The sequence below is a fragment of the Knoellia sp. AC549 genome (assembly GCF_979258975.1).
In genome coordinates this window covers 1253049-1709297 of the sequence record NZ_OZ409890.1, presented here as the reverse complement: position 1 = coordinate 1709297, position 456249 = coordinate 1253049, and the positions used below count along the sequence as shown (strand labels likewise).

Annotated in this window: 404 protein-coding genes, 6 tRNA genes, 24 pseudogenes and 1 riboswitch (2 of these 435 running past the window's edge); of the genes and pseudogenes, 239 read left to right on the top strand and 195 right to left on the bottom strand. The window is 70.2% G+C overall.

Features of this window, described 5'->3' with window-relative positions; genetic code table 11:
- Positions 1-1010 carry the 3' portion of an NYN domain-containing protein gene (locus ACZZ98_RS08235; RefSeq protein WP_463515784.1) on the top strand. Its footprint begins 226 nt before the window's first position, so the window shows 1010 of its 1236 coding nt (coding positions 227-1236); its start codon lies beyond the left edge, outside the window; it ends in the stop codon at positions 1008-1010.
- Positions 1011-1024: 14 nt separating this feature from the next.
- On the opposite strand, the gene ACZZ98_RS08230 is transcribed toward ACZZ98_RS08235, so the two are convergent.
- Positions 1025-1534 (bottom strand): DUF4188 domain-containing protein, encoded by a 510-nt coding sequence (locus ACZZ98_RS08230; protein ID WP_463515783.1) that lies wholly within the window; start codon positions 1532-1534, stop codon positions 1025-1027.
- 108 nt (positions 1535-1642) lie between these two features.
- Between ACZZ98_RS08230 and ACZZ98_RS08225 the strand changes: the two genes are divergently transcribed.
- From ACZZ98_RS08225 to ACZZ98_RS08215, 3 genes are all read left to right on the top strand, one after another.
- Complete coding sequence (locus ACZZ98_RS08225; protein ID WP_463515782.1) at positions 1643-2296, top strand: MerR family transcriptional regulator; 654 nt, start codon at positions 1643-1645, stop codon at positions 2294-2296.
- Entirely contained in the window at positions 2293-3531 is a 1239-nt protein-coding gene (locus tag ACZZ98_RS08220) for a glycosyltransferase (protein ID WP_463515781.1), read from the top strand. Before ACZZ98_RS08225 ends, ACZZ98_RS08220 begins: the two co-directional genes overlap by 4 nt.
- Before the next feature lie 51 nt (positions 3532-3582).
- Positions 3583-3665 (top strand) — tRNA-Leu (locus ACZZ98_RS08215).
- A gap of 92 nt (positions 3666-3757) precedes the next feature.
- Here the strand turns inward: ACZZ98_RS08215 and ACZZ98_RS08210 are convergent.
- Complete coding sequence (locus ACZZ98_RS08210) at positions 3758-4390, bottom strand: response regulator (RefSeq protein WP_463515780.1); 633 nt, start codon at positions 4388-4390, stop codon at positions 3758-3760.
- On the bottom strand, positions 4387-5595 hold the full coding sequence (locus ACZZ98_RS08205) for a sensor histidine kinase (RefSeq protein ID WP_463515779.1): 1209 nt from the start codon (positions 5593-5595) through the stop codon (positions 4387-4389). Before ACZZ98_RS08205 ends, ACZZ98_RS08210 begins: the two co-directional genes overlap by 4 nt.
- 145 nt (positions 5596-5740) lie before the next feature.
- Between ACZZ98_RS08205 and ACZZ98_RS08200 the strand changes: the two genes are divergently transcribed.
- The 5 genes from ACZZ98_RS08200 (at position 5741) to ACZZ98_RS08180 (ending at position 9836) form a co-directional block, all read left to right on the top strand.
- Positions 5741-7990, top strand: coding sequence for an ankyrin repeat domain-containing protein (locus ACZZ98_RS08200; RefSeq protein ID WP_463515778.1), 2250 nt, complete (start codon positions 5741-5743; stop codon positions 7988-7990).
- A gap of 163 nt (positions 7991-8153) precedes the next feature.
- Positions 8154-8654 carry a DUF4396 domain-containing protein gene (locus tag ACZZ98_RS08195; protein ID WP_463515777.1) on the top strand — a complete coding sequence of 167 codons (501 nt, stop codon included), beginning with the start codon at positions 8154-8156 and terminating at the stop codon, positions 8652-8654.
- A 46-nt stretch (positions 8655-8700) separates the two neighbouring features.
- Complete coding sequence (locus ACZZ98_RS08190; protein WP_463515776.1) at positions 8701-8844, top strand: hypothetical protein; 144 nt, start codon at positions 8701-8703, stop codon at positions 8842-8844.
- Between the two features lie 34 nt (positions 8845-8878).
- A complete protein-coding gene (locus tag ACZZ98_RS08185) occupies positions 8879-9466 on the top strand; it encodes an SDR family NAD(P)-dependent oxidoreductase (protein WP_463515775.1) in 588 nt (195 codons plus the stop codon).
- Positions 9420-9836: a hypothetical protein gene (locus tag ACZZ98_RS08180; RefSeq protein ID WP_463515774.1), complete on the top strand. Its 417-nt coding sequence runs from the start codon at positions 9420-9422 to the stop codon at positions 9834-9836. Before ACZZ98_RS08185 ends, ACZZ98_RS08180 begins: the two co-directional genes overlap by 47 nt.
- Positions 9837-9864: 28 nt before the next feature.
- On the opposite strand, the gene ACZZ98_RS08175 is transcribed toward ACZZ98_RS08180, so the two are convergent.
- The gene (locus ACZZ98_RS08175; RefSeq protein WP_463515773.1) at positions 9865-10446 is read right to left on the bottom strand and encodes a dihydrofolate reductase family protein; all 582 of its coding nucleotides are present in this window, start codon (positions 10444-10446) and stop codon (positions 9865-9867) included.
- A 320-nt stretch (positions 10447-10766) separates the two neighbouring features.
- Between ACZZ98_RS08175 and ACZZ98_RS08170 the strand changes: the two genes are divergently transcribed.
- Positions 10767-12464 carry a ribonuclease J gene (locus ACZZ98_RS08170; RefSeq protein WP_463515772.1) on the top strand — a complete coding sequence of 566 codons (1698 nt, stop codon included), beginning with the start codon at positions 10767-10769 and terminating at the stop codon, positions 12462-12464.
- Positions 12465-12506: 42 nt separating this feature from the next.
- Here the strand turns inward: ACZZ98_RS08170 and ACZZ98_RS08165 are convergent, their stop codons facing one another.
- From ACZZ98_RS08165 to ACZZ98_RS08150, 4 genes are read right to left on the bottom strand one after another with little or no spacing between them, the layout of a single operon-like run.
- On the bottom strand, positions 12507-12848 hold the full coding sequence (locus ACZZ98_RS08165) for an MmcQ/YjbR family DNA-binding protein (protein WP_463515771.1): 342 nt from the start codon (positions 12846-12848) through the stop codon (positions 12507-12509).
- Between the two features lie 40 nt (positions 12849-12888).
- Positions 12889-13191, bottom strand: coding sequence for a DUF3253 domain-containing protein (locus ACZZ98_RS08160; protein ID WP_463515770.1), 303 nt, complete (start codon positions 13189-13191; stop codon positions 12889-12891).
- Complete coding sequence (locus ACZZ98_RS08155) at positions 13188-13976, bottom strand: aminoglycoside phosphotransferase (RefSeq protein WP_463515769.1); 789 nt, start codon at positions 13974-13976, stop codon at positions 13188-13190. Before ACZZ98_RS08155 ends, ACZZ98_RS08160 begins: the two co-directional genes overlap by 4 nt.
- Positions 13977-14021: 45 nt before the next feature.
- Positions 14022-14492 (bottom strand): SRPBCC family protein, encoded by a 471-nt coding sequence (locus ACZZ98_RS08150; protein ID WP_463515768.1) that lies wholly within the window; start codon positions 14490-14492, stop codon positions 14022-14024.
- Positions 14493-14617: 125 nt separating this feature from the next.
- On the opposite strand from ACZZ98_RS08150, the gene ACZZ98_RS08145 reads away from it, so the two are divergent.
- Together ACZZ98_RS08145 and ACZZ98_RS08140 are read left to right on the top strand one after the other, a co-directional pair.
- On the top strand, positions 14618-14968 hold the full coding sequence (locus ACZZ98_RS08145; protein ID WP_463515767.1) for a YciI family protein: 351 nt from the start codon (positions 14618-14620) through the stop codon (positions 14966-14968).
- 110 nt (positions 14969-15078) lie between these two features.
- Positions 15079-15573, top strand: a complete 495-nt coding sequence (locus tag ACZZ98_RS08140; protein WP_463515766.1) for a nucleoside deaminase — start codon at positions 15079-15081, stop codon at positions 15571-15573.
- A gap of 16 nt (positions 15574-15589) precedes the next feature.
- On the opposite strand, the gene ACZZ98_RS08135 is transcribed toward ACZZ98_RS08140, so the two are convergent.
- The 10 genes from ACZZ98_RS08135 to ACZZ98_RS08090 all read right to left on the bottom strand — a co-directional run bounded on the left by ACZZ98_RS08135 (position 15590) and on the right by ACZZ98_RS08090 (position 27210).
- Positions 15590-16777 (bottom strand): aminotransferase-like domain-containing protein, encoded by a 1188-nt coding sequence (locus ACZZ98_RS08135; RefSeq protein ID WP_463515765.1) that lies wholly within the window; start codon positions 16775-16777, stop codon positions 15590-15592.
- A gap of 109 nt (positions 16778-16886) precedes the next feature.
- Entirely contained in the window at positions 16887-17543 is a 657-nt protein-coding gene (locus ACZZ98_RS08130) for an RraA family protein (protein WP_463515764.1), read from the bottom strand.
- A 170-nt stretch (positions 17544-17713) separates the two neighbouring features.
- Complete coding sequence (locus tag ACZZ98_RS08125; protein ID WP_463515763.1) at positions 17714-18502, bottom strand: pentapeptide repeat-containing protein; 789 nt, start codon at positions 18500-18502, stop codon at positions 17714-17716.
- Between the two features lie 389 nt (positions 18503-18891).
- The gene (locus ACZZ98_RS08120) at positions 18892-19821 is read right to left on the bottom strand and encodes a PD-(D/E)XK motif protein (RefSeq protein WP_463515762.1); all 930 of its coding nucleotides are present in this window, start codon (positions 19819-19821) and stop codon (positions 18892-18894) included.
- A gap of 161 nt (positions 19822-19982) precedes the next feature.
- Positions 19983-21719 carry a Z1 domain-containing protein gene (locus tag ACZZ98_RS08115; protein WP_463515761.1) on the bottom strand — a complete coding sequence of 579 codons (1737 nt, stop codon included), beginning with the start codon at positions 21717-21719 and terminating at the stop codon, positions 19983-19985.
- Positions 21658-22671 carry a hypothetical protein gene (locus ACZZ98_RS08110; RefSeq protein ID WP_463515760.1) on the bottom strand — a complete coding sequence of 338 codons (1014 nt, stop codon included), beginning with the start codon at positions 22669-22671 and terminating at the stop codon, positions 21658-21660. Before ACZZ98_RS08110 ends, ACZZ98_RS08115 begins: the two co-directional genes overlap by 62 nt.
- Before the next feature lie 115 nt (positions 22672-22786).
- Positions 22787-24022: a GmrSD restriction endonuclease domain-containing protein gene (locus ACZZ98_RS08105; protein WP_463515759.1), complete on the bottom strand. Its 1236-nt coding sequence runs from the start codon at positions 24020-24022 to the stop codon at positions 22787-22789.
- Positions 23970-24971 carry a hypothetical protein gene (locus tag ACZZ98_RS08100; protein ID WP_463515758.1) on the bottom strand — a complete coding sequence of 334 codons (1002 nt, stop codon included), beginning with the start codon at positions 24969-24971 and terminating at the stop codon, positions 23970-23972. Before ACZZ98_RS08100 ends, ACZZ98_RS08105 begins: the two co-directional genes overlap by 53 nt.
- A gap of 207 nt (positions 24972-25178) precedes the next feature.
- Positions 25179-26597 (bottom strand): DNA cytosine methyltransferase, encoded by a 1419-nt coding sequence (locus tag ACZZ98_RS08095; protein WP_463515757.1) that lies wholly within the window; start codon positions 26595-26597, stop codon positions 25179-25181.
- A gap of 202 nt (positions 26598-26799) precedes the next feature.
- Positions 26800-27210: a very short patch repair endonuclease gene (locus ACZZ98_RS08090; RefSeq protein ID WP_463515756.1), complete on the bottom strand. Its 411-nt coding sequence runs from the start codon at positions 27208-27210 to the stop codon at positions 26800-26802.
- A 975-nt stretch (positions 27211-28185) separates the two neighbouring features.
- Between ACZZ98_RS08090 and ACZZ98_RS08085 the strand changes: the two genes are divergently transcribed.
- The 3 genes from ACZZ98_RS08085 to ACZZ98_RS08075 all read left to right on the top strand — a co-directional run bounded on the left by ACZZ98_RS08085 (position 28186) and on the right by ACZZ98_RS08075 (position 30269).
- A complete protein-coding gene (locus tag ACZZ98_RS08085; protein ID WP_463515755.1) occupies positions 28186-28422 on the top strand; it encodes a WhiB family transcriptional regulator in 237 nt (78 codons plus the stop codon).
- 131 nt (positions 28423-28553) lie between these two features.
- A complete protein-coding gene (locus tag ACZZ98_RS08080; protein WP_463515754.1) occupies positions 28554-29261 on the top strand; it encodes an alpha/beta fold hydrolase in 708 nt (235 codons plus the stop codon).
- Positions 29262-29486: 225 nt separating this feature from the next.
- Positions 29487-30269 carry an alpha/beta fold hydrolase gene (locus tag ACZZ98_RS08075; RefSeq protein ID WP_463515753.1) on the top strand — a complete coding sequence of 261 codons (783 nt, stop codon included), beginning with the start codon at positions 29487-29489 and terminating at the stop codon, positions 30267-30269.
- 25 nt (positions 30270-30294) lie between these two features.
- On the opposite strand, the gene ACZZ98_RS08070 is transcribed toward ACZZ98_RS08075, so the two are convergent.
- The 3 genes from ACZZ98_RS08070 to ACZZ98_RS08060 all read right to left on the bottom strand — a co-directional run bounded on the left by ACZZ98_RS08070 (position 30295) and on the right by ACZZ98_RS08060 (position 32759).
- Entirely contained in the window at positions 30295-30744 is a 450-nt protein-coding gene (locus ACZZ98_RS08070) for a cupin domain-containing protein (RefSeq protein WP_463515752.1), read from the bottom strand.
- 100 nt (positions 30745-30844) lie between these two features.
- Positions 30845-31588, bottom strand: a complete 744-nt coding sequence (locus tag ACZZ98_RS08065) for an SDR family NAD(P)-dependent oxidoreductase (protein ID WP_463515751.1) — start codon at positions 31586-31588, stop codon at positions 30845-30847.
- Positions 31589-31697: 109 nt separating this feature from the next.
- Positions 31698-32759 (bottom strand): DUF2332 domain-containing protein, encoded by a 1062-nt coding sequence (locus tag ACZZ98_RS08060; RefSeq protein WP_463515750.1) that lies wholly within the window; start codon positions 32757-32759, stop codon positions 31698-31700.
- A gap of 185 nt (positions 32760-32944) precedes the next feature.
- On the opposite strand from ACZZ98_RS08060, the gene ACZZ98_RS08055 reads away from it, so the two are divergent.
- The 4 genes from ACZZ98_RS08055 (at position 32945) to ACZZ98_RS08040 (ending at position 36897) form a co-directional block, all read left to right on the top strand.
- Complete coding sequence (locus tag ACZZ98_RS08055; protein WP_463515749.1) at positions 32945-34204, top strand: serine hydrolase; 1260 nt, start codon at positions 32945-32947, stop codon at positions 34202-34204.
- Positions 34201-35124, top strand: a complete 924-nt coding sequence (locus tag ACZZ98_RS08050; protein WP_463515748.1) for an EamA family transporter — start codon at positions 34201-34203, stop codon at positions 35122-35124. Before ACZZ98_RS08055 ends, ACZZ98_RS08050 begins: the two co-directional genes overlap by 4 nt.
- Positions 35125-35197: 73 nt before the next feature.
- On the top strand, positions 35198-36049 hold the full coding sequence (locus ACZZ98_RS08045) for a ScbA/BarX family gamma-butyrolactone biosynthesis protein (RefSeq protein WP_463515747.1): 852 nt from the start codon (positions 35198-35200) through the stop codon (positions 36047-36049).
- On the top strand, positions 36046-36897 hold the full coding sequence (locus ACZZ98_RS08040; RefSeq protein ID WP_463515746.1) for an NAD-dependent epimerase/dehydratase family protein: 852 nt from the start codon (positions 36046-36048) through the stop codon (positions 36895-36897). Before ACZZ98_RS08045 ends, ACZZ98_RS08040 begins: the two co-directional genes overlap by 4 nt.
- A 99-nt stretch (positions 36898-36996) precedes the next feature.
- Here the strand turns inward: ACZZ98_RS08040 and ACZZ98_RS08035 are convergent, their stop codons facing one another.
- Entirely contained in the window at positions 36997-37647 is a 651-nt protein-coding gene (locus ACZZ98_RS08035) for a ScbR family autoregulator-binding transcription factor (RefSeq protein WP_463515745.1), read from the bottom strand.
- Between the two features lie 172 nt (positions 37648-37819).
- On the opposite strand from ACZZ98_RS08035, the gene ACZZ98_RS08030 reads away from it, so the two are divergent.
- The 10 genes from ACZZ98_RS08030 (at position 37820) to argJ (ending at position 52112) form a co-directional block, all read left to right on the top strand.
- The gene (locus tag ACZZ98_RS08030) at positions 37820-39034 is read left to right on the top strand and encodes a cytochrome P450 (RefSeq protein ID WP_463515744.1); all 1215 of its coding nucleotides are present in this window, start codon (positions 37820-37822) and stop codon (positions 39032-39034) included.
- 81 nt (positions 39035-39115) lie between these two features.
- Positions 39116-40813: an ABC transporter substrate-binding protein gene (locus ACZZ98_RS08025; protein WP_463515743.1), complete on the top strand. Its 1698-nt coding sequence runs from the start codon at positions 39116-39118 to the stop codon at positions 40811-40813.
- A gap of 147 nt (positions 40814-40960) precedes the next feature.
- Positions 40961-42649: a thiamine pyrophosphate-binding protein gene (locus tag ACZZ98_RS08020; protein ID WP_463515742.1), complete on the top strand. Its 1689-nt coding sequence runs from the start codon at positions 40961-40963 to the stop codon at positions 42647-42649.
- A 5-nt stretch (positions 42650-42654) separates the two neighbouring features.
- Positions 42655-44121 carry an asparagine synthase-related protein gene (locus ACZZ98_RS08015; RefSeq protein ID WP_463515741.1) on the top strand — a complete coding sequence of 489 codons (1467 nt, stop codon included), beginning with the start codon at positions 42655-42657 and terminating at the stop codon, positions 44119-44121.
- Complete coding sequence (locus ACZZ98_RS08010; RefSeq protein ID WP_463515740.1) at positions 44118-45413, top strand: ATP-grasp domain-containing protein; 1296 nt, start codon at positions 44118-44120, stop codon at positions 45411-45413. Before ACZZ98_RS08015 ends, ACZZ98_RS08010 begins: the two co-directional genes overlap by 4 nt.
- Positions 45400-47355, top strand: coding sequence for a clavaminate synthase Cs1 (gene cs1, locus ACZZ98_RS08005; RefSeq protein ID WP_463515739.1), 1956 nt, complete (start codon positions 45400-45402; stop codon positions 47353-47355). The genes ACZZ98_RS08010 and cs1 overlap by 14 nt, the downstream gene beginning before the upstream one ends.
- Positions 47356-47357: 2 nt before the next feature.
- Complete coding sequence (locus ACZZ98_RS08000; protein ID WP_463515738.1) at positions 47358-48380, top strand: GNAT family N-acetyltransferase; 1023 nt, start codon at positions 47358-47360, stop codon at positions 48378-48380.
- 16 nt (positions 48381-48396) lie between these two features.
- Complete coding sequence (locus ACZZ98_RS07995; RefSeq protein ID WP_463515737.1) at positions 48397-50022, top strand: ABC transporter substrate-binding protein; 1626 nt, start codon at positions 48397-48399, stop codon at positions 50020-50022.
- An 8-nt stretch (positions 50023-50030) separates the two neighbouring features.
- A complete protein-coding gene (locus ACZZ98_RS07990) occupies positions 50031-50966 on the top strand; it encodes a GNAT family N-acetyltransferase (RefSeq protein WP_463515736.1) in 936 nt (311 codons plus the stop codon).
- The gene (argJ, locus tag ACZZ98_RS07985) at positions 50967-52112 is read left to right on the top strand and encodes a bifunctional glutamate N-acetyltransferase/amino-acid acetyltransferase ArgJ (protein WP_463515735.1); all 1146 of its coding nucleotides are present in this window, start codon (positions 50967-50969) and stop codon (positions 52110-52112) included. It abuts the gene before it with no gap.
- Here the strand turns inward: argJ and ACZZ98_RS07980 are convergent.
- The gene (locus ACZZ98_RS07980) at positions 52100-53320 is read right to left on the bottom strand and encodes a LysR family transcriptional regulator (protein WP_463515734.1); all 1221 of its coding nucleotides are present in this window, start codon (positions 53318-53320) and stop codon (positions 52100-52102) included. The two genes, argJ and ACZZ98_RS07980, sit on opposite strands and share 13 nt — an antisense overlap.
- Before the next feature lie 802 nt (positions 53321-54122).
- Here ACZZ98_RS07980 and ACZZ98_RS07975 point away from each other — a divergent pair.
- The 3 genes from ACZZ98_RS07975 to ACZZ98_RS07965 are packed head-to-tail and all read left to right on the top strand — an operon-like array spanning position 54123 to position 57044.
- Positions 54123-55925 carry a glycoside hydrolase domain-containing protein gene (locus ACZZ98_RS07975; protein WP_463515733.1) on the top strand — a complete coding sequence of 601 codons (1803 nt, stop codon included), beginning with the start codon at positions 54123-54125 and terminating at the stop codon, positions 55923-55925.
- A gap of 13 nt (positions 55926-55938) precedes the next feature.
- Positions 55939-56616, top strand: a complete 678-nt coding sequence (locus tag ACZZ98_RS07970; RefSeq protein ID WP_463515732.1) for a hypothetical protein — start codon at positions 55939-55941, stop codon at positions 56614-56616.
- Complete coding sequence (locus ACZZ98_RS07965; RefSeq protein ID WP_463515731.1) at positions 56613-57044, top strand: hypothetical protein; 432 nt, start codon at positions 56613-56615, stop codon at positions 57042-57044. The genes ACZZ98_RS07970 and ACZZ98_RS07965 overlap by 4 nt, the downstream gene beginning before the upstream one ends.
- Positions 57045-57087: 43 nt before the next feature.
- On the opposite strand, the gene ACZZ98_RS07960 is transcribed toward ACZZ98_RS07965, so the two are convergent.
- From ACZZ98_RS07960 to ACZZ98_RS07935, 6 genes are all read right to left on the bottom strand, one after another.
- Positions 57088-58182: a family 20 glycosylhydrolase gene (locus ACZZ98_RS07960; RefSeq protein ID WP_463515730.1), complete on the bottom strand. Its 1095-nt coding sequence runs from the start codon at positions 58180-58182 to the stop codon at positions 57088-57090.
- Positions 58183-58301: 119 nt separating this feature from the next.
- Complete coding sequence (locus ACZZ98_RS07955; protein WP_463515729.1) at positions 58302-58499, bottom strand: response regulator transcription factor; 198 nt, start codon at positions 58497-58499, stop codon at positions 58302-58304.
- A 31-nt stretch (positions 58500-58530) separates the two neighbouring features.
- On the bottom strand, positions 58531-59010 hold the full coding sequence (locus tag ACZZ98_RS07950) for a response regulator (RefSeq protein WP_463515728.1): 480 nt from the start codon (positions 59008-59010) through the stop codon (positions 58531-58533).
- A 47-nt stretch (positions 59011-59057) separates the two neighbouring features.
- A complete protein-coding gene (locus tag ACZZ98_RS07945) occupies positions 59058-59915 on the bottom strand; it encodes a polysaccharide deacetylase family protein (RefSeq protein ID WP_463515727.1) in 858 nt (285 codons plus the stop codon).
- Positions 59912-60136 carry a hypothetical protein gene (locus tag ACZZ98_RS07940; RefSeq protein ID WP_463515726.1) on the bottom strand — a complete coding sequence of 75 codons (225 nt, stop codon included), beginning with the start codon at positions 60134-60136 and terminating at the stop codon, positions 59912-59914. The genes ACZZ98_RS07945 and ACZZ98_RS07940 overlap by 4 nt, the downstream gene beginning before the upstream one ends.
- An 8-nt stretch (positions 60137-60144) precedes the next feature.
- Positions 60145-61221, bottom strand: a complete 1077-nt coding sequence (locus ACZZ98_RS07935) for a glycosyltransferase family 2 protein (protein ID WP_463515725.1) — start codon at positions 61219-61221, stop codon at positions 60145-60147.
- A gap of 502 nt (positions 61222-61723) precedes the next feature.
- Between ACZZ98_RS07935 and ACZZ98_RS07930 the strand changes: the two genes are divergently transcribed.
- Positions 61724-63307, top strand: coding sequence for an RNA polymerase sigma factor (locus ACZZ98_RS07930; protein ID WP_463515724.1), 1584 nt, complete (start codon positions 61724-61726; stop codon positions 63305-63307).
- Positions 63304-63603: a hypothetical protein gene (locus tag ACZZ98_RS07925; protein ID WP_463515723.1), complete on the top strand. Its 300-nt coding sequence runs from the start codon at positions 63304-63306 to the stop codon at positions 63601-63603. The genes ACZZ98_RS07930 and ACZZ98_RS07925 overlap by 4 nt, the downstream gene beginning before the upstream one ends.
- A gap of 40 nt (positions 63604-63643) precedes the next feature.
- Here the strand turns inward: ACZZ98_RS07925 and ACZZ98_RS07920 are convergent, their stop codons facing one another.
- Both ACZZ98_RS07920 and ACZZ98_RS07915 read right to left on the bottom strand, forming a co-directional pair.
- A complete protein-coding gene (locus ACZZ98_RS07920; RefSeq protein ID WP_463515722.1) occupies positions 63644-64399 on the bottom strand; it encodes a DUF7507 domain-containing protein in 756 nt (251 codons plus the stop codon).
- 20 nt (positions 64400-64419) lie between these two features.
- Entirely contained in the window at positions 64420-65982 is a 1563-nt protein-coding gene (locus ACZZ98_RS07915) for a DUF7933 domain-containing protein (RefSeq protein WP_463515721.1), read from the bottom strand.
- Positions 65983-66348: 366 nt separating this feature from the next.
- On the opposite strand from ACZZ98_RS07915, the gene ACZZ98_RS07910 reads away from it, so the two are divergent.
- Positions 66349-66861 carry a pyridoxamine 5'-phosphate oxidase family protein gene (locus ACZZ98_RS07910; protein WP_463515720.1) on the top strand — a complete coding sequence of 171 codons (513 nt, stop codon included), beginning with the start codon at positions 66349-66351 and terminating at the stop codon, positions 66859-66861.
- On the opposite strand, the gene ACZZ98_RS07905 is transcribed toward ACZZ98_RS07910, so the two are convergent.
- From ACZZ98_RS07905 to ACZZ98_RS07885, 5 genes are all read right to left on the bottom strand, one after another.
- A complete protein-coding gene (locus tag ACZZ98_RS07905) occupies positions 66858-67916 on the bottom strand; it encodes an LLM class flavin-dependent oxidoreductase (protein ID WP_463515719.1) in 1059 nt (352 codons plus the stop codon). The genes ACZZ98_RS07910 and ACZZ98_RS07905 overlap by 4 nt on opposite strands.
- 98 nt (positions 67917-68014) lie before the next feature.
- The gene (locus ACZZ98_RS07900; RefSeq protein ID WP_463515718.1) at positions 68015-68419 is read right to left on the bottom strand and encodes a hypothetical protein; all 405 of its coding nucleotides are present in this window, start codon (positions 68417-68419) and stop codon (positions 68015-68017) included.
- A 53-nt stretch (positions 68420-68472) separates the two neighbouring features.
- A complete protein-coding gene (locus tag ACZZ98_RS07895) occupies positions 68473-68865 on the bottom strand; it encodes a hypothetical protein (RefSeq protein WP_463515717.1) in 393 nt (130 codons plus the stop codon).
- Positions 68862-69254, bottom strand: coding sequence for a hypothetical protein (locus ACZZ98_RS07890; RefSeq protein ID WP_463515716.1), 393 nt, complete (start codon positions 69252-69254; stop codon positions 68862-68864). The genes ACZZ98_RS07895 and ACZZ98_RS07890 overlap by 4 nt, the downstream gene beginning before the upstream one ends.
- Positions 69251-69619 (bottom strand): hypothetical protein, encoded by a 369-nt coding sequence (locus ACZZ98_RS07885; RefSeq protein ID WP_463515715.1) that lies wholly within the window; start codon positions 69617-69619, stop codon positions 69251-69253. Before ACZZ98_RS07885 ends, ACZZ98_RS07890 begins: the two co-directional genes overlap by 4 nt.
- A 589-nt stretch (positions 69620-70208) precedes the next feature.
- Here ACZZ98_RS07885 and ACZZ98_RS07880 point away from each other — a divergent pair.
- The 5 genes and pseudogenes from ACZZ98_RS07880 to ACZZ98_RS07860 all read left to right on the top strand — a co-directional run bounded on the left by ACZZ98_RS07880 (position 70209) and on the right by ACZZ98_RS07860 (position 75204).
- Entirely contained in the window at positions 70209-70856 is a 648-nt protein-coding gene (locus ACZZ98_RS07880; RefSeq protein ID WP_463515714.1) for a DNA-3-methyladenine glycosylase family protein, read from the top strand.
- A gap of 52 nt (positions 70857-70908) precedes the next feature.
- Positions 70909-71433: a Fur family transcriptional regulator gene (locus ACZZ98_RS07875; RefSeq protein WP_463515713.1), complete on the top strand. Its 525-nt coding sequence runs from the start codon at positions 70909-70911 to the stop codon at positions 71431-71433.
- A gap of 41 nt (positions 71434-71474) precedes the next feature.
- Positions 71475-73669: pseudogene (katG, locus tag ACZZ98_RS07870) on the top strand (catalase/peroxidase HPI).
- Between the two features lie 121 nt (positions 73670-73790).
- Positions 73791-74126 (top strand): hypothetical protein, encoded by a 336-nt coding sequence (locus ACZZ98_RS07865; RefSeq protein ID WP_463515712.1) that lies wholly within the window; start codon positions 73791-73793, stop codon positions 74124-74126.
- Between the two features lie 82 nt (positions 74127-74208).
- The gene (locus ACZZ98_RS07860) at positions 74209-75204 is read left to right on the top strand and encodes a DNA topoisomerase IB (protein ID WP_463515711.1); all 996 of its coding nucleotides are present in this window, start codon (positions 74209-74211) and stop codon (positions 75202-75204) included.
- On the opposite strand, the gene ACZZ98_RS07855 is transcribed toward ACZZ98_RS07860, so the two are convergent.
- Complete coding sequence (locus ACZZ98_RS07855; protein ID WP_463515710.1) at positions 75197-75904, bottom strand: M50 family metallopeptidase; 708 nt, start codon at positions 75902-75904, stop codon at positions 75197-75199. The genes ACZZ98_RS07860 and ACZZ98_RS07855 overlap by 8 nt on opposite strands.
- 161 nt (positions 75905-76065) lie before the next feature.
- On the opposite strand from ACZZ98_RS07855, the gene ACZZ98_RS07850 reads away from it, so the two are divergent.
- The 5 genes and pseudogenes from ACZZ98_RS07850 to ACZZ98_RS07830 all read left to right on the top strand — a co-directional run bounded on the left by ACZZ98_RS07850 (position 76066) and on the right by ACZZ98_RS07830 (position 79098).
- Entirely contained in the window at positions 76066-77364 is a 1299-nt protein-coding gene (locus ACZZ98_RS07850) for an MFS transporter (protein ID WP_463515709.1), read from the top strand.
- Positions 77361-77849, top strand: a complete 489-nt coding sequence (locus ACZZ98_RS07845) for an SRPBCC domain-containing protein (protein ID WP_463515708.1) — start codon at positions 77361-77363, stop codon at positions 77847-77849. Before ACZZ98_RS07850 ends, ACZZ98_RS07845 begins: the two co-directional genes overlap by 4 nt.
- The gene (locus ACZZ98_RS07840; protein WP_463515707.1) at positions 77846-78193 is read left to right on the top strand and encodes an ArsR/SmtB family transcription factor; all 348 of its coding nucleotides are present in this window, start codon (positions 77846-77848) and stop codon (positions 78191-78193) included. Before ACZZ98_RS07845 ends, ACZZ98_RS07840 begins: the two co-directional genes overlap by 4 nt.
- Positions 78194-78215: 22 nt before the next feature.
- Positions 78216-78608: pseudogene (locus ACZZ98_RS07835) on the top strand (arylamine N-acetyltransferase family protein); the annotation flags it as partial.
- A gap of 160 nt (positions 78609-78768) precedes the next feature.
- Positions 78769-79098 (top strand): hypothetical protein, encoded by a 330-nt coding sequence (locus tag ACZZ98_RS07830; RefSeq protein ID WP_463517824.1) that lies wholly within the window; start codon positions 78769-78771, stop codon positions 79096-79098.
- Positions 79099-79102: 4 nt separating this feature from the next.
- Here ACZZ98_RS07830 and ACZZ98_RS07825 read toward each other — a convergent pair.
- Together ACZZ98_RS07825 and ACZZ98_RS07820 are read right to left on the bottom strand one after the other, a co-directional pair.
- Positions 79103-80258 (bottom strand): annotated as a pseudogene (locus ACZZ98_RS07825) (N(5)-(carboxyethyl)ornithine synthase).
- A gap of 34 nt (positions 80259-80292) precedes the next feature.
- A complete protein-coding gene (locus ACZZ98_RS07820) occupies positions 80293-80427 on the bottom strand; it encodes a hypothetical protein (protein WP_463515706.1) in 135 nt (44 codons plus the stop codon).
- A gap of 128 nt (positions 80428-80555) precedes the next feature.
- Between ACZZ98_RS07820 and ACZZ98_RS07815 the strand changes: the two genes are divergently transcribed.
- A complete protein-coding gene (locus ACZZ98_RS07815) occupies positions 80556-81560 on the top strand; it encodes a hypothetical protein (protein WP_463515705.1) in 1005 nt (334 codons plus the stop codon).
- Positions 81561-81567: 7 nt separating this feature from the next.
- On the top strand, positions 81568-82593 hold the full coding sequence (locus ACZZ98_RS07810) for a carbohydrate kinase family protein (RefSeq protein WP_463515704.1): 1026 nt from the start codon (positions 81568-81570) through the stop codon (positions 82591-82593).
- Positions 82594-82634: 41 nt separating this feature from the next.
- Here the strand turns inward: ACZZ98_RS07810 and ACZZ98_RS07805 are convergent, their stop codons facing one another.
- From ACZZ98_RS07805 to ACZZ98_RS07795, 3 genes are all read right to left on the bottom strand, one after another.
- On the bottom strand, positions 82635-83513 hold the full coding sequence (locus ACZZ98_RS07805) for a hypothetical protein (RefSeq protein ID WP_463515703.1): 879 nt from the start codon (positions 83511-83513) through the stop codon (positions 82635-82637).
- A 237-nt stretch (positions 83514-83750) separates the two neighbouring features.
- Positions 83751-84380 carry a GntR family transcriptional regulator gene (locus tag ACZZ98_RS07800; protein WP_463515702.1) on the bottom strand — a complete coding sequence of 210 codons (630 nt, stop codon included), beginning with the start codon at positions 84378-84380 and terminating at the stop codon, positions 83751-83753.
- Between the two features lie 11 nt (positions 84381-84391).
- Positions 84392-84814 (bottom strand): VOC family protein, encoded by a 423-nt coding sequence (locus ACZZ98_RS07795; RefSeq protein ID WP_463515701.1) that lies wholly within the window; start codon positions 84812-84814, stop codon positions 84392-84394.
- Positions 84815-85016: 202 nt separating this feature from the next.
- On the opposite strand from ACZZ98_RS07795, the gene ACZZ98_RS07790 reads away from it, so the two are divergent.
- Positions 85017-85448 (top strand): OsmC family protein, encoded by a 432-nt coding sequence (locus tag ACZZ98_RS07790; RefSeq protein ID WP_463515700.1) that lies wholly within the window; start codon positions 85017-85019, stop codon positions 85446-85448.
- Entirely contained in the window at positions 85445-86185 is a 741-nt protein-coding gene (locus tag ACZZ98_RS07785) for an MOSC domain-containing protein (RefSeq protein WP_463515699.1), read from the top strand. Before ACZZ98_RS07790 ends, ACZZ98_RS07785 begins: the two co-directional genes overlap by 4 nt.
- Before the next feature lie 7 nt (positions 86186-86192).
- Here ACZZ98_RS07785 and ACZZ98_RS07780 read toward each other — a convergent pair whose 3' ends face one another.
- A complete protein-coding gene (locus ACZZ98_RS07780) occupies positions 86193-87254 on the bottom strand; it encodes an NAD(P)-binding domain-containing protein (RefSeq protein ID WP_463515698.1) in 1062 nt (353 codons plus the stop codon).
- 318 nt (positions 87255-87572) lie between these two features.
- Here ACZZ98_RS07780 and ACZZ98_RS07775 point away from each other — a divergent pair, with 318 nt between their 5' ends.
- From ACZZ98_RS07775 to ACZZ98_RS07750, 6 genes are all read left to right on the top strand, one after another.
- Positions 87573-89300, top strand: coding sequence for an HNH endonuclease signature motif containing protein (locus ACZZ98_RS07775; RefSeq protein ID WP_463515697.1), 1728 nt, complete (start codon positions 87573-87575; stop codon positions 89298-89300).
- Between the two features lie 464 nt (positions 89301-89764).
- Complete coding sequence (locus tag ACZZ98_RS07770) at positions 89765-90736, top strand: BMP family ABC transporter substrate-binding protein (protein ID WP_463515696.1); 972 nt, start codon at positions 89765-89767, stop codon at positions 90734-90736.
- A 12-nt stretch (positions 90737-90748) separates the two neighbouring features.
- A complete protein-coding gene (locus ACZZ98_RS07765) occupies positions 90749-92326 on the top strand; it encodes an ABC transporter ATP-binding protein (protein WP_463515695.1) in 1578 nt (525 codons plus the stop codon).
- Positions 92323-93489: an ABC transporter permease gene (locus tag ACZZ98_RS07760; protein WP_463515694.1), complete on the top strand. Its 1167-nt coding sequence runs from the start codon at positions 92323-92325 to the stop codon at positions 93487-93489. Before ACZZ98_RS07765 ends, ACZZ98_RS07760 begins: the two co-directional genes overlap by 4 nt.
- A complete protein-coding gene (locus ACZZ98_RS07755; RefSeq protein WP_463515693.1) occupies positions 93486-94364 on the top strand; it encodes an ABC transporter permease in 879 nt (292 codons plus the stop codon). Before ACZZ98_RS07760 ends, ACZZ98_RS07755 begins: the two co-directional genes overlap by 4 nt.
- A 156-nt stretch (positions 94365-94520) precedes the next feature.
- The gene (locus ACZZ98_RS07750; RefSeq protein ID WP_463515692.1) at positions 94521-95852 is read left to right on the top strand and encodes a serine hydrolase domain-containing protein; all 1332 of its coding nucleotides are present in this window, start codon (positions 94521-94523) and stop codon (positions 95850-95852) included.
- Between the two features lie 13 nt (positions 95853-95865).
- Here ACZZ98_RS07750 and ACZZ98_RS07745 read toward each other — a convergent pair whose 3' ends face one another.
- The 3 genes from ACZZ98_RS07745 to ACZZ98_RS07735 all read right to left on the bottom strand — a co-directional run bounded on the left by ACZZ98_RS07745 (position 95866) and on the right by ACZZ98_RS07735 (position 100047).
- Complete coding sequence (locus ACZZ98_RS07745; RefSeq protein WP_463515691.1) at positions 95866-96798, bottom strand: lysophospholipase; 933 nt, start codon at positions 96796-96798, stop codon at positions 95866-95868.
- An 88-nt stretch (positions 96799-96886) separates the two neighbouring features.
- Positions 96887-98356 (bottom strand): glycosyltransferase family 39 protein, encoded by a 1470-nt coding sequence (locus ACZZ98_RS07740; RefSeq protein ID WP_463515690.1) that lies wholly within the window; start codon positions 98354-98356, stop codon positions 96887-96889.
- A gap of 143 nt (positions 98357-98499) precedes the next feature.
- Positions 98500-100047 (bottom strand): DEAD/DEAH box helicase, encoded by a 1548-nt coding sequence (locus ACZZ98_RS07735; protein ID WP_463515689.1) that lies wholly within the window; start codon positions 100045-100047, stop codon positions 98500-98502.
- A 280-nt stretch (positions 100048-100327) separates the two neighbouring features.
- Between ACZZ98_RS07735 and ACZZ98_RS07730 the strand changes: the two genes are divergently transcribed.
- Genes ACZZ98_RS07730 through ACZZ98_RS07720 form a run of 3 tightly spaced genes read left to right on the top strand, consistent with a single transcriptional unit; the run spans position 100328 to position 102154 of the window.
- Positions 100328-100936, top strand: coding sequence for an ROK family protein (locus ACZZ98_RS07730; protein WP_463517745.1), 609 nt, complete (start codon positions 100328-100330; stop codon positions 100934-100936).
- Positions 100863-101231 (top strand): ROK family protein, encoded by a 369-nt coding sequence (locus ACZZ98_RS07725; RefSeq protein ID WP_463515688.1) that lies wholly within the window; start codon positions 100863-100865, stop codon positions 101229-101231. Before ACZZ98_RS07730 ends, ACZZ98_RS07725 begins: the two co-directional genes overlap by 74 nt.
- Complete coding sequence (locus ACZZ98_RS07720; RefSeq protein ID WP_463515687.1) at positions 101228-102154, top strand: 1-phosphofructokinase family hexose kinase; 927 nt, start codon at positions 101228-101230, stop codon at positions 102152-102154. Before ACZZ98_RS07725 ends, ACZZ98_RS07720 begins: the two co-directional genes overlap by 4 nt.
- 119 nt (positions 102155-102273) lie before the next feature.
- Here ACZZ98_RS07720 and ACZZ98_RS07715 read toward each other — a convergent pair.
- Positions 102274-103114: pseudogene (locus tag ACZZ98_RS07715) on the bottom strand (class II fructose-bisphosphate aldolase).
- Positions 103114-104022, bottom strand: a complete 909-nt coding sequence (locus ACZZ98_RS07710; RefSeq protein ID WP_463515686.1) for an SIS domain-containing protein — start codon at positions 104020-104022, stop codon at positions 103114-103116. The pseudogene ACZZ98_RS07715 and the gene ACZZ98_RS07710 overlap by 1 nt, the downstream one beginning before the upstream one ends.
- Before the next feature lie 116 nt (positions 104023-104138).
- Between ACZZ98_RS07710 and ACZZ98_RS07705 the strand changes: the two genes are divergently transcribed.
- From ACZZ98_RS07705 to ACZZ98_RS07695, 3 genes are all read left to right on the top strand, one after another.
- Positions 104139-104948, top strand: coding sequence for a DeoR/GlpR family DNA-binding transcription regulator (locus ACZZ98_RS07705; RefSeq protein WP_463515685.1), 810 nt, complete (start codon positions 104139-104141; stop codon positions 104946-104948).
- Between the two features lie 113 nt (positions 104949-105061).
- On the top strand, positions 105062-105553 hold the full coding sequence (locus ACZZ98_RS07700; RefSeq protein ID WP_463515684.1) for a glutathione peroxidase: 492 nt from the start codon (positions 105062-105064) through the stop codon (positions 105551-105553).
- 38 nt (positions 105554-105591) lie between these two features.
- The gene (locus ACZZ98_RS07695; protein ID WP_463515683.1) at positions 105592-106527 is read left to right on the top strand and encodes an N-acetylglucosamine-6-phosphate deacetylase; all 936 of its coding nucleotides are present in this window, start codon (positions 105592-105594) and stop codon (positions 106525-106527) included.
- A 34-nt stretch (positions 106528-106561) separates the two neighbouring features.
- Here the strand turns inward: ACZZ98_RS07695 and ACZZ98_RS07690 are convergent, their stop codons facing one another.
- The gene (locus ACZZ98_RS07690; protein WP_463515682.1) at positions 106562-106987 is read right to left on the bottom strand and encodes an MmcQ/YjbR family DNA-binding protein; all 426 of its coding nucleotides are present in this window, start codon (positions 106985-106987) and stop codon (positions 106562-106564) included.
- 54 nt (positions 106988-107041) lie between these two features.
- Positions 107042-107668, bottom strand: coding sequence for an alpha/beta hydrolase (locus ACZZ98_RS07685; RefSeq protein WP_463515681.1), 627 nt, complete (start codon positions 107666-107668; stop codon positions 107042-107044).
- Between the two features lie 178 nt (positions 107669-107846).
- Here ACZZ98_RS07685 and ACZZ98_RS07680 point away from each other — a divergent pair, with 178 nt between their 5' ends.
- The 4 genes from ACZZ98_RS07680 to ACZZ98_RS07665 are packed head-to-tail and all read left to right on the top strand — an operon-like array spanning position 107847 to position 109617.
- On the top strand, positions 107847-108875 hold the full coding sequence (locus ACZZ98_RS07680; protein ID WP_463515680.1) for an enoyl-CoA hydratase-related protein: 1029 nt from the start codon (positions 107847-107849) through the stop codon (positions 108873-108875).
- Positions 108844-108975 carry a hypothetical protein gene (locus ACZZ98_RS07675; protein WP_463515679.1) on the top strand — a complete coding sequence of 44 codons (132 nt, stop codon included), beginning with the start codon at positions 108844-108846 and terminating at the stop codon, positions 108973-108975. The genes ACZZ98_RS07680 and ACZZ98_RS07675 overlap by 32 nt, the downstream gene beginning before the upstream one ends.
- Before the next feature lie 47 nt (positions 108976-109022).
- Positions 109023-109340 (top strand): hypothetical protein, encoded by a 318-nt coding sequence (locus ACZZ98_RS07670; protein WP_463515678.1) that lies wholly within the window; start codon positions 109023-109025, stop codon positions 109338-109340.
- A complete protein-coding gene (locus tag ACZZ98_RS07665) occupies positions 109318-109617 on the top strand; it encodes a hypothetical protein (RefSeq protein ID WP_463515677.1) in 300 nt (99 codons plus the stop codon). Before ACZZ98_RS07670 ends, ACZZ98_RS07665 begins: the two co-directional genes overlap by 23 nt.
- Before the next feature lie 61 nt (positions 109618-109678).
- Here the strand turns inward: ACZZ98_RS07665 and ACZZ98_RS07660 are convergent, their stop codons facing one another.
- From ACZZ98_RS07660 to ACZZ98_RS07645, 4 genes are all read right to left on the bottom strand, one after another.
- Entirely contained in the window at positions 109679-110116 is a 438-nt protein-coding gene (locus ACZZ98_RS07660) for a hypothetical protein (protein ID WP_463515676.1), read from the bottom strand.
- 94 nt (positions 110117-110210) lie between these two features.
- Complete coding sequence (locus tag ACZZ98_RS07655) at positions 110211-111809, bottom strand: ATP-dependent DNA ligase (RefSeq protein ID WP_463515675.1); 1599 nt, start codon at positions 111807-111809, stop codon at positions 110211-110213.
- Positions 111810-111832: 23 nt separating this feature from the next.
- Positions 111833-112252 carry a VOC family protein gene (locus tag ACZZ98_RS07650; RefSeq protein ID WP_463515674.1) on the bottom strand — a complete coding sequence of 140 codons (420 nt, stop codon included), beginning with the start codon at positions 112250-112252 and terminating at the stop codon, positions 111833-111835.
- A gap of 130 nt (positions 112253-112382) precedes the next feature.
- On the bottom strand, positions 112383-114413 hold the full coding sequence (locus ACZZ98_RS07645) for a PhoX family protein (protein WP_463515673.1): 2031 nt from the start codon (positions 114411-114413) through the stop codon (positions 112383-112385).
- 152 nt (positions 114414-114565) lie between these two features.
- On the opposite strand from ACZZ98_RS07645, the gene ACZZ98_RS07640 reads away from it, so the two are divergent.
- Entirely contained in the window at positions 114566-115318 is a 753-nt protein-coding gene (locus ACZZ98_RS07640; RefSeq protein WP_463515672.1) for a VOC family protein, read from the top strand.
- Between the two features lie 41 nt (positions 115319-115359).
- Here ACZZ98_RS07640 and ACZZ98_RS07635 read toward each other — a convergent pair whose 3' ends face one another.
- Positions 115360-116430: a hypothetical protein gene (locus tag ACZZ98_RS07635; RefSeq protein ID WP_463515671.1), complete on the bottom strand. Its 1071-nt coding sequence runs from the start codon at positions 116428-116430 to the stop codon at positions 115360-115362.
- Positions 116431-116498: 68 nt separating this feature from the next.
- On the opposite strand from ACZZ98_RS07635, the gene ACZZ98_RS07630 reads away from it, so the two are divergent.
- The 5 genes from ACZZ98_RS07630 (at position 116499) to ACZZ98_RS07610 (ending at position 121514) form a co-directional block, all read left to right on the top strand.
- Positions 116499-117257 (top strand): GAF and ANTAR domain-containing protein, encoded by a 759-nt coding sequence (locus ACZZ98_RS07630; RefSeq protein ID WP_463515670.1) that lies wholly within the window; start codon positions 116499-116501, stop codon positions 117255-117257.
- Between the two features lie 27 nt (positions 117258-117284).
- Complete coding sequence (locus ACZZ98_RS07625) at positions 117285-118403, top strand: App1 family protein (protein ID WP_463515669.1); 1119 nt, start codon at positions 117285-117287, stop codon at positions 118401-118403.
- A 4-nt stretch (positions 118404-118407) separates the two neighbouring features.
- Complete coding sequence (locus ACZZ98_RS07620) at positions 118408-119268, top strand: Fpg/Nei family DNA glycosylase (protein WP_463515668.1); 861 nt, start codon at positions 118408-118410, stop codon at positions 119266-119268.
- Between the two features lie 217 nt (positions 119269-119485).
- Entirely contained in the window at positions 119486-121141 is a 1656-nt protein-coding gene (locus tag ACZZ98_RS07615; protein ID WP_463515667.1) for an alkaline phosphatase D family protein, read from the top strand.
- A 34-nt stretch (positions 121142-121175) separates the two neighbouring features.
- Complete coding sequence (locus ACZZ98_RS07610; protein ID WP_463515666.1) at positions 121176-121514, top strand: rhodanese-like domain-containing protein; 339 nt, start codon at positions 121176-121178, stop codon at positions 121512-121514.
- Positions 121515-121600: 86 nt separating this feature from the next.
- On the opposite strand, the gene ACZZ98_RS07605 is transcribed toward ACZZ98_RS07610, so the two are convergent.
- On the bottom strand, positions 121601-123052 hold the full coding sequence (locus ACZZ98_RS07605) for a M20/M25/M40 family metallo-hydrolase (protein WP_463515665.1): 1452 nt from the start codon (positions 123050-123052) through the stop codon (positions 121601-121603).
- A 257-nt stretch (positions 123053-123309) separates the two neighbouring features.
- A complete protein-coding gene (locus ACZZ98_RS07600; protein WP_463515664.1) occupies positions 123310-124194 on the bottom strand; it encodes a hypothetical protein in 885 nt (294 codons plus the stop codon).
- Positions 124195-124670: 476 nt separating this feature from the next.
- Here ACZZ98_RS07600 and ACZZ98_RS07595 point away from each other — a divergent pair, with 476 nt between their 5' ends.
- Positions 124671-125522, top strand: a complete 852-nt coding sequence (locus tag ACZZ98_RS07595) for a peptidase inhibitor family I36 protein (RefSeq protein ID WP_463515663.1) — start codon at positions 124671-124673, stop codon at positions 125520-125522.
- A gap of 130 nt (positions 125523-125652) precedes the next feature.
- Positions 125653-126870, top strand: coding sequence for an ATP-binding protein (locus ACZZ98_RS07590; RefSeq protein ID WP_463515662.1), 1218 nt, complete (start codon positions 125653-125655; stop codon positions 126868-126870).
- Positions 126871-126943: 73 nt separating this feature from the next.
- Here ACZZ98_RS07590 and ACZZ98_RS07585 read toward each other — a convergent pair whose 3' ends face one another.
- Both ACZZ98_RS07585 and ACZZ98_RS07580 read right to left on the bottom strand, forming a co-directional pair.
- The gene (locus ACZZ98_RS07585) at positions 126944-131635 is read right to left on the bottom strand and encodes a GH92 family glycosyl hydrolase (RefSeq protein WP_463517744.1); all 4692 of its coding nucleotides are present in this window, start codon (positions 131633-131635) and stop codon (positions 126944-126946) included.
- Positions 131636-131780: 145 nt separating this feature from the next.
- Entirely contained in the window at positions 131781-132401 is a 621-nt protein-coding gene (locus ACZZ98_RS07580; RefSeq protein ID WP_463515661.1) for a hypothetical protein, read from the bottom strand.
- 29 nt (positions 132402-132430) lie between these two features.
- On the opposite strand from ACZZ98_RS07580, the gene ACZZ98_RS07575 reads away from it, so the two are divergent.
- The 3 genes from ACZZ98_RS07575 (at position 132431) to ACZZ98_RS07565 (ending at position 136905) form a co-directional block, all read left to right on the top strand.
- The gene (locus tag ACZZ98_RS07575; RefSeq protein ID WP_463515660.1) at positions 132431-132670 is read left to right on the top strand and encodes a hypothetical protein; all 240 of its coding nucleotides are present in this window, start codon (positions 132431-132433) and stop codon (positions 132668-132670) included.
- A gap of 417 nt (positions 132671-133087) precedes the next feature.
- The gene (locus tag ACZZ98_RS07570; RefSeq protein ID WP_463515659.1) at positions 133088-135562 is read left to right on the top strand and encodes a zinc dependent phospholipase C family protein; all 2475 of its coding nucleotides are present in this window, start codon (positions 133088-133090) and stop codon (positions 135560-135562) included.
- A gap of 2 nt (positions 135563-135564) precedes the next feature.
- Positions 135565-136905 (top strand): hypothetical protein, encoded by a 1341-nt coding sequence (locus ACZZ98_RS07565; protein ID WP_463515658.1) that lies wholly within the window; start codon positions 135565-135567, stop codon positions 136903-136905.
- Here ACZZ98_RS07565 and ACZZ98_RS07560 read toward each other — a convergent pair.
- A complete protein-coding gene (locus tag ACZZ98_RS07560; RefSeq protein WP_463515657.1) occupies positions 136881-137858 on the bottom strand; it encodes a DMT family transporter in 978 nt (325 codons plus the stop codon). The two genes, ACZZ98_RS07565 and ACZZ98_RS07560, sit on opposite strands and share 25 nt — an antisense overlap.
- A gap of 222 nt (positions 137859-138080) precedes the next feature.
- On the opposite strand from ACZZ98_RS07560, the gene ACZZ98_RS07555 reads away from it, so the two are divergent.
- On the top strand, positions 138081-139259 hold the full coding sequence (locus ACZZ98_RS07555) for a zinc-dependent alcohol dehydrogenase (protein ID WP_463515656.1): 1179 nt from the start codon (positions 138081-138083) through the stop codon (positions 139257-139259).
- Here ACZZ98_RS07555 and ACZZ98_RS07550 read toward each other — a convergent pair.
- From ACZZ98_RS07550 to ACZZ98_RS07535, 4 genes are all read right to left on the bottom strand, one after another.
- Positions 139249-140178 (bottom strand): PhzF family phenazine biosynthesis protein, encoded by a 930-nt coding sequence (locus ACZZ98_RS07550; protein ID WP_463515655.1) that lies wholly within the window; start codon positions 140176-140178, stop codon positions 139249-139251. The two genes, ACZZ98_RS07555 and ACZZ98_RS07550, sit on opposite strands and share 11 nt — an antisense overlap.
- A gap of 55 nt (positions 140179-140233) precedes the next feature.
- Positions 140234-141664, bottom strand: a complete 1431-nt coding sequence (locus ACZZ98_RS07545) for an FAD-dependent monooxygenase (protein WP_463515654.1) — start codon at positions 141662-141664, stop codon at positions 140234-140236.
- Between the two features lie 146 nt (positions 141665-141810).
- Positions 141811-142395 (bottom strand): mycothiol transferase, encoded by a 585-nt coding sequence (locus ACZZ98_RS07540; RefSeq protein ID WP_463515653.1) that lies wholly within the window; start codon positions 142393-142395, stop codon positions 141811-141813.
- Positions 142392-143282 (bottom strand): DinB family protein, encoded by an 891-nt coding sequence (locus ACZZ98_RS07535; protein ID WP_463515652.1) that lies wholly within the window; start codon positions 143280-143282, stop codon positions 142392-142394. Before ACZZ98_RS07535 ends, ACZZ98_RS07540 begins: the two co-directional genes overlap by 4 nt.
- Positions 143283-143427: 145 nt before the next feature.
- Between ACZZ98_RS07535 and ACZZ98_RS07530 the strand changes: the two genes are divergently transcribed.
- From ACZZ98_RS07530 to ACZZ98_RS07520, 3 genes are read left to right on the top strand one after another with little or no spacing between them, the layout of a single operon-like run.
- Entirely contained in the window at positions 143428-144507 is a 1080-nt protein-coding gene (locus tag ACZZ98_RS07530; RefSeq protein WP_463515651.1) for a tripartite tricarboxylate transporter substrate-binding protein, read from the top strand.
- On the top strand, positions 144500-145063 hold the full coding sequence (locus ACZZ98_RS07525; RefSeq protein WP_463515650.1) for a tripartite tricarboxylate transporter TctB family protein: 564 nt from the start codon (positions 144500-144502) through the stop codon (positions 145061-145063). The genes ACZZ98_RS07530 and ACZZ98_RS07525 overlap by 8 nt, the downstream gene beginning before the upstream one ends.
- Positions 145056-146567, top strand: a complete 1512-nt coding sequence (locus ACZZ98_RS07520; protein WP_463515649.1) for a tripartite tricarboxylate transporter permease — start codon at positions 145056-145058, stop codon at positions 146565-146567. The genes ACZZ98_RS07525 and ACZZ98_RS07520 overlap by 8 nt, the downstream gene beginning before the upstream one ends.
- Positions 146568-146624: 57 nt before the next feature.
- Here the strand turns inward: ACZZ98_RS07520 and ACZZ98_RS07515 are convergent, their stop codons facing one another.
- Genes ACZZ98_RS07515 through ACZZ98_RS07505 form a run of 3 tightly spaced genes read right to left on the bottom strand, consistent with a single transcriptional unit; the run spans position 146625 to position 150433 of the window.
- Positions 146625-147329, bottom strand: coding sequence for a response regulator (locus ACZZ98_RS07515; RefSeq protein ID WP_463515648.1), 705 nt, complete (start codon positions 147327-147329; stop codon positions 146625-146627).
- The gene (locus ACZZ98_RS07510; protein ID WP_463515647.1) at positions 147326-148939 is read right to left on the bottom strand and encodes a sensor histidine kinase; all 1614 of its coding nucleotides are present in this window, start codon (positions 148937-148939) and stop codon (positions 147326-147328) included. Before ACZZ98_RS07510 ends, ACZZ98_RS07515 begins: the two co-directional genes overlap by 4 nt.
- Before the next feature lie 45 nt (positions 148940-148984).
- A complete protein-coding gene (locus ACZZ98_RS07505) occupies positions 148985-150433 on the bottom strand; it encodes a hypothetical protein (protein WP_463515646.1) in 1449 nt (482 codons plus the stop codon).
- A 122-nt stretch (positions 150434-150555) separates the two neighbouring features.
- On the opposite strand from ACZZ98_RS07505, the gene ACZZ98_RS07500 reads away from it, so the two are divergent.
- The 4 genes from ACZZ98_RS07500 (at position 150556) to ACZZ98_RS07485 (ending at position 154321) form a co-directional block, all read left to right on the top strand.
- Positions 150556-150969 (top strand): VOC family protein, encoded by a 414-nt coding sequence (locus ACZZ98_RS07500; protein WP_463517743.1) that lies wholly within the window; start codon positions 150556-150558, stop codon positions 150967-150969.
- A gap of 14 nt (positions 150970-150983) precedes the next feature.
- On the top strand, positions 150984-151586 hold the full coding sequence (locus ACZZ98_RS07495) for a DedA family protein (protein ID WP_463515645.1): 603 nt from the start codon (positions 150984-150986) through the stop codon (positions 151584-151586).
- Between the two features lie 84 nt (positions 151587-151670).
- The gene (locus ACZZ98_RS07490) at positions 151671-152288 is read left to right on the top strand and encodes a DedA family protein (RefSeq protein ID WP_463515644.1); all 618 of its coding nucleotides are present in this window, start codon (positions 151671-151673) and stop codon (positions 152286-152288) included.
- A gap of 125 nt (positions 152289-152413) precedes the next feature.
- Positions 152414-154321 (top strand): penicillin-binding transpeptidase domain-containing protein, encoded by a 1908-nt coding sequence (locus ACZZ98_RS07485; protein WP_463515643.1) that lies wholly within the window; start codon positions 152414-152416, stop codon positions 154319-154321.
- Positions 154322-154377: 56 nt separating this feature from the next.
- On the opposite strand, the gene ACZZ98_RS07480 is transcribed toward ACZZ98_RS07485, so the two are convergent.
- The gene (locus ACZZ98_RS07480) at positions 154378-155745 is read right to left on the bottom strand and encodes a cryptochrome/photolyase family protein (RefSeq protein WP_463515642.1); all 1368 of its coding nucleotides are present in this window, start codon (positions 155743-155745) and stop codon (positions 154378-154380) included.
- Between the two features lie 17 nt (positions 155746-155762).
- Positions 155763-156158, bottom strand: coding sequence for a GatB/YqeY domain-containing protein (locus ACZZ98_RS07475; protein WP_463515641.1), 396 nt, complete (start codon positions 156156-156158; stop codon positions 155763-155765).
- A gap of 37 nt (positions 156159-156195) precedes the next feature.
- Between ACZZ98_RS07475 and ACZZ98_RS07470 the strand changes: the two genes are divergently transcribed.
- A complete protein-coding gene (locus tag ACZZ98_RS07470; RefSeq protein ID WP_463515640.1) occupies positions 156196-156651 on the top strand; it encodes an SRPBCC family protein in 456 nt (151 codons plus the stop codon).
- A 73-nt stretch (positions 156652-156724) separates the two neighbouring features.
- On the opposite strand, the gene ACZZ98_RS07465 is transcribed toward ACZZ98_RS07470, so the two are convergent.
- The 5 genes from ACZZ98_RS07465 to ACZZ98_RS07445 form a co-directional block, all read right to left on the bottom strand.
- Complete coding sequence (locus ACZZ98_RS07465; protein ID WP_463517742.1) at positions 156725-158947, bottom strand: heavy metal translocating P-type ATPase; 2223 nt, start codon at positions 158945-158947, stop codon at positions 156725-156727.
- Positions 158948-158972: 25 nt separating this feature from the next.
- Complete coding sequence (locus ACZZ98_RS07460) at positions 158973-159935, bottom strand: hypothetical protein (protein WP_463515639.1); 963 nt, start codon at positions 159933-159935, stop codon at positions 158973-158975.
- Positions 159932-160135, bottom strand: coding sequence for a heavy-metal-associated domain-containing protein (locus ACZZ98_RS07455; RefSeq protein WP_463515638.1), 204 nt, complete (start codon positions 160133-160135; stop codon positions 159932-159934). The genes ACZZ98_RS07460 and ACZZ98_RS07455 overlap by 4 nt, the downstream gene beginning before the upstream one ends.
- A gap of 91 nt (positions 160136-160226) precedes the next feature.
- Positions 160227-160535, bottom strand: a complete 309-nt coding sequence (locus ACZZ98_RS07450; RefSeq protein WP_380086261.1) for a metal-sensitive transcriptional regulator — start codon at positions 160533-160535, stop codon at positions 160227-160229.
- Positions 160536-160618: 83 nt separating this feature from the next.
- Entirely contained in the window at positions 160619-161539 is a 921-nt protein-coding gene (locus tag ACZZ98_RS07445) for a pirin family protein (protein ID WP_463515637.1), read from the bottom strand.
- A gap of 10 nt (positions 161540-161549) precedes the next feature.
- On the opposite strand from ACZZ98_RS07445, the gene ACZZ98_RS07440 reads away from it, so the two are divergent.
- Positions 161550-161864: a GNAT family N-acetyltransferase gene (locus tag ACZZ98_RS07440; protein ID WP_463515636.1), complete on the top strand. Its 315-nt coding sequence runs from the start codon at positions 161550-161552 to the stop codon at positions 161862-161864.
- Positions 161865-161870: 6 nt separating this feature from the next.
- Here ACZZ98_RS07440 and ACZZ98_RS07435 read toward each other — a convergent pair whose 3' ends face one another.
- On the bottom strand, positions 161871-162395 hold the full coding sequence (locus ACZZ98_RS07435) for a GNAT family N-acetyltransferase (protein WP_463515635.1): 525 nt from the start codon (positions 162393-162395) through the stop codon (positions 161871-161873).
- Positions 162396-162590: 195 nt separating this feature from the next.
- On the opposite strand from ACZZ98_RS07435, the gene ACZZ98_RS07430 reads away from it, so the two are divergent.
- Positions 162591-163793 (top strand): S1 family peptidase, encoded by a 1203-nt coding sequence (locus ACZZ98_RS07430; protein WP_463515634.1) that lies wholly within the window; start codon positions 162591-162593, stop codon positions 163791-163793.
- A gap of 121 nt (positions 163794-163914) precedes the next feature.
- Here the strand turns inward: ACZZ98_RS07430 and ACZZ98_RS07425 are convergent, their stop codons facing one another.
- Both ACZZ98_RS07425 and ACZZ98_RS07420 read right to left on the bottom strand, forming a co-directional pair.
- Positions 163915-165639 carry an ABC-F family ATP-binding cassette domain-containing protein gene (locus ACZZ98_RS07425; protein ID WP_463517741.1) on the bottom strand — a complete coding sequence of 575 codons (1725 nt, stop codon included), beginning with the start codon at positions 165637-165639 and terminating at the stop codon, positions 163915-163917.
- A gap of 90 nt (positions 165640-165729) precedes the next feature.
- Complete coding sequence (locus tag ACZZ98_RS07420; RefSeq protein ID WP_463515633.1) at positions 165730-166374, bottom strand: 2'-5' RNA ligase family protein; 645 nt, start codon at positions 166372-166374, stop codon at positions 165730-165732.
- 120 nt (positions 166375-166494) lie between these two features.
- Here ACZZ98_RS07420 and ACZZ98_RS07415 point away from each other — a divergent pair, with 120 nt between their 5' ends.
- The 4 genes from ACZZ98_RS07415 (at position 166495) to ACZZ98_RS07400 (ending at position 168889) form a co-directional block, all read left to right on the top strand.
- The gene (locus tag ACZZ98_RS07415) at positions 166495-166698 is read left to right on the top strand and encodes a hypothetical protein (RefSeq protein WP_463515632.1); all 204 of its coding nucleotides are present in this window, start codon (positions 166495-166497) and stop codon (positions 166696-166698) included.
- 65 nt (positions 166699-166763) lie between these two features.
- Positions 166764-167951 carry an acyl-CoA dehydrogenase family protein gene (locus ACZZ98_RS07410; protein ID WP_463515631.1) on the top strand — a complete coding sequence of 396 codons (1188 nt, stop codon included), beginning with the start codon at positions 166764-166766 and terminating at the stop codon, positions 167949-167951.
- Between the two features lie 70 nt (positions 167952-168021).
- A complete protein-coding gene (locus tag ACZZ98_RS07405; protein ID WP_463515630.1) occupies positions 168022-168390 on the top strand; it encodes a tetratricopeptide repeat protein in 369 nt (122 codons plus the stop codon).
- A gap of 196 nt (positions 168391-168586) precedes the next feature.
- Positions 168587-168889, top strand: coding sequence for a hypothetical protein (locus ACZZ98_RS07400; RefSeq protein ID WP_463515629.1), 303 nt, complete (start codon positions 168587-168589; stop codon positions 168887-168889).
- Here the strand turns inward: ACZZ98_RS07400 and ACZZ98_RS07395 are convergent.
- The 3 genes from ACZZ98_RS07395 to ACZZ98_RS07385 all read right to left on the bottom strand — a co-directional run bounded on the left by ACZZ98_RS07395 (position 168874) and on the right by ACZZ98_RS07385 (position 171089).
- Positions 168874-169908: a MerR family transcriptional regulator gene (locus tag ACZZ98_RS07395; RefSeq protein WP_463515628.1), complete on the bottom strand. Its 1035-nt coding sequence runs from the start codon at positions 169906-169908 to the stop codon at positions 168874-168876. The genes ACZZ98_RS07400 and ACZZ98_RS07395 overlap by 16 nt on opposite strands.
- A 102-nt stretch (positions 169909-170010) precedes the next feature.
- Complete coding sequence (locus tag ACZZ98_RS07390) at positions 170011-170613, bottom strand: methylated-DNA--[protein]-cysteine S-methyltransferase (protein WP_463515627.1); 603 nt, start codon at positions 170611-170613, stop codon at positions 170011-170013.
- Positions 170610-171089 carry an RNA polymerase sigma factor gene (locus ACZZ98_RS07385; protein ID WP_463515626.1) on the bottom strand — a complete coding sequence of 160 codons (480 nt, stop codon included), beginning with the start codon at positions 171087-171089 and terminating at the stop codon, positions 170610-170612. The genes ACZZ98_RS07390 and ACZZ98_RS07385 overlap by 4 nt, the downstream gene beginning before the upstream one ends.
- Before the next feature lie 76 nt (positions 171090-171165).
- On the opposite strand from ACZZ98_RS07385, the gene ACZZ98_RS07380 reads away from it, so the two are divergent.
- The 5 genes from ACZZ98_RS07380 to ACZZ98_RS07360 are packed head-to-tail and all read left to right on the top strand — an operon-like array spanning position 171166 to position 175737.
- Positions 171166-171996: a glycerophosphodiester phosphodiesterase family protein gene (locus ACZZ98_RS07380; RefSeq protein WP_463515625.1), complete on the top strand. Its 831-nt coding sequence runs from the start codon at positions 171166-171168 to the stop codon at positions 171994-171996.
- Positions 171997-172006: 10 nt separating this feature from the next.
- Positions 172007-172549: an ATP-binding protein gene (locus ACZZ98_RS07375; RefSeq protein WP_463515624.1), complete on the top strand. Its 543-nt coding sequence runs from the start codon at positions 172007-172009 to the stop codon at positions 172547-172549.
- Positions 172550-172572: 23 nt separating this feature from the next.
- Complete coding sequence (locus ACZZ98_RS07370) at positions 172573-173469, top strand: DUF5926 family protein (RefSeq protein WP_463515623.1); 897 nt, start codon at positions 172573-172575, stop codon at positions 173467-173469.
- Positions 173469-174281: a glycosyltransferase gene (locus ACZZ98_RS07365; RefSeq protein ID WP_463515622.1), complete on the top strand. Its 813-nt coding sequence runs from the start codon at positions 173469-173471 to the stop codon at positions 174279-174281. The genes ACZZ98_RS07370 and ACZZ98_RS07365 overlap by 1 nt, the downstream gene beginning before the upstream one ends.
- Positions 174282-174288: 7 nt before the next feature.
- Positions 174289-175737 (top strand): hypothetical protein, encoded by a 1449-nt coding sequence (locus ACZZ98_RS07360; protein WP_463515621.1) that lies wholly within the window; start codon positions 174289-174291, stop codon positions 175735-175737.
- Here ACZZ98_RS07360 and ACZZ98_RS07355 read toward each other — a convergent pair.
- Entirely contained in the window at positions 175676-177850 is a 2175-nt protein-coding gene (locus ACZZ98_RS07355; RefSeq protein ID WP_463515620.1) for a hypothetical protein, read from the bottom strand. The two genes, ACZZ98_RS07360 and ACZZ98_RS07355, sit on opposite strands and share 62 nt — an antisense overlap.
- A gap of 116 nt (positions 177851-177966) precedes the next feature.
- Between ACZZ98_RS07355 and ACZZ98_RS07350 the strand changes: the two are divergent.
- Positions 177967-178815: pseudogene (locus ACZZ98_RS07350) on the top strand (glycosyltransferase 87 family protein); the annotation flags it as partial.
- A 452-nt stretch (positions 178816-179267) separates the two neighbouring features.
- On the opposite strand, the gene ACZZ98_RS07345 reads toward ACZZ98_RS07350, so the two are convergent.
- On the bottom strand, positions 179268-179795 hold the full coding sequence (locus ACZZ98_RS07345; protein ID WP_463517740.1) for a TMEM165/GDT1 family protein: 528 nt from the start codon (positions 179793-179795) through the stop codon (positions 179268-179270).
- 190 nt (positions 179796-179985) lie between these two features.
- Here ACZZ98_RS07345 and ACZZ98_RS07340 point away from each other — a divergent pair, with 190 nt between their 5' ends.
- The 3 genes from ACZZ98_RS07340 to ACZZ98_RS07330 all read left to right on the top strand — a co-directional run bounded on the left by ACZZ98_RS07340 (position 179986) and on the right by ACZZ98_RS07330 (position 181802).
- Positions 179986-180399, top strand: a complete 414-nt coding sequence (locus ACZZ98_RS07340) for a DUF4446 family protein (RefSeq protein WP_463515619.1) — start codon at positions 179986-179988, stop codon at positions 180397-180399.
- Complete coding sequence (gene pheA, locus ACZZ98_RS07335; protein ID WP_463515618.1) at positions 180396-181325, top strand: prephenate dehydratase; 930 nt, start codon at positions 180396-180398, stop codon at positions 181323-181325. Before ACZZ98_RS07340 ends, pheA begins: the two co-directional genes overlap by 4 nt.
- Before the next feature lie 189 nt (positions 181326-181514).
- Positions 181515-181802: a hypothetical protein gene (locus tag ACZZ98_RS07330; protein WP_463515617.1), complete on the top strand. Its 288-nt coding sequence runs from the start codon at positions 181515-181517 to the stop codon at positions 181800-181802.
- 25 nt (positions 181803-181827) lie between these two features.
- Here the strand turns inward: ACZZ98_RS07330 and ACZZ98_RS07325 are convergent, their stop codons facing one another.
- Positions 181828-182841: a 1-acyl-sn-glycerol-3-phosphate acyltransferase gene (locus ACZZ98_RS07325; RefSeq protein WP_463515616.1), complete on the bottom strand. Its 1014-nt coding sequence runs from the start codon at positions 182839-182841 to the stop codon at positions 181828-181830.
- A 118-nt stretch (positions 182842-182959) separates the two neighbouring features.
- Positions 182960-183772: a patatin-like phospholipase family protein gene (locus tag ACZZ98_RS07320; RefSeq protein ID WP_463515615.1), complete on the bottom strand. Its 813-nt coding sequence runs from the start codon at positions 183770-183772 to the stop codon at positions 182960-182962.
- A gap of 54 nt (positions 183773-183826) precedes the next feature.
- Here ACZZ98_RS07320 and ACZZ98_RS07315 point away from each other — a divergent pair, with 54 nt between their 5' ends.
- Both ACZZ98_RS07315 and ACZZ98_RS07310 read left to right on the top strand, forming a co-directional pair.
- A complete protein-coding gene (locus ACZZ98_RS07315) occupies positions 183827-185431 on the top strand; it encodes an HAD-IB family hydrolase (protein ID WP_463515614.1) in 1605 nt (534 codons plus the stop codon).
- Positions 185374-188685, top strand: coding sequence for a DEAD/DEAH box helicase (locus ACZZ98_RS07310; protein ID WP_463515613.1), 3312 nt, complete (start codon positions 185374-185376; stop codon positions 188683-188685). Before ACZZ98_RS07315 ends, ACZZ98_RS07310 begins: the two co-directional genes overlap by 58 nt.
- A 28-nt stretch (positions 188686-188713) precedes the next feature.
- Here the strand turns inward: ACZZ98_RS07310 and ACZZ98_RS07305 are convergent, their stop codons facing one another.
- A complete protein-coding gene (locus ACZZ98_RS07305; protein WP_463515612.1) occupies positions 188714-189451 on the bottom strand; it encodes a TetR/AcrR family transcriptional regulator C-terminal domain-containing protein in 738 nt (245 codons plus the stop codon).
- Positions 189452-189618: 167 nt separating this feature from the next.
- On the opposite strand from ACZZ98_RS07305, the gene ACZZ98_RS07300 reads away from it, so the two are divergent.
- The 3 genes from ACZZ98_RS07300 to ACZZ98_RS07290 all read left to right on the top strand — a co-directional run bounded on the left by ACZZ98_RS07300 (position 189619) and on the right by ACZZ98_RS07290 (position 192138).
- Positions 189619-190590 carry a mechanosensitive ion channel family protein gene (locus ACZZ98_RS07300; protein ID WP_463515611.1) on the top strand — a complete coding sequence of 324 codons (972 nt, stop codon included), beginning with the start codon at positions 189619-189621 and terminating at the stop codon, positions 190588-190590.
- The gene (locus ACZZ98_RS07295) at positions 190490-191317 is read left to right on the top strand and encodes a DUF2382 domain-containing protein (protein WP_463515610.1); all 828 of its coding nucleotides are present in this window, start codon (positions 190490-190492) and stop codon (positions 191315-191317) included. The genes ACZZ98_RS07300 and ACZZ98_RS07295 overlap by 101 nt, the downstream gene beginning before the upstream one ends.
- A gap of 98 nt (positions 191318-191415) precedes the next feature.
- On the top strand, positions 191416-192138 hold the full coding sequence (locus tag ACZZ98_RS07290; RefSeq protein WP_463515609.1) for a hypothetical protein: 723 nt from the start codon (positions 191416-191418) through the stop codon (positions 192136-192138).
- A 172-nt stretch (positions 192139-192310) separates the two neighbouring features.
- Here the strand turns inward: ACZZ98_RS07290 and ACZZ98_RS07285 are convergent, their stop codons facing one another.
- Positions 192311-192568 carry a hypothetical protein gene (locus ACZZ98_RS07285; RefSeq protein WP_463515608.1) on the bottom strand — a complete coding sequence of 86 codons (258 nt, stop codon included), beginning with the start codon at positions 192566-192568 and terminating at the stop codon, positions 192311-192313.
- A 187-nt stretch (positions 192569-192755) separates the two neighbouring features.
- Between ACZZ98_RS07285 and efeU the strand changes: the two genes are divergently transcribed.
- The 7 genes from efeU to ACZZ98_RS07250 are packed head-to-tail and all read left to right on the top strand — an operon-like array spanning position 192756 to position 201060.
- Positions 192756-193622 (top strand): iron uptake transporter permease EfeU, encoded by an 867-nt coding sequence (efeU, locus tag ACZZ98_RS07280; RefSeq protein ID WP_463515607.1) that lies wholly within the window; start codon positions 192756-192758, stop codon positions 193620-193622.
- Positions 193619-194752: an iron uptake system protein EfeO gene (efeO, locus tag ACZZ98_RS07275; protein WP_463515606.1), complete on the top strand. Its 1134-nt coding sequence runs from the start codon at positions 193619-193621 to the stop codon at positions 194750-194752. Before efeU ends, efeO begins: the two co-directional genes overlap by 4 nt.
- Positions 194749-196035 (top strand): iron uptake transporter deferrochelatase/peroxidase subunit, encoded by a 1287-nt coding sequence (efeB, locus tag ACZZ98_RS07270; RefSeq protein ID WP_463515605.1) that lies wholly within the window; start codon positions 194749-194751, stop codon positions 196033-196035. The genes efeO and efeB overlap by 4 nt, the downstream gene beginning before the upstream one ends.
- Positions 196032-197078, top strand: coding sequence for an esterase/lipase family protein (locus tag ACZZ98_RS07265; RefSeq protein ID WP_463515604.1), 1047 nt, complete (start codon positions 196032-196034; stop codon positions 197076-197078). Before efeB ends, ACZZ98_RS07265 begins: the two co-directional genes overlap by 4 nt.
- Positions 197075-198559 carry a glucose-6-phosphate dehydrogenase gene (gene zwf, locus ACZZ98_RS07260; protein WP_463515603.1) on the top strand — a complete coding sequence of 495 codons (1485 nt, stop codon included), beginning with the start codon at positions 197075-197077 and terminating at the stop codon, positions 198557-198559. Before ACZZ98_RS07265 ends, zwf begins: the two co-directional genes overlap by 4 nt.
- A gap of 33 nt (positions 198560-198592) precedes the next feature.
- Positions 198593-200305 carry an MFS transporter gene (locus ACZZ98_RS07255; RefSeq protein WP_463515602.1) on the top strand — a complete coding sequence of 571 codons (1713 nt, stop codon included), beginning with the start codon at positions 198593-198595 and terminating at the stop codon, positions 200303-200305.
- 32 nt (positions 200306-200337) lie between these two features.
- Positions 200338-201060, top strand: coding sequence for a DUF2652 domain-containing protein (locus ACZZ98_RS07250; RefSeq protein ID WP_463515601.1), 723 nt, complete (start codon positions 200338-200340; stop codon positions 201058-201060).
- Here ACZZ98_RS07250 and ACZZ98_RS07245 read toward each other — a convergent pair.
- Complete coding sequence (locus ACZZ98_RS07245) at positions 201047-202054, bottom strand: diacylglycerol/lipid kinase family protein (RefSeq protein WP_463515600.1); 1008 nt, start codon at positions 202052-202054, stop codon at positions 201047-201049. The genes ACZZ98_RS07250 and ACZZ98_RS07245 overlap by 14 nt on opposite strands.
- 249 nt (positions 202055-202303) lie before the next feature.
- Here ACZZ98_RS07245 and ACZZ98_RS07240 point away from each other — a divergent pair, with 249 nt between their 5' ends.
- Together ACZZ98_RS07240 and ACZZ98_RS07235 are read left to right on the top strand one after the other, a co-directional pair.
- Positions 202304-202825, top strand: coding sequence for a DinB family protein (locus tag ACZZ98_RS07240; protein WP_463515599.1), 522 nt, complete (start codon positions 202304-202306; stop codon positions 202823-202825).
- A complete protein-coding gene (locus tag ACZZ98_RS07235) occupies positions 202822-204150 on the top strand; it encodes a cation:proton antiporter domain-containing protein (protein ID WP_463515598.1) in 1329 nt (442 codons plus the stop codon). The genes ACZZ98_RS07240 and ACZZ98_RS07235 overlap by 4 nt, the downstream gene beginning before the upstream one ends.
- Positions 204151-204162: 12 nt before the next feature.
- Here the strand turns inward: ACZZ98_RS07235 and ACZZ98_RS07230 are convergent, their stop codons facing one another.
- Positions 204163-204855, bottom strand: a complete 693-nt coding sequence (locus ACZZ98_RS07230) for a DUF4328 domain-containing protein (RefSeq protein WP_463515597.1) — start codon at positions 204853-204855, stop codon at positions 204163-204165.
- 74 nt (positions 204856-204929) lie between these two features.
- Between ACZZ98_RS07230 and serS the strand changes: the two genes are divergently transcribed.
- From serS to ACZZ98_RS07150, 16 genes and pseudogenes are all read left to right on the top strand, one after another.
- Positions 204930-206198 (top strand): serine--tRNA ligase, encoded by a 1269-nt coding sequence (gene serS / locus ACZZ98_RS07225; RefSeq protein ID WP_463515596.1) that lies wholly within the window; start codon positions 204930-204932, stop codon positions 206196-206198.
- Positions 206199-206200: 2 nt separating this feature from the next.
- Entirely contained in the window at positions 206201-206626 is a 426-nt protein-coding gene (locus ACZZ98_RS07220) for a GNAT family N-acetyltransferase (protein ID WP_463517739.1), read from the top strand.
- A gap of 85 nt (positions 206627-206711) precedes the next feature.
- Positions 206712-208130 (top strand): sensor histidine kinase, encoded by a 1419-nt coding sequence (locus ACZZ98_RS07215; protein ID WP_463515595.1) that lies wholly within the window; start codon positions 206712-206714, stop codon positions 208128-208130.
- Positions 208123-208846: pseudogene (locus ACZZ98_RS07210) on the top strand (response regulator). The gene ACZZ98_RS07215 and the pseudogene ACZZ98_RS07210 overlap by 8 nt, the downstream one beginning before the upstream one ends.
- Positions 208847-208880: 34 nt before the next feature.
- Positions 208881-209787, top strand: a pseudogene (locus ACZZ98_RS07205) (ABC transporter ATP-binding protein).
- Positions 209784-210956 (top strand): ABC transporter permease, encoded by a 1173-nt coding sequence (locus ACZZ98_RS07200; RefSeq protein ID WP_463515594.1) that lies wholly within the window; start codon positions 209784-209786, stop codon positions 210954-210956. The pseudogene ACZZ98_RS07205 and the gene ACZZ98_RS07200 overlap by 4 nt, the downstream one beginning before the upstream one ends.
- Before the next feature lie 636 nt (positions 210957-211592).
- Positions 211593-212165 carry an ABC transporter substrate-binding protein gene (locus ACZZ98_RS07195; RefSeq protein WP_463515593.1) on the top strand — a complete coding sequence of 191 codons (573 nt, stop codon included), beginning with the start codon at positions 211593-211595 and terminating at the stop codon, positions 212163-212165.
- An 89-nt stretch (positions 212166-212254) separates the two neighbouring features.
- The gene (locus ACZZ98_RS07190) at positions 212255-213238 is read left to right on the top strand and encodes a FecCD family ABC transporter permease (protein ID WP_463515592.1); all 984 of its coding nucleotides are present in this window, start codon (positions 212255-212257) and stop codon (positions 213236-213238) included.
- 7 nt (positions 213239-213245) lie between these two features.
- A complete protein-coding gene (locus tag ACZZ98_RS07185) occupies positions 213246-214304 on the top strand; it encodes a FecCD family ABC transporter permease (RefSeq protein WP_463515591.1) in 1059 nt (352 codons plus the stop codon).
- Between the two features lie 10 nt (positions 214305-214314).
- Positions 214315-215130, top strand: a complete 816-nt coding sequence (locus ACZZ98_RS07180; RefSeq protein ID WP_463515590.1) for an ABC transporter ATP-binding protein — start codon at positions 214315-214317, stop codon at positions 215128-215130.
- Positions 215127-215969 (top strand): siderophore-interacting protein, encoded by an 843-nt coding sequence (locus ACZZ98_RS07175; protein WP_463515589.1) that lies wholly within the window; start codon positions 215127-215129, stop codon positions 215967-215969. The genes ACZZ98_RS07180 and ACZZ98_RS07175 overlap by 4 nt, the downstream gene beginning before the upstream one ends.
- A gap of 25 nt (positions 215970-215994) precedes the next feature.
- Positions 215995-216792 (top strand): HAD family hydrolase, encoded by a 798-nt coding sequence (locus tag ACZZ98_RS07170; protein WP_463515588.1) that lies wholly within the window; start codon positions 215995-215997, stop codon positions 216790-216792.
- Positions 216789-217571 (top strand): DUF1206 domain-containing protein, encoded by a 783-nt coding sequence (locus ACZZ98_RS07165; protein ID WP_463515587.1) that lies wholly within the window; start codon positions 216789-216791, stop codon positions 217569-217571. Before ACZZ98_RS07170 ends, ACZZ98_RS07165 begins: the two co-directional genes overlap by 4 nt.
- Positions 217572-217596: 25 nt before the next feature.
- Positions 217597-218411, top strand: a pseudogene (locus ACZZ98_RS07160) (TrmH family RNA methyltransferase).
- Positions 218412-218495: 84 nt separating this feature from the next.
- Positions 218496-219131 (top strand): VOC family protein, encoded by a 636-nt coding sequence (locus ACZZ98_RS07155; RefSeq protein ID WP_463515586.1) that lies wholly within the window; start codon positions 218496-218498, stop codon positions 219129-219131.
- Positions 219132-219643: 512 nt separating this feature from the next.
- Positions 219644-220300 carry a hypothetical protein gene (locus ACZZ98_RS07150; protein ID WP_463515585.1) on the top strand — a complete coding sequence of 219 codons (657 nt, stop codon included), beginning with the start codon at positions 219644-219646 and terminating at the stop codon, positions 220298-220300.
- Between the two features lie 114 nt (positions 220301-220414).
- Here the strand turns inward: ACZZ98_RS07150 and purB are convergent, their stop codons facing one another.
- Positions 220415-221824: an adenylosuccinate lyase gene (gene purB, locus ACZZ98_RS07145; RefSeq protein WP_463515584.1), complete on the bottom strand. Its 1410-nt coding sequence runs from the start codon at positions 221822-221824 to the stop codon at positions 220415-220417.
- Between the two features lie 142 nt (positions 221825-221966).
- Here purB and ACZZ98_RS07140 point away from each other — a divergent pair, with 142 nt between their 5' ends.
- A complete protein-coding gene (locus ACZZ98_RS07140) occupies positions 221967-223376 on the top strand; it encodes a hypothetical protein (protein ID WP_463515583.1) in 1410 nt (469 codons plus the stop codon).
- 9 nt (positions 223377-223385) lie between these two features.
- Positions 223386-223805 (top strand): hypothetical protein, encoded by a 420-nt coding sequence (locus tag ACZZ98_RS07135; RefSeq protein WP_463515582.1) that lies wholly within the window; start codon positions 223386-223388, stop codon positions 223803-223805.
- Positions 223806-223817: 12 nt separating this feature from the next.
- Here the strand turns inward: ACZZ98_RS07135 and ACZZ98_RS07130 are convergent, their stop codons facing one another.
- The 8 genes from ACZZ98_RS07130 to ACZZ98_RS07095 form a co-directional block, all read right to left on the bottom strand.
- Positions 223818-224330, bottom strand: a complete 513-nt coding sequence (locus ACZZ98_RS07130) for a DUF6584 family protein (protein ID WP_463515581.1) — start codon at positions 224328-224330, stop codon at positions 223818-223820.
- A 295-nt stretch (positions 224331-224625) separates the two neighbouring features.
- A complete protein-coding gene (locus ACZZ98_RS07125) occupies positions 224626-225546 on the bottom strand; it encodes a M56 family metallopeptidase (RefSeq protein WP_463515580.1) in 921 nt (306 codons plus the stop codon).
- 13 nt (positions 225547-225559) lie between these two features.
- Entirely contained in the window at positions 225560-226000 is a 441-nt protein-coding gene (locus tag ACZZ98_RS07120; protein WP_463515579.1) for a BlaI/MecI/CopY family transcriptional regulator, read from the bottom strand.
- A 4-nt stretch (positions 226001-226004) separates the two neighbouring features.
- The gene (cydC, locus tag ACZZ98_RS07115; RefSeq protein ID WP_463515578.1) at positions 226005-227621 is read right to left on the bottom strand and encodes a thiol reductant ABC exporter subunit CydC; all 1617 of its coding nucleotides are present in this window, start codon (positions 227619-227621) and stop codon (positions 226005-226007) included.
- Positions 227618-229267 (bottom strand): thiol reductant ABC exporter subunit CydD, encoded by a 1650-nt coding sequence (gene cydD / locus ACZZ98_RS07110; RefSeq protein WP_463515577.1) that lies wholly within the window; start codon positions 229265-229267, stop codon positions 227618-227620. The genes cydC and cydD overlap by 4 nt, the downstream gene beginning before the upstream one ends.
- 17 nt (positions 229268-229284) lie before the next feature.
- Positions 229285-230325: a cytochrome d ubiquinol oxidase subunit II gene (cydB, locus tag ACZZ98_RS07105; protein ID WP_463515576.1), complete on the bottom strand. Its 1041-nt coding sequence runs from the start codon at positions 230323-230325 to the stop codon at positions 229285-229287.
- Between the two features lie 15 nt (positions 230326-230340).
- Positions 230341-231813, bottom strand: a complete 1473-nt coding sequence (locus ACZZ98_RS07100) for a cytochrome ubiquinol oxidase subunit I (RefSeq protein WP_463515575.1) — start codon at positions 231811-231813, stop codon at positions 230341-230343.
- A gap of 182 nt (positions 231814-231995) precedes the next feature.
- Positions 231996-232385: a phage holin family protein gene (locus ACZZ98_RS07095; protein ID WP_463515574.1), complete on the bottom strand. Its 390-nt coding sequence runs from the start codon at positions 232383-232385 to the stop codon at positions 231996-231998.
- Between the two features lie 94 nt (positions 232386-232479).
- Between ACZZ98_RS07095 and hisC the strand changes: the two genes are divergently transcribed.
- The gene (gene hisC / locus ACZZ98_RS07090) at positions 232480-233598 is read left to right on the top strand and encodes a histidinol-phosphate transaminase (RefSeq protein WP_463515573.1); all 1119 of its coding nucleotides are present in this window, start codon (positions 232480-232482) and stop codon (positions 233596-233598) included.
- On the opposite strand, the gene ACZZ98_RS07085 is transcribed toward hisC, so the two are convergent.
- On the bottom strand, positions 233508-234500 hold the full coding sequence (locus ACZZ98_RS07085) for an EamA family transporter (protein ID WP_463515572.1): 993 nt from the start codon (positions 234498-234500) through the stop codon (positions 233508-233510). The two genes, hisC and ACZZ98_RS07085, sit on opposite strands and share 91 nt — an antisense overlap.
- A gap of 72 nt (positions 234501-234572) precedes the next feature.
- Between ACZZ98_RS07085 and ACZZ98_RS07080 the strand changes: the two genes are divergently transcribed.
- Positions 234573-235469 (top strand): LysR family transcriptional regulator, encoded by an 897-nt coding sequence (locus ACZZ98_RS07080; protein WP_463515571.1) that lies wholly within the window; start codon positions 234573-234575, stop codon positions 235467-235469.
- A 135-nt stretch (positions 235470-235604) separates the two neighbouring features.
- Complete coding sequence (locus ACZZ98_RS07075) at positions 235605-238901, top strand: S8 family serine peptidase (RefSeq protein WP_463515570.1); 3297 nt, start codon at positions 235605-235607, stop codon at positions 238899-238901.
- A 106-nt stretch (positions 238902-239007) separates the two neighbouring features.
- Here ACZZ98_RS07075 and ACZZ98_RS07070 read toward each other — a convergent pair whose 3' ends face one another.
- Complete coding sequence (locus tag ACZZ98_RS07070) at positions 239008-239697, bottom strand: hypothetical protein (RefSeq protein ID WP_463515569.1); 690 nt, start codon at positions 239695-239697, stop codon at positions 239008-239010.
- Between the two features lie 272 nt (positions 239698-239969).
- Between ACZZ98_RS07070 and pdhA the strand changes: the two genes are divergently transcribed.
- From pdhA to ACZZ98_RS07050, 4 genes are all read left to right on the top strand, one after another.
- Positions 239970-241148, top strand: a complete 1179-nt coding sequence (pdhA, locus tag ACZZ98_RS07065; protein WP_463517738.1) for a pyruvate dehydrogenase (acetyl-transferring) E1 component subunit alpha — start codon at positions 239970-239972, stop codon at positions 241146-241148.
- Positions 241145-242146: an alpha-ketoacid dehydrogenase subunit beta gene (locus ACZZ98_RS07060; protein ID WP_463515568.1), complete on the top strand. Its 1002-nt coding sequence runs from the start codon at positions 241145-241147 to the stop codon at positions 242144-242146. The genes pdhA and ACZZ98_RS07060 overlap by 4 nt, the downstream gene beginning before the upstream one ends.
- Before the next feature lie 19 nt (positions 242147-242165).
- Positions 242166-243662 (top strand): dihydrolipoamide acetyltransferase family protein, encoded by a 1497-nt coding sequence (locus tag ACZZ98_RS07055; protein ID WP_463515567.1) that lies wholly within the window; start codon positions 242166-242168, stop codon positions 243660-243662.
- Between the two features lie 125 nt (positions 243663-243787).
- Complete coding sequence (locus tag ACZZ98_RS07050; protein ID WP_463515566.1) at positions 243788-244978, top strand: MFS transporter; 1191 nt, start codon at positions 243788-243790, stop codon at positions 244976-244978.
- A gap of 113 nt (positions 244979-245091) precedes the next feature.
- Here the strand turns inward: ACZZ98_RS07050 and ACZZ98_RS07045 are convergent, their stop codons facing one another.
- The 4 genes from ACZZ98_RS07045 to ACZZ98_RS07030 all read right to left on the bottom strand — a co-directional run bounded on the left by ACZZ98_RS07045 (position 245092) and on the right by ACZZ98_RS07030 (position 248163).
- Positions 245092-246495, bottom strand: a complete 1404-nt coding sequence (locus ACZZ98_RS07045; protein WP_463515565.1) for an MFS transporter — start codon at positions 246493-246495, stop codon at positions 245092-245094.
- A complete protein-coding gene (locus tag ACZZ98_RS07040; RefSeq protein WP_463515564.1) occupies positions 246380-246772 on the bottom strand; it encodes a hypothetical protein in 393 nt (130 codons plus the stop codon). The genes ACZZ98_RS07045 and ACZZ98_RS07040 overlap by 116 nt, the downstream gene beginning before the upstream one ends.
- The gene (locus tag ACZZ98_RS07035; protein WP_463515563.1) at positions 246769-247242 is read right to left on the bottom strand and encodes a MarR family winged helix-turn-helix transcriptional regulator; all 474 of its coding nucleotides are present in this window, start codon (positions 247240-247242) and stop codon (positions 246769-246771) included. Before ACZZ98_RS07035 ends, ACZZ98_RS07040 begins: the two co-directional genes overlap by 4 nt.
- Before the next feature lie 72 nt (positions 247243-247314).
- Positions 247315-248163 carry a maleylpyruvate isomerase family mycothiol-dependent enzyme gene (locus ACZZ98_RS07030; protein WP_463515562.1) on the bottom strand — a complete coding sequence of 283 codons (849 nt, stop codon included), beginning with the start codon at positions 248161-248163 and terminating at the stop codon, positions 247315-247317.
- Between the two features lie 39 nt (positions 248164-248202).
- Between ACZZ98_RS07030 and ACZZ98_RS07025 the strand changes: the two genes are divergently transcribed.
- Genes ACZZ98_RS07025 through idi form a run of 5 tightly spaced genes read left to right on the top strand, consistent with a single transcriptional unit; the run spans position 248203 to position 252238 of the window.
- Positions 248203-249006, top strand: coding sequence for a UbiA family prenyltransferase (locus tag ACZZ98_RS07025; RefSeq protein WP_463515561.1), 804 nt, complete (start codon positions 248203-248205; stop codon positions 249004-249006).
- On the top strand, positions 249003-250106 hold the full coding sequence (locus ACZZ98_RS07020) for a type III polyketide synthase (protein ID WP_463515560.1): 1104 nt from the start codon (positions 249003-249005) through the stop codon (positions 250104-250106). The genes ACZZ98_RS07025 and ACZZ98_RS07020 overlap by 4 nt, the downstream gene beginning before the upstream one ends.
- The gene (locus tag ACZZ98_RS07015) at positions 250103-250645 is read left to right on the top strand and encodes an isoprenylcysteine carboxyl methyltransferase family protein (protein WP_463515559.1); all 543 of its coding nucleotides are present in this window, start codon (positions 250103-250105) and stop codon (positions 250643-250645) included. Before ACZZ98_RS07020 ends, ACZZ98_RS07015 begins: the two co-directional genes overlap by 4 nt.
- A complete protein-coding gene (locus ACZZ98_RS07010) occupies positions 250638-251672 on the top strand; it encodes an NAD(P)/FAD-dependent oxidoreductase (RefSeq protein WP_463515558.1) in 1035 nt (344 codons plus the stop codon). The genes ACZZ98_RS07015 and ACZZ98_RS07010 overlap by 8 nt, the downstream gene beginning before the upstream one ends.
- Positions 251669-252238 carry an isopentenyl-diphosphate Delta-isomerase gene (gene idi, locus ACZZ98_RS07005; protein ID WP_463515557.1) on the top strand — a complete coding sequence of 190 codons (570 nt, stop codon included), beginning with the start codon at positions 251669-251671 and terminating at the stop codon, positions 252236-252238. The genes ACZZ98_RS07010 and idi overlap by 4 nt, the downstream gene beginning before the upstream one ends.
- On the opposite strand, the gene ACZZ98_RS07000 is transcribed toward idi, so the two are convergent.
- Positions 252189-252617, bottom strand: a complete 429-nt coding sequence (locus ACZZ98_RS07000) for an SRPBCC family protein (RefSeq protein ID WP_463515556.1) — start codon at positions 252615-252617, stop codon at positions 252189-252191. The genes idi and ACZZ98_RS07000 overlap by 50 nt on opposite strands.
- A 96-nt stretch (positions 252618-252713) precedes the next feature.
- On the opposite strand from ACZZ98_RS07000, the gene ACZZ98_RS06995 reads away from it, so the two are divergent.
- Entirely contained in the window at positions 252714-254762 is a 2049-nt protein-coding gene (locus ACZZ98_RS06995) for a cytochrome c oxidase assembly protein (RefSeq protein WP_463515555.1), read from the top strand.
- Positions 254762-255571 carry a carbon-nitrogen family hydrolase gene (locus tag ACZZ98_RS06990; RefSeq protein WP_463515554.1) on the top strand — a complete coding sequence of 270 codons (810 nt, stop codon included), beginning with the start codon at positions 254762-254764 and terminating at the stop codon, positions 255569-255571. The genes ACZZ98_RS06995 and ACZZ98_RS06990 overlap by 1 nt, the downstream gene beginning before the upstream one ends.
- 9 nt (positions 255572-255580) lie before the next feature.
- Here ACZZ98_RS06990 and ACZZ98_RS06985 read toward each other — a convergent pair whose 3' ends face one another.
- A complete protein-coding gene (locus ACZZ98_RS06985) occupies positions 255581-255988 on the bottom strand; it encodes an SAM-dependent methyltransferase (RefSeq protein WP_463515553.1) in 408 nt (135 codons plus the stop codon).
- Positions 255989-255991: 3 nt separating this feature from the next.
- A complete protein-coding gene (locus ACZZ98_RS06980) occupies positions 255992-256795 on the bottom strand; it encodes a PIG-L family deacetylase (protein ID WP_463515552.1) in 804 nt (267 codons plus the stop codon).
- 193 nt (positions 256796-256988) lie between these two features.
- Between ACZZ98_RS06980 and ACZZ98_RS06975 the strand changes: the two genes are divergently transcribed.
- The 4 genes and pseudogenes from ACZZ98_RS06975 to ACZZ98_RS06960 form a co-directional block, all read left to right on the top strand.
- Positions 256989-258437: a zinc-dependent metalloprotease family protein gene (locus ACZZ98_RS06975; RefSeq protein ID WP_463515551.1), complete on the top strand. Its 1449-nt coding sequence runs from the start codon at positions 256989-256991 to the stop codon at positions 258435-258437.
- 93 nt (positions 258438-258530) lie between these two features.
- Positions 258531-259913: an FAD-binding oxidoreductase gene (locus tag ACZZ98_RS06970; protein ID WP_463515550.1), complete on the top strand. Its 1383-nt coding sequence runs from the start codon at positions 258531-258533 to the stop codon at positions 259911-259913.
- Positions 259914-260016: 103 nt separating this feature from the next.
- The gene (locus ACZZ98_RS06965; RefSeq protein ID WP_380086165.1) at positions 260017-260280 is read left to right on the top strand and encodes a DUF6458 family protein; all 264 of its coding nucleotides are present in this window, start codon (positions 260017-260019) and stop codon (positions 260278-260280) included.
- A gap of 442 nt (positions 260281-260722) precedes the next feature.
- Positions 260723-261247: pseudogene (locus ACZZ98_RS06960) on the top strand (hemerythrin domain-containing protein); the annotation flags it as partial.
- A 224-nt stretch (positions 261248-261471) separates the two neighbouring features.
- On the opposite strand, the gene ACZZ98_RS06955 reads toward ACZZ98_RS06960, so the two are convergent.
- The gene (locus ACZZ98_RS06955; protein ID WP_463515549.1) at positions 261472-263343 is read right to left on the bottom strand and encodes an acyl-CoA dehydrogenase; all 1872 of its coding nucleotides are present in this window, start codon (positions 263341-263343) and stop codon (positions 261472-261474) included.
- 177 nt (positions 263344-263520) lie between these two features.
- Here ACZZ98_RS06955 and ACZZ98_RS06950 point away from each other — a divergent pair, with 177 nt between their 5' ends.
- The 3 genes from ACZZ98_RS06950 (at position 263521) to ACZZ98_RS06940 (ending at position 266531) form a co-directional block, all read left to right on the top strand.
- The gene (locus ACZZ98_RS06950; protein WP_463515548.1) at positions 263521-264081 is read left to right on the top strand and encodes a hypothetical protein; all 561 of its coding nucleotides are present in this window, start codon (positions 263521-263523) and stop codon (positions 264079-264081) included.
- A 194-nt stretch (positions 264082-264275) separates the two neighbouring features.
- A complete protein-coding gene (locus tag ACZZ98_RS06945; RefSeq protein ID WP_463515547.1) occupies positions 264276-265211 on the top strand; it encodes a serine/threonine-protein kinase in 936 nt (311 codons plus the stop codon).
- Positions 265212-265289: 78 nt separating this feature from the next.
- The gene (locus ACZZ98_RS06940; RefSeq protein ID WP_463515546.1) at positions 265290-266531 is read left to right on the top strand and encodes an NAD(P)/FAD-dependent oxidoreductase; all 1242 of its coding nucleotides are present in this window, start codon (positions 265290-265292) and stop codon (positions 266529-266531) included.
- A 24-nt stretch (positions 266532-266555) separates the two neighbouring features.
- On the opposite strand, the gene ACZZ98_RS06935 is transcribed toward ACZZ98_RS06940, so the two are convergent.
- The gene (locus ACZZ98_RS06935) at positions 266556-266966 is read right to left on the bottom strand and encodes a hypothetical protein (RefSeq protein WP_463515545.1); all 411 of its coding nucleotides are present in this window, start codon (positions 266964-266966) and stop codon (positions 266556-266558) included.
- A 313-nt stretch (positions 266967-267279) separates the two neighbouring features.
- Here ACZZ98_RS06935 and ACZZ98_RS06930 point away from each other — a divergent pair, with 313 nt between their 5' ends.
- The 3 genes from ACZZ98_RS06930 to ACZZ98_RS06920 all read left to right on the top strand — a co-directional run bounded on the left by ACZZ98_RS06930 (position 267280) and on the right by ACZZ98_RS06920 (position 269035).
- Positions 267280-268260, top strand: a complete 981-nt coding sequence (locus ACZZ98_RS06930) for a peptidoglycan-binding protein (RefSeq protein WP_463515544.1) — start codon at positions 267280-267282, stop codon at positions 268258-268260.
- 71 nt (positions 268261-268331) lie between these two features.
- Positions 268332-268667, top strand: a complete 336-nt coding sequence (locus ACZZ98_RS06925) for a TfoX/Sxy family protein (RefSeq protein WP_463515543.1) — start codon at positions 268332-268334, stop codon at positions 268665-268667.
- 116 nt (positions 268668-268783) lie between these two features.
- Positions 268784-269035 (top strand): GlsB/YeaQ/YmgE family stress response membrane protein, encoded by a 252-nt coding sequence (locus ACZZ98_RS06920; RefSeq protein ID WP_463515542.1) that lies wholly within the window; start codon positions 268784-268786, stop codon positions 269033-269035.
- 63 nt (positions 269036-269098) lie between these two features.
- Here ACZZ98_RS06920 and ACZZ98_RS06915 read toward each other — a convergent pair.
- Both ACZZ98_RS06915 and ACZZ98_RS06910 read right to left on the bottom strand, forming a co-directional pair.
- A tRNA-Gly gene (locus ACZZ98_RS06915) sits at positions 269099-269172 on the bottom strand.
- Between the two features lie 34 nt (positions 269173-269206).
- Positions 269207-270208, bottom strand: coding sequence for a helix-turn-helix transcriptional regulator (locus ACZZ98_RS06910; RefSeq protein ID WP_463515541.1), 1002 nt, complete (start codon positions 270206-270208; stop codon positions 269207-269209).
- 62 nt (positions 270209-270270) lie between these two features.
- On the opposite strand from ACZZ98_RS06910, the gene ACZZ98_RS06905 reads away from it, so the two are divergent.
- Genes ACZZ98_RS06905 through ACZZ98_RS06890 form a run of 4 tightly spaced genes read left to right on the top strand, consistent with a single transcriptional unit; the run spans position 270271 to position 273255 of the window.
- The gene (locus tag ACZZ98_RS06905; RefSeq protein WP_463515540.1) at positions 270271-271734 is read left to right on the top strand and encodes a DHA2 family efflux MFS transporter permease subunit; all 1464 of its coding nucleotides are present in this window, start codon (positions 270271-270273) and stop codon (positions 271732-271734) included.
- A 9-nt stretch (positions 271735-271743) separates the two neighbouring features.
- The gene (gene dcd, locus ACZZ98_RS06900) at positions 271744-272319 is read left to right on the top strand and encodes a dCTP deaminase (protein ID WP_463515539.1); all 576 of its coding nucleotides are present in this window, start codon (positions 271744-271746) and stop codon (positions 272317-272319) included.
- 13 nt (positions 272320-272332) lie between these two features.
- Positions 272333-272623 carry a divalent-cation tolerance protein CutA gene (gene cutA, locus ACZZ98_RS06895; RefSeq protein WP_463515538.1) on the top strand — a complete coding sequence of 97 codons (291 nt, stop codon included), beginning with the start codon at positions 272333-272335 and terminating at the stop codon, positions 272621-272623.
- Positions 272620-273255, top strand: coding sequence for an alpha/beta hydrolase (locus ACZZ98_RS06890; protein ID WP_463515537.1), 636 nt, complete (start codon positions 272620-272622; stop codon positions 273253-273255). Before cutA ends, ACZZ98_RS06890 begins: the two co-directional genes overlap by 4 nt.
- Positions 273256-273319: 64 nt before the next feature.
- On the opposite strand, the gene ACZZ98_RS06885 is transcribed toward ACZZ98_RS06890, so the two are convergent.
- The 10 genes and pseudogenes from ACZZ98_RS06885 to ACZZ98_RS06840 form a co-directional block, all read right to left on the bottom strand.
- Positions 273320-274924: a dipeptide ABC transporter ATP-binding protein gene (locus tag ACZZ98_RS06885; RefSeq protein ID WP_463515536.1), complete on the bottom strand. Its 1605-nt coding sequence runs from the start codon at positions 274922-274924 to the stop codon at positions 273320-273322.
- Positions 274921-276102, bottom strand: coding sequence for a serine hydrolase domain-containing protein (locus ACZZ98_RS06880; RefSeq protein WP_463515535.1), 1182 nt, complete (start codon positions 276100-276102; stop codon positions 274921-274923). The genes ACZZ98_RS06885 and ACZZ98_RS06880 overlap by 4 nt, the downstream gene beginning before the upstream one ends.
- Positions 276099-277370 carry an anhydro-N-acetylmuramic acid kinase gene (locus ACZZ98_RS06875; protein WP_463515534.1) on the bottom strand — a complete coding sequence of 424 codons (1272 nt, stop codon included), beginning with the start codon at positions 277368-277370 and terminating at the stop codon, positions 276099-276101. Before ACZZ98_RS06875 ends, ACZZ98_RS06880 begins: the two co-directional genes overlap by 4 nt.
- 46 nt (positions 277371-277416) lie before the next feature.
- Entirely contained in the window at positions 277417-278283 is an 867-nt protein-coding gene (locus tag ACZZ98_RS06870; protein WP_463515533.1) for an ABC transporter permease, read from the bottom strand.
- An 11-nt stretch (positions 278284-278294) separates the two neighbouring features.
- Positions 278295-279272 (bottom strand): ABC transporter permease, encoded by a 978-nt coding sequence (locus ACZZ98_RS06865; protein WP_463515532.1) that lies wholly within the window; start codon positions 279270-279272, stop codon positions 278295-278297.
- Positions 279269-280668 (bottom strand): annotated as a pseudogene (locus tag ACZZ98_RS06860) (ABC transporter substrate-binding protein). Before ACZZ98_RS06860 ends, ACZZ98_RS06865 begins: the two are co-directional and overlap by 4 nt.
- Positions 280669-280949: 281 nt before the next feature.
- Complete coding sequence (locus tag ACZZ98_RS06855; protein ID WP_463515531.1) at positions 280950-282416, bottom strand: MFS transporter; 1467 nt, start codon at positions 282414-282416, stop codon at positions 280950-280952.
- Between the two features lie 86 nt (positions 282417-282502).
- The gene (locus tag ACZZ98_RS06850; protein ID WP_463515530.1) at positions 282503-283930 is read right to left on the bottom strand and encodes an ABC transporter substrate-binding protein; all 1428 of its coding nucleotides are present in this window, start codon (positions 283928-283930) and stop codon (positions 282503-282505) included.
- 20 nt (positions 283931-283950) lie between these two features.
- Positions 283951-284829, bottom strand: coding sequence for a carbohydrate ABC transporter permease (locus tag ACZZ98_RS06845; RefSeq protein WP_463515529.1), 879 nt, complete (start codon positions 284827-284829; stop codon positions 283951-283953).
- Positions 284826-285737: a carbohydrate ABC transporter permease gene (locus ACZZ98_RS06840; protein WP_463515528.1), complete on the bottom strand. Its 912-nt coding sequence runs from the start codon at positions 285735-285737 to the stop codon at positions 284826-284828. Before ACZZ98_RS06840 ends, ACZZ98_RS06845 begins: the two co-directional genes overlap by 4 nt.
- A 221-nt stretch (positions 285738-285958) precedes the next feature.
- On the opposite strand from ACZZ98_RS06840, the gene ACZZ98_RS06835 reads away from it, so the two are divergent.
- The 4 genes and pseudogenes from ACZZ98_RS06835 (at position 285959) to ACZZ98_RS06820 (ending at position 289562) form a co-directional block, all read left to right on the top strand.
- Positions 285959-287089: an ABC transporter ATP-binding protein gene (locus tag ACZZ98_RS06835; RefSeq protein WP_463515527.1), complete on the top strand. Its 1131-nt coding sequence runs from the start codon at positions 285959-285961 to the stop codon at positions 287087-287089.
- A pseudogene (locus tag ACZZ98_RS06830) lies at positions 287086-287737 on the top strand (ABC transporter permease). Before ACZZ98_RS06835 ends, ACZZ98_RS06830 begins: the two are co-directional and overlap by 4 nt.
- On the top strand, positions 287707-288468 hold the full coding sequence (locus tag ACZZ98_RS06825; RefSeq protein WP_463515526.1) for an ABC transporter permease: 762 nt from the start codon (positions 287707-287709) through the stop codon (positions 288466-288468). Before ACZZ98_RS06830 ends, ACZZ98_RS06825 begins: the two are co-directional and overlap by 31 nt.
- Before the next feature lie 179 nt (positions 288469-288647).
- Positions 288648-289562 (top strand): ABC transporter substrate-binding protein, encoded by a 915-nt coding sequence (locus ACZZ98_RS06820; protein WP_463515525.1) that lies wholly within the window; start codon positions 288648-288650, stop codon positions 289560-289562.
- Between the two features lie 192 nt (positions 289563-289754).
- On the opposite strand, the gene thiD is transcribed toward ACZZ98_RS06820, so the two are convergent.
- Positions 289755-290555, bottom strand: coding sequence for a bifunctional hydroxymethylpyrimidine kinase/phosphomethylpyrimidine kinase (thiD, locus tag ACZZ98_RS06815; RefSeq protein ID WP_463515524.1), 801 nt, complete (start codon positions 290553-290555; stop codon positions 289755-289757).
- 113 nt (positions 290556-290668) lie between these two features.
- Positions 290669-290776: riboswitch (TPP riboswitch) on the top strand.
- 86 nt (positions 290777-290862) lie between these two features.
- On the opposite strand from thiD, the gene thiC reads away from it, so the two are divergent.
- From thiC to ACZZ98_RS06795, 4 genes are read left to right on the top strand one after another with little or no spacing between them, the layout of a single operon-like run.
- Positions 290863-292545, top strand: coding sequence for a phosphomethylpyrimidine synthase ThiC (gene thiC, locus ACZZ98_RS06810; protein ID WP_463517737.1), 1683 nt, complete (start codon positions 290863-290865; stop codon positions 292543-292545).
- On the top strand, positions 292542-293924 hold the full coding sequence (locus ACZZ98_RS06805; protein WP_463515523.1) for an MFS transporter: 1383 nt from the start codon (positions 292542-292544) through the stop codon (positions 293922-293924). Before thiC ends, ACZZ98_RS06805 begins: the two co-directional genes overlap by 4 nt.
- The gene (gene thiM, locus ACZZ98_RS06800) at positions 293911-294732 is read left to right on the top strand and encodes a hydroxyethylthiazole kinase (protein ID WP_463515522.1); all 822 of its coding nucleotides are present in this window, start codon (positions 293911-293913) and stop codon (positions 294730-294732) included. The genes ACZZ98_RS06805 and thiM overlap by 14 nt, the downstream gene beginning before the upstream one ends.
- Positions 294729-295472: a thiamine phosphate synthase gene (locus ACZZ98_RS06795; RefSeq protein ID WP_463515521.1), complete on the top strand. Its 744-nt coding sequence runs from the start codon at positions 294729-294731 to the stop codon at positions 295470-295472. Before thiM ends, ACZZ98_RS06795 begins: the two co-directional genes overlap by 4 nt.
- A gap of 126 nt (positions 295473-295598) precedes the next feature.
- Here the strand turns inward: ACZZ98_RS06795 and ACZZ98_RS06790 are convergent, their stop codons facing one another.
- From ACZZ98_RS06790 to ACZZ98_RS06770, 5 genes and pseudogenes are all read right to left on the bottom strand, one after another.
- The gene (locus ACZZ98_RS06790) at positions 295599-297056 is read right to left on the bottom strand and encodes an HNH endonuclease signature motif containing protein (protein ID WP_463515520.1); all 1458 of its coding nucleotides are present in this window, start codon (positions 297054-297056) and stop codon (positions 295599-295601) included.
- A 215-nt stretch (positions 297057-297271) separates the two neighbouring features.
- Positions 297272-300947 (bottom strand): annotated as a pseudogene (locus ACZZ98_RS06785) ((Fe-S)-binding protein).
- Positions 300948-301986: 1039 nt separating this feature from the next.
- Entirely contained in the window at positions 301987-302328 is a 342-nt protein-coding gene (locus ACZZ98_RS06780; protein WP_463515519.1) for a DUF7586 domain-containing protein, read from the bottom strand.
- A 73-nt stretch (positions 302329-302401) separates the two neighbouring features.
- Positions 302402-303295 (bottom strand): annotated as a pseudogene (locus tag ACZZ98_RS06775) (serine hydrolase domain-containing protein); the annotation flags it as partial.
- Between the two features lie 86 nt (positions 303296-303381).
- Positions 303382-304368 carry a TIGR03557 family F420-dependent LLM class oxidoreductase gene (locus ACZZ98_RS06770; protein WP_463515518.1) on the bottom strand — a complete coding sequence of 329 codons (987 nt, stop codon included), beginning with the start codon at positions 304366-304368 and terminating at the stop codon, positions 303382-303384.
- A 209-nt stretch (positions 304369-304577) separates the two neighbouring features.
- Between ACZZ98_RS06770 and cysK the strand changes: the two genes are divergently transcribed.
- Positions 304578-305651, top strand: coding sequence for a cysteine synthase A (cysK, locus tag ACZZ98_RS06765; protein ID WP_463515517.1), 1074 nt, complete (start codon positions 304578-304580; stop codon positions 305649-305651).
- Positions 305534-306142 (top strand): serine O-acetyltransferase, encoded by a 609-nt coding sequence (cysE, locus tag ACZZ98_RS06760; RefSeq protein ID WP_463515516.1) that lies wholly within the window; start codon positions 305534-305536, stop codon positions 306140-306142. Before cysK ends, cysE begins: the two co-directional genes overlap by 118 nt.
- Here the strand turns inward: cysE and ACZZ98_RS06755 are convergent.
- The 4 genes from ACZZ98_RS06755 to ACZZ98_RS06740 form a co-directional block, all read right to left on the bottom strand.
- The gene (locus tag ACZZ98_RS06755; RefSeq protein WP_463515515.1) at positions 306135-308543 is read right to left on the bottom strand and encodes a CHAT domain-containing protein; all 2409 of its coding nucleotides are present in this window, start codon (positions 308541-308543) and stop codon (positions 306135-306137) included. The genes cysE and ACZZ98_RS06755 overlap by 8 nt on opposite strands.
- Before the next feature lie 196 nt (positions 308544-308739).
- The gene (locus ACZZ98_RS06750) at positions 308740-309243 is read right to left on the bottom strand and encodes a hypothetical protein (protein ID WP_463515514.1); all 504 of its coding nucleotides are present in this window, start codon (positions 309241-309243) and stop codon (positions 308740-308742) included.
- Positions 309240-309872, bottom strand: a complete 633-nt coding sequence (locus ACZZ98_RS06745) for an RNA polymerase sigma factor (protein WP_463515513.1) — start codon at positions 309870-309872, stop codon at positions 309240-309242. Before ACZZ98_RS06745 ends, ACZZ98_RS06750 begins: the two co-directional genes overlap by 4 nt.
- Positions 309869-311449 (bottom strand): S8/S53 family peptidase, encoded by a 1581-nt coding sequence (locus ACZZ98_RS06740; protein ID WP_463515512.1) that lies wholly within the window; start codon positions 311447-311449, stop codon positions 309869-309871. Before ACZZ98_RS06740 ends, ACZZ98_RS06745 begins: the two co-directional genes overlap by 4 nt.
- A gap of 234 nt (positions 311450-311683) precedes the next feature.
- Here ACZZ98_RS06740 and ACZZ98_RS06735 point away from each other — a divergent pair, with 234 nt between their 5' ends.
- The 4 genes from ACZZ98_RS06735 to ACZZ98_RS06720 all read left to right on the top strand — a co-directional run bounded on the left by ACZZ98_RS06735 (position 311684) and on the right by ACZZ98_RS06720 (position 316379).
- A complete protein-coding gene (locus ACZZ98_RS06735; RefSeq protein ID WP_463515511.1) occupies positions 311684-313135 on the top strand; it encodes a chymotrypsin family serine protease in 1452 nt (483 codons plus the stop codon).
- 2 nt (positions 313136-313137) lie between these two features.
- On the top strand, positions 313138-314064 hold the full coding sequence (locus ACZZ98_RS06730) for a phosphotransferase family protein (RefSeq protein WP_463515510.1): 927 nt from the start codon (positions 313138-313140) through the stop codon (positions 314062-314064).
- Positions 314061-314975: a T3SS effector HopA1 family protein gene (locus ACZZ98_RS06725; protein WP_463515509.1), complete on the top strand. Its 915-nt coding sequence runs from the start codon at positions 314061-314063 to the stop codon at positions 314973-314975. Before ACZZ98_RS06730 ends, ACZZ98_RS06725 begins: the two co-directional genes overlap by 4 nt.
- Positions 314976-315119: 144 nt before the next feature.
- Entirely contained in the window at positions 315120-316379 is a 1260-nt protein-coding gene (locus ACZZ98_RS06720) for a lanthionine synthetase LanC family protein (RefSeq protein WP_463515508.1), read from the top strand.
- Here the strand turns inward: ACZZ98_RS06720 and ACZZ98_RS06715 are convergent.
- Complete coding sequence (locus ACZZ98_RS06715; protein ID WP_463515507.1) at positions 316329-316679, bottom strand: protoporphyrinogen oxidase; 351 nt, start codon at positions 316677-316679, stop codon at positions 316329-316331. The genes ACZZ98_RS06720 and ACZZ98_RS06715 overlap by 51 nt on opposite strands.
- Before the next feature lie 121 nt (positions 316680-316800).
- Between ACZZ98_RS06715 and ACZZ98_RS06710 the strand changes: the two genes are divergently transcribed.
- Positions 316801-316888, top strand: a tRNA-Ser gene (locus tag ACZZ98_RS06710).
- A 154-nt stretch (positions 316889-317042) separates the two neighbouring features.
- Positions 317043-319574, top strand: coding sequence for a glycoside hydrolase family 32 protein (locus tag ACZZ98_RS06705; RefSeq protein WP_463515506.1), 2532 nt, complete (start codon positions 317043-317045; stop codon positions 319572-319574).
- Positions 319575-319625: 51 nt separating this feature from the next.
- Here the strand turns inward: ACZZ98_RS06705 and ACZZ98_RS06700 are convergent, their stop codons facing one another.
- Positions 319626-320666, bottom strand: coding sequence for a LacI family DNA-binding transcriptional regulator (locus ACZZ98_RS06700; protein ID WP_463515505.1), 1041 nt, complete (start codon positions 320664-320666; stop codon positions 319626-319628).
- A gap of 145 nt (positions 320667-320811) precedes the next feature.
- Between ACZZ98_RS06700 and ACZZ98_RS06695 the strand changes: the two genes are divergently transcribed.
- The 7 genes from ACZZ98_RS06695 to ACZZ98_RS06665 all read left to right on the top strand — a co-directional run bounded on the left by ACZZ98_RS06695 (position 320812) and on the right by ACZZ98_RS06665 (position 329800).
- Positions 320812-321909, top strand: a complete 1098-nt coding sequence (locus ACZZ98_RS06695) for a substrate-binding domain-containing protein (protein ID WP_463515504.1) — start codon at positions 320812-320814, stop codon at positions 321907-321909.
- A gap of 2 nt (positions 321910-321911) precedes the next feature.
- Positions 321912-322934, top strand: coding sequence for an ABC transporter permease (locus ACZZ98_RS06690; protein WP_380086119.1), 1023 nt, complete (start codon positions 321912-321914; stop codon positions 322932-322934).
- A 55-nt stretch (positions 322935-322989) separates the two neighbouring features.
- Positions 322990-323832 (top strand): ATP-binding cassette domain-containing protein, encoded by an 843-nt coding sequence (locus tag ACZZ98_RS06685; RefSeq protein WP_463515503.1) that lies wholly within the window; start codon positions 322990-322992, stop codon positions 323830-323832.
- Positions 323829-324218 carry a universal stress protein gene (locus ACZZ98_RS06680; protein WP_463515502.1) on the top strand — a complete coding sequence of 130 codons (390 nt, stop codon included), beginning with the start codon at positions 323829-323831 and terminating at the stop codon, positions 324216-324218. The genes ACZZ98_RS06685 and ACZZ98_RS06680 overlap by 4 nt, the downstream gene beginning before the upstream one ends.
- A gap of 314 nt (positions 324219-324532) precedes the next feature.
- On the top strand, positions 324533-327490 hold the full coding sequence (locus ACZZ98_RS06675) for a M36 family metallopeptidase (RefSeq protein ID WP_463515501.1): 2958 nt from the start codon (positions 324533-324535) through the stop codon (positions 327488-327490).
- 366 nt (positions 327491-327856) lie between these two features.
- Positions 327857-328060 carry a cold-shock protein gene (locus ACZZ98_RS06670; protein WP_380086116.1) on the top strand — a complete coding sequence of 68 codons (204 nt, stop codon included), beginning with the start codon at positions 327857-327859 and terminating at the stop codon, positions 328058-328060.
- Positions 328061-328258: 198 nt separating this feature from the next.
- Positions 328259-329800 (top strand): LCP family protein, encoded by a 1542-nt coding sequence (locus ACZZ98_RS06665; protein WP_463515500.1) that lies wholly within the window; start codon positions 328259-328261, stop codon positions 329798-329800.
- A 109-nt stretch (positions 329801-329909) separates the two neighbouring features.
- Here ACZZ98_RS06665 and ACZZ98_RS06660 read toward each other — a convergent pair whose 3' ends face one another.
- Complete coding sequence (locus ACZZ98_RS06660; RefSeq protein WP_463515499.1) at positions 329910-330197, bottom strand: methylated-DNA--[protein]-cysteine S-methyltransferase; 288 nt, start codon at positions 330195-330197, stop codon at positions 329910-329912.
- A gap of 365 nt (positions 330198-330562) precedes the next feature.
- Positions 330563-330651: transfer RNA gene (locus tag ACZZ98_RS06655), tRNA-Ser, on the bottom strand.
- A gap of 109 nt (positions 330652-330760) precedes the next feature.
- Between ACZZ98_RS06655 and ACZZ98_RS06650 the strand changes: the two genes are divergently transcribed.
- Entirely contained in the window at positions 330761-331279 is a 519-nt protein-coding gene (locus tag ACZZ98_RS06650; RefSeq protein WP_463515498.1) for a hypothetical protein, read from the top strand.
- 83 nt (positions 331280-331362) lie between these two features.
- Here ACZZ98_RS06650 and ACZZ98_RS06645 read toward each other — a convergent pair whose 3' ends face one another.
- The 10 genes and pseudogenes from ACZZ98_RS06645 to ACZZ98_RS06600 all read right to left on the bottom strand — a co-directional run bounded on the left by ACZZ98_RS06645 (position 331363) and on the right by ACZZ98_RS06600 (position 339271).
- Positions 331363-331785: a sensor histidine kinase gene (locus ACZZ98_RS06645; protein ID WP_463515497.1), complete on the bottom strand. Its 423-nt coding sequence runs from the start codon at positions 331783-331785 to the stop codon at positions 331363-331365.
- Positions 331786-331891: 106 nt separating this feature from the next.
- Positions 331892-332086 (bottom strand): annotated as a pseudogene (locus tag ACZZ98_RS06640) (histidine kinase dimerization/phospho-acceptor domain-containing protein); the annotation flags it as partial.
- A 43-nt stretch (positions 332087-332129) separates the two neighbouring features.
- On the bottom strand, positions 332130-332804 hold the full coding sequence (locus ACZZ98_RS06635; protein WP_463515496.1) for a hypothetical protein: 675 nt from the start codon (positions 332802-332804) through the stop codon (positions 332130-332132).
- A complete protein-coding gene (locus ACZZ98_RS06630) occupies positions 332801-333535 on the bottom strand; it encodes a response regulator transcription factor (protein WP_463515495.1) in 735 nt (244 codons plus the stop codon). Before ACZZ98_RS06630 ends, ACZZ98_RS06635 begins: the two co-directional genes overlap by 4 nt.
- Before the next feature lie 191 nt (positions 333536-333726).
- Positions 333727-334908: an acyl-CoA dehydrogenase family protein gene (locus tag ACZZ98_RS06625; RefSeq protein ID WP_463515494.1), complete on the bottom strand. Its 1182-nt coding sequence runs from the start codon at positions 334906-334908 to the stop codon at positions 333727-333729.
- Between the two features lie 50 nt (positions 334909-334958).
- On the bottom strand, positions 334959-335807 hold the full coding sequence (locus ACZZ98_RS06620; protein ID WP_463515493.1) for a CoA transferase: 849 nt from the start codon (positions 335805-335807) through the stop codon (positions 334959-334961).
- On the bottom strand, positions 335807-336454 hold the full coding sequence (locus ACZZ98_RS06615; RefSeq protein WP_463517736.1) for a 3-hydroxyacyl-CoA dehydrogenase family protein: 648 nt from the start codon (positions 336452-336454) through the stop codon (positions 335807-335809). The genes ACZZ98_RS06620 and ACZZ98_RS06615 overlap by 1 nt, the downstream gene beginning before the upstream one ends.
- 99 nt (positions 336455-336553) lie before the next feature.
- A pseudogene (locus tag ACZZ98_RS06610) lies at positions 336554-336835 on the bottom strand (3-hydroxyacyl-CoA dehydrogenase family protein); the annotation flags it as partial.
- Between the two features lie 644 nt (positions 336836-337479).
- A pseudogene (locus ACZZ98_RS06605) lies at positions 337480-337914 on the bottom strand (enoyl-CoA hydratase-related protein); the annotation flags it as partial.
- Between the two features lie 136 nt (positions 337915-338050).
- Positions 338051-339271 carry an acetyl-CoA C-acetyltransferase gene (locus tag ACZZ98_RS06600; RefSeq protein WP_463515492.1) on the bottom strand — a complete coding sequence of 407 codons (1221 nt, stop codon included), beginning with the start codon at positions 339269-339271 and terminating at the stop codon, positions 338051-338053.
- A gap of 113 nt (positions 339272-339384) precedes the next feature.
- Here ACZZ98_RS06600 and ACZZ98_RS06595 point away from each other — a divergent pair, with 113 nt between their 5' ends.
- Both ACZZ98_RS06595 and ACZZ98_RS06590 read left to right on the top strand, forming a co-directional pair.
- The gene (locus ACZZ98_RS06595; protein ID WP_463515491.1) at positions 339385-339999 is read left to right on the top strand and encodes a TetR/AcrR family transcriptional regulator; all 615 of its coding nucleotides are present in this window, start codon (positions 339385-339387) and stop codon (positions 339997-339999) included.
- 263 nt (positions 340000-340262) lie between these two features.
- Positions 340263-340955 carry a response regulator gene (locus ACZZ98_RS06590; protein ID WP_463515490.1) on the top strand — a complete coding sequence of 231 codons (693 nt, stop codon included), beginning with the start codon at positions 340263-340265 and terminating at the stop codon, positions 340953-340955.
- 6 nt (positions 340956-340961) lie between these two features.
- Here ACZZ98_RS06590 and ACZZ98_RS06585 read toward each other — a convergent pair whose 3' ends face one another.
- The 6 genes from ACZZ98_RS06585 to ACZZ98_RS06560 all read right to left on the bottom strand — a co-directional run bounded on the left by ACZZ98_RS06585 (position 340962) and on the right by ACZZ98_RS06560 (position 349628).
- Positions 340962-342230: an SGNH/GDSL hydrolase family protein gene (locus tag ACZZ98_RS06585; RefSeq protein ID WP_463515489.1), complete on the bottom strand. Its 1269-nt coding sequence runs from the start codon at positions 342228-342230 to the stop codon at positions 340962-340964.
- Positions 342231-342363: 133 nt separating this feature from the next.
- Positions 342364-342699 carry a YnfA family protein gene (locus ACZZ98_RS06580; protein WP_463515488.1) on the bottom strand — a complete coding sequence of 112 codons (336 nt, stop codon included), beginning with the start codon at positions 342697-342699 and terminating at the stop codon, positions 342364-342366.
- Between the two features lie 63 nt (positions 342700-342762).
- Positions 342763-343572, bottom strand: a complete 810-nt coding sequence (locus ACZZ98_RS06575) for a hypothetical protein (protein WP_463515487.1) — start codon at positions 343570-343572, stop codon at positions 342763-342765.
- Positions 343573-343791: 219 nt separating this feature from the next.
- Positions 343792-346785, bottom strand: a complete 2994-nt coding sequence (locus ACZZ98_RS06570) for a M36 family metallopeptidase (RefSeq protein ID WP_463515486.1) — start codon at positions 346783-346785, stop codon at positions 343792-343794.
- Positions 346786-347109: 324 nt separating this feature from the next.
- Positions 347110-348939 (bottom strand): phosphoenolpyruvate carboxykinase (GTP), encoded by a 1830-nt coding sequence (locus tag ACZZ98_RS06565; RefSeq protein ID WP_463515485.1) that lies wholly within the window; start codon positions 348937-348939, stop codon positions 347110-347112.
- A 359-nt stretch (positions 348940-349298) separates the two neighbouring features.
- Entirely contained in the window at positions 349299-349628 is a 330-nt protein-coding gene (locus ACZZ98_RS06560) for a hypothetical protein (RefSeq protein WP_463515484.1), read from the bottom strand.
- A gap of 299 nt (positions 349629-349927) precedes the next feature.
- On the opposite strand from ACZZ98_RS06560, the gene ACZZ98_RS06555 reads away from it, so the two are divergent.
- The 3 genes from ACZZ98_RS06555 to ACZZ98_RS06545 all read left to right on the top strand — a co-directional run bounded on the left by ACZZ98_RS06555 (position 349928) and on the right by ACZZ98_RS06545 (position 351733).
- Positions 349928-350000 (top strand) — tRNA-Arg (locus ACZZ98_RS06555).
- 214 nt (positions 350001-350214) lie between these two features.
- Positions 350215-350661, top strand: coding sequence for an SRPBCC family protein (locus tag ACZZ98_RS06550; protein WP_463515483.1), 447 nt, complete (start codon positions 350215-350217; stop codon positions 350659-350661).
- A 91-nt stretch (positions 350662-350752) separates the two neighbouring features.
- Positions 350753-351733: a UDP-glucuronic acid decarboxylase family protein gene (locus ACZZ98_RS06545; protein WP_463515482.1), complete on the top strand. Its 981-nt coding sequence runs from the start codon at positions 350753-350755 to the stop codon at positions 351731-351733.
- On the opposite strand, the gene ACZZ98_RS06540 is transcribed toward ACZZ98_RS06545, so the two are convergent.
- Both ACZZ98_RS06540 and ACZZ98_RS06535 read right to left on the bottom strand, forming a co-directional pair.
- A complete protein-coding gene (locus tag ACZZ98_RS06540) occupies positions 351705-352796 on the bottom strand; it encodes a glycosyltransferase family 2 protein (protein WP_463515481.1) in 1092 nt (363 codons plus the stop codon). The two genes, ACZZ98_RS06545 and ACZZ98_RS06540, sit on opposite strands and share 29 nt — an antisense overlap.
- Positions 352793-354301, bottom strand: coding sequence for a carbamoyltransferase family protein (locus ACZZ98_RS06535; protein WP_463515480.1), 1509 nt, complete (start codon positions 354299-354301; stop codon positions 352793-352795). The genes ACZZ98_RS06540 and ACZZ98_RS06535 overlap by 4 nt, the downstream gene beginning before the upstream one ends.
- 284 nt (positions 354302-354585) lie before the next feature.
- Between ACZZ98_RS06535 and ACZZ98_RS06530 the strand changes: the two genes are divergently transcribed.
- From ACZZ98_RS06530 to ACZZ98_RS06515, 4 genes are all read left to right on the top strand, one after another.
- Entirely contained in the window at positions 354586-355491 is a 906-nt protein-coding gene (locus ACZZ98_RS06530) for a glycosyltransferase family 2 protein (protein WP_463515479.1), read from the top strand.
- Between the two features lie 118 nt (positions 355492-355609).
- Positions 355610-357907 (top strand): catalase, encoded by a 2298-nt coding sequence (locus ACZZ98_RS06525; RefSeq protein WP_463515478.1) that lies wholly within the window; start codon positions 355610-355612, stop codon positions 357905-357907.
- A 373-nt stretch (positions 357908-358280) separates the two neighbouring features.
- Complete coding sequence (locus ACZZ98_RS06520) at positions 358281-360245, top strand: NHL repeat-containing protein (protein WP_463515477.1); 1965 nt, start codon at positions 358281-358283, stop codon at positions 360243-360245.
- 137 nt (positions 360246-360382) lie between these two features.
- Complete coding sequence (locus ACZZ98_RS06515) at positions 360383-361318, top strand: NAD-dependent epimerase/dehydratase family protein (RefSeq protein WP_463515476.1); 936 nt, start codon at positions 360383-360385, stop codon at positions 361316-361318.
- 63 nt (positions 361319-361381) lie between these two features.
- On the opposite strand, the gene ACZZ98_RS06510 is transcribed toward ACZZ98_RS06515, so the two are convergent.
- On the bottom strand, positions 361382-361981 hold the full coding sequence (locus tag ACZZ98_RS06510; protein WP_463515475.1) for a GntR family transcriptional regulator: 600 nt from the start codon (positions 361979-361981) through the stop codon (positions 361382-361384).
- A gap of 21 nt (positions 361982-362002) precedes the next feature.
- Here ACZZ98_RS06510 and ACZZ98_RS06505 point away from each other — a divergent pair.
- A pseudogene (locus ACZZ98_RS06505) lies at positions 362003-363424 on the top strand (amidohydrolase family protein); the annotation flags it as partial.
- Between the two features lie 45 nt (positions 363425-363469).
- On the opposite strand, the gene ACZZ98_RS06500 reads toward ACZZ98_RS06505, so the two are convergent.
- Positions 363470-364258 carry a sugar phosphate isomerase/epimerase family protein gene (locus ACZZ98_RS06500; RefSeq protein ID WP_463517735.1) on the bottom strand — a complete coding sequence of 263 codons (789 nt, stop codon included), beginning with the start codon at positions 364256-364258 and terminating at the stop codon, positions 363470-363472.
- A gap of 8 nt (positions 364259-364266) precedes the next feature.
- Positions 364267-365454 carry a LacI family DNA-binding transcriptional regulator gene (locus ACZZ98_RS06495; protein ID WP_463515474.1) on the bottom strand — a complete coding sequence of 396 codons (1188 nt, stop codon included), beginning with the start codon at positions 365452-365454 and terminating at the stop codon, positions 364267-364269.
- Between the two features lie 131 nt (positions 365455-365585).
- On the opposite strand from ACZZ98_RS06495, the gene ACZZ98_RS06490 reads away from it, so the two are divergent.
- The 10 genes and pseudogenes from ACZZ98_RS06490 (at position 365586) to ACZZ98_RS06445 (ending at position 377277) form a co-directional block, all read left to right on the top strand.
- Positions 365586-366572: an ABC transporter substrate-binding protein gene (locus ACZZ98_RS06490; RefSeq protein ID WP_463515473.1), complete on the top strand. Its 987-nt coding sequence runs from the start codon at positions 365586-365588 to the stop codon at positions 366570-366572.
- Positions 366535-366918: a hypothetical protein gene (locus tag ACZZ98_RS06485; RefSeq protein WP_463515472.1), complete on the top strand. Its 384-nt coding sequence runs from the start codon at positions 366535-366537 to the stop codon at positions 366916-366918. The genes ACZZ98_RS06490 and ACZZ98_RS06485 overlap by 38 nt, the downstream gene beginning before the upstream one ends.
- 9 nt (positions 366919-366927) lie before the next feature.
- The gene (locus tag ACZZ98_RS06480) at positions 366928-367815 is read left to right on the top strand and encodes a carbohydrate ABC transporter permease (RefSeq protein ID WP_463515471.1); all 888 of its coding nucleotides are present in this window, start codon (positions 366928-366930) and stop codon (positions 367813-367815) included.
- Positions 367812-369797, top strand: coding sequence for an NAD(P)-dependent oxidoreductase (locus ACZZ98_RS06475; RefSeq protein ID WP_463515470.1), 1986 nt, complete (start codon positions 367812-367814; stop codon positions 369795-369797). Before ACZZ98_RS06480 ends, ACZZ98_RS06475 begins: the two co-directional genes overlap by 4 nt.
- A gap of 61 nt (positions 369798-369858) precedes the next feature.
- Entirely contained in the window at positions 369859-371883 is a 2025-nt protein-coding gene (locus tag ACZZ98_RS06470; RefSeq protein WP_463515469.1) for an outer membrane protein assembly factor BamB family protein, read from the top strand.
- A gap of 36 nt (positions 371884-371919) precedes the next feature.
- Positions 371920-373077, top strand: coding sequence for a Gfo/Idh/MocA family protein (locus tag ACZZ98_RS06465; RefSeq protein ID WP_463515468.1), 1158 nt, complete (start codon positions 371920-371922; stop codon positions 373075-373077).
- Positions 373074-374232, top strand: a pseudogene (locus tag ACZZ98_RS06460) (dihydrodipicolinate synthase family protein). Before ACZZ98_RS06465 ends, ACZZ98_RS06460 begins: the two are co-directional and overlap by 4 nt.
- Positions 374229-375059: a sugar phosphate isomerase/epimerase family protein gene (locus ACZZ98_RS06455; RefSeq protein WP_463515467.1), complete on the top strand. Its 831-nt coding sequence runs from the start codon at positions 374229-374231 to the stop codon at positions 375057-375059. The pseudogene ACZZ98_RS06460 and the gene ACZZ98_RS06455 overlap by 4 nt, the downstream one beginning before the upstream one ends.
- Positions 375060-375061: 2 nt before the next feature.
- Positions 375062-376213: a glycerate kinase gene (locus tag ACZZ98_RS06450; RefSeq protein WP_463515466.1), complete on the top strand. Its 1152-nt coding sequence runs from the start codon at positions 375062-375064 to the stop codon at positions 376211-376213.
- Entirely contained in the window at positions 376210-377277 is a 1068-nt protein-coding gene (locus tag ACZZ98_RS06445) for an SIS domain-containing protein (protein WP_463515465.1), read from the top strand. Before ACZZ98_RS06450 ends, ACZZ98_RS06445 begins: the two co-directional genes overlap by 4 nt.
- Positions 377278-377333: 56 nt before the next feature.
- On the opposite strand, the gene ACZZ98_RS06440 is transcribed toward ACZZ98_RS06445, so the two are convergent.
- From ACZZ98_RS06440 to ACZZ98_RS06425, 4 genes are all read right to left on the bottom strand, one after another.
- Positions 377334-377564, bottom strand: coding sequence for a hypothetical protein (locus ACZZ98_RS06440; RefSeq protein ID WP_463515464.1), 231 nt, complete (start codon positions 377562-377564; stop codon positions 377334-377336).
- A 10-nt stretch (positions 377565-377574) separates the two neighbouring features.
- Entirely contained in the window at positions 377575-378594 is a 1020-nt protein-coding gene (locus ACZZ98_RS06435) for a TolB family protein (protein WP_463515463.1), read from the bottom strand.
- 123 nt (positions 378595-378717) lie between these two features.
- On the bottom strand, positions 378718-379242 hold the full coding sequence (locus ACZZ98_RS06430; RefSeq protein WP_463515462.1) for a SigE family RNA polymerase sigma factor: 525 nt from the start codon (positions 379240-379242) through the stop codon (positions 378718-378720).
- Positions 379243-379476: 234 nt separating this feature from the next.
- On the bottom strand, positions 379477-379758 hold the full coding sequence (locus ACZZ98_RS06425; RefSeq protein ID WP_463517734.1) for a PA2169 family four-helix-bundle protein: 282 nt from the start codon (positions 379756-379758) through the stop codon (positions 379477-379479).
- Positions 379759-380070: 312 nt separating this feature from the next.
- On the opposite strand from ACZZ98_RS06425, the gene ACZZ98_RS06420 reads away from it, so the two are divergent.
- The 5 genes from ACZZ98_RS06420 to ACZZ98_RS06400 all read left to right on the top strand — a co-directional run bounded on the left by ACZZ98_RS06420 (position 380071) and on the right by ACZZ98_RS06400 (position 383870).
- Positions 380071-381081 carry an aldo/keto reductase family protein gene (locus ACZZ98_RS06420; RefSeq protein WP_463515461.1) on the top strand — a complete coding sequence of 337 codons (1011 nt, stop codon included), beginning with the start codon at positions 380071-380073 and terminating at the stop codon, positions 381079-381081.
- 117 nt (positions 381082-381198) lie between these two features.
- Positions 381199-382047: an SDR family NAD(P)-dependent oxidoreductase gene (locus tag ACZZ98_RS06415; protein ID WP_463515460.1), complete on the top strand. Its 849-nt coding sequence runs from the start codon at positions 381199-381201 to the stop codon at positions 382045-382047.
- Complete coding sequence (locus tag ACZZ98_RS06410) at positions 382044-382871, top strand: 2-oxo acid dehydrogenase subunit E2 (RefSeq protein WP_463515459.1); 828 nt, start codon at positions 382044-382046, stop codon at positions 382869-382871. Before ACZZ98_RS06415 ends, ACZZ98_RS06410 begins: the two co-directional genes overlap by 4 nt.
- A 128-nt stretch (positions 382872-382999) precedes the next feature.
- On the top strand, positions 383000-383752 hold the full coding sequence (locus ACZZ98_RS06405; protein WP_463515458.1) for a hypothetical protein: 753 nt from the start codon (positions 383000-383002) through the stop codon (positions 383750-383752).
- Positions 383745-383870: a hypothetical protein gene (locus ACZZ98_RS06400; protein WP_463515457.1), complete on the top strand. Its 126-nt coding sequence runs from the start codon at positions 383745-383747 to the stop codon at positions 383868-383870. The genes ACZZ98_RS06405 and ACZZ98_RS06400 overlap by 8 nt, the downstream gene beginning before the upstream one ends.
- Before the next feature lie 118 nt (positions 383871-383988).
- On the opposite strand, the gene ACZZ98_RS06395 is transcribed toward ACZZ98_RS06400, so the two are convergent.
- A complete protein-coding gene (locus tag ACZZ98_RS06395; protein ID WP_463515456.1) occupies positions 383989-384156 on the bottom strand; it encodes a hypothetical protein in 168 nt (55 codons plus the stop codon).
- Positions 384157-384214: 58 nt separating this feature from the next.
- Between ACZZ98_RS06395 and ACZZ98_RS06390 the strand changes: the two genes are divergently transcribed.
- The 3 genes from ACZZ98_RS06390 (at position 384215) to ACZZ98_RS06380 (ending at position 387706) form a co-directional block, all read left to right on the top strand.
- Entirely contained in the window at positions 384215-385000 is a 786-nt protein-coding gene (locus tag ACZZ98_RS06390; protein ID WP_463515455.1) for a hypothetical protein, read from the top strand.
- Positions 385001-385085: 85 nt separating this feature from the next.
- On the top strand, positions 385086-386411 hold the full coding sequence (locus ACZZ98_RS06385; protein WP_463515454.1) for an acyl-CoA dehydrogenase family protein: 1326 nt from the start codon (positions 385086-385088) through the stop codon (positions 386409-386411).
- A gap of 38 nt (positions 386412-386449) precedes the next feature.
- Positions 386450-387706, top strand: coding sequence for an acyl-CoA dehydrogenase family protein (locus tag ACZZ98_RS06380; protein WP_463515453.1), 1257 nt, complete (start codon positions 386450-386452; stop codon positions 387704-387706).
- Between the two features lie 6 nt (positions 387707-387712).
- Here ACZZ98_RS06380 and ACZZ98_RS06375 read toward each other — a convergent pair whose 3' ends face one another.
- Positions 387713-388066, bottom strand: a complete 354-nt coding sequence (locus tag ACZZ98_RS06375; RefSeq protein ID WP_463515452.1) for a hypothetical protein — start codon at positions 388064-388066, stop codon at positions 387713-387715.
- A 98-nt stretch (positions 388067-388164) separates the two neighbouring features.
- Between ACZZ98_RS06375 and ACZZ98_RS06370 the strand changes: the two genes are divergently transcribed.
- The 3 genes from ACZZ98_RS06370 to ACZZ98_RS06360 all read left to right on the top strand — a co-directional run bounded on the left by ACZZ98_RS06370 (position 388165) and on the right by ACZZ98_RS06360 (position 391023).
- Complete coding sequence (locus tag ACZZ98_RS06370) at positions 388165-388668, top strand: hypothetical protein (protein ID WP_463515451.1); 504 nt, start codon at positions 388165-388167, stop codon at positions 388666-388668.
- A 104-nt stretch (positions 388669-388772) separates the two neighbouring features.
- Positions 388773-390509, top strand: a complete 1737-nt coding sequence (locus ACZZ98_RS06365) for a S8 family serine peptidase (RefSeq protein WP_463515450.1) — start codon at positions 388773-388775, stop codon at positions 390507-390509.
- 139 nt (positions 390510-390648) lie between these two features.
- Complete coding sequence (locus tag ACZZ98_RS06360) at positions 390649-391023, top strand: MmcQ/YjbR family DNA-binding protein (protein WP_463515449.1); 375 nt, start codon at positions 390649-390651, stop codon at positions 391021-391023.
- A gap of 70 nt (positions 391024-391093) precedes the next feature.
- Here the strand turns inward: ACZZ98_RS06360 and ACZZ98_RS06355 are convergent, their stop codons facing one another.
- From ACZZ98_RS06355 to ACZZ98_RS06325, 7 genes are all read right to left on the bottom strand, one after another.
- Positions 391094-391444 (bottom strand): fluoride efflux transporter FluC, encoded by a 351-nt coding sequence (locus ACZZ98_RS06355; protein ID WP_463515448.1) that lies wholly within the window; start codon positions 391442-391444, stop codon positions 391094-391096.
- Entirely contained in the window at positions 391441-391836 is a 396-nt protein-coding gene (locus ACZZ98_RS06350) for a FluC/FEX family fluoride channel (RefSeq protein WP_463515447.1), read from the bottom strand. The genes ACZZ98_RS06355 and ACZZ98_RS06350 overlap by 4 nt, the downstream gene beginning before the upstream one ends.
- A gap of 3 nt (positions 391837-391839) precedes the next feature.
- Positions 391840-393078, bottom strand: coding sequence for a pyridoxal phosphate-dependent aminotransferase (locus tag ACZZ98_RS06345; protein ID WP_463515446.1), 1239 nt, complete (start codon positions 393076-393078; stop codon positions 391840-391842).
- Positions 393079-393378: 300 nt separating this feature from the next.
- Positions 393379-394887, bottom strand: a complete 1509-nt coding sequence (locus ACZZ98_RS06340; RefSeq protein WP_463515445.1) for a glycoside hydrolase family 3 protein — start codon at positions 394885-394887, stop codon at positions 393379-393381.
- Between the two features lie 13 nt (positions 394888-394900).
- Positions 394901-395356, bottom strand: a complete 456-nt coding sequence (locus tag ACZZ98_RS06335) for a hypothetical protein (protein ID WP_463515444.1) — start codon at positions 395354-395356, stop codon at positions 394901-394903.
- A 161-nt stretch (positions 395357-395517) separates the two neighbouring features.
- Entirely contained in the window at positions 395518-396129 is a 612-nt protein-coding gene (locus ACZZ98_RS06330) for a hypothetical protein (RefSeq protein ID WP_463515443.1), read from the bottom strand.
- 10 nt (positions 396130-396139) lie between these two features.
- A complete protein-coding gene (locus ACZZ98_RS06325) occupies positions 396140-397054 on the bottom strand; it encodes a universal stress protein (protein ID WP_463515442.1) in 915 nt (304 codons plus the stop codon).
- Positions 397055-397134: 80 nt separating this feature from the next.
- Here ACZZ98_RS06325 and ACZZ98_RS06320 point away from each other — a divergent pair.
- Positions 397135-398809: pseudogene (locus ACZZ98_RS06320) on the top strand (AMP-binding protein).
- A gap of 132 nt (positions 398810-398941) precedes the next feature.
- Positions 398942-400828, top strand: coding sequence for a sunset domain-containing protein (locus ACZZ98_RS06315; RefSeq protein ID WP_463515441.1), 1887 nt, complete (start codon positions 398942-398944; stop codon positions 400826-400828).
- A 95-nt stretch (positions 400829-400923) separates the two neighbouring features.
- Here ACZZ98_RS06315 and ACZZ98_RS06310 read toward each other — a convergent pair whose 3' ends face one another.
- A complete protein-coding gene (locus ACZZ98_RS06310) occupies positions 400924-401352 on the bottom strand; it encodes a hypothetical protein (RefSeq protein WP_463515440.1) in 429 nt (142 codons plus the stop codon).
- 152 nt (positions 401353-401504) lie between these two features.
- Here ACZZ98_RS06310 and ACZZ98_RS06305 point away from each other — a divergent pair, with 152 nt between their 5' ends.
- Entirely contained in the window at positions 401505-403061 is a 1557-nt protein-coding gene (locus ACZZ98_RS06305) for a Re/Si-specific NAD(P)(+) transhydrogenase subunit alpha (protein WP_463515439.1), read from the top strand.
- An 8-nt stretch (positions 403062-403069) separates the two neighbouring features.
- The gene (gene pntB / locus ACZZ98_RS06300; RefSeq protein ID WP_463515438.1) at positions 403070-404449 is read left to right on the top strand and encodes a Re/Si-specific NAD(P)(+) transhydrogenase subunit beta; all 1380 of its coding nucleotides are present in this window, start codon (positions 403070-403072) and stop codon (positions 404447-404449) included.
- Between the two features lie 183 nt (positions 404450-404632).
- Here pntB and ACZZ98_RS06295 read toward each other — a convergent pair whose 3' ends face one another.
- Together ACZZ98_RS06295 and ACZZ98_RS06290 are read right to left on the bottom strand one after the other, a co-directional pair.
- The gene (locus ACZZ98_RS06295; RefSeq protein ID WP_463515437.1) at positions 404633-406114 is read right to left on the bottom strand and encodes a dihydrolipoyl dehydrogenase family protein; all 1482 of its coding nucleotides are present in this window, start codon (positions 406112-406114) and stop codon (positions 404633-404635) included.
- Entirely contained in the window at positions 406111-406695 is a 585-nt protein-coding gene (locus tag ACZZ98_RS06290; RefSeq protein WP_463515436.1) for a hypothetical protein, read from the bottom strand. Before ACZZ98_RS06290 ends, ACZZ98_RS06295 begins: the two co-directional genes overlap by 4 nt.
- Positions 406696-406830: 135 nt before the next feature.
- Between ACZZ98_RS06290 and ACZZ98_RS06285 the strand changes: the two genes are divergently transcribed.
- Together ACZZ98_RS06285 and ACZZ98_RS06280 are read left to right on the top strand one after the other, a co-directional pair.
- Entirely contained in the window at positions 406831-407391 is a 561-nt protein-coding gene (locus ACZZ98_RS06285; RefSeq protein WP_463515435.1) for a TetR/AcrR family transcriptional regulator, read from the top strand.
- A gap of 62 nt (positions 407392-407453) precedes the next feature.
- Positions 407454-407876: an antitoxin gene (locus ACZZ98_RS06280; protein WP_463515434.1), complete on the top strand. Its 423-nt coding sequence runs from the start codon at positions 407454-407456 to the stop codon at positions 407874-407876.
- Positions 407877-407927: 51 nt separating this feature from the next.
- Here ACZZ98_RS06280 and ACZZ98_RS06275 read toward each other — a convergent pair whose 3' ends face one another.
- From ACZZ98_RS06275 to upp, 3 genes and pseudogenes are all read right to left on the bottom strand, one after another.
- A complete protein-coding gene (locus ACZZ98_RS06275; RefSeq protein WP_463515433.1) occupies positions 407928-408794 on the bottom strand; it encodes a PH domain-containing protein in 867 nt (288 codons plus the stop codon).
- Between the two features lie 2 nt (positions 408795-408796).
- Entirely contained in the window at positions 408797-408973 is a 177-nt protein-coding gene (locus ACZZ98_RS06270; RefSeq protein WP_463517823.1) for a hypothetical protein, read from the bottom strand.
- Positions 408974-409117: 144 nt separating this feature from the next.
- Positions 409118-409757: pseudogene (gene upp / locus ACZZ98_RS06265) on the bottom strand (uracil phosphoribosyltransferase).
- 109 nt (positions 409758-409866) lie between these two features.
- Here upp and tadA point away from each other — a divergent pair.
- Both tadA and ACZZ98_RS06255 read left to right on the top strand, forming a co-directional pair.
- On the top strand, positions 409867-410298 hold the full coding sequence (gene tadA, locus ACZZ98_RS06260; protein ID WP_463517733.1) for a tRNA adenosine(34) deaminase TadA: 432 nt from the start codon (positions 409867-409869) through the stop codon (positions 410296-410298).
- Positions 410299-410393: 95 nt separating this feature from the next.
- A pseudogene (locus ACZZ98_RS06255) lies at positions 410394-410759 on the top strand (DedA family protein); the annotation flags it as partial.
- A 43-nt stretch (positions 410760-410802) separates the two neighbouring features.
- Here ACZZ98_RS06255 and ACZZ98_RS06250 read toward each other — a convergent pair.
- Positions 410803-412629 carry an alpha-amylase family protein gene (locus ACZZ98_RS06250; protein WP_463515432.1) on the bottom strand — a complete coding sequence of 609 codons (1827 nt, stop codon included), beginning with the start codon at positions 412627-412629 and terminating at the stop codon, positions 410803-410805.
- Positions 412630-412639: 10 nt separating this feature from the next.
- On the bottom strand, positions 412640-413617 hold the full coding sequence (locus tag ACZZ98_RS06245) for a TIGR03885 family FMN-dependent LLM class oxidoreductase (RefSeq protein ID WP_463515431.1): 978 nt from the start codon (positions 413615-413617) through the stop codon (positions 412640-412642).
- 79 nt (positions 413618-413696) lie between these two features.
- Here ACZZ98_RS06245 and ACZZ98_RS06240 point away from each other — a divergent pair, with 79 nt between their 5' ends.
- Together ACZZ98_RS06240 and ACZZ98_RS06235 are read left to right on the top strand one after the other, a co-directional pair.
- A complete protein-coding gene (locus ACZZ98_RS06240) occupies positions 413697-414596 on the top strand; it encodes a cation diffusion facilitator family transporter (protein WP_463515430.1) in 900 nt (299 codons plus the stop codon).
- A 145-nt stretch (positions 414597-414741) separates the two neighbouring features.
- Complete coding sequence (locus ACZZ98_RS06235; RefSeq protein ID WP_463515429.1) at positions 414742-416982, top strand: family 20 glycosylhydrolase; 2241 nt, start codon at positions 414742-414744, stop codon at positions 416980-416982.
- 61 nt (positions 416983-417043) lie between these two features.
- On the opposite strand, the gene ACZZ98_RS06230 is transcribed toward ACZZ98_RS06235, so the two are convergent.
- The 5 genes and pseudogenes from ACZZ98_RS06230 to ACZZ98_RS06210 form a co-directional block, all read right to left on the bottom strand.
- The gene (locus ACZZ98_RS06230; RefSeq protein ID WP_463515428.1) at positions 417044-419395 is read right to left on the bottom strand and encodes a beta-galactosidase; all 2352 of its coding nucleotides are present in this window, start codon (positions 419393-419395) and stop codon (positions 417044-417046) included.
- A gap of 81 nt (positions 419396-419476) precedes the next feature.
- On the bottom strand, positions 419477-419722 hold the full coding sequence (locus ACZZ98_RS06225; protein ID WP_463517732.1) for a fibronectin type III-like domain-contianing protein: 246 nt from the start codon (positions 419720-419722) through the stop codon (positions 419477-419479).
- Positions 419723-419896: 174 nt separating this feature from the next.
- A pseudogene (locus tag ACZZ98_RS06220) lies at positions 419897-420139 on the bottom strand (glycoside hydrolase family 3 C-terminal domain-containing protein); the annotation flags it as partial.
- A 34-nt stretch (positions 420140-420173) separates the two neighbouring features.
- Positions 420174-421577, bottom strand: a pseudogene (locus ACZZ98_RS06215) (glycoside hydrolase family 3 N-terminal domain-containing protein); the annotation flags it as partial.
- An 82-nt stretch (positions 421578-421659) separates the two neighbouring features.
- Positions 421660-425049 carry a GH36-type glycosyl hydrolase domain-containing protein gene (locus tag ACZZ98_RS06210; protein WP_463515427.1) on the bottom strand — a complete coding sequence of 1130 codons (3390 nt, stop codon included), beginning with the start codon at positions 425047-425049 and terminating at the stop codon, positions 421660-421662.
- Positions 425050-425358: 309 nt separating this feature from the next.
- On the opposite strand from ACZZ98_RS06210, the gene ACZZ98_RS06205 reads away from it, so the two are divergent.
- The 5 genes from ACZZ98_RS06205 (at position 425359) to ACZZ98_RS06185 (ending at position 432024) form a co-directional block, all read left to right on the top strand.
- On the top strand, positions 425359-426930 hold the full coding sequence (locus tag ACZZ98_RS06205) for an ABC transporter substrate-binding protein (RefSeq protein ID WP_463515426.1): 1572 nt from the start codon (positions 425359-425361) through the stop codon (positions 426928-426930).
- A gap of 49 nt (positions 426931-426979) precedes the next feature.
- Complete coding sequence (locus tag ACZZ98_RS06200; protein WP_463515425.1) at positions 426980-427969, top strand: ABC transporter permease; 990 nt, start codon at positions 426980-426982, stop codon at positions 427967-427969.
- Positions 427966-428895 carry an ABC transporter permease gene (locus ACZZ98_RS06195; RefSeq protein ID WP_463515424.1) on the top strand — a complete coding sequence of 310 codons (930 nt, stop codon included), beginning with the start codon at positions 427966-427968 and terminating at the stop codon, positions 428893-428895. The genes ACZZ98_RS06200 and ACZZ98_RS06195 overlap by 4 nt, the downstream gene beginning before the upstream one ends.
- Positions 428896-428897: 2 nt before the next feature.
- Complete coding sequence (locus ACZZ98_RS06190; protein ID WP_463515423.1) at positions 428898-430844, top strand: ABC transporter ATP-binding protein; 1947 nt, start codon at positions 428898-428900, stop codon at positions 430842-430844.
- Between the two features lie 121 nt (positions 430845-430965).
- Complete coding sequence (locus tag ACZZ98_RS06185; RefSeq protein WP_463515422.1) at positions 430966-432024, top strand: LacI family DNA-binding transcriptional regulator; 1059 nt, start codon at positions 430966-430968, stop codon at positions 432022-432024.
- A 438-nt stretch (positions 432025-432462) separates the two neighbouring features.
- On the opposite strand, the gene ACZZ98_RS06180 is transcribed toward ACZZ98_RS06185, so the two are convergent.
- The 6 genes from ACZZ98_RS06180 to ACZZ98_RS06155 form a co-directional block, all read right to left on the bottom strand.
- Positions 432463-432552 (bottom strand) — tRNA-Ser (locus tag ACZZ98_RS06180).
- Between the two features lie 139 nt (positions 432553-432691).
- Complete coding sequence (locus ACZZ98_RS06175) at positions 432692-433345, bottom strand: DUF305 domain-containing protein (protein WP_463515421.1); 654 nt, start codon at positions 433343-433345, stop codon at positions 432692-432694.
- Positions 433342-434085 carry a DUF3105 domain-containing protein gene (locus tag ACZZ98_RS06170; RefSeq protein ID WP_463515420.1) on the bottom strand — a complete coding sequence of 248 codons (744 nt, stop codon included), beginning with the start codon at positions 434083-434085 and terminating at the stop codon, positions 433342-433344. The genes ACZZ98_RS06175 and ACZZ98_RS06170 overlap by 4 nt, the downstream gene beginning before the upstream one ends.
- 75 nt (positions 434086-434160) lie before the next feature.
- A complete protein-coding gene (locus tag ACZZ98_RS06165; protein ID WP_463515419.1) occupies positions 434161-436215 on the bottom strand; it encodes a CHAD domain-containing protein in 2055 nt (684 codons plus the stop codon).
- Positions 436167-436727 (bottom strand): LytR C-terminal domain-containing protein, encoded by a 561-nt coding sequence (locus tag ACZZ98_RS06160; RefSeq protein ID WP_463515418.1) that lies wholly within the window; start codon positions 436725-436727, stop codon positions 436167-436169. The genes ACZZ98_RS06165 and ACZZ98_RS06160 overlap by 49 nt, the downstream gene beginning before the upstream one ends.
- A gap of 6 nt (positions 436728-436733) precedes the next feature.
- Positions 436734-437087, bottom strand: a complete 354-nt coding sequence (locus ACZZ98_RS06155; protein ID WP_463517731.1) for a hypothetical protein — start codon at positions 437085-437087, stop codon at positions 436734-436736.
- 173 nt (positions 437088-437260) lie between these two features.
- Here ACZZ98_RS06155 and ACZZ98_RS06150 point away from each other — a divergent pair, with 173 nt between their 5' ends.
- The gene (locus ACZZ98_RS06150; protein ID WP_463515417.1) at positions 437261-438316 is read left to right on the top strand and encodes an SIS domain-containing protein; all 1056 of its coding nucleotides are present in this window, start codon (positions 437261-437263) and stop codon (positions 438314-438316) included.
- A gap of 216 nt (positions 438317-438532) precedes the next feature.
- Complete coding sequence (locus ACZZ98_RS06145; RefSeq protein WP_463515416.1) at positions 438533-440056, top strand: M20/M25/M40 family metallo-hydrolase; 1524 nt, start codon at positions 438533-438535, stop codon at positions 440054-440056.
- Between the two features lie 84 nt (positions 440057-440140).
- Here ACZZ98_RS06145 and ACZZ98_RS06140 read toward each other — a convergent pair whose 3' ends face one another.
- Positions 440141-441370 carry an ROK family transcriptional regulator gene (locus ACZZ98_RS06140; protein WP_463515415.1) on the bottom strand — a complete coding sequence of 410 codons (1230 nt, stop codon included), beginning with the start codon at positions 441368-441370 and terminating at the stop codon, positions 440141-440143.
- A 112-nt stretch (positions 441371-441482) separates the two neighbouring features.
- On the opposite strand from ACZZ98_RS06140, the gene ACZZ98_RS06135 reads away from it, so the two are divergent.
- The 7 genes and pseudogenes from ACZZ98_RS06135 to ACZZ98_RS06105 all read left to right on the top strand — a co-directional run bounded on the left by ACZZ98_RS06135 (position 441483) and on the right by ACZZ98_RS06105 (position 450528).
- Complete coding sequence (locus ACZZ98_RS06135) at positions 441483-443000, top strand: sugar ABC transporter ATP-binding protein (protein WP_463515414.1); 1518 nt, start codon at positions 441483-441485, stop codon at positions 442998-443000.
- On the top strand, positions 442997-444064 hold the full coding sequence (locus ACZZ98_RS06130) for an ABC transporter permease (protein WP_463515413.1): 1068 nt from the start codon (positions 442997-442999) through the stop codon (positions 444062-444064). The genes ACZZ98_RS06135 and ACZZ98_RS06130 overlap by 4 nt, the downstream gene beginning before the upstream one ends.
- A 116-nt stretch (positions 444065-444180) precedes the next feature.
- Complete coding sequence (locus ACZZ98_RS06125) at positions 444181-445233, top strand: substrate-binding domain-containing protein (protein WP_463515412.1); 1053 nt, start codon at positions 444181-444183, stop codon at positions 445231-445233.
- Positions 445234-445240: 7 nt separating this feature from the next.
- Positions 445241-446420 (top strand): annotated as a pseudogene (locus ACZZ98_RS06120) (Gfo/Idh/MocA family protein).
- A gap of 102 nt (positions 446421-446522) precedes the next feature.
- Positions 446523-447536 carry a sugar phosphate isomerase/epimerase family protein gene (locus ACZZ98_RS06115; protein ID WP_463515411.1) on the top strand — a complete coding sequence of 338 codons (1014 nt, stop codon included), beginning with the start codon at positions 446523-446525 and terminating at the stop codon, positions 447534-447536.
- Between the two features lie 153 nt (positions 447537-447689).
- Positions 447690-449333, top strand: coding sequence for a helicase HerA-like domain-containing protein (locus tag ACZZ98_RS06110; protein WP_463515410.1), 1644 nt, complete (start codon positions 447690-447692; stop codon positions 449331-449333).
- Positions 449334-449454: 121 nt separating this feature from the next.
- Positions 449455-450528, top strand: coding sequence for a hypothetical protein (locus ACZZ98_RS06105; RefSeq protein WP_463515409.1), 1074 nt, complete (start codon positions 449455-449457; stop codon positions 450526-450528).
- A 753-nt stretch (positions 450529-451281) separates the two neighbouring features.
- Here ACZZ98_RS06105 and ACZZ98_RS06100 read toward each other — a convergent pair.
- The 7 genes from ACZZ98_RS06100 to ACZZ98_RS06070 form a co-directional block, all read right to left on the bottom strand.
- Positions 451282-451677: a hypothetical protein gene (locus tag ACZZ98_RS06100; RefSeq protein ID WP_463515408.1), complete on the bottom strand. Its 396-nt coding sequence runs from the start codon at positions 451675-451677 to the stop codon at positions 451282-451284.
- Between the two features lie 30 nt (positions 451678-451707).
- Positions 451708-452520, bottom strand: a complete 813-nt coding sequence (locus ACZZ98_RS06095) for a M15 family metallopeptidase (RefSeq protein WP_463515407.1) — start codon at positions 452518-452520, stop codon at positions 451708-451710.
- Between the two features lie 60 nt (positions 452521-452580).
- Positions 452581-453045, bottom strand: coding sequence for a VTT domain-containing protein (locus tag ACZZ98_RS06090; RefSeq protein WP_463515406.1), 465 nt, complete (start codon positions 453043-453045; stop codon positions 452581-452583).
- Positions 453035-453691, bottom strand: coding sequence for a CDP-alcohol phosphatidyltransferase family protein (locus ACZZ98_RS06085; RefSeq protein ID WP_463515405.1), 657 nt, complete (start codon positions 453689-453691; stop codon positions 453035-453037). The genes ACZZ98_RS06090 and ACZZ98_RS06085 overlap by 11 nt, the downstream gene beginning before the upstream one ends.
- A 153-nt stretch (positions 453692-453844) precedes the next feature.
- Positions 453845-454681 (bottom strand): MBL fold metallo-hydrolase, encoded by an 837-nt coding sequence (locus ACZZ98_RS06080; RefSeq protein ID WP_463515404.1) that lies wholly within the window; start codon positions 454679-454681, stop codon positions 453845-453847.
- Positions 454682-454823: 142 nt separating this feature from the next.
- Positions 454824-455747, bottom strand: a complete 924-nt coding sequence (locus tag ACZZ98_RS06075; protein WP_463515403.1) for an AEC family transporter — start codon at positions 455745-455747, stop codon at positions 454824-454826.
- Positions 455748-455756: 9 nt separating this feature from the next.
- Positions 455757-456249, bottom strand: the 3' portion of a protein-coding gene (locus tag ACZZ98_RS06070) for a propionyl-CoA synthetase (RefSeq protein WP_463515402.1). It continues 1418 nt past the right edge of the window; only the last 493 of its 1911 coding nucleotides appear in the window; the start codon falls outside the window, past its right edge — the gene reads right to left on this strand; its stop codon occupies positions 455757-455759.

The window sequence follows — 456249 nt, the reverse complement described above, 5'->3', positions numbered from 1 at the left end:
AGATCGGTCTCCTCCCCCGGATCAAGCTCAGGCTCGGACGGTTGTCGTATGCCGGCGAGCAGAAGGGCGTGGACGTGCGCCTGGGTCTCGACCTGGCGTTGCAGGGGCGGGCCAGGGTGGCGGATGTCGTCTACCTCGTCTCGGGCGACGACGACCTCACCGAGGCCGTCGAGGAGGCCCAGAGTGCCGGGGTGCAGGTCGTCCTCCTGAGCGTGCCGGCTCAGAACGGGCACGGGCACGCGGTCTCGAAGCACCTGCGGCGGGCGGCCGACGGCGAGCAGCCGATCGACCCCACGATCATCGATCGATGCGTGCGCTCGCGGGCGCTCGCGGAGGGTCTGGCCCCCCACCCCGCCGATGAGACGTCGGACGGTGCGAGTGATGAGCAGCTGGATCGCGGGGCTGTGCCGCTCGAGGGTTCGTTCGACGGCGTGGGCGTGCCCGCCGATGACGGTGCCGACGCCGACCACGCTGAGGCGCCCGTCGATGCCGCCGCGTCGAGCTCCGAACCGGCACCGGCGAGCGAGCGACCCCCGGCCGACGAGGCCCTGAGGCCCGACGGCGGTTCAGCAGCCACCGAGCCGCCGGAACTCGCCTCCTCCGACACCCACCTCCCCCAGGGCCAGCCTCCAGCCGCTAGACCACCCAGCACGCCGACGCCGGCGATGTTCGGTCGCAGGCGCGCCACCGAAGTCGTGCTCCCCGCAGCCCAGCCGCCTCCCACCTGGTCGACGTCGACGGGTGACCGGCCGGTCGTCGAGCACGGTGTCATCAACCCCGAGATCGTCGACGTCGTCGCCAAGACGGTCCTCGACTCGTGGTGTCGGACAGCGACACCCGACGCCCTCGTGACGCTGCGAGCGTCGAAGCCGACGATCCCCGGGGACCTCGATCGCGCCCTGCTCCTCGACCTGTCGAGTCGCGCCGGGTTCTATGACATCGACGATGCCAGCCGTCACGAGGTCCGGGAGAGGTTCTGGTTCCACGTCGCCCGCGTCCGCCTGACTTGATCTGTCCTACCCCCTCAGGTGAGGCTGGCGCCGAGTCGCTCGCGGGCTCCCCGCCCGCGACGCGCCACGGGAACCGTCCCGGTGATGCGACCCAGTCCGACCTTCGCCCCGTTGCCGTAGAGCGTCTCGATGTGACCGGCGGGCACGGCATACGTCTCGTGCCAGATCCCCACGGCGCCGGGGTGTCGGCGCGCAGCAGCGTTGAAGGCCCGCCACGCGGGGAGGTGCGCGCTCTCGGCCCGGTGCGCGTAGGCATAGAGCAGCTCCGTGTTGCGCCACCACTGCACGACGAAGGGCCCCTGCCCACCGAGAAGCGTCGTGGCGCCGAGGAACCCGAGGTCATCGGCCTCTCCCCGCGCTGCCGCCTCCTTGTTGCGGGCGAGCTCGGCGAGCATCCGGGGCATCGCGGTGAAGACGGGCATCCACAGGTCCGGTCGGTGCCAGCTGCGGATCGTCATGCCGATGTGGAAGACGACGACCTCACCCTCGTGGGCGTGGGTCGTGGGGGCAGCGCGGTCGGTCATGGCGAACTCCAGGATGTGGGATAGCGAAACTATCTGAGCCTGCTCCCATTTTGGAGAGGTCTACTATCCAATGTCAAGGACTTTCCACTCTGGATCTGGAGGTGTGCCGTGCGGCTGGCCGAGCTGTCCGAGAGCAGTGGCGTCGCGGTCGCGACGCTGAAGTACTACCTGCGCGAGGGACTGCTTCATCCCGGCCGGGCGGTCTCGCGGACGCAGGCGGACTACGACGAGACCCACGTCGAGCGGGTGCGCCTCGTGCGGGCGCTCAGCGAGGTCGGCGGCCTCCCCCTCGCGACGATCGGGCGGGTCCTCGAGGTCATCACCACCCCGGGGCAGGACCGGATCACGGTGCTCGAGACGGCACAACGCGCCCTTGTCGGCGGCCGCGACGACGGTGCGGACCCGGCTGACATTGAGAGCCGCGGCCCGGATCGCGCTCCGCGGGCCTCGGCTTGGCTGGAGGCACGCGGCTGGCAGATCCACCCCAGTGACCCTTTGATCGACGAGCTCGAGCGGGCTTGGGCGGCATGCGACGACGTGGGGCTCGGGCTCGACGAGCAGCGGCTGAGCGAGTACGCCGACCACGTCGAGGCGATCGGCCAGATCGACGTCGACAGCGTCCCTGCCGACCCCGAGGGCGCGGTCCGGCAGGTCGTGCTCGGCACCGTGCTCGTGGACCCGGTGCTCTCGGCGCTACGCCGGTTGTCCCACCAGCACATCTCGGTCTCACGGGCCATGGGTCGCGAGCCGCGGACCCGATGAAGGTCAACATCCTCGCCGCGGGTTCGCGCGGTGACGTCCAGCCGATGGTGGCGCTCGGCGTCGGCCTGGTCCGGGCAGGGCACGAGGTCACGCTGTGTGCCGGCGACGACTTCAAGGACCTCGTCACCCGCCACGGCGTGGGCTTCGTCCCGGCCGGCGTGCACATCGGGGAGCTCATCGCCTCGCCGCTCGGCGTGGAATGGCTCGGTCACTCGAGCCGCAACCCGTTCCACGAGCTTGCTGCCCTGCGCCGCTTCGTGCGTGCTTCGACGCAGGGGTATGCCGGTGCGCTGGTCCCGCTCGTCGGTTCCGCCGACCTGTGGGTGAGCGGGCTGCTCACCGTGCACACCGTCGACGCGCTGGTGTCGGTCGGTGGTGGGCGGCACGTCGTGGCAGAGCTCGCGCCGATGCGCCCGACCCGGGCGGCGTCAGCCACCCTGGCACCGGCGCTGCCCACACGCTCCTCGATCGCGAATGTCGTTGCGGGACAGGCGACTCTGCAGGCGATCTCGTCGGTCTTCTCGCTCCCGGGTGACCGCGTGCGAGCCGAGCTGGGACTCCCGCAGACCGGTCGACGCGGCTTCCTCGGCGCCATCCGGCGGACGCCGGGCGTGCTCGCGGCCTCGCCCCTCGTCGTGCCACCACCGGCCGACTGGGGAGGCAACCCCAGACCGACGGGGTACTGGTTCCTCGACGAGGAGGTGACGTCGGCACCGGAACGGGAGCTGGCGGCATACCTCGCAGAAGGTCCGCGCCCGGCCTATGTCGGGTTCGGGTCGATGTCGACCCGCGAGGCTGTCGCCACGAGCGCCATGGTCGCGGAGGCCGCGAGCGCAGCGGGCGTGCGGGTCGTGCTGCACGAAGGGGCGGCGGGCCTCGGGTCGACGGACGACGAGTGGGTGCGCTGTGTCGGCGACGTGCCGCACGCCTGGCTCTTCGAGCGGGTGGCGGGTGTCGTGCACCACGGCGGGGCCGGCACGACGGCGGCGGCGCTGAGGGCCGGTGTGCCGCAGGCGGTGGTCTCGCACATCGGCGACCAGCCGTACTGGGGGCGGCGGGTGGGGGAGCTCGGTGTCGGGGCGCGACCGGTGCGGCGGCACGAGCTGTCGGTGCAGTGGTTGACCCAGGTCCTGAGGGGTTTCGCACGGGGCGAGTGCGCGGCGCGGGCAGCCGCCGTTGGCGACGAGATCCGTCGCGAGGACGGCGTCGGACGGGCTGTCGAGCTGCTGACCTGACCACCCATTTGGAGACAGGCGCGGGTCTACGGCACACTGGACCAGTTCCAAGCGCAAGTGGCGGAACGGCAGACGCGCTGCGTTCAGGTCGCAGTGTCCGAAAGGGCGTGGGGGTTCAAATCCCCCCTTGCGCACAATCTGATGTCTCAGGACATCGGCAGGACCCCGAACCCGCAAGGTTCGGGGTCTCCTGCGTTGGGGCTGGTCCCGGCCACCTGGGGCCCAGTCACGTGCGGATGATGCGCCGTTCGATGGCCGCTGCCACCGCGCCGGCGCGGGTGTCCACGCCGAGCTTGGTGTAGATGTGCGACAGGTGGCTCTTGACCGTCGCCTCCGAGACGAGCAACTCACGCGCCATCTCCTTGTTGCCCAGGCCCTGCGAGAGCAGCTCGAGCACCTCGACCTCGCGCTCGGTCACGGTGCGCCCACCGCCGGACGGGGACGCACGCCGCACCAGCGTCGCGGCGACCGACGGTGCGAGGACCGTCTCGCCGCGAGCGGTCGCACGGATCCCGGCGAACAGCTCATCCGGTGGCGCGTCCTTGAGCAGGTAGCCGCGCGCACCGGCGTCGAGCGCCCGCAGCACGTCGGCCTCGGTGTCATACGTCGTGAGCACGAGCACCTCCGGCGCGTGCTCACCCCGCCGGAGCCGCGCGGTGACCTCGGCGCCACCAGGGCCGGCGCCCAGGTTGAGGTCCATGAGCACGACGTCCGGCCGGTCGAGCGCGACGAGGCGCTCGGCGCTCGCGAGGTCGTGCGCCTCACCGACGACGTCGAGGTCGTCCTGCCCGTCGAGCAGCGCCCGCAGGCCCGCTCGCACGACCGGGTGGTCGTCGACGAGCACGATCCGGATCGTCATGCCTGGTCCTCTCCCGCCGCCAGGGGCAGGGCGACCGAGACGGTCGTCCCCTCGCCCGGTGCGCTCTCGACCGATGCGCCGCCTCCCAGCCCAGCAGCACGATCGCGTATGCCGGCCAGTCCCCTCCCGCGTTCCCCGTCCGTCCGCACGTGGTCGGGTTCGAAGCCGACGCCGTCGTCCCGGACGTCGAGCAGGACCTCGTCGGCGTTGTAGGTGAGCGACACGACGACCCTGGTGGCGGCGGAGTGCTCGACGACGTTGGCCAGGGCGCCGCGCACGCTTCGGACCACCGCGCTCGCCACGGCGGGCGGCACCGGGACTGGGTCCCCGTGGACGCGCACCTCACTCGTCACGTCGTGCGCGGCTTGGGCGACCGCCCGCCGCACGGCGACCGGGAGGGCCTGGGCCGACGACTCGTCCAGGCCGGCGGGGGCAAGGTCACGCACGACCCGCCTCACCTCGTCGAGCCCGTCGCGCGCCGTGACAGCCGCCGTGCGCACATGGGCCCGGGCTGAGTCCGGTCGCTGCGTCCAGTCCTGCTCCGCCGCGTTGAGGAGCAGGTTGATCGACGACAGGCCTTGCCCCACGGAGTCGTGGATCTCACGGGACAGGCGCGTCCGCTCGGCCAGGGCACCCGAATGGCGTTGTGCGACAGCCAGATCCGCTTGCGCGGCGGTCAGGTCGTCGAGCAGCTCCTGCCGTTGCGCGGCCTCCCGCTCGAGAGCCCGGAACGCGATGACGGTGGCGAGGGCGATGCCGGCCGGGCCGGCGACGAGGGTGGGATCGAGGCCGTCGGTGATCCGCAGCCAGGCCACGCTCACGACGAGAGTCATGACGACCACGAGCACCGCGGCATACGCGAAGGGGATGACGCGCAGGACCGCGAAGGCGACCGGCACGGCCGTCCAGGCGAAGGACGGTGCCACGAGGGTGAGGGCGGCCCAGAGGGTGACGACGACGACCACCCAGGGGGCGGCGGGCAGGCCAGGGCGGGCGGCATACACGGCAACGAAACCGACCGCGCCGACGAGGATGAAGAACCCGGTGGCGTCGAGCTCGTGACGCATCACGTAGCGGACCGCGCTCACCGCGACGAGAGCGACGAGCACGACATGGAGCCAGCGGTCCAGCTCGGCGACGGGAGCGAGGACCCCGCGCACCCCGCGGGCCGCCGGCGATGCCTCGCTCGATCCGTCGCTGTCCACGACGAGTCAGCCTAGTGATCGGGAGCGGAGCGGGGCATCATCCAACTGGCTATCCGAGTCCACCCGGTTGCCCGACGCGGGAAGCCGGATGGGGCGCCATCGTTGGTGGGGAAGGGAAGCACCCACCATCACCCCAGGAGTCCCCATGAAGCGCACTCTCGTCATCGCCCTGACCGCCGCCACCGTCCCGCTCGCCTCCACCATGCTCGCAACGGCCACCGCCGGGGCCGTGGAGAGTGGTCGTCCGGCGAGCTACTCCCTCACCGGTGACGAGGGAGGCTCGAAGTTCGAGGGCATCGGCGTCGACGCCCGTCGTGGCACCTTCTATGTCAGCGAGGTGACGGGCGGCGAGATCCACCGCGGTGCCGCCATGCAGACCGGGACCCAGGAGTGGCTCGGGGGTGCCGGCACGGACGGCCGGTTCACGGCTCGCGGGATCACCACCGACGACGCCGGCCGCGTCTATGTCGCCGGCGGCCCGAACGGCATCGACGCCGCGACCGGCACGGACAACGGCCGCCCCGACCTCTGGGTCTACTCGCCGAGCGGTGAGCTGCTCGCCGCGCTGCGCACCCCGGGCGACAACGTCTTCCTCAACGACGTGTGGGTCGGCCCGGACGGCGCGGCCTACTTCACGAACTCCAATGCGCCACAGGTCTTCCGGGTTGCCCTCGAGGACGGCGCCTGGGGCGTCGACCTGTGGGCCGACGCGACCGGAACGATCCCGCAGCTGCCCGGCTTCAACCTCGGCGGCATCGTCCTCAGCCCTGACCGCAGCGCCTTCGTCGTCGCGCAGGGGACGACGGGTCGGCTGTGGCGTTTCGCCGTGGCCGACGGCGCAGTGAGCGAGGTCGAGACCGGCGGTGCGAACCTCGTCAACGCCGACGGGCTCGTCCGCCAGGGGACGCGGCTCAGCGTCGTGCGCAACTTCTCGCGGATGCTCGCGACGCTCGAGCTTCTCCGACGACGGCTCCTCCGCCTCGCTGGTCTCGCAGGTGCCGACCGACCCGACGCGCGTGCTCACGACCGCCAAGACCTTGCGCGGCCGCACCCTCTTCGTCGACAGCAAGTTCGACGAGACGGTCGCGACGCCGCCCTACGAGGTCGTGACGAACCCGTTCGGCTCGTGACCCGCCTCCTCGCCCACGCCGCCGCCGTCATGCTCCTCCTGTGCCTGACGGCGGCGTGCTCGCCCGCGAACCAGCCGGCGGACCGGCCTGGGGACCGGCCCGGAGATCGTTCCATGGACCACACCGCCGGCCAGTCCGGCGATGCAGGGACGCAGGAGCGTCCGGACCGGGCCCGGCTCGACGAGGACCTGCGTGACGCAGCCTGGGCCAACGACGTGAGACGTGCGAAGTCGCTTGTCGCGCAGGGCGCCGACGTCAACGCCAAGGACGCCACGGTGCAGTCGGCCTACCTCATCGCCACGAGCGAGGGCCGCCTCGACCTCCTCCGGCTGACCCTGGAGAACGGCGCGTCCGTCAACGACAAGGACAGCTGGAACGGCACCGGGCTCATCCGTGCAGCCGAGCGCGGACACCACCTCGTCGTCGGCCGGCTGCTCCAGGCGGGCATCGACCGCAACCACGTCAATCGCATCGGCTACCAGGCGATCCACGAGGCGGTCTGGCTGGGACGGGACACACCGGCATACGCTCGAACGATCCGCGCTCTCGCGTCAGGTGGAGCGGAGCTGACCCGCCCGTCGGTGTCGGAGAACCTCACGCCCCTGCAGATGGCGAGCGAGCGTGGATACCCGAAGCTCGAGGGAGTGCTGACGAGGATGCTGGACACGACGCCGATCGCGGACCCCGACGCTGCGCTGCTGCGGGCGGCCGAGGTGGGCGACGCCGACACCGCCGCCCGCGCGCTCCGAGCGGGCGCGGACCTCGAGGCACGCGACGGCCAGCAGCGGACGCCGCTCCTGCTCGCCGCCACCTTCGACCGCGTCGAGGTGGCCCACCTGCTCGTCGCGATGGGCGCTTCTGCCGACGCGTTGGACGGCCGCCACGACACCCCGTGGCTCGTCACCGGCGTGACCGGGAGCGTTGAGATGCTCGAGGCGCTGCTGCCGGCCGGACCTGACCTCACTATCCGCAACCGCTACGGCGGGGTGTCGGTCATCCCGGCGAGCGAGCGCGGGCACGTGGACTACGTGCGGCGGGTGGTGCAGACCGGGATCAACGTCGACCACGTCAACGACCTCGGCTGGACGGCGCTCCTCGAGGCCGTGATCCTCGGCGATGGGGGGAAGCGACTCCAGGAGATCGTCGAGATCCTCCTCGCCGCGGGCGCCGATCCGTCCGTGGCCGACAAGGACAGCGTCACGCCGCTCGAGCACGCGCAGCGCAAGGGCCACACGGACATCGCCGCCCTGCTGGCCGGACGCTGACCGGGCGGTCAGTGGAGTCGGGGCATGAGTCGGCTCACGGATGCTGCGGTCGAGGTGGGGTTCTCGAGCAGCTCGGGATCGATGGCTGCGACCTCTTGGAATAGATACCCCCCTGGGGTATGTTGACCGGGTCAGCTCATCGAATCGCACGAGAGGACCCCTGATGAACGCCCGCAACAGCATGGCGGCCAACGCCACCCTGCACTGCCTCACCGGCTGTGCCATCGGCGAGATCGCCGGCCTCATGATCGGAACCGCCCTGGGCCTGTCGACCGGAGCCACGATCGCCCTGGCGATCAGCCTGGCGTTCCTCTTCGGCTACGCCCTGTCCACCTTGCCGCTCGTCAAGGCCGGCCTGGGCTTCTTCGCCGCCCTCAGCGTCGTCTTCGCCGCCGACACCCTGTCCATCGCCGTGATGGAGATCGTCGACAACGCCGTCATGGCCGCCATCCCGGGCGCGATGGACGCCGGCATCGTCAACCCGGTCTTCTGGCTCGGCATGATCATCGCTCTGTCCGTCGCCTTCGTGGCCGCGTTCCCGGTCAACCGCTACCTCATCGACAAGGGCAAGGGGCACGCCCTGACGCACCAGTTCATGCACGGCGACGAGCACGGCTCGGATGCCGGTTCCCACGGCTCCCACGAGTCCGGGCACCACCACTGACCCTCCCCGCCGGCCCCCGGCCGCCCTCTCCCACCAGGAGCACGACATGAACACCAACACCCTGGCCGCCGCCGTCATCGGCTTCCTCCTCGGCGGACTCCTCGTCTCGACGGCAGCAGCCCTCGAGGATGACAGCCCGGCTCCGACCGACCACGGCAGCAGCCAGCAGCTCTCGCGCCCAGCGTCCTGACGGGAGTCCCGCGTCGCGGACGTAGGGTCGTGAGATGACCCTTCGACCCGTGGCCCGTGCTCTCGACACCGCGCTCGACCGAGCCGTCGTGCCCGGCTTCTCACGCATCGGGTATGCCGTGCGCCGTCGCCTTCCGACGTGGCCGGCCGACCCGGCCGTCGGGTCCCTCGCAGGCCGCAACGTCGCCGTCACCGGTGCCACCTCGGGCCTCGGGGTCGCTACGGCCCGCCAGCTCAGCGAGCTCGGCGCCCACGTCCACCTCATCGTGCGCAACGCCGACAAGGCTGTCCAGGTCGCCGCCGACCTGCCCGGTCCGTCGACGACGTGGGTCTGCGACCTCGGCGACCTCGACAGCGTGCGCGACTGCGCGAGCCGCATCGTGGCCAACGGCCTCGAGCTCCACGCCCTCGTCCACAACGCGGGTGCGATGCCGCCCGAGCGCACCGAGTCGCCGCAGGGCCACGAGGTGTCCATGTCGCTGCACGTCCTCGGGCCGGTGCTGCTCACCGACCTGCTGCTGCCGGCCCTCACCGGTCACGAGGCGCGCGTCGTCCTTGTCACCTCCGGCGGGATGTATGCGCAGAAGCTTCCCGGTCGACGACCCCGAGTACGTGAGCGGTGAGTACTCCGGTGCCACGGCATACGCCAGGAGCAAGCGCGCCCAGGTCGAGCTGCTGCCGATCCTCACGACCCGGTGGGCAGCAGACGGCGTCGCCGTCTATGCGATGCACCCGGGCTGGGCCGCCACCCCCGGCGTGACCGAGTCGCTGCCGACGTTCGACAAGGTCCTCGGGCCGATCCTGCGGGACGCCGACGCCGGCGCGGACACGACGACCTGGCTCGTCGCGGCCACGCCACGACCGCGTGGTGGCGGCCTCTGGATGGACCGTCGCGAACGGCCCACGGCCTACCTCGGCCGCAACAGTCCCAGCTCGGACGAGCGCCGGCGCCTGTGGCAGTGGGTCGCCTCCGCCCTGGACGTCTCGCCCTGAGGCCGCCGAGGTGTGCCGGCGCTGCTGCTCAGTGGAGCGTGGGTCGGTAGGTCAGCTCCTGGGTGTGGCCGTCGAGGGTGCGGCTCTCGAGGAGCTCCAGGTCGAAGTCGGCCGCGCCGGCGAAGATCGGGGCGGTGCCGGTCCGGCCGGTGAGGACCGGGAAGAGCGTCACCTGCACGCGGTCGACCAGGCCCGCGGCCATGAGCGCCCGGTTCATCGACAGGCTCCCGTGCGAGCGCAGCGGCACCGATGACTCCTCCTTGAGGCGGGCCACGACCTCCACGGCGTCGCCGCCCACGACCGTCGCGTCCGGCCAGTCGAGCGGCGCCTCCAACGTGCTCGACACGATCGTGGTGGGCAGGTGGACCATCCGGGTCACCCACGGGTCACGCACGTCGGAGTCCTCGTCGGCGGAGCCGAGCATGGCAACGAACTCGCGATAGGTCTCGGCACCGAGGACCATCCGCTGCTCCACGGCATACAGGGCATCTCGGTGGGCGAGCAGCTCGGGACCCTGCTTGCCCCAGTAGCCGCCCCAGTCCCCGCCCGGGCCATAGGAGCCGAAGCCGTCGAGGCTGGAGAAGACGTCGAAGGTGTAGGTCGTGGTCATGGTGTCCCCCTCGGTGAGGCGCCCGGGTGGCTGCCTCTCACTTCCTCCACGAACGGGGAGCGGCGGATACGACAACCGTGAGGGACCATTCTTTCGCAGGTCTGGTTCGGGGGGGCCGGACCCGGATTGTCAGCCACCGCCCCACATCTGAGACGCTTCCACTGTCGCGAGGCCGCTGAACGGTGGCTCGGCACGGCTTGACCGGCCGCGCCGAACACCTGCTTTCCTCGCCCACCCACCTACGGAGCACACATGAACTTCCTGCCCGACCCCCGCACCGGGTCACTGCCCAGCCCTGCTCGCCCGACGGGTGTGCGGCGATGAGTCGGCGGTCGACGCGCACCAAGCGCACCGGCTCACTGCCGACCCTGCCGCCACACGGCCTGAGGGTGGTGCCGCTGGGCGGACTCGGCGAGATCGGTCGCAACATGACCGTCTTCGAGCATGCCGGGCGCCTGCTCATCGTCGACTGCGGAGTGCTCTTCCCCGACGAGCACCAGCCCGGGGTCGACGTCATCATCCCGGACTTCGGCTGGATCAGGGACCGCCTCGACAAGGTCGACGCGATCGTCCTCACCCACGGGCACGAGGACCACATCGGTGGGGTTCCCTACCTGCTGCGTGAGCGTCCCGACATCCCCGTGGTCGGCTCTCGCCTCACGCTGGCGCTGATCGAGGCCAAGCTGGTCGAGCACCGGATCAAGCCCCGGACCGTCGAGGTGGCCGAGGGCGACCGCCGCTCCTTCGGCCCCTTCGACTGCGAGTTCGTCGCCGTCAACCACTCCATCCCCGACGGGCTCGCCGTGGCGATCCGCACCAAGGCGGGGCTGGTGTTGCACACCGGCGACTTCAAGATGGACCAGTTCCCGCTCGACGGCCGCGTCACCGACCTGCGCGCCTTCGCCCGGCTGGGCGAGGAGGGCGTCGACCTCTTCCTCCCGGACTCCACCAACGCCGAGGTGCCCGGGTTCACGGTGTCCGAGGGCGAGCTCGCCCCCGCCATCGACAAGGTCTTCCGCGAGACCAAGGGCCGGGTCATCGTCTCCAGCTTCGCCAGTCACGTGCACCGCATCCAGCAGGTCCTCGACACCGCCCACCGCCACAACCGCAAGGTCGCCTTCGTCGGGCGGTCGATGGTGCGCAACATGGGCATCGCCCGCGAGCTGGGCTACCTCACCATCCCCGACGGCCTCGTCGTCAAGGACATGAAGGCGCTCGAGCGACTGCGACCGGACCAGCAGACGATCATCGCCACCGGGTCGCAGGGTGAGCCCATGGCAGCCCTGGCCCGCATGGCCAACCGCGACCACCCCGTGGAGATCACCCCCGGCGACACGGTTCTCATGGCCAGCTCCCTCATCCCCGGCAACGAGAACGCGATCTATCGGGTCATCAACGAGCTCACCCGCTGGGGCGCCAACGTGGTCCACAAGGGCAACGCCAAGGTGCACGTCTCCGGGCACGCCAGCGCCGGCGAGCTGGCCTACTGCTACAACATCATCGAGCCCACCAACGTGCTGCCCGTCCACGGTGAGTGGCGACACCTGCGTGCCAACGCCGACATCGCCATCCGCACGGGCGTGGACGCTGATCGGGTGCTCATCGCCCAGGACGGCAGTGTCATCGACCTCGTCGACGGGCGCGCCAGGATCACCGGCACCGTCCCCGCCGGGCTGGTCTATGTCGACGCGATGACCGTGGGCGGCGCCACCGAGGAGACGCTGCACGTGCGACGCACCCTCGCCGAGGAGGGCGTCGTCACCATCGTCTGCATCATCGACCCCGACACCGGCAAGCTGGCCGAGGAGCCCGACTACCTCGCCCACGGCTTCCCGCCCGACCTGTTGGACTTCTCGGGCGCCACGCCCCTCATCCAGAAGGCCCTCACCAAGGCGACGACGGACGGCATCGAGGACCTGGCGCAGATCGAGGACCTGGTCCGCCGTGCCGCGTCCACCTGGGCCCATCGGACGCACCGCCGCAGCCCGCTCATCATCCCGGTGGTCGTCGACGCCTGACTCGGCGTCGGCGGGCGCCGGCACCCCTGCCGTCGGACGAGGTCAGTCGCCGGCGAGGTGCCAGAGCCTGCGGGGCACGACCAGGCGCCAGGCGTCGAGGACGAGCTCACGCATCCGGTCCTCGTCGAGCTGGTCGAGGTGGCACTCGACCCAGTTGAACCGCATCTCGGACGGACGCGGCATGAAGAACACGTCGGGCTCGCTCGCGACCAGTGCCTCGCGCTCCTCCTTGGGGAACGCGAAGCCCATCTCGGTCTCCTCCTCGTTGAACGCCAGCCACACGATGCTCCCGACCCGGAACTTCACCCGGTCGCGCACGATCGCCTCGTAGCTGCGAGGCAACCCCGCCGCCACCGCACGAACGTCGGCGATCGTGACCGGCATACCTCCAGAGTGGCACCAGGCACCGACGGCGCCAATCCCCTCAGAGCGGTTCCGCGTCCCCGTCGCGGTGGCTCTCGAGGGCGGAGTGGGGCTGGCGGGCGGCCACCCGGATGGGGCCCTTGGCGGTGAGCGCGTCGACGGTGACGCCGGCCTGGGTGGCGGCGACGAGTCCGGCCTCGGCCAGTCGCGCGACCGCCTCACGCGCGGGCTGCATGAGGTCGCGCCAGTCGTCGTCGCCCACCCGCCGAGCCGCCTCGCTCGGGCAGATCGTCGCGTCCGCTGCGCGGTGGGCGAGCAGGTCGAGGATGGCGTGCTCGAGTCGTGCCGGCGTGGAGTCGCTCATGGCTCGTCCGCGACGGCGCGTTCGTAGCGCGACACGTCGGGGTCCACGTCGCTGAGCACCCGGAACATGGCCGCTCGCAGCATGGCCTGGCGCCTCGCTCCCCCGGACCAGTCGCGCATCACCGCGATGTCGGCGCCCATCCACATCACGGCGTCGAGGACGCACACGGCTTCGGCCCATAGCGCCGGCCGCCAGTAGGGCGAGACGTCGATGACGAACGGGATGCCGCTCGCGTCGAAGAGGACGTTGCCGGCGAGGTCGCCGTGGACGAGCTGCTCGGGGCCAAGGCTCGTCGTGTCGAGCTCGGCCATGAGCCGTGAGACGAGCGCTCCGACAGCAGTGGGTATGCCGGTCGGCTGGCTCTCGCCGAACGCGACCCGTTCCGCTGCGGCCCAGCGGTCGTCGCGATGGCGTATGCCATGCGGTGCGGTCGTGACCTTGGCGGCGAGGCGGGCGTGGAGCAGGCGGCCGGTGGCGAGGAGCACGTCGAGGTCGGTGCACGGGCGGGTGTCGGGCTCGAACCGCGTTGCGCCCCAACCGTCGGCGACCCACTGGAGGTCGCGCGTGGGGATCGGCATCGCGAGACGGATCGAACGGGGGCGTTCGTGGTCGAGCTCGACGGAGAGCGGCGCGATGATCGGGTTGAGCCAGTTGGCGATGTGCTGGCTGCGTCCTGGTGACAGCACGAGGTCGCCCGCGAGCACGCTCTGCCCCTGCCCGCCGGCAAGGGGCACGGAGTCCTCGGGCACGGCATACAGGTCAAGGACCCGAGCGGAAGGCTTCACCCAACGCACGCTAGACCTCCCCCTCCCGGGGTGGTGGCTCGCGCCTCAGTCGTCGTGGTGGTGGGTGAAGGATGCCTGGAGGGCCTCGATCGTGGCGGTGCGCTCGCGCACTGCCATCCATCGGAAGAGCGGGGTGGCCAGGCGGTAGGCGCCGTGCGTCTCCACCCTGGCGTGGTGGTGGACGAGCGTCGTGTGGTCGCCCTTGGCCTCGAGCCGCCATGCCGGCCAGCCCTCGGCCTTGAGTCTGCCGCCCTTGGTCTTGTCCCACCAGTGGTACACGAGGGTGGTCGGGCGGACGAGCTCGGCGATGTCGCCCGGTGTGGGGCCGACGGACGTCCTGTCGAGGTAGGTCGTGCCCTGAGCCGGCGGACCGGGCGAGGTCTGCTCGGTGTGCCGCAGGATGCTGCCCCGGCGTGGCATCCAGTCGTTGTAGCCGTTGATGTCGGCGAGGCGGGTGAAGACATCGTCGACCGCGGCGTGGACCACACGCGACAGCTCGAACTCAATGACACCCATATTCCAGCGTCCTCCCGTGCGTCGCCCACTTCAAGGGGATGCTGGTGTCGATTCCGGGTGCTCTCGTTCGTCATGGAGGTGACGCGGGCACCACGTCCGGCGCGACATCGCACAGAGGAGCACCCATGGCCGAGTACCTCATCTACTTCAATCAGCAGTGGGTCGGTGACCACACGCAGGAGTGGTTCCTCTCGCGGGTCGAACCGTCGATGGCCGTCATCCGCGAGATGCAGGAGGCGGGCGTCTACGTCTTCGCCGGAGGGCTCGAGGAGGGCGCCCCGGTCTACTCGGCCGACGCCACGAGTGGAGAGGTCGTCGTCACGGACGGCCCGTTCACGGAGACAACGGAGGTTCTCGGCGGGTTCACCGTCATCGAGGTGCCGGACGACGAGACCGCGAAGATGTGGGCCGGCAAGGTGGCGCAGGGGTGCGGCTGGCCGCAGGAGGTGCGCCGCATCGGCGCCAAACCGGAGTGACGACAACGGTGGGTATGCCGCCCGCTCGAGCGGGCGGCATACCTGACGTTGTGCTTGTGCCGAGTCACACGACCTCGGCGCCATGGGCCCCCAGGTCCTAGGGTCGAAGGATGGACGAGACGCCTGAGCTGACCGCGCACGACCTCGCTCACCTCCTTCGATGTGTCGAGCTCGCCCGCGAAGCGCTGGCCGAGGGTGACGACCCCTTCGGGTCGGTGCTGGTCGACCCTCAGGGCACGGTGCTGCACGAGGATCGCAACCGCACCGCTCGTGGCGATGAGACCCGGCACCCCGAGCTCGAACTGGCCCGGTGGGCGGCGGCGCATGTGGCGCCGGAGGTTCGGCCGGCGTGCACGGTGTACACGTCGGGAGAGCACTGCCCGATGTGCTCAGCCGGCCACGCCTGGGTGGGTCTGGGTCGGATCGTCTACGCGGCGTCCTCTGCCCAGCTCATGACGTGGCGGCGAGAGTGGGGTCTGATGGAAGGGCCAGTGGCACCTCTGCCGATCAATGCCGTGGCACCCGCCATCCCCGTCTCGGGGCCGGCCCATGAGCTCGCCGAAGAACTCCGCGAGCTGCACCGGCAGGCGGCTCTGCGGGAGTAGGTCCCGCTGCGCGCCCTCAGGCGAGCACCTCTCTGAGGAGGTCGCCCATGGCTGCGACACCGGCGACGAGTCGCTCGTCGGGAACCCCGGAGAAGCTCATCCGCGCGTGGTTGGCCTCGGGACGCTCGGAGAAGAAGGGCGTGCCCGGCACGACGATGACGCCTGACCGCGGAATGAGGACGTCGCGCTGGAACGCGGCGACGTCGAGGCGTTGCGGGAACGTCACCCACGTGAAGAGGCCGCCCTGCGCGCGGGTCCACGTGATCCCCGTGGGGAAGTGCTCCGCCATGGTGGCGAGCATGAGGTCGCGCTTGTGCCGATACGTCGGGAGCATGCCGACGATGTGCTGCTCGATGTCGAAGCCGCTGAGGTAGGCCGCGGCGGCGCGCATGTTGAGCGTGCCGTTCTGGGTGTCCGCGCCGAGCTTGAGGAGGGCGAGCTTCTCGCGGATCTCGGGAGTCGCCAGGGCCCACCCGAGCCGCAGTCCGGGCGCGAGGATCTTTGAGAAGCTGCCCAGGTGGATGACCCGTCCCGCGGTGTCGAGGCTCTTGATGGTCGGGAGCCGATCACCCTCGTAGCGCAGCTCGCGATAGGGAGTGTCCTCGATGATGACGACGTCGTACTCCTCGGCGAGCTCGACCAGCCGTCGGCGTCGCGGCAGGCTCATCGTGCGCCCGGTGGGGTTCTGGTAGTCGGGGACGACGTAGATGAGCTTGACCCGGTCGGTGGTGCGCAACACCTCCTCGAGGGCGTCGGTGTCCATGCCCTCCTCGTCCATGGGCACGGAGCGGTAGTCCGGCTCGCACGGGTTGAACGCGATCAGGGCACCGAGAAAGGTCGGCCGCTCGGTGATGATGACGTCTCCGGCGTCGATGAACAGCTTGGCGCTCAGGTCGAGACCCTGCTGCCCACCCTGGGTGATGAGGACATCGTCGGCGACACACGGCATACCGTCCGCTGTGAGTCGCGCAGCAACGAGCGCGCGCAGCTCGGGCAGTCCCTCGGACGCTGCGTACTGCAGTGCCGAGGCGTTGGCAGTCGAGAGCAGCTCGTCATAGATCTTGTGGAGCTCCTCGATCGGGAAGAGCGTCGGGTCCGGGTAGCCGCCGGCGAACGACGTGATCCGGGGATCGCCTGCGAGAGCGAGGAACTCACGAATGGCTGAGGGCTGCACCCGCTCGGCGCGGTGGGCGAACGCGGTCACGTCGAGTCTCCTGAGGTCAGCGGTGGATGCGTGCTTGCAGCGTCGCGCACGCAGACCGGACCTGCAAGATCCGTCCATCCCAGCGGTCGATGACCAGCCCCTGAGGGATTCAGCCGAAGGACAGACCGCCCGGCCGGCCCTCGCGCAGGGCCGCGAGGTGCTCGTCGTAGTTCATGACGTCGAAGAGTGAAGCGCCGTCGAGCATGCGGGCCTGGAGGCCCTTCTCCCTGGTCTCGATCGCCTCCGCAGCATCGACGGCAGCGCCGAACTCGTCGTCCGAGCCCACGATGACGCCGTCGTCGTCCCCGACGACGATCTCGCCCGGCACCACCTCGACACCATCTAGGGACAGGGCGACACCGGTCTCCGGGAGGGCCTTTGCCGGGTAGGCGTTCGGGGCGAACCCGGTCGACCAGATCGGCATCGACAGCTTGGCCAGAGTGGCGGTGTCCCGGGAGCGACCGAAGAGGACGAGTCCGCGCAGGCCCCGCCGTTGGGCCTCGGTGCCGAAGAGCTCACCCGCGACCGCCCGCTCGTCACCACCGACGTCCACCACGAGCACGTCCCCGGGCTCGGACACGCGGAGCGCATGGATGACGGACATGAGGTCCCGGTTGGCCCTGGCCGTGATGACCCGACCCACGAGGTGGTGACCAACGACGACGGGGCGCAGCGCGGGCGGCAGGATGCGCAGAGTGGGTGAGGCGTCGACAAGGCTCGTCGTCGAGAGGTGCTCCAGGCGGGCGAGCAGGTCGTCGGTCGGCATGGGTTGATCCTCACTTGCAGAGCGGGCGGCCGGATCGACCCAGGTCGTTCGTGGAAGTATGCCGCCCGCTTGATATCTGCCGCACGGCGGTAGGCCAGCACCGTCTGCGGCAGGAGGCGAGGCCCCGTCGTCGTAGTTGAAAGGGCAGAAGAGGCGTGTGCGTCAGCGGATCAGGGTCTTGGAAGCTCGGGGTCGATCGCCAACAATGGTTTCAGCACCGGCGAGTTCACGATGCTGGTCGGGAGTTCGACATTCTGGAGTGAGGAGGCGACCTTCAGTTGGTCAGCGGTGACCCCTTGCGAGTCCTGCATCCAGGAGAACCGCAAATTGGTGTCCCGGAAACTTGCACCCTCAAGTTGTGCCTTGACGAGAATGGCACGGCACAAGAGGGCACCGTCCAGCCGGACGTTACGCAAGTTCAAATTCGGCAGGCTGGCATACGCTGCGTTAATCCCCGTGAGATTAACTTCCAGGCCGTCATCGGCCGGCAACTTGCTGCCGATGGTCTGAATCGCCATTTCCACTTCGGGTGGCACGTACAGCGGCGGTGGCGCTTTGAGGCAGTAGTCATAACTCGGGCTTGGAGTCTTCGGTGAATGGGACCTGACGAAGGTGGCCAGGCTGCGCAGGACAATGTAGCGCTGTCTCTGAGGCTCCTTTTCGTCCGTTATGACGAAGGCAAGCCGGGTGATGGACTGGTTCCAGACTGCGGGGTCTTTGCTCGCAAGCCCGTCCAGTGCGTCCTGGTAGTCAGGTCGGCTGCTGGTGGTAGACGGTGCCGGGCTCGAAGCGGTCACCTGCGGTGTGGGCGGCGGGGTGGCGTCGCTTCCTTGAGTGACGAACCAGCCGTTGATGAGCGCAACAATCACAGCAGACGCCAGGGCGATCAGGGCCACTGTGATCGGCACCCATACGACGGGGCTGTGGCCCAGCAGGCGCCCGTCTTCGGAGGCAGCCACCGCCGCTGCCTTGACGGACGCCTGGTGGGTCCCTGATGTGGTCGTGGCTCTTGTACTGAGGGTGGCCCGGTCCTTGCCGTCGCCAAGGGTCTTGCCCGCTTTGCCGATAGCCTGCCCCCTTCGTCGCGGGCCCGCACCCGGCATCAACCTAGTCCACGCCCCTGCCATGGTGTTGCTCTTCGGCGACAATGGACGCTGGCAAAGCGCCCCAGTATGTACGGCGGCACCCGCTGCGCACCGGGCGGCGCGCCGGAGGAATGTGCCGGTCGAGGGCCTAAGAATACTCGAGGAGGCTCTGCCCACGCCGGCTGGGATGGTTGTGGAACCAGCCTTGAGACGGGTGCGTCAGAGGGCCCTTCACGTTGGTCGGGAGACCAACTCCCGCCTTGCTAGCCGGAGGCATGCGCCCCGCTCTTTTCCCCCCGGGCCAATACCTGGACGGCTGCTTCGGCGAGGCCTGTGGTGGGGTTCAGCGAGCCGTTCACCTGCAAAGGCAGTCGGATCTGGTAGTTAACGGACTCTGGGAGCAGATCCATGCCAGCCAGAACATCGCTGCGCGGGAGACGGATGCGGGAGTCGGTCATGTCGTATAGCCGCACGAACGAGGTCGTAAACGGCTTTCGGAACTCAGGCGCGACCTCCGGGGATTCATGCTCGTATCCGCGCTCGGCTGATCCCGCATACCCACTGATCCTGCCGAGGAACTCCGCGCGATCTCCGGCACTCAGAGTGCTGACCAGATTCGACACGATTTTGTGCAGGGTGAACCCCATCGGTTGGTCGATGGGTAGCCAGACCAACCCGACGCTGAGTAGGAAGAGACCCGTCTCCTGCACTTCCCCCACGGGGTTCCCGAGCTCGACCTGGTGAGGGCCTTGAATGTGATGTACGGACGCGGCCTTCGTGGTCGTCTTGACTTCCACACCGATCGAGCCCAGCTGAAGGTCCCTGCTCGACCGGCGGTGTCCCGCCCACGACTGCATCAGGATCCGCGGTGCGGCTTCAGGATCCGCGCGGATCAGGGCATCTAAGAAGAGCAGCTCACCGCAGAGACCTAGGAGCGCATCAGCGTCAACAGACGCACCGGTGAGTGCGAGGTCGATGATCTCCTCGCTCCGACTAAAGGCAACCGGCACGCTGTCATCAACGTTGTTCAGTTGAAGTTCCGCGCAGATGAACGCGGCCACGCGGTCAAAGTGTGGCTCGTTCGGCAGCAGCAGTCGATTGGCGCTGAGGCCCTCGCCGGCAACCGTGGCCCATTGGTGGTGCTCAAGGTGCTTCGCGACGCCAGGCCGTGAGGCTTGGAGGGGTTCACCCACCAGGAATACCTCTATGGCACCACTTGAGGACCGCGCGAACCCGAGAGCGCGGCTGGCGGAAGTCCACTCCACGTTCCTGGAATCCGCAGCTGACGCGGGAACGCTTGCAGCAACTCGCTCCCGAAGTTCCTCGTAGATCGCGTCTCTTGAGTGGCCTTTGGTCACCGCAGGTCCTCTGTGGGGACGGCGGAGACTTGGTCGGGCCCGCCGAGGGGTAAGGACAGTCCGACTGCCAACGAGAACGACTCATTCTCGTGAGCGATCGGATGGAAGAGCACGAGCCCAGGCTCGCCTGGGGGACGTGCCGAGCCCCAGGACCCCCGTATCGGCACGGGTTCGGCTCGGGCGAAGTAGTCGATGTATTCGTCGCCGGGGTAGCGCTGAGAGGCATCCGCTTCCGATACCCCCGTCCCTGCTGAGCCCCGAGAACCCCAAGAGTCACGCAGAGCACCGGTTTCGGTAATCGCCCGGTCCATGGTCCTGATTAGGTAGCCAAGATTCGCGAGGGGCCCGCTGGCGACGCGCGGGCCGCGCCCAAAGCGGAGAGCGACCCGGAAGGCGGGTCGAGCGGCCGCCCTCTGCTGGAGATCCACAAGGCTCCACGGACCGAATGGCGGGTCTGTTGTAACAAGACCTGGGGCGCGCCTGGAGAGTGCGGCCGACCAGCCGCGCAGGTAAGCGGCTATCGCGTATGGGGAGTTGCTGCCAAGGTCGATCCCATCGGGCACAAACGGGGCCCGGTAGAGCGGGTACTCGGAGTCTTGCGCGGTCAGACCAAGATGGTTGGCGAGCGACTGCCAGCGCTGTGAGTCACGTCCGGAGGTTCCGGGCCCGTGCTCTCGATAGGTAAGGCTGTCTAGGAGCTCCGCGGTCCCAAGGAGATTTAGGTCTTCGCGCAGGATGAGCCCGAGGTCGCGGCCATCCTTCGCCGACACCACGTCGTACCCCCGCCGTAGAAGGTCAGCGACGACCTCAGCGTTGTGGGAGTCGGACTCGGGACTGTTCATGTGCCGAATGAACGGGGTCGCCTCCGGCCAGATGGCCACAGGGGTGACGTTGGCGATCTTGCCGGTTGCAGCGAAGTTGTAGCCCTGCAGGACACTCACGGCGGTGGAAGGCCCACCTGGCTGGTTCATGGCGGCCATGATGTCTCTCCGCAATGCCTCGTCGGCCTCGTGGTAAGCATTGAACAGCGCTAGCTGCCCGGGCGTGAGGAAGACCCTGCAGAGCTCGATGAAGCTGCCTCGATAGCCGAACCAACGTTGCATCTGCATTTGGGTGTCCGCGAGCGGCGTATCGCTGTGTCGGGTGAACAGCGTGGTTGTAAGGCCTTCGAGCGTGAGCCCCCGGGCCATCACGTTTCCAGAGACGAAGATCGTCGAGTGGTTGGGGGGCGGTCCCCAGGTATCCCCGATCAGGCTCGGCTCGAAATCCGGTCTATCGTCCGCGGTCTCGTCGCTGTTGATGATCGCCAACTGGGTGCCGGGTACCACCTCTTCTAGAAGGAGCCGGCGGATCTCGTCCCAGTCGTCGATTCCTGGAACAAGGGCCTTCTCAGGGAGGGAGAGTGCTGTGTAGCAGCGGTGTGCAGCGTCTGCGAACTCCCGCATCCAGCTCTGCCACTTCTCAGGCGCATCGTCGATCTGAGCCTGAATGCCCTCCACTGACAGCCCGCGTTCTCCGAGGTCGATACGTGCGCGCGCTTCCCGGCGGTCCGATCCGTCCGACCACGCGAGAACCTGTGCGGCGACGTCGAAGTGGTCGTCCTTGGCCGAGGAAGGGTGGATCAGCATCGACCCCGGTGCCGCGAAGGAGGACAGTGCTTCAGCCTTGGTGTCAAATCGATCCCATCGTGCGGAGTGAGGACCGATTCGCGCAGGGGTGCGCCATAGGCGCACGGCGGAGCCGACGAGGAAGGCCCGTATGGCGTTGCCAAACACCTCCTCCGGCGGGTCCTCTGTGCGGCAAAGGGGCACCGAACTGAGGGACCTGTAAAACATGTCTCCCCCCGTGTACCAGGACTTGAGCCCGGCCGTGTCGGTGTACGACGGCGACCGCGGCTCTAGCTTCTCCGCGGGGCCCCGGGGTACGCAGGCTAATCGCGAAGTCACGTGGCGCAAGAGGGTTCGAGGCGTCTTGAAGGAAGTTGGCTTGAGGGGTGGCGGTATAGGCGATGTATGTGGCGTAAAGGTTCGCCTGGCTGGTTTCGCCGGGGGAAGTACGTGCCTCCCAAAGGTCTGCGATCCGTCGGGGAACTTGTTTGGTGTCTGCCAGGGACACGCCGGTTCGGGCCTCGGTCACGGCGTCCAGGATGGAGGAGTCGTCTGCCTCATCGTCGATCACGAGAATGTGGAAAGGGTCCCCCCGTTGTGAGGCTGCGGGAAAGACCGACTTGCGCAGGGTCGCCGCCACGCGCTCCAGGTGGAACACGTTCTTCATGACCACCGCGACGATAGGTACCCGTCCCGACACTGCCTTTCTGCCGAGCGGACCGGTCAGGGAATAGAGGGTGGCGAGGTCCGGAGCCTGCTGTCCATGGCTGAGGACGGCCCGGTTAGGCACGAACACCCGTCTTGACCACGGTTGATCGAACGTGTCGAGTTGAGATACCAAGCGCTCGAACGTTTGCTGCCAGAGGGTCGTTCGTGTTCCGGCAAGAACCACCACGGCGTCGACCTTCGCATCAAGAGCCTTGGCGATCACGGCAAGCATCGACGCGGTCTTGCCAGACTGAACCGCTCCCATAACCACACCGCTGCGCTCGCGCGAAGCGGGCCACGAGCCGCTGTTAGGCGGGCCCACTCCGAAAACGCCCTCATCGATGATGAACTGCGCATCGTCGTCGATCACCTTGAGGCTCGTGGATGAGATCCCGTGAGCCGTCAGTTGTTTGGAGTAGCTGGACCACCAGCCAACTGAGCTCTCACCGATCGGCGTAACTAGATGTGTGACGCCGAATGGTGAGCTACTGGAGCTCATCTGCCGTAGTTGCGAGGCCGATGAGCGCTTGGAGACCTGAAGACCCATAGCGACTGGCGATGCCGCGATCGGCCTCATCTGGGGCGACCCCGAGAATGTCGAGCAGCTCGGTCACCACCTCGGCGATGAACTTCCACTGCTCTCGTGTCTGTGTCTTGGCGGGGCGTCTCCAGTCCGCCGAGCGTTCGCTGATGGCTCCGAGAGACCCCTCAAGACGTTGTTCGAACTCCTCCTCCAGCACGACTGCGGCGCCGCTGAAGGCGATGAGCGTGGCCACCAGTTGCAACTCCTGCCACTTCGACTTGCTCTGGGCGTTCTTGAACGCTGGGGACCAGATGTCGTCGGGAATCACCGCATGGGCATCGAGCGCGCGGTCCAACAGGCACATCGCGTCTCGAACGCGGTCCGAGTTGCGTAGCGGATCCGACGCATCGTCGTCGATCCGCTTCAAGAGGGCGTTGACCTGGGCTGCAGTGGAACGGGTGGGTGCTTTGCCGTCGCTAAAGAGGAGGGCAGCCGCGACCCACGAGAGCAGCTTCGTGCGCTTGTAGCCCGCCTTGCCGAAGCCGTAGCTGTCCAGTACCTCGGGTGTTGAGGCGAGTTCATCCCAGATCTCGGAGAGGAAGGGAGCGACTGCATCAACTTCGTCGGAGTCTCCGGCAGTCACAAGGAGGGCTCGCATGAAATCGAGGTTGTGGTAGAGGGCGTTGCGGATCTCCTCCGCGTTTAGATGCTTGCCCTGTTTGTTGTAGAGGCTGAAGACCTCATGAATCTGGTCGCTTGTGACGGTCTCGTAGACGATCACAGGGACGCGGTACTTGGAGTTGGGCTTCTCGAAGAGTGAGCTCACGGGACGGGGCTCGCCGACGACGTCAATCGTTTCGTCGCGGATCTCGCAGAAGTAGCGACCCTTGAGGGGGTCAAGACCAGACAGCGGCTTGACGTCACCTGTTCGGAGCGGAAATGGGAAGTAGTACTCCCTTGCTACTCCTGCCGTGAGGGTCTGAGACTCATTTGCACGCCACAGCTTCTTGAACTGCGGGTAGTCAGTCTGAAAGACCCGGACCAGGCCGGCGTGGCCCCAGGCCTTCTCCTTCTCTTTTACGAGATCGAGGGCGCGAGGATGACGGCCGACGAAGCGAAGGATCGAGGTCAAGCGCTGCTTGCCGTCAACTGTCTCGTACATGACCCGCTGAGAAAGGGTGCGCTGTAGGAGGATCACTGAAGGTAGCGGGATGCCCCGGAGGATGGACTCGAATGAGCTGCTGGGCGGTCGTGGTGGGCCATACGTCCGCCCGCTGGTAGGACGGACTGAGGCTCAGCTCTCCGTCCTCCGCGTAGCCGACGAACTCCGAGACTGGCCAGGTGCTCGCCTCCGCCTTGATCGGGCCGCTGCTCTCGTTGTCCTGCTCCTCGTCGACCTCACCCCAAGCGGCGAGCCAAGCCTGCGTCGCGCTTGCCCTGGTGGCCCCACCTTCGGCCTCCGACTCGAGGATCTCCTCGAAGCTCTGCCGGAGCTCTAGGGCGCGCTCAACCCTTCCTGCCAGCCTCGGCAGAACGAGTGACTCGTCGGCGGTGGCGGGCTCTCCCAGCCCTGTCGCGAGGCTGGCCAGGAACGACTCGGGGTCGGTTTCGTCCAGATTGTTCTCGAGGTGAAGCCATCCTTGAACTTGAACAAGGCACGTTCGCCAGGCGCCGCTCGAGAAGGACACCGAGTCAGGCTTGAGCTCCGTCGTCGGCTCGAACTCGGTGGGCGTCGGGCCGGTTCGAGACAGACTCGCGATGCCCTCTGAAATGTTCTGCCTGATCTCCTTGAAGTCGTCCATGGCCAGTTCGTCTCCTGCACCTTCGCAATTGGTTTTCAAGACAGGGGGGTCGTTTGAATACACCGAAACTGCGGGGGCAACATCGTGCGGTACCTCGGCGAGAAGCCGCGCTGCGCCCTCCAGCAGCTTGTTGAGGCCGGTAAGGGTGATGGTGTCCCCTCGCGAGTAGCACTGTTCATCCCAATCCGTGCCAACCGCTGCAGCAATCCGCCGACCGCATTCCACCTTCCCCGAAGTAGCGGTGAGGTCCAGACCGATCGCCCCCCCAACCGCTTCGAGGGCAGACCGCTTCTCTTTGCTGCCAGGCCCCAGGGGTTCCGCGGGCTGTTGGCCGAGCGCGTACATACGCGCAACTGCATCCGCCTTAGAGGTAGCGCCTTTATAACCCACCTGCGCTGACACCCTTCGACGTCTCGTCCGCTTGCTACTGGTCGCGATGATCGCGACCAGGCCCTCCGGAACAGTAACAAGGTAAGTCCTCCAGGCCCGCGATTTCAGTAGACCCAGCCGAGGAGTCCTGGTAAGTCTGTCAATTCGCTCGCCGTTCAGTGCCTATGCCGTCAGCGGCGCGCTCCGCGCTTCTGGCGCGAGGGCTATTTCTGTTGCCAGCGCGTCAGGCGACAGTGAATCAGCCGACGGGCTGTCTGCGGCTCGGAGCACACTCCGGACCAACGATTCGGGAAGGTCCCTTCGGTTCTGCGCCACATGAGTTCGAAACACGTGCCAAGCGGCGCCGACAGCGACCCCGTTACCGACCTGCTTGTACGACGCCTGGTTGCGCTGCTCACCGAAGGTAAAGGACCTGGCGAAGCCTTGGAGTCGCGCGGCCTCGTGAGGCGTGAGGCGGCGACGTCGACTCCCGAGGATCGACGTCTGGGTGATTGCTACCAGAGCCGGCAGGTAGGTCGGCGCTTTTGCGCGGATCCCGGACGGACGGAAGTGCACGACCGTCTCCCACAGGGAGCCTGTGTCCTGCGCCTGCCACTCCAGCTTGCGGCGGGAGTCCGGGAACCGTGCAAATGACGGGTTCGCCTTTTTCCAAGCCTTGATGACGTCTCGATGGTCGTCAAAGAAGCGCGCGTTCTTGATGAGGATGTCTGACTTCCACCTGGGCAGGACATCCAGCTCGAGAGGATCGAGGCCTCGTTCAGGTATCCAGGCATCCGCCCACAGCGGGAAGCCCGGGAGACGCACCCCGCCGGCGGACCACTTGCGCTGGACAAGGTCGTCCCAGACGTTGATCCAATCTGTCTCGTCGGTAGTAAGGCGGTACGTCTCCACCTCCGGGATCGAAGAGTCGTCATCCAGGATCCACTCGACATCCCAATCCTGGACGTTCCACCCGTCGACGGGAGCGCGAACGACTGTCGGAGGAATGTCGACCTCCGTGAGTGCTCGCTCGGGACCTACATAGGTGCCGAGGATGAACACACGGTCGCGCACCTGAGGGGTTCCGCCCATCGAGGGCGGCAGGAAGTGTGGGGAGAAGACGGACGGCGTCGACGAGACGCGGTATCCGATCTCGCGCAGGGTCTGAATGATGACGTCCCACTCGTGGCGGTGACGGGGGCCGGCCAGGTTACGGACGTTTTCCAGCAACACAACGGCTGGGGTCCGCTCATTGAGGATGCGTGCGATGTTCCAGAAGAGCGTCCCTCGCGCCTCGTCCATCCCGTGCTGGTAACCGGACTTCGAGAAGGGCTGGCATGGGAAGCCAGCAGCCAGCACGTCGTGCTCTGGGACGTCGACCGGTCCGGCGTCAGGGGTCGCCAGGGTGATGTCGGTGTTGACGATGGGCTTCTCGAGCTCAGGAAGGGGGTCAACCCAGTTCCGGACGTACGTGGCGCGCGCCTCGCGGTCGATCTCTGAGACATAGACGCACCGACCACCCGCATGGTCGAGCATGGCGTGGAAGCCGCCGATTCCGGCGAAGAGATCCACATAGGTGAACGGCGCGAAGCCCTCTGGCATAGATGGAAGCTTAGCTGAGCATTCAGCTGAGTCAAGCTCCCGCGCGGCGCAAGCGAAGTTCAATGGCAAGGCGTCCGTCATGACGGGTCAAACCTCCGTTGGGGCACACCCCGGAGGCCGACCCGATGCGCTAGGAACTGGTTGATTGGTGCAGACCCAGCCCATCACGAGCCACCGACAGCGCCGGCTGCAACGGAATTTTTCAGTCTAAGAGCTGTTTCGCGACCGTGGGCGGGTCGTCCTTGACCTCGCACTCCCACACCCGAACGACGCGCCAGCCGGAGTGCTCGGCTAGTTCAGTTGACCGTCGGTCGCGCTCGACGTTGCGGCGCATCTTCTCTGCCCACAACACGGCGTTAGGCCCCGTCCATGCGGTCTTGCGTCCGTGCTCGGGGCAGCCGTGCCAGAAGCACCCGTCGACGAATACCGCGACGCGTCGACTCGGGAGCACGAAATCAGGGGTGCACCCCTTCGCGATCCGACGATGAAGGCGGAAGCGCCCCCCTGCTGCATGGACTGCCTTGCGCAGAAGCACCTCGGGCGCCGTGCTCTCCTTCCGTCGGCCGGCCAGATGGGCACCGGCAGGGGTGCTGACCCATCGCTCCGCCACCATGCCAACCTACGAGGACTCACGTGGCAGGGCAACAAGCGCAGTGAAGTACTGCAATGGCCCCTCGGGTGGTGCTGCACTAGCCCACGTGGCGAGTGCCAGGCGTAGACGGGGCGTACCGCCGACCTCGCTCAGAGTTTGCAAGCAGGGGTTAGGGGTTCGAGTCCCCTTGGCTCCACCAAGGTCAGAGGCCCTTTCTGCCCGTCGGGAGGGGCCACTGGCGCATCCGTACCCCAGAGAAGTACTGCACTAGGGCAAGCGCTCGTTGGGCGTCGGCCCTCGGGACCTGTCGAAGTGCACCTCACGGCAGGCGTGCCTGAACCCCGGTTCAACTATGGCCCGTTACGATTCCCACCCGCTCAGTTCGCCTCGAAGGCGCATTAGCGCATCGCGCGTGGCTTCGACGAGACCTGGGAGTAAAGCTCCATGGTGACCCCGATGCCGCGTGACGGAGGACAGCCATGGCGACCTACAGGTGCACGTTTAGAGCGACGAGCAGGCTGGCGCCACGTCCGCCGAGCCTCACGAGCGGGGATGACGGCCGCGTGGGCACAGGTGACGGGTTGGCTGCGAAGCTCGACGATGCGGCTGTGGCGCAGGACGGCCATCGCCACGCGCGAGTGAACGTCCACAGCAACGAGGAGGCTGGCGCAGGTCCGCCGCGTTGAGTGATGGGGACGACCGGCACTCCGGCCTTCTGGGGCCTTGAGGTAGCTGCCGACGCACGAAATAGGGCACCTGACCGATGTGGGCCGCTACCTCATGCGGCGACTGTTGACCTGTCAGCAGCCGCTGGCGCCGACGCAAGGTCAGGAAGGGCCCGCCATGAACACCGCGTTCCTCACCCCCGAAGCGGTACGAGCCGAGATGCACTCCCGATACGGCCTGTACCCCGAGACGCAGGAGCGTCCCGGATCCTCACTCCACGTGATCCGCCGGGTGCGCGCTCGGATCAAGGCCACGCAAAGGACCCGCTGAGTGCGCGCCCCGTGCCAGGTCCACGCCGACGACCTGTGGTTCGCCGACGCCCCCGACGACATCGCGCTCGCCCAAGCGCTGTGCCAGGGCTGTCCCTTGCGCGGCCCATGCCTGGACGGCGCCCTCGACCGCGCCGAGCGGTGGGGCGTCTGGGGTGGCGAGATCTTCCACGACGGCTCGATTGTCGGGCGCAAACCGCGCTCGGGCCGTCCGCGCAAACACGGAGCCGTCGCCTGAAGAACCCTCGCTTGGGGTGTGGCGGCGGCCGTCTCGAGCCGGGCATCGTCGTGCGAGGTCGCACCTAGCCTGTAGCCGCCGGCTCCCTCCACTGCGGAGGGGGGCAGGGCGCACCCGACTAGCGTGGGCGGATGCCTCAGCCCACAGCCCTGCTCGCCCTGCCCGGACTCGGGCTCGGCCCGGAGTCCTGGCGCCCCACGCTGAAGCACCTGCCGAGTGGTGCGGGGGCCCCGGTCCGTCTACTTCCCGGCTTCGGCGAACCGGCCCACCGTCGGCAGGACTTGGACCCGCGGGCGCTGGCCGAGAACGTGTTCGCCGTCCTGCCGGACGACGTCACCCGGGTGGTCCTACTCGCGCACTCCGCGAGCTGCCAGATCGCAGCCCACGTCGCGGTCCAGGAGCCCTCGCGGGTGGCCGCTCTCGTCCTCGTCGGTCCCACGACCGACCCCCGCGCGGGGACCTGGCCGTGGCTGATGTCCCGGTGGCTGGCGACGGCGGTGCGCGAGACGCCACTGCAAGTGCCGGCGTTGGTGCGCCAGTACGCGCGAACGACCATGCCCGTGATGGCGCGCGGGATGGAGGCCGCCCGGCGGGACTCGATCGAGAACACGTTGGCCCAGGTCGCGGTCCCCGTCCTCGTCGTCAGAGGACCGCACGACCGCATCTGCCCTGCCGACTGGGCCGCAACGGTCGGCGGCCTCGGGGGTGTGGGCAGCCGGTCCGTCACGCTCGCGGCCGGTGCCCACATGGTGCCGTTTACGCACGGGCGGCTCGTCGCGGACGTCGTGCGCGGGTTCCTCAGCGAGCTGGACGCCTCCACGTCGGCCGCGTCCGCCTGAGCCCAGGTCACGCGGTGCCGCCGTCATCCCGTGACAGCACGGTGACGCCCGCAATCACGAAGCCGAGGAACGCCCCGATGCCCGACAAGCCGACCGCTCCGAGGCTCGTCTGCCCCGTGGGGGCCATCTCCCTGATGCGGATGAGAACACGCTTAAGGCTTGCCCGAAGGGAAGTGGGCAACGATTTGCGGTGTGCCTGCCGACCGAACTCAATACATTGAACGAATGACGTTGCATCATGTGCGGTTCGGCAGCGGCAGCCCGCTGCTGCTCATCCATGGTCTAGGCGCGGGCTGGCGGTCCTGGACCCCGATCCTCGACGGGTTGGCCGCGCAGCGCGAGGTCATCGCCGTCGACCTGCCCGGCTTCGGCGAGACCCCACCGCTGACCGGCGAGGTCTCGATCGCAACGCTCACCGACTCGGTCGCGGAGTTCATCCACGAGCAGGGGCTCGGCAAGGTCTCCACTGTCGGCCAGTCCATGGGCGGACGAATGGTGCTCGAGCTCGCCCGCCGTGGGGTTGGCGGAGACACCGTCGCCCTGGATCCGGGGGGTTTCTGGACCGATCGTGAACTTGCCGTCTTCGGCGCCACCCTGCGGCCCTCCATCAAGCTGGTCGGCGCAATGCGCGCGGCCCTGCCCACGGCCCTTGGCAATCCCGTCACGCGAACAGCGCTCCTCGCCCAGTTCTCCGCCCGGCCGTGGGCGCTGTCACCCGAGACGGTGCTGCCGGACCTGGTCGGGCTGGCTGAGGCACCGGCCACCGGCCCCGCCATGGACGCGCTGACGAAAGGCCCCAAGCAGGCAGGCGCCCCAGCCGGCACCCTGCCCGGCCGTGCCACCATCGGCTGGGGCCGCCGCGACCTGGTGACCCTGCCCCGTCAGGCCACGCGTGCCGTTGCGGCCTTCCCGGACGCCCAGCTGCACTGGTTCGAGCGGTGCGGACACTTCCCCCAGTGGGACGCGCCGGAGGAGGCCGTCCGGCTCATCCTCGACAACACAGCCTGAGGCGGGCCCGACCCGGCTCCGCTGCTCAGCCCGGCTGGACGGTCCACTCGGGCGGCTCGTCGGCGCCGGCCTCTTCGTCCTTCTCCGAGTCCTCGGCCGTCTCGTGCACCGTGCCCTGGGCGTGGTGCGAGGGGGCATAGATCGCATAGAGCTGCAGCGGCTCGTCGCCGCTGTTGACGACGTCGTGCCAGGTGCCGGCGGGCACCTGGATGGACCAGCCGTCGCTGACCTCGGTGTCGGTGAGCTCGGTCTCGGACGGGCCCATGCGGCATACGCCCTTTCCTGCGTCGAGACGCAGGAACTGGTCGGTCTCAGGGTGAACCTCCAGCCCGATCGAGGAGCCGACGGGGATCGACATCAGCGTCACCTGAAGGTACTTGCCGGTCCACGCCACCGAGCGGTAGGTCGTGTTCTGCTTGGTCGCGCTCTCGATGTCGAAGGCGTTGGGCTTGGGTCCGTTGTCGGTGATGCTCATGACAGGAAGGTCCTCTCGGTCGGCTGCCCCGAGACTAGCGAGGGACGACCCAGCAGATGAAGAGGACCCCAGCCGAGCAGGCGGACGAGCCGACCGAAACCTAGGCCTGGTCCGTCGGACGCATCAGGATCTCGTTGATCGCGACGTGCGAGGGCGCGGTGACGGCATAGACGACGGCGTCGGCCACGTCCTGCGGCTGCAGCTGGCGATAGGTCAGGACGCGGGCGTCGATGGCCTTTTTGCTCTCCTCGTGCGTGATGTGAGTCCGCAGTGCGGTCTCCGTGGTGCCCGGCTCGATGACGATGACGCGGACTCCGAGCTCGGTGACCTCCTTGCGGATGCCCTCGCTGAAGCCGTTGACCGCGAACTTGCTCGCGTAGTACGCCGATGCCCCAGGACCCACGGCGCGCGCGGCCATCGACGACATCTGCACGACCGAGCCCTTGGACTCCACGAGGTGGGGGAGGGCGGCGTGGGTGAGATACATGAGCCCGAGGACGTTGATCTCGATCATCGCCGTCCACTCGGACGTGTCCGCCTCGAGCGCAGGTGCGAGCAGCATCATGCCGGCGCAGTTGAGCAGCAGGTCGAGGTGACCGTGCTGCTCGACCACCGACGCGACGGCCGAGCGGCAGGCCGCCTCGTCGCGGACGTCGAGCGGGTGGACGCTGACGGACGTGCCAGCCAGGTCGAGCGCGCTGCGCACGTCCTCGAGCCCAGCGGTGTCGATGTCGGCGAGCACGAGCGTCGCTCCGTGTGCCGCGAGCGCCTCGGCGCACGCCCGACCGATGCCGGAGGCGGCCCCGGTGACGAGTGCCACCTTGCCTTCGAGGTCCTGTGTCATGGGGATTTACCCTTCTCTGAGCTGGGGTCGCGTCGGAGCTGCCGACGCGGTGCGGAGTGTCCGCCGTTGCGGTGGAAGCGTTGTGGTGGAAGCGTTCTGGTCGACGTGGTCAGGCGTGCGCGGGGGTGAGGCTCGAGGCCCAACGGACCGGGAGCCCGTGACCACCGACGGTGCCCAGCAGCTCCTCCACCCCGCTCGGCCACGACCGCAGCCGGACCTCGAACTGCCCGGAGGAGTCGGCCTCGAGCGAGAGCCGGGCCAGCGGCGCGTCGGGCGTCGCCGCGCGACCGTGCCTGGTGAGGAGCTCGTCCAGGGCACGGCGCGACTCGTCGTCGAAGTAGGTCACGACCACCGAGTGCGTGACCACGGTCGCCACGCCGGGCAGGCGCTGCGCCAGTCGCTCGTCGAGCCAGGTCAGGGCGTCGGCCCGCTCGACGGCCGGCCGCGGGTTGGCATCACGGAACGCCTGGATGGCCGCTTCCAGACGTCCACGGCGGACGTGCTGGTCCGGCCAGATGAACGACAGCAGGGTCAGCCGTCCGGCGTCCTGGGTGACGTCGACTGGGTCGAGGTCGCACCCGGCGCGCTCGACCACGCGGGCAGGAGCGAGATCGGGCGCCGGCCCGTCGAACACGTCGTCGATGACCACCGGCGCCTCCGCGTCGCCCCACGACCACGAGTCCGACTCGTAGCGGTAGCGGTCCCACAGCAGGTTGAGTCCGGCACTCGTGCCGACCTCGAGCACCCTTAGCGGCAGACCAGTGCGTCCCGCGACCGTCGTGAACCCACCGAGCAGAGCAGCGGACCGGCCCACCTCGTTGGTCTGCGGCGGGTGCTCCACGAGGGCGCGGAGCTCGTCCGTGTGCTCGACGACGACGGCCCGGAACGCCTCCCACAGGCCCTCGCCGGGCGTCCCGCCCACCGACGGGTAGTGCGCCGCGAGCTCGGGCGCGCGACCCTCAAGGACGATCCGGTGCACGGAGCCGAGCAGCCGCAGCGCCGGATAGGCCCCCTCGGAGCACCCGGCCAGGTCGCGCAGGACCTCCCACGTCGGGCCACCGGAACGGACGTCCTCCGCGGCACTCTCGAGCAGGGCGGCATACATCGGGGAACCCAGACGGGAGCAGAGCTCTGCCTGGGCGAGGCACAGTCCGGCCATGTGGTCCTTCACGCGTGTCCTTCGGCTCGGGCACCCCTGCGGGGTGGTTCGTTTGTCACTCTAGGAAGCCCTGAGCGGACGAACCACGGCTCGCGTATGCCGGTCGCAACGGGGTTATGCGCGACGTCACCTTCGCGACTTCGCACCCTTGCGAGCGCACCTAGCCTGACGAGGTCCCGACCTCAGGAGAGTGCCCCTTGCCCGCCACCTATGACCCGGGCCGCGGCAGCTCGGCCCGCCACGCGGTCGAGAACGTCCGTTGGCTCGCCGACCTCCTGGCCGCCGACGCCGAGCCGTCCGCAGACGCCGCCGACCGGTTCGTCGACAGCCTGCTCGAGCGCCACGACCGTGACGTCACCGCGATGCTGCACGAGTGGCGCCGCGGCGGCCCCTGGTCGGTGGTGCAGGTCAAGGCCGCGCTGCACAAGGGGTGGGCCACCCTCGAGGACGCCACGGGCGCCCGGACCGTCCTCGCCCTCACGGTCGACACGGACGGCAAGATCCGCCGCGTCATCTTCGAGGACTTCACGAGCGAGGCCGGGCACCAGGGCTTCGCCGACGTCGACGAGGCGCTCGACGCCCTCGAAGGCGTGGAGAGCACCGCCTACGTCGCCCGTCGCGGCCCCGACGGCTGGACCCCGCTGCACACCCGGGAGTCCGAGCAGCCGATGCCCGGCGGCTCGGTGTTCAAGGTCTATGTCCTGCTGGCGCTCGTCTGGGCCGTGGAGGAGGGCCGGGCCCAGTGGACCGACGAGCTCACGACCGGCCCGCTGACCCGCAGCCTGCCCACCGGTGAGATGCAGGACCTCCCGCACGGCACCCGGGCCACCCTCGCCCAGGTCGCCTACAACATGTATGCGCGCAGCGACAACACCGCCTCCGACATGGTGCTGCAGCACCTCGGCCGGGAGGAGATCGAGCGAGCCGTGGCCCGGTCCGGGCACTCGCGGCCCGAGCTGCTCCGGCCCTTCCTCGCCACCCGCGAGCTCTTCGACATCGGGTGGGGGCACCCCGAGACCCTCGACGCGTGGGAGCAGTCGACCGAGAGCGAACGACGCGCCCTGCTCGACGCCCACCAGCACCCCGTCGAGGTCTCGATCGCGGACCTCGCCGCTCCCGCCCACCCGCGAGGGCTGGACTGGTGGATGTCGGCCGCAGACGTCGCCGCGGCGATGAGCGCCCTGTGGGACGCGGGCGCTCGGGCCACCGACGGCCCGCTGCCCGAGATCCTCGCGGCCAACCCCGGCCTCGACCTCGACCGGACGGCGTGGCCCCGCTCGACCTTCAAGGGCGGGTCCTCACCGGGCGCCGTGATGTTCACCTGGCTGCTCGAGGACGCCGAGGGAGTCCAGCACGTTGTCGTCCTCCAGCAGCGATGCCCCGTCGTCGGGGTGCTGCGCGACGGCCTCGCGCTGCGCCTCTTGGGTGACTCGATCATCCACGGGTTGCTCACGTGAGCAACCGCGACCGGCTGCTCGGGCTGCTCGTCGCGCTCATCTGGGGCCTGAACTTCCTCGCCGTCCGGCTCGCGCTCGACGCCTTCCCGCCGTTCTTCCTCGCGGCCCTGCGCTACCTCGTCGTCGCGATCCCCGTCATCCTCTTCGTCCCCCTGCCGAAGGCGCCCGTGCGGTGGTTGGTGGGCTACGGACTGGGCTTTGGCGTCCTGCAGTTCGGCATCCTCTTCCTTGCCATCGACCTGGGTATGCCGGCCGGGCTGTCCTCCGTCGTGCTCCAGATGGGTGCCCCGATGGCCATCGCCCTGGGCGCCCTCTTCCTGCACGAGCGACCTGCCCGGCTCGGGGTGGTCGGCGCGGTCGTGGCCACCCTCGGCCTGTGCCTCATCGGCTGGGACCGGGCCGACGGGGACCAGCCCTTCCTCCCCTTCGCGCTCACCCTCGTGGCGGCACTCGGCTGGGCCCTCGGCAGCCTGTCGAGCCGGCTGGCCCAGCCCGACAGCCCGCTGCGCTTCGCCCTGTGGATGAGCGTCGTCCCACCCCTGCCGCTGCTCGCGGTGTCAGCCGTGATGGAGGGTCCTCGGGCAGGCATCGACGCCACGGTCGCCGCGGTGCGCGACGGCGCGCTCTCACCGCTGCTCGCCCTGCTCTACATCGTCGTCCTCGGGACGGTCGTCAGCGCCGCCCTGTGGAGCCACCTGCTCAAGAAGCACTCGGCTGCGGTGGTCGCACCCTTCGCCATGCTCGTGCCGGTCGTCGGCATGGCCGCGGCCTGGATCGTGCTCGGCGAGCGGTCCAGCGCGCTGTCCGTCGTCGGTGCGCTCATCGTCCTCGCCGGCGTCGTGGTCGGCATGGTGCGGCGCACGCCACGGCCCGTGTCGCCCAGCCCTCGCGCGCCTGAACACCTCGGGTCCGTGCGGTGACGGCGCGGGGACGGTGATTTTCTTCCGCTAGTCAAAGGGTTTTCGAAACCGACGTCCGAGTATGGTTTTCCCCGTGCCCCCCCTGACGTACACGACCACGCTGGACCGCCAGCTCGTGCACCGATGGAGCGTCGCCGAGGTCTTCGTCACCGACCTGCAGCATGACGGTCCGGCTGCCGTGACGGCCGCTGCGCAGTGGCCCCGGCACCACCCCTACTTCGACGCCGGTGATGACAGGTACTGCCTGCTCGTCGCGGCCGAGACGTTCCGCCAGGTCGTGCTCGCCGCCCTCCACGCCACGGGGCTGGCGGAGAGCGCCGACCAGTTCGTCATGAAGCGGATGGGCTTCGAGTGGGCCGGCGAGGCGCCGGCCATCGGGGACCGTCCCCTCGACCTGCAGGTCTCGCTGTCCATGACACCGACGGGACGAGCGGGTCGCCACGACCTCGAGGTCACCATCGCCGACGCCGAGCGCGACCTCCTGCGCGGGACCGGCGTCGTCATAGTGCTCCCGCCCCCGGTCTATGCCCACCTGCGCCAGGGCCGCACCGAGCCCGGTGTCCGGGTCGACTCCCTGGCGAGCATCCCGTGCGAGGCCATCAGCAGGACCCGACCCCAGGACGTCGTGCTCGTCGGGCCTGCGAGCGGGCCGTGGGACCTGCGGATCGACACCACCCACCCCACCCTCTTCGACCACCCCTGCGACCACGTCCCCGGCATGCTGCTCTTCGAGGCAGCCCGGCAGGCAGCGATCCTCACGACCGGGGCCGGCGCGGTCGTCTCGATGGACGCCGACTTCGGTGCCTTCATGGAGGTGGACGCCCCGACCGTCGTCCGCGCCGAGACCGAGGAGGGGTCGCTCGTGGTCACGGTCAGCCAGGGAGGCACGGTGGGGGCACGCGTCGAGGTGACCGTCGCGCCATGAGCGGTCCCTGCGTGGCCGTGCTGGGTGCCCGCGGCTTCATCGGCTCCGCGTTGAGCGCGTTCGCCGCTGCCGACGACCGGATCGGACAGGTCCTCCCGGTGCACCGGCTCGGGTCCGCCACCTCCCCGTCGGCGACGGTGCCGGAGGTGGACGTCCGTGACGAGGACGCGCTCGCGGCCCTCCTCGCGGGCGTCGACGTCGTCGTCAACGCCGCGCACGTCATCGGCTCCGGGCCCGACCTCTCGGTCAACGAGACCGGACCGGGGGCGGCGGCGCGAGCGGCGGCGCGGGTCGGTGCCCGGTGCCTCGAGATCGGGACGGCCGCGGTCTATGGACGGGGACCACTGCGCGGCGGGGCCGAGGGTGAGGTCGTCCCGGCGCCGGACTCGGCGCTCAGTGCGAGCCGGGCAGTGGGCGAGGCCGCGGCGCTGGCCGCCGGCGCCACGGTCCTGCGGCCCATGATCGTCGTGGGTCGAGGCGACCGCTGGGCGGTCCCGGCCGCGGCGGCCGCCGCCGCTGCCGAGGATCGCGACCCCACGGCGCGGATCGGGGTCGTCGACGTCGACGACCTCGCCCGGCTCGTCGTCTCCCTGACCCTGCTCGCCGACATCCCTCCCGTCCTGCACGCCTCCCGGCGTCAGCCGGTCGAGCTGGCCGACCTCCTGGCCGACGCGGCATACGCCCTCCCGGCAGGGGGCACCCAGGTGCCGGAGCACGTGCGGTCGATGCTGCACACCGACCGCTGGGTGGACTCGGACCTGGCCTGGGACCTCGTGGGCTGGGAGCCCGAGGGCCCGCTCGTCAGCGCCGCCGGTCGTCGCTGGTACGCGGCCGCCCAAGGCGGCTAGACCTGTGAGCCCGCCCAACCGGCATACCTCGTCGTATGCCGTCCGCCCTCGTCCGTCCCCCACCGTCCAATGGGGTGACTTCGGGACGCGACACGCCGGCTAGACCTTGGCGGTCGCCTTGCGGGCGCGCCGGGTCCGACGGGCGGGGGGCCGGAGGTCGAGGTCGGCCACCAGCTCGGGGCGCACGATGGCCGGGATGACCAGGCGCCAGAACTGCTCCGCCCGGTCGGGTAGGTCCGAGCGTCCGGTGAGGGCGTCGCTCGTGAGCTGCAGCCCGGTCATCGCCGAGGTGAGGGAGTAGGCGCAGGCGGACGGGCGCACCGTGCTCTGGAGCGAACCCGCGCGACGCGCCTTGCGCAGCAGCGACTCGACCGTCGAGATCCACGCGCCGTAGCCGCGGGCGATGGCCTCGGGCTGAGCCGCCCGGTCGATCGTCATCCGGATGCTGGCACGCATGAGCGGGTCATTGCGGAGCGCGTCGACGAAGCTGTAGGAGAGGTCCACGATCGACTGGACGGGCGCGTCGCCGTCGACCAGGTGCTGGCTGAGCCACTCGCCCTGCTCGGCGACGATCGCCTCGGCGACCGCCTCCTTGGACGAGAAGTGGAAGTAGAGGGCGCCCTTGGTGATGTTGCTCTCCTGCACCATCTCGGCGATGGTGGCGGCCTCGTAGCCGCGGCGGTCTATGACTGCGGCAGCCCCATAGAGGGCATTGCGGCGAGTGTCGATCGCGCGCTGTTGCTGCGGCACGGTGCTCCTTTGGTCCTGGTCCGAATCGGCCGCGGCATCGTTTCCCCCCGCCCACAGCCTGCGCTCATCGTAGAGGTTATGCACCGACCGGATGGGTCATGCGCAGGGATGGCAGAGGTCGCCGTCGGGCGAGCAGGTCGTGGCAGGTTCGGCGCAGCGAAAGGAGTGTGCCGTGACGAGTTCGGCCACGTGCCCGCACATCCCCTACCCAGCCCCCCGCGACAACCCGCTCGATCCTCCCGGTGCCCTCTCAGGGCTCTCCGGCGAGCTGGCGAAGGCAGTCCTCTGGGACGGGTCGGAGGCGTGGATAATCACCTCCCACGCCCTGACCCGCACCCTGCTCAAGGACCGCCGGCTCTCGTCCAACCCGGCATCTCCGGGGTTCCCGATGATGACCGCCGCCTCCAAGGTCCTGCGCAACGAGCCCCGTTCGGCGTCCTTCATCCGCATGGACCAGCCCGAGCACGCCCACCTGCGCACGATGCTCAGCAACCGGTTCCGCCCGGTCGACGCCGAGGCCCTGCGGGGCGTCGTGGGCGACCTCGTCAACCAGCGCCTCGACGCCCTGGACGGTGCCACCGAGGCCGACCTCGTCCCAGCCGTCGCCTCTCCGCTGCCCGCCTCCGTGATCGCGAAGGTCCTGGGCATCGCCGAGGAGGACCAGGAGTTCTTCGAGGACCGCAGCGCCCGCCTCATCGACCGCAACCGGACGATGGACGAGGTCCGCGCCGCCCGTGAGGAGCTCGACGCCTTCCTCGACGGGGAGGTCGAGAAGCGGATCACCGAGCCCCGCGAGGACCTCATCTCCGCGATCGTCCACGAGCAGATGCTGCCGGGGCACATAGAACGCCAGGACGTCGTTCCCATGTGTCGGCTCGTCCTCGTCGCCGGCCACGGGACGACGGCCAGCCAGCTCGCCCTGAGTCTCATGTCCATGCTCGACGACGCCCCGACGCGTGCCGCCGTGCGCGCGGGCGGCCCCGGTCTCGTGGCCGTCGTCGACGAGCTGCTGCGCTTCCACACGATCGTCCAGTTCGGCCTCACCAGAGCGGCCCTCGAGGACATCGACGTCGACGGCACGACCATCCGAGCGGGCGAGGGCGTGGTCTTCGCCATCGGTGCCGGCAACCGCGACGAGGACGTCTTCGCCGGTCCGGACGCCCTCGACCCGGACCGCGACGCGCGGCGCCATCTCGCGTTCGGTCACGGTGCGCACCAGTGCCTCGGCCAGTGGCTGGCCAAGGTCGAGGTGGAGGAGTGCCTCCACCGCTTCGTGACGCGCTTCCCCGAGGCGACGCTCGCCACCCCGGCCTCCGAGCTGTCGTTCCGCCACACGGCCTCGAGCTATGGCCTCGACGCCCTGCCCGTGCGCCTCCAGCCCTCCTGACCCTGACCTCCACCCGCCCCGCCACCTCCCACCGGTCGCCGTCGACCTCGACGGTGCGACCGCCGAAAGCGAGCGCCATCGATGTCCCTCAACGCCGCATCCTCCAACGCTGCATCCTCCAACGCGGCGTCCCCCAACGCTGTGTGTTTCAACGCCGCCCTCACCGGGCCCGTCAACCCCACGACCGGGAGCCGGGGCACCCTGCGCTACGTGCGGACCGACGACTTCGACTCCCTCGACTTCGGCAACACGTACTACGGCTACTCCTGGAACTTCCTGCGACTCCTCGGTCGCACGATGACGACGTTCGCCGCAGCCTCCGGGGCGCCCGGGCGCGAGGTCGTCCCTGACCTCGCGGAGGGGTTGGGAGTCACTGAGGACGGCGGGCGCACCTGGACCTACCGCCTCCGAGAGGGCCTGCGCTTCGAGGACGGCAGCCCGGTGACCGCGCACGACGTCCGCTACGCCATCGAGCGGAGCAACTACGGACTCGACGTCCTCGGCGCCGGTCCGATGTACCTGCGCAACCTGCTCGAGGGGGACTGGGACGGACCGTATGCCGACCCCGACGGTCACGCACCCGGCATCGCCGTCCCTGACGACCGCACCATCGTCTTCACGCTCCGCCGGCCGTTCGCCGCCTTCGACAAGGTCATGACCCTGCCGAGCTGCACCCCGGTGCCGCGGTCGGCGGACACCGGATCGGCATACGGTCGCGCGCCGGTCGCGACCGGGCCCTACCGGATCGAGTCCTACGAGCCGGGCAGCCGGCTCGTCCTCGTCCCGAACCCGCACTGGGACGAGGCCACCGACTCGGTCCGGCGGCGGGCGGCCTCCAGCATCGAGGTGCTCCTCGGCCGCGAACCGCTCGAGGTCGACGAAATGCTCCTCGCCGGCGAGGCCGAGATCGACCTCGCGGGCTTCGGTCTCCAGCCCGAGTCCATGCCCCGCGTCCTCGACGACCCCGCGCTCAAGGACCTCCTCGACAACCCCCTCCAGGGGTTCACCTGGATCTACTGCCTCGCGAGCTCGGTGGCCCCGATGGACAACGTGCACGCCCGCCGGGCCGTCCACTACGCCACCGACAAGGCGGCGATGCAGGAGGCCTACGGCGGTCCGTTGTGCGGCGACATCGCCACCACGGTGCTCCCACCGACCATCGAGGGCTATGCCGACACCGACCGCTACCCCGTGGGTGAGGACGCGACCGGAGATCTCGAAGCCGCGCGCCGAGAACTGGCGCTGGCCGGCATACCCGACGGTTTTCGCACCAAGATCGCTGCGCGCACCGACCGACGCAAGGAATGGCTCGCCGCCCAGGCCCTCTCACGCGGTCTCGCCCGCGTCGGGATCGACGCGGAGGTCCAGGGCTTCACCTCAGGCGGCTACTTCGAGCACCAGGCGGGCAGCCCGCAGTTCCTGCGCGAACAGGGCATCGGGATCGTGATGTTCGGCTGGGGCGCGGACTTCCCCGATGGTTACGGGTTCTTCCAGCAGATCGTCGACGGGCGGGCGATCAAGAGCAAGGGCAACCAGAACATGGGCGAGCTCGACGACCCGGTCGTCAACGAGCTCCTCGACGCCGGCGCCGAGTCCCTCGACGCGGTCGAGCGCGAACGGGTCTGGCGGGACATCGACCGGCTCGTCATGGACCACGCCGTCATCGTCCCGTACCTCTACCCGCGCTCCCTGCTCTACCGCGGCCCCAGGGCCACCAACGTCTACGTCGCGGGCAGCTTCGGCATGTACGACTACGTCAGCTGCGGTGCCACCGACTGATCCCGCGTGCGGGCCTTATGCCCTCAGCGATCGCGGCTATGCCCACCGAGGGCCAGCCGTAGCGGCCCCGCCCTCACAGGGCGACGGTGGGACCAACACCTTTGCGAGCACGTCCGATCCAGCCCCTTTTCCCCAAGGAGACCCCTGATGCACAAGACCGTCGCCACGAAGGCCACCACCACCGTGGCCTCCGCCCTGCTCAAACGACTTCACGAGCACGGAGTGGAGCGCGTGTTCGGGATCGTCGGTCGTGAGGCCGCCGCGATCCTGTTCGACGAGACGCCCGGGCTGGAGTTCGTCCTCGTGCGCCACGAGTTCAGCGCCGGCGTCATGGCCGACGTCGTCGCCCGGATCACCAACCGGCCGCAGGCATGCTTCGCCACGCTCGGACCCGGGATGACGAACCTCTCCACCGGCGTCGCCACCTCCGCCCTCGACCGCAGCCCGGTCATCGCGATGGCGGCCCAGTCCGAGTCGCACGACCTCTTCCCCAACGTCACCCACCAGTGCCTCGACTCCGTCGGCATGATGGCTCCGCTCACCAAGTGGTGCGGCCAGCTCGAGCGCGGCGACGACATCACCGACCTCGTCGACAGCGCGGTCTCGGCATCGATGGTCGAGCCCGTGGGCCCGAGCTTCATCAGCCTGCCCGTCGACCTCCTCGCCTCCGGCGTGTCCGACAAGCCCACCGAGGCCCCCGTCATCGCCGGCGTCCGTGGCCTGCAGGACCCCGACTGGCGTGCGGAGGCGGACGCGGCCATCCAGCTCCTGCGCGAGGCCAAGCACCCGGTCCTCGTCGTCGGCACGGCCACCATCCGCGCCGAGGCCGTCGAGCTGCTCCGCGAGTTCGTCGAGCGCCACCAGATCCCCGTCATCACCACCTACGTCGCCAAGGGCGTCCTCCCGCAGGACCACCCGATGACCTACGGCGCCGTGAGCGGCTACATGGACGGGATCCTCGACTTCCCGGCCCTGGACACCCTCTTCGGCCCCGCCGACGTCATCGTGGCGCTGGGCTACGACTACGCCGAGGACCTGCGCCCCTCCATGTGGGACCACGGCCAGCCCAAGAAGGTCGTGCGCATCTCGCCGACCGTCAACCCGATCCCCCGGGTGCTCACCCCCGACGTCGACATCATCGTGGACCCCCGGTCCTTCCTGCAGTACGCCCTGGCCAACGCCGGTGAGCTGAACAACACCCCGCACGACATCGAGCCGCTGCGCGCTCGCGTCCGCGAGTTCCTCTCCGACCCCAAGGAGTACGAGGACGGGATGCGGGTCCACCAGGTGATGGACACGATCAACAGCGTCAGCCAGGGCGAGGGCACGATCGTCAGCGACATCGGCTACTTCCGCCACTTCGGCGTCCTGTTCGCCCGCGCCGACCAGCCCTACGGCTTCCTCACCAGCGCCGGGTGCTCGAGCTTCGGCTACGGCCTGCCCGCCGCGATGGGCGCCCAGATCGCCCGCCCCGAGGAGCCGGTCTTCCTCATCGCCGGTGACGGCGGGTTCCACTCCAACAGCGCCGACCTCGAGACGGTTGCGCGGCTCAACCTGCCGATCGTCATGGTCGTGGTCAACAACGACCGCAACGGCCTGATCGAGCTCTACCAGAACCTCGGTCACGGCAAGTCGCACGACCCGGCCGTCGGCTTCAGCACGGTCGACTTCGTCGCCCTGGCCCAGGCCAACGGCGTCGACGGCGAGCACGTGAGCAGCCGGGCGGATCTCGCGACCGCGCTGCGCAAGGCCAAGGAAGCCCGTCGTCCCTATCTCATCGAGGTCCCCATCGCCTATGACTTCTCCGGCGGGGACTTCGGCGCCCTGGACGTGTGAGCGCGATGACCCGATCCCCGATCCCGCCTGCCGTCTCGTGCCATCTCAGCACGGGCGGCGGCCACGGGACCTCCCGGCTCAGTGCCCGGGCCACCGAGGACTCGGTGTGTCTTGCCGACGCCCCCGGTTGGCGGGTCGAGGCGACGGTCATCGGCTCCTCTCCCCAGGCCGCGGTGGTGAGCTCCGGGGACCTCACGGTCCTGCTCGTCGGAGAGGTCAAGGACAGTGACGGCCCCGAGGCCGTCCTGCGCCTCTACCGCGACCTGGGGCCCTGGGCCTTCAGCCAGCTCTCCGGTCGGTTCGCCGCCGTCGTGGTCCACACCTCGCAGTCCCACATCACCGTGAGCGGTGACCACGCCGGCACCGTCCCGCTCTACATGGTGCACACGTGGGACGGCGTCATCGAGGTCGCGACCGAGGCCAAGGTCCTCGCGGGCCTGAGCGAGCGCGGACGCCCGATCCTCGGCACCGACGAGGTGCCGGGGCTCAGGGGCGTCCGCCGGCTGCGAGCCGGCACGTGCGTCACCCTCCAGGCGCGAGGGGTCGGGCGGTTCCAGGACACCTGGAACGTCCCGGCCCACCGCGAGACCGTCGACCCCGACGAGGCCGTGGCCCAGGTGCGCGCCGTCATCGAGGACGCGGTGCGCTGGCAGGCCCGCGACGAGATGACCACCGTGCTCTCGGGTGGCATCGACTCCAGCGCCGTGGCGGCCACGGTGAAGCAGCACCTCGGTGGTGTGTCCACCGTGACGATGGGCACCGACCGGTCCGACGAGTTCGACTCGGCGGCCGTCGTCGCTACGCACCTCGGCTCATCGCACCGGGAGTTCTCGACGACCGTCGCGTCGGTCCTCGCCGAGCTCCCCTTCGTCATCGCCCTCACCGAGTGCTGCGACCCGTCGATCAACGAGTACATGCTGCCCCTGTCACGCCTCTACCGCGAGATCCCGGCGGGCTCGAGGGTGATGACCGGCTACGGCGCGGACATCCCGCTCGGCGGGATGCACCGCGGCCTGGCCGACATGGACCTGGAGGAGCTCATCGTCGACGACCTGTCAACCTTCGACGGGCTCGACGAGCTGTCCCCCAACCTCGGGACGCACCTCGGGCTGTGGACCTGCCACCCCTACTGGGACCGGGCCGTCCTCCAGCGTCTCGTGACCCTCGCCGCGGGACTCAAACGACGCGACGGCATCGACAAGTGGGTCCTGCGCCAGGCCTTCAGCGACCTCCTGCCGGCCGAGACCGTGCTGCGCCCCAAGCTGGGCATCCACGAGGGCTCCGGCACGACGAGCCACTGGTCCGAGGTGCTCCTCGACCAGGGAGTGCCCTCCGAGCGCATCCACGCAGCCAAGGCCCAGATCTCGCAGGACGTGTTCGACCTCGTCGTCGTCCAGGCGCAGGACCCAGCCGAGATCGACCTGGCCGCGGTCACCGCAGGCATCGTCGACCGCGAGCAGGTGAGCGCATGAGCCCGGCGCCCCTGGCCGACTACTCCGCCCTGGCGGGCAGGTCCATCGCCATCGTGGAGCACATGCTGCACCACCCCTACGTCCTCGGCGTGCGCCAGGCGCAGGAGGCCGGGGCCCGGATCACGCTCCTCGTCGCCGATGAGGACTGGTACTCGCACGGGCGACCGTGGTCGGAGGCCCCGCTCGCGCTCGTGGACGAGGTGGTTCGCGTCGACACCCGTGACGTCGACGCGGTGCGGGAAGCCGTGACGGACGCCGACGGTCGGCCGCTGCACGACGCGGTGACCACCTTCTCGGACTACCACACCGAGGTCGCGGCGACGGTGGCCCAGCAGCTGGGACTCCCCGGTCCGAACCCCGACGCGTTGCGGCGCGCCAACCACAAGCAGCTGTTGAGAGAGGCCTTCGGTGACGACGAGGGCAACCTGCGTTGGGCCCTCGTCGGCTCCCTCGAGACGGCCCTCGAGGCCGCGGCCGACCTGGGCTACCCGGTCATCGCCAAGCCGCCCGCCGAGGCCATCAGCTATGGCGTGCGGCGCTGCGACAACGACGCCGAGCTGACCGAGGCCATGGCCGAGCTGTCCGGCTTCACGAGCAGCCTGCGGGGACAGCCCCGCACCGGCGAGGTCCTCCTCGAGGAGTTCGTCGAGGGCGTCGAGGTGAGCGTGGAGACCATGTCCTTCGGCGGCACCACCCACGTCTACGGAGTGACGTCCAAGGACCTGTTCGGGGACCCCTACTACATCGAGTGCGGACACACCTTCCCCGTCGCGCTCTCCGACGAGTCGCGCGCCGAGCTCTACGGCGTGGTCCGCCGGGCGCTCGCGAGCATCGGCTACGACTACGGTCCCTGCCACACCGAGGCGCGACTCACCGACCGTGGGTGGCGGATCATCGAGGCCAACCCGCGCACGCCGTCGAGCTGCATGACCATGCTGGTCACGGACGTCACTGGCCGCAGCCCCATCCTCGACGCCTGGCTGCTCGCGATCGGTGAGCGGCCCGCCGTGGAGCCGGTCACGTGGACCGGCGCCGCCGCCGTCCGGATGCTCTACCCGGGTGCCACGGGTCCGCTGCGCCGGATCGAGGGAGTGGACGAGGCGGCCGCCGATCCGGCCGTCCAGGTGCTGCTGCACGTCCACGAGGGCGAGGAGCTCATGGCCCGGATGGACAACTCCTCCTGTGTCGGCTTCACGTATGCCACCGCCGACGACGTCGACTCCGCGCGGGACATCGCGGATGCGGCCGCCGCCAAGCTGAGCTTCGTGGGGAGTGAGCATGTACGCGCGTGAGCAGACCACGTCGTCACCGCGCTACGCGCAGGTCGCCACCTACATGCGGCTTCCGCTCGAGCTCGGTCCGGTGGGCCGGGACGCCGTGGTCGTGGGTGCGCCCTACGACGGTGGCACGAGCTATCGCCCGGGAGCCCGCCTCGCCCCGCGCGCGATCCGCCACGAGTCCTGCCTGCTCCACGGAGTCGGCATCGACCGGGGCCCGGGAGTGTTCGACCTCATCGACGTCGTCGACGGCGGCGACATCGACCTCAGCCCGTTCGACATGGGACTGGCCATCGACGAGGCCACCCGGAGCCTGACCCAGCTCGTTGCCGACAACGGGGTCGTCCTCATGCTCGGGGGCGACCACTCGCTCACCCTGCCGGCGATGCGTGCCGCAGCCGCCAAGCACGGCCCGCTCGCCGTGCTGCACCTCGACGCACACTCGGACACCAACGCCCCCGTCTACGGCGGGGAGCACCACCACGGCACGGCCTTCCGCCACGGCCTCGACGAGGGCATCATCGCCCCCGGCGCCCTGGTCCAGGTCGGGATCCGCGGACACAACCCCGCGGCCGACTCGCTCGACTGGGTCCGCGCCCGCGGCGGCCGCGTCGTGCGCGCCGACGAGGTCGAGGGCCGGGCCGAGGTCGACGCCCTGGCGGCCGAGATCGCCGAGCAGCTCGGTGGCCGCCCGCTCTATGTGTCGGTCGACATCGACGTCCTCGACCCCGCCTTCGCGCCCGGCACCGGCACCCCCGCACCGGGCGGCCTGACGAGCCGGGAGGTCCTCCGGCTCCTCCACGTCGTCGGCGAGCTGGAGCCCGTCGGCCTCGACGTGATGGAGGTCTGCCCGCCGTACGACGTGGGGGGCATCACCTCGCTCGCCGCAGCCGAGATCGGAGCCGAGCTCCTCTTCCAGTACGCCCGCTCCCGCACCACCTCACCACGCAGCACCCGACTCTCAGGAGGAACCCCCATGAGCACGTCCGTGACCCCCACTCCCGTGGTTGACCTCACCGCGGCGGAGGCGTCCCTCAGCGCCCTGCGCGAGGAGCTGCCCGGCGTCCCCCGCGCCGACCTCGACGGCTACCTCGCGACGGCCGTGGACCGCGCCGAGCAGCTGCCCGACGAGCTGGCCAGCGAGCTGGACGCCTTCCGCGACCACGGCAACCAGGAGGGCTACCTCCTGCTCACCGGGCTGCCGCAGGACGGTGGCCTGCCGCCCACCCCGACGTCCACCCCCGCTCCGCTCGACCGCCCGCTCATCGCCGGCGAGGCGTGGCTGGCGCTGGTCGGTGGACGACTCGGGCTCGCGACGGGCTACGAGGAGCTGCGGGCCGGGACCGTCTACCACGACGTCTACCCGTCCCCCAACGCCCACCACCTGTCGTCCGAGACCTCCGAGACGCTCCTCGAGTTCCACACCGAGATGGCCTACCACCGTCTCCAGCCACGCTTCGTCATGCTCGCCTGCTCGCGCGCCGACCACGAGGGCAAGGCCGCGACCCTCGTGGCCTCGATCCGCAACGCCCTGCCGCTCATGTCGCAGGAGGCCATCGACGTGCTCTTCGACAGCCCGATGCCGTGCAACCTCGACGTCGCCTTCCGCGGTGGCGAGGAGGAGCCCGGGCCGCAGGCCCAGGTCAAGGTGCTCTACGGCGACCGCGAGGACCCGCACCTCGGATACGACCGTGAGCTTCTCGCCCCGCAGGACGAGACGCACGCGAAGGCCCTGCAGGAGCTGTCCGACGCCCTCGACTCGGTGACCCGCAGCGTGCAGCTGAACCCAGGCCAGCTGCTCATCGTCGACAACTACCGCACGACCCACGCCCGCACGCCGTTCACCCCGCGCTGGGACGGCGAGGACCGCTGGCTCCACCGCATGTACATCCGGACCCGCGACCTCGTGCCCGCCGAGGCGCGCCCGGGCGACGTCGTCGCCTTCGTCCCGCGCTGACGGTGGCGCTGCGGGTCGAGGAGGTGTCGGTCGAGGACGCGGTCCGTGCCGGTTGGGACGCTCTGCTCACGACCGAGGACGGGTTCCAGCAGACAAGCTATCTGGGTATGCAGCACCGCCTGCTCGGTGACCGGCTGCACCTCACTTGTGCCTTCGACGGTCCGGACCTGGCCGCCGGTCTCGTGACCGTCGACACCGATGCCGACAGTCCCTGGACGATGGCGCGACCCGACCTCCTCCTCGACCTCGACGCCTCGGCGTCGCTCCCCGCACTCACCTGCGGGGGGCGACACCTCGGCAACACCCGGGCGCTCCTGCGCAGCCCCGACGACGCCACGGCCCTGCGTTCGCTCCTCGACGAGGCCTCGGCCCGGGCAGCGGGCGCCGACGACCGCTGCGTCTACTTCCCCCACGTCCGCGACGACGACCCGCTCGGCGCGCAGCTGGCCGCTGCCGGGTTCACCGGGACCAAGGTCGACCCCTACTGCATCCTCCCCGTCGAAGGAGGCTTCGACGACTACCTCTCCCGGCTCAGTCAGTCCCGGCGGAGAGGGATCCGGCGCGACCGCAAGGAGGTCCGCGAGGCCGGCTTCGTCCTGGACCTGGTGCCGCTGGACCAGTGCGACCTCGACCGGCTCGCCGAGCTCGATGTCGCCCTTCTGCGCAAGCACGGCAACGACGCGAAGACCGCCCAGAGCAGGTCGGTGCTGGAGGGCCTCCTCGAAGGGCCTCAGGTGGTGGTGACCACGGCTTCACGCGACGGTGTGGTCGCGGGCTTCGGGGTGATGGTCGAGCACACCCGTGAGGGGGCGACGCAGTGGTTCGGCAACCGGGCCGGCTTCGACTACGAGATGCAGGGCGACACCCCGCTGTACTTCGAGGTGCTCTTCTACTCACCCCTGGAGTGGGCGCACGAACGCGGTGTCGAGGCCATCCATGTCGGGATGGGCAGCACGGACGCCAAGGTGAGCCGCGGTGCGGTGGCGCATCCCCAGTCCTGCTGGACCCGCTGGGTCGCCGCATGAGCCGCGGGGTGGCGGCATGAGCCGCGACGCGGGGGTCGGCGGGGTGCACCGGCCGACGACCGCTCGCGGAGGCATCGCTCGGATGGGGTCGGCCGCAGGGGTCGACTCGCTCGACCCGGCGCGCACCTACTACATCTGGGTCGCCCTGCTGCAGCGCATGCTGAGCCGGACCCCGATGGCCTACCCGAGCGGTCCCGGGCCCACGGCGCGCGTCCCCGTGCCCGACCTGCTGTCCGCGGAGCCGGAGACCGAGGACCGCCTCACCTGGACGCTGCGCCTGCGCCGGGGAGTCACCTACGACGACGGCACCGCGGTGACGGCCGAGCACCTGCGGCATGCCATCGAGCGGACCTTCGACCCGGAGGTCACCGGAGGGCTGCGCACGATCCACGCACTGCTGCCGGACACCGCGGGCTACCGGGGGCCTGCCGACGGCGAGCACCTCGACTGCCTCCGGGTCGAGGACTCCCACACCCTCACCGTCACCCTGGCCGCGCCCTTCGCTGACTTCCCGCACGTCCTCGCCCAACCGGCCCTCGCGCCGGTCCCGCCGGAGCGCGACAGCGGTGGCGGCTACGAGGCCTCCCCGGCCTGGAGCGGGCCCTACCGGGTGACCGAGCACGTGCCCGGCAAGAGCCTGGCGCTCCGTCGCAACCCCGGCTGGGACGGCGACACCGACCCGATCCGGCCCGCCCTGCTCGACGGCGTCGACGTCACCATGGGTCTGGGCCACCACGAGGTCGACGAGGCGGTGCTGCGTGGCCACCTCGACCTCAGCGTCGAGGGGCGTGGCGTCCAGCTCGCAACGCAGGCCGACATCGAGGGCGACCAGTCCCTCATGGACCTCGTCGACAACCCCGCCACCGGCTTCCTGCAGTTCGTCTCGATCCATCCCTTCATCGAGCCCTTCGACTGCGTCCATGTCCGCCGGGCCGTGCACCACGCGGTCGACCGGGTCGACCTGCAGCGGGCCCGCGGCGGTCCTGACCTCGGCGGCGACATCGCCACCCAGCTCTTCCCTCCGACTCTTCCCGCGCACCGGTCCTGGGCGCGCTACGGCACAGGCCCGGACCTGCGCGGAGACCTCGAGGCAGCCCGCGCCGAGCTGGCCCGGTCGCGACACCGTGGCCCGCTGCGTGGTCGCATCGCCGCCCAGCAGGGGAAGTTCCACGAGGTCGCCGAGTCGCTGGCAGCCTCGGTGGCCCGGGTCGGCATCGAGCTGGAGGTCGTGGACCTCGACATCGCCACCTACTTCTCCCGGGGTGTGGGGAGTCCGGCGACGCTGCGAGAGGGCGGACTCGGCCTCGCCGTCACCGACTGGGGTGCGGACTACCCCACGGAGCACGGGTTCCTCACCCCCCTCGTCGACGGGCGGATGATCCGTCCCGACGCCGGCAACTGGAACCTCCCCGAGCTTGACGACCCCGAGATCCACACCCTGGTGGACCAGGCGGTGGCCGGGCAGGGAGAGGAGTCCCTCACCGCCTGGCGTCAGGTCGAGCAGCTGGTGATGGAGCAGGCCGTTCTCCTGCCCGTGGTCCACGACCGGACCGTCCACGTCCGCGGCCCACGGCTGCGCAACGTCTATGTCCACCCGGCGTTCGGTCTCTATGACGTGCACGCCCTGGCGATGGAGGAGTGAGGAAGTCGATGGAGAAGACACTGACCGACACAGAGGTCTCGGTGTTGGCGGAAGGGTCGGCGCACGTCGCCGACTGGGTGCGGATGCGGGCCCTGGCCTGGGCCGCGGAGGGGCGCGGCGGGCCGCCGGTGTGCGGAGTCGATGCCCTCGGCTCGCTCACCGTCGACCCTCCCGGTGCTCGGTGCACCGACCTGGTCGCGACGAGCGGGCAGGAGGTGACCGGCTGGGTGCGTGTCGTCCTCCCCGACGGGGCACAGGCTCCGGCCATCGTCGAGTCCCTCGTCGTGCATCCGCGGTGGCGCGGTGCGGGCGTGGGTCGCCGACTTGCCGAGGGAGCTCGTGACCTTGCGGCTGAGGCAGGGCGTCGGGACGTGCGGATCGCCGTCCCCGAACCCCTCCTGCCGGTGGCGAAGGCGTGGGGGGCGGAGGACCGCGAGGGCTCGAGGCAGGTGTTCCAGCGTCTCGACCTGGACGGTGCACCATCGCCTGAGCCCGTGGTGCCCCCGGACGTCGAGGTGCATCGGTGGAACGCCGTGGCACCGGACCATCTCGCGGCGGGGGTGGCACGGCTCGAGGGACACGGTGATCTCGACGTGCTGCGCGCCCTGGAGCGGATGCGTCGCATCCGCGGTCGCGTCGCGCTGCACACCGCCCTCGTCGAGCCGGGAGGAGGTGCCATGCTCGGTTACACCAGCATCTCGCTGCCGGCGTCCTCGCCGGGGGACCCGGAGCAGGGCATGACCGTCGTGGGTCCCGAGGCCCGCGGTCACGGCTACGGCGAGCTCCTCAAGCGGCTGAACCAGGCCGCGCTCGCTGCCGATCGCCCCTGGGCCCAGCGGATGTGGACAGCCAATGATGAGGAGAACTCCCCGATGGCAACATTGAACGCGCGCCTCGGTTTCCGGCCGTGGCAGCACCGTCGAGTTCTGGGTTGGAGCCTGTAGATGTCGCTCGAGCATGACTTCGTCGTCCACACCGGCGCTGCAGGTGTCGTCGCCGACGGCCGGCACGACCTCACCGTCGTCGTCGGTCCGGCCGGGACGACGAGTGCCCTCGTGATGACGCGCTCGCGCACCGCCGGTCCCTGCGTCGCCCTGAGCCGGGAGGCGAGGGTCGGAGCAGTCCGGGGTTTCGTGGTCCTCGCCCGCAATGCCAACGTCGCCACCGGCGCGCAGGGCTACCAGGACGCCGTCGAGATCCGCGACCGGGTGGCCGCCCTCGCAGGGTCCCGGGCCGACGAGCTCGTCGTCTGCTCGACCGGGGTCATCGGACGGCGCTACCCGATGGAGTCCATCAGGGCCCACCTCGACACGCTGACGTGGCCGGGCACCGCGACGGTCGACGCTGCCGCCACCGCCATCATGACGACCGACACCCGCCCCAAGGTCTGCCGGGTGGAGGGCGACGGGTTCGAGGTGGTCGGCATCGCCAAGGGAGTCGGCATGATCGAGCCCGACATGGCGACCATGCTCTCCTTCGTGCTCACCGACGCTGAGGTCGAGCCGGACGATCTCGACCGCGTCTTCCGTCGGGTGGTCGAGCGCACCTACAACTCCGTCTCCATCGACACCGACACGTCGACGAGCGACACCGCGTTGCTCCTGGCGAGTGGCTCGGCCGGGAGGGTGGACCTCGTCGCCTTCGAGCAAGCGCTTCTCGAGGTGTGCACCACCTTGGTCAAGGACATCGCCTCGGACGCTGAGGGGGCCAGCACGCTCATCACGTGCACCGTCACCGGGGCGGCGTCCACTCAGCAGGCCCGGACGGTGGGCAAGGCGGTGATCAACTCACCCCTGGTCAAGACGATGGTGCACGGGGCCGACCCCAACTGGGGTCGGGTCGTCATGGCGGTCGGCAAGTGCGTCGACGAGCCCGACATCACGACCGAGGCGCTCAAGGTGTCGTTCGGTGGGGTCGAGGTCTTTCCCCAGGACGTGGACGACAGCGTCCTCGCGGGCGTGCAGGAGCACCTGCGCGCGGACGAGGTCGAGATCGGTGTGGACCTCGGGTTGGGGCAGGAGTCCTGGACCGTCTACGGGTGCGACCTCACCGAGGGCTATGTGAGGACCAACGCCGACTACACCACCTGACAGAGCGCCTCACGTGGGGCGCGCATCGGGGTGAGGTGCACGCCTGGTCGGGCTGCGGCGACGCTGGTCTGGAACCGGGCGACGGCGCCGTCGACCCGCCGGACCAGGGCGGTGGCGCTGTCGGTGAGGCTGGAGCCGGTGGCGGTGCGCACGACCAGGTGGGTTCCCACCCGTTCTTCGAGTCGGCGCAGCCGTCGGGTCAGGGCCGGCTGGGTCAGGCACAGCTCGGTGGCGGCGCGGTTGAGGCTGCCGTGGCGTTCGATCGCTCTCAGGACGAACACGTCACCGAGCTCGAGGGAGTGGGGTGGGAGCGCCTCGAACGGCGCGGCGGCGGGCACGGCCACGGGTGGGCGCGCCATCCGGCGTGAGTGGTCCTGGAACATCGCCTGGATCTCACCGAGCCGGTGACGCACCTCGCACCGGTGGTCGGTGTGGAGCACGGCGGTGCGGGTCAGGCCCTCGGTGCGCACATGGGTCAGACCCAGACCTTCGTATGCCGCCCGGTGCGATGCGGGGATGAGTCCGGCGGCGCGACCCGAGAGGATGAGGATCCGGTGGGCGTGACGGCTCTCCACGACCTGCAGCTGGGGGGAGTCCGCCGGGATCTGCAGGAGTGCGGCCACCAGCGCCGCCTGGGACGCGGTCGCGACCCAGGTGAGGTCCTCGGGCAGGTCCTTGACGCTGCGCACTCCTGCCGGGACGTCGCGCCCGATGATCCAGACGTCCTCGTCGAAGAGGGGGATGGTGATGCTGTCCCGGGTGGGGCGTGGGGCACCGGGCACGTCCCAGGCCGCGAGGGCTTCGGTGGACCCACCGTCGAACAGCTCGATCGCGTGCGCGTTGTCGGTCTCGGTGACGTCGACGACCAGTGGTGGGTCGAGCCGGGCCAGGGGGTCGACGTCCATGTGGCTCTCGAGCGAGGACGCGATCCGGATCGCACGCCGATCCACCGGTGTGGCTGCAGCGAAGGTCCCCAGCGAACCGTGCAGGTCCATCGAGGCTCGCAGGAGAAGCTGCCCCTGGGCGGTGAGGGAGGGAGAGCCCGGTCCTGAGGAGACGAGCCGAGCACTGTTCTTGGACTCGAGCCGATGCACCAGGCGCACGGCTGAGGCACGGGTCAGGCCGACGGACTTCGCCGCTGAACGCATGCTCCTGCAGCGCAGGATCTCGGCGAGCAGGGAGCACTCCGTGGTGGTCAGGACATCCATGTTCACCCTTCCGGTCAAAGAAACCATACGGTTGGTCTTTTCCGAAGGTAGTGGAGGTTTTGTCCGGGGTACAACCAAGAGCACGTGTCTTTTTGGCATGCATACGGTCAACGACGCACGGCTATGCGTCTTCGGGCGGGGGTATGCGGAGGTGTCCAGCCGATTCGTGGCGCACGAAGGGGCTGGGTGACGGTTGGTGTGGACATTCGATGCCTGTGAGAGGAACCTTCCGTGGCCGACGACCGTGTACTTGAGGCTCAGAAGTGGGTCAACGCGACCTACGGAGGGGTGGCCGGCTACTCGCCGTGCCCCGAAACCGGGAACACCGGTTGGTCGACGATGTACGCCCTGACCAACGCCTTGCAGTACGAGCTCGGCATCTCACCGCTCTCGAACTCCTTCGGTCCGACGACGATGTCGAAGGTCGACGCGCGCGGCGGGGTGGGTCCGGGTGAGACCAACAAGAACCTCGTCAAGATCGTCCAGGCTGCCTGCTTCTGCAAGGGCTACAACCCCGGCGCCATCGACGGGAGCTGGTACCTGCCGGGCCCGGGCACCTACTACAGCGTGCACACGGCGATCCAGCAGATGACCTCCGACATGGGGATCGGGGCACAGGGCAGGCTCAACGCCAAGACGTTCAAGGCGCTGCTGACCATGGACGCCTATGTGATCGTCTCCGGAGGCAACACCGAGGTCCGCGACATCCAGCGATGGCTCAACGGTCGCTACTGGCAGCGGAAGCTTCGCGACGATCATCCCGACCGAGGGCCACTACTCGCGCGACGTCCAGACGATGCTGATGAAGGCGCTGCAGTCCGAGTTCGGCATCGCCGACAGCTCGGTCACCGGGAACTTCGGTCCGGCGACGCAGACGGGCCTGCGCAACAACCAGCTCGCAGAGGGCGCCACGGGGATCTTCGTGCAGCTGCTCTCGGCGGCGTGCGTCTTCAACGGCCCGGTCCCGAACTCCTCGGGGTCAACGACGTCGACGGTGTTCAAGTCCACCTTCGACAGCGCGCTGGGGACCTATCTCAAGGACTTCCAGTGGTTCAGCCTGCTGACCCAGAACCGGCGTGCGGACTACCCGACGTGGTGCCAGCTGCTCGTGTCGATGGGTGACCCGGACCGCCCCGCGGGCGCGTGCGACACCCGCTTCACGATCACCCAGGCCATGGCCGCGTCACTGTCCTCCAACGGCTACAAGGTCGTCGGACGCTATCTCGACGAGACCGCGAGCAGCACGCTCAACAAGGAGATCCAGCCCGGCGAGCTGAACGCGATCTTCGCCGGCGGGATGAAGGTCTTCCCGATCTGGCAGTACAACGCGCGCCTGCTGGGCGACTTCACCTGGAGCGAGGGCTACTCGCACGCCCAGAAGGCCCATGACCGCATGGTCCACTACGGCTTCAACCGCGGGGCGATCATCTACTTCGCCGTCGACTACGACGCGACCGACCCCGAGATCACCAGCAACATCGTCCCCTACTTCCGCGGCGTCCAGGCCGGCCTGGCCAACCGTGGACACCGCTACCGCGCCGGGGTCTATGGGTCCCGCAACGTCTGCACCCGGGTCTCCAACGAGACGCTCGTCGTGAGCTCGTTCGTCTCGGGCATGTCCTGGGGCTTCTCGGGCAACCTCGGATTCCCCCTGCCGTACAACTGGGCCTTCAACCAGATCAAGGAGTTCCGCTACACCGGTGGCGGGCAGACGATCGACCTCGACCGGGTCGTCCACCGCACCTCCGTGGACCCGGGCATCGGTGCCAGCGGTGTCGGTGGCGGGAACTCCTCGACCGCGGCAGCCATGCTGACCCACATCGACGAGGTCCACGAGCACGCCCGCCTCTATGACGGGACGACCAGCACCGCGACGATCAACATCCGGGTGCTCCAGTTCCTCAGGTCGCCGAAGTACACCAAGGACTACGGCGGGTGGGACATCCTCCTCGGTGCGTGGGACCAGGACTGGATCGACTCCGCCGCAGCGAGGTTCCCGAACCGGCCCTTCACCTTCGAGGACCCGGTCTACGGCGAGTCGATCTCGATCGACCACCTCGCCGCAACCGCCAACGCCGTGCTCCTCAAGGGTTGGGGCAGCGGGGCCACCGCGAACCGGGGCGACTTCGGCGGGTGGGGCGGTGACCTCGCGACCTTCTATGCCGACTGGATGAACAACGAGAGCAGCTACGCCTCCGGCTATGCCTTCTGCATGGACCGCATGGCCAAGCGCGGCGTCACCTCGTCCTTCGGCTTCTCCGACATGGTCGAGGACGCTGACGGCTTCCTCATGGGCCGCGCCTGCCGCAACGGCTCGGCGTTCAAGACGGCGTTCCGGTCCCACCTCACCGGCGCCGGCGCGAGCACCAGGTTCAAGGACCTCTACAGCCTGCGGTTCGGCTCGTCGGTCACCACGGCGGAAGGTGCGGCCAGGCACATGCTGCTCGACACCAGCGACGACGGTCTGAGCACTGTCCGGGCAGGGATCTACGCCGGGATCCTCAAGGATCTCAACGCCACGCCGCCGACACTGCCGGCATACAAGCTCGACCCCTTCCTGAAGGGCTTCGCAGACACCATCAAGAACCAAGCCGCGAACGGCTGAGAGGATGACCCCGATGACGCATGTCCACAGCTCCGTCTCCCGTCGCGTGATGCTGGGCGGGCTGGGTGCGGGTGCCATGGCTCTCGCCGCAGCCGAGAGCGCAACCGCCGCCCCCCTGGCCAGCGCCCCGTCCGGGCCGAAGCGCTGGACCGGCGGGCGCAGCGACAACGGTTGGGCGATCGGTGGCAAGACGCGCGAGTTCCCCATCGAGGGCACGCAGCTCAGCGTGACGCTGGCGGTCGGACCCACCGCCGCGCTCCTGCAGCACGCGGCGCGAAGGATCAACTACGAGCTCGACACCCTTCGCGCCGGTGACATCACCGGTGTGACGAGTGACCGAGTCGTGGCATCACCGCAACGGTCCAACCTGCTGTCCGGCACGGCGATTCACTTCCGCCCCGGCTTCTACCCGCACGGCGCCTCCGGGAACCTCTTCCCCGCAGAGGTCGTCGTCATCGAGGACATCGTGGCCGAGTCCGGTGGGGTCCTCGCCTGGGGCGGCCACCTCGAGGTCCCCGACCAGGGACTCATCTACGTCTCCGGCTCGGCTGGGACGCAGGCCGTCGACAGGCTCGCGGACGACTTCTCCGAGGCAGACCGGATGGACAGTGCCGGTGGCGCTGGCGCGATCGACGCGCATGACCCGTCGCGACGCAACGTCGCGAGGAGGCATCGCGAACGCGTGTCATGAGAGTGCTCCCCTGGGCGGTGGTCGGCGGCCTGACGGGCCTCCTCCTCGTGGGGTGCGGCCAGGTGCAGGCCGATGCCGACGAGGCTGCGGCGCGGGTCGCCGACCAGGTGCTTCCGGAGGCGGTCGGGGCGGCGATCACCGCCTCGGGCGCACGGACTCCCGAGCAGCGAGCGGTCGCGGGGGAGACGTGGCTGTCCGACCCCGACCCGACCGTGACCGAGAGTCAGGGCGGCACCACCTGGGTCGTTCGCGGACGAGAGGGCACGGCGATCCGACTCGACGTGTACGCGCGCGTCGAGTCCGGCTCCTTCTTCCCGCCCGACCAGGGAGAGGCAGCCTGGGGTGTGGCGTGCCGCAGCTTCGACGTCGGCGACAAGGTCACGGTGACCGAGGTGGAGTGCCCCGAGGGGACTCCGGAGAGACCCTGAGGCCAGTTCCCCATCTCGTCGTGAACCGCCGCGACTCCTCAGGTCAGGTCGCGCGCACCCGGGACGCGAACGCGGCGTAGATCGGGGAACCCTGGTTCATGATCGTCGACTCCGACATGGACGCGCTCTCCTCACCCCAGATCGAGAAGCAGGCACCGCGCAGCCGCCAATGGGTGGCACTCATGACACGGTCGTCGCCCCAGTAGCCGGGCGTCCACCGAGTGCGCAGGGCGTCGCACATCCACTGCCGGTCCCACGCCGTCTCGTGCGGGCGTGGGAGCCAGAAGCAGTAGTAGCCGTTGTAGTTGTGGATCGCGAAGCCCGCGTTGGCCATGGCAGGCATCGTCAGCCGGGTGCCCGGAGTGCCCCAGTCGTCGTAGTCCCAGTAGGCCACGGTGAGCGAGCGGCTGAGCAGAGCGACCGACTCGGAGATGATCGCGTCGTTCCACACGGTCGAGGACACCCTGTGCTTCGTCGCCAGGGTGGCGGCCAGGGCGCTCACGCCCTTGGCCCACGCCCGCTTCTCCACGACGGTTCCGGCGAACTCGTCCCCGCCGAGGTGGACGCGGGTGGCGGTGGGGTGCATGCTCAGCACCTCCGTCCAGAGCTCACGGACGAACGCCCATGCGGTCGGGCTGTGGACCTCGATCTCTCTCGTCGCGTAGTGGGAGAAGACCTCGGCGGTGGGGAACCGGGCGATCGGCGTGAGGTCCATCAGGGTCCGGATCCCGCCGGCGTGCCCGGGGGTGTCGATCTCCAGCATGAGGTCGACCCCCCGGCTGGCGGCATGGGCGACCAGCGACGTCAGCTGCGCTCGGGTGAGGAAGGCCCTCCCGGTGCGCGGGTTGACATACGTCGTCCCGACGCGCGTCGCGCTGGCCGCGGTCTGGCCCAGCAGGGTGGACTCGAGACCGTAGGCCTCGTCGTCGGACGCGTGCAGGTGCAGGGAGTTGCCCCCACGGTCGGCGACGAGGTTGATGAAGGCGACGATCGCGGCAGGCGACCAGTAGCGCCGGGCGATGTCGAGGTTGAGGCCCACGCGGTCCAGGCCGAGCACTGCGCCCTCCGCGCGTCCCGGGGAGGTCAGCAACGCGGACGCCCCAGCAGCCGTGGCCATGAGAACCGTGCGACGTCGCATCCGGAGGCTCTGTCTGCTCGAGGATCCTGCTTGCGCATGAGCCGCCCGGAGCCGGGCGGCGAGCCCAAAATTATCAGCGTGTCACCGATGGCGCGCGGCGACGATCCTGGCCCGGCAGCTCACCGGGTCCGCGACCCGCGCTTCGTCGCGGGGCGATGCGTCGGGGTGTCGACAGGTGGGATCAGGTTGCCACGCATCGCATACAACGCCGCCTCGACCCGCGAGTGGACCTGGAGCTCCTTGAGGATGTTGCGGACGTGGTTCTTCACCGTGTTCTCCCTGATGCGGAGCTGGGTCGCGATGCTCTTGTTCGTCATGCCTCGCGCCAGGAAGCCGAGGACCTCGATCTCACGGTCGGTGAGGCGCGGCCCGGGAGCCGCACCCTGGGCCGACTGGTCGCTCAGCCGCGAGAACTCTGCGAAGAGCCGGCCCGCCATGTGCGGCGGGATGATCGACTGCCCCCTGTGCGCCATGCGGACCGACTCGGCCACCTGCTCGGCCGGCAAGCTCCTTGAGGAGGTAGCCGCTCGCTCCGGCCTTGATGGCCGCGAAGAGGTCGGCCTCGTCGTCGGACGCCGTCAGGCACAGGATCCTGGTGCGCGGTGACCTCTCCCTGATCGCGGCGCAGGCCTCGATCCCGCTGTAGCCGGGCATGCGCACGTCGAGCAGGACGACGTCGGGTTTGAGGAGGACACACTTCTCCACCGCCTCGAGCCCCGACGACGCCTCGGCCACGACCTCGAGGTCGGGTTCGAGGCCGATGACGACCTGCATGCCCTTGCGGTACAGGTCGTGGTCGTCGGCGATGACGATGCGGATGCGGCGCATCCCGGAACGCCCCTCACCACCTGGTCCCCACGAGCTGGCCACCTGCCTCACCCAGCGACGGGATAGGGATCGGCGGGGATGACCTGGACCCAGGAGTACTGGTTGATCCAGCTCGGACCACCCGCGGTCGCGACGACACCGAACTCGAAGCCGCGTGCCCGCAGGGAGTCGATCGCCCGTGGGAGGTACTTCGGCTGGTTCGACGGGCAGTCGACGACCTCGTTGCCGTCGTGCAGGAGCAGCAGCGCCTGCGGGGCTGCGTTGTCGTTGAGGTAGCGGTGGACGCCCTGCGCTCCTGGGCAGGAGTAGTCCCCAGCGCCGGTGTCCCAGTGCCACAGGACCCCACCCCACATGCCGAGCGAGCGGATGGCCCGGTTGCCCGAGTCGCTCTCGACCCCCTTGGGGTAGCGGAACAGCACGGGGGTCACCCCGGTGATGCGGCGGATCGCCTCGTTGGTGCGCACGATCTCGCTGAGGGCCCCGGCGTCGTCGAGCGTGTCGAAGGTGGTGTGGGACCAGCCGTGGTTGCCGATGACATGCCCTTCGTCATGGATGCGGCGCACGATCTCGGGGTGCCGCACGACGTGCGTGCCCTGGAGGAAGAACGTCGCCTTGACCTTCTTCGCCCTGAGCACGTCCAGCAGCTGCGGCGTGATCTCGGACGGGCCGTCGTCGAAGGTCAGGGCCACCAGGCCCATGGATCCCGGTGGCACCGGAGCCCCAGCGCCGTGCTCGTGGTCCTGCAAGGACCTGCCGGCCTTGGCGTCCCCGGGCTCCGCCGTCCCTGTGCCCGCGCTCGACAGAGCCTTGGTGGAACCCATGCCGAACAGGCCGAACAGGCCGACCAAGAGGGTCAGGACGCCCACGACCACGATGACGTGGGGCAGCGCGCGACTGCGGGTCATCGCCTGCCCCCGATCGCCACGGCCGCCGTCCGGCGGTCGTCGAGCACGCGAAGGCTGACGACCTGGGTGCGGCGCACCAGTCGATGGACGACGAAGGCGGCGAAGGCCAGAGCGAAGACGAGCAGGGCCCAGTGCGCGAAGGCGAACGCGCTCATGGCGAGGGTCCCTGACGTCAGGGACGCCGCCTGGACGGCGTGCTGACCGGAGCTGTTGAAGTACATGCGATGACCTACCAGACCTGTGTCGTGCGTCGGAAGCTGTGGAACAGCGCTGTGGCCGTGCAGGCCTCGAGGAAGAGGCCGTAGGCGTCCTCCACGACCATCGCCGCGCTGAGGGCGATGTCCTTCCAGGTGCGATCGGGGACCCGCCAGGCCGAGGTGACCCGGTCGACCCACATGAGCAGGAGCGGCACCATCCCCAGGAGGGAGAAGGTCAGTCCCATGCCGAGCTGGAACAGGGCCACGACGTACGCGAGCCAGACCAGCCGCATGAAGGAGGAGAGACCAAAGAGTCCGTATGCCGCGATGTCCCGTCGCGTTGCCGGGATCCAGCCACGCTTGCGGCACTCGTCGACCCCACCCCGCCCCCAGCGCAGGCGCTGCCGCCAGAGCTCGCGGAAGGCGGCGGGGGTGTCGGTCAGGACGTGCGCACCGGAAGCTGCGCTGACGGCATACCCGATGGTCTTGAGGTCGAGCGTGAGCGCATAGTCCTCGATGAGGGACTCGCCGTCCCACGGCGCCTGGCGTCGGAAGGTCTTCGTGACCTCGGTCAGGGCATCGACCCGATAGAGGGTTGCGGCACCGGAGGCCACCTGGACGGTCCAGGCCCGCAGCTCTCGAGTGTCGTCGTAGCGGGCGTACTCGAGTCGCTGGAGACGCCAGGCCAGACCTGAGCCGTCCTTGGCCCAGTAGCGGGCGCACACCGCACCGAGGGGCCGGTGCTTCCGACGACCGCGGGGGCGGCGGTCGATGACGTCGAGCATGCCTTCGATGGCATCCGCCGTCAGCGAGGTGTCGGCGTCCATCGTGAGGACGTGGGTGGCTCCGCCGACGTAGCGCAGCCACGCCTGGTTCAGGGCCCCTGCCTTGCGCGCCCTGTTGCCGAGGGTCTCGAAGACGGCGACGCCCTCGACCGCGGCCAGTGCCACGGTGTCGTCGGTGCAGTTGTCCGCCGCGACGACGATGAGGTCGGGTGGTCTCGTCTGGGCCTTGAGAGAGGCGATCGTGCTGGTGATCTGAGCGGACTCGTTGTGCGCTGGGACGATGGCGACAACGTCACGACCATCGCTCGAGCGGGTGCTGTGCATGTGTGGATTTCCCTGCCAAACGTGTGTAGAGCGTCAAACGTGCGGACGGCGCAGAGCCGTGACGGACGACCTGCGGATGGTCGGCCCCCGAGTCCCCTGATCTGCGGGCTCCCCCATAGAGAGCAGCGACCCCCGCATCCGTGACGCGACCCTCTTGAACCTTTTTTGAACGTCCCTTGGACATCCCTTGACCCGCCCTTGACCCGGGCAGGATGTCGCTCGTGACCGGGGCAAGGAAGGTGCGCCCGCCGCGTCACGGATCGACGCTCGGACGCTCTCTTAGCATGTGACGGAACTGCCGTCAGAACTTTGACGACATCGGGTGGAGTGGGTTCAGCGGTGGGGAAGATGCGCGGAAGGGCTCGATGCTGCGCCGGACCACGCTCGGCGCACGGGTAGCTCGTGAGCCCCGCGTCACACAATCGCCGCGAGCGCGTCACTCTTCACGTGTGTAGCGTCAAAATTCGAGCGTGGAGCATGGTCAGGGTGGACGGGGCAGGACGTGGATGAGGTGGATGACCTGAGTGGTGTGCCGGAGCAGGTCTCCGACGCCGAGCTCGTCGAACGGCTCCGGCAGGGCGACCGCGAAGCCACGGTCGAGCTGTGGACCCGGCACTACCCCGCCGTGCTCGTCGCCGCGAAGAACGTCACCCGGCAGCAGCGCGATGCCGAGGAGATCGCTTCTGACGCCTTCTCCGGGATGTTGTCCGCGACGGCCTCGGGCACGGGCCCGACGACCTCGGTGCGGGCCTACCTCGTGACGTCGGTTCGCAACCTGGCCGCGAGCCGGGCACGCCGGTCCTCGGCCAGTGAGGTCATCACCGACGACGTCGCCGTCTTCGACCGGCCCACCCGTGACACCACTGCGCACATGTCCGAGCTCGAGCTGGTCCGAGTCGCCTTCGCCGCCCTCCCGCGGCGCTGGCAGATCGTGCTGTGGCGCACTGCCGTCGACCGGGACACCAACATCGACGTGGGCCGGGCCATGGACCTCTCACCCAACGCTGTGGCGGCCCTGGCCAAACGCGCCCGCCGAGGGTTCCGGCTGTCTTACCTGCGCGCGCACCTCTCCGACCGTGGTGTCTCCGCAGAGTGTGAGCCGTTCATCGACGGGTTGGCCGACCTCACGGTGTCGAAGACCGGCACCGCCCACGGTGTCGCGGAGCACGTCGCGGGGTGCAGCAAGTGCGAGGGGCGCCTCGCGGAGCTCAGGGCGGTGGACGCGAACTTCGCCGGGATGCTGGCTCCTGCCCTCTTTGCCCTCGTCCCTGCGCAGATGTTGACGGGGGTCGCGGGCGCGGGGGCGGGCGCGTCGACGGCGATCCTGGCCGGCGCCTCCTCTCCCGCCACCGGTCCTGCACACCTGCTGCCGCACCTGGGCAGCAAGTGGGTGCTGGGCTCCGTCGGTGCTCTTGCGGCCACCAGCATCGCGGTCGCGGTCGCGATGGGAACCGGGGGAGACGCCTCCCCCACGCCACCCGCTGCAGGCGTCGTCGCCGCCTCGCTCACGCCATCGGTGACGCCCACCATCGCCCTCAGCCCCAGCACGACCTCCCCGGCGCCCGAACCTTCGCGCACCCCGCAACCCGGTGCGCCGCGGCCGACACGCACGACGAGCGTGGCCCCGCCCCCCACTCCTTCGCCGCCCGTGACTCCTTCGGTCCCGACGCGCACCGTGCCGGCGGCGCCGAGCACGACCCCATCATCAGCACCGCCCACCCCGACGACCTCGCCCTCACTGACCGCCAGCCCCGTGACGGCGAGCCTGGCCATCCGGGCACCCCGGACCGACACCCTCGTCGATGTCACTGCATCCGTCGACGGCACGACCGGCCCCATGCGCCTCACCCTCGAGGTCCCCGACGGGGTGACCCTCACCGGCGTCAGCGGTCACTGGCGCTCCTGCTCCCAGGACGTGGGATCCATCACGTGCGTCGGCAACTCCCGGGCCCCGGGCACGTGGAAAGGCACCCTTCGCACGGTTTGGGCAGACGAGGCCCGGGGAACGGTACGTGCAACCATCCGCGGGACCTATGCCAACGGATCGCCGGCGGTCGGATCCGTCGAGGCGACCTGGCCCCCGTGACTGCCATGAGCCACCTCTCGCTCGTCGAGCGTGCACCAGAGATCCCCCACCCCGCCCAGGAGGTCGAGATGGACCCGTCCTACAAGACACTGGTCTCGTCCTCGGACCTTGAGGAGCTTGCCGAGGCGGTGGAGCGGGCCTCCTTCCTCAACCGGGAGGCCTCCGACTCGGCGTCCCAGCTCCTGGATCCCTCCTGCATGCTCGAAGCCCTGTCGGACGTCTACGCCGCGTCGCTGCGACTGGTGCGCGAGAACGACCGGTGCAGCCACGAACGGCCCTTCCGGCAAGGACACTGAGCAGGTCCGAGGACGGCACGCGAGGTGGTCCGTCAGGGCTTCATCGGTCTATGCGCCTGCGACGCCCGTGTCGTCCCATCGCGAGGATGGCTGCACCGGCCACGAGGAGCGCAGCCCCGAGGGTGACCGGGGTGGTGACGCTGGACCCGGTGTAGGCCAGGCCGGACGCGCGCGCCGGGTCCGAAGCGTGGGCCGGGCCGGAGGGGTGGCTCAGGCCTGGGGGCGGGAGCTCGAGGGTCACGGGCGGCGACGCGTCGAGGGCTGTGCCGGCGAACGTGGCCGCACTCTCCGGTCCATCTTCCTGAGCGACGGCTCCCGAGGAGGGTGCCGTTGCTCCACCCGCCCCGCCGGCCGGCACCGTGGTCGAGCCGGCCGCCGACGCCGATGTCGAGGCCGGTGTCGAGGCGACTCCGGCGACACGGCCGGCGTCGATGTCGGCCTGAGTGACGGCATACGCCTCCGAGATGCACACGGTCGACTGGCCCGGCGTCAGGGTCGACGGCGGGCACGTCAACGACAGACCCAGGTCCGCCAGCATCCGGTCGGCCACCACGATGTCGGGCAGGACGACAGCCCCGATGTTGGAGACGTGGAGGGTGTAGGTGACCTCGTCACCCACGCCGGCCAGACCATCGCCGTTGCGATCCAGGGTGAGCGCTGCCGACTTCGCCACCGAGACACCGGGTGTGCCGCTGATCGGGGCCACCACGGTGGTGACCGAGGCCGAGCAGCCCGTGCCCGGCGCCGGCGGGCAGCTGGCATCGAGGGTCGGGACGGTGACGGTCGCAGTCCGCATGCGGTCGCGGCCCGCGCCCGTCACGACGGGGACGGGGAGAGCTCCGCCGGCACGACGGTCGCCGTGCTCTCGATGCTCGAGGTCGACCCGGCTCCGACGACACCCGTCACCCGGTAGGTGAGGGTGCCACCGGCGTTGACGCGCACCGTGTCGGCGAGGTCACCCACGCCCGAAGGGGTGCAGGTGGTCGGCGCGGCCGGCGGCAGGGTGCTGTTCCCGGCTGCGGTCACCGAGCAGGCCCAGGTCGCACCGGTGACGGCAGCAGGCAGGTCATCGGTGACTGTCGCACCGACGGCGTCGCTGGGTCCGTCGTTGTGCACCGTCACGGTGTAGGTGATCGCCTCCCTGGGCACGTACGACGTGGCGTCGGTGGTATTGGTGATGGACAGGCCCACCTCAGGGAGCACCGTCAGGGGCGTCGAGGCCGGGAGGTGCACCCCAACGCTGGCCGCAAAGTTGCTGTCGCAGTCCGGGATCGGTTCACCGTCGAGGTCGGTGCAACCCGAGGTGGTGTAGGCACCGGGCGTGCTGCTGCTCACCTGCACCGTGATCGTGCAGGAGGCCTCCCCCCTGTCCAGGTTGCCCGTGGCGCTGACGCGTTCACCCGTCACGGCACTGTCCGTGAGCTCGCACGTGCCACCGGGTCGGCCCGACGCCACGAGTCCGCCAGGGAGGTCCTCGGTGAACGACCACCCGTTCTTGGCCAGGAGCTCGGCCGTGTTCGTCACGGTGAAGTTCAGGGTCGTGGACCCGCCCTGTGGGATCGACGACGGGGCGAACTCGTGCTGCAGCCGCGGGGTGACGTCCGTGATCTGCGGGAGGTCGAGCGCAACGTCGTTGCCGGTGCCCGTCGCCTGGAGGTTCCGCACCCGGATGCCCAGGGCAGGAGCCGTGACACCGGGAGGCACCTGCACCGCGTCGGACTGGAACTCCACCACGCTGACGGGGGCACCATCGATTTCGTAGTCCCTGGCACCCGGGTCGGTGCACGGGTCGAGCTCGCGACCGACGACCGACGGGGAACCGCCGACGAGCAGCGCGAGCTCCAGCCGCGCGTGAGGGGACGTGCAGTTGGTCTCGGCGAAGACGCCCGAGACGGCGTAGAAGTGACCGGAGACCGCCGGGACGGAGCCCTCTGCGGTCTGCAGCTGGACACCGGCGGCCTGCCGGCCGGAGGTGGTGTTCGTGTAGTCGCCGAGAACCTGGTTCTGTGCCGCCGCTGCTGGGGTCATGCCCTGGAAGAGGCCCATCGCGACCGCCATGTCGCCGAGGGTGTCGAAGGCCCCGTTGCGCTCGCACTCGTCGGTGTTCGTGACCATGGGACTGCCACCGTCGACGGGAAGCGGCGTGCCCTGGCGCATGACCCATCCGTTGCAGGCGCCGGCTCCCGGGCTCCAGGCAGCGTCGGCCGTGTAGGTCTCCCCAGCGGCCGCCGCGTCCCCCGTGTAGTCAGCAAGGCGAATCGGCGCTCGACCGGCGTCCGTTGCGGAGAAGTCCTCGCTGTAGACCACGGCCGCCTCCGATGCGCCCAGCGGCGTCAGCGAGGCGGCGGCTGCTGTGCTCCCCAGGATGGCTGCCCCCATGGCCGAGGCCGTGGCCAGAGCCAGGATCAGGACGGCAACGGTCCACTGGTGAGCGCGCGCACGGCATGGCTGAGCGCTTCTTCTGTATGGCAAATGGAGCACGTACCCCTCGACGAACCTGGACCTGGTCACTGGTAAGACTCGACTCCGGGCAGAAGGTGACGCGCCGACCCCGTCGAGCCTCCCTCGGCGGCCCGAGGTTTGACTCCCGGCGAGATTACCGGCCGTCGCGGACGCCCGAAGCAGGTTGGTGTGCGGGGACCTGTGAGACGCACCACTGAGCCGCCGTGTCCGTCGACCGCGAGCTCGCTCGTGCCGGTCCGGGACAGCCGTGGCGTGTCAGGGGCCGGGAGTAGCGTCGCCGGCATGGACACCACGGCAGCACAACCCACCGCCGACCGTCCCGTGTTCCCGGACGGCTACGGCATCCCGCACACCGCGCAGGGCCAGCTCGCCTGGGCCGACGTGGAGCCGCGGCTCGAGCGGTCGATGCACTACTGGCTCAGCAGCGTCAGGCCCGACGGCACACCGCACTCCGTGCCGCGCTGGGGCGTCTGGCTCGACGGACGGTTCTGGTACGACGGGGCGCCGACCACGCGGCATACCCGCAACGTCGAGCAGAACCCGGCCGTCACCCTGACGCTCGAGAGCGGCACGGAGGTGGTCATCGTCGAGGGCACCTCGGAGGCCACCCGGGCCGAGCCCGACGACCTGGGCGCGCGACTCTCCACGGCCTTCACGAAGTACGCCGACAGCGGCTACTCCCCCGGTCCGGACTCCTGGGCAGGCGAGGACGGCGGCGGCCTGCGCGTCATCACCCCGCGTCGCGCGATGGCCTGGTTCGCCTTCCCCAAGGACTGCACCCGCTTCACGTTCTAGTCCAGGGCGGCGAGCAGGTCGCGCACCCGTGGGGCGACCTCCTCGCCGAAGAGCCTGATCGACTCCATCCGCAGGTCATGGGGCAGGTGCCCGTTCGAGTACTTGAATTGGAACCGCGACGCGCCCAGCGCCCGGGTGGTGTCGACGATCTTGCGCGCGACCGTCTCGGGAGAACCGACGTATGCCGCCCCGCTGGGTGACATCTGCGCCCTCGCTGCCGCTTCGGTCATGGGGGCCCACCCGCGCTCGCGGCCGATCTTGCGCATCTGGTGGAGGAAGTGGGGCAGGTACTCCTCGACCGCCGCGTCGTCCGTGGCGGCAACGTGCCCGGGCGAATGCACCCCGATCGGCAGACCCGGGTGTCCGAGCTCGGTGCAGGCCCGGCGATAGAGGTCGGCGAGCGGGACGAACTGCGCGCTCGAACCGCCGATGATCGCGATGACGATGGGCATGCCGTACTGCGCGGCCCGCACCACCGATGCGGGGGTGCCGCCGACCCCGACCCAGGTCCGCAGGTGACCCGACTCGGTGGGCGGCATGACCGGCCCCGACTCCACGGGCGGCCGGACGGTGCCGGACCAGCGGACGTCCCTCTCCTGCAGCACCTTGGCGAGCAGGTCGAGCTTCTCGCTGAAGAGCACCTCGTAGTCGTCGAGCGACAACCCGAACAGGGGGAAGGACTCGATGAACGACCCGCGACCGACGGTGATCTCGGCCCGTCCGTGGGACAGGGCGTCGACCGTCGAGAAGCGTTGGAACACCCGGATCGGGTCGTCGGACGACAGCACCGTCACGGACGTGCCCAGCCGGATCTGCGAGGTCGTCGTCGCCAACCCCGCCAACACGGTGTCGGGCGCCGAGATCGCGTAGTCGGGACGGTGGTGCTCGCCGACCCCGAAGAAGTCGAGGCCGAGACGGTCGGCGAGCTGACCCTCGGCGAGGACCTCACGGATGACCGTCGCCGCAGGCAGCGGCGAACCGTCCGCCCCGAGGGCGATGTCGCCGAAGGTGTCGAGTCCGAGCTCGAGGGCGGGTGCGGGAGCGGTGTCGGCCATGACTCCAGCCTAGGAGTGCTGCCCGGCACGCCACGCTTCGTCCAGGTCCTCGCGATGGCGTGACGGGTCACGCCATCGCAAGGACCTGGACCGAGGAGTCAGCTGTAGAAGCCGATCCGCGTGGTCTCGTAGGTCGAGTTCCCGCCACGGTCGAAGTTGATCGTGCTCTTGACGATGGCCGTGTAGTGCGTGTCCTCGTAGGCCGTGGCCAGGCTTCGGCACTCGCCACCAGCGGTGTCGATGTCGCCGAACGAGATCGTCGGGCCACGAGAGGTGTTGTCCGGGCGCAGGGTGACCTGGATGACCGCCCGGTCACGGATGTTGACCTCGTCGGCCCGCACACAGAAGCGGTCCTCGCCGTCGTTGTACCAGACCTTGCCCTGGTAGACGCGTCGCTCGAACGAGTTGGCCGACGCTGCACCGGCGGTCGCGACGAGGGTGAGGGCTGCCATCGAGGCTGCGGCCGAGGCCCGGATCAGTCGCCTGCTGGGACGTGCTGGCATGGGGTTGTCCTTTCCCTGGGGTTGGGGATGCGGGTCGTGCGGGGGAGCCGGGCTCAGGTGTAGAACTGCACCCAGCCGGTGCTGTTCCACCAGGTGTTGGTGCCGCCGTAGTTGCGCATCTCGGCGAGCCGGTCCTCGGCGATCGAGAGATTGCCCGTGCAGTGCCTCGTGCGGCTCGCCGAGACGCTGAGGTACTGGGCGTTGCCACCACCCACGAGGCGCATGTCGGCATAGGCCACTGCCCCGGGCGCGCTCGAGCGGAGGGTCAGGCACAGCGTGTCGACGGAGTCGTCCCAGCTGAGGACGGAATGCACGGCGCCCGAGGGACTGGTGAGTGGGATGGAGCGGTCGGCGGCATGGGCGGGGGCTGCGACCGCCACGGTGGCGAGGGTGGCGGCGGCGACAGCCGTCATGGCAACGACCGTTCGCTTGACGATGGTGCTCATGTGTAGAAGTTCCCGTCCTTGGAGGCCTTGCCCGGGTAGCTGAGGTTCATCCAGTAGTAGCGGTCCTCGGCGATCGACATGTTGCCCGTGCAGCTCGCCGGCTTGCCGAACCCGGCGTGGTTGACGCCGACGACCGAGCCGCTGCCGCTGTGCGGGCCAATCCTCGCCGAGGCCATCTGGCCGTCGACGAAGCTCTTGACGCACAGGTTGTCGGTGAGGTCGTCGTACCAGGCCTTGGCGATGACGGTGCCGCTGGCGTTCTTGATCACCAGGGTGAGGTCGCTCGCGTGGGCCGGAGCCGCAGTGGCCATCCCCAGGCTCACGGCCGCGGCCGTCGTGGCGACGACGGCTGCGAGCGAACGCGTCGCCCGCTTCGTCAGGGCGCTCATGTGTAGAACAACCCGTCGGTGCTGCGGTTCTCGTCGCCGACGATGGCGAAGGCCCGCTTGTCCTCGGGGATCGAGAGGTTGCCCGTGCACGCCGGCGTCGACGAGTAGCCCGAGTGCGACTTCCGCACGATCGGGTAGCTCGGCACGTCGAGGAGCTCCATCGTCACGGTGATCGTGCGACCGGCCACGAAGCTGCGGACACAGAGGTTGTCGTGGCTGTCGTCCCACGTGGCCTGACCGATGAGCGTGCCCGAGGCGCTCCTCAGCGGGATCGTCTTGTCAGCCGCGTGGGCCGGGGCGGCGCTCGTGAGAGCGAGGGCAAGGCCGGCGCCGAGTGCGCCGACGGCAGAGAGTGTGCGTTTCATCCGTAGTCCCTTTCGATGCGTTTCCGTCAGTGCGCCGATGGTGGCGGGGACTGCTGCGGATGCGCTGCGATTCCACTGCGAAGGAGCGAGAGGTATGCCGGCCGCCCACGCGGGCGGACGGCATACCTCTCGGTTCCTTCAACGGCACCGGCCACCGTGGTGCCGAGGGCCGCGGCTCCGAGGCCGCTGTCCACAGCCCCTTGGGGACAAGCTGGGGACGCGTGCCCAAGACTTGTGGACAACCTGCCTCGTTCGGTGCACAACCCACCCCGGCCTGTGGAGGGCAGGAATAGTTGAGGAAGTTTGTCGAAAACGCTTGTGGCACAGGGCGATTGGGGAGTAGAAATGCCCTACGCACTCCCCCCGGGGAGAGCGGGACAGCTCGGAGACAAAGGTCCACACGGCGAGTTCGCTCGCTGCGGGAGCCAGGTGACGTGGCGCTCGGGACCGGAGTCGAAGGGACGTCGATCGGGAGCGTCACATCGACCGATCACTCAGAAGGGCCCTTGGAACTCATACTTCCGAGGGCCCTTCGCCTGTCCCCGGCTCTGCGTTGACAGGCCGGCGAGCAGGGGCGAGGGTGCACCGGGTGACGTCCCCCTCCGATGACTGGGCGCGGCACGTCCGCGAGGTGGCGGACGCCCACCCGGACCTCGCCGCCGAGCTCGCGGCCCACGGCCTGCCCGAGCGCTGGTCGCGACCGCCGGGGTTCCCCAGCCTCGTCCTGCTCATCCTCGAGCAGCAGGTGTCGCTGGCCTCGGCCGCGGCCTGCTTCGCGCGCGTCCGGGCACGCGCAGGAGCGATGACACCCGAAGCCCTGCTCGCGACGACCACGGAGGCGCTGCGTGAGGACGGCGTCTCCCGCCAGAAGGACCGCTACCTGCGTGCCCTCGCCACCGCGGTCGCCACCGGTGACCTCGACGTCGACGGGCTCGCGGCCCTCGCCGACGCCGACGTCGTCACCCGGCTGACCGCCCTCCCCGGGATCGGTCGCTGGACCTCGGAGGCCTACCTCCTCGCATGCCTCGACCGTCCGGACGTGTGGCCGGTCGGTGACCGCGCCCTCCAGGTCGCCGTGGCGGAGCGGCTGGGGCTCGCGGAAGTGCCCGACGGCCGCGAGCTCGAACGGCTGGGCGAGGTGTGGCGGCCGCACCGCTCGACCGCGGCCCGGCTGCTGTGGCACGGCTATCTCGCCAGGCGCGGACGCCGAGAGACGGTCGTCGATCTCACGCCCTGAGCCGCTGACCTGCGTTTCTTGACACGTTCAAGAAAACTGGCAGGCTGGTCCCGTGCCCGCCACCCCCACCGCCGACGTCGCGCACGTCGACTTCGAGCAGCTGCTCCGTGGGGTCGACCTGCGCGTGACGCGGCCGCGGCTGGCTGTCCTGCACGCCCTGCACGACACCCCGCACGCCGACACCGGAACGGTCATCGAGCAGGTGCGCACCCGGCATACCTCGGTCTCGCACCAGGCGGTCTATGACTGCCTCAACGCCCTGACCGAGGCCGGCCTCGTGCGCCGCCTGCAGCCCACCGGCTCCGTGGCGCGCTACGAGCTGCACGTGGGGGACAACCACCACCACGCCGTATGCCGGGTGTGCGGCTCGATCACCGATGTCGCCTGTGCGACCGGCCGGGCTCCCTGCCTGCATGCCGAGGACCCGAAGGGCTTCGCCGTCGACGAGGCCGAGGTCATCTACTGGGGACTCTGCCCGAGCTGCCAAGAAGCCTCTGCCGCAACCGGACTCACTGAAGCCACGCAGTCCAGCCAATCCACCAGCACCGCAACAGGAAATGAGAAGGGACGCCGATGACCGTCAACGACAACAGGACCGACGACGCCGAAGTCAGGGAGATGAACGACAGCCCCGCCGCGGAGAGCCGCATCTCCGAGGGGACAGGCGGCTGCCCCGTGGCCCACGGCGGCGTCGCTGCGCACCCGACGCAGGGTGACCCGAACCGTGGCTGGTGGCCGAACCGCCTCAACCTCAAGATCCTCGCTAAGAACCAGCCGGTGACCAACCCGCTGGGTGACGAGTTCGACTACGCGGCAGCGTTCCAGACGCTCGACCTCGCCGAGGTCAAGCGCGACATCGAGCAGGTCCTCACGAGCTCGCAGGACTGGTGGCCCGCCGACTTCGGTCACTACGGCCCGTTCATGATCCGCATGGCCTGGCACAGCGCCGGCACCTACCGCGTCGCGGACGGTCGTGGCGGCGGTGGCACCGGCCAGCAGCGCTTCGCCCCGCTCAGCTCCTGGCCCGACAACGGCAACCTCGACAAGGCCCGACGCCTGCTGTGGCCGGTCAAGAAGAAGTACGGCCAGAAGCTTCTCCTGGGCCGACCTCATCATCCTCACCGGCAACGTGGCCCTCGAGACCATGGGCCTCGAGACCTTCGGCTTCGCCGGCGGCCGAGTCGACGCGTGGGAGCCCGACGACGACGTCTACTGGGGTCCCGAGACCGAGTGGCTCGGCGACGAGCGCTACACCGGCGAGCGCGACCTCGAGAAGCCGCTCGCCGCGGTCCAGATGGGCCTCATCTACGTCAACCCCGAGGGCCCGAACGCCAACCCCGACCCGGCGCTGTCGGCCGTCGACATCCGCGAGACCTTCGGCCGGATGGCGATGAACGACGAGGAGACCGTGGCCCTCATCGCCGGCGGTCACACCTTCGGCAAGACGCACGGCGCCGCCGACCCCGGCGCCTACGTCGGACCCGAGCCCGAGGCCGCTGCGCTGCACGAGCAGGGCCTGGGCTGGAAGCAGACCTACGGGTCCGGCAAGCTTCCAGGACGCCATCACGAGCGGCCTCGAGGTCACCTGGACCACGACGCCGACCCAGTGGGGCAACGGCTTCTTCGACAACCTCTTCGGCTTCGAGTACGAGCTCACCCAGAGCCCGGCCGGCGCCTCGCAGTGGGTGGCCAAGGACGCCGACGCCATCATCCCGGCGCCCGACGAGGGCGGCGCCAAGCGTCTCCCGACGATGCTCACGACCGACCTCGCCCTGCGGGTCGACCCGGCATACGAGCAGATCTCGCGCCGCTTCCACGAGAACCCGGCCGAGTTCGCCGACGCGTTCGCGCGGGCCTGGTTCAAGCTGACCCACCGTGACATGGGTCCGGTCGACCGCTACCTCGGTCCGGAGGTCCCGTCCGAGGAGCTCCTCTGGCAGGACCCGATCCCCGCCAACGAGCACGGCACGTCCGCTGACGACATCGCCGCTGCCAAGGCAGCGATCGAGGCCTCTGGTCTCACCGCGACGCAGCTCGTCAAGGCCGCATGGGCCGCGGCCGGCAACTTCCGCAGCAGCGACAAGCGGGGTGGCGCCAACGGCGGTCGCATCCGCCTCGAGCCGCAGCGGAGCTGGACCGTCAACGACCCGCAGGAGCTGGCGACCGTCATCAGCACGCTCGAGGAGATCCAGGGCAGCACCAACGTGTCGTTCGCGGACCTCGTCGTCCTCGCCGGCAACGTCGGTGTCGAGCAGGCGGCTCGCGCCGCCGGTGTCGAGGTCGAGGTGCCGTTCACCCCGGGTCGCGGCGACGCGACCCAGGAGCAGACCGACGTCGAGTCCTTCGCCTGGCTCGAGCCGACCACGGACGGGTTCCGCAACTACGAGCTGCGCGACAGCCGGCTGCCGGCCGAGTACCTCCTCATCGACCGCGCCAACCTGCTCGGGGTCTCCGCTCCCGAGCTGACCGTGCTCGTCGGTGGCCTGCGCGTCCTCGGCGCCAACGCCGCGGGCTCGACGGCCGGGGTCCTCACCGACCGCGTGGGCACCCTGACCAACGACTTCTTCGTCAACCTGCTCGACCTGGGGACGACGTGGACGCCGGTCGAGGGCACCGACGCCTATGTGGGTCGCGGTGCGGCCGGCCAGGAGTGGACCGGCACGCGCGCCGACCTCGTCTTCGGCTCGAACTCCGAGCTGCGTGCCGTCGCCGAGGTCTATGCCTCCGACGACGCCGGTGAGAAGTTCGTCCACGACTTCGTCGCCGCCTGGGCCAAGGTCATGGACGCCGACCGCTTCGACGTCAGGAAGTAGCAGGCGCCTCAGCACCCACCGCACCACCTCGATGTCCTGCCAGGCGCGCGCCCCAGGCCGCGTCTGGTAGGACATTGCCGTTGGCGGCTCCTCGGGGGAAAATGGCACCGAGGAGAACCCCATGGTCAGCAGCCTCGGCATGGTCGCGTTGGCGCTGCTCGCTGCGCTGTTGGCGGGAGTGGTGGCCCAGCGGGCGCGGCGGCCCGTGGAGCCGCTCCCGCCCGTCCTGCTCGGTCTCGAGCTGGCCCGGATGGCCGAGCACGTCCGACGGGTCGAGGAGAGCGACCAGCCGTGGAAGGCCGAGCGGCTGGCCGCCACCACCTTGGCCTACGACCTGGTGCTGCGGGACTACTGCCGCAGCGTCGACCTCCCGGTGCCCGAGGGGCGCGGGTCCCTGTCGCGCAGCCAGCGGTTCGAGATGGAGTCTGCGCTCATCACCCACGGCCACGACTGGTGAGCCCGTCGTCGCGGGTTGGTTCGGAGTGGTTCGGGGTTGGTTCGCGGCCCTTTCGGCCCGCTGACCTGCCACGATGGCGCACATGACCCGACTGCGCACCGTCTCACCGCAGGCTCGTGGCTGGACGCGTCGTCGCGCCGGCAAGGGCTTCACTTATGTCGACGACAGCGGCAAGCGCCTGCCGGCCGAGGAGGTCGAGCGGATCCGGTCCCTGGCCATCCCGCCCGCGTGGAAGGACGTGTGGATCTGCTCGGTCCCCAACGGGCACCTCCAGGCGGTCGGCACCGATGACGCGGGACGACGGCAGTACCTCTACCACCCCGACTGGCGCGCCAAGCGGGACGCGATGAAGTTCGACCGCATCCTGGAGGCGGCCGCCCAGCTGCCCGCCGTCCGCCGTCGCGTCACCCGGGACCTGGGGCTTGACGGTATGCCGCTCGAACGGGCCGCCGCAGTCGCCGTGCGTCTGCTCGACCTCGGCTACTTCCGGATCGGCAACGACGTCTACACCGATGCCAACGGGTCCTTCGGCCTCACGACCCTGGAGCGCCAGCACGTCCGCAAGGTCGGCGAGGGGCTGCAGTTCTCGTTCGAGGGCAAGAGCGGCATCGACCAGCAGGTGACGATCCGTGACCCGGACGTCGCCGACGCCATCACCGAGATGCGCCGTCGTCGCAGCCAGTCCAAGCGCGTGCTCGCCTATCGCACAGCCTCGGGGTGGTCCGACCTGGCCTCCTCCGACGTGAACGCCTATCTCGCCGAGGTCTTCGACGCCGAGGTCACCGCCAAGGACTTCCGCACCTGGCACGCCACCGTCCACGCAGCCGCCGCGCTGGCGACCTCGCCGGAGCCGGGCGACACCAAGACCTCGAGGCGTCGCGCGGTCAAGGACGCGGTCCAGCAGGTCGCCGACTACCTCGGCAACACACCCACCATCGCCAAGAACTCCTACGTGGACCCACGCGTCCTCGACCGCTACGACAGGGGCGAGACGATCTCGATCCCCAAGGCCACGAGCCGCGACCCGATGAAGCGGCAGGAGAAGATCGAGAAGGCCGTCCGCACCCTCCTCAGCTGAGGTCGAGCAGGAGCCGGGCGGCTCCCCACGTGGCCGCCGCGAGGGCGGCGACGAACGTCGCGACCCAGACGAACGTGGGTATGCCGGTCAGCTGCCTGAGCACGGCCGCGTCACTTCCGCGGTCACGTCGGCCGTGGGCCGAGGTGAGGGCGCCGAGGTGACGCCAGGCGCCGACGAGCAGCACGAGGCCGGTCGTGACGACGGCCAGCACCTGGACCTCGTCGTTGCGCCACCACCAGAGGGCACCGATGCCGAGCCCGGCCGCCGTGACGGTGGCGAGTGTCCCGGCGGAGCGCACGAAGACCAGCACGACGACCAGGCTGAGCAGGCACGCGAAGAGGAGCGCGGCGGCATACCCCGTCGTCGCCGACCACACCATGAGCAGCCCGACGAGCGCCGGCATCGGGTAGCCCGCCCACGTGGTCGCGACCCGCCCGAGTCCCCGCGCCGGACCGACGGTGACGGCGTGGCCGGACATGTCGCCGCGCACGACGAAGCCGGTGAAACGGCGGCCGAAGGCGATCCCGACGAGGGCGTGACCGAGCTCGTGGACGAGGGTCACGGCGATCCGCAGTCGCAGCCAGATCGTCGGGACGAGCACGACGGCCAGCGCGGCGAGGAGGGCAGCGGCCAGGGCGCTGGGTTGCACACCGGGTGCGGCTGACCCCAGGCGCGAGGTGATCTCGGTGCCGATGTCCATGGGCGGTGAGCGTAGGCGGGTGGGCTGTGGGTGCTGACCGGGCGGGAGTCCGCGCAACAAAAGGTTGCGCCTCTCGCGGTGCGCAGCTATGTTGTGTGCAACCAAAGGTTGCGCATGCTGCAGCGCACCCCGTCCCGGCCGAAGTCGCAAGGAGAAGCGCCATGACCACGTCACCGAACGCCATCGGGAGCGGACGAGCCCGTCACGCCACCCTCATCCTCTTCGTCCTCTTCACCGGCGCCTTTGTCATGGGGTGTGCCGAGATGCTCGTGGTGGGGCTGATCGACCTCATCGCCACCGACCTCGACGTCTCGGTGCCGTCGGCAGGTGCCCTCGTCACGGCCAACGCAGTGGGTCTGGCGCTGGGCGGTCCGCTGCTGACCCTGTGCACCACCGCCCTCGACCGTCGACTCGTCGTCCTGGTGTCGACGGGCGTGTTCGTCGCCGCCAACCTCCTGCCTGCCCTGGGTGCCGACTACTCGACCTTCCTCGTGGCGCGGGTCGTGATCGGCGCTGTGCAGGGGCTCTACGTCGCGGCGGCCATCACGATGGCGACCTCGGTGGTGCCGCCGGAGCGAGCAGGCCGGGCCATGGCGGTCGTCATCTCCGGGTTCGCCAGCGCGAGTGCGCTGGGGCTGCCGCTCGGCACACTCCTGGGCCGGGCCATCGGCTGGCGAGGGTCGTTCGTCGCGGTCGTCGTCATCGCCGCTCTCGTGCTGGCGCTCGCGTCCGCCGTCCTGCCCTCCGTGCCTACGGCGAGTGACACCCACGCGCTCACCCAGGCCCGCCACGCCTTCGCGCCGCGGGTCCTCGCCCTCCTCGGTCTGTGTGCCGTCATCTTCGTCGCGATCCAGTCGGTCCTCACCTATGTCGTGCCGTTCCTCGCCCAGGTCAGTGGCGTCGAAGGATCCGTGGTGAGCCTCTTCCTCCTGGCCTACGGGGTGGCGACCGTGACGGGGTCCTCGCTCGGTGGGCGGTTCGCCGATGCCGACGCGGCGCGGGCCCTCGTCGTCGGGACCGTGGGGCTGCTCGCCGCCATCGCGCTCCTGGCCCCGTTCGGCGCGAGCCCGGTGTTCGTGGCCGTGGCGATCCTGGGCATGGGGCTGTTCGGGATGGGCATGGCGCCATCGCTCCAGCACCGCGTGGTCACGCTGGCCGGCCCAGGCGCTCCGCTGGCTGCGTCCCTCCCGGCGTCCGCGGTCAACGCCGGCATCGCGATCGGGTCGCTCGTGGGTGGGGCCGCCATCGCCCTCGACGGGGTGGGTGCGATCGTCACCGTGGGCGCTGCCTTCGCCGTCGTCGCGGTGGCCATCGCCGTGGCCACGCGCACCCTTCTCGTGGGCCACGCGGACGGCACGGAGGGTGCGGGCAGTGGGGACGGTCCGAGGCCGGCTGTGGAAGGGCCGGCGACGTCGGCAGCTCCGCTCATCACGTCCGGTAGCGTGGAGCGCAACCGATGATTGCGCGAACGGAGCAGGCGATGGAGCTCATCGAGTTCGGAACCCTCAGGCGCGAGATCCGCATCGACGCCTCGCCCGAGGTCGTCTTCGACGTCATCAGCCGGCCCGAGCACATCCGCGAGTGGTGGTCCGACGACGCAACCCTCGCGGCCGCCGCGCCGGGCACCGTCGGCGAGCTCGTGTGGGCCGACCAGGACGAACCCGTCCCCTTCGTCGTCGTCGACAGCGACCCGCCGCGGACGTTCTCGTTCCGTTGGACCTCGCCCGACGGGGAGATGCCGGTGGTCGGCAACTCCCTCCTCGTGACGATCGACCTGGAGGCGTCGCCTCCGGGCACCGTGCTGCGCCTGACGGAGACGGGGTTCCGCGAGAAGGGCTGGGAGGCGGCCGTGCTCGAGGAGGCGTTCCACGACCACGAGAGCGGCTGGGACCACTTCCTTCCGCGACTGCGCGCCCACGCGGTGAAGGTGGCGCAGGCGCGATGACGCCCGCGACGACGCCCGCGGTCGACGACCAGCTGTGGTCCGCGATGGGTGACCCGATCCGGCGCCAGGTGCTCGACATCCTCGTGGCCGACGGGTCCGCGACGTCGACGGGTCTGAGCGAGCGGCTCCCCGTGACGCGCCAGGCCGTGGCCAAGCACCTGGCCGTCCTAGACCGGGCCGGCCTCGTCCATGCCGAGGCGGCCGGTCGCGAGAAGCACTACCGGCTCGACGACGCCCAGTTCGCCCGGGCCGTGGCCCAGCTCAGCGCCGTCGGCAAGGCCTGGGACGCGCGCCTGCACCGCATCAAGAGGCTGGCGGAGTCCATCCAGTCCGAGACTCGCTAGTGCGCCGTGGTCGGATGGGCGGATGAGCGACCCACTGACCGCCGACCCGTGGCTCACCGACACGCTCGACCTCGACGCCTACCTCGCGCGCATCGGCGTCGGTGCCGCAGAGGTCGCGTCGCCGAGCCTCGACGCCCTCACGCGGCTCCAGACGGCGCACGTCCGCACGTTCACCTTCGACAACCTCGACGTCCTCCTCGGCGCCCATCCGGGCGTGGGCCTGCCGGCGATCCAGGCGAAGTTCGTCGGACGAGGCCGTGGCGGCTACTGCTTCGAGCACGCCTCCCTCTTCGCCGCCGTCCTGGACAGGCTCGGGTATGCCGTGACCCGTCACCTTGGCCGGGTCGGGGACCCACAGGTCGCGCCCCGCACCCACCTCGTCGTGATGGTCGACCTCGATGGGCAGCGGTTCGTCTGCGACCCGGGCTTCGGTCGGTCCTCGCTGGCCCCGCTCCCGCTCGTCGACGGCGCCGACCTGACAGCGGAAGGGTGGCGACACGGCATACGCAAGATCTCCGACGGAGAAGCTTCCGGCGTGGGAGGTGCTGCGGCACGACGGAGATGCGTGGGAGGTCATGCACACGGTCGACTCGCTGCCGGTGCGCCCGGTCGACGTCGCGATGGGCCACCACTGGACGAGCACTCAGCCGACGAGCCACTTCATGACCTCACTCATGTGTGTCGCGCACGGCGTCGACTCGGACGGCACCGCGCTCATCGCGGCCCTGACCGAGCACGCCGTCACCATCCGGCGTCCCGGACGGCCGACCGAGCACCGAGCCATCACCGCCGGGGACTTCGCGACCCTGCCCGAGCTCGTCGACAGCCTCGGGGCGAACCTCACCCCCGCGGAGGGAGCGGCGCTCGTCGACGTCGTCCGTCGGCTGCGCACGTCCGGGGGGTGAACCCCTAGCCGGCCTCGACTCCTGCGGTCTGCACCGCAGGTGTGCGGACGGCATACGGACGGGTTTCTTCGCGGTCCTGGAAGGCGAGGATCGCCTCGTTGCGGATCTCGCCGTCCTGGATCTCGATGGCCCGCTCGATCGTCGTCTCGCCGGCCCAGGCGTCCGGCCCGGACAGGACGGTGCGCAGGTGCGGCAGGAGCGCCTCGCTGTTGACCCAGGTCGCCGAGTTCCACAGGTAGGACGGGGTGTGGTCGACGGCGTAGTAGGTCATGTTGTCGCCGACGACGAAGGTCGGGTCCTCGAAGCTCGTCGGCCGAGCCCAGCTGAAGCCCATGCCCTCGTCACAGGACACGTCGACGATGAGGCTGCCCGGACGGAACTTGTCGAGGTCCTCCTCCTGGAGGAAGGTCCACGGGGAGGCCGTGTCCTGCAGGACGCAGTTGACGACGATGTCGTTGTCGGCGAGGTAGGACGCGAGGGGGATGCGCCCGTCGTTGGTGACGGCCACCGTCCTGGACGGGTCCTCGTCGTCGTGGTCGAGATGCACGATCTGCACCGAGTGGATCGGTGAGGCGACGGCGGCGACCTTGCGGCTCGTGAGGACTCGGACGTCGTCGATGCCCTGCGCGCTCAGGGCGGTCACCGCGCCACGGGCGGTCGCTCCGAAGCCGATGACGACCGCGCGGAGCCGGCGTCCATAGGTGCCGGTCGTGCCGGAGAGGGCGAGGGCGTGCAGCACCGAGCTGTAGCCCGCGAGCTCGTTGTTGAGGTGGAAGACGTGGAGCAGGAAGCTTGCCGTCACGCGCCCAGTGGTTCATGGCCTCGAAGGCGATGAGGGTGAGCCTCCTGTCGATGGCCTCCTGGGTGAGGTGCGTGTCCTGGACACAGTGCGGCCACCCCCAGACGACCTGCCCGTCGCGCAGCTCCGCGAGGTCCTCGGCCTGCACCTTGGGCTGGAGGATGATGTCGCACTCGGCAATGAGCTGCGAACGCGTGCGCACCCCACCGAGCTGGCTCGACAGCGTCTCGTCGGAGACGCCGAAGGGCAGCCCATAGCCCTCCTCGACGAAGATCTGGGCCCGCAGCTCGGGGTCGATCCGGTCGACGTGGGTCGGGTGGATCGGCAGCCGGCGCTCGTTCTCCTTGCGGGAGTGAGCCATGACGCCGAGCGTCAGCAGTGGGGTGGAGCTGGTCTCAGCGCTTCTTGCCATGCAGCGTCGTCTCGATCCCGGTTGACTCTTGGCCCTTGGCCCTCTTGTCGGCCCGCTTCTCCTTGATGGACTTGCCGGACTTCTTGGAGAGGGCGTGGCGCGGTGACTTGTCGGACATGATGAGTCCCTTGATGGGGAGACCCGAAGGGTCCCGCTGCTTCCGGAGCGTACGCTCTCTCCTTCGCTGGGGCGCGCGTGCGGGGCTCCGCGCCGCGCCCCAAGCCGTCGAGAGGGAAGAGGCAGGCCGTGACAGGTGAGACCGTGAGAGCCCTGGACCGCAAGCTGGCCACGATCGCGGCGGGTGGCTACACCCCCGACGACTTCATCATCGCCGATGCCAAGGATGCCGACATGGCGTTCGGGGCGGCCGCTGCGGGAGCAGCCGGAACGGCCGTGGGCCAGGGTCCACCACGGCTGCGCTCGCGCCAGGAGTACCTCGACGCGATGTCCGCCCTGGTGCGGGAGGAGCGGGTCGACATCATGCTGACCTCAGCCTCCAACGGCGAGCAGCTCGTGCAAGAGGGCGTGCTGGCAGGCTCACGGGTGACGCTGGCTGTGCGCGCCAACGACACCACCGACATCTGGAACCAGCGAGGCGGGGACTACCCCGAGCACCCCTCACGGCCGTTCCGCTCGGCCGACCTGCAGGCGGTCCGTGGCCTCTGTGACCTCGTCTTGTACTCGGTCACCTTCAACAACGACCGCGACCTCGACCTGGCGACCCTCGAGGCGTACGCCCGGTTCCGGGACGATGCCCGCACCGCTGGCCTGCGTCACTTCCTCGAGGTCTTCAACCCGAACGCCCCTATGGGCCTGTCCGCGCCCGACGTGGGGACCTTCGTCAACGACAGCATCGTGCGGACCCTGGCGGGCTTGACCAGCGCCGAGAGGCCGCTGTTCCTCAAGATGGCGTTCAACGGGCCGGCCGCCCTTGAGGAGCTCGTCAGCTGGGACCCCGCCCTCGTGGTGGGCGTCCTGGGTGGGTCCGCCGGCACGACGCGGGACACGTTCGAGCTGCTGCAGCAGGCGGAGCGCCATGGTGCACGAGTCTCGCTCTTCGGGCGCAAGATCCAGCAGGCCGAGTCGCAGGGCGACCTGGTGCGGCTGATGCGCTCGGTGCTGCGCGGAGACCTGAGCCCCGCGCAGGCAGTGCGCGAGTACCACGACGCGTTGCACACACTGGGTCTGCAGCCACGGCGCAGCCTGGACGAGGACCTCCTCGTCACCGAGCCCGTGCTCGAGCAGGGCTGAGGCGGCGGTGTCCAGGTCCGGGGTGCTGTGCGTCGGCTCCACCATCGTGGACGTGGCCAAGGTCATCGACCACTACCCCGAGCAGGAGCGACTGACGCTCATCCGGGACGTCTCGTTGAGCACTGGTGGGCCAGCGCTCAACCTGGCGGTGGATCTGCGTCGGCTCCACGCGCCGTTCCCGCTCGGGCTGGTGGGCGTGGTCGGCGACGACGAGCACGGTCGGCTGGTGCGCGAGGCCTGCGGGGAGCTCGACATCGACGCGAGCGCGCTGCGGACGGCACCGGGTGTGGCCACCTCGTTCACCGACGCGATGGTGGTCCGTGACGGCGGCAGTCGCACGTTCTTCCACCACCAGGGAGCCAACGCCCTGCTCGGGGTCGAGGACGTCGATATCGCCAGGTCCGGCGCCAAGATCCTGCACGTGGGCGCACCCGGGCTGCACCCGCGGTTGGACGCACCCGCCGACGACGGCGGCAACCACTGGGCCACCCTGCTGCGGGCGGCCCAGTCAGTGGGCCTGCTCACGACCATGGAGCTCGTCTCGCTGCCGGCCGAGCAGATACGTGAGGTGGCCCTGCCGTGCCTGCCTCACCTGGACTACCTGGTGATCAACGAGATCGAGGCCGCCGCCCTCACCGGGGTGTCGATCGAGCCCCTCGACGCGGACGGTCAGCTCGACTGGTCCACCTACGAGTCGATCGCGAGCCGACTCGTCGAGGTCGGCGTCTCGCGGCTGGCGGTCGTGCACTTCCCGGCCGGATGCGTGGGCGCCGCTCCCGGAGGACTCCTCTGGCGACGGGGATCGGTGCACCTGCCTCGCTCGTCGGTCCGCAACGCGACGGGAGCCGGTGATGCCTTCGCCGCGGGAGTGGTCTACGGGCTGCACGAGGAGCTGCCGGTGGACCAGTGTCTGCGGCTCGGCGTCTGCGCCGCCGCAGCGAGCCTGCAGGGCGCTGGGACGTCGGACGGCGTGCTGCCCGTGGCCGAGTGCCTCGCTCTGGGGGACAAGCACGGCTTCCGAGCCACCTCCTGACCCACCCCGCCCAGCCGGCCCGAGCGGGGTGGGCTCGGAGCTCAGTAGGCCTGCATCCCGGTCCCCTTGCGGGTCGTCGCGGTGAGGAACGCGTGCCAGTGCGACTGCGACGTCGTCAGCGTGCCGCCCTTGCCGATGCGAGCGAGCACCTCGTTGGAGTGCTGGGTCGTCTCCGCGCCGTAGACGCCGTCGATCCCGGTGCCCTTGGCCCACACGTAGTTGAGCATCGCCTGGATCGAGTAGGTCTGGGTGCCGCTCTTGGAGAGCACCGACAGGCCCGCCCCCGAGCGGGAGTTGTCGACGTGGAAGTGGTTGTGGTGGGCGGTGTTGTAGAGGTAGGTCAGCGTGTGCTCGAAGTGCAGGTGCAGGCTGGCCGCGGCCGCCCAGTACTGCACGCGCACGCCGGTGAGCTCGGTCCCGGTCCATGCCTTCCACGTGTCGTAGCGCGCCGAGAAGTGCCGGGTGCTGCCCGTCCAGGCGCTCGCGATGTCGAACGCGCGACCGTAGTTGTGCAGCGAGACGCACCCGTCGCCCCGGTCGACGTAGGCGCCGTAGGAGTCGATGCGATCCATCGCCGGGTAGGGCGTGTTCGCGTCCCAGAAGCTCTGCCACACCTTGAGCCGCGAGTGCATCGTCGTGTTGAACCGGAAGCTCGCCGCAGCGCTCGTGGGCTCGTAGGCGAGTGCTGCCGAGTTGATCGTGTTCTGGTAGGGCATCGTCGTCTCGGTGACGCACGCGGCCGCGAGCGACCCTGCGGCCGAACGCCTTTCGTCACCCACCGGCCCGGTCCCGCGTGGCGTGGCGTATGCCGGCGTGGCAGCGACCGCTGCGAAACCGGCGGCCGTAAGCCCACCGAGGTTGAGGACGGCGCGACGGTCGATGGGGCGTCGGGGCTGCTGGGGGATGGTCTGCTCGCTCACGTCTGGCTCCTGACAGGGGGTGCTGGGACGGACGCTTTCAGGCTAGGGCGGCGGTGGAGTTCCTGCCACATATGGGCGGCGATCAGCCGATCAGTGGGAGAAAGTCACGCGCAGGACCACGACAGGCCTCTGTCACCGTCCAGCCCGTGAGGTTCCCACCCAATTCCCCCGTTTCTCACGGGCGCGCGCAGCCGGGGCCCCGTGGGATTCGGGGGAATTGGGTGGCAAACCCGCGGGTCAGGTGCGGGGGGTGGTCTGGCTGATGTGAGTGGCCAGGGCGGTGCGGAGACGGGCGGCCTTGCGCGTGCGGAGCAGGCCGACGAGCTCCTCGTGCTCGCGGGCCAGGCCGAGCATGTGCTTGCGCGTCGTCGCCTCGCCCAGCCGGCCGAGCCGGACGAAGGCGCCCAGCTGACCGAGCATCCGCGACAGGGTCGGCATGCGGGCTACCCCGGCCAAGGCCAGGTGGAACTCCTCGTCGAGGCGCAGGAACGTCTCTGCCTCGCCGGCGTCGGCGGCGCGGCGCTGCTTGAGGAGCAGCAGCTCCAGCCGGTCGAGGTCGTCCTCGTCGCGCACCTCGCAGGCTGTCGCGGCAGCGGCCCCCTCGAGGGCGACGCGCAGGGTCGTGATCTCACGGCGGTGCTCCGGCGAGACGTCGACGACGAGCAGCTGTCGGCGTGGCCCGGTCCGGAGGAGTCCGTCGCTCTGGAGGCGGCGCAGCGCTTCGCGCACGGGAGTGCGTGACACCGAGTGCTGCGCAGCCAGGGCGACCTCGTCCAGCAATGCCCCCGGTGCCAGGGCGCCGGACATGATGTCGGCGAGGACCGCCCCATGCACGCGATCGGCCTTGGTCGAGGTTCCGGAGGGCACGGGCGCAGACCCTACTTCGCGAAGATCTGCGACTCGTCGGCGAACGCCTTGAACTCCATCGCGTTCCCGGAGGGGTCGTGGAAGAACATCGTCCACTGCTCGCCCGGCTGACCCTCGAACCGCAGGTAGGGCTCGATGACGAACGTCGCACCGGCTGCCTTCATCTTCTCGGAGAGGTCGTGGAAGTCCTCGACCGAGAGGACCGCGCCGAAGTGCGGCACGGGCACCTCGTGCGAGTCGACGTGGTTGTGCCCGGCCGGGCCGGGGTGGACGGCCACCTCGTGGGTCACGACCTGGTGGCCGTAGAAGTTCCAGTCGATCCACTGCTCCGCGGACCGACCCTCCGACAGGCCGAGGACCCCTCCATAGAACTTCCGCGCAGCGGCGACGTCGTCGACGGGGATGGCGAGGTGGAAACACGGGCGAGCAGTCACGGCATACTCCTGGGTTGATGTGTGCAAGTGAACCAAATGTATACATATGACGCGTTTGGCGCAAGAGCGGCGCGTCGGAGGGTGGCAGGACTGCGTCACCGGGTGATGAGCACGCGCAGGCCTTCCCGGACCCCGCCCTTGTGCGTGGAGAGGTCGCAGGCCAAGGTTGGTGCAAGCAGCCCACCCCGACCAAGGAGTCCTCATGGCAGGAACGACCCGCACCGCCTCGAACCACTGGGAGGGTGACCTCTTCAGCGGCAACGGCCAGGTCACGCTCGAGTCATCCGGCATCGGCACGTTCGACGTCAACTGGCCCTCGCGCGCCGAGGAGGCGAACGGGAAGACGAGTCCCGAGGAGCTCATCGCCGCCGCGCACTCGTCGTGCTTCAACATGGCCTTCTCCAACGGCCTCGCCCAGGCCGGCACCGCGCCGACCACGCTCGACACGACCGCGGCCGTGACCTTCGTGCCCGGGACCGGCATCACCGGCATCGCCCTCAAGGTCGTCGGCGCCGTGCCGGGGATGTCCGCCGAGGACTTCCAGGCCGCGGCCGAGGACGCCAAGGCCAACTGCCCGGTGAGCCAGGCCCTCAGCGCCGTCCCCATCACGCTCGAGGCCACGCTCTCCGAGTGACCCCACGCCCGCGCGTCGAACGGCTCGGACTCGCCCTCATCAAGGGCACCCGCCACATCGACCGCGACGAGATCGAGCTCGACGAGCATGGCCCCGTCGGCGACCGCACCTGGTGCCTCGTCGACGGGGCCACTCGACGTGTCGTGCGGACCGTTGAGAACCCGTCCCTCCTGCAGCTCGTCGCCCGAGACCTCGGCGACCGGTTGGCCCTTACGACGCCAGACGGGCGCACGACGGAAGCGACGGCGAAGGACGCCGCGGACGGCATACACGTCGCTGACTACTGGGGTCGCGGTGCGCGAATCCGGTTGCAGGACACCGCACTCAACGCTGTCTTCTCCACACACGTCGGGCGGGAGGTGGCCTTGGCGCGCGCCGAACGTGGCGACGTCGTCTATGCCGACCCGATCTCGATCGTCGCCACCGGCGCGCTGCGCCGCCTCTCAGAGGCGATGACAAGCAAGGGGTATGCCGTGCCGCCGGCTCTCGATGTCCGCTTCCGGGCGACGGTGACCATGGACGCAGACGAGGACCCGGCTCCCGGCGACCGGTTGCAGCTGGGCGAGGCGGTCATCGAGGTCGGCGAAGCGCTGGCGCGGTGTGCCGTCATCGATCTGGATCCCGTCACGGGAGAACGCAATGCACGCCTGCTGGAACAGGTCCGGAGTCCCGATGGGCGACTGCTCTTCGGGTGGGGCGCCCGCGTCGTCACGCCGGGAAAGGTCGTGCTGGCCTGAGCCTGCCCTAGGACGCTTGCTCAGCGACCTGCTGGGCGACTTCGAGGGCTGCCCGGCGAGCAGCCCGGCTGGCACCGATGGTGCTCGCCGACGGGCCGTAGCCGATGAGGTGGACCCGAGAGTCACGGACAGCGGTGGTGGCAGCCTGGACGTTGCCCGGCACGCGCTCCAGGGGAATCCCGCCACGGGGGCCTCGCAAGCTCAGTGGCTCCAGATGGTCCACGGCAGAACGGAATCCGGTCGCCCAGAGGATGACGTCCGCGCTCTCGACCGTTCCATCCGCCCACTGCGCGCCATGAGCGAGGAGGCGCTCGAACATCGGCCGCGGGTCGTCATAGGCGCCGAGCCGCAGCGCCTCCTGCTCCTGCTCGCGCAGCATGAGCCCGGTCGCACCAGCCACGCTCGTCGGTGGCAGCCCGGCCACGACGCGCTTCTCGACCTCGGTGACGATCTGCAGACCGGTCTGCGGCCCGAACTCCTCGGTGCGCCACCGGGGAGGGCGGCGGGTCACCCAGACGAGGTGGGCGACGGGGGCCAGCTCGCCGATGAACTGGACGGCTGAGGCACCCGCACCGACGACGAGGATGCGCCTGCCGCGCAGCTGGTCGAGGCCGGGGTAGGTCGCGGTGTGGAACTGCTCGCCCCGGAAGTCCTCGACCCCGGGGTAGCGCGGCCAGTTCGGCCGGCCCCACGTGCCCGTGGCGTTGACCAGCGTGCGGGTCCACCATTCGCGCTCTCCGGCGTGGACGACGAGCAGGTCGCCATCGCTCGTGACCTCAGTGACGTCGACCGGCCGGACGACGCGCAGTCCGTGCCGCTGCTCGTAGTCCGCGAAGTAGGTCGGGATGGCGACGTTCGCCCTCAGGCCGGAGCGGCCGGGTGCGGCTTCGCCGGGGAGGTCGGCGACGCCGTGGACGTCGTGCATCGAGAGCGAGTCCCAACGGTGCTGCCACGCCCCTCCGGCTCGCGGGTTGGAGTCCAGGACGAGGTGGTCGACGCCGCGCTGGGTCAGGAAGTAGGACGCGGCCAGTCCGCCCTGGCCAGCGCCGATCACGATCGAGTCCCACACCTCCACGTCGTGGTCAACGCGACTGCATGTCTTCGTATGCCGTCCGCTCACCTCCGTCACATATGAGGACGCGCGCTCAGTTGCTCCTTCGTCGCAAACGCCCGCATCCTCATATGTGACTCGGTCTGCCGCCCGGCTCACCTTGCCGCCCACCCAACTCTTGTCAGAGGCCGTGGGTAGCGTCGTGTCAGCGGGGTTGTGAGCCGCCCCGACGTCGGCCACGCCTTAGCGAATTCGACTGTGCCAGTGTGGAATTCACCTGAGGAGTCGGGCCAACCGGCTTGACAAACGAACACTTGTTCGAGGACAATGGTGGGTATGAACGAGGCCCACGTAACCGACATCGCGCGGCTGCGTGCGGTGTTGGAGGGTGCCCGGGAGGTGCTCGCGTCCGATGGCCCCGGGGCGGGCCCGTTGGGGGAGGTGCTGGCCCGGTTGAGTGGCCCGGAGCTGGCGGAGTTCATGGGGTTGTTGGATGACGTGAAGGCTCGGGCGGGGGCGGCGCAGGTGCGGGTGGTCGCGGAGGCGGCGCACCGGGGGGAGTTCACCTCGGCCCGGCGTGGGGTGGGGTCGGTGCACTCCTGGGTGCGCGAGCACGCGCCGTCGTTGTGCCAGGGGGGCGCGGGGCAGGTGGCGCAGCTCGCGCAGGAGGTGGCGTGCTCGGTCCGGGGCGGGCTCTGGTCCACGGCCGGTCCGGGGGCGGGGGCGTACGCGGACCCGGAGCGGGCCGAGGGCGTGGTGTGGGCGCGTGTGGTCACCGGGGAGGTGGGTGCGGGGTTGGCGTTGACGGCGTTGAAGGAGATGGCCAAGCTGTCCGACCACCTCCTCCCGGGCGCGGTGCCGACGGTGGCGGGCGCGGTCCTGGACCATGGTGTGCGGTGGGGGTGCGCGGAGGCGCGGCGGTTGCGGCCGCACCTGTTGGCGATGTTCGGGGTCGAGGGCGAGTTCGATGATGCGCAGGGCAGGTTGCGGAAGGCGGCGTACCTGACCTCACCACGGGTCAACGACGCCGACATCACCGAGTACCGGCTCGGGTTGACCCCGGCACAGGCGGCGACGTTGGAGGCGGTGGTCGGGCCGCTGTCGCAGCCGGCCCCGAACGACGTCACGGGGGAGCGGGACACCCGTCCGGCGGAGCAGCGTCGCGCGGAAGCGTTGGCTGCGGTCTGTGGCCGGGTCGCGGGCGAGGACGGCGCGAACACCACTCCTGGTGGGGCGTCGACGACGTTGCACGTGAGGATGACGTTGCAGGACCTGCTCAAGAAGCTCCGCTCCCAGAACGCAGACAGCGGCGACAACCCCGACACACACACCAACACGAACAGCAACACGAACGGCAACACCAACAGCAACACGAACAGCGACACCGACGCCGCCACTGGCACCGACTCTGCGGGCTCGATGACGGGTACGGGTGCTGGGTCTGGTGGCGGGTGTGGCCGGGTGATGGTGTCCAGGGCACAGGCCACGATGCTGTCCCCGGCGGTGGTGCGGCAGCTCGCGTGCGACGCCGATGTCATCCCGGTGGTGCTGGGTGCCGAGGGTGAGGTCCTTGACCTGGGCCGGGCGGTGCGGCTCTTCACCCGGGCTCAGCGTCGCGCGTTGTGGCACCGCGACGGTGGGTGCACCTACCCCGGCTGTGACGTCCCGGCCGGGTGGGCCAAGGCACACCACCTGATCCACTGGGTCGACGGCGGCCCCTCGGACCTGGCCAACGCGGCGCTGCTCTGTCAGCGGCACCACACCCAGGTCCACGACCAACGCCTCACCGCCACGGTGCACCCACCCGACGAATACGGGTTATCCGTGAGCTGGGACCTGACGCCCGGCTCCTACGACCGGGACCTGCCCGCGCGCCTGACCGCGATCCGGCGCGCCCGAGCGAAGAACCATCCCGCCGCGCACCCGGGCGCATTCGAACGGACCCGCCTCGACACCGGACCACCCGACCCCTGGACCCACGAACCACCCGCACACCTCATCGCCCACTGGGTCGACCAGTGGATGGCCGAGCACCAAGCAGACGGCTGGGACCTCACCGCCTGAGCTCGCTACCGACGGGCCCAGGCAGGTCGGTCATCTACTGGACCGCGCCGTGACCTGCGCGGTCTGACGGCACCAACGGGGAAGCCGCGGTGAGCTCGCGAAGGTGAGCGGACGGCATACCGGCGGGTGTGGTCACCTCGGCGGGATCGCCTGGTTCGACCGGGTGGGGCTGCGTCGGCCACGGATGGCAACGACGGCGACACGCGATCGCAACACTGCACGCTCCCTTCGGTCGAGACTGCCAACAGGGCTCGGACGCGTTGGGCAGGTGATGCCAATGAGGGGCACGCGGGCGACGCAACAGACTGCTCGGCACACCTGCGAGAGCCTCAGCCCCAGAGGCGCTCCGGCACCAGAGGACCTGCCATGACCCGATCGCGTTCCCCCTGACCACCCTGACCGCGCCGGGACGACTCAGTCGCCGCGCCGCCACCACCCTCGCCTTCGCCTCTGTCTCCGCCCTCGTGCTCGCCGGCTGTGGCGGCGGCGAGGAAGGGACCGACGGAGCCGATGGTGGTGACGGAGGCGATGGCAAGGCGGTCGTCGCCGCCATCTTCTCCGGGCCGACCAACGACGCCGACTACAACGCCGTGGGCCTGGCCGCCCTCAATGCCGCCAAGGCCGCCGGCGCCGAGGTCTCCTTCACCGAGAAGGTCGCCGTCCCCGACGTCGAGGCCCGCCTCACCGAGGCCGTCGGTGACGGCGCGACGGTGGTGTGGACCCACGGCTCCCAGTTCTACGACGCCACCGCCAAGGTCGCCAAGAACAACCCGGACGTCAACTTCATCGCGGAGTACGACGGCGTGCCCAAGGACCAGCCCGCCAACGTGTGGACCATCGACCGGCAGTTCCACCTCGGCTTCTACGGCATCGGCGTCCTCGCCTCCAAGCTCAGCAAGACCGGCACGGTCGGCTACGTCGGCGGCCTGTCGCTGCCCTTCTCGATGGCCGAGGTCCACGCCATGGAGCAGGCCGTCAAGGACTCGGGAGCATCGACCGCCATCAAGCCCGTGTGGACCGGTGACTTCAACGACGCGGCCAAGGCGCAGCAGTTCACCACCCAGCTCCTCGGGCAGGGCGCCGACGTCATCGTCGGGTCGCTCAACGTCGGCTCGACCGGCACCTTCCAGGCGTTCGAGGGCCGCGCGGCCGGCGATGGCTGGGTGACCGCGAAGTACACCGACAAGTCTGCAGCGGCTGGTGAGCACTACGCGGGCAGCGTCGTCTACGACTTCGAGAAGCCCCTCGCCGACGTGCTCGCCAAGATCAAGGCCGGTGAGGAGAAGGGCAACTACCCCCTCGGCTTCGACACCGGTGTGACGATCAAGCTCGCGGAGGGCGTCCCCGCCGATGCCAAGGCCGCGGTCGACAAGGCCATGGCGGACGTGAAGGCCGGGACGGTCAAGGTCGAGCTCAACACGGCGAAGATCGGCTGACCGTTGCTCCAGATGTCCGGCATTCGCAAGACCTTCGGGCCGGTCGTGGCTCTCGACGGGGTCGACTTCACCGTCGCCGACCGCGAGATCCACGGCCTGCTCGGCGGCAACGGCGCAGGCAAGACGACGCTCATGAACGTCCTCTACGGCCTCTATGCGCCCGACGCCGGGTCGATGGAGATCGACGGACGCCCCGTCACGATCGCCTCGCCCAAGGACGCGATCACGGCGGGCATCGGCATGGTCCACCAGAACTTCCTGCAGGTGGACGTCTTCACGGTGACCGAGAACATCGTCCTGGGCACGGACTCCGCCAACCTCAAGGCAGCCGACGGGTCCGCCCAGACCCCGGCCCAACGGATCGCCGAGCTGTCCGAGCGGTTCGGCCTCACCGTCGACCCGAGCGCCCGCGTCGCCGACCTGCCCGTCGGGGTGCGGCAGCGCGTCGAGATCCTCAAGGCGCTCTATCGCGGAGCCAAGATCCTCGTGCTCGACGAGCCGACGACCAACCTCACCCCGCAGGAGGTCGACGACCTGTTCTCGTCGATGCGGGCCATCGTCGACGACGGCATGTCGGTCGTCCTCATCACCCACAAGATCCGGGAGACGATGGAGGTCTGTGACCGGATGACGGTCATGCGCGACGGTCGGTGGATCGCGACCGTCGACAAGACCGAGACCAGCGCCGACGATCTCGCGGCCACGATGATCGGCGAGGTCGCGGGCAGTGACGCGGATGCAGCCGCCCTGGCCCGGGCCGCCCAGGTCGCTCTCGGCGAGGAAGAGCTTGGTGAGGCGTCCTTGGGGGTCTCGTCCGAGGGTGCTGCCGCGGACGCGGTGACCAGTTCCCCTGCCCGGGTCATCGTCCGCGGCCTCACCGTCGCCGGGAGCGGAGGGAAGCCCCTCGTCGACGACGTCTCGCTCTCGCTTCGCGCCGGTGAGATCCTCGGCATCGCCGGGGTCGCCGGCAACGGACAGGGTGAGCTCGCCGAGGCCCTGACCGGAATCCGTTCTGCCACAGGATCGCTCACCGTCGACGACGTCGAGCTCGTCGGCCGTCCCACCGCGACCTGGCTGCGCAGTGGCGTGGTCTACGTCCCCGAGGACCGGCAGCGCGACGGCATACTCCCCGGCGCCGGGATCACCGAGAATCTCGTCCTGGGCTCGCACCGCACCCGGTCGAAGGCCGGCCTCATCAACTGGCGCACCGCTCGCGCCGAGGCGGTCGCGGCGATCAAGGAGTTCAACGTCAAGACGCCCAGCGCGGCGACCGCGTGCGGACAGCTCTCGGGCGGCAACATCCAGCGCGTCATCCTCGCGCGAGCCTTTGCCCACGACCCCAAGCTCCTGCTGCTGCACAACCCCACTCGCGGTCTCGACATCCGCTCCACCCAGTTCGTCTATGACCGGGTGCGACGGGCAGCCGCGGGGGGATGCGTCGTCATCGTCATCTCCGAGGACCTCGACGAGGTCCTCGCGCTGTCCGACCGCGTGACCGTGGCCTACTCGGGCCAGCTCGTCGGCGAGTTCGCGCGCGGTGAGGCTAACCCCTACGACCTCGGCCGACTCATGACAGGGGTGGGCGCGTGAGCACCGACGTCACCGACCGCGACGACACCTCCGAGGTGACCGAGGTCGCTGTCGCTCCGCCGCTCGCCCAACGAGCCAGAACCATCGCGTATGCCGCCGTCCCCTACGTCATTGCCGTGCTCGCTGCGTTCGTGGTCGTGGGAGTGCTCATCGCGCTCCTGGGGCACGACCCGGCCAAGGCGTTCCGGGCGGTGCTCACCAACTCGTTCCGCAACGAGACCGGCATGGTCCAGACGCTGCACAAGTGGGCGCCCCTGACCCTGCTCTCGCTCGCGTTCGCCATCCCGCTCGGCGCCGGACGCTTCAACATCGGTGGCGAGGGACAGATGATCCTAGGCTCGGTGGGGGCGGCGGCTGTCGGCATCACGATGTCGGACCTGCCGCTCGTCGTCCTGCTCCCGCTCGTCATCGTGGCCGGGGTCCTCGCGGGAGCCGTGTGGGCGGCCATCTCGGCCTGGCTCATGGAGTCGTTCCACATCAACGAGATCCTCTCGACGGTGCTGCTCAACTTCGTGTCGTTCGAGGTGCTCGACTACATCGCGTCGGTCGTCTGGTCCGACCCGGGTGCCGGCGGCGCCGTGACCCTGCCCGTCGGCGAGGGGGCCGTGCTCCCCGGCATCGGGCGCCCGCCCATGCACACGGGCGTGCTCATCGTCGTGCTCGTCTCCGTCGTCGCGGCCGTCATGGCCAAGCGCAGCGTCGCGGGCTTCGAGCTGCGGGCGGTCGGTCTCAACGAGCGCGCGTCCAAGCTCCACGGCATCCGCACCGGCCGAGTCGCGGTGACGTCGATGGTCGTGGCCGGCGCCCTCGCCGGTCTCGCCGGCGCGATCGAGGTCGCCGGGGTCCATCAGCGCACCCTCGAGGGCATCCAGTCCAACTTCCTCCTGCTCGGCATCATCATCGGACTCATCGCGCGCGGCTCCCTCACGGCCGTCCCGTTCGTCGCGTTCGGCATCGCGGTTCTCGAGGTCGGTGCCGGGTCGATGCAGCGCGTCTCCGGTGCACCGGTCGAGATCGTCCTCATCCTCGAGGGGCTCATCCTGCTGTTCCTGCTCATGTCCGATGTCGCGACCGAACGCCTGCGCCGAGCCCGGGCCAGTCGCTCGGCCCGCCGGGCCATGGCTGACGCCGGTCCCACCGCGACGACTGGAGCGGCAGCATGACCGAGTTCCTCACCCTCACCATCACAGCGATGGTCCCCTTCCTCTTCGTCGCGCAGGGCACGATGCTCAGCGGACGGGCGGGCGTCTTCAACGTGGCCCAGGAGGGCCTCATGCTCCTCGGCGCGGCCGTGGGCTACGTCGTCTCGCTCAAGGCGGGCGGCAACCTCGTCGGCCTCGTGGTCGCTGCCCTCGCGGGAGCGGCCGTCGGGTTCGTCCTCTCGTGGGCCACAACCTCCCTGCGACTCGACCAGTTCGTCGTCGGGCTGGCGCTCTTCTTCCTCGCGGGCGGCGCCGCGTCCCTGCTCTACCGCGTCGTCATCGGCAACGACGAGCCGCCGCGGATCGCCCCGCTGCCGGACCTGGTCCTTGGTCAGGACGCCCTTGTCTTCGTGGCGATCGGGCTGTCGGTCTTCCTCTGGTGGTGGCTCTACAAGACCGACGCCGGTATGCGGCTTCGTTCCGTCGGTGAGAACCCCAAGGCTGCCGACTCGCTCGGCATCAACGTCAACCGCACTCGCATGTGGGCCGGCACGGTCGGTGCCGCCCTCATGGCCGTCGGCGGCGCCTACCTGCCGATGGTGTTCTCCGGGGTGTACGCCGACGGCATCGTCGCCGGTCGCGGCTGGCTCGCCATCGCCCTGGCCTTCTTCGGGGGCTGGCGACCACAGTTCATCCTCGCCGGGGCGGCCTTCTTCGCCGGCATGGAGGTGCTGGCCCAACGCGCCCAGGTCGGCGGCATCGGCATCCCGCACCAGTTCGTCGCGATGCTGCCCTACGTCGCCACCCTGCTCGTCATGGGCTTCGCCTTCCGCTGGGCCCTCGTGCCCCAGTTCCTGGGCAAGAACTACGACCGCGAGTCCCGGATCGTCGGCTGACCCGGCTGACCCCGGCCGGGCGGACTCCTCCTCAGGGTGGATGGCCTTCCGACCCGGGGTGGATCCCACTGCGGTGGCACCACGGCAACGTGGTCGGCGGGCACCAGCCCTCCTCGCACACCAGCGGGGTAGCAGCCGACACAGGGGAGCTCGATCATGCGCCGCACGGCCAGCCAGCGGACCAGCGTCCACCACCTCAGCGTCCACTGCACCACCCGAGCGACAGGTCTCGCCGTCGCCACGCTCACCACCGCTCTCGTCGCCACGACCGCTGCGACGGCGGAGGCCGCGCCGGGGTCTCCCGACGCGAAGGGTCAGTCGAACGCGAAGGTGAGCGGACGGCATACGGACACCCAGGACGCCCTCTCACTGCAACGCGCCCTCACGAAGGGGACCGAGAGCGCGGGCGCGCGCAAGAGGCCATCCGAGGCGGCTGGGCTGCAGGCCCAGCTCGACACCCTCGTCGCCGATGGTGCCGTCGCAGTCACTGCACGCGTGGACAGCCCGACGATCGACTGGGCCGGCGCCTCCGGGGTCCGCGACCACGGCACCCAGCGCAAGGCCAAGCCGCAGGACCGCTTCCGTGTTGCGAGCAACACCAAGATGATGATCGCGACGCTGGTGATGCAGGAGGTCGAGCGCGGCACGTGGACCCTGGACTCCCGCGCCAACGACATCGTCCCCGGCCTGTTCCCCGGCCACGACGTCACCATCGAGCAGCTCCTCAGCCACCTGTCCGGTGCACCCGATGCCCTCGGCAACCTCGTCGCGAGCCGGATGACCGACGTGACCTCCTGGCCGCAGTTCTTCCGCGCGATCGGGGCGGACTACACCGACGCCGAGTTCATCGCCATGGCCAACTTCCTCCCGTGGATCGAGCCGGGCACGCGCTGGAGCTACTCGAACGCGGGCTACGTCGCGTTGGGCGTCATGCTCCAGAGGGTGACCGGTTCCGACGTGGCGTCGCTGCTCGAGAAGCGGGTCTTCGCGCCGGCACGGATGCGACACACGACGTATGCCGTGAAGCCGGGGACGCCGGGTCCCTTCCTCGTGGGTTCCGGTTTCACCTCGGCGGGGACCTTCTCGACGGCCAACTTCAACCCGCGGCTCTTCTCGTCGGCCGGCGCGGTCGTGTCGACGACCGAGGACCTCAACCGGTTCACCGATGCCCTGCTGGACGGACGGCTCGTCAGCAAGGAGACGGTCAACGAGATGACGACGGCTCGGGCCACCAGCCCTCTCGGCTACGGACTCGGCCTCATGCGGCTGCAGGATCCGTGCACACCCTCGGGTGCGGCGCCGCGATACCTCTACGGTCACAACGGCGGCGCCTACGGGACGGTGTCGTGGGCGCTGACGAGCAGTGACGGGACCCGCCAGGTGAGTGTCGGGGTCACGGGCCGCTACTACAGCGACACCGACCCAACGCAGGCGCAGCCGTTCGACCTCGATGCGACGCTGGTGTCGTTGATCCGGGCTACCTGCTGACGCCTGGTCGCGATCAGTCGCGCGTGGGCAGGCGCTCGTCCAGCCACGCGAGCACGTCGGCGGTGACCTCGTCACGGTTGGTCTCGTTGAGCAGCTCGTGGCGAGCCTCGGGATAGATCGTCGTGGTGACGTCCGCGACGCCGGCCTGGCGGTACTTGTGGCCGACCTCGCGCGGACCCTTGCCGTCGTCGCCCACGGGGTCGAGCTCGCCCGACATCAGGAGGATGGGCAGGTCCCGGGGGACGGAGGCGAACGCACCTCTGCTGTTGACCTGCTGGACCCCACCGAGCAGGTCTGCATAGAAGGCGGCAGTGAACACGTTGCCGCACAGCGCGTCTGCGACGTACTTGTCGACCTCGGCCTCGTCCCGCGACAGCCAGTCGAAGTCGGTGCGGTTGGGCTTGAACCGCGTGTTGTACTGGCCGAAGGTCAACGTGTTCATGAGGCCCGACGGGTGGCGTCGCCCACGGAGCCGAGCCTGGACGGCAGCCAGCCGCTTGCCGACGGAGGCCAGGGGCCCGGGGTCGCCCGCGGTGCCGCTGAGGACGAGGGCCGCCAGTCGCGCGCCGTGCTGGCCGGCATACGCGCGGCTGAGGAAGGACCCCATGCTGTGCCCGAAGAGGACGAGCGGCACGCCGGGGTGCTCGGCCTGGGCGAACTCGCTCACCGAGCTCAGGTCGCTGACGGCCGTCATGAACCCGTCACGGTCGGCGAAGTAGCCGTGGTCGGCGGTCGATGCCGTCTGGCCGTGACCGCGGTGGTCGTTGGCGTAGACCGCGTAGCCGGCGCCCGTCAGTGCCACGGCGAAGCGCTCGTAGCGCGCCGCGTGCTCGGCCATCCCGTGCACGAGCTGCACGACGCCGCGTGGCGGCCCGTCCGGCAGCCACCGGTGGGCGTGCAGCGGGGTGCCGTCCTGGGCGCTGACGGCCAGGGTGCTCGACTCCATTGAAGGCTCCTGTGAGTGAGGCGGGTTCGCGGGGCCGACGCTACCCGTCGGTTCTGGTCGCAGGGCCGGGATGTGAGGAGTCCGGCCGTCAGGCGAGACGCGTGAGGTCGGGCCACGACTCGCTCCACGGGCGCAGGAGCCCGGTGCACACGGTGACCGGGGCGCCGTCCTCCTCGTTGTCGACGCCAAAGGGTGACTCGAGCCGGGCAGTGGGCGTGCACGTCTCGAAGGTCGCCGCCAGCTCGGCCCGGGGCCAGAACCCGATGACGATCGCCGTCGTCGCCACGGGGGAAGGTGGCCCCCACTCCGCGTAGCCGTTGTGCCCGGAGTAGGCCGGCGGCAGCACATCGCGATCCGCATCGCTCTGGCGTCGCGCCAGGCTGATCGCCCCTGCCTCGCCGTAGTTGCGGGCGAGGACGATGGCGTTGTCACGGTCCGGGAGCGCTCGGCTCACCTCGCGGATCGTGTCGACGTATGCCGGCCAGCCCACCGTCTCGGCCGTGTCCGGGTTGACCGCGGCCGCCACTTCGAAGACCGGCGAGCCCGGCGGAGCGAGAGGCAGCGAGAAGAACGCGGTCGGGACGGACATGACACCGAGGGCCACGGCGGCAAGGCGGGTGCGGTGGCGCGCGTCGAGCCAGTCGAGGGTGGGGATGACTCCGGCTGCCAGGACAGCGGGGAAGAGGCCGGCCGGGTAGTAGGCCTTGCCACCGGAGACGACGACGAAGGCGAGGAACACGGCATACGCGATCGTCAGCCACCGAAGGTCCGGCCGCCTCCAGAGGTGGACCAGTCCGACCACGAAGGGGATCGAGACGAACGGCCCCACCATGAGGAACGACAACGGGATGACGGTGGCGCGCTCGGCCGACGAGGTCGACCCGCCGGCAGCGACACTCGCCGCGACCTCTCGCATCGGCCAGCCGTGGGACGCCTGCCAGAGGAGGAACGGTGCTGCCAGGAGCACTGCGAGGGCGGCGGCCAACCACGGACCGGGTGCGAGTAGGGCCCGACGTTGCCCAGTGACCACGATGCCGACGGCGCAGGCCGCGAGCACCGTGAAGACGAGCATCTTGACCTCGGCCGTGATGCCCGCGGCGAGTCCGACGAGGAGCCAGGAGGAGAGTCGCGGGTTCTGGAGGGCGCGGAGGAGCAGCCAGATCGTGGTAGCCGTGCCGAGCAGGTCGAACGTCGTCGTCGAGAACAGGTGTCCGGTGCCGGGGACGATCGAGGTGACGGCCGTGACGACGGCGGCCGCGACCTGGTGACGGTTGCTGCCCCCGAGCTCGCGGCAGGTGAGTGACGCGATGACCGTCGTGAGCGCGGCGGCGACGGCCGGGAGGATGCGGAAGGCCCACAGGTGCCCGCCGACGACGGTGTGCCAGGCCGCGGCGAGGATCGGGACGAGGACCGGCTGGTCGGGTTGCCCGGGCGCGAGGTGATGCCCGGCCTCGATGAAGTAGAGCTCGTCGCGGTGGTAGCCGTAGCGGCCGCTCACGGCGACGAGGACCACGCCCAGCACCAGGGCCGTGACGCACGAACCTCGCGGGACTGTCACCAGCTCATGCTGGCAGGTCCCGTGGTCCCGTACTCACCCAATTGGACGGTTGGGGACGCGGAGATGCAGGTATGCCGTCCGCGCGAGGTCCCACGCTCTGCGTGGGCCTGCACGGACGGCATACCGAAGGGTTGTTGCTGGGGTCAGCCGCGGTAGCCGCGTGACTGCGACGAGAAGGTCGCCGCGCCGCCACCACTGCGACCACCGGACGAGCCGCCGGAGCGACGGGGCCCGCCGGACCGCTGACCGCCGCCTGCGCCCTGGCCGCCACCGGTGGACGAGCCGCCGCGTGCCGCGCCGGAGCGAGGGCCGCCGGAGCGAGGGGCGCCGGAGCGAGGGCCGCCGGTGCGAGGGGCGCCGGAGCGACCTCCGCCGCGAGGGCCGCCGGAGCGCTGACCGCCACCGCCGCCACTCCGCTGACCGCTGCCCTGGGTGGAGGCGCCGGGGACGATGAACGCGCCCGGGAAGGTGCGCTCGCCCGGAGCCAGCTCGGTGAGCAGCGGGTGCGTGGCGTTGACCTTGGTCGTGGTCGGCTTGATGCCGGCCTTGCGGGTGAGGTCGCGGACGTCGCGGATCTGGTCGTCCATCATCAGCGTGACCACGGTGCCCGAGTTGCCCGCGCGAGCGGTGCGACCGGAGCGGTGCAGGTAGGCCTTGTGCTCGACCGGCGGGTCGGCGTGGATGACGAGGCTGACGTCGTCGACGTGGATGCCACGGGCGGCGATGTCGGTCGCGACGAGCGTGTGCGCCGTGCCGGCGTGGAACGCGTCCATGGTGCGGGTGCGGGCGTTCTGGCTGAGGTTGCCGTGCAGCTCGACCGCGGGGATGCCCTCGGCGTTGAGCTGGCGGGCGATCTTCTTGGCGCGGTGCTTGGTGCGGGTGAAGACCACCTTGCGGCCGGGCGCGGCGACGAGGTCGACGAGCACCTGCAGGTGACCGTCGGACGTGACGTGGAGGACGTGGTGGCTCATCGTCGAGATGGGCGACTGGGCCGAGTCGGCCTCGTGCGTCACCGGCGAGGAGAGGTAGCGCTTGACGAGGGTGTTGACCCCCGCGTCGAGCGTGGCCGAGAAGAGCATGCGCTGGCCCTGGCTCGGGGTCCGGTCGAGGATGCGCTTGACGACCGGGAGGAAGCCGAGGTCGGCCATGTGGTCGGCCTCGTCGAGGATCGTGATCTCGACGGCGTCGAGGTTGACGTGACCCTGGTTCATGAGGTCCTCGAGGCGACCCGGGCAAGCGACGACGACGTCGACACCGCGGGAGATCGCGGAGACCTGCGGACCCTGGCCGACGCCACCGAAGACCGTCTTGGACGTGATGCCCAGCGGCTTGGCCAGCGGGGCGAGGGCCTCGTCGATCTGGGTGGCGAGCTCACGGGTCGGCGCGAGGATCAGCGCACGAGGGCGCTTCGGCTGGCGACGACGCCCGCCCTCGGCCGCGAGCCGCGCCAGCATCGGCAGGAGGAACGCATAGGTCTTGCCCGAGCCGGTGCGGCCACGTCCGAGGACGTCGCGCCCGGCGAGGCTGTCGGGGAGGGTTGCGGCCTGGATCGGCGTGGGCGACAGGATGTCGCGCTCGGCGAGGACGCGGACCAGGGCCTCGGGGACGCCGAGACGGCCGAATCCGGCGGTGTCGTCGGAAGCGTTCAGGCCCGAGTTCTGGGCAGGGGTGTTGCGGGTGTCAGTGGACACGAAGGAAGACTCCAGAGAGTTCTGATGCAGTCGGTTCTGCCCGGCGCGTTCCGAGTCACGACGAGGGGATCAACATCAGTGTTGTCATCGTCGATCTCTGACGTCGCGGCGCATCGGCATCGACAGTGAGAAAGGAGAAGCAGATCCGAGGCAGAACAGTGCGGACCGCTGAGACGACTCTAGTGCCTCGGCGCAGGATCTCTTGCATCGCCATGGCCGACCACGGTGCGGAACCCGGCGCGAGGCATGGTGACGTTGACCATAGGATTGCGCCGTGGCAATGAGGCTGGTGGCGGGTGTTGACGTCGGGGGGACGCGCGTCAAGTCGATGCTGTGCGACTTTGACGGCTCAGTTGTGTTGTCCCACACCGCTTCCACGCCCGAGCGTCCCGGCGACGGCATCGTCGACGTCATCACCGACACGGTGTCCACCCTCCTCGAGCTGGCGCGAGCCGACGGAGTGGACGGATCCCTCACCGCCATGGGCGCGGTCGTGCCGGGACTCGTCGACGAAGCCACAGGTTCGGCGACGTGGTCGGCCAACCTCGGGTGGCGTGACCTGCCGCTGCGACAACGACTCCAGGACCGCTTCGACGTTCCGGTGGCCATGGGGCACGACGTCAGGGCGGGTCTGCTCGCAGAGTTCCACCTCGGCGCCGCGATGGGGGCACCGGATGCCCTCTTCGTCCCGCTGGGCACCGGTATCGCGAGCGCCCTTCTCGCATCCGGCCGTGTCGTGGCCGGGTCGGAGTGGACCGGCGAGATCGGCCACGTCATCGTCGAGCCCGACGGGCCGCTGTGCGGCTGTGGCCGTCATGGCTGCCTCGAGGCCGTCGCCAGCGCCGCGGCCCTGGGGCGGGCCTGGCGCGAAGCTCGGGCGCGACGGTGACGCCGAGACCCTGAGCCGCGCCGTCAATGCCGGTGACCCCGAGGCCATCCGCATCTGGCAGGGCGCGATCGACGCCCTCGTCCGGGTCATCGGTCCGGTGTGTGCGGCAGCCGGAACTCGCCTCGTCCTCATCGGCGGCGGCCTTGCGCTGTCCGGTGCGACCTTGCTGGACCCGTTGCGCGACAGGCTGGTCCACGCCATCGGCCATGAACGTGTCACCGTCACCCAGGCCGCCCTCGGCGACCGGGCCGGTGCCCTCGGAGCAACCCTTCTCGCCATGGAGGCGGCCACGTGATCTTCACCCTGACCCCCAACCCGGCCATCGACATCACGTATGCCGTGCCGAGACTTCACGTCGGAGAGAGCCACCGCGTCTCGGTCACCGGCACCCATGCCGGGGGCAAGGGCCTCAACGTGGCCGGGGTGCTGGCCTGCATGAGTGTCGAGCACGTGGCCATCGCGCCCGTGGGCGAACGCCATCGCGAGTTCTTCGCCGAGGACGCCGCCCAGCGCGGTGTGCGCCTGCGGGTCGTCGACTCGCCGGTGACCACGCGGCGCTCGGTGGCCGTCTTCGGGGCCGACGGGCTCGCCACCGTCCTCAACGAGCAAGGGGCCTCCCAGCCCCAGCAGGTCTGGGACGAGCTGACTGCGACGGTGCGCAGCAGCTGCCGCCCGGGCGACGTCCTCACGATCTCGGGCAGCCTGCCGCCGTCCACTCCGGACGCCGCGATCGTGGCGCTGTGCACCGCAGCTGCCGGAGCCGGGGCCGAGCTCGTCGTCGACGGTCGGGGCCGTTGGGTGAGCGAGGTCCTGGCCGCGACACCGGCCTTCGTGAAGCCGAACGCCTCGGAGGCCGCGTCCATGACCGGCATCGACGACCCGACCGAGGCGGCGCACGCCCTGGTCGCCGAGGGAGCCTGGGCGGCACTGGTCTCACGCGGCGCCGACGGGCTCATCCTCGTGACGGCGACCGGGCGGGTCATCGAGGCCCGTCCCCGCACCCCCGAGGCGGGCAACGCGACGGGGGCCGGCGACGCCCTCACCGCCGCCATCTCGGCCGGGCTCGACGGCACGCCGCGCGACGAGGTCGACTGGCCCGAGGTGCTGCGCGTCGGCGTTGCGTGGTCGGCAGCAGCCGTGCGTCAGACCGTCGCGGGTGTCATCGACCGCGCCGACGTCGAGAGCCTGCTCGGGGACGTCGACATCACCGAACACTGACCCCCGGGGGGTTTGCCACCCAATTCCCCCGAATCTCACCGACATGCCGGTGACATTCGGGGGAATTGGGTGAGAAACGCACGGTGGGGCTTTGGGGCCGGCGCACCAGGGCTTGAGGCTCAGGGACGGGTGAGTGCCAGGAGGCGGAGGAGGCGCTCGGCCTCATCGGCGACGGCGTCGCGGGCCGCGCCGAGGTACTTGCGGGTGTCCACCGTCGCTGACTGCTCGAGCCGGGCCACCATCGCCTCGGTCCACACCTGGTTGAGGTGGGTCGCGATGTTGACCTTGGTCATGCCGGCAGCGACGGCCGACACGAGCCCGTCGTCGGGCACCCCGCTCGACCCGTGCAGCACGAGAGGGACCGGCACCTGCGCCGCGATGGCGGCGATGAGGTCGGTGTCGAGGACGGCGACACGCTCGGTCATCGCGTGCGAGGAGCCCACGGCGACAGCGAGTGCGTCCACGCCGGTGTCGGCCACGAACCTCGCGGCATCGCCCGGGTCGGTCCGCACTCCGGGGGCGTGAACCCCGTCCTTGCCGCCGACCTCCCCGAGCTCGGCCTCGACACTGATGCCGGCTGCGTGGCACTGCTGCACGATGCGACGCGTCGTCTCGCGGTTGGCGTCGTCCGAGAAGCTTGGACCCGTCGAACATCACCGACGTGAGCCCCAGCCGCACCGCCTCGTCGACGAGGGCGACGTCCTCGGCGTGGTCGAGGTGCACCACGACCGGCTGTGAGCAGGCCTGCGCGATCGCCAGGGTCGCGGCCGCGATGGGCGCCAGCGAACCGTGGTAGCGCACGCAGTTCTCACTGATCTGCATGACGACAGGCAGCGAGGAGCGTTCTGCCGCAACGGCATACGCCTCGGCATGTTCGATCTGGATGACGTTGAAGGCGGCGAGGGCCCGGCCGGCGACCCGCGCCTCCGCCAGGAGTGGAGTCAGTGGGGAGAGGGTCATCAGCCGACGGCGGCCGCGTCTTCGAGGATGATCGACCGGGTGAGGTTGCGCGGCTCGTCGGGGTTGATCCCGGCGGCGAGAGCACGCGTGAGGCAGAAGCGGTGGAGGCGCACGAGTTCGGCCATCGGGTCGATGTCACGGTGCTCGAAGTGCCCGCCGGTCGCGCGGACCTGCTCGGCGAGTCCCTCGGGCACGTCACCGATCGCCCAGGTCGCCCGCCCCGGTGCCGCGATGCTGATCGGGCCGTGACGGTACTCCATCGCCGGGTAGGCCTCGGCCCAGAACTGCACGGACTCGCGGAGCTTGAGGGCGGCCTCGTTGGCGAGCCCGTTGGTCCAGCCGCGCCCGAGGAAGCTCACCTGCTCGACGTCGAGAAGACCGGCGTATGCCGTGTCGTCCGGCTCGGCGAGCACGTCGCGTGCGTCGCTGATCGCCTGGTCGAGCGACTCGCCGAGAGAGGCGCGGAGCAGCGCGAGCACGGTCGTCGCGAAGCGGGTCTGCACGACCGACTGCTCGTCGACCTCGGGGAGGAGGATCGTCGACTCCGCAGCCTCGGCCACGGCGGTGCCTGCGGTGGCGACGAGGGCGACGTGCGGCGTGCCGGCCGCCTTGAGCTCCTCGACGACCTCGATGACCTCGGTGGTCGTGCCCGAGCGGGTGATGACGACGACCCGGTCGTAGCCGCGCGCCAGCTGGTGCTCGCTCGCCGCGAACGCGTCGGTGACGCCCTGTCCCAGGGACTCGCGCAGGCCGGCATACGCCTGACCCATGAACCACGACGTGCCGCACCCGATGGTCGCGACACGCTCACCCGCCCGGGGCAGCACACCGGCCACCTCGGGCAGTCGCGCGACCACCGCGGCCCAGTTGTCGGGTTGGGTGGCGATCTCCTGCTCGAGAAACGTCATGGAATGTCCTCACGTCAGATAGGGGTGCGCGAAACTGCTTGAGTCCTAGCCTAAGTGTGCAAAGTCATGCACCACAACCCCACGTGGATGCGTGAAGTGCGCGCTACAGTCCAGCCATGTCCTCGCGCACTACAGCGGTCAGCGATGCCCCCCGCCAACGAGCCTCTCGTCTCTCGGCCATTCTCGACCTGCTTGCCACGGAAGGGCGGCTGAGCGTCACCGACGCGGCCGACCAGCTCACGGTGTCCGAGGCCACGATCCGGCGCGACTTCGCCGAGCTCGCCCGCCGTCAGCTCGTCACCCGCAACCACGGTGGCGTGGTCGCGACGTCTGTCGCCTACGAGTTGCCCTTCCGCTATCGCACGAGCCAGAACGACTCCGACCTCGACCGGATCGCCGCCGCGGCGGTGGCGCTCGTCGAGCCGGGCGCCGTCGTCGCGATGAACGGCGGGACGACGACGACGACGGTCGCCCGCACCCTCACGGCGCGCGAGGACCTCAGCTCGCGCGGCCTCACGCTGGTCACGAGCGCCCTCAACATCGCAGTCGAGGCCGTCCTGCGCCCGCACGTCCGCTGTGTCTGCCTCGGCGGCATCCCCCGGCCCGAGTCCTACGAGGTCACCGGACCCCTGGCCACCGCCGGCCTGAGCCAGCTGTGGATCGACGTCGCCATCCTCGGCGTCAACGGCCTGTCCGCGCGAGAGGGCGCGACCTGCCACCACGAGGACGAGGCCGCCGTGTCCCGGCTCATGGTCGAGCGGGCACGCGACGTCATCGTCGTGGCCGCCGAGTCCAAGCTGGGCGAGCGCGCCTTCACCGAGATCTGCGACGCCGCGCAGATCACCCACATCGTCACCACCGCCGACGCCAAGGACCCTCGGGTGGGCGAGCTGCGTGAGCTCGGTGCCACCATCCACTGCGTCTGAGTCCGACTCCGACTTCGTGCCCCGGTGGGACACGAAGCGGAGGCCTTCCGCCGACGACCGTGTCCCACCGGGGCACGAAGTCGTACTGAGTGGGCTGGGGTTAGGGTCGGGGCATGACTGAGCAGACCTTGTCCGACTTCTCCGCGACCACCCTCGAAGGGCAGCCGCAGGACCTGAGCGACTACGCCGGCCAGGTCGTGCTCGTCGTCAACACCGCGTCGGAGTGTGGCTTCACCCCGCAGTTCGAGGGGCTCGAGCAGCTCTGGCAGTCGCACAAGGACCAGGGACTCGTCGTCCTCGGCTTCCCGTGCAACCAGTTCGGCGGCCAGGAGCCCGGTGAGGCGGCCGACATCGGCGCCTTCTGCCAGCGCAACTACGGCGTGAGCTTCCCGATGTTCGACAAGGTCGAGGTCAACGGCGACGACGCACACCCCCTCTTCAAGTGGCTGCGTCACGAGAAGGGCGGCCTGCTCGGCAGCAAGATCAAGTGGAACTTCACCAAGTTCCTCGTCGGTCGTGACGGCCAGGTCATCAAGCGCTACGGCTCCACCACCAAGCCGGAGTCCCTCACCGGCGACATCGAGAAGGCCCTCGCGGCGAGCTGATCCGCGGCACCTCGCGGCGGAGTCCTACGCTGAGGAGCATGGCCACTTCTCCTCTTGTCGACCTGCACTGCCATGGAGCCCTGGGGCACGAGTTCGGGCGCGACACGGACGGTTCGTCGAGGGCTGCCGCGCACCATCGGGCTGCCGGTGTCGGCACCCTCGTGGCCTCACTCGTGTCGGGCCGACCGGACACCCTCATCGGTCAGGTCGCGACCCTGGCGCCTCTCGTGGCCTCGGGTGAGCTGGCCGGCATCCACCTCGAAGGACCGTTCCTCTCCGAGGAGCGCCGGGGAGCGCACGACCCCTCGGTCCTCACCGACCCGGACCTCGCCCTGGTCGAGTCACTCGTGGCCACCTGCGCCGAAGCCGGTGCCCCGAACGCGTTGGTGCAGTGGACCTTTGCTCCGGAGCGGACCGGCTCTGGTGAGCTGGTCGCGGCACTCGCGCGACACGGCATACTCCCCGCTGTCGGCCACACTGACGCGTCCGCGGACGTCGTGACGTCGATGCTGGCGTCGATCGCGGACACGTGCGGTCGCCCGCCGCTCGTCACGCATCTTTTCAACGGTATGCCGGCCTTCCACCACCGTGCCGGTGGTCCCGTTGCCGCTGCCCTGGCCGCGGCAGGCCGGGGAGAGTGCGTCGTCGAGCTCATCGCCGATGGGGTGCATCTGTCGACCGACGTCGTGCGGATGGTCTTCGAAACCGTTGGGCCACAGCACATTGCACTTGTGTCCGACGCCATGGCGGCGACCGGTCTCGGCGACGGGGCCTACACGATCGGCACGCTCGAGGTCGAGGTGGCCGAGGGTGTCGCGCGGCTCGCTGACGGAGGTTCGGGGCGGGGGTCGATCGCCGGCTCGACGTCGACGCTGGCCGACTGTGTCCGCTGGGCCGTCGAGATCGCGGGACTGCCCGAGGCCGACGTCCTCACCGCCGCGACGACGACTCCGGCGTCGATCCTGGCCTCCTGAGTTCTGGCCCCGCTCGAGCGGGGCCCGCGCCGCCTCAGCCGGGACCGACGCCGTGCTCTGCGAGCCAGGTGTCGGCTCGCCCCCGCGAGGCCTGGGCGAGCCACGCCTCCTGGACGAGCTCGACGATCTCGTCGCGCGACACCTCCCCGAGCCGGCTTGCGCGCACGAGCACGGAGGGGTGTCCGTCGAAGTGCGGCGTCGTGAAGAACGGGCCGTCAGAGTCCTGGACGAGTGCCTGCTTCTCGCCCTCGCCGCCGACCCAGATGACGATGACGTCGTCGTACCGCTCACCCGTCACGGGGTCGAACGCGTCCTTGCGGGGGTTGCGGAAGAAGACGAACGACTTGCCGCCCACCTGGTAGACCGGGTTGTCCTTGGCCGACTCCACACTCACGTGCGGCATCGCCAGAGCGGCCTCGTGCACGTCATCCGCGGTGGCGCGGCGCGTCCTGCGGGTCATGGCTGAAGTCTGGCACTCAGGCAGGCTTGGGCGGGGTCAGGCGGGTCAGACGGGTCAGACGGGCGTGAGGATGCGCAACGAGGACTCGATCGCGACGTCGTTCCACGCGCTCGCACCGCTGATCATGTAGTGGCCGCGTGGGCCCATGTCCACGAGCTCGGCATGCTCGGCGACCGAGCGGGCCCGCTCGACGAACAGCTGTGTCTGGGCGAACGACGTGAGCCGGTCACGTCGGCCGTGGGCTGCGATGAGGGATCGGCCGGCGAGGGTCTTCACGGGTTCCGACCTCGACCACCACGGTGCCAGCCCGACGACCCCTACGACCGACGGGTCGTCGGCGACATGGACGGCGACCCGTGCACCCATCGAGTGCCCCAGCAGGATGACCGGCCGGTCGCCGTGGGAGGCGCGCACCTCGTCCAGCGCCCAGCGGGTGTCGGACAGTCGGTCGGCGCCGCCGTTCCATCCGCGCTGGCGGTAGCGCAGCAGCCACACGTCGGCGCCACTTGCATGGGCCCGGCCGGCGATAGCACGCGCCATCCACGCCGTGCGCTGCCACGACGCGCTGCGGTCGTCGACGAGCTCGCGAGAGTTCGGCTTGCCCCCATGGAGCATGAGGATGGTCGCGCTGGAGGCGTCGGGTGCGTCGAGGCGCGTCAATGAAGGTGCTTCGGTGGCCACGGGGTTCCTTCGGAGCCGGGTCGGGTGGTGGATGGGTTCACAAGGACTGAGCAGGTTCCTGGAGGTCAACGCACGAAGGTTCGCTTTGATTGCCCGAGACTTCTGGTCCACGCTGGGCGCTCGGGGTTCCTCGCTGTCCCTCGAAGGTGCGTACCCGACCCGCTGCAGAGGAAACACCATGACCGAGCTCGTCCACCTGTCCGTCGACGATGCCGTCGCGACGATCACCCTCGACAGTGCGCACAACCGCAACGCCCTCAGTCGACAGCTGGTCACGGAGCTCACGGCCCATCTCGAGACGGCCGACGTGGACCCTGCTGTTCGAGTCATCCGACTTCGCTCGGCGCATCGCGTCTTCTGCGCCGGCGCCGACCTGTCGGAGGCATCGCAGGGCCAGAGCGGTGCTACGGCTGCCCTCGTGGCCATGCTTCGGCGGATCGTGGCCGCTGACACCCCGGTCGTGGTCGAGCTCGCCGGTCCGGTCGTTGCCGGTGGTCTGGGCGTCGTGGGCGCGGCCGACGTCGTCGTCGCCGCGGACGACGTCACCCTGCAGCTGACGGAGGTGAGGTTGGGTCTGGCGCCGGCGGTCATCTCGCTCACCCTGCTGCCTCGCCTCACCTCTCGGGCTGCGTCCGAGCTCTTCCTGTCGGGGCGCCGCATCACCGCTGCCGAGGCGCTCGTGGCGGGCTTCATCTCCCGAGTTGTCGCGCCGGAGGACGTGTCCTCCGAGGTGGACGGCGTCGTCGCTGACCTCTCCCGCGGCACGGCTCAGGGACTGCGCGAGACCAAGCGGCTGCTCAACCGCGACCTGCTCGCCCACATCGATGCGCAGGGCGGCGAGATGGCCGAGCTTCTCGGAGCGCCTCTTCAACAGCGACGAGGCGAGGACCGCCATGAAGGACTTCCTCAAGCGCTGACGCACGCCCGGACAACCGGCCCGGCCCCCGGGCACGCGCGCCCTGCGTCCGTATTCTGCAATTGTGGAGACAGATCCGCCCAGACTCGTCGAGCGGTGGCCAGCACTCGCTGGTCAGGTCCGGGACGCACTTCTCCGCGACGGCGAGACCGGGCTCGCGAGCCAGGTGGACGGACTGCGGGTGCTGCAGATGTGCGGCTGCGACGAGGCCTTCTGCCAGAGCTTCTACACGGAGCCACGGCCAGACGGGGCATACCCGTTGGACCGGCTCCGCAGCTGGTACCCCGATGACGACGACGAGGAGCTGGGGTGGGAGGGCTACCTTGTCCTCGACGTCGTCAATGAACGCATCGCGCGGGTCGAGGTGCTCTACCGCCCGGCGCTCGACTGAAGCTCGAGTGCTGGGTGTGGATGGAGGCTGGCAACTAGGGTCGCCGCATGCCCGACTTCACGTGGCTCCCGGCCAACCAAGCAGCGACGGAGGACGTCGAGGCGGTCTTCGCCACGGGTGGTGCCCACAAGTGCCGGTGCCAGGCGTTCAAGGTGCCGGGCTGGATCTGGCGCGACACCACGCATGAGCAGAGGGACGTCGCGCTGCTGGAGCAGACCGCCTGTGGCACCGCGGGGCCCACCTCTGGACTGATCGGCTACGTCGACGGTGAGGCGGCCGGCTGGGTCGCGGTCGAGCCACGGGAGAAGCTACCCCAGGCTGTGGAGCCGGAAGCAGGCGTGGATGCGGATGGACCCCGAGCTTGAGGGCGTCTGGTCGGTCACGTGCTTCGTGGTGCGCAAGGGCTGGCGGAAGTCCGGGCTGACCTACGAGCTCGCTGCGGCCACCGTCGAGTACGGCCAGCAGGTCGGCGCCCGCGTCCTGGAGGGCTACCCGATCGAGCCGCCTCCGGGCAGGCCAGTGATCTGGGACGAGGCATCGGTCGGGCTGGTGCAGGTCTTCGTCGAGGCGGGCTACGAGGTCGTGGCCACGCCCACGCTGCGACGTCGCGTGGTGCGGCGACTCCTCACCGTCGACTCCTGAACCGGGCTGCTGAGCTCCGTCAGACATCGTCATCCGGCTGGTGCCCTCAGCGGTTTGAGAGTCAGCAGGGACGGAGACTCAGGATCTGCAGGGTGAACATCGATCCGGCAACTCCGCCGCAGGCCACGGTCAGGATGCCGGCCAGGACCTGCGCCCCCGTGCGTGCGCGGCGCCACCACCCCACCAGGTCGCGACCACGTCTGGCCTCGCGTCCTTCCTTCTCGATCAGCACGCCGAATGGCGCCAGGACCAAGAGCACCGCGACGGTGCAGGCAAGGGATCTGGTCAAGCCGGCCCAGCCATCGAGGTCGAACTGGGTCCACCAGGAGAACGCCATGGGAGCGGCAATCCAGAGCGCCAGGACAGGTACGTGTCGGCGTCCCACGGGTTCAAGGCGCGGCGCCGCCAACAAGAGCCACAGCAGACTGGCTGCCGCGAAGAGTCCCAGGCCCGAAAGGAACATGACACCGAACACCCACTCCGGCGTCATCGTCTGCACGCACCCCCCGTCGTTCACGCAGGAAGTGTCACACCTCGACGGTGTGCGAGTGGTGGGTTCGTGGAACCAGCTCCCGACAGGCTCGGCGTGCGTTCTAGGGGCGCAGGAGGGCGCGGAGGGACTGGATGGTGTCCGCCTCTGACGCGGGCTTCGGGTCTGGCGCGAGTGCTCCCGCCACCGGGCTCGACGCCGTCGCGGTGGGAGCACCCTCGACGCGGTAGCGCTTGACCCGGGCGAACCTTAATGCCACACCACCGGGGTAGCGCGAGGAACGCTGCACCCCGTCGATCGCGATCTCGACGACGACCTCGGGCCGCATCATGAGCGCCCACCCGTTGTCGTTCACGGCGTACTCCGGGAACGTCTTGGTCTGCCACCGCAGCAGCTCGTCGGTGAGCCCCTTGAACGTCTTGCCCACCATGACGAACCCACCCGTCGGCCCGAACTCGCCCTCGGGGTCGCGCGCGCCGAGGTGCAGGTTCGACAGCCAGTCCTTGCGGCGCCCGGACCCGCGCTCCACACCGAGCACGACGAGGTCGTAGGTGTGCACCGGCTTGACCTTGACCCAGTGCTTGCCGCGCCGCCCGGCCGCGTAGATCGTGTCGACGCCCTTGACCATGACACCTTCGTGCCCGGCGGCCAAGGCATCAGCCGCGATGCGCTCTGCGACAACGGGATCCGTGGTCACCTCACCAGCGATCCGGTATGCCGGCGCCACCCGTCCCAGCACCGCCAACCGCTCTGAGAGGGGCCGGTCGATGAGGTCCTCGCCGTCGACGTGCAGGACGTCGAAGAAGCGCGGGGCGAGCACCTGTTCGCGGATCACGTCGGCGCGCTTCTCGTCCGAGCCGAAGCGGCTCATCGTGTCCTGGAACGGCCGTGGCGACCCGTCGTCGTCGAGCATGAGCGTCTCGCCGTCGAGGATGATCGACTCGGCCGGCAGCCCACGAGCAACCTCGACGATCTCGGGCACTCGGGCGGTGATGTCGGCCAGGGACCGGGTGAACACCCGCACGTCCGAACCGCTGCGGTGCACCTGGATGCGCGCACCGTCGAGCTTGTGCTCCACCGAGGCCTCACCCGTCACCGCCAACGCTGCCGCGACATCCGCGGCCGTCGAGGCCAGCATCGGCTGGACCGGAGTGAGGACGGCCAGACCCACGTCAGCCAGGGCCTCGGGTGATGCCAGAGCCAGCTTGACCGTCCCGGACAACGAACCACTGAGCATCACCGCCCGTCGGACGTCGGCCAATGGCAGTCCCACCGCTCGGGCCAGCCCGTCGGTGAGCACGCCCTCGAGGGCGCCCGTGCGCATCTCACCGGTCAGGGCCCGGACGAGGTAGTCCTGCTCCACGACCGTTGCCCTCTCGAACAACGACGCCAGGGCTGCGTTGCGCGTCCCCACCGAGCCCGAACCACCGAGACCGGCGATCGTCTCGAGCACCGCGTCGACGTCCCCGATGCTCAGCTGGGCATGGGTCGCGGGAGTCGCCGCGTCACGCGCCGCGAGGACCGTCCGGTAACCGAGTCCGATGGATCCCTGACGGATCCTCCCCAGGAGCAGGCCGACCGCCGCCTCCGCCTCGTCGGGCCCGAGGTCGCGCAGCACCTCGGCCAGAAGCTCCGTCTTCGCCGTCCGTGAACGGGTGGCTACGAGAGCGTCGGTCGCGTCGACGAGGCGGGCAAGCGGCATACCCGCGCCTGGGAAGACGCCGCTCACTCGGAGGCGGCCTGCTCGCCGGCGATGTTGACCATCCACGAGATGCCGAACTTGTCGGTGAGGACGCCGAACTCGTCGCCCCACATCTGCTTCTCGAGCGGCATCATGACCTGGCCGCCGTCGGCCAGGCCGTCCCAGTAGCCCCTGAGCTCGGCCGCGTCGTCGCCGGAGAGGCTGATCGAGATCTGGGACCCCTCCGAACCGGGCATGCCGGGAGGGGTGTCGGACGCCATGAGGGTCATGCCGCCGGCCTCGAGCTGGCCGTGCATGATGCCGTCGGCGCTGGCCTCGCCCGAGTCACCGAAGTCACCGAACGTGCTGAGGGTGAGCTCGCCACCGAGGACGCCCTTGTAGAACTCCAGGGCCTCGCGCGCGTTGTCCTTGAACTGGATGTAGGGGTTCAGTGTGGTTGCCATGTCGCTGACGCTAGACCTGTGGACCGACAGCTCGCAGGCTCATGGGCCGGAAAACGCAGTGTTCCGCCCGGAACAGTTCCGGGCGGAACACTGCGTTCCCGTGATCAGGCGGGGAGGGTGAGGCGGAGGGCTACTTGCCGTGGCGGCGGTAGGCGTGGATGACGGACGGGCGGGGCTGGCCGTCGCCGCGGTAGGGGAAGTGCGAGACGACGTTCTCGGGGCTGGCGCCGGAGACCTCGCCCGGGTGCTGGACCGCCACGATGACCGAGTCCGGACCCAGGATCGTCGGGCCGCAGGTCTCCGCACCGACGGGCACCGAGAGGAACTGCTGCAGCTTGCCCTTGTCGGCGCCCTCGAGCGGCATGACGTAGAGCGCGTCGCAGTAGTTGAGCGTCCCCGGCATCCCGTCGGTCGAGATCCACAGGTTGCCGGCCTGGTCGAAAGCGACGTTGTCGGGGCAGCTGATCGGGCTGACCTCGGACTTGTCGTAGCCGTTGAAGTACGTCTGCGGGTCGCTCGGGTTCCCGGCGACGAGGACGATCTTCCAGGTGAAGGTCAGCGCCGCGTGGTCGCCACCGGCCTCGGTGAACTCCGTGACGTGGCCGTGCTTGTTGGCCGCACGCGGGTTGGCCTCGTCGATCTGGGCGGGGGTGCGGGCCGTGTTGTTCGTCATCGCGGCATAGATGCGGCCGTTGACCGGGTTGGGCTGCACGTCCTCGGGACGGTCCATCTTGGTCGGCCCGACCTTGTCGGCCGCGAGGCGCGTCCAGATCAGGACCTCCTCGACGGAGTAGCCGGGGACCTTGGAGACACCGCCGACGACGAGCGGCAGCCACTGGCCCGTGCCGTCGTACTCACCGTCAGCAGCGCCGTCGCCGTCGAGCTTGGCGACGTAGAGGTCACCCTCGGAGAGCAGCGTGAGGTTGTGCTTCTTGTCGCTCGCCTTGTACTTCCCCTTCGAGAGGAACTTGTAGATGTAGTCGAAGCGCTCGTCGTCACCCATGTATGCCGCGACGCGACCGTCCGCGGTGAGCGTCACCGTGGCGCCCTCGTGCTTGAACCGACCGAGCGCCGTGTGCTTGACCGGCGTGGACGTGGGGTCCTCGGGGTCGATCTCGACGATCCAGCCGAAGCGGTTGACCTCGTTGGGCTCCGTGATGACCTGGAAGCGGTCGCGGACGCGCTCCCAGCCACGGCCCGACGACGTGATGCCGTACCGCTTGAGCTTGCCCTCGGTGTCGGGGGCGCCGGTGGAGTTGAAGTACTGGTTGAAGTTCTCCTCGCCGGACAGGTAGGTGCCCCACGGGGTCTCACCGCCGGCGCAGTTGTTGAGGGTGCCGAGAACGAGCTCGCCGGTCGGGTCCTCGCTCGTCCGGAGGTGCACCGACCCGGCGGCCGGGCCGTCGACCGCGAACGGGGTGTCGGTGTGGAGGCGACGGTTGCGCCTGCCACCCTGCACCCAGCGCCACGGCGAGCTCGCGTTGCGGCGGGCGACCTCGGTGATCGTCACGCCGTGGGCGGCGAGGACGATCTCGAGCTGCTCGTCGGTGAGGTCGGCCGACGACTTCACGCCACGGAACATCAGCTCGTCGTTGGTGTACTCGTTGTTGAAGGCGAGCAGGCCCTTGTGGGCGCCCTTGTTGCCCGCGCCACCCTGCATGAACTGCGTGTAGTCCGCGTTGTAGCCGGCCTGCTCACGCTGGGCGGCCGCCGTCTGGTTGTCGAAGTCGAACGCCGGCGTGCCCGCGAACAGCGGGTCACCCCACGAGATGATCGGCGCCCAGTCGAAGCCCTCGGGGACCTTGACCGCGTCGACGGTCGAGGGAGTCGGCGCGATGCCGGTGAAGCCGAGAGCGCTGCCCTTGCCGGCCTTGCCGGCCTTGCCCGGCTTGCCCGAGGCGGCAGGCGCGGGAGCAGCGGCAGCGACGGACGGCATACCCCACGCCGTGAGCCCGACCACCGCGGCGCCGGCACCGCCGGCGCGCAGGGCGGCCCGGCGGGAGACGCCCGCGGCGACGATGTCGCCGAAGTACTCGTTGTCGGAGGTGTTGGGCACGGGCTGGTCGCAGGCGTCGCCGCAGCGGTACTTGCAGGTCATCGAGCTGCGTCCACCCTGATGGGAGCGGGTGAACAGGGGGAGCAGGCGGGCGGGAGTGGTCACGTTCAGATCCTTCGTCCAGGGAGCGGCACGGAAACCTTCAGCCGGTGTGCCGAGGGACGACGCTATGGAGCGCGCGGGCCCATCACCGGACGCTGCGGTGAACACGGGATGACGGCTTGTCGACCAGCCGACGGCGCGGTAGGCAAGGGGGCATGTATCTCGAGAACGTCGTCGTCGATGCGCAGGACCCACAACGGCTCGGCCGCTTCTGGGAGTCGCTGCTGGGCTGCACGACCCTCACCGACGACCCGGGTGGTCCTGGCGACACGGGCAACTTCGAGACGCGGCTGACCGTGCCGGACGGGCCCACGCTCGACCTGTGCTTCGAGCAGGTGCACGAGGCGCCGACGCCGGATCCGAGGCTCCACCTCGAGGTCTTCGGAGGAGCGCCGGCCGGGCAGGCTCGGGTTGTCGAGCGGGCGCTCGCCCTCGGCGCCCGCCACCTCGACCTCGGGCAGCGCGACGTGCCGTGGGTGGTGCTCGCGGACCCGGAGGGCAACCCGTTCTGCGTCATGGAGGACCGGGCGGAGTATGCCGTGTCGGGCCCGCTGTCGTCGTTGCCGCTCGAGAGCGCCGACGTCGAGCGCGACCTCCGCTTCTGGTCGGAGCTGTCCGGCTGGGTGCCGACGGACAGCGCGATGCCGGGAGCGCTGCGTCACCCCAGCGGGCGTGGGCCGCTGCTCGAGCTGTGCCCCCAGCGCCGGGCCAAGGTCGCCGGGGCCAAGAACCGCGTGCACCTCGACCTGCGGCTCGAGGCGGGCGAGGACCTCGACGACGCCTTCGGTCGGCTCGTCGAGCTCGGTGGGCGCGAGCGCGCGCACGACTGGGGGGAGCTGCCCTGGCGGGTCTGCCTGGACCCCTCCGGCAACGAGGTCTGCCTGCTGCCTGCTCGAACCTCCGGCTGACAGCGCCTCCTACTGCACCGTAGGTGGGGCGATCACCCCACCTACGGTGCAGTAGCTGGCTCGAGCAGGCCGAGCTCGAGGAGCAGCGCGACCCCGTCGTCGACGGCCCGGCCCGCATCCGGGTGCTCGCCCAGCTCGGTGACCACGGCGGCACACGCATCAGCTCGTGAGAGGGGAGCGGCAGCGGCTCGCCACAGGACCTCGCCGACGGGACCGAGCCGGACGGGAGTCTCGTCGACGAGCACGAGCGTCCCACCCTCCCCGGTGACCGCGTCGCGCCAAGGGGCTCGCACCACGGCGTGTTGGTGACTTTCGGGGGAATTGGGCGAGAAACCCACGGGGGAGGTGGAGGTCCACGGAGGTCGTTCGTTATCGAGGTCACCGTCGAGGAGCGCTCTCAGGAGGTCGACGCAGTCGCCGATCTCGCTGTAGCGCAACACATATGGGCCACCCGATCCGCTGGCGACCTCGGCCAACCGGTGCAGTGGCCGGTCCAGCGCGGGCAGCGACGAGGACTGTGCGATGACGGCCAGGAGCGCGTCGATTAGCGGCAGCGCAGCGAGCTCCGGCACCGTCCGCGTGGGGTCGCGCTCCAGGACGACGACAGCGGTGAGGTATGCCGGGTCGCTCGCCTTGCGCAGCCCCAGCTCGTCAGGACTCCACTCACTCTTGTCCCACGGCGCCTCCGGATCGGTGACGACCGAGACCGGCTTCGGGTAGGCCGCGACCCGACCGTCGGCCTCGACCGCCACGGTCTCGTCCGACAGGTAGCCGAAGTGAGCACCCAGCACCCGTGATGCCGTCGACTTGCCGGCTCCCGAGGGGCCCACGAGGGCGACGGCGCGCTCGCCCCGGCTCAGCCCGGCCGCGTGCAGCAGCACCGCCGACCCGCGACGACGCTTGAGCGAGGCCAGCGTGAGGGCGCGTGACACGGCATACGGGTTGCCGTCGGTCACCACGAAGGGCTCGACGCCCGCATCCTGCGCCCGCGCATCGAGGACGCAGCAGCGTGCCCAGAGGAGGTGGAGCCGCTCCCGCTCGTCGGCGCCGAGTGCGCCGGTGTCGAGGGACCACCGCGCGCCGAAGGCGTCCACGACATAGTCCTCGCTCACTGGCACATCCTCGCTGTGGGCGATCTGTTGGAGTCATACTGATGTCGGCCCTGTCAGAGGAGGATGCCTTGACCGACATCGACATGAGTACCCACCCCCACGAGGAGATGCTCCTCGAAGTCTCCGGGGTGCTGTCGTCCGTGGACGGGGTCCAGGACTACCTCGACCGGGTCGTGCACTCCGTGCGTCGGATCGTCACGGGCTGTGACGAGGTCGGCATCACGCTTCTAGTGGACGGACGCGCCAGCACGGCGGCCTACACGACGGTGACGACCCTCGAGATCGATGCGGTGCAGTACCAGCTGGACGAGGGTCCCTGCCTCGAGGCCGCCCGCACGAAGACCGAGGTCGTGGCGTCGCTGGGGGAGGCCGACGAGCGATGGCCCCGGTTCGCCGAAGCCGTCCGAGACGACGGGATGAGGTCGCTCATGGCCCTGCCGCTCGTGAGTGACGGGGAGTGCGTCGGAGCCCTCAACCTGTATGGCAGCGAGGTGCAGGCCTTCGACAGCTTCGAGGCGTCGGTGGCACGAGTCGCCGCGACCCGCGCCGCCGACGCGATCGTGGCAGTGGTCCGGCTCGACGGCGCGCAGCGCCTCGCCGGTCAGCTCGAGCAGGCCATGGCGAGCCGAGCGGTCATCGAGCAGGCCAAGGGCGCACTCATGGCGATGCGGGGGATCGACGAGCACACCGCCTTCGAGTGGCTGCGGGAGTCCTCGCAGAGCCGCAATGTCAAGGTCCGCGACCTGGCCGAGCAGGTCGTCGCCGGGGTGCGTGGGGCCAGTGGTGCCCGCAACGTCACGGGTGTCGCAGAAGGCTCGACCGGCTGAGAGGTTCGGTCGCACTAGAGTCGGCTCATGGCCCGCCCGCACCTCGCCGCTCTCCTGGAGGACGCGTGGAACCGTCGCAAGAGCGACACGCTGCGTGAGCGCGGTTGGGGCACGAAGATCGTCCCGCACACCGGCTACGGCAGCGTCGCGTTCGTCCGCGTCCTTGCCCGGGTGCTCATGTCGCGTGACCCGATGCGCGTCGCCTCGGGCGATGCCGCCGGCTCCGTCCAGTCGCTGAAGTCGGCCGAGGAGGAGACCCGTGGGTGGCGGGCGTTCGTCACGGCGCCGGCCATCGACGTGCCTGTGACGCTCCGTATCGGAGAGCGTGAGATCGACGGCCGCACCGACCGTTCGGGCCTCGTCGACCTCACCGTCCACGGCCACGGTCTGAGCCCGGGCTGGCACCAGGTCGAGATCTCCTCGCCACATGCCCGGACGCGCACGGCGTCGGTGCTCATCATCGGCACGCGCCAGACCTTCGGGCTCGTCAGCGACATCGACGACACGGTCCTCTCGACCTCACTGCCGCGCCCGGTCATCGCCGCCTGGAACACCTTCGTCAGGGCCGAGGGCACCCGCAGCCCGGTGCCCGGCATGGCGACGTTCTATCGCCAGCTCATCGACCTGCACCCGGGCATGCCCGTCATCTACCTCTCCACCGGCGCGTGGAACACGGCGCCGTCGCTCACCCGCTTCCTCCGGCGCAACGGCTACCCGGCGGGCCCGATGCTGCTCACCGACTGGGGGCCGACGCACTCCGGCTGGTTCCGCTCGGGGCAGGACCACAAGCGGTCGGCCCTCGCGCGCCTCGCCCGCGAGCTGCCGCACGTGCGGTGGCTGCTCGTCGGTGACGACGGGCAGAACGACCCCAAGCTCTACACCGAGTTCGCCGCCCGCCGCCCGGACTCGGTGCGGGCGATCGCGATCCGCCAGCTGAGCGTCGGCGAGCAGGTCCTCTCGCACGGCCTCCCCGTCGCCAACGACGACCTGGCCCCGGCGCACACCGAGGACATCGCCGCTCCCGTGGTGCGTGCCCACGACGGCTACGGCCTGTCCCGTCTCGTTGCCCCTATCGTCGAGGGTGACCCGATCGATCCCGAGGCCGGCGCCCGAGCGCTCGAGGCCTCCGACATGTGGGGAGTGTGAAGCGATGCCCGAGCTGCCCGAGGTCCAGGCACTGGTCGACTTCCTCGGGGCGCGCACGGCCGACCTGGCCGTGACGGGCGTCGAGCTCGGGTCGATCTCGGTGCTCAAGACGTTCAACCCCCCACCCGAGGCCCTCGTCGGCGCGCCCGTCGACGCGGTCTCGCGGCACGGCAAGTTCCTCGACCTCGACTGTGGCGGAACGCATCTCGTCTTCCACCTCGCCCGGGCCGGATGGCTGCGCTGGTCCGACGCCCTCTCGGCGACACGGCTGCGGCCGGGCAAGTCGCCGATCGCGCTGCGCGTGCGCCTCTCCGACGGATCCGGTTTCGACCTCACGGAAGCCGGGACGAAGAAGTCGCTCGCGGCATACATCGTCTCCTCGCCCTCGGACGTGCCGGGGATCGCGCGGCTGGGACCGGACCCGCTCGCAGAGGCGTTCTCGCTCGCCGCCCTTCGCGAGATCCTCGCGGGGCGCAACGCCCAGCTCAAGGGCGTGCTCCGGGACCAGTCGATCATCGCCGGAGTGGGCAACGCCTACTCGGACGAGATCCTGCACGTCGCCAAGCTGTCGCCCTTCGCGATGGCCGCGAAGCTCGACGACGAGCAGACCGAACGCCTGTATGCCGCGTTGCGCGACACGCTCTCCGCTGCGGTGGGTGCCGCCACGGGCAAGCCTGCGGCCGAGCTCAAGGACGCCAAGCGGCAGGGGATGCGGGTGCACGGACGCACCGGTGAGACCTGCCCCGAGTGTGGCGACGTCGTGCGCGAGGTGTCGTTCGCGGACTCGTCGCTGCAGTACTGCGCGACCTGCCAGACCGGCGGCAAGCCGCTCGCCGACCGGCGCACCAGCAAGTTCCTCAAGTAGCTTCCGCCGAGCGAGCCCCGGCCCCTGCCGCATTATCGGGTCACCCGATAAAGGGGCGCTCCACCCCGGTTGCCAACTCGGGTGGAGCGGCACAAAGTCGGGTCGAGCTGCGCTGGGCGCCCGGCCGGACGCCGAGGCCCGTGCCTTGCTGACACTTCACGTGATGTCTTTGTGGGATTCCCCCGCAGGTCGCTGACGGACCGGGAGGGTGGGCGGCATGGACACCACTCGTCGCACTGCCCTCCGCGCCGGCCTCGTCGTCGGCTCGACCGCCCTCGTCCCCGGCGCCATCCTGCTCGACCAGCGGCCGAGCGCCGCCGCCGTCATCCCGCGCTCGGACCCGTTCACGCTCGGCGTCGCGAGCGGCGACCCGGAGCCCGACGGCTTCGTCATCTGGACCCGCCTGGCCCTGGAGCCGCTTGCCGCGGACGGACTGGGAGGTATGCCGTCCTCGACCTACCGCCTGAACTGGCAGGTGGCGACGGACGAGGGTTTCACCGACGTCGTGCGAGCCGGGTCGACCACGGCCTCACCCGCCTGGGGGCACTCGGTCCATGTCGAGGTCGCCGGGCTGAGGCCGGGCCGGGAGTACTGGTACCGGTTCCGGCTCGGGCCCCACCTCTCCCGCTCGGGACGTGCCCTCACCACACCGGCGCTCGGGAGCTCGCCGTCCCCGCTCGAGATGGCGTTCGTCTCGTGCTCGAACCTGCCCGCCGGCCACTTCACGGCCTACCGGCGGATGGCGGAGGAGCGTCCAGACATCGTCCTGCACCTCGGCGACTACCAGTACGAGGGCGCGGGCACCGGCATCGGCCGCCAGCACGCCGGCCCGGAGACCAAGACCCTCGCCGGCTACCGGCAGCGGCACGCCCAGTACAAGACCGACCTCGACCTGCAGGAGGCGCACGCCGTCGCGCCGTGGCTCGTCGTGTGGGACGACCACGAGGTCGACAACAACTACGCCGACGACCTCGCGGACCGCCCCGTCGAGCAACCCGGCTTCCTCGACCGGCGCGCCGCGGCATACCGGGCGTACTACGAGAACATGCCGCTCCGCCGCCGGTCGGTGCCCGCAGGCCCGGACCTCGACCTCTACCGTCGCAGCGGCTGGGGTGACCTGGCGACGTTCCACATGCTCGACACCCGGCAGTACCGGTCCAACCAGGCGTGCGGCGACGGCTACAAGAACTGCCCCGAGGCTGATGACCCGACGCGCTCCCTGCCCGGGTTCGAGCAGGAGAAGTGGCTGCTCGACGGCTTCCGCGACTCCCGCGCCCGCTGGGACATCATGGGCCAGCAGGTGTTCTTCGGCCGCCGCGACAACAACCCGGACCCGGCGACCACCACCGTGGGGATGGACGCCTGGGACGGCTACCGCGCCTCGCGCCAGCGGATCACGCAGGGCTGGGTCGATGCCGAGGTCCGCAACCCGGTCGTCCTCACCGGCGACGTGCACGCGCACTGGGCCAGCGACCTCTACCTCGACTACGACGAGGCGGCGAGCACCGAACCGGTCGGCTCCGAGCTCATCACGTCGTCGATCACCTCGGGTGGCGACGGCTACGACGAACCCGACGGGACGCACCCCTGGGCCGAGTGGAACCCCAACCTGCGCTTCTGGACGAACCTGCGCGGCTACGTCTCGACGACGATCACCCCGACCGAGATGACGGCCCGCTTCCGCTGCGTGGACAGGGTCACGACCCCCGGCGCCGAGGCGTTCACCCGTGCCACGTTCGTCCTCGAGGACGGGGTGCGCGGACTCCAGGAGGTGCAGGCAGCCCCGGTGCCGCAGCTGCGCTCGAGCCGGACCGTCCGCACCGACGAGCAGAAGATCGCCGACACCATCGCCTCCGAGACCCACAGCGGCTGATGAGCGGCCCCTGGGTCTGGGTTAGCGTCATGGCATGAGCGACTTCTCCCAGATCCAGGTGGCCGACCTCGCTGACGACGCGGTGCTCCTCGACATCCGCGAGCAGGACGAGTGGGACCGCGGCCACGCGCCCGGTGCCCTGCACATCCCGATGAGCGAGCTGCCCGCCCGGGTCGACGAGCTCGCGCCGTTCCTCGAGCGCGAGGAGGCCGTCATCGTCACCTGCCGCAGCGGAGGCCGGGTCACCCGGGTCCTGCCGTGGCTGGAGCAGCAGGGCTACGACGTCGCGAACCTCGACGGTGGCATGCGGGCGTGGCACGCCGCGGGCAAACCCCTCGAGACCGCCGACGGCAGGGACCCGCAGGTGCCCTGACGCTGCCGGACCAACTTTGCGTATGCCGTGGGGCACCGTTCTCGTGAACGGTGCCCCACGGCATACCCAGGTGTTGAGGGCGTCGCTCAGGCGCGGAAGCGCGCGAACACCTCGTACATGAAGTCCGTCCCCGTGGCGAGGGCCTCGACGAAGATGCGCTCGTCGTTGCCGTGCATGCCGATGAGCTGGTCGTTGTCGATGACGTAGGGGTAGACGCCGTAGCCGGGGATGCCCTTCTCGCGCCACGGCCCCAGGCTCGTGCCCGCCTCGAAGAGTGCCGGAGTGAAGACGGCCCCGGGGTAGGTCTTGACGGAAGCCTGCGAGATCCCCTGGTACAAGGCCGTGTTCACGTCAGCTGGCGGAGTGGCCCACCGCTTGTCGAGGGCAGCGAGGGTCTGCTCCTCGGTCTCGCCGGCCGCTCCCGCAACCGTCACCTCGATGTCACGCTCGTCCATGAGCGAGCGGATGCTTGCGAGGAAGTCGCGCGGCTTCTGCCCGCCGGGGATCCCGCGGCAGTTGACCCGCACGTGCGCCTCGGACGGGATGACGTTCTCCTTGTAGCCAGCGTCCTCGATGACGAACGCCATCGTCGTCCGCAGCAGGGCGGCATGCAGGTAGGGGTAGTCGGAGAGCTTGACGACGAGGGCCGCCGCACGCTCGAGGGAGCGCTGGCTGCGTGCCTTGAGCATGAGACGTAGGGCGCTCGCGAGCTTGCGGTCGTCGGTGGCGCGGGCGAGGGCCTCGAAGTAGGCCCGGGTCACCGCGGTGAGGTGCACGGGCGCCTTGAAGTCGCCCAGGTCGGCGACGGCGCGCGACAGGCCGACGATCGCCGAGTCCGGCATCGGCTTGCTCGAGTGGGTCGCCGTGCCGCGGGCCCGCAGGTCGAGGTTGAAGTAGACCTTGTCCTGGCGGGTCACCGTGATGAGCATCGGCGTGGTCCTGTCGGACTGGGCGAGGAACCAGCCGCCCTCCGTGAGGACCATGCCGCAGTCGACCTTGTCCCAGTGGTTCTGGGTGAGCCAGCCAGAGCCGTAGCTGCCCGCCTCCTCGTCGCAGTCGGTGAGGACGATGATGTCGCGGTCGAACTCGGCTCCCTCCGAGAGGTGCCGCAGCAGGGCGGCGATGGAGGCGGCGTTCGCGCCCTTCATGTCGAGGGCTCCGCGGCCATAGACCTCACCGTCCTTGACGGTCCCGGCGAAGGGGTCGACGCTCCAGTTCTCGCGCTCGACCGGGACGACGTCGGAGTGGCCGAGCAGGAGCAGCGGCTTCTGCGTCGAGCCGGCCCTGGCGGGGATCCGGGCGATGAGGTGGACGTTGTCGGGCTGTGGCGTGGGGATGATCTCGGCCGGCACGCCGGCGTCCTCCCACACGGACTTGAGCCACTCGGAGTGGGGGCGGGTCTTGCCGCCCTCGCCGAAGTTCTGGGTGTCGAAGCTGATCATCTTCTTGAGCAGGCTCAGCGGGTCGACCGGGCCTGCGGCGCTCGCGGCTCGCGCGGCACCGGGCGTGGCTCCGGCTCGCAGCTTCGCCCCCCGCATGGGTGGCGAAGGCCGCGAGGCCGGCGGCCCCTCCGACACCGGCGACGAACGCTCGGCGGTTGAGCTGCGCTCCAGAGCGCTCCGGACGTTGCTGCTGGACCATGGAAATCTCTCCGATCAGACGGCGTTGTGCTGACCGGTTCGACGTTGCGCGGTTACGCCCAGGTAGTCACCCAAGGCAGGGTCAGCGTCGCCGAGCGGGCCGTCCCGGGAGCCTCACCGGTCGGTTCGCCGCGACGATCGGTCGGGTCCCGTGGTCACTGGGTCAGGGGCTGGATGGCGCTCGTGATGCGCACGTGCTCCGGAGAGAGCCAGGGGCGCACGATCTCGAGGATCTGTGTCCGTGTGGTCGCGTCGACGAAGGTGGCCTCGACGTCGAGCGTGCCGTCCGGGCCACCACCGATGGTGTGCAGGTCGAGGTCCTGGGACTTCTCGCTCAGAGCCTCCTGCGCTGCCCGGACGTCGGCCTGGATCGGCAGGTTGCGCTGCTCGACGCACAGCCCGCCCTTCCAGACCCTGCGGATCTCGCTGTGGGCGACGGCAGCATCTCCGGTCACGAGAACGTTGAAGAGGGACGACCCGTCCGACACCCACGAGCTGACATAGCCGTCGAGGGTGGGCAGAAGGGCGGTGAGCGCATTGGTGTCCGTTTGAGGGTCGCTCCTACTGCCACCACCGGCGAACGGGTCGTCACAGAGCTGCGGGAAGTCGACCGGAGCAGAGGGTTGACTCATCCCCGATGGTGGATCCTGCTGGAGCGGCCGGGTGAGGGTGAACGTGCCCAGTTTCCCGTCGCGGGGAGCGAAGCGTCCGATCGCCCACACCTCGCCGGAACTCCAGATGCGACCGTTGGCACGCTCGGCTCCCACGGCGTGCCAGTCGACCTCCCCGACGATCTCGGGTCCGCCGCATTGCGGGGGGTGTATGGCGAGCATCGGGCCGATGCAGAGCTGGACGGAACCCGCACTGCCTGCCTGCATAAGCATGCCGCGCGCGACGACCTCGCGGCTGAGGTCCACCACGGGGCTGCCCGACGCCGACCCCGTCGACGAGGAGCTCGGAGAGGACGTCGCGCCCGGAGGACTGCTCTGTGCCGTGCCGCACCCGGACAGTGTCGTCACGGCACCGACCATCAGAACCATCGTGACAAGTCCTCGTCGCATGTGCCTTGGACGCGGCACGGCGAGTGCCGGTTCCCAGCAGAACCACAGCAAAAATCGCAATCACTTCCGCAATCACATACCGCAGGGTATGTTTTGCGAGCACGCCAACGCGTGCATCGGATCGCCGATGGTCCCCAGTGGCCGTCGGCGCTCACATGACTTCTGGCGGGCCCACGGCGACGACGCGCCTGTGGGCCACGACTGGAGGGGCGGCCGGGACGGTGCGCCGAGTGCCTGCGGGCACCGGCGCACCACCTGGTTGCAACAACCAACGCTCGCTCAGCGGCGCGAGGCCGGAGCCTCAGCGCGCACCCCCTTGGTTCGGCAGCGAGCCCCCCGAGAAGGCGCAGCGCAACCGCAGCGGTTTCGCAGCGGCATACCGGACTCTCTGAACAGCGGGCAGACGCCCGGGACCGGCGAGCTCCCCTGTCTCGCCCTGATGAAGGAGAGCCTTGGTGAAAAGGATCGCGTATGCCGGTCTCGTCGGATCGCTGCTCAGCGCGGCCGTGCTGACCGCGACCGCAACCTCTGCGCAGGCCGCTGCGCGTGACGGTGTCTGTCAGGCGGGCGAGTTCTGCCTCTACTACAACAGCGGCCAGCTCGGGTCGGTCTCGGACTTCGCGGGGTCGATCGACGACTACGGCGCCTCTCAGCCGGAGTGCTACGACTTCAAGGGTGCCGGTGCCGGCCAGGGCCTGTGCGTCAAGAACGCGGCCGCCTCGGTGTGGAACCGTACGTCGGGCAACGTCACGGTCTTCTTCAACAGCGGCTACGGCGGGGCGAGCCAGAGCGTCGGCAGTGGCGTCAAGGCCAACCTCAACGCCACCCTGAAGAACCAGAACGCCTCGCACCGCTTCGGTGGGTCGGCCGGCAGCAGCTATGGCGCTCCGGGCACCAACCCCCACCCCGAGGCGATCACCCGGGCGCCCAGCGCGACCGCGCGCACACAGTTCGTCGACAACGAGATCGCCCGCCTCACGGGCGAGACCCAGTGCTTCGTCGGTGACTACCGCTCCTACCAGGACTCGACGTCGAACCACAACACCGGGAACGCGCTCGACTGCACGATCTCCAGCGCCATCGGCACCTACCCGAACGCCACCCAGAAGGCCCAGGGCTGGAAGCTCGCCGAGTGGGTCAAGCAGTACGCCGTCCGCCTCCAGGTCCGCTACGTCATCTGGGACGGGAAGATCTGGAGCGTCGGCCGGGCCTCCGAGGGCTGGCGAACCTACACCGGTGGCTCCGGCGTGACCGGTGGTCACTACGACCACGTGCACGTGTCGATCCAGAACCGCTACGGCGACTGACGGGTCGGTCACCACGCCGTGTGCCGTGCGCTCTCCCTGGGGTGCACGGCACACGGCGTTCGGGCGACACGGCATACCGGCTTATTCGGATGTATGCCGTCCGCCCTAGACATACGGATACGGTGCCATCGTGGACCCGATCAGGAACCCCTATGCCCCTGGCGCCGGCCAGCGCCCGCCCGAGCTCGCCGGCCGTGACGAGCAGCTCGACGCCTTCGAGGTCGTGCTCGAACGCATCTCGCGTGGCCGGCCGGAGCGCTCCATCGTCCTGACCGGGCTGCGAGGCGTCGGCAAGACCGTTTTGCTCAATGCGTTGCGGTCAGCCGCTGTTCGCGCGAAGTGGGGGACGGGCAAGCTCGAGGCGCGGCCGGACCAGTCGTTGCGGCGGCCGCTGTCCTCGGCGCTGCACCAGGCCGTCCGGGAGCTGGGTCACTCCAACGACGACGAGGTGCAGCACGTCCTCGGGGTGATCAAGGCGTTCGCGCAACGTGACGCACCGGCTGGCGCGAAGCTGCGTGAGCGGTGGAACCCGGGCATCGACGCCCCGGCCGCGTCAGGCCGGGCCGACTCGGGTGACATCGAGATCGACCTCGTCGAGCTGCTCACCGATGTGGGCGGGTTGGCGTCCGACACCGGTCGCGGCATCGCGGTCTTCATCGACGAGATGCAGGATCTCGGACCCGATGACGTGTCGGCGCTCTGCGCGGCCTGCCACGAGATCTCCCAGTCGGGGCTGCCGGTCATCGTCGTCGGGGCCGGGCTGCCGCACCTCCCAGCGGTGCTGTCGGCGTCGAAGTCCTACTCGGAGAGGCTGTTCCGCTACTCACGGATCGATCGGCTCCCGCGCGCGGCGGCCGATGCGGCGCTCGTCGTGCCCGCCGAGGAGGAGGGTGCGGCCTACGAGTCGGCGGCTCTCGATGCCATGTATGCCGCGACCGGCGGCTATCCCTACTTCATCCAGGCCTATGGCAAGGCGGCGTGGGACCGGGCGCCTCGCTCGCCCGTGACCGTCGACGACGTGCGGGTGGCTGCGCCGGAGGCGGAGTCGGAGCTGGCGGTGGGCTTCTTCGGGTCACGGTTCGAGCGGGCGACGCCGGGGGAGCGGGAGTACCTGCGCGCCATGGCCGACGTGGCGGTGGCGATCGCGGACGGCGGGGCCGAGGAGCTCGACGAGATCGAGTCCGTGCCGACCTCGGACGTGGCGACCCATCTGGGTCGCAAGCCCCAGTCCTTGTCGCCGGCGCGCGATGCCCTGCTCAAGAAGGGGCTCATCTACTCGGGGGAGCGGGGTCGCATCGCGTTCACCGTGCCGCACTTCGGCCGCTACCTGCGCGAGCAGACCGCCTGAGACAGGAGTCCGCGACCTCCCCACCCTTGATCGGAGGGTGGAGAGGCCGCGGTAGACCGTGCCAGGTGGCCGGTCAGTCCTTCGGCACCGCCGCGATCAGCGCACTCAGTGCGCTCGCCTGGGTCCGCCAGTCGAACACGTTCGGGTGCGCGACGCTGTCGGCACCCGCCCAGCGCTGCCCGAGACGACCCTCGCCGTCACGGTCCTTGGTCCACACGCTCGTCGCCTGGCGGTCGACGAACGCCTGGTAGCGAGGGTCCTTCACCGTGTCGTTGAGGTCCATGAAGTAGCGCATGAACACGCCCTTGAACTGCTTGGCGTTGTCGTCGCAGCTCGCGTCGACGGCGTCGCACTTCTCGGTCAGCACGCCGTCGGTGACCAGGGCCGGCGAGGTGATCGCCGCGTCGGCCAGCCGACGGGAGGTCGCGAGCACCTGGGCGTCGCCGGTCGCCCGCCAGAGCTCGAGTCCCGCACCGATGAAGAGACCCTGGTTGTAGCTCCACACGGTGCCGCCGTTGTTGGCGCAGGCCCCGGTGAGACCGTCGTTGACGAGGCCGTCCGCGTTGACCATCCCGCTTCCCATCAACCACTTCCAACCCGCCTGCGACCGTTCGAGCCACACGGTGTCACCCGCGATGCGGTTGTGCAGCTCGGCCGTGAGCCGCACGTACAGCCCTGTGGTGACCGCGTTCTTGTAGGTCTTCTCCGCGTCCCACCACACGCCACCGCCACACGTCGTGTCCCAGTAGCCCTGGACGAAGTCCCCGATGGTCACGGCCATGTCCAGGTACTTCTTGTCCTTCGTCAGGTCGTACGCCTCCAGCCAGGTCGACGCCCACCATTCCGAGTCGTCGATGGCCCGGGAGGTGAAGTTCCCCAGCAACGGGTCACCTGACAGCTCTCCCGCCGGGAACACGCCCTTGTTCCTCTCGAACGTCCTGTCCATCTCATCGAGGTACTGCCGGTCTCCGGTGCGCTTCATGTAGTCCCCGACGGTCTCCAGGGCGACCGCTGAGTTCCACCAGCTCGACGGGAACCACGCCTTCACCGGGTCGTAGGACTCCATCAGCACGCCCACGGCGTCCTTGGTGCGGGTGACCGACGCGGGGGTGACGAGCAGGGTGTCGATCAGCGGGAGCAGGATGCCCTTCGCCTTCTCACTCACCTTGTTGGCCCGTGCGCCGGCGACGGCCGATCGCAGCGCCGTGAGCTGCGTGCGCAGCTCGACCGCATGGCTTCCGGCCTCGGCCTGTTGGGCCTTGGTCACGATGGCGAGCAGCTCGGCCGCGGTCCCCTTCTGGATGTCACCGCTCCGCTGCAGCGCGGCCACCTGCTCGCGCAGCTGCGGGAGGCCCGTGGCCGGGCTCATCCACTGTGACAGCACCAGGAGGATCGCGTCACGCGCGGCGGGCTCGATCCGGTTGGAGGGGGACTCGACGAGGATCGCCCGGACCTTCTCCAGCGCGGCCATCACCGCAGCCGTGTCGTTCGCCGCCTCGGCCTGCGCGGCCTGGGTGAGCAGTGCGGTCAGGTCCTGAGCGGTGCTGGGGTTGAGCCCGCCACCCTTGCGTGCCCGGTCGACGGCCGACTGGAGCTCCGCGACCTGCGGTGCCCGCGCCAGCAGCTGCACCTCAGCAAGTGAGGTGGAGGCCGTGCCACGGCTCGCGGTGACCGACAGCCGGTAGTGGCGGTAGATCCCGGGGGTGGCAACCGCGAAGGGCTTGGTCTGCAGGCGCCACGAGAACTTCTCGTTCGTGCGCCTGTCCAGCGGGGTCCAGGTCGTGCCGTTCTGGGACCCCTCGAGGACCCAGCTGCTCGGCTCGTCCTCGGTGGCCGGGGAGGTGAGCGTGTAGCTCGTGACCCGTGCGGTCGTTCCGCCCAGCCCGAAGCTCACCTTCGGAGACGTGCCCGCGAACGTGACCCTCGTGCCGGAGGTGTCGTCGAACAGGGAGGCCCCGTCCTTGCCCGTCTCGCTGCTGCGGGACGTGCCCTTGCCCGGTCCGGTCACGTCCGTGAGCGGGGAGGGGACCCGGGTGCCCTCGGTGATGGAGGGCGGCGCGTCGTTCGGACCGGTGCCCCACGCCGACGGCGTCGCGCCCATGTCGAACTCGATGGTCCCGCCGGCGACGATCTGGTCGTGGGAGAACCAGGTCCGCGACTGCGCCACTCCGTTGACGCGCACGCCCTGGACGTAGACGTTGGAAGCGCTGTTCTTCGGCGCGCTGATCACGAGGGACTTGCCGCCCTCGAGGTGCACCGTCGCCTTCGTGAACTGTGGGGAGCCGATGGCGTAGGTCGGTGAGCCCATCTGCAGCGGATAGAAGCCGAGTGAGCTGAAGACCTGCCACGCCGAGAGCTCGCCGTTGTCCTCGTCGCCCGGGTAGCCCTGGCCGATCTCGCTCCCTGTGAAGCTGCGGGCGAGTGCCTCGCGGATGGCGGCCGCCCCCTTCGAGGGCTCACCGGCGTAGTTGTACATGTAGGGGATGTGGTGCGACAGCTGGTTGGACAGGCCCCACTGACCCTGGCGCACGTCCCGTGCCTCGAGCATCTCGTGGATGGGGCGGCCGTAGGAGCCGGGCAGCTCGGCGGTCTCCGGGGTGGCGAAGAACTCGTCGAGCTTGTCACCCAGGGCGGACCTCCCACCGAGCAGGTTGGCCAGACCCTTGCCGTCCTGCGGGGCGTGGAAGGCGAAGTTCCATCCGTTGGACTCGGTGAACTCATAGCCCCAGACCTTCGGGTCGAAGTCCGCGGAGGACTGGCGCCAGGCGCCGGTCTCGGTGCGGCCCTGGAAGAAGCCGACCTTGGGGTTGAAGAGCCTGACGTAGTCCTGGGCCCGGCTGAGGAAGTAGTCGTAGTTCTGCTTGTACTCCGCGTGACGCGGGTCGCTCGCATCGGTGCTGTCGTAGAGCTTCTTCGACAGGTTGGCGATCCCGTAGTCGTTGACGTAGCCCTCGAGCGACCAGGACGCGCTCTCGTGCACCGAGGTCGGTGTGTATCCGAGGAAGAGGCCCCGGTCCGCACCCTTGCGGCCGACGTTCTCGTTCGGCGGCGCCACCTCCGCATTCTTGAGCGCCGCGTCATACATCGTCTGCACGTCGATGCCCGGCACATCCTTGAGGTAGGCGTCGGCGAACGCCACGTCCGAGCTGGTGCCCGTCATGCTGTTCGCGTAGCCGGGAGCGGACCAGCGCGAGACCCACCCGGAGTCCTTGTACTGCTGGAGGAAGCCGTTGACCATCTCTCCGGCCTGGGTGGGATAGAGCATCGAGTAGGCAGGCCAGGTCGTGCGATAGGTGTCCCAGAAGCCGTTGTTGACGTAGACCTTGCCGTCGGTGACGCGGGCGCCCGTGGTGGTGGGGGTGGTCGCACCGGGTGACGGGTCGGTGGAGACAGAGGACTGCACCGCGTGCTTGAGGACAGGAGCGGCGGCGGTGCCGACGTTCTCGTGGCCGGAGTTCGGGTAGACGCTCAGCCGGTAGAGGTTCGAGTAGAGGGTGGTCCGCTGGTCAGGGGTGGCGCCCTCCACGTCGATGACGCCGAGCTTCTCGTCCCACATGGTCTGGGCCCGATCCCGCACGTCCTCGAAGCTGTCGGTCGGGGCGATCTCGAGCGCGAGGTTCTTCTTCGCCTGCTCGAGGCTGATCAGTGAGGTGGCGATCCGCATCGTCACGGTTCGGTCGGCTCCCGCGTCGAAGCGCAGGAAGCCGGTGACGTCGCCCCCGCCCCCTCCGTCGAGCTTGCCGCTGTCCGTGACCGCGGCGTCGAAGGTCGCGTGGACGAACATCCGCGTCATGCCCAGGGAGTTGTCGCCACTGCCGACATCGGTGTAGCCGGAGATCGACCGGTCGGCGGGGTTGAGGGTGAGTCCACCGGCGTCGTTGATGTTGTCCAGCACCAGGCTCGTCTGGTCACCGGGGTAGGTGAACCGCATCAACGCGGCGTGGTCGGTCGGCGTGATCTCCGCCTTCAGGCCGTTGTCGAAGGTGACGCCGTAGTAGTGCGGCTTGGCGACCTCGTTGTCGTGGCTGAAGGTCAGCGCGCGAGCAGCCCGTCCGGCTGCGGGGACGCCGGCCTTGGCGGACGGCATGACCTGGAAGGTCTGGCGGTCACCCATCCACGGACTGGGCTGGTGGCTCAGGGCGAGCGCCTGCAGCTGCGGGCGGTTCTGTGCGTTGTTGCCCTTGGCGTAGTCGTACAACCAGCGCGTGGTGCCGGCGTTCGTCACGGGAGTCCAGAAGTTGAACCCGTGCGGGACCGTGGTCGCGGGGATCGTGTTGCCCCGGGAGAAGCGGTCGCTCGAGTTGGTGCCACGGGTGGTGATGACGTGGTCCGAGGGTCGGGTCGACGTGGTGGCCGCCTTCTTCGCAGCGCCCACCGAGATGTCGTCGATCCAGCCGCCGAAGTCGGCGGGTCCCTCGGGCTTGTCGTAGGCCACCACGATGCGGTCGATCGTCTTGCCCTCGGCGACGGCGCCGATGGAGGAGACCACGGAGTTCCACTGGTTCGCGTAGAGGACCTTGGCGGCGCCCTGTCCCTGCGGGCTGAGCTCCCTGCCGTGCTGGTCACGCGCCTGCAGGTTGCTGAGGTGCGTCCCGTCGGTGAAGGCGAGGTCCACGGCCGCGTGCGTGCTCGGGTAGCTCAGGTCACCACCGGTGAGCTCGGGGAAGATCTTGTAGGCGAGCTCTGTCGTCGCGGTGACCGGGAGGTCGACGTCGAGCACCTTGTTGTAGGAGTATCCGCGTCCCTCAGCCGTGTGGGCGCCCATGTAGTGCAGGGCAGCCGTGCCGGTGAACCCGACGTTCGGCCGGGAGTTGTAGGCGTCGCCGGGGCCCGAACCCACGGTGGTCGTCATGTCCGTGGGCGGGATCGCCTTGGTCGACAGCAGCCACTCGGCGAGCTGCGTGCCGTCGTCACCGGCGTTCGCCGTGATGTTCAGGCGATAGAACCGGTATGCCGTGGTGTTGGTGAAGGAGTACTGCCGGGTCTGGAAGCGGTTGGGGAAGCCCTGGTTGGCCCGGGTGTCCAGAGGCGTCCAGCTGGTGCCGTTCGTGGAGCCCTGCAGCGCCCAGTCGCGCGGGTCGCGCCCGGGGGCGTCGTTGGCAGCTTCCCAGTGCATAGGCGACGACAGCCGCCGGTGCAGCGAGCTCGTAGGTCACCCAGTTGCTGCGACCTCCGGCGAGCCACTTGGTGCCGACGTCGCCGTCGGCCAGCTTGGCCGCGGTCTCGTTCGGCGCGTTCTCCCGGCTGGCCGTGACCTTCACGACCTGGTCGGTGACGTTGCCGGGGAAGTCGACGGCGCCGGGGACCAGCTTCTGCACCGACGGGGCGGAGACGACGGCGTTGATCGTGCCGCGGGTACGCGTGCGGATCTGGAACTGCGGTGTCCCGCCCCGGCTGCCGGGGGTCGTGAGGTCGACGGTCAGCGTCTGGGGCGTGTCGGTCAGCGTGACGGCCTCGCCGCCGACGTCGCTCGACCCGCTGTAGACGTTGAGGAAGAGCTTCTCCGGCGCCCTGCAGGGTGACCTGGGCACGATAGGTCGTCCCGAGCGCGAGCCCGGGCATGGGCACCTGGATCCAGGTCTCGCCCTGTGACTGCATCGACCACCGGACCGCTGGCTCTCCGGCGGTGGTGGTGGTCGAGGCGATCGTGCCCGGGACGGACCCGACGCCGTTCTGGAAGGGACCCTCCCAGCCGAGCTGGTCGGTGGGGGCCGCGAGCAGGTCGGGGCCGGTGACCGTGCTGGGGCCGCGACCCAGGATGGAGGCGCCGGTGACGCCGGCCGCTCGCGGTCTGCCCTGAGCGTCGAGGTCCGGGGTGTCGACCCAGCTCGCCTGCGGGTCCCCCTCCTCGAAGGAGGTCGCGAAGGCCGGAGCGGCGAAGCTGCCGACTGCGGCACGTGGCTCGGACGCGGCCGCGGCCGCTGGTGCGCCCGGTGCTGCCGGTGTCGCCGACGCTGCCGCGGAGGGCAGGACCGGGCCGAAGGCAGTGGCGGCAAGGACGATGATGCTGAGCGAGCGGGTCACGGTGCGCATCTGGCTGTTCCTTCATGGGGCGACGACGATGTCTCGCCCGAGAGTCGTGGCGCCAGCCGGACCGCGTCAACCGGAGACGCGGGTACTGTCCGATCCCCTCGCACCATCGGACAGTACGAAGGCACGGCACCGGCCGAGGACGCCTGCGGACATCTTCGGCGTCGACGTATCTGGCAGCCGTCCCATGACTCCTTCCTCACGAGAACCCGTCGGTTTCGTCGCACTGGAGGTCGTCATGCCCGGTTGGTACGTCCACTTGGAAGCTGCCCACGGCTCGGCGGACCGACTGCGGACGGGGGCGGTGCCCGCGGGCTTCCCCATCTCCGTCGGCGACGCCCAGGCGATCGGCGAGCACTGCCACACCTGGCGCAACTACCTCGAGCTCGGCGCGCTCGGACCCGACCTCTTCTACCTGCTGCCCGACTTCAAGAACACGACGGGCCAGGTCATCCGCCAGGTCGTCCAGTGGGCGCTCGACGTGTGGGAGGTCCTCGACGCCGAGTTCATCGCCAAGTGGGAGAAGTGGATCGACCCCATCTCGACGAACACCTCCCAGCTCGCCTCCCAGCTCACCGGTGGTCTCTCGAACCAGCTCGCCCAGGTCCTCGACGAGGTCATCTCGTCGATCCTGTCCGCGTTCAAGGGCCTGCTCGCCGAGATGGGCGACTGGTTCGGAGTGCTCACCTCCGGTGTGCCACAGGCGTTCGGGGACGACGCGTTCTACTGGTCAGACATGTTCCACTACCGGCGGACCTACCAGTTCCCGTTCGTCCTCTTCCAGCAGGCGCAGCAGGCACTGAACAACGCGGGCACCGATGCCGAGCGGCAGGACGCCGAGGCGAGGATCGCGTTCGCCGTCGGCTGGATGTCGCACTGCGCGACCGACGTCACCGGGCACGCCTTCACCAACGCCAAGTCCGGTGGCCCCTACCGCGACCACTGGCAGCGCCACCACCTCGTCGAGAACCACATGGACTCCGAGAACTACGGCGCGCGGAACCCGGGGCCGCTCTACGGGGAGTACGGCACCTCCGCGCTCCACTTCCGCCTCGCTTTTCGCCACCGTGACGACGCGCCCTACAACGGTCGTGACGACGCACCGGCATACGACTACTGGAGCGGTTTCCCGGCATACGACAACGACGACGGACCGACCGCGACGTCACACCGGCGCAGCTTCTTCGACCTCGAGACCGGGCCGTTGCCGAGCCATCTCGTCGGAGGCCTCCTCGACGCGATGTCGTCGGTCTACGGGTCCGAGGGGCCGCACATCCTGCTCCAGGACCCGCAGTTCTCGGAGACCGATCCGGCGACCGGCGACCCCGACGGCCGTCCGAACGAGGACGCGATGGCCCAGATGTGGGAGATCGTCTACCGCTACCTCAAGATGACGAGCTCGGACGCCATCAGCCTCCGGCTCCCGCCACCTCCGACCGTCTTCACCGACCACTCCTTCCCGACCCCGCCCGGCGGTGGGGGTTCCGGCATCGACGACGACCCGGGCCGCGGCGCCGACGTGGACGACGACGACTCGTTCACGCTGCTCGACCTGCTCCTGGCGTTCTTCGCGTGGATCGTCTACATCGCGCAGGTGGTGGTGTGGCTGGTCACGGTCCTGCCCGGGCTCATCGTCGACGTCACGACCTTCCCGGCTCGCGTCGTCATCTACTGGGCGGTCATCGTGCCGCTGTGGAACACCTACCTGCTGGCTCGCCGCGCACTCGTCATGTCCGGTTTTGCGATGCCGAAGCCGGCAGAGATCAACACGGGACTGACGACGCTCGGCAACGAGGGGACCTACGACATCGCTTCCGCTCTGGACAACCCGTTGGGTATGCCGTCCGCCCCCCGACCGGTCACCGAACCTTCCGGGCGACTCACCGCGGCGCACCCGCGCGGGCTGGACCGCGCCTACCCCCGCGGCATCGTCCGCGACCTGCCCAGCGCCATCAGCCGGCCGGACATCACCGGAGCCCTCGGGCTCACGAGTCCGCTGCGCTACCGCGCCGATGCCCCGGGCGACGAGTTCAAGGCGTCGGAGTGGATCGCCCCCTGGCGCTACCCGCTGACCAACCAGTCCGGTGACGGCGTCGCCCAGGAGGGCGCGGAGACCCACGTCGGCCCCTACGTCGTCGGCTCCGACTCGACCATCCTGCTGTCCGCCCTCCTCGGTGACGACGGCGCGCGCGCATCGTTGGAGAAGGCGGCGTCACCGGCCGAGACCCTGGCCGCCCTCGACACCCACCTGCCCTCGGACGAGCACCTCGGCGGGCCGGTCGACTACGGGCTCTACCTCGTCGGTCGGATGGTGGCCAAGTCCGGGCAGTCGCAGTTCGACGTCCCCGACTTCAACCTCGACGCCGACCGCGGCTACGCCTGGCACTGCTGGGACTGGGACCGGGGGAAGGAGACCTGCCGCCCCGACATCAACCAGGAGTTCGGCGAGGACTACTCCTACCCGCAGCCGTGCACCTCGCCGCAGGGCTTCCATGCGGACCACGACCTGCCCTCGCAGCCCGGCCTCTGGTACGTCGAGTCCCAGGACCTGGCGGTCCACTACCTGCCCGGTGACGGTCCCCCGACCTGCCTGGAGCAGCACGACCACGACCCCGTCACCGATCCACGGTGGCGAGACCAGCTCCGGGAAGGGAGGGGATGACCATGTCGCGCAGGACGACGCGAGACCACGACGACGAGCACCCGGTCCTCACGCCCAAGGAGGACGAGGCCCAGCGTGGCACCGACCCGCCCGGCTCGTTTGGGCACGTCGACGCTCCGGACGGTGAGCTCGACCCGGACTGGAAGCCGGGTCACGCGGGCGACGACGCCGAGTCCGTGATCAAGGAGATCGGCGGAGAGCACCGACCGCGCCGCGAGGACGTCTACCCCTACCTCCTCATCCGGGCCTTCAGCCCCGGTGACCGTGGCGCGAGGCCGACCTGGCCGCCACGACCGTGCTGGGAGTCACCGGACATCGCCCTCATCGACGCGAGCTGGACCGGCCCCTACGACCCCAGCCAGCTCGTCGCGAGCCCGACCTCCGGCAACAGCTACCGGGTCTTCGTCCGCATCTGGAACCTCGGCCTCCTCCCGGCGATGGGCGTCCACGTCCGCGCCTGGGCGGTCAACCCCGGCTTCTTCGGCGGGGACCCGAGCAACCCGGCATACCAGCCGGTGCTCATCGGCGGAGCCATGGTGCATCTCGAGGACCGCACGCGACCAGGAGCCGTGGCCGTCGTCGAGCTCGACCACACCTGGGACATCCCCTCCGACCTCACCGGTCACGAGTGCCTCATGGCGAGCGTGCGCTGCCCCCTCGACGAGTGGAACGGCGTCCTGGACGCCAACAACGACCGCCACGTCGGGCAGCGCAACCTCACGATCCTCGCCGGAGCGCAGAGCGCGAAGGAGATGCTCTTCACCCTCGGCGCGGCCGTGACCAGGTCCGGCACGTTGGAGCTCGTCCACGGTGGCGCTGCCGTCGTCCCGCTCCTGCGCGGCGTCCTCGGCACGACCAGGTCCGAGTTCGGGTCGGCAGCTCGCCTGCGCGCCCCGAACCCGAAGTCCCTCCGCCTGGGCGTGGACATCGGCACCGGCCGGCATCTGCTCACGATGTTCGCGGTTGAGGGCGGGTGGCTGGTCGCCGACAGTGCGCGGGTGTGGACGCTTGCCATCGAGCACGGCCTGGTCCGGGACCGTGGCCGCCACCGCGTCGGCGGCGACGGCGACGGACATCCTTTCGCCGAAGCGAACGGCAGTCGCCGACTCATCGAGGAGCTCGGGCCCGACTACTACGGCGAGATCGGCGTCGTCGTGGACGGTGACCCCGGCAGCGCCCTGCTCGAGGGCCTGCTCCACCTCTGGGACCTCCAGAGCCTCGATGCCGTCGACCTCGCCCGGGCCATCGCGGGCGACAAGCCGGGCGCCCACCTGCTCCGGTTCGCCCACACCGACACCGAGATCGAGGAGGTCGGTGGCTACTCGCTCACGGTCATCGGCTGAGCGCGGCGGCTGACGCGGGTGAGGAGGACCCCGACGATGGCGAGCCCACCGCCGACGAAGGTGAGCGCCGGCGGCACCTCTGCCAGGAGGGCCCACGCGATCAGGGTCGCGATGAACGGCACGAGGAAGGTCGTCAGGGTCACCTTGCCGGCGTCGCCTCGTGACAGCACGTAGGCCCAGGTCGTGAAGGCGATGGCGGTCGGGAAGATCCCGAGGTAGGCGATCCACCACAGCGTGCTGGCGTCGGCCACCGTGACCACGTCGACGAGATCGCCGGCCCACGGCAGGCAGACCACCGTCCCGATGACGCACGCGATCCACGTCACCTCGGGACCCGGCATACGGCCGAGCAGTGGTTTTTGCGCCAGCACACCGATCGCATAGGTGACGGCCGCCAGCACCGCCAACCACACGCCCACCGTGTCGCCCGAACCGTCGCCAGAGAATCCGCGGGCGATGATCGCCACCCCCAGGAAGCCGACGACCATGCCGGCGATCAGCCACCGGGTCAGGCGCTCGCCGAGGAAGACCGTCGCCAGCAACGCCACGATCAGCGGGCCGATCTGGACGATCAGGGCCGTGGTGCCCGCGTCGATCCGGCGCTCGGCCTCGTTGAGGGCGAGGTTGTAGATGCCGAACCAGCCGATCCCGCAGACCACGAGGAGCCACCAGTCGCGGCCCCTGGGCCAGGTCGGCCGACGTCGAAAGACCAGGAACGACAGGGCAGCTGAGGCCACGAGCAGGCGTCCGAGCGAGAGTGCACCGGCGGGCACGTCCCGGCCGAGGTGGCGGATGGCCACGAAGGCCGACGCCCAGAGGACGAGGGTGACGCTCATCGCGACCAGCACCCGCCAGTCCAGCCCTCCCGCACCGTGGCCCGGATGCGTGGTGTCGACGGTGCTCCCCGCCGACTCGTGAGGAGCGGATGCGGCGCCGTCGGAGAGGGTTGTCACTCGCTCAACGGTAGGCGGGTGGGGTGACACTCTTCGAGCGGATTCCGGCCAGATGGAGTCGAGTTGCCGCCAGGAGGAACGGCCTGCCGCCGCGAGATGGCAGCGGCACACCCCAAGGGGGGTGGTCGGCGCTCGTCGAGCGGCTTAGCGTGAAGGGGTTCCCCTGACGCAAGGGGTGGCAAGAACCATGAGCCCGCCTGACGACACGGAAGGACCATCGACATGAGAGCACTCACCTGGCACGGCCCGGAGGACGTCCGCGTCGAGGAGGTCCCCGACCCGCGCATCGAGCAGCCCAACGACGCCATCATCAAGGTGACCTCCACGGCCATCTGCGGTTCCGACCTCCACCTCTACGGACCGCTCGGCCCCTTCCTCTCGGTCGGCGACGTGCTCGGGCACGAGACGATGGGCGTCGTCGAGGAGGTCGGCCCCGACGTCACCCACATCCGCGCGGGCGACCGCGTGGTCATCCCCTTCAACATCTCCTGTGGTCACTGCTGGATGTGCACCCGTGGCTTCATGGCGCAGTGCGAGACGACCCAGGTCCGCTCGCAGGACAAGGGCGCCGCGCTCTTCGGCTACACCGAGCTCTACGGCTCGGTCCCCGGCGGCCAGGCGGAGTACCTTCGGGTGCCGCAGGCGCAGTTCGGGCCCATCCCGGTGCCGGAAGGCGTCAGCGACGAGCGCTTCCTCTATCTCTCGGACATCCTTCCGACGGCCTGGCAGGGCGTGGAGTTCGCCGCGGTGCCGGAGGGTGGCAGCCTCGCGGTCTTCGGGCTCGGTCCGGTGGGACTGCTCGCGGTCGCCATAGGAGCCCATCGTGGGCTGCAGGTCGTGGCCGTCGACAACGTGCCGGAGAGGATGGCCAAGGCTGAGCAGTACGGCGCGACCGTCATCAGCAGCTCCGAGGACGACGTGCCCGCCGCGATCCACGAGCTCACCGACGGCCGCGGTGTCGACGGTGCCCTCGACGCGGTCGGCATGGAGGCCCACGGGAGCCCGGCCGCCGCCGCCGCCATCAAGGCAGTGGGCCTCATCCCCGACAAGATGGCCAAGCCCCTGATGAAGAAGGCGGGCATCGACCGGCTGGCGGCCCTGCACAACGCCATCCGCGCGACCCGTCGCGGTGGCACCGTGTCGATCAGCGGTGTCTACGGCGGGATGGCCGACCCGATGCCGATGATGGAGCTCTTCGACAAGGGACTCACGCTCGCGATGGGTCAGTGCCACGTCAAGCGGTGGATCGACGACATCGTCCCCGTCGTCCTGGAGGACGGCGACCCACTCGGACTCGAGACGCTCGCAACGCACCGGCTGCCTCTCGACGATGCGCCGGCGGCATACGAGACCTTCCAGAAGAAGGAGGACGGCTGCATCAAGGTCGTGCTCAAGCCCTGACCGGCGTTGCGCTCGCGGAACGGCTCGGCGGCTGGACGACGACAGTGCCGTCGGCGACGATCAGGCCGGCCCCGCTGATGCGGACGTCCGCGCCGTCGACGGTGATGAGGATGCGACTGGGGCGGCCCAGCGCGTGTCCTTGTTCGATGACCGCCGGTGCACCCGATGCCACTCGCCCCTCGGCCACCAGCTTGGCGACGAGCGGGCCGGCGGCGGTGCCGGTCGCCGGGTCCTCCACGATGCCCATCGTGGGATTGAAGAAGCGGGCGTATGCCGCGGCGTCACCGTCGACCGTATCGAGGCTGTAGACGTAGCACCCCTCTCCTGCAACGGTTCTGAGCACTGACGCCAACCGGCGTGGGTCGGGTCGGGCACGATCCACCCTCTCGCGGTCGACGATCGGCACCATCAGGTGTCCCGCCCCGGTCGAGACCACCTGCGCGGGGTCGTCGGTCAGGTCGCCTGGCAGGAGTCCGAGGGCGTCGACGAGGGCGTCGCGGTCGCTCAGGACCGAGCCGAACTCCGGTGCCGACTGCCGGACCGTGACCGTGGCCGGGTCGGCTCCACCGCGGGAGACCTCGGTGCTGAAGAGGTCCGTTCCAACCTGCACGACGAACTCCGTGAGATCCGCGGCCAGGCGACGATCGACCAGCCACAGGCAGGCAGCGAGGACGTTGTGCCCGGCGCCACCCACCTCCGCGCCGACGGGGGTGAACGAGCGGAGCTGCCAGTGCGCGCGGTCGTCGTCGGCGGCCACCACGAACACCGTCTCGGACTGGTTGAACTCCCGTGCCAAGGACTGCATGTGCTCCAGGCTCAGTCCGTCGGCATCAGGGACGACCGCGGCCGGGTTGCCGGTCAGGGGTCGGGACGCAAAGACGTCGACCAGAGAGAACGCGACGGAGTGGACTGCGGGCATGCGGGTCTCCTGGAGGTTGCTCGGGTCGAGGCATGAAGAGCTGACCGTCCGAGGTTCAGCCTGCAGCGGCACCGAACCAACGCACAAGTGCCTCGCGGAGATCCTGCTGGCTGTCCCCCACCCAGACGACGTGCCCGTCGGGACGCAGCAGCAACGCCGAAGCCTCGAGCTCGTCGCTCAGCTCTGCCACGAGGTCGACCCGATCAGCCCAACCCTCGAGTGACAGCGTGCCCGTCTGGTCCACCAGCACGCCGCGGCCGCTGTGCAGCAACGGATACAATCTCCTGCCGCTGGCGAAGGTGACGTCGCGCTGCCGGCGACCGAGCAGGTCCGAGCCCTCACCCACGGCATACCGGACTCCCAGAGAGGTGACCTTCCCGAGGAGGTGGGCGTGCACGCCAGGGAGCTCCATCACGTCCGCGAGGAGCGTCCTGACGGCCCGCGGTCCGGGCTCGGGCGACTGCAGCTCGGCCTGCGCCCGGGTCACGGTGAGGACCTCCTGCCCCACCGGGTGCCGCTCGGACTCGTAGGTGTCGAGCAGACCCTCTGGCGCAGTGCCGCGGACCGTCGCCGCGAGCTTCCAGCCGAGGTTGAACGCGTCCTGCAGGCCGAGGTTCAGGCCCTGCCCGCCCTGTGGCGGATGCACGTGCGCGGCATCGCCGGCGAGGAGCACCCGCCCGACGCGGTAGTGCTCGGCGAGCCGCGTCGCGTCACCGAAGCGCGACAGCCACCTCGGCGAGTGGACACCGAAATCCGTTGCGGCGTATGCCGTGAGCTGCGTCCGCAGGTCCTCGAGCGTGGGCGGCGGGGCGCCCTCGTCCGCGACGTCCGCCGCGGGGACGACGATGCGATAGACGCCGTCCCCGACCGGCCCGGCTCCGAAACCGCGATGCGTCTGGTGGACCCGCTGGACAACGGCCATGACCTCGTCGAGCGGAGCTGTCAGCTCGGCCTCGCCAAGGATCCACTGGCGGCGCGCGGGCTCCCCGGGGAAGGGGATGTCGAGCAGTCGCCGCACTGCACTCCGGCCCCCGTCGCAGCCGACGACCCAGTGCGCGTGCAGGATCGTGCCGTCGGAGAGCCCGACGTCGGCGCCTGAGTCGTCCTGGCTCACGCCGGTGACCTCGACACCGCGGTGGATGGGGATGCCGAGCTCGGCGGCACGCGTGCGCAGGGCCTCCTCGACCAGCGGCTGCGGGATCGCCAGCGTGTAGGGGTGGGTGGTGTCCAGCTCGACCGGCTGGCTCGCCCGGATCCCGGCGAAGAAGCCGTCGGTCGGGTGGGTCGTCCCCAAGGGCAGCAGGCCCTCCGACAGGCCGCGCATCTCGAGGATCTCGATGCTGCGGGCATGCAGGCCCATGGAGCGGACCATCGGGTTGGGCTCGAGGTCCCTGTCGAGGACGACGACGTCCACCTCGTGCAGCCTGAGCTCGTTCGCCAGCATCACCCCGGTCGGCCCGGCCCCCACCACGATCACGTCATGCATGCGTCTCCCCGTCCCATGAAGTGGTTGCGTGCCAACGACTTTCGCGCAGCACGGGCTTCATGGTGGACCAGGGTGGGGGCCTTGCGGCAAGCCCCCTGGTGCGCTATATCTTGGTAGTGGCAGGGAGGTTCATCTCCCTGCCTTCGTCATGTCGCAGCGCCCGTCGGGCGCCATCCGGGTGGCGGGTCCTCGCCGACACGACCGTCGACGGCCTTGCGCAGCAGGTCGGCGTGGCCGGTGTGCCGGCCGTACTCCTCGATCGTGTCGAGCAGCAGGCGGCGCAGGTTGGCGTGCTGACCATGCGCACCCACGTGCACCTCCTGGTCGAGCCCGCCGGTCTCCAGCCGCTCGGCCACCCGCGCCCGTGACCGCTCAACAGCATTGTCCCAGAACGCATACAGCGTCGCTGGGTCGTCGCTGTCGGCCGAAGTGTGCTCCCAGTCGTCATCGTCGTCCCAGCCGTTGTCGTCCCACACCGCCGGCATCGGCTCACCCGCGAGCTTCTGGTGGAACGTGTCGTCCTCGACGACCGCCAGGTGCTTGAGCAGCCGCCCCAGAGTGAGCGGCGAGCCGCCGATCCGCTGGCCCAGCCCGGAGGCATCCAGTCCGTCCGCCTTCCACCGGAAGGTCCACCGCAGCCGGTCCAGCGCGCCGAGCACCTGCTCGGTCTCGGACCCCGCGAGAGGCGGCTCCCACGGCGTCTCCTGACTGCCCGCCACAGGATCGGTCATGAGTCCTCCTGCTCCTTCGAGATGCCGGTATGCCGGGTGGTCGCGTCCGTCGTGAGCCGCGCTTCCAGCGCGGCGAGGTCGCGCTCGGCGAACTGGCGGTGCCACCACTCCTCGTCGAGGAGGACGTCGAGACAGTGCTTGACCACGAACGCCTCGCCCTCTGGTGGCCAGCCGGCTCCCGCGATGGGTGAGGTCGTCCTCCCCAGCTGCTCGTCAGTGAGGGTGGCCAGCAACGTCCGCACCCTGTCGAAGCGGTCATCCCTGAGAGCGAGGGCCTCGTCGAGCGTCGGCCGGGCTTCGCGATCACGGGGGACGGCAGGAGTGTCGGGCATCTCGTCGAACGGGAGGTCCAGAGGATGCCACGGTGACGACTCGCCGAGGATCGCGCGGCCGAGCCAGGAGTCCGTGGCCATGGACAGGTGGCGCAGCGTCTCGATGAACGACCACTCCTCGGCGACGCTCTCGTGCAGCAGGTCCGGATCAACCGCCTCCAGCCCTCGAGCGCGCGCGACCGTGCCCGACCACAGCTCGTCGATGACCGACCACGCCTCCCGGAACCCGTCGGCGTCGCTGGGCCGCAGCTGTCGTCGCTCGGGGTGGAGCCGGTCGAGCTCGGCCTCGACGAGGGGCCCTATCTCGACTCCGTTGACCCGGACGTCGTCCATCGGGCCCCACATCTCCACCTTCTGGAGCTCCACGCCTCGCATGCGGACGTTGCGAAGTGACGCGTTGCGGATGTCGACGTCCGCGAGGTCGACCGAGCAGAAGGTCGATCGGCTGAGGTCGACCCGGTCGAACCGTGAACCCGAGAGGTCCACGTGCTCGAAGCGTGTCTCCAACAGCTGCTCGTCCCGGAAGGTGCGTCCCGTCGGCTCCGTCTGCGTCATGGAAGGAACCGTAGAACCCGATCCGGACGATCTGCGTCCTGAACGAGCCGGCCGTGAACTCAAGGTGCACAAGATCGACCCGCTCGCCGCGCCACTGGAGGGTGTGACCCGGATCTCACCACTCGGTCGTCAAAGGAGCCTCCCGATGGATTTCCCCACCCTGCACAGACTCAGCTCGTCCACTCCGACCCCGGAGCGAGGGGGCCGGTCGCGCCTCGCCGCCCGGACCACCGCGGCCTCGCTCGCCGCCCTCGCCCTGGCCGCCTGCGGCAGCAGCGGAGGTGATGGAGCCGGCGCCGGCGGCGGCGGGGACGACGCGAACTACCCCGACCAGGAGATCACCATGGTGGTGCCCTTCGCCGCCGGTGGTCCGACCGACACGGTCAGTCGCCTCATCGGTGAGCCGATGAGCAAGACGCTCGGCCAGCAGATCATCGTCAAGAACGTCGGTGGCGCCGGCGGGACCCTCGGTGCGAACCAGGTCGTGAAGGCCAAGGGCGACGGCTACACCGTCCTCATGCACCACATCGGCATGTCGACGGCTCCCGCGCTCTATCCGAAGCTGTCCTACGACCCCCAGAAGGACTTCAAGCCGATCGGCCTGGTCACCAACGTGCCGATGACGATCATCGCCAGGAAGGACTTCCCGGCGAAGACGCTCGAAGAGCTCACGGCATACGTCAAGGCCAACGCGGACAAGGTGACCCTCGCCAACGCCGGCACCGGAGCGGCGTCGCAGCTGTGCGGTCTGCTCATCGAGCAGGCGGTGGGCGTCGACCTCACCGAGGTGCCCTATGACGGAACCGGCCCTGCCCTCACCGACCTCGTCGGCGGCCAGGTCGACTTCATGTGCGACCAGACGACGAACACGGCCGGCCAGATCAAGGCCGGCAAGGTGCAGGCCTACGCGGTCACCACACCCGAGCGCGTCGAGGCCTTCAAGGACCTGCCGACGACGAAGGAGGCCGGGCTCGCCGACGTGGAGGTCGGTGTGTGGCACGGGCTGTATGTCCCCAAGGACACCCCGGACGCCGTCGTCAAGAAGCTCACCGACGCCCTGGCGTCCGCGCTCAAGGACCAGAACGTCGTGACGAAGATGGCCGACCTCGGCACAGCCCCCGTGACCGCCGAGGAGGTGACGCCGCAGGCCCACGCCGACAAGCTCCAGGAGCAGCTCGACCTGTGGGGTCCGATCATCAAGGACGCAGGCATCAAGAGTGAGTGACGAACTGCGACCGGCGTCGGTCCCCGCGAACGATGCGGGGGCCGACGGCCACGTGGAGGTCGACGAGCACCCGTGGCTCAAGGACCTCTTCTGCGGGGCCGTCTTCCTCGCCCTCGGGCTCGCCTTCTCGCTCGGTGGGTCGACGTACGAGATCGGCTCCGCCCTGCGGATGGGCCCCGGCTACCTGCCCGTCGTCCTCGGTGCGGCTCTCGCCGTCCTCGGCCTCATCACCATCGGGCAAGGGCTCCTCGCCCGGCGGCACCGGGTGGACGCCGCCCCCGCCGATGGTGCCGAGGTCGTGCCCTCCCGCCCCATCCCGTGGGGAAGCGGAGCGCTCGTGGTCGGCTCCATCCTCTTCTTCGGGCTCGCCATCGAGGGCCTCGGCGTCATCGCGACGGTCTTCGTCACGGCGCTGCTGGCTGCTCTGGCCGGTCAGCACACGAAGCCGGTCCGGGCGGTCGCGACGGCGGCCGGGATCACGGTCGTCACCTGGCTGATCTTCGTCGTCGCCCTGCAGCTGCGCCTGCCCCTCTTCGGCGACTGGATCGGTGGCTGAGGTGGACCTCTCCGGACTCCTGCTCGGCCTCGAGACCGCCCTGCAGCCGACGAACATCCTCGTCTGCCTCATCGGGGTCACGCTCGGCACCGCGGTCGGCGTGCTGCCGGGCATCGGCCCGACGGCGACGGTCGCCCTGCTCCTGCCGGTCACCTTCACCTTCGACCCGATCGCGGCGCTCATCATGCTGGCCGGGATCTACTACGGCGCCCAGTACGGCGGCTCGACGACGGCGATCCTGCTCAACCTGCCGGGCGAGACGTCATCGGCGGTGACCGCCATCGACGGCTATCAGATGGCGCGCAAGGGGCGGGCGGGTGCAGCCCTGGCGACGGCCGCCCTCGGCTCGTTCTTCGCCGGCACCGTGGCCACGATCTTCGTCGCGCTCTTTGCGCCACCGATGGCGACGGCGGCGCTGAAGTTCGGACCGGCCGAGTACTTCGCACTCGTCGTCCTCGGGCTCATCGCCTCGATCGCCCTCGCCAGCGGCTCGACCGTCAAGGCGCTCGCGATGATCGTCCTCGGGCTCCTGCTCGGCACCGTGGGGCAGGACCTCACGACCGGCGTCCCCCGGTTCACGTTCGGCATCCCCGAGCTCGACGGCGGCCTGAACTTCGTGTCCCTGGCCGTGGGTGTCTTCGGCATCGCCGAGATCCTGCGCAACCTCGAGAGCCGTGGGTCCGCGAGCGTGGTCACCCGCAAGGTCAAGGGGCTCTGGCTCAGCCGCAAGGAGTTCCGGCAGATCCGCAACCCGGTGCTGCGTGGCACGGCGATGGGTTCGATCCTCGGGGTGCTCCCCGGCGGCGGTCACATCCTCGCGAGCTTCACGGCATACAGCCTCGAGAAGCGGATCTCGAAGCGGCCGCAGGACTTCGGCAAGGGGGCCATCGAGGGCGTCGCGGCCCCGGAGTCGGCCAACAACGCGGCCGCGCAGACGTCGTTCATCCCGCTGCTGACGCTCGGGCTGCCCGCCCACCCCGTCATGGCGCTGCTCGTCGGGGCGTTCATCATGCAGGGCATCGTCCCCGGCCCGAACGTCATCGAGGACGAGCCGGCGCTCTTCTGGGGCCTCATCGCCTCGATGTGGGTCGGCAACCTGCTGCTCGTGATGCTCAACCTGCCGCTCATCGGGCTGTGGGTGCGGATGCTGTCCGTGCCCTACCAGGTGCTCTTCCCGGCGATCATCGCGTTCGCCACGCTCGGCTGCTACTCGCTCGAGCTCAACGCCTGGGACGTCTTCGTCATCGCCGCGGCGGGTGTCATCGGCTACACCCTGATCCGCTGGGGCTGTGAGCCCGCGCCGCTGCTGCTGGGGTTCGTGCTCGGGCCGCTGCTCGAGTCGTTCCTGCGGCGGGCACTGATCATCAGCCGCGGTGACGCCACGGTGTTCTTCACCCGCCCGATCTCGGCGGCGCTGCTCGCGCTGGCGGCCCTCGCCCTGCTGGTCGCGGTCGTGCCGATGGTGCGCAAGAAGCGTCAGGAGGTCTTCGCCGAGGAGGAGTGAGGAGCTCGACCCGGCCGAGGAACACTGACGGAGGGCTCGGGCCGGCGTCGTCACGGACTACGTGACGTCGCCGGTCCGGGTCCTCTTCCACGTGTACTGCACCTCGGGGCGCCCGCCACCGCCGTAGCGCAGCGACCGGATCGCGACCCCGACGTCCGCGAGGTACTCGAGGTAGCGGCGAGCCGTCACCCGGGAGCTCTCGAGCAGGTCGCCGAGCTCGCGCGCGGACAGCCCGTCGCTCGCTCCACGCAGGTGCTCGGCGACGACGTGGAGACGGTCCGGCGTCAGGCCCTTGGGGAGCGAGGGCGGCTCGACCGAGGACCGCAGTGAACCCAGGAGGCGGTCGACCTCGTCCTGGAGCACCTCGGCAGGCGCACGTCCGAGCTCCTGGCGATACGCGGCATACTGCGTCAGCTTGGCCCGGAACATGGGGAAGGTGAAGGGCTTGAGCAGGTAGAGGACGACACCATGGGCGACCGCGCGCCGCACCATGTCCACGTCGCGAGCCGAGGTCACGGCGATGACGTCGCAGAGGTTGCCGGCGGCCCGAAGGCGCTGCAGGAGAACGAGACCGTGGCCGTCGGGCAGGAACATGTCGAGCAGGATGAGGTCGACCGGGCCATCGTCGCGCAGCACACGCGCGGCCTCACCGGCGGTGTGGGCGACGCCGACGACCTCGAAGTCCGCGAGGCGCCGGACGTACTCCGCGTGGGCCTGCGCGGCGAGCGGCTCGTCCTCGACGACGAGCACGCGCACCGTCATCGGGGTGCGCCCACGGGACGTCGCAGGACGACCTCGAGCTGGGCGCCGCCCAGCGGTGAGCGCCCGATCGTCACCGAGCCGTCGAGGCGCCGCGCGATCTGGCTCACGAGCGCCAGCCCGACACCTCGGCCCGTGCCGGGGTCGGCCTTCGTCGTCCAGCCCCGCTCGACCACTCGGCGTCCCTCCTCGTCGCTCAGCCCGGGGCCGCTGTCCCCGACGGTGATCCGCAGGCAGTCCGGTGTCCCCTCGAGGTGGACCGTGACGTGCCGGTCGGCGTGCACGGCCACGGCGTCGAGGGCGTTGTCGACGAGGTTGCCGACCACCGTGACGAGCTCGCGCGAGGACACGAGGTCGTGCTCGGCCGGCAGCTCCCCCGTGACGACGAGGCTCGTGCCCCGTTCGGCCGCCTCCGCGGACTTGCCGAGGAGGAGGGCGGCCACGACCGGGTCGCCGGTGGCGCCCATGACGCGGTCGGTGAGCATCTGGGCCACCTGCAGCTCGCCGGTGACGAACTGGACCGCATCGTCCGGCCGGCCCATCTCGATGAGGGACACCACGGCGTGGAGCCGGTTGGCCGCCTCGTGGGTCTGGGCCCGCAGGGACTCGGTGAGCCCCCGGACGACGTCGAGCTCGCCGGTGAGGTGCTGGAGCTCGGTGTGGTCGCGCAGGGTCACGACGGCGCCCACCTCTCGACCCTCCCAGAGGGCCGGGGCCGAGCTCGCGACGAGGACGTGCGAGCCCGTGACATAGACCTCGTCCTGGCCCGCGACACCCTTGCCGGCAGCCTCGACGAGGGCCGGCGGCAGCCCGAGGTCCCCGAGGGAACGGCCGATGACGTCAGCCGGCAGGTTGAGCAGTCGCCGGGCCTCGTCGTTGACGAGCTGCACCCGGTCGTCGTGGTCGATGAGGAGCAGGCCCTCACGCACGGCATGAAGGACCGCCCGGTAGTACTCATACATCCGGGTGATCTCACGCTCGCCCATGCCGTGGGTCTGCCGGAGCAGCCGCCGGCTGATGAGCAGCGCGCCGGTGAGACCGACGAGCAGGACGGCGAGGGCTGCCAGCCCGATGTCGCCCACCTCGTCGAGGAGCAGGTCCTGGAGCTTGTCGAGCGTGATGCCGACCGAGACGAGGGCCACGACCTCGGTGCTCGCCGCCGAGGCGAACACGGGGACGATCGAGCGGACCGACGGCCCGAGCGTCCCGACGTACTCCTCGGTGAACGCGCGCCCCTGCGGCGCACCGCCGAGGTTGCCGATGAACGCCTTGCCGAGCTGGGTGGGGTTGGGGTGCGAGAACCGGGTCCGGTCGAGCGCCATGACCACGACGAAGTCGACGTCGGTGTCGACCCGCACGTCCTCGGCGAACGGCTGCAGCCGCCGAGACGGGTCCGCCGTGGTCACGGCTTCGGTGACGACGGGCGCGCGGGCGACCGCCGTGGCGACCGCGACGGCCTTGTCGCGGGCGCTGCGTCGGATGTCCTGCCTGGCGTCGAAGGTCGCGAGCGCGAGAGCGGTCACGACGAGGACGGCCACGACGATCACCTGGAGGACGAGGACCTGACGAGCCACGGACCGTTCGTGGCCCAGCCTCTTGAGCACAGTGGGCATCGTAGGCTCATCCGCCGGGGCGACCGCGCCGCAGCGCACCTCCGGTCACGGCGCGATCCCTATGCCACCCTTCCGCGCCCAGGCTGCATACTCACCTGCCGTGATGGCCGGCCACCGCTGGGCACCGGGGCGCACGTTGACCCGGGAGGCATAGCTGTCCGGCGTGAACGTCGGGTCGAAGAGGCAGCCGGTGCCGTAGCCGGCGTCCTGCGTGGGGCAGGCGCTCGCGATCGAGCCGGCGGTGGGCTTGCTGCCGGTGGCCACCCAGGCGTCGAGGGCATGGATCACCGTGGCGTACTCCGCGTCACTCAGGGCGCTGTGCTCGGCCTCGCGGGTGAACGCCTGGACGAGGTGCTCCTCGTTCCCGACGCCGGCGAGGCTGTCACGATAGGCCGACTCGTGCTCGACGAAGGCCGTCGGGTCGTCGATCGCGTGCATGGTGAGCACGGGCAGGTGGACGTCCCCGGTGAGGTCGCTGTCGAACGCGAGGTCGCGCTTCGCGGCCGGGTCTGCGGAGAAGCGCTCGACGCCCAGGTTGAGCGCCTTGTCGTCGTGCGACCCGGAGTAGCGGATCGTCTGGTTGCCGAACGGGTTGCGCCCGCCGAGGCGGGTGCTCACGATGTCGCGGAACGTGAACGTCGCGAACCTCAGGTGTGACTCGAGGGTGCGTTCCGGTATGCCGGTCACCGCGAGGATGTCGTCGAGGTTCCGCTGCTGAAGTGGCGTGCGGTCCTGCGGCGCCGACGCGTTGCCGGTGCACTCCTGCAGGCGCGATCGCAGGCCCCCGGACGTCATGGTCGAGCCGGGCCGCAGACCCATCCACAGGGGGTACTGCACCTCGCTCGGCCGGGGGTGGTTCTGGCAGTAGTACTGGTAGACCGCGCGCAGGTCGACGCGGTAGTCGTAGCCACGGGTCCCACCGGCCAGGACTCCGTTGGTGAGCAGCACGCCGTCGTAGGGCTTGGCCGCGCCGTTGCCGAACGTCTCGGCCACCTTGGCCGCGACGTTGCCTCCCCAGGACTGGCCGTGGAGCAGGGTATGCCGTGGCTTCCCGAACGCTTCGACGAAGACCTTGCGAGCGCTCTCGGTGTCGATCGCGGCCATCTGCGTGCCGTAGCCACCACGACGGTAGGACGAACCGACCCACGCATATCCCTCCTTGACCATGACCGACCAGCGGTCGAGGTCCTCGACGCTGCGTGCCGGGTCGGAGGCGTCACCGAGATCCGGCCCACCGTGTGCGTGCACGACCAGGGACCGGTTCCACTCGTTCGGGATCGCGACCGCGTAGAACGACCCGTTGCCGTCCTGGCCGGTGAAGCAGGTGGCGATGTCGGCGACGTTCGTCGGGCAGGCGGTCGGTGCCGGAGCGGCTGCCCCGTGGGTCTCAGCGGCCACGGCCGGCGCCGTGGTCACCAGGCCCGCGGTGGCCGAGACGGCCAGGGCAAGGGTGGCCAGCCGCCCTGCTCGTCGGTCGGATCGAGGGTGGGGCATGTCTACCTCCAGGTCGAGCGACTCGACGTTGAGCCGCTGCCCCGAGACTAGAAAGGCCGGTGCGACGCGCCTAGGTTGTGTTCGTAGTGGACATGGCGACCACGCAACGAGAGGGAGCGACGATGGGCGGGCACCCGGCATACCTGCACACGGTTCTGGACTGCGAGCGGCCCCGAGAGCTGGCCGAGTTCTATCGGCAGCTGCTCGGGCTCGTCTACCGAGCCGGCGACGAGCCGCCGACCGACGGCAGCGTGGACGATGCTGACTGGCTCGTCCTCACGCATCCCGACGGCACGCGCGCGCTGGCGTTCCAGCAGGTCGACCGGCTCGAGCGGACCACCTGGCCCGAGGACACGGTGCCGCAACAGCTGCACATCGACTACGTCGTCGACGACGTCGAGGAGCTGGAGCGGCACAAGGACGAGGCCGTCCGTCTCGGCGCCGAGCTCCGGCTCGACCGCACCGACGACGCCGAGGAGCCGCTCTACGTCCTCGCCGACCCGGCCGGGCACCCGTTCTGCATCTTCGTCGGGTAGGACAGACTTCGGGCATGGTCGAGGCGGTCAACGAGCTCCTGCTCCGGAACGCAGGAGCAGCGTGGGTCATCCCGGCGATGTTCCTCTTCGCCGCCTTCGACGGGATCCTCCCACCCATCCCCAGCGAGTCAGCCCTCATCGGTCTCGCGGCGGTGGCCGGTTCGACGGGGGAGCCGAACTGGCTGGCGCTCGGCCTGGCCGCCGCGGCCGGCGCCTGGATCGGGGACAACGGGGCCTACCTCCTCGGTCGACACGGCCATCTCGACCGCTTCATGGAACGCACGGGTCGGCGTCGACGGGCGATGGAGTGGGCGAGCACGCAGCTGGATCGCAAGGGCGCGGTGATCATCGTCGTGGGCCGCTACGTCCCGATCGGGCGGGTCGCCGTGAACCTGACCGCGGGTGCGTCGCACTACCCGCGCCGCCGCTTCTCGCTCCTCACCGCCTTCTCCGCAGTCATGTGGGCCTCCTGGTCGGTGGCCCTCGGGACCTTCGCCGGGAGCTGGGTGCAGGACAACCCGCTGCTGGCCGCGGCCCTCGGCATCGGGCTCGCCCTCGTCGTGGGGCTGGTCATCGAGAGGATCGTGTCCCGAGCCACGAGCACGGACACCGCGTAGCCAATGGGCGGCGATCGCACGAGCGTCGGGTGAACACGGCGCACACCACCGGGGCGGGGGGTCCGGATCGGTCAGACTGCTCCCATGGTCGAGGCGGTCAACGGCTTCATCGAGCTCCACTCGGGTTCGCCGTGGCTGGTCCCTGCCCTCTTCGTCTTCTTCGCCGTCGACGGGGTGCTGCCGCCGCTGCCCAGTGAGGGAGTCCTCATCGGGTTGGCCGCGATCGGCGCCTCGTCGGGCACACCGCACTGGCTCGCGTTGTTCGTCGCGGCCGCGGCGGGTGCATGGGTGGGCGACAACCTCGCCTACGTCCTGGGGCGGCGCGCCCGCCTCGATCGGTTGCTGGAGCGCACCGGACGCGGGCGGCGGGCCCTTGTCTGGGCGCGCGGCCACCTCGACCGGCGTGGGGCCGTCATCGTCGTCGTCGGGCGCTGGGTCCCGGTCGGTCGCGCTGCCGTCAACCTCACCGCCGGTGCGACGGGCTACTCGCAGCGCCGTTTTGCCGGGTACACCGTGCTCTCGGGTGTCACCTGGGCGGCGTGGTCGGTCGGGGTGGGGACCCTCGCGGGCCGCTGGGTGCGGGACAACCCACTGCTCGCAGCCCTCGTGGGCGTCGCCGCCGCCATGGTGGTGGCCGTCCTCATCGAGCGCGCCACCCGCCTGATTCCGGCGCCGACCCGGGTTGCTGCCGACCGCCTGTGAAGGTGGGGTGAGTATCGGCCGCACGGCGTTGCCGGGTGCGCATCGAGTGAAGAACGATGACAGAGTGACAGGGAGTCAGGCCGGGCAGTCCGCCCGGATCGTGGAGATGATGAGGGGTTGTGCAGGTGCGTTCGCGTGGGTGGGGATTCAAGCTGGGGATCACGGTGGTCGTGCTGGCGGTGCTCGTCGGGGGAGGCGTGTGGGGCGGAATGACCTGGCTGGCGCGGGACAAGGAGGCGGCTCGGGCGGCCGTCGACCGCATCGCGACAGGCCTGGCCGATGGCGAGGTGGCGTCCGGCAGCACTGTCCAGGGCGATGCCCAGCCGGCCGTCGCCGAGATCCTCAAGGGCATGGGCAAGGCCGAGCACGCCGTCACGGTCGCGTCGATCACCGAACCCGACGGCGGCACAGCGCGAGCCACGCTGAGTCATGCATGGACCCTGCCCGGGACGGACGAGCGATGGACCTACGAGACGCCACTGACCGTGCGCAAGGCCGACGGCACGTGGAAGGCGGAGTGGTCGCCCGCGATCGTTGCCCCAGACCTCGTCGAGGGTGAGACCCTGCGGATCCGGCGCAAGCAGCCGGCGCGGGCCGAGATCCTCGGCGCCGGGGGCCAGCGGATCGTCCAGCCGCGACCCGTGTCACGCATCGGCATCGACAAGACGAAGGTGAGCGCGCCCCAGGCGCTCGCGTCGGCACCGCTGCTCGCCGACGCGGTCGGGATCAACGTCGCGAACTACGTCACGGCCGTCCGGAACGCCGGACCCCAGGCGTTCGTCGAGGCGATCACGGTGCGAGAGGGCAGCCCGCAGGAGGCGTCGGCCCGAGCACTCGATGCGCCCGGCGTCTTCTTCGTCGCCGACACCATCCCGCTGGCTCCCACAGCCACGTTCGCCCGGCCCCTGCTCGGGGTGGTCGGTGACGCGACCGCTGAGATCGTCGAGAAGTCCGAGGGCCGCGTCGCCGCGGGTGACGAGGTCGGGATCGGCGGCGTGCAGGCGGCATACGACACGCAGCTGGCAGGCCAGCCGGGCCTGACCGTCGTCGCGACCGGTGGAGCAGAGGAACGCACCCTCTTCACCACCGAGGCCACGCCTGGCAAGCCGGTCACCCTCACCCTCGACCTTCTCCGTCAGCAGGCTGCCGAGGACGTCCTGGCGGAGGTCGAGTCAGCGTCGGCCATCGTCGCGGTGCAGCCGTCGACCGGCAACGTCCTCGCGGCTGCGAGTGGCCCGGGCGGCAAGGGTGTCTCGACCGCGACCCAGGGGCGCTACGCGCCGGGCTCGACGTTCAAGGCCGTGTCGACGTTGGCGCTGCTGCGCGCCGGCGTTACCCCGGCGAGCAGGGTCGAGTGCACGCCCACCATCACCGTCGACGGACGCTCCTTCAAGAACGTCGACACCTATCCGGCGTCCGCGCTGGGCTCGGTGCCCTTCAGCACGGCCTTCGCCAACTCCTGCAACACCGCCTTCATCCGCGCGGGCGAGGAGCTGCCCCCGGCCGGCCTGCCCACCGCCGCAGCCGCGCTGGGGCTCGCCGCCGAGCCCGCGCTCGGGGTGCCGGGCTTCCTCGGCTCTGTGCCACAACCGCAGCCGGGCACCGACCGGGCCGCGTCGATGATCGGCCAGTCCAAGGTGCAGGCGTCACCGCTCGGCATGGCGACCGTCGCGGCGTCGATCGCCGCCGGCAAGCCCGTGGCCCCTCGCCTCGTCGCCGGTGAGTCGGCCACGACCACCGCGCCCAAGGCACCCGCCAACCCGGTCACCGCCGCCGAGGGCGCCCAGCTCAAGGCCCTCATGCGCGGGGTCGTCGACCAGGGCAGCGCGGACTTCCTTGCCGACGTGCCGGGCGCCCCCGTCGTCGCCAAGACGGGCACGGCCGAGTTCGGTCCCGCGGACGCTCTGAAGGAGCACGCGTGGATGATCGCGATCCAGGGAGACCTGGCGGTGGCGGTGTTCGTCGAGGAGGGCGAGGGCGGCGCGAGCACTGCCGGCCCGCTGCTCGAGGAGTTCCTCCGCGCCGTCGCCTGACCTGTCGCACAGAAGGTGGGGCGATTGCCCCGCTTCCCGTGCAGTAGCCCGCGACGTCAGGAGCCGCTGACCTCGGCCAGCCGTCGCAGCGCCTCGCGCCGCTCCTCGGCGTGGTCGACGATCCGCTGCGGATAGCCGTGGGCGTATCCGTCCGGGTGCTCCCACGGCTGGTGCACCGCCTTGCCGGGCAGGTGCGCCAGCTCGGGCACCCATCGCCGCACGTAGGTGCCGTCGGGGTCGAACTTCTCGCCCTGGGTCACGGGGTTGAAGACACGGAAGTAGGGCGACGCGTCGGTGCCTGTCCCCGCGACCCACTGCCACCCGTGGTTGTTGGACGCGATGTCGCCGTCGATGAGGTGGTCGAGGAAGTGCTTGGCTCCGACCGGCCACCACACGTGCAGGTCCTTGGTGAGGAAGCTGCCGGTGACCATCCGGAGCCGGTTGTGCATCCAGCCCTCCGCCAGCAGCTGACGCATCCCGGCGTCGACGATCGGATAGCCGGTGGTGCCGTTGCGCCACGCCTCGATCGCATCGCCGGGCTCGTCGTAGGCCATGCCCTTGAGCGCATCGCGCAGGTCGTGCCAGGCGCTGGAAGGGTTGTGCCACAGCACGTCTGCATAGAACTCGCGCCACGCCAGCTCCGTGACGTAGGTCTGCGCGCCCTCGCCACGACGGCTCGACAGGTCAGCGAGCAGGGTGCGCGGGTGGAGGACGCCGAGCTTGAGATAGGGGGAGAGCCGTGACGTCCCGTCGGTGCCCGGCACGTTCCGATCGGTCGCGTATGCCGTCAGCCCGTTGTCGAGGAACTCTCGCCACCGGGCATGGGCGCCCTTCTCCCCGGCCGGCGGGAGGTCGGGCAGGTCCGGTGCGTCGAGGGCGTCGCGGATGGCCTGGGCCGCCTCGTCGTCGTCACCGACGTGCCGGAGCGGGAGCTCGCCCGGCCGGGGCGCCGGGGAGGGCCAGCCGTGCCCCCGCCACGCCTTCGCGAACGGTGTGAAGACCTTGTATGCCGTGCCGCTCCCGTTGCGCACGAGACCCGGCCCCACGGCATACGGCGTCCCTGTCTCGACCCACTCGACCCCGGCGGTCACAAGGCTCCGCGCCACGGCCGCATCCCGACGGCGGCCGAAGGGCGTCGTCTCACGGGTGACGTGGACCGAGGTCGCGCCGAGGCGCACGGCGAGTGCGCGAACGACCGTGCGAGGGTCTCCCCAGAGCAGCGTCAGGGCATCGTCGAACTCCTCGCGAGTGGCCTCGAGGGTCGCTGCGAGCCAGGCGCGACGCACCTGTCCGGCGCCGGCCCACAGTGCGGGGTCGATGACGTAGGCGACGACCAAGTCGTCGGCCGCCGCGTCACGAGCAGCGAGCAGGGCTGGGTGGTCGCTGCGGCGCAGGTCGCGGCGCAGCCACAGGATCGAGGTCATCTCCCGATCGTGTCACCTCAGCCTCCAAGGATGGCTGCGAGCACGTCGGCCTCGCGCCGAAGGTCCTCGGCCCGGTCGGGATGGCCAGCCCTCTCGATCTCGGTAGCGGCCTCACGGCGCTCCTCCACCTCGCCGCGCAGCAGAGCCTGCACGTCCTCGGGAGTGAGCTCGCGACGTGCCACCTCGGTCGCACCTGCCCCGATGGCGGCCCCTGCGATCGGCGAGTCGTCGCTGCCGGACGCCGCCGTCTCGGCGTGGCCGGTGGGGACGGCCTCGGCGTTGTCGAGGGCGCCGAGTGCCGATCGCAGGGCCGAGACGGCGACCCGGTCGCGACCCCGCATGGCGTCCTTGAGGGAGGCGCGCATCGACGCACGGACCTCGTCGACGCTGGGAAGAGCAGTGGAGTCAGGCACCTGGTCATTGTGGTCGAGCGCGTGCTTCGATGAGGGCATGGACAACGAGAAGCGTGTCGTCAGCGCCAGCCGGGACATCGCCGCACCGGCCGAGACCGTCTTCGAGCTGATCGCGGACCCGCGACGGCAGCCCGAGTGGGACGGCAACGACAACCTCGTCGAGATCATCAAGGGCGCCCGCATCCGCGGCGTCGGTGAGATCTTCGCGATGCGCACGACGAAGGGCAACCACCGCGACAACCTCGTCGTCGCCTTCGAGGAGGGGAGGCTCATCGCATGGCGTCCCGGCAGCGAGGGCAAGGCGCCGGCGGGTCATGAGTGGCGCTGGGAGGTCGAACCGCTCGAGGACGGCAGCTCACGGGTGACGCACACCTATGACTGGACCGAGCTCACCGACGAAGCACGTATGCCGCGTGCCCGGGCCACGAAGGAGCCGCAGCTGCGCGCGTCCCTCGATCGTCTGGCGACCCTCGCGGAGTCCCTCACCTCGTGACGCGGAAATCGTGGATCTTCCCTGTTGCAACCGGGACGATCCACGATTTCCACGTCATGCGTGGCGGGCCTGATCAGGCGTCGGCGCGAAAACCCCTGAGCCGCAGGCTGTTGGTCACGACGAACACCGACGAGAGGGCCATGGCCGCCCCGGCGAGCATCGGGTTGAGCAGTCCGGCGGCCGCGAGGGGGATGGCCGCGACGTTGTAGCCGAACGCCCAGAACAGGTTGCTCTTGATCGTCGACAGGGTGCGCCGCGCGAGCCGGATCGCGTCGGGCGCCACGCGCAGGTCGCCGCGCACGAGGGTGAGGTCACTGGCCTCGATGGCGACGTCGGTGCCGGTGCCCATGGCCATGCCCAGGTCGGCCGCGGCGAGGGCGGCGGCGTCGTTGACCCCGTCGCCGACCATGGCGACGACCTTGCCCTCGGCCTGGAGCCGCTGGACGACCACGACCTTGTCGGCCGGCATGACGTCGGCGATGACGTGCTCGGGTGCGATGCCGACCTCGGCGGCGACGGTGCGAGCGGCCTCGCCGTTGTCGCCGGTGAGGAGGTAGGGCGTGAGACCCAGGTCGCGCAGTCGCGAGATCGCCTGTGCCGATGTGGTCTTCACCGCATCAGAGACGATGAGTATGCCGCGTGCCTGCCCGTCCCAGCCGATCACCACGGGCGTCGTGCCGCTCTGGCGAGCCTCCGCGAGCGCGGCCTCGATCTCGGGCCCGACGACGATCGACCAGTCGGTCAGGAGCTGCGGTCGGCCGATGACAGCCGCGTGGCCGTCCACGACCCCCTGGACGCCGAGCCCGTCGATGCTGGTGAGCTTCCCGACGGCGACGCGGGCGATGCCACGGTCCTCACCGCCGGAGACGATGGCCCGGGCGATGGGGTGCTCGGAGCCGTGCTCGAGCGACGCGGCCAGGCGCAGGACCTCGTCGCGGTCCTCGCCGGGTGCGGCGACGACCTCGCGCAGAGTCATCTGCCCGGTCGTCACCGTGCCCGTCTTGTCGAGGACGACCGTGTCGACCTGACGGGTCGACTCCAGCACCTCCGGCCCCTTGATGAGGATGCCCAGCTGGGCGCCGCGACCGGTGCCGACCATGAGAGCGGTCGGTGTCGCGAGGCCGAGGGCGCACGGGCAGGCGATGATGAGCACGGAGATCGCCGCGGTGAAGGCAGCCGTCCAGCCCGACCCCGTGCCGAGCCAGAAGCCCATCGTGCCGATGGCGAGGGCGATGACGATCGGGACGAAGATCCCGGAGATGCGGTCGGCGAGCCGCTGCACCTGGGCCTTGCCGTTCTGGGCGTCCTCGACGAGCCGGGCCATCTGGGCGAGCTGGGTGTCGCCGCCGACGCGGGTGGCGCGGACGACGAGCCGCCCGCCGGAGTTCACGGTGGCGCCGACGACCGAGTCGCCGACCCCGACCTCGACCGGCACGGGCTCACCCGTGAGCATCGACGCGTCCACGGCCGACGAGCCCTGGACGACGATGCCGTCGGTCGCGAGCTTCTCACCGGGTCGCACGACGAACTCGTCACCCACCGCGAGGTCCCCCACTGGGATGCGAACCTCATTGCCGTCACGCACGACGGCGACGTCCTTGGCCCCCATCTCGAGGAGGGCGCGCAGTGCTGCTCCGGACTGGCGCTTGGCCCGCGCCTCGGCATAGCGACCCGCCAGCAGGAAGGTCGTCACGCCGGCCGCGGCCTCGAGATAGATGTTGCCGGCGCCGTCGGTCCGCTCGATGGTGAACCGGAAGGGGTGCGTCATGCCGGGGGTGCCCGCGGTCCCGAGGAAGAGCGCATAGAGCGACCACCCGAACGCGGCGAGGGTCCCGACCGAGATGAGGGTGTCCATCGTCGTCGCGCTGTGGCGCAGGTTGACCCAGGCGGCGCGGTGGAACGGCCAGGCCCCCCAGACGACGACCGGCGCCGCGAGGGCCAGGGAGGCCCACTGCCAGTAGGTGAACTGGAACGCCGGGACCATCGCCATGGCGATGACCGGCACGGTGAGCACCAGTGAGATGAGCAGCCGGTCGCGCAGGGCCCGCGTGGGATCGACGCGGGCGACGCCGGGCGCATCGCCCGAAGACTCGCCGGAGGCAGCAGGTGCGTCGGGCGCGGGAGGCAGGCTCGCGGCATACCCGGCCTGCCCGACGGTCTCGAGCAGCTGCTCGGGTGAGACGGTCTCGGGGAACTCGACCTTGGCCTTCTCGGTCGAGTAGTTGACGGTCGCGACCACGCCGTCGAGCTTGTTGAGCTTGCGCTCGATCCGGTTGGCGCACGAGGCGCAGGTCATGCCGGTGATGTCGAGCTCGATGCTCTCAGTGGGAGTGGTCACTCTGACCTCCTGCGCTGACGGTGAAAGCAGCGGTGCGGACGACGCCGCCGTGCTGGAAGTCGAGGAAGAGTCGATACGTCCCGGCGCTCGGGACGGCTGCGCCGAAGGTGATGTCGGGACCGGGCTTCGTCGTGCCGTCGCCGGGGTGTCCCTCCGGGTGGACGTGGAGGTAGGCGAGGTCGCCGGTGCGCAGCGCGACGAGATGGCCGTAGGCACCGAGATAGGGGTCGAGGTCGGTGACCGGCCGGCCGGCGCGGCTCACCGAGAGGGTGAGCTCGGAGTCGGCGCCCGGCGTGAGATCGCCTGCGAGACTGACCGTGTAGCCGTCGACGGTGGCGGTGCGGACGTCCTTGCTCGGCGTGGCCACAGGAGCGTAGGCACCGGCGACGGACAGGTCGGCGCCGAGCGTCATCGGCTCGCCGCCCCTGGGTGCGATGTCGGCGAAGACCCGCCACGTGCCCGGCGTCAGCGCGAGCGTCGTGCTCCAGGTGCCGTCGGCGGCGCGGGTCGGGTGGACGTGCTGGAAGCCGGAGAAGTCGCGGCGCACGGCGATGAGGTGCAGCTCCTTCTCGTGCTGCGGGGTGTATGCCGTGACCGGCTTGCCGTCCGGACCCTCCACGACGAAGTCGACGGGCGTTCTGGGTCCCGCGGCGAGGTCGGGGTGGTGCAGTCGCAGGGTGTAGCCGTCCTGCGAGACCTGCAGCCCACCGGGCAGGTGGGCGGCGTGCTCGCCCTCGGCCGCGCCCTCCTCCTCGGTCGAGCCTGAGGGCGAGGCCTCGGGGCTCGCGCCGTGGCCGTGGCCCGCGGTGGCTTCGGGCCCAGCACTCGCGGGGGTCGTGTCGACCGGACCGAAGAGGCGCCCGGCTCCGAGGGTGATCCCGAAGACCGCGACCAGCGCAGCGAGGAAGCCGATGACCCGCACCGGGGTGCTCAGGTCGCTGGTCATGCGAGCGAGTAGCCGGCTTCCTCGACGGCGACGCGCACGGCGTCGTCCTCGAGCGGCGTCCTGCTCGTGATGGTGACGGATCCGGTGGCGAGGTCGACGTCGACGTCCTCGACGCCGTCGAGCTCGCTGACCTCCTCGGTGACGGAGGCGACGCAGTGGCCGCAGGTCATGCCGGTGACGGTGAAGGTCTGGGTGCTCATGCTGGCTCTCCTTCGTTCGGCTCGCCTCGTGTGCCTGGTGCAGACACCTACGTCCGCGTGGGGCACACAAGGCCGGGGTTCAGGTGTGTGGTCAGGACTTGACGAGGCGGGCGATGGCCTCGCTGGCTTCCTTGAGCTTGGCGTCGGCCTCGGGCCCGCCCTTGCGGGCGGCATCGGCGACGCAGTGGCTCATGTGCTCGTCGAGGAGGCCGAGGGCGACGGACTGCAGCGCCTTCGTCATCGCGGAGACCTGCGTGAGGATGTCGATGCAGTACTTCTCCTCCTCGACCATCCGCTGCAGGCCGCGGGCCTGACCCTCGATGCGACGCAGCCGCTTGAGGTAGTCGTCCTTGTTGCCGCTCTCGATGTAGGCGTGCTGGTGGCTCTCGTGCTCCGTCATGCCTCGATACTATACCCCCCTTGGGTATCTGTCCAGGCACGCACGACAGGGTGCATGAAGCCGTCGCCAGCCGGCCCGACGCCTCAGTGGCGACCGACGCGGGTGCGACTGCGGAGGCGACCACCCGGCAGCTCGGGGGCGGGCAGCCAGCTGAGCCGGCCGGCATACCCGTCGACGTCGCCGAAGCGCTCCGAGCGTGACTGCCACTCGTCCCGGAAGGCGACGATCTCGTCGTGGTCGCGCCCGATGAAGTTCCACCACATGACGATCGCCTCGTCGTAGGGCGTCCCTCCGAGCAGCACCGCGCGAGTGGGCTCGTGCGCCACGACGGTCAGCTCGCTGCGCCCGGCGTCGACGACGCCGAGGTCACCCCGCTCCAGTGCGGTGCCGTCGAACGTCACCCTCCCGGTGTCGATGAGCAGACCGTGCTCGTATGCCGGGTCCGCACCGACCGTCCACGTCGCACCTTCGGCGAGCGTCACCTCGACCCCGAGGAGCGGGGTCCGGGTCGTGATCGGAGAGGTGTGGCCGGCGAGCGACCCGATGAAGGCCCGGCCCTGGACCCCCTCGCCCAGCGGGACGACCGGCGCCGCGTGGTGCTGGAACTCGCGCTGGAGGTCGCGGTCGGCCTCGGGCAGGACGACCCAGAGCTGGACGCCGTGCAGGGCCGTCGTCGAGGGCGTCGACACCTCGGAGTGCGCGATGCCGTGACCGCTCGTCATGAGGTTGACCTCCCCGGGGCGGACCATGGCGTGGACGCCGCCGGTGTCACGGTGCTCGACCTCACCCTCGAAGAGCCAGCTCACCGTCTGCAGCCCCGTGTGCGGATGTGGCGGGACGTCCATGCCGCCGGTCGCCGCCACGTCGTCGGGCCCGTAGTGGTCGACGAAGCACCACGCCCCGACGAACGAGCGCTCGCGGTGGGGGAGCGTGCGCCGCACGGTCATGGACCGAGGACCGCCCAGCGGCACCTCGCGCGGACTGAGGACCTGGACATGCGTCATGATGACAAGCATGGCTGATGACGTCGTCGTGACGAACAACCCGGATGCAAAGCGCTACGAAGCCCACCTCGACGGGACCCTCGCGGGCTTCGCCGAGTACCAGCTCACCGACGAGCTCATCGTCTTCACGCACACCGAGGTCGACCCGGCGTTCGAGGGCAAGGGTGTCGGGTCGGCGCTCGCCCGCTTCGCGCTCGACGACGTGCGTGATGCCGGGACCCGCAAGGTCCTGCCGCTCTGCCCCTTCATCAAGGGCTGGATCCAGCGCCACCGCGACTACGTGCCGATCGTCTACGGCACCCGCCCCAGCACCGCCACCGACTGACGCCTTTCAGCCGGAGGGCGGCGGACCCTCGCCCCCGAGGGGCTTCTGGAACCACGCCACGTCACGCCACTGCCCGTGCTTCCAGCCGATCCGCCGATAGGTGCCGACCGGCTCGAACCCCAGCGCAAGGTGCAGCGCCTCGCTCGCCTCGTTGGGCAGCGTCACGCCTCCGCACGCCATGCGCATCCCGAGCGACTCCATCCGGACCAGCAGGGCGGCATACAGGGTCCGGCCCAGTCCGCCACCACGCGCGGAGACGTCGAGATAGACGCTCACCTCGCACGAGAACCGGTATGCCGCACGAGCCTTGAACGGTCCGCCGTACGCGTATCCCACGAGGACGCCGTCCTGCTCGGCCACGAGCCAGGCGTGCCGATCCTGGGCTGCGGCGATGCGCGCGGCCATCTCCACCTCGTCCGGCGCGACCTCCTCGAACGTCGTCGTAGTGTGCTCGACGTAGTGCGCATAGATCGCCGCGCACGCCCCCGCGTCGAGGGCCGTCGCGTCCCGCAGGGTCAGCTCGGCTGTCATGGCCGACATCCTCGCCTGCCGTCGTTTCGGGCGCGTTGCCTGCGGTCACATCGGCGCTTGACGATGCATACCTGCCCTTGACCAAGCATTGGGCCAATGGGAACTGACCTCTGACCCCCCTCAGGGTAGGGGCTTCATAGCGTCGAGAGGGTCGGCGGAAACACCGCTCGGCGATCCACGACAGGAGATCCACGCATGTCTCGCAGACGTCTCACCGTCCTGGCCGGCACCCTCTCGGCCGCTGCTGCAGCAACCGCCCTCTGTGTCACCCCCGCCGCGACTGCCGCGAGCGCCGCGAGCCCGGGGCCGAGCACCGGTCCGCTCGCCGTCGACTCAGGCAGCTCCGTCGAGGAGATGTCGGCCCAGTGGCTCGCCGAGGAGAAGGGCCTGACCCTGGAGACGGCGCGGCAGCGCATCGCCGCCCAGGACAAGCAGAGCAGCAAGGCTGCCGCCCTCGAGAAGTCGCTCGGTGCCAAGGCTGTGGGCTCGTGGCTCGACCAGGTCACCGGAGTGCTCCACGTCAACGTCACCGACGCAGCAGCTGCGTCGAAGGTGCGAGCAGCCGGTGCCAGCGCCAAGGTCGTCGCCGCGGACAGGAGCGAGCTCGCCGCCTCCGAGAAGGCTGCGACGGCACGCGCCGGCAAGGACGTCATCTCGTCCCACGTCGACCCGGTGAGCAACAAGGTCGTCCTCACGGTGCCCGCGGAGCGCGTCGCCGCTACCCGCGCCAAGATCTCCGACCCGTCGGTGACCGTCGAGGGCACGCAGGCCAACGTCACGACGCAGGCCAACGTCTACGGCGGCCAGCAGATCGAGTTCAGCGGCTACGTCTGCTCGCTCGGCTTCAACGCCACCAAGTCCGGCGCGCCGGTCTTCATCACCGCCGGCCACTGCGCGGAGGGCAACCAGACCTTCACCCGCAACGGCACGACGCTCGGCACGACCCGTGGCTGGTCCTTCCCCGGCAACGACTACGCCTACTCCAGCCTCACGTCGAGCTGGACCGGCATCGGTGCGGTGGACATGTACAACGGCAGCGCCCGCGCCGTGACTGGGTCGAGCAGCGCCGCGGTCGGCGCCGCGGTCTGCAAGTCGGGCCGCACCACCGCCTGGACCTGTGGCTCGGTCCAGGCCAAGAACGTCACCGTCAACTACAACAACGGTGACGGCACCTACTCCACCGTCTCCGGCCTCACGAAGTCCAACACCTGCACCGAGGGTGGCGACTCCGGCGGCTCCTGGCTGGCCGGCAACCTCGCGCAGGGCGTGACGAGCGGCGGCGCCGGCTACGGCGTCAACGGGGTCTGCGGCCAGAAGGTCGGCCAGCCCAACGTGGCCTACTTCCAGCCGATCGGCGAGATCCTCTCGGTCTACGGTCTGGTCCTCAAGACGGCCTGACGCCCCACCCACCTCGACTTGCCCACGCAGAGCGTGGGACCCGCCGCCGGAAGTGGGTTCCTCTCACCTCGCCTGACCGCCGCTGTCAGGCGAGGTGAGAGCTTCCCAGGCGAAGTCGAGGTCAGCGGGCGCGACTGACCCGAGCCTCGTCCCACACCGGCTCCGGCGTCTCGAGCACCCGGCCGTCGCTGCCGAAGACGAGGAAGCGGTCGAAGCCGCGAGCGAACCAGCGGTCGTGGGTCACCGCGAGCACCGTGCCCTCGAAGGCCGTGAGCGCCTGCTCGAGCGCCTCGGCCGAGTGCAGGTCGAGGTTGTCGGTCGGCTCGTCGAGGAGCAGCAGGGTCGCCCCGCTCAGCTCGAGCAGCAGGATCTGGAAGCGCGCCTGCTGCCCGCCCGAGAGGGAGTCGAAGGTCTGCTCGCCCTGGTGTGCCAGCTCATAGCGGTCGAGGACTCGCGACGCCTCCTCGCGACCACGCCCGGTGCGGTGCTCGTCGCCCCGGTGCAGGATGTCGAGCAGGGTGCGTCCGCGCAGCTGGGGCGAGTCATGGGTCTGGGCGAACCAGCCGGGTCGGACCCGGGACCCGAGCCGAGCAGTTCCGTTGTGGCGCACCGTCTCCACGACGACGTCGCTGACCGGCCGGTGCTCGACGTCGGGGTCGCTCCCACCGGCGGCCAGCAGCCTGAGGAAGTGCGACTTGCCGGAGCCGTTGGAGCCGAGGACGGCGACCCGCTCGCCGAACCAGACCTCGAGGTCGAACGGCTGCATCAGGCTGTCGGCCGTGGGATCGACCTCCTGCGGGTTGCCCGGAGCGAGGAGCTCGACGCCGGTGCAGACGACGGCCCGCTTGGCCGTGCGCCCACCCCTGAGCCGCATCGTGACGTTCTGCGCGATGGCGACCTTCTCGGGTGGGCCGGCCTTGACGAACTTCGCGAGCCGGGTCTCGGCGGCGTGGAGCCGGGAAGCGAGGCCGTCGTTGAAGGCCGCCTTCGTGCGATACATGAGCACGAGCGCCTTGAGCTTGGCGTGCTCCTCGTCCCAGCGGCGGCGCATCTCGTCGAGGCGGTCGTTGCGGTCGATCCGGGCCTGCTGCCACGTCTCGAAGGACCCCGGGTGGGTCCATGAGGTGGCCCCGTTGGCGCCGGGCTCGAGGGTGACGACCGCCGTGGCCACGCGCGAGAGCAGCTCACGGTCGTGGCTGATGAAGAGCACCGTCTTGTCCGAGGCGATGAGCCGGTCCTCGAGCCAGCGCTTGGCCGGCACGTCGAGGTAGTTGTCCGGCTCGTCGAGGAGCAGGAGGTCGGCGGGACCACTCAGCAGGGCCTCGAGCACCACGCGCTTCTGTTCGCCCCCCGACAGGGAGGTGACGGCTCGCCACTGGGCCCGCTCGAACGGCATACCGAGGGCCTTGGTCGTCACCGTGTCCCAGACGGTCGTCTCGAAGTCGTAGCCACCCGCGTCGCCCCAGTCGGCCAGGGCCTGTGCGTAGGCCATCTGCGACGGCTCGTCGTCGACCTCCATGATCCGCAGCTCGGCCGCGTCCACGGCCACGGCGGTCTGGCGAATGCGTTCCGGCGCAACGGAGATGAGCAGGTCGCGCACGGTCGACTCGTCGCGGACCTTGCCGACGAACTGGTTCATCACGGCGAGCGTCCCGGACAGCGTGACGGCGCCCTCGTGGGCCGTGAGGTCGCCGGAGATGATCCGGGTCAGGGTCGTCTTGCCCGTGCCGTTGGGTCCGATGAGGGCGACGCGCTGCCCCTCGCCGACGCGGAACTGGACGCCGTCGAGGAGGGGGCGTCCGTCGGGGAGCGTGAAGCCGACCTGGTTGACCTCGAGATGTGCCACGAGAGTGAAGTCTCCCTGCCCGTATGCCGTCCCGTCACCTGAGTTCTCGCTCGACGCTCGCACGGCCCGCGCTCGGCGGGCCCGGGTTGGTCAGTGCACTGCGCTCCCGGCGAACGGGATCCGCTGCTCCCTGTCCCACGACCACCGAGTGGCCTCGCGCCGCAGTTGGAGGAGGGAGAGATGGCTCGCGCGGAAGGAGGCGGGCGGGAGGTCCACTGCGCTCAGGCGCTCATCCACCTCGTCGACGCGGGGGGCGCCGGCGTTGGAGTAGGCGATGGAGATGTGCGGTCGGAAACCCTCCGGCGGCAGGGGCAGCGCATGGGGCGGCCGGCCCAGGCAGCTCACCACGGCCTGCTCCAGGCTGTTGCGGAGCGGGACGATGGACGGGGTTGCGCTGACCGGCATCCACACCGCATCGGTTCTCGCCCGGGGCGCCGCGGCGGCCATCTCGATCGGTGACTGTGTGGCGGCGATGGTTGTCGCTCGGTCCAGGAGCCGAGCCATGCCAGCCGGGTCCACCTCCTCGACGAAGGCGACTCCGAGAACGGTCATGTGAAGCCAGGCCGGGTCCACGAGGTCCAGCCCCGGCATCCCGGACAGCTGCTCCTGGAAGGTCGTGGCGTGCGCCACGACCGGCGGGATGGAGCCGCAGGTGACGTACAGCGCCCACAGCCGCTGACCCGGCCGCCACGGTCGCTCCCGCGCCCAGTGGTCCCTCATCCGGGGCGCGTCCATGGGTCCACGCTACCGAGGTGGTCTCCAGCCTCTTGAACCCATCCGGACAAGCCGCACATCGGACAACACGGGCCGCAGCGCATTCGTGGACATGCCTTCCGCCCGGTGCCACCATGGGTCATGGACCAGACAAGGGGCATCGCGTGCGCGATCGGGTGGCACCGCTGGACGGTCGTCACCGGGGAGGACATGCAGGTGCGGAGCTGCACCCGTTGCGGCCGTCGTCGCTACCACTCGCCGTTGCGCGGCAAGGACCCGGCGAGAGCGGCCAACTCGGGGATGAGCTACACCGGCGGGGGTGGCCTGGGCGGTGACGGGGGCTGACCTTCGGCGGTGGCCCGACGCTTGGCCATCGAGCGCGCGGGCGCCGCGCGGGTAGGTTTAACGACATGGCCACGGACGCTCAGCACCCCCTCGACCTGTTCGGCATCGACGGGCTGATCGGCGCTGACGACCGAGACATGCGCGACACCGTGCGAACGTTCCTCGCCGCCGAGGTCCGCCCGCACGTGCCCGGTTGGTTCGAGGCCGCGTCGGTGCCGGTGCGTGAGCTGGCGCCCCGCTTGGGCGAGCTGGGTCTGCTCGGCATGCACCTCGAGGGCTACGGCTGCGCCGGGACGAGCGCCACGGCATACGGACTGGCCTGTGCCGAGCTCGAGGCGGTCGACTCGGGGGTGCGGTCGCTGGTCTCGGTCCAGGGGTCGCTCGCGATGTTTGCCATCTGGCGGTTCGGCAGCGAGGAGCAGAAGCAGGAGTGGCTGCCGCGGATGGCTGCGGGTGAGGCGATCGGGTGCTTCGGCCTGACCGAGCCCGACTTCGGCTCCAACCCGGCCGGTATGCGGACGCGGGCGCGGCGCGATGGCGAGGACTGGGTGCTCGACGGCTCGAAGATGTGGATCACCAACGGGTCCGTGGCCGACGTGGCGGTCGTGTGGGCGCGCACGGACTCGAATGACGGCGAGACGGTGCGTGGGTTCGTCGTGCCGACGTCGACCCCCGGCTTCTCCGCGCCCGAGATCACGGGCAAGCTCTCGCTGCGGGCCTCGGTGACCGCCGAGCTGGTGCTCGACGGTGTGCGGCTGCCGGCATCGGCGATGCTGCCGGAGGCCCGGGGGCTGTCCGGGCCGCTGTCCTGCCTGTCGGAGGCTCGCTTCGGCATCATCTTCGGTGCGCTCGGAGCGGCACGGGACTCGCTCGAGACCACGATCGCCTACACGATGGACCGCGACATGTTCGACAAGAAGCTCGCGGGCTACCAGATCACCCAGACCAAGCTGGCCGACATGACGTTGGAGCTGGGCAAGGGGATGTTGCTCGCCCTGCACCTCGGCGCGCTCAAGGATGCCGGGACGCTGCGGCCCGAGCAGGTGTCGCTGGGCAAGCTGAACTCGTGCCGTGAGGCGATCGCCATCGCACGCGAGTGCCGAACCCTGTTGGGGGCCAACGGGATCAGCGGTGAGTACTCACCCATGCGGCACGCCAACAACCTCGAGTCGGTCCTCACCTACGAGGGCACGTCCGAGGTCCACCAGCTCGTCATCGGTCAGGCCCTCACCGGGCTCCCGGCGTTTCGCTGATCGGTCTTGCTAGCGACGTCTAGGTTCAGACATAGATGGCGCTAGCCGCATACATCGAGGAGAAGAGAGCATGAGCGACGACTCGTTCGCGAAGGACTACGACACGGCGCGGGAGCGCTTCAGGGCGGGGGAGTACGCGGCTGCTGCGCCGCTCTTCGCCGACCTCGTGGACCGCAGTGTCCTGGAGCCGCCGCTGCACGGCACCACCGAGCTGCGGCTCTATCTGGCGCGCTCCTACTACCACTCGGCGCAGCTCGCCCGCGCCGAGGAGATCCTGCGCGCGATGCTCGTCGACAACCCGGACGACCACTACGCGCTGCTGGTGCTCGGGCGGACCCTGCAGCGGCAGAGCCGTCACGACGAGGCCAGGCCTCACCTCGCGATGGCCAAGCTGCTCGGCGGCTATGACATCGACGGTCCCGAGTTCCCCGAGTCCTGACGAGCGTTCGACACGACCAGCTTCGGGCGAGACCCCCAGGCAAACGTGGTCGCCCCGCCAAGAAGTGGTCGCCTCGAGGTCGACCTGTGGCGTCCCCAAGCAACCTTGTACAAACCCTTGACAAGCCGGAGATCACGGAGTGTTCTGACTGCACAAGCCTCCGACCCCCGGGGCCATGCAGATTCCAGGAGAACTCATGATCAAGGTCGTCACCGCCGCCGCCGCCCTGGCGCTCGCCGCCACCGTCGCGTCGGCTCCAGCAGCCAGCGCCAAGCCCGACACCGGCTGCCAGCGCGCGGGCCTGAACACCCTCAAGGAGCTGGGCCTGCTCTCCACCGTCGCCCGCGACGGTCTCCCGATCAGTCTGGCCGTCGGTGCCGGAGTGGTCCCCCGCGCGGGGACGGACGTCGCCTCCCTGCCCGACCCCCTGCCCCTGAGCGTCGTCCTGGCCGACCACCGGGCGGGCGACGACAGCCTGTTCATCTACCCCTGGTGCTGAAGCCGCGACACCCCTGAGACCTCCCTGAGAACCACCGCACCCGCACTCCTTCGCCCTCGGAGTGCGGGTGCGGTGTGTGGGAGCAGTGTGGCGGTGGGGCGACGCACCGACGCGGGCCAGCAGCTGGTCAGGCGTTGGCTGCGCGCGAGGCCGTCCCGCAGGAGAGCGACGCCGGTGGCCAGGTCGTGACCGAGGCGCAGCGCGCCGGTGACGGAGTCCTGGTGACGGCCGCCGACGGCCACGACGATGCCCGGGGCATTGCGGGTCAGGCGGTCGACGACGGCCTGGGCGGAGACGATGTCGGCCATCCGCGGCACCGACAGCACGGCACCACCAGCGTGGCGTCCGCTGACGGCGAGCTCCCAGTCCTCGGCGGGCAGGTCGGCCCCGACATAGGCCGTGGTGAGGCCGGCCTGGCGGGCCGCGACGCTGAACGCCAGCAGCCCGAGCTCGTGCCGGGCTCCCGAGGGCAGGCCCAGCACGACGACCGGGCCGGTGGTGGCTCGCGGAGCCGCTTCGTACAGGCCGGCCAGGCGTCGCTGGACGGCATGGCTCACGAGGTGCTCGCTCGCAGCACTGAGCCGCCCGTCCGCCCACGCGGAACCGATGCCGGCGAGGACCGGCATCAGCCAGCTGCCCGCGGCCTCGGTGAAGTCGGCCGACCCGAGCCGCTGGGCCAGGATGGCGCTCACGCGCGGAGTGTCGAGGTCCCGGGCAGCGTCGAGGAGCTCCTCGAGTCCCGGTGGGGACTCGAGCTCCTCGCCCTGCGGACCTCCCTCGGGCCCACTGCCGCCGCCCCCGGCCAGCCGGGACAGCGTCTCGGCCGCCGCCTCCTTGGCGGTCCAGCCGTCGTGGACGAGCGAGGCCATGATGGCCAGCGCCCTGACGTCGGCATCGGAGTAGAGGCGGTACTGGCCCTCCGAACGGGTCGGCGACACGACCCCGTAGCGGCGCTCCCAGGCCCGCAACGTCGACAGACCGATGCCCGTCAGCTCGGCGGCCCGCTTGATCGTGTACATGGTCTGTCCAGCCTAGGCCCGACACCGAGGTCCCGCTGGGCGGCTCCCCGCATCCGCCCTGTTCTCTGTGGGAGCCCGGGACGCAGACCCCCGGAGCACCGCTCAGCGCGCAGCGCGTCCGGACTCGAGCGTGAGGAGGAACTCCTTGGCAGCCGGCCCACCGGCATACCCACCGACGTTGCGGACGCCGCCCGCCACGGAACCGCTCGCCGGCAGCACTCGGTGGCACGGCAGGAAGACGCACAGCGGGTTCGCGCCCAATGCCGACCCCACCGCACGCGACGCACGAGGCCGGTCGATCGCTGCCGCCAGGGCGCCATAGGTCGTCGACGACCCGTAGCCCACCCGCGACGCCAGGCCCGCGAGCACGGCGCGCTGGAACCCGCTCGCCAGGGCGAGGTCCACCGGCACGGAGAAGGCAGTCGCCCGGCCCTCGAGGTATGCCGCAAGCTCGCGTCGCGCCGTGTCCAGCGGCTTCTCGTGGCGCAGGACGCGCGGAGACACGACGTCTGCCAGCCGCTGCAGCCACACCGACTCGTCGGCCTCGGACGCGACGTAGGCCGAGGTGACCAGTCGGCCGTCCGAGCGCACCGCGAGCAGCAGGCGACCCACGGGGGTGTCCTCCACGGCATACGACACGTCGGTCTCGGGGAGCACGGGCGGGCGCACGGTTGGCGCAAAGTCGTCAAAGAGAACGGAATTCATCGCAGATCCTCCAGATCCACTCGAAGCGAGGCGAGAGCGTCCGAGACCAGTCGGCGGCTCATCGCGGGGGTCGTGCCCAACGCGGCTGCTACGGCGCGGTGGTCGAGGTCGGCGACGTACTTCAGCACGACCGCCTCGCGCTGCCGGGTGGGCAACGCACCGACGCGCGCCCACAACCCGTCGTCCGGAGCGGATGGGCCGGCGACGACCGGCGCCCCGGCCAGCACCGCAGGGTCCTCGTGCGCCACCGTCCGCCGACCCGCCCGGTGCGCGTCCATGGCGCACCGGTGGGTGATCGTCAGCAGCCACCCGCGCAGGTTGCGCGCCGAGGTGACCCGCGGATAGGCCGCGAGCGCCTGGGTCCACGCCTGTTGCGCGACGTCGTCGCCGAGGTTGGGTCCGGCCAGGGCGTGCGCGAGTCGGCCTACGTCGCGCCAGTGCGCGTCGACGAGGCTTTGGAACGGTGGCAGGCTCACGATCCTTCAACGGTATGCCGTGCGGTTCTGTGAGTCGCTGACGTCACCGGTCGGGGTGCGCTGCCACGATGGACGCGTGGCAGTTCCGTACCCGGGGGAGAAGCGTGAGACCGGTGGACGACCCCGGGTGGTGGCGCACCGAGGGGCGAGCGCCCTGCAGCCGGAGCACACGCTGGCGGCCTACACGACGGCGTTCGACCTGGGCGCCGACGGCATCGAGTGCGACGTCCGGCTGACCGCCGACCACCACCTCGTGTGCGTCCACGACCGGCGCGCCGACCGGACGAGCAACGGCAGGGGCGTCATCTCCACCCTCGAGCTCGCCCGGCTCGAGGAGCTCGACTGGGCCAGCTGGAAGGCGCTCGACGACGGGACCGACCCCGAGGAGGCGGACAGCGACCCCGATCGTGGTCGGATCCTCACCCTCCGTCGGCTCCTCGACTCACTCACGAGCCAGCGCCAGGAGCTGCTCACGCTCATCGAGACCAAGCACCCCACCCGCTACGGCGGACTGGTGGAGCGCCAGCTCGTCACGGCGCTGCGTGACTTCGGGCTGACCAGCGGCGACCTGCCGCAGATGCCGCACGCTCGCGTCATGTCGTTCTCGCTGCTCGCCCTCATGCGGATGCGTGGTCTCGCACCGCGGGTCCCGCTCGTCTACCTCGTCGAGCAGTCGACGCCCCGGCTCTCGTGGGACGGGTCGCTGCCCACCGGCGTCGAGATCGTCGGCCTCGACATGCGCATCGTCCGGCGGACGCCTGCCCTCGTGCGCGCCCACCAGCGTCGGGGGCACGAGGTCTACGTCTGGACCGTCAACGACCGCGAGGATGTCGAGCGGTGCGCTGACCTGGGGGTCGACGTCATCATCAGCGATCGGCCTCGAGACGTGATGGCCCTGCTCGATTAGAGTGCCGAGCGTGACTTCACGGGACACCGACTCCGCCGAATCCGCCGACTCGACCGAATCCGCCGAGACCTCGACGAGTGGCGACGCGACGCAGGCGCCCGCCGACGGGGTCGCGCTCGACGAGTTCGGGGGCGCCATCGGTCAGGGCCAGGTCCGCACCATCCGCGCACCGTGGGGCCCGTCGACCGTCACCCGGGTCCGCAAGGCCGTCGTCGCCGACCTGCGCGCCCGCGACCTCGACGAGGACACCATCGACGAGTCCGAGATCGTCGTCTCCGAGCTCATGACCAACGCCATCCGACACGCCCGACCGCTCGCCGACGGATGCCTTCGCGTGCGCTGGAAGGTTCGCGGTGGGGTCGTCGAGGTCGAGGTCACCGACGGTGGCGGCGACACCGTCCCGGTCGCCGCACCCGCCGCGGTGTGGGTGTCGAGCGGGCGCGGTCTGCGCATCATCCGCTCACTCGCCCACGAATGGGGTGTCGGCGAGGACAAGGGTGGCCAGACGGTCTGGGCCGCCATGGGCGGGCCGAGCCGGCGCCGCGCCACCTGAGCGCCCGGCTACTCTTCACACCCATGGGCAAGGCTTCGCGACGACGCAGGACCACCGACGACTCGGGCGCACCCGCGAAGCGGCAACGCTCCGCGGCCGTCCCCTATGTGAACCGTCCCTTCGAGGGGCTCCCGCAGGAGACCGAGTGGGTGGCGATCCGAGAGATCCTCCCCGCCGCGACGGCGGCCGTGACCTTCGCCGACGGCAAGGCTCCCGAGGGCGCCGACCAGGCGACCATCGCGACCGTCCTGCCGATGGCGTGGCCGGCCCTGCACCGCGCCGACGGCACCGTCATGGTCGGCACCCAGGCCGGCTCCTCGACCGGTGACCCGAGCCGTGACCTCGCCGCACAGCTCATCGCCGGCGCCGCGGCCGAACCCGGCAGCGCCGTCCAGCACGTGCCTGCCGCGACCGCGGACACCCCGCGGCTCCAGGACGTCCTCGACCTCGACGCACCGTTCGAGGTCGTCGTCCACGACGGCTTCGACTTCTGGGTCGACGGCCAGGAGCTCGACGACGCAGGTCGTGCCTCGCTCGACAGCGCCAACGAGTCGGTCGTGCCGACCGTGCGCATGTCCGCGCTGACGTCGGCCTACTGGGTCCGCATCGGTGACCGCACCTACATCCGCCACGTGCTCGCCGACGACGAGGACGTCGCCACCGACGCGCTCTCGCGCCTCCACGCCGCAGGGGAGTCCGGCCTGGGTGACGACACCCGCCTGCTCGGTGCCTTCCGCGCCTGCGGCCTGCTCGTCCCCGTCTTCGAGGTGCCCGTCGACAGCGAACCCGCCGAGCACGAGGACGCCCTCAAGGCCTTCGGCGACCGGTATGCCGCTGCGTTGGCTTCCACGGAGCCCCTCACCGCCGAGGAGCGTCGCGCGCGCTCCGGTCTCCTCAGCCGCCAGGTCACCCTGCGCTGATGGGGGAGGGCCTGGGGGCGAGCGAGCAGACCGGGCAGACCGGGCAGCGGACGGTCGCGGCGATCATCCCGTGCAAGGACGAGGCCGACCGCATCTCCGCGACCGTCGAGGCCGTCCTGCGGCTCGACGGCGTGGACCGGGTCGTCGTCGTCGATGACGGCAGCAGCGACAGCACCGCCGCCGCTGCCCACGGCGCCGGTGCCGACGTCATCGTCCACGCCCGCAACGCCGGCAAGGCCGCGGCACTCGAGACGGGAGTGCGCCACCTGCGTCAGCTCGAGTCCCTCGGCGGCAGCGGAGCCCTGGTCGACGGCGACGCCCGCGCGCCGCGCCACCTGCTCTTCGTCGACGGCGACCTCGAGGGGTCGGCGGCCAACCTCCACGTCCTGCTCCCGCCGGTGCTGCAGGGCCGCGCCGACATGACCATCGCGACCCTGCCGCCCCAGTCGACCTCCGGTGGTGGTCGAGGCTTCGTCGTCCGCCTCGCCCGCGACGGCATCGAGCGCCTCACCGGCTGGACGGCCAGGCAGCCGCTCTCCGGCATGCGCTGCCTCACCGCCGAGGCCTTTGACGCCGCGAGCCCGCTCGCACCCGGGTGGGGGGTCGAGGTCGGCCTCACCGTCGACGTCCTCGGCGCCGGGCTGCGCATCGAGGAGGTCCCCTGCGAGCTGCAGCACCGCGTCTCGGGCAAGGACTGGCGCGGTCAGGTGCACCGGGCGAAGCAGTACCGCGACGTCTGGCGGGCTCTCACCCGGCGCCGGGTGCGCAGGGCCCTCACCGAGCGTGCTCCCGGTGTCGCACAACGTTTCTGACGCGGGCGTGCCCACCACCGAGCGGGTGCGGCGCGGCCTGCTCGTTGCCTCCTTCGCCCTGCTCCTCGTCGTCGGGCTCACCCTCCCGCACGCGGCCGCGCCCGACCTCGGCCCCCGAGGCTGGGCGCCGGGCACCCTGCTCCCGGTCACGCTGAGCCCGGCACTGGTCACGGCGGCCATGTGGACGGCATACACGCTCGGCGCAGCCGCGCTGGTGCTCGCCGTCACCGGTCACGGCCTCCGCGCGCGCGGCCTGCCCCGCCCCGTCGTGGCCGGCCTCGCCGTCGTCGCCGCCCTCACGACGCCGTTCGGCTCTGGTGACCACGTGAGCTATGCGGCATACGGTCGCATCCTCGCCCTCGGCGACAACCCCTGGCTGCGGTCCCCGACCACCTGGCGCGGTGGGAGCGACCCGGTCGTCAGCCGGGTCGAGGCGCCCTGGACCGAGGAACCGAGCGTCTACGGGCCGTTCGCGTCGATCGTCCACGCGCTCACCTCGCTCGGCGGCGGGGACAACCTGCGCCAGACCGTGTGGCTGTGGCAGCTCGTCGTCATCGCGGCGTGGCTGGCGGTGCGCTGGTGCCTGCGCCGGATGCTCCCGGGCCACGAAGGCCGGGTGGACGCCGTGTGGACGGCCAACCCGCTCGTCTTCTCCGTCGGGGTTCTCGGCGCGCACGTCGACCTGCTGGCCACGGCGCTCGTGGTGCTCGCGGTCTGGGCGGCACACCGGTGGGCCGGGCTCGGCGGCGCCGCCCTCGCCGGCAGCTTCGCGGCGCTCGCGCTGTCGTCGAAGTTCACGTATGCCGTGGTGCTGCTCGCGCTCCTCCTCGCCTTCCGGCAGCGCTGGTTCGCCCGCGCCGGCGCGCTGCTGGGGTCGGCCCTGGTCGTGGCGGGAGCCCTGCACGTCTGGGCCGGTCCCCACGTCTACGACCAGATCGGGCGGTCGTCGCGGGCGGTGGCGCTCGCGTCCCCGTGGCGCCTGCTCCTCGAGGCCACGGGTGGCGGCCCGACCGTGCGCTGGGTGATCTCGGTCCTTGCAGCCGTCGCGGCGATCGGGTTCGCCCTCTGCTTCGTCCGCCTGGTCCGGCCGCAGCGTGAGACCACCGTGGGAGGCCGGGCGCTCGCCTGGGTCGTCGTCCTGACGGGGGCCTATGCGCTGGCGGCGCCCTACTCGCTGCCCTGGTACGACGTCATCGTCTGGGCCGGGCTGCCCGCGGTGTCCATGGCGACGGCTGCCGTGGTCCACCTCGTCCTGCTCGCCCGGCTGTGGGTCATGACCATGGCCTACACGCCGGGGCGCGTCCTCGGCATGACGCCCGCGGTCGAGGACGTGACGATGACCGTGCGGACGCACGTGGCGCCGGTCCTCCTGCTCGCCGTGTGGGCGTGGGTGCTCAGGAGCGGCGTGCGCGCCGGGTCCCTGCCACGGCCCGCAGGTCGTCCGCGAGGCTCCTGACGACGACGCTGACGATGAGGGGCACGGCGACGGTGGCACCCACGGCCGGGATCGCGGTGCCGGAGTCGTTGATGAGGAAGCCGATCGTCAGGGTGATGACGAGGCCGATGAGCCCGGCGCGCAGGGTGGGCGCGGTCTCGGTCGACTTGCCGAGCCCGCGCGAACCCCAGGACGTGGGTCGGGCCAGCACATAGATCACGAAGAGGAGCGCGGCGGGGACGAGCAGGGTCAGGGGCGCGTTCCCGAGCAGGATGCTCCAGTTCTGCTCCGCCTTGCGGATGACGATGTCCTGGGCGTTGCCGTCGAGGATCGCCTGGATGAAGCGGCCGAGGTGGCTGCGGTCGTCGGGCGAGCGCAGCCAGTCGAGGAAGGCGATGCCGAAGAAGAGCGCGGCCGACCCGAGCCCGATGAGGATGACCCGCTGCCAGGTCATCCGGAGGCCGAGGATCGACAGGATGAGATAGGTGATGCCGGGGATGAAGGCCGGTGGCCCGCCTCCGTCGGCGCCCCAGAACGGCGCGCCGTCGATGATGACCACGCTGACGGCGATGATCAGGACGGCCAGGGCTGCCACCCGCGGCCGCCGGTGGCTCACGAGATAGCTCGACACCGCGGTGGCGAGCAGGATGGCGGACGTGGCGAAGAGTGCGAACGTCACGTTGCCCATGCCGTAGAAGCGACCGGCGACGACCGGCTGCAGACCCATGAGTGAGGACTGCTGGAGCCGCGACCCGGTGAGGATGTCGCCGGCGAGCACCGCCACCGTGACGGCCGAGACGAAGGCGAGCGGCCCGAGAGCCGAGCGTCCCCACGGACCGCGCAGTGCGGCATACGCGATGATCGCGACGAACAGTCCCACCGCCCCGACGATCGACACCATCGGGACGGGGAAGCGCCACCAGGGCAGCAGGTTGGCGAGGAAGGTCGAGGCCGGCACGGAGGCCGCGGCCACCGCGACCACGCGCACGATGCCGAGCACGCGGCGGCGCGTGTCCGGACCACCGATCTTGCCCTTCCACACGAGGAGGACGAGGAGGTAGATGACGAGCTGTCCGTAGGCGAAGGTGTTGAAGAACGGTGGGACGAGGCTGTGCACCTCGTGGCTCGCGAGGTCGTAGTCGACGAGCTTCTGGAGCCGGTCGCGGGCGCGCTGCTCGGAGTTGTCGGGGGCCGGGTCGCTCGTCATCGTCGTGCCGCCGAGGCCGACCGGGATGTCGACGTCGGTGATCGACATGAGGGTGACGGGCAGGTCCTGCGCCTGGACGAGGCCGGGCTGACGGGTCGACTGGGCGTTGAGCTGGCCCGGGCCGTAGTGCGGACCGCGGGCGACCGCCAGACGGAGGCGCTCGGTCGTGCCGGCGTCCGAGAGGCTGGCGACGATGAAGTCGGCGCCACCGGGGGCCGCCTCGATGACGGCGCCGATCCGCTTGTCGACCGCCGCGACCTGCTCGGCGCGCGTCCCGGACACGGGCTGCTCGCCGGCGGCGATGTCGTCCGGGTCTCGCACGCTGCCGACGTCGACGATCGTCAGCGGGCACGTGTTCATGTCGACGAGGAGGTTGTCCTCGTCATAGGGCGAGTAGCGGTCGGCCGTGCCCTCGGGCAGTGCGGCGGCGATGGCCGCGCCCGGACCGACCGGCTTGATGCAGCCTTCGGACTTCGCGGCGGCCTGGCCCAGCAGGCCCAGCTTGCTGTCGAACTTGCGGCTCGCGGCGGCGTCGGTGAAGGAGTCCCAGCCCGGGATGACCCCGCCGGTCGGCTCGCCGATGGGGGCGCACGGCAGCTGCTTCGCCGGGCCCTCGCCCGTTCGTGGCGCGGCGGCACGGTTGCCGGCCGACAGCCCGAGCCAGCCGTCGATCGGGCAGGTGTTGGTCTCGACCGAACGGATGGACATCGCCGCGCTGGAGCCGTCGCGCAGGAGCATCCACAGGTTGGGCGTGGCCCGCTCGGAGACGTCGGTCCAGGTGATGCCGCCCGTGCCGATGAGGACCGTTGCCCCGAAAGGGTCGTCACTCGCCGAGGTGGCCTTGGCCGAGGCGGGGGTGGCCAGAACGCTCAGGCCGAGCACTGTCGCGAGGACGGCGAGCAGGGCAGCGAGCGATCGGCGGGACACCTGAGGGATCCTACGGGGAGGGGTTTGGCGGTGATGTGAGCAGCAGGTGAGGGGCGGGTGGAGGTCGGGCGCACCCGGCATACGGTCACAATGGCGGGGTGAACCCGACGAGAGTGATGCGCTGGCAGTGGCCCCTCGCCGTCGGTCTCATCGCGCTCGCGGCCCTGCCGGTCGTGCTGCGCTTCCTCGTGTTCTGGCCGATGGACCAGTGGCAGGTCGACGTCGAGGTCTATCGCGACGCCGGTGTCTCGATCCTCACCGGTCGCCCGATCTATGCCGCGATGACGGAGCCGCCACAGCTGTTGCCGTTCACCTACCCACCGTTCGCGGCGATCCTCGCCATGCCGTTGGCGTGGGTGCCCTTCGGTGTGGCCGGCTGGCTCTGGACGGCCGCCCAGGTCGCGGCCACGACCGCCGTCGTCTGGTATGCCGGCTGGCGGCTCATCCATCGCGCCGGACCGTGGGTGCCCCTCGCGTTGGCGGCGCTGGTAGCGCCGATGCTGTGGCTGCACCCGGTCTCGGACGGCATCCGGTTCGGGCAGGTCAACGCGTTCATGGTGCTCGCCTGCCTCATGGACCTGCGGCGGCCACGACCCGGCCTGCTGCAGCGCGTGCCCCCGGGCGTGCTCGTCGGGCTGGCCATGTCGATCAAGCTGACGCCTGGCGTGTTCGTCATCCACTACCTCGTGAACCGACGGTGGCGTGAGGCGGCGACCGCCGTGGGCACTGCCGTCGGCGTGACGCTCGGGTCGTGGGTGCTGCTGCCGGAGGCGTCGTTCGCGTTCTGGGGTGGGGCGCTGCAGGACCCGGCCCGGCTCGGGCCGAACTTCGGGACCTCGAACCAGTCGATGCGTGGGTTCCTGCTGCGCGTCGGGCCCGAGGGTGGTGTGGGCACCGCGATCTGGTTGGTGCTCGTCGTCGTCGTGGGCATCTTCGGGTTCCGGCTGGCGCGGCAGATGTGGCTGCGCGGCGACTCGGTCGGTGAGGTCGCGGTCGTCGGGCTGCTCGCCTGCCTGTTGTCGCCGGTGGCGTGGATCCACCACTTCCACTGGGTCGTCGTCGTGATCTTCGCCCTGCTCGGGGCGCAGCCGTGGAAGCGGTCGCGGGCCGGGGCCTGGTGGCGTTCGCGTCGCCTCGTGGCCGGGCTCGTCGTGTGGGCCTGGTTCCTGCTGCGGATGCCGTGGTGGGGCATCACCTATCTGGACCACCCCGAGTGGCCCGAGCTTCCCGGGGCGGATCCTGCAGAACGCCGACGTCGTCGGAGGTCTCGTCGCGCTCGGGTTGCTGTGGTGGGTGAGCGGCAAGCCCGAGCGCGGGGCTCGCTCGGAGGTGCGTGCCGAGCCGACCACCTTTGCGCGAGCCGACCACCCATAGGTGGCTCCCTCACCAAGATGTGGTCGGCTCGCGCCGGGCAGGGTCAGAGGACGCCGGTGATCTGGAGGACGCTGACGGCCGCGAGGACGAGGCAGACGGTGCCGCCGATGCGACGGATCGTCGACAGCCTGATCCGCTGGAGCAGGGTCCGACCGAGCACCGCCGCCAGGCCCGAGACGGCTGCGAGAGCGAGGAACGCGCCGATGAAGACCGAGACCGGGTCGTCGAACTTGGTGACCAACGTCGCCGTGAGGATCTGGGACAGGTCACCCCACTCGGCGAGGAAGAGCACCGTGAAGCAGAAGGTCACGACCTTCCACCCGGCGAGCTGCTTGGCCGCGGACTTCGCGCCGAACTCCTCCTCGGCCTCGGCCTCCTCCTCGTCGGCCTTGCCGGCGCCGCGGAGCAGCAGCACCCCACCGACGAGGAACATCGCCGCGGCGAAGATCTCGATCGGGCGTTTCGGCAGCTGCGACAGCACGCCGCCGATGGCCACCGCGACGAAGGTCTGGACGAAGAACGCCGCGACGACACCGACCCACACGAGCAGCGGCCGGAACCGCGTCGACATCACCAGGGTGGCGATGAAGGTCTTGTCCGGCAGCTCGACGACGAAGATCGTCGCGAACACGATGGCGATGGTGGTGAAGTCGATACCCATGATGGCGACGAGACTACGAGGCTGACTCGGTCGGGCATCGGTCACCACCGCGGTGTGGACCGCCCCGCGGGTCGGGAGCACACGGCATACGCTGGCCGGCATGTTCGCGCCGACGGCCTTCGAGGTCCTGTTCCTCGTCGGCATGCCCCTGCTCGCCCTCGGGTTGGTCGCGGTCGTCGGTCGCCACGGTTCCCTGCGGCGCAGGGTCGAGGCGCTGGAGCGGGCGCGGCCCGTGGGCGCCGGCGACCTCGAGACGCTGCGCGCCGACATCGGTCAGGCGCTGCGACACGTCGCGGTGGTGCGCTATGACGCGTTCGGCGACATGGGTGGGCGGCTGAGCTTCAGCGCGGCCATCGTCGACGACCGCGGCGACGGCGTGGTGCTGTCCTCGATCCACGCGCGCGGCGAGTCCCGGACCTATGCCAAGGGCATCACCGGGGGCGGTTCCGACACGACCCTCACCCCCGAGGAGCAGCAGGCGCTCAGCGCGGCGCGGACAGGACGGCAACGATGAGCGCGACGCGCTACGGCTACCTCGGACCCGAGGGCACCTTCACCCAGATGGCGCTGCTCTCCTGGGCGGCCTCCCACGGGGGCGAGCAGGTGCCGTTCGGCTCGGTCGACTCGGCGCTGGACGCGTTGCGGCGCAGCGAGATCGACGCCGCGATGGTGCCGATCGAGAACTCCGTCGAGGGTGGGGTGTCGGCGACGCTGGACGCCCTTGCCAGTGGGGATCCGCTCGTCGTCATCGGTGAGGTCAACGTGCCGATCACCTTCGTGCTGGCCGCTCGTGCCGGTATGCCGCTCGAGGAGATCCGCGCTGTAGGCACCCACTCGCACGCCTGGGCCCAGGTCCGGGGCTGGATGGACGCCCGGCTCCCGGGGGCGGCCTATGTCCCGACCCTGTCGACCGCTGCTGCCGCGGCGGGGTTGGCGGGCGGCGTCGAGCAGGGCTATGACGCCGCCGTGTGCGCGCCCGTCGCCGCGGCGAACCACGGGCTGACCGTGCTGGCCGAGGACATCGGGGACCGTGCGGGTGCGGTGACCCGGTTCGTGCTCGTCGCTCGGCCGGGCGCACTGCCCGAGCGGACCGGCGCCGACAAGACGACGGTCATGCTCTTCCAGCGCGACGACCGGGCGGGCGGGTTGCTCGAGCTGCTCGAGCAGTTCGCCGTGCGTGGCATCAACATGACGCGCCTCGAGTCCCGCCCGACGAAGTCCACCCTCGGGTCCTACTGCTTCTCCATCGACTTCGAGGGCCACGTCCTCGACGAGCGCGTCGGCGAGGCGCTCATGGGCCTGAAGCGGGTGTGTGCGGAGGTGCGATTCCTCGGGTCCTACCCGCGCGAGGACGGCGCCCAGACCGAGGTCGCACCCCTCACGGGTGACGAGGACTTCAGCATCGCCCGCGAGTGGCTCCACTCCCTCCGCCGCCCCTGACTTTTCCCACCAGTTCGTTAGAAGCACCCGACATGCCCGTATGCCGCGTGCACCTCGTGCGGCAAACGCGCCCTTCTGGATCGGTGGCCGTGTTCAACCGGGCCGTTGCGATGCCCTCGACGTCCGCTTTGCCGCGCACGGTGCTCACCCTCGCCTGCGCCACAGCCGACTCGGCGCTAGCGTTCGGTCATGGAGCCGATGCCCCCGCTGAAGAACGCGGTGCATGACTATCCGCCGAGGGTCGAGCCACCGACGTGGATCGACAGGCACCCGCGCGTCAAGGCTCTTGGTCCCATGGTGATGATGGCATCGCTCCTCCTGTTCTCGATGAAGAGTCTGAGTCGCGACGGGTTCAGCTGGGTCTCCGCCATCACCGCCGGGCTGGCGGCCACCAGCCTCGTCTGGGAGTTGGCGACGTTTCCGTGGCGGGGTGGAACGGCCGAGGTGACACGTCGGACTGACGGGGTGGCCCCGTGAGCTGACGCGAGCCGCCGCGGCCGGCTCAGCTCTGCCCTTCGACGGTCGTCACCCATTCGTCGATGGCGGACCACTCGTCGTTGATCCACGCCTCGATGGCCGCAGGTTCGTCGGGAACGTCGGCGGCGGCATACGTGCGCGTCTGCACGAGGAAGGGCCGGTCCGTGAACGGGATCGCGGCCCAGATCTCACCCGGCGACGAGAGCCGACCGAACCCCGCATGCCCGACGATCATCACGTCCGCGTCGGGTCTGGTCTCCAACGACGCGACGACGCCACGGGTCTTGGGCGGGAGCGTGTTCCACAGCGAGACCGCGTGCCTGGCCCGCAGCTCCTGACCGGCCGCGCGCAGTCGTGAGATGAGGGCGCGTCGGCGGTCGGGAGAGAAGTTCTGGCCCTCGGGGAAGAGCAGCAGCACGTCGTCCGAGTCGAGGCCGGCGGCGAGCGCCCGCACCCCCTGCACGCGGTCGTCGCCGGCGCCGGTGCGGGACGGCACGAAGTAGGAGCGCATCCTCGTGAGCAACGTGTCGACGGTCGGGTCCCACCGAAGCGCTTCTGCGAGAACGATCTTGGGCATCCGTCCGGCGGTGTGACCGAGCAGCCAGGCCAGCGCCAACGAGTCGCCCGGCCCGGCATGCCGCGCGAACGCGATGAGCGGCGCCCCCTCGGTGCCGAAGTGCATGCGCCCGTCGAGCACGACCTCGAAGCCGGCCCACCGCTTCGCGAGGATCATCGCGCGGTTGAGACCACCGAGGAAGACGGCCTCGTGGTCCTGCTCCCAGGTGGGGCTGTCGCCGCGGGGATGCTTGAGCGAGAGCCGCCAGCACTCCAGGAGCACGCGCACGTCCACCCACACCAGCCCGACCCCGAGCATGCTGACCCGGAAGAGCCGCGCCCTCCTGTCGACGAACGAGTGGAACGCCCCGGCGACGATGACCGGCGTCGCCAGCCCGGTGAGCGCGGCGGCCCCGACCGGCCACGCGACGGCGAGGACCCGTCGGGCGAACAGCGGTGGTTTCGGGATTCCCGCGAGACCCATGACGTGAGCGTATGCCGTGCCCGCACCCACTCCGCCCCGGAACCTCTCGGTTCGCTTGACCGCGGCGGTGAGGCGATGTGAGAGGAACCCACTTCCGGCGGGGAAGGTGGGATGAACGTCAGGGAGGGGAGAGGTATGCCGTCGACGCGGCATACGCCTGCTCGGCTCGCTCCCGCAGGCGCGAGGTGCGCCCGTAGCGCAACGCGACCGACGGCGTCTCGGGTGCCCCGCTGGGCAGCACGTGGACCTCGACGTCGTCGGGGATGCTCGCCATCTCGTGGACGTAGCGGTGCCTGCGGGCGATCTCGAACGCGACGACGCCGACCTCCCACGGCCGGCGAGGTGGCGCCAACGGCTGCTCGACCCGACCGACCTGGAGGACGAAGACTCGCGTGGCTCCCAGGGCCAACGCCCGCCCGACGGGGATGGAGTGCACCAACCCGCCGTCGAGGTAGTGCCGCCCGTCGATCTGCACAGCCGGGAAGAGCCCTGGCACGGTGCACGACGCGACGACGGGGTCGACGAGCTCTCCCGACGAGAACCACTGCGCGTCAGCGGTCTCGATGCACGCGGCCACGCACTGGAAGTCGACCTCGAGCTCCTCGAAGGTGTCGACCGGCAGGTGCTCGTCGACGATGGCCCGCAAGGGGGCGCTCGACAGGACATGGGTCCGGAAGCGGGCGATGCGGGCCGCGGAACGCATGGGGTTGTCGAGGAAGATCCCGCTGGACCCGACCGCCTCCCACGCCTTGCCCAGGGCAACGACCCCCTCGACCGACGGGTCCGCGGCGATGAAGGCACCGTTGAGGGCGCCGATGCTCGTCCCCACGACGAGGTCGGGCTTGACTCCCTGCTCGACGAGGGCGCGCAGCATCCCGACCTGGGTCGTGCCGAGGACCCCGCCGCCGCCGAGCACGAATGCCGTCGTCATGTCGCCCACCCTAGGGTCGGCACCGGTGGGCGCGGGCCGCCCTAGGGTGGGTCCATGCCCGGCGCAGCGTTCTTCGACCTCGACCGCACGCTGCTGCAGGGCGGCACCGGCCCCCACCTGTCGCAGGCGATGGTCGAGCTGGGCCTCGTGCCACGGTCGCTTCCCGGCCAGGACCTGGTCTTCAAGGCGTTCGACCTCTTCGGAGAGACCCTGCCGTCCATCTTCCTCGCCCGGCAGGCCACCCTCGTCGCCCGCGGCAAGGGTTCGACGAGCTTCGACGAGGCCGCGGACCGGGCCGCTGAGGTCATCGCCGAGCACGTCCATCCCTTCGCGCTGGCCCTCATCGAGCAGCACAAGGCCGAGGGGCGCCTCGCCGTGATGGCGACGACGACGCCGACCCACCTCATCCAGCCGCTCGCCGACCGGCTCGGCTTCGACCACGTCATCGCCACCCGCTACAACACCCGGGACGACGGCACGTTCGACGGCTCGATCCGCGGTCCCTTCGTCTGGTCGACGGGCAAGCTGTCGGCGGTCCGGCACTTCGCGGCCAGGCACGACATCGACCTCACCGAGAGCTATGCCTACTCGGACTCGATCTTCGACGTGCCCCTCCTCGAGGCCGTCGGGCAGCCGGCCGCCGTCAACCCCGACCCCAGACTGAGTGTGTATGCCGTGGCTCGCCGTTGGCCGATCGTGCACTTCGACGTGTCGCCGGGCGTCTTCAAGGTGCCCGTCGTCGGGATCGAGCTGCAGAGGTTCGTGCTCGAGGGACTGCGCTCGACCTTCTTCCCGTGTGCACGCTTCGACCTGAGCGGCGTCGAGAACATCCCGCGCCACGGGCCGGTCATCCTCGTGGGCAACCACCGCAGCTACTTCGACGCGGTCGCCATGGCCAACGTCGTGCGGCGGTCCGGGCGGACGGCGCGCGTGCTCGGCAAGAAGGAGATGTTCGACGTCCCGGTGCTCGGGTCCTTCATCTCGGCCGCCGGGGGCATCCGGGTCGACCGCGGCGAGGGTGGGGCGGAGTCCTACGACATGGCGGCGCTCGCGCTCGAGGGCGGCGAGATGGTCGGGCTGCTGCCGCAGGGCACGATCCCGCGTGGCGCGGCCTTCTTCGACCCAGAGCTCAAGGGCCGGACCGGGGCCGCCCGCCTCGCCGCCGTGAGTCGGGCGCCGGTCATCCCCGTGGGGATGTGGGGCACCGAGAAGGTCTGGCCACGGTCGTCGTCGATGCCCAACCTGCTCAACCTCGCGAACCCACAGAGGGTCACGATTCGCGTGGGGCCTCCGGTCGGGCTCAAGTACCGCTCGCCCGCCGCCGACACCAGGCGCATCATGTCGGCGATCTCCGAGCTCGCTGCCGCCCGAGGCCCGCGAGCGCCGCGTCCCGACGGAGGACGAGCTGCGGGCCACGTATCCGAGCGGACGCCTCCCGGAAGAGTCCTGACCCGGCCCCACCGCCGTGGTTGGGTCCGCGGACGTAACGGCTGGAGCAACCACATCCGCACACGCAGGAGCGCTGTGGATGACCGGCAGGGAATGTCCGCGGGACGGCATACCGTTGTCGTCCTGCGCGGACGAAGGAGGTGGGCAGCTCGATGGCTGGCATGGAGCGGGAGGCGCACACCCTCGACGAGCTGTCCGACCGCGAGCTGAGCCGAGCCTTCGACCGGGCCACGCTCGGCCGCGCCGGCGACTACGCACGTGCCGGTCGGGTCACGAGCATCATCGTCGGTGACGAGGGCACGAGGGCGGCGGCCAGGGTCATCGGCAACGGGCCCGGCATCTATCGCACCGAGGTCTCCCTCGCCCCTGACCCCCACGGTGAGCCGCTGCTCGAGAGCGACTGCACCTGCCCCGTGGGGTTCGCCTGCAAGCACGCCGCCGCTCTCGTCATCGCCCTCCGCACCCAGCGTCCGTGGCGCACCGACACCCCCTCGGGTTCGCAGCGGTCCACCTCATGGCGCGATGCCCTGGGCGAGCTCCTCGACGTGCCCGAGCCCGAGCCGCAGACCGGCGTCGTCGGGCTGCTGCTCGACATGGAGACGCCACGCGGGCGGCCCTCTCCCTGGGAGGCGCGACCGCGCACCCCCGGCATCCAGCTGCGCCCGATGATTCCCGGAGCGTCCCCGGGACGGTGGATCAAGACCGGCATCTCGTGGGAGGCAGTGGCCGGCGGCTACTACTCGTCCTACACCTTCCGCCTCGACGGTCCGCCGCTCGACGCCCTCACGGCGATCGCCGACGCCCACCGCCGCGGCAGTCGCATGTCGGGCTACGGCCGGGTGCCCGCCTCGATCCCGTTGGATCTCATGGGTCGCGGGTGGATCGACCTGCTCGCCCGGGCGCGCGACGCCGGAGTCGTCCTCCTGACCCACGCCAACAACGGCGGCGAGGTCCACCTCGAGCCCGACCAGGGGCACTTCGTCCTCGACCTCTCACCCATCGGGGGTGGCGACGTGCGCGCCGTGCCGAGCCTCGACCTGCCCGAGGGGGCGGGTGAGGTCGCCATCGTCGGTGACCCGCCGACCGGGTGGTTCCGCCAGGAGGGTCGCGACCTGCGCCTCGGAGGTTTCGGCGCCGACGTCGACATGGCTGCGGCACGCGTCGTCGAGCGCGGGCCGTTCACCATCCCCCGCGACGACTGGTCGAGCTTCGCCCTCGACAAGCTTCCCGTCCTTCAGCGTCGTGCAACGGTCCGCACCCACGGCGGGCTCACCCTGCCCGAGGTGGTGCCCCCACGGCTGCACCTCCGCGTCCGGTTCGACGACGACCACACGGCTCACCTCGGCTGGTCGTTCCGCTACGGCCCGCTCGACGCCCCGGTGATCGTGCCTCTCCATCGTGAGCCGTCGATCCACCGCGATCCCAGCGCCTTCCGGGACGCAGCCCGCGAGAGCGAGCTGTTGGCCGCGGTGCCCGGTCGCGACCTCCTGCCGGCCCTCTGGGATCTCACCCGTCAGGGATGGGTGCCACGAGAAGCGCTGTCCCTCAGCGGTTTTGACACCGTGGCCTTCGTCGAGGTGCTGCCCGGGATCGAGGCGCACGAGCACGTCGAGGTCGAGGTCGTGGGGAAGCCGTCGACCTACGCCGAGGTCACCGAGGCCCCCCGCATCGCCGTCGGCACCAAGCAGTCCAGCGAGGGCAACGACTGGTTCGACCTGCAGATCGCCGTCACGGTCGGTGGCCACGAGGTGCCGCTGTCCGACCTCGTCACCGCGCTCGCCCGCGACGAGGAACGGATGCTCCTGCCCGACGGTGCCTGGTTCACGCTCGACCACCCCGAGCTGCACCGCCTGCGCTCACTCGTCGAGGAGGCCAGGGCGCTGCAGGACAAGCAGTCCGACCCGCTGCGGCTGTCGGTCCTGCACGCAGGGCTGTGGGACGACCTCGTCGAGATCGGTGTCGTCGATGAGCAGTCCGACCGGTGGCAGCGGTCCGTCGACGCGTTGCTCGGCGCCGACAGTGACCACACGCCCGAGCCCGCCGAGGTGCCGAGCTCGCTCAAGGCGACCCTGCGGCCCTACCAGGAGGAGGGCTTCCGCTGGCTCTCGCTGCTCTGGGACCTCGGGCTGGGCGGGGTGCTCGCCGACGACATGGGGCTCGGCAAGACGCTGCAGGTGGTCGCGATGGCCCTGCGCGCCAAGGAGCGTGGCGAGCTGACCGACCCGATGCTCATCGTCGCGCCCACGTCCGTCCTCGGCACGTGGGTCGACGAGGTGGCGAAGTTCGCGCCCGACCTCACCGTCGCCGTCCTGGACCGCACGCGCGGCAAGGCCCGGGTCCCGATGCTCGAGGCGATCGCCGGGGCCGACCTCGTGGTGACGACCTATGCGGTGGGCCGCATCGACGCCGAGGAGTTCCGGGCGATCCCGTGGTCGGCGGCGGTCCTCGACGAGGCCCAGTTCGTCAAGAACCACCAGGCGAAGACGTATGCCGCGATGCGCCGCCTCCCGGCGCGGGTCACCTTCGCGCTCACCGGCACTCCGCTCGAGAACTCGCTCATGGACCTCTGGTCGCTGCTGTCCATCGTCGCCCCCGGGCTGCACCCCCGGCCCGCGGTCTTCAAGGAGACGTGGGCCAAGCCGATCGAGAACGGCTCCTCGCCCGAGCTGCTCGCCACCCTGCGCCGACGCATCCGGCCGCTCATGCTCCGGCGCACCAAGGAGGCCGTCGCATCCGACCTCCCGCCCAAGCAGGAGCAGATCCTCCACGTCGCGCTCCACCCCAGGCACCGGGCGATCTATGACCGTCACCTCGCGCGCGAGCGACAACGCCTGCTCGGCCTCATCGACGACCTCGACGGCAACCGGATCGCGATCCTGCGGGCCCTCACCGTCCTGCGCCAGATGGCCCTCGACCCCGCGCTCGTCGACTCCGAAGCCTATGGAGGGGCCGCACCGAGCGCCAAGGTCGAAGCCCTCGTCGAGCAGGTCGCCGAGCTCGCAGCCGAGGGGCACCGCGCGCTCGTCTTCAGCCAGTTCACCGGGTTCCTGTCGGTCGTGCGGGCCAGGCTTGAGGAGGAGGGCATCGCCTACGCCTACCTCGACGGGTCGACGCGCAACCGTGCCGACGTGGTCAAGGAGTTCCGTGGGGGAGACGCCCCGGTGTTCCTCATCTCGCTCAAGGCCGGTGGCTTCGGCCTCACGCTCACCGAGGCCGACTACGTCTTCGTCCTCGACCCGTGGTGGAACCCGGCCGCCGAGAACCAGGCGATCGACCGTGCCCACCGCATCGGGCAGACCCGCTCGGTCAACGTCTACCGCCTCGTCTCGACCGACACGATCGAGGAGAAGGTCGTCGCCCTCCAGGACAGGAAGCGAGACCTCTTCGCCCGGGTCGTCGACGACGGCAACCTCTTGTCGAGCGCCCTCACCGCCGACGACCTCCGCGGCCTGCTCGACCGCTGACAGCACTGACTTCGGGACGGTGCTGATCTCACTGGCTGAGGGCGAGGTCCATCCGTTCGAGCAGGGCCTCCAGGGCCTCCTCGAACTCGTCGTCGGTGTGGTCCTCGGACAGCTGGTCCCTCAGCCTGGCCACCGCTGGGTACGTGTCCACGTCCAGCTCGGCGTCGGCGTTCGGCAGGTCGGCGTCGCCCTCGTCCAACGGTTCCTCGACGGGTGCGGTGCTCGCGCCCAGGGCGGCGGACTCGAGCAGGAGGTGGCCGAGCAGGAAGCTCGTGAAGGAGCGGTAGGCGCTCACGGCCTGGTCATCGGTGAAGCCACGTGACGTCAGACCGTCGAGGAAGTCCTCGACGACGTGAAGGCTGCGAAGAGGCGGTCGGAGCCATGGGGTGGCCGGGTGGCGGGTCGCGATCAGCGGGAAGGCGTTCGGGTGCTCGATCGCCAGACGACGCACCTCGTGGGCCATCCACTGCAGGAAGGCCTGCCACCCGTCAGCCGGGTCCATGCGCCCTTCCGGGGCGACTCTCACCTCACCGACGAGCCGGTCGACGACCGCCTCGAGCAGGTCCTCCCGACCGTTGACGTAGCGGTAGAGCGTCATCGCTTCGACTCCCAGGTCTCGCCCGAGGCGGCGCATCGTCAGCGACCCCGGGCCGGTGGCGTCGATGATGACGACGGCCTGCTCGACGATGCGCTCCCGGTTCAGGCGCAGACGGCGCCCCTGCGCTTCGTCCTCGTCCAGCGTTCCTACCGTGCCTGGTTCAGTCATAGCACCCCTCCGTACCCCGTGGACACGGTCAGCCTACGGGGCGCTACGCCGGCACGCACCAGCCTCGGGCGCGGAAACCTCCGTGAAGCCAATCGGTTTTGGCCCACGTCTGATGGGTACTGTTCCCCGAGTCCACCGAAATTTACGTTGTAAATTGGAGCTCCTGAATGACTGACTCACTGGAAGACGCAGGGACTGACGCACTGCGGACCATCGCCGTATTCCTCCCCAAGCTCGTCGTGTTCCTCCTCATCCTGATCATCGGCATCTTTGTCGCCAAGGCGATCGGCAAGGCCGTCGACAAGATCCTCGAGCGCGTCGGGTTCGACCGCGCCGTCGAGCGTGGTGGGGTCAAGAAGGCACTCGCACAGAGCAAGTACGACGCCTCCGACATCGTCGGCAAGCTGGTCTACTACACGCTGCTGCTGTTCGTCCTGCAGCTGGCCTTCGGCGTCTTCGGGCCCAACCCGATCAGCGACCTGCTCACCGGCGTCATCGCGTTCCTGCCGAAGGCGATCGTCGCCATCATCATCGTCGTCGTCGCGGCCGCCATCGCGACAGCCGTGCGTGAGCTGCTATCCAACACCCTGGGTGGGCTCTCCTACGGCAAGACCCTAGCGAACATCGTGGCCTTCTTCATCATCGGCCTGGGTGTCATCGCTGCCCTCAACCAGGTGGGCATCGCCACCACGGTCACGTTGCCTGTCCTCATCGCCGTGCTCGGGACCATCAGCGGAATCCTGATCGTCGGTGTGGGCGGTGGACTCATCAAGCCCATGCAGCACCGCTGGGAGTCCTACCTGGTCAAGGCCGAGGGAGAAGCTGCCCAAGGTCAAGGCCGAGGCAGCCAACACCCCCAGTGTCCGCGAACAGGCCGACCAGGCCACGCGCAAGTACGACGCCAGCTCATCCGGAAGCACCTCGTCCACGCCGACCCAGGTCTTCGACCAGGGAACCGGCGCGGGCGGAAGCACCACCCCCCGGCGCTGAGGTCTCAGGCGTCAACTCCCCCTGTTACACACCACGGAAGGAAGCATCATGAGCATCGACCAGAACAACCTCAACGACGTCATCGGTCGGGACGTGCATGGTTCGGACGGCGACAAGATCGGTCAGGTCGGCCAGGTCTACCTGGATGACGAGACCGGCAAGCCCGAGTGGGTGACCGTCATGACGGGCATGTTCGGCACCAAGGAGAGCTTCGTCCCGGTCGCGCAGGCGCAGTTCTCGGACGGCGGACTCCGTGTCCCCTACGACAAGGGCACCGTGAAGGACGCACCCCGCGTCGACGCTGACCAGGGTCACCTGTCCCAGGACGAGGAGGCCGAGCTCTACCGCCACTACGGCCTGGACTACTCCGGGGGCAGGTCGGACTCCGGACTTCCGGATCGCAACGACGGCGGCCGCGGCACCGACGTCGACGGGACCGTCGGCCACGACACGTCCGGCCCGACCACGGACGACGCGATGACCCGCTCGGAGGAGCAGCTCAAGGTGGGCACGGAGACGCGTGAGACCGGTCGAGCGAGGCTTCGCAAGCACGTGGTGACCGAGGAGCAGACCGTCCAGGTCCCGGTCACCCGTGAGGAGGTCACCATCGAGCGGGAGCCGATCACGGACGGCAACCGTGATGAGGCCATGAGCGGCCCGGACATCTCTGACGAGGAGCACGAGGTCGTCCTGACCGAAGAGCGTCCCGTCGTGGAGAAGGAGGCCGTCCCCGTCGAGCGAGTCAAGCTCGGCAAGCAGACGGTCACCGACCAGGAGCAGGTCAGCGAGTCCGTCCGCAAGGAGCAGATCGACACCGAGGGTGTCGAGGGCGACAGGCTTGCCCAGTCCGACCGGGGCGAGCAGGACCGTCGCTGAACCGGACCACCCGTCCTGCCCGCAGCCAAGGTTTCAGGGGACCTCACGGCTGCGGGCAGGACCCCCGAAGGCGCTCGAGCGACTGGAAAGGAAAGCCCATGAGCACCAGTGCAGATGCCGACGGCGGGCGTGACCCGCGCCGTTCGTCCGTGAGTGGGGACCATGACTCCCGCCAGCACACTGACCCGAGGGACAACGCCACAAGGCACCTCAGCGATCGTGACCGCGTACATGGGGCCAGCACGGCCGAGACAGTGAGCCGACACGACGTCGTGAATGCCGAGAAGGAACAGTTCGGTGGAATCAAGATCGGGTCCGCCTTCTTCGGCTGGCTCACCGCGACGGGAACAGCCGTCCTGCTGACCGCCTTGTTGGCGGCCGCCGGGGGCGCCGTCGGGGTGGCCACCGGCACCGACGTCGACGAAGCCACCGACCAGGCCGCGAGCGACCCCACGACGGTCGGGCTCGTCGGCGGCATCATCCTGCTCGTCGTGCTGTTCATCGCCTACTACTGCGGCGGATACGTCGCTGGGCGGATGGCCCGGTTCGACGGCGCCAAACAGGGCATCGCCGTGTGGCTCTGGGCGCTGCTCATCGCCGTCATCGTTGCCGTCGTGGGCGCGGTCGCCGGCAGCGAGTTCAACGTGCTCGCCAACCTGAACAGCTTCCCTCGCATCCCCGTCGGGGAGGGTGACCTGTCCACCGCCGGCATCATCGCCGCCGTCGGTGTCGCGGTCACCAGCCTGGCCGGCGCCATTCTCGGCGGCCTCGCAGGGATGCGTTTCCACCGGAAGGTCGACAGGGTCGGACTCGGCCGCTGACGACTCGTCCTCGACCGCTGGTGGAACCCGGCGGCCGAGAGCGACGGCGACCCGTGTCTGGCGCCCCCACTGTCGACGCCGTGCGCGGCCTGCTCGACCGCTGAAAGTACTTAGAGTCGGAGAGCAGGCCGCAAAGGGCGACCGGTGGCGGTCATCGTGATGTCGGGTTTCTTCACTCCTGCGAGAGGCGCTGCTGGAGCAGACGCTTGCCCTGTTCGGCTCCGTTGCGGCTGTCGGCCTGCGCCTTCTGGAAAAACTCCGCGAGCTCCTCGTCACCGGCCTCCTGTGCGTCGGAGACGTACTGCTCGAGGCGCAGAACGTTGCTGAGGCACGCCTCGGTGAACCAGAGAATGTTGTAGGCGGGTCGGGGGTTCCGGTGACCTGACCCGTGTCCGTTGTGCTGTCCATGACGATGTCCTCTCAAGGGCACCCCGGCTGGATGCCGATACCTGCCCCTACCCCACTTCGCCCGGCCCCAACCGAGGCGACGACTGCACCGACGGGGTCTGACGCAGGCGAAGGTGGGACCGGATTGACGGAGGCGGGGGAGAGGGGCGTACCTTCTCATAAGGTAACCCTCACCTAACTTCGTCGCTCATCCTCGAATCGCAGGTCCCATGCTCGTCAGCAACGCCCTCATCGGCCTCCGTGAAGGGCTCGAAGCCGCCCTCGTCGTCGTCATCCTCGTGGCGTTCCTCGTCAAGACCGACCGACGCTGGGCGCTGCGTCACGTCTGGCTGGGTGTCGCCACCGCAGTGGTCCTCAGCGCCGGACTGGCCGCCCTCCTCACCTTCGGCACCCGCCGGCTCTCGTTCGAGACCCAGGAGCTCATCGGCGGCAGCGCGAGCATCCTGGCGGTCGGCTTCGTCACGGCGATGGTGTTCTGGATGAAGTCGGCCGCCCGCACCATCTCGGGCGAGCTCAGGGGTCGTCTCGACAGGGCGGTCGACCTCGGCCCGCTCGCCGTCGCGCTGGTCGGCTTCCTTGGTGTCGGGCGCGAGGGTCTCGAGACGGCGATCTTCTTCTACGCCACGACCGAGGCGGCGGGAGCCGGCAACAACACCCCGCTGCTCGGCTGGCTCATCGGGCTCACCACGGCGATCGTCCTGGGCTTCCTCATCTATCGCGGCGCCGTCCGGATCAACCTCGGCTCGTTCTTCAGGTGGACCGGCATCGCGCTCATCCTCGTCGCGGCCGGCATCCTCGCCTACGGCATCCACGACCTGCAGGAGGCGGCCTTCCTCCCCGGGCTGCAGACCCTGGCCTTCGACGTCTCCGGCGTGGTTCGACCGGACAGCTGGTATGCCGCCCTGCTCAAGGGGATCTTCAACTTCACCCCCGCGACGACCGTGCTCCAGGCCGTCGCCTGGACGGCCTACGTCGTCGTCGTCCTCACGCTCTTCCTCCGTCCGGTCAAGGCGTCCACGCCCAGACCCGCATCGTCCAGCCCGCTCTCCGCATCCCCTTCAGGAGAACCCGCATGACCCGCCGCGTCCTCGCGCTTGCCCTCGTCCCCGCCTCCTTCGCCCTGGCCGCCTGCGGTGGTGGCGACGCCGCCGAACCCGCAGCCGACGGCCAGGGCCCGATCACGGTCACTGCGGGCGACAAGACCTGCGAGGTGGCCCGCACCGAGGCCCCCGCCGGCCAGATCGAGTTCACGGTGTCCAACAAGGGCACCAAGATCAACGAGTTCTACGTCTACGCCGAGGGCGACCGCATCATGGGAGAGGTCGAGAACATCGCGCCCGGCCTGACCCGCACGTTCCTCGTCGAGGTCGCCGAGCCCGGCAGGTACGAGACCGCCTGCAAGCCGGGCATGGTCGGCAAGGGCATCCGCAGCCCGTTCACTGTCACCGGTGCGAGCACCGCCCCGCAGACCGACGACGCCAAGATCACCGCGGCGACCGCGTCCTACGCCCGCTACGTCGCGAGCCAGTCCGACGCCCTGCTGACGCGCACGACCGAGTTCGTCGGGCTGGTCAAGGCCGGCAAGGTCGAGGAGGCCAAGGCGCTCTACCCCGTCGCCCGGTCCTACTGGGAGCGCATCGAGCCGGTCGCCGAGTCGTTCGGCGACCTCGACCCCAAGATCGACGGTCGCGAGGACGTCGTCGAGGAGGGCATGAAGTTCACCGGGTACCACCGCCTCGAGCAGGACCTCTGGGTCAAGGGGCTCCAGGCCGACAGCAACGCCATCGCCGACCAGCTCCTCGCCGACGTGACCACGATCGTCACGCAGGCCAAGAAGGTGAAGTTCAACGGGCTCCAGCTCGCGAACGGCTCCAAGGCCCTGCTCGACGAGATGGCCACCGGCAAGATCACGGGTGAGGAGGAGCGCTACAGCCACACCGACCTGTGGGACTTCGCCGCCAACTGGGAAGGCTCCAAGGGCGCCATCGCCGCGCTCCGCCCGGTGCTCGAGGAGCGCGACGCAGCACTCGTCGCGTCCTACGACAAGCGCGCCGCCGCGCTTGATGCCCTGGTCCAGAAGCACACCAGGGGCGACGGCTACCAGCTCTACACCGAGCTCACCCCCGTCGAGCTCCGCGCCCTGAGCGATGCTCTCGACGCCGTCGCCGAGGACGTCTCCAAGGTCGCCGGGGTCGTCGCGACGTGAGCGCCACCCGCCGGAACGTCCTGGCCACGGGTGCTGGCGTCGCCGTTGCCGGCGCTGCCGCGGGCCTGACGTATGCCGGCCGACCCAGTTCCGCTGCGGCACACCCGTCCTCGGACGCTGACGCCAACGCCAGCACCGACGCCCCCGTGCCCTTCCGGGGGAAGCACCAGGCCGGCATCGTCACTCCGGCCCAGGACCGGATGCACTTCGTCGCCCTCGACGTCGTCACCAAGGACCCTGCCGAGCTGGAGCTGCTCCTCAAGGAGTGGACGCGGGCCGCCGAGCGGATGACCTACGGCGCCGAGGCGTCACCCGGTGGGGTCGTCGGTGGCGGACCGCACCGACCACCGGCCGACACCGGCGAAGCGCTCGACCTCTCGTCGTCGAACCTCACCATCACCATCGGCTACGGCCCCTCGCTCTTCGACGCACGCTTCGGCCTCGCCGGCCGCAGGCCCGAGGCGCTGCGCGACCTGCCGGCCTTCGTGGGCGACGACCTCGACCCGGCACGCACGGGTGGCGACCTCTGCATCCAGGCCTGCGCGGACGACCCCCAGGTCGCCGTGCACGCCATCCGCAACCTCATCCGCATCGGCTTCGGCGTCATCTCGGTGCGCTGGAGCCAGCTCGGGTTCGGCCGCACCTCCTCGACGTCGACGAGCCAGACCACGGCCCGCAACCTCTTCGGCTTCAAGGACGGCACGGCCAACATCAAGGCCGAGGACGCCGACGCGCTGCGCGAGCACGTGTGGGTCGACCCCTCCGACGTCCCGGGCCCAGCAGCCTGGATGGCCGGCGGCTCCTACCTCGTGGCGCGTCGCATCCGGATGCACGTCGAGGTCTGGGACCGCACGCCCCTCCAGGAGCAGGAGGACATCTTCGGTCGCGACAAGGCCGTCGGCGCCTCGCTCCACCTGCCTGTCGACAAGCGCGACGAGTTCGCGCCGCTCGACTTCGACGCCCCGGGTGCCGACGGGAGCCCACGCATACCGGTCACGAGCCACGTCCGGCTCGCGCACGAGAGCCAGCTGGGCGGCATACGCATCCTGCGTCGTGGCTACAACTTCACCGACGGCAGCGACGGCAGCGGACACCTCGACGCCGGCCTGTTCTTCGTTGCCTTCGTCCGGGACGCGCACACCCACTTCGTCCCGATGCAGCAGGCTCTGGCCAGGTCCGACGTCCTCAACGAGTACATCGAGCACAACGGGTCCGGCCTCTTCGCGTGCCCGCCGGGACTGGGTGACGGCGACGACTGGGGTGTGCAACTGTTCGGTCCATGACCGAGGAGCCGGACGCGCCGACCGCCGTCGAGGAGACGCTGATGCGTGGCGTCCGCCGGGTGGCGGGAGCGGCCGACAGCCTCGTCCACCACCCGGTCCCCAACAGCGCTCGCGCGTTCGTCAACGCCTTCGTCGGCGACCGGCTGGACACGTCCGGCTCGGCCCTCTCGCACGGCATGGGCGTCCGGGTGCGGGGTCGGGTGGTCGAGCTCACCGATGACGGTCTCGCACAGGCCTATTCGGACGCGAGCAGCGAGGTGGTCGTCCTCGTCCACGGGCTGCTGCTCACCGAGACGGCTTGGGACGCCGGTCGCTTCGGCGAGCGACTGGGGGAGGAGCTCGGCTTCACGCCGGTCGCCGTCCGCTACAACACCGGGCTGCGGATCTCACGCAACGGGCGTGAGCTCGAGCGCATCCTCACCGCGCTCGTCGCCCACTGGCCGGTGCCGGTCACCCGACTCGTCCTGGTCGGGCACTCCATGGGCGGACTCGTCATCCACAGCGCCCTTGCCCAGGCCGAGGTCGAGGCGGCCGGTGGCAGCGCCTGGGTGAGCCGGGTGAGCGACACGGTGACGCTCGGGGCGCCACACCTCGGTGCATCGCTCGAGCGGGGCGTCAACCAGGCTGCCAGGGCGGCGGGCGCGCTCCGCCAGGTGCGCCCCCTCGCGCGGGCCCTGGGCATCCGCAGCGTCGGCATCCAGGACCTGCGGCACGGCAACATCCTCGAGCAGGAGTGGGACGGTCTGGACCCGACCGACCACCGAGGGCGACGGGCCGACGTCCCGCTGCACCCCGGCATACGCCATCTGGCCGTCGTCGGACTGCTCGGCAAGAAGATCGACGGCAGGGTCGCCAGGCTCTTCGGAGACGGCATGGTCACCGCCGCGAGTGCGCGCGGAGCGGGGCGCCGGGGACCTGAGGGCAGGCGGTTCGCGCGCGAGGACGTCGTCGTCCTCCCTGGCGTGAGCCACATCGCGCTCGTCCACCACGAGTCGGTCTATGCCGCCGTGAAGGATCGTCTGGATGCCAGAGTGGAGCCATGAGCGAGCAGACGACCGCCCCGACGACCGTCATCCTCTTCGGTGCGACGGGAGACCTGGCCAAACGCAAGCTGATCCCGGGGCTGCTGCACCTCTTCCAGTCGCGGCTGCTCGACGACCTGCGCATCGTGGGGACCTCCCTCGACGAGATGAGCGCGGACGACTTCCGGGAGCTCGCGCACGCGGCGATCAAGGAGTTCTCCACCCGCGTCCTCGACGAGGACGAGTGGAACGAGTTCGCCCAGCGCCTCGACTACGTCCCGCTGTCGGCCGGCCCGAAGGCCCTCGGTGACGCGGTGCGAGCCGCCGAGGAGCTGCTGCCGGGCGACTCCGAGCTGCGGCTGCACTACCTCTCGGTCCCCCCGAAGGCCGCACTCTCCGCCATCCAGACCATCGCCGAGGCCGACCTCGTCGACCACAGCCGCATCGTCATGGAGAAGCCGTTCGGGACCGACTACGCCTCGGCGGTCGAGCTCAACCGCCGGGTGCACGAGGTCTTCCGCGAGGAGCAGGTCTTCCGGATCGACCACTTCCTCGGCAAGGAGCCGGCCCAGAACATCCTCGCCTTCCGCTTCGCCAACGGGCTGTTCGAGCCGATCTGGCACCGCAACTCCATCGCCCACGTGCAGATCGACGTGCCCGAGACCCTGGGGCTGTCGACGCGCGGCGACTTCTACGAGAACACCGGCGCCTACCGCGACATGGTCGTGACCCACCTCTTCCAGATCCTCGCGTTCACTGCGATGGAGCCACCGACCTCGCTCGAGCCCGACGCCATCAGCCGCGAGAAGAACAAGGTCTTCGAGTCGATGCAGCCCATCCACCCGGGCGACGTCGTGCGGGGGCAGTACTCCGGCTACCTCGACGAGCCGGGGGTGGCGCCGGACTCCGACACCGAGACCTACATCGCGCTCAAGTGCTACATCGACAACTGGCGCTGGGCCGGGGTGCCGTTCTTCCTGCGCACCGGCAAGCGGATGGCCGAGGGCGCGCGCATCATCTCGATCGCCTTCAACGAGCCGCCGCAGTCGATGTTCCCGCCCGGCTCCGGCGTCGGCGACCACGGGCCCGACCACCTCACCTTCGACCTCGCCGACAGGGCGCGCATGTCGCTCTCGTTCTATGGCAAGCGACCCGGGCCGGGGATGAAGCTCGACAAGCTGTCGATGCAGTTCGCGATGCAGGAGACGACGTGGGCCGGCGCGGTGCTCGAGGCCTACGAGCGGCTCATCTATGACGCGGTCCGGGGCGACCACACGCTCTTCACGTCGGCCGAGGGCATCGAGCGGCTGTGGGAGGTCAGCCAGCCGCTGCTCGACAACCCGCCCGTCGTCCGGCCCTATGCGCCGGGCACCTATGGACCGAACCAGATCCACCAGCTCGTGTCACCGCACACCTGGCGCCTGCCCTTCGAGCGCAAGTGGCGGGAGAAGACGCCCGACCCTGGGCCGCGGTCGCCCGCCGAGGGTGGCGCGCGAGGCTAGTCACCACCCCACGCGGACCCCTAGAGTCCGCTCATGGGCGCCACGGTGACCCCGAACAGGCTCGGGATGGCCGCTGCTGCCTTCACGAGCAACGCCCGCAACCCCGATCTGCGCCGAGCCCAGCTGAGCTTCCTCGGGGCCTGGACCGCCGAGTGGGCGTTCACCGTGGCGCTCGGGATCGTGTCCTACCGCCATGGTGGTGCCGTCGCCGTCGGGTTGGTCGGCCTGCTGCGGATGGTGCCCGCCGCGATCGTCGCCCCCCTGCTGTCGCCCCTCGCCGACCGAGGCCGCCGAGAGCGCGTCCTCGTCGTCGTCTCAGTCATTCGTGGAGCTGCCACCGGTGGGGCCGCCGTGGTCGCCGCCCTCGACGGCTCGCCCCTGCTCATCTATGCGCTCGCCGTGCTGTCGACGATCGTCGCGACCCTCTATCGTCCCGCACACTCCGCCCTCCTGCCCTCGCTGTGCCACACGGGCCATGAGCTGGCCAGCGCCAACGTCGTGCGCGGGATGCTCGACTCCGCTGCCACCCTCACGGGTCCGCTTCTGGCGGCGGTGCTCCTCCGCTTCACAGGTGTCGACGTCGTGTTCGCCGTGGCTGCGGCTGCGTCCTTCGTGGCCGCTGCGCTGGTGCTGCGTCTCGACTACGAAGCCCCGCCGCGCCCGTCGGCGACCACGCGGCCCAACCTGGTCCGGGAGGGCGTCGATGGTCTGCGAGCGGTCCGGCAGAGCCGCGACCTGACCCTCATCCTGGGGCTCGCCGCGGCCCAGTCGTTCACCCGCGGCGCGCTCACCGTGCTCTCGGTCGTCGTCGCCATCGAGCTCCTGGGCACCGGCGAACCGGGCGTCGGTGCCCTCATGACCTCCGTCGGGGTGGGCGCGGTGCTCGGCTCGCTCGCGGCCTCGCTCCTCGTCGGGACCGGTCGCCTCGGTGGCTGGTTCGCCCTCGGTGTCGCCCTCTGGGGAGCGCCACTGGCCGTCGTCGGCGTCGTGCCCCTGGAGTCGGTGGCCCTCGTCCTGCTGGCCTTCGTCGGGGTCGGCAACGCGCTCATCGACGTCGCGGGATTCACGCTCATCGGCAGGCTCGCACCGGACGAGGTCCTGGCCCGCGTCTTCGGCGTGCTCGAGAGCATCGTCGCGGTCTCGATGGGTCTGGGCGCCCTCGCGGCCTCTCTCCTCGGCGAGGGCTTCGGCGTCCGGACGGCCCTTCTCACGGTCGGGTCGCTGTGCCCGCTCCTCGCCGCCTTGTCGTGGCGGCGGCTGCGACTGCTGGACCGGTCCGTGGGGCATCTCGACAGCGACGTGCAGCGGCTCCAGAACGTGCCGATGCTCCGGACCCTGCCCCTCCCGGCCGTCGAGCAGCTCGCCCGGGGGCTCGAGCCGGTCACGACGACTTCCGGGGACGTGGTCTTCCGACAGGGTGACGTGGGCGACCGCTACTTCCTCATCGCGTCGGGGGAGGTCGACGTCGTGGGCGACGGACAGGTCGTGGCCACGCTCGGGCCCGGTGAGGGGTTCGGCGAGATCGCCCTGCTGCGCAGCACCCGGCGCACGGCGACCGTCGTGGCCCGGAGCGAGGTCAACCTCCTGACACTGAGCTCGGAGCGGTTCATCGCCGTGGTCCTGGGGTATGCGCCGAGCGCCCAGGAGGCGACGGTGGCCGTGGACGGCCTGCTGGAGCGCTACACGCCCGGGGCCGCGGACGGCATACCGCACCCGAATCCGAACGAGGATCCGCCGAAACCGTGAGACGCCGCCACTGTTTGGTGGGACGGTGAGGCATGGAGCCCCAGCGAGCAGTGCTGCTGATCGCCGACATCAGCGGATACACCGAATACATGAGCACCCACCGGATGAGCCTCGCCCACGCCGAGGTCAACACCGCACGCATGCTCGACAGGATGATCGATGCCGCCCCCGGCTACGACCTCATCGAGATCGAGGGCGACGCCGCCTTCCTCTCCCGTCCGGCCGGCCCGGGCGGGACCACGAGCGCCGACGAGGCCACGGTCGCAGAGATCCTCGACGTCGCGGCGTGGATGCACAGTGCCTTCCACCGCGAGCGCGAGTACGTCGCGAAGAACCTCTGTCCGTGTTCCGGGTGCAAGGAGGCGACCAACCTCAAGCTCAAGTTCGTCGCACACGTCGGCGACGTCGCCACCCAGACGATCCGGCAGCGCCGCAAGCTCGTCGGGATCGACGTCATCCTTGTGCACCGCCTGCTCAAGAACCCGGTGGACATCCCCGAGTACGTCCTGATGTCCGAGGAGCTCTATCGACTGGCGGGCCCGGGGCTGGCCGACAGGGTGCACGAGATCTCCCCGGACCTCGAGGGTCTCGGCCAGGTCCGAGCGTTCTATCTCGACGTCCACACCCTGGAGGCCAGGCAGCCCGCACTGGCGGCGCCGTCGTGGCCGGGCCGGCTGGGGCGGACGTTCGCGGCGGCAGGCAAGGGTATGCCGTACATGCTCGGCCTGCGCACCCCCCGGCTCAGGACTCGATGAGGTCCGGTGCGCCCGTGCGGACGATGAGGGCCTTGGGGCGCACCTCGAAGCGGACCCGCTTGGCCCGGCCGATGACGTCGCCGTCGATCTCGACCATCTGCGGCTCGTCCAGCGAGACGAGGATCGACTGGCAGCGGTAGCGGTCGAGCTTGGGGTGGTTCTGCCCGCGCTTGGCGAGGACGTGCACGGCGACGCCGGCCCAGCCGACGATGCCCTTGGGCGTGATCGCGACGACGTCGAGGATGCCGTCGTCGATCTCGGCATCCGGCATGAGGGTGATGCCGCCGGTGAGCCGTCCACAGTTGCCGACGACGATCGTGCGCGCCGTGTGCGAGATCGGGTCGCCGCCGTCGATCCGCAGGCGGGTGGCGAACCGCGCGCCGAGCAGGTTCCTGGCGCCGGTGGCGACGTAGGCACCCCAGCCGATCCGGGCCTTGGCCTCCTCGGAGGTCGCGTGCATGATGCTCGCGTCGAGGCCCAAGCCGGCCATGACGAGGAAGGCGTGCTGGTTGGCCGCCGGGTCGGAGCCGTGGGTGTCGTCTGCGCCCACGTCGGGCTCGGTGGGTCCGTCGTGGTCCGGGTCGAGCTCGGTGCTCGAGCGCTGCTCGGGCGTCGGGTCAAGGGTGACCCAGCCGATGTCGATGTGCCGGTTGCGACCCGTGAGCGCGACGTGGAGGCCCTCGACCAGGTCGAGCGGCACGTCGAGGTTGCGGCTGAGGAGGTTGCCCGTGCCGGCGGGGATGAGCCCCATCGGGGTGGAGGTGCCGGTCAGCACGTGGGCGACCGATCGCACCGTGCCGTCGCCGCCGATGGCACAGACCAGGTCGACCCCGTCCGCCAGCGAGTCCCGCGCCTGGCCGAAGCCGGGATCCTCGAGGGTCGTCTCGCGGATGATCGGCTCATCCCAGTCGTCGTGCGCGAGGACGGTGCTGGTCACGAGGGCCCGGGTCGCTGCGACATCGACGAACTTCGTCGGGTTGAGGATGACGGCCACCCGCTTCTTGGGCGGGAGGGGGCGTCCTCGTGCTGCGCCGGGCGGAAGGACGAACGCGTCGGTCGTTTCGGTGAGGCATGCCGTCCGCTCGACCGACTCGCCCTCATCGCGAGGACCGCCCCGACCCCGATGAGCAGCAGGAGGGCGAGGATGGCGGCGATCGCCGGCCAGGAGTCGGTCACGTCAGGGACCGTACCCCAAGGTCACAGCGCTGTTGGCGCTGTCCCGCATCCGCCTAGTCTGTCGCACATGAGTGAGATCGTCCCGGACGAGAAGGACTGGACCTGGACCCTCGAGAGGGCGTGCCCTGACTGCGGGTTCGACGCTGCAGCGGTGGGTGCCGCCGACATCGCGGGTCTCGTCACGGCATACACGTCCCCCTGGGTCGAGATCCTCGCCCGACCGGACGCGGCGACGCGGCCGGGACCCACCACGTGGTCCCCGCTGGAGTACGCCTGCCACGTCCGTGACGTGTGCGACCTCTTCGCCGCGCGGGTGCAGATCATGCTCGACGAGGACGGTGCCCGGTTCGCGAACTGGGACCAGGACGTGACGGCAGTCGAGAGCCGGTATGCCGAGCAGCTGCCGAGCGTGGTCGCCGACGAGATCCCGGTCGCCGCGGCTCGTCTCAGTGACGCGTATGCCGGCCTCTCCGGTTCCGAGTGGGAGCGGCGGGGTCTGCGGTCCAACGGTTCAGAGTTCACCGTGCTCACCCTGGGACGCTACGGCCTGCACGACCTCGCTCATCACCTCTGGGACGTCCGGGCGTGAGCGCTGCCTGGATCTATGTCGCCCTCGGGTTCGCGCTGTTCCTGGCGGTGATCCTGCCGCCGGTGCTCGATCGTTGGAAGGTCAACGCACCGATCGTCCTCGTCACCCTCGGGCTCGTCGTGGGTCTGCTGCCCGGCTTCCGCGACCTCGACCTCGACCCCGTGACCCACGGGGAGGCCGTCACCCACATCACCGAGTTCACCGTGCTCGTCTCGCTCATGGGTGTCGGGCTCGCGCTCGACCGACCGCTGAGCTTCCGCGACCTCAACTCGTGGCGCACCTGGTCGCCGACGTGGCGGCTGCTCGGTGTGGCCATGCCGCTGACGATCGCGGGGGTGGCGCTCCTCGCGTGGGGGCCCTTCGGTGTGGCCGCGCCTGCTGCGCTCCTGCTCGGCGCGGCACTCGCGCCCACCGACCCGGTGCTCGCCTCCGACGTGCAGGTCGGCGGTCCCAACGCGGCGGGCAGCCCGGACGGCGAGGGCGACGAGGAGGTCGACGAGGAGGACGAGGTGCGGTTCGCGCTCACGAGCGAGGCCGGGCTCAACGACGGGCTGGCCTTCCCGTTCGTCCATGCCGCGATCCTCCTCGCCACCGTCGGTGCGTTCTCGGAGTGGGGCGCCGGCTGGGTGGCCTGGGAGGGGATCGGCAAGGTCGTCCTCGGCGTCGCGGTCGGGGTGGCCCTCGGCTGGGCCGTCACCCGGTTGGCGTTCACGGCCAAGTCCGAGGACGTGCGGTTCGCGGCCACCGGTGAGCCGCTCGTCGCGATCGCGGCGCTGCTCGCGGCCTATGGGGTGGCCGAGGTCGTCGGCGGCTACGGGTTCCTCGCGGTCTTCACCTGCGCCATGGCGATCCGCAGCTTCGAGCGCTCGCACTCCTACCACCACGACATGCACGAGGTCATCGAGCGGCTCGAGCGGCTCCTGACACTCATCGTGCTGCTGCTGCTCGGCATGGCCCTGACCAACGGCCTGCTCGCGAACCTCGACTGGCGTGGTGTGGTGCTGTCGCTCGCCCTGCTGCTCGTCATCCGACCGCTCGCCGGCCTGGCGTCCTTCCTGGGGCATCGCCGGTCGCGAGGCCTGCAGGGCTTCGACAAGCGCGAGCGGGCCGTGGCGGCGTTCTACGGAGTCCGCGGCATCGGCTCGCTCTTCTACCTGGCGTATGCCGCGACGCACGCCGAGTTCGAGGAGATCCGGTGGCTGTGGTCGGTCGTCGCGTTCACGGTGGTCGTCTCCGTGTATCTCCACGGGTTCACGGCACCGATGGCGATGGCCTGGCAGGAGCGAGGCGAGCAGGCCAGACGCCGCGCCGACGCCCGCAGCTGAGGGTCTGCGCGGTCAGGGTCTGCGCGGTTGGCGTCCCAAGCCGCTGCCGCCCGGAGCATCGACGTCGGAGGGGCCATGAAGTTCGCGGGCTATGACGCGAACGACCCCGCCGAGCAGCCCCATCGACGCCGCCGACAGCAGCAGGAAGACCGCGAAGAACGTCGTGCCGCCGTCACGGAAAAGGGTGAGGAAGGTCAACGCGAACAGCAGTCCCCAGGTGCAGGCCCACAGGGTGAAGATCCACGGGCGAGCAGCCAAGGGCGTATTGCTGCCTCGTCGGTCGGACTGCTGCCACCTGGCGCTGGCCCACAGGTCACCGAACATTCGGTGCGGGACGAAGATGTTGACGATCGGGATGAACCAGGCGACGAGGAACCACACCGGCTTGAGCGCAGGGGTGGTCGGGTCGATACGTCGTGAGTGGGCGATGGTGTGACACCACGCACCGACGGAGAGGACGGTCGCCAGCTCGAAGAGCGACAGGAGCTCGGCTCCGACGCTCAGGAGGGCAACCGGCACCGCCGTGCTCAGGGCAAGGAGTGCGAGCCCGGTGAGGACACATGCCAGGCCGCCGCACGCGGCATACAGGGAGGTCGTGGCGCCGCTGAACCACGACGGTAGGTCCGGTCGGGAGCGTGCAGGAGGGGCTGCGGTCGGCGCGGTCCGGGCAATCCCATGGGCTGAGCTCTGTGCTGATGTCGTCATGGACGCGAGTGTTGTCGGATCGTCGAGATCGGCCGCGGACTTTTCCACAGGGCGTCGTCGATAGGCTGACCCGCGTGATCGATCTGAAGCTGCTTCGCGAGAACCCCGACCGAGTGCGTGCCTCGCAGCGGGCGCGGGGTGAAGACGAGGGCGTCGTCGACGCCGTCCTGGCCGCGGAGGAGAGGCGCCGCTCGAGCCTCACCGCCTTCGAGCAGCTGCGCGCCGAGCAGAAGGCGATGGGCAAGCAGGTCGCCCAGGCCCAGGGCGACGAGAAGCAGGCGCTCCTCGCCCGCACCAAGGAGATCTCCACCCAGGTCAAGGAGAACCAGACCGCTGCCGACGAGGCCGCCGCAGAGCTCGCGACCCTCCAGCGCAGCATCGGCAACGTCATCGAGGACGGCGTCCCGGTCGGTGGCGAGGACGACTACGTCGTGCTCGAGGAGGTCGGCACCCCCAGGGACTTCGCGGTCGAGGGCTTCGAGCCCAAGGACCACCTCACCCTCGCCGAGGGCCTGGACGCGCTCGACATGGAGCGCGGCGCCAAGGTGTCCGGCTCCAGGTTCTACTTCCTCAAGGGTGTCGGGGCGCGGCTCGAGATGGCCATGCTCCAGCTGGCGATGCAGCGCGCCATCGAGGCCGGGTTCGTCCCGATGATCACGCCGACCCTCGTCAAGACCGAGGTCATGGCCGGCGCCGGCTTCATCGACCACCACGCCGACGAGGTCTATCGCCTCGAAGCCGACGACCTCTACCTCACCGGCACGAGCGAGGTCGCGCTCGCCGGCTACCACGCCGACGAGATCATCGACCTCGGCAAGGGCCCGATCCGGTTCGCCGGGCAGTCCACCTGCTACCGCCGCGAGGCCGGCAGCTATGGCAAGGACACCCGCGGCATCATCCGCGTCCACCAGTTCAACAAGATCGAGATGTTCGTCTACTGCCGTCCCGAGGACGCGAACGACGAGCACCAGCGCCTCCTGACCTTCGAGAAGGAGATGCTCGGCCTCATGGAGCTGCCCTACCGCGTCATCGACACCGCCGCGGGCGATCTCGGTGGCCCGGCTGCGCGCAAGTTCGACTGCGAGGCCTGGGTCCCGACCCAGGGCCGCCACCGTGAGCTGACGTCGACGTCGAACTGCACGACGTTCCAGGCCCGTCGCCTCAAGACGAGGTACCGCGTCGAGGGGGGCGGGACCAACGTGGCCGCGACGCTCAACGGCACCCTTGCCACGACCCGGTGGCTCGTCGCCATCCTCGAGAACCACCAGCAGTCCGACGGCTCCGTCACCGTGCCCGCTGCCCTGCGTCCCCTGATCGGTCTCGACGTCCTCATTCCTGCGTGACGATGGAGGATCGACCGGGCTATCGCCTGATTCCGACTGCACCCGCCCCTGAGGCGTACTGCGAGCTGCGTCGAGCGGCGGGACTCTCGCCCAAGACGTTGTCGCAGGCGACTGCAGCGATCACGGGCTCCTGGGTGGCCTGCCACATCGTGGAGGCGTCGACCGGTCAGGCGGTCGCCATGGGCCGAGTGATCGGTGATGGCGGCTGGTACTTCCACATCGCAGACATGGCCACCCACCCCGACCACCAGCGGCTCGGCCTCGGAGCGCGGGTGATGGAGTGGCTGCTGGACTCCATCAAGGCAGCGGCGGAGGACGAGCCGTACGTAACCCTCATGGCCGATGAGCCCGGTCGCCCGCTCTACCGACGCTTCGGGTTCCGGGAGACGGCGCCGACCTCTATCGGCATGAAGCTCACGACGCTCTGACGGTGTCCCACGGGCAAAGCGCAGGCGAACCCTTCCGTCTCGCGACGGATCCGCCCATTGCCCCTCCGTCCCTAGGCTGAGGGGTATGCCGTCCGCCCGCCGATCGCTGTCGACCACCGTCGGCGACTTCTTCGCGATCGACGACGACTGGGAGCGCCCGGCCACACCCATCGGGCGGCGCGACTGGGTCGTGGGGGTCGTGCTCTCGGTCGTCGGGATCCTCTTCCTGGAGCTGGGGCGCAGCGTCACCGAGATCCGGGCGGGTGGTCAGCCGCACTGGGTGCAGTGGTCCGCGATCGTCACCGGCGCCATGCTCATGGTCTGGCGCCGTCGGCACCCGATCCTCGTCGGCTTCCTCGCGGCCGCCCACATGTTCATCGTCGGCGTCACCATGCCGATGATCATGGGGCAGATCGCCCTCCAGATCGTCTACTTCGTCGCGATCTATGCCGCGGTCGCCTACGCCCGGCACCGTCGCTCGGCCCTCCTCGTCGTCGCCGGCATCACCGTCTTCATGCTGCTCTGGGTGGGCTGGCAGCTGGCCATCGGTGGAGGGGTCGCGGAGATCACCGAGGACGCACGGGCCGACGGCGCCGACGGGTGGTTCAGCCCCACCGTCGGAGCGGTGGTCACGACGCTGGCGGTCAACGTCCTCTACTTCGTCGGGGCGATCCTCGTCGGGCAGATCGCCTGGCGTGGGGCGCGTCAGCGGGCCCGCCTCGAGGAGCAGGCGACGACGATCGCTGCCCAGGCCGAGGCGCTCAAGCGACGCGCCGTCGTCGACGAGCGCCTGCGCATCGCCCGGGAGCTGCACGACGTCGTCGGACACCACGTCTCCGTCATCGGGATCCAGGCGGGCGCCGCACGGCGGGTCCTCGACAAGCACCCGGACGAGACGGCCAAAGCCCTGGGGCAGATCGAGGAGAGCTCGCGTGATGCCGTCTCGCAGATGCGCGGGTTGCTCGGGACGCTGCGCGACATCCAGGAGAGCGCGGAGCTCGACCGGGAACCGGCCGGTGCCCACGCCCCGACCGAGCGAGCCACGGACGACGGCGCGCCCTCGACCTCCCGCCGTCCCGAACCGACCCTCACGGACCTGCCCGCGCTGGTGGCCGAGCGCAACGCGCACGGCTTGCGGACGGCATACCGGCTCGTCGAGACACGCGAGGGTGCGCACGCGCGTGTCGCGCCGCCCATCGCCCTCACGCTGTACCGGATCACCCAGGAGGCGCTCGCCAACGTCACCCGGCACTCCACCGCGACGAGCGCGGACGTCGTCCTGCGCGTGGTGGAGGGCCCAGCCACCGGCGGCTACGCAGAGGTCGAGGTCCTCGACAACGGGCGCGCCCGGGTCGGGACCTCAGGCTCCGGACTCGGGCAGCTCGGCATGCGGGAGCGTGCCGCGTCCCACAAGGGCACGGTCGAGATCGGTGCCCGTCCCATGGGTGGCTACCGTGTGCGGGTGCGCATACCGCTGGGGGAGAGGGACGTCGCGGATGTCTGAGCCGGGAACCGGAGCGCCGATCCGCGTGCTCATCGTCGACGACCAGCACCTGGTGCGGTCCGGCTTCACGATGATGTTGTCCGTCGAAGACGACATCGAGGTGGTGGGCGACGTCCAGAACGGCGAGCTCGCCCTCGCCGCAGCCCGCGAGCACGCACCCGACGTCATCCTCATGGATGTGCAGATGCCGGTCATGGACGGCATCGAGGCGACCCGCGCGATCGTCGCCGCGGACCTCGGTCGCGTCGTCATCCTCACGACGTTCGACCGCGACGACTACCTCTTCGACGCCCTGCGCGCGGGCGCCAGCGGCTTCCTCCTCAAGAACTCCGACCCCGAGCAGCTTGTCGACGCCATCCGGTCCGTCGCGGGAGGGCACGCGCTCCTGGCCCCCGAGGTGACCACCCGGGTCATCGCCGCCATGGTGGGGACCGCAGGGGGAGCCGCTGCGGTCCCGGCGTCGACCTCGCTGGGCTCGGCCGACCAGCTCTCCCGGCTCACCGACCGGGAAGCTCGAGGTCCTCACGCTCATGGGCCGCGGACGGTCCAACGCCGAGATCGCGGCCGACCTCTTCCTCGGCGAGGCCACCGTCAAGACCCACGTCTCCAACTGCCTGGCCAAGCTGCACCTGCGGGACCGGGTCCAGGCCGTCGTCTTCGCCTACGAGGTGGGTCTCATCCGTCCGACGGAGAGTGGCAGTCACCCGCTCGGCTGATCCCCCACGGATCGCTCCGACCTAGCGTGGAGACATGACACAGAGACAACACGGAGCGGCCATCGAGGTCGACGGACTGTCGCGCTCGTTCGGGGACCTCAAGGCGGTCGACGACGTGAGCTTCACCGTGCCGGGCGGCCTCATGACCGGCTTCGTCGGGGGCAACGGTGCGGGCAAGACCACGACCATGCGGATGATCATGGGCCTGCTCGCCACCCACGCCGGGGAGGTCCGCTGGGACGGGCGGCCGATGACCGCCGCCGACCGTCGCAACGTCGGCTACATGCCCGAGGAGCGCGGCCTCTATCCCAAGCAGAAGGTCCTCGACCAGCTCGTCTACCTCGGTGAGCTCTCGGGCATGACGCCCGGCTCCGCGAAGGCCGCGGTCATGGACAACCTGGCGCGCTTCGGCCTCGAGGACCGCTCCGGCGAGAAGGTCGAGAAGCTTCTCGCTCGGCAACCAGCAGCGCGTGCAGATCATCGCCGCGCTCATGACCACCCCCGACGCGCTCATCCTCGACGAGCCGTTCTCGGGACTGGATCCCCAGGCCGTCGACTCGATGGTGGACCTGCTGCGCGAGCACACCGCCCGCGGCATCCCGGTCCTCTTCAGCTCCCACCAGCTCGACCTCGTCGAGCGCCTCTGCGACCGCCTCGTCGTCCTGGCCAAGGGGCGCGTCGTCGCAGCCGGGACGGTCTCCGAGCTGCGCAGCGGAGGACCCGAGCGCTACCGGCTCACGCTCGACGGCGACGCGGGATGGGTCCGCGACCACCGCGGCATACACGTCCATGACGTCGACGGGACCACGGCGCTCCTCGAGTTCGTCGACGCCGACGCCCGCACGTCCCTCCTGCGCGCCGCCGTCGACCGCGGTGACGTCGTCGACTTCGCCCGCCAGGTCCCTGCCCTGTCTGAGATCTACCGAGAGGTGACCGCATGAGGTCCAACGCCTGGATGATCGTGGCTCGCCGCGAGATCGTCAGCAAGCTCACCGACCGCACGTTCGTCGTCGGGACCCTCGGCCTCATCGCCATCCTGGCCGGCGTCCTCGGCGTGCAGGCCTTCATGGCCAACCGGGCGAGCGAGTATGCCGTCGTCACCAGCTCCAGTGCGGCGCAGGGGATGGCTGAGCGGGTCAAGACCGTCGCCGAGGCGGAGGACGACAAGGTGCGGATCACCCTCTCGCGAGCCCCCGATGACGCCGCCGCCACCCAGAAGGTGCGCAGCGGTGACGCGGACGTGTGGCTGCACGAGGACGGGGACGAGGGCTGGCAGCTCACCGGTCTCGACGAGGTCCCGGGCGACGTGACGGCGCCGGCGACCGACGCCATCCGCGACGCCACCCTCTCGGCCAACGCCGCCGGCGCCGGCACCACGGTCGATGACCTCACGCGTGGATCAGCCGTCACGACAGGCATTCTCGAGGGCGACGCCGACCGGGCGGGCGTGGCCAAGGTCGTCGGCTTCGCCCTGGCGATGATGTTCTACCTGGCCTCGTTCACCTTCGGGCTGGCCCTGGCCAACAGCGTCGTCGAGGAGAAGGCCAGCCGCATCGTCGAGATCATCACGACCAAGATCTCGGTGCGTGAGCTGCTCGCCGGCAAGGTCATGGGCAACCTCACCCTGGCGTTCGCCCAGATGGCGCTCTTCGTCGGGGTCGGCCTCGTCGGGCTGACCTTCACCGAGTACGACCGCTTCCTCCCGGCGATCTCCGGGGCGGTCGGCTGGTTCGTCGTGTTCTTCGTCATCGGGTTCGGCCTCCTCGCCTGCCTCTGGGCCGTCGCCGGAGCCCTGGCCAGTCGCACCGAGGACGTCCAGTCGACGTCAACGCCGCTGACGATGCTCACGATGGCGATGTTCTTTGCCGCCCTGCTCGTCGACGGGACGGCCAAGTCGGTGCTGTCGTTCGTGCCGCCCTTCTCGTCGATCATCATGCCGATGCGGGTGCTCGAGGGCAGCGCGCCGTGGTGGCAGGCACTGCTCGCCCTCGCCATCCTCGTGGTGACGGCGGGTCTGATCGTGCAGGTCGCGGCTCGTCTCTACCAGCGCTCGCTGCTGCAGACCCAGGGCCGCCTCAGCATCAAGCAGGCCTGGTCGACACCGACCTGAGCACCAGAACCGACGTCGTGCCCGTCCGGGACGGCGGGCACGACGTCGGGGGCCACGACCGGGATTTGACAAGGTGAGGTTGCCCTAAATTAGGGTGTCCTTACTTTGTTGCCGTGCTCCCCTGCGGAGCCCCGAGCCCACCAGAAGGCCTGATGTACACACGCCGATCCCTCGTCACCGCCTTCGCCACCGGCGCCGCGGCGCTCGCTCTCACCGCCTGCTCCACCGGTCCCACCTCCGTGGCCTCGGCCGACCCGGCGACCGCGAGCGCGAGCGCGGTCGACAAGGACGCGTTCCCCACGACGGTCAAGCATGCCTTCGGTGAGACCACGGTCTCGGCCGAGCCGAAGCGCGTCGCCACCGTCGGCTGGAACGACCAGGACATCGTGGTCTCGCTGGGTGTCCTGCCCGTCGGCGCCACCAAGATCACCTGGGGCGGCAACGCGGGCGGCTCGACCGACTGGTTCGACGCGGGTGTCGCCAAGCTCGACCCCACGGCCGAGATTCCCCGCTACGACGACACGGCCGGCGTCCCGTTCGACAAGATCGCGGCCACCAAGCCCGACCTCATCCTCGGCGTCAACTCGGGCATCACCCGGGAGGACTACGACAAGCTTCTCCAAGATCGCCCCGACGGTGGCCTTCCCCGGCGAGGCGTGGGGCACGTCCTGGGAGGACAGCGTCAAGCTCGTCGGCCAGGCCCTCGGACGCAGCGCGCGAGCGACCGAGGTGACTGCCGAGACCAACAAGCAGATCGACGACGCCGTCGCGAAGTACCCCCAGATCAAGGGCAAGTCCGCCGCGTGGGCTTGGTTCACCCCGACCGACCTCTCCGTCGTCAGCCTCTACACGAGCCACGACCTCCGCCCGCAGATCCTGCGTCGCTTCGGCATGACCGACGCGCCGACCGTCAGCGCGCTGAGCAAGGGCAACAAGCAGTTCAGTGCCAACCTCTCGGCCGAGAAGTCCTCGAGCCTCGCCGCCGACGCCCTCATCTTCTACGTCGAGAAGCCCGAAGAGGTCGACACCCTCAAGAAGCACCCCCTCCTCGGCCAGATCCCGGCGCTGAAGTCGAACCACTACGTCGCGTCCGCCGACAACGCCACCGCGCTGTCGATGTCCTCGCCGTCGCCGCTCTCAATGCCGGTCGCCCTCGAGAAGTTCCTGCCCAAGATCGCCTCCGCGGTGGACGGAACTCCGGCCCAGTGACGGTCCGGGCCATCGAAGCGCCCGGTATGCCGCACCTCAGGCCGGCTGCCCCGGCTCACCTTGCAGGGAGGGTGGGCCGGGGCGGTCGTGTGCCCGTCGCCGGGATCGTCGTCGGCGGGGCGCTCGCCGTGGCAGTCGCCACGACGCTCTCCCTGCTCGTCGGGACCCAGTCGGTCGCTCCGTCCGACATCGCAGCCGGGGTGCTGGGGAACCCGGTCACGGCGCAGGTCCGGGGCATCGTCGACTCCCGCATCGACCGCACGCTCATCGGACTCGTCGTCGGGGCCGCGGTCGCCCTCTGTGGAGTCGTCCTCCAGGGCCTGACCCGCAACCCGCTCGCCGAGCCGGGCATCCTCGGCATCAACTCCGGCGCCGCGCTCGCCGTCGTCATCGGCATCAAGGTCTTTGCGCTCTCGGGCGTCGGCGGCTACGTCTGGTTCGCCCTCGCCGGCGCCGTGGTCACCGCGGTCGTCGTCCAGCTGCTCGCGCTCCTCGCGCCGGTGCGGGCCCAGCCGGTGACGATGGCGCTGGCCGGGGCCGCGGTCATGGCCACCTCGACGAGCATCGTCGGCGCCATCCTCGTCTCGGACCAGGGCGCTCTCGACGTCTTCCGGTTCTGGCAGGTCGGGTCGGTCGCCGGCCGCGACGCCGGGATCGTCCTCGACGTCGCACCCTTCCTCGTCATCGGCTTCGTCCTCTCGCTGGCGTCGGGCTCCCTGCTCAACACCGTGGCCCTTGGCGACGACCTCGCCCGCGGCCTCGGCCAGCGGGTCCTGCTGCACCGGCTCCTCGCGGCCGCCGGCGCGATCCTGCTGGCTGCATCCGCCACGGCGCTCGCCGGGCCGATCGCCTTCGTCGGCCTCGTCGTCCCGCACGTCGTCCGGGCCCTCGTCGGACCCGACCACCGACGCATCCTCCTAGGAGCCCTCTTCGCAGGGCCGGTGCTCGTCGTCGTCGCCGACACCCTCGGCCGCGTCGTCGCAGCCCCCTCCGAGGTCCAGGCCGGCATCGTCTGCGCCGTCGTCGGCGCACCCTTCCTCGTCGCCCTCGTGCGCCGGATGAACGTGGCATGAGCACCGCATGAGCACCCTCTCGCTGACGGAGGCCCCGTCGACCGTCGCGACGTTGCGGGCGGTCCGTCGCAACGTTCGGCGCCGGCAGGTGCTGCTCCTCGTGGCGCTCGGCGCCCTCGTCGTCGCCCTCTTCCTGGCCCGAGCGCTCCTCGGCGACTACCGCGTGTCGTTCGTGGACGGCATACGGATGATCTCCGGGACCACCATCCCCGGTGCGTCGTTCATCTTCATGGAGTCGACGCTGCCCCGCGCCTGCATGTCGGTCCTCGCCGGCGCGGCCTTCGCCTCCGCGGGCGCGGCGTTCCAGTCGATGCTGCGCAACCCGCTGGCGAGCCCGGACGTCCTCGGCATCAACCTCGGTGCGAGCGCAGCAGCGGTCTTCGCGGTGGTCCTGCTCGGATGGACCGGTATGCCGGTCGCCCTCGTCGCGTTCGCCGGTGCGGTCGCCGTCGCGGTCACCATCCACGGCTTCGCCGGACGTGGTGGGGCGGCCACTGGCCGGATGATCCTCGTCGGGGTCGGCCTTGCCGCGGTGCTCAGCTCGGTCGTGCACTGGGTGCTGCTGCGCGCCGACATCTACCGCGCGCAGGACGCGCTCGTGTGGCTCACCGGCAGCCTGGGCTCGGTGTCGTGGAGCGAGATCGTGCGCCTGGGCGTGGTCGTGGCCATCGGCCTGCCGCTCCTCACCCTGGTCACGCGGCAGCTCGGCGTCCTCGGCCTCGGCGACGACCTCGCTGCCGGCCTCGGCGTCCGCGCCCACCGCCTCCGGATCCTCATCACCGCCCTCGTCGTCCTGCTCACGGCCTCGGCAACTGCGGTCTGCGGGCCGATCGCGTTCGTCGGGTTCCTCAGCGGACCGATCGCGCGGCGCCTCGCCAAGGGCCGGACCTCGGTGCCCGCCGCGGCCCTCGTCGGTGCGGCGATGGTGCTCGCCGCCGACTACGTCAGCGCCTACGCCGACCCCACCACGGCCTACCCCGTCGGTGTCGTCACCGGCCTCGCCGGCGCCCCCGTCCTCGTCTGGCTGCTCGTCGCCGGCCGCCGCACCATCCAGGAGAAACCATGAGCGAGACGCCGTGACCGACTCCCTCCCCGTGACCTCGACCCTGACCGCCGAGTCGCTCACCCTCGCCTATGACAAGCGGGTCGTCGTCGAGGGCCTCGACCTCGTCGTCCCCTCCGGCCGGCTGACGGCGATCGTCGGGCCCAACGGCTGCGGCAAGTCGACCCTGCTGCGCGGGCTCTCGCGCCTGCTGTCGCCAAGGGCTGGGCGCGTCCTCCTCGATGGCCACGTCATCGGCGAGCTCGGCACCAAGGAGGTCGCCAAGCGGCTCGGCCTCCTCCCGCAGCAGCCGATCGTCCCCGAGGGCATCACCGTCGCAGAGCTCGTCGAGCGTGGCCGCCACCCGCACCACGGGCTCTTCAAGCAGTGGTCGCGCGAGGACGAGTCGATCGTCGCGCGCGCCCTCGAGGTGACCGAGCTGGTCCACCTCGCCGGCATCCCTGTCGACAGCCTCTCCGGAGGTCAGCGGCAACGTGCCTGGATCGCCATGGCGCTGGCGCAGCGCACCCCCGTGCTCCTCCTCGACGAGCCGACCTCCTTCCTCGACATCGCCCACCAGATCGACGTCCTCGAGCTCGTCCGCGACCTCAACGCCACCGAGGGCACGACCGTCGTCATGGTCCTGCACGACCTCGCCATGGCGGCCCGCTACGCCGACCACCTCGTCGCCATGTGTGACGGCGCGATCGTCGCCGAGGGCCCACCGACCCAGATCGTCACCCCAGAGGTCATCGAGTCGGTCTTCGGCATCGCGGCATCCGTCGTCGCCGACCCGACCACCGGTGACCCCGTCGTCATCCCCCACCGCAGGAAGCGAGAGAAGTCATGACCGTTCTCGACCGGGTCGCCATGAAGGCCGCCACCGCCTACGCCCGCCTCACGATGGCGTCCCCGATCTATCGTGAGGGCGACGCCCAGTTCGAGATGACCGTCGCGGCGGTCAGCGACCTCGGCGGCGGCATGCGGCGAATCACGTTCTCCGCAGAGGAGTTCGCGAACTTCCGGCTCGTCGGCTGCGATGAGTACTTCGGGCTCCTCATGCCCCGCCCCGGCGCCGCCCTCACCCTCCCCGACGCCTCGCGCGAGAACGTCCGCGCCGCCATCGCCGACATGCCCGAGGCGCAGCGGCCCGACCTGCGCTGGTACACCATCCGCGCGCACCACGCCGTCAACAGGACCATCGACGTCGACATCGTCACCCATGGCGACTCCGGACCCGGGTCCGCTTGGGCCTGTGCTGCCCAGGTCGGCGACCGGGTGGGCTTCCGCTCCGGCGGCGCCCTCTTCCGTGGCCACGAGTGCGACGGCCCGGTGCTGTTCGTCGCCGACGAGACCGCCCTCCCCGCGTTGGCCGCCATCGTCGACGCCCACCCGAGCGTCCTGGACCGGGCCACCTTCCACGTGGAGGTGGCCGACGAAGCCGTCCTCGCGGCATACCCCCTCGGCGGAGCCGAGGTCACGGTGCACGTGCGCACCGACGGCATCCCCGGCTCGGTCGTCCTCCCGGCGCTGCGCGAAGCCCAGCTCGGCAAGCTCGACTACGCCTGGCTGTGCGGTGAGTCCGGCATGGTCACCGAGGGCCGTCGTCACCTCGTCAAGAGTGTCGGCGTCGACCGGCGGCAGGTGCTCTTCTCGGGCTACTGGAAGCTGGGGCAGGAGCGCGGCTGACGGTCGCGGTGGATAGGTTGGCGCCATGACGGCCACCCCCCACCTCGTCGCGCTCGACGTCGACGGCACGACGATCAACCACGCCGGCGAGATGTCCCCGGTGGTCCATGCCGCCGTGCGTGCCGTCGTCGACGCCGGGCACCACGTGACCATCGCGACCGGCCGCTCCATCGTCGCGACGATGCCGATCCTGGCCGAGCTGGGGATCGAGACCGGGTATGCCGTGTGCTCCAACGGCGCGGTGACCCTGCGTCTCGATCCTGCTCTGGAGCGCGGCTACGAGGTGACCGAGGCCGTCACCTTCGACCCGGCGCCCGCCCTCAACCTGTTGCGTGAGGCGTGGCCCGACTCCGTCGTCGCCGTCGAGGACCTCGGCGTCGGCTTCAAGGTCAGCGCGCCGTTCCCCGAGGGCGAGCTCGGCGGGGACCAGGTCGTCGTGCCCTGGGCAGAGCTCGTGGCCGAGCCCGTCACCCGCGTCACCTTCCGCGACCCCGCCGGGACGGCCCAGGACTTCATGGACCTCGCCGAGCGGATCGGCCTGCACGGCGTCAACTACGCGGTCGGGTTCACCGCCTGGCTCGACATCAACCCCGAGGGCGTGAGCAAGGGTTCCGCACTCGAACTCGTGCGGCGTCAGCTCGGTGTCGAGCCGGCATACACGGTCGCGGTGGGGGACCAGCGCAACGATCTCGAGATGCTCCACTGGGCCGCCCGGGGAGTGGCGATGGGCAACGCTCCCGACGAGGTCAAGGCGGCCGCGGACGAGACAACCCTCGATGTCGACGACGACGGGCTCGTTCCTGTGCTCCAATCACTCCTGTGAGTGACACTGCGCGCAAGGTCGGCGACCACGACATCATCGAGAAGGGCGCACGACTGGGATTCGTGATGAGCGGGGTCATCCACCTCGTCATCGCGTGGATCGCCCTCAAGGTCGCGTGGAACTTCGGTGGCGGCTCCGGCAGCGCTGACAAGTCCGGTGCCCTCGCGACGTTCGCAGGCGGATCCACCGGCCCGCTGCTCCTCTGGCTGACCGTGGCCGGCTTCGTCCTTCTGGCGATCTGGCAGGCGAGCGAGGCGGTCGTCGGCCGACACGGGAGCGAGGCGAGCGACCGCGCCAAGGCAGCGGGCAAGGCCGCGATGTACCTCTTCTTCGCCTACTCCGCCTACGCCCTCACCAAGGGCGCCACCTCCTCGGACGAGCAGAAGACCGATGAGGCGACGGCCGGTCTGATGTCGAGCCCGGGAGGACGGGTCCTGGTGGGGCTCGTCGCTCTGGCCATCCTCGCGGCGGCGGGCTACCACGCGTGGAAGGGCTGGACCAAGGGCTTCCTCGAGGAGCTGCGGACCCACCCGGCGCCGTGGGCCGTGAACGCCGGCCGAGCCGGCTACCTCGCCAAGAGCCTCGCCCTCGCCGTGGTCGGCATCCTCTTCGGGTCGGCGGCGCTGTCGTCGAGGGCGGCGGACGCGGGTGGGCTGGACGCCGCACTCAAGGAGCTGCGTGACCAGCCGTTCGGCCCCTACCTCCTCACCGTGGTCGCCCTGGGCATCGCCGCCTACGGCGTCTACTCCTGCGTCAAGGCGCGGTTCGCCAAGCTCTGACCCGCTGTCGCCCACAATGGCTCGTATGCCGTCCCGTCCCGATCTCGAGATCACCTCGCCTGCCAACCCGCGCCTCAAGCAGCTCGTGGCGCTGCGTCGCCGTCGGGCTCGCGACGAGGCTGCGGTGACGGTCGTCGAGGGGTTCGAGGAGCTCGGGCTGGCGCTGGACGCCGGGGTCCGACCGCGCACGCTCTTCTACTCACCCGAGCTCATGCTCGACGCCGACGAGCAGCTGCGGGTCGTCGACGACCTCCGGGCCTCGGGGGTCGAGGTCGTGAGGGTGTCACGGCCGGCCTTCGAGAAGGTGGCCTATCGCGAAGGGCCGGACGGGTTCATCGCCCTGGTGCCCGCCGTTCGCGCTGAGCTGGGCGAGCTCAGCTGCCCTCTGCCCCACTGCTGCTCGTGTGCGAGGGGCTGGAGAAACCCGGCAACCTCGGGGCCATGCTCCGCACCGCCGATGCAGCCGGCGTCGATGCCGTCATCGCCGTCGACCCCGTGACGGACTGGGGCAACCCCAATGTCATCCGCGGCTCCAAGGGGACGGTCTTCTCGGTCCCGGTGGCCAGCGCCACGCTCGGTGAGACGCTCGCCTGGCTGCGGCAGCGCGGCATACGCATCGTCGCGACGACACCCGACACGGAGCTGCTGCACACCGACGCCGACCTCACCGGTGGGGTCGCGATCGCGGTCGGCACCGAGAAGTTCGGGCTGACCGACGAAGCCCTGCGAGCGGCTGACCTGCGGGTTCGCATTCCGATGCACGGACAGGTGAACTCGCTGAACGCCTCGGCCGCCGCCGCGATCGTCGTCTACGAGGCATTGCGCCAGCGCCAGTCGTGACGAGAGCGGAGCTGGGAGTCACTGCTTCCCCGTCAGTCACACCCGTGTCAGGAGCACCCCCTGAGGTGTGTCACGATTATCGGCATGCGAGTCGACCATGTTGTCTATGCCGCAGAGAACGACGGGGCGCGAGCCACGGCCGAACGTCTGGCCGCCCAGCTCGGGGTCGCTGCCGTCGACGGGGGTGTGCATCCGCGGTTCGGGACGCGCAACGTCATCCTTCCGCTCCTCGGTGACCGTTATCTCGAGGTCGTCGAGGTGCTCGACCACCCCGCGTCCGACAAGGCCCCCTTCGGGCAGGTCGTGCGTGCCCGCTCCGCGGCCGGCGGTGGCTGGCTCGGCTGGGTCGTGAGCGTCGAGGACATCTCCAAGCAGGAGCAGCGGCTCGGTCGCGACTCGGTCACGGGCAACCGCCACCGACCCGACGGTGTCGAGCTCCGCTGGAAGCAGCTGGGCGTCAAGGGCCTCCAGTCCGACCCCCAGCTCCCCTTCTTCGTCGAGTGGGCGCAGGGCACGCAGCACCCGTCGGGCGTGGGCTCCACGCAGGTGGCGTTGCGTTCGGTGGAGATCGCCGGCGACCCCAACCGGGTGCGCGACTGGGTCGGTGTCGACGAGGACTACGTGCCCGCCGACGTCGACTTCAACTTCGTGGCGCCCCGCGGCACGCCCGGCATCCTGTCGGTGACCTTCGAGACCCCCTCGGGTCCGGTCACCGTCTGACTTAAGCCCCACGGCATAACCGAAGAGCCCCGCCTGCGACCACGGTCCGGCGGGGCTCCTCGTTGTCCAGGTGAGTCAGCGCGAGGAGCTCGCGAACCACGACGTTCCTCGTGGACCGGATCGATCGGGTTCGCGGACACCAACCCGGTTCGCGAACCAACCGCGTGGGTATGCCGTCCGCCCGCGCCAGCGTCACCTGTGGACAACCTTTCGGCGGCCGAGTCGGAACCGGGCAGCCTCGGAGCATGACCAGCCTTCATCCCCAGCTCGCGCGAATCGCCCGCGAACATGACGGACTCATCACCCGTGCGCACGCAGCCGCATCCCATGTCTCGCCGAACCTGATGAGATCTGCGGTGGCCGCCGGAACGGTGCATCGACTCCGCCCGGGCGTGTTCGTGACTCTCGACCGATGGAATGATGCGGGCCCTCACGAGCGGTACTGCCTGACCCTCCGGGGGTTGTTGCTGATGCATCACGGATGGCTCGCATCCCACCACGCGGCGTTGGCGATGCACGGTCTCCCGCTCTATGGGGTCGACCTCGAGGTCATCGATGTCGCAGCGGTGGTCAAGGCGAGCAAGGTGAGGCCCGGACTTCATGTCCACGTGGTGACGCCAGAGCATGTCGAGCTGGCGGCGAAGACGCAGGTACCCGCCATCCCGGTCGGCGCGGCGTGCGTCCTGACCGCTGCGGCGAGTGGCATCGAGGCAGGTGTGGTCGCCATGGACGCGGCCTTGCGCCGAGGGCTCACGACCCGCGACCAGCTGATGAGAGCGCTGACGCTGAGGGGCGCCCGCTACGGAATCGCACAGGCACGAGCCGCTGTCGGGGCAGCCGACGCCAGGGCCGAGTCGCCCGGGGAGTCGCGGACCCGACTCATTCTGTGTGCTGCAGGCTTGACGGTGCGATCCCAAGTCGTGCTGACGGACGCGGCGGGGGACATCGGACGGGTGGACTTCCTCGTGGGCACCAACATCGTCGTCGAGTTCGACGGTCTGGTGAAGTACGAAGGCGCCGACGGAAAGCTCGAGCTCGCGAGGGAGAAGGCTCGTGAGGATCGTCTGCGGGAGGCCGGCTATCGCATCATCAGGATCACGTGGGCGGACCTACGGCATCCGGAGCGGATCGTCAGTCGGGTTCGGCGCGAGCTGCACAGGGCCGCCTGAGGCGAGCGAGCGGCATACCCGACATGGTTCGCGAACCACCACGGGACTCGTGAACCGGATCGATCCGGTTCACGAACACCAGTCTGGTTCGCGAACCGTTTTTGCGCGAGCTCGTCAGTCGAGGTGGTCGACCAGGGTGGGGGCGATGCCGACGTAGGTCTGGGGGGTCATCGCGGCGAGGCGCTGCTCCACCTCGGCAGGAAGGCCCAGACCCTTGACGAACTCGACGAGCTCCGGCTGGCCGATACGGCGGCCACGCGTGAGCTCCTTGAGCCGCTCGTAGGGCTCCTCCATGCCGGGCACCCCCTGGGCGCCAAGGGCACGCATGGCCGACTGGATCGGTTCGCCGAGGACCTCCCAGTTGCCGTCGAGGTCGCGCTCCATGGCTTCGGGAACGGCGTCGAGACCAGCGAGGCCCCGGGTGGCGTTGTCGAGCGCCAGCAGCGAGTGGCCGAAGGCGACACCGATGTTGCGCTGCATCGAGGAGTCGGTGAGGTCACGCTGGAGGCGGGACTGCACGAGCGTCGAGGCGAGGACGTCGAGGAGGGCGTTGCTGACCTCGAGGTTGGCCTCGGCGTTCTCGAACCGGATGGGGTTGACCTTGTGCGGCATGGTGCTGCTGCCGACCGTGCCCTGGCCGCGGACCTGCGCGAAGTAGCCCATCGAGATGTAGGTCCAGACGTCGGTGCACAGGTTGTGCAGCACGCGGTTGAAGCGGGCGATGTCGGCATAGAGCTCGGCCTGCCAGTCGTGGCTCTCGATCTGGGTGGTCAACGGGTTCCAGGTGAGACCGAGGCCCTCGACGAAGCTCTCGCTGATGTCCTCCCAGTCGGCCTCGGGCACGGCGGCGACGTGGGCGCCATACGTGCCGGTCGCGCCGTTGAGCTTGCCGAGGAACTCGGCGTCCTCGATGCGCCGAAGCTGACGCTGCAGGCGCCAGGCGAGGACGGCGAGCTCCTTGCCCAGGGTGGAGGGCGTCGCCGGCTGGCCGTGGGTGTGTGAGAGGAGCGGCACCGCGCGCAGGTCGGAGGCCATGGTCGACACCGCCTCGACGAGGGCGTTCGCGCGCGGCAGCCAGACGTCCTCGACGGCGCCCTGCACCATGAGCGCGTAGGACAGGTTGTTGATGTCCTCGCTCGTGCAGCAGAAGTGGATGAGCTCGGCCAGCCCCTTGTCGGACTCGGTCGGGGCGATCTCGGCGAGGCGCTTCTTGAGGAAGTACTCGACCGCCTTGACGTCGTGCTGGGTGACCTTCTCGGTCTGCCCCAGCTCGGCGATCTCGTCAGGACCGAAGTCCTCGACGATGCGGCGCAGGCTCGCCTTCTCGTCGTCGGTGAGCGCGCGCACGCCCGGGACGACGTGGCGGTCGGTGAGGTGGATGAGCCACTCGATCTCGACGTGTACGCGCTGCCGGTTGAGCGCCGGCTCGGACAGGTGGTCGACGAGGGGCGCCACGGCGCTGCGATAGCGACCGTCGAGGGCGCCGAGCGCGATGGGAGGAGTGACGTCAGCGAAGGAGCCCATGCGGCCATTCTCCCATCGACGCGGACGGTGCCGACCCCGGTGCCCTCCTGTCTGACACTCCGAAGACGTTCGCCCTCTCAGCATCCCCAGACCTGTGACACTTGCTTCGAGCTGCCGGGGACTGGAGGAGTGGAGGGGGCACATGAGCACCAAGCCGGACGTGCCACGCGCTGCCACGCGTGGTCTGCTGATCGCCGTCCTGGCGTGGTGCCTGCTTGCTGCCTTCGGGCCGGTCCTGACGCTGGCAGTTGCTTCCTACGGGTCGTCGGTTCCCTTCGTCGTGGCGATGATCCTGCAGGTGGCCGCCCTCGTGTGGATCGGCCGCATCGCGTGGTCGTGGCGGGATCCGCCGCGCGGCCCTCGGGCCATGGACTTCGTTCTGGGGGCCGTGGTGCTCGTGACCGGCGCTGTCGCCCTGGTGCTGGTCAGGGAGGTCGCGCAGAGCTTCGGCATCCGGGGCAGTGCCCTCCCACGCGTCCGGAGCGGGATCGCAAACCCGGTGGACTTCGCCTACCTCGGCGCAACGGGGGTGGTCGTGACCGTGATGGTGGCGGCGGTCGTCCTCCTCCTGCTCATGGCGCGGAGCACGGCGTCGGTGCGTGCCGTGTCGCAGAGCGCTGGCGAGAGCTCCGACAAGGCGATCGACGCGGTGGAGGCGCTGTTGGCCGTCCCGGCCGAACCTCGCCAGACCCTGGCGGTGACCTCGGCGAGGGATCCGTTCCTGCGCCGGCTGATGGGTCGCTCGGCCTGGATCCTGTTCGGAGCCTGCGCCGTCCTGAGCGTGCCCGGGCTGTGGATCGTGGCCGCTGACTACCGGGGCGACCTGGATCTGGTGGGTGGGGTCGTCCTCTACATCGGTGTGCCGGTGACGGCCTGGGCCGTGCTGCAGTCGGTGTGGCGCCGCGACGAGGACTTCGGTGTCGCAGTCCCCGCACTGCTCCGCAGCATGGTGGTGCCGGTCGTCACCGCCCTCCCGATCGGGTTGCTGCAGCTGCTCGTCGTCCACCTGCCGGTCTTTGCGGATCGAGTCCGCGCCTACCAGCGACCCGATGAGGTGTACGAGGGCCACTACTGGTTCCCGCTCGAGGACGAGTCACTGTTCACGGCGTTGGCCCTCGACCTGACCTTGGGTGGCGTGGCCATGGCGGGAGTGGCGGGGCTCGTCGTGGCGGTCTTCCTGGTGCTGCCGATCACGGCCTTCCGTGAGCCTGACCAGTTCATGAGAGAACAGGGCATGAGTGGGAGCCGAGAGCACCGCGCGCGCAACGTTGCGGCGGCGCGAGTCCTGGCGCTCGGGCTGCCCCTGGCCTTCGTCGTTCCGGCGCTTCTCCTCGGCACCGACCCCGGCGACACCAGACGATGGATCGCCATCGCGCTCGCGGTGGTGGGAGTCGGAGCCCTCTACTACGTCTGGCGGAACCAACGCGTCGACCTCGCAGCGCGTGCATCGGGGCGGATGCCCATGGGCGTCCTCAACCCGGACGACCGCCGGCGACTGGACGACGCCGCTGACGCGTCCGGCAGCGGCGGTGGCCCAGCCACGCGGACCTAGACTTCCCAGGTGTCCCCCTCCACCCCCGCGCCCAGCGAGTCCGCGCCGGCGCGCACCGAGGCAGTGCGACGGCTGCTGCACTCGGAGCACTTCATGAGGAGCCGACGCTTCGCCGACCGGCTCGACACGGACCCGTTGCTGCTGGAGGAGCTGCTCGACCTCGTCCGGGTGCGACGCGTCGAGAACGACCCGCGACTCGCACCGCTTGCCGGGCGCATCGCCCGGGCCGTGGACTGGCTGAGCGGGCCCGCCAGCGTCGGGGACGACTCGGCCGCCCTCATGGCTCGACGGCGCATGACCCTTGCCGCGCTCTGCTACCTCGTCGAGTTCGACGACGTCATCCCGGACGGTGTCCTGGGTGGGACGGTCGACGACCACATCGTGCTCGACGTCATCCTCGGCCAGGCGCTGGATCCCGACGAGATCTGACCGTCGCGCTGGTCATCGGACGAGCCACTCCCGCACCGTCCACAGTCCGATGCCCATGATGGCGACCAGGGACAGGGCAAGACCCATCAACAGTGTGGGGATGGCGATGTCCCAGAAGCGCTCCATGCCGTCGGGACCAGTCGTCGACAGGCCAGACTGCTTGCGCTGGTGGCGCTTGATGCTCTCCCGTTCGGAACTTCGTGCGTCTGCATGCAGCAGCGCCAGGTGGGGTTCGGAAGCGAAGCTCTCGCGCAACGGTCCGGGAATCGTGCGCCACTGGGCGGCGGCATCGCCGTGCTGTTCCCGCCATGCTTTGACCGCCTCCTGAGCCACCACGTCACTTCGTCCAGTGACGAACCACAACGCTCCTGCGGCCGGCAGGTCGTGCATGGTCTGGTGAATCTGGGCAAGCTCGTCGGCGACCGTTGCGTCCGGTCTGTGCGCCAGGAGCCCGGTCAAGCGGTCGCGGGCCTTCCACGCGCGGCCGTCGGCCGCGTCGCGCCGGGCTCGCTCCAGGGCATCCATATGAGCAGCATCGGGCCCTGCAGCACCTGGAACAACTGCTTAACGCTTCTGGATGGATGCCCGCACGTGTTCGATGCCGCCCGGCACCGCCGCGTGGACCTCGGCACAGGTCCGGTCGAACGAGGCGTCGCCTGCACCACCGGTCGTCCATGTCGAGGTGGTGGAGTCGGCAGCGCTGAACCGCTGGGCCCGGCGCAGACCACCGAGACCCGGTATGCCGTCCGCCCGCCTTCCACGTGACCTACGACGTCGCGCGCGGAGCCAACGCCCGACGGTGCTCGGCGGTCAGCACCGGTCAGCGCCAGGCCAGCCAGAGCAGGACCATCGGCAGCGTGACGACGGCACCGGCATACAGGTACATGAGGACGACCACGGGTGCGGCGAGCGCAGGTTCGGCAAGCAGGCGCATGCGGGCAGCAGTGGTTCCGTCGCCCGCGACTCCGAGACTCGCCTCGGGCGCCTGGCCCTGCGCGAGAGTCAGAAGCGCCCGAGCGGTGGTGACCGGACCTGAGGAGCGCACTGCCGCGCGGTCGGCCAGCGCCTCCACGAGGAGGCGCACCTCGCGCAACGCCTCGGGTGAGCGCACCGGCCCGGGCACCGAGTGGTGCAGGACCGTGAAGTACTCGATGAGGAGGTCGTGCCGGCCACGGAGATGGGCGCGCTCGTGGGCGAGCACAGCCTCGAGCTCGTCGGTCGGCAACGCAGCCAGGGCGCCCTGGGTGAGGACGACCCGCGACCCGCGGCCGGGCAGGCAGTAGGCCGTCGGTGTCGCGTGGTCGAGGACGCGTATGCCGTCCGCTCGCCCGCCGTCGTCGGGCTCGGCGAGCACGTCGACGAGATCGCGGTGGCGGGTCCGGGCGGCTCGGAGGCGAGTTCCGATGCGGTGTCCGGACAGCATCAGCCGGCCGAGCACCAGGAGAGTCAACGCAGCCGCGGTCCCGAGGATGATCCAGCGTCTGTTCCCCAGCCACCAGATCGTAGTGGCGCAGTCATCGGCCTGGCTGCTGCAGGCGATCCAGCCGTACGTCGTGTCGTCGAGATAGCCCAGTGCCGCCGGGGCGGCGAAGAGGGCCGCGAGCACCGCCGAGAGCGAGACCGCCTGCCATGCCACGAGGGCCGGCCGCGGCGCACGGCGGAAGGCGACGAGGCGCGCCATGACTCGCGGAGCGACTCCGGCGAGGACGACGGCAAGGCCGGCGAGGAGGAGGGCGTACACGTGCGCCGAGGCCTCAGGCGCGCCGCTGCTCGACCTCGGACAGTGCCGCGCGCAGGTCGTCGAGCTCCTCCGGCGTGGCGCCGTCGAGGAAGTGCAGCAGGGTTGCCCGTCGGTCATTCGCGTCCCCGAGCGAGGCCCTCATCGTCTCGGCGGTGAGCGACTCGCGGGTGCCGGCCGGGGTGTAGCGCCAGGCTCGGCCGTCGCGCTCGCGGGTGACCAGACCCTTCTTGGACAGGCGGTCGAGCACGGTCATCACGGTCGTGTAGGCGAGGGAGCGGTCCGCCGGCAGCGCCTCGAGCACGTCGCGCACGCTCGCTCCCTCGGGCCGCCGTCCCGACGACTCCCAGAGCTGCTCCATGACGGCGCGCTCGAGGTCGCCGAGGCGGGGAGCCGATGGCGTTGAGGGCGTGGAGGGCGTGGAGGGCGTGGAGGGCGTGGAGGGCGTGGCAGGCACGGCTTCAGTCCTTGCGGGTGGGCGTGAGTTCGATGACCTGGTCGACGGCGTCGAGGCCCTCGTGACGATGGCTGACGACGACCACGGTACGCCCGGACGTGGCGGCCCAGACGTCACGCATGACACTCGTCGCCGTGGCGTGGTCGAGGTGGGCCACGGGCTCGTCGAGGAGGACCACGGGACGTCGTGACAGGACCGCCCGGGCGAGCGCGAGCCGGGCCCGCTCGCCACCTGAGACCCCTTGCCCGCCCGATCCGAGCCGAGTGCCCAGCCCGTCAGGCAGGGCGCAGAACCAGCTCTCGAGCCCGCAGACCCGCAGCGCGTCGACGAGGTCCTGATCGCTCGCGTCCGGCTGCGCGAGAACGAGGTTCGCACGCAGGTCAGCCGCGAAGACGTGTGGCTCGTCGTCGACCACGGCCAGCAGCTCGCGCACTGCGTCGGCCACGAGGTCGGTGACATCCCGCCCGTCGATGAGGTATCGACCCGATGCTGGGTCGAGGGCCCGCGCGAGGACGGCGAGGAGCGTGGACTTGCCGGACCCGTTGGCGCCGACCACTCCCACCCGACGCCCGGGCGCTAGGTCGAGATCCACCGGTCCGACGTCCACTCGACCCTCGACCCATCCTGCCGCGACACCCACGAGACGCAGGTGCGGCGCGGCGAAGGACGGCTGTCCCCGGCCAACGTCGGCCACCGCGGCGGTCTGGTCGAGCAGGGCCTCGACTCCCGCCCGACTCTGCTCGGCCCGCGCCTGGGCCCGCACGGCGTCGGCGAAGGGCAGCGCGGTGTCGGCCAGGGCCGCGGGGACGACGACGAGGAGAGCCATGACGGCGCTGGACAGTCCGGCCCGGCTGGCGATCACGGCCATGACCACGGTGGCGACCCCGGTGAGGGCGAGCACGCCGCCCGTGACCAGCGCCCGTCCACGGCTCTGCCGGCGCAAGGCCCGGGCAAGGTCGGCGTGCGCCGCATCGAGTCGAGTGAGCACGTCACCTGCCGCTCCGATGGCCTGCAGCTGTGGCGTATGCCGTGCCACGAGCTCGGCGGCTCGGCTCACCTCCGCGCGGGCCGCTCCGAGAAGGGGCTGCGCCTGGCGTTCGAGGGCCAGGCTCCAGCGGGCGAGCAGGACGACGAATGCCGACCAGGCCGCGACGAGGACTCCAGCCCCCGGCTCGAGGGTCCCGGTGAGGAGGACGGCGAAGAGGGCCGCGACACCGGCCGAGAGCACGGGGACCCGCACCCGCACGTGGGACTCGACGACGTCGGTGAGGTCGTCGACGACACCGGTGAGCACGGCACTGCGCGAGCGGCGGCCGAGGCGAGCCGGAGTCAGCGGGATGAGGGCGGCATACACCTCCGTCCGGGCCGTCGCGAGGTCCGCGAGGGCGGAGTCGTGCGAGCGAAGCCGCTCGAGGTGACGGAAGAGAGGACGCGCCATGCCGAAGGCGCGCACGCCGACGATGGCCGTGAGCAGGGTGAGGATGACGGGGCGCTCGGCGGCGCGCACGATGAGCCAGCCGGAGGTCGCGGTGAGTGCGACGCCAGAGGTCAGCGCGAGCCCTCCCCACAGTCCGGCGAGCGCGTCGGGCCGGCGTGCCGTCCGCTGCCCCAGGACGGTCATGACGTCGCCTCGGCCAGCGCGTGCCCGAGGCGCAGGTGGTGATCTGCGGCCGAGATCAGCTCGACCGCGTGGGACACGGCGACGACGCAACGGTCGGCCGCCAGCTCACGGACGAGGTCGATGACGAGCCGGGTGCCGACCGCGTCGAGGTGGGCGGTCGGCTCGTCGAGGAGGAGGACGGGTGCGTCGGAGAGCGCGGCCCGGGCCAGACCCAGCCGGAGGCGCTGGCCGGCCGAGAGCCCGAAGCCGTCGTCTCCCAGGTGCGTCCCGAGCCCGTCGGGGAGCGAGGCGACGAACTCGTCGAGACCGACCCGGCGCAGCGCCGCCCACAGCTGCTGACCGGTGAGGTCGGCATGGGTGCCGAGTCGCAGCGCCTCCTCGATCGTGCCGTCGGGCAGGAACGGCCGCTGGGCCACGTAGTGCACGCGCCCGGTCGAGACCGTGCCCGCAGTCGGCGTTCGCACCCCGGCGACGAGGTCGAGCAGCGTCGACTTCCCGACCCCGGACTCACCGGTGACCACCGTGAGTCCGATCCCCGCGGTCAGCGTCACCCCATCGAGCACGAGCACCTCCTCCGACCCGGGATACGCATAGGACAGCCCCTCCGCCGCCACACCTCCGCCCACGAGTGGTGGGTTTCTCACCCAATTCCCCCGAGTCTCACGAGCACCGTCCGTGGGTTTCGGGGGAATTGGGTGGGAAACCGACGGGTGGGCGGAGAGCTCGGCGAGGATGTCGTCGATGGCGGTGGCGCCGTCGGCGGCGGCGTGGAACTCGGCCCCGACCCGACGGATCGGCCAGTAGGCCTCGGGCGCAAGGAGGATGGCGAGCAGACCGGCCTGCAGCGTCATGGATCCGTGGGTGAGCCGCAGGCCGACCGACACCGCGACGATGGCGACCGAGATCGTCGCCAGCAGCTCCAGCGCAGCAGAGGACAGGAACGCCAGCCTCAGAGTGCGCATCGTCGCCGCCCGGTGCTGCTCGGACACCGCCCGGACGACGTCGACCTGCCGACGGGCGCGCCCGAACGCCACGAGCGTCGGCAGCCCGCGCATGACGTCACCGAAGTGCCCGGCGAGCTGTTCGAGCGCCCGCCAGCGACTCATCGTGTCGTCCTGCGTCGTCCTGCCGATGAGAGCGGCGAAGAGCGGCAGCAGAGGCAACGTCACGACGACGATGACTGCACTGAGCGGGTCGACGACCACAAGTGCGGCGACGGCGACCACGGGCACGACGGCGCCGGCGACGAGGGCCGGGAGGTAGCGGGCGGCATACGGTTCGACGGCGGCGGCTCCCTGCACGGCGAGGGTCGACGCCTGCTCCGCCTCGGGTCGCGCCTCGGCCGGCGCGCTCAACCAGCGTGCGAGCAGCTGCTGCCGAAGGGCCGAGCTGACCGCAGTCGCCGTGCTGGCGCCGACTCGCTCGACGAGCACCGCCAGTGCTGCCCGCACGACGAACGCGCCCGCGACCCACATCGCGCTGCGCTGCCAGGTGCCCTGTGCGACAAGGTCGGTCACCAGTCGAGCGAGGGCCACACCCAGTCCGATCGCGGCAGCGCCCTGGCCGGCCGCGACGACGGCCAGGGTCGTCACCGGGCGCCGAAGGGCCGGCGCCATCCGGAGCAGTCGAGGGTCGAAGGGCTTCATGCGCGTATGCCGTCCGCTCACTTCACGAGGGCGGGTGCGCCCAGGTGGTGGGTCGAGAGCCGTCGCCGGAAGACCCAGTAGGTCCAGGCCGTGTAGAGGAGGACGATCGGCGTGAAGAGCAGGGCGGCGACCGACATGATCTGCAGCGTCATGGGAGTGCTCGCAGCGTTCTCGATGGTGAGGGAGGCACCGCCGGGCAGCGTCGAGGGCATCACTGCTGGGTGGAGCGCGACGAAGTAGGCCGCGGAGATGCCGGCCCAGGCCAGGGTCGTGCCGGCAAAGGCGAGTCGTTCGCGCCCTGCCCGGCTCGCCGCGAGCCCGCCGACGAGGGCGGCCCCGGCCAGGGCGGCCAACGCGAGGACTGGTCCCGTGCCGTCGATACCGAGGAGCCAGCCGAGCAGTGCGATCACGAGGACCGCTGCCACCACGCCTGATCGAGACGCAGCCCGGGTGGCCTCTGCGCGCAGGCCTCCATCGGTCTTGAGGGCGAGGAAGAAGGCTCCGTGTGTCACCGACAGCGCCACGAAGGCGGCACCCCCGAGCAGGCTCGGCAGGTTGAGCAGGGTCCCGAGCGAGCCGACGAACTCGAAGTCGGCGTCGAGAGGGACCCCGCGCACCAGGTTGGTGAGCGAGAGCCCGACGAGGAAGGGCGCGGCCACGGAGCCGCCGATGATGGCCGCGTCCCAGCGTCGGCGCCAGCTCTCGTCGTCGCGCTTGTGGCGGTACTCCAGGCCCATGTTGCGGACGATCAGGGCGAGGAGCAGAGCCAGGAGCGGGAGGTAGAAGGCCGAGAACATCGAGGCGTACCAGTGGGGGAACGCGGCGAAGGTCGCGCCGGCGGCGGTGATGAGCCAGACCTCGTTGCCGTCCCAGTGGGGGCCGATCGTCGTAAGCATGACGCGGCGGCGCTTGTCGGCGTCGTCCGCCCCGGTGCCGACGTGAGGTCGGCGACCGAGAACGGGCAGGAGCGCGCCGACCCCGAAGTCGAAGCCCTCGAGGACGAGGTAGCCGGTCCACAGCACCCCGATGAGGATGAACCAGATGAAGTGGTAGTCCATGTCGAACCTCTCTCGTCAGTAGGAGAACTGCAGTGGTGCGTCCTCGGCGGGCGCGGCGTCCGGCTCGTGGAAGGGCTCCGCACCGTGGGCGACATACCGCAGGAAGAGACGCACCTCGACGACGGCGAGCCCGGCATACAGCAGGGTGAAGACGGTCATCGACGTCCAGATCTCGGCCACGGACATCGATGGTGAGACGCCGAAGGCGGTCGTCATCAGCCCGTTGACGAGCCACGGCTGTCGGCCGGTCTCGGTGAAGATCCATCCGAAGCTGTTGGCGAACAAGGGCAGCAGCGGCGCAGCGACCGCGGCCCACAGCCACCACCGCGACGTCGGGGCCCGGGACGACCCGCGGGTCATCCACAGCAACAGCAGCGAAAGCCCCATGGACGCGAAGCCGAGGCCCATCATGAGGCGGAAGGTCCAGTAGGCGAGTGGCACGTTGGGGGTGTAGTCCGCATCGCTGTCGGACGCGACGGCTGCGACCTCAGGGCCGTAGGTGCGTTCGATGCCGGCGACCATCTCGGCGTTGCGTGCCTTGATCTCGTTGATGCCCTCGACACGACCATTGGGGTCGCCCGTCGCCATGAAGGCGAGGACCTTGGGCACCTTGATCGCCAAGACCTCCTCGGTGCCGTCGAGCGAACCGATGGTCAGGATCGAGAACCCGGCGCCGGTCTCCGACTCGTAGAGCGCCTCCGCGGCAGCCATCTTCATCGGCTGGACCTCGGTCATGATCTTGCCCTGCACGTCACCGGTGACGACGACGCCGAGGCTGGCGACGAGGGTGAGGACGGCGCCGAGGCGGGTGGCCTTGCGATACATCGGGACGTCGCCTGCGTCGCTGGCCCTGGTCGCAGCGGCGCGCCGCCAGAGCCAGACGCCCACGCCCATGACCACGGCCCCGCCGACCATGTAGGCCGAGGTGATGACGTGGGGGAAGGCCACGAGCTGGACCTTGTTGAGCAGGATCGCGAGGAAGTCACTCATCTCGGCGCGCCCGGACTCCGGGTTGTAGCGGAAGCCGACGGGGTTCTGCATGAAGGAGTTCGCCGCGAGGATGAAGTAGGCCGAGAGCAGCGTGCCCACGTGGACGACCCACATCGTCGCCGCGTGCAGCTTCTCCGGGATGCGCCCCCACCCGAAGATCCACAGGCCGAGGAACGTCGACTCGACGAAGAACGCGAGCAGGGCCTCGAGGGCCAGCGGCGCTCCGAAGATGTCACCGATGAAGCGGGAGTAGTCCGACCAGCTCATCCCGAACTGGAACTCCTGGACGATGCCGGTGACGAGACCGAGCGCGAAGTTGATCGTGAAGAGCTTGCCCAGGAACTTGGTGAGGCGCAGCCACTCGGGCCGGCGGGTCCGCACCCACGCGACGTGGGTGACAGCGACGACGAAGGACAGTCCGATCGTCACCGGCACGAAGAGGAAGTGGTAGACGGTGGTGATCGCGAACTGCCATCGCGCGAGGTCGACGGGCTCCATGGCTCTCCTGCGGGTTGCGTCCCTGAGGTTCGAAGATCTACTACAACCGATAGTAATACGACAGCGCGTAGTAGACCAACCCGACTCAAGCCGCAAGGGGCACAGGCGACGACCCGCGCACCGATCGGTGCGCGGGTCGTCGAGGTCGGCGCGTCAGGCGCCAGCAGTCTGGGCGGCGGGCCTCAGTCGTCGTCGCCGTCGGGCAGGACGACGCTGAGCAGCCAGGACACGACAGTGATGATGACCGCGCCGAGGACGGCGTCCCAGAAGAACTCGTCGATCGTGAACGCCAGCCCGATGGGGTCGGCGATCCACTCGGTGATCTGCAGCATGAACGCGTTGACGATGAACGTGAACAGCCCCAACGTCAGCACGATCACCGGGAACGACAGGACCTTGGCGATGGGCCGGATGACGGCGTTGACGAGGCCGAAGACGAGTGCGACGAGCACGATCGTCACGACCTTCTTGGTCCACTCGTCCTCGGTGCCGAAGCTGATGCCGTCGAGGAGGCCGGCGGCCGCCCAGAGGGCGACGGCGTTGATGAGGACTCGGATCAGGAAGTTCTGCACGGGGTCATGGTCCCACGAACGGGCCCTGCGGCGGCCCCGTGTGCCGGATGTGGCGAGCGTGTCGGGGCGCACGGGGGCCTCTACAGTGACGGGCATGACCGACGGCACTCCCTCGACCTCCCACGGGGAATCGCAGACCCCCGCCCGCGTCCGTCTCCGGGAGGCGCTCGACGCGGTTCCGGCCTACGTCGCGGGGCGGCCGGCGGAAGCACAGGCCGGCATCACGGCATACAAGATCTCCTCCAACGAGAACCCCTACCCCCCGCTGCCGTCCGTCCTCGACGTCGTGCGCGAGCAGGCGGGACAGATGAACCGCTACCCCGACATGGGGGTCGCCGCGCTGACCGAGGCGATCGCGCAGCGGCTCGACGTGCCGGTCGCGCGCGTCGCGACCGGGCCGGGCAGCGTCGGCGTCCTGGGCCAGATCATCACCGCGTTCTGCGACCCCGGCGACGAGGTCGTCTTCGCATGGCGCAGCTTCGAGGCCTACCCGATCCTCGTCGCCCTCGCCGGCGCCACCTCGGTCCAGGTTCCGCTCACCAGCGAGGCACGTCACGACCTCGATGCCATGGCCGACGCGATCACCGACCGCACCAAGGTCGTCCTCGTGTGCACGCCCAACAACCCGACCGGTCCCAGCGTGCGGACCGCGGAGCTCGAGGCCTTCCTCGACCGCGTGCCGGACGACGTCCTCGTCGTGCTCGACGAGGCCTACCTCGAGTTCGTCACGAGCGACGATGCTCCCGATGCGCTCGCGATCCACCGGGCGCGACCCAACGTCGCCGTGCTGCGCACCTTCTCGAAGGCCTATGGCCTCGCGGGGCTGCGGATCGGGTATGCCGTGGCGCACGAGCCCGTGGCCGAGGCCTTGCGCAAGGCGGCGATCCCGTTTGGTGTGAACTCCCTCGCCCAGGTGGCGGCGATCGCCTCGCTCGAGGCGTTCGACGAGCTCGACGTCCGGGTCAAGGAGCTCGTCACGGAGCGGGCCAGGGTCGTCGCCGAGCTGGAGCGTCAGGGCTGGGAGCTCCCGGACACCGACGCCAACTTTGTGTGGTTCCCGTTGGGTGAGCGCACGGCCGAGTTCGCTGCCGCCTGCCAGGCTGCGGGCCTCACCGTCCGGCCCTACGGCACGGACGGGGTGCGCGCGACCATCGCCGAGCGTGAGGCCAACGACCGGCTGCTCGAGGTCACGGCCGCCTTCTCTCGCGACTGACCGCTCGCGGAGGTCGGCGTATGCCGGCCCACGGGGAGCGTGGGACCCGCCCCTGCGGTGATGAGGACGCCCACGACGACGACGGCGCACCCGAGCCACTCGAGCGCGCTCGGGCGTTCGCCGAGGACCACCCAGGCCGCGGTCAGCCCAGTGACGGGCACGAGCATCGAGAACGGCGCGACGGTGCCCGCCGGGTGGCGGGCCATGAGCCAGGACCAGATCCCCGTGCCCACCACGGTCGCCACGAGGCTGGTGTAGAGCAGCCCGACCACGGCGGCTCCGCCCACGGACGTGCTTGCTGAGGTGAGGGAGCCGAGGATCCGGTCCGGACCCTCGACGACGAGGCTCAGCCCGAGCATGGGCAGTGGTGGCACGACGCTCATCCACATCGTGAGGCGGAAGGGCTGCGTCGTGCGGGCGCGGCGCACGGCGAGGTTGCCGAAGGCCCAGCCCAGGCCTCCGAGCACGGTGAGGACGAACGGCCACACCGCCGAGACGTCGCCGCGCTGGGAGCCGACGACTCCCAGGCCCGCGATGGCGATGAGGACGCCCAGGCCACGACGACGTGACAGGTGCTCGCCGAGCAGTGCGCCGAGCACGACGGTGAAGGGCGCTGAGCTCTGGAGGACGAGCGAGGCGAGACCGGCCGGCATACCCGTCGCCATGCCCCAGTAGAGGAACGCGAACTGGAGGACCCCGAAGCCGAGTCCGTAGAGGAGCACCCAACGCCAGGCGACGTCGGGCCTCGGCACGAAGAGCACGGCGGCGAGCGCCAGCGGGAACCAGCGCAGGGCGACGGTGAAGAAGGGTGGGAACTGCTCGAGGGAGGCGTGGATGGCGATGAAGTTCGCGCCCCAGAGGACGGCGACGAGGACGGCGAGGAGGCGGTGGCGAGTGGGCACGGCTCCAGCGTGGACGGCATACATTGCTTCGGTCTACTGATTCTTTGTTGGCACTGTGATTAGGCTTCCTACATGGACGCCCGCCACCTCACCCTCCTACGGGAGCTCGCCGACAGGGGCAGCGTCACCGCCGCGGCGGCCGCGACCCATCGCACCGGCTCCGCGGTCTCGCAGCAGCTCCGCACCGCGGAGCGTGATCTCGGCGTCCGACTCGTCGAGCCGGTGGGCCGCGGACTGCGGCTCACCGACGCCGGGCAGCTCCTCGCGGCCGCGGCCGTCGACGTCGAGGCCGCGCTGGCCCGGGTCCAGGCCCAGCTCGACGAGTTCCGTGGGCGACCCACGGGGACGGTGCGGATCGCAGCCCTCACGAGCGCGGCCGAGTTCCTCGTGCCGCCGGCCCTGATGTCGCTCGCCGCCGAGGGGATCGAGGTCGAGCTGAGCGACACGGACGTCTCGGAGGAGGACTATGCCGCGCTCGCGGCCGATCACGACGTCGTCATCGGGCACAGCCTCCTCGGCGCCGTCCCACGGGGCGCCGAGCAGCTCGTCCACACCGTGCTGGCCCGCGAACCCCTGGACGTCGCGCTGCCCGCCGACCACCCGCTCGCCGGCAAGGAGCAGCTGGGGCCACGCGATGTCGTCGACGAGCCGTGGATCGGCGTGCCCGTCGGATATCCGTTCGAAACCGTTCTCCAGGGCGTCGAGCGGGCCACCGGGCGCCCGGTCAGGGTGGTCCAACGCGTCCGCGACAACAGGGTGGTCGAGGCGCTCGTGCACGCCGGCGCCGGCCTCGCCCTGCTCCCGCGCTTCACGACCCGTCCCAGGGAGGGCGTGGTCCTGCTGCCGCTGCGGGGTGTCAACGCCCGACGCTGGGTGGTTGCGCTCTCCCGCCCGGACCGGGCCGAACGGGCCGTCGTCCGCCGTGCCAACGCCGTTCTGCGTGATGTCGGACGCCTCACGTACGCGTAACGCACAGATTTCTTTGCTTTGGGTCTGGCGGGTCGCGGATTGACGGGTAACACTGTCTGCACCCGTGCGCGACCGCGCAGCGGTGAGTTGTGGGCCCAACGAGGCGCCCACGACCTGATGAGAGGACCACCCGACGTGACCCGACGCCCCCTGCGCCGTAGTTTCACGACGATCGCCGGAATCGCAGCCGCGGCACTTGCCGCAACGGCTGCGGCCCCCCACTCGGGAGCAGCACCAGGAGATCGTGAAATCAAAGTCTCGAAGGCGCCCAACGCGCAGTCGCAGACCACCAAGGTCAAGAAGGCCAAGCCCGCCGACAAGCTCGGCCGGCACGACCGCGACCTGCTCGAGAAGGCCGTCGACGCGAAGACCTCCCGTGTCGTCGTCATGATCTCCACCGACAAGGGCAAGACCGCCGGCGCCGTCAAGGCCATCAAGGCCAGCGGTGGCGTCGTCGCCACGGTCAACGACCGGGTCGGCTACATCAGCGCCAGCGTCCCGACCGGCAAGGTCGACGCCGTCGCCAAGAACGCCGCGATCGTCGCCGTCGACCTCAACGAGCGCATCGCGTTGCCGCGTCCCGAGACCGAGGGTGCCGCTGGCGCCGCCTCGGCAGCGGTCGCCGCTCCGGGCGCAGGGACCCCGGACGACAACCCCTACATGCCCACCCGTGACATCGGCTCCATCGCCTTCAAGAAGGCGAACCCGAGCTACGACGGCCGGGGGATCACCATCGGTGTCATCGACTCCGGCGTCGACCTCGACCACCCGGCGCTGCAGAAGACCTCCACCGGCGAGCGCAAGATCGTCGACTGGGTCACCGGCACCGACCCGCTTCTCGAGGGGGACGGTTCGTGGCGCGCCATGCTCACGACCGTGACCGGCCCGTCGTTCACGCTCGACGGCATCGGCACCTACACCTCACCCGCCGGGACCTACAAGTTCCAGCGCGTCGCCGAGAACATCTCCACCGCGTCGGAGGCCGCTGGCGACTTCAACCGCGACGGTGACACCACCGACCGCTGGGGGATCCTCTACAACGAGACGACCCACGACATCTGGGTCGACGCCAACCAGGACTTCGTCTTCTCCGACAGCGAGAAGATGCGCCCCTACAAGGAGAAGTTCGACATCGGGCACTTCGGTGTCGACAACCCGGCGACCGCGATCGCCGAGTCGATGCCGTTCGTCGTCGAGTACCGCGAGGACGTCGACCTGACTCCTGCCAACCTCCCCGGCCAGAAGGCCGACTTCGTCAACATCGGTGTCGTCGAGTCCGCCCACGGCACGCACGTCGCCGGCATCGCAGCCGGTCACTCGCTCTTCGGCGGTGAGATGGACGGCCAGGCGCCCGGCGCCAAGGTCGTCTCGACCCGGGCGTGCTCCTGGGGCGGTGGCTGCACCGCGGTCGCCCTGACCGACGGCATGGTCGACCTCGTCGCCAACCGTGGTGTCCAGGTCGTCAACATGTCCATCGGTGGCCTTCCGGCCCTCAACGACGGCAACAACGCCCGGGCCCGTCTCTACGACGCGCTCATCGACACCTACGGCGTCCAGATCGTCATCTCCGCAGGCAACAGCGGCCCCGGCATCAACTCGATCGGTGACCCGTCGGTCGCCACCGACGTCGTGTCCGTCGCCTCCTCGATCACCAAGGAGACGTGGAAGTCCAACTACGGAGCAGACGTGAGCTCGGCCGTCGCGCTGCACAACTACTCCTCGCGCGGCCCGCGTGAGGACGGTGGCTTCAAGCCCAACGTCATGGCACCGGGTTCGGCCGTCTCGTCGATCCCGACCTGGCAGCCGGGTGGCCCCGTCGCCGAAGCCGGCTACGCGCTGCCCCCGGGCTACGCGCACTTCAACGGCACCTCGATGGCCTCCCCGCAGACGGCCGGCGCCACCGCGCTCCTGCTCTCCGCGGCCAAGGCGACCCAGGTGGCCGTGACCCCGCGTCAGATCCGTGACTCGATGTACACGTCCGCGGACTACAAGGCCAACGTCGAGGCCATCGGTCAGGGCGCCGGTCTTGTTGACGTCCCCGGCGCGTGGAGCCTGCTCAAGACGCGTCCGAAGTCGCAGGACTACACCGTCACCGCACCGGTCTGCACCCCCCTGTCCGGCTTCCTCGCGACGCCGAACGAGGGCACGGGCCTCTACAACCGGTGCGCGGCCTCCGAAGGCGGGCTCGTCTCCGGTGTCGGGCAGACCTACACGGTGACCTCGACCCGCACCACCGGGGTCAAGGGCAACGTGCGGCACGCCCTGCGTCTCGTCGGCAACGACGGCACGTTCTCGCTTCCCGTCTCGCAGCGTCCGCAGCCGCTGGGCGGCTCGGTCGACATCCCGGTCAGGGTCAAGACCTCGACGCCGGGTGTCCACTCGGCGATCCTCGAGATTGACGACCCGGCCACGTCGGTCGTCGACAAGCGCGTGCTGCTCACCGTCGTCCTCGCTCAGGACCTCGCCGCCCCGACCTTCGGTGCGACGCAGTCCGGTGAGGTGGAGCGCAACCTCAACAAGAAGATGTTCGTCACGGTCCCCGAGGGCGCCAAGGCGCTCCAGGTCAACCTTGACGGCATCGCCTCGGGCTCGCAGGTGCGCTGGATCGCCTACAACCCGTATGGCAACCCGGTGGAGTCGACGAGCTCGCTCGTCTGCTTCTCCAACTTCAACGCTGGAGCCGGCTGCAACCCCCACTCGCGCAGCTACTCCGACCCGCTCCCGGGCATCTGGGAGATCCAGGTCGAGGCTCGTCGCACCACGCCGACCCTCGAGAACCCCTTCCGGGTCTCGGCTCGCGCCCAGGGTGTCGTCGTGGACCCGGCCACCCAGACCATCGCCTCGGCGAAGGTCGGGGTTCCCACGCCGGTGTCGTGGACGGTGACCAACCAGTTCGCCCCGGTCACCATCGCTCCCAAGGGTGGGCCGCTCGGCTCGGCCGTCGCCGGTCGCAAGACGATCGCCAACCACGCGCTGCAGAAGTTCACGGTCGAGGTGCCCGCGGGCGCGACCAAGCTCGTGGCCAAGATCGGCAACCCGTCCGACCCGGCTGCCGACCTTGACCTCACGGTCAAGAACTCGGCCGGCACGGTCGTGGCGCAGCAGGCCGACGGTGACAGCGAGGAGGCCGTGACGATCAACGGTCCGGCCGCCGGCACCTACACGGTCGAGGTCGACGGCTACTCGATCCCGAGTGGCTCGACGCAGTACGACTACCTCGACGCCTTCTACTCGACCGGACTCGGCACCCTCACGGTGCCGGCGACGACGACCGAGCTCGCGACGGGTGCCTCGGCGCCGGTCTCGGGTCAGGTCACCGTGGCCTCGGTCCCGAGTGCAGGCCGTCAGGTGTCGGGCGAGATGCAGGTCCTCTCCACCGAGGGCGCGCTCCTCGGCACGGGTCAGGTCCTCATCGGCTCGGTCACTCCGTGACCTCTGCCTGAGCAACGCGAGGGCCCCGCAACGAGCATTCGTTGCGGGGCCCTTCGCTGTCCGGGCTGTCTTCGCTGTCTGTGCTGTCCCGGCCCAGAGCTGCCGGTCAGCGGACGGGGGAGGCCGACTGGACCTCCAGGACCTGGCCCTGCTGGCAGGTGGTCATGATGTTGTCCACCAGCCTTCCCGTCACCGTGACCCGCCCGTCGGGCACCGCGACCGGACCGACGAGGACGAACGCCCCTGCGTCGGTCTGCAGCACCCGGCACCCGACCTCGACCCCGTCGGACACGACGCCGGTCAGGGTCATCACCTGACCGGCCTGGCTCAGGGTGGGGTGCGGCACGGGGTCGTCGGCCATGCGGACGGAGGCATCCCTGACGTAGTAGGGCATCGCTTCGGAGCAGTTCGGGTCCATGCTGTCCATCGCGGCTCCTTGGATGACGTATGCCGTGCCGGCAGTGAGGCCCTTCGTCTCACCGATGAGGACCCACAGCCTGCCGTTCTGCTCGTTCTTGAACACGATGCACCCGTCCTTGACGGATGTCACCCGCCCGGACATCACCGTCGGCCGCGCCCGCCCGCTCGGCGGCGTCGTGGCGCCGCTCGTGCCGGAGGGCGACGGGGTCGCCGTCGGCGATGCCGAGGGCGTGGTGGACGAGGTGGCCGATGGGCTCACGGTGCCTCGGTCGTCCCGGACCTGTGGATCCTCCGAACCACAGGCGGACAGGAGGGCGACAGCGCACAGGGCGCTCACGGCATACCCGGTCGGTCGTCGGCCCACGGAAGTTCGCATACCCATGAACCTAGGACGTCCCGAGGCGGCGGGCGGTTCCGTGACCGGCGCGTTTGGGAGGCAGCGCCACCCTCGCGGTACGGTTTGGCCCAGCAGGCTTGGTGAGCGCCCTCACACCCCGAGGAGCTCCCAGACACCGCCGTCCGGGCCGCGCGCGCACGAGCGTGTGGAGCCGGCGGCCCGAGCCGGGCGTTCGCCACGAACGGACGTCCCAGGGAACAGGAGTGCCCGTGAGCGACACCGATGTCGTAGCAACGCCGCCCGCCGGCGGAATGGACCACCACGTCTCGGTGGACCCGGCAGCAGCCCCCCCGCCCCGCGCGGCGGCCGATGGCGGCCCCGACATGATCCAGCTCCTCACTCCCGAGGGAGAGCGCGTCCCCCACGCCGAGTACGACGCGGTCATCGACGCCCTGAGCCACGACGAGCTGCGCGACCTCTACCGCGACCTCGTGCTCGTCCGCCGCGTCGACCAGGAGGCCACGGCCCTGCAGCGTCAGGGCGAGCTGGGCCTCTGGGCCTCGCTCCTCGGCCAGGAGGCCGCCCAGATCGGCGCCGGCCGCGCGATGCGCACGCAGGACCACTGCTTCCCCGGCTACCGCGAGCACGGTATCGCCTGGACCCGTGGCGTGGACCCGATGCGCCTCATCGCGATGTATCGCGGCGTCGACAAGGGTGCCTGGGACCCGGCCGAGTTCGGCTTCCACCCCTACACGATCGTCATCGGCAACCAGAGCCTGATCGGCACCGGCTACGCCATGGGCATCCAGCGCGACGGCGCCGTCGGCACGGGCGAGGCTGAGCGTGACGCCGCGGTCATCGCCTGCATGGGCGACGGGGCGACCGCGCAGGGCGACAACAACGAGGCCTTCGTCTTCGCAGGCGTCTACAACAGCCCGGTCGTCTTCTTCTGCCAGAACAACCAGTGGGCCATCTCCGAGCCCAACGACCGCCAGACCCGCGCGCCGATCTACAAGCGCGCCGACGGCTTCGGCTTCCCGGGCCTGCGGGTCGACGGCAACGACGTGCTCGGTGTGTATGCCGTCATGACCACGATGCTCGACCGTGCCCGTTCCGGTGACGGCCCCTCGCTCATCGAGGCCTTCACCTACCGCATGGGCGCCCACACGACCTCGGACGACCCGACGAAGTACCGCGTGTCCGCCGAGGTCGAGGTCTGGAAGCTGCGTGACCCGGTCGCCCGCTACAAGCGCTGGCTCATGAGCGAGGGCATCGCCGACGCCGACTTCTTCGAGGCCGTCGAGGCGGCGTCGGACGAGCTCGGCGAGCGGGTCCGGGCTGACACGGTGGCGATGGCCGACCCCGACGTCGGCGACATCTTCGACCAGGTCTACGTCGAGCCGCACCGGCAGGTCGAGGACGACAAGGCGGCCTTCACGGCATACAGCGCCTTGTTCGAGACCGCGACGACGGAAGGGGCACGCGCGTGAGCACCACGGCTTCCACCACGACCAGGACGACCATCGCCAAGGCCCTCAACGCGGGCCTCCGCAAGGCCATGGAGAAGGACCCCAAGGTCATCCTGCAGGGCGAGGACATCGGCAAGCTCGGCGGCGTCTTCCGCATCACCGAGCACCTCCAGAAGGACTTCGGCGAGGACCGGGTCATCGACACCCCGCTGGCCGAGTCCGGCATCATGGGCACCGGCATCGGGCTGGCCCTGCGCGGCTACCGCCCGGTCGTCGAGATCCAGTTCGACGGGTTCGTCTACCCCGCGTTCGACCAGATCGTCTCGCAGCTGTCCAAGCTGCACTCGCGCTCGCGCGGCGCCATCAAGGTGCCCGTCGTCGTCCGCATCCCCATGGGTGGCGGCATCGGCGCGGTCGAGCACCACAGCGAGTCCAACGAGGCCTACTTCGCGCACACCCTCGGGCTGCGCGTCGTCTTCTGCTCCAACCCCGAGGACGCCTACTGGATGATCCAGCAGGCGATCGAGTGCGACGACCCGGTGATCTTCTACGAGCCCAAACGCCGCTACCACGAGAAGGGCGAGGTCGACTTCGACGCGCCTGCCGCTCCGCGCGACCTGTTCTCGGCGCACACCGTGCGTCAGGGCACCGACGTCACGCTCGCCTGCTGGGGTCCCATGGTCAAGGTCTGCCTCGACGCCGCGAAGGTGGCGGCGGAGGAGGGGCGCTCCATCGAGGTTCTCGACCTGCGCTCGATCAGCCCCCTCGACATCGACGCCATCACCGAGTCGGTCAACCGGACGGGCCGTCTCGTGGTCGCCCAGGAGGCGCCGTCGTTCGTGTCCGTCGGGTCCGAGATCGCGGCCCTCGTGACGGAGCGCTGCTTCTACTCGTTGGAGTCCCCGGTCATCCGGGTCGCCGGCTGGAACGCGCCCTACCCGGCGTCCAAGCTCGAAGAGCACTACCTGCCCGACCTCGACCGCGTGCTCGACGGTGTCGACCGCGCCCTGGCCCACTGAGTCTGAGGAGAAACCACGCATGGGTGTCAAGCACTTCAACCTCCCCGACCCCGGTGAGGGTCTGCTCGAGGCCGAGATCGTCACCTGGAACGTCAAGGTCGGCGACACCGTCAAGGTCAACGACATCGTCGTCGAGATCGAGACCGCCAAGTCGCTCGTCGAGCTGCCCATCCCGTGGGCCGGGACGGTGTCGGCGCTGCTGGTGAGCGAGGGCGACGAGGTCGAGGTCGGCACGCCGATCATCTCCATCGACGACGGTGTGGGCGCGGACTCTGCGCCCACCACCGTCCCCGACGTCCAGGCCGGCGCTCAGAGCTCGGTGGAGGTCGGGCCGGCCAACGCCGCCGCGGCCGCCGACGCCGAGGTCGAGGAGGAGCCCCTCAAGACGCTCGTCGGCTACGGGCCCAAGGCCGGCGGAAGCTCGCGTCGTCCCCGCAAGGCCGCCGCTCCTGTGGCTGCACCGGTTGCTCCGGCTGCTCCGGCACCTGCCCCCGAGCCGGTCGTTCCGGTGGCCCCTCCCGCGACTGCACGCTCGGACGCCAAGGTGCTCGCGAAGCCCCCCGTGCGCAAGCTCGCCAAGGACCTCGGCGTCGACCTCGCGGCCGTGGCTGCCACGGGCGACGGTGGCGTCGTCACCCGGGCTGACGTCGAGGGGTATGCCGCAGGCGCCCCTTCCGCGGGCGGCGCACCTGCCGCTTCGGCAGGGTCTGCAGCCGCATCGACCACGGCACCGGCGGCCGGATCCGGTTCTGGCACACCGGCATACGCTGCATCTGGGTCGGGCGTCTTCGCCGGAGGGGAGCGCGAGGTCCGCGTGCCCATCAAGGGCGTGCGCAAGATGGTCGCGCAGGCGATGGTCGGCAGCGCGTTCACGGCTCCGCACGTCACCGAGTGGGTCACCGTCGACGTCACCGCGACCATGGACCTCGTCGCGAAGCTCAAGCGCGACAAGGAGTTCAAGGACGTCAAGGTCACGCCGCTGCTCATCCTGGCCAAGGCGATGCTCATCGCAGCCCGTCGCAACCCCGAGATCAACGCGGCGTGGGACGAGCAGGCGCAGGAGATCGTCCTCAAGAACTACGTCAACCTCGGCATCGCCGCGGCCACCCCGCGCGGGCTCGTCGTCCCCAACATCAAGGACGCCGACCGGCTCACGCTACGCGGACTGGCTGAGGCGATCGGCGCGCTCACCGCGACCGCGCGCGAGGGTCGCACCCAGCCGGCCGAGATGTCCGGTGGCACGGTCACGATCACCAACATCGGTGTCTTCGGCATCGATGCGGGCACGCCGATCCTCAACCCCGGCGAGGCGGCGATCCTGGCGTTCGGCACGATCAACCGTCGCCCGTGGGTGGTCACCGACGAGTCCGGCGGCGAGACGATCGTGCCGCGTTCGGTGACGACGCTCGCGCTGAGCTTCGACCACCGGCTCGTCGACGGCGAGCTCGGGTCGCGCTACCTCGCCGACGTCGCCGCCATCCTGCAGGACCCGTCGCGGGCCCTCGTCTGGGGCTGATCGGCACACCAGTCGGGGGTTCTGTGACGAGTCGGGGGTCGGTGATGTCCCGACTCGTCACAGAACCCCCTACTGGCGGCTCCGACCGCTGCGGGGGCCGCTGCGCGCCGTGACAGAGTTGGCCCGTGCTCTCGACCTATCGCCCGCTCTTCGCCATCCCCGGAGCCACCCGCTTCCTCGCCGCCAGCGCCCTGTCGCGCGTGGGCGGTGCCATGTTCGGCGTCGCCATCATCGTGATGATCGCGACCCGGCGGGACAGCTACGGCCTGGCCGGCGCGATCTCTGCCGGTGGGATCGTGGTGCTGGCCCTGGCCGGGCCGATCATCGGTCGTCTCGTCGACAAGCGTGGCCAGCGTCGGGCCTCGATGCCCTTCGTCCTCATGACCTTTGTCGCCGGCCTGGTCACGGTGGTGCTGTCCGCTGTCGGTGCGCCGGCGTGGACCCTCTTCGTGGGGTATGCCGTATCGGCCTTCCTCCCCGAGATGGGGCCGATGTCCCGCGCCCGCTGGGCGCACCTGCTGCAGGACGAGCCGGACGCCCTGCATGCCGCGATGTCGCTCGAGCAGGTCGTCGAGGAGGGCGCGTTCGTCCTCGGGCCGGTGCTCGGGGTGCTCGCTGCCACGGCGCTCTTCCCCGAGGCGGGACTGCTGCTCGCCTACGTCGTCTTCACGCTCGGTGCGGTGCTCTTCCTCTTCGAGCGCCGTTCGGAGCCGCCGGTCGTCCCTCACGACGAGCGTCCCCACGGCCTCGCGATCGGGCGCCCCGGTGTGGCCGCGGTGGGCGCCGCCCTCTTCATGGTGGGCGCCGTCTTCGGTGGCAACGAGGTGGTCGCCGTGGCGGTGGCCGACGAGGCCGGTCGCACCGGCATGAGCTCGGTCATCCTCGGCGCCTTCGCCCTGGGCTCGGCCCTGGCCGCGATCGTCTTCGGCACGCGCAAGTTCACCGGCTCCATCGCGCGACGGTTCGTCTGGTGCGCCCTGGCGATGTTCGTCCTCGAGTTCCCGGTCCTGTTCATCGACGACCTGTGGGGGCTGACCGCGATGATGTTCGTCGCCGGGTCCGCCACCGCGCCGACGCTCATCACCGGCATCACCCTCGTGCAGCACCTCGTGCCACGAGCCTTCATCACCGAGGGCATGGCCGTGGCGATCACCGGACTGCTCGTCGGCCTGGCCTCGGGAACAGCACTGAGCGGCATACTCGTCGACCGGTGGGGTGCGCACGAGACCTATGCGCTCCCGGTGGCTGCCGCGTTGTCGTCGGCCCTCATCGCCGCGGCGTGGGGACGCAGGATCGCCCGCGCCACCCGCGCCTGACTCTCGCCACGTGGGCCTCCGCCCCGCCCCGCCGTTGGTTTCTCACCCAATTCCCCCGAAACTCACGGGACACGCCGGTGAGTTTCGGGGGAATTGGGTGAGAAACGCACGAGTTAGGCGGACTTGGAGGCCGCTGCTGCTGCCTCTGCCGCGTCCGAGTCGTTGCGCTCCTGGTAGGCCGAGCCCTTGCGGAGCTCGACCTCGGGCAGGAACCACATGACGACGAAGCCGATCACCATGACCCCGGCTCCGACGAGGAAGACGTGGTCCATCGCCTCGGAGAAGCCCATGAGGAACGGCTTGGCCAGGCGCTCGTCGAGGTTCGTGAGGAACGAGCTGTCCTGCAGCACACCGCTGCTGGCTGCCGCCGAACCCCCGCCACTGGCCTGTGACTCGGCGAGCTGCTTGCCGAAGGCGGCGTTGGCCGGGTCGCGCAGCGCCTCCTGGAACTGCGGGGTGGGCCCGACGGTGCGCATGGCCGAGGCAATCTTGTCCGGCACGAGTGAGAAGAGGATCGACAGGAAGACCGCGGTGCCGATGGTGCCGCCGATCTGACGGGTGAACGTCGCGGTCGAGGTGGCGACGCCGATCTGCTGTGGCGGCACGGCGTTCTGGACGGCGAGGGTGAGCGGCTGGAAGTTGAAGCCGAGCCCCAGGCCGAAGAAGACCATGACGACCATCGTCTGCCACAGGGGAGTGTCGAAGTGGACGAAGTGGAAGGCGAAGAGCGACACGACGAGCAGGGCGACGCCGACGACCGGGAAGATCCGGTAGCGGCCGGTGCGGCTGATCACCTGACCCGACACGATCGAGCCCGACATGATGCCCAGGGTCATCGGCAGCAGCAGAAGCCCGGCCTCGGTGGGCGAGGCGCCCTTGACGATCTGGAGATAGAGGGGCAGCGAGGCGAGCCCGCCGAACATCGCGATCCCGATGAGGACCGAGGCGGCCGAGGCCACCCCGACGGTGCGGTTGCGGAACATCGCGAGCGGCAGGATCGCCTCCTCGCCCATGCGGGCCTCCTGCCAGAAGAACGCGACGGCGGCGACGACGCCCACGGCGTAGCAGGCGATGGCGTTGCCCGAGCCCCACCCCCACTCGCGACCCTGCTCGGCGACGAGCAGCAGCGGCACCAGCGAGACCGACAGCAGGGCGGCGCCGGTCCAGTCGATGCGGTGGTCGAGCCGAGTGTGACGCAGGTGCAGCGTCTTGGAGACGAGGACGAGGGCGGCGATGCCGATCGGCACGTTGACGAGGAAGACCCAGCGCCAGCCGGTCACCCCGAGGATCTCGTCAGCGCCGGCGAAGAACCCGCCGATGACCGGGCCGAGCACCGAGGACGTGCCGAAGACGGCGAGGAAGTAGCCCTGGTACTTCGCGCGCTCGCGCGGAGGCACGATGTCACCGATGATCGCGAGGGCGAGCGAGAAGAGGCCACCGGCGCCCAGCCCCTGCACCGCGCGGAACGCGGCCAGCTGGAGCATCGAGGTCGAGAAGGTGCAGAGGACCGAGCCCACGACGAAGATCGTGATGGCCGTGACGAAGAACCTCTTGCGGCCGTAGATGTCGGAGAAGCTTGCCGTAGAGCGGCGTGACGATGGTGGCGGTGATGAGGTAGGCGGTCGTCGCCCACGCCTGGTGCTCGAGGCCCTTGAGGTCGTCGGCGATGGTGCGGATCGAGGTGGCGACGATCGTCTGGTCGAGTGCGGCGAGGAACATGCCCGACATGAGGCCGACGAGGATCGTGACGATCTGCCGGTGGGTCAGGGGTTGCTCCGGTGAGGTGGCGGTCATGCGAGGTCCTTGGGCGTGAGGAGCGGGTGGGCCTCGACGTCGTCGGCGAAGCGGGTGAGGAGGGAGTCGAAGGTCGCGAGGTCGGCATCGGACCAGTCGTGGACGACCTCGGCCAGCCAGCCGTTGCGGCGGTCGCGGATGTCGGTGAGCAGCTGGCGGCCGTCGTCGGTGAGGGTGAGCATCTGCGCGCGCCCGTCACTGGGGTCGGCGACCTTGGCGACCAGACCCTGCGTGACGAGGGCGCTGACCTGGCGGCTCACGGTGGAGATGTCGAGGTGGACGCGCTCGGCGATCTCGGAGACCCGTCGGGGCTCGTCGCGCAGGTTGAACATCAGCGGGTAGCCGATCGGGTCGACCTTGGCGTGCACCCGGGGTGCTCGTTGCCGGACGACGCTCATGAGCTTCAGGGAGCGCACGAGGGCGTCACCGAAGGCGGAGCGAGTCTCGGACGGTTCGGTTGCTTGCGGCATACAAGCAAGTGTGTACCCGCATGGTTGCGGAGCGCAACTGTCGGCTCGCCGAGCGGGGGGTGCTCGCTCGAGTCAGGGAGCGATGACGAGAGCGTCGAGGACCCGGCGGGCGATGTCCTCGTCACCGACCACGGTGTAGTGGGTGTCGTCCGTCGAGACGCGACCGGCAGCCCGTCGCGTGGCCGCCTGGGTCGACAGCGTGATCGTCGTGCTGACGACGTCGGGATGCACGACCGTGTCGCCGGTGAAGAGGGGTATGCCGTGCGGCTTGCCGTCGCGCTCCTCGACCCGCACACCGGCCCGGCCCACGACGGGGCCGGTGAGGTCGAGGATGACGGCCTGCCCGGGTGGGACCTTCGCGGTGCGGGCCACGACCTTGGGCAGGGAGGCAAAGATGGCCTGCACGGTGAGGGCGGCGCCCGGCGTGTCCAGGTTGCCGGGCCGTCCGAGGGCGCCGCGGATGTCCTGCTCGTGCACCCACAGGTCGAAGACGCGGTTCTGCATCAGCCCGAGCAGCGTGGTCGAGCCGAACGGCCCGAGGGCGGGGTCGTCGGGTGAGGTGGTCTCGGCCTCGAGATGGGCGACCCGGGCGTGCACGAGATCGTCGAGCTCCTCGAGGAGCTCCTCGAGGGAGCGGTCGCGCCGGGACTCGAGGTACTTCTCGACCACGGTGCCCAGCCCGCTCCGGACATGCTCCCGACCGCTGACGTCGAGCTCAGGGAGCGGCTCGCCCTGCACCCAGGCCTCGAGGCTCACGACGTGCGCGAACTGGTCGTGGACGGTCCACCCCGGGCAGTCCGTCGGGCGATCCTCGTCGCCCTCGCGCAGCGAGTGGCCGAGGTCGACGATCGCTTGCAGGGTGTGCGAGTAGGCCGCGGTGAGCGCGGGCAGGTCCTCCGGGGCGGCGGGGTGCAGCGTCATGCACCTGACCATAACGACTGGGTGCCTAGGCTGACGGCCATGAGGACGACCGCACTGGCACTCGTGCGCGCCGCGCACGCCGGTCCGGCGCTCGCCGTGACCGTGCTCTCCGGCCTCCTGGGCGTCGCGGCGGACCTCTCCGCCTCGCAGGTCGCGGTGGTGACCTCCGCGGTCCTCGCGGGACAGCTCTCGGTCGGCTGGTCCAACGACCTGCGCGACCGAGCCCGCGACGCTGCGGTCGGGCGCTCCGACAAGCCACTCGCCAACGGTGAGGTGGGCGTGTCGACCGTGCGGGCCGCGTGCGCGCTCGCCGTGGCCGCCACCGTGACCCTCTCCCTTCTCTGCGGGCTGATCGCGGGGGTGGTGCATCTCCTCTGCGTGGCCTCTGCATGGACCTACAACCTGTGGCTCAAGGGGACCGTCGCGTCGTGGCTCCCGTATGCCGTGTCCTTCGGTGGTCTGCCCGTCTTCGTCGAGCTCGTCGTCGGCGCCCTCCCGCCGGTCGAGGTGGTGCTCGGTGGTGCGCTCCTCGGAGTCGCCGCCCATCTGCTCAACGTGGTACCCGATCTGGCGGACGACGCGGCCACGGGGATCCGCGGCCTGCCGCACCGTCTGGGGGCCCGCACGAGCGTCGTGGTGGCGGTCGGTCTGCTCGTCACCGTGACGGTCCTGCTGCTCGCCGCGGACATGGTGACGGGAGGACCCGATGGCCCCGTCGCCGTCGTCGTGGGCGTGACCGTGGCAGGGTTGGCAGTGCTCGCCCTGCTCGGCTCCGGCCGGGTCCCCTTCTATGCCGCCATCGGCATCGCGTTCACGGACGTGGTGACCTTGGTGGCCCGGTGAACCGCTCCCGCTCGGATCGAGGCAACTTGCACACTCGACTGCTCTCCGTCGGCACCTCGCTCCCGCCACACCGCCATCGCCAGAGCGACATCACCGATGCCTTCGCCCAGGTGGTCGTCGAGGCAGGTGCCAGCGAGCGGCTGCTGCGGTCCGTGCACGCCAACGCGGGCGTGCAGGAGCGTCACCTCGCCCTCCCCCTGGCCGACTACGCCGGCCTGCGGGGGTTCGACGAGGCCAACGACCTCTTCCTCGAGCACGCCGTCGCCCTGGGCGCCCGGGCCCTCGAGAAGGCCCTGGCGGGAGCGGGCCTCGTCGCCTCAGACGTCGACCTCATCGTCTCGACGACCGTGACCGGGCTGGCTGTGCCCTCCCTCGACGCCCGCATCGCGGCCGTCGTCGGGCTGCGCGAGGACGTCAAGCGGGTGCCGATGTTCGGCCTGGGCTGCGTCGCCGGGGCCGCCGGAGTCGCGCGGTTGCACGACCACGTCCTCGGCCACCCGGACGACATCGCCGTGCTCGTGGCCGTCGAGCTGTGCTCACTCACCGTCCAGCGCGACGACACGAGCGTGGCCAACATCGTTGCCAGCGGCCTCTTCGGGGACGGCGCAGCCGCGGTCGTCGTGGGTGGCCCGGCCCGCGACTCCCGCATCGAGGTCGTCGACAGCCGCAGCCGGCTCTATCCCGACAGCGAGCGCACGATGGGCTTTGACATCGGCGCGACGGGACTGCGCATCGTCCTCGACGCCCAGGTGCCGACGATCGTCCAGCGCTACCTCGGCGGGGACGTCGACCGGTTCCTCGCCGACCACGGACTCGTCCGCGAGGACGTCGGCTGGTGGGTCTGCCACCCCGGGGGCCCCAAGGTCATCGACGCCGTGCGCGACAGCCTGGGCCTCACCGACGAGGACGTCGAGCTCACCCGCAGAAGTCTTGCCCGGATCGGCAACCTCTCGTCCGCGTCCGTCCTTCACGTGCTCGCCGACACGCTCGCGCTGCGCCCGCCACGGCCGGGGACGCACGGCGTGCTCCTGGCGATGGGTCCGGGCTTCTGCTCCGAGCTCGTCCTGCTGCGCGCCACGGGTGAGGACGGCGAGGCGTGAGCACCCTGACGGCGTTCGTCGTGGTCGTGCTCCTCGTGGCGCTCGAGCGCCTCGCCGAGCTGGTCGTCTCGAAGCGCAACGCCGCGTGGAGCCTCTCGCAAGGCGGTGTCGAGACCGGTCGCGGGCACTACCCGGTGATGGTGGTCCTGCACACGGGGTTCCTCGTGGCGATGCTCGCCGAGGCGCTCATCCGTCGGCCCGTGGTGCCCCCGGCGTTGGCGTGGTCGATGCTCGTGGTCGTCCTCGCCGCCCAGGCCCTGCGGTGGTGGTGCATCCTCACCCTCGGGCGTCGCTGGAACACGCGGGTCATCGTCGTCCCCGGTCTGGCGCCGGTCCGGTCGGGTCCCTACCGCTGGCTCCGCCACCCCAACTACGTCGCCGTCGTGGCCGAGGGGTTCGCGCTGCCGCTGGTCCACGCCAGCTGGGTCACCGCCCTCGTCTTCACCGTCGCGAACGCCGCGCTGCTCACGGTGCGGCTGCGCGCGGAGAACGCCGCGCTCGCGACCCTTCCGGTCGCGGAGAGCGCGACGCATGCGTGACCTCCTCGTCGTGGGCGGCGGCCCGATCGGTCTGGCCACTGCCCTGTATGCCGTCCGCGCCGGTCTCGACGTGACCGTGCGTGAGCCGCGTTCCGGGGTGATCGACAAGGCCTGTGGCGAGGGGCTCATGCCCGGAGCGGTGGCAGCGCTCGACGACCTCGGCGTCGGCCTCCACGGGACGCCGATCACCGGCATCCGCTACCTCGACCGCCATCGGCAGGTCGACGCCGAGTTCACGGCCGGGACCGGGATGGGGGTGCGCCGCACCGCGCTCCACGCGGCCCTGCGCGAGCGCCTCCATGCGACGGGGGTCCGCGTCGTGCAGTCCCCGGTGGCCCGGCTGGAGGACTGCGGTGACCACGTCATCGTCGACGGCGAGCCGGTGCGTCACGTGATCGCCGCCGACGGGCTGCACTCGACGGTGAGGCGGCTCACCGGCCTGGACGCCCCCCGGTCCTGGTCACGGTCGCTGTCACGCCGCTATGGCCAGCGAGTGCACGTCGCGTGCCCACCCTGGACCTCGTTGGTCGAGGTGCACTGGGCCGGGTGCGGTGAGGCCTACGTGACCCCGGTCGGTCCGGGTGAGATCGGGGTCGCCGTCCTCAGCGCGCAGCGGCGCCCCTTCGAGGAGCTGCTCGAGGGCTTCCCCCTCGTCCGCGAGCGGATCGCCGGTCGCTCCCGGTCGGCGGTGCGCGGGGCCGGGCCACTGCGTCAGCGCTCCCGTCGCCGCGTGCAGGGCCGGGTGCTCCTCGTCGGCGATGCGGCCGGCTACGTCGACGCGCTCACCGGCGAGGGGCTCGCCATCGGCATGGCGCAGGCCGCAGCGGCGGTGGACGCGGTCATCTGTGGTGACCCGGCGGCATACGAGCAGGCATGGCGACGCATCCGGCGCCGTCACGACGCCCTCACGCTCGGACTCGTCACGGCCACCCGTCTCTCGGTCGTGCGACGGGGACTCGTCCCCGCGGCCCGAGTGGCGCCCGCGGTCTTCCGCGCTGCCGTCAACCAGCTGGCGCGACCGGCATGACCTCCTCGCAACGCCCCGTGGCGGGCACGGCGTCCTCCGACGAGGTCGAGCGGGTCGTGCTGCTGGGCGACGACGGGACCCCGATCGGGACCGCGCCCAAGGCGGAGGTGCACCACCTCGACACCCCGCTGCACCTCGCCTTCTCGTGCTACCTCTTCGACGGGCAGGGGCGGCTGCTCATCACCCGGCGGGCGTGGTCGAAGCGGACCTGGCCCGGCGTGTGGACCAACAGCTGTTGCGGGCACCCGGCGCCGGGTGAGGCACCGGCCGACGCGGTGCGACGGCGGGTATCGCAGGAGCTGGGCGCCGAGATCGACGCGCTGCGCCTCGAGCTCCCCGACTTCCGCTATCGCGCGGTCATGGACGACGGCGTCGTCGAGAACGAGGTCTGCCCCGTCTTCTTCGCCACCTGCCCCGACCCGGAGTCGCTGTCGCCGGACCCGTCCGAGGTGGCCGAGCACGAGTGGGTCGACTGGGCGACGTTCCGCGACGACGTCCTCTCGGGGCGGCGCGAGATCAGCCCGTGGTGCCGTCTCCAGCTGGCGGAGCTTGCGCAAGTCCCCTGATCCGCCGCAGGCCGAGCCACAGGACCGGGGCGTATGCCGTGGCCCACCAGGGCGCCGTCATCTCGACGCGGCAGCCGCCCTCTCGTGGGCGGACGGAGTGGCCCGTGGCGGGCACGCCGGCCACGTGCCAGGTCCACTGCCGCAGGGGCGCGGTGTCCTCCCAGGCGTCGATCCTGAAGGGGAGGCCGGGGCCGACCGAGGTCCAGACCGTGCCCGTCGCGCCGGGGCTGATCCGCCCACCTCCACCGTCGACGTGTGCCCGCCTCACGGTCGGGCCCCATCGCGGCCACTGGTCGACGCGGACGAGCAGGTCCCAGACGACCTCGGGCGCGGCGGCGACGTCGAGCCCGAGGGTCAGCGGTGGCGGCGAGAGCTTCATCGTGGCCACTCTCTCAGGCACTCGGTCCAGGCGGGCGACCGACGCGGTGCGGGGTCTGACCTCGGAGCCCGGCAACGTCTGCCTACGCTGTCTGTCATGACCACCGCCCCGGCCACCGCCCCGGCCACCGGCCGCACCGCCTTGGGCCCGGTGGCGGTCGTCACCGTGAGCGGGCTCGTCGTCACCCTCGTCGCCGCGTCCCTGGCGGGCGTCCTCGCCCCCCTCGTGCTCGACGACCCCGGACCCCTCGTCCGCTTCGCCCTGCCCCTGGCGCGGGTCGTCAGTGACATCTCCTCGGCAGCCACGCTCGGCCTCCTCATCCTCGCGGCCTTCCTCGTGCCGGAGCGCAGGACGACGGAGCGGCGCATCCAGGCGGCTCGACTGGCAGCCGTCACGGGAGTCATCTGGTTCGTCGCCGCCGGTCTCGGCGTCCTCCTCACCTTCGCCTCCTTGGCGGGCCTCGGCCTGGGCGACCCCGAGCTGGGGCGTCAGTTCCTCACCTTCGTCTGGTCCCTCGAGGTCACGCGCGTGCTGTCGATCTCCACGGCGGTGGCACTCGTCGTGACAGGTGGGGCGCTGCTCGCCCGCACGCGTCCTGCCTTCGCGTGGCTCGCTGCCCTCACCCTGGCCGGCATCGTCATCATCGCCCTCACCGGCCACTCGGCGGGCAGCGCCAGCCACGAGGACGCCGTGAACTCCCTCGGTGTGCACCTCATCGGCGTGACCGTGTGGGTCGGTGGCCTGCTCGCCATCGCCCTCATGCGACCACGGATCGGCCAGGACCTCGGCGCGACGGTCTCGCGCTACTCGGTCCTGGCGGGCTGGTCGTATGCCGCGGTGGCGGTCACCGGGTTGCAGCAGGCCGTGATCCGGCTGGGCTCCTTCTCGGGGATCAGCTCCGCCTACGGCGCGATGGTCGTGGCCAAGACCGCGATCATCGTCGTCCTCGGCGTCATCGGCTGGCAACAGCGTCGCCGCGTCATCGCGACGATCAGCCAGGGCGGCAACGGCTTCGCCCGCCTCGTCCTGCTCGAGCTCGCCCTCATGGCGGCGGCCATGGGGCTCGGCGCCGTCCTCGGCCGGACCCCGCCGCCGGTGCCCGACGCCGAACAGTCCCCGAGCGCCGTCCTCTCCATCACCGGCTTCCCCGACCCGGGGCCGATGTCCGCGGCCGACTGGTTCACCGCCTGGCGCCCCAGCTGGCTCATGATCGCCATCGCCGTGCTGGCCGTCGGTCTGTATGCCGTGGGTGTGGCCCGTCTCAGGCGCCGTGGCGACGCGTGGCCGGTCCACCGCACGATCCTCTGGACGCTCGGCTGGGCCGCCTTCGTCTGGGCGACGAGTGGCGCGCCCGACGTCTGGGGTCGCGTCCTCTTCTCGGTGCACATGGTCATGCACATGGTCATCGCGATGGTCGTGCCGCTGCTTCTCGTCCCGGCTGCGCCGCTGACGCTTGCGCTGCGCGCGCTGCCGGCTCGCCAGGACCGCACCTGGGGGCCCCGTGAGGTCATCCTCCAGGTGGTGCACTCGCGGGCGATGAAGGTGCTGGCCAACCCCGTGGTCGCCGCCGTGTTCTTCTTCGGCAGCCTCGCGGCGTTCTACTGGTCGCCGCTGTTCGAGCTCGCGCTGACGACCCACTCCGGCCACCTGCTGATGCTCGCCCACTTCTTCCTCACCGGATACCTCTTCACCTGGGTGCTCATCGGCATCGACCCCGGTCCACCGAAGTGGTCACCGGCCATGCTCCTGCTCATCCTCTTCGCGACCATCTCCTTCCACGCGTTCTTCGGGGTCGCCCTCACCGGCACGAAGTTCGTCCTCGCGCCCGGCTTCTTCGAGCAGATCAACCTCCCGTGGGGTCCACCCCTGCTGGCCGACCAGGAGCGAGCGGGCGAGATCGCGTGGGGCTTCGGTGAGGCGCCGACGCTCATCCTCGCGGTGCTCGTCGCTCTGCAGTGGTTCCGCCGGGACCGCCAGGAGACGGTGCGGCTCGACCGGCAGGCCGACCGCGACGACGACGCGGCGCTGCGTGCCTACAACGAGCGGCTCGGTCGACTTGGTGGCGAGACAACGACCGGCAAGACCGGGACGGGCAAGACCATGACGCGCAAGACCATGACCGGCGAGACCCGGGGGAAGAGCTGATGCGGGCCGCGATCGTCCAGCTGGCCTACGGTGACGCCGAGTCGATGCCGCAGCGGGTCGAGCGGGTCTGCGCGCTGGTGCGCGGCGTCGCGGCCGAGCACCGGCCCGATCTGGTCGTCCTCCCCGAGCTGTGGGGTCCGACCGGGTTCGACTACCGCCGCTGGGAGGGTCTCGCCGAACCCCTCGACGGGCCGTGGGTCGAGGCCATGACGCAGCTGGCGGCCGACACTGCGACGACGCTCCATGCGGGGTCGTTCATCGAGCGGTTGGCCGCGCCCGGGCTCGATGGTCGGACGCTCGCGAACACGTCGGTGCTCTTCACTGCGGACGGTGGGCGGACGGCATACCGCAAGATCCACCGCTTCGGCTTCGGCTCGGGGGAGCCCAAGCTGCTCGAGGCCGGCGCTGACGTCGTCACGACCCAGATCGCCTCTGGCACAGCGGAACCCGTCACGGTGGGCCTGTCGACGTGCTACGACCTGCGCTTCCCCGAGCTCTACCGCCAGCAGCTCGACGCGGGTGCGCAGGTCTTCGTCGTCCCGGCCGCGTGGCCGGCTGCGCGGATCGCGCACTGGTCCCTGCTGGGTCGTGCCCGTGCCGTCGAGGACCAGAGCTTCGTCCTCCAGTGCAACACCGCCGGCACCCATGCCGGCACCGAGATGGGCGGTCGCAGCCAGGTGGTCGCCCCCACCGGCGAGGTGCTGGCCGAGGCCGGCGTCGACGAGGAGGTCCTCGTCGTCGACATCGACCCGACCCTCGTCACGAGCACTCGCGCAGGGTTCCCGGTCCTGGACGACCGCCGCCTCTGAGCAGGTCGCTCAGGCGCGGCTCGTCGTGGGGTCGATGAGGATCGGGGCGCCCTCGACGAGCATCGCCCGCAGGCTGGCGAGGGCGTCGTCTCGGCGTTGCGGGTGGCGACCGTCCAGGACGCCGACGCGGCAGGCGAAGGCGAGGTCGTACGGAAGCTCGCCGGGCTCCAGCCGGGCGTCCTCGACGGCGACCTGCCTGACCTCGAGCAGGCCGGCCGCGATCTCAGCGGCGCACGTGCGGCGGGTCAGCTCGACAGCCGTCGGGGAGCGGTCGATCACGAGGACGAAGCCTGCGCCGATCCGGCGAGTCACCTCACGAGCGGCCGCGCCCGGAGCCCCACCGACCTCGAGCACGCGCATTCCCGGCCTGAGCTTCAGCGCGTCGACAGCGTCGCGCAGACGCGGCGACAGGGCCACCCGTCAGGCCTCGAGGTCGGCGAAGGGCCACCCGTCGACCATGCCCGGCGCGCGGCCCGGCTCGATGTAGAACTCTGTGCCGAACCACGCCAAAAAGGTGTCGGGCGGCAGCTGCAGCATCATGCCGACGTCGCTCACCTGGCTCGCGTGGGACGCCAGCGCCGCCCGCTTGGAGTCGATGTCGGACGACACGTCGACCTGCCAGTGGATCTGGGCCTCCGGAGTGCCGATCGGCTCGCCGTCCTCCATCGGCTGGTCGGGATCGAAGGCGCCCTCCTCGCCGGCGGCCTGGGATGCCTCCCACCCGGCGCGCATGGCGTCACGGTTCATCGTCGTCTCGAGCAACCGGGGGCGACGTGCCGCGAGGTCGGCCGCCCGGTGGCCGACGTGGTGCACCTTGACGTGGTCGGGGTGGCCGTAGCCGCCGTGCCAGTCGTAGGTCACGAGGACGTCGGCGTCCTCCTCGTCGAGCACCTCGACGAGCCGGCCCGCGGCCTCGTCGAGGTCGGCGCTGTGGAAGGACTGCTCATGAGCGTTCTGCTCCCAGCCGTGCATCCCCGAGTCCTGGTAGCCCAGCCACACGATGCGCTCGGTGCCGGTGACCCGTGCCGAGGCCTCCGCCTCGGCCCGGCGGAACTCGGCGAGGGTCGTGCCCTCCGGGAGGTCCTCAGGGGCGGAACCGTGCTCGCCTCCGGTGCCGTAGGCGACGACGACGCGGTGGCCCTCGCGAGAGAGCCGGGTCATGGAGCCGGAGGTCGAGGAGGCCTCGTCGTCGGGGTGGGCATGGAGGAAGACGATCGTGGCCATCGAACCATCCTGCCCGCCAGCACCGACAGCGCCGAACCGGCCCCGGGAACCCCCCGGGTTCCGGTCAGAATCCCACGGACCCGAGTAAAAGTCTGGTCAGGAAATGCCCGGGACCCTAGCGCCGGGACGCCGGCGTCGCCCACCCTTCGGAGGGGCCATCCGCCTTCATCCCTGTCCGAGAGGCGACACCAACATGTCGAGAACCAGCCTTGCAGTCATCGTCGGCGCCAGTGCCGCACTCGTCCTTCCTGCCGCCGGCGCCGCAGCCGTGCCGGGTGCCGTCGACCCGGTGCCGGGCCAGCGGGGCGTCGCCGCTCTCGTCGATCGGCCGACGCCGGGCGCCCAGGCAGGACGCGTCTTCGCCGGACGGCTCGACGAGCTGGCCCGGCACAACGGGATGCGGACCGCCGAGCTGCGTGAGGTCCTGACCAAGGACCGCACCGCCTGGGTCGACCAGGACGCACGGCTCTACTACGTCGAGCCGATGAGCCCGGAGATGCAGGCCCGGGCAGCGGCCGGTGACAGGACGAGCGCCAGGAAGCCGCCCAGGCCGCCGCAGCCTCCCACCGGCGCCGGCCCGGTCGCGCCGGCGCTGTCCAGCCTGCCGGGTGCCAGCAAGGTCATCTACATCGACTTCAACGGCCACACGATCTCCGGCACGGCGTGGAACGCCGGTGGTGGACCTGCCTCGGTCAACGTCACGCCCTATGACACCGACGGTTCCCCCTCGACGTTCAGCGCCGCGGAGAACGCCGTCATCACCGAGACCTGGCAGCGGATCGCGGAGGACTACGCGCCCTTCAACGTCAACGTCACCACGGTCGACCCTGGCGCCGACGCCATCAACCGGTCGAGCACGACCGACGTCAACTACGGCTCGCGCCTGCTCATCGACCCGACGTCCTGGTACCAAGCGGGGTGCGGCTGCGGTGGCGTGGCCTACGTCGGGGTCTTCGACTCGGCCAACAACGGCTACAACCAGCCCGCGCTCGTCTTCACCCAGGGTGTCGGCAACGGGGCCAAGAACATCGCCGAGGCCGGCAGCCACGAGGTCGGCCACAACCTCGGTCTGAGCCACGACGGCACCGCCACGGTCGGCTACTACACCGGGCACGGCGCCTGGGCCCCGATCATGGGCGTGGGCTACAGCAAGGCCATCTCGCAGTGGAGCAAGGGCGAGTACGCCAATGCCAACCAGCGCCAGGACGACATCGTCGTCATGGGCCAGAACGGTGCAGCGGTCAAGGCCGCCGACCATGGCACGACCACCGCGACCGCCACCGCGATCACGGCCGGGACGACCGTCACGGGCGTCACGACGACGGCCGCTGACGTCGACCACTTCCGGGTGCAGCTTCCCGCGGGATCACACACCTTCACGGCCTCGCCCGCCGCGGTCGGCGCCAACGTCGACGTCGAGCTGACGGTCCTCGACAGCGCTGGTGCAGAGCTGGGCAGGTGGAACCCGGCCTCGGGCCAGACCTCGTCCAGCACGGCAACCGGGCTCGGTGCGACGGGCACGCTCACCCTCGCAGCAGGCACCTACCACGTGCGCGTCGACGGCTCCGGCTTCGCCGACCCGTTGACCACCGGCTACACCGACTACGGCAGCATCGGCGCGTTCAGCGTCCGGGTCGACTGACACCCGCCGCCGCACACCCCGAAGCGGGGTCCTCTCCTTCGAGAGGGCCCCGCTTCGTCGTGCGGTGGGTCGACCCCTTCCTAGGATGGGTGGATGAGTGATCGCAGCGCTGCCGTCGCCGAGCTTGTCGCCTCCCTGCCCGAGGGGGTGGTGGCGACGGCGCCCGAGGCGCTGGAGAAGTACCGCCAGGACTGGGCTCGAGACCCCGACGCCGGTATGCCGTGTGCCGCCGTTCGCGCCGAGACGGCCGAGCACGTGCAGCTCGCCGTCCGCTGGGCGGCGAGTCACGGCATACCCGTCGTTCCACGGGGGGCGGGCAGTGGCCTGAGCGGGGGAGCCTCCGCGATCGAGGGTGGGCTGGTCGTGAGCCTCGAGCGGATGACCGCCATCGAGATCGACCCGGCTGCGCGCTGCGCCGTCGTCGAGCCGGGCGCCTTCAACGCCGCCGTCAAGAAGGCCGCGGCCGAGCACGACCTCTGGTACCCCCCGGACCCGAGCTCGTTCGAGATCTGCTCGATCGGCGGCAACGTCGCGACCAACGCGGGCGGGCTGTGCTGCGTGAAGTACGGCGTGACGACCGACTACGTCCTCGGGCTCGACGTCGTCCTCGCCGACGGGCGCCTGGTCACGTTGGGAGGCAAGCGGATCAAGGACGTCGCCGGCCTCTCGCTGCTCAAGCTCTTCGTCGGCAGCGAGGGCACGCTGGGCATCGTCACCCGCGCGACGCTGCGCCTCGTGCCCGCCCAGCTCGCGCCCTCGACGCTCGTCGCGACCTTCGACTCGGTGCGCGCTGCCGCCGAGGCGGTCGTCGCCATGGGTCGAGTCGTGCGAGCGTCGATGGTCGAGCTCATGGACAAGCCCACGGTCAACCAGGTCGAGGACTTCGCGCCGATGGGTCTGGACCGGGAGCGGGCCCTGCTGCTCGTGCAGTCCGACGCGCCCGAGGGGGCCCGCGCCGCCGAGATGGCGGTCATCGAGCAGGCCTGCGTCGACGCTGGCGCCGTCGAGGTCTTCGTGACACACGACCCGGTCGAGGGCGAGTCGTTCGTGCGCGCCCGGCGGCTGGCGTTCCCGGCTGCCGAGGCTGCCGGTTCCCTCCTCCTCGAGGACGTCGGGGTCGAGGTGCCGCTCCTGCCCGACCTCGTCGCAGCGGTGGAGCAGATCGGCGTCGACCGTGGCGTCGACATCGTCGTCGTCGCCCATGCCGGTGACGGCAACACGCACCCGATCGTCATGTACGACGCAGCCGACGCCGACTCGACGACCCGGGCCCGGGCAGCATTCGAGGACATCCTCACCGCTGCCATCGAGCTCGGCGGCACGATCACCGGCGAGCACGGTGTCGGGCGCCTCAAGCGGGACGCCCTGCCGGCCATGGTCGGCCCCGACGTCATGGAGCTCAACCACCGCATCAAGGACGCCCTCGACCCCGACGGCATCCTCAATCCCGGGGCAGTCCTCGTCCCCCTGCGCTGACCCGAAAATGACCCCCACCGCAAATCCGCAGGTCAGGGAGACTTGGGGCTTAGAATTGAGCAGATCCGGGCCTCAGCCCCGGACCCGGCCACAAGGAGTGACCATGTACATCGGACTCGGAATCGTCCTCTTGGTACTCGGTGCCATCTTCGCCTTCGATGTCATCACCGTGGACATCCCAGGCATCGACCAAGGTGCCCTCGGCTGGATCCTGCTCGCTGCGGGTCTTCTCGCCATCCTGCTCTCGCTCGCCATGCGCAGCCGCACGCGCCCGACCGGCTTCACGACGACCCGCTCCTCGCAGGTCGACCCGGCCTCGGGTTCGCGGGTCGAAGAGACCCACGTGGATCCGGACCGCCGCATCTGAGGCGAGCCACACGGCATACCCACGAGACCCCGGTGACCACACGGTCACCGGGGTCTCGCGCGTCCTGCGGCCACCTAGGGGGAGTGCTCCCCATCGACAGACGTGCCGGGCCCTGGAAGGGTTGGCACCAACGCGGACCGGGGGGGTCCGCCAGCTCGAACAGGGAAGAGTCGAGCGACAGCACGGGGCGCCCGCCCTGGGAGGGGAGAGTGGGCGCCCCGCCGCCGTCCCTCGGCGCGTCGCCTGTTCCACCGGTTGCGCGCCACCGCCGTCGAGCCGCGCTTTCCTGAATCGCGACCACGTGGCGACGTCGAGGTCTAACGTCGGATCGTGGCCGAGATGAACATGAACGTCATCATTCACACCGCGGTGCGCCGTGACCTGACCCGCTTCGAGTCCGCCCTGCGGAAGCTTCCCTGACGGGAACGGTGCCCGAGCCCGGCAGCTGCGCCACGCCTGGGCCACTCTCGACCGGCAGCTCCACCACCACCATGAGTCCGAGGACGCCCACGTGTGGCCCTACCTGAGGGGGTTGGGGGTCGCCGACCCAGCGCTGCTCGACTCGATGGAGAGTGAGCACCGGGCGATGGCTGATGGCTTGGGCGCGGTCGCGAGCGCCCTCGATGCCCTGGTCGCTGATCCGAGCGGGGCCCGGGCCACCGCGGCCGCCGACACCGTCGCCGAAACCGCCCGGGTCACCAACACCCACCTGGTCCACGAGGAGCAGGACGTCATGCCGATCATCATCGAGCGCGAGCACACGCCCGAGTGGAAGGCGGTCGAGAAGCAGCTCCGCAAGGGCGGCCCCGTGCTGGCGGGTGAGCTGTTCGCGTGGCTGGAGGACGGCGGCGACCCCGTGGCGCTCGCGTCCCTGCGCTCGACCGTGCCGGCGCCGGTGCGGTTCGTCCTCAGTCGCTTCTTCGGTCGGGCCTACCACCGCGAGGTCGCGCCCGTCTGGCAGGCCTGAGACTCACTGCAGACGGGTGGGGCGGTAGAGAAGCGGTGTGGGTCATCCAGCTCCATAACCTTTGAGTGTTCGCCTGAACACCTATCGGTTCTCGATGCCGGCGACCACAAGGCGGTCCGGCGGCACATGCTCAGGCCTCTGCCAGACGCGTATGCCGCCCGCGCGAGGTGCGCGGACGGCATACCGGATGGTGGGTGTGGACTCTCAACCCTGGAGAGGCGAACTCAGAAGGCCGACTCCGGCACGTCCATGAGCTCGTTGTCGGTGGCCTCGGCCATGGTGCGCTCGGCGGCGAGGCGCGGGAGCACCTGACGGGCGAAGAACTGCGCGGCCGCGACCTTGCCGGTGTAGAAGGCGCGGTCCTTCTCGCTGACCCCACCCTCGAGGGCCTTGAGCGCGACGTCGGCCTGGCGCAGGAGCAGCCAGCCGACGACAAGGTCACCGGCGCCAAGGAGGAGGCGCGTGGTGTTCTGGCCGACCTTGTAGAGGTTGGTGACGTCCCCCTGCTGGCGCGGGTCGGACTTCATCAGCTCGCCGACCATGTAGCCGAGGATGCCCTGGACGTTCTCGAGGCCCTCGCCCAGGAGCTCGCGCTCGCGGTCGAGCCTGCCGCCGTGGCCGCCGAGGTCCTTGGCGAACTCCTGGATCTGCATCGACAGCGTGGTGAGGGCCTGGGCCTTGTCCTTGATGATCTTGCGGAAGAAGAAGTCAAGGCCCTGGATGGCGGTCGTGCCCTCGTAGAGGGTGTCGATCTTGGCGTCACGGACGTACTGCTCGACCGGGTAGTCCTGCAGGAAGCCGGAGCCACCGAACGTCTGCAGCGACTCGGTGCCGAGCAGCACCCAGGCGCGCTCGGACCCGAGGCCCTTGACGATCGGGAGGAGCAGGTCGTTGACGCGGTTGGCCTGCTCGGCGGGGGAGCCGTGCTCGAGGGTCTCGGCGCCGGTGCGGAGCTGCTCCGTGTCGACGATGTCCTGCTGGGCGGCCGTATAGAGGACGAGCGCGCGCAGTCCCTCGGCGTAGGCCTTCTGCAGCATGAGGCTGCGACGCACGTCCGGGTGGTGCGTGATCGTCACACGCGGGGCGGACTTGTCGGTCTGCTGCGTGAGGTCGGCGCCCTGGACGCGCTCCTTGGCGTACTCGAGCGCGTTGAGGTAGCCGGTCGACAGGGTCGCGATGGCCTTGGTGCCGACGAGCATGCGGGCGTTCTCGATGACGCGGAACATCTGGGCGATGCCGTCGTGCACGTCGCCCAGCAGCGTTCCGGTGGCGGGCTTCTCGCCGCCGAAGGTGAGCTCGCAGGTCGTGGAGACCTTGAGGCCCATCTTCTTCTCGACGTTCGTGACGTAGACGCCGTTGCGCTCGCCGAGCTCGCCGGTCTCGAGGTCGACGGCGTACTTCGTGAGGATGAAGAGCGAGAGGCCCTTGGTCCCGGGGCCGGCGCCCTCGGGGCGGGCGAGCACGAAGTGGACGACGTTGTCGACCATGTCCGACTCGGCGCTCGTGATGAAGCGCTTCACACCGGTGATGTCCCAAGTGCCGTCCTCGTTCTGCGTGGCCCTGGTGCGGCCGGCGCCGACGTCGGAACCGGCGTCGGGCTCGGTGAGCACCATCGTGCAGTGCCAGTCCTTCTCGACGATCCAGCGGGCGAGCTTCTTCTGCTCGTCGTTGCCGAGGATGTGGAGCAGCTTGGCGAAGCCGTAGGACGCGTTGAACATGAGCAGGGCCGGGTTCGCGCCGAGGACGAGCTCGTTCATGGCCCAGCGCAGGCTCGGCGGGGCGACCGTGCCGTCGAGCTCGGCGGGCAGGTCGATGCCCCAGAAGCCGCTGTCGCGGTAGGCCTTGTAGGACTTCTTGAACGACTCCGGCATCGTGACGACCTGCGACTCCGGGTCATAGACCGGTGGGTTGCGGTCGGAGTCCTGGAACGACTCGGCGATCTCGTTCTCGCTGAGGCGCGCCATCTCCTTGAGCATCTCGCGCGCGGTGTCGGTGTCGAGGTCCTCGTAGGGGCCGTGGCCCAGGACGTCACCGCGACCGAGCACCTCGAAGAGGTTGAACTCGATGTCGCGCAGGTTGCTCTTGTAGTGGCCCATGCCACCATGGTGCTACCCACGAGTAGGACCGGGCAAGGCGGTGGTCCGCTTTGTGACTAAGCGCACGCTTAGTGGGCTGCGTCACGGGACGTGGGCGGACGGCATACGGGCAATGCAGGGGTATGCCGTGTGTGCCGGTCGTGGAGACCGGTGCGGCGGTGTGGTTCGCTGAGTCCCATGCCCGACGACCGTCCCGAGACCGACACCGCGACCGACACCGACGCCTCCAGCGAGGGTTCGGGCTCCGTCGTCGCGGAGGCGAGCCGGGCGATCGAGCGCCAACAGCTGTGGGTGGCGCGCGACCTGCTGGACGCACACGTCCGCGAGGAGCGTGACGTCGAGGCCCTACGACTGCTGGGCGAGGTGCACCACGGCATGGGTGATCTGCCGGCGGCCGGGGCGGCGTGGTTCGGCGCCGGCGTCAAGGGACCTGAGGTCGAAGCGGCCGTGGCTGCGTGGCGCGAGGCGCACGGTGACGACTTCGGTGCGATGTGGCGCTCGTTGCCGCGCTCGATCCGGCAGGAGCCGCGCTCCAAGAAGGTCGAGGCGCTCAGGGACAAGGCGCTGGAGGCGCGGGAGGCCTTCGGTGTGTCCACCCCTGCGCCCGAGTCGGTCGAGAACGCGTCGGGCGGCATCGACGCGGCCCAGGTCATCGCCTGGGTTCTTGCTGCGCTCGTCGTGGTGTGCGCCATCGTGGGGCTGGTGCAGATCCTGCGCTGGATGGTCCCCGGCAGCTGAGAGACGCATGGGGCTGCTCTGCTCATACGTCGTGCTCTGACGCCCGCTGCAGGCCTGCGACCTGCGACAATCGTCTCCAGTCATCCTTCCGCTCTGGAGGGGTCGCAACCGCTCAGGACCCTCGTGACCACCGTCTGCCCCTGCCACGTGACGCCCAGCGCACCTCGCGCCGCGGTCGTCCCGGCTCCCCGCTCGTGAACTACGTACCCGGGCTGCTCCTCACCGATCGCTACCGCCTCGAGGAGCTCATCGCCGAGGGCGGTATGGGTCAGATCTGGCGTGCCCTGGACGAGAGGTTGCAACGGCCCGTCGCCGTCAAGGTCCTGCGTCCCGGCACCAGCAGCGACGAGACCTTCGTCGAGCGGTTCCGCGTCGAGGCGCTGAATTCCGCTGCCCTCCAGCACCCCAATATCGTCACCGTGCACGACTTCGGCGAGGGCGAGCAGTCGGCCTTCCTCGTCATGGAGCTGATCGAGGGCAGGCCGCTGTCCACGGTCATCGCCGAGCAGGGTCCTCTGCCCGCCGAGGAGGTCACGGAGATCCTCCACCAGACCGCGTCGGCCCTCCATGCTGCTCATGAGGCCGGTGTCGTCCACCGTGACGTCAAACCGGCGAACATCGTGGTGGACGACGACGGCTACGCGCGGCTGACGGACTTCGGCATCTCCAAGGCGATGTCGGGCTCGGCCCTGACCCAGACCGGCGAGATGCTGGGCACGGCGCACTACCTGGCCCCCGAGCAGGTGCAGGGCCGTCCTGCCACACCTGCCTGCGACATCTACGCGCTGGCGGTCGTCGGGTTCGAGATGATCACCGGCACCCGGCCGTTCGCCGGCGAGTCCATGGTGACGACCGCGCTCGCGCACGTGGGGCAGCCTGCGCCGGAGCTGCCGGCATCCGTGCCCGAGCCCCTGCGCACGACCGTCCTGGCTGGTCTGGCCAAGCTGCCCGAGCAGCGCCCGGCGGACGCCGCGGCCTTCGCGGACGCTCTGCGCCTGCCGGCAGGGACGGCACCAGCCCACCTGGTCGAGGGGGCACTGTCCGCCGTCAGCCCCGTGGTGGCCGGGCTCCAGGGCGGGATGTTCACGCCCTACCCGCCGGCGCGCGTCGACCCTGCCCCGCAGGCCTGATCGCCGTCCCGCGCTCCCGCGGGCAGCAGGCGTCGAGACCGGGCGGCACGGCATACGACGGCTTTGAAAGGGTGAGGCGTGGGCACGATCGTCATCGGTGGCGGGATCATCGGCCTGACCACGGCGTACCACCTCGCCCGCGAGGGGCAGTCGGTGACGGTCGTGGATGCCCGGAGGCCGGGCCTGGGCGCCTCGGACGTCAACGCCGGGTGGGTGGTTCCGGCGGTGAGCGGACCCGTGCCGGCGCCGGGAATGGTCCTCGCGTCGATGCGGTGGATGCTCCGGCGGGACAGCCCGCTGTCGATCCGGCCCTCCCTGCACCCCGATTTCGTGCGCTTCATGCTGGGCATGTGGCGGCACTCCAACGCACGGGACCACCGGCGGGGGTTCGAGGCGCACCTCCGGTTGGCCGCCGGCAGCATGGCGCTGCTCGACGACTACCGCGCCGACGGCATGGACTTCGAGATGCACGATGGCGGGCTGCTGCTGGCGTTCCTCGACGAGGCGCACCTCGAGCACCACGCGAACGATCTCGAGCTGGTGGCCGGGCACGGCATCGAGTCGCGGGTCCTCCTCGGCGACGCCGTGCGTGAGCAGGAGCCGCTGCTGTCGGACCGGGTTCGCGGTGGCATCCACTTCCCCGGGGAGCGGTATCTCGACCCCGGTGCGCTGGTCGCGGCGCTCCAGCTCCGGCTCACCGCGCTGGGTGTCGAGGTCGTCGAGGACACTCCCATCGACGACGTGGTCCTGCGCGGTGACCGGGTGGCGGCAGTCGTCTCGCGTAAGCGACGGTTCTCTGGGGACAGCGTGGTCCTGGCTGCGGGCGCCTGGACCGGGGTGCTCTCGCGGCTGTTCCGTGAGCCACTTCCGGTGCGGTCGGGCAAGGGCTACTCCTTGGACGTGGCGCCGATGCCGCTGCGCAGCGCCGTCAGCCTGTCCGAGGCCAAGGTGGCGGTGACGCCGCTCGACGGACGACTCCGGCTGGCCGGCACGATGGAGCTCGGTGGGCTGGACGAGGTCGTGGACCAGGTGCGGGTCGACGCGATCCGCAAGGGGCCGGCGGCGTACTTCCGCGACTGGTCGGTGGCGGCCTCCGGTTCGGGCGCCCCTCAGGCCGGGATGCGGCCCATGACTCCCGACGGCTTGCCGATCATCGGACGCCTCGGCCGGCTCGTGAACGCCTACGTCGCCTCCGGGCACGGGATGCTCGGCGTGACGCTGGCCCCGGGCACGGCCGACGCCCTCACCCAGCTCATCGTTCGCGGCGTCTCGACGCCGGTCCTGGAGCCCTTCGCGGCCAGCCGCTTCCGCCGGCGCTGAGCTCCGACGCCCCGCTGACCTGACTCATCCAGCCGTGGGCTGGGAGCCACCAGCGCGGCGGGTGCGGTCGGGACGGCGCGCGTAGCGCGCGAAGAGCCAGGCAGCGGCGGCGAACAGGCCGGCATACATGGTGGTGAGCATGACCATGTCGGACGCGGAGGCGCCCGGGTTGCGGTGCTCGCCCATCGCGAACGCCACGACGGTGCAGACCACCATGGTGGCCGCGGTGGCGAGCATGGCCACGGCCATCGGCTGCGGTCGCAACCTTGCGACGACGATGCCGATCGCGAAGACGGCGACGACCGCGAGATAGATCCTGTCGGCGTCGCCGTCCCCGATGATGCCGAGGGCGCCGATGCCGAGGAGGAGGAAGAGGAGGGTCGCAAAGGCGACGGCCAGAGGGAGGGCGCGGGAGGTGCTCAGGAGGCGGCTCATGCGTCTGACGGTAGGACCGCGGGCGGCCTGACCGTGTCAGGGACTGGTGAAGGTTCTGTGCAGGTTGGCGGACCCGGAGCACAGTGCAGTGACTACCTCGGGGGGTCCGCGTCCGGTGTCAACTAGTTCCCTCGTCGTCTTTGAATCCGCGACGGTGTGCTGACGCCCAGGTCACAACGGGCTCTGTGCGTGGGTCCGGGCGGGCCGGAAACTGGGGATGTCGCCACCGCTGCGTGGACGACAGGGGACGCGCGGCCAAGGCACCGGGACCTGCGCCCGCCAGCGCAGCCACCGGCGCAAGGAAAGCCGGACCATGTCCACCACATCGACCCGTCCCTCCTCCTTCGGCTTCAGGGTTGCGTCCGTCGGCATGCTTGCGCTGGCACTCGTCACCGTGCCGGCGGTCGCGCCGCCCCAGATGGCGCCGTCGGCTCACGCTGCGATCCGGTCCTGCTCGTCGACGACGCCGGTGGCTTCACGGCCACAGCTCGTGCGCGGGGACTCGGGCAGCTGCGTCCGCGTCCTGCAGCAGATGCTCGTCGCGAAGGGCTACTCGGTCGGGGGTGCCGGCGCGGACGGGTCGTTCGGGAGTGCGACCGACGTTGCGGTGAGGCGCTTCCAGTCCGACTACGTCGGCATGACGATTGATGGTGTGGTCGGCCCGCAGACGTGGCGGACCCTGGTGAGCGGCGGCACCCGCTACTCGCGAACCACCGGGCCCAACCGGACGAGTCGAGTCGTCCTGAGCTTTGATGACTGTCCCACGGGATATTCGGCCTTCCAGAACGCCGTTCTCGGGGCCGAGCGCCTCGGAATCGCTCTCGTCCTGTTCCCCACCGGCAACTGCATCTCGTCGGGCAAGTTCAGTGCGCCCTACGCGCGCGCTCACGGGCACTACGTCTTCAACCACTCGGTATCGCACCCAGACCTCACCCGGCTCAGCTACTCGAGCGTCCGCTCGCAGCTGAGTGCACCGGGCGTCGTCACCTCCTATGGACGCCCTCCGTATGGCGCCGTCAACACCACGGTCCTCAACGCCTATGCGTCGAAGGGCATGCGGGTCTGGACGTGGACCGTCGACACCCGTGACTGGACGGGCAAGACCCAGTCCTCTGTCGTCTCGTCTGCCGTGTCGAACTCTCGTGCGGGAAGCACTGTGCTGATGCACATGCAGTGGCGGGCGTTCAATGCCACCGCCATCTCGCAGATGAAATCCGGTCTCGCCAACCGAGGCCTGGCGGCGTGCCGTAACCAGGGGGCGACGTCGGCCGCGCCGGTGAGCGTGAGCTGCTGACGGAACACTCCCAGCGGGTGCCTTCACGGCACATCGGCTCACTGCCGGGCCGGTGGGCCTACGCTGCTGTCGTGGCCTATGACGAGGAGCTCGCGCACCGGATCCGCGACGTTCTGTCGGACGAGAGCGGGCTCAGCGAGCGAGCGATGTTCGGCGGGTTGGGGTTCATGCTCGACGGGCACATGGCGGTCGCCGCGGGCAGTCGGGGTTCGCTCATGGTGCGGGTGGATCCCGATGAGGCCGAGGCGCTCGTCGATGGTGACTCGGTCAATCCCATGGAGATGGGTGGGCGGAGTCTGCGCGGGTGGTTGCTGGTCGAGTCATCGACCACGGCGGACGACGCGTCGCTGGCGACGTGGGTGCAGCGGGGAGTGGCGTTCGTGCGCGACCTGCCGCCCAAAGAGTAGGTCCACGGCGGATTGGCCACGCGTTCGTGTGGGTGTGAGCTGTGGGGCCCGGCGCGAGGCAGCGCCCGGTAATCTGGCAGGTGTTCGGACTCGCGCCGCCTGAGAAGGAGAACATCATGATCGGATTCATCGTTGCAGGCTTGGTCATCGGCGTCCTGGCACGGTTGATCAAGCCCGGCAAGCAGCGCCTCGGCCTCGTGATGACGCTCCTGCTCGGCCTCGCCGGGTCGGTCATCGGTGGGCTGCTCGCGAACCTCTTGGGCACGGGCGACATCTTCGAGCTGAATGTCATCGGCTTCATCGCGGCCGTCATCGCCGCAGTGCTGCTCATCGGTGTCGCCGAGAGCCTGTCCAGCCGCCGGACCTGAGCTCCTTTGGCTTCCGGCGCCCCGCGCGCCAAGGTCCCGCATTGCTGACCTGCAGGAACGTTGTGGAGCCGGTGACGAGAATCGAACTCGCGTGTCCAGCTTGGGAAGCTGGCGCTCTACCATTGAGCTACACCGGCGAGCGCCCCCAGCACTGAGGGCGCGGACGCGAGTTTAACCCACCGTCGCGGCCGAGTTGGCGGCCGCACCCTCGCTGGCCGCAGCGAACCGCGACGCCCAGGAGGCCATCGCCTCCCGCACCTCGGGGCCCGCCTCCTCGACCGTGAACGGCGCATCCACGAGCCCCATCCCGAGCAGCAGGAACCCGATGTCCGGTGCCTCGCCCGTCACGCGGCACCGCCCGCCGCCGAGGTCCTCGACCGTCGTCCACCGCCCGATCCGGCTCTCGACGTCGGAAGCCGGAGCATCCACGACAGTGACGAGCCGATGCCCCTGTGCTCGACCCGACAGGCCAGCACGCACGTATGCCGCCGCGTCCCCTCCCGGGATCTCTCGCCTCCGGAACAGGGACTTCGTCCCCAAAGGCTCGGCGAGCCGGTCGAGCCGGAACGACCGCCAGTCGGAGCGCTCGAGGTCGAAGGCCAAGAGATACCAGCGCCGCCCCACGGTGACGAGCTGGTGCGGCTCGACGTGACGCCGCGCGAGCTCGCCAGCCGAGGCGCCGCCACGAGCGGTGTAGGAGAACCGGATTCGCTCGGCATCACGGATGGCCTGCGCGATCGCCCCAAGAACCGACGCCTCGACCTCGGGCGCCTCCGCGAACGGAGAGTCCACGGTCACCGCCCGCAGCGCCTCCGCCCGACGGCGCAACCGCGCCGGCAGCACCTGGACGACCTTGGACAGGGCCGACAGCGTCGAGTCGGCCAGGGCACCCGACTGGGCCGACGCCGTCTGTCCCAGGGCGACGACCATGGCGATCGCCTCGTCCTCGTCGACGACGAGCGGGGGCATCGACCCACCCGACCCAAGCTGGTAGCCGCCCTCGACACCGCGCGACGACGTCACCGGGTAGCCGAGCTCGCGCAACCGCTCGACGTCGCGACGCAACGTCCGGTCCGAGACGTCGAGGCGCGAGGCCAGCTCGACCCCGGGCCAGAACCGGTGGGTCTGGAGCAGGGAGAGCAACCTGAGGGTGCGAGAGCTCGTGTTGGCCATGGACCAAGACTGACATCTATAGCGGACAGAAACTGACCGGAAGCCCTTCTAGCGTCGTTCTCATGACCACGACAACAGCCCCGGGCACCCAGGTCCCCTTCCGCGCACCCATCACCGGACGGGCGCGCACCCTCGCGCTCGTCAGCCTGCTCCTCGCCTCGACGATGGAGCTCATCGACGTCACCATCGTCAACGTCGCCCTCCCGACGATCGAACGCTCCCTCGGCGCCAGCGCGGCGATGCTGCAGTGGGTCGTCGCGGCCTACCCGCTCGCCTTCGGCATCGCCCTCATCACGGGTGCCCGACTGGGTGACCGGTTCGGACGCAAGCGCCTCTTCATCGCCGGGCTCGTCGGCTTCACCTTCGCCTCTGCGGCCTGCGGGTTCGCCGGCAACATCGAGCTCCTCGTCGCCTTCCGCGCCATCCAGGGGATCGCCGCGGCCGCGATGGTGCCGCAGGTCCTCACGAGCATCCAGGTCATGTACGCACCCTCCGAGCGGGGCAAGGCCATGGGCATCTTCTCGGGCCTCGCCGGTCTCGCCAGCGTCGCCGGGCCCATCCTCGGCGCCGTGCTCACCGACCTCAGCGGCTGGCGCGCGGTCTTCCTCGTCAACATCCCGGTCGGCGTCGTCGCGCTCGTCGCCGCCCTGCGCTTCATCCCCGAGTCACGCTCCGAGCACCCTGTCCGCATCAACGTGCGTTCCGTCATCGTGCTCGCCGTCGGACTCCTCGGCGTCCTCTACCCGCTCACCATGGGCCACGAGCTCGGCTGGCCGCTCTGGACGTATGCCGTGATGGCCGGCGGTCTGCTCGTCCTCGCCGTCTTCCTCCGCGCTCAGCGCCGCGTCGAGTCGACCGGTGGCGACCCGCTCGTCACGACCTCCCTGTATGCCGGCCGCGGCTTCCGCGGGGCCACTCTCGTCGGCTCGTTGCTCTTCGTCGTGTGCGCGGGGTACTTCCTCTCGACGACGCTCTACCTGCAGATCGGGCTGGGCTGGTCTGTTCTCAAGGCGGGCCTCGTCAACATCCCGTTCGCGATCACCGCGACGATCGGTGCAGGCACCGGTGCAGCGGTCCTCCTGGCACGGATGGGCCGGCAGGTCCTGCTCATGGGCGCCGTCATCATGGCCGCCGGCCTGGGCCTCCTCGCCATCGTCGTCGCTGAGGCCACCCCCACGACGAGCTACTGGGCGTTCGTCGCAGCGTTCGCGGTCGTGGGCCTCGGCTTCGGGTTCATGGTCTCGTCGATCGCACCGCTCGCCCTCGGCAAGGTCCACGGCCGCCACGCCGGATCCGCCTCGGGGCTGTTCAACACGACTACCCAGCTGGCCAACGCCGTCGGCGCAGCCGCGATCGGCACGCTGTTCTTCCAAGTTGCCAGCGCGCAGGAGTCGCGCCTGCCCGTGGAACTGTTCCGGCCGGCATACCTCGTCGTCATCGTCGTGGCCGCAGCCCTCCTGGGCCTCGTGGCCGTGGCGACCAGGCTCATCCCGGCCGACGCCCACGAGTTCGGGGATCACGGCTAGATTTGGCGGGTGCTGCTCAGCGACAGAGACATCAAGGCCGAGGTCGACTCCCAGAGGGTCGTCCTCGATCCTTGGGATCCGGACATGATCCAGCCGAGCAGCATCGACGTCCGACTCGACCGCTACTTCCGGCTGTTCGACAACCACAAGTACCCCTACATCGACCCGCGCGAGGACCAGCCCGACCTCACGCGACTCGTCGAGGTGGAGCCGGACGAGCCGTTCGTGCTGCACCCCGGTGAGTTCGTGCTCGGGTCGATCTACGAGACCGTGACGCTGCCGGACGACATCGCCGCGCGGGTCGAGGGCAAGTCGAGCCTGGGCCGGCTCGGCCTGCTCACCCACGCGACGGCCGGCTTCGTCGACCCAGGGTTCTCGGGGCACGTGACCCTCGAGCTGAGCAACGTCGCGACCCTGCCGATCAAGCTGTGGCCGGGGATGAAGGTCGGTCAGCTGTGCTTCTTCAGGCTCTCCAGCCCCGTCGAGAACCCCTATGGCTCGGCGAAGTACGGCTCGCACTACCAGGGGCAGCGCGGCCCGACCGCCAGCCGCTCGTTCGCGAACTTCCACCGCACCCAGGTCTGATCCGGGAGCACGGATGACGGCCGACCGCGCGATGGACCACGGCATCCTCGAGGTGCGGATCACCGCTCCTCCCGAGGACGCGGCTCGCATCGCGCGGGTCCTCGTCACCGAGCGCCTCGCCGCCTGCGCCCAGGTGCTGCCCGGGATCACGTCGACGTTCCGCTGGGACGGTGAGCTCGTCACTGCTGACGAGCACCTCGTCCTCGCCAAGTCGCACCGTGGCCGCTTCGACCGCATCCTCGACGCCAGTGCCGCGTATGCCGCGTGGCTGTTGGCCGAGATCGCCGCCGGTGAGGTGCCGTGAGGGACCCCCTGGGTCGCTTGGTGGCGCACGACCTGCGCGGGACGATGCCGCCGAAGGCAGAAGGTGTGGCCATCGTGCTGCACGGAGGTGGCGAGCGCGGCTACGGACCCATGCCGTGGTGGGAGGGCCCCGTCCTGCGCATGCGCCCGTTCGCGCGCGCCATCGAGCGCCGCGCCGGTGGCCGGCTCGCGGTCGTGCGGCTCAAGAACCGCTACTTCGGCTGGAACGGCACGGAGGAGACCCCGCTCGCTGACGCGCGATGGGCGCTGGACCGGGTCCGTGACCGGTATGCCGGGTTGCCGGTCGCGCTCATCGGCCACTCGATGGGTGGTCGGGTCGTCACCCACCTCGCGGGCGAGCCGGATGTCACGACGGTGGTGGCGTTGGCTCCGTGGGTCGAGGACGGGGACCCTCGGCCGGGCCGCCCCGGGTTGAAGGTGCTGCTGATGCACGGCCTGAACGACGGGACCACGGACCCGCGTCGCACCGAGGCGCTCGGCGAGGTGTTGCGCGGTCAGGGAGCCGACGTGACCTGGCGACCGGTCGAGGGGGACGGCCACTCGATGCTGCGGCATCCGCTGACGTGGCACCGCGAGGTCGCGGAGTTCGTCACCGACTCCCTGCTGCCCTGAAACCCCAGCCTTGTGTGCCTGAGAGCGGGCTATACCTCGCTCTCAGGCACACAAGGCTGGGGTTTCAGGCCGGCTTGGGGATGGCGGCCAACAGCTCTCGGGTGTAGTCCGCCTGCGGTGAGGTGAAAAGCCTCTCGGGAGAGCCGGACTCGACGATCTTGCCCCGCTGCATGACGTGCACCTCGTCGGAGATCATCCGGACGACGGCGAGGTCGTGGCTGATGAAGAGGTAGGCCAGCCCGAGCTCGGACTGCAGCCGGGCGAGCAGCTCGAGGATCTGCTGCTGCACCAGCACGTCGAGCGCCGACACCGCCTCGTCGAGGACGACGAGGTCGGGTTCGAGCGAGAGGGCCCGGGCGATGGCGACGCGCTGCCGCTGCCCGCCCGACAGCTGGTGTGGGTGCCGGTCGGCGACGTTGCCGGGCAGGGCGACCTGGTGGAGCAGCTCGTCGACCCGGGACCGACGGGTCTGCCTGGTCCCGATCCCGTGGACGGCCATCGGCTCGGCGATGCTGCGCCCGACCGTGAAGCGGGGGTCGAGCGAGGCGTAGGGGTTCTGGAACACCGGCTGGATCTGGCGCCGCACGGCCTTGAGCGACCGACGCCCGGACGCCCGCGGCCGGCCACCGACGAGCACCTCACCCGAGGTCGGTTGCTCCAGGCCGAGGAGCATGTTGGCGACGGTGGACTTGCCCGAGCCCGACTCGCCCACGATCGAGACCGTCCGCCCACGCGGGATCGCCAGGCTCACCCCGTCGACAGCGGTGTATGCCGTGTGCCCACCTCCGAAGACCTTCACCAGGTCGCGCACCTCGACGAGCGCGGCGGCGGCGTCGGTGTCGCCGTCAGCCTCGGCGTCGGAGGTGGTGCGAGGCTTCGCCGTCGTGCCGGGGATGGCGGCGAGGAGTCGCTGCGTGTAGTCGTGCTGCGGCGAGTGCATGACCTGGTCCGCGGTGCCGATCTCGACGATCTCGCCTCGCTGCATCACGGCCACGCGATCGGCCCGCTCGGCGGCGAGCGTGAGGTCGTGGGTGATGAGGAGCACCGCTGTGCCGAGGTCACCCGTGAGCTCGTCGAGGAGGTCGAGGATCCGCCGCTGGATCGTCACGTCGAGGGCCGAGGTCGGCTCGTCGGCGATGAGCAGGGCGGGACGGCAGGCGAGCCCGATCGCGATGAGGACGCGCTGGCGCATGCCGCCGGAGAACTCGTGAGGGTACTGCCGCGACCGCGATCGGCCGTCGGCGATGCCCACGGCCTCGAGCAGCTCGAGGGTGCGTCCGCGAGCCTCGGCGGTTGCGGTGCCGTGCACCTCGAGTGCCTCGGCGATCTGGTCTCCGACCCGCATGACGGGGTTGAGGTTGGTCATCGGGTCCTGCGGGACGAGGCCGATGCCCGCGCCTCGCAGAACCTGCAGGTCACGCGGGTTGAGCTCGGCGACGTCACGGCCAGCGACGACGACCCGGCCGGAGGTGATCTCGGCGGTGTCGGGCAGCAGCCGGTTGACCGCGGCAGCGGTCGTGGACTTGCCGGACCCCGACTCCCCGACGAGCGCGAGCGTCTCGCCGCGGGCGATGTCGAACGAGACACCGCGGACGGCTGGTGCCAGGCCACGGCGCGACCGGAAGCCGACCTCGAGGTCGGTGACACTCAGGGCGGGGTGGTTCGTCATGCAGGCACCTCTGTCGCGTTCGCAGGGTTCGCAGGGTGTGTCTGTGGCATAGGTGGCATCGCCGGCGCCTCCTCGAGGAGCACCGCCCGCAGGACGCGCTCCCACAGTCGGTCGGTCGGGACGGGGACACCGCGGTGCAGATGACGGTTGGTCGCCATCGCGACGACAGCTGGCTCGGCCCCGAACCGCGCGCCCACCGCGGTCCCCGTGAAGCCCGGGTGCCAGGCCAGTCTCCCGCGCGGGAGGGAGCGGAGGCGGAAGCCCAGCGCCTGCTGCGGGTCGGGTCCAGCAGTGGTGAACTCCTCCACGACGGCATCGCTCCAGAGGCCATGGCTCGTGTCGAGCAGGGCCCTGCCCAGCATCACGAGGTCCGGCACCGTCCCGAAGAGGCCGGCGTGGCCCGACACGCCGCCCATCGCGTGGAAGGCGTTGCCGTCGTGGACGCTTCCGCGGATCGGAGTCCTGCGCCGCTCCACGGCCGGGATCCGGGGGTCGGGCTGCAGGTGTACGGCATACGGCTCCCCGGTCGCGATCATCCGCTCCTCCCACGACTCGTCCAGGGCGGACTCCGCGACGATCTGGTCATCGTCATGGGCGTCGAACCGCGGACGGTAGTGCAGGCCGAGACCGAGGGGTCGGGTGACCAGCTCGCTGGTGGCGACGTCCAATGAGGTGCCCGTGACGGACTCGACCACGGCCCCGAGCGTGATGAACGACAGGTCGGAGTAGGCGAACGACGATCCCGCCGGCCCGGCCACACCGACGGGGCCGCGGCGTGGCAGGGCTGGCACGAGGGCGATGGCCTCGGCCGAGCGGCGCGCCACGTGGTGCAGGGGCTGCCAGGGGAGCAGCCCGGCTCGGTGCTGCAGCAGCTCGCGCAGCGTCGGGTCCGCTCCCGACCACGACAGGTGCTGCGAGACAGGGGAGCTCAGATCGACACGACCCTGCGAGACCAGGGCCATGACGGTGCAGGTCGTCACGAGCTTGGTCACCGAGGCGAGGTCGTGCACCGTGTCGACCTCCATCGGCGCGCCGGCGGTGTCGCGTGTCCCCGCCGCCCACACGAACGACCCGCCCGGTGACCAGGAGCCCACCACCGCGCCCGGCGGTGGCTGCTCGCCCTCCTCGGTGCACACAACACCGCTCACGAGCTCGAGGGCCGGGTCGACGTCCGTCATGTCACCACCACGAGGGCTCGTGGCATCGTCGACAGCGGCTCGGGCAGGCGCAATGGAGCCGCGCCCGGCGTGATGGACCCCAGCACCCTCGGACCCGAGGCGCCCGTCGCTGCAGGCACGTTGCCGGGCAGGCCGTGCCACGTGGCCCATCCCATGAGCGCGAAGGCGAACGCCTCCTTGAGATCCGTGGGGATCCCGAGGTCGGCCGTCGTCGTGACCTGCACGCCCGGTGCGGCGTCCGCGATGGCGCGCATGAGGACCGGGTTGTCGCAGCCGCCACCTGACGCGAGCACGCGAGTGACGTTGGTGCGCAGCAGCTCTCGCCCGACGACCTCGCCCGTGAGGCGGGTCAGCGTGGCGATGAGGTCGGCGACGGAGAGCTGACGGTCGCCGAGGGCGACGAGGACGTGACCGAGGTGGAAGTACTCCTTGCCCGTGGACTTAGGCGCGGGCAGGTCGTAGTAGGGGTCGGCGAGCATCGTCGCGAGCAGCTCCTCGTCGACTGTCCCGGTCGCCGCGATCGCCCCTCCGACGTCGTAGCCCTCGGGCGTCAGCCCGCGGTCGCTCACGACTGCGTCCACGAGAGCGTTCGCCGGACCGATGTCGTATGCCGTGATCCGAGGCCCGCCTCCCGTGCCAGCGTCCGTCTCGCTTCCCGGCCTGGTGCCCGACTCGGCTGCCGGTTCGACGCGGGTCATGTTGGAGATGCCGCCGAGGTTGAGCGCAGCGACGACCTTGCTTGAGGCCGTGTCGCCGCCGGCGCCTGCCAGGGCGAGCACGTCGAGCAGGGGCACGAGGGGTGCACCATGCCCCTGGGCCGCAACGTCCCTGGCCCGCAGGTCGCTCACGACCGGCACCCCGAGCCGCTCGGCGATCCACGCCGGCTGACCGATCTGCATCGTGCCCAGGGCACGTCCGCCCTCGACCCAGTGATAGGTCGTCTGGCCGTGGCTCGAGACGGCGTCGACCGGTCCGAGCTCGTCGACGACCTCGGCCGCGACCGCGGCGAAGTGCTGCCCGACGAGGGTGTCGAGCTGGGCCAGCTCATGGGCCGTGCACGGTCCCGGCGGGAGCGCCGTGACGAGCCGGGCGCGCAGTGCCGGGGGATAGGGCGTCGATCGTCCACCCACGACGCGCGCCTCGAGCACGTCACCCCGGGGCGTGAGCTCGATGACCACGGCGTCGACCGCGTCGAGGGACGTGCCGGAAATGAGGCCGAGCCAGCGCATGGACGACGCAGCGGCCCCTGAGCCGATCGTGTCATCCACGTCAGTCAGGTCAGTCGGCTCGGTGGGGTCAGTCGGAGCGGTCATGTCAGTCACGTCCCTTGACGTCCAAGGCGTCGCGCAACCCGTCGCCGAGGAGGTTGAGCCCGGCCACGAGGAGCACGACGACGATGCCCGGCGCGATCATCGTCCAGTTCGCGATGGAGATGACGTTGCGCGCCTCGAAGATCATCGAGCCGAGCGAGGGCGCCGGCGGCGGAGTGCCGAGCCCGAGGAACGACAGCGACGCCTCGGTGAGCACGGCCCACGACAGCGACAGCGCCGTCTGGACGATGACCAGCCCGCTGATGTTGGGCAGGACGTGCAACGCCATCGTCGACCAGGGGTTCTGGCCGGTGCTCACGGCGGCGCGGACGAAGTCCTGCTCGCGCAGCGACAGCACCGGTCCACGGGCCACCCGGAAGAAGATCGGCACATAGACGACCGCGATCGCCAGTGCGACGGTGAACCAGGTCCGGTCGAGCACGGAGACGAGGGTCAACGCGAGCAGCAGCGGTGGGAAGGCGAAGAACACGTTGGCCACGCCCCCGGCGACGGCGTCGGCTGCCCCACGGAAGTAGCCCGCGACCACTCCCGTCACGGTGCCGAGGGCAGCCGACAGGGCGACTGCGACTCCGGCGATGAGCACCGAGTTCGCGAGCCCGGCCGCCACGCGCGAGAAGACATCGCGCCCGAACTGGTCGGTCCCGAACCAGTGCGCACCGGAAGGTCGCTGGAGCCGGTTGGGCGCGTCCTGGGCGATGGGGTCGTAGGGCGTGACGCCCGCCCACGCGAGGACGGCGATGACGAGGAGCACCGTCATGATGACGAGGCCGATCACTCCCGGGACGGAGCGACGCAGCCGGTGCCACGGCCGGGTCGGGGCGTGGGTGACGTCGATCGACAGCTCGCTCATGCCTCCCTCGCTCATGTCGCACGCACCCGCGGGTCGACCACGCGGTAGGCGAGGTCGGTGAGGACGTTGACGAGGACGAACGCCAACGCGATGACGAGCACCGTGCTCTGGACGACCGCGTAGTCCTTCTGCTGGATGCCGAGCAGCACCTGCCGCCCGATCCCCGGCAGCGAGAAGATCTGCTCGACGACGACCGCTCCACCGAGGAGATAGCCGAGCTGGAGACCGGTCATCGTCGTCACCGGCAGCAGGGCGTTGCGCAGCACGTGCCGCCGCCGGAGCAGCCGCTCACCGACCCCCTTGGCGCGAGCCGTCCTCACGAAGTCCTCCTCCCGCACCGCCAGGACCGCGGTGCGGGTGGTCCGAGCGATCGGTGCGGCGATCCCAAAACCCAGGGTCAGCGCGGGCAGCACCATCTGCTGGAGGTTCGTCGGGAGCGAGACCCAAGGTGCGGCATACGGCTGGCCGTTCGGGTTGAACCCGATCCCGGATGCGGCATAGGTGAGCAGGAAGCTCGCGAGCAGGAAGGACGGAATCGACAGGCCCAGCAGGGCGATGAGCTGGCCGAGCCCGTCACGCCACGTGTTGGGTGCCGCGGCGGCGAGCATGCCCACGGGAATGCCGATGAGAAGTGCGATGACGATGGACAGCAGCGCGAGCTCGAGCGTCACGGGCAGGGCGGCGGCGGTGAGCGAGGCGACGCTCGTGCGGGAGCGCACCGAGAAGCCGAGGTTGCCCGACAGCAGCTCGCCGAGCCAGGTGAAGAACTGCGTGACGAGTGGCTGGTCGATGCCGTAGTACTCACGGAGTGCGGCCTGCTGTGCGGGAGTGAGTGCTGCGGCCTCGGTGCCGAGCGATGCCGTGATCTGGTCGCCCGGGATGGCGCGCAGCATGACGAAGACGAGGAGGGCGACGCCGAAAAGCGTTGCGGCGACGGCCAGCACGCGCCAGCCGACCCGGCGCGCGGTGCTCAGAGCGCCGGCGGTCACTGGATGGTCGTCGTGCGCAGCGACTGGAGGCTGCCGTTGGCCATCGGGGTGAAGCCGGCGACCTTGGTCGACGCGACGGTGTAGGAGTTGCCCGTGAAGAGCCACACCCACGCGGCGTTGTCCTCGAGGTGCTTGGAGACCTGGGCATAGATCTCCTTGCGCTTGCCCTCGTCGGACGTCGCCTTGCCCTGCGCGAAGAGCTTGTCGAGCTCGGGCGAGGAGTAGCCCGCGACCTCCTGGAGGTTCCCGGTGCTCGTGAAGTAGCGGCCGTACATCGTGTCGGGGTCGGGGCGGCCACCGTTGAGCGCGACGGCGGCCTCGAAGTCGCCGGCCACCCAACGCTTGACGAAGGCCGCGATGTCAAGCACCTCGAGCTCGAGCGTGATGCCGGCCTCGGCGAGCTGGGACTTGAGGTTCTGGGCCTCGTTGACCGACGTCGCGTACTCGCCCTGGCTGACGATCGTCTTGATCGTGAGCGTCGGCCTGCCCGCCTTGCTCAGCAGGTCCTTGGACCTGGCGACGTCGCGCTTCGGGCACGGACGGGCGCTCGCGTCGGACGTGTAGGCCGGCGCCGTGATCGGGCCGGTGACCTCACCCTCGCCGTAGGCCGCGGTGTCAAGGACCTGCTGCCGGTCGATGGCGCACGAGATGGCGAGGCGGACGTTCACGTCCTTGAGGGCCGGGTTCGTCGAGCTCGTGGCCTTGAGCTGGAGGGCGTGGTAGCTAGCTGCTGGGTCTTGGTCACCGTGAGCTCGCCGCCCTCGGCCGTCCGTGCGACGAGCGGGTCGTTGATCGAGGCGAGGTGGACGTTGCCGGACTTGAGTGCCGTGACGATGGCGTTCTCGTCGGGCATGACCCGGAACTCGACCCCGTCGAGGAGGGCCTTGTCGCCCCAGTAGGCGTCGTTGCGCTTGAGCTTGACCGACTGCGAGGGACTGCGGCTCTCGAAGGTGAAGGCGCCGGTGCCATTGGGTTTGGTCTCGAGGGCCGTCATGGTCGCAGCGGCCGACGCCTCCGAGGGGAGCATCGCCACGTTGACGCTGGCGAGACCGGAGGGCAGCGCGGCATCAGGCGCCGAGAGGGTGAGCTTGACCGTGGCAGGGTCGACGACGGTGACGTCGGTGACGTTGGCGAGGGCGCTGCGGGCGACGGCGGCCGTCTTCTCGTCGCGGATGGCGTCGAGCGAGAACTTCACGTCGGTCGCGTCGAACGCGCTGCCGTCGGTGAACTTCACGCCCTGTCGCAGGTTCAAGGTCAGGGACTTCCCGTCGGCGGCCGGCTCCCACTTCTCGGCGAGCCCGGGGACGGTGCCGAGGTCCTTGTCGTACTCCGTGAGCGTTCCGTAGACGTTGCCGAGGACGTTGACGGCCTGGAACTGGGTCGCCTTCCACGGCATGAGCGTGTCCGGGTCGCTCGTCATGGCGACGATCGCGGTGCCGCCACCCTGACCGGGCTCCGTCTTGACGCCCGGGCTGGTGCCGGCGCCGCTGGAACAGGCGGTCACGAGCACGAGCGAGGCGGCGGCGGCGGCTGCGAGGCTCATCGGAACGGACGGGCGGGGCGTGCGAACCATTGTTCTTCTCCTGGTGCCGAGGTGGCGCGAGCGACCGGAGAAACTCTACAACTGTGTATGCCGTGACGGAAGATTTTCCCACCGCCGTCTCGTCCCAGCCGTCCCTAGGCGTCCGATGGGGTGGGTTCGGTACCTGCGGACTGGGGGGTCGGGGCCGGGTGGCGCGTGTTGGCGAGGCCGAACCAGCTGACCACCCCGCCCACGGTGAGCAGCACCGCACAGATGACCATCGAGGCGCGGAAGCCCGACGTCATCGCCGTCGGGTCGAGGTAGTCGTCGCCCGAGAGGCCCACGAGCGCGGGCAGGGCGGCGACCGCGATGAGCGAGCCGGCGCGGGCGACGGCGTTGTTCACGCCACTGGCGACACCGGCATACCGGTCCGGTGCAGCCGCGAGCACGGTCGAGGTGAGGGGCGAGACGAGGAGCGCGAGCCCGAGAGCGAAGACGACGAGCCCGGGGAGGACCGTCCACCACGTCGCGCCACGACCGGCCGGGAGCAGCAGGAGCACCCCGACCGCGCAGACGATCGGCCCGAGCGCCATGGGGATCCGGGGCCCGATGCGCTCCGAGAGCTGCGACGCCCGGGACGAGAGCAGCATGAGGGCGACCGTCGCGGGCAGGCCGGTGAGCCCGGCCGAGAGCGCCGACCAGCCAGCGGAGACCTGCAGCTGCAGCACGAGGATGAAGAAGACGACACCGAGCGCGCCATAGACGACGAACGTCATCGCGTTGGCCGCCGAGAACACCCGGTCGCCGAAGAGCGACAGGTGGACCAGCGGTGTGCGGGAGCGGGACTCGACGACCACGAACCCGACGGCGGCCACCACGGCCAGCACGCTGACGGCCACGAGCAACCCCCGGCTCATGGTCGCGGAGGACGTGAGGGCATAGGTCAGCGCGCCGAGCGAGACGACGGTGAGCGCGCCACCCAGGACGTCGAAGCCGTGCCCGGCCCCCTCCTGCGCCGTCCGAGGGGTCTCGTCACGTGACTCCGGCGTCGCCCAGAGCGTGATCGCCATGACGGCGACGCAGAGCGGCACGTTGATCCCGAAGATCCAGCGCCAGCCGCCGTTGTCGACGAGCCAGCCGCCGACGAAGGGGCCGATGGCGGCGGCGATCCCGGACAGCCCGGCCCAGACGCCGATGGCCGCCGCCCGGTCCTCGCGACGGAAGACCGACTGGATGATCGCCAGCCCACCGGGGGTGAGGAGGGCGGCGCCGATGCCCTGCAGCACCCGCGTGGCGATGAGCTGACCTGGTGTCTGCGCCACGGCACACAGCGCGCTCGCGACGAGGAACCACCCCATGCCCCAGAGATAGATGCGCCGACGCCCGAACCGATCACCCAGGGCTCCGCCGACGAGGACGAGCGAGGCGAGCGCGAGCATGTAGCCGTTGATCACCCACTGCAGCTGCTCCAGCGAGGCGTCGAGCTCGGTGCCGATGGTGCGCAGCGCGACATTGACCACCGAGCCGTCGAGGATCGCGATCCCCGAACCGAGGGTCACAGCCGTGAGGGTGAGGCGGCCGCGGGTCGAGTCCCGGGCGAGGAGTTCGGTCACACGGCCCATTGTCACCCTCGGCGCCACAAACCACGACGCCTCCCCGAGATCGCGTTCGATCTCGAGGAGGCGTCGCCGTTCGCGCCTGGTCGGGGTTATTCGACCGAGCTGTTGTACTGGCTGATCTGGGCGGTGAGGGACTCGGCCGCCTTGGTCATGGCCTCCTGCGCGTCGGTGCCGTTGAGGGCGGCCTCGAGGCCGTCCTCGGAGGCCTTGCGGGCCTGCGGCATGACACCGAGGAGGCAGCCCTGGGTGGCCTTGCTCAGCTTCGTGCTGTCGAGCTGCTTGACGGCGACGTCGAAGAGCGGGTTGGCCTTGCGGTAGGCGACGTCGGCCGGCTCGTCGAGCGCGCCCTTGCTGATCGGGAAGTAGCCCGTGCCGATGTGCCACTGGGCCTGGCTCTTGGGGTCGGCGAGGAACTTCACGAAGCGCCAGGCGGCTTCCTTGTTGACGTCCTCGTGGGCTTCGCCGTTGATCCAGAGCGAGGCGCCGCCGATGATCGGGCCACCCTCGGTGCCCGCCTTGATGTGCGGGTAGTTGGCGGCGCCGAGCTCCCAGCCGCCCTCCTTGGCTGCCTTGCTGTAGCCGCCGAGCTGACCGGTGGACTCGAGCGTGATGGCGAGCTGGCCGGACTTGAAGGCCGCCTGGGCCGCCTTCGTGTCGCGCCCGGTGTTGGCGGCGAGACCGTCCTTGACCATGGTCTGCCACCACTTGACGACCTCGACGGCCTCCGGCTGGTCGAACAGCACCTTGGTGGCCTTGCCGTCGCGGCCGTTGCCCTGGTCGCAGTACTCCTTGCCGTCGGTGGCGATGAACTGCTCGAGGAGCCAGCCGTAGATCGCGGCGCCGAAGCCGTAGTCGGCCGGACCGCCACCCTTCTTGGACAGCTTCTCGGCGGCGGTGCGGATCGCGGCGAGGTCCTGTGGCGGGTTCTCGGGGTCGAGGCCGGCCTTCTTGAAGAGCGACTTGTTGTAGTACAGGACCGGCATCGAGGTGTTGAACGGCATCGAGTTCAGCTTGTCGTCGATGCTGTAGTAGCCGGTGATGTTGGGCTGCAGGTCCGAGACGTCGAGCTTGTCGCGGTCGATGAAGGCCTGCATCGGGATCGTCTGCTTCGCGTCGATCATGAAGCGGCTGCCGATGTCATAGATCTGGATGACGTCCGGCGTCGACTTGCTCTGGATGGCCGCCTTGTACTTCGTGATCGCGTCGTCGTACTTGCCGGCGTAGGTCGACTTGACCTCGATCTTGCCCTTGTTGGCCGTGTTGAAGTCGGCCACGAGCTTGTCGAGCGCCTCGGCGTTGGTGCCGTCCATGGCGTGCCAGAACGCGACGGTCGTCACGCCGCTGGCCTTGTCGAGGACGTCGGCCGCGGGGGCTCCTCCGCTGCCCCCGTCACCTCCGCCGCCGCCGTCATCGCCCGAGCCGCCGCCGCAGGCGGCGAGGAACAGGGACGCGGACACCAGGGCCGCTGGGACGGCATACCGGATCCTGTGGCGCGAGCCACCTGGGGTTGTTTTCATTTCGTGCACTCCTTTGCGCATCACTTGACGGCACCCGTGGTGAGACCGCGGACGATGAAGCGCTGCCCGAAGATGACGAGCAGCAGGGTCGGGAAGAGGGCGAGCATGACACCGGCCAGGACCATGCCGGGGGAGTCGGAGTCAGAGCTCTGCAGCTGGCTGATCCCGATCTGGATCGTCTGGTGCTTCGGGTCCTCGGTGGCGAGCAGCGGCCAGAAGTACATGTTCCAGGCCGACAGTGCCGACCAGATGCCCAGCGCCGCGAGGCTGGGACGGCTGAGCGGCAACAGGATCGAGAAGAGGAACCGGAAGTGCCCGGCCCCGTCGACCCGCGCCGCGTCCCGCAGCTCCATCGGGAACGACAAGAAGGACTGGCGCAGCAGGAACGTCCCGAAGCCGGTCGCGAGGAACGGCAGCGTCAGACCGGCGATGGTGTCCTTGAGTCCCCACTGCGAGATGAGCAGGTAGTTCGGGATGATGATCGACTCGAAGGGGATCATCATCGTGGACAGGAAGACCGCGAACCAGAACCCGCGCCACCTGAGGTTGAGGAAGACGAACGCGTAGGCCGCCAGGGCGCTCGTGACCATCTGGCCGAGCGTGATGCCCAAGGTCTGCAGGAGGCTCGTGAGGTACTGGTTGCCCAGCGGGATGATGTCGAGCGCGTTGGAGTAGTTCTCGGGGTGGACGCCGTTCTTGGGCCACAGCGCGGGCGGGAAGCTGTTGGTGTCGCGCTCACCCATGAACGAGCCGACGAGCCCGTAGTAGACCGGGAAGAGCACGACGAGGAACATCACGCCGAGGATGAGGTAGGTGCCGATGTTGCTCGGCTTGCGGGAGCTGCGCGTGGGCTTGGACGGGGTCGTCGCCTTCGCCTTCACCGGGGTCTCGACACTCATCGGTAGAACACCCGCCTCTCGAGGACGCCGAACTGCAGGGCCGTGATGATGAGCACGATGACGAGAAGCACCATGGCCTGGGCGGAGGCGTATCCGTAGTTGCTGTTGTTGTTGGCGAACGCCTGCTCGTAGATCGAGTAGACGAGAGTGGTCGTTCGGTTCTCCGGGCCACCGACCGTGAGGATCTTGATCTGCCCGAAGCTCTGCAGCGAGTGGATGGTGCCCACGACGACGAGGAAGAACAGCTGCGGGGTGAGCAGCGGCATGACGATGCTGCGCTGCAGCCGCAGTCCCGAGGCGCCGTCGAGGCGGGCGGCCTCCATGACGTCCTCCGGCAGGGCGCCCAGGCCCGCCGACAGGACGAGCAGGTTGTAGCCGATCTGCATCCACACGGTCGCGCCCGACACCGACCACAGGGCGAGGTCGGGGTTGGTCAGCCACTGCACCTTGTCGATGCCGAACGTGCTGAGGATGCCGTTGAGCACACCCGAGGCCGGGTTGAAGAGCACACCGAAGATCACCGAGGCCGTCGCCACGGAGAACGCGAACGGCAGCGCGAAGGCGGTGCGGAAGAACTTCACGCCGCGGATGCGCGACTGCAGCAGCAGGGCGATGAGCAGGGCGATGGCGATGCTCGGGATGACCGTGAGGATGGTGAAGGCGAAGGTCACCCACAGCACCTGGAGGAAGTCCGGGTCGCTGAAGAGGCGGGTGTAGTTGACGAAGCCGACGAAGCCGCTCGGGTTGCCGAGGATGTCGGTGCCCTGCACCGACAGCAGGATCGACTTGACCAGCGGCCAGAAGATGAAGACCCCGAAGACGACGAGCGCGGGCAGCAGGTAGCCGACCGCGATCCATCGCTCGCGGCGCCCCTGCGCACCGACGGTGCTGGTGACGGGTGTGGTCATCGATCGCCACCCGGTGGGCGGTGGGCAGTGGGCGTCACGTCGTGTCCTCGTCGTTGTGGGCAGTCGGCGTCATGCTAGGCCCCGCCTGTTCACTTTCTGTCCATCTGGGGTGCTTCAGCGGGTGGTTTTCTCCATCCGCAATCATCAGGGCGCTGAACTGCTCGTATGCCGTCCGCTCCGGTTACGTTTGACCCTGACATCCGCTTGGCGAGGGGCTCAGCATGATCCGGTTCGACGGTGTGACCAAGCAGTATCCCGACGGCACCGTGGCGGTGGACGACCTCAGCCTCACGGCGCCGACCGGCAAGATCACGGTCCTGGTGGGGCCGTCAGGGTGTGGCAAGACGACGTCCCTGCGCATGGTCAACCGGATGATCGAACCCACTCGCGGGACGATCAGCCTCGACGGTCAGGACACCTCGAGGATGAACGAGGCGCAGATGCGCCGCGGCATCGGCTACGTCATCCAGCACGCCGGGCTCTTCCCGCACCGGACCGTCCTCGACAACGTCGGCACCGTCCCGCGCCTGCTCGGCTGGGACAAGAAGGAGACGCTGGAGCGCTCGCGCGACCTGCTGTCGCGCGTCGGGTTGGCGCCGGAGCTCGCGGACCGCTACCCGTCGCAGCTCTCCGGCGGGCAGCAGCAGCGCGTCGGCGTGGCCCGGGCGCTCGCGGCCGACCCGCCCGTCATGCTCATGGACGAGCCGTTCAGCGCGGTCGACCCTGTCGTGCGCGACCAGCTGCAGGACGTCTTCCTCGACCTCCAGTCCGAGCTCGGCAAGACGATCGTCTTCGTCACCCACGACATCGACGAGGCGATCAAGCTCGGTGACCAGGTTGCGGTGCTGCGCGTCGGCGGCACGCTGGCCCAGATCTCCGACCCGGCGTTCCTGCTGGCGCACCCCGTCGACGACTTCGTCGCGGACTTCGTCGGGCGCGACCGGGGCTACCGTTCGCTCCAGTTCCAGCCCGCACCCAAGCTGCCGCTGGCTGCCGAGCGCACGTTGGTTGTCGGGGAGTCGACAGACGGTGTGACCGGCGAGTGGGTGCTCGTCGTCGACGAAGAGCGTCGACCGCTGGGCTGGGTCGAGCCGCAGCGGGTCTCGGGTGAGGTGACCTCGGAGGCGCTGCACCGCGGCGGGACCGTGGCGCGGGCCTCGGGTTCGCTGCGTGGTGCGCTGGACGCGGCCCTCTCGTCGCCGTCCCGCCGCGGCGTGATCGTCGACGACTCCGGCTCCCTCGTGGGCACGGTGCGCGCGCACGAGGTGCTGTCGCTCATCGAGTCGGCCGACCGGCCGGACGTCGACCAGGCGGGCCAGTTCGTCGAGTCGGGCAGGGAGAGCTCTGCATGACCTGGGTCAACGACCACTGGGGCGAGATCTTCACGCTGGCGCGCAGCCACGTGTGGCTCGCGGGGGTGCCGCTGGTCCTCGGGCTGCTCATCGCGCTGCCGCTCGGGTGGGCGGCGCGGCGCTGGTCTCGGCTCTATCCGGTCCTCATCTCGGTCTCGGGGCTGCTCTACACGATCCCCAGCCTGGCGCTCTTCGTCCTCATGCCGATCATCGTTCCCGGCACCAAGATCCTTGATCCGATCAACATCGTCATCGCCATGACGGTCTACACCGTCGCCCTGCTCGTGCGCACGGTCGCCGACGGCCTCGGGTCGGTGCCGGACCCCGTGCTCCAGGCGGCCCGGGCGATGGGCTACCGCGGCTTCCGGCGGTTCTTCGGTGTCGAGCTTCCCGCTCGCCGTGCCGGTCATCGCGGCCGGGTTGCGGGTCGCAGCGGTGAGCAACGTCAGCATCGTCTCGGTCGCCTCCCTCATCGGCGTCCCCCAGCTCGGCAACCTGCTCACCGACGGCTACAGCCGCTTCATCACCGCCGAGATCGCCGCCGGCATCGTCGCCTGCGTCGTGCTCGCCCTCGTCTTCGACGGACTGATCCTCGTGGGTCAGCGCCTGCTCACGCCATGGACGCGTGCCCAGGGAGGTCGGGCATGATCGCCAGCATCTTCGAGTGGCTCACCTCGTCGGCGACGTGGTCGGGCGACACCGGGCTGGGAGCCCGAATCATCGAGCACCTCTGGTACAGCCTGCTCGCTGTCGTCATCGCCGCTGTCATCGCGGTCCCTCTGGGGTTGTGGGTCGGTCACACCGGCCGGGCCAGGTGGCTCGTGACGTTGGCCAACTCGCTGCGCGCCGTCCCGACCCTGGGGCTGCTCTTCGCGGTGGCCCTGTGGCTGAGCCCGAAGTTCCAGTCCGACCTCGCGTTCCTCATCCCGAGCCTCGTCGTCCTCGTCGTCCTGGTCGTCCCGCCGATCCTGTCCGGCGTGTATGCCGGTGTCGAGGCTGTCGATCCTGCGACTCGGGACGCTGCCCGCGGGATGGGGATGCGCGGCATGGAAGTGGTGCGACAGGTCGAGATCCCCAACGCCATGCCGTTGATCCTCTCGGGCCTGCGCTCGGCGTTCCTCCAGGTCATCGCCACGGCGACCGTTGCGGCATACGTGGGCCTGGGCGGGCTGGGCCGCTATCTCATCGACGGGCTCGCCAACGGGGACTACGTCTCCACCGCGGGTGGCGCTCTCGTCGTGTCGGTGCTCGCGCTCATCGTCGACGGGATCCTTGCGCTCGTGCAGCGCGGGGTCGTGTCCCCCGGACTCACCGGACGTCGGGTGGCACGTCGTCGTGGGATCGGTGCGCTGCTGGACCGATCGTTCGTCGCGCGATGAACGCCAAGCTGCACCTGGGGGCAGGAATGTCGGTGGCCCATGGTGGAGTTGATCCTGATGCGGCCTGACCTCCGGCGATGTCGCCTGTGTGAGCGGCCACCCGTTTCTCCCGTTCCCACAGCCCAGCTCGTCACTGCTCCGCCCGAACGCACGACCGATCGCTATCGAAGGACTTCCTCATGAAGCGCATGACCTCCGTACTCGCTCTCACCACTGCTGCGATCCTCGGCCTGTCTGCCTGTGGCGGCGGCGGCGACCCGCTGGCCTCCGACACCCCGGCGCCCAGCGGCTCGACCGGGGGCGGCGCAGTCGTCATCGGCTCCGCCGACTTCCCCGAGTCCGAGCTGCTCGCCGAGATCTACGCCGGCGCGCTCAAGGCCAAGGGCGTCGACGCCACGACCAAGCCGCGGATCGGCTCGCGCGAGATCTACCTCAAGGCGCTGGAGGACGGCTCGATCCAGGCGATCCCCGAGTACACCGGCGCCCTCGGCTTCTTCTACGACAAGAACTTCAAGGAGACCGACCCCGACAAGGTCTACGCGGCGGTGGAAGGGCTCCTTCCGGCAGGCTTCGCGATGCTCGAGAAGTCGGCTGCCGAGGACAACGACTCGATCGTCGTCACCAAGGAGACTGCGGACTCGAAGTCGCTCAAGACCCTGGACGACCTCAAGGCGGCTGCCGCGGACATGTCGCTCGGCGCCCCGCCGGAGTTCCAGAAGCGGCCCCAGGGAATCCCGGGCCTCAAGAGCACCTACGGGGTGACCTTCGGGTCGTTCCGGCCGCTCACCGGTCAGGGCCTCGTCCAGGCGCTCAAGAACGGCCAGGTCGACGCTGCCAACATCTTCACGACCGACCCGTCGATCGCCGAGAACGGCTTCGTGTCGCTCGAGGACACCAAGAAGCTCTTCGGTTCGCAGAACATCGTCCCCCTCGTGGCGAAGGACAAGTCCGAGCAGCTCGCTCCGGCCCTCAACGCGGTCTCGAAGGCCCTCACGACCGAGGTCATCTCCGGGCTGCTCAAGCAGACGGTCACGGACAAGAAGGACGCCAAGGACGTGGCCGCCGAGTTCCTCAAGTCCAACAACCTCGGCTGATCGCCCTGTCGTTGGCCGATTCCGACATAGTGCTGTGCACGCTCAGTTGCTCCTTCGTCGCAAACGCATGCACGGCACAATGCCGATTCCGCAATAGTGCTGCGCACGCTCAGTTGCTCCTTCGTCGCAAACGCGCGCACGGCACTATTCCGGAATCGCCGGACGCCCCGAGCTGTCCGGGTCGTTCCTCGTTCAGCGGTACTGCCAGGCGTGGTTGAGGGGGCCGGGGCCCTGGCCGATGTCGAGGTCGTCGGCGTGCTGGATGGCGCCGGTGACGTAGGTCTTGGCTGCACGCACTGCTGAGAGCCAGTCATCGTGCCGGGGTCGCAGGGCGGCGATCGCCGAGCTCAGGGTGCAGCCCGTGCCGTGGGTGTTGCGGGTGGCGATGCGTGCGGCCGAGAGGTCGACGACCTCCCCGGTCTCGGAGTCGCTCCACGCATCGACCGAGCGCGGGCCGGGAAAGTGACCGCCCTTGAGCAGCACCCGGACGGCTCCGAGACCGTGCAGCAGCTTGGTCTGGTCGCGCAGGGCGTCGAGGTCCTCGGCCTCGTCGACGCCGAGGAGGGCCGCGGCCTCGGGGATGTTGGGGGTGATGACGTCGACATGGGGGATGAGTGCTCGCAAGGCCGAGACGGCGTCGTCGGCGAGCAGTCGTGAACCTGCGGTCGAGACCATGACGGGGTCGAGGACCTTCGGCACGCCGCGGAGCGCCGGGTGGCTGCGCACCACGTCGGACACGGCCGTGACGACCTCGGCGTCGGCGAGCATCCCGATCTTCACGGCGTCGATCCTGACGTCGGCCAGGAGAGTCCCGAGCTGCTCCGCGACGAAGGCCGCGGGCACGGGGTGGACACCCGTCACGCCGGTGGTCGACTGCGCCGTCAGAGCCGTGATGACGCACGTGCCGTAGGCGCCCTGGGCGGCGAACGTCTTGAGGTCGGCCTGGATGCCAGCGCCTCCGGAGGGGTCACTTCCAGCGATCGAGAGAACCACGTTCTGTGGTGAATCGCCCTGTCTCGCAACGGCATACGCATCCTTTGTCGTGCTCGTGCACTCAGGCCTGGCAGAGGTCGGCATGACGCCAACCCAACCATGGCGCTACGGTGGTCACACCCCACGGGGGCCCGAGCACGGGCTGAGATCGGACTGTTGCTGTCCGGACCGTCTGAACCTGTCCGGATCATGCCGGCGAAGGAAGAGGAGCCGCCCAGTGCGTACCCATGTCCCGTCCCGTCCCTCATCGCAGTCCCCGACCGAGGTCCACCCGAAGCACCGGGCGAGCGTCCTCGTCGACGGTGACATCACCGTCCCGGTCACGGCCATCGGCCTGGACCCCAGTCCCGACGGCAGCCCGAACGGGGACGTCCTCGTCTATCGGACCGCCGGACCGGGCGCTGATCCCGAGGTCGGGCTGGACCCGCAGCGCACGGACTGGATCACCGCCCGGGGCGACGTCGAGACGTATGCCGGTCGAGGCCGTGACCTCGCCGATGACGGACGGTCGGCGATGCGTCGCGGTGAGGCCAGCCAGAAGTGGCGCGGTGCCTCTCGCCCGCCGTTGCGGTCCGTCGAGGGCGCCACCGTGACGCAGCTGCACTACGCCCGACGGGGTGAGATCACGCCGGAGATGCGCTTCGTGGCCCTTCGTGAGGGCTGCAGCGTCGGCCTCGTGCGTGACGAGGTGGCCGCAGGGCGCGCCATCATCCCGGCGAACGTCAACCACCCCGAGTCCGAGCCGATGATCATCGGTCGCGCGTTCCTCACGAAGATCAACGCCAACATCGGCAACTCGGCCGTGACGTCGTCCATCGCCGAGGAGGTCGACAAGCTCAGCTGGGCGACACGCTGGGGCGCCGACACGGTCATGGACCTGTCGACCGGTGACGACATCCACACCACACGCGAGTGGCTCATCCGCAACAGCCCGGTGCCGATCGGGACCGTGCCCATCTACCAGGCGCTCGAGAAGGTGGACGGCGACGCAGCCTCCCTCACGTGGGAAGTGTTCCGGGACACCGTCATCGAGCAGTGTGAGCAGGGCGTCGACTACATGACGATCCACGCCGGCGTGCGCCTCGCGTTCGTCCCGCTCACCGCCAACCGCGTCACCGGGATCGTCTCGCGCGGTGGCTCGATCATGGCCGGCTGGTGCCTGGCCCACCACCAGGAGTCGTTCCTCTACACCCACTTCGACGAGCTGTGCGAGATCTTTGCGCGCTACGACGTGGCGTTCAGCCTCGGCGACGGCTTGCGTCCCGGATCCATCGCGGACGCCAACGACGAGGCGCAGCTGGCGGAGCTGCGGACGCTGGGCGAGCTGACGAAGCGCGCCTGGGAGTTCGACGTGCAGGTCATGGTCGAGGGCCCCGGCCACGTGCCGCTGCACCTCGTGCGTGAGAACGTCGAGCTCGAGCAGGACTGGTGCCACGGGGCGCCGTTCTACACGCTCGGGCCGCTCGTCACCGACATCGCTCCGGGCTATGACCACATCACCTCGGCCATCGGCGCGGCGACGATCGCGCAGTACGGCACGGCGATGCTCTGCTACGTCACGCCCAAGGAGCACTTGGGGCTGCCCAACCGCGACGACGTCAAGACCGGTGTCATCACCTACAAGATCGCGGCTCACGCCGCTGACCTTGCCAAGGGACACCCGGGGGCGCGGCTGCGCGACGACGCGCTGAGCAAGGCACGGTTCGAGTTCCGTTGGCACGACCAGTTCGCGCTCTCGCTCGACCCCGAGACGGCGATGGCGTTCCACGACGAGACCCTCCCGGCCGAGCCGGCGAAGACCGCGCACTTCTGCTCGATGTGCGGCCCCAAGTTCTGCTCGATGCGGATCAGCCAGGACATTCGTGATGCCTACGGGTCAGCGGCCGAACAGCGAGCGGTCGTCGAGCAGGGGATGGCGGAGAAGTCCCGCCAGTTCGTCGAGCTGGGGTCCAGTGTCTACCTGGACGAGAGCGCCGGGGTGGCCCGGTGAGCACACCGGCGACGACGCTCCCTCCCGAGGGGCGGGCTGCGGTGCGGGCCGGAGTCATCGGCAACTACGTCGACCAGCTCAACATCTTCCTCCCCGTCGTCGCGCTCGCACCGGCACTGGCAACGCTGGCTGGACCCCACGCCGGCGTGACCGGCGGGGCCCTCGTCATCGTCGCCACCCTGCTCGGGCGTCCCGTCGGCTCGATGGTCTTCGGTCGCATCTCCGACCGGCTGGGCCGCACGGCCACGACGAAGATCGCCATCGCCGGCACGTCGGCCACCAGCTTTGCGATCGCCGCGGTCCCCGGTCACGCGTCCATCGGAGTCTGGGCGATCACCGTCATCATCGCGCTGCGGTTCGTCGCGGGCGCCTTCCTCGCTGGTGAGTACACCTCGGCCATCCCCCTGGCCATGGAGTGGTCGAGGCCTCGTCGCCGCGGCCTCTTCTCAGGGCTGATCATGTCGATGGCGCCAGCCGCGCAGGCGACCATCGCCTTCGCCACGGCTGGGCTCATCGCGGTGCTAGGACTGCCGGCCTACGGCGCATGGGGGTGGAGGCTCACCTTCGTGGTCGGTGGGGCGGCAAGCCTGGCACTCCTCGCGTACTACTCGTCACGGGTGGCCGACGCCCCCGGGGCTGTGCGCGAACGCGAGGTCGCCAAGGTGACCGAGCCGTCCGGGTCTCGTGGCCTGCGAGGCGTGCTCAGCGGTGCGTATGCCGGCGCGTTCTGGCAGATGTTCGGCCTCATGACCGGGCTGTGGCTCATGACCAACATGGTCGTCATCGTGCTCGCCGGGCGGCTCGCCCGGGACCTGGGACTCGATGGCGGCCGCGTCGGCGTCGTGATGGGTGTCGCGGCGGTCTGCCAAGCCGGCGTGATGGCAGGAACCGGTCACCTTTCGAGCCTGTGGGGTCGGCGTCGCTTCTTCGTGCTGTGGGGACTGAGCGCCGCTGTGCTCGGCCCGCTCCTCTGGCTCGGCACCATCACGAACGCGGTCATCCCGGTCATCGTCGGAGTCGCCCTGCTCCAGCTGCTCACCGTGTGCGGCTACGGGCCGGTCGGCGCCTACCTGTGCGAACGCTTCCCGGCGCACGTCCGCTCGACGGGCTACGGAACGGCATACTCGCTGTCCATCGTCGGTCCGGCGCTCTGGCCGTTCTGGTTGCCACAGGCGGAGAGAGCTCTCGGTCACGACGGGGCCGTGCTCGCCGTCCTCGTCACCGGCGGCCTGCTCGTCGCCGGGTGTGGAGCCCTGGGCCCGCGGCTCTCGACTGCCGACCTCGACCGGGACGTCGAGTCCGTGGCGCGGCAGCCTCGGCTGTTGGCGGGTGCCGTGGAACCCGTCCCTCGACGTGCCATGGCGGATGCGCGTGACTGACGGGCTGAGGGCGGAGGTGGCGCGTGCTCTGACGGGTGTTCGCGAGCAGGCGCCCCTCGTCCTCGGCATCACCGGCACGGCCACGCAGGCCCTTGTCGCCGACGGGCTGCTCGCGGCTGGGGCGCGGCCGATGCTCACCGCGACGCTCGGCGAGTCCCCGACACTGGTCACCCATGCTGACGCCCTGCTCGTCAACCTCGGGTCCTTGAACAGTGATGCACGCGAGGCTGCGCTGCCGACGGCGGGTGCCGCGACGGCATACGCCACGCCGTGGGTCCTCGATCCCGTCGCCATCGGCGGGGCTCCGGTCAGGACACCACTCGCTCGCGAGCTCCTCGCGCTGGGCCCAACCGCGGTGCGCTGCAACGCTTCCGAAGTCCTGACGCTGGGGAGTGACCCGGGTGATGGTCATGCCGTGCGTGGCGCGGACAGCACGGTCGGCCCGGACCTGGCGGTCGGGACTGCCCGTGAGCTGGCCTCGGCGCATGGGTGCGTCGTCGCGGTCTCGGGCCGGGTGGACGCCGTGACCGACGTCGAGCGCACCGTGCGGGTGGCGAGCGGCCATCCGTGGCTCACACAGGTGAGTGGCACAGGCTGCCTGCTCGGTGCCCTGACCGCGGCACATCTCGCCACCGAGGTCAGTCGACTGGGGGCGGTCGTCGCGGCGACGGCCCTGCTCACCGTCGCGGCTGAGCGGGCGGCCACCGGGGCGAGCGGCCCAGGGACGTTCCGGGCGGCCCTCCTCGACGCCCTGGACGCGGTGAGCCCCGACGAGGTTGCCACGACGGTCAGGCTGGCGTGGGCGTGAAGTCGGGACTGCGGGCACAGCAGGTGGACTGGCGGCTCCACGTCGTGACATCGGGCAGCGGGACGGAGACTGTCGCGGCAGCCGTCGCGGCGGCACGGGCAGGCGCCGGCGTCGTGCAGGTCCGGGCCAAGGAGCTGTCGGCCGCCGACCTGCTCGAGCTCGTATGCCGTGTGGCCGACGGTGTTGCGGCCGCTGCCGTTCCCACGCGGGTCATCGTCAACGACCGGGTGGACGTTGCTCAGGCTGCACGGCGCCATGGTGCACGCGTCCATGGTGTGCACCTGGGCCAGAGTGACCTTCCAGTCGGGGAGGCGCGTGCAGCTCTCGGTCAGGATGCTCTCATCGGGCTCACGGCAGGTACTCCGGACTTCGTCGTTGAGGCCGAGAGGCGACGTGGCCCCGGGCGGCCGGACTACCTCGGCGCCGGCCCGTTCCGACCGACGCCCACGAAGGACGTCGGTCGTCCGCCGATCGGCTTGGCGGGTTATCCCGTGCTCGTCGGTCTGACCTCGCTGCCTGTCATCGCCATCGGTGACGTGCAGCCGGGTGACGTGGGCGAGCTCGCTGACACGGGAGTGGCGGGGGTGGCGGTCGTGCGCGCGATCATGACTGCGACTGACCCGGGCGTTGTTGCCTCCACGTGCATCTCTGCGTGGAACGCCACGCGAGCCGCTGAGCTGGACCGCGGACGGACGCCGGCTACGGCTCCACATCCCCCGCGCCGACCTCCCCGCTCGTAGCCCGGCTCGCTGGTCACCCCGACCGCTCGTGCCCGGCCGTCCCCGACGAACAGCTGGTGGCCATCACGGAGGAGTCGACGTGCCGGCGACCCCGTTGCCTTGGGGGCTTCGGGGTGTGGGGCGGGGTCATGGTCGGTGCCAGAGGTCGGGGTCGCCGGAGGCTCGGCGGAGTTCTTGGGTGTCGTGGGACGGGTGGGCGGTGTGGTCGTGCGGCGGCTGGGCGGTGTGTTCCGACGGTCCGCTTCGTCCGGGGCTGGAGTCTCGATTGCTTCGTCCGAGGCCGGAGTCGAGTCGTTCGAGGGCGTGGTCGTAGGAGCCGCGGGTGCGGTCCCACACGACGTGGGTGCGTCCGTGAGGGTCGGGTTCGATCCAGCCGTGGTAGCGCTGGGTGTGGACGGTGGTGTGGTGGCGCCCGCAGAGCAGGGCGGCGTTGTCGAGGTTGGTGGGGCCGCCGTCGGCCCAGTGGATGAGGTGGTGGGCGTCGGTCCAGGAGGCGGGGGCGTCGCAGCCGGGGTAGGTGCAGTGTCGGTCGCGTAGCCAGAGCCGTTTGATCTGGGCTGGGGTGAAGAGCCGTTGCGCGCGTGCGAGGTCGACGGCTTCACCGCAGGAGTTGAGGACGGTGGGGATGATGGTGGCGTCGCACGCCCATCTGCGGACGGTGTCGGGGGTGGCGAGCTCTCCGGTGGTCAGCCCGCCGAGCAGGGATCCGGCTCCGGCGCGTTGTTGGAGGTCGTCGAGGGTGATCTGGACGAAGATCTGCGTCTTGGTGGAGGACCAGGTGCTGTTGCCGGCTTTCTGGGCCAGGCCGATGACGGCGAGAAGGGCGTGGGCTCGGCGTTGGTCGTGGGGGCGCAGGTCGGGTTCGGCGGGTCCGTGTTCGTCGGCGGGGGTGGGGGTGGGCGCGGATCCGGGTCCGATCGCGGCTTCGAGGGCGGCGCGTCCTTCGCGGGTGATCCGCAGGACGTACTCGAACAGTCCGGGGGCGATCTGTCTGCCCAAGGTGAGGGACTCGCCCTTCTTGGCGCGGGTCTCGATGTCGTCGAACTCACCGTCGAGGCCGTGGCGGGCGAGGAGCTCTTCGCGTAGGCGGCGGACGGTGCGGGTGTCGTGGCGTTCCGCCAGGGTGGTGTAGGCGTGCCAGACGGTGTCGACGGCGTCGGGGTGCAGGTGCGGTGTGAGCAGTCGCATCTCGGTGAGGATCACTGCCGCGGTCGCGATGCTGACCCGGCCGGTGGTCACGGCTTCGCGCAGGATCGTTTGGCGGGGGTCGCGGCAGGCTTGCGCAACCGTGGCGACGCGGCCGGCGCCGGTCACGGCATACCGGCGGTGGTGCTGGGCCACCCATTCGCGGTCGGTGACGGGTGGGTTCGAGGCGGCGGGTTCACCTCGCTCGAGGGCGTCGATGGTGATCGCGGCCTCGGCGCCCTCGACCACGACAGAGAGCTCACCCAGCACCTCCAAACCCTGACCGAGCTGCGCACCGGTGGCTTGCCACAGCACGGCCGGTAACGCGGCCGCGGCTTCCTGGGCAGCGCGCAGCCGGTCCACGCAGTCCGCGTAGGTCAGCTCCGGTGCCGTGCTCATACCAGGAACGCTACGGACCAGCACTGACAGTCAGTCCTGCGCCGACCGGCGTGCACTGCAACGGTATTCGCCAGGCTGCATACTCGCCGTCTCGTCAGTCACAACAGTCCCGGGTGTTGCGCTTCACCCCGAAAAGGCCCGGCCAGAAATGGATAGAAATTCATTGGACGCCACCGACTTATGCGGCGGTGGCGCCCCAGGTGGACCGCGCCTGTTCAGTCCCAGGGGTCAGGGGCGTTGAGCAGGTCGTCCGCGTTCGAAGGCTTGGTCGGGTTTGATGACTCCCGCGACGCCGGTTTCTCATCGGCTGTCGTGGTGACTGCGTCGGCCTCAGGTTCGGTGGCGTCCTCCGCGGCCACTCCAGTCTTGTCGTCCGCCTCGCTCGCGTGCTCGGGAGCAGCCTCTGCGTCGGTGGTGACCGTGGACTCCGCCGACGGCTCGTCGCCCGTGTGAGCGGCTTCCGTGGCGGCGTTGGTCGTGACCGAGGAACGCTCGGACAAGGTGTCCGCGTCGTCCCACGGGTCGGGGGCCGAGAGGAGGTCGTCAGCCGCAGCGGGCGCGATCGACTCGATTGACGCAGACGTCGCGTCGTCATCCGAAGCCTCCGGCGCAGCGTCAGGTGCGTTCCGCCCCGCATCCTCGTCAGGCGTCGCCTTCTCGGGGGCCGGAGCTTCGACGGGCGTCCTCGTGTCCTCGGCTGCCGGTGCGGCCGGGGTGGCGGGCTCGTCCCAGGGGTCGACGTCGTCAGTGGCTGCGGAGGCGGCGGGTGCCTCAGCCCCTGCCGTCGGTTCGGTTGCGGGCGCCTGGGTCGAGGCGTCGGTGGCTGCCGCTGTGACCTCGGCTGCCGGTGCGGCCGGGGTGGCGGGCTCGTCCCAGGGGTCGACGTCGTCAGTGGCCGCCGAGGTGGCAGGCGACTCGACTGGCGTAGCCGGCTCTCCCTGGGGTGCGTCAGCCTCGACAGGGGCCGTGTCGGTCTCTGCGGCTGGTGCTGCCGTAGTCGCAGTGGCGGGCTCGTCCCAGGGGTCGATGTCGTCCGTCGCAGTCGCAGCGGTTGCTGCCTGCTCGGCAGTGCCCACGGGCGCCGGATCCGAAGTGGCTGTGGGAGCCGTGGCACCGGCGGCCCCCGCCGGCTCATCCCACGGGTCGACATCATCCGTCGAGACTGCGGCGGCGGCCTCGAGCTTCTCGGGCGTGGGCTCACCCTCGGAGGCAGCAGCCTTGTCGGTAACGCTGTCCGGCTCGTCCCAGGGGTCGGCCTCGGCGGCGGATGCTGAGGGTGCCGGGGCTGCGGCGGCGGGTGTCGCTGGTTCGTCCCAGGGGTCGGCCTCGGCGGCGGGTGCCGAAAGTGCCGGAGCTTCCGCTGCGGTCGTGTCGGTGACCGTGGCGGGCTCGTCCCAAGGGTCTGCCTGAGCGGCGGACGCCGAAGTGTCCGCAGCCGTCGCCTCGCCCGTGCCAGCCGTGCCAGTCGCAGCAGCGCCACCCGCACCAGCTGCAGCACCAGCCGAGGCAGCACCGGCAGTCGGAGCGGAAGCCGGCTGACCGGCATACCCAGCAGATTCGGAGGCGACGGCAGCGGCAGCCTCCTCGTCCACGGAACCTGAGTCCGAGTCCTCCTGGCCACGTCGGACCGCCGCCAAGAGCATCTGCGCCACGTCGACGACCTCGACGTCCTCGCCAACGCCCTCGGACTGCTTGGCCGTCAGTCCGTCAGAGATCATGACGCGGCAGAACGGGCAGCCGATGGCGATCCGCTCGGCACCGGTGGCCAAGGCCTCCTCGGTGCGGTTCATGTTGATCCGACCGCCGAGCTTCTCCTCCATCCACATGCGCGCACCACCGGCGCCACAGCAGAACGACTTCTCCTTGGTGCGCTCCATCTCGCGCAGCTCGACACCCGGGAGGGCACCCAACAGCTCGCGCGGCGGGGCGTAGACGTTGTTGTGACGACCGAGGTAGCAGGGGTCGTGATAGGTCACGGTGGCAGCTGTCGAGGCGGCGTTCTTGGCCGAAGACATCCCGGGAACGTCGGCGGGACGGGCCACAGGGACGAGCTTCTTGTCGCGCACGAGGCGGTTGAGCAGCTGCGTGTGGTGGACGACCTCGAACGTGCCGCCGAGGTCGGGGTACTCGTTCTTGATCGTGTTGAAGCAGTGGGCGCAGGTGACGACGATCTTCTGGACGCCCATCTCGCCGAAGGTCTCGATGTTCTGCTGGGCGAGCATCGAGAAGAGGATCTCGTTGCCGGCGCGGCGGGCGGAGTCACCGGTGCACGTCTCGCCGTCACCGAGGACGGCGAACGAGACACCCGCGGTGTCGAGCAGCTCTGCGACGGCGCGCGTCGTCTTCTTCGCGCGGTCCTCGTAGGCACCGGCGCACCCGACCCAGAAGAGGTAGTCGACCTCAGAAGCGCTCTCGACATCCTTGCCGAGGATCTTCACCGGGAACGGCAGGTCCTTGGCCCAGTCGAGCCGGGCGCGCGACCCCATGCCCCACGGGTTGCCCTTGGACTCGAGGTTCTTGAAGAGGCCACCGAGCTCGGACGGGAAGGCCGACTCGATGAGCGTCTGGTAGCGGCGCATGTCGACGATGTGGTCGACGTGCTCGATGTCGACGGGGCACTGCTCGACGCAGGCGCCACACGTGGTGCACGACCACAGCACGTCCTGGTCGATGACGGCGTCTGGACCATGAGGGTTGTATGCCGCGAGCGGGTTGCGGATGTCGTAGCCGGTCTCACCGATGAGAGGGGAGCTCCGCGAGTGCCGTCGTGGCCGAGGGGAGTGACGCGCGGGCCTCCTCCGAGGCGAGCAGCCACGGCGACTTGGCGTTGGCGTGGTCGCGCAGCGCCATGACGAGCAGCTTGGGGGAGAGCGGCTTCTCGGTGTTCCAGGCCGGGCACTGCGACTGGCAGCGACCGCACTCGGTGCAGGTGGAGAAGTCGAGCAGGCCCTTCCAGGTGAAGTCCTCGACCTTGCCGACGCCGAGGACAGGTTCGGGGGCATCCTCGTCCTCGTTCTCCGAGGCGGCTTCCATCGCCTCCATGGAGAACGGCTGGCCGTCACCCATCGTCATCGGCTTGAGGTTGCCCAGGGCGGTGGCGCCGGACGACTCGCGCTTGAACCAGATGTTGGGGAACGCGAGGAACCGGTGCCACGCGACGCCCATCGTCGGGGTGAGCGAGATGGTGATCATCCACGCGAACGAGATGATGATCTTGATCGTCGCGACGATGACGATGGCCGTCTCGAGCCCCTCGAGCGAGAGGCCCGAGAAGATGCCGGCGAGCCAACCCGTGAGCGGGAAGTGCAGGGCGAGGCCCTCGGCCGGGTTCTCGTTCCGGATGAGGGCGGCCTCGAGGACGCGCAGGGTCAGGATGCAGAGCGTGACGCCGAGGATCGTGAACTCGACGTAGTAGGCGTGCCACCAGTTGGAGCCGAAGAAGCGCGAACGCCGGCCCCTGTCCCCAGCGGCAGAGCGCGGGTGCTGACGCTGACGGATCACGACGAGCGCGATGATCCCAAGAAGGCCACCCCACGCGAAGAGCTCGGTCATCCACTCGAACGGCGGGAAGTGCCCGATGACCGGGAGCACCCATGACGGGTCGATGAGCTGTCCGAAGGCGTTGATGAGGGTGCCGATCAGCAGCATGAACGACAGCGCGGTGAACCAGTGGGCCACGGCCACGACGGGCAGTCGCGCCATGCGCGTGTGGCCGAGGAACTCCTTTGCCAGAGTCCACGAGCGCGCCAGCGGTGCGTCGCTGCGACGCGGATCCGCCTGTCCGACACGGTAGAGCGCGACGAAGCGCCCGATCTGGCGGAAGAGCAGGGCCCACCCGACGAGCATCAGCGGGAAGCAGATGGCGGAGGCGACGATCTGGAGCGCGGACATGCCCGCGAGTCTATCGACGGCTAAGCGCGCGCATAGTGCCCAGTGACCGCTCTCGCACCGGTTGTGTCAGGACTCACCCGAGAGCCGTTGGCCTCAGGAAATCGCAGCGTATGCCGTGTCATATGAGACTGCTTCACGGCAGTCCAGGTTCTCGCCGTCCGCCTGAGTTTCTGCGTCTCGTTCGACGATCGTCAGCGAGACATCGTCAGCGAGACATCATTCGGGTGTCCAGTCCACCCCGATGAGGCTGGAACGAGCAGCGGACGCCACGCTGCGGAGAAGGCGGCCTAGACCATCTCAGAACCTGCTCGAAGGTCCATCGGCTCCAACGGGGCCAGTAGCAGCCGCGCCTCTTCCGCCTCGGGCCCGTCGCCGTCCTGAGCGAGTCGCGCGAGAAGCGCTCGCGCGTCCCTCAACTTCTTCTTCGCCCGCGCGAGGTACAACAAACGCTGCCGACCTGTCATTGGCTTCATGCCCAAGTTCCCCGTCCCCGTCCGTGCTCCCTCGACGGTACGGGGCAGTAGTCGTTCCCATGGCTCAACCGGAAGGTTGCCGAGAAACCGCCCATTCGGGCCCCCGAGGCCTGGCACCCAACGGCGAGAAGGACTACATCACGCCGGCCACCGCAAGTCGGGCAAGTCCTCGACGGCACGGGTTCTGGTCCAGGAGCTGCGCGGCACCGGCCAGCCGGTCCTCGTCAACGGACCCCATCTGAGACCTCTACGAAGGGGTGATCCTGCGACGATGGAGTCCATGGATGAGGATCCGCCCCCCGGGACGGAAACCCGCATCTCAACCTCGAGGACATTGAGTTTGAGCCCGACGAGACCCCTCAGAAGACGCTCGATGCGGTTGTCGAGCTCAGTGAGCGGTTGTCCGAGATGGTGCAGGTAGCTGCAGAGCATCGTGACGTTGCTGCGGCGCAGGCCAAGCAGTCCGCCCAGGACACAGCGAAGGCGCGATCTCTGATCTGGTGGGCCCGGCCTGTGCCACCACCTCGTCCGCTGGTCCTGCGTGGGACCGCCGACTTCCAGCGCCGTCACGGCTGCGCGAGCCACTCGCCGAAGGCATAGGGCTCGCGGGTGAACAGGTAGGTCGCCCAGTTGAGCCGCGTCACCTGCCCCTGCTCGTCACGACGCAGGCGAAGCAGCTCTCCGCGCTCGCGCCCGGAGGTCGTGCGCCAGGTGTCGTCGACGACGTGCTCGAACAGGGAGGGTGGGGCATCCGGCGTGGCCTCGGCGCGGACCTCGAGCCGGCCCTCCCGCACGGTGAAGACGAAGGCGCGCCCCTCGGAGTACCAGCGCCCCAGCAACGGTGAGAGCTCCTCCGGGACAAGGGTTCCCGGCCGCCACGCGGCAGGTGGCGCAGGCTCGTGCTCCACGGCATACGAACCGAGCTGTGCGGCAAAGCTTGCCGGGGGCGGTGGCGTGCGTCGCGTTGGTCAGGACCAGGCCGGCAGTGCCCGAGTCGCGGTGGACCATCATGCCGGTGATGAAGCCCGGGAAGCCCCCCGTGTGACCCACCCAGGTGCGGCCCTGCTCCCGCAGCAGCATCAGCCCGAGACCGTGAGTGTGGGTCCAGCCCTCGAGGTCGACGACGACCTGGGGCTGGCACATCTCCTCGAGCGTGTCCGGGTGGAGCACCTCCGGGGTCGGTTCGGCGAGGAAGCCGCCCCAGCGAGCCAGGTCCGCGAGGGTCGAGGCCATGCCACCGGCCGGCGCGGCTGCCAGCAGGTCAAGCGCCGGCTCCTCGACGGGGACGTCGGTGAACGGCGGCACGAAGTAGCCGGTCGCGTGCGGCCGGCTCAGGCCCAACGTCGTGCGGGTCATGCCCAGCGGGTCGAGGATGCGGCGCTGGATGCTCGCGAACCAGTCGCCGCCGTCGAGCCGGGTGATGATTTCTCCGAGGATCGCGAAGCCGAGGTTGCTGTAGTGGAAGCGGTCGTGCGGGCGACCGACGCGTGCGGCCTCGTCCCAGCCGGACACGAGGGCGTCACGCTCGGGGAAGGCGAGCGTGTCCCAGATGTCGCCGACCGGCTCGCGCTGCATGCCCGTGGTGTGCGCGAGCAGCTGCCTCACGGTCACCCCGCCGTGTGCCGAACCGCTCAGGAGGGTGTCGACGGTGTCGTCGAGGGTGAGCCGACCCTCGTCGCGCAACGCCATGACGACCACGGCGACGAAGGTCTTGGTGATCGATGCGATGGCGAACTGGGTGTCGGTGTCCGGGGCGTCATCGGGCCGATCGACTGTCGCACAACCGATCCCGGTCCACCAGTCCAGGCTGCCCTGGCGTGCCACCCCCGCCACCAGCCCCGGGATGCGGTCCGCGACCTGCTTGTCGAGAGCCATCCGGTGGAGGGCGTCGGTGGTCTGGGTCGAGAAGGCGGGAGGCATGCCCCGAACGCTAGCGGTCCGTTCCAGGGCGAGCAGAGGCTTCAGGCGCGCAGTCGCTCGAGGAGCGGCGCGGCGGCCTCGGCCAGGAAGCTGTCCTGCGTCTCGCCGCCGACCTGGACGATCGCGACGTCCGTGAACCCGGCCTCGTCGAACTTGCCCACGGCCTCGGCGATGGCGTCGAGGTCGGGACCGCAGGGGATCGACGCGGCGACGTCCTCGGGCCGCACGAACTGCGACGCTCCCGCGAAGCCGGCCGTCGTCGGCAGGTCGGCGTTGACGGCCCAACCGCCGCCGAACCAACGGAACTGGTCGTGGGCGCGCTCGACGGCGGCGTCCTTGTCGGGGTCCCACGAGATCGGGATCTGGCCGATCGCCCGAGCCGCCTGCGCCCCGCTGCCACCGATCCGTGGCGCACCCTCGACGGCATTCCACGTGGCGACGATCTCGGGGTCGGGCTCGACGGCGACGAGGTGGTCGGCGAGCGGGGCGAACCGGCCGATCGACTCCTCGCCGCTCACGGCCACGGCCAGGGGCACGCCACCCTCGGGAAGGTCCCAGATGCGGGCCGACTCCACCCGGAAGTGCTCGCCGTGGTGGTCGACGAGCTCGCCGGTGTGCAGTGCACGGATGACCTCGATCGCCTCGTGGAACAGGTCCTGGCGAGTCGCGTAGGCAGGCCAGCGCTGCCCGACGACGTGCTCGTTGAGGTTCTCGCCGCTGCCGAGGCCGAGGGTGAACCGGCCGTCGGCGAGCAGCTGCACCGTCGCCGCCTTCTGCGCGACGACGGCCGGGTGGTAGCGGATGGACGGGCAGGTCACGTAGGTCATGAGGTCGACCCGCTCCGTGGCGTGGGCGACCGCACCGAGCACGCTCCATGCATAGGGGGAGTGGCCCTGGGCGCTCAGCCACGGTGAGTAGTGGTCGCTCATCACCTCGAAGTCGAAGCCGACCTCCTCGGCTGCCACGGCATACCTCACCAGGTCCTTGGGTCCGCTCTGCTCGGTCATGAGCGTGTATCCGATACGCATGTCTCTCCTCGGCAACGGGTCGTGGGGCGGGGCTCTCGGCTCCTACCGACGCTAGGGTCTGCGCCGCCCCGGGACCACCCCACTTGGGGTGAGTGGACGTCAGACGTGGGTTCGGCCGACTGGTTGTGCCAATGGATAACTGAATGTTTGAATAGACATAAGTGCGGCCCGGACCGGGCGGCGTCCACCCCGAACGACACGGAGAAGTCATGCCCATCCTCGACGACGTCACCCAGGCTGTCGGCAACACCCCGCTCGTGCGGATCAACCGGATCATCGAGGCCGCCGAGGGCACGACCGTCGCGGCGAAGCTCGAGTTCTACAGCCCCGCCAGCTCGGTCAAGGACCGCATCGGTGTGGCCATCGTCGACGCGGCCGAGGCGTCGGGCGAGCTGCCTGCCGGCGGCACGATCGTCGAGGCCACGTCGGGCAACACCGGCATCGCCCTGGCGATGGTCGGCTCGGCCCGGGGCTACAAGGTCGTCCTCGCGATGCCCGAGTCGATGTCCAAGGAGCGCCGCGCGCTCCTGCGCGCCTATGGCGCCGAGCTCATCCTCACCGACCCGGCCCTGGGCATGAAGGGCGCCGTCGCCAAGGCCGAGGAGATCGTGGCCGAGCGCGAGGGGGCCGTCCTCGCCCGCCAGTTCGCCAACGAGGCCAACCCGGCGATCCACCGCAAGACGACGGCCGAGGAGATCTGGCGCGACACCGACGGCAAGATCGACATCCTCATCGCCGGCATCGGCACCGGCGGCACCATCACCGGCGTCGGACAGGTGCTCAAGGAGCGCAAGCCCGAGGTCACGATCATCGCGGTCGAGCCCGAGGAGTCCGCGATCCTCAACGGCGGCGCTCCCGGCCCGCACAAGATCCAGGGCATCGGCGCCAACTTCGTGCCCGAGATCCTCGACACCGACATCTACGACGAGGTCATCGACATCAACGCGGCGACGTCGGTCGAGTGGGCTCGCAAGGCCGCCACTCAGGAGGGCCTGCTCGTCGGCATCTCCTCCGGCGCCGCCCTCGCCGCCGCCAACCAGGTCGCGACCCGCCCCGAGAACGCCGGCAAGACGATCGTCGTCATCATCCCGAGCTTCGGTGAACGCTATCTCTCGACCATCCTCTTCGAGGGACTCGTTGACTGCAGCTTCCGCGACTTTCGAGTATGCCGTTCGCTCGCCTGCGGTCCCGCGTCCGGCGGGCCGCCGCGAGCGTTCGCGAGGACGTCGACTCGGCGGTCGCCCGCGACCCGGCGGCCGCCTCGCGCACGGACCTCGTGCTGAACTCCCCCGGGCTGCACGCCATCTGGTCATACCGGCTGGCCCACAAGCTGTGGAAGCGTGAGCACCTCAAGCCGGTGGCGCGCACCCTCTCGACGGTGACCCGGGCGGTCACGGGCGTCGAGATCCACCCCGGCGCCACGATCGGCAGACGCTTCTTCATCGACCACGGGATGGGCGTGGTCATCGGCGAGACGGCAGAGGTCGGCGACGACGTGATGCTCTATCACGGGGTGACGCTGGGTGGTCGTTCCCTGGCCAAGGTCAAGCGACACCCCACCGTCGGCAGTCGCGTGACGATCGGTGCCGGCGCTCGCATCCTCGGCCCCATCGACGTCGGCGACGACGTGCAGATCGGCGCCAACTCGGTTGTTGTCAAGGACATCCCGGATGGCGCGATCGCCACGGGCATCCCCGCCACGGTGCGATATCCGGGACACCCCGGCGAGGACCCCTACGAGGCGCTCTTCGGCGAGCCGGCCCTCTTCATCTGACACGCGTGCGTTTCTCACCCAATTCCCCCGAAATCCCCGCACCCGATCGGGAGGATTCGGGGGAATTGGGTGAGATCGCCACGGACCAGGTGTTGCCGTAGACGCAGAACGCCTCTGCCCCGGGCACGACCGCCGAGGTCTGCTGCAGGGCCGAAGCCACGTCCGTGCCCGATGCCAACCGCTGGTGCAGGTCAGCCATCGACCCTGCCGCGACATCGTCGTGCACGGGGTTGGTGGCGGCGACGACGCTCTGCACCCCCAGACTGAGCAGGGCCGCGGCGAGTCCTAGGGGCTCGTCGCCCACCCGCCCGCGGCTGCGCCCGACATCGCAGGCCGACAGGATGACGAGCTCCGCTGCGAGTGGGGCCGACAGCTCGTGCGCGAAGACCGGCCCGTCCGCCATGTCGAGGCTCGAGAAGAGCGGGCTCTGGTCGACGTGGTGCCCGTGGGCCGCAAGGTGCACGACAGACGCGGAGGCGAGCGCAGTGCGTACGTCTCCACTTTCGGCATACCCGCTCGTCGTGGTCGGCCTGGGCGATCCGGTATGCCGTTCCCACACCTTCTCGACGGCCTGCCCCTCCTCCTGTGCCCGGGGAAGCCCCGGGCCGGCCAGCGCGACGACGGACGGTCGGTGGGTCGCGACCGTGGCCCTGCGCAGCCAAGAAGTCACGGACGGGGCAGCGACGACGGGATGGTCGGCGAGCGAAGGCATGGCCCTCCACGGAAGAGAGGCAAGAGCCACGGTCGGCACGACGACGACCGTCCCTGACGGCTCGAGCCCACCGAGCAGCATCGCGTCGACGTCGTTCAGCGACCGAGCGCGAGCCTGCGCCAGGAAGGCGACCATGGAGGGTCGCGCCACCGAGGCGGCGCGACCGTCAGCCGTCGTCCGAGCCGCGGCGACGGAGATGCCCTGCAGAGAGCCCAGAACGCTCTGACGGATCCCCGACTTGTCGAGGACCAGTCGCACCACCGTCCCCCGGATCTCGTGGAACGCCACGATCGTGGCGGCGCGCTCGGAGGCAGCCGCCAGCGCCAGGGCTGCGGTTGCTGGTCGGAGCTCGTCGTTGACCCGGTCACCGCGAACACTTCGTAGACGGGCGGTGATCGCCCCCTGGAGCTGGGCCACCTCCGCCTGGGGACTGGTTCTCCCGTCACCTCTCGCGAGGTGGCGCACCCTGCGAAGTCGCGTGACGAGCTCGGCTGTCTCGGGGTCCTCGGGCGGTCGCAGTGGGGTCGTTCGGTGCGAGGCGGCACGCCACCGCTCGACACTCTCGAAGAGCTCCTCGGGTGATCCCGTGTCCGTGGCCAGTCCGACGTCGGCGTCCCGGATCCGGGCCGCGTGGAAGGCGAGACCTGCGCGGACCTCGAGGCTGTGGACATGGCCCTGGTCGTGTGCGAGTCGCGCCGCTGCCGTCCGCAGGATCTCGGTCGCGCGAGCGCCGTCGCCCTCCGCGGCGGCGAGCCGTGAGGCCAACAGGTGCTCGTGGAGAAGGACACCGAGGGCCAACGGCCGGTCGTTGTCGAGACGGGCGAGCTCCACGTGGGCCGTGTCGAGGTCGTGTCGGGCCAGGGCCACCTCGACCTTGATGCGTGTCGCCAGGCGCTCGGTCGGAAGCACGGGTGTCGAGGTATCCCACCTGGAGGCGACCTGGGCGGCCCGGGCCAGGCGCCGTCCGACGCCGAGGTCGACGGCGGCACCGAAGAGCTCGACCTCCTCGGCCCGGCTCGTGGCCCGCAGTGTCCGAAAGGTCCGGGCCGCTCGTCCGGCCCGGACCCGTGCCTCGGCAGGGTCGCCGCGGAGCAGCGCTGCGCGGGCGAGGTCGAGCTGGATCTCGCCTCGTTCGACGGGTTGCTGGTCGTGGCGTGCGGCGTCCAGACCGCGGTTGAGCACCTCCTCGGCCTCGTCGACGAGCCCGGCATCCAGCAGCACCTTGCCGTGGTCAAGGTGTCCGCGGGCGTTCGTCATGCCGACATCCATCGCGGCGGCTTCACCAATGAGACGCAGCGCGCCGGGAATGTCGCCGGCGAGGTAGGCGAGGCAGCCGAGGTTGTGCCGAGCCTTGAACTCCTCGGCGCGCAGGGAGTGAGCCACTGCCAGCTCCAGGGCCGCCTCGAGATCTCTCTGACCGACGTCGAGGTGGTGCAGGGACATGTGGGCCAGCCCCCGGTTGATCAGGGCCGCGCACCGCTCGGGCGGGACGAGCTCAGCGAGGTGAGGCTCGACGTGTGCGAGCTCGGAGAGCGCTTCACGCCAGTTCGACGACATGACGTTGATCGCGCCGGCCTGGAGGTGAGCCTGGGCCCCCAGCAGCGGTGGAGCCTTGCCCGCGACCATCACGTGGACCTCGTCGAGAACCCGCAACCCGGCGTCGGGCCCGTCGATGCCAAAACGGGCCACTGCTCGGGTGATGTGGATCCGGGCGCGCAGGCGGAGCAGCTCGGCAGGGTCCAGCCTCGCCGATCCTGGTCCGTCCAGTACCGCCAGCGCCTTCTTCAGGGCAGCGTCTGCCCGCCGGTAGTGACCGGCCGTGTTCTCCGACCGGCCCCGGGCGTGAAGCTCGCGAGCCGCCTCCAGTGTCGTGGAGGGCCTCCTCTCAGATCTCTATCCCGGGCGTGATGACCGGACGGGTGCCCGGCTCGTGAGCTCGCCGGATCACGAGGTGCACGGTGCCGCGCTCGACCCGCTCGAAGACGAAGCGTCCTTCGTCGTCGGCCGTCGCCTCCTGAGTGCGGGAGCGCTCGCGAAGCTCGACCTCGGCTCCGGGCGCGGTCACCCACCCGCGCACCCTGGAGAGGTCGGACCCCGCCGGCTCGAGGGTCACCATGATGCTCAGACCCTCGCTCTCGAACGTGACCGTGGAGGCACGGTCGTACTCGGTGGTGCGGTTGGCGCCCGCCAGCGCGGTCTCGTCCATGAGGTGGGCGACCTCAGCCTCGAGGCTGGCGACCGTCATGGCGAACTTCACCCGCTCGGTGAGGTCGGCCGGCACGGGGTCCGCGAGCTCGAGGTGGGTCCGGACCAGCCGGAGGGTGCGCTCGTCGGTGGGGTCGAGGGGCTGGTCGGCCAAGGCATCCTCGTGGTCGTCGGCAGCGTTCATGCCGTCACCTCCCACGACGGGTCGGACATGAGGGCCATTCGCAGCTTGGCGAGGCACCGACCACGCGTGGGTCCGATGCTTCCGACGGGGATGCCCAGCGCGACACTCACGACTGCATAGTCGGGACGCTCGACGAAGGCCACGAGGCGGAGCAGCTGCTGGCAGCGCTCGGGCAGGGTCTGGACGTGCCGCCACACCACCCTGGCCGACTCGGCGTCCTCGGTGGCCAGCGCCGGGTCGACCACCGGCGTAGGGGAGGTCGGGTCAGAGGCCGGTGACTCGTCCCACGGCTCCTGTGGAACCGTCCGGCGCCCCCGCCGGACCGCACTCCAGGCCTCACGCTTCGTGGTCATGAGCAGCCACTGGAGCACGGCCTGCGGGTCGCTGATGTCGTTGGTGTGCTCGATGAGGCGGAGCCACGTGGTCTGGACCACGTCCTCAGCGGTGGCGGCATCTGCACCCTGCGATCGGGCGGTGTGCCAGAGAAGCGGTGTCACCGTGTCGACCAGGCCAGCCATGGCGCTCGAGTCGCCGGCGCGGTGCGACGAGAAGGCCGCGGCTGCGGTCGCTGCCAGGCCGGGGCCCGGGTGCCCGGCGCGATCGGTCCGCTCGACCCTGCCCGCGTTCACTTCTGCTCCTCCAGGGCCTTGGCGGCCTCGGCGAGGGTTGCCTTGACGGCATCGCGCGCCCTCGAGCTGCGGGTGTCGATCGTGGCCGACCGGTCCGTCCCGAGTCGCCGCGCGATGTCCCCGGCGAGCGCCGGAGCGGCGAATGACGTGCCGCTCCACAGCCCGAAGCCACCGCTGTAGTCGTCCGAGTCGGCGGCGCCTCGCGTGGGCACGGAGGGCATGGCCGTGGGGTTCGCCTGCTTCAGCAGCTCGCTCCGGCGGGAGGCGTTGAACGTCGTCGGCATCGTGCTCACCACGGACGTTGCCGCGGCATAGGTCTGCACCCACGTCCCCGTGTTGGAGTAGATGGACACGGTGCGGCGGTCGGGGTTGAGGGCGCCGACGCTCACCATGGGTGCGCCGGTCGTGATCTCGGCGGCGTAGGCCGCGGGATAGAACTCGACGTCACTGGCGTCGTTCCCGACCGCCGCCACGATCGTCACACCGAGCTCGGCGAGCCCTCGAAGCAGCCGGAACAGTGCCTCCTCGTCGTCGAAGGCACCGGGTGTCTCATGGCGGTATCCCAGCGACAGGGTGATGACGTCGATGGCGGGGGTCGGCGTGCCTCCCGACCGCAACGCCAGGGCTTGACGCAGGTAGAGGGAGGTGAGGGCCGAGAGGACGTCGACCTCGTCGGCAACTCCATCGCCCCACATCACCGGCACCGAGACAATCGTGGCATCAGGGCAGTGCTGGCGCACCACACCGGCGATGAAGGTCCCGTGACCAGCAAGGGGGTCGAGCTGCCCGTTGACCAGGTCGATCGTCACCCCGTCGTCCTCGGGCGGCATCCCAGCCGGGCCGGGGAGGCGCTCGGCACCGTCGCCCTCGACGAACCAGTCGTGCTCTCCCAGACCGGTGTCGAGGATGGCGACCACCGGGCCGTCCCCCCGGCGCGCGGGAGCCGGGGCCGACCAGACGACGGGAAAGCGATCGCTCGGCCCTCCGCCGATGCCCTGTCCCCAGCCGATGCCTTGCCCCCAGCCGATGCCTTGCCCCCAGCCGATGCCTTGCCCCCAGCCGATGCCCTGCCCCCAGCCGATGCCCTGACCCCAGCCGCTGGCCGTCATCACATGGGCGAGCCCGATGCCGGCCACCGCGCCCTGGTCCGAAGCCCGGGCGGCCTGAAGGACCTCCCACGCATCGACCGGCGCAGCAGCGACCCGACGGGCCTGGTCGCCCTCGTCGAACGGGACGAGTCGCACGACGGTGTGCCCGACCTTGTCGAGCGTGTCGAGCAGGTCGTTCTGCCTCGCGAAGGCGAGGGACGGGTCGTCCTGGGGGACAACGGCATACCCAAGAGCCTTGGCAGCAGCCTCGAGCGTGCCGATCGTGCGGTCGGCGGAACGTCCCACCACGCCCGGGACGAGCAGAACATCTCCGACGTATGCCGTGGGGTCGGGGACCGAGTCGCCGGTGACCCTTGTCGCGGTGGTCGGGTCGAGGACCCGCGCCCGTAGACGTCGCACAGCAGTGTCAGGAATGACCAGGGGCGGGAGGCGCCGTGATGTCTGGCCGCGACCGTTGTCGTGCTTCATATGGGTGCTCCGTGAGCTCGCTGCTGAACCCCGGCGGCTGATGCCGTCGACTCAGCGTAGGGATTGGCGGGTCACAGGGGAAGAGTCGCGAGGCGCCGCCCAGATACATCACTCGAGGATGTCCTCCTCGTGGAATCGAGTCCGGGACCGGATGTATCTGGGCGTCGTCGACGCCCTCCTTCTGGGATGTCGGGGCCGCGCAGGGGCGGCCCCGCATCACCCAAGGAGCACGCCATGGCAACACAGCACGAACAGGCCGCGCAGCGCGCCGCCATCAGGCCGGTCAAGGAGTCCGTCGAGGACGAGCTCATCGCCAAGCCCGGCGTCGTCGCCGTCGACATCGCCGAGAAGGAGAAGGACGGAGAGAAGACCGGCGAGCTGAGCATCGTCGTCTTCGTCGAGGAGAAGAAGCCCAAGTCCAAGCTGTCGAAGGGTGCCGCCATCCCCGCGGAGATCGACGGCATCAAGACCGACGTCCAGGAGCTCGTCATCGAGCTGCAGCCGGCCTACCGCCAGCTCGACGACACGGAGCTGTTCGTCGACCCGGCCGACTACCCGACCCTCGCCGGAGGCATCAGCATCGGGCCACGACGCAGCGTCTTCCTGTCGCCGCCGGACGTGCCAGCCCCCGGCAACTACGTCTTCGTCGGCACGCTCGGCGCGATGGTTCGCGACCGCGCGACCGGAGCGACGATGGCGCTGACGAACTTCCACGTCGCGTGCGTCAACAACACGTGGAGCGTGGGAGACCGGCAAGTCCAGCCGTCGCTCGTGGATGGTGGGGCGCCGACCGGCGAGTTCGGCTCGCTGACCCGGGCAGCCCTGTCGGACAACATCGATGGCGCGGTCATCACCGTCGACGCGGCCGAGCCGTGGACGGCCACCGTCACCGGCGTCGGTGACGTCGCGGGCAGTACGCCCGCCACCGTCGGCATGGCCGTGCAGAAGCGCGGTCGGACCACCGAGCACACCTTCGGCACCGTCGCGTCGACCGACTTCACGGTCACCGTGAACTACGGGAGCGACGTGGGTTCGCGCACGTTGCGACACCAGATCCGCATCGACACCGACACCGCGCGCAACCCGAGGTTCTCGAACTCCGGTGACTCGGGCTCGGTGATCCTCGATGGCTCGCGCAACGTCGTCGGTCTGCTCTTCGCAGGTGCGACCAACGGGTCGATGACCTTTGCGAACCCGATCCAGGCCGTCCTCGACGAGCTCGCCGTGGACCTGCTGGTGCCGACGACACTGGTCACCCGCCCGTTCAGCATCTGCCACAAGTCGCGCATCAGCATCTGTCTCAAGACGCGCCCCTCGATCACGTGTCCGACGATCAAGACCCGGATCCCCGCGCTCTGCCCGACTCTGCTGACGCGAACTCCGCTGTGCGACATCGTCACTCGCCCCTCGACGTGTGACGTCACCCGCATCCCGGTCTGCGACCTGCAGGTCACGCGCTTCAGCTGCCCCCTCCCGACCCGGGCGTGCGGTGGCGAGTGGGAGCGGCCGTCGATCGACGAGTGGGTCCGCGGAGGTGGACAGGGCGCCTACGGTGCCTCGGCGGAGGAGATCGAGTCCGCTGCCGACGACGCCTTCTGGAGCGGCTACCTCGCCGCGCTGGAGGAGGTCGACGCTGTCGACGCCCTCGACGACGACGGCACCTCCGGCACACCGGGCGGTGCCTGACCATGACCTCCGCCCCCAGCCTGCTCGGTGCGGCCGTGCGTCACGGGCTCGTGCCCGCGGCGGACGTCCACACCGGACTCGTCCGCGTGCGCGCCGTGTCGCGCAGCAACCCCGTCCACGTCATCGAACGTGCCGGGGTGGCGGTGGGCTACGTCAAGCAGGCAGGGGCGGCGGCTCGTCTCGACGGTGACGACACCGTCGGCGTCGAGGCCGCCATCCTGGGGGCGATCGCCCCCCTTCGACTCGCGCCGGCCCCGGTCCTTCAGGGGGGATCGGGGTCGGTGTGGATAACCGCGCTGCCCGGGAGCGAGCTGGGCGTCCTGGGTGGTGACGCGGTCCTGCGTCCGGTGGCGATCGACCTGGGGCGGGTCCTCGCCCGCCTCCACCGCTTCCCGGTCACCGGCACCGAGCTGCCCGAGGCTCCACCCCCCTGGCCGTTGCGCGAGGGGCTCCCGCCCTCCATGCAAGGGGGCCGGGAGCGGGCCGACACCCGACCGATCCTCGACCGCCTCACCGACCCCGTCATCCGCCACGCCCTCGATGTGGCGCGCGCCCAATGGCACCCCACGCACCTCGTCCACGGCGACGTGTCAGCGGGCAACGTCATCGTCCAGACCTCGCCCTCGGGTGAGGTCCGGATCGGTCTCATCGACTTCGAGCTCGGTGGGAAGGGTTGTCCTGAGCACGATCTCGCCTCGGCTGCGGCGATGCTCGCCGACCTGTCGCACCAAGGGCTCGACCTCGCGGCCCTCTGCCTCGAGGCCTACTGGGCGGCGTGCGGGCCGGCGTCCCTCACTCCGCCGTGGAGATGCGTGCGAGCCCTGCTCACGGCCTGGCAGGTGGCCCTCACCCACGGCGAGGACGGTGCCGCGGACGTCGCGCGCCTCCTGGCTCGTGCCACGACAGCGGCCGACGAGGTGAGGACATGAGCGGGTGGCGACCTGAGCACGCCGACCAGGTCTGCGCGGCATACGACGTCCTGCGCGGCTCTGCCGGAGTGGTCGCGCCCGCCGAGCACCTCTACCGGCACTGGTATGCCGTCCGCGCACCTCACGCAGTTCCGCAACGTCGCTGGGACGCTCCGGTCTCCGGCACGGCGCGTGCCGCCCACGGGGCGGCGGCGCGCTGGGCGGTCGAGGAGTCCGAGGTCGTGGCGACGGGCATCGCCGGGGTCGTCGTCGTGGCTACTCCGCGCGGTCGGCGTGCCCTCTGTCGGGGCGAGTACGTCACGACGCACGGGCGTCCGGGCTTCCCCCCGGTCGTGGGCGACCGTGTGCGCGCGCTCGCTCGCCACGGGGCCATGACCCAAGAGGGGTGGTGGCGGACGTGGGGGAGTGACTGGGACCCGCAGGCGCTCCCCGGCCCTCTGGTGCGCGTCTATCTGAGGCCGGGTCCCGGCGCCGTGGCGCAGGTCGTGCACGCCGTGACGTCGGCACTCGCGGACACGGGCGAGTGGCTGCTCAAGGTGGGGCTCACGCCGGAGGAGCTCCAGCGACCCGACGCGTGCGTCGCCTACCTCGCCGGCGCACAGGGGGAGCGGTTGCGTGACGTCGTGGCCGAGGCCTGCGCCGGCCTGACGGCGGGTGACCCCCCACCCCTCACCGAACGCCTGGGCGACGGGGTCGGCTGGGCGCAGGATCCGGGAACGGGAGAGAGCTTTGGTGAGGTGCGGTGCGCAGCCATCGCAGCGGCATACGAGCGGCTGGGGGAGGCGGCGAGAGGGGAGGCGCGGGTGACCGACGAGGTCTGGCTCGAGGTGGTCGCGCGCGAGTTCGGTCGTCGAGGCATCCAGACAGGGGCTCCGCACCGAACACCGGTTTTGGTGGGAGCGAACTCGTGAGCACCGCCGGCACCGACGTGGAGGTCGAAGTGGAGATGGTTCGCGCCGACCCGTCGGAAGCTCCGGAACGACGAGGGAGCCGATGAGCTGACCGATCACCGCGCGCGCGTCCTCGACGCCGCCCACCGGTGCGTCGACCTGCTCGTGCGGACGGCGATCATCGACGAGTCCGACAGGCCGACGTGGCCGATGTGGGAGATGGGTCCTGACGGCCCCCTGGGAGTCGTCGCGGGCCGACGCTCCCTCTATGACGGCGATGCCGGGGTGGTGTGGGCACTGACCCGCCTCGGCACCGCCCTTCACCGCCCCGACGCTGCCGAGCTGGCCGCCTCGGGTGTCGCTGCACTCCTGCAGACCCGCCCGACCGGCACGGATACGCCGGCCGGCCTGCTCGTGGGGGAGGCCGGGGTCGACCTGCTGGGGCGCGACGGCCGGGGCAGCACCCAGGGGTGGTCGGACGGCAGCGACCTCACCGACGGGCTCGCGGGCATCCTCCTCTCGCTGGCGCAGAACCGACGTCGCGAGGACCACGCGGCCCGGATCGTCGCCGAGCTCCGGGATCGCTCCCGGGCCGAGGTCTGGGGCCGCAGCTGGCCCGACCACCGGCTCGAAGGCGATGCTGCCCGCCCCCTGTGCGGGCTGGCTCATGGCGCCTCTGGTGTGGCCTGGGCGCTGGCCGAGGCAGCCGCCGTGTGGCCGAGTCTCGCGTCCGCTGCTCTCGAGCTCGCCGACGAGGCACTGGCGTGGGAGTCGACGTGGTCGGACCCGGCCCGGGGAGGCTGGCCGGACCTGCGCGAGGGGGACGTCACCTGGCCCGACCTCTGGTGCCACGGGGCCGCGGGAGCGGGCGCCGTCAGGTTGCGCCTGCTCGAGCTTGCTGCGGACGGCCTCGAGCTGCCGTGGTCACTGGACACGACCCGGGCCGAGGCCGAGCTGGCCGTGCAACGGTGCGGCAGGGCCATGAGTGACGCGGCCGAGCAGGCAGTCGTCCACGGCGCCGAGGCGGTGGCCGGGGGCTGGACCCTCTGCCACGGAGCCGGCGGGCCGGCAGGCGTCGTGTCGCTGGCGGCGGACGTCTTCGACGTGCCCGAGCATCGCGCCCAGGCCATGGCTGCCGCGGCTGCCTTCGTCTCAGCCGCCCCGGTCGACCCGGGCGACTGGCCGTCCGGGCTGCGGGGCGCCGACGGGGACGTCTCACTGCTCACCGGCGTGGCAGGCACCGCGGTGCTGCTCGCCGACCTCGCGATGCCCGGCTCGGTCCCGGCACTGGTGCTGCTCGGTGCCGGCGGCGTGCGGGCCGGGTCCGGTGCGGCCGCGAGTGCGCCTGCGGCTGCAGCCGCGGGTCCGCTCGCGTCAGCGACGCGTGGCGTCAGCCCACGGGTCGTCGCCTCGCCGGGCGGCTGACGCCACCCACGGGTCGCCGCCGGTCGCAGGGTCGCGCCGGTCGCTGACCTGGGACGGGATCGTCCTGGTGGCGCGCAGCTTCTCGCTCGTCGCCCTGGCGGCGTCCGCCACGAAGTCGGCGACGACGGGTGCGGCCTTGGTGCGGGCGCTCTCCTTGGCGTGGGCGACCTGCTTCTGGACCGGCTGGCTCTGCCAGACCTTGCCCGAGACCTTCTTGATCTGGGCATAGCGCTGCTTGCCGGCGCGAGCGCCGAGGACGTAGCCGGCGGTGAGGCCGACGATGAAGCTCAACTTGGGCATGGGGGTGTCCCTTCCGTTCAGGCTCCACGACCCTACCTGCCGGGAGCGCGAGTCCGGGTTCCGCGTCAGGGGTGCTCACGGCATACCCTGTCTGTCGGTCACCGGTTCCGCCGGTGTGCCCGGCGGGTTCGCATAGTGGCCTAGTGCAGTCGCCTTGAAAGCGACCAGAGTGAGAGCTCTCGTGGGTTCAAATCCCACACCCGCCGCCATCCCGAAGCATGGTCGACACGTGCTCGGCCGCGTGCCGGCGCGCGCCCCACGCCTGTTCGGACCGCGTCTCACGATGCGACCTCACCTCTTGACGTACTCGACGTTCTCCCATGTCATAGCCCATGACAACGTTGTCATCACCGGGAGTCCCTCATGTCAGTCCTTGCTCGTCCGTCCTGGCGCCGCCACCGCGTCGTCCTCTTCCTCGTCGCGGTCCTTGCCGCGGTCGGCATCGCTCCGGCGGTGGCCGACACGCCCCAGCACCGCCCGGCCTACCACTTCAGCCCAGCCCAGAACTGGATGAACGACCCCAACGGGCTCGTCTTCCACAAGGGCGTCTACCACCTCTTCTTCCAGTACAACCCGCTCGGCGACCGCTGGGGCAACATGTCCTGGGGCCACGCGACGAGCAAGGACCTCGTGCACTGGGACGAGCAGCCCGTGGCCATCCCGTTCGACGCGAACGAGGGGGTCTTCTCCGGCTCGGTCGTCGTCGACACCGCCAACAGCTCCGGCTTCGGGACGGCCCAGAACCCGCCTCTCGTGGCGATGTACACCAGCGCCTACACCCCGGCGAGCGGTCGTGACGGCATCCAGGCACAGTCGCTCGCGTACTCGACGGACGACGGCCAGACCTGGACGAAGTACTCGGGCAACCCGGTCATCGACATCGGCTCGCGCGAGTTCCGCGACCCCAAGGTGTTCTGGTACGCGCCGGCGAAGGAGTGGCGCATGGTCGCCGTCATCGCCAACGAGCACAAGGTGCTCATCTGGCGCTCCGCCGACCTCAAGCAGTGGACCCGTCTGTCGGAGTTCGGCCCGCGCAACGCAACCGGTGGGGTGTGGGAGTGCCCCGACCTCTTCCCGCTCGCAGTCGACGGCGACCCGGCCAACGTCAAGTGGGTCATGCTCGTGAGCCTCAACCCGGGTGGGATCGCCGGCGGCTCGGGCACGCAGTACTTCGTGGGCGACTTCGACGGCACGACCTTCACCGCCGACGGCCCGGCGACCTATGAGCCCCCGGCCGGCACGCTCCTCCAGGGCTTCGAGAGCGGGTATGCCGGGTGGACCCCGACCGGGACCGCCTTCGGCTCCCAGCCCGCGACCGGTGCACTGCCCGGCCAGCAGGCCGTCACGGGCTACGTGGGTGAGCGGCTCGTCAACAGCTTCGTCGACTTCGACGCTGCCCAGGGCGAGCTGACCGCACCGAGCTTCACCATCAACCAGCGCCACCTCAACTTCCTCATCGGGGGAGGTCGCCACCCGGCGGTCCCCGGTGCGACGCAGGGCGACCCGGGCGGCGAGGTCTTCACCGACTTCGAGACGCTGGACCCCGCGACCCACCTGCCCGCCGGGTGGAGCGCGACCGGTGACTTCGTCGGCTACGGCGCGACGAGCTCCGGCCTGCCCTACCACCAGGGTGACAAGGTGCTCGACACCTGCGTCGTGCCCGACAAGTGCGACCCTGCGGTCGGCACCTTCGTGTCACCGGAGTTCACGGTGACACGCGACTGGGTCAACCTCCTCGTCGCCGGCGGCAACCACCCTCTCGGGACCAGTGGCCCCACCGTGGTCGAGCTCGTCTCGGGCGGCCGGGTGGTCAGCTCCGTCACGGGCAACGCCTCCGGTGAGCTGGACTGGCGTCACCTCGACGCCCGCTCCGTCGTCGGGTCATCGGCCCGCATCGTCGTGCGCGACGAGAACAGCACCGGCGACTGGGGACACCTCATGGTCGACGACATCCGTTTCTCGGACACCGCCGCCGGGCCCCGGGACACCCAGACGACGGTCAACCTCGTCGTCGACGGTGAGGTCGTGCGCTCGAGCACCGGCTCGGACAGCGAGGCGCTGGACTGGACGTCGTGGGACCTCTCCGACCTGCAGGGTCGCTCGGCGCAGATCCGCATCGTCGACCACAGCTCGGGCGGCTGGGGCCACATCCTCGCCGACCAGTTCACCCTCGCGTCCGCGCCGGCCAAGAACGGGACCGACCGGGCGGACTGGGTCGACTACGGGCGCGACAACTACGCCGGGGTGACCTTCAACGGGCTGCCCGACGACCAGCGCATCTCCATCGGCTGGATGAACAACTGGCAGTACGCCCAGGACGTGCCGACGAACCCGTGGCGCGGCCAGATGACGATGCCGCGCAAGCTGTCGCTCGTGTCGTCGGTCGCTGGGCCGCAGCTCCGTCAGGTGCCAGTCGCCGGCATCGACAAGGCGCTGGTCAACCGCGACAAGGAGCAGGCCAAGGTCCGTCCGGTGGTGACTGGTGAGCGAGCGACCGGGCTCGACGCCACGGTGGCCCGGGTCGAGGTCCGCGTCGCGCTCGGGTCCGCCACCGAGGCGGGCGTCGTCCTGCGTCGCAGCGCCGACGGCTCCGTCGGCACCAGGGTCGGCGTCCGTCGCGACGGCACCCTCGTGGTCGACCGGACGCGGAGCGGCGACGTGGGCTTCCACCCCCTCTTCGCCAGCGTCGAGGAGGCGCCGGTCACGGTGCGGGACGGTGAGGTGAGCTTCACGGCATACCTCGACCGCAGCTCGGTCGAGGTGCTCGCCGAGAGCGGCCAGCGCTCGATCACCGATCTCATCTACCCGCCGGCGTCGGCGACGGGTGTCGGCACCTATGCAGTGGGTGGGACGGCCAAGGCGGTCGACATCAAGGTCACGCCGATCCGCCCCTGACACTTCCCGACCTCGTGCCCCGCTGAGACACGCTCGCCGCCCTCGCGTGTCTCAGCGGGGCACGAAGTCGGGGTGCGGGGGGATCTCGCCGGAGCCGCGCACCACCAACGTGGGCTCGACGACGACCCGTTGCGGTGGCGAGGTGTCACCGTCGAGGCGGGCCATGAGCAGGTCGGCGGTGAGTCGGCCGATGCGTCCGACGTCCTGCCGGATGACCGTGAGGGCCGGTGTCACCAGGTCGGCGAGCGGGAAGTCGTCGAACCCCACGAGGGCGACCGAATGGCTCAGCCCACGCCGTTGCAGGGCCCGGACGGCGCCCTGGGTCAGGTCGTTGCGTCCGGCGAAGATCGCCGTGGGCGGCTTGGCGAGGTCGAGGAGGTGCGTGACGGCGGCCTCGGCGGCGGCAGGTCCGCGCAGGCCCAGCACCGAGAGCTGGTCGTCGGGGCGTATGCCGCGGGCCCGGAACGCTGCGACATAGCCATCACGCCGGTCGCGGGCGGTGTAGATCTCGGCGAGGTCGGTCAGGCAGGCAATGCGCCGGTGCCCCTGTGCGAGAAGGTGTTCGACGCCCATCTGGGCGCCCTCGAAGTTCTCGACGGTGACCGAGTCGGCCGCGACGCCACGGGGTTCGCGGTCGACGAAGACGACGGGCAGGCCGGCCCGGACCTCCGACGCCAGGTAGTCCTGCCGGTCGGTCGACGGCATGAGCACCAGCCCGTCGACGCGACGGGTCACGAGGTCGTGCACGAGGGAGCGCTCACGATCGGGTTCCTCGTCGAGGCTGGCGGACAGGATCGCCGTGCCGCGGTCCCTGGCTGCATCCTCGAGCGATCGCAGGAGCGCAGCCGAGAAGCTGTTGCTCACGTCCTGGAGCAGGGCCCCGATGAGTCCGCTGCGGCTCCCTCCTCGGCGAAGGTTGCTGGCACCGAGGTGATGGCGGTAGTCCAGTCGGTCCACGGCGTCCTGGACGCGGGTCCGCACGGCGTCGGCGACTCCGGGCTCGGTGTTGACGACGCGAGACACGGTCTTGATGCTCACCCCGGCCAGGGCCGCGACATCTCGCATGGTGGCGCGGCCGGCTTGGTCACTCATCGAGGACCGGCCTGGCGCGCCTGGGCTGACAACGATGTCACTGGCACATCACGATTTCTACGCTATCTCTTGACCTGAGCGCAAGAGAGGCCTATAAATGGCTTTGACAACGTTGTCATCGGACACTCAAAGGAGAGTTACCCTCATGCGCACTTCCACTCGTGCAACACGCGCCCTCGTCTGCGCTGTGGCAGCCTCGACCGCCCTCGGGCTGGCTGGCTGCAACCGATCCAGCGACGCGGACACCGGCAGCGGCGGTGGTGGCGAGGCCCAGGTCGGCGTCGCCCTCATCACCAAGGACTCGACCAACCCGTTCTTCGTCGCCATGCAGGAGGGCGGCAAGGCCGACGCGGCCAAGAACAACGTCAAGCTCACCATCGCCTCCGGCAAGCAGGAGGGTGACGACCAGGGCCAGATCACGGCTATAGAGGACGCCATCGCCCGCGGCGACAAGGGCATCCTCATCACCCCGATGAGCACCGGCGTCAACGCCGCGATCAAGAAGGCCCGCGAGGCCGGCCTCTTCGTCATCGCCCTCGACACCCCGCCCGACCCGGTCGACACCGTCGACATCACCTTCGCGACCGACAACCGTGACGCGGGCAAGCGCATCGGCCAGTGGGCCGCGGGTCAGGTCGCCGGCAAGCCCGCCACCATCGCGCTGATCGACCTCTTCAGCGACAAGATCGTCTCGGTCGACTACAACCGCGACCAGGGCTTCCTCGAGGGCATGGGCATCGACGTCAAGGACGGCAAGAAGAACGGCGACGAGGCCAAGACCGGCAAGTACACCGCGGCCGGTGGCGGCGACTACACGATCGTCTGCAACGAGGCCGGCAACGGCGAGGAGGGCGGTGGCCGCTCGGCCATGGAGAAGTGCCTCGCCAAGAACCCCGACATCAACGTCGTCTACACGATCAACGAGCCGACGGCCGTCGGCGCCAACGCCGCCCTCAAGGCTGCGGGCAAGACGGCGACGATCGTCTCCGTCGACGGTGGCTGTGCCGGCGTCGCGTCGGTCAAGAGCGGCGTCATCGGAGCCACGGCCCAGCAGTACCCGCTCAAGATGGCCACCATGGGCATGGAGGCCATCGCCAAGATCGCCCGCGGTGGCGAGAAGCCGAAGACCACGGAGGGGCTCGACTTCTTCGACACCGGTGTCGCCCTCGTGACCGACAAGAAGGTCGAGGGTGTCGAGAGCATCTCCTCGGACGAGGGCTCCAAGATCTGCTGGGGCAAGTGACCATGAGTGCCGACGTCACGTCTGCTGCTGCCGAGTTCGCTCGGCGGCAGCAGTCGCCGGTGCAGAGACTGCAGCACCAGCTCCACGGCAAGCCGTGGCTCAGCCCACTGTTCCTCCTGCTGGTGGCGTTCCTGGCGTTCTTCATCCTGACGCCGACCTTCCTCACGGCGAACTCCATGGGCATCCTGCTCCAGCAGACAGCAGTCGTCGCGGCCCTCGCCGTCGGTCAGACCCTCGTCATCCTCACCGCCGGCATCGACCTCTCGGTCGGCGCCATCATGGTGCTGTCGATGATGGTCATGGCCACGCTGGCTCGCGATGACGGGATGCCCGGCATCCTCGCGCTGCTCATCGGTGTCGCTCTCGCGACCGGGGCCGGCCTGCTCAACGGCCTGCTCGTCACCCGGATCAACCTGCCGCCGTTCATCGTCACGCTCGGCACGCTGAGCATCTTCACGGCGATCGCCCTGCTCTACTCCGGCGGCTCAAGCATCCAGGCCGACCGTCTGCCCGACACCCTCAACTTCCTGGGTGAAGGCTTCGGCATCGGTCAGTTCAGGCTGACGTGGGGCATCGTCGTCGTGATCCTTCTCTATGCCGTCATCGGGTTCGTCCTGTCCCAGACCGCGTGGGGGAGATACGTGTATGCCGTCGGCGACGACGCGGAGTCGGCTCGCCTCTCGGGTGTGCCGAGCATGCGGATCCTCCTCGGGGTCTACACCGTGGCAGGTCTCATCTACGGCATCGCGGCCTGGATCCTCATCGGTCGGGCAGGTGCGGCAACGCCGAACGCCGCCCCGGACGCCAACCTCGCGAGCATCACCGCCGTCGTCATCGGTGGCACGAGCCTCTTCGGTGGACGGGGCCGGCTCATCGGCACGCTCATCGGCGCGCTCATCGTGCAGACCTTTGCGTTCGGTCTGTCCCAGATGGGCGTCGACCAGCAGTGGCGGGTCCTCGCCACCGGCGTCCTCGTCATCGTCGCGGTCGCCATCGACCAGTGGATTCGAAAGGTGAAGTCATGATCACCCCACAAGGCTCTGCGTTCCTCCGTCTCTCCGACACGGTGCGGGGACCCCGATGAGCACCACGACGAGCGACCTCGAGGTCGCCCACGGCGGTGTGCCCGCGGGCAAGGAACACATCTACGGCAAGCCGCCCGTGCTCTCGGCCCGCAACCTCGTCATCACCTTCGGCCGCGTGGTCGGCCTCGACGGCGTCAACCTCGACCTCTACCCCGGCGAGGTGCTCGCGGTCATCGGTGACAACGGTGCCGGCAAGTCCACGCTCATCAAGTGCCTCACCGGCGCCTATGTCCCCGACTCCGGTGAGATCAAGCTCAACGGTGAGCCGGTCTCCTTCAGGAAGCCCCAGGACGCCCGCGACGCCGGGATCGAGACGGTCTACCAGCAGCTGGCCGTCATCCCCGCGCTCGACATCGCGAGCAACCTCTACCTCGGCCGCGAGGACCGTCGCAAGGGTCCCCTGGGCTCGGTCCTGCGCATGCTCGACAAGAAGGGCATGGAGAAGCGAGCCGGTGAGTCGGTGCAGGATCTCGGCATCCAGACGATCCAGAACATGGGTCAGGCGGTCGAGACGCTCTCCGGTGGTCAGCGACAGGCCGTGGCCGTCGCCAGGGCCGCGGCCTTCGGCAGCAAGGTCATCGTCCTCGACGAGCCCACCGCTGCCCTGGGTGTCAAGGAGTCCGGGATGGTGCTCAACATGGTCAAGCAGCTCCGCGACAAGGGCCTGTCGGTCATCCTCATCTCGCACAACATGCCGCAGGTGTGGGAGGTCGCGGACCGGATCCACATCCAGCGGCTCGGTGGCCGGGCCGGGGTCATCACCCCCGAGTCCCACGACATGGGCGACGGCGTGGCGATCATGACCGGCGCCACCAAGCTCAGCCAGGACGCGCCGTGACCATCGTCGTCGGCTACATCCCGAGTCCTCCGGGACTGGCGGCGGTCGAGGCCGCCATCGAGGAGGCGGAGCGGCGGGACGCACGGCTGGTCGTCGTGAACTCGGGAGTCCTGGGTGACTACTCGGGCCCGAGCTTCGCCGAGCCGCAGGACCTCGACGCCCTCGACGCCCAGCTCACCGAACGCGGCATCGATCACGAGGTGCGGCAGATGACACGTGGCCTCGCACCGGCCGAGGAGATCCTGTCGGTCGCCGCGGAGGTCGGTGCCGACCTCATTGTCATCGGGGTGCGCAAGCGCTCACCGCTGGGCAAGCTCGTCACGGGCAGCACCGCACAGCAGGTCCTGCTCGACGCCACCTGCGCCGTGCTGGCGGTCAAGGCCTGACGCCGACGAGTCGACACACCCGGTCGAGGGTGGGGAACGCGCACACGACGCGTTCTCCACCCTCGACCGCGTCACGGCGGAACGGCAGCCCCGCGGCGTGACCATCTGCGGCGCGAGGCATCGGCTTCCTTGACGAACTACTGACTCGTAGCAGGGCCAACGCCGACCCGCCAACCGGTAGACGGGTGGGTGGGGCTTCGAGAGTCGGGGCGCTCGTGACGTTGGGAGTGGCCGTGAAGGCTCGTTGGCGCAGTGTGGTGGCGGCGGTGGGACTCGGAGCAGTGGCGTTGTCCACAGCCTCGTATCCGTTGGCGATGGCGGACGACAGCCCGCCGGGAGGTGACCAGAAGGTCCAGACCTCGGGGGACCTCGACCTCCGACCGGAGCGGGTGCAACCCTCATCGTCTCGCCAGGACGCCTTCAACCGCGGGTCCGCACGCGGCGCGAAGAGTGCCGCGACCCAGCCGAAGTGGAACAGGTTCGGAGCACCGGGGCTCGTGGTCGCGGGCAAGGGCGCCGCACTGGCCACCGGTCTGTCCAAGGACCCGGCCACGGCAGCCCGCGCCTACCTCGCACGGGAGCGGGCGGCATACGGGCTGTCGGCACAGGACGTGGCCGCGCTGGAAGTTCTCGCCGTCAACCCGATGGGCGAGGCCAGGGTCGTCACCCTGCGGCAGACGTTCGGCGGGGTGCCGGCGGGTGTCGACGGGCTGGTCGTCGTCGCCGTGCGTGATGGGGCGGTGAGCTTCGTCAGCTCGACCCTCGCACCCACGGACTCCTCGGCCACGGCCGCGAGCCGCCGTGCTGCCGCCAGGCTCACGCCCGGCCAGGCGGTCGAGCGCGCCGCGGCGCACGTCGGCGCCAAGGCCACCCGGGTCGCGGAGCGGGCAGACAAGGCAGCGCGCGCCGGGGCGAACGGCGGCTGGCGGAAGTTCACCGCCACCGGCCTGCGCGGGGACCAGCGGGTGAAGCAGGTCGTCGTGCCCGTCCCGGGAGGCAGCCCCAGGACGGCCTGGCACGTGGAGGTCTCGGAGGAGGCCGACCGGATGTATGCCGTGTACGTCGACGCGGTGACCGGCGAGGTCATCGTCCGCGAGGACCAGGTGGACGAGTTCGCCCCGAGCGAGGACCCGACCAACCCGCGGTGGTCGGTCTTCGAGCCGAACCCTCCGCTCGACCTCTCCTCGACCGACACCCGCGACGTCTGGTGCTGGACGGCCGGGCCCGGGTGCACCGACGTGGTCGGCAGCGCCGCGTCCCCCCTGGCGTGGGACATCGATCCCGTGACCAAGGCACCGTCGGGCACGACGTCCGGCAACAACGCCTTCACCTTCGGGGACTGGGCCGGGAACGCAGCGCTGAAGCAGTACCCACCGACGAGGGCCGACCGCGCCTACCAGTTCCCCTGGACGAACGCGTGGCAGAAGGGCAAGTGCGACCCCGAGCTCTACAGCACGCCCGGCGGGAACGACATCGACGCCGCGACGACGCACATGTTCGCCATGCACAACCGACTGCACGACTGGTCCTACGGCCTCGGTTTCACCGAGACGGCGTGGAACCTGCAGGAGGACAACTTCGGCAGGGGCGGCGTCGGCGGAGACGCCGAAGAGGGCTGGTCGCAGTACGAGGCGATCCCCAACTCGCGCAACAACGCCTTCCAGGGAACGGGCGCCGACGGTGGCGCGGCCTACACGGGCATGTACCTCTACCAGCCGATCGCGGCCTCTTCCAGCCCCAACTACCCGAACTGCGTCGACGGGACGGTCGACTCGACGGTCGTCGCCCACGAGTACACGCACGCCATCAGCAACCGCATGGCCGGTGGACCGGACCGCGGTCTCAGCGGCGCCCAGGCCGGGGCCATGGGTGAGAGCTGGTCGGACATCATGGGCCTGGAGTTCCTGCAGGAGACCGGGTCGATGCCGTTGCAGCGTCGTCTGGTCGCACGCGCCGTCTATGACAACGGCAACGCCGACCACGGCAACCGGACCTACAACTTCGACACGAGTCCGCTGAACTACTCCAACATGGAGTACGACGTGGTCGGCGCCTCGGTGCACTCCAACGGAGCCATCTGGTCGGCGACGCTCAACGACCTGCGGACCGGCTTCGTGGACCGCTACGGTCTCGGCGACCACGCAGCGATGAAGTCATGTGCTGCCGGCACGACCCCGCTGGCGTCCTGCCCGGGCAGCCGTCAGTGGGCGCAGGTCGTCTTCGACGCCTGGCTGCTCATGGCCAACGGGTCGGTGAGCATGGTCGATGCGCGCGACGCGATGCTCGCCGCCGACCTCATCCGTTTCGGCGGGGCCAACCAGGACATCATGTGGAACGCGTTCGCCCGCCGTGGTCTGGGTCAGGGTGCCACCTCGTCGGGGTCCAGTGACCTCGCTCCGCGGGCATCCTTCGTCTCGCCGCACAGCGACAACGCGACGTTGCGCTTCTCACCGGTCGGTGAGGACGGTCGTCCCGTCGTCGGCGCGAAGCTCTACGTCGGGGACTTCGAGTCCATGACGGTGGGGACCGCGACGCGCCGGGCACACCCGGTCGCCGACACCGACCCCGCCACGCCGCTCGATGACGTCGTCGAGGTGGTGCCGGGCGAGCTGCGCTACACCGCGACGGGTCCGAGCCACGGCCAGGTCAAGCAGGTCTTCACCGCGAGGCCGGGTCAGGTGCGAGACCTGCCGATCAGGCTCTGGACCAACCTCGCGAGCAGCGGGGCCGGCGCCACCGTCACCGGCGAGGGGGTCTCGGTCCCGTCGCTCATCGACGGGCGTGAGGGCACGGCTGCCTCGACGGTCAAGGACCCGACGGCGGCCCAGAAGGTCTTCACCGTCGACCTCGCCGGTGGTCGACAGGTCGTCCGCCGGGTCCAGGTCAGCGCGCTGACCGGTCCGAGCTCCACGGTCCAGCGCTTCCAGATGCTGCGCCAGTTCGAGGTGCTCGCCTGCGACGCCAAGGGTGCCGTGACCTGCACCGAGGACCGTGACTACCGCGTCGTGCACACCTCGTCCGCGGATGCGTTCCCCGGCACGCGGCCGCGACCGGTGCCCTCGGAGGTGCTCATGCGCTCGTTCCCGATCACGCAGACCGCCGCGACCCACCTGCGGCTGCGCGTGATGACCAACCAGTGCCAGGGAGGGCCGGACTTCCTCGGTGAGCTCGACCTCGACCCGCGCACGACGACGAACTGCCCCACCGGCTACGACGCCTTCGCCGACTCGGCGACGATCGGCGTGGCCGAGCTTCAGGCGCTGCGCCAGTGACCGGCTGAGTCCGCAGTCGAACGGGAGGTATGCCGGTCGGCCGGCTTCGCAGCCGGCCGACCACGCGGCATACCCGCCGTTCGACCGCGGCGCGGTCCCGTCCCTCCCGGAGGTGTCGGTGAACACTTGGGGGAAGGCGTTCGGCTCGACAGGATCTGAGCGCGCGATGCTGCTAATTTCGTGTCCGGTTGCACACCAAGCAGGTCCTCGCAGGTCGCAGTACGCGCCCGTCCGGCTGCCACAGGAGGCGGGCGCTCACGTGTCTTGAGCCGGGTCGTCCCGGAACGACGGGGTCATCGCCGGCGTGCTTCCGCGGGCGCCGCGACTCTGCTGCGTCGAAGTGCTACACACAGAAAGAGTTACCCCATGGCACAGGGCACCGTGAAGTGGTTCAACGCTGAGAAGGGCTTTGGTTTCATCGCCCAGGAGGGCGGTGGGCCGGACGTCTTCGTCCACTACTCCGCCATCGACACCCAGGGCTACCGCAGCCTCGACGAGAACCAGCAGGTCGAGTTCGAGGTCACCCAGGGTCCGAAGGGTCCGCAGGCCGAGCAGGTCCGCCCCCTCTGACCGAGGACTTCCCCAGTCTGTGAGACGAGGCCCCCTCCGCCGCGGCGGAGGGGGCCTCGTCACGCCCGTCAGACGATGGGCCGTGCGGTGGGTCCTGGCCCAGAGTCCTCTCAGGGTCGACCTCTAGACTCGCCCCGGCGCTGCGTTGGACCGGGGGTTGGACGCGGTGCCCCGACGCCCCCGGACGAAGAGGACTCCGTGCAGGACGAGCAGGACGAGCAGGACGACGCGACCGGCGCTGACGACGCCGAACCGCGCAGTGCCGCCGCTCGCCTTCGTGCCGAGTCGCGGGCCGCGACCCGCGACCAGCAGCGCGCTCGCCAGCGGACCCGTCGCCGGCGCACGCTCGTCCTCGCTGGTGTCGTGTCCGCGGTGCTCGTCATGGCCATGGTGGGGGCCTACTTCCGGCTCAACGGCAACATCTCCCGCATCGACGTGTCGGACATGCTCGGAGACGACCGCCCGACGCCGTCGGGCGACGTCGCCACCGGGCCGCTCAACATCCTCCTCATCGGCTCCGACGTGCGTGACGGTGAGGGCAACGAGGGCTACGGCAGTGGCGACTGGGAGCCCGGTCAGCACTCTGACACCAACATCCTGCTGCACATCTCCGGTGACCGGGAGTCGGTGACGATGGTGTCGATCCCGCGCGACTCGATGGTGCCGGCGCCGGTCGACTGCGACGCCAAGGCTCCGGAGGCGCTGTGGAAGGTCAAGCAGTGGAACCAGAACTTCAACACGGGTGGTCCGGGCTGCCTCATCCGCACCATCGAGGGCAACACCGACATCTTCGTCAACCACTTCGCCGTGGTCGACTTCGGCGGCTTCAAGGACATGGTGGACGCGCTCGGTGGAGTGCCCGCCTGCACGCCGGTCGACATCGACGACCCCAAGGCGAAGTTCACCCTCTCGGCCGGGCGCCACACCCTGAACGGCGAGCAGGCCCTGGGCTATGTCCGCACCCGCTACAGCGTCGGTGACGGCTCCGACATCGGCCGCATCAAGCGCCAGCAGGCCTTCATGTCCTCCGTGGCGCAGAAGGCCACGGAGTCGTCACTGCTCCTGCGCCCTGACAAGCTCCTCCGCTTCCTCGACGCGGCGACGCAGTCCCTGACCACCGACCCGGAGTTCGGTGTCGGTGCCATGCGTGAGGTCGCCAACAGCGTCAAGGGCATCGGCGTCGACAAGATCCAGTTCGTCACCGTGCCCACCGAGCCCTACAAGCCGGACCCCAACCGCGTCCAGTGGGCGCCTGCCGCCGACCGGCTCTGGGCCGCCATCCGGGCCGACCGCGACCTGGCGACCCCGACGCCCACGCCCAGCCCGACCGACACGGCACCGCTGACCGTGACTCCTGACCGGATCGCCGTCGAGGTCGTCAACAACTCCGGCGTCGTCGGCCTCGCCAAGCAGGCCGTCGAGGGACTGCGGGTGCAGGGGTTCGTCGACCCGGTGTCGAGCAACGGCACCGCGGTCGCGAGTGGCGTCACCATCGAGCACTCGCCCGCCGGGGCCGAGGCCGCCCGGACCGTCGCGGCGGCGTTCCCCGGTGCGACGGTCAAGGTCACCACGGGCATGGGCGCACGCGTGCGCGTCATCCTCGGCGCGGGCGCCCCCAACGTCGTGGCCGTGCCGAACCGTCTCGGCAAGGAGCCGATCCCCGCGCCGACCATCACGTCGACCCCCTCGGCCTCCGGGAGCATCCAGACCCGCAAGGCCGACGCCGACATCTGCTCCTGACTCCTCCCCTCGCCGCATTATCGGGTGACCCGATAAAAGCCCGCTCCACCCGAGCTGGCAGGTCGGGTCGAGCGCCCCAATATCGGGTGACCCGATAATGCGGCGGGGGTCAGAAGAGGCGGGACGCGGCGACCTCGGGTGGCTCCTCCAACGCGAGGAGACGGGCCTTGCGGTCCAGCCCACCGGCATACCCGGTCAGGGAACCGTCGGCGCCGATGACCCGGTGGCACGGGATGAGGATGCTCACCGGGTTGTGCCCGACGGCCCGGCCGACCCGCTGCGCCAGACCGGGGTTGCCGAGCTCGCGGGCGATCGCGCCGTAGGTCGTCGTCGTGCCGTAGCCGACCGTCATGAGCAGGCTCCAGACCTGCTCCGAGAAGGCGTCGCCGTGCGTCACCGTCGGGACCGTGAAGGTCGTCCGCTCGCCACGGAAGTACTCCGCGAGCTTCCCGAGCGGTGGCCTCGAAGACGGAGTCGCCCGTCGGGGAGACCTGAGTGCCGATCTGGTCGTCCGCCGGAGGGTGCCAGTGGACCGGGAAGTAGAGGCCGGCGAGGGCCGCGCCCTCCGCAACCGCAAGGAGGTCGCCGAAGTCCGTCGCCAGCGTGGCGTGGCGGCGCGGGATCGGGGTCGTCGTCATGATGCCCATTGAACGACGCAGCACCGGCGGTTGTGAGTCGGGGCCGGAAGTCGGCCTGAGTCGACCCGCGGCCGGACACGGAAGAGGCCCTGAGCGCCGAAGCTTCCCAGGGCCGATCCGTCGGCGGAGGCGGGGGGATTTGAACCCCCGATGGGTGTGAACCCAAACCGCATTAGCAGTGCGGCGCCATAAACCGGGCTAGGCGACGCCTCCTCAGCCGGATCAGGGTAACCGTCCTCACCCGCGCCGAGCAAAGTGGATGCGGCGAAGGGGTCGGGAGGTCACAATGAGCCGCTGCCCACACCACGCTCAGGAGTTCCGAATGACGCTCACCCCGCCACCGCCCGGCACACCCGGACCATGGCCTGAGTCGTCGCCGACTGCCACCCCGCCGTATGCCGCACAGCTGCCTGCGCCGTCCGCCGCCCGTCCCGCATGGGTCGCCTGGACCGCGTTGGCGCTGAGTGTCCTGTCCTTCGTGATCGCCACGAGCGTGGGGATCCTGTATGCCGTGGACCGCCTCTCCGAGTCCGCCCCCAGCCCCGCGCCGAACTCGTCAGCCGAGGAGCTGCTCTATGACGCGGGCTACCCGGCCTGGGGAACGGTTGACATCGCACCGTCCGGGGCCGTCACCGAGATCGCCCTGAACAACGCCGTCACCGACGCGCTGACCGAGGCGCTCGATGACGAGTCGACCGTCAAGGACGTGTTCTGCGATGCCCTCCTCGCGCCGAAGAAGGACCTCGTCACGACCTGTTCGGTGTCGGTCGACGAGTACGACTCGACCGTGGTCCTGTTCTTCGTCGACACCGAGGGCGACTTCCTGGCCACCCTCTACTGACGTCGGACGCGTGGCCGAGGAGGTCCGGCGCCGAAGCCACACCGACTCCTGCTCCTTCGGGCCTGTGTCGGGCGGGTGTCGGGTCAGGCGGGAGAGGCGGGGATGGAGACGGTGAAGGTCGTCCGACCCGGATGGCTGTCGAGTCCCACGCTGCCACCGTGGGACCTCGCGACGGCAACCACGATCGAGAGCCCCAAGCCGGTGGACCCACCAGCCCGGGTGCGAGCCTCGTCGCCTCGCGTGAAGCGCTCGAAGACGGTGTCCTGGAGCTCTTCGGGCACCCCGGGGCCGTCGTCCGCCACGGTGACGCGCACCCAGCCGTCGCTCGGCAGCAGGGACGTCACGACTCGGGCGCCGGCGGGGGTGTGGGTGCGGGCGTTGGCGAGCAGGTTGGCGAGGACCTGGTGCAGCCGGGCCCGGTCGCCGGTCACCACGACGGGCTCGTCGGGCAGGTCGAGCTTCCCAACGGTGGTCGGGAGCTGCGGCGTGCGCGTCCGAGACCGCATCCATCGCCAGCAGCGACAGGTCGACCGGCTCGCGCTCGAGGGGCCGTCCCGCGTCGAGCCGCGCGAGCAGCAGCAGGTCCTCGACGAGCCCCTGCATCCGCAGCGCCTCCGACTCGACCCGGGCCAGGGCATGGGTGACCGTCGAGGGAACTGGCTCGGGCTCGCGACGGGACAGCTCGGCATACCCACGGATGGACGCCAACGGCGTCCGCAGCTCGTGCGAGGCGTCCGCGACGAACTGCCGCACGCGGGTCTCGGACTCGTGTCGTGCCTGCAGTGCGCCCTCGACGTTGTCGAGCATGTTGTTGAGGGCGAGGCCGACCTGCCCGACCTCCGTGCGTGCGTCAGTGTCGGCCACCGGCACACGCTGGGCGAGCGCCACGGCGCCGGAGTCGAGCTCGAGCCGACTGACCTGGGTGGCCGTGTGGGCGACGCGTGACAGCGGGGCGAGGTTGCGGCGGATGAGCCACTGCCCGCCGAGAGCGACGAGGGCCAGGCCGGCGATGGTCGTGCCGACGACGAGGCCGATGACGGCCTCGACGATGCGGCTGATGCCGCTCATGGGCAGGCCCGAGATGACGGTGTTGCCGGCGTTCCCGACGGCGGACGCGACGCGGTAGCTCCCCCAGGCCCTCGACCTCGACGGTCCGGGGAGATGCGCCGATGCGGGCCGTCTGCAGCGCCTCGATCTGAGCCGGGGTGAGCTCGCCGATGTCGCGGCCGTGCTGCACCTGGTTGCGGACGACGACACCGTCACGCAGCACGACGAGCAACGACTCGCCGCCACCGCCGGGGATCGGCCCGCCACCCGCGCCGGGTCCGCGTGGACCACCGGCGCGCACGAGGGACGACGTGACGTCCTGGTCGATCTGGTTGACGAGGTGGTTCTGCAGGGCGATGACGGTGAACGTCGACGTTGCAGCCGTGATGACGAGGAAGAGCCCGACGACGGCGGCCACGAGCTTCGTCGTCAGCGACCAGCCGCTCGGGTCGACCCAGGAACGCTGGGACCGGCTCATTCCGCCGGCTTGAGGACGTAGCCGACGCCGCGCATCGTGTGGATCATCGGCGTGCGCCCGGCGTCGACCTTCTTGCGCAGGTAGGAGATGTAGAGCTCGACGACGTTGGCCTGACCACCGAAGTCGTAGTTCCAAACGCGGTCGAGGATCTGGGCCTTCGACAGCACCCGCTTGGGGTTGCGCATGAGGTAGCGCAGCAGCTCGAACTCCGTTGCGGTGAGTCGGATCTCGTCACCGCCGCGGGTCACCTCGTGGCTGTCCTCGTCCATCGTGAGGTCACCGACGACGATGAGCGACGACGAGTCGTCGGCGACGACGGTCGTGCGTCGCATGAGCGCACGCAGCCGCGCCACGACCTCCTCGAGGCTGAACGGCTTCGTCACGTAGTCGTCACCACCGGCAGTGAGCCCGGCCACGCGGTCCTCGACGGCGTCCTTCGCGGTGAGGAAGAGGACGGGGACGGCGTCGTCGTCGGCGCGCATCCGGCGCAGCACCTCGAGACCGTCGAAGTCGGGCAGCATCATGTCGAGCACAACCGCGTCGGGCTGGAACTCGCGCGCGGCCTTGACGGCCTTGAGGCCGGTGCCCGCCGAGCGGACCTCCCATCCCTCGTAGCGCAGGGCCATCGACAGCAGCTCGGTGAGGTTGGACTCGTCGTCGACGACGAGGACGCGGACGGGACTGCCGTCGGGTCGCTGCAGCTTCGCGGACGAGGTCTGTGACGTGCTCATGACGTCAGTAGACCGCTGCGGGTTCGATGCTGCCCATGCGCCGCCTGTGGAGTTCCTGTGAAACAGCGGAGGGTATGCCGTCCGCGCACCTTCCGGTGACACCTGCGACTTCGTGCCCCAGCGGGACACGACGGCGGAGGCCTTCGGCCCATGGGTCGTGTCCCGTTGGGGCACGAAGTCGGTTCCTGACGTCAGAGCGCGCGGGAGATGAGCTCCTTCATGATCTCGTTGGTCCCGCCGTAGATCTTCTGGACGCGGGCGCCGGCATACATGCGGGCGATGGGGTACTCCATCATGTAGCCGTAGCCGCCGAAGATCTGGAGGCACCGGTCGATGACGTCGCACTGCACGTCGGTCGTCCAGTACTTCGCCCGGGACGCCGTGGCGGCGTCGAGCCGGCCCTCGAGGTGCAGCCCGATGCAGTAGTCGAGGAAGGTCCGGGCGGCCAGGACGTCGGTGCTCACCTCGGCGAGGGTGAAGCGGGTGTTCTGGAAGTGCCCGATCGGCTTGCCGAAGGCCTCGCGCTCCTTCGAGTAGGCGATGGCCAGCTCGACGGCCCTGTCGGCGGACGCGACGGCACCCACGGCGATGGCCAGCCGTTCCTGGGGCAGCTGGAGCATGAGCTGGTAGAAGCCCTGCCCCTCGGCGTCGCCCAGGAGGTTGGCGACCGGGACGCGCATGTCGGTGAAGGACAGCTCGCGGGTGTCCTGCCCGTGCTGACCGATCTTGTGGAGGACGCGGCCGCGCTCGAAGCCCTCGAGCGCCGGCGTCCCTGCATCGCCACCGACCTCGGCGACGACGAGCGAGACCCCCTGTGCCCCTTCGCCGCCGGTGCGCGCGACGATGAGGACGAGCCCCGCGTGGGAGGAGTTGGTGATGAAGGTCTTGCTGCCGTTGATGACGTAGTGGTCGCCGTCGCGCCTGGCCGTCGTGCGGATCCGTTGGAGGTCCGACCCGGTCGACGGCTCGGTCATCGCGATGGCGCCGATGAGCTCGCCCGTCGCCATGCGCGGGAGCCAGCGCTGCTTCTGCTCCTCCGAGCCGTAGTTGAGGAGGTAGTGGGCCACGATCGAGGAGTGCACCGAGTAGCCGAGGGCGTCGTCGCCGGCCCGTCCCTGCTCCCACATCACCGCGGCCTCGTGGGCGAACGTGCCGCCTCCGCCGCCGTACTCCTCCGGGACCGAGATGCACAGCAGCCCCGCCGCGCCCGCCGCCAGCCAGGTCTCCCGGTCGACCTGGTGCTGCTCGGAGAAGCGCTCGACGTGGGGAGTGACCTCGCGCTCGAAGAAGGTGCGGGCCAAGGTCGCGACGTCGGCGACCTCCTCCGCCATCCAGGATGAGACGTAGGTCGGGGGAGCGAGGATCTCGGGCACGGTGACTCCTTTGTCGGGGAACGGGCCAGCAGATGGGGCAGCAGAACAGGTCAGGCAGTGGGCGAGCCGACAGCGGCCAGCGGGATGTCGTGCTCGTGCGCCCACTGCTGCCACTCGAGGGCAGTGCGGGATGCGAAGACCGCCTCCAGCCGTGGGCGCGTGAGGTCCGCAGGGTCGAGCTCCAGGGCCGTGAGCAGCCTTGCGGTGAAGTGCGGTTCGAGGGCGGCGAGTGCGACGTGACCCTGCGACGCGGCATACACGTCATAGACCGGCAGCCCGCCACCGAGCAGGCCTCCGGGCACGGTCAACCCGTGGACGACGGGCCGGGCCATCACGTGCGCGAGGTCCGACAGGGCGACCTCGCGGCGGCAGCCACGCCCGGTGCGCGAGCGCTCGACGAGGGCCGCTGCCGCCTCGCCCGCCGCCCGCTCAGCGCCGGCGAGGTCGACGACGGTCGTGGCCGGCATGCGCCCGTCCCTCACCAGCCCGGCAGCTGCCTGGTAGGTGAGGTCGTGGCCGGCGGTCTCGGCGTCGTCGCCGGAGTGGCCGACGATGTCGACCTGACAGACCTGGGTATGCCGTCTGCTCACCGCTGCGTGGTCGAGTCCCAACCGCGCCAGGGCGGAGGGGCGGGAGCTGGTGACGAAGACGTCGGTCCCGGCGAGCAGCTCGTCCAGGCGCTCGCGGCCCGCATCGCTCTTGAGGTCCAGGCGCTCGATGGCCTGGCCCTCGTGGAGCTCGTCGAAGTAGTCCGGGGCGAAGTGCTCCAACGGGTCGCCGGTCGGTGGGAGCACGGTCGTGACACTCGCCCCCCACGAGGCCAGCCGCGCGACGGCGACCGGCCCCGGGAGGTTGACGGCGATCGAGAGGACCCGCACGCCCTCCAGCGGCCCGGTCATCAGGACGCCGCGGCGGCCTTGGCGGGGACGTCGACGAGGCTGCCGGACGCTGCGCGCGCGGTGAGCCACGCCGACGGGCGGAAGCGCTCGCCGTAGGAGTCGGCGAGCTCGTTGGCCCGGGCGACGAACCCGGCGAGGCCGCCCTCGTAGTTCGTCATGAAGGTCGCCGGCCCGCCGGTGTGCGGCGGGAACCCGATGCCGAAGATGCCACCGATGTTGGCCGACTCCGGGTCACCGAGGACACCGTCCTCGAAGCAGCCAGCGGTCTCGAGCGCCATCCGGAAGAGGTAGCGGTCGCGCAGGTCGCGCAGCGGGATGTCGGTGCCCTTGGACCAGCGCTCCCGAAGCTCGGGCCACAGGACCTTGGGTCCGCCTTCGGGGTAGTCGTAGAGGCCGGCGCCCGCGGCGCGACCCTTGCGACCGAGATCCACGAGCGTGTCGATGACGTTCTCGCCCGGGGTCTTGGTCAGCTCGCGCCCCTCGGCGGCCGCCGCCTTGGCGGCCTCGCCGCGGATGTGCTGGGTCAGGGTCAGCGACACCTCGTCGAGCATCGCGAGCGGTGGAGCCGGGAAGCCGGCCGACGTCGCAGCACGCTCGATGACCTGCGGGTCGACACCCTCGGCGACGAGCTGGGCTCCCTCGTCGATGAGGGTCCCGAAGACGCGGCTGGTGTAGAAGCCGCGACCGTCGCCGACGACGATCGGGATCTTGCGGATCTGCTGGACGAGGTCGATGGCGCGGGCGGTGGCCTCGTCGGAGGTGGCCTCGCCGCGGATGATCTCGACGAGCTTCATCTTGTCGACCGGGCTGAAGAAGTGCAGTCCGATGAAGTCCGCCGGGCGCGTGGCGAAGCCCTGGAGCCCGGTGATGGGCAGCGTCGAGGTGTTGGAGCAGAGGAGGGTCTGGGGTCCGACCACCGCCTCCACCTCGGCGAAGACCTTCTCCTTGAGGTCGTGGTCCTCGAAGACCGCCTCGATGACGACCTCGACGTCGGCCAGGTCGGCGGCGTCGGCGGTCGGCGTGATCCGGGCGAGGGTGGCGTCGCGGTCCTCCTGCGAGAGCCGGCCCTTGGCGACCTTGGCGTCGAGGAAGCTTGGCCGCGTGGGCCCTGCCCTTCTCGGCGCCCTCGACGGACACGTCCTTGAGGACGACGTCGATGCCTGAGGTGGCGCAGGCGTGGGCGATGCCGGCGCCCATCATCCCGGCGCCGAGGATGCCGACCTTGCCGACCTTGGAGCGCTCGATGCCGGCCGGGCGCAGCGCACCCGAGCTGATCGACTGCAGGTCGAAGAAGAACGCCTGGATCATCGCGGTGGACTCGCGACCTGCGGCGAGCTCGGCGAAGTAGCGCGACTCGATGCGGCTCGCGGTGTCGAAGTCGACCTGCGCACCCTCGACCGCCGCGGACATGATGGAGCGAGGTGACTTCACCGGGCTGCCCTTGAGCTGCTTGCGCAGGTTGGACGGGAACGCCGGGAGGTTCGCAGCGAAGGCGGGGGTCGTCGGCGTGCCGCCGGGGATCTTGTAGCCCTTGACGTCCCAGGGCTTCACGGCGGCGGACTCGTCGCCCGCGTGCTCGCGGACCCAGGCCTTGGCTGCCGGGACCAGCCTCACGGGTGGCGACGAGCTCGTCGATGACGCCCTTGGCGTGCGCCTCCTTGGGCGAGCGCTGCTGGCCCTGGAGCAGCCAGCCCATGAGGGCCTCGGTGATGCCGAGCATGCGCACGAGGCGGGTCACGCCGCCGCCGCCGGGGAGCAGGCCGAGGGTGACCTCGGGCAGGCCGAGCTTGACCTTGTCGTCGTCGACGGCGATGCGGTGGTGGCACGCGAGGGCCACCTCGAGCCCGCCTCCGAGCGCGGCTCCGTTGATCGCCGCCACGACCGGCTTGCCGAGCTGCTCCAGCCGGCGCAGCTGGCCCTTGATCGCCTCGACCTCGGCAAAGGTGTCGGCGACCGTCTCGGGGGTGACCCCCTGGAGGTCGCTGAGGTTGCCGCCGGCGAAGAAGGTCTTCTTGCCCGACGTCAGCACGACGCCGGTGATGTCGTCGCGCTCGGCCTCGAGGCGGTCGACGGTCTGGCCCATCGCGGACTTGTATGCCGCGTTCATCGTGTTGGCGCCCGCGCTCGGGTCGTCCATCGTCAGGGTGACGATGCCCTCGTCGTCGCGCTCATAACGGATCATGTTCTCGCTCATGGCTGGTGAAGTCCTGTCCTGGTTCAGGTGCGCATTCGGTGGCGCAGGGTCAGATGCGCTCGACGACGGTGGCGATGCCCATGCCGGCACCGATGCAGAGGGTGGCGATGCCGCGCTCGAGGTCGCGGCGCTCGAGCTCGTCGACGAGGGTGCCGAGGATCATCGCGCCGGTCGCACCGAGCGGGTGACCCATGGCGATGGCGCCGCCGTTGACGTTGGTCTGGTCCTCGTCCCACCCCATGTCACGCATGAGCTTGAGGGCGACGGCGGCAAAGGCCTCGTTGATCTCGACGAGGTCGATGTCCGAGGCGCTCATGCCGACCCGGTCGAGGGCCTTGCGGCACGCGGGGGCGGGGCCGGTGAGCATGATCGTCGGCTCGGAGCCGATGACGGCGGTCGAGATGATCCGGGCCCGAGGGGTGAGTCCCATCTCCTTGCCGACCTGCTCGTTGCCGATGAGCAGGAGGGCCGCACCGTCGACGATGCCCGAGGAGTTGCCGGCGTGGTGGATGTGGTTGATCTGGTCGACCTGGGTGTACTTCTCCAGGGCGACGAAGTCGAACCCGCCGGCCTCGCCGATGCCGGCGAACGAGGGCTTGAGGGACGAGAGGGACTCGACGCTGGTGCCCTCGCGGATCGTCTCGTCACGGTCGAGGATCGTCAGTCCGCTCCGGTCCGTGACCGGGATGACCGACTTGCCGAAGTGGCCGGCCTCCCAGGCTGCGGCGGCGCGGGCGTGGGACTGCGCGGCGAAGCGGTCGACCTCGGCGCGGTCGTAGCCCTCGAGCGTGCCGATGAGGTCGGCACTGATGCCCTGCGGCACGAAGTCGGTCGCCAGGGCGGTGGCCGGGTCCATGGCCCAGGCGCCGCCGTCGCTGCCCATCGGCACGCGCGACATCGACTCGACCCCGCCGGCGAGGATGAGGTCCTCGAAGCCGGAGCGCACCCGTGAGGCGGCCTGGTTGACGGCCTCGAGGCCGGAGCCGCAGAAGCGGTTGACCTGGACGCCGGCCACGGGCTCGGGCAGGCCGGCATACATGGCTGCCACGCGCGGGAGGACCGCACCCTGGTCACCGACGGGCGACACGATGCCCAGGACGATGTCGTCGACCTTGGCGGTGTCGAGGCCCGGGTTGCGCTCGCGGACGGCGTCGATCAGTCCGACGACGAGGTCGATCGGCTTGACCTCGTGGAGGGAGCCGCTGGCCTTGCCTCTCCCTCGGGGCGTGCGAAGCGCGTCGTAGATGACGGCCTGGGGCTGCTCGGGCATGGACCGGCTCCTTCAGAGGTGTTCACGAATGGGCGATGTCGGTTCGCTTGGCACGATACGCAGATGTTGAACACTTGTGCAATGGCGGGTGCGAGTGTTGACTGTCACCCACCATGCCGACCACCCCGACCACCTCGACGACCTCGACCACCTCGACGCCCGTGGCCAGCGACTCGCGCTCCCGGATCCTCGCGACCGCGCTCCGCCTCTTCGCCGCCCGGGGGGCTGCCGCGACCAGCCTGCGCGAGGTCGCCCGCGAGGCCGGGGTCGCGCCGGGGCTCGTCGTGCACCACTTCGGCGGCAAGGACGGGTTGCGCGCCGCTGTCGACGACTTCGTCGTCGACCTGTTCCGCGACGCCGTCGACTCCGTGCCTCTCGACGGACCGGCCGACGAGGTGGTCGCGGCACGTGATCGCGCGGCGGCGCAGATGTTCGAGGACAACCCTGACGCGGTCGACTACCTGCGCCGGGCCGTCGTGACGCCCGACCCGGGCGCTGAGGGGCTGGCCCGCATGCTCATGCAGGAGACGATCCGCAGGACCCAGACGTTGCGTGACCACGGCATCGCCCGGAGCCGGATCCCCGTCGAGGAGCAGGCGGTTGCGGTCTTCGTCCGCCAGCTGGGCAACCTGCTGCTTCAGCCGGCCCTGGGCCGGCTCTGGGCACTCGCCGAGGCGTCGGCGCCGGTCCCGACCGTGCGAGTGAGCCTGCAGCGCGACTCGGACTGAGGGTCGGCGCCCCGGCGGTGTGGCCGGCCTGCGATGCCGGGCAGCACGATCTCGTCGGCCCAGGGACCTGACTGGGTCGGGTCATGACTTCTTGCCCGTCATCCAATCCGTGACGGCGAGGTCTCCGAATGTGTTGCGTGAATCGCCCCACGTCGGATCAGCGCGGCAGCATCGCCGTGACCATGCAGTCGTCCACGCGTGAGGCGGCACGACGTCGGATACCCGCGATGGGTGATCGGGTGGTTGCGCCACAGAGAGCCCTGGTGGCGGCGGCGCCCCCCAGGTCGTCGAAAACCCCGGAGCCGATCCGCCTCGTGATCGCCGACGACCACGACCTGTACCGGCATGGCATGAAGGTCGTCTTCGAGCTCGAACCGGACTTCGAGATCGTCGCCGAGGCAGGGTCGGCCGGCGAGGCCGTCGTCCGCTGCGCGCGTCTCAGGCCTGACGTCGTGATCCTCGGACACCAGATTCCGGGCGCCGCCGGGATCGAGGCCTGTGCGGCGATCGCCAGGGCGTCTCCCAACACCAACATCGTCGTCCTCACCTCCTCCGACGACGACGGCCACCTCTATGCGGCGCTGCAGGCCGGAGCCACCGGCTACCTGCTCAAGGACACCCCTGCCAAGCAGGTCGTCGAGTCCGTGCGGCTGGCATACGGCGGCCAGTCGGTGTTCCCGGCATCCATGGCCGGCCGGTTCCATGCCGAGCTCGCCTCCCTGAGAGCGAGCGTCCGCACCGAGACGCCGTTGGGGCAGCTCTCCGAACGGGAGCGAGAGGTCCTCCGGCTCGTGGCCCGTGGCCGGACCAACAAGGACATCGCCGCCCGGCTGCTCATCAGCGAGAACACGGTGAAGAGCCACATGCGGACCCTGCTGAACAAGCTGCCGGTGAACTCGCGGGTCGAGGCCGCGCTGTTCGGCGTGCAGCACGGACTGGTCGAGCTGAAGGACTGAGCTGCGTCAGCGGCGGCACTCCAGTGCCCTGAGGTCGACGGCGTTCCCCATCGCCTCGTAGCCGGCGTCTCCCGGGTGCAGGTGGTCGCCACTGTCGTAGGCGGCCAGCATCCGAGCCGGCCGCGCCGGGTCACGGACCACGGCGTCGAAGTCCACGACGGCGTCGAACTCGCCGCTGGTGCGGATCCACTCGTTGACGTCGGTGCGGATGGCGTCCTTGGGCGCCGACCAGAGACTGCCGCCCTCCCACGGTGTGATGGTGCCGCCGACGACACAGACCCCTTGGGCGTGTGCCCGGGCGATGAGCTGACGGTAGGCCTGGATGAGGTCGGCCGGCTTCGTGGCGAACCCCCAACGCAGGTCGTTGACGCCCTCCATGACGACGACGGTGCTCACATCCGGCTGCGCGAGCACGTCACGGTCGAAGCGGGCCTGCGCACTGACGCCCGGCCCGTCGGCGAGCACCCGGTTGCCCGAGATGCCCGCGTTCATGACGCCGAGCTGCTGCGGCCTCGGACCGGACAGGATGCGGCGCGCGAGGACGTTGGGCCAGCGCCGGTTGGCGCTCGTCGTGGACTTGTCACCGTCGGTGATCGAGTCGCCCAGCGCGACGACGGTGTCGACCTGCTGCGGCGCCTCGACGACCGCCGACTCGACCCAGGCATGGCTCGTCGTCGGTGTCGAGAAGGAGCCGGGGGTCTCGTCGGCGGCGTGGTCGCCCGGGGCCGAGATCCAGCTCGTCTGGTGCGCGAGCTTGTGGCCACTGACCGTGCCGGCGTCACCGACCACGTGGACGCTCACGGCGAGCGTCGACTGGGGTGCGAGGTCGCCGGCCAACGGGTCACTGAGCACCTCGGCTCCGACGGGGACCGTCACGGACGGACTGCCGCCGCCGAAGGACAGGCGCCGGTTGGTCCCGGCGACGACGGACGCACCCTCGCCGGCCCGCCCCACCCAGACCGAGTCGAACGTCACCGGGACCGAGCCGAACGCGTTGGACAGCGAGATCCGCAGTCCCGACCCGCCCACACTCGTGTGGATGACGTTGCGGACCGTCTGGTCGGCCAGCCTCAGCGTGGTCGTGTCGACCGCGGTGCCCCACGTCCCCACCTGGTCGACGCGCGGACCGGCTGCCGGTGAGACCGCGCCGGTCGATGGTGCCGACGTGGAGGCGAGGGTCCACGGGCTGCTCGAGGGGAGGAAAGCAAGAGCCGCCGTCGTCGCGACCGTGGCAGCGGCGGCGAGGGGAGCGCGCAGGGAGTGGCGAGGAGTCATGTCCTCCAGTCAATCGCGCGGTATGCCGTCCCGCCACCGCAGCGGGCGACCTCACCCGACGTCCGCGCACGGTTCATCGCGACGTCACCACCCTGCCCGCGACAGGTCGCCGTGGCCCGGCGTGACGTCTGCCTCAGGCTGACCGGGGTGCGTACATGATGACGGCGACACCGACCAGGCAGATGAGCGCGCCGGAGATGTCGTAGCGGTCGGGCACGAAGCCGTCTGCGACCATGCCCCACGCCAGGGACCCGGCGACGAAGACTCCGCCGTAGGCGGCCAGGATGCGCCCGAAGTTCGCGTCGGCCTGCAGGGTTGCGACGAACCCGTACAGACCGAGCGCGACGATGCCGGCACCGACCCAGATCCAGCCCTTGTGCTCCCGGACTCCCTGCCAGACCAGCCACGCCCCACCGATCTCGGCGAGGGCGGCCAACGCAAACAGGAGCAGCGACTTCACGACGGTCATGCGGCAGAGTCTCCCAAGTGCGCACGCCCCAGCATCACCGGGCTGCGCAGCACACCCTGGCGGTCAGCTCACCAACGGGCGCTCCGGCTCGGCGTCCCCGGACTCTCGGAGGACCGCGGCGGCCGTGCTGCTCATGTGCTCGGCCCGAGCCTGCCAGCTCATGCCCATGAAGTGGACGGCGTGCGGGAAGGGCACCCGGGGCCGGTCCGCGTAGGACTCGGGCACGGAGTTGTAGCAGCTCTCGCTCGTCCGCCCTTCGAGGTAGGGCTGGTTCCAACCCGTGGGCAGCCAGCTCGTCCCGGCGAGGAACGGCGACCCCAGCCCGGGGCCGGCCCAGTGGTACCTCTCGTCGCCTCGGTCCCACCCGAGGGCGGCGAGCACGGCGCCCTGGTCCGCCCACGGTCCGGGTTGTGGTCCGGCCGCCTCGACGGCGTCGAGGAAGGCGAACGCCTGAGGGCTGGACCTCATCAGCCACACCCCGGTGTTCGGGTTGACCCGGTGCTCGAAGGGGACGTGCTCGAGCGCCAGGGCCTGGAAGTGGTCGGGGTGCAGGTGGTCGGCGACGTCCTCGTCCGCCCGCACCAGCAGGACGTCGGCGTCGAGCCACAGCACGAGAGGGAACTCGGTCAGGGCCTCCCGCATCACGGTGATCTTGCCCCACTTCGCGTGTTGGGCGGCCTCGTCGGCCCTGGTCCCATCACGGGGGAGGTCGCGGGCGCGCACCTCGTAGCCCCATCGGGTGCCGAAGAGCCGGAAGGTCGGCAACGCGAACTCATGGAGCAGGCTGCGCATGTTCGGACCCGCAGCCGTGACCACCACACCGCGAGAGCCAGCGGCACCCGGTGGGCCTTGAGGTGTGCTGAGCTGGTTCATCGTCTGCCCTCCTCGGTCGTGCTGCAGCCCGCCCTGCCTGCAGGAGGCTCCACCTCCTGGACCGTAACAAGGGGAGCTGGACCTCGGGCAGCGTTTGGCACGTTCGCGGCGCACCGTTCATCGGGACGTCACCGTGCTGCATACCCACAGTTCGGGCGCGGCACGCGAGAGGCGCCGCTCCCGTGAGGGGGAGCGGCGCCTCGTCGGCGATCCAGCGCCTCAGCGCTGGAGGACCTGCACCTCCGAGACCGCGATCAGCTGCGCACCGGCGTAGGCCGTGGTGCAGTCGGTCGCGTTGGCCGGGTCGTTGTCCTGCTCGCCCGCGAACTCGGGTCCGCCCTGGCACTGGTTCGTGGCCAGACCGATTCGCAGGTGCGTCGCCGCCGTCTGCGGGATGGCGAACGAGCGCATCTTCAGCTCCGGCGCCACGGGGCGAGGAGCAGCCCCGGGGAAGGCGTCCGGCGCCGAAGTGAAGACGGGCCGGAAGTCAGCATCCTGGTTGCACAGGACCCTGCCCTTGGCATCGCACGCGAACACCGTGAACTGGCGAACGTTCTGGAACCGACCGGCAGCACCGGGCTCGGGCAGCGCACTCACCTGGACCTTGCGCACGACCTGGCGGCCGCCGGCGAGGTCGATGGTGAACTGCTTCTGCGCCGCGGTGGGTGCAGCGACCGTCGTGGTCGTCGAACCCTCGTCGCCGTCGATCATCGCCGGGACGTCGTTGCCGACACCGGTGACGGTGGCTCCCGCCTGGCTGCTCGCCAGGTTGGTGAGGAGTCGCACCGGAAGGTCACGGGTCTGGCGCGGGTTGGCCGAGAACGAGAACGTCGTCTGCGCCCGTCCCGGAGCGAGAACCGTGTAGGTGCGGGCACCGGGGAGGATCTGGAACGTGTCGCCGAGGGCGCTCGCGCCGTCCGTGTCGGCGATCGGGGTGGACCGCGCGGTGTACTCGCCGACGAAGAGCTGGGCGCCGGTCACCGGGCGGCCGTCCTCGTCGGTGGGCGAGAACCGCAGGGTGGCCGGGTCGCCGTAGGCCGAGGTGAAGCTCGGCGTCGGGTTGGAGTCCCCGCTGTTGACCGAGGCAGCGCCCTGGCCGAGACCGCGACCGGCGAAGCCGTTCCAGAGGATGTCCTGGTTGGCGCCGCCGAAGCGGAGCAGGTCCGCGGCGAGCATGGCGTTGCGGGCGTCGACCATGGAGACCGAACCGGACGGCATGAGCAGCCAGGCGTCGAAGACGAGCTGCATCCAGCGACGGTTGCCGGGGCAGGCCGTGGCCGGCGTTGCACCTGTTGCACAGCTGCGCTGCAGGGCCGCGTCACCGGCGCCGTAGCGACCGATGAACGCGCTGCGGATGTCGCTGTGCGTGGCCGACCAGATCTCGCCGTCCGCGTGCACCTGCGGGCCGGTGAGGTCGTAGCCCACGTTGCTGTAGTTGAGCGGGCTCTTGCTGAAGTTGTAGTTGCGGATGCCGCGGTTCTCGTTGCCCGTGGCGTAGGAGGCCATCGGGATCGCGGTGGCGCTCACCGGCACGTAGCCCCACTCCTGCAGGTACTCCGTGGCCATGAGGTCCGACCAGCTCTCACCCATGGCGCTGGCCTGGAGTCCGGACAGGCCGCTGTTCGGGCCGCCCACCATGCGGTTGCTGATGCCGTGGCCGTACTCGTGGCCGATGACCGACATGTCGAAGTCGCCGTCGACACACGGTGCGTAGAACCCACCGGCGAGCGGCTGCCAGAGGTACATGTTGCTGTAGCCGCTGGTGCCCTCGGGGGGCGTGCCGAAGTTGGCGTTGTTGCGAGCGCCGGCCAGGGCACCCGACTGGCTGAAGCCGAGGACGGGGTCGTTGCCGACTCCGCCCTTGCCGGCGTTGTCGCGCTGGAAGTTCCACGCGGACTCCGTGAAGCCGAGCTGGTAGGACCAGTCGTGCATGCGGTTGTGCATCGCGAAGAGGTTGGTCGTCGCCGCGTCGATGTCGTTGCGTGCCCCACTCGTGTAGCTGGCCGGGTCGCACTTGCTCGTCGACCACTGGTTGGTCCACGGGTAGACGTAGTTGCGGTCGCTCTTGGGTGTCGCCGGATTGACCGTGCCGACGCCGAGCCAGCGCTCGCCGCTGAAGGCGTTGTTGCCACTCGTCGTCGTGGTGCTCAGGTTGGTGGCCGGGTCGACGTCCCACGGCTTCGGCGAGGCCGGGTTGGCCACCGTCTCGGCGCAACCCGCGGCGGTCGTCCAGCACCACTCGACCCGGGTGTCGGTCGAGCTGTGGTCGGTCGCCGGGGTGCCGGTGAAGACCTTCCACCGCGGGTTGTCGGAGTCGAAGTCCACGAGGGACTCGCGGGCGATGACCTCGCCGTTGGCGGCGTCGACGTAGACCGAGTAGCCGCTGTCCGAGTCGCCACGGACCACGACCTGGTATGCCGTGCGCGCGTCGCCTCCCGGGACGGGCACCGCGACCAGCTTGGCGGTCTGCTCGCCGACGAGACCCTTGGCGGTGAGCGCCGTCCAGCCGGCCTCCTTGCTCTTGCTCTTGCTCGCTGCCCCACCTCGAGTGATTCCGGTCGCCTTGGCGCCGACGTTGGCGGCCGCCTTGGCGAGGGCCTGCTCCGCCGACAGGGAGGGTGCGGCGCGGCGGGCCGCGCTCTTTCCCCGGGCGGGAGCGAGCGTGGAGCTGACGTAGCGCGCCTTGCCGTTGTCGACGGCCACGACGACGAGTCCGTCGATGCCGGCCTCCACCCCGCCGAACGTCTGGCGGAGCATGACCACCGAGGTGCCGCCGATCTTGTTGGTGCTGACGTGCTGCATGGCGGTGACGTCAGCGGCGGTGATGCCAAAGGCTGCCGCGTTCCTGACGAGGTAGGCGCGCGCTGCATCGAGGGGGTCGGCTCCGAGCCCGGTGGCGAGGGGAGTCGTGCCCGACGGGGTGATCGACCCCACCGAGCCGAGGCGGTTCCACGTGACGGCGCCGCCACCACTGCCGCGCTGGTTGCGGCTGGTTGCGGCTGCGGCCCGCTGCGCCGCGGTGGGTGCCGCCTTGGCCTTGCGGACGTCGACGTCGGGCAGGTGGTCATGGTCGTCCTCGGCGGCAGGCACCCCCTGAGGGCGGTCATCAGCTGCCGCGAAGGCGGTCCCGGGTGCGGCCGTTCCGACGGCCACGGCTGCTGCGAGTGCCGCCGCGGAGAGGGTGATCCCCTGGCGTCTTCCTCTGTGGGTCATGACATGACTCCCCTTGGTGAGGGCACCCCGACGGTCACGGTTCGTGCCGTTCGCCTGGTGCCGATCCCCTCAGCAAAGTCGGCGACGGGTAAGAACGGGGCCTCCTACGAGTCAGTAGTTGGCAAAGTCGCGGGCCGTGGCGTCAGAAACCCCCGTTGGCGTCAGCCACGTCGGTGTCTCTGCATGCACTGAGCCGGACGCAACGCGAAGAGGCGCCGCCTCCCGGAGGGGAAGCGGCGCCTCTATGCCCGTTTCGACTTCGTGCCCGTGTGGGACAGCTCGCTGGCGCTCGCCGTCCCACACGGGCACGAAGTCGTCGCAAGATCAGACCCCGAGGCGGGCCTTGAGGCCGTCGAGCTCGACCTGCAGCGCGGTCGGGAGGTTGTCGCCGAACTTGGCGAACCACTCCTCGATCTGCGGGATCTCGGCCTTCCACTCCTCGTTGTCGACCGTGAGCGCCTTGGCGAGCTCGGCCGGGTCCATGTCGAGGCCGTCGGTGTCGATCGACTCCGGGGTGGGGACGTGGCCGATGGCGGTCTCGACCGCGGCGGCCTTGCCCTCGATGCGCTCGATGGCCCACTTGAGGACACGGGCGTTCTCGCCGAACCCGGGCCACACGAAGTTGCCCTCGTCGTCGCGCCGGAACCAGTTGACGTAGAAGATCTTGGGCAGCTTGCTCGCGTCGGCGCTCTTGCCGATGTCGATCCAGTGCTGGAAGTAGTCGCCGGCGTCGTAGCCGATGAACGGCAGCATGGCCATCGGGTCGCGGCGGACCACACCGACCTCACCGGTGGCAGCAGCCGTCGTCTCGGACGAGAGCGTGGCGCCCATGAACGTGCCGTGGGTCCAGTCGCGGGACTCGGTGACGAGCGGCACGGTCGTCTTGCGGCGGCCACCGAAGAAGATCGCGGAGATCGGCACCCCCTGCGGGTCGTCGTACTCGGGCGCGAGGATGTCGCACTGCTTGATCGGGGTGCAGTAGCGGCTGTTGGCATGGCTCGACAGCTCGCCGGCCGCGCCCTTCTCGGGGGTCCAGTCCTCGCCCTTCCAGCTGGTGGCATGGGCCGGCGTGTTCTCCAGGCCCTCCCACCAGATGTCGCCGTCGTCGGTCAGGGCCACGTTGGTGAAGACCGAGTTGCCCTTGTTGATCGTGGCCATGGCGTTGGGGTTGGTGTGCTCGTTGGTGCCGGGCGCGACACCGAAGAAACCGAACTCGGGATTCACGGCATACAGACGACCGTCCTTGCCGAAGCGCATCCAGGCGATGTCGTCGCCGAGGGTCTCGACCTTCCAGCCCGGGATCGTCGGCTTGAGCATCGCCAGGTTGGTCTTGCCGCAGGCGCTCGGGAAGCCGGCCGCGATGTAGTAGACCTGCTGCTCCGGCGAGGTGAGCTTGAGGATGAGCATGTGCTCGGCCATCCAGCCCTCGTCGCGCGCCATGACCGAGGCGATGCGCAGCGAGTAGCACTTCTTGCCCAGCAGGGCGTTGCCGCCGTAGCCGGAGCCGTAGGACCAGATCATCCGCTCCTCGGGGAACTGGACGATGTACTTCTCCGGGTTGCAGGGCCACTTCACGTCCTGCTGACCCTCCTCGAGGGGGGCGCCGAGGGAGTGGAGCGCGGGGACGTACTTCGCGTCCTCGCCGAGCTCCTCGATCCGCTTCAGGACGGGGGCGCCGCAGCGGGCCATGACGCGCATCGACGCGACGACGTACTCGGAGTCGGTGATCTCGACACCGAACATGGGGTGCTCGGACTCGATGTGACCCATGACGAACGGGATGACGTACATCGTGCGGCCGGTCATGCAGCCGGCGTAGAGCCCGCGCATGAGGTCCTTCATCTCGTTCGGGTCCATCCAGTTGTTGGTGGGCCCGCTGTCCTTCTCATCCACCGAGCAGATGTAGGTGCGGTCCTCGACGCGCGCCACGTCGCTGGGGTCGGACGCGGCGTAGAAGCTGTTGGGCTTCTTGGCCTCGTCGAGCTTGATGAACGTGCCTGCGGCGACGAGCTTGTCGGTGATCCGGGTCCATTCCTCGTCGGACCCGGTCACCCACACGACCTCGTTAGGGGTGGTCATCGCGGCGACCTCGTCGACCCAGGCCTGGAGGCCTGCGTGCGTGGTGCCCTGAACGGGTGCGGCGGGTGCGGTCATCTGCGTCCGTTGTCCTTCCGGTTCCGAGCGTGTGCTCGGCTGTGGGCCCGGCCAACGCCGGAGCCACCTCGGAAGGGGATCCGACGACTGACCTGCTGGAGTGATCACGGTACTCGCATCGTGAGACGCGTCTTGCCTCGTGAGGCGAGTCCGTGGTCACGGCTCCTGAAGGAGCCGTTTGTCCACCGTAGGAGGTCGAGCGGACAGGCAGGACGGCGGAAACCTTTCCGCATCTATGAGGTCCCTCACACCACCCGACCTGCAGGTATGCCGTCCGCGGTCGCCGGACGCCCCTGGGGAGTGGCGTCCGGTGACCGGACGGTGAGCGCTGACGACTGCCCGACTCTGGAGCGGCCTTCTCAGCGGGACAGGTCGGCCTTCTCCACGGCTTCCTCCAGGGCGTCCACGAAGCCGTTCACGATCTCTCGCAGCAGGCGCGCCTTGTGCAGCGCGTTGCGCGCGGAGTCGCGGTCGTCGACGTAGAAGTCGAGCGTGACCATCCGCTGGCAGTCGGCCAGATTGAGCTGCGCGTCGACGCTGTCGGACTCTTCTGCCTCCGCGTCCGGGTCCGCGCCCGCGCTCGCGGCGCAGGTCCGGCCGCGCTCGAGGTCGACCTGGGCGATGGCGTACGCGCCGGCGTGGTGTCCGCGCCGGTTCAGGAACCGGCGGCGGTAGTAGAGACGGGACATGGTGACCTCCTGTAGGGCAGCGGTAGCCGCCTTTCCAGGTGGTGGTGCACGAATGCCGCCGATGCGTTCACGTTCCCAAGGATGGCGGCGTCGTGCAGTGCCCCGCAACCGAGTTCAGCCCGAGGCGTCCCTTCGGCCGACCTGCCGCCGATCCACTGCCGGGGGTGCGACTCCTCCCGGCTGCTCCGCAGGCGGAGGGATGCCGACCACGGTCGGCGAGCGGGCGGCATACAACGGATTTCTTGTGCGGGCGGGTGCTCGCGTATGCTTGCCGATCGTTGCGCCGACAGGTTCAACAGGCGCCCGTAGCTCAACGGATAGAGCATCTGACTACGGATCAGAAGGTTAGGGGTTCGAATCCCTTCGGGCGCACTCTGTGTTGAGACAGAAGCGAACAGCCCGACCTGCGGAGACGCCGGTCGGGCTGTTTCTGTCTGCGGGCCAGGAGTGCTGGATGGGGCTGACGCGCGACACCACACCTGACTTCACTCCTCGCGGCTGGGTGCTCGTGGCGTTTGCCTGCTGACCGGCTGGGTACCAGCCTCCTGCCGAGCAAAAGTTGCACCCGCGAGTGTTGGGAGTGAGAGTGCCTGCCGTTGAGCGAGAGGTCATCACCAGGACTGACGTGCAGCGCGTGTGGGACTTCCTGTCCGACTTCACGACGACCGAGCAGTGGGACCCACCGACGGTGCGGACGGTGCTCGCGACCGGCGACGGCGGAGTGGGCACCGTCTACGAGAACACGTCGAAGGTGCTGGGTCACGAGACCCACATCACCTACACGGTGGTCGAGTGCGTGCCGCCCCATGTGTTGCAGCTGCGTGGGACCAACGACAGCCTGGACTGTCTCGACACCGTGAGGCTCAGCCCGACGCCGGATGGCGGCACCCGTGTGGACTACACGGCCGACTTCACCCTCAAGGGCGCCACGAAGCTGGCCGAACCGCTGATGCCGCTCGGGCTGAAGAAGATCGGTGATGATGCCGCCGAGCAGATGCGTCAGGTGCTCGATGCCCTGGACACTGGCAGGTAGAGACCCTCGCTCACCGTCGCCACGAAGGCGGCCGCATGTGTCGCGACCGACCGACCTGGGTAGGTGGTCGTCACCGACAGAAGGTGGCGACATGACCCAGGACCTCGACCCGGCGCTCTCGTGGAATGGCCGACGCGTCGTCGTGACGGGCGGCGCCGGCTTCCTGGGCAGCCATCTCTGCGAGACGTTGCTGCACGCCGGCGCGCACGTGGTCTGCCTCGACAACCTCGTGACCGGGTCGGCGGACAACGTGTCGGACCTGCTCGGCCATGAGCGCTTCCGGCTCGCCTCGTGCGACATCACCGAGTTCGTGCACGTCCCGGGGCCGGTCGACGTCGTCCTGCACTTCGCGTCGCCGGCCTCGCCCGTCGACTACCTCAGGATCCCGATCGAGACCCTCAAGGTCGGGGCGATCGGCACGTGGCACGCGCTGGGACTGGCCAAGGAGAAGGGTGCTCGCTTCGTTCTGGCGTCCACCTCGGAGGTCTACGGCGACCCCCAGGTCCACCCCCAGTCCGAGGACTACTGGGGGCACGTGAACCCCATCGGGCCACGCGGCGTCTACGACGAGGGCAAGCGCTATGGGGAGGCGCTGACGACGGCCTACCGCGACCACGAGGGTGTGGACACCGGCATCGTGCGCATCTTCAACACCTACGGACCGCGGATGCGGCCCTACGACGGTCGCGCCATCCCGACGTTCATCCGCCAGGCGCTGCTCGACCAGCCGATCACCGTGGCCGGGGACGGGACCCAGACTCGTTCCGTCTGCTATGTCGACGACCTCGTCGCGGGCATCCTGTCGTTCGCAGCCTTGGACCATCCGGGACCGGTCAACCTCGGGAACCCCCAGGAGATGACGGTGCACCAGATCGCGCTGGACGTCGTGCGGGCCACGGGTTCGCGGGCAGAGGTGAAGTTCGTCGACCTGCCCGTCGACGACCCGAAGGTGCGCCGCCCCGACACGACCCGGGCCAGGGAGCTGCTCGGCTGGGAGCCGCACACGCCGTGGCAGGAGGGGTTGCAGCGCACCGTGGCGTGGTTCAGGCGACTGGAGCTGGAGGCCGGCTGACCTGACGTGCGGCATGGGGCGACTGGGATGGAGCCCAGGCGCCGGCGCTCGTCGCCCACGGTTCGGCGCAGCGGTGCCTCCACCAGCCACCGACTCGGTGCGCCACCGCCGCGAACGGGATCGCGGCACTCGTCCAGAGCATCTCGCGCACCTCGCCCGCCCCTCGCGGACCCGGCGCGATGCGCCGCACCGCGAAGTCGAGGACGAGCAGGGTGTATGCCGTGCCGCTCGCCACCGCGACCGGCCGGGCCACTGCCCATCCCCTCGACGCGCCGGTGGCAGCGCCGACGGTGACAGCGGCGAGAGCCGTCGAGGCAAGGTGCCAGGGCAGGCGGCCGCGACCCGCCTGTGTGCCCACTCTCCACCGGGCTCCGTGCAGCCGGCGCATGAGTGCGTCGTCGGCATTGCCGCGCTGCGAGCGCAGGCTCGCTCCCGGAGCCGAGGGCCGCACCGGGTGTGTGGCGACACGCCTTCCGCGTCGCAGGCTCCATCCCGCACGACGCACCCGCGCGGCCAGGTCGGCGTCCTCGCGGTAGGCCCGTGGGAAGCGTTCGTCGAACCCGGCGACCTCCTCCAGGGCTGCCCGACGGTAGGCCATGTCGGCCGTGGCCCACTGCGCCCCCTCGAGCCCGGCCGTCGACCGCTCCCAGTCGGTCGGTCGACGATCCGAGGGCAGCGGCACCCGGAGGCGGCCCTGCACCCCGGCGCACTGCGGGTCCGCAGCGGCCAGGTCGGCCACGAGCTCGGCGGCCCACCCCGCCGGCAGGACGACGTCGTCGTCGACGAAGCACACCCACGGCGCGGTGCAGGCCCGCCAGCCGAGGTTGCGTGCCGCGGCGGGACCTCTCCCCGAGCTCGACAGGATCCGGGCATCGAGCCCGGCGAGGAGCTCGCCGGGCAGTCGCAGGGGTTGGGGCGCATCGGGCCGGTCGTCGACGATGACGACCTCCCGCGGACGTGGATCGCCCTGCGCCGCAAGGGTGAGCAGGAGGGTCAGCAGACTCGGACGACCCACGGTCGGCACGACGACGGCATACGGGATGTCGTCGTCGGACAGGCTCATGCGCGGTCCTCGGCGAAGGTGTCGCGCCGACGCACGAGGTGCGGCCCCATGACCAGGGCGTCCACGGGTGTGGACCCGAAGAGCTCAAGGGCATCACGAGGGTCGTCGACCATGGGGCGACCGGCCGTGTTGAGGCTCGTGTTGACGACGACGGGCAGCCCCGTGCGGGCCTCGAACGCTCGCAGGAGGGCGGCCACGCGTGGCGTCGTCGTGTCGTCGATCGTCTGGATGCGAGCCGTGCCGTCGACGTGCACGACGGCCGGGATCCGTTCGCGCCAGCGCGTGCTCACGTTGTGGACGAAGAGCATGTAGGGGCTGGGGAGCGGACCGTCCGAGAAGATCTCGCCCGCCCGCTCGGCCAGGACCATGGGGGCGACGGGCCGGAACTGCTCTCGCCCCTTGACGTCGTTGAGTCGCTCGAGGTTCGCGGCCCGGCCGGGATGCGCCATGAGCGAGCGATGGCCGAGGGCGCGCGGACCGAACTCGCTCCGTCCGTCGAACCACGCGAGCACGCCGTCCTTGGCGAGGACGTCCGCTGCCGCCCCTGCGAGGTCGGCGGGTGTGGTGAAGGGGACGTTCGCAGCACGCAGCCACGCCGCGAGCTCGTCATCGCTCCAGCCGCGACCCAGGGCTGCGGTCGTCATCGGCTCCGTGGTCTGCCCCTCGTCGGCGCAGACCTGCAGGGCAGCGCCGAGCGCCGTCCCGGCATCACCGGCCGCGGGCTGCACCCAGACCTGCTCGAACGGAGTCTCGCGCCAGATGCGGCTGTTGGCAACGCAGTTCAGCGCCGTCCCTCCCGCCATCGCCAGGGTGGCGTCTCCGGTCTGGGCGTGGAGCCAGCGCGCAAGGTCGACGAGGACCTCCTCCAGGACGGCCTGCACCGAGCACGCCAGGTCGGCATACTCCTTCGGCCAGTCCGTCTCACCCCCGGCGCGGGGCGGGCAGAAGCGCGACCAGTCCGGGGCCATGGCCTCGAACCCCCCGTCGCCGGTGCCGCGGATCGACTCCCGGAGCTCGTCGAGGTGCACCGGCTCGCCGTAGGAGGCCAGCGCCATGACCTTGAACTCGTCCGAGGACCGCAGGAAGCCGAGATGGCTCGTGAGCGACTCGTAGAGCAGGCCGAGCGAGTGTGGCAGCGCCTGTGCCGCAAGGGTTTCCAGCCGGCCACCCTCGTAGCGGCCCGCGAGGTGCGACGCCTGCTCGCCACGGCCGTCGAGCACCATGACGCTGCAGGGCCGCCCCGCGCCGTCCAACGGACCGGCCAGCGCCGCGGAGGCGGCATGGGCGACGTGGTGGGGCACGAACCGCACCTGCTCCCGGACCAGGCCCGGCAACGAGGTCGTCAGGAACCCGGGCGCGGACTCGGCATACATCCGCCGCAGGTGGTCCCACGGGTCGTCCAACCCCATGTCCTCCGCCGGTTTGGCCAGGGCAGGGTCGAAGGAGTAGGCGACGGCGTCGAGGTCCTGGGGCGACAGGCCGGCCTCGTCGAGGCACCAGCGCATCGCCTGGTCGGGCAGCTTCCCAGGCGGAGAAGGGCACCCGGCGCTTGCCGTGCTTGCGCCGGGAGAACCGCTCCTCCTCGGCAGCAGCGACGATCCTCCCGTCGACGACGAGGGCCGCCGAGGGGTCGTGGAACAGGGCGTTGACTCCCAGAACTTGCATGCCGACCACCTACCCCGCACGGCCGCATCTCACGCCTCTGCGGGGCAGGCTTGTCGTCCGCCTCCGGGAAGCGGCACGGGTTCCAGGCGCGTTTGCCACTCGAGCCAGTGGGCAGGGTCTGACCATGCGAACCCCGTCGCTGCGCCGAGGCTCGTCCCCGTGGATGGACCGGTCGGTCGAGCCGACGGTGACGGTCGTGGTGATGAGCCGGAACCGGCGCGATCGAGCCCTGCGCAGCCTGGGGCAGCTCGTCGACCTCGCCGGGGCGGAGCAGGTCATCTTCGTCGACAACGGCTCCGAGGACGGCAGCGCTCCGGCCGTGAGCCAGGCGTTCCCCGAGGTGGTGGTCGTCCCGCTGACCCGCAACCTGGGGGCACCGGCCCGCAACGTCGGGGTCCGCCTGGCACACACGGCATACGTCGCCTTCAGTGACGACGACTCGTGGTGGGCGCAGGGCGCGCTCGCGCGGGCCGTCGAGCTCTTCGAGAGCCACCCTCGGCTCGGGCTGGTCATGGGGCGGGTCCTCGTGGGAGCGGGCGAGGCGGTGGACCCGACCTGCTGCGGCATGGCGCAGGGGATGCTCGGAGAACCAGCCGGTATGCCGTATCCCAGGATCCTGGGGTTCCTCGCCTGTGGCGCGGTGGTCCGGCGGGATGCCTTCCTGGCCGTCGGTGGTTTCAGCCCGGTCGTCCGCTTCCCGGGTGAGGAGGAGGTGCTTGCGCTCGACCTCGCGGCCGAGGGCTGGGACCTCGTGTATGCGGCGGACGTCGTGGCGCACCATGACCCGACCGCGGCGGACGCCCGGCCGCGACGGCAGGCGGGGGAGGTGCGGTCCAGGTTGCTCTCGGCGTGGCTTCGCCGGCGCCCACGCCGTGCTCTGCGCGTGACCGGAGACGTCCTGCAGGGGACTGCTCCTGCGGTGGCCCTGTGGGGGCTGCTCGGCGCGACGGCCCGCCTGCCACAGGTGGTGCGAAGCCACCATCGGCTGCCGGAGAGGGTCGAGCGGCAGCTGCTACTCCTGGGTCGCTGATCAGCTCGAACCCGTGCTGCGCCATCGGCGATGGACCTTGACCCGGTCCTGCTGTGTGAATCTGCTGACAGGTGGTCAGGCTGTTTTGGTTGCTGGTCGGAGTGGGTATGAGCGCGGCATGACCCCTCCGAAGAAGTCCGCGAAAGCCGCTCCCACCACGACCGCCAAGAAGGCCGCGAGCAAGGCGGTCAAGAAGGTGGCCAAGGCCGCGAAGGGCAAGCCCTCTCCGGCACCCGGCGCCCCCGGCCACGGGGCGGCGTCCTTGGAGGAGCCGACCGAGCCTCGTCCGCCACTTCCCCCGAAGCCAGACCAGCAGGCACCGCGGACGGGGACGCCCACCGGTGCCGCGACGGGCGCACCAGCCGAGGACTTCGCGCAGCAGGGAGCCTGGCTCACGACCTCGACGGGCACCCGGCTGCGCGACACCGACCACTCGCTCAAGGCCGGCGAACGCGGCCCGAGCCTGCTCCAGGACCACCACCACCGCGAGAAGATCACGCACTTCGACCACGAGCGCATCCCGGAGCGCGTCGTGCACGCACGCGGCGCGGGCGCCCACGGACTCTTCGTCGGCTACGGCAACGCCAGCAACCTGACCACCGCGGCATTCCTCGGCAAGGACGTCGAGACACCGGTGTTCGTGCGGTTCTCGACCGTCATCGGGTCGCGGGGCTCGATGGACACCGCACGGGACACCCGCGGGTTCGCCACGAAGTTCTACACCTCCGAGGGCGTCTTCGACCTCGTGGGCAACAACATGCCCGTCTTCTTCGTCCAGGACGGCATCAAGTTCCCCGACATCATCCACGCGGCGAAGTGGCACCCGGACAGGGAGATCCCTCAGGCCCAGACCGCTCACGACACCTTCTGGGACTTCGTCTCGCTCCACACCGAGGCCCAGCACCACACGATGTGGGCGATGTCGGACCGGGCCATCCCGCGGTCGTACCGGATGATGGAGGGCTTCGGGGTCCACACCTTCCGGCTCTCCGGACCGGACGGGGGCACGAGCCTCGTGAAGTTCCACTGGAAGCCGCGACTCGGCGTCCACTCGCTGACCTGGGAGGAGTGCCAGCTCCTCGGCGGCGTCGATCCCGACTTCCACCGGCGTGACCTCTACGACTCGATCGAGGCCGGCGCCTTGCCCCAGTGGGAGCTGGGGGTGCAGGTCTTCGAGGACACCCCCGAGCAGACCTTCGACGGCATCGACCTGCTCGACGCAACCAAGATCGTGCCCGAGGAGCTGGCTCCGGTGCAGCCGATCGGGTTGCTGACGCTGGGCGGCAACCCGACGAACTTCTTCGCGGAGTCCGAGCAGGTCGCCTTCCACGTGGGCAACCTCGTGCCGGGCATCGACGTCACCGACGACCCACTGTTGCAGTCCCGGCTCTTCTCCTACATCGACACCCAGCTCTCCCGGCTGGGTGGACCGAACTACAACCAGCTGCCGATCAACCGCACCCATGCGCCAGTCAACGACATGTTGCGCGACGGCATGCACCAGACCGCGGTCCACGGAGGTGTCGCGCCCTACCACCCGAACTCGCTCGACGGTGGCTGTCCCTTCATGGCCGGTGACGCCGAGAACGCGTTCCTCGACGTGCCGACGCCCGTCGCGGGTGACAAGGTGCGGGCGGCGCCGGCGTCGTTCGACGACCACTTCAGCCAGACCCGGCTGTTCTGGCTGAGCATGAGCCCGGTCGAACAGGACCACATCGTGCAGGCCTACACCTTCGAGCTCGGCAAGTGCTTCGACGAGACCATCCGGCAGCGCCAGCTCCAGTGCCTGGGACGTATCGACGAACGCCTCGCCGCCGACGTCGCTGCCGGGCTCGGAATGCCTGCGCCCGAGGCGTTCGAGCTCACTGAGGTCACGCCAAGTCCTGCTCTCTCGCAGGTCGGAGGGCAGTGGCCGGTCGACGGACGGATGGTAGGGATCGTCGTCGACGAGGAGGTGTCTGCAAGTGCGGTCACCTCGATCCTCGAGGTCCTTCAGGAGGCCCACACGACTCCACTCCTCATCGCGGCGCGCGGCGGTCCCATCGCGCCCGGCGAGAACCTCATGGCGCACCGCACCCCTCTCACCGCGCGCTCGGTGGAGTTCGACGCGCTCATCGTGCTCGGCCTGCCCATGGATGCCGCGGTGGTCAACCCGAACCTCGACGCCAAGGCCGGCAGTGCCGTCTCCGCCGGGCCCGACCCGCGGCTGGTGCTCATGGTCGACGAGGCGATGCGTCACTCCAAGGCGGTGGCCGTGGCCAGCGACCTCGCCGACGTTCTCGGTGTTGACCCGCAGATGCCGGGTGTCGTCGTCGGGGATCCCTCGGACCTGGCCGCCTCGGTGCTCGACGCCCTGACCCGGCACCGCTCCTGGCCGGCGCCCGCGCCGGTGCCGGTGCCGGCTCCTGCCGACTGACGCCAACGGTAGGGCCGTGGGTGCATCCGCACGGCTCGGACGCGGTCCACCCGCACGGGTGGACCGCGTGCGTGCGTGATGGGCGGATCGAGTTGGTTGACGCTGCGTGCCGTGGGATGAGGACCGGACCGCTCGGCGATATCAGGTGACGTCACTCTTGACGATTCGTGGCCAGATGATATTGAGTGATATCTGGCCCGGCATCGCGCGGTAAACCATCCGTGATGACGCAGGGCCAGGTCTCACGTCCGTTCCCGCCACCCCATGGGCGTCGGCACTGAGGTCACCGCTCCCGCAGCACAAGGCAGAGCCAACACAAAGAGGTGTTCCGGATGTCCCCGTCCTCAGCTTCCCCCGTCGCAGTCTCCTCAGCATGGGAGCCCTTGGTGGGCTGTCGGTCGCAACCGGTGTCGCCAGCGGCGGTTCCGCCCTGGCCGCTACTGGCCGCGTCGCCGATGCGGTGACCGTCACAGACCTCGGGCCCGCGGTCGTGAACTTTTCGCTGGCGGCCGGTATCCCGGTCGGTGACGACAAGGTCTTCGTCGCCTCCCGCAACATCGAGCCGATGCGGATCGTCGGCTACGACCTTACGACCGAGAAGGTCACGAGCATCACACCCTGCCCGGGCATCAGCACCCAGCTGCTGGCCGCCGATCCGCAGGCCCGCTACGTCTACTCGGCGATCCGCGAGTACGACTCCGCTCCCGGTCCCGGGTTCATCCGACTCGACCTGTCGCAGCCCGGGGCACCCAAGGAGGACCTTGCTGCCATCCCGGGACTCGACCCTTACGCGATCACGGTCTCGCCCGACGGGATGGTGTTCTTCGGGGGTCAGGAACGCGGCCCCAAGCTGCGTCAGTACGACCCGGCGACCGGACAGCTGACCGTCGTGGCCACCCCGGACCCGAACGTGCCCATGATCCGCAGCCTGGCCGCCACCGAGGACACCGTCTACATCGGTACGGGCGCGGTCCAAGGGGTCACCCCGACCAGCACCAAGGCAGGTCTGTTCACCCTGAACCGTGCCACCGGGGAGGTGCGCTCCATCCTGCCCGCGCAGTTCGTCGGCAAGATCGAGATCCGTGAGCTGGAGATCATGGGCGACGAGCTCTGCGTCCACTGCAGGGGCGGGGGCTACGCCGCCCTCGCGTTCATCAACCTTGCCGACCCGACTCAGCAGCGGGTCATCGAGGGAACGGGCGGCCGGATGCCGAAGAGGCTGGGAGACAAGATCTACTGGTCCGGCACGGGCGGGGTGCGCGAGTACTCGCTGACGACAGGCCAGAGCCGGCTGATCACTCCAGCAGGGATGGACCTGGGTGAGCTCTGGGGCCTCTGGATCCGCGACGGCAAGGTGATGGTGGTCTCCGCCTTCGGGCTGGTCATCGAGATCGACCCGACGACGACACAGGGGAGAATCTATGACCTCGTGGCTGGTGGGGCGCCGGTTGGACCGCAGCTGGCGATGTCGGTCGCTGCCGGAGCAGGTGCGGTCTACGTGGGCGGCACCAACGCGGTGGGTCGCCACGACCTCGCCACTGGTCTGCAGACCCGCATCCTCGCCCCCGGTGAGGCGAAGGACACGCTGATCCGCGATGGGGTGGCCTTCTTCGCGCAGTACAACAGTGGCGGAATTCTGACGTTCGACCCCGCGGTGGACGAGCGGATGGCGCGCAAGGTTGCCAGCTCGTACCCCGCCCAGAACCGACCCCATCAGATCGTGTGGGACGCGGTGCACCAGCTCGCGGTGGTGGGATTCCGCTCGGACACGCTGGAGGGCGGATCGGTGCTGACCTTCGACCCGGCGACGAACGCCACCACCAACGCGGTCAACCCGATCGATGCGAGGCAGATGGTGCGTGCGGTCACCTGTCACGAAGGGATCGCCTACCTCGGTGGGCAGACCACGGACAACCGCGGGGGCACCGTGGTGGCCTGGGACCCCATCGCTCAGCGTGAGCTGTGGCGGATCACCCCCCAGTCCACGCCCACGGGCGTCACGGGGCTCGCGGTGCGCGGCAACCACCTGTACGTCATGTGCTTCCGCGGGGACTTCTTCGTGGTCGACCTGACCACTCGTCAGATCGTGCACCGCGGCAACCACGGGCCGGCTGTGCCGGACTACGGCACCCTCCTGGTCAGCCGCGGGCAGGTGTACGGAGCATCGAGCAAGGCGTTCTTCCGCTTCGACACCACGACCTTCGGCCGAACCGACCTGGTGACCGACCTCGCCGGTGAGTGGTACGGCATCCCGCGCGCGGCTGTCGACGAACGCGGACAGTTCTACGCGATCAAGGGGCGCAACCTCGTGCGAATCGCGGTCAGCCCCCGACGATGACCCCAAGGCCCCATCTTGGCGCAGGCTGACGGTTGAGGCAGGGCGACGTGCCCCCGACCCCATGGTCGGGGGCACGTCGCCGAAGTCAGGGGTTGACCGCGATCCACGTGCCTGTATCGGGAGTAGTGTCTCGGCCCATGCGCGTGGTGGTCATCGGCGGCACGGGACACATCGGCAGCTACCTGGTGCCGGGCCTGGTCCGGGCAGGGCACGCCGTCGCGGTCGTCAGTCGCGGATCTCGTCAGCCCTACCGCGACGATCCAGCATGGCGGGACGCCGAGATGGTGGTCTGCGACCGAGAGGCCGCCGAGCGGGACGGCCGGTTCGGGACGGTGATCGCACGACTGCGGCCCGACGCGGTGGTGGACCTGACCTGCTTCACGACAGCGCAAGCCAGGCACCTGGTGGATGCGCTCGACGGGCAGCACCTCGTCCACACGGGCAGCGTCTGGTCGTACGGACCCAGCGCCGTCGTGCCGACCACCGAGGATGCAGCCAAGCACCCCTTCGGGGAGTACGGGATCAACAAGCTGGCCGTAGAGGACTACCTGATGGGCGGGCAGGATCGAGTCCGAGCCAGCGTCGTGCATCCCGGACACATCAGCGGGCCCGGCTGGCTGCCGATCGGACCCGCCGGCAACCTCGACCCCGAGGTGATCGACTCGCTGCGGGCCGACGGCTCCTGCCTGTTGCCCGACCGTGGCGGCGAGACCGTCCATCACGTGCACGCCGAAGACGTTGCAGGACTGCACCAGGCCTGCCTCGAGCAACCCGACGCTGCCGCCGGACACAGCTTCAACAGCGTGTGCACGCAGGCGTTGACGCTGCGTGGCTACGCCGAGGTCGTGGCTCGACACTTCGGCCATGAGCCGAGGCTCCAGTTCGTGCCGTGGGCCGAGTTCGTGGTCCGCGTCGGTCCCGAACACGCTGAGGTGACTCTGGACCACATCGGGCGAGCACCGCTCTACTCGATGGAGAAGGCTCACACAGTGCTGGGCTTCCTGCCCAAGCACGACGTGACCGGCACTGTCCTGGAGGCCATCGACGCCTGGATCGCCGGCAACAGGAGCTGAGGCGCTCGGGCCCGATGGGCCTGGCAGTGCCGCCTTGCTTCTGCTCCTGGTTGAAGGCGCCCCTCAGGAAGGCATCCTCGACGCCTCGGCCCGACTGCTGACGAGGTGCTGGCGGCATGCCTCGATCGATCCCTCGGCGTCGCGATCCCGGAGGGCAGCGACGATGAGCTGGTGCTCGTCGTTCATGGCGCGGACGTCGCTGTGCTGAGCCAGCAACCACCTGATCTGTCCGGCCACCGGCTCGATGACCGAGGCGAGCACCCGGCTGTTGGCCTCGTCCACGAGCGCTTCATGGAAGGACGCGTTCGCCGCCACCGCGGTCTCGGACTCGCCCGCGTCGATGGCGGCGGCGGTCCGGTCGACCACGGCCTGAAGGCGATCGAGCCCTTCGTCGTCGAGAGTGCTCACCAGACGCCGGCACAAGATCTCCTCCAAGGCTGAGCGCACCTGATAGAGCGTCTCGACGTCGTCGTCGCTGAGCCGGCGCACGACCATGCCGCGCGTGGGGCGCTCCTCGACGAACCCCTCCCGCTCCAGTGCTCGCAGCGCCTCGCGGACGGGGACCCGGGAGACGTCGAGCTCCTGGGCCAGCTGCCGCTCGACGAGTCGACTCCCGGGCGGTAGCTGCCCGGAGATGACCCGGTCACGGATCGCGTCCTGCACCGCGTCCCGAAGGACTGCAACATGTTTCTCCCCAGTAGGCATTGCGCACTGCTCCCCTCTTGGTATACCAAAGTGGTATACCAAATCGACGTTCCCGCCACCATACCCATCGCGCCCCTCACCCAGGAGATCCCCATGTGCCTGCATGACCACCACGCCAACGCTGTCCAGCCACCGGCAGCCGTCGCCCGCCGCAACGTCCTGGCCGGGGCGGCCGTCCTCGCTGGCGTCTCCACGGCGGGTGTCCTGGGCGCGCCGACCGCGCAGGCAGACCCGGGTAGGGGTTCATCGACCCCGCGTTACGCCGGCCGCAGCCCCAGGCCCGGCGCGCTGATCATCACCGGCGGGCCACTCGTCGACCCGCGGTCCGGACACGTCACCCCAGACGCTGTCGTGGTGCTCGACGGAGGTGTGGTGCTGGCCGCAGGTTCGCGGGACGCGACCCGTGCAGCGGTGGCCAAGGTGGCCGGCCGGGCAAGGACCATCGAGGTCTCCGGCAAGTGGATCGTCCCCGGCCTGGTCGACGTCCATGTCCACATCAACGCGCTCGCGGACGCCAAGGCAGTCCTGCGGGCCGGGGCCACCACGGTGCGCAGCGGGTCGTCGAACTTCTACCAGGACGTGGCCCTGCGGCCGCTCGCCGAGTGGGCACCCGGACTGGCACCGCGGATGCGCGCCGCGGGCGTGTTCGTGTCTCCGGAGCTGGGCGACACCGTGCTCGCCGATCCAGCCCTCGCCCCACTGGCGGCCCTCGCCGGTGGCGTGCGGTCGACCACTGACCTCGCCTACGTGACCCGGGTCAACCTCTCCCGCGGCGTCGACGTCATCAAGACCCGCACGAACCCGCGCGCCGGGATCGCGGAGCAGGACCCGACCGAGCTCGTCTATGACCAGGAGCAGATCTCTGCGGTCGTCTCTGCGGCGGGCCGAGCCGGGGTCCTGTGCCACGCCTACAGCCGGGAGGGCATCGACGGCGCTGTGCGAGCGGGAGTCCGCAGCATCGAGCATGGTGTGTTCGTCGGCGAGTCCACGCTCGACCTGATGGCCCGTCGCGGCACCTACTTCACGCCCACCACGGCAGCGATCGCCGGGCTGAGCCAGTCGACCAACCCCGTCCTTGCTGCCCGCGGCCGCGAGTACATGCCGGTCCTGCAGGCTGCGATCCGTGAGGCTCACGCACGAGGCGTCACCGTCGTCGCCGGCACGGACTCCTTCGGCACCGACGTCGACCCGATCGGCACGGAGGTGAGGCTCCTGGTCGAGGCGGGGCTCACACCGCTGGACGCCCTCCGTGGTGCGACCGTGAACGCAGCCGAGCTCCTCGGCTGGTCCAGGAAGGTCGGCCGCCTGGCTCCGGGCTACCACGCCGATGTCGTGGTCGTCGACGGGAACCCGTTGCAGGACGGCGGCGCCCTCGAACGCGTCAAGCTCGTCGTTGCTCAGGGCACAGTGGTTCGCAACGAGCTTCTGACGCCGAAGGCCACGGCGTCAGCGGGAGAGCAGGCTGCGCAGAAGAGCGGCATCGGGTGCCACGAACGTCGGATCGTCGTCCGGGACGAACTCGAGCAGCAGGTCGCAGGGCTCCGCTTCGGCGACAAGGAGCTGCGCAACCGCGGACCAGAGCTCCAGGCGCTCGTGGAGCCGGAGCCGGGTCGCGTCCGGCCACCACGAGAAGACGTGCACCCCCGACAGGAACGGCAGGAGTCGCCGAAGGCCGTGGGCGCTCGGCGCCACCCCCTCGCCGAGGCGTGGCTGCCAGTAGGTGCGCAGCGCGTCGTCGGCCACGCGGTCGAGCAGCTCGAGGGTGGCGTCCACGCTGTCGGTCAACGTGTCGGGGTGGAACTCGAGGGCGAGCTGAATGTCGTGGTCGCGCGCAACGGCGCACGCCTCGGCCAGAGCAGCGGCGACCGCGTCCCACGTCGAGCCGTCGGCGGCGTCGGTGCCGACGGTCCCTGCCCACACCCGAATTCGCGGGGCACCGAGTGCCGCCGCTGCCGTGACGACGGACGTCAGCTCGGCCATCGGCGAGAATCCTGCCCGCCAATAGCTGCCATACGACGCCACCGTCAGCCCAGCGGCCTCGGTCAGCTCTCGCACGTGCGTGACCCGCGCGATGTCGGAGTGTGGGGCGTGGACGTCGGCGCCCCACTCGATGCGGCGGAGCCCAGCCGACGCAGCCACCTGCACCACCTCATCGCCAGGCAGGCCACGCAGGGTCACTGAGCAGATGCCAAGCCGGTCGGCCCAGGCGTCGGCCTGTCCCGTGGCAACGCTCATGCTCATGCTCACGCTCGCGTCGCGTCGTCGCTCGTCAACGACTCACCCGCACTGCCGCGCACCCGCAGCCTGGGCCGCAGGAGCACGTGGTGCAGCGGCCGATCAGGGTCCTTGAGGCGCTCCACGAGAAGGACGACAGCATGGGTCCCCACCTCGGCACGTGGAGGTGCCACGGCCGTCAGCGGCGGGTCGCACAACGCTGCCAGCTCGTCGTCGTAGGCCATCACGGCCAAGTCCTCGGGGACGCGAACCCCGCTCTGCCGCAACCGACCCACCAGGGGGAGAGCGGCCACGTCGTGGTGGACGATGAGCGCGTCGAGCTCGCCCCGGCCGACAGCTTTGGTGATGACGTCGGCCACGGCCTCGATCTCCTGATGGCTGTCGTCGCGCAGCTCCGCGGGGATTTCCCCAGCGGGCTGGGGCAGGCTCAGGGCGGAGAGTGCCGCCTCGTATCCGGTGCGCAGGCGCGGTGCGGTGATGGTCGTGAAGGCCAGGAGCCCGATCGTGCGATGTCCGAGAGCGGCAAGGTGCTGGACGGCCTCGAAGGCTCCTTGCTCGTGGTCGGTGGCGACCTGCTCGACGGCGCCGGACTCACGACCGGCGCGCCGTTCGGCGAGCACGATCGGCACCGGGATCGACCGCAGCCACTCCTGTGTCTCGCGGGAGTGCTGAGGGTCCTGCTGGGTCGCGAGGATGAGACCGTCGACGCCGGAGTCGAGCAGCCGCCTGACCTGCGCGCGCTCTTCGCCGACGTCGTTCTGCGAGACGCCGAGCACGAGCCGCGCGCCGAGCGCCTCCGCCGCGTTGCGGGCTCCGCTGACCACGGTCGGGTAGTAGTACGAGGCATGTGGCACCACCACTCCCAGCGTGTATGCCGGGTGCGTGGCTCCCACGGTCCCGGCCACGACCGTGGGGTGTGCCGATCCGTTGACCGCGCTCCGGTCTGAGGCTGAACCGCCATTCGCCGCACGCTGCGTGCCGGGGGAGAGGACTCGCGTCGCACCTCCATGCACGCGGCCCACGAGACCCCGTCGAGCCAGTTCGCGCACGTCCACGCGGATGGTCACGGCCGCCACTCCGAGGGTGTCGGCGAGGTCGCGAACGGTGACTGAGCCCCGCTCCGCGACGAGCTCGATGATCGCCCGGTGTCGGTCCTCGGCCTGCATCGGGCTCTTTTCCCCCTTGACGGTGGTCATGCCGGAAACGATATCAGTTACCGCTGTCAGGTGCTGAGCGCCCGAATGGCCTTTTTCGAGGCGAGACCCTTGACATGGCATCACTTGATATCGAATGATGTTAGCAAGACACCCCACGAATGGAGATCGACATGAGCATCTGGCGCAACGGCGCGGCAGCAGCCACGGCAGCAGTCGTCGGCCTGGCACTCACCGCCTGCGGTTCTGGCGGGACCAGCACCACCGACGCCGCAGCCCCGGCTGCATCGTCGAGCAAGAAGGCCAACGGCGAGGTCACGTTCTGGTCCTTCGTCAAGGGATCGGACGCGGTCGCCAAGGCCTTCAACGACACCCACCCCGGCATCACCGTGAAGTTCGAGACCCAGGCGGGCGGCCCCGACTACTACGCCAAGCTTTCCAACGCGGTGAAGGCGGGCGCCGTCCCGGACGCCGCCGTCGCGGAGTACACCCGACTCCCGGAGCTGGTCAGCCTCGGCGCGACCCAGGACCTCGCCCCCGTCGCAGGCGACCTGGTCGACAAGACCTTCCCCGACTCGATCAAGCAGCTGGTGACGCTCGGCGACAAGACCTGGGCCATCCCGCGCGACGCCGCGCCGATGCTCTACTACTACCGCAAGGACGTCTTCGACAAGCACCAGCTGAAGCCGGCCGCGACGTGGGACGAGTTCAAGGCCCTGTCCGCCAAGGTGAAGTCGCTCGACCCGAACGCGCGCGCCGGAGCCTTCCTCACGGGCGACGCCAACATCCTGACCGACCTCTCCTGGCAGGCCGGGGCCCGCTGGTTCGGCACCGAGGGTGAGGCCTGGACCGTCGGCATCGACAGCGAGCCGTCGACGAAGGTGGCGAACTACTGGCAGGACCTCGTGACCGAGGACCTCGTCCGGACCTTCCCGACCTATGCCGACGAGTTCTGGCAGAGCGTCCAGAAGAACCAGACGGTCGGCTACGTCTGCGCCAGCTGGTGCGCCGGCGGCCTCAAGGCCACCGTCCCGGACCAGAGCGGCAAGTGGGCCGTCGCCGAGCTTCCCGAGCTGGGACGGCAAGTCCGCATCGGCCATGTGGGGCGGATCCTCCTTCATCGTGCCCAAGGGCGCCAAAAACCCCGGTGCGGCCGCTGAGTTCATCAAATGGATCACGACCGACCCCACCGGCATCGCTGCCTGGTACGGCACCGGAGCCAGCAGCATGTACCCCGCCTCACCGGACCTCGTGCCCGTGGCCAAGAAGTCTTTCGATACCGCCTACTTCGGCGGCCAGGACATCTTCGAGGTCGGCACGAAGTCCTACGAGGCCGTGAGCTCGGACTGGAGCTGGGGTCCGACGATGTCGGCCACCGACAAGGCGATCATCGACCGACTCGGTCGAGTGAGCGCCGGCTCCGGAAGCCTGGCCAAGGCCCTCACCGAGGTCCACACCGAGACGACCAAGGCCATGCAGGGCCGCGGTCTGACCGTCTCGAACTGAGGCAGTGACATGACCGTCCCCCTGGTCCAACGACAGCGACGGGCTGCCGGAGTCTTCCTGGCACCCTTCCTCGTCCTGTTCGTCCTCGTCATCCTGGCGCCGCTGGCCTACTCGATCTGGCTCAGCCTCTTCAGCGAGCGGACGTCGGGCCTGGGGTTCGGTGGTGTCGAACGAGTCTTCGTCGGCCTCGGCAACTACGCCTCGGCCCTCGGCGACCCGGCCTTCCGCGGCGGGTTCGCGACGATCGCTGCCTACATCGCGATCTATGTGCCGCTCCTCATCGGTGCGTCACTGGTCCTCGCCCTCATCCTCGACTCCGGGCTCGCGTGGGGGAGGCAGGTGGCCCAGCTGGTCCTCTTCCTTCCCCACGCGGTCCCGGGCCTCATCGCCGCCCTCATCTGGCTCTACCTCTACACGCCGGGACTGAGTCCGGTCATCGGCTGGCTCGGTGGCGCCGAGGGCGGCGGCCCGGCCACGAGCCATCCGCTCGCCTCGGTCGTGAACATCGCGATCTGGCAGTGGCTCGGCTACAACATCGTCATCTTCTATGCCGCCCTCAAGGCCGTGCCCAGCGAGGTCCTCGATGCAGCCGTCGTCGACGGAGCCAAGCCGTGGCAGGTGGCGTGGCGCATCAAGGTGCCGCTCATCCGACCTGCCGTCGTCATGGCTGGGCTGTTCACCGCCATCGGCGGAATCCAGCTCTTCACCGAACCCAAGATCCTCGACCAGGCATCGGCCTCCATCTCCAGCACCTGGACTCCCAACATGTTCCTCCAGAGCGTCGCCTTCGACCGCAACGACTACGGGCTCGCCGCAGCCGCATCCATCCTCATCGCCCTCGTGGCCGGTGGCCTGTCCTTCGTGCTCATGCGGATCGGCAACAGGGGGCAGGCGTGAGCCCCAGCCCAGCTATCGCCCCCGTGGTCACCGACGACCGACCGGCCACCCACCCGGAACGGGTGCGCGCGGCATACCGCAGTCCTGATCGGCCCAAGGCCGGCCGTCGCCGCCCCGCCTGGCTGTCCGGCACGGTCGCCAACACGGTCCTGTTCGTGGCCGTCGCGTACGCACTGCTCCCAGCGGTGTGGCTCGTCATGGCCTCGACCAAGAACCTCACGGATCTCTTCGGCACCAACGGCTTTGCGCCCGGACGCGAGTTCAACCTCGGTGCCAACCTCGGCTACCTCTTCCAGGCCGAGGACGGCATCTACCTCCGCTGGATGCTCAACACGGTTCTGTATGCCGGTGTCGGCTCGGTGGTTGCGGCTCTCGTCTGCATGATGGCCGGCTACGCCTTCGACAAGTACCACTTCCGCGGCAAGGAGAAGCTCTTCGGGCTCGTGCTCCTCGGAGTCATGATCCCGAGCACGGCCCTAGCCCTGCCGACCTTCCTCCTCGCCTCCAAGGTGGGGCTCACCAACACCTTCCTCGGAGTGTTCCTGCCGGGCCTCGTCTTCCCGTTCGGCGTCTACCTCGCGCGCATCTTCAGTGCGGCGTCGCTCCCGGACGCCGTGATCGACGCGGCCCGGGTCGATGGAGCCGGGGAAGCTGCGGACCTTCTGGTCGATGTCGTTCCCGATGCTGCGGCCGGGGTTCGTCACGATCGTGCTCTTCCAGTTCACCGCGATCTGGAACAGCTTCTTCCTCCCGCTCGTGATGCTCTCGGACACCAAGCTCTACCCGGTCAACCTCGGGCTCTACGTGTGGAACACCACGGCGCTCAGCCAGGGGCACCCGGAGGACTACCTGCTCGCGATCACCGGCTCGCTCGTCTCGATCGTGCCGCTCGTCCTCCTCTTCCTCTCGCTGCAGCGCTTCTGGCGCTCCGGGATGACTGCGGGGGCAGTCGATTGAGCAACCACGACCTGAACCGTCCCGGTCCCCATCGGCCCAGAGCACTCATCGCCATGTCGCCGACGGTGTGGCAGGACTTCCTGTCCCCCGAGGTCGCCGAGCGACTCACGACCATCGCGGACGTCGACCCGTCCACCGCGGTCCAGGACTTCGCGTCGGTGACCGACCTCGCGGACGTCGAGGTCCTCATCACCGGCTGGGGGTGCCCGTCCATCGATGCCGAGGTCCTGCGCCGAGCACCGCGTCTGCGCGCGATCGTCCACACCGGTGGGTCGGTCAAGCACCACGTCACCCAGGAGTGCTGGGAGCGCGGCATCGTGGTCTCCTCCGCGGTCGAGGAGAACGCCCTCCCCGTGGCCGAGTTCACCCTCGCGGCGATCCTGTTCTCGCAGAAGCGGATCCTCGAGGTGAGCCATCACTATCGCGAGAGCCGCAGCAGGCAGCCGTGGGCCTCGGCCTACCCGTCCATGGGCAACTACCGACGCGTCGTCGGCATTGTCGGAGCCTCCCGCATCGGGCGTCGCGTCATCGAGCTGCTGCGTCCCTTCGACGTGGACGTGCTCCTGGCCGACCCCTATGTCACGGCGGCAGACGCGGCTCGCCTGGGCGCCCGGCTCGTCGAGCTCGACGAGCTCGTCAGCACTGCCGACACCGTCTCGCTCCACGCCCCCAGCCTCCCCGAGACGGCGCACCTCATCGACCGTCGCCGGCTCGCCTCGATGCGCAAGGGCGCCGTGCTCGTCAACACCGCCCGCGGCGCACTCGTCGACGAGGCGGCTCTCACGGAAGAGCTCGTCTCGGGTCGGCTGCACGCCGTCCTCGACGTCACCGACGACGACGTTCTCGACCCCGGCTCGCCGCTCTACGACCTCCCCAACGTCCTGCTGACCCCGCACGTCGCCGGATCGGTGGGTGACGAGCTCACCCGCCTCATCGACCACACCGTCGACGAGCTCCAGCTGTGGAGCGCGGGGGAACCCTTCGCCACCCCTGTCGACAGGGACCAGCTCGACACCTCTGCCTGACCTCTGCCCCACCCGGCCAGACCACCGCACCCGATGGCCGCCCACACCAAGGAGTAGCTCGATGACGAACACACACCCGACCCGGCGCACCCTCCTCAACGCAGGGAGCGCCACCGGAGTCACGCTGGCGCTGCACGCGGCACTGGGCGGGGCGGCATACGCCGCACCGGTGAGCGCCGCCGCGAACGGGAAGCGTGGAGCGACGGTCACCGACCTCGGGCCCGCCCTCGTGCAGTTCTCCCTGATGAGCTCGGTGCTCGTCGGCGACATCGTCTACATCGGCTCCCGCAACATCCTGCCGCCGCGGATCATCGCCTTCCACCTGCCCACCCGCAAGGTCATCGCGCGCACCGACCTGACCACCGGCTACGCGATCCAGGCTATGGCGGCCGACCCGACCGGTCGGTTCCTGTATGCCGGCGTGCTGCAGAAGTCGGGTGGACCGGCGGCGAACCTGCACCGTTGGGACCTTGCCGACCTCTCCAAGCCGGCCACCGCCATCGGCCGGATCGCCGACCGCGATGTGCGGGACATGGCCGTGGCGCCTGACGGCGTCGTGTTCGCCGTCGGTGGTGGCAGCCCGACCGCGCCGGCGCTCTGGCAGTACGACCCGGCCACGAGGATCGTGACGAACCTCGGTGTGCCGGACGCCTCCTCGACGTTGGCCCGCGCCGTCGCGGCCACCAGCTCGACCGTCTTCTTCGGTGGAGGGAGCACCCTGGGTGGCGGTGGCACGGCCAGCCGTGCGTCGCTCTTCGCCTTCGACCGGGCGGGCGGGGGCTTCACCAACATCACGCCGGCCGAGATGCTCGCCGACCCGAGCATGCGTGAGCTCAGCGTGGTCGGCAACACCCTCGTGGCCGGGTCGGCCGGCGGGGTGGAGCCGTCCAAGATGGCGATCCTCGACCTCGCCGACCCGTCCTCCTACCGGATCACGACGCTGACCGGCAAGGTCACGAAGATGTATGCCGTCGACGGCGACTCGCTCTACTACGCCACCGAGTCCTCGCTGGACAGGTTCGACCTGTCAACGCTGGCCGTGTCGTCGGTGCCCCACGACGGGCCTTCGCTGGGCGAGGTGTGGGGCGTCGACGTCCGGGACGGCAAGGTCGTCGCCGTGTCCGGGTACGGCTTCGTCGCCGAGGTCGACCCGGCGTCGGGCGCGTGTGTCGTCACCGACCTCGGCGAGGCCGGTGCGCCCGCCGACCCCCAGACCGTCATGGGCATCGCGGCCGGAGGCGGGTTCGCCTATGTCGGTGGCAACGGCACGATCGCCCGCCACGCGCTGGGCGCAACCCGCGCCACGACCCTGCTCCGTGCGCCCGGTGAGGCCAAGGACGCCGAGGTGCTGGACGGGGTGCTCCACACCGGGCAGTACAACTCGCAGGGCGTCTGGCGCTACGACCCGACCGGCGGCCAGGCGCCGCACCAGGTGGCGAGCTACCCCAGTGACCAGAACCGCCCGTTGGACACCTGCTGGGACGCCGTGAACGGGCTCCTCCTCGTCGCCGTGCAGCGCGACACCGAGGGCGGTGGCGCCCTGTGGACCTACGACCCGGAGACGCGTGAGAGGGCGAACTTCGCCAACCCCATCGACGACGCGCAGCTGCTTCGGGCCGTTGCCACGCGGGACGGCGTCGCGTACGTCGGTGGCGACAACGCCCAGAAGAGCGGTCCGCGCGGCACGATCGTCGCGCTCGACCCGCTCACGGGCGACGAGCTGTGGCGCCTGGAGACCGGTCAGGTCCACGGCATCGGCTCCCTCGCGGTGCGTGGCCACCACCTCTACGGCATGGCGCTCAAGGGCGGGTTCTTCGTCGTGGACCTCGAGACTCGCAAGATCGTCCACACCGCCGACCTGCGCGCCGTCTGCCCCCAGTGGTCCTCGATGGTGCTCAACCGGGGCCGGATCTACGTCGCCTCCGACACGACGCTCATGCGCTTCGACCACAAGACGTTCGCCATGACCGTCGTCGTGCCCGAGCTCAACGGCGCCTGGTACAGCGGCTGCCACGTCAACAGCGACGAGGACGGCCTCCTCTACACGATGCGCGGGACGAACCTCGTCGCCGTCGACGACCACTGACCCCACGCAACCCCGACACACCTTCAGGAGATCGACATGAGCACTCGCACGATCGGCATCGTGATGAACGGCATCACCGGCCGGATGGGTTATCGACAGCACCTCGTCCGGTCCATCCTCGCCATCCGCGACCAAGGTGGCGTCGAGCTCTCGGACGGCTCGCGCCTGCAGGTCGACCCGATCCTCGTCGGTCGCAACGCCGAGCGGGTCAAGGAGATCGCGGACCGCCACAACGTCCCGCGCTGGACGACCGACCTCACCGAAGCCCTTGCAGGGGACGACGAGGTCTACTTCGACGCGCAGCTCACGACGGTGCGCGAGGAGTCGATCCTGCAGGCCATCACCGCCGGCAAGGCGGTCTACACGGAGAAGCCGATCTCAGAGTCCCTCGAGGGTTCGCTGCGGCTGGCCCGCGCCGCGCGCGAGGCTGGGATCAAGGACGGGGTCGTCCACGACAAGCTCTACCTCCCCGGCCTGCTCAAGCTCAAGCGCCTCATCGACTCCGGCTTCTTCGGTCGCATCCTGTCGATCCGGGGCGAGTTCGGCTACTGGGTCTTCGAGGGCGACCAGCAGGCGGCTCAGCGGCCGAGCTGGAACTACCGCTCCGAGGACGGTGGGGGCATGACGACAGACATGTTCTGCCACTGGAACTACGTCCTGGAGAACCTCTTCGGCGAGGTGGAGTCAGTCATCGCCAGGACCGCCACCCACATTCCTGAACGCTGGGACGAGCAGGGACGCAAGTACACCGCGACGGCGGACGACGCGGCATACGGGATCTTCGAGCTTGAGGGCGGCGTCATCGCGCAGATCAACTCGTCCTGGGCCACGCGGGTCCACCGCGACGAGCTCGTCGAGTTCCATGTCGACGGCACCGAGGGCAGCGCTGTGGCCGGACTGCACAGATGCGTCGCCCAGCACCGCACTGCCACACCGAAGCCCGTGTGGAACCCCGACCTGGTCGAGGCGACCCGGTTCCGCGACCAGTGGTCGGAGGTGCCGGACAACGCCGAGTTCGACAACGGCTTCAAGGCACAGTGGGAGCAGTTCCTGCGGCACGTCGTGGGCGACGGCACCCACCCCTACGACTTCATGGCGGGTGCGCGGGGGGTGCGGCTGGCGCAGGCGGGCCTCGAGTCCTCGGCCACCGGGCGGCGGGTCGACCTGGGCCCGCTCGACCCGGACCAGTCGTGACCTCCCTGCGCCTGCCCACCGAGGCCGGTGGTCTGGCCCACCACGTCGTCACCTCGTCCGGCGGCTATCCCGCACCGCGTGGCGCGGCGAGCAGCCGGGTGGCCTTCGCCGCCGCCCACGTCGTCGTGGATCCGCTGGCGGACAACACCCCCGGCCAGCCGCCGGCCGTCGACTGGGAGTCGACTCTGGGCTTCCGGCAGCACCTGTTCTCCTACGGCCTCGGCCTGGCCGAGGCCATGGACACGGCCCAGCGCGGCATGGGGCTGGACTGGGCCACCGCGCAGGAGCTGATCCGTCGCTCCGCCAAGGAGGCCGACGCGGCGGGTGCCCGCATCGCCGCCGGAGCCGGCACCGACCAGCTCCCCGGGGCCGGCGGACCTCGAGACGGTCCGACGGGCCTACGTGGAGCAGGTGGCGTTCGTCGAGGCGGTCGGTGCCCAGCCGATCGTTATGGCGTCGCGCCACCTCGCGGCAGCCGCCCGCGGGACCGACGACTACTGGTTCGTCTACAACTCCGTGCTCAGCCAGGTGTCGCGTCCGGTGATCCTGCACTGGCTCGGGACGGCCTTCGACCCGGCGCTCGCGGGCTACTGGGGCAGCCACGACGTGGCCTCGGCCACGGACGCCTTCGTCGACCTCGTGAGGGCTCACGAGGGCCGGGTGGACGGGGTCAAGGTGTCGCTGCTCGACGCCGACCACGAGAAGGCCCTGCGGGCGCGCCTGCCCGAAGGAGTGCGCCTCTACACCGGCGACGACTTCAACTATCCCGAGCTCATCCGGGGCGACGGACAGCACCACAGCGACGCCCTCCTCGGCATCTTCGCAGCCATCGCCCCGGCGGCGAGCGAAGCACTGCACGCGCTCGACAGGGGCGACGACACGGCATACGAGGCTGCGTTCGGTCCCACGCTCCCGCTGGCCCGGCAGGTCTTCGCGGCGCCGACGTACTACTACAAGACCGGGGTGGCCTTCATCGCGTGGCTGTCGGGCTTCCAGCCCGGCTTCACGATGGTCGGTGGGCTGCAGAGTGCCCGCAGCATCACCCATCTCGCCGAGGTGTTCCGTCTCGTCGATGCGGCAAACCTGCTGCCCGACCCCGACCTCGCCGCCCACCGGATGCGGCTCCTGCTCGAGACGGCTGGGATCACCCCGTGAGCGGCCTCGAGCGACTGTCGCTCAACCAGAAGACCACGGACTCCTGGTCGCTCCGCGAGGCCATCGACGGCTGCGTGGCGGCCGGGCTGCCCTCCATCGGCGTGTGGCGAGAACCGTTGCAGGAGATGGGCGTCGACACTGCGGCAAAAGCCCTGTCCGACGCCGGTCTCAGGGTCTCGTCCCTGTGCCGTGGTGGGTTCCTCACCGGCATCGGCGACGAGGCGGGGAGCCTCGCGATCGCGGACAACACCGAAGCCATCAGGGAGGCCGCAGCCATCGGCGCAGAGTGCCTCGTCCTCGTCGTCGGCGGACTGCCGGCGGGGTCGCGGGACCTGCCCGGGGCCCGCGTTCGCGTCCGTGACCGGTTAGCACAGCTCGTCCCGATCGCCCGCGACCACGGAGTCCGTCTGGCGCTGGAGCCCATGCACCCGATCTTCACCGCCGACCGTGGCGTGCTCGCGACGTTGGGGGAGGCACTCGACCTCGCGGAGGCGCACGACGCAGCTGACGTCGGCGTCGTGGTCGACACCTTCCACGTCTGGTGGGACCCGCAGCTCGAGGCCCAGGTCGCCCGGGCGGCAGGACGCATCGCGAGCTTCCAGGTGTGCGACTGGATCACGCCGCTGCCAGCCGACACCCTGCTGTCCCGCGGGATGATGGGCGACGGCCACATCGACTTCCGACACATCGCGGGACTCGTCGGGGCGGCCGGCTACGACGGTGACGTCGAGGTCGAGATCTTCAACGCCGACGTGTGGGCGGCCGACCCGAGCCAGGTCGTCGCGACGATGTCGGCGCGCTACCTCGCTCACGTCGTGACGAGCTGACGATGCGGGTCGTCATGGCTCCGGACTCCTTCAAGGGGTCGCTCGACGCGTCGGCTGCTGCCGCTGCCCTCGGGGCCGGCTGGCGGAGAGCCCGACCCGACGACGACATCGTGCTTGTGCCGCTGGCTGACGGCGGCGAGGGGAGCACCGACGTCCTCCGGCGGATCCACGCCGACGCCGTGGAGCATGAGGTGGCCGTGTGTGGCCCGGACGACCGTCCGGTGGCATCAGGCTGGTTGACGATGCCCGACGGGACCGCCGTCGTCGAGCTGGCCCGCGCGAGCGGACTGCCCCTCATGCAACGGCTCGACCCGCTGGCGGCGCACACGAGGGGTCTGGGAGCAGTCCTGCGTGCAGTCGTCGCGCACCCCTCCACCCGCCGAGTGGTCGTGGCGATCGGCGGGTCCGCGTCCACCGACGGCGGGGCAGGGGCGCTGGCTGCCCTCGGTGCCCGCTGGCTCGACGTCGAGGGCCGTGAGCTCACCGGTGGCGGTGACCTCGTCCGCTGCGACCGGGTCGACACGTCCGGCCTGGTGACGCCCCCTGTCGGTGGCGTGCAGCTGCTCGTCGACGTCGAGGCGCCACTCCTCGGACCGCTGGGAGCGGCCCATCAGTTCGGTCCGCAGAAAGGTGCCGGTCCGACGGAGGTCGCGCGTCTCGAGTCGGCGATGGCGGCCGTGGACCGGGTATGCCGCCGCGCGGCACGTGCAGGACAGCGGAGTCCCGCCGTGCAGGCACTCACCCCGGGGGTGGGGGCAGCCGGCGGCACGGCCTACGGACTCGCCGCCCTCTGGGGCGCGACCCTGGTCGCCGGGGCACCGGAGCTGGCGCGCCTCGCCGGCCTGGACCGTGCCCTCACTGGTGCAGCGCTCGTCATCACCGGCGAGGGCCGCCTGGACGACCAGTCGATGCGGGGCAAGGTCGTGGGCCACGTGGCCCACCGAGCCCGCGCCCACGGCATACCGGCTCAGGCCTGTGTCGGCTCGGTCGTCGGCACAGCCGACCCGGCGCTCGACCGCTGCGAACAGCTCGTCGACCTCGCAGGAGGACTCGAGGCCACCCTGCGCGACCCCGCCCACTGGCTCGAGGTCGCGGGCGAGCGGCTGGCCCGGGACTGGACCTCACGACACACCTCACATCCAGGAGCAGCATGACAATCACGATGCAGACCCCCTCCACCCTCGAGCCCGCGCCGGCTCCGGGATCCCTCATGCGTGCGGAGATCGGTGAGCAGGCGGGAGTCGTCCGCTCGCTCCTGGGGACTCGGCGTGCGGTGGAGGCGATCACCGCGGAGCTGAGCCGTCGAGACGTGCGCTGCGTGCTCCTGGCGGCGCGGGGGAGCAGCGACCATGCCGCGCTCTACGCCAAGTACCTCGTCGAGACGGTCCTCGGCCTGCCGTGTGGGCTGGCGTCGATGTCGACGGTGACGGGTTATGCGGCCACACCGGACCTCAGCGGGGTCCTGTGGGTCGCGATCAGCCAGTCGGGTGGTTCGCCGGACCTCGTCGCGGCCACCGCAGCGGCAGGTGAGGCGGGTGCGCTGACCCTCGCCGTCACCAACGCGCCCTGCTCCGACCTCGCCGACGCCGCCGAGCTGCACCTCGACATCGCTGCCGGTCCGGAACGTTCGGTCGCGGCGACCAAGACCTACACGGCCGAGCTCATGGCCCTCTGGCTTCTCGTCGACTCGTGGGCCGGGCGCGATGGCTCCCTGACGGTGGGGCTGGCCGATGCGGTGCAGGCGGCGGCCGCGGTGGACGTCGACCACGTCGTCAACCGCTACCGCTATGCCGAACGCATCGTCACCACCGGGCGCGGCTTCTCCTACCCCACGGCCCGCGAGGCCGCTCTCAAGCTCATGGAGACCTGTCACGTCGCGGCAACCGCCTTCTCGGGCGCCGACCTGCTGCACGGACCTGTCGCCCACGTCGACGGCATGACTCCGGTGCTCGTCGTGTCGCCCGGTGGCGTCGGGCGTCAGCTGCTCCGACCGGTGCTCGAAGTCCTCGGGCGACACGGTGCGCAGGCCTGCCTGGTGGGCGACGCTCAGCTGGGGTCGGACCGCGACCTCCGTATCGGTGGGCCGGTCGTGCCCGAGGAGCTGTCCGCGATCGTGCAGATCGTCCCGCTCCAACGGCTCGCTCTGGAGCTCGCGCTCGCCCGAGGCCTCGACCCGGACAGCCCTCGAGGCCTGGCCAAGGTGACCCGTACGGTCTGACCGACCTGTCCAGCCCGCCAGCACCGGGCCGGGTCGATGCCGTCACGGTGCCGAGCTCAGAACAGCCGGCCCGGGATGCTCGGCAACCAGCGCGGCCGTTCGCGCCAGGATCCCCGACGGCGCCGCCCCCACCACCAGGTCCCCACGGCCACCAACGCCAGGCCGAGGACGGGGACCCCCCAGCGCCACAGCCGCTCCTGCCACAGGGCTGCCTGGTTCGTCACGGGCGTCCCCTTCAGCTCGTCGCCGGCGAAGGCGACACACGTCTCCCCGAAGTCGGACGACACCGACACCAGCTCATCGCCCTGCGCCGCAGGCATCATTGTCACCACCCCGTCGGTGATGACAGGGAGGTCCTCGCGCCACGCCGCTCGGCAGCCCCAGCCCTCCCAGCCGGCGAACGACCCCGGTACCCACTTCGATGCATCCAGCTTCTCCGTCAAGCGTGGGCATCCCCAGCTGCGCCCCGGTGCGAGGGTCGAACATCATCGCCTTCGTCTCCCGCTTGCCTGCCAGGGTCGCGTCGATCCCATCGCTGGCAGCCGTGACCTGCATCCGCGAACTGTCGGGCGACAGGGACGCTCGCACCTGGCCGCCCTCGCTGTCGTTGGAGTCGCTGGACCACGCCACGACGGCGCCCGTTGCGATCCAGGTGGGCTCGCCAATTGCCCAGGTGCGCACCTCCAGTCGGGAGGTGCCGGCGCCGAGGTCGACGAGAGCCAGAAGCGTGGTGTCGTCGAGCCAGCCGGCGAAGATCGGGACGAGCCCACCCTCGACGAGCGGCACGGGGATCGTGGAACCGTCGATGTCGACGACGAGGCCGGAATAGGTCGGGAAGCCCTGGTTGATGCTGCCGACGAAGGCGCGTCGTGAGTCGGGGGACCACCACGAGGGCTGGTCCGGTGGGGTCCAACCCCGGGCCAGGCGATTCTGCTCCGACGCCGAGGGCACGGACCGGCCCGTGACCAGGTCGACGAGGACCGGACCACGAGCCAGCCAGCGGCCGTCGGGAGAGAGCGAAGGATCGATGGCCGGCACCGACTCGCCGCCGGGCAGCGCAACCCGGGTGACCGTGCCGACGGGAGACACGGCATACACGGAGGAGGCGTTGCCCGCTCCGGGCACGACGGCCGCCGTGATGCCGGGTGCCCTCGTCTCGCGGATGAACGGGGGCTTGGAGATCACAGCCGGGTATGCCGTGAGCCGGACGGTGCCGTCGCCGTTGCGGACCGAGGGGAGGGCGTCCGTGGAGGTGGGCAGGGGCCAGACCAGTCCGGCGGCGAGCAACACGAGACCGGTCACGATGACCAGGGGCACGAACCTGCTGGCAAGACGACGCCGTCGGCCGTGCACCCACAACGCGTCCGGGTCCGGGAGGTCGACACCACGGTCGGCGCCGGCGGCGAGCTTCTCGCAGGGCGGTGGGCAGGTGGTCGGTGCTCATCGGACGAATTCCTCTCGGCCGAACGTGGCGGCCAGCTCGGGGGCGAGGTGGCGCAGGCGCTCGAGGGCGTGCCGGGTCTGCGACTTCACCGTGCTCACCGAGCAGTCGAGGACTCGAGCGGTGTCGACCTCCGTGCGGTCCTCGTAGAACCGGGCGACGAGCACGGCGCGCTGCCGTGGCGTGAGGCGCCGCAGAGCCTCGGCCAACGTCAGCCGGGTGTCGGCGAGGCCAGGGTGCGCGGCGCGCACGTCGGCGACCTCGGGGAGAGCGGCGCCGTCGACGGGGTCGGGCTGGCGCCGTCGCCAACGCCACGCATCGACCGAGCGGGTGTAGAGGATGCGGCGCACGTAGGCATCCGCCGTCGCGGGGTCGACCCGACTCCAATGCTGCGCGGCCCGGACCAACGTCTCCTGCACGAGGTCCTCGGCGTCGTGCCGGTCGCCCGTGAGGAGCGTGGCGGTGCGGAGCAGGGGAACCCAGCGCTCGCGCACGTAGGCGTCGAAGGCCTCCCGGTCGGCCATCCCACCTCCTCGCGATCTGTCTGACGGTCACGGAGTAGTACGCATCCGGACCCACCCGCGGGTGGATGCTGGGCCCCCGTCCACGTCCCAGCACCTGCAGCGTGCCGCATCTGGGGTGGGTCGGCGCGTGCGATCGCACCTCGAATCATGACGGCGATGCGGGATCAGGGCATGACGAAGCCCCGGCAGCGAACCTGCGGCCGGGGCTTCGTCGTGCTGGTTCGGGCGTCGAGGTCAGTCGGCGGCCTGGAGGGCCTTGACCTCGTCGCGGGCCGCGACCACGGCCAGGTGCTGGCGCGAGACGACCTCGCGGAAGCCGGCGCTGAGGTCCTGCTCGAGTGCCTTCTCGTACTCGGACACAGCGTGGTCCTCACCGGTCGAGGCGGCGCCGAGGACAGCGCCTGCGTCGTCGCCGGTGACGGCGTCCTTGAGGGCGATCCAGCAGCGGTGCAGGGCGGCGGTCGCGGTGCCGCTCTCGTCGACGTCGTCGCCGTACTCGTGACCGAGGGCGACGATCTCCTGGCGGAAGCTTCGCGCGCTGCTCGGACAGGCGCTGCATCAGCGACGCCCACTCGGGGCGGTCGCCGTCACGCAGCTTGTCCGCGGAGGCGGCGAAGCCCTTCTCACCGTCACGCAGGGTCTCGACGAGTTCCTTGGCGGCCTGTGCATCGTCCGACATGGGTTCTCCTTCGCATTGGGGGACGGACCCGGTGGGGCCCGACGTCGACGTTACGCGGGAGCGACGGCATACAGGGCGGGAGAGGGCACCTGACCTGCGTCGACGGCACCGGGAGCAACGGCGGGGACAACCCGGCATACGGTGGTGTCATGGACTACCGATACCTCGGCAACAGCGGACTCAAGATCAGCGAGATCACCTACGGCAACTGGCTCACGCACGGCTCACAGGTCGAGAACGACATGGCGACGCAGTGCGTCCGGGCGGCACTCGAGGCCGGCATCAGCACCTTCGACACCGCCGACGTCTACGCCAACACCAAGGCCGAGACCGTGCTCGGCGAGGCGCTCAAGGGCGAACGGCGCGAGGACCTCGAGATCTTCACGAAGGTCTACTGGCCCACCGGACCGGGCGGCAAGAACGACACCGGCCTCTCTCGCAAGCACGTCATGGAGTCCATCAACGGCTCACTCCAGCGGCTGCAGACCGACTACGTGGACCTCTACCAGGCCCACCGCTACGACACCGAGACGCCGCTCGAGGAGACGATGCAGGCCTTCGCCGACATCGTCCGGCAGGGCAAGGCGCTCTACATCGGGGTCAGCGAGTGGACAGCCGACCAGATCCGCGACGGCGTGGCCCTGAGCAAGGAGCTCGGCTTCCAGCTCATCTCGAGCCAGCCGCAGTACTCCATGCTGTGGCGGGTCATCGAGGACGAGGTCGTGCCCACGTCCAAGGAGCTCGGCGTGAGCCAGATCGTGTGGAGCCCCATCGCGCAGGGCGTGCTCACCGGCAAGTACGAGCCGGGTCAGGCGCCCCCGGAGGGATCGCGTGCGACGGACGAGAAGGGCGGCGCCGACATGATCAAGAGGTTCATGAACGACGACGTCCTCACCCGCGTCCAGGGGCTCAGGCCGATCGCCGACGAGGCCGGCCTCACCATGGCCCAGCTCGCCGTCGCCTGGGTGCTGCAGAACGACAACGTCGCCGCAGCCCTCGTCGGGGCCTCCCGCCCGGAGCAGGTCCACGAGAACGTCAAGGCGGCCGGCGTGCGACTCGAGCCCGCAGTCATGAAGCAGATCGACGACGTGCTCGGTGACGTCGTCGAGCGTGACCCGGCCAAGACGGCGGAGACCGCACCCCAGAAGCGGGTTGCCTGACCTCGGCGGACGCTCGGCCGACTTCGGTTGTCCTCGGCCGTCTCGGCCCACCGCGGCGGTGGCGGGCCCCACCTCGTCGATGGTGGGGCCCGCCCGCCCGTGGGCGACACTGTGCAGATGCGGATCACGGGCGCGCACGTCCTCCTCACCGGCGCGACCGGCACGATCGGCGCGGCCCTCGCGACCCGGCTCGCCGACCACGGAGCCCGGGTCACCCTGCTTGCGCGCACCCCGGAACCGCTCGAGGCCCTCGCCCACGCCACCGGCGGCTCGGCCTTCCCGACAGACCTCTGCGACCCGGCGAGCCTGCAGGGGCTCGTCGACAGGGTGGAGGCGCGGCACGGACCTGTCGACCTCCTCGTCAACAACGCGGGCGCCGAGGCCGCGGGGCTCCTGACCGACCTCACCGCCGCGGAGCTGCGCCGCACCATCGACCTCAACCTCACGGCGCCCCTTGAGCTGTGCCGACAGGTGCTGCCGGGCATGCTCGCCCGCGGCAGCGGGCACCTCGTCAACATCTCGTCCCTGGCCGGGGTCGCGACCTTCCCGGGACTGGCCCTCTATGGCGGGACCAAGGCCGGCCTGACCCATGCCACCTCGGGGCTGCGCGCCGACCTGCGCGGCGCTCCGGTCGGGACGCTGGCCGTCGAGATCGGCCCGGTCGTCTCCGAGATGATGGGCCGCATCGGTCGCCACGGACCCAGCGAGGCGGCCTTCGCCCGAGCGCTGCGGACCCGGCTCCTCACGCTGCTCGACCCCGACGACGTCGCCCGCAGGGTCGTGACCGCCGTCGAGCAGGGCCGCCCCCACCTGCGGCTGCCCAGGCGAGCGGCACCGATCGCCGCCGTGACCGGAGCGCCTCGGGCGCTGGCCCGGATCGCCCTCACCGGCATACCGGCTCGTCCTGTCCGGCAGCCCGTCCCGCGGCCTGTCCCGGAGCGACCCGAGACGCGGTCGGCCGGATGAGCCGGCGGCGCAACTCGACCCGCAACAAGATCGCGGTCGCCAGCTGGAGGCCTTCGCGCGACGGGCGCATCTACACCCGCATGGAGCTCGACGTGAGTGCGGTCCTCGCCTACGTCGACCGGGTGCGGTCCGAGTCGGGGGAGCGGGTCACCATCACGCACGTCGTCGGGGCAGCGCTGGGGCGAGCACTCCGGCAGGTGCCCGAGGTGCGCGCCCGCATCGTCATGGGCCGCCGCCTCGACCTTGACACCTGCGACGTCGGCTTCGCGGTCGACATCGAGGGCGGGTCGGACCTGGCCCCGGTCAAGGTGCTCGGCGTCGACCGGCTGAGCCCGCTCGAGGTGGCCCGCGCCGTGACGTCGGGAGCCGGTCAGCTCCGTGCCGGCAAGGACGTCGCCTACCGCCGCAGCTCCGGGATCGTCCGGCTGGCGCCGAGCTGGGCCGTGCGTCCCGCCCTGGGCGTCGCCAGCCTCGTCGCTGGTGGTCTGGGGCGAGGGGTGCTGGGCCAGCCCGGCTTCCCGCTCGGGACGGCCTTCGTCTCCAACGTCGGCTCGCTCGGGCTCGACGAGGCGTTCCTGGCTCCGCTGCCCTTCGCACGCACCCCGCTCTACCTCGCGATCGGGGCGATCCAGGACAAGGCGGTCGTCATCGATGGCGAGGTCGTGGTGCGGCCGGTCGTCGTGCTCGTGGCCACCGCCGACCACCGCATCGTCGACGGCGCGCACGCCGGGCAGCTGGCCGGCATCGTGCGCGACCTCCTGCTGCACCCCGACCGGCTCGACCCCGGCGGCCACGTCGACGCGATCGGCTCAGCCGACTCCTGACGGCGGCGCCGACGCGTTTGCGTGTTCGGCTGGACCGGGTGTCACACTGGCGTGGCCGCGGACGGTGACCCAGTCGTGCGCGGCCTGCTGATGCCCTGGGTCCGAACGGACGAGGAGGTGGTGGGCGAGTGCTGAACTCGACACTGCTCATGTCGTCGGCGCACTACTTCGGCAACGACCACAAGCTGAACCCGTACTACGAGGACGGCGCCACCGTCGACACGGCCAAGGCCGAGATCGAGCACAACGGCATCAAGGACGCCCTGCACCGCGCCGGCGCCGCGATCGTCACCGTCGAGGCTCCCCCGACGAGCCAGGACGGCGTCTACACCGCCAACTGGGCCCTCGTCCGCGGTGGCCGCGCGCTCATGGCGACGCTGCCGCCCTCGCGCCAGACCGAGGAGGCGTGGGCCCGCGACCGGCTCACCGAGCTCGGCTTCCAGATCGACGACCTCCCGACGCCGTGGCGCTTCAGTGGACAGGGCGATGCCCTCGTCTGTGGTGACCTCGTGTTCTGCGGTGCCGGTTATCGCTCGGACGAGGAAGCGCTGGAGTATGCCGCGCACCACTTCGGTCTCGAACGCATCCAGCTGCAGACCCTCCCGCAGCTCGACGAGGCCGGGCGGCCGGTCACCAACGTGGTGAGCGGATGGCCGGACAGCTACTGGTACGACATCGACCTGACGCTCGCCGTCCTGCGGGAGCCCGACTCGACGAGCAAGGGCCTCATCGCCTACTGCCCCGAGGCCTTCACGCCCGAGAGTCGCAAGCTTCCTGGCGGGCCTCGACATCGTCGACAAGATCGAGATCTCCGAGCTCGAGGCGCGCGAGTCCTTCGCGTGCAACCTCGTCTCCACCGGGACGACCGTCGTCATGAGTGACAGCGCTCCCCAGCTGCGCGCCGACGTCGAGAGCGCCGGGCTCTCGGTCATCACCCCCCACGTCGACGAGCTCGCCAAGGGTGGTGGCTACATCCGCTGCACCAGCCTCTGGATCTGAGAAGCCCGACCCGACGTCTCCCAGGTCATCCACCCCTGGTCCGGTGACTTTCCCACCCAAATCCCCCGAAACTCACGCGATTCGGCGTGTCCCGTGAGTTTCGGGGGAATTGGGTGAGTTACTCACGGGACTGTTGGGCGCGGGCGTGCCTCTCGTGAAGGCGCTCGCGGATCTCGTCGGGGGAGTAGGCCCTTCGCTGCCGCTCGTTGCGCGCGACGACGGCACCCGTCGCCACGACCGACGCGAGGCCGGCGAGCCCGAGGACCTTCCACCAGTTCGACTGCATGACCGCAGCGTATGCCGCAGTGATCACCGATCGGGAGCACCCGGCATACGCTGCCGTCATGCCTTCCTCGCACGGGACGTCCGCCGGCCTCTCGCTCGACGAGGCGGTCGACCTCACGCGTACGGGTGACGTCTGGATCTTCCGTGGCCGCTCGGTCGCCGACCGTGCCATCCAGACCGCGACGAACTCGCCGGTCAACCACGTCGGCATGGCCGTGGTCCTCGAGGACCTGCCGCCCCTGATGTGGCACGCCGAGCTGGGGAAGTCGCTGCAGGACCTGTGGACCGGCGACTTCCACCGTGGGGTCCAGCTCCACGACCTGCGGGCTGCCGTGACGCTCTGGCAGGAGAGGTACGAGCAACGAGCCTGGTTGCGCCAGCTGACGCCCGAGGTCGGTGAGGAGCACGAGGACGCCGCGCTGCGGTGCATCGCCCGACTCGACGGGGTGTCGTTCCCGTCGACGGGGCGGCTTGCCTGGCGGTGGCTCTCGGGTCGCGACGCCCACGTGTCACGGCGTGACCTCGAGCTCAAGGCGATGCGGCCCGAGGTGGCCTACTGCGCCGAGGTCGTGGCCCTGACCTACGAGGAGATGGGCCTGCTCACGCCGGATGCGCCGATGAACTGGTACGACCCGGGGCGGTTCTGGAGCGGCGACAACCTGCCGCTCGTGCCCGGATGGGAAGCTCGGGACCGAGATCGAGGTCGGCAGAGCGGACGCGATCTGACGAGTCGGCGGCTGCGTGACGAGTCGGCGGCCGCAGGCGGGCGACTCGTCACACGACCCCCGACTGGTGGTTGCGCTGATTCCGTCCCCGCTGGTTACCGAGCGGCAAGCGTGGGCTAGGCTCGGTATCAGGCACTAGCGGTATCGGGTAGTTTCCTGCTGCACTGTGCGGACAGACGACCTTTCCTCGAAGGGAAGCCCAACCATGGCGACCACGCCACCCTCGCTCGCCGACCGGGGCCAGCGCCTCGGTCTGCGGCTCATCGCCAAGGCCGGCGGACTCCCCGTCATGGCCGACCCCAAGGTGCGCGGCCGGGTCGAGAGACTGCTCAACCGCGGCGCCCACAACGGGTTCAAGGCCCAGGTCGCCGTCGGTCGCGCCTTCACGAAGTCCAGGGGCTCGGGCGCGGCGGCCCGTCCGGCCACGGTGAGGCGCAGCGGGGTCTTCGACCTCACGCCGACCGAGGACCAGCAGATGCTCCAGCAGGCCGCGAGCGACCTCGCCGACGAGGTGATCCGGCCGGCCGGCTCCCGCGCCGACACCGAGCGGGCCGTGCCCGACGAGGTCCGCGAGGCCATGGAGCAGATGGGCCTCGGGCTCGTCGGCGTGCCGGAGGAGCTCGGGGGCATCGCCGAGGAGCGCTCGGCGGTGACCGGCGTGCTCGTCCTCGAGCAGCTGGCCCGCGGTGACATGGGCATCGCCGTCGCGCAGATGGCGACCGCGGCAGTGGCCACCGCCCTCGCCCTCTACGGCGACGCCGACCAGCAGGCGACCTACCTGCCGCACTTCACCGGTGACGAGCCCGTGGCCGCGGCAGCGTTGGCCCTCCAGGAGCCACAGCCGCTCTTCGACCCGTTTGCCCTGACGACCACCGCTGTCGCACAGGGCGACTCGCTCGTGGTCAACGGCACCAAGGCCGTCGTGGCGGGCGCCGACAGGGCCGAGATCTTCGTCATCTCGGCGATGGTCGACGGTGAGGCGCGCCTGCTCGTCGTCGAGGCCGCGACGGACGGCCTCACCATCGAGGACGACCCGGCCATGGGGGTGCGGGCGGCCCGCACCGGCCGCGCGATCTTCACCGACGTCACCGTCCCCCGGTCCAACCTGCTCGGCACCGCCGACGACCACCGCGACGCCGTGCGCCGATCCCGCATCGCCTTGGCCGCAGCCGCCTGCGGCACCGCCAGGGCTGTGCTCGACCAGGTCACCACCTACGCCAAGGAGCGCAAGGCCTTCGGTGAGCCCATCGGGCAGCGCCAGGCCGTCGCCTTCATGATCGCCGACATCGCCGTCGAGCTCGACGGACTCCGGCTCGTCACCCTCAAGGCGGCGGCGCGCCTCGACGCCGGGACCGACGTCGCCCAGGTCGCCGCCGAGGCGCGCTCGCTCACGGCGACGCATGCAGCGCAGATCGGCTCGCACGCCGTGCAGATCCTCGGCGGACACGGCTTCGTCAAGGAGTTCGACAACGAGCGGTGGTACCGCGACCTCCGTGGAGCGGGTGTCCTCGAGGGCACCCTGCTCGTCTGACCGGCAATTCACAGACTCAGCCATCGAAGGACGACCCAGTGATCGATCTTGAGGTACCCCGGAAGTTCCGCCCGCTCGTCGAGCAGGCCCGCGGCATGGCCGAGGAGGTCTTCCGCCCCATCTCCCGCAAGTACGACCTCGCCGAGCACACCTACCCGCAGGAGCTCGACCTCATCTCCGCCGTTATCGACGGCATGGGCTCCTCCGGCGCCGGTCAGGGCGCCGGGGCGTCGCACACCACCCGCGCCGTCGACGACCAGGAAGGCGTCGTCGCCGCTGTCGGCTCCGGCCGCAACACGCGCAAGGACAACGGCGTCAAGAACGGCTCCAACCTCTCCTCGGTGCTCTCGATCCTCGAGACCTGCCGCGGCGACGTCGGGCTCACGCTCTCGATCCCGCGCCAGGGACTCGGCAACGCGGCCATCGCGGCCGTCGCCAACGAAGAACAGAAAGCAAGGTATGCCGGGCAGTGGGCAGCGATGGCCATCACCGAGCCGGAGACCGGCTCGGACTCCGGCGCCATCCGCACGACCGCCGTCAGGGACGGTGACGAGTACGTCCTCAACGGCGAGAAGATCTATGTCACCTCTGGCGAGCGCGCCGAGCTCGTCGTCGTCTGGGCGACGCTGGATCGGAGCCTGGGCAAGCAGGCGATCAAGTCGTTCGTCGTGCGCCGCGACAACCCCGGCCTCAAGCTCGTGCGCCTCGAGCACAAGCTCGGCATCCGAGCCTCCGACACCGCCGCATTCCACCTCGACGACTGCCGCGTCCCTGCCGAGGACCTGCTCGGCGACCCGGAGATCAAGACCGCAGGCGGCTTCGGTGGCGCCATGCAGACCTTTGACAACACCCGTCCGCTCGTCGCCGGGATGGCCCTCGGCCTGACCCGTGGCTGCCTCGACACGACGACCGAGCTCCTCGCGGGGGCCGGGGTCACCGTCGAATGGGACCGGCCGGCACACGTGCAGCCGTACGCCGCGGCGCGGCTGATCCAGATGGAGGCCGAGTACGAGGCAGCGCACGCCCTCACCCTGCGTGCCGCGTGGATGGCGGACAACGGCAAGCCGAACTCCATGGAGGCCTCGATGGCCAAGGCCAAGGCGGGGCGCACCTGCGTCGACGTCGCCCTGGCCTGTGTCGAGCTCGCCGGCGCGACCGGCTACAGCGAGCGCGAGCTGCTCGAGAAGTGGGCCCGCGACGCCAAGATCCTCGACATCTTCGAGGGCACCCAGCAGATCCAGCTGCTCGTCATTGCCCGTCGCCTGCTCGGGATGAGCTCGAGCCAGCTCAAGTAGGACCGGTCAGTCGCGGGTGCGCTGGCGCTGGCGTCGGACCCACGGGAGGCCCACCGCGAGCGTCGCGAGGGCGAGGACCACCGCCGCGGCGAGGAGCCCGCACAGCACGGCGAACCCGACCTTGATGATGCCCTCCCACACGAGGTGGTCGTAGGCGAGGTCGGGTTCGTTCTGCGTGCCGACCCAGAAGCCCAGGACGAAGCCGAGCGCGGCGCAGACCATCAGCCCCAACGAGACGCCGGCACCCTTGGCGACCTGGGTCGCGTCGATCGGAGCGCCCTGCTCCTCTGCCTCGTCGACCCGGTGGGCGAACGTCTCGAAGACGTCCGGCATCGGCTTGGAGGGGCGACGCTTGGGCATGCGGGGAAGCATATGCCTGCACCACGACGCCTATGGTGTTCGCAGCGCGTGCCGGGGAAACCGGGCGCGTGGTCCGCCCCGACAGTGAGGTGCTGGTCATGGAAGTCAACGGTCTCCCGGCTCACGTTCTCGTCGTGCACGCAGCGGTGGTCCTCACTCCGTTGGCGGCCATCGCGGCCATCGTCTTCGCGGCGATGCCCAGGTGGCGCTACCTCTCCCGTTGGCCGACCGTCGTGCTGGCCGTCGTCGCGACCGTGGTGACCTGGTCTGCACGCCTCAGCGGTGACGACTTCTTCGAGTCGCGATTTGCTGCTCTGCCCGCCGACAACCCGGTGCGCGCCGGCATCCTGGAGCACCAGGAACTCGGCGAGACGCTGTCCCTCGTCACCATCGGCTTCCTCGTGGTGTCGGTCCTGGGGGTCGCCCTCCTCGGAGGGCCATCGGGCCTGGTCAGCGGCCGGGGAGCCAAGGCGCGTGCCCGGGCGTGGGTCGAGCTCGCCCTGCCCGTCCTGATCGTCGTCGCCTCCGTCGCGACCCTGGTCTACGTGGTCCTCACCGGTGACGCCGGAGCGCGAGCGACCTGGGAGCAGCCGTCGGGCTGACCAAGGCGAATCTGGTCATTCGCGACCGTGTCCATCGGCTCCCTCGGGGGATACGTTGACCAGTGGTGCGCAATGGGGCGCACCACAGGCACGAGGAGGAACACATGCGACGATCTCGCATCGTGGCTCTGACCGGGACGGCGGCACTTCTGGCCGCCATCGCCGGGTCGGCCACCGCCACCGCTGTCCCCAACGTCGTGGCAGCGCCGGCCGCGACCGCGTCGGGCACCGCAAGCTACGTCGTCCTGGTCGACGCCGGGAGAGACGCCAAGGCCGTCGCAGCCTCGCTGCGCAAGGCAGGTGGCACGGTCACATCGGTCAACACCCGGATCGGTCTCGTCACCGTCCAAGGGTCCAGTGGTCTGCTTGCCAAGGCTCGCGGCCTCGCCGGCGTCAAGGGTGCCGCGAAGGAGCGCTCCATCGGGACCGCGCCCACGCGCGCCAAGGGTCCGGACCCCATCGAGAAGGAGCACGTCTTCGACAAGACGCGCGCCAACGGCACCTACAAGTCGACGCCACCGCCCCCGCCCGGTGCAGATCCGCTCGACGGCCACCTCTGGGGTCTCGAGATGGTGAACGCCTTCGAGGCACGCGCCACGGAGAAGGGTGACAAGGTCCGAGTCGGCGTCCTCGACACCGGCGTCGACGGCACCCACCTCGACCTCGCGCCGAACTTCGACGCGGCCCTGTCGCGCAACTTCACGACCGACATGCCGGACATCGACGGACCCTGCGACACGGCGGACTGCACCGACGACGCCGACGTCGACCAGAACGGCCACGGCACGCACGTCGCCGGCACGATCGGCGCCGCGCTCAACGGGTTCGGCCTCTCCGGCATTGCTCCCGACGTCGACATCGTCAACATCCGCGGCGGCCAGGACAGCGGCTACTTCTTCCTCGGCCCGGTCACGAACGCCCTTACCTACGCCGGTGACACGGGGCTCGACGTGGTCAACATGTCCTTCTACGTCGACCCGTGGCTCTACAACTGCGCCGGTGGTGCGCCGGAGGACAGCCCGGAGGAGGCGGCCGAGCAGGACGTCATCATCGAGGCGATGAGCCGCGCGCTCGATTACGCCAACTCCAAGAACGTCACGCTCGTCGGTGCTCTCGGTAACAACCACGAGGACCTGAGCAACCCGCGCACCGACCTCACCAGCCCGGACTACCCCGGTGGGACCGAGCACCCGCGCACCATCGACAACGACACCTGCTGGGATCTGCCCGTCGAGGGCCCGCACGTCATCGGGGTCTCGGCGCTCGGCCCGTCGGGCGAGAAGGCCGACTACTCGAACTACGCCACGGACCTGACCTCGGGTGAGATCGAGGTGTCCGCACCGGGCGGTTGGTACCGCGACGGCATCGGCACCGACACCTTCATGACCAACGGCAACCTCATCCTGTCGTCGGCCTCGCTCGCCTCGCTCCGGGAGACCGGTGAGGTGGACAAGAACGGCAACATCACCAAGCCGGGCCGCGACGCCGGCGTCATCAAGCAGTGCACCGGTGTGCGCCAGCCCGACCAGAAGGCCACGTGCTCCTACTACGCGTGGTTCCAGGGCACGTCGATGGCCTCCCCGCATGCTGCTGGTGTCGCCGCGCTCGCGGTCGGCGCCCACGGCACGGGTGCATCCACCAGCACCTTCACCCTGGCTCCGGCAACGACGAAGTCGCTCCTCATGGACAGCGCCACCGACCACGCCTGCCCGGCGGGTGGCGTCCGGTCCTATGAGCCCGAGGGTCGCAGCGCCGAGTTCACGGCTCGCTGCGTGGGCACGACGGACTTCAACTCCTTCTACGGCGACGGCATCGTCAACGCCGCGGGAGTCGTCCAGTAGCCCTCCGGTCCAGACCAGATCAATCCGGTATGCCGCCCGCTCCAGTGAGCGGGCGGCATACCGCTGTCTGTGGCGGGCTCGGTTGACAGGTGTCGGGTCGCGAGGTGGGTGTCGGTCCTCGGTCGTAGGCTCACGGAGCATGGCGTCAGTTGAGCGACCGCTGGTCCCGGTCGAGTGGATCGAACGGATCTCGCAGATACTCAGCGCTTTCCCGGAGGTGCACGAGCACGACGCCTGGATCGGGATGGCGTGGAAGGTGCGCTCCGCCACCGTCGCGCACATCTTCGGTGGCGAGGACCAGCTGTTCCGCATCACGTTCCGGGCCGAGCCCGATGAGGTCGTCGCCTTCGAACACATGGGCGCGCCCTACTTCAGGGCGAGCTGGGGCGGCAACGTCGTCGGGCTGCTCGTCGACGACGACACCGACTGGGAGGAGCTGGCCGAGCTGCTCACCGACTCCTACTGCATCCAGGCGCCGCCCACCCTCGCCGAGCAGGTCCCGCGCCCGACCTGAGCTCGTCGAGATCGGGCGACACGCGGGTGCCCGACGCGGGAGCCGCGCGTGTTGCCCGATCTCGACGAGGTCACGCGACGAGGGCCCAGCCGAGCCAGGCTGCGCCGAGGCCCAGCACCAGGTGCAGCGCGGTGGTGGCCAGTGCGTGTCGGCCCCGCCGTTCGATGAGGGAGTCCCACACCTCGAGGGCGAGCGTCGACATCGTCGTGAGCGCACCGCAGAAGCCGACGCCCACGAGCGCCATCGTGCTGCCTTCGACTCCGCCGCCGGCAAGCAGTCCCAGCACGAGCGAACCCACGACGTTGACCACGAGAGTGCCCGCGTGCGTTGTGGCGCCGCGCTCCCGCAGACCCTGGGTCACGGCATGCCGAAGCGGTGCACCGATGGCCGCACCCAGCGCGACGAGCAGCCAGGACGTCAAGGTTGCCGCCGCCACATTGTCTGTGCCACAACAGTTCCGACACCGACCGCGCCGACACATGCTGCCAGGGTGACGACGACGTATGCCGCGGCGAGACCGCCGCTCCCCGCGTCGGCCAGCGCGATCGTGTCGACCGCGAACGCCGAGTAGGTGCTGAACCCGCCGAGGAAGCCGGTCATGAGCAACGGCCGCACCCACTCGGCCGCGTGCCGCCAGTGGGCCCACCCCGCCAGGACCCCGATGAGCAGCGAGGCGGACACGTTGACCGCAAACGTCGCCCACGGCCAACCGCCGCTCACGTGCGGCACCGCGGTGCCCACGGCATACCGGCTGATCGCCCCGAGGGCGCCACCCAGGGCGACCAGTGCGAGGTCACGCGACCGAGGCGCCACGGGTCAGCGGCGGATGGTCTCGAGGTACTCCGCGATGCGACCGATGGCCTCCGTGAGCACCTCGGTGTCGGGCAGGGTGACCAGACGGAAGTGGTCGGGCTCGAACCAGTTGAACCCGGTGCCGTGCGTCACGAGGATCTTCTTGGCACGGAGCAGGTCGATGACGAACTGCTGGTCGTCCTCGATGGGATACATCTCGCGGTCCAGCTTCGGGAAGCAGTAGAGCGCGCCGTGGGGTTCGACGCAGGAGACGCCCGGGATCTCGTTGAGCAGCCGGTTCGCGAGCTTGATCTGCTCGAAGAAGCGACCGCCGGGGACGGTGAGCTCGTTGATCGACTGGTAGCCGCCGAGCGCCGTCTGGATCGCATGCTGCGCAGGCACATTGGCGCACATGCGCATGTTGGCCAGCAGCGTCAGGCCCTCGAGGAAGTCCTCGGCGAGGTGCTTGGGCCCCGACACCATGACCCAGCCGGCGCGGTAGCCGCAGACCCGGTAGGCCTTGGACAGACCGCTGAAGGTGAGGCAGAGGACGTCGTCCTCCGCAAAGGTCGCGACGTGGTGGTGGACCGGAGTCACGGCCGAGTCGAGGCCGTCGGCGTAGATGATCTTCTCGTAGATCTCGTCGGCCATGAGGACGAGCTGGTGGCGACGGGCGATGTCGACGAGCCCCCTGACGATCTCCTCGCTGTAGACCGCGCCCGTCGGGTTGTTGGGGTTGATGACGACGAGCGCGTGCGTGTTGGGCGTGATCTTGGACTCGATGTCGTCGAGGTCGGGGTTCCAGCCGTTGCTCTCGTCACAGCGGTAGTGCACGGGCGTCCCACCGGACAGCGACACCGCGCCGGTCCACAGCGGGTAGTCCGGCGCCGGGATGAGGATCTCGTTGCCGTCGTCGACGAACGCCTGGAGCACCATGGAGATGAGCTCGGAGACGCCGTTGCCGATGTAGACGTCGTCGACGACCGTGCCGGTGAGACCGCGCGCCTGGTAGTACTGCGCGACGGCGGTGCGAGCGCTGTAGATGCCGCGCGAGTCCGAGTAGCCCTGTGCCTCGGGCAGGTTGTGGATGATGTCGGCGACGATCGCCTCGGGCGCCTCGAAGCCGAACGGCGCCGTGTTGCCGATGTTGAGCTTGAGGATCTTGTGGCCCTCGGCCTCGAGCCGCTGGGCCTCGACGAGGATCGGTCCCCTCACGTCGTAGCGGACGTGCTGCAGCTTCTTGCTCTGGACGATCGGGCGCATGGACGCATGCTGTCAGACGGGGTATGCCGCCCGCTCACCCGTTTCGTCCGACGTGCGGCAGCCTGCGGTCCGGTCGTCGACCGAGGCCCGCCTCAGGGAGCCCCGGCGAGACTGTCGGGGACGTCGGTGGGCCGACGGGCCGGGCGGTCCGTCCACGCCCTCGCGGGCGAAGGCCGAGGACCTGGTGCCGCATGGTTGTTCGCCCGCATCGACAACCGATAGGTGTTCAGCCGAACACCTATAGGTCATCGGCCTGATGACACCCGCAGCCGACCTCCACGTGCGGACGCAGCCAGAGAGTCAGGCGAGCAGCTCGACGACGCGCTCGGCCGTGACCCTCGCCGCTCCGTGGGTGACAACGTGGGTCGTGCCCTCCGGTGCGGTCCACCCGGGCCAGCCGGTGTCGATGACGACGGCGTTGGGTCGCGCCTCGAGCAGGGCTGCGAGCGCAGGGGCCATCCAGGCGTGACGGTGCGGGTCCCGGACGGAGACCCACAGCGCGCGACCGTCCGCGGTCGGCAGCGCCTCGACAAGCTCAGGAGCGCTGCTCACCCGCGTGGTGCTCGACCCGGGCCAGCGCTGCGCCACGGCCGTCGCCATGCCGCTCATGGTCTCGTCGCCGACGGCGATGTTGGTCGGCGCGCTGAGCTCGATGACGGTGGGAGCCTGCTCTGCCTCGATCGTGCGGAGCGGACCACGGACGACAATCGCGCTGCGGGCGGCATCGACCCCGGCGGGATGCGAGCCGCCCGCTGCAGAGGCCCCAGCGCCAGCCGCTGCCTCACGCAGACGGGCCCGCTCGTCGGCGGCCCAGCCAACGCGCTGCGCCGCGTCGGCAAGGCGTGACTCCTCGAGCCGACCGTCGTGCACGGCGTCGACCAGCGCGTCCGCGACGTCGAGGACCGTGTCCTCCTCGGCGAGACCGCCCCCGATGCAGAGCAGGTCGACACCCGCAGCCACGGCGCGCACGCAACCCTGCGCCAGGCTCATGGAGCCGGTGATCCCGCCCATCTCCATCCCGTCGGAGAGGACCAGCCCCCCGAAGCCGAGCTCGGTCCGCAGCAGGTCCACGAGGACCCGGCGCGACAAGGTGGCCGGACCGTCGTCCAACCCGCGCACGACGATGTGGGCGCTCATGATGGACGCCGTGCCGGCCGCGATGGCCGCCCGGAAGGGTTGCAGTGCAACCTCTTCGAGCCCGTCGAGGGTGACGACCGGGAGGTCGAGGTGGCTGTCGGTCGCCGTGTCGCCGTGGCCCGGGAAGTGCTTGGCGCAGGCGAGCACCCCAGCCGACTGCAGGCCCCGAACCCACGCACCCGTGTGCCGGGCGACGAGCGCCGGGTCGGCCCCGAAGCTGCGCACCCCGATCACCGGGTTGTCCGGGTTGTTGTTGACGTCGGCCACGGGCGCGTAGTCGAGGTCGATGCCGGCGTTGTCGAGCATCGTGCCGATCTCTCGAGCCACCGCCTGCGTGAGGGCGACGTCGTCGACGACCCCCAGCGCGAGGTTGCCGGGCCACGACGAACCGGTCGCGTGCTCGAGGCGGGTGACGTCACCGGCCTCCTCGTCGATGGCGATGAGCGCCTGCGGGCGGGCGGCATGCACCGCCGCGCTGAGGTCGGCCACCTGGGACAGGGTGTCGATGTTGCGGGCGAAGAGAGCCACGCCTCCGAGCCCGCTGTCGAGCTCGCGCAGCAGCCAGTCGGGGGGCGTGAGTCCCACGAAGCCCGGCTGGAGGACGGCGAGCGCGAGGGCGCGGAGGTCAGGAGAGCGGTGGGAGGAGCGGGCTGGGTGCGCGGTTCCGTTCATTGCGTCGAAATTATCAGGCGGTCGCGTTCTCCGACCGACGACGCGACCGACCGTGCACATGTCTCGAGTGGTCGGCGCTGTAGACGTCCTTGCGCCACCACATCGCGAGCAGCATCGTGACGAACATGATGGTGTGCGCCGCCACCATGAGGGCTTCAGCGCTGAGTGCGCCCGTCCAGTGAGGGATGAGCAGAACGAAGAACGGTGCGCTCATGGCCACCGACATCTCGACGATGTCGCGTCCCCCGTGTCCCCGGACCCTCATCCAGAGCGCCATGCCGGCCGTCATGTTGAGGGCCATCCGGACGGCGGCGAGGTCGCCACGGTCCATGAGGTCGGGCCGGCCGACGAGCGCGAAGAGGCCGATCCACACGGGCCAGAAGAGGCCCATGCCGATGAGCATGGCGAGGACCATCTCGAGGTAGTGCCACCAGAACCGGGCGCGCGGGGTGTTGCCGAGCTGTCTCATGACGTTCTCCACTGTCGGTGCAATACCCCAGGCGGGTATCCGACTCCGAACGTAGCAGCGCTCGAGCCATACCGCCAGGGGGTATGCCGCGCTTGTCCGGTCCGCTCGGGCCGGGGTCTGGAGCGCCGGGCGGGGGTGGAGGATGATCAGGTGGAGGTGGATCAGGTGTGGGACACCACGGTCGTGACGACGGTGGTGACCGAGGGCGTCCTGGGGGTCGACGAGAAGCCGAACCGGCACGGCGGGTCGATGGGCGCGAGGGTGCCGAGGTCCTGCCCGTCGAAGCTGCCCCCGGCGGAGGTGACCCGACGCAGGTCCGTTGCGCCATAGAACTCGCGGCGACCCTCGAGGGCGGTGCCGACCGTGCGTACCCCCGGCAGCACCACCCGCGCGACGGGGTCGACCACCCTGGCCCAGGTCGGACTGGCACCGAGCGGGCCGGGCACGGCTCGCAGGAGCCAGCCCAACGGCATACGCGATCCGGTTGTCAGGTCGAGCGAGAGCGAGTCCGAGCGCACCGACCAGCTCGGGCCGGCAACGGTGCGGGACAACGGCTCCACGCGGACCTCGTCAAAGGAGTAGGTCGCAGTGACGTAGGTGGCGACGTCGTCGCTCGGCGCCAGGAGCACGCGGTGACCCGACGCGGTCTCGACCATGGCGTCGGTGAACGCTCCCAGAGGGGTGTCGTGCCAGTCGCCGATGACGACCCGCACGCCGGAGGTGGAGCCGATGCCGGCGATGTGTCCTCGGAAGCGGTCCCGACGGTGAGGCACCGGTCTGGGCTCAGCTCGCCTGGGGTGCGCGCACGAGCATGACCGGGCAGCTCGCGGTCTCGAGCACCTGCTGGCTCACCGACCCGAGGTGCATACCGGCGAAGCCGCCGCGACCACGCGTGCCCATGACGAGCAGCCCGCCGTCGGTGGAGCGTTCGGCAAGGACCTTGCCGGGGGAGCCGCGCAGGACCTCTGCCGTGGCGTCGACGTCTGGGTGGCTGGCCCGCAGCGGCTCCACGACCCTGTCGAGGATGGCGCGGTACTTCGCCTCGGTGCTGTTCCACGCGTCCGTGCCCGGGGTCGTGACGACCATGCCGTCGACGACCTCGACGTTCCAGGTCGTGAGGGCGACGAGCGGGGCCTTGCGGAGGTCGGCGATCCAGAACGCGCGTTCGGCAGCTGCTGCGCTGTGGCTCGAGCCGTCGATGGCGACGATCACCGGGCCGTCGGCGTCCGCCCGCGATCCCTGCGGGACGATGACGACGGGGCACTTCGCGTGCATCGCGGCAGCCAGTGAGGGACGACCCAGGCCGAGGCGCTGGAGGGCGCTCACGCGGGCGGCGCCGGCCACGATGAGCCGGGCGTTCGCGGAGGCGTCGATGAGGGCCTGCTCCGGTCGGACGAACGGCTGGCTCCCCGAGACGGGGACGTCGGGCCAACGCTCCCGGGCACTCTCGAGCGCGTCGGCCAGGAGTCCGGTGTTGCCGAGGTCGCCGTCGGGGCCGAGCGAGATGGTGTTGCCCGCCACCGGGTCGATGGCCGCCATCTCCGCGCTGAGGTCGTGGGCGTGGAGGATGTGCAGCGGGCTGCCGGATCGCTGGGCCGAGTTCCCCGCCCAGGTGAGGCACTCCTGGTCGCGGTCGCTGTTCCCGATCCCCACGACAACTGCGCCGTCCGGGATGGCCTCACCTTCGCGTTCGTCCATGTCAGCGACCATACCCATGAGGGTTGCCTGCGGGGTACGTTCAGAAGCTCTCACCCAGACCCCAGGGGCCAGACATGGCGATGCACAGCGGTTCGCGCCCGACGACGAGCACGGTCCACTCGACCCTGTCCCATGCCACCGGTCCCAGCGAGCCGCCCCTGCTCGAGCAGACGATCGGCGCGAGCCTCGACGCGACGATCGCGGCCCACGGCGACCGTGAGGCGCTGGTCGACCGAGCCCAGGGACTGCGGTGGACGTATGCCGTCTTCGGCGCGGAGGTCGACCGCCTCGCCAAGGCGCTGCTCGCGACCGGCCTGGTCAAGGGCGACCGGGTCGGGATCTGGGCCCCCAACTGCGCGCAGTGGACCGTCGTGCAGTTCGCGACGGCCAAGGTGGGGCTGATCCTCGTCAACATCAACCCGGCATACCGGTCGCACGAGCTGGGCTACGTCCTCGGCCAGGCCGGGATCCGTGGACTGTTCTGCGCACAGACGTTCAAGGCCTCGGACTACGTGTCGATGGTCGAGGAGGTGCGCGACGACTGTCCCGACCTCGAGCACGTGTGGGTCATCGGTCAGGAGAGCTGGAGCGACCTCGTGGCTCACGCGAGCGAGGTGAGTGACGAGCGGCTGCAGCTCGTGGGCGCCGAGCTGTCGCCGAGTGACGCCATCAACATCCAGTACACCTCTGGCACGACGGGATTCCCCAAGGGGGCGACTCTCAGCCATCGCAACATCCTCAACAACGGCTACCTCGTCGGCGAGACCTGTCGCTACACCGAAGAGGACCGGATCTGCATCCCCGTGCCCTTCTACCACTGCTTCGGCATGGTCATGGGCAACCTCGCGGCGACCACCCACGGCGCCTGCATGGTCATCCCGGCGCCCGGGTTCGACCCTCGTCTCACCCTCGAGGCGACGGCGCAGGAGAGGTGCACCAGCCTCTACGGCGTGCCGACGATGTTCATCGCCGAGTGGGCGCTGCCGACCTTCGCCGAGCACGACCTGAGCAGTGTGCGGACCGGCATCATGGCCGGGTCCCCCTGCCCGGCGGAGCTGATGAAGAAGCTCATCGCGGCCGGGATCGACGAGATGACGATCGCCTACGGCATGACCGAGACCTCTCCCGTGTCGACGCAGACGCACACCGACGACGACTTCGACAAGAAGGTCGGCACCGTCGGGCAGGTGACGCCGCACCTCGAGGTCAAGGTCGTCGACCCGGTCACCCTCGAGGCCCTGCCGCACGGCGAGCCCGGAGAAGCTCTGGACCAGGGGCTACTCGGTGATGCTCGGCTACTGGGGCCAGGACGAGCGGACCGCCGAGGCGATCGTCGACGGCTGGATGCGCACGGGTGACCTCGCCGTCATGGACGACGCCGGCTTCCTGCAGATCACGGGCCGCATCAAGGACATGGTGATCCGCGGCGGCGAGAACATCTATCCGCGCGAGATCGAGGAGTTCCTCCACACCCACCCCGACATCCTCGACGCCCAGGTCATCGGGGTGCCGGACGAGAAGTACGGCGAGGAGCTCGCCGTCTGGATCCGCATGCGTGAGGGCGCCGAGCCGCTCACTGCCGAGGGGGTGCGCGAGTTCGCCACGGGGAGGCTGGCGCACTACAAGATCCCGCGGCACGTCCGCGTCGTCGACGAGTTCCCGATGACCGTGACGGGCAAGGTTCGCAAGGTCGAGATGCGCGAGATCACCGTGACCGAGCTCGGTCTCGGTGGGGGCGGATCGGGCAGCGCCTGACGTGGATGGGCCACCATGACAGGGGCCCGAACCGGCACTGTGACGGCGCCCAATCCGTGCAGGTCCGGCGGTAGTTTGGGGGACCACACGGGTGCTGTCGCACCCGATGCCAACGTCAGGAGCTCACCTCCCATGAAGTACCTCATCGGCGCACTGGTCATCCTCGCGCTGCTCTTCCTCATCTGGTGGTTCGTCTCCAGGGGCAAGAAGCGGCAGCTCGACGAGCAACGCACCGAGGCAGCGCGCATCCGGGCCGCCGCAGAGGAGCGCGACGCGACCATCCGCGGGCAGGAGGCCTTCTCGCAGCAGGCCGGCGAACGCGCCTCGCTCGCCCGTCAGGAGGCCGAGGAGCGAGCCCGCCAGGCCGAGGAGAGCGCTCGCGAGGCCCAGCGGATCGAGGAGGAGGCTCGGCGCCACCAGGAGGACCTGGAGCGTGCACGGCGCTCGCGCGACGCGGAGCTCCGTCGGGCCGACGAGCTCGACCCCGACGTCGAGATCGCCGAGGACGACCCGCGGCCCTTGCCCGAGGACCTCGACGACGACGTCCGCCCGCTCGACGCCACCCGCGACCACGCGCCGGAGGGTGACGGGCAGCGCGACGGGGGTTCGTGGGGCACCGGTGCTGCTGCCGCCGGAGCCGGAGCGGCGGCCATCGGGAGCGCGTATGCCGCCACTCGCGGCAACGTGACCGACGACGAGGCCTCTCGCCTCGCCTCCGGTGTCGACTACAGCGACCACCGGGAGAGCGACTCGGTGCAGTCGGCCGACTCCGACTACCAGCCGGCGCACGCTGCCGAGAGCGCACCGAGTCGCGACTGGGGGACTCCCGACACCGAATCGTCCACAGACAGCACGGAGAGCACGGACAGCACGGACAGGACCCGGAGCACGGAGCACGCCGAGACCTCGGACTCCGTGGCGATGGGCGGCACGACACCTGACGCAGGGCCCACGGTCGGATCCGACCGTGTCGATCTCGAGGAGAGGCAAGGGCACGACATGACTGAGCACGAAGACTCCACCACGTCGGACGAGCGACGGGCATCCGGCGCAACGGCGGCGTCGGTCGCACCGGACACGACGACAGAGCAGCAGGACACGTCGGCGGCACAGCAGGACACGTCGACGGAACAGCAGGACAGGACGACGGAGCACCAGGACACGACCTCGACGGGCGAGGGTGACATGGCGATCATCGCCAACGTCGAGGACTACGCCTCCACGGAGCCGCTGCCGATGGACGGGCAGCCGCCGTCGGGCAACGCGGACACGTCGTCGGATGAGTCCACCTCGGCGCAGCGCTCCGACGAGCACACGAGCGACGTGACGTCCGATGAGGGTTCGCGTGACGACCGGACCAACGACAGCGGGACCGACGGCAGCGTGTCGGGCGCGGAGGCGTCGACGACGAGCGACCGCGGCTCCGTGGAGGAGTCGCGCAGCGAGGAGCCGACCACCGAGCAGACGTGGGAGAGCGGCTCGACGTCGTCAGGCACCGACTCGGGCATCGGCTCAGAGGCCGCCGCCAACACCGACTCGAATGCCGACACCGACGCCCACACCGGCTCGGGCGACGCGACCCACTGGCCGGACGGAACCGACCGGGTCAACACGCTCGACAGCGACTCCGCCGGTGACCAGGGGCAGGGCACGGACGTGTCGGGCACGGGCTCGGCGGGAGCAGGCGACAACGAAAACGGCTACGACAGCGTCTCCGGCGACCAGCCGAACTACTCGTCCGAGGGCGCAGGCGCCGAGCACGACGCAGCTGGCGAAGGAGGCGGCGGGAGCCGCCGCATCTCCGGTGTCGACGAGATCCGCGACGGTGGTTTCGGTGTCGGGTCGGCAGCGCCGTTCGAGGATCGCGCGCAACCGGCCGACCACCCGGTGCAGGCCTACAACGACACGCGCACATTCCGACTGCCGGACTCCGCCGGCTACGACTCGGCCGAGCCGGACGTCTGGTTCTACGACGAGGAGGCGGCCCGCCGGGCCGGCTTCAACCCCTCCGAGGGCTGATCGACACCGACTTCGTGCCCCGTTGGGACAGCGCAGGGGCGGCTTCCAGCCGCGCCGCCTGTGTCCCGATGGGGCACGAAGTCGTTTTCAGCGCGTCACCAGTGGCCGCCGCGCTCGCGGTCGACGTCTTCGTCCACCCACGGGCGCGGCCCGGTGGTGTCCACCTCGACGTGGTGCTCGAAGGCCGGGTCCGGTGCCACCGCTGACTCGTCCTCGCCCCACGAACGGGACCCGCCGGCATACGCATCGGTCGTGGTCCCTTCCGGGGCGCCCTCGCCGTCGCGCCATCCGGCCCCGCCCAGGCGGCTGCGTGGGACCGTCTGGTCGACGGTGTCGCCGCCGTCCCGGCCGAAGGTGAGCCCGCCGCCGTCGGTCCGTCCGGCCACGTGGACCTCAGGGGACCCGTAGTCGTGGGGTGACACTGCGGTCGTGGAGTCGCCGCGGTGACGCAGCACCCACACCAGCGCGGCCACGACCACCACGAGCGCGAGCCCGCCGACGATTAAGAGCATCGCGTCATCCATGACATGACCGTAGCCAAGGCAGCACCCCACGTGGTGCCTTGGCGACCGAGGAACGGGACGGCGCCGTCGGGGGAGTCACAGAAGCAGCGATGAGTGGGGTCGTCCTAGTAGGTTCGCGGGCGTATGTCTGTCCCCGGACGAGGAGGTTCTCTGTGCGCATCGGTGTGCCAGTGGAGTCGCTGGCTGGCGAGACCCGCGTGGCCGCGACCCCCAAGACTGTCGAGCAGCTCGTCGGACTCGGGTATGCCGTGTTCGTCCAGTCCGGTGCGGGGCACCGTGCGACGTTCGAGGACGACGCCTATGCCAGGGCGGGCGCCGACGTCGTGGGCGAAGAGGTGTGGAACACCGACATCCTGCTCAAGATCAACGCGCCCTCGCCGCAGGAGCTCGGGCGGCTGCGCAGCGGCCAGACGTTGGTGAGCCTGCTGTCGCCAGCCCTCAGGCCGGAGCTCGTGGCGGCTCTCGCCGAGCGCGGCGTGACGGCGCTCGCGATGGATGCCGTGCCTCGCATCTCGCGCGCGCAGTCGCTCGACGTCCTGTCCTCCATGGCCAACATCGGTGGATATCGCGCGGTCATCGAGGCTGCGCACGAGTTCGGCTCCTTCTTCACGGGCCAGGTCACGGCGGCCGGCAAGGTGCCGCCCGCCAAGGTGCTGGTCATCGGCGCGGGCGTCGCTGGTCTGTCGGCGATCGGCACGGCGGGGTCGCTGGGTGCCGTGGTGCGCGCCTTCGACGCGCGCAGCGAGGTCGCCGAGCAGGTCGAGTCGATGGGTGCGCAGTTCCTGCGCATAGAGCTTCCGGACGGCGCCGACTCGGCTCCCAGCAGTGACGGCTACGCCAAGGAGACGGGCGAGGACTTCAACCGCAAGGCTGCCGACCTGTATGCCGCGCAGGCTGCGGACGTCGACATCGTCATCACCACCGCGCTCATCCCCGGCCGTCCGGCGCCGCGCCTGCTCGATGAGGCGATGGTTGCCTCGATGAAGCCCGGCTCCGTCATCGTCGACATGGCAGCAGCCAATGGTGGCAACGTCGCCGGCACGCTCGTCGACCAGAAGGTCGTCACCGAGAACGGCGTGACGATCCTCGGCTACACCGACCTGCCGGGTCGCCTGCCCACCCAGGCGTCGCAGCTCTTCGGCACCAACCTCGTCAACCTGCTCAAGCTCGTCACCCCTGAGAAGGACGGCAACCTCACGCTCGACCTCGACGACCAGGTGCAGCGCGGCATGACGGTCGTCAACGACGGGGAGGTGCTCTGGCCGCCGCCCCCGGTGCAGATCTCCGCCGTCCCTGCTGGCGGCGCGAAGGGCGCAGCGGGACCAGCAGGGTCCGCTGCCCCGAAGGAGCCCAAGAAGGCCCGCGACCCGCGGATGAAGTACCTCTGGATGGCCATTGGTGCCCTGGTCTTCGCCCTCGTGGCGTCGGCCTCACCGGCGGTCTTCCTCGGGCACTTCACCGTCTTCGCTCTCGCGGTGATCGTCGGCTTCTATGTCATCTCCAACGTGTCGCACGCCCTGCACACGCCCCTCATGGCCGAGACCAACGCGATCAGCGGCATCATCGTCGTGGGTGGGCTGCTCCAGATCGACTCCGACGACCTCGTCGTCAAGAGCCTCGCGTTCCTCGCGATCCTCGTCGCCAGCATCAACATCTTCGGAGGCTTCGCTGTGACCGGCCGCATGCTCGAGATGTTCCGGAAGGACTGAGGCGAGAAATGACATCGAACGTGGTCTCTGCGGCATACATCGTCTCTGCCGTCCTCTTCGTCCTCTCCCTCGCAGGGCTCTCGAAGCACGAGAGCGCCAAGGAGGGCAACGCCTTCGGCGTGACCGGCATGGTCATCGCGCTCGGCGCGACCGTCTGGCTCACCCTGTCGAGGTCCGAGCACGCCCTCGTGACACTGCTGCTCATCGCGCTGGCCATGGGCATCGGCGCCGCCATCGGGCTGTGGCGAGCGCGCAAGGTCGAGATGACCCAGATGCCCGAGCTCGTCGCGATGCTGCACAGCTTCGTCGGGCTCGCGGCGGTCCTCGTCGGCATCAACAGCCACCTCACCGTCGGGGACGCGTCCGATACGATCCACTCGGTCGAGGTCTTCCTCGGCGTCTTCATCGGCGCCGTGACCCTGACGGGTTCGGTGGTGGCGTTCCTCAAGCTGTCCGGACGGATCCCGTCGTCGCCGCTCATGCTGCCGGCCCGCCACTGGCTCAACCTGGCGGCGCTCGTCGTGGCGGTCCTGCTGCTCGGCTGGTTCATCCAGACGCACTCGATCGTCCCGCTGCTGCTCATGACGGTCATCGCGCTCGCGTTCGGCTGGCACCTGGTGGCGTCCATCGGTGGCGGCGACATGCCCGTCGTCGTGTCGATGCTCAACTCCTACTCGGGGTGGGCGGCGGCCGCGGCCGGCTTCATGCTCGGCAACGACCTGCTCATCGTCACGGGCGCACTCGTCGGCGCCTCGGGTGCGATCCTCAGCTACATCATGTGCAAGGCGATGAACCGGTCGTTCGTGTCGGTCATCGCCGGTGGCTTCGGGCAGGAGGTCGTCGTCGGTGAGGACAGGGACTACGGCGAGCACCGGGAGATCACGGCAGAGGGTGTCGCTGAGCTGCTGCGGGACGCGTCGTCGGTCGTCATCACCCCGGGCTACGGCATGGCTGTCGCGCAGGCGCAGTATCCGGTCGCCGAGCTGACGAAGCGGTTGCGGGACAAGGGGGTCGAGGTCCGCTTCGGCATCCACCCGGTCGCAGGACGACTGCCCGGTCACATGAACGTGCTGCTCGCCGAGGCCAAGGTGCCCTACGACATCGTCCTCGAGATGGACGAGGTCAACGACGACTTCGGCTCCACCGACGTGGTGCTGGTGATCGGCGCCAACGACACGGTCAACCCGTCCGCGGCGGAGGACCCGACCTCGCCGATCGCCGGTATGCCGGTACTCGAGGTGTGGAACGCGCACGACGTCATCGTCTTCAAGCGCTCGATGGCGACCGGGTACGCCGGCGTGCAGAACCCGCTCTTCTTCCGCGAGAACTCGCAGATGCTCTTCGGGGACGCGAAGGACCGCGTCACCGACATCCTCACCGCGCTCTAGCGCTCGTGGGCCGGCTCGAGGGTCGCTGCTCGCCGGGCCTTTGGCGAGCGATGCAGAAATGGTTGAGCCGACCACCCAGGCATGGTCGGCTCACCAGCTTCTGACTCGCTCGACGTATGCCGGGTGCGCCCTTCGTGGCATGGCGTTCCCGTGCGGTATGCCGTCCGGTCACCCTCGACCCCCTCAACTCGGCGTTGTGGTCGCCTCGGACCGGCGGTCGCGGCCGTCTGCCTCCAGGAGACGGAGCCAGATCTCGTTCATCGTCGGATAGGCGGGCACGGCGTGCCACAGGCGGTCCAGCGGGACCTCGGCAGCGACGGCGATGGTCGCGGCGTGGAGCAGCTCGGCCACATCCGGGCCCACGGCAGTGAAGCCGACAAGGACGTTGCGCTCGTCGTCCACGACCATCCGGGCACGGCCGGTGTAGTCGTCCGCGTGCAGCGCCGCCCCGGCGACGGCGCCGAGGTCGTGGTCGACGGTGCGCACGGAGATGCCCGCGGCCGAGGCCTGGTCGGCTGACAGCCCGACGGCAGCCACCTCGGGATCGGTGAAGATCACCTGGGTGATGGCGCGTTCGTCCGCGGTGGCCGCGTGTCGACCCCAGGGACTGAGGTCGGGCGCCGACCCGTGTGCCCGGGCGGCGATCGCATCCCCCAGGGCCCGGGCCTGGTACTTGCCGTGGTGGGTGAGGAGGACGCGATGGTTCACGTCGCCAGCGGCATACAGCCAGCCCTCGCCGACCGGCTCACCGCTGGCGTCGACGACCGAGAGCCCTTCGTCGACGGTCAGCCAGTCGCCGGGGCGCAGCCCGACGCTCTCCAGACCGACGTCCTTGGTGTTGGGAGTGCGACCCGTGGCGACGAGGACCTCGTCGGCCTCGACGACCCTGCCGTCGGACACCGTGACGTGCACGGTCCCGTCGTCGTCGCGCCGGGCCGCGGTGGCATCGACCTCCAGCAGGATCGTGGCGCCCGCAGAGCGGAGTGCATCGGCCACGTGCTCACCAGCGAAGGCCTCGACGCCGGGGAGGAGTCGTGTCTGGGAGATGACCGTCACGCTCGACCCGAGGGCGGTGAAGGCGGTGGCCATCTCTGAGCCCACGACGCCTCCTCCGATGATCGCCAGTCGACCCGGAACCTCTCGGGCGGACGCCGCCTGCCTGCTCGTCCAGGGCGCGACCTCCGGCAGGCCCGGGATGGGCGGCACCTGGGCGCTGCTGCCGGTGGCGACGACGACGGCGTGGCGGGCGTGGAGCTCGGTGCTCGTGCCGTCGTCAGCAGTGACCGTGACGGCGCGGGTGCCGGTGATCCGTCCCTGTCCGCGGATGAGGGCGATGCCGGCCTCGGCCAACCAGCTGACCTGGCCTTCATCGTTCCAGCTCGACGTGAACCGGTCGCGTCGGGCGAAAACCGCCTGCGGATCGAGGTCACCCCTGATCAGCTGTGCGGCGGCCGGCAGTGCACGAGCGGCACGCAACGCAGCCGCGTCGCGCAGCAGTGCCTTGGTGGGCATGCACGCCCAGTAGGAGCACTCGCCGCCGACGAGCTCGCGCTCGACGATGACGACGGACAGGCCGCCCTGCACCGCCCGGTCGGCGACGTTCTCACCCACGGGGCCGGCTCCGATGACCACGACATCGACGGTCTTGCGGGTCGCGGCGCTCATGCGTTGACCGTACTGGTGCGTCGGGTCAGGCGGATGGCGGAGACGAGGAAGAACACCGCGCCGAGGGTGGCGTATCCGGCGAGGCTGCTCAGCGATTCACCGGTGCCACCGGCCTGGAGGATGAAGGCGGAGCCCGCGACGACGGAGAGTCCACCACTGAGGATCATCGGCCACTGACCTCCCAGCTGACGACGTCGAACGGCGACCACCAGCTGGACGAGCCCTGCAGCGATCGCCCAGATGCCCCAGACGCGCAGGACGTCCGGGATTCCGGACGTGGCTGCCACGGCCACGGCGACGGCGGCCACCAGGCTGAAGGCGAGGTTGGCGAACAGGGGCGCCCGCGCGGCTGGGGTCCGCGAGGAGCGGGCGTCGATCACCGCGGCAACGGCGTCGAACAACGGATAGATGACGAGCACGGCACCGGTCGCCACCGTGAGAGGAGAGGCGGTGAGCGTGAGCAGGCCGGCCCAGACGAGGGCGAACGCGGTGCGCACGAAGTAGAGGCGCGCCAGCTCGGTGACTCGCCCGGTGGAGCTCGTCGCCGTGAGCGGCCGGTCGGCGTGGACGGAGGTGGGCATGAGGTGTCTTCCTTCGGTGGGTAGAACGATCGGTCTCCTGAGCGTTGCAGGGAGCGCCGCGGATGTCAAGACCGATCGTTCTGTCTGCTAGCGTTGTCGCAGTACGTCCTCCCGAGCAACGCAAGGAGAAGCCCGATGTCCGCAGCGCGAGATCGACTGCTCGCCACCGCCACCGAGCTCTTCTATGCGCACGGGCTCCACTCCGTCGGGATCGACCGGATCGTCGCAACGGCCGGGGTCACCCGGGCCACCCTCTATCGCCACTTCCCGAGCAAGGACGACCTGATCGTGGCCTACCTGTCCCAGGCCGACGAGGCGCTGCGAGCCAGGGCGGCCGCAGTGCGGGCCGAGGGTGGCAGCCCCGACGGGGCCATCAGGACGATTGCCCGAGCCATCGCTCACGACATTGAGGGCAAGGGCTTCCGCGGCTGCGCCTTCCTCAATGCCGCAGCCGAGTTCCCCGATTCGAGCCACCCTGTGCACCGGGCCGTGCTCGCTCATCGGACATGGTTCCTGGACACGATGACGGCGCTCTTCGCTGAGACCGGGAAGGGTGATGAGGAGGCCGCGGCTCGGCACTTCGTCATGCTCCGCGACGGGGCCATGAGCGCCGGATGCCTCGCCGACCCGGAGGCCGTCAGCGAGACGCTGCTCCTCGGGGTCGAGGGCCTGCTCACCTATCGCAGCCGGCGTTGACGGGAGCGGCGTTGCTGTGCGGGACGACACCAGTCACACTCGACTCACCTGATCCCGAACCGATGACGAGGAGCACCACGATGTCGATGCGCGACAAGCTCATCCAGAAGGCGAAGGACCTGGGACTTCCCGCCAAGACCGAGGACGTCATCCGCGGCGCCGACAAGGCGGTCCACGAGGCGAAGGCCAAGGCTGCGACCTATGCCGACGAGAACCGCGACAAGCTCGGCGGCTACGTCGACAAGGCTGGTCAGGCCGTCGACGAGCGAACGCAGGGCAAGTACTCCGACAAGGTCGCCAAGGCCAAGGAGGCTGCGACCAGAGGTGTCGACAAGGTCGCGGAGCAGCGCCCGCCGGCTCCGGTCGAGCCCCAGGTGGACCCGAACCAGCCGCCCACCTCTGCGGCGCCCACCGACCGTCCGGCCGCTGAGGCTCCGCCCGTGGACCCCAACCAGCCACCGACGAACCAGCCGCCCGTCGGCTGATCCTGCCGGACTGCCCAGAGCCTTACTGCTCGACCGACCTCACCAGAGCGGTCACCGAGGGCCGCTGCGCCCGCTCGGTCCGGGGCGACGCCGGCTGCGTGGCCTGATGACGGGGATCTCGCCCGTGTCCTCGAGGCGAGAGGCGTGCAGCAGGTCGGAGCTGCGGTAGAGCGTCTCGGGGGTGTCCGCCGAGTCGTTCCACTCGCGGATCGGACTCCGTATGCCGTCCGCCCTCGACTGCCGCTCGTCCCGCCCGAGGTAGTCGCGCCAGCCGTGCGGGTCCTCCCAGCCGTCCTGCCACCCGTCGTCGTAGGGGGCGTCCGGACCGGCGACGGGGCCATCGTCCCTGCCACCCGGACCGCTGTCCGGGTCCTCGTCGTCCTCCCACCCGTCGTCGGGGTCACGGGCGGCATCGGTCGAGCCGAAGAGGACCGTGCAGATGGCGCGGTAGTGCCGCTCGGCGTCGGGGACGTACTCGATGTGTCCGAGCGCCTGGTCCTGGCCGGCGGACTCGAGGAGGAAGGTGCCGTAGCCGACGACCCGGCCCATGATCGAGCGGTCGAAGGTCATGTCGGTGACCTTGGTCAGCGGCATCATCGCGACCTTGCGGCGGATGAAGCCGTAGAAGAGCAGGAAGCGCTTGTCGGTCGCGACGAACCAGTCGTGACGCCAGTTGAGGTAGCGCCACAGGAGGTACAGCGCTCCGGCCAACGCGGCATACCAGAAGGCGTTGGCGAGCATCGCGCCCGAGCGCGTCTGCGGGGCCTCGGCCTCGACGAAGGTCGCAAGGAAGAGCAGCCCGACGAAGATCGCGACGGGGCGCAGCTGGGAGAACCAGTGCTGCCGGACGACCGTGACGACGCGCTCACCCGGGACGAGGTAGCGCTCCAGCTCGCGGTCGAGGCGCCCGGCCGCCAAGGTCAGCTCCGGGCGATCAGGGAGTCGAAGAACCGACCGATGTTGGCGACGCCGTTGCTGATGATGTCCCAGGCGCTGCCGACGATGTCAGCGGCGTCGGAGGGGGAGGTGAAGATGGCGTAGAGCAGGAAGATGACGATGAGCCACGTGACGATCTTCTTGACCGGGGGCATGGACACGTCGGCTCTCTCTCGGGATCTGGCCTGCGCGGGCGCGCACAGACGTCACACTGCTGCACTCATGATGGGGGATGTGACTGGTGTGACTCGTGAGGTTGGCGTCGGCGTGTCGCCGCACCACGGCCCGGGCCTCGCCGGAGCAGTTCAGACGACGCCGTAGAGCCGGTCGCCCGCGTCACCCAGCCCGGGCACGATGTAGCCGAGCTCGTTGAGCCGCTCGTCGATCGAGCCGGTGACGAGCTGGACGGGCACACCGGCGTCGGCGAGCGCGCTCTCCATGGCAGCGATGCCCTCGGGCGCCGCGAGCAGGGTGACGGCGGTGATGTCGTCGGCGCCGCGCTCGAGGAGGAACCTGATGGCGTCGATCATCGAGCCGCCGGTGGCCAGCATCGGGTCCAGCACATAGACCTGGCGCCCGGAGAGGTCGTCCGGCAGCCGGTTCGCGTAGGTGATCGCCTCGAGCGTCTCCTCGTTGCGCTGCATGCCGAGGAACCCGACCTCGGCGCTCGGCAGGAGCCGCACCATGCCCTCGAGCATGCCGAGCCCGGCGCGCAGGATCGGGACGATCAGCGGCTTGGGGTTGGAGAAGCTTGATGCCCGTGGTGGGGGCCACCGGCGTCTCGATCTCGAACGGCTCGACCCGCACGTCGCGCGTCGCCTCATAGGCGAGCAGCGTCATGAGCTCCTCGGCCAGCCGGCGGAAGGTCGGCGAGTCCGTCCGCTTGTCCCGTAGGTAGGTCAGCTTGTGGGCAATGAGCGGATGGTCCGCAACGTGAACGCGCATGGGTGAAACTTAGCGTGTGAGCCCCACCTCCGGACCCGCGTCCGGCCTCCCCCCGGGTCCCGTCTCGGCCCCGGCTTTCGCGCCGCTGCGCGAGGAGTATGCCGCGCCCATGCGTCGCGCGCTCGACCTCGCCTCGCGCGCTGCGTCGGCAGGCGACGTGCCGGTCGGGGCCGTCGTCCTGGACCCGTCCGGCACGGTCATCGGCGAGGGCTGGAACCTGCGCGAGGTCGAGGGCGACCCCACGGCGCATGCCGAGGTCGTGGCACTCAGGGCGGCCGCACGGCATACCGGGTCGTGGCGGCTCGAGGACTGCACGCTGGTCGTGACGCTCGAGCCCTGCCCGATGTGCGCGGGCGCAGCGATGCTGGCCCGCATCTCCCGCATCGTCCTCGGTGCCTGGGATCCCAAGCTCGGCGCGACCGGCTCGGTCTGGGACGTCGTGCGCGACCGCCGGGCGACGCACCGGATCGAGGTCGTCGGGGGAGTCCTCGAGGACGAGGCGTCCCGGCTCCTGCTCGACTTCTTCGGGGAGCGCCGGTGACGGACTTCCTCGCGACCCTGCTCGACCAGCCGCAGTGGGTGATCCTCACGATCGCGGGCCTCATCGTCTTCGGGGAGTGCGCCCTGCTCGTCGGCATGGTGCTGCCGGGCGAGACGGTTGCGGTCCTTGCCGGCGCGGCGGCCGCCCTCGGCCGCACCTCTCTGGTGGCCGTGCTCGTCGTCGTGGTGGCCGCGGCGCTCCTCGGTGACAACGTCGGGTATGCCGTCGGGCGCCGGTTCGGTCCGCGGCTCCACCGCCACGTCACGCATCCCGGACGCCGGAAGGTCCTCGTCGCGGCTGAGGCACGGCTGCGGGTCCGCGGTGGCTTGGCCGTGCTCGTGGGGCGATGGACGCCGTTCGTGCGTTCGGTGATGCCGTCGCTCGCCGGCATCTCCGGTATGCCGTATCCCAAGTTCCTCGCATGGGACCTGTTGGCCGCCGGCTCGTGGTCGGTCGTGAGTGTGCTCGCGGGGTTCGCCGCCGGCAAGTCCTACGAGCAGGTGGTCACGTGGTTCGGCACGGCCGGCGCGGTCCTGCTCGGCATCGTGGTGGTCGGGCTGCTCGTGGGGTGGCTGTGGCGCCGGAGGATGTCGCCCAGGTCCCCGTCGGCAACGATGGACGCCTGACCCGAAGGCTCAGGGGATGCGTAGGTCGCCGGCGGGCCGGACCCTCAGCCAGCGGTAGCCGTAACCGTCGAGGGCGACCTCGAGGGAGCCGTCCCGGGGTGCCACCTCGCCGCCCGACAGGAGGTCGGTCAGGATCACGTCGCCGGACGCCGACCATGACGCCCACCCGGGGAAGCTCGGACAGGTCGACCGAGACGGTGACCGGGTTGGGCCCGAAGTTGTGGAGCGCGACGACACCGGCATCGTCCGTCGAGCACGCGTGCGCGAGAACCTGCTTGTCCGGCTGTGGCAGCACCGAGAGCTCGCCCCAGCCCAGCTCCGGGCACGCGCGGTAGGTCTGCACGAGGTGACGCATGAAGCTCCACAACGAGTCGGGGTCGGCGCGCTGGGCCACGACGTTGACGTGCTCGGGCGCGTAGCCGTCGGGGGCGGTGCGGCGCACCAGCTTGCGCGGTGACGCGGTGGAGAACCCGCCGGCGGGCCCGTCGGACCACTGCATCGGTGTGCGGACCGCCATCCGCCCCTCGCCGGCGAGGTCCTCGCCCATGCCGATCTCCTCGCCGTAGAAGAGGGTCGGCGTCCCGGGCAGCGAGAAGAGCAGGCTGTAGGCCATCCGGATGCGGCGGGGGTCGCCGCCGAGCATCGGTGGCAGGCGGCGCTTGAGGCCGCGACCGTAGATCTGCATCTCGGGCTCGGGCCCGAAGGCGGCGAAGACCTCCTCTCGCTCCTTGTCCGTGAGCTTGTCGAGGGTGAGCTCGTCGTGGTTGCGCACGAAGGTCGCCCACTGGCAGCTCCGGTGGATGGGCGGCCGGTCGTTCAGGGCCTTGGCGAGCGGGCGGGCGTCCTCGCGGGCCAACGAGAGGTAGAGCTTCTGCATCCCGATGAAGTCGAACATCATGTGCAGCTCGTCCCCGGCGTCGCCGCCGAAGTACTCGCGCTGCAGCTTGTGCGGCAGGTTGACCTCGCCGAGCATGATCGCCGAACCGTTGCGGCGGTTGATGAAGGCGCGCAGGTTCTTGAGCAGGTCGTGCGGCTCCAGGACGGCGTCGGGGCCACCCGTGTCGACGTCCTCGACGAAGAACGGCACGGCGTCGACGCGGAACCCGTCGAGGCCGAGCTCGAGCCAGTAGCCGGCGACTCGCGCGATCTCGTCCTGCACGTCCGGGTTGGCCACGTTGAGGTCGGGCTGGTGGGCGTAGAAGTGGTGGAGGTACCACTCCCCGGTCTTGTCGTCGAGGGTCCAGATGCCGTCCTCCCGGTCCGGGAAGACGACCTGGTCCGTGGTGTCCGGAGGGGCGTCGGCGCGCCAGACGTACCAGTCCCGCCGGGGGGAGTCCTTGCTGCGACGGGACTCCTTGAACCACGGGTGCTGGTCCGAGGTGTGGTTGACGAGGAGGTCGGCGATGACCCGCAGCCCGCGGTCGTGCGCGGTGCGGATGACCTCGACGAGGTCGCCGCTGGTGCCGACGCGGGGGTCGACCGAGTAGAAGTCCATGACGTCGTAGCCGTCGTCGCGCTGCGGGCTCGGATAGAAGGGCATGAGCCAGACGCACGTCACGCCGAGCTCCGTGAGGTAGTCCAGGCGCTCGCCCAGCCCGCGGAGGTCGCCGATCCCGTCGCCGTCGGAGTCGTAGAAGGTCTCGACGTCGAGGCAGTAGATGACGGCGGTCTTCCACCACTGGTCGCTGGTGTCGGTGATGCGCATGGCTCTGTCCTCAGGCTCGGGGGTCGGAGTGGCCGGTCAGCCCGGGAAGGACCTCGCTGCCGAAGGCCTCGATGAAGGAGTGCTGCTCCTGGCCGACGTGGTGGAGGTAGATGTCGTCGAACCCCAGGGAGGCGAGGTGCGCCAGGCGCTCGCGGTGCTCACCGAGGTCTGCGGAGACCTGCACCGCGGTGCGCACCGAGTCGAGGGTGACCTGCTCACCGATGGCGTCGAACGCCTCCGCGGTCTCGGTGTCCCAGGACACCGGTGCCCCGATGACGTTGCTGCGCCACTGGTCGAAGGCGATGTCCTCGGCGGCCTGCTCGCTCTGAGCCCAGCTGAGGTGGACCTGGAGCGAGAGCGACCCCCGGCCCCCGGCCCCGCGGAAGGTCTCGATGACCTCGCGCAGCTGCTCCTCCGGCTGGACGATCGTGATGAGGCCGTCGGCCCATGCCGCGACGCGGGCTGCGCTCTCGACCGAGACCACGGGCGCGAGCAGCTTCGGCTGCTGTGTTGGGAGGTCCCACAGCCGGGCCCGGTCGACCGTGACGAGTCCGTCGTGGCTCACCTCCTCACCCGCGAGGAGGCGTCGGATGACGTCCACGCACTCGTCCAGGCGTTGGTCCCGCACGTCCTTGCGGGGCCAGCCGTCGCCGGTGATGTGCTCGTTGCTCGCCTCGCCGCTGCCGAGCGCCACCCAGAAGCGCCCCTCGAACATCTGGGAGAGGGTCGCGATCTTCTGGGCCGCGACCGCGGGGTGGTAGCGCTGGCCGGGGGCGCTGACGCAGCCGAACGTGAGGTTCGTCGTGGCGAGCGCGGCACCGAGCCACGACCAGGTGTAGCCGCTGTGGCCCTGGCGGGCGCTCCACGGGGAGAAGTGGTCCGAGCACATGGCCATCGCGAAGCCGGCCTTCTCGGCGTGCTGCACGTCGGCCAGCAGCTGGCCCGGGGCGATCTGCTCGTGCGAGGCGTGGAAGCCGTATCGAGTCATCGCCCCACCAGATCACACTTGGGCGGCGTCGCACCATGCCCCGCAGGGTGAGATCGACCCGGTGGCTAGCGTTAAGGCCATGGGCCACAGCCACAGCCACGATTCCGCGGGTGCCACCCACCGGTGGCGGCTGCAGCTGGCCTTCGGGCTCGTCGCGACGTTCTTCGTCGTCGAGCTCGTCACCGCGCTGACGTCGGGCTCCCTCGCGCTGCTCTCCGACGCCGGGCACATGGCCGCCGACGTCGTCGCTCTCGGCGCAGCGCTCGTCGCGACGCGGATCGCCGGTCGTCCGGACTCGACGGGCCGCCGGACCTATGGGTCCTTCCGCGCGGAAGTCTTCGCCTCGGGACTCGCGGTGCTCCTCATGCTGGGCGTCGCGGCATACATCGCGTTCGAAGCGGTGCAACGCATCGGTGGACCTGCTGAGGTCGCGACCGGGCCGATGCTCGTGGTCGGCGTCCTCGGACTCCTCATCAACCTCATCGCCCTGATCCTGTTGCGCGGCGGCGCCGCCGACTCGCTCAACGTCAAGGGCGCCTACCTCGAGGTCGTCGCCGACACGCTCGGCTCCGTCGGGGTCATCGCTGCCGGGGTGCTCGTGGCTGCCACCGGCGATGCGTTGTGGGACACCGGCATTGCGCTGGCCATCGCTGCCTTTGTCGCGGTGCGCGCGGTCATGCTCGGGCGCGAGGTGCTCACCGTTCTCGGGCAGCACGCCCCTGCCGGCATGAGCCCGGACGAGGTGACCGCGGCGCTCGCGGGCGTCCCGGGGGTGGTGGACGTCCACGACCTCCACGTGTGGACGCTGACGTCCGGGATGAACGTCGCCACCGCCCACCTCATGACCGTCGAGGCCGTGGACCCGCACGACGTGCTCGATGCCGCTCGGCAGGTGATGCGGGTGCAGTTCGGCGTCGAGCACGCCACGCTCCAGGTGGAGCCAGAGACGCACACGGGCTGCCACGACGTCGCCTGGTGACCGACGTCCGGTCTTCACGGAAGAGCTCACCGCTCGCCGCACGCGACGAGAGGCAAGCGCGCGGTGCTCTGGTGGTATGCCGTCGCATGCCGCTAACGTCACCGTCAGCCGCGCTCGAATCTGTCGTTGATGAGGTCAACCGACCATGGCCGACGCCGTCAATGCCAAGCCCCTCGTCATCCCTGCCCTGCAGCAGTGGACCGGAGGCACGGGCCACCTCGAGCTGACCCGCAGGTCCCGCATCGTCCTGGCTCCGGAGGACGTGGTGGCGTTGACACCCGTTGCCTCCCAGCTCCGCAGCGATCTCACCGAGGTCACCGGGCTGCGTGCCCTCGACGTCGTCCACACCAACGTCACGAAGGCCGGCGACATCGTCATCGGGCTCGATGCGGCTGCGTCCGTCGGACCCGACACCGAGGTCGCCCGGGCCGAGGGCTACACGCTTGACGTCGGCGCGCACGCCACCATCACCTCGCGGACCGCACGTGGGGCGTTCTGGGCCACACGGAGCATGCTGCACATCCTCGCCGGGTCCAGCCTGCGCACGACCCTGCCCGTCGGCAGCGCCACGGACTGGCCCAACTACGAGTCCCGTGGCTTCATGCTCGACGTGGGCCGTCGCTACTTCACGCCGGAGTACCTGCAGGACTACACGGCCTACATGAGCTGGTACAAGCTCAACACCTTCCAGATCCACCTCAACGACAACGCCATCACCGCCCCCGGCGGCGACTGGTCCAGGGCGCAGTCGGCCTTCCGGCTCAGGAGTGACAACCCTCGCTTCGCCGGTCTCGCAGCCGATGACGGCTCCTACACCCGGGCCGACTGGGACGCGATCGAGGACAACGCCGCGGCGCACTTCGTCGACATCGTCCCCGAGATCGACGCGCCCGCGCACTCGCGTGCCTTCATCGAGTTCGACCCGAGCCTGGGGCTCAACGGTGGCAACTCCGACCACCTCGACCTCACCAAGCCGGCGACGACCCAGTTCATGAAGGACGTGTTCACCGAGTTCACGCCGTGGTTCCGAGGACCCACCGTCCACTACGGCGCCGACGAGTACCCGCGTGAGTACGCAGCCGAGTACATGCAGTACTTCAACGAGATGGCCGCACACGTCCGCAGCCTCGGCAAGAGGGCTGCCGCCTGGGGCAGCTTCACGGTCATGTCCGGCACTGCCGAGGGCTATGACCGCGACGTCCTCATCAACTCCTGGAACAACGGGTGGTACGGCCCGACGCCGGCCATCGCCGACGGCTACGACTTCGTCAACACCAACGACGGCCTGCTCTACATCGTCCCGTTCGCGAGCTACTACCACGGCCAGGGACTCGACGGTCCATGGCTCTTCGCCAACTGGACCCCGCGCCACTTCGGCGGCAGCAACATCGTCCCCGAGGGCGAGGACTCGCTCAAGGGTGCGATGTCGGCGGTCTGGAACGACCTCGTCGACGCGACCTACACCCAGCAGGACGTGCACGGTCTCGTCGAGCCGACCTTCGGCATCTTCGCCCAGAAGGTGTGGCGTGGCGTCGAGCCCGGGCAGACCCACGAGCGGTTCATGGCCGAGGCAGGTCGTCTCGGCATGGGTCCGGGCATCAGCGTCGTCACGCCGACGCTCCACGACCCCGGCGACCGCAAGCTCGCCGTCAGCGTCTCGACGCCGCCGATGGTGGCAGCCGGAGCCAGTGCCTTGGTCGACGTGACCGTGCGCAACAACCACGCCACCGCGCTGTCCAGGCCCACGGCAACCCTCACCGCCGCGGACGGGCTGGCCCTCACCGTGGCGCCGATGGGCAGCGGACCACGCGGCCTGCAACCGGGCCAAGCAGGGTCGTGGACGTTCCGGATCACCGCCACGGAGGCTGCGACGTTCGCCAGCGGCAAGATCACCGGCACGGTGACGGGGACGGTCGACCGTGCCGAGGTCACCGCGTCAGGTCAGGTGACAGCCAGGACGGCAGCACCCGCTCCGGCAGGGACCCAGCACCTGTCCTACTCGGCGACGGCGACCGCGTCCAGTGTCGAGGGTGGACTCGCACGGCTGGTCGCGCCGATGGCCAACGACGGCGACCCGGCCACGCGGTGGGCCTCGAGCCACAGCGACGACCAGTGGCTGCAGCTCGAGCTGGCGGCACCCTCGACGGTCAGGAGCGTCGAGCTCGACTGGGAGCCGGCGTGCGCGAGATCCTTCGCCATCGACGTGTCGGTGGACGGGACGACCTGGACACGGGCAGCGACGGTCGACCAGAGCACCTGCGCGACCGACACGGTGCAGCTCGCTGACACCGGCCCGGTGAACTTCGTGCGGATGCAGGGCCTGACCCGGGCCACGACGTACGGCTACTCGGTCTACGAGTTCAGGGCCTACGGAAACCCCACCTGAGTCCGTCAGCTCGGCCGCCGTGCCGGTCCGTCTCCGTGGAGACGGACCGGCACGGCGGCGTTCAGGCGCGCGAGAGGGCCAGCTGCACCCCGGCCGGTGTGGTGAGCGTCTGCACGTCGCCGTCGCGCTGATGCGTCCCGCCGTCGACACGGACGTCAGGCGCGCCTCGCAGCACCACCGTGGTCCGTTCACCCAGCGGGGGACCGAAGGCCAGCCGGTCCTGACCGATCTCGACGAGCTCGGCGTTGGCCCACTCGACGCGGCCGAGCGGCGTGTCCAGACCTAGGGCGAGGAAGGCGCCGGTGCGCGGCGGCAGGCAGAAGTCGCCGTCGCCCAGCGCACGCCCGTCGAGGGACAGGCGAACCCTGTTGTGGTGACCGGTGATGTTGGCGAGGTGGAGCAGACGCTCGCCCTCGGCCGTCGAGGAGGTGGTCGCGAACGCGCCCGGCACGTCGGCCTCCAGCTCCAGACCCGGTGAGGCGCCGAGCCGTCGCAGGGCCCGTCCGAAGAGGTCGACGTCGGACGGCAGCTCGGCTGCGAGCAGGATCGCCCGACCGGCACCGACCTCGACGTCGACGCCACAGACAGCGCCGCCGACGTCGCGCAGGACGGCGTCGCCGCGCTCGTGCTCCAGGGCCTGGAACCAGCCGACCCGGGTCTCCGGCCACGGCGCCGCCCAACCGCTCGCCACGGCCGAGGGGAAGTAGTGGTTCTTGGCCCAGGTCAGGTGCGCTCCCGTGATGCCGAGGGCCTCGGCGAGGATCGTGCACGCCCTGCCCTCGAGATCGCGGTCCGGCAGCCGGCCCAGCACGAGCAGTCCGCCACCGAGGGTCAGGTGGTCGACCAGGCCCTGCTGCACCTCAGGGGCGAGGTGGCGCCCCGTGGCCAGCGCCACGACACCACTCGGCTCGTCCCGCTGCAGGTGGACCGCGCCGAAGCGGTAGCCAGCGAGCAGCATCGAGCGCACGAGGGCCCGGCGTGGCCCGGCACCACGGTGGCGGGCCAGATCCTCGACGACCTCGGTCATGAGCGCGCTGTCGGGATGGTGGTACTCCGTGGCGTAAGAGTCGAGGACCAGGCCGAGCTGGACGCCGTCGCGCTCCTCGTCCATGCGCGAGAGCCAGCGCTCGTGGAGCCGGACGGCGTGCACAGTCCGGGCCGTGGCGGCATACGTCATGCCCTTCTGACCCTCGGGTCCGACGGGCGCGGCCGTGCCGTGCCGCTCGCCGGTGAAGCTGATCCGGTCGTTCCCGTCCCCGACCGGCTCCTCCAGCGGCGGGTTGATGCCACCGGCGAAGAGGTAGTAGTTGATCAGCCGGTTGCCCTGGGCCAGTGAGCGCCGGGTCTTGAGGTCGACGGTGGACGGGTCGTACTGGTTGTCGACCCCACCGGCGTAGTCGCCCGACCCGGCCTCGAACTCCAGCGAGGTGGTGGGCTGGCCGGCGGTGTGCACCGCGTCCATGAACGCGTTGATGAGGTAGAGGTCGGTGGTGGTGTTGAGCGTCATGTCGCCCATGTAGTGGTCCGAGCCCGAGATCATCCCGGGCACGCCGGCGTAGGTCTCGACGAGCTGGCTGATGCCGATCGGGAACGGCTCACCACTGCCGCCCTCGGTGCCGTGGATGTTGATGAGGAACGGGACGTCGACGACACCACGCGCCTCGGCCATCGCCCGCAGGGCCACGACATAGCGGCGGAACCGGTCACGCATGAAGACCGCGAGGTCCTGGCGCAGCGGCCCGGCCCACTCCTCCTTGGGCGAGCGGATGTCGTCGGGTGCCAACGGGTAGGTCACGGCTCCGGCGCGATGGCCCTGCACCCAGTCGGCGAAGTCTACGACGAGGTGGTCGGTGAGGTCGGGGCTGTTGGTCACCCACGCGAGCATGCCGATCTCGTTGTCCAGCTGAACCGCGATGACGTTGCCACCGCGGGGCTGCAGCCGCTGCGCGATGAGCGGGAGGACCGCCCCGAACCAGCGGTCGCACTCGTCGAGGTAGGCGGGGGCGAGGTAGTCCACCGTGCGGCTCGGCGCCGGTGCGCCGTCCCAGCCCGTGGAGACGATTTCGGGGTGCTCGGTGTAGAGGCGGAAGGGCAGGCCCTCGTTCTTCAGCTCCGCCATGATGAACGGGCCCGGCCGGGCGATGAACCAGAGGTCGTGCGCCGCGCACAGGTCGATGAAGGCGGCGACGTCGCGCTCCGGCCGGGTGGCGCCGGTGACGTCGACGGTGCCGTCAGGCAGCTCGTGCCACAGCCACGGGATGTAGGAGGCCACGGCGTTGCAACCCGCCTCCTTGAGCAGCAGGATCCGCTGCTCCCACTCGTCGCGGGCGACTCTGAAGTAGTGGAGCTCGCCGGCCATCACCACCCTGGGCTCGCCGTCGATGAGGATCTGCTTGTCCTGGATCTGGATCATGATGCTTTCCGTTGGGGGACAGGGTCCGGGGCTGGCCCGCAGCCGGGACCGGCCGGTCGGGCTCTCGCGAGGCGGCGTCGGTCAGGGCGTGACGGACACGGTGAGCCGGGAGCCGTGCAGGGCGTCCGGGCCGGCCGACAGGACGATCTCGCCGGGGTCGACACGCAGGACGTTGTCCCGCCCGTGGTAGGCGAGCTGGTCGGCGCGCACCGTGAACGTGGCCGTGCCCTTCTCACCGGGCGCGAGGTCGAGCACGGACCAGTCGAGGAGCTCGGTCAACGGGCGCGTCACCTGCGCGACGGGGTCGCGGAAGGACAGCTGCACCACCTCACGCCCGCTTCGCTCACCCGTGTTGACGACGTCGACCTCGACCTCGACCGAGCCGTCGAGCGGGAGCTCCGCGGAGCCGGTCGCACGCAGGTCTCCGTACTCGAACGTCGTGTAGCCCAGGCCGTGGCCGAAGGGCAGGCGCGGGAACACGAGGTCGTCGAGGTAGCGGCCGAGGCGGCCGTCCTCGTCCAGCTCGATGACTCGCCCTGTGGGCCGCTGGTGCGTGCTCGTCGGGATGTGGCCGGTCGTGCGCGGGAAGGTCATGGGGAGTCGGCCGTGCGGGCTGACGTCCCCGAACACCACGTCGGCCAGGGCTGTGCCCGCCTCGATGCCGGGGTGCCACACGACGAGGACGGCGTCCGCCAGCTCCATGATCTCGCCGAGCTCGAGCGGGCGCCCGGTGTAGGCGACCACGACCAACGGCTTGCCGATCCGGGAGAAGCTGCCGGACGAAGTCGAGCTGACCGGCCGGGAGCCCGATGTCGGTCACCGAGTTGGCTTCTCCCGATCGCCAGGGATGCTCACCCACCACCGCGACGGTGACGTCGGCGTTGCGGACCTGTTGCACCGCGCGGTCGCTGAACCGGCCGTCGGTGACCATGAGCCGTTTCTCGCCGAGTCGGTCACGGAAGGCCGTTGCCGGTGCCACGACGTCCTCGCCTCGGCCATCGAGGGTCCAGGTGCCGAGCAGCTCCTCGCCGGCCTCGGCGAAGGGGCCGCTCAGGTGCACCGTGCCGACGTCGGGCGACAGCGGGAGCACGCCGTTGTTGGAGACGAGCACGTGAGCCGCGCGCGCGGCACGCAGAGCCACCGCCCTGGACTGAGCGGTGGGCGCGTTGCTCCGTCCGGGGTCGCCGACGAAGGGCTTCTCGAACAGCCCCAGCCGGAACTTCAGGGTGAGCAGCCGTCGCACCGCGTCGTCGACGAGGGCCACGTCCACCTCACCCGACTCGACGAGGTCGGCGAGGTGCGCGGCATACCCGCCGGAGCACATGTCGAGGTCGACGCCGGCCGCGATGGCCTGGCGCGCGGCGTCGCGCAGGTCGCCCGCGACGCCCTGGAAGACGAGCTGTCCGATGCCGTTCCAGTCGGCGACGACCACACCCTCGAAGCCCCACTCACCCTTGAGGACGTCGCGCAGGAGGTGGCGGTGGGCGTGCATCGGGATGCCGTCGACGTCGTTGAAGGCGGCCATGACGGTGCAGACCCCGGCGTCCACGGCGGCACGGAACGGCCGCAGGTGCAGGTTGCGCAGGGTGTTCTCACCCACCGACACCGTGTCGTAGTCGCGACCGCCTGCTGACAGACCGTAGCCCGCGAAGTGCTTGGCGCAGGCCGCGATCCGCGACTCGTCCGCGACTCCGGCAGCGCCACCGCCCTGGAAGCCCCGCACCATCGCCGCGGCCATCCGTCCGCTCAGCACCGGCGTCTCGCCGAGGGACTCCGCGACGCGCCCCCAGCGGGGCTCCTCGGACAGGTCGACCATCGGCGCGAAGGTCCACGCGACGCCGTCGACGACCGCCTCGGCAGCGGCCAGCGCGGCGACCTCCTCCACGAGGTCCTCGTCGAAGGAGGCAGCCAGGCCCAGGGGGATCGGGCACACGGTGCGGTGCCCGTGGATGACGTCCCGACCGAAGAGGACGGGTATGCCGAGCCGGCTCTCGTCGGTGGCGTGGCGCTGGGCCGCGTCGATGTTGCCGGCGAGCACCCCCTCGTCGCGCTCGTTGCCTCCTGTCGCGCCGCTCGCGAAGAGGCTGGACCCGATGCGGCCCTCCCGCAGCAGGTCGGCGTCGTCATCCGGGTGGATGTTGGCGACCTGGTGCATCTGGCCCACCTTGTCGTGCAGGGTCATCCGCCCGAGCAGCGACTCCACCCGCTCGGGCACGGACAGGGCCGGGTGCAGCCAGGGTCGGTCGTCGTGGCCAGCAGGCATCTCAGAAGGTCTCCACGATCAGCTCGATGTCGCCGCCGGCAACCGGCACCAGGTCCGCGAGGGCGATGCTGACGCCCGGCGTGCGATAGGGGTTGGTGAGTGGCGACGTCGTGACGGCAGCACCGGAGACGGTCACACGGCATACGCCAGCCCCTGTGCCTCCCACGCGGTAGGTGACACGGATTCTCCTGTGCCCCAGCGGCATACGCACGACCAAGCCATCAAGTCCTGGGTCGAGCACGGGATCGATCTCGACCCGGTCCGCGCGGGCACGTATTCCGAGGAACGTCTCGGTGAGCAACCTCAGGAACAGTCCCGGCCCGGAGGAGTAGACACGCCAGCCGCCCTCGAGGTCGACGTCACCGGCCATCAGTGCGTCGTAGCGCTCACTCGCGTCGAGGCGGTCGTCGAAGACGCCGTCCGAGGACGAGTAGTAGGTGGTGCTCTGCCGCGGCCGGGCACGAGCAACACGTTCGGTCACCCCGACCGGGTTGGCCTGGCACAGCGCGGCGAAGAGGCGCCTGCCCTCACCGAACCGGGCGAGGGCCTCGGCGTAGCGCAGGTGCGCATGCATGTACATGAGCCCGATCTCGCGACCCCAGAAGGTGCTCGCCTCGGCCCGCTGGAAGACGCTCATCGGGCCACCGCGGTAGGCCACCGGGCGGTCGAACAGTCGGGCGCCGTCGGGTCCGAGCAGGTGCTCGTCGATGAGGTCGAGGTGGTGCCGGGCCTGCTCCGGAGTCAGGAGGTCGGCCGAGATCGCGTGGATCCAGGGCAGCACCCCGTACGTCAGTCCGGTCCGGGTGTCCCGTGGGTGCACGAGAGGCTCGGCCGTGCCGTCGTCGTGCATCAGGACGTAGCCCGGGAGCACCCCGTCGACGAGGAGGTCGTCCTGGATCGAGGTGTGCGCGGCGTCGGCTGCCCCGCGGGCCCGGGCGACGAGGTCGTCACCGACCCCGCACGCCTCGAGGCCGTCCGCGAGCGACCGCAGCGCGGTGACGAGCAGCACCGTCGTCCAGGTCGAGACGAGATGTGCCGCGAGGTGGCGGTCCGCCGGCTGCAACGAGTCGTTCCAGTCTCCGTGACCGTATGCCGGCAGGGCAGTTCCCGGGACCCGCACCTCGGCGATCCGGTCGAGTGCGCGGCGCAGGTGCTCCTCGACCGAGGCCGGCGGCGTGAGGCCCTCGTCGCCGACGAAGGGCACGCCCTCGCCGAGGAGCGAGCCGTCACCGGTGGCGCGCAGGTAGTCGCCGATCGCGAGGACGGGCCAGTAGAGGACGTCGCCGTGGGCGTCCTGCTGACCGCTCTGCGCGAGTGGGGGGAGGAAGTCGAACGCCTGTGGCCAGTCGCCGCGCGCGTTCTGGTTGCGCAGGACGGACAGGAGCACCTCGCGCTGCTCCTCGTCGCGCCCGAGCGCCGTCAGCAGCCCGACCGGACCCTGGCACACGTCGCGAGTGCCCCAGGCGCCACCGGAGAACTGCTCGAGGCCACGGGGGGAGACGTAGTGGACGAGGGCGTTCTGGGTGAACCAGGGCAGCACCGTGTCGATCCGCGCGACCTCTGCCGCCAGTGTGGGGTCCGCTGCTCCTGTGCCAAGGTGCAGCGCCTCCGGCACCGTCGCCGACCAGCTCTCGCCGAGCTGCCGGCCGGGAGCCGGGTGGACCTCGAGGTCGTGGTCCGTGGAGGTCACGCCGAGGCTGAGGGCGAAGAGGCTGCGTGGTGCGACGTCGAGCACCACCCAGGGGGTGCCGCGGTCCGCGCCGTCGGCGAAGAGCGGGCCGTCGGCGGACACGGTGACCCCGCCGGCCGGCCAGCCGAGGAGGAGGCCGGCGTCGGGCGTCCTGATGTCGACGCCGTCGTCACGCTCGGTCACGTCGTAGGCCGCGGCACCCAGCCCGTCGTCACCGGACAGGGCGACGTTGAGGGCGATGAGCAGCCGCCGGGGTCCGCCGGACAGCCAGCGGACGGTGAGCCCGAGCGCGTGCGCAGACGCCGGGGCGGAGGACTGGACCTCGAGGGCCAGGTCGTCGTTGGCGTACCACCAGGTCGCGCCGTCGGTCCGCAGGGCCCAGGCGCTCGGAGTCTCCAGCAGGGCCCAGCCCGTGGCCGTGGCCGGTTCCTCGACGAAGATCCGCATCCCGTGGGCGCGCTGCACGCCGAGGTAGCCGCGACGGGTCGACAGCAGCGGGTCCCGGCCGACGTGCCCCCGGGTCAGCTGCGAGTGGAACGTGCCGGTCATCCAGATGGTCGACGTCAGCGTCCGGGTGTCGGGCACGAGGGCATCGCCCGTGCGCAGCACGTGGCCGTGTGGCCGGAGGACGGCTCGCTCCTTGGCAGCCGTGACGACGTGGGAGCCGTCGGTGCCGAACCATGACAGCAGCTCGCCGTCCGGACCGGTCTCGGCATGGGTCGGCTCCGAGTGGCCGGTGAGCTCCGCCAGCGTGTCGGGGTCCAGGTCGTCGGCGACGAAGGGGGGTGCGGTGCCGAAGAGCGAGCCCGAGGCTGCCCCACCGATCACGTGCAGCGTGGCTCCAGCTGCAGCCGCAGCTCCCGCTTCACCTCCCGCCGAGGTGGCGGCCCCGGCCTCCGGCTGGGCGAGGACCGCAGTGGCCCACGCGGCATCCGCATCGCTGGTCGCGTCGGGATGGTCCGGGCTGAAGACGCCGTAGAAGCCGGTGCGGTGCCGTCCGCCCGCGGGAAGGGTCACGGGCTCGTCCTGCACGACCACGAGGGCGTGCTCGTGCTGGAGCCGTTCGTTCGGCAGCTCGGCGAGGTCCAAGGAGGCCGCCACACCGGGACGCCGGGCGCCCCGGACAAGCTGGAGGGTGTCGGTCGCCCAGCCGTGTCCCCGCGTCAGGGACCCCACGAGCAGCCAGGGAGCCTTCGGGCCGGGCATGTTCTGCCGGACCGCGATGGCGGTGCCGTGCGCGGTCGCCACGGGAGTGAGGTCGAGGTACTGGCTGACATAGAACTCGTTGGTGCGGACCGCGCCGAACGCGGCGAGGCCGGGGTCGTGCGTGAGCACGACGTCGATGACGGCGTCGTTCGAGCCCGTGTTCTCCACCGACACGTGCCAGAACCAGGCCGGCAGCCCTTCGGCGAGGGAGAAGGACACGGAGTAGTGCAGGTCCGCCCACCTCCCCGTCACCACGGGCCCCCGGTCGGACCAGGACACGGCACTGGCACTGCCCGGGCCGAGGAGCGGCACCGAGGTCGCGCGACTGCCGTCGATCCGGCGCAGGTGGAGGTTGGCCGGACCGGCCTCGTGGGTGCTCGCGGGATACATCAACAACGACGTCTCGCCCGCGTCGAGGCGGGCCAGACAGGCCTCTTCGGTGAACACCGCCCGCAGGCCGGCATCACTCGTGAGCTCGTGGTGAGCGCGCGTCATCGCGTTCGTCCTGAAGGGCACCCCTGTTGTATAGCAGCGCCACGAGCGTCGGGGGCAAGGCGAAAACCCTTGTAAATAAATGAAACTCACTCGGTGAGCACGAAGGGTCGCCATGAAAGTACTTTCATGGCGAGAACCGTTGACACGTGACGGCTGGCCAACTCAGGGTGAAAAGACATTCACCACGGAGGTCAGTCAATGGCGACGAAATCCACACCCCTTGTGGCTCTTGCACTGTGCGGAGCGCTCGGCCTGTCCGCATGCGCCGGAGCCGGCCAGTCCGGAGGGGGTGGAGCCGCTGCCGAAGGCATGATCGCGCAGCTGACCTTCCCGTCCGACGCGCCCGCCGCCATGGGTGGCCTGGTGGACTACAACCCCTATGCGGTCAACGCCCTGACGAAGACGTGGCTCTACGAGCCGCTCATGGTGCGCAACGGCATCAGCTGCGAGGTCACACCGTGGCTCGCCACCGACTTCACCTGGGGTGGCCAGGCCAGCACCCTCGACTTCACGATCCGCGACGGGGTCAAGTGGAGCGACGGCAAGCCCCTCACGGCCAAGGACGTCGCCTTCACGCTCAACCTCGCCAAGCAGTACCCCGCGATCGACCGGGCCGGCATCTGGAAGCCGGTGTTCGGCGCCCCGGCCAAGACCATCACGGCCGAGGGCACCAAGGTGAAGATCGTCTTCGAGGGCAACGCCGCTCCCAAGTTCGACGAGCTGATCAAGCTCCAGATCCTCCCGGAGCACGTCTACGGCAAGGTCGGCGACGTCACGAAGTACATCGACAAGGCCCCCGTCGGGTCCGGGCCGTTCAAGGTCGACAAGTACAACGGCCGCCGCCTCGAGCTGGTCCGGCGCGCCGACTACTGGCAGGCCGACAAGATCAAGGTGCAGAAGCTCGTCCTCGAGGGCAACTACGAAGCCTCCCAAGCCGCCCTCAAGCTGCAGTCGGGCCAGCTCGACGCCTACTGGGGTGAGATCCCGAACCCCAAGCGGGCCTTCGTGGACTCCGACCCGAAGAAGAACCATCTCTACTACCCGCCCAACGGGATGACCGTCCTCTCGCCCAACGTGCAGAAGGCGCCGTTCAACGACGCGAAGTTCCGCGAGGCGATCGCCCCGGCACTCAACCGGGAGGAGATCTCCGAGAAGGCGACCTACGGGATCATGAAGCCCGCGAGCCAGACCGGTTTGAAGCTGCCGGCGGCCGTCAAGCTGCTCCCCGAGAAGTATGCCGCCAACGGCGGTGCCGACACCGTGATCCCGTTCGACGCCGGGAAGGCCAACCAGCTGCTCGACGCTGCGGGCTACACCAAGGGAGGCGACGGCAAGCGCCAGTCGCCCGACGGCCAGCCGATCGACCTGACCTTCAGCGTCCAGGCGGGCTTCATCGACTACCAGTCCATGGCCGAGGTCATCACCCGCAACCTCAACTCGGTCGGTGTGACCACCAAGATCACCGCCACCGCACCGGAGTCGGTCGACGCCCAGAAGAAGTCCGGCGACTTCGGCCTCGTCCTCGAGTACCTCCACGGCGGCTGCGAGAACGCCAAGAACATCGGCGGCAAGCTCGCGTCCGACCAGATCCCGACCAAGACCGAGATCCTGCCCAACGTCGAGCGCTGGAGCGACCCGGCGACCGACGCGACGGTCAAGGAGCTCAGCAGCACCGTCGATGAGGCCAAGCAGAAGGAGCTCGTCGGAACCCTCGTGGAGACGATGATGACGGAGTATCCCGTCATCCCTCTCATCTACGCCCCTGCGCGCATCCTCTACCGCACCGACAAGGCCGTCGGCTGGCCGAGCGAAGAGGACCCCTACGCCCAGCCCCAGGACGACCGACTCCTCATCCTCACCCGGCTGCGACCGGCGAAGTGATGTCGACGGTGGCCACCGTCACGGGTGCGCCGGGTGACGGTGGCCCGCCGTGAGGTACTTCGTCCGCAAGATCGCGTTCTTCCTCGCCACCCTCTGGGCAGCGATCACGCTGAACTTCATCATTCCCCGCCTCCAGCCCGGTGACCCGGCCGAGGTGATGGTGCAGAAGCTCGCCGGCAAGGACGCGCAGCTCAACCCGGCCGCGGTGCAGGCCATGCGCACCATGCTCGGCACGCCCGACGGCAGCCTCTTCGAGCAGTACGTCGCCTACCTCCGAGCGCTCGTGCAGGGCGACTTCGGCATCTCCTACACGTACTACCCCTACCCGGTCACCGAGGTCATCGGGAACGCCCTGCCGTGGACCCTGGTCCTCGTGGGCGTCACCCAGGTCCTCGCGTTCGTCATCGGGATCACCCTGGGGGCGTATGCCGCGTGGCGGCGCAACAGCCGCTTCGACAGCATCGTCACGCTCGGCTCGACCTTCCTCGGCACCCTGCCCTCCTTCTGGATCGCGTTGTTGCTGCTGTTCGTCTTCGGCTACACCGTCGGCTGGTTCCCGACGGGCGGCGGCTACTCGGTGACCACGCCAGGCCTGAACGGAGCGTTCCTGGCCGACGCGGCATACCACTCGTTGCTCCCGGCGCTCTCGCTGCTCATCACCGCCCCGGTCGGGTGGATCCTCGGCATGCGCAACACGATGGTGATGAACCTCGGAGAGGACTACATCCGGCTCGCCAAGGCCAAGGGTCTCCCCGACCGCGTCGTCGCCCTCCGGTATGCCGCCCGCAACGCGTTGCTCCCCAGCGTCACCGGCTTCGCGATCGCCCTGGGAAGCGTCCTCGGCGGGTCGATCCTCGTCGAGAAGATCTTCGACTACCCCGGCATGGGCCGCCTCATGGACGAGGCGATCGGCAACCGCGACTTCCCGCTGCTGCAGACCCTGCTGCTCTTCATCATCGTCGCCGTGCTGGTCGCGAACCTCATCGCGGACCTGCTTTACGGCGTCCTCGACCCCCGGGCCAGGAGGTCTGAGTCATGAGCGCAGGAATCGTCCAGACCGGCACCGACGACCTTCCGGGCGACGGCACCGCGGAGCGCAGCGAGACCGACGCCGGCTACCGGCAGATGCGGTGGTGGCAGCTGATCTGGAGCAGCTACAAGGCTCGCGTCGGCCTCATCCTGCTGCTGGTCTTCGTCCTCGTCGCAGTGTTCGCCCCGCTCATCGCTCCCTATGAGGGCACCCGCTCCGACTTCGAGGCCCTGCTGCCCCGCAGCGGTGACCACCTCCTCGGAACCACCAGCCAGGGCGGCGACATCTTCTCGCAGCTCGTCCACGGCACCCGGGTCTCGCTGCTGGTGGGGCTCTTCGGCGGTCTGGTGTCGACGGTCATCGCCCTCGTCATCGGCATGTGGTCGGGCTACAAGGAGGGGACGGTGATCGACGACCTCCTCTCCTTCATCACCAACGTCGCGATCGTCGTGCCGGTGCTGCCGCTCATGATCGTGCTCATCGCCTACAGCGAGGTGCGCGGCATCCCGCTCATCGTCTTCGTCATCGGCATCACCTCGTGGGCCGGGCACGCCCGGGCCAAGCGAGCGCAGATCATCACCCTGCGCAACCGCGACTTCGTCACGGCGGCCAAGTTCGCCGGGGAGGGCTCGGGGCGCATCATCTTCCGCGAGATCATGCCGAGCATGACGTCCTTGGTCGCGGCCGGCTTCGTCGGTGCCTCCACCGGGGCGATCGGGGCGGAGGCGGGCCTGTCCTTCCTCGGTCTGGGCGACCCGAACACCGTCTCCTGGGGCACCATGCTCTTCCAGGCCGACGCCCAGGGCGCCGTCGGACAGGGGCTCTGGGGCTGGGTGCTCGCTCCGGGTCTCGTCCTCGCCCTGCTCATCACCTCCCTCACGTTCATCAACTTCGGGGTCGACCTGCTGTCGAACCCCCACCTCAGGGAGGACTGACCGTGACGACCGCCGTTCCCACCTCGCCCGGCTCGCCCGCCTCATCTCCGTCCCCCACGGCGACGGGCGCCCCGCTGCTCCGGGTCCGCGACCTGAGCGTGCGGTTCGAGCCCAAGATGTCTCCCGCCCTCACCGCCGTCGACACCGTGAGCTTCGACCTCCACGAGGGCGAGTTCGTCGGGCTCATCGGTGAGTCGGGCAGCGGCAAGTCCACGCTGGCGATGGCGCTGCTGGCGTTGCTGGCCAAGCCCGGTCGCGTCAGCGGGGGCACCATCGAGATCGACGGGGTCGACCTCGCGACCATGTCCGACGAGGACCTGCGCGCCCGCCGCTGGCGCGACATCGCCACCGTCTTCCAGAGCAGCATGAACTCGCTCAACCCGGTCATGCGGGTCGAGGCCCAGTTCCGGGACGTGATCGAGGAGCACAGCGACCTGCGTGGGAACGCCGTCACCGAGCGGGTGCGCGAGCTGTTCGACATGGTGATGATCGAGCCCCAGTTCATGAGCGCGTTCCCGCACGAGCTCTCCGGCGGCATGAAGCAGCGGGTCAACCTCGCCCTGGCGCTCGCGAACCGCCCGAGGTTCGTCCTGCTCGACGAGCCGACCACGGGCCTGGACGTCGTCGTGCAGCGCTCGATCCTCGACGCCGTCCGCCGCCTCCAGAAGGAACAGGGCTTCGCGGTGCTCTTCATCAGCCATGACATCGGGACCGTCATGGAGCTCTCTGACCGCATCCTCGTCATGTATGCCGGTGAGATCGTCGAGCAGCAGCCCGCGTCAGCCCTCGTCGCGAACCCGTTGCATCCCTACTCCAAGGGGCTGCTCGGCTCCTACAGCGATCCGCGGGCCGACACCGTCCGGGTGACCTACATCCCCGGGCGCCCGCCGGACCTCACCCGGACCCTCACGGGATGCCGCTTCACGGACCGGTGTCCGGAGGCCATCGAACGGTGCGCGACGCAGGACCCGGAGCTGCTGCCGCTGGCCGGCGGACAGGTGGCATGCCACGTCGCCCACCTCCAGCTCGGTGCCGCCGAGGACCGGCCCGCGGACCTGCCCGAGCACACCCGCGTCTTCGCCGGCCCCACGTTCGTCAAGACGGCCGAGGACAGCGAGCGCGCCCTGCGCGGCGAGGTCTTCCTCGAGGTCGAGGGCGTGAGCAAGGTCTTCGAACGTCGCCGCGGGTTCCGCAAGGAGAGCACCCAGGCGGTCGACGACGTGTCCTTCCAGCTCCGCAAGGGTGAGGTCACGGCGCTCGTCGGACAGAGCGGCAGCGGCAAGACCACACTGGCCCGGATGATCACCGGTGTCGACCGTCCGACGTCGGGGCAGATCCGCTTCACCGGCTCCGACGGCGTCGTCAGGGTGGAGACCCTGCGCACCCGCGACCTCCGTCAGTACCGCAAGCACGTGCAGATGGTCTTCCAGGACCCCTACAGCTCGCTCAACCCGGCGCTCACGCTCCGCTACACCCTCAGTCGTCCGCTGCGGAACCACCGTGGCCTGGGCGCGAAGGAAGCCGACACGGTCGCCGGTGAGCTGCTCGAGACGGTGGCGCTCACGCCGAGCAACAGGTTCCTGGACCGATACCCGCACGAGCTCTCCGGTGGCCAGCGACAGCGCGTGGTGATCGCCCGGGCCCTGGCCGCCAACCCCGAGCTCATCGTGGCCGACGAGCCGATCTCCAGCCTCGACGTGTCGATCCGGGCCGAGATCCTCGAGCTCCTCCAGGAGCTGGTCACCAGCCACGACCTCGGCGTCCTCTACATCACCCACGACCTGCTCAGCGCACGGCTCCTCGCCGACGAGATCCTCGTGCTGTCCGAGGGGAGGGTGGTCGAGCGGGGCCGGGCGCTCGAGGTCATCCGCAACCCGACAGACGCCTACACACGCACCCTTCTCGACGCCATCCCCAACCCGTTCGGGAAGGAGACGGCTCCCGCCTGAGGCGGGCGGACGGCATACCGGACAGGGCTCTGGACCACGGCGGCGCCGGACGCGTCGTCGGCCCACGCTTGTCTGTCGCCACGGCGGCGGCAAGGATGCACGTCATGGACGAGGCGCCGCGGTGAGCTCGAGCGACGGCGACCGCCCCGTCACGATCTACACCGTCGCGGAGCGGGCGGGCGTCAGCATCGCCACCGTCTCGCGCGTGCTGCAAGGGTCGGCGCGGTCCTCGCCCGTCACCCGGCAGAAGGTCCTGCGCGCCGTGGAGGAGCTCGACTACGTGCCGCTGCGGGCGGCCCGCACCCTCGACGTGAGCCGCCACGAGGCCCATGGCCTGGTCCTGCCCGGGCTCACCGGGCAGTACTTCGCCGAGCTGCTCGCGGGATACGAGTCGACCGCGTCGCAGTACGGCCAGTCGGTCGTGGTCGTGCTCACCGCGGACCTGCTCGACCTCAACTCCACGCTGCGGACGCTGCTGGCCAGGGTGGACGGGCTGGCCCTCACGCACGGCACCGCCGCTGACGGTCTGACCCGCACGCTGGCGCGCTCCATCCCCACCGTGGTCCTCGCACACTCACCGATCGAGGGCTGCGACACCGTCGTCGTCGAGAACCGCGAGAGCGCGGCCACCCTCACGACCCACCTCCTCGAGCACGGTCGCCGCCGGCTCGTCTTCGTCGGCGACCCGGAGACCTCCCACGACATCCGGGAGCGGTATGCCGGGTTCGCGGGTGCCCTCGAGACGGCCGGGTTGCGTGAGGCGCGGCCGCCGATGAGCGTGTGGTTCCAGGAGTCCTCGGCGCCGGAGATCGTCGACGAGCTCATGGCCGCCCCCGGCCAGGTCGACGCTCTCGTGTGCGCGAACGACGAGCTCGCGCTCGCCACGATGACCCTCCTGGCCAGGCGCGGGGTCACCGTCCCGGACGACCTCGCCATCGTCGGCTTCGACGACATCATGACCTCGCGCTACGTCAGCCCCGGCCTGACCACCGTCCGGCAGCCGACCCACGAGCTGGGCCGGTGGGCCGCGATCCGCCTGCACGAGCGCATCCAGGGCCGCACCCGCCAGGTCGAGCCGCAGATCCTCCCGACCCGGGTCGTCTTCCGCGGATCCTGCGGTTGCCCCTGGGAAGGGCCGGAGATCGTCCGGGCCCGTCCCGCCCTGATCGCCCAGCCCTGAGGTCCTTGGCCAAAAGGCGTTGCGCGAGGAGAACCTTCCGACTTAGCGTGGAGGTACACGGAAGGGAGGTGGTTCAAGAAGTGATTTCTCATTGGACGCGTGAGGTGACTGCGCGCTAGCGCACCTCGACTGCTCGAGGAGCGCCGCCCGGCGCAATCCCCAGCAGTTCACCGCAGCCCGTGGGTCGTGCAGGTCGTCCCCTGCACACGTCGCGCCGACCTCGAGTCGGACGGCAGGCCCACGGGCTGTTCCATGCCCGGACCCACCCCGGCCGGCCGGGCCGGCCTTGCTGTCCGGGCACTGCGCGCGGCAAAGAGCCCTCAGGGCCGACCAGTCGAGCGTGGCGAGTGAGGGCAGAGCAGCGTTTGTCGCGCACCGTGCTCGTGAACCCACGCCCGGGCAAGGGAAAAGCCCCGAGCTGGCTCGGGGCTTTTCGTCTGGCGGTGGCGGTGGGATTTGAACCCACGGTGGGCTTGCACCCACACACGCTTTCGAGGCGTGCTCCTTAGGCCGCTCGGACACACCACCGCGGAGCACAATACGCAACGTCCCCGTCGGAGCGAAATCGAGGGCTCGGCGGAGCGAGGGTCCATGCACGAACCTCTCACTTCGCTTGACCGCCGCCGTCAAGCGAGGTGAGAGCAACCCACTTCCGGCGGGAAAGGGGTCAGGGCTTGGCGTCGAGCATCTGCTGCATCGTCGTGATCTCGGACGTCTGCGCCAGCTTCATCGAGCGGGCGAGCGTCACGACCTCCGGCCGATCCGACCTCGCGAGAACAGCATCGGCCATCTCGACCCCGCCGCGGTGGTGCTCGATCATCAGCGACAGGAAGATGCGGTCGGCATCGACACCTCGGGCAGCGGTGAGGTTCGCGATGTCCTCCGCCGTCGCCATGCCCGGCATGGCCACAGCGTCACCCGAGGCGGAGGTCGCCCCGTGGTGGTCGCCCTCCATCCACGCCATCGGCGGCTGGGACCCGGTGGGGGAGAGGCCCCACAGCTGCAGCCAGGCAAACATCTGCCCCGACTGGTTCTGCTGGCTGGTGGCGATGTCCTTGGCCATGATCCGAACGGTCGGATCCTGCGTCCGCTCCATGACGAGCAGTGACATCTCCACGGCCTGACCGTGGTGGGTCTGCATGTCGCGCGCGAACCCCGCCTCGGCCGAGCCGTCCAGCGGGAACCCGTCCCGACCGAACAGCGCCCACCCCAGCACCAGCCCGGCGAGCAGTGACCCGACGACGGCCAGCACCGAGAGACCGACGACCTCACCCCGCGAGCGGGGAGAGGTCGTCGGGTCCTCGTGTGGGACGTCGGTCACGATGCCGACGGCGAGGGGGTCGCGGACGGCGAGGCCGGGGTGGACGGGGAGGGTGAGGTCGACGGAGTGGGCGTCGCGCCGGCGGGAGCCTGCGGGGTCGCGTTCTCGTCGGTCCCGTCGGTGCCGCCGGTGCACAGGGCGCCTTGCTCCGGCGTCTGCGGACCCTGGCGGTACTCCTTGATGAAGGCCTCGAGGCGGTTGTCGTCGGCGCCGGTGAGGGCGAGCTGCTTGCCCCAGGCCGAGATGACGACCGGTGAGGTCAGGCCCTCGTAGGGCGACAGGACGGCATACGTGTCCGGCGTGATGTCCTTGAGCTTGTCGACGTCGGCCGCAGGCAGGTCGGGCTGGTAGGTGATCCACACCGCGCCGTGCTCCATCGAGTGGACCGCGTTCTCCTTGGGCACCGGCGAGTCGTAGACGCCACAGTTGAGCCACACGGGGTTGTGCTCGCCGCCGACCGGCGGGGACTCCTTGTAGGCCACCGGCTCCTGCGTGTGCGCACCCGCGTCGTAGTCGAACGACTTCACGGCCGCCAGGTCCGGCTTGTTGGCGTTGCCCTGGATGATCGCGAACGTCACCGCTCCGATGATGATCGCGACGGTCACTCCCGCAGCCCCCCAGATCGCGAGGAGCCGACGACGGTCCTTCTTCTGCTGCTCCTTGCGCATCTGCGAAACACGGTCGGAGGCGTTGCGCTGGCTCGCGCGCGCCTTCTTGCTGCCACTGCCGGACGGGGCCACGACACACTCCTGAAGATCGATCGATGTCGACAGATTGTGACTCATGCACCTGTATGCCTGTGCCTTGCCTCCGTCTCAGGCCACCCAGTGTCGGGTCGCGGCTGCCCACGTGGCACCCACGAGCAGGAGGGCCGACAGTCCCAGCCCCACGGCATACGTGCGCCGGTATGCCGTCGTGTCACGCATCGTGACGAGGGCCAGGTAGGCGGGGAACCAGGTGAGTGCGTAGCGGGGCGTGGACACCCACAGGGTCGAGCACAGGACGACGCCGACGGTGAGGGCGAGGTAGGTGAGCTCGGGCCAGCGGCGCTGTCCCGCCAGGAGAACGCACAGCGCCACGCCGAGGAGGACCGCCCCGATGTCGGCGGCCCGGCTGGCGGCGAGCCACGCGTCGGGGCTGTCGAGCAGTGACTGCCACGCCGTCGCCAGCCCCTCCCACGGCCAGGCGGTGGACCGGTCCCAGCCACGCTGCTCGGCCGCGCGCCAGGCATCCCAGGAGCCGGTGCGCGAGTGGAGGTGAGCCATGTAGGCCCCGACGCTCACGGCCGGCAGCCCGAGCGCTAGCACGTCCCAGCGGGGGCGCGGCCGTCCGTCGTGGTGCCACTGCACGGCATAGAGGACGGCGAGAGCCGCCGCGAGGAAGAGGCCGTTGACCCGGACCCCGGAGGCGAGGGCGGCGAGCAGCCCGGCCAGCCACCACTGCCGTCGGGTGGCGAGCAGCCAGGCGCCGAGGGCGAGGGCGAGGAAGAGGGCCTCGGTGTAGACGGCGACGAAGAAGAAGCCGGTCGGCGCGAGCGCGAGGAGCGTGACGGCGCGACGGGCGGCGAGCGGGCCGCCGCGCGGGTCCTCGGCCACGAGCAGCCAGAGGAGGCCGGCCGCGACGGCACCCCCGACGAGGCTGACGAGCAGGCCGGCGCCGGTGACGCTGCCTCCGGTGAGCGGGGCGAGGCCGGCCATGAGCAGGGGGTAGCCGGGGAAGTAGGCCTGGTCGCAGCAGTCGAGCCCGGGCGGCAGGTAGCCCAGCGTCGCGATCCGCACGAAGTGGTAGCTGTCCCACGCAGAGAAGCGGTCGAGCCACCACGTTCCTGTGGCCCACTCGTGGTCGACGCCACCCTGGGCGGTGGTCGCCGCGATGAGCAGGACGAGCAGGCCCAGGAGGACCCGGGTGGCGAGGAAGGCAGCAGCAGCGCGAACCGGCCCGGTGGGTGAAGCCAACCTCATCGTGGCGGCGCGGACCAGAACGGACCGCGGGACACGATCTCGGCGTGCGAGGCGATGGCCCGTTCGAGCAAGGGTGTGGTGTCGACGTCCGGCACGGTCGCGCCCACGGACTCGAGGAGGTGGCGCGTCGTCTGGATGTCGCGCAGCTTCCCCGAGCGAGTCCTGCAGGGTGGCGACGGAGCGGGTGAAGTCCACCACCGCCGAGGTGGCCGCGGCGTCGGGACCGGAGGGCACGGCATACAGGCCGGCGAAGAACTGGGACCCGTAGCGGAGCTTCTTGGCGTCGATGCGCACGCGGTGCCGCTCCGCCGGTTTCGAGCGCCCGAGGTGGGCGCCGCGCTCGGTGACGCGCCGGAAGCGGCGGTCGAGGGCCTCGTTGGCGGCCACCGTCACGGGTGGGTCGACCGGGACCTCGTCGTGGAGGCGCGTGAGGAAGCGGTCCATGTGGGTGCTGAGGTCGCGCCACCGGTCCGAGCCGACGACGTCGACGACCTGGTCATAGGCGTCCTCGCGCAGGGCGAGGAGCTTGCGGTGCGGGCTGCCCGTGAGTCGCTCGAGGTGGTCGCGCACGGCCACGTCGAGGTCGCGTGCCCGACCGAGTGGCGCGGCGAGGTCGCGGGTCTCGGTGCTCACCCAGGCGAGCTTCTCGCCGTCGCCGAGGGGTCGGCGCAGCAGCGAGAACGCGGCGCGCAGCCGACGGAGGGCGACGCGCATCTCGTGCAGGGAGCGCGCGTCGCGGGTGGTGAGCACCGGGTCGACCCGGTCGAGGACCTGTTGCCCGCAGGCCCGCACGATGACGGCGAGTGCCTGCGTCGTCGACAGGTCGGGGGTCAGCCCGATCAGCGGCGGGGTCGGCACGCTCAGCCCGCCGACGCGGTGGCCGAGGGGGAGGTGCTGGGGGAGGGACACATCGGCTTGCCCGTGGGCTTGGGTGTGGCGGCGAGTGCGGTGAACTTGGCGCCGAGGACGAGATCGACGGTGGCGTCCTTGCGGGTGTCGGCGAGCTGCGTCGTGCCCTTGCCGCCGAGCGGGACCACGAGGGCGGAGCGGGGCTTGCCCGCTGGACCGAAGCGGATCTCGGCCGGTGCGGCGACCTTGCGTCCCAAGGGGTCGTTGGCCACCTTGCCGACGGTGAAGCCCCGTCGCCTGAGGTCGGCTGCCGTCCGGGCCGCGAGGCCGGCCCTCGTCGTGGCGTTGTAGACGTTGACCGTCGTGTTGGCCGGGGTCGCGACCTTGGGGTCGAAGGGCCGGCAGGTCTGCGCGCTGGGGGTCGGGGCGGCGGCGCCGGTGGAGTCGCGGTAGTAGGAGTAGGCGTACCAGAAGGCGAAGAACAGCATGAGGATGACGACCAGGATGGTCGTCGTGGCACGGCGGTGCTGCTGCCGGTGGCGCAGCTCTGCGGGGAGTTCGCGGTCGGGCATCGCGTGCTACTCGATGACGAGGACGCGCGCGTGCAGCGTCGGTCGCTGGTGCAGTGCGGCGCGCAGCGCCCGGTGGAGCCCGTCCTCGAGGTAGAGCGTCCCCTCGAACTCGACGACGTGCGCGAAGAGGTCGCCATAGAAGGTCGAGTCCTCGGAGAGGAGCATGCCGAGGTCGAGGGTCCGTTTGGTCGTGACGAGGTCGTCGAGGCGGACGAGTCGGGGGGCACGTTCGACCACTGCCGCGTGCTGTACCCGTGCTCGGGGTACGGACGCGTGTCGCCGACGGCCTTGAAGATCACGCCCGCCACTGTATGGGGCGACGCACGCCAAAGCGCGTCGCCTCTCGCGTCGTGAGCGCACTGTGACCTGTCGACGAGGAGCCGGTATGCCGTCCGCCCACCTGCGTGGGTGACGTGGCCCGGGCGCCACCTGTCGGATGCGCACGACGTCGCGGTCGGCGGCTCTGGCAGGGTTTCGGTGTGTTGGTCCGTGTCGGCGGTCGCCGTCACGTCTGCCATCGACGAGGAGACCTCATGACACTCGAACACCCTCCCGCCGCACGGCTCCCTGGCGCCCTCATGGCCGCGGAGATCGCCGAGCAGCCGGCGGTCTTCGGCCGCATCGTGGCCCAGGGCCTCGGTGACGTCGAGGCTGTCGCTGGTCGCATCCGCGAGGCCCGCCCGCGCTTCGTCATGGTCGCTGCGCGGGGGACGAGCGACCACGCCGCGCTCTACTTCAAGTACCTCGTCGAGATCGTCCTCGGCCTTCCGTGCGGCCTGGCCTCGCCATCGACGACCACGGCCTACGGCGCCGAGCCCGACCTGCGGGACGTGCTGTGGGTCGCGGTGAGCCAGTCCGGCGGTTCGCCCGACCTGCTCGAGTCCACCCGCGCGGCAGGCCGTGCCGGGGCGCTCACCCTCGCCGTGACCAACAACGCCGAGTCCCCGCTCGCTGCTGCCGCCGAGCTCCACCTCGACGTGCGTGCCGGTGTCGAGCGTGCGGTGGCGGCTACGAAGACCTACACCGCCACCCTGCTCACGCTGTGGCTCCTCGTCGACGAGTGGAGTGGTCGACGCCGGCTCGACCTCGACGCCCTGGTCGCTGCCGCCGAGGAGGCGGTGCACGTGTCCGGTGTCGAGGAGGTCGCGGGCCACTACCGGTTCGTCGACAAGCTCGTCCTCACCGGCCGCGGCTATGCCTACCCGACGGCCCGAGAGGCCGCGCTCAAGCTCATGGAGACGTCCTACCTCGCGGCGCACGCCTTCTCCGGGGCGGACCTCCTCCACGGACCCCTGGCCATGGTCGACACCGACCGTCCGGTCCTGGCCCTGGTCCCGCACGGCACGGCTGGTCGGGCCCTGGGCCCGGTGCTCGAGCGGCTGCGCGACCGCGGCGCGGACCTCACCGTGGTCGGCGACGCCGAGTCGGCCGGTCAGCGGCCGGCGATCGCGCTGCCGCGGGTCGCCGAGGAGCTGAGTCCACTCGTCGAGATCATCCCCATGCAGCGACTCGCCCACGCCATGGCGCTCGCCCGCCACGAGGACCCGGACGCCCCCCGCGGCCTGTCCAAGGTGACTCGCACGACCTGAACCCTGCTTGTGACCCTGCCTCGACCGTCGGGTTCGCGGGCGGTGGGACGGCCCTGCATGGGGAGAGCCGGCACGAGTCGCGTCGCCGGTTCAGTCGTGAGCGCTTTTGTCAACACCCGAAACGGCCATCGCCGGACGCGGCCGCCGTGGACTAGCGTGCGACCCACCATGCGGGCCCCAACGTCGAGACCCGTCGTAACCAGGAGGAACCCACCCATGCGAACTCCCCGTCGCACTGCCATCGCCGGACTGGCGCTGGCCGGGCTCGCGCTGACCACCCTCAGCGTCGCCCCCGCCCAAGCGGGCAACCCCAACAACTCGGCCAAGCTGCGCAAGGCCGTCACCGTCGACGGCGTCATGCGCCACCTCGAGGCGTTCCAGGCCATCGCCGACGCCAATGACGGCAACCGCGCCGCCGGGACCTCCGGCTACGAGGCCTCCGGCGCCTACGTCGAGGGTGTCCTCGAGGGCGCCGGCTACGACGTCACCCGGCAGAACTTCACCATCAACTACCAGGAGCCCGGTGTCGTCGAGCAGATCTCGCCGACCCCGACCGACTACGTGTCCAACACGGCGACCGGCTCCGGCGAGGGCGACGTCACCGCACAGGTGACCGCCGTCGACATCGCGCTCGGGCTCGGCAACGCCAGCACCTCCGGCTGCCAGGCGACCGACTTCGCCGGCTTCCCGGCCGGCAACATCGCGCTGGTCCAGCGCGGCGCCTGCGACTTCGGCCTCAAGGCCGACAACGCCGAGGCTGCGGGCGCCAGCGCAGTCATCATCTTCAACCAGGGCAACACCACCGCCGAGGACCGCAACGGTCCGGTCAACCCCACGTTGGGCACCTTTGACGTCAACATCCCGGTCGCCGGTGTCAGCTACCTCGATGGGGTGGACCTCTCCGACCCCAGCACCACCGTGGCCCGGGTCTTCGCCTCCGACATCGAGCAGCGCCAGACCTTCAACCTCATCGCCCAGACCGACACCGGACGCACCGACAACGTCGTCATGCTCGGTGCGCACCTCGATGGCGTGATGGAGGGCGCGGGCATCAACGACAACGGCAGTGGCTCGGCGGCCATCCTCGAGACGGCCGTCCAGCTCGCCGACGTCAACAAGCTCAACAACGCGGTCCGGTTCGCCTGGTGGGGTGCCGAGGAGATCGGCCTCGTCGGGTCGACGTACTACGTCAACGACCTCAAGGCCAACAACCCGACCGAGCTCGACCGGATCGCGACCTACCTCAACTTCGACATGGTCGGCTCGCCCAACTACAAGATCGGGGTCTACGACGCCGACCAGTCGACCTACCCGGCACCCGCCGGGGTGCCGATCCCCGGTGGCTCCATCGAGACCGAGGACGTCCTCACCGACTACTTCGACTCGGTCGGCCAGCCGTGGGTCGATACGGAGTTCTCTGGACGCTCGGACTACCAGGCGTTCATCCTCAACGGCGTCCCGTCCTCGGGCCTGTTCACCGGTGCGGAGCAGCCCAAGACCGCTGCCGAGCAGGCGCTCTTCGGTGGTCAGACCGGCGTTGCCTACGACGTGAACTACCACGCCGTCGGCGACGACATCGACAACGTCAATGCCGAGGCGCTCGACATCAACAGTGACGCCATCGCCCATGCCACGATCACGTTGGCGCAGAGCACCCAGGCGATCAACGGCAAGCGCAGCGCCGGCAAGTCCGGCAACATCCACCCGCACCACGAGCACGACGAGGAGGTCGCGGCCTGATCGCTGCGGTCGCCCTCTGAGGCACGAGACCAGACGCGTATGCCGTCCGCTCACCCCGTGAGGTGAGCGGACGGCATACGCATGTCAGGAGGCGAGGGTGGCGAGGTGTCGCTCGACCTCGTCGGCGGACAGCACGTGCTGGATGACCATCGTCGCTGCACCGATGACACCCGCGTGGTCGCCGGTGCGGGCGGTCACGATCTGCAGCTCGCCGGTGGCCAGAGGGAGTGAGCGTCCGTAGACGACCTCACGGATCCCGGCGAGCAGTCCGTCGTTGGACTGGGCGAGGAGGCCGCCGATGGCGATGACCGACGGGTTGAGCAGGCTGACGATCGAGGCCAGGACCGCACCGATCTCGCGGCCCGCCTGGCGCAGCTCCGCGATGGCCTCGGGGCTGCCGGAACGTGCGAGGTCGAGCAGCTGACGACTGTCCCGGACCTGCACCCCGCGCTCCGCGAGGCGGGCGACGATGGCCGGCCCGCTGGCCACGGCCTCGAGGCAGCCCTCGTTGCCGCAGCGGCAGATGATGCCCTCGCCGTGGGGAGCCGCCACGTGGCCGAGGTCCCCGGCCGAGCCCTGGGCCCCCCGATGGAGCAGGCCCCCGCTGATGATGCCGGCGCCGATGCCCGTGGCCACCTTGATGAAGACGAGGTGCTCGACGCCGGGATAGATCGTGGCGTGCTCGCCCAGAGCCATGATGTTGACGTCGTTGTCGACGAGGACCGGTCCGCCGAGCTTCGCTGACACGTGCGCCGGCACGTCGTAGCCGTCCCAGCCCGGCATGATCGGCGGCGACGCGGGACGACCGGTGGAGTGCGCCACCGGGCCCGGCAGGCCCAGCCCGACGCCCACGAGCTGGCGCTTGCTGTGCCCCGAGGAGCGCAGCAGCCTCCTGCCGATCTCGATGACGGCATCGAGGACGACCTCTGGCCCCTGACGGATGTCGAGTGCCTCGGAGGTCTCCGCGACCACCCGGCCACCGAGGTCGGTGAGCGCGACGGTCACGTGGGTGGCGCCCAGGTCGGCGCCGAGGACGAAGCCAGCCTCCGGGTTGAAGGCCAGCCGAGTCGGTGGACGTCCGCCGGTCGAGCGCGACTCGCCTGCTGACGTGAGCAGCCCTGCGGCGAGCAGGGATTCGACTCGTGCGCCCACGGTCGAGCGGGCAAGTCCGGTCATCTCGATGAGCTCCGCGCGGGTGCGCGGCTGGCCATCGCGCATGAGCTGGAGGAGGGCGCCCGCGCCGGGTGCTCCGACCGCAGGCGCCGTGGACGCCCCGTTGACGCCGGAGGTCGGGAGGCTGACGGGTCCACTCACGCTCCGTAGTGAAGCACAGCCCGGCACTTCCGGACCACGGGAGGACGGAAGCAGATCACGGCATACCAACTTTTGCTTGACGCGCAGACAAAAGAGCCATAGCGTCCACGGCATGACCGGAGGCAATGGCGCCTCACCTCTTCTGGTGATGGCCGGAATCGTCAAGCGATTCCCAGGTGTGACCGCGCTCGGCGGTGTCGATCTCGACGTGCTCCCCGGGGAGGTGCACTGCCTCCTGGGCCAGAACGGCGCAGGCAAGTCCACGCTCATCAAGGTGCTCGCCGGCGTCCACCAGCCCGACGAGGGCACGATCACGTGGAACGGCGAGGAGGTCGCGCTGGCCCACCCGCAGGCCGCGATGGACCGCGGCATCGCGACGATCTACCAGGAGCTCGACCTCGTCGAGGGGCTCACGGTCTCCGAGAACATCTTCCTGGGCCAGGAGCGGTCCCGCTTCGGCTTCTCCCAGCGGTCGGCGGCGCGCGCCGAGACGGCAGCGCTGCTCGAGCGGCTCGGCCACCCCGAGATCTCACCCTCCACCGAGGTGGGCCAGCTCTCCGCAGCCGGTCAGCAGATCGTGAGCATGGCTCGCGCGCTCTCCCGCGACGCCCGGCTCATCGTCATGGACGAACCGTCGGCGGTCCTCGACGGCGGCGAGGTGGAGCGCCTCTTCGGAGTCATCCGCGACCTCACCGCCCAGGGCGTGGCAGTCGTCTACATCTCGCACCGGCTCGAGGAGATCCGGGTCATCGGCGACCGGGTCACGGTCCTCAAGGACGGTCGGACCGTCGCCACCGGCCTGTCGGCCAAGGAGACCGCGACGTCGGAGGTCATCCGGCTCATGACGGGTCGCTCGATCGAGTACGTCTTCCCGACCCGAGGCGTCGTGCCGGACGGCGAGCCGCTCCTCGAGGTCACCGGTCTGACCCGTCGCGGCGAGTTCGCTGACGTGAGCTTCACCGTCCGCCCGGGTGAGGTCCTCGGTCTCGCGGGTCTGGTCGGTGCCGGGCGCTCCGAGATCGTCGAGACCGTCTTCGGTGCGCGCAAGGCCGACGCGGGCACGGTCGCCGTGGGTGGTCGGGCGCTGCGTCCCGGGTCGGTCGGCGCGGCCGTGTCCGCCGGCATCGGCCTGGCCCCCGAGGAGCGCAAGAGCCAGGCACTCGTGCTGGGTGACAGCGTCGCCTCCAACATCAGCATGGCGACGCTCACCCGCTTCGCCAAGGCAGGCTGGCTCGACCACACGGCAGAGCACCGGGCCGCCCAGGAGCTGGCGACCAGCCTCGAGCTGCGACCGGCCGGCATCGCCCGTGAGGTGCGCACGCTGTCCGGTGGCAACCAGCAGAAGGTCGTGCTCGCCCGCTGGCTCCTTCGCGGGTGCCGCGTCCTGCTGCTCGACGAGCCCACCCGAGGCGTCGACATCGGCGCCCGGTCCGAGATCTATGCCCTGGTCCGTCGGCTCGCGGACGACGGCGTCGCCGTCGTCGTGGTCTCGAGCGAGATCGAGGAGGTGCTCGGTCTCGCCGACCGGGTCCTCGTCATCGGTGACGGACAGGTGCTGCACGAGGCTGCGTCCGCGGACCTCGACGAACACCGCGTGCTGGACATCATTCTGAAAGGAGACGCCGCATGAGCGTCGACAGCCCATCCACGACCCCAGGTCAGCGGTCCGAGGCGGAGGGCACCCAGGAGATGGGCAGCCCCGCGGCACAGGGCTCTTCAGCCAGTGCGCTGTCGCGCCTCTACGCCAGCCCGGCCACCCGCAGCCTCGGCCTGGTCATCGCCCTCGTGGTGCTCTTCGTCGTCGGGGTGGCGACCGGAGGCGAGAGGTTCGGCAGCTTCGACAACATCCTCACCATCCTGCGATACGCCTCGATCATCGGCGTCGTGAGCGTGGGGATGACGTTCGTCATCGCGAGCGGAGGGATCGACCTGTCGGTCGGAGCCATCGTCGCCCTCTCGTCCGTCTGGGCCACGACCCTGGCCACCCAGACCATGGCCGAGAACAGCCACTGGATCCTCATGGTCGGCACGGCTCTCCTCGTCGGGTCGGCGTGCGGCCTCGTCAACGGTCTGCTCATCGCCTACGGCAGGCTGGCACCCTTCATCGCGACCCTGGCGATGCTGGCCGCTGCGCGAGGGCTCGCCGAGATCATCGCCCAGCGCCGGACCCAGATCGTGCGCGACCGTGGCTTCATCGACTTCTTCGGTGGCAGCGTGCTCGGGATCCCGGTGCTCGTCATCATCTTCGCGCTCGTCGCCGTCCTAGGCTGGGTCCTGCTCAACCGCACCACCTTCGGGCGGCGCACCCTGGCCATCGGAGGCAACCCGGAGGCGGCGCGACTGGCCGGGATCGACGTCCGGCGCCAGACGGCATACCTGTATGTGCTGCTCGGTCTCGCGTGCGGACTGGCGGCGGTCATGTACATGGCTCGCACCACGACCGGCACCTCGACGCACGGTCAGCTGCTCGAGCTCGACGCGATCGCCGCCGTCGTCATCGGCGGCACGCTCCTCAGCGGAGGGCGCGGGACGATCGTCGGCACGGTCCTCGGGGTCCTCATCTTCGCGACGCTCACCAACGTCTTCACGCTCAACAACCTCGACACCTCGACGCAGGCCGTGGCCAAGGGCGTGATCATCGTCGCTGCCGTGCTGCTGCAGCAGCGAGTGGCCTCTCGTCGGGCCAGTCCCTAGCCGTCGCAGCCGCCCTCGACCGCGTCCTTCGGCGGCGCGCCTCGACGGCATCCCACGTCCCCCGTCCCTCTCGTCCCACCACTCATTCAGCGCAACGCATCCCAGGAGAGCACCACATGAGCCTTCCCCGTCCCACCCTCACCCGGTCCGTCCGCACCGCCGCAGCCTTCGGCGTGGTCGCACTCGTCGCTGCCGGCTGCACGAGCAACACCCCCGAGACGAGCAGCGACTCGAGCAGCACTGCTGCCCCCGTCGGTGACAACGCCAAGCCCGGCAAGAAGGTCACCATCGGCTTCTCCGGTCCCGCCGCCGACCACGGCTGGCTCGCCGCCATCAACTCCACGGCGCTGGCCGAGGCCAAGAAGTACAGCGACGTCGAGTTCCGCGCGGCCGAGGGCACCAACGACGCCAGCCTCCAGATCTCGCAGATCGAGACCTTCATCAACGACAAGGTCGACGCGATCGTCCTCCTGCCGACCGACGGCGCCGCGCTCACGGAGGTCGCGACGAAGGCCACCAACGCCGGCATCATCGTCGTCAACGTCGACCGTGAGTTCTCCAGCCCGTTCGCGGCACGCACCACCGTGCTCGGTGACAACTACGGCATGGGTGTCAGTGCCGGGACGCGCGCGTGCAAGGTCATCGCCGACAAGAAGGTCACCAACCCCGTCATCGCCGAGATCGCCGGCATCGACGCCCTCCCGCTGACCCAGGACCGCAGCAAGGGCTTCGCTGCCGCGCTGAAGGCCTGCAACCAGACCGTCGACAACCGGGTGGCGGCCGAGTTCACGGTCGCGTCCGGCGAGAGCGTCGCGGCCAACCTGCTGCAGGCCGCACCCAAGATCGACGTCATCTGGAACCACGACGACGACCAGGGTGTCGGCGTCATGGCCGCCTTCGACAACGCCAACCGCAAGGAGTTCGCCTTCATCGGCGGTGCCGGCTCCGCCAACGCCATGCGCTGGATCAAGGAGGGCAAGATGGACGCCACCGTCATCTACCCGCCGACCCAGGCTGCCGACGGTGTCCGACTGGCCCGACTGCTCGCGCAGGACAAGGGCATGGCCGACCTCGTCCAGGTCGCGGTGCCTCGCCGGATCGTCCTCGACGCACCTGTTGTCACCAAGGAGAACGTCGACAAGTACCTGCCCCTCGGCTTCGAGTCCTGAGTCGTTGATGGACAACCAGCCACTCGGCGTCGCCATGATCGGCTACGCCTTCATGGGGCAGGCGCACTCGCAGGGCTGGCGCAACGCCCGGAAGCTTCTTCGACCCGGCGGTCGTGCCGGAGCTCCGGGTGGTGTGCGGCCGCGACGCCGAGGCGGCCGGCGAGCTGGCCCGACGCTTCGGCTGGGAGTCGGTGGAGACCGACTGGCGCGCCGCCATCGCGCGTGACGACGTCGACATCGTCGACATCTGCACGCCGGGCGACACGCACGCCGAGATCGCGCTCGCGGCCCTCGCGGCCGGCAAGCACGTCCTGTGCGAGAAGCCGCTCGCGAACTCCGTGAAGGAGGCCGAGACGATGACGGAAGCGGCACAGCGGGCGGGGGCGGACGGCATACGCAGCATGGTGGGGTTCACCTACCGTCGCGTGCCGGCCATCGCCCTCGCGCAGCAGCTCGTCGCGGCCGGACGGATCGGGGAGGTGCGACACGTGCGTGCGCAGTACCTCCAGGACTGGCTCGTCGACCCCGAGTCCCCGCTCACCTGGCGGCTGCAGAAGGAGCGAGCCGGCTCCGGCGCGCTGGGCGACATCGGTGCCCACGTCATCGACCTCACGCAGTTCATCACCGGTGACCGGTTGGCCGGGGTCAGCGGGCTCACCGAGACCTTCGTCAAGGAGCGCCCGCTGCCCCAGTCCTCGAGCGGTCTGTCGGCGACGGCAGGATCCGGGACCGGACAGGTGACCGTCGACGACGCGACCGTCTTCATCGGCCGCTTCGCCGGTGGGGCGATCGCCTCCTTCGAGGCCACCCGCTTCGCCACCGGGCGCAAGAACGCGATCCGGCTGGAGCTCAACGGCACCCGGGGCAGCATCGCCTTCGACTTCGAGGACATGAACGTCCTCAACGTCTACGAGGCCGACGCCGACGAGCCCGGCTTCCGCCGCATCCAGGTCACCGAACCCCACCACCCCTACGTCGCCGCGTGGTGGCCGGCGGGTCACGGACTCGGCTACGAGCACGGCTTCACGCACCAGGCAGCCGACTTCCTCACGGCGATCGCCGCAGGCACCGACCCGTCGCCGTCGTTCGCCGATGGTCTCGGCGTCCAACGCGTCCTCGAGGCGGTCGAGACGAGTGCGGCGAGCGGAGCCGCGTGGACCCCGATCACCCCACCCGCCATCGGCTGACCCACCTCGGACGACCCTCGACCACCGCCCGACGACATCCAGGACGTGACCGGCTGCCACGGACGGTGGACCGGTTCTGACGCAACACATTGGAGGACTGACGTGGCACGACCGATCACCCTGTTCACGGGACAGTGGGCCGACCTTCCCTTCGAGGAGGTCTGCCGGCTGGCCGCCTCGTGGGGCTACGACGGGCTGGAGCTCGCCTGTTGGGGCGACCACTTCGAGGTCGACCGCGCCCTGGCCGAGGACGACTACGTCGCCGGGCGTCGCGAGATCCTCGAGCGTCACGGACTCGGGGTCTGGGCCATCTCGAACCACCTCGTGGGACAGGCGGTCTGCGACGACCCCATCGACCAGCGGCACCAGGACATCCTGCCGGCGGACATCTGGGGTGACGGCGACCCCGAGGGTGTGCGCCAGCGCGCGGCGGCCCGGATGGCCGACACCGCGCGTGCCGCCGCGAAGCTCGGTGTCGACACCGTCATCGGCTTCACGGGGTCCGCCATCTGGAAGTACGTCGCGATGTTCCCGCCGGTGTCGGCGGAGACGATCGAGGCGGGCTACCAGGACTTCGCGGACCGGTGGAACCCCATCCTCGACGTCTTCGACGAGGTGGGGGTGCGCTTCGCCCACGAGGTGCACCCGAGCGAGATCGCCTACGACCACTGGACGACGGTGCGCACCCTCGAGGCGATCGGCCACCGCCCGGCCTTCGGTCTCAACTGGGACCCCTCGCACATGGTGTGGCAGGACCTCGACCCGGCCGCGTTCATCTGGGACTTCCAGGACCGGATCTACCACGTCGACTGCAAGGACGTGCGCATGCGAGTGGGCAACGGCCGCAACGGAAGGCTGTCCTCGCACCTGCCCTGGAACGACCCCCGGCGCGGCTGGGACTTCGTCTCGACCGGTCACGGCGACGTGCCCTGGGAGGACTGCTTCCGCACGCTCGGTGCCATCGGCTACTCCGGCCCCATCTCGGTCGAGTGGGAGGACGCCGGCATGGACCGGCTCGTCGGTGCCGCCGAGGCGGTCGGCTTCGTGCGACGCCTCGCGTTCGAGCCACCGGAAGCCGCGTTCGACGCAGCCTTCAGCTCGGGCAAGGACTCCTGAGCGACGAGGTCGCCTCGAGCACCTCCACGAGACTCGCTGAGGCGGCGCTCCTGCAGCGTCCGCAACCTTGGTCGAGCAGGTGACCAAGGTTGCGGACGCAGGCACACGGCGTATGCCGTCGGCTCGCCGAGCGCTCGCACTAGAGTGCCGAGGGTGACCGAGAACGCGACGCCCGAGCAGCCCGCCACTCCTCCGACACCCCCGGCCCCCGAGGTCGCGGCACCTGCGTCTGGGGGCTCCGCTGGGGGCGCCGCGGACCAGGGTTCGGCGCACCTGGACGAGATCCGGGCCGGCTACACGTTCGAGGGACCAGCCCTCGACTTCGGCGCGGCCGTCATCGACGACTCCGCGCACCCGGACACCCCGGTGCGCATCCCGCTCGCCGTCCTCAACCGCCACGGCCTCGTCGCCGGGGCCACCGGCACCGGCAAGACCAAGACCCTGCAGCTCATGGCCGAGCAGCTCAGCGCGCAGGGCGTCCCGGTCTTCCTCGCCGACATCAAGGGTGACCTCTCCGGCATGGCGAGTCCGGGCGAGGCCAGTGACCGGACCACAGCAAGAGCCGAGGACGTCGGGCAGGACTGGCAGCCCACGGCATACCCGACGGAGTTCCTCTCACTCGGCGGCGTCGGCAAGGGCGTGCCGATCCGCGCGACGATCACCGACTTCGGTCCGACCCTGCTCTCCAAGGTGCTCGGCCTCAACGACACCCAGGAGTCGAGCCTCGGGCTCGTCTTCCACTACGCCGACAAAAACGGCCTCGCGCTCCTCGACCTCAAGGACCTGCGCGCCGTCATCAGCCACCTCGTGAGCGACGAGGGCAAGCCGGAGCTCAAGTCCCTCGGTGGCCTCTCGTCCGCGACGGCCGGCGTCATCCTGCGCGAGCTCATCGCCTTCGAGGACCAGGGTGCCGACGCCTTCTTCGGCGAGCCGGCCTTCGACACCGCCGACCTGATGCGCCTGTCCAGCGACGGCAAGGGGCTCGTCACCTGCCTCGAGCTGCCCGGCGTGCAGGACCGTCCGGCGCTGTTCTCGACCTTCCTCATGTGGATGCTTGCCGACCTGTTCCACGACCTGCCCGAGGTCGGCGACGTCGACAAGCCCAAGCTGGTCTTCTTCTTCGACGAGGCGCACCTGCTCTTCGCCGACGCGAGCAAGGCCTTCCAGGAGGCCATCGAGCAGACCGTCCGCCTCATCCGATCCAAGGGGGTCGGCGTCTTCTTCGTGACGCAGTCGCCCAAGGACGTGCCGTCCGGCGTGCTCGGCCAGCTGGGCAACCGGGTGCAGCACGCCCTGCGCGCGTTCACGCCCGACGACGCCAAGGCGCTCAAGTCGGCCGTGCGCACCTACCCGCACAGCCAGTACGACCTCGAGAAGCTGCTGACCTCGCTCGGCACCGGCGAGGCCGTCGTCACCGTCCTCTCCGAGAGGGGGGCGCCCACCCCGGTGGCATGGACGCGGATGCGCGCACCGCAGTCGCTCATGGCCCCGTCCTCCGAGGCAGTGCTCGACCAGACCGTCGCCGCCTCGGCCATCGGCGCGAAGTATGCCGCCGTGGCCGACCGCGAGTCCGCTTTCGAGTTGCTCGCAGCCCGGGTGCAGGCCGTCCCGCCCCCCACCGCACCGCCGAAGTCTCCCGCCCCGACCCCGGCGAAGAAGACCGCTGCTGCCAAGGAGGACCCGGGTCTGGTGGAGCAGGTCGTGAAGTCGAGTGCGTTCCGCTCGGCCCTGCGGTCGGCCGGCACCGTCATCGGTCGCGAGATCACCCGCTCGATCTTCGGGACGCGCAAGCGCTGAGCCGGGCCATGGCGCAGAGGGCGTGGTCGCCCTCTGTCGTGGGCGGGTCCCCTCCCATAGGGTGAAAAGTGGCGCGCACCGCCGGTGGGTGTCCCACTTTTCTCCACTCCCGAGGACAACGATGTCTGAGACCCGAGTCCCCCTGTCCCGCCGCGTCGTCCTGAGCGGACTCGCCGCTGCCACGTTCGCGCCGCCGCTGCTGTCGTGCACGACGGCCTCGGCCGCCGAGACCGGCAGGGCGGCGGCCCACTCGATGCGCGACCTGCGGGTGCTGCCCTATCTGCAGAACCCGGCCAGCACCTCGATGACCATCACCTGGTTCAGCTACGCCGACGTGCCGGGCGCTCTGACGGTGCGTGGCCCGGGACTGGGCGGCGGGCGCCGTCGGGTCAGGAGCACGCCGCAGCCGATGGCGATCCTGGGCTACACCGAGGGCGAGCGGGCCGAGGAGATTCCCGGTCTGCCGACCGGGTCGTGGCTGCTGCGGGAGGGCAACGTCAAGCACGTCGTCGAGGTCGAAGGGCTTCGTCCGGGCACCCACTACACCTACGAGGTCGTGCAGGGACGGGACCGCTACCAGGGCCGCTTCCGCACTGCTCCCAGCGCACAGGACTGGAACCGGGTGAGCTTCATCGCCATGTCGGACCACGAGACCGAGCCCCGCGGTCGGGTCACGCGTCGCGAGTGGGCGCCCGGAGAGGTCGCCGGGCTGGGGCGGCCCGATGCCGCGGCCGGGTCCGTCTGGGACGGTGTCTTCGGCACCACCGTCCTCAATGGGGCACGGGTGCTGAGGTACCCGCTCACCGAGGACGAGGGCTACCTCGCCAACCTCCGTGTCGTCGACGCCAGCAAGCCCGACTTCATGATGTTCCCCGGTGACCTCGTGCAGGGCGGCGGCTACCAGCCGGGCTGGGACGAGTGGTTCCGGTGCAACGCCGGCCCCGCAGGCGACCGGCTCGGTCGCACTCCCGCCCTGACGGCGTTCGGCAACTGGGAGAAGCTTCGGTGGCACCGTCAACGGGGGCTACGGCTCAAGCGAGGACCGCTCCATCGTCGTGCGCTCCCGTGGCAAGTACCACGCCTACTTCGACGCGCCGGACAACGGGACCCCCGAGCACCGCGACAACTACTACCGCATCGACTACGGCCCGCTGACCGTCATCACCCTCGACTCCAACAACGGCGAGCCGGATGACGACACCGAGAACCACCTCGGCAACCAGGCCGTCGGCACCGAGTACCGCGGCCCGGGCACTGACACCCAGAACAACTTCACGGCTGCGGAGTACGCAGCAGCCGGCGGCACGGACCTCTCCGACTTCAACCCCGGCAGCATCCAGTGGCGTTGGTGCGAGGAGCAGCTGGCGCAGGCCCGAGAGCAGGGCCAGATCATCGTCATGCAGTGGCACCACTCGCCTTTCAGCAGCGGTGAGCACGGCCTGCCCATGTATCACCGGGACACGTCCGGCCAGGGCGGGACGCCGATGCGGCAGTACCACGTGCTCGCCGAGCGCTACGGGGTCGCTGCCGTCATCTGCGGCCACAGCGAGCTCTTCGAGCGCAGCTTCGTCGACGAGGACGGTGATGGCGTGGGCGTCCACTACTACGACGTGGGCGTCGCGGGTGACGGTCTGCGGGGTGAGCGGCGGGTCGCCGGACCGGACTCGGCGCGACTCAGCTACAACCCCTACCGCCAGTGGACCGCGGACCGCGACGAGCCCGAGGTGTGGGAGGACCGGCGGGGAGCGCGGGTCCTGACCTCCGGCGGCAAGCACTACGGCCACCTGCACGTCGAGGTCAAGCGCACCCCCGACGGTGCTCGGATGACGATGACGCCGGTGCACGTCTTCCCGGTGGTGGACCCCGCGTATCGGGTCACCCGCACGGAGCGCCGTGAGTACGACGACCAGGTGGTCCTGTCGATCGGGTCCGACGGCCAGGTGCGGGCCTAGAGGCTGAGCAGGGCTCTCGCGTAGGCGTTCTCGACGTCTGCATCGGTGACCGTATGCCGCGAGCCGTCGCTCGCGGCATACGTCACCTCCCAGCCCTCCGGTGTTCGACGCAGCGCCTCGAGCCGGTCTCCGAGCAGCGTCCGCAGCTGGTCCTCACGGGGCAGCCACAGCGACTGGTCGAGGCTGACCGAGTCCAGCGCCCACTCCGTCGTGCCGTTGAAGCCGAGGACGGTCTGGTCCGCGAAGTGTTGGGGCTCGACCGTGAGGTTGCTGATCCAGAAGACCTCGTCGGTGAGGAGCTGGGCGTCGATGACGAAGCGGTCGCCTGCTGCCGGTTCCCACAGGACTCCCGCGTCGTGGACCAGGCGGCGGGCGAGATCGAGAGAGATCATCGCCCCATCATGGCCCGAGAGCCTCCGTGTTCAGTGCGAGGTCAGCGACGCGCGTGAGACGGGGAAGTCGAAGAACGTGTCCGGGAACAGCTCGGGACGGTGGGTGAAGTGCCACCACTCGTTCTCGTAGTTGGCGAACCCCTCGTCCGCGAGCACGTCGACGAGCAGGTCACGGTTCTCGCGCACCTCAGCGGTGAACGCCGGGTTGGCAGTGTGTGAGAGGACGTCGAAGCAGTCGTAGGCCGTGCCCATGTCGAGGGAGGCGTCGGGCACCCGCTCCGCGACAGGCCCGAAGCAGGACCCGGCGGGCTTCGGCGAGTGCGGTGCCGGCACCCTGCGGCCGTCGATGGGCTGGATCGTGAGGTCGACGGTGCTGGCCCGTGAGTGGCCGGACTTCGCCGCGATGTAGCCGTCCTCGAACAGGCGCGACTTCTCCACCCGGGGATAGAACTCCGACTTCATCTGCTCGTCGTCGAGGTCCTCGGCCCAACGGACGAAGTGGTCCACCGCGCTCTGCGGGCGGTAGCAGTCGTAGACCTTGAGGGTGAGGCCTCGAGGTCGGAGCGCGTCCTGCGCCCGGGCCAGCGCCTCGGCGGCAGGGCGGGTGAGCAAGCAGAGCGGCGCGCGGTAGGCGTCGATGCGCTCACCCACGAAGTTGTGGTTGGTCGTGTAGCGGATCTCGTGGACGATCGTGGGGTCGATGTCGCGCAGCGCCACGATCTCCTCGGGCGCCCGGTCCGGGGTCTGGGCCACGGCGACCGAGGACCCCACGGCGGCGACGGCGGAGGTGGAGGTGGCCAGGACGAGGCCGGCGACGAGAGTGGACAGAGCGCGACGTGTCATGCCTCGTTCCTAGCAGTGACACCTGCGCGCCGCCACCCGGGCGACGGCCCCCCCAGCGCGTCACCACCGCGACTGGACCGTCTCCATCCCCCCGACGATGACCCAGAAGCGCAGAGCTCGGCCGACGAGGCCGGTGAGGAGGAAGACCGACAGACGCACCCGCAACGCGCCCGCGACGACCGCGATGACGGCATACGGAGGAAGGCCGACGACGGCCGAGAGCAGCAGCAAGCCGGTCGTGAACCAGGGGCGCCCCTCCGTGCGAGCCTGCCAGCGTTCCATCGCGGCGCGGGCCCGGGGTCGCTGCATGCGGCGGGACACGAACGCGAACCGGTCGAGCTCTCGTCCGCCGTAGTACCAGAAGAGCTTGCCGACCATCTGCCCGATGGCGGCGGCGGCGACGATGAGCCACCCCGGTGCCCGGTCCTGCGATGCCGCGAGCGCGACGATCGCCTCGATGTTGATGATGGGGACGAGCGCTGACGCGACAGCGGACCCAGCGATACCGAGGGCCTCAACCCACATGCGGTCGACCCGGTTGCTGGTCCGCGCCGATGGCGGCCGTCGGCACCGGGAGGCCGATTCTCAGCAGTCGCGCCAAGGACCATGACTTCATCGCGAGCAGGGCCACGGCGATGGCCAGCCCGAGCCACATCGACCCGGTGACGAGCAGCAGCACCGCGAAGAGCGCGCTGTTGACGGCCTTCGCCGGCTTGGACCAGTTCCACAGCCAGATCTGTCGGTCGACGACGTAGAAGTAGTTGGGGCTGCGGATCGGCCACGCCAGGAAGGCCAGCGACAGGAAGCTGTCGACGACCATGAACTCGGCGAGATAGACGAACACCGCGGGCGCCAGCTCGGGCTCAAGCCACGCCAGACCCAGATAGAACGCGCCGGCGTTGAAGCGGTCCGAGAAGATGTCGAGCACGGCGCCGATCCGGGTCTCGCACCCACGCACGCGGGCCCAGGCACCGTCGAGCATGTCGCCGACCCAGTAGACACCGAGGGCGACGACGAGCAGGGTGAGGCTGCGTTCGTGCACCGCCCACGCGGCCACCGCACCCGACGCGATGGTGCGCACCGCCGTGATGACCGTCGCGCCGGTCCACAGGCGCTCATGCCCGATCCCGACGTCGGCCGCCTTGTCCCCCATGAGCTCGGCTCCCCACATCGGCTCAGGATAGGTGCCTGCGCCAATCCTCGCGGGCAGCGATGGGAATCACCGACACGACACCTTCAGCGGGAGGGCGACGCTCGCACCCGTTCCCGGACGGCACGACGGAAGGCCGTCCCCGTCCACCACGTCAGCACTGAGCCGGTCGGCTCATCGCATCCGATGGGTGTCACCGCGATGCAGGACGACCAGCCGATCGTCGAGGCCGGTCTGCGCCATGGCATCGATGAAGTCGCTGATCGGAGAGGTGAAGACGTCGTAGTCGTCATAGTGGATCGGGATGGCCGTGGCTGGGTCGATGAGACGGACGGCCTCCACCCCCTGCTCGGCGTCCATGGTCACCATGATCCCGAGCACTTTGGTGCCGCCGAGGTGGAACAGGCCCAGGTCGATGTCGGGGTAGCGCTCGGGGATGTGCGCAAGGTCGTCGTACATCAGGGTGTCGCCGGTGATGTAGATGGTGCTGGGGTGCGTCCCGTCGACCTCGAGGATGCTGCCCATCACGTCGGGCAGGGCAAGGTCGGTGACCCCGGGTCCGTGCCGTCCGGGGCAGGCGGTGATCCGAAGCTGCCGTCCGTCCTTGGAGAAGGTCGCGGTCTCCCAGGTGTCCAGGCCACGGGCGTTCTCGAACCCGAGCTCGTGCAGCTGGGCCCGGGCCTGCGGGGTGGTGACGATCGGCAGCGACCTGTCGAGCCGCTCCTGGGCCACCTGGTCGAAGTGGTCGCCGTGGAAGTGGGAGAGCACCACGAGGTCGAGTGGCGGCAGGTCGTCGATCTCCAGGGCCGGATCGGTGAGCCTCGTGGTGCTCAGGCCGTAGCCCAGGTCGACCTTCTCGTGACGGTGCACGAAGGTCGGGTCGGTCAGGACGGTGAAGCCGCCGTACTCCAGCAGGACAGTGGCGTTGCCGATGAACGTCACCGAGGCCCGCGCTTCGCCCGCAGGCACACCCGGGTCGCTGCTCTCGCTCCCCGCACTCGACACGTCCATCGCCGACACCTCCTGCTCCTGGGTCTCCGGCTGCAGTGGGAGCCCGCCGGATCGACCTACAGGTACCCCGCTGTCGCCACATCCATTCACCGGACCAGGGATGCCACGACGACCAGACGTCAGGCGAGCGCCTCTGGCGGGCTCAGCCCAGCAGGGCGGCGACGACGAGGATCACCGGTACCGAGCCCATCGTCGTGATGAGGATCGTGTCGCGCGCGAGCACCGTCGCGCGGTCGTAGCGCGTGGCGTGGACGAAGATGTTCTGCGCCGTGGGGAGCGCCGAGCAGACCACGATCGCCAGCAGGGCGTGTCCGTCCACTCCGAGCGCGAAGTGCGCCACGGCATACGCCACCACCGGCTGGACGACGAGCTTGAGCAGGGACGTCGTCGCCAGCTCGCCCACCGACCCGGCGGCGCCCAGCCCGGGGCCCAGCCGCAGCGCGATGCCATAGGCGATGAGCATGGCCGGGACCGCGACGTTGCTGAGCAGCTCGAGCGGGTTGCCGACGAACTCGGGCAGGGTCCAGCCGGTCACCGACAGCAGTACGCCGAGCAGTGACCCGACGGTCAGCGGGTTGGTGAACGGTCGGGTGACCAGCCGCAACAACGACGGTGCGCCAGTCGCGCCGTCGGCATCGAGCAGCGCCAAAGCGACCGGCTGCAGGACGAGCATCTGCAGGAGCAGGGTCGGTGCCACGAGCGCCGCGTCGCCGAGGACATAGCTCGCCACCGGGATGCCGAGGTTGCCCGCATTGACGTATGCCGCGCAGAGCGCACCGATCGTCGCGTCACCCAGGCGTCGCCTCCAGAGGAAGCGCGCCCCCACGGCATAGATGGCAACGGTGGCGGCGACTCCGGCTGCGGTGGCCACGAGGTTCGCCGACAGGACGGCATGCACGTCGGCGCGGCCCAGCGTCACGACCATGAGGGCCGGCGAGCCCACGAAGAACGCGACCTGGGACAGCACGCGCTGGGCCGTGAGGTCGAGGATGCGCAGGTGGGCGAGGAGGGCGCCGACGCCGATGACGACGGCGATCGTCGCGAACCCCGTGAAGACTCCCTGCACCCGGTCAGGCTAGGTGGAGCGGCGGAGCACCGGTGCCAGCGTCTCAAGGACGGACGCGTCCTCGATCGTCCCTGGCACGACGGGCGTGCCGCCGTCGGCGAGCTCGCGCATCGTCTTGCGCAGGATCTTGCCGGAGCGGGTCTTGGGCAGAGCGGCGACGACGTCGACCTGCCGCAGGGCGGCCACGGGGCCGACCTCGTCGCGCACCCGCTGCACGAGCTCGGCGCAGATCCGCTCGCCCTCGGCGCCCGTGCCGTCGACCCCGCCCTTGAGGACGACGAGCCCGCGCGGCACCTGCCCCTTGAGCTCGTCGGCGACCCCGATGACCGCGCACTCGGCGACGTCGGGGTGACCGGCGAGCGCCGCCTCGATCGAACCCGTCGAGAGGCGGTGGCCGGCGACGTTGAGGATGTCGTCGGTGCGCCCCATGACATAGAGGTAGCCGTCCTCGTCGAGGTGGCCACCGTCGCCCGACACGTAGTAGCCGGGGAAGGTCGACAGG

Coding starts and splice junctions, on each gene's coding strand:
- ACZZ98_RS08230 (WP_463515783.1), bottom strand. CDS start 1,534: ATGACCGACCGCGCTGCCCCCACGACCCACGCCCACGAGGGTGAGGTC.
- ACZZ98_RS08220 (WP_463515781.1), top strand. CDS start 2,293: ATGAAGGTCAACATCCTCGCCGCGGGTTCGCGCGGTGACGTCCAGCCG.
- ACZZ98_RS08210 (WP_463515780.1), bottom strand. CDS start 4,390: ATGACGATCCGGATCGTGCTCGTCGACGACCACCCGGTCGTGCGAGCG.
- ACZZ98_RS08200 (WP_463515778.1), top strand. CDS start 5,741: ATGAAGCGCACTCTCGTCATCGCCCTGACCGCCGCCACCGTCCCGCTC.
- ACZZ98_RS08195 (WP_463515777.1), top strand. CDS start 8,154: ATGAACGCCCGCAACAGCATGGCGGCCAACGCCACCCTGCACTGCCTC.
- ACZZ98_RS08190 (WP_463515776.1), top strand. CDS start 8,701: ATGAACACCAACACCCTGGCCGCCGCCGTCATCGGCTTCCTCCTCGGC.
- ACZZ98_RS08185 (WP_463515775.1), top strand. CDS start 8,879: ATGACCCTTCGACCCGTGGCCCGTGCTCTCGACACCGCGCTCGACCGA.
- ACZZ98_RS08180 (WP_463515774.1), top strand. CDS start 9,420: ATGCGCAGAAGCTTCCCGGTCGACGACCCCGAGTACGTGAGCGGTGAG.
- ACZZ98_RS08175 (WP_463515773.1), bottom strand. CDS start 10,446: ATGACCACGACCTACACCTTCGACGTCTTCTCCAGCCTCGACGGCTTC.
- ACZZ98_RS08170 (WP_463515772.1), top strand. CDS start 10,767: ATGAGTCGGCGGTCGACGCGCACCAAGCGCACCGGCTCACTGCCGACC.
- ACZZ98_RS08165 (WP_463515771.1), bottom strand. CDS start 12,848: ATGCCGGTCACGATCGCCGACGTTCGTGCGGTGGCGGCGGGGTTGCCT.
- ACZZ98_RS08160 (WP_463515770.1), bottom strand. CDS start 13,191: ATGAGCGACTCCACGCCGGCACGACTCGAGCACGCCATCCTCGACCTG.
- ACZZ98_RS08150 (WP_463515768.1), bottom strand. CDS start 14,492: ATGGGTGTCATTGAGTTCGAGCTGTCGCGTGTGGTCCACGCCGCGGTC.
- ACZZ98_RS08145 (WP_463515767.1), top strand. CDS start 14,618: ATGGCCGAGTACCTCATCTACTTCAATCAGCAGTGGGTCGGTGACCAC.
- ACZZ98_RS08140 (WP_463515766.1), top strand. CDS start 15,079: ATGGACGAGACGCCTGAGCTGACCGCGCACGACCTCGCTCACCTCCTT.
- ACZZ98_RS08130 (WP_463515764.1), bottom strand. CDS start 17,543: ATGCCGACCGACGACCTGCTCGCCCGCCTGGAGCACCTCTCGACGACG.
- ACZZ98_RS08100 (WP_463515758.1), bottom strand. CDS start 24,971: ATGTACGCGCTCGGCCAACAGCCCGCGGAACCCCTGGGGCCTGGCAGC.
- ACZZ98_RS08095 (WP_463515757.1), bottom strand. CDS start 26,597: ATGCCAGAGGGCTTCGCGCCGTTCACCTATGTGGATCTCTTCGCCGGA.
- ACZZ98_RS08090 (WP_463515756.1), bottom strand. CDS start 27,210: ATGGTGGCGGAGCGATGGGTCAGCACCCCTGCCGGTGCCCATCTGGCC.
- ACZZ98_RS08080 (WP_463515754.1), top strand. CDS start 28,554: ATGCCTCAGCCCACAGCCCTGCTCGCCCTGCCCGGACTCGGGCTCGGC.
- ACZZ98_RS08075 (WP_463515753.1), top strand. CDS start 29,487: ATGACGTTGCATCATGTGCGGTTCGGCAGCGGCAGCCCGCTGCTGCTC.
- ACZZ98_RS08070 (WP_463515752.1), bottom strand. CDS start 30,744: ATGAGCATCACCGACAACGGACCCAAGCCCAACGCCTTCGACATCGAG.
- ACZZ98_RS08065 (WP_463515751.1), bottom strand. CDS start 31,588: ATGACACAGGACCTCGAAGGCAAGGTGGCACTCGTCACCGGGGCCGCC.
- ACZZ98_RS08040 (WP_463515746.1), top strand. CDS start 36,046: ATGAGCGGTCCCTGCGTGGCCGTGCTGGGTGCCCGCGGCTTCATCGGC.
- ACZZ98_RS08025 (WP_463515743.1), top strand. CDS start 39,116: ATGTCCCTCAACGCCGCATCCTCCAACGCTGCATCCTCCAACGCGGCG.
- ACZZ98_RS08020 (WP_463515742.1), top strand. CDS start 40,961: ATGCACAAGACCGTCGCCACGAAGGCCACCACCACCGTGGCCTCCGCC.
- ACZZ98_RS08015 (WP_463515741.1), top strand. CDS start 42,655: ATGACCCGATCCCCGATCCCGCCTGCCGTCTCGTGCCATCTCAGCACG.
- ACZZ98_RS08010 (WP_463515740.1), top strand. CDS start 44,118: ATGAGCCCGGCGCCCCTGGCCGACTACTCCGCCCTGGCGGGCAGGTCC.
- cs1 (WP_463515739.1), top strand. CDS start 45,400: ATGTACGCGCGTGAGCAGACCACGTCGTCACCGCGCTACGCGCAGGTC.
- ACZZ98_RS07995 (WP_463515737.1), top strand. CDS start 48,397: ATGAGCCGCGACGCGGGGGTCGGCGGGGTGCACCGGCCGACGACCGCT.
- ACZZ98_RS07990 (WP_463515736.1), top strand. CDS start 50,031: ATGGAGAAGACACTGACCGACACAGAGGTCTCGGTGTTGGCGGAAGGG.
- argJ (WP_463515735.1), top strand. CDS start 50,967: ATGTCGCTCGAGCATGACTTCGTCGTCCACACCGGCGCTGCAGGTGTC.
- ACZZ98_RS07980 (WP_463515734.1), bottom strand. CDS start 53,320: ATGGATGTCCTGACCACCACGGAGTGCTCCCTGCTCGCCGAGATCCTG.
- ACZZ98_RS07975 (WP_463515733.1), top strand. CDS start 54,123: ATGAAGGCGCTGCAGTCCGAGTTCGGCATCGCCGACAGCTCGGTCACC.
- ACZZ98_RS07970 (WP_463515732.1), top strand. CDS start 55,939: ATGACGCATGTCCACAGCTCCGTCTCCCGTCGCGTGATGCTGGGCGGG.
- ACZZ98_RS07965 (WP_463515731.1), top strand. CDS start 56,613: ATGAGAGTGCTCCCCTGGGCGGTGGTCGGCGGCCTGACGGGCCTCCTC.
- ACZZ98_RS07960 (WP_463515730.1), bottom strand. CDS start 58,182: ATGCGACGTCGCACGGTTCTCATGGCCACGGCTGCTGGGGCGTCCGCG.
- ACZZ98_RS07955 (WP_463515729.1), bottom strand. CDS start 58,499: ATGACGAACAAGAGCATCGCGACCCAGCTCCGCATCAGGGAGAACACG.
- ACZZ98_RS07950 (WP_463515728.1), bottom strand. CDS start 59,010: ATGCGCCGCATCCGCATCGTCATCGCCGACGACCACGACCTGTACCGC.
- ACZZ98_RS07945 (WP_463515727.1), bottom strand. CDS start 59,915: ATGACCCGCAGTCGCGCGCTGCCCCACGTCATCGTGGTCGTGGGCGTC.
- ACZZ98_RS07940 (WP_463515726.1), bottom strand. CDS start 60,136: ATGTACTTCAACAGCTCCGGTCAGCACGCCGTCCAGGCGGCGTCCCTG.
- ACZZ98_RS07935 (WP_463515725.1), bottom strand. CDS start 61,221: ATGCACAGCACCCGCTCGAGCGATGGTCGTGACGTTGTCGCCATCGTC.
- ACZZ98_RS07920 (WP_463515722.1), bottom strand. CDS start 64,399: ATGCGGACTGCGACCGTCACCGTCCCGACCCTCGATGCCAGCTGCCCG.
- ACZZ98_RS07915 (WP_463515721.1), bottom strand. CDS start 65,982: ATGGGGGCAGCCATCCTGGGGAGCACAGCAGCCGCCGCCTCGCTGACG.
- ACZZ98_RS07910 (WP_463515720.1), top strand. CDS start 66,349: ATGGACACCACGGCAGCACAACCCACCGCCGACCGTCCCGTGTTCCCG.
- ACZZ98_RS07905 (WP_463515719.1), bottom strand. CDS start 67,916: ATGGCCGACACCGCTCCCGCACCCGCCCTCGAGCTCGGACTCGACACC.
- ACZZ98_RS07900 (WP_463515718.1), bottom strand. CDS start 68,419: ATGCCAGCACGTCCCAGCAGGCGACTGATCCGGGCCTCGGCCGCAGCC.
- ACZZ98_RS07895 (WP_463515717.1), bottom strand. CDS start 68,865: ATGAGCACCATCGTCAAGCGAACGGTCGTTGCCATGACGGCTGTCGCC.
- ACZZ98_RS07890 (WP_463515716.1), bottom strand. CDS start 69,254: ATGAGCGCCCTGACGAAGCGGGCGACGCGTTCGCTCGCAGCCGTCGTC.
- ACZZ98_RS07885 (WP_463515715.1), bottom strand. CDS start 69,619: ATGAAACGCACACTCTCTGCCGTCGGCGCACTCGGCGCCGGCCTTGCC.
- ACZZ98_RS07865 (WP_463515712.1), top strand. CDS start 73,791: ATGGTCAGCAGCCTCGGCATGGTCGCGTTGGCGCTGCTCGCTGCGCTG.
- ACZZ98_RS07860 (WP_463515711.1), top strand. CDS start 74,209: ATGACCCGACTGCGCACCGTCTCACCGCAGGCTCGTGGCTGGACGCGT.
- ACZZ98_RS07855 (WP_463515710.1), bottom strand. CDS start 75,904: ATGGACATCGGCACCGAGATCACCTCGCGCCTGGGGTCAGCCGCACCC.
- ACZZ98_RS07850 (WP_463515709.1), top strand. CDS start 76,066: ATGACCACGTCACCGAACGCCATCGGGAGCGGACGAGCCCGTCACGCC.
- ACZZ98_RS07845 (WP_463515708.1), top strand. CDS start 77,361: ATGATTGCGCGAACGGAGCAGGCGATGGAGCTCATCGAGTTCGGAACC.
- ACZZ98_RS07840 (WP_463515707.1), top strand. CDS start 77,846: ATGACGCCCGCGACGACGCCCGCGGTCGACGACCAGCTGTGGTCCGCG.
- ACZZ98_RS07830 (WP_463517824.1), top strand. CDS start 78,769: ATGCACACGGTCGACTCGCTGCCGGTGCGCCCGGTCGACGTCGCGATG.
- ACZZ98_RS07820 (WP_463515706.1), bottom strand. CDS start 80,427: ATGTCCGACAAGTCACCGCGCCACGCCCTCTCCAAGAAGTCCGGCAAG.
- ACZZ98_RS07790 (WP_463515700.1), top strand. CDS start 85,017: ATGGCAGGAACGACCCGCACCGCCTCGAACCACTGGGAGGGTGACCTC.
- ACZZ98_RS07775 (WP_463515697.1), top strand. CDS start 87,573: ATGAACGAGGCCCACGTAACCGACATCGCGCGGCTGCGTGCGGTGTTG.
- ACZZ98_RS07765 (WP_463515695.1), top strand. CDS start 90,749: ATGTCCGGCATTCGCAAGACCTTCGGGCCGGTCGTGGCTCTCGACGGG.
- ACZZ98_RS07755 (WP_463515693.1), top strand. CDS start 93,486: ATGACCGAGTTCCTCACCCTCACCATCACAGCGATGGTCCCCTTCCTC.
- ACZZ98_RS07750 (WP_463515692.1), top strand. CDS start 94,521: ATGCGCCGCACGGCCAGCCAGCGGACCAGCGTCCACCACCTCAGCGTC.
- ACZZ98_RS07745 (WP_463515691.1), bottom strand. CDS start 96,798: ATGGAGTCGAGCACCCTGGCCGTCAGCGCCCAGGACGGCACCCCGCTG.
- ACZZ98_RS07730 (WP_463517745.1), top strand. CDS start 100,328: ATGAGGCTGGTGGCGGGTGTTGACGTCGGGGGGACGCGCGTCAAGTCG.
- ACZZ98_RS07725 (WP_463515688.1), top strand. CDS start 100,863: ATGGCTGCCTCGAGGCCGTCGCCAGCGCCGCGGCCCTGGGGCGGGCCT.
- ACZZ98_RS07710 (WP_463515686.1), bottom strand. CDS start 104,022: ATGACGTTTCTCGAGCAGGAGATCGCCACCCAACCCGACAACTGGGCC.
- ACZZ98_RS07705 (WP_463515685.1), top strand. CDS start 104,139: ATGTCCTCGCGCACTACAGCGGTCAGCGATGCCCCCCGCCAACGAGCC.
- ACZZ98_RS07700 (WP_463515684.1), top strand. CDS start 105,062: ATGACTGAGCAGACCTTGTCCGACTTCTCCGCGACCACCCTCGAAGGG.
- ACZZ98_RS07695 (WP_463515683.1), top strand. CDS start 105,592: ATGGCCACTTCTCCTCTTGTCGACCTGCACTGCCATGGAGCCCTGGGG.
- ACZZ98_RS07690 (WP_463515682.1), bottom strand. CDS start 106,987: ATGACCCGCAGGACGCGCCGCGCCACCGCGGATGACGTGCACGAGGCC.
- ACZZ98_RS07680 (WP_463515680.1), top strand. CDS start 107,847: ATGACCGAGCTCGTCCACCTGTCCGTCGACGATGCCGTCGCGACGATC.
- ACZZ98_RS07670 (WP_463515678.1), top strand. CDS start 109,023: ATGCCCGACTTCACGTGGCTCCCGGCCAACCAAGCAGCGACGGAGGAC.
- ACZZ98_RS07665 (WP_463515677.1), top strand. CDS start 109,318: ATGCGGATGGACCCCGAGCTTGAGGGCGTCTGGTCGGTCACGTGCTTC.
- ACZZ98_RS07655 (WP_463515675.1), bottom strand. CDS start 111,809: ATGCCGCTTGCCCGCCTCGTCGACGCGACCGACGCTCTCGTAGCCACC.
- ACZZ98_RS07650 (WP_463515674.1), bottom strand. CDS start 112,252: ATGGCAACCACACTGAACCCCTACATCCAGTTCAAGGACAACGCGCGC.
- ACZZ98_RS07640 (WP_463515672.1), top strand. CDS start 114,566: ATGTATCTCGAGAACGTCGTCGTCGATGCGCAGGACCCACAACGGCTC.
- ACZZ98_RS07625 (WP_463515669.1), top strand. CDS start 117,285: ATGGCCCGCCCGCACCTCGCCGCTCTCCTGGAGGACGCGTGGAACCGT.
- ACZZ98_RS07620 (WP_463515668.1), top strand. CDS start 118,408: ATGCCCGAGCTGCCCGAGGTCCAGGCACTGGTCGACTTCCTCGGGGCG.
- ACZZ98_RS07615 (WP_463515667.1), top strand. CDS start 119,486: ATGGACACCACTCGTCGCACTGCCCTCCGCGCCGGCCTCGTCGTCGGC.
- ACZZ98_RS07610 (WP_463515666.1), top strand. CDS start 121,176: ATGAGCGACTTCTCCCAGATCCAGGTGGCCGACCTCGCTGACGACGCG.
- ACZZ98_RS07605 (WP_463515665.1), bottom strand. CDS start 123,052: ATGCGGGGGGCGAAGCTGCGAGCCGGAGCCACGCCCGGTGCCGCGCGA.
- ACZZ98_RS07600 (WP_463515664.1), bottom strand. CDS start 124,194: ATGGTTCTGATGGTCGGTGCCGTGACGACACTGTCCGGGTGCGGCACG.
- ACZZ98_RS07585 (WP_463517744.1), bottom strand. CDS start 131,635: ATGGGCGCCCACACGGCTGAGGGACGCGGATACTCCTACAACAAGGTG.
- ACZZ98_RS07575 (WP_463515660.1), top strand. CDS start 132,431: ATGGGCACCTGGATCCAGGTCTCGCCCTGTGACTGCATCGACCACCGG.
- ACZZ98_RS07570 (WP_463515659.1), top strand. CDS start 133,088: ATGACTCCTTCCTCACGAGAACCCGTCGGTTTCGTCGCACTGGAGGTC.
- ACZZ98_RS07565 (WP_463515658.1), top strand. CDS start 135,565: ATGTCGCGCAGGACGACGCGAGACCACGACGACGAGCACCCGGTCCTC.
- ACZZ98_RS07555 (WP_463515656.1), top strand. CDS start 138,081: ATGAGAGCACTCACCTGGCACGGCCCGGAGGACGTCCGCGTCGAGGAG.
- ACZZ98_RS07550 (WP_463515655.1), bottom strand. CDS start 140,178: ATGCCCGCAGTCCACTCCGTCGCGTTCTCTCTGGTCGACGTCTTTGCG.
- ACZZ98_RS07545 (WP_463515654.1), bottom strand. CDS start 141,664: ATGCATGACGTGATCGTGGTGGGGGCCGGGCCGACCGGGGTGATGCTG.
- ACZZ98_RS07540 (WP_463515653.1), bottom strand. CDS start 142,395: ATGACCGATCCTGTGGCGGGCAGTCAGGAGACGCCGTGGGAGCCGCCT.
- ACZZ98_RS07535 (WP_463515652.1), bottom strand. CDS start 143,282: ATGACGCAGACGGAGCCGACGGGACGCACCTTCCGGGACGAGCAGCTG.
- ACZZ98_RS07530 (WP_463515651.1), top strand. CDS start 143,428: ATGGATTTCCCCACCCTGCACAGACTCAGCTCGTCCACTCCGACCCCG.
- ACZZ98_RS07515 (WP_463515648.1), bottom strand. CDS start 147,329: ATGACGGTGCGCGTGCTCGTCGTCGAGGACGAGCCGCTCGCCGCGCAG.
- ACZZ98_RS07510 (WP_463515647.1), bottom strand. CDS start 148,939: ATGCCCACTGTGCTCAAGAGGCTGGGCCACGAACGGTCCGTGGCTCGT.
- ACZZ98_RS07505 (WP_463515646.1), bottom strand. CDS start 150,433: ATGCCCCACCCTCGATCCGACCGACGAGCAGGGCGGCTGGCCACCCTT.
- ACZZ98_RS07500 (WP_463517743.1), top strand. CDS start 150,556: ATGGGCGGGCACCCGGCATACCTGCACACGGTTCTGGACTGCGAGCGG.
- ACZZ98_RS07495 (WP_463515645.1), top strand. CDS start 150,984: ATGGTCGAGGCGGTCAACGAGCTCCTGCTCCGGAACGCAGGAGCAGCG.
- ACZZ98_RS07490 (WP_463515644.1), top strand. CDS start 151,671: ATGGTCGAGGCGGTCAACGGCTTCATCGAGCTCCACTCGGGTTCGCCG.
- ACZZ98_RS07480 (WP_463515642.1), bottom strand. CDS start 155,745: ATGACCTCGATCCTGTGGCTGCGCCGCGACCTGCGCCGCAGCGACCAC.
- ACZZ98_RS07470 (WP_463515640.1), top strand. CDS start 156,196: ATGGACAACGAGAAGCGTGTCGTCAGCGCCAGCCGGGACATCGCCGCA.
- ACZZ98_RS07465 (WP_463517742.1), bottom strand. CDS start 158,947: ATGACCTGCGCCTCGTGCGCCAACCGGATCGAGCGCAAGCTCAACAAG.
- ACZZ98_RS07460 (WP_463515639.1), bottom strand. CDS start 159,935: ATGACCAGCGACCTGAGCACCCCGGTGCGGGTCATCGGCTTCCTCGCT.
- ACZZ98_RS07455 (WP_463515638.1), bottom strand. CDS start 160,135: ATGAGCACCCAGACCTTCACCGTCACCGGCATGACCTGCGGCCACTGC.
- ACZZ98_RS07450 (WP_380086261.1), bottom strand. CDS start 160,535: ATGACGGAGCACGAGAGCCACCAGCACGCCTACATCGAGAGCGGCAAC.
- ACZZ98_RS07445 (WP_463515637.1), bottom strand. CDS start 161,539: ATGACGCATGTCCAGGTCCTCAGTCCGCGCGAGGTGCCGCTGGGCGGT.
- ACZZ98_RS07440 (WP_463515636.1), top strand. CDS start 161,550: ATGGCTGATGACGTCGTCGTGACGAACAACCCGGATGCAAAGCGCTAC.
- ACZZ98_RS07435 (WP_463515635.1), bottom strand. CDS start 162,395: ATGACAGCCGAGCTGACCCTGCGGGACGCGACGGCCCTCGACGCGGGG.
- ACZZ98_RS07430 (WP_463515634.1), top strand. CDS start 162,591: ATGTCTCGCAGACGTCTCACCGTCCTGGCCGGCACCCTCTCGGCCGCT.
- ACZZ98_RS07420 (WP_463515633.1), bottom strand. CDS start 166,374: ATGGACGCGCCCCGGATGAGGGACCACTGGGCGCGGGAGCGACCGTGG.
- ACZZ98_RS07415 (WP_463515632.1), top strand. CDS start 166,495: ATGGACCAGACAAGGGGCATCGCGTGCGCGATCGGGTGGCACCGCTGG.
- ACZZ98_RS07410 (WP_463515631.1), top strand. CDS start 166,764: ATGGCCACGGACGCTCAGCACCCCCTCGACCTGTTCGGCATCGACGGG.
- ACZZ98_RS07405 (WP_463515630.1), top strand. CDS start 168,022: ATGAGCGACGACTCGTTCGCGAAGGACTACGACACGGCGCGGGAGCGC.
- ACZZ98_RS07400 (WP_463515629.1), top strand. CDS start 168,587: ATGATCAAGGTCGTCACCGCCGCCGCCGCCCTGGCGCTCGCCGCCACC.
- ACZZ98_RS07395 (WP_463515628.1), bottom strand. CDS start 169,908: ATGTACACGATCAAGCGGGCCGCCGAGCTGACGGGCATCGGTCTGTCG.
- ACZZ98_RS07390 (WP_463515627.1), bottom strand. CDS start 170,613: ATGAATTCCGTTCTCTTTGACGACTTTGCGCCAACCGTGCGCCCGCCC.
- ACZZ98_RS07370 (WP_463515623.1), top strand. CDS start 172,573: ATGGGCAAGGCTTCGCGACGACGCAGGACCACCGACGACTCGGGCGCA.
- ACZZ98_RS07365 (WP_463515622.1), top strand. CDS start 173,469: ATGGGGGAGGGCCTGGGGGCGAGCGAGCAGACCGGGCAGACCGGGCAG.
- ACZZ98_RS07345 (WP_463517740.1), bottom strand. CDS start 179,795: ATGTCGACGCGGTTCCGGCCGCTGCTCGTGTGGGTCGGTGTCGTCGCG.
- ACZZ98_RS07340 (WP_463515619.1), top strand. CDS start 179,986: ATGTTCGCGCCGACGGCCTTCGAGGTCCTGTTCCTCGTCGGCATGCCC.
- pheA (WP_463515618.1), top strand. CDS start 180,396: ATGAGCGCGACGCGCTACGGCTACCTCGGACCCGAGGGCACCTTCACC.
- ACZZ98_RS07330 (WP_463515617.1), top strand. CDS start 181,515: ATGGAGCCGATGCCCCCGCTGAAGAACGCGGTGCATGACTATCCGCCG.
- ACZZ98_RS07325 (WP_463515616.1), bottom strand. CDS start 182,841: ATGGGTCTCGCGGGAATCCCGAAACCACCGCTGTTCGCCCGACGGGTC.
- ACZZ98_RS07320 (WP_463515615.1), bottom strand. CDS start 183,772: ATGACGACGGCATTCGTGCTCGGCGGCGGCGGGGTCCTCGGCACGACC.
- ACZZ98_RS07315 (WP_463515614.1), top strand. CDS start 183,827: ATGCCCGGCGCAGCGTTCTTCGACCTCGACCGCACGCTGCTGCAGGGC.
- ACZZ98_RS07310 (WP_463515613.1), top strand. CDS start 185,374: ATGGCTGGCATGGAGCGGGAGGCGCACACCCTCGACGAGCTGTCCGAC.
- ACZZ98_RS07305 (WP_463515612.1), bottom strand. CDS start 189,451: ATGACTGAACCAGGCACGGTAGGAACGCTGGACGAGGACGAAGCGCAG.
- ACZZ98_RS07300 (WP_463515611.1), top strand. CDS start 189,619: ATGACTGACTCACTGGAAGACGCAGGGACTGACGCACTGCGGACCATC.
- ACZZ98_RS07295 (WP_463515610.1), top strand. CDS start 190,490: ATGAGCATCGACCAGAACAACCTCAACGACGTCATCGGTCGGGACGTG.
- ACZZ98_RS07290 (WP_463515609.1), top strand. CDS start 191,416: ATGAGCACCAGTGCAGATGCCGACGGCGGGCGTGACCCGCGCCGTTCG.
- efeU (WP_463515607.1), top strand. CDS start 192,756: ATGCTCGTCAGCAACGCCCTCATCGGCCTCCGTGAAGGGCTCGAAGCC.
- efeO (WP_463515606.1), top strand. CDS start 193,619: ATGACCCGCCGCGTCCTCGCGCTTGCCCTCGTCCCCGCCTCCTTCGCC.
- ACZZ98_RS07265 (WP_463515604.1), top strand. CDS start 196,032: ATGACCGAGGAGCCGGACGCGCCGACCGCCGTCGAGGAGACGCTGATG.
- zwf (WP_463515603.1), top strand. CDS start 197,075: ATGAGCGAGCAGACGACCGCCCCGACGACCGTCATCCTCTTCGGTGCG.
- ACZZ98_RS07255 (WP_463515602.1), top strand. CDS start 198,593: ATGGGCGCCACGGTGACCCCGAACAGGCTCGGGATGGCCGCTGCTGCC.
- ACZZ98_RS07250 (WP_463515601.1), top strand. CDS start 200,338: ATGGAGCCCCAGCGAGCAGTGCTGCTGATCGCCGACATCAGCGGATAC.
- ACZZ98_RS07240 (WP_463515599.1), top strand. CDS start 202,304: ATGAGTGAGATCGTCCCGGACGAGAAGGACTGGACCTGGACCCTCGAG.
- ACZZ98_RS07230 (WP_463515597.1), bottom strand. CDS start 204,855: ATGACGACATCAGCACAGAGCTCAGCCCATGGGATTGCCCGGACCGCG.
- ACZZ98_RS07220 (WP_463517739.1), top strand. CDS start 206,201: ATGGAGGATCGACCGGGCTATCGCCTGATTCCGACTGCACCCGCCCCT.
- ACZZ98_RS07215 (WP_463515595.1), top strand. CDS start 206,712: ATGCCGTCCGCCCGCCGATCGCTGTCGACCACCGTCGGCGACTTCTTC.
- ACZZ98_RS07200 (WP_463515594.1), top strand. CDS start 209,784: ATGAGGTCCAACGCCTGGATGATCGTGGCTCGCCGCGAGATCGTCAGC.
- ACZZ98_RS07185 (WP_463515591.1), top strand. CDS start 213,246: ATGAGCACCCTCTCGCTGACGGAGGCCCCGTCGACCGTCGCGACGTTG.
- ACZZ98_RS07175 (WP_463515589.1), top strand. CDS start 215,127: ATGACCGTTCTCGACCGGGTCGCCATGAAGGCCGCCACCGCCTACGCC.
- ACZZ98_RS07170 (WP_463515588.1), top strand. CDS start 215,995: ATGACGGCCACCCCCCACCTCGTCGCGCTCGACGTCGACGGCACGACG.
- ACZZ98_RS07155 (WP_463515586.1), top strand. CDS start 218,496: ATGCGAGTCGACCATGTTGTCTATGCCGCAGAGAACGACGGGGCGCGA.
- ACZZ98_RS07150 (WP_463515585.1), top strand. CDS start 219,644: ATGCACGGTCTCCCGCTCTATGGGGTCGACCTCGAGGTCATCGATGTC.
- purB (WP_463515584.1), bottom strand. CDS start 221,824: ATGGGCTCCTTCGCTGACGTCACTCCTCCCATCGCGCTCGGCGCCCTC.
- ACZZ98_RS07140 (WP_463515583.1), top strand. CDS start 221,967: ATGAGCACCAAGCCGGACGTGCCACGCGCTGCCACGCGTGGTCTGCTG.
- ACZZ98_RS07130 (WP_463515581.1), bottom strand. CDS start 224,330: ATGGATGCCCTGGAGCGAGCCCGGCGCGACGCGGCCGACGGCCGCGCG.
- cydC (WP_463515578.1), bottom strand. CDS start 227,621: ATGACCGTCCTGGGGCAGCGGACGGCACGCCGGCCCGACGCGCTCGCC.
- cydD (WP_463515577.1), bottom strand. CDS start 229,267: ATGAAGCCCTTCGACCCTCGACTGCTCCGGATGGCGCCGGCCCTTCGG.
- cydB (WP_463515576.1), bottom strand. CDS start 230,325: ATGGACTACCACTTCATCTGGTTCATCCTCATCGGGGTGCTGTGGACC.
- ACZZ98_RS07100 (WP_463515575.1), bottom strand. CDS start 231,813: ATGGAGCCCGTCGACCTCGCGCGATGGCAGTTCGCGATCACCACCGTC.
- hisC (WP_463515573.1), top strand. CDS start 232,480: ATGACCGACGGCACTCCCTCGACCTCCCACGGGGAATCGCAGACCCCC.
- ACZZ98_RS07080 (WP_463515571.1), top strand. CDS start 234,573: ATGGACGCCCGCCACCTCACCCTCCTACGGGAGCTCGCCGACAGGGGC.
- ACZZ98_RS07070 (WP_463515569.1), bottom strand. CDS start 239,697: ATGCGAACTTCCGTGGGCCGACGACCGACCGGGTATGCCGTGAGCGCC.
- pdhA (WP_463517738.1), top strand. CDS start 239,970: ATGGACCACCACGTCTCGGTGGACCCGGCAGCAGCCCCCCCGCCCCGC.
- ACZZ98_RS07055 (WP_463515567.1), top strand. CDS start 242,166: ATGGGTGTCAAGCACTTCAACCTCCCCGACCCCGGTGAGGGTCTGCTC.
- ACZZ98_RS07040 (WP_463515564.1), bottom strand. CDS start 246,772: ATGACCGCCACCTCACCGGAGCAACCCCTGACCCACCGGCAGATCGTC.
- ACZZ98_RS07035 (WP_463515563.1), bottom strand. CDS start 247,242: ATGCCGCAAGCAACCGAACCGTCCGAGACTCGCTCCGCCTTCGGTGAC.
- ACZZ98_RS07030 (WP_463515562.1), bottom strand. CDS start 248,163: ATGACGCTGCACCCCGCCGCCCCGGAGGACCTGCCCGCGCTCACCGCG.
- ACZZ98_RS07025 (WP_463515561.1), top strand. CDS start 248,203: ATGAGGACGACCGCACTGGCACTCGTGCGCGCCGCGCACGCCGGTCCG.
- ACZZ98_RS07010 (WP_463515558.1), top strand. CDS start 250,638: ATGCGTGACCTCCTCGTCGTGGGCGGCGGCCCGATCGGTCTGGCCACT.
- idi (WP_463515557.1), top strand. CDS start 251,669: ATGACCTCCTCGCAACGCCCCGTGGCGGGCACGGCGTCCTCCGACGAG.
- ACZZ98_RS07000 (WP_463515556.1), bottom strand. CDS start 252,617: ATGAAGCTCTCGCCGCCACCGCTGACCCTCGGGCTCGACGTCGCCGCC.
- ACZZ98_RS06995 (WP_463515555.1), top strand. CDS start 252,714: ATGACCACCGCCCCGGCCACCGCCCCGGCCACCGGCCGCACCGCCTTG.
- ACZZ98_RS06990 (WP_463515554.1), top strand. CDS start 254,762: ATGCGGGCCGCGATCGTCCAGCTGGCCTACGGTGACGCCGAGTCGATG.
- ACZZ98_RS06980 (WP_463515552.1), bottom strand. CDS start 256,795: ATGGCCACGATCGTCTTCCTCCATGCCCACCCCGACGACGAGGCCTCC.
- ACZZ98_RS06975 (WP_463515551.1), top strand. CDS start 256,989: ATGTCGAGAACCAGCCTTGCAGTCATCGTCGGCGCCAGTGCCGCACTC.
- ACZZ98_RS06970 (WP_463515550.1), top strand. CDS start 258,531: ATGAGTGATCGCAGCGCTGCCGTCGCCGAGCTTGTCGCCTCCCTGCCC.
- ACZZ98_RS06965 (WP_380086165.1), top strand. CDS start 260,017: ATGTACATCGGACTCGGAATCGTCCTCTTGGTACTCGGTGCCATCTTC.
- ACZZ98_RS06955 (WP_463515549.1), bottom strand. CDS start 263,343: ATGGGCCACTACAAGAGCAACCTGCGCGACATCGAGTTCAACCTCTTC.
- ACZZ98_RS06950 (WP_463515548.1), top strand. CDS start 263,521: ATGCCCGACGACCGTCCCGAGACCGACACCGCGACCGACACCGACGCC.
- ACZZ98_RS06935 (WP_463515545.1), bottom strand. CDS start 266,966: ATGAGCCGCCTCCTGAGCACCTCCCGCGCCCTCCCTCTGGCCGTCGCC.
- ACZZ98_RS06930 (WP_463515544.1), top strand. CDS start 267,280: ATGTCCACCACATCGACCCGTCCCTCCTCCTTCGGCTTCAGGGTTGCG.
- ACZZ98_RS06920 (WP_463515542.1), top strand. CDS start 268,784: ATGATCGGATTCATCGTTGCAGGCTTGGTCATCGGCGTCCTGGCACGG.
- ACZZ98_RS06910 (WP_463515541.1), bottom strand. CDS start 270,208: ATGGCCAACACGAGCTCTCGCACCCTCAGGTTGCTCTCCCTGCTCCAG.
- ACZZ98_RS06905 (WP_463515540.1), top strand. CDS start 270,271: ATGACCACGACAACAGCCCCGGGCACCCAGGTCCCCTTCCGCGCACCC.
- cutA (WP_463515538.1), top strand. CDS start 272,333: ATGACGGCCGACCGCGCGATGGACCACGGCATCCTCGAGGTGCGGATC.
- ACZZ98_RS06885 (WP_463515536.1), bottom strand. CDS start 274,924: ATGACGAACCACCCCGCCCTGAGTGTCACCGACCTCGAGGTCGGCTTC.
- ACZZ98_RS06880 (WP_463515535.1), bottom strand. CDS start 276,102: ATGACGGACGTCGACCCGGCCCTCGAGCTCGTGAGCGGTGTTGTGTGC.
- ACZZ98_RS06870 (WP_463515533.1), bottom strand. CDS start 278,283: ATGAGCGAGCTGTCGATCGACGTCACCCACGCCCCGACCCGGCCGTGG.
- ACZZ98_RS06855 (WP_463515531.1), bottom strand. CDS start 282,416: ATGGGCCGTGTGACCGAACTCCTCGCCCGGGACTCGACCCGCGGCCGC.
- ACZZ98_RS06850 (WP_463515530.1), bottom strand. CDS start 283,930: ATGAAAACAACCCCAGGTGGCTCGCGCCACAGGATCCGGTATGCCGTC.
- ACZZ98_RS06845 (WP_463515529.1), bottom strand. CDS start 284,829: ATGAGTGTCGAGACCCCGGTGAAGGCGAAGGCGACGACCCCGTCCAAG.
- ACZZ98_RS06840 (WP_463515528.1), bottom strand. CDS start 285,737: ATGACCACACCCGTCACCAGCACCGTCGGTGCGCAGGGGCGCCGCGAG.
- ACZZ98_RS06835 (WP_463515527.1), top strand. CDS start 285,959: ATGATCCGGTTCGACGGTGTGACCAAGCAGTATCCCGACGGCACCGTG.
- ACZZ98_RS06825 (WP_463515526.1), top strand. CDS start 287,707: ATGGACGCGTGCCCAGGGAGGTCGGGCATGATCGCCAGCATCTTCGAG.
- ACZZ98_RS06820 (WP_463515525.1), top strand. CDS start 288,648: ATGAAGCGCATGACCTCCGTACTCGCTCTCACCACTGCTGCGATCCTC.
- thiM (WP_463515522.1), top strand. CDS start 293,911: ATGCGCGTGACTGACGGGCTGAGGGCGGAGGTGGCGCGTGCTCTGACG.
- ACZZ98_RS06790 (WP_463515520.1), bottom strand. CDS start 297,056: ATGAGCACGGCACCGGAGCTGACCTACGCGGACTGCGTGGACCGGCTG.
- ACZZ98_RS06770 (WP_463515518.1), bottom strand. CDS start 304,368: ATGCGTATCGGATACACGCTCATGACCGAGCAGAGCGGACCCAAGGAC.
- cysK (WP_463515517.1), top strand. CDS start 304,578: ATGCCCATCCTCGACGACGTCACCCAGGCTGTCGGCAACACCCCGCTC.
- cysE (WP_463515516.1), top strand. CDS start 305,534: ATGCCGTTCGCTCGCCTGCGGTCCCGCGTCCGGCGGGCCGCCGCGAGC.
- ACZZ98_RS06750 (WP_463515514.1), bottom strand. CDS start 309,243: ATGAACGCTGCCGACGACCACGAGGATGCCTTGGCCGACCAGCCCCTC.
- ACZZ98_RS06740 (WP_463515512.1), bottom strand. CDS start 311,449: ATGAAGCACGACAACGGTCGCGGCCAGACATCACGGCGCCTCCCGCCC.
- ACZZ98_RS06735 (WP_463515511.1), top strand. CDS start 311,684: ATGGCAACACAGCACGAACAGGCCGCGCAGCGCGCCGCCATCAGGCCG.
- ACZZ98_RS06730 (WP_463515510.1), top strand. CDS start 313,138: ATGACCTCCGCCCCCAGCCTGCTCGGTGCGGCCGTGCGTCACGGGCTC.
- ACZZ98_RS06725 (WP_463515509.1), top strand. CDS start 314,061: ATGAGCGGGTGGCGACCTGAGCACGCCGACCAGGTCTGCGCGGCATAC.
- ACZZ98_RS06715 (WP_463515507.1), bottom strand. CDS start 316,679: ATGCCCAAGTTGAGCTTCATCGTCGGCCTCACCGCCGGCTACGTCCTC.
- ACZZ98_RS06705 (WP_463515506.1), top strand. CDS start 317,043: ATGTCAGTCCTTGCTCGTCCGTCCTGGCGCCGCCACCGCGTCGTCCTC.
- ACZZ98_RS06700 (WP_463515505.1), bottom strand. CDS start 320,666: ATGAGTGACCAAGCCGGCCGCGCCACCATGCGAGATGTCGCGGCCCTG.
- ACZZ98_RS06695 (WP_463515504.1), top strand. CDS start 320,812: ATGCGCACTTCCACTCGTGCAACACGCGCCCTCGTCTGCGCTGTGGCA.
- ACZZ98_RS06690 (WP_380086119.1), top strand. CDS start 321,912: ATGAGTGCCGACGTCACGTCTGCTGCTGCCGAGTTCGCTCGGCGGCAG.
- ACZZ98_RS06685 (WP_463515503.1), top strand. CDS start 322,990: ATGAGCACCACGACGAGCGACCTCGAGGTCGCCCACGGCGGTGTGCCC.
- ACZZ98_RS06675 (WP_463515501.1), top strand. CDS start 324,533: ATGGCGGACGACAGCCCGCCGGGAGGTGACCAGAAGGTCCAGACCTCG.
- ACZZ98_RS06670 (WP_380086116.1), top strand. CDS start 327,857: ATGGCACAGGGCACCGTGAAGTGGTTCAACGCTGAGAAGGGCTTTGGT.
- ACZZ98_RS06650 (WP_463515498.1), top strand. CDS start 330,761: ATGACGCTCACCCCGCCACCGCCCGGCACACCCGGACCATGGCCTGAG.
- ACZZ98_RS06645 (WP_463515497.1), bottom strand. CDS start 331,785: ATGCGGTCTCGGACGCGCACGCCGCAGCTCCCGACCACCGTTGGGAAG.
- ACZZ98_RS06635 (WP_463515496.1), bottom strand. CDS start 332,804: ATGAGCCGGTCCCAGCGTTCCTGGGTCGACCCGAGCGGCTGGTCGCTG.
- ACZZ98_RS06630 (WP_463515495.1), bottom strand. CDS start 333,535: ATGAGCACGTCACAGACCTCGTCCGCGAAGCTGCAGCGACCCGACGGC.
- ACZZ98_RS06620 (WP_463515493.1), bottom strand. CDS start 335,807: ATGACCGGGCCGCTGGAGGGCGTGCGGGTCCTCTCGATCGCCGTCAAC.
- ACZZ98_RS06600 (WP_463515492.1), bottom strand. CDS start 339,271: ATGCCCGAGCAGCCCCAGGCCGTCATCTACGACGCGCTTCGCACGCCC.
- ACZZ98_RS06595 (WP_463515491.1), top strand. CDS start 339,385: ATGCCGACCACCCCGACCACCTCGACGACCTCGACCACCTCGACGCCC.
- ACZZ98_RS06585 (WP_463515489.1), bottom strand. CDS start 342,230: ATGACTCCTCGCCACTCCCTGCGCGCTCCCCTCGCCGCCGCTGCCACG.
- ACZZ98_RS06580 (WP_463515488.1), bottom strand. CDS start 342,699: ATGACCGTCGTGAAGTCGCTGCTCCTGTTTGCGTTGGCCGCCCTCGCC.
- ACZZ98_RS06575 (WP_463515487.1), bottom strand. CDS start 343,572: ATGAACCAGCTCAGCACACCTCAAGGCCCACCGGGTGCCGCTGGCTCT.
- ACZZ98_RS06570 (WP_463515486.1), bottom strand. CDS start 346,785: ATGACCCACAGAGGAAGACGCCAGGGGATCACCCTCTCCGCGGCGGCA.
- ACZZ98_RS06565 (WP_463515485.1), bottom strand. CDS start 348,939: ATGACCGCACCCGCCGCACCCGTTCAGGGCACCACGCACGCAGGCCTC.
- ACZZ98_RS06560 (WP_463515484.1), bottom strand. CDS start 349,628: ATGTCCCGTCTCTACTACCGCCGCCGGTTCCTGAACCGGCGCGGACAC.
- ACZZ98_RS06545 (WP_463515482.1), top strand. CDS start 350,753: ATGACCCAGGACCTCGACCCGGCGCTCTCGTGGAATGGCCGACGCGTC.
- ACZZ98_RS06540 (WP_463515481.1), bottom strand. CDS start 352,796: ATGAGCCTGTCCGACGACGACATCCCGTATGCCGTCGTCGTGCCGACC.
- ACZZ98_RS06535 (WP_463515480.1), bottom strand. CDS start 354,301: ATGCGCTGGTGCCTCGACGAGGCCGGCCTGTCGCCCCAGGACCTCGAC.
- ACZZ98_RS06530 (WP_463515479.1), top strand. CDS start 354,586: ATGCGAACCCCGTCGCTGCGCCGAGGCTCGTCCCCGTGGATGGACCGG.
- ACZZ98_RS06525 (WP_463515478.1), top strand. CDS start 355,610: ATGACCCCTCCGAAGAAGTCCGCGAAAGCCGCTCCCACCACGACCGCC.
- ACZZ98_RS06520 (WP_463515477.1), top strand. CDS start 358,281: ATGGGAGCCCTTGGTGGGCTGTCGGTCGCAACCGGTGTCGCCAGCGGC.
- ACZZ98_RS06515 (WP_463515476.1), top strand. CDS start 360,383: ATGCGCGTGGTGGTCATCGGCGGCACGGGACACATCGGCAGCTACCTG.
- ACZZ98_RS06500 (WP_463517735.1), bottom strand. CDS start 364,258: ATGAGCGTTGCCACGGGACAGGCCGACGCCTGGGCCGACCGGCTTGGC.
- ACZZ98_RS06495 (WP_463515474.1), bottom strand. CDS start 365,454: ATGACCACCGTCAAGGGGGAAAAGAGCCCGATGCAGGCCGAGGACCGA.
- ACZZ98_RS06490 (WP_463515473.1), top strand. CDS start 365,586: ATGAGCATCTGGCGCAACGGCGCGGCAGCAGCCACGGCAGCAGTCGTC.
- ACZZ98_RS06480 (WP_463515471.1), top strand. CDS start 366,928: ATGACCGTCCCCCTGGTCCAACGACAGCGACGGGCTGCCGGAGTCTTC.
- ACZZ98_RS06470 (WP_463515469.1), top strand. CDS start 369,859: ATGACGAACACACACCCGACCCGGCGCACCCTCCTCAACGCAGGGAGC.
- ACZZ98_RS06465 (WP_463515468.1), top strand. CDS start 371,920: ATGAGCACTCGCACGATCGGCATCGTGATGAACGGCATCACCGGCCGG.
- ACZZ98_RS06450 (WP_463515466.1), top strand. CDS start 375,062: ATGCGGGTCGTCATGGCTCCGGACTCCTTCAAGGGGTCGCTCGACGCG.
- ACZZ98_RS06445 (WP_463515465.1), top strand. CDS start 376,210: ATGACAATCACGATGCAGACCCCCTCCACCCTCGAGCCCGCGCCGGCT.
- ACZZ98_RS06430 (WP_463515462.1), bottom strand. CDS start 379,242: ATGGCCGACCGGGAGGCCTTCGACGCCTACGTGCGCGAGCGCTGGGTT.
- ACZZ98_RS06420 (WP_463515461.1), top strand. CDS start 380,071: ATGGACTACCGATACCTCGGCAACAGCGGACTCAAGATCAGCGAGATC.
- ACZZ98_RS06415 (WP_463515460.1), top strand. CDS start 381,199: ATGCGGATCACGGGCGCGCACGTCCTCCTCACCGGCGCGACCGGCACG.
- ACZZ98_RS06410 (WP_463515459.1), top strand. CDS start 382,044: ATGAGCCGGCGGCGCAACTCGACCCGCAACAAGATCGCGGTCGCCAGC.
- ACZZ98_RS06400 (WP_463515457.1), top strand. CDS start 383,745: ATGAGTGACAGCGCTCCCCAGCTGCGCGCCGACGTCGAGAGCGCCGGG.
- ACZZ98_RS06395 (WP_463515456.1), bottom strand. CDS start 384,156: ATGCAGTCGAACTGGTGGAAGGTCCTCGGGCTCGCCGGCCTCGCGTCG.
- ACZZ98_RS06390 (WP_463515455.1), top strand. CDS start 384,215: ATGCCTTCCTCGCACGGGACGTCCGCCGGCCTCTCGCTCGACGAGGCG.
- ACZZ98_RS06385 (WP_463515454.1), top strand. CDS start 385,086: ATGGCGACCACGCCACCCTCGCTCGCCGACCGGGGCCAGCGCCTCGGT.
- ACZZ98_RS06375 (WP_463515452.1), bottom strand. CDS start 388,066: ATGCCCAAGCGTCGCCCCTCCAAGCCGATGCCGGACGTCTTCGAGACG.
- ACZZ98_RS06370 (WP_463515451.1), top strand. CDS start 388,165: ATGGAAGTCAACGGTCTCCCGGCTCACGTTCTCGTCGTGCACGCAGCG.
- ACZZ98_RS06365 (WP_463515450.1), top strand. CDS start 388,773: ATGCGACGATCTCGCATCGTGGCTCTGACCGGGACGGCGGCACTTCTG.
- ACZZ98_RS06360 (WP_463515449.1), top strand. CDS start 390,649: ATGGCGTCAGTTGAGCGACCGCTGGTCCCGGTCGAGTGGATCGAACGG.
- ACZZ98_RS06345 (WP_463515446.1), bottom strand. CDS start 393,078: ATGCGCCCGATCGTCCAGAGCAAGAAGCTGCAGCACGTCCGCTACGAC.
- ACZZ98_RS06340 (WP_463515445.1), bottom strand. CDS start 394,887: ATGAACGGAACCGCGCACCCAGCCCGCTCCTCCCACCGCTCTCCTGAC.
- ACZZ98_RS06335 (WP_463515444.1), bottom strand. CDS start 395,356: ATGAGACAGCTCGGCAACACCCCGCGCGCCCGGTTCTGGTGGCACTAC.
- ACZZ98_RS06325 (WP_463515442.1), bottom strand. CDS start 397,054: ATGGACGAACGCGAAGGTGAGGCCATCCCGGACGGCGCAGTTGTCGTG.
- ACZZ98_RS06315 (WP_463515441.1), top strand. CDS start 398,942: ATGAAGTACCTCATCGGCGCACTGGTCATCCTCGCGCTGCTCTTCCTC.
- ACZZ98_RS06310 (WP_463515440.1), bottom strand. CDS start 401,352: ATGGATGACGCGATGCTCTTAATCGTCGGCGGGCTCGCGCTCGTGGTG.
- pntB (WP_463515438.1), top strand. CDS start 403,070: ATGACATCGAACGTGGTCTCTGCGGCATACATCGTCTCTGCCGTCCTC.
- ACZZ98_RS06295 (WP_463515437.1), bottom strand. CDS start 406,114: ATGAGCGCCGCGACCCGCAAGACCGTCGATGTCGTGGTCATCGGAGCC.
- ACZZ98_RS06290 (WP_463515436.1), bottom strand. CDS start 406,695: ATGCCCACCTCCGTCCACGCCGACCGGCCGCTCACGGCGACGAGCTCC.
- ACZZ98_RS06285 (WP_463515435.1), top strand. CDS start 406,831: ATGTCCGCAGCGCGAGATCGACTGCTCGCCACCGCCACCGAGCTCTTC.
- ACZZ98_RS06280 (WP_463515434.1), top strand. CDS start 407,454: ATGACGAGGAGCACCACGATGTCGATGCGCGACAAGCTCATCCAGAAG.
- tadA (WP_463517733.1), top strand. CDS start 409,867: ATGCGTCGCGCGCTCGACCTCGCCTCGCGCGCTGCGTCGGCAGGCGAC.
- ACZZ98_RS06250 (WP_463515432.1), bottom strand. CDS start 412,629: ATGCGCATCACCGACACCAGCGACCAGTGGTGGAAGACCGCCGTCATC.
- ACZZ98_RS06245 (WP_463515431.1), bottom strand. CDS start 413,617: ATGACTCGATACGGCTTCCACGCCTCGCACGAGCAGATCGCCCCGGGC.
- ACZZ98_RS06240 (WP_463515430.1), top strand. CDS start 413,697: ATGGGCCACAGCCACAGCCACGATTCCGCGGGTGCCACCCACCGGTGG.
- ACZZ98_RS06235 (WP_463515429.1), top strand. CDS start 414,742: ATGGCCGACGCCGTCAATGCCAAGCCCCTCGTCATCCCTGCCCTGCAG.
- ACZZ98_RS06230 (WP_463515428.1), bottom strand. CDS start 419,395: ATGATCCAGATCCAGGACAAGCAGATCCTCATCGACGGCGAGCCCAGG.
- ACZZ98_RS06210 (WP_463515427.1), bottom strand. CDS start 425,049: ATGACGCGCGCTCACCACGAGCTCACGAGTGATGCCGGCCTGCGGGCG.
- ACZZ98_RS06205 (WP_463515426.1), top strand. CDS start 425,359: ATGATCGCGCAGCTGACCTTCCCGTCCGACGCGCCCGCCGCCATGGGT.
- ACZZ98_RS06195 (WP_463515424.1), top strand. CDS start 427,966: ATGAGCGCAGGAATCGTCCAGACCGGCACCGACGACCTTCCGGGCGAC.
- ACZZ98_RS06160 (WP_463515418.1), bottom strand. CDS start 436,727: ATGCCCGACCGCGAACTCCCCGCAGAGCTGCGCCACCGGCAGCAGCAC.
- ACZZ98_RS06150 (WP_463515417.1), top strand. CDS start 437,261: ATGACACTCGAACACCCTCCCGCCGCACGGCTCCCTGGCGCCCTCATG.
- ACZZ98_RS06145 (WP_463515416.1), top strand. CDS start 438,533: ATGCGAACTCCCCGTCGCACTGCCATCGCCGGACTGGCGCTGGCCGGG.
- ACZZ98_RS06135 (WP_463515414.1), top strand. CDS start 441,483: ATGACCGGAGGCAATGGCGCCTCACCTCTTCTGGTGATGGCCGGAATC.
- ACZZ98_RS06130 (WP_463515413.1), top strand. CDS start 442,997: ATGAGCGTCGACAGCCCATCCACGACCCCAGGTCAGCGGTCCGAGGCG.
- ACZZ98_RS06125 (WP_463515412.1), top strand. CDS start 444,181: ATGAGCCTTCCCCGTCCCACCCTCACCCGGTCCGTCCGCACCGCCGCA.
- ACZZ98_RS06105 (WP_463515409.1), top strand. CDS start 449,455: ATGTCTGAGACCCGAGTCCCCCTGTCCCGCCGCGTCGTCCTGAGCGGA.
- ACZZ98_RS06100 (WP_463515408.1), bottom strand. CDS start 451,677: ATGATCTCTCTCGATCTCGCCCGCCGCCTGGTCCACGACGCGGGAGTC.
- ACZZ98_RS06095 (WP_463515407.1), bottom strand. CDS start 452,520: ATGACACGTCGCGCTCTGTCCACTCTCGTCGCCGGCCTCGTCCTGGCC.
- ACZZ98_RS06090 (WP_463515406.1), bottom strand. CDS start 453,045: ATGTGGGTTGAGGCCCTCGGTATCGCTGGGTCCGCTGTCGCGTCAGCG.
- ACZZ98_RS06085 (WP_463515405.1), bottom strand. CDS start 453,691: ATGTGGGGAGCCGAGCTCATGGGGGACAAGGCGGCCGACGTCGGGATC.
- ACZZ98_RS06080 (WP_463515404.1), bottom strand. CDS start 454,681: ATGGACGTGTCGAGTGCGGGGAGCGAGAGCAGCGACCCGGGTGTGCCT.